We start from the raw sequence: 461,373 nt of genomic DNA, 5'->3' as shown, positions 1-461,373 counted from the left end.
GCGAAAGCGATCCTCCGCCGAGGCAAAGTTATAACCAACAACATGCTCCAGCAAAAGCGCATTGCACAATCCGTGCGGCAGATCGAGAAAACCGCCCAAGCTATGAGACATGGCATGCACGGCGCCAAGAATCGCGTTGGAAAACGCCAGGCCCGCCTGCATGGACGCCAGCATAATCTGTTCCCTGAGCACCGGATCCGCCGGACTGGCCACCAAAGGCTCGAGGTTGCGATTAATCAGCCGAATGGCTTCCAGGGCATGGGTATCGGTGAGCGGCCCGCTGCCTGTAGACACAAACGCTTCAATCGCGTGGACCAGGGCATCTACGCCGGTGCAGGCGGTGAGATACGCGCTCATCGTTTCCGTCACTTCCGGGTCGATCAGGGACACATCCGGAACCACAGCTTTGCTGATGATGGAAAACTTGAAACGACGATCCGGATCCGAAATGATGGCGAACTGAGAGACATCCGCCGACGTGCCGGCGGTGGTAGGAATCAGGATAAGCGGCGGCGGCGGATTGGTAATGGTGTCCACGCCTTCGAATTCCAGAATATTGCGCCCGTGAGTCGCGACAATGCCTATGCCTTTGGCACAATCCATTGGGCTACCGCCGCCGATGGCGACAATTACGTCGCATTGATTGGCCTGATAGAGCTCAGCCCCCGACATCACCTCATCCACTTTCGGATTGGGTGAAATGGCCGTGAAGGTTGTACTTTCAAGCCCGGCTTCTGCCAGCAACGCCTCTATCTCGCGCACCCAACCCGCAGCTTGCACACCCGGATCGGACACCAGAAAAACGTGTCTCGCGCCATAGTTGGCGGCGAAGTTCGCGACCGATCGCCGGGAACCGGCGCCAAATACAATTTCAGGGGAAACAAACTTGCGAAGGGACGAAATGTCATAACTCATGGCGGCCTTACCAACTCAGTTGTTGTTATAGGTATGGCTGACATACTACCCCATGTGGCTGAGAGCGACACAGGCCTTTTGGTGTAAGCAGGGTCAGCCTCGCGCCAAGCCCGTGTAGAACTGGCAAAGTCTGTCGAGTACCTCGGCCTGACTATCCAAGGCACGGAAACCATGCCCTTCCTCGTCAAACCATACGAGCTCCACTTGCTGCCCTGCGCCTTCCAGCGCCTTTACCATTGCAAGCGTTTGCTCGGGCACAACAACAGGGTCACGTCCGCCCTGAAAAAACACTGCAGGGCAAGCGATTTGGTTAGCTAGCCGGGCCGGTGTTCGGGCATTCCAGTACCGTCCTTCCGGCCCCGGCTCACCCAACAACCAATCCAGATAACCGGACTCGAAACGATGAGTGGCTGCCTTCAACGTGAACGGATCGGTCACGCCATACAAACTCGCCAGTCCTCTCAGATGCTCTTTCGGAACAACGGCCGCCATGAGCGCGGTATAACCTCCCGAGCTTCGGCCCTGAATAAACACCCTGTCAGGATCAACCCAGCCGGCCTCGACGATCGCATCTTTCATCCGAAACATATCTGCGACATCGGCTTTGCCCCACTGACCTGCCAGCGCCTGCCGAAATTCGCGGCCAAAGCCGGTACTGCCGGTGTAATTCACTTCTGCCACCGCAAAGCCCCGCTGACACCAGAATTGCACTTGGGGATTGAAGGCTGCGTAGGCCGCCGACGTTGGCCCGCCGTGGGCGATCAGAATAAGCGGAGGCTTTTTCTCAGAGCGCTCCGGCAAGTACACAAATCCTTGCAACGCATATCTATGCTCGCCCCCAAATGGGAGTACGATGCTCTCTGGCCATACACAGTTCCTGCCCGCTAATGGAGCAGGGGCACGGAACAATGGTTGAGCTCGCGGCCCGGCCCAGAGATTCAGTCGCAAAATTGTGTCGCTCAGGTCGGGTCTACGCGCAACACAGTAAAGATCACCCCCGCTGACGACGAGATCTCTAAAATCGGTGTACGCGCTGGCAACTTGCTTGATCTCGCCTGCCTGCTCCAGCCATAGTTCACCGATGCCTTGGCGATAGCGAACTCGAGCCCACCCGCCGCACGGCAAAGGGCAAGCGTGCCTTTCTCCCAGCTGCCATGGTGCATTTGCGTGATCCCTGTTGGGCGACAGTGCCGGCAACCAATGCAGGTCTCCGTCCTGTCGGACCACCCGATACGGCTGCCACCAACCGCCATGGTCCGAGACAACCCACAAGCTTTGCGCTACAAATTGCGCCTGCTGAACGCTGCCCCCTCCGGGCGGTTCGGCTTTGACAAGATTTACGGGCTGACCGACGCTGTCCAGTCCGGCGAGGCAAATCCAGGACTGGTCCCACGGCATATAGGGTGAAAACCAGCCTGTCCACGCAATCTGCTGTCCATTCTGACTGACAGCTGGCGCTCCATAAAAGTCGAAGTGGTCATTTAGAACCGACAAACAGCCCTGGTAATCAATGGCCATCAAGGCTTGCTTGCCTTGTTTTTCCCGCACGGCAATCCAACGCTGGCGGAGCGGATCCGGGGTCAGACCGCCCCATGTAGAATATGGGTCGCAGACCAACAGGTGGCGTTGGCCGCTATGCAGATTCATACTCCAAAGGCATTGATCCTCAGACACCCAACATACGAACTCCGGCGTGACCGCATAAGCGCCGCCTCCGTAGCCGTTCAGCCGGCTACGGATACTGGTCCCCGTATTCAGACGTTCTGGTCGTTGAGCGTCATACCGCCAAAGACTGACAGAGCCGTCCTCGGGCGCCGTCGCCAACCAGAAAAGCCCCCCGCCACTGACTCGTAACTCGGCATACTGTTGCGCCCCGGCACAGGCTTCACGCGCCGAGATCAGGTTACCTTCGGAAAAAGACACGGGAGTTCTTGGTATTGCGATAAACAAGATCGTCCAATCCGGCTGTGGCATGTTCTGCGGCGGTTCGCGCGGCCAGAATTCGGTCATGATGCGGAGATTTCCCACACACCGGGTCCGCGTTGTCGGCACTGCCCGTCAGCAAATAGGCCTGACAGCGACAACCGCCAAAATCCTTGCCCTTTTCATCGCAGGAGCGGCAAGGTTCCGGCATCCAGCTGTCGCCCCGGTAATGGTTGAAACCGGGGCTGTGGTACCAAATCTCGTCAAGTGACATGGACTGAACATTCGGAAAATCGATGGGAAGTAACCGGGCACTGTGGCACGGCAAGGCGGTGCCGTCAGGCGCAACGGTCAGGAACAGATTTCCCCAACCGTTCATGCACGCTTTGGGGCGCTCCTCGTAATAATCCGGCGTCACGAAAATCACTTTCATGGGATGGTCGCGTTCGCGCAGATCGTCCCGGAAGTGATTCACCGTTGCCTCGGCAGCCTCTAACTGACCTCGGGAGGGCATCAAGCCCTCACGATTGGCGAACGCCCAGCCATAGTATTGGCAGGTCGCCAACTCGACATAATCCGCCCCGAGACTTTCACACAGCGTGAGAACATCCTGCATCTGATGAATGTTATGGCGATGGATGACAAAATTAAGCACCATCGGATAGCCCGCTTCTTTCACCGCCCGGGCCATCGCCAGCTTTTGCTCGAAGGCTTTCTTTGAACCCGCAACGGCATTGTTGAGTTCCGGGTCTGAGGCCTGAAAACTGACCTGAATATGATCAAGTCCGGCCTCAGCAAAGGCCTGAACCTTGGCTGTTGTAAGCCCTAAACCCGAAGTAATCAAATTGGTGTAATAACCCAATTCACGCGCACCCGCGATCAATTCAGGCAGGTCTTGGCGCACCAACGGCTCGCCGCCCGAAAAACCCAATTGGGCGGCGCCCATGGCGCGCCCTTGCCGAAGCACATCCAGCCACTGATCAGTTGATAGTTCCTGTTCACGATCGGCATAATCCAGCGGGTTTGAACAGTATGGACACTGAAGCGGGCAACGATAGGTCAGTTCAGCCAGTAACCATAGGGGCGGTCCGGCAGTCGCATCAGAGCAGCTCATAACCATTCAATCCAGTGTTGGTTTGCGGCATCGGCCAGAAACTGTTCCACATCGCCTGACAGAGAACCGGCCTCTGGAAACTGGCTTTCAAGCGAAGTGATAATGTCCTGTTTAGACTGAACACCATCTACCTCTGCCAAAATAGCACCGGCACTGGCATTCAACTTAACCATGCCTTCGGGATACAACAGCACATAACTTTGTTGAGCCGGCTCCCACTGGAAGCGAAAACCTCTTCTCAAATTCGGGATATCTGCCACAACAACCTCCTTACAGACCACGATGCCAAACCTGTTTGTCAGTGACCGTGTGATAGGGCGGAGTGTCATGGACGTACGCCATGGACATGGCATCCAGCATGCTCCAGAGAATGTCGAGCTTGAACTGCAATACCTCCAGCGCCCGCCGTTGCTGTTCCACTGTTACGCAGTGCTCCAGAGTGATCTCTAAACCGTGTTCTACATCTCGACGAGCTTCAGACAAGCGCTTTCGGAAATAGCGATAGCCACTCTCTTCAATCCATGGATAGTGGGCCGGCCACCTGTCTAACCGAGACTGATGGATCTCCGGCGCAAACAATTCTGTTAACGATGAACAAGCCGCTTCTTGCCAGGTCGCTCGACGGGCAAAGTTGAGATAAGCATCCACAGCGAAGCGCACCCCCGGCAATACGTGCCGCTGGTCAATCACCTCCTCTCGCGTCAGCCCCACGGCTTCAGCCAGCTGCAACCAGGCTTCAATGCCGCCGGTCAAACCCTCTTCACCGTCATGATCCAAAATCCGCTGCAACCATGACCGGCGCACCACGGCATCCGGGCAGTTGGCCAAAATGGCCGCATCTTTCAGGGGAATGTTGATTTGATAGTAATAACGATTTGCCACCCAACCCCGAATTTGCTCCGGTGTGCAGGCGCCGCTGTACATGGCCCGATGGAAAGGGTGATGAATGTGGTAAAAGGCGCCTTTCGCCCGCAATGCTTTTTCGAAATCCTCACGGCGCAGGGCGGTGGTGACTTTAGCGTTCATGACAGGCCTCACAACTCAATCTGCATACCGTCCCACGACACCTCGATTCCGTGCGCAGCCAGCTCGGCACGCTCCGGTGAGTCTTCGTTCAGGATCGGGTTTGTATTGTTGATGTGGATAAGAATTTTCCGGCTGGCGGGCAGGCTATCGAGCAATTCAATCATGCCGCCTTCCCCCGCTTGCGCCAAATGCCCCATTTGCTGGCCGGTTCGCGTACCCACCTCCTGGCGAATCATTTCATCGTCGTGCCAGACGGTACCGTCTACCAGTAAAACGTCCGCTTGTTGCATCCAGGCTCGAATCCGTTCGTCCGGCTGACCAAGTCCAGGTGCGTAAAGCAAGGATTTACTCTCGCCGCGATCACGAATGAAAAGGCCTATATTATCGCCCGGGTGCGGATTATCACGGCGGGGCGAGTATGGCGGCGCATTACTAAGCAACGGTACGGCCGTCAACTCCAGTGAGGGTGCGCAAGGAATGACGAAAGAGTGTTGTTCCGACGCATGAATTTCACACCAGTTGAGCCCGCCGTTCCAGTGTTTGAGCATCTCGAACAACGGGAAACCGCTGCTCAGATCCTCCCGAACCTGCGACGTGCACCAAACATCAAGAGGAAGGCCCTCGCGCAGGGATAATAATCCCGTGGTGTGGTCGACCTGGCTGTCCATCAACACGATGGCCGAAATGCCCGTATCGCGAAGCGCTCGCGCCGGTTGCATGGCCGGAAATTCCGCCAGTTGCGCCCTGATATCAGGTGAGGCGTTGAACAGTATCCAGTGTTCTCCATCCTCGCTGATGGCAATGGATGACTGAGTGCGGGCACTGGCATTAAGGCTGCCGTCACGGAACCCGGAACAGTTCCGGCAATTACAGTTCCACTGCGGAAAACCGCCTCCCGCCCCAGAACCCAGAATACGGATGTGCATACGAAACCTCCTGAGCCGGAATCAAACAGCCAGCCCATGGCTGGCTATCTGTTACTCAGCGGTTTGCAAAGTACATCGTAACTTCGAAACCGATACGCAGGTCTTCATAAGCTGGTTTGGTCCACATGATGATCACCTCTTGTCATGATTATTAGTGCGTTGCATGTATCGGTACCCTTGGAAAACTAGAGGGTACGATTTCATGCTAATGACAGAGGCCTGCCACCTATATGGTACTTTGGAACTGTTTTAGGCCGCCTTAAAGTACCAACGCTTTGGCTCGCAGGTTCAATTGAGGCTGCGCGGCATGCTCCTAACATGTGACAGATACAACAATAATGTCAGGAGAAGTCGTATGGTCGGGCGCTTACTGCTCATTATCTTGATGACACTCCCCTTATCAGGGCACACCGCGGAAGCCCCCCAGGAAACTAAAGAGGTGATTCAGGCGCTGTTTCCGTCAGCAACCGTCATTGAAGACAAGCTGCCCGACTTTCCCGTTTACCCGGTGTACCAACTGCAGGAGCTGTTGGGCTACGCGTACCTCTCCACCGACTTCATCAATCTTCAGGGCTTTGCCGGAAAGCCGATCACTATGATGATCGGCCTGGACACCAAAGGCCGGTTCACCGGAGTAAAAGTTGTGCACCATCACGAGCCGGTTTTCCTCCATGGCTTAGGCGAAGCGCCCCTCACCGAATTCGTGAATCAATACGAAGGCAGGTCCCTGACAGAACAGATTATCGTGCAGGCTTCCAGCCATTCCGCCCGCAGTGCCGCGGGCGACCAGGTGTATTTCGACGGAGTCAGCAAGGCAACTGTTTCGGTGCTCATTATCAACGACACTATTCTTTCCTCCGCGCTTCAGGTGGCTCGACGTAAACTGGAAGGCTTTGCTCAGGTGGCTCCCATACGAGCTCGGCAAGACTTCTATGAGCCTCTGAGTTGGCAGCAACTGCTGGAACGGGGTTACATCAACAGCTTCGCCCTATCTTCAAGTGAGGTCGAAGCGAAGATTGAGCGCCCACTAGCCCATTACCCTAAGGTCATCGAGCCCGCGCCTGGCGAACCTTTCACTGAACTGTACTACGCCTATATGAACGCCCCCATAGTCGGCCGCAACCTTCTGGGCGATGATGCCTACGAAGTGTTCATGGGGCGTCTGGGCGACCAGGGTAAAGCAATGATGGTGATGTCTCGGGGCGTTTTCACCCATGTCGGGCCGGAATTTGTCCCTGGCAGTATCCCCAGCCGGATAACCCTGCATCAGGGGCCGTTGGCGATCGAGATGCGAGATCTCAACTGGCTGGCACCAGATCAAACTATTGCAGCGCCCGGGGCGCCTGCCTTCGAGGCGGTGAATCTATTCCGGCTTGGCGGAAACGCCGGCTTCAACCCTGGGGCCGAGACCAGTTTGCATCTGGATATTGCTCTACCACGCAATCATCTGATGACTGACAAGGCCCGTTTCACCGTGCCCGCTGCGTTTGCCGACGAGCTCTTTAAAGCCGTGGAGGTGCAAGCGGACCCCCACGAAAATCGCGATCCGATTTGGGTAGGTTTATGGAAAGAACGGGGATGGCAAATAGCTTTGTTGCTAACCTCCCTGTCCGTACTCACGGTCTTTTTTGCCCGCCAGAAAACCCTGACCCGCCACCCGAAACTGGTACACCGGTTCCGCTGGGCATTTTTGTTCTTCACGATTTTCTTTATCGGCTTTTACGCCCAAGGGCAGCTTTCGGTGGTCAATATTTATACGCTATTCCTCGCCCTTTGGGACGGTTTCTCCCTGAACGTATTCCTGCTGGACCCGGTTATTTTCATTCTCTGGATTTACACCTTCGCCACCCTGTTTATCTGGGGACGCGGCTTGTTTTGCGGCTGGCTGTGCCCGTTCGGGGCGTTACAGGAAATGGCCTCCTGGCTTGGACAAAAACTCGGTTTGCGTCAGATTAAAATACCCGAACGCCTGCACCGTCAGCTTATCCTGCTGAAATACCCGATCCTGCTGGCACTGGTCGGTACTGCATTTTATTCCTTGACTCTCGCGGAGCAGCTGGCCGAAATCGAGCCGTTCAAAACCAGCATCACCCTGCACTTTGTTCGGTATTGGCCTTTCGTGGTGTATGCCGTCGCCCTGCTGGCCATTGGCATGTTTGTCCACAAATTCTACTGTCGATATCTGTGTCCGCTGGGCGCCGGGCTTGCGGTATTGGGCCGCTTCCGCCTGTTCAGCTGGCTGGATCGGGTCAAACGATGCGGTCAGCCCTGTCAGCACTGCAAGAATGAGTGTGGCATCAACGCCATCCGGAAAGACGGTCGAGTGGATTACGATGAGTGCATTCAGTGCTTGGAATGCGTAGTGATATTGCGTGACCAGAATCAATGCGTGGATGCCATCGTGCGCAACAAACAGCAACAAAAACACGCCAGGATTCTGGCCACCGATGCGGCAACGCGCGACACGTCACTCGCGCGCTGATCCTGCGACCGCGGCTATCAGGCGACGGGAATCACCACTCGCCCTCGGATCGTTCCATCCATGAACTGGCTTGCAGCTTCGATGGCCTCGTCAAAAGGCACTTCTGTGATCATGCTGTCCAGCAGTTCCGGCGACAAGTCTTGTGCCAGCCGCTGCCAGGCGTATAGCCGGTCTTCTTTCGGCGCCATTACACTATCGACACCGCACAACGTAACACCTCGCAAAATGAAAGGCGCAACCGTCGCAGGAAAATCCATACCTGCAGCCAATCCGCAAGCCGCAACCACGCCCCGGTACTTCATACCGGCACACACGTTGGCCAGAACCTGCCCGCCTGCAACATCAATCGCACCAGCCCAGGTTTCCCGGGCCAGGGGCTTACCTGGCTCGCTCAGCTCTGCCCTATCCATAATCTGTGTGGCCCCCAGAGATCGCAGATAACTCTCTTCTTCCGGCTTACCGGTTACAGCCGTTACTGAATAGCCCAGTTTGGCCAAAATCGCGACGGCAACACTTCCAACACCGCCGGTGGCGCCGGTCACCAGAATGTCACCGGAATCCGGCATAACGCCGTGCTTCTCCAGAGCATTCACACACAGCATCGCAGTATAGCCCGCTGTACCGATAGCCATGGCCTGCCGAGACGTGAATGGAGCCTGGAGTGGTATCAGCCAATCACCTGACAAGCGCGCCTTTTCGGCAAGACCACCCCAATGTTTCTCGCCAACACCCCAGCCGTTGAGTACCACTTCATCGCCGACGTTGAACTCCGGATTGGATGACTCGGTGACCACACCGGCTAGATCGATACCAGGCACCATCGGGTAGGATTTCGCTATCGGAGCAGTGCCGGTAATCGCCAGTGCATCCTTGTAGTTCAGCGTGCTGTAGGCGACATCCACCGTCACATCACCGTCCGGCAACCAAGCTTCGTCAATGGATTTCAATGAGACCTGCTGATCGCCCCGGCTGCCTTCGATTAAAATACCTTTAAACATATTGCCTCCCACGATTCTGCTTTGTGATTTAAATCAGACTGCTTGAGTCAACCACCTCGCACCAACGCCATAAAACCATCGGCAAATTGCTCCAGCGGTTGCGGGGACTGATCGAGCTTGGCACGCAACACCGCGCCTTCCCAACCAATCCAGAAAAACTGTGCCATCTGTTCTGGCACCACATCTTCGGAGATATCGCCCGCCTGACGGGCTTCTTCCAGTACCCGGGCTATCCGGGCTTCCCAATCCCGAAAGACCTCACGAAGCAGGTTCCGGAAACTTTCAGGCAGCGCCGCCATTTCCTGCCCCATATTTCCGATCAGACAACCGCGCCTGAAATCAAACTTTTCCATACCGGCCTTCGCCCCTTCCACAAACGCGCGGATTCTTTCCAGCGGTGGCAACGTGTTGTCGGTTAACGAACGCTCCAGCTTGTTTGCGAAAAACCGGCCATATGCCTCGATGAGCGCTTTTCCAAAAGCTTCTTTGTTGTCGAAGTAATGATAGAAAGATCCTTTCGGCACCTTGGCCTGACGCAAAATCTCATCAAGCCCTGTGTAGGAATAGCCCTTTTCCGTTAACGCCGCCAGCCCAACTCCGATCAGGGCCTGCCGAGTGTCCTGATAACCGGTGTTCTGACTTTTAGGGGGCCGCCCCCTTTTGCGTTTTACTGGAACCGTATTCACATACCCTCCCACAATTTAGACCGACCGTCTAATTAATTAACAAAAGTATACGACCGATCGTCTATTAAATCAAAAAAAAGGCCCTGGGATGGGGCCAAAAACAGAGGCAATTCGATTCCCGTGCTCCGGAGAGCTACCCGGCAGGCGCCGGGCCTATCAAAAGCACTATCCATGTGCGGTCACACAAAAACAGGGCCTGCATGGACAGGCCCCCACTACCGCTTGCCGATCAGAAGAACCCGAGAGGGTTAATGTCATAGCTGGTCAACATGCACTTGGTTTGCTGGTAGTGTTCCAGTGCCATCTTATGGGTTTCACGACCAACGCCAGACTTTTTGTAGCCACCGAATGCCGCATGAGCCGGATAGGCGTGGTAACAGTTCATCCAGACCCGTCCCGCCTGAATGTTGCGCCCCATCCGGTAGGCCAGGTTGGTGTCACGAGTCCAGACGCCGGCACCCAGTCCAAACTCTGTATCGTTGGCAATGGCCAGTGCTTCTTCCTCGGTTTTGAAGGTGGTGACGCCCACCACGGGGCCGAAGATTTCCTCTTGGAACACCCGCATCTTGTTGTCGCCCTTGAACAGAGTCGGCTGAATGTAGAAGCCGTTGTCAAACTCGCCTTCCAGATGCTCACGGTCACCACCGGTAAGTACTTGCGCACCTTCCTGACGACCGATTTCCATGTACGACATAATCTTGTCGAACTGTTCCTTGGACGCCTGAGCCCCCACCTGCACCTCGGTATCCAGCGGGTTACCGCGCTTAATCAATTGAGTGCGTTCAACCACTTTCTGCATGAACTCGTCGAACATGTCCTCTTGAACCAAAGCTCGGGATGGGCAAGTACAAATCTCACCCTGGTTAAAGAACGCAAGCACCAGCCCTTCAACGCACTTGTCAATGAACTCAGGCTCGGCCTTCATCACGTCTGAGAAGTAGATGTTCGGCGATTTGCCCCCCAATTCCACGGTCGAAGGAATGATGTTTTCCGCCGCACACTTCAGGATATGGGATCCCACTGGCGTGGACCCGGTAAACGCGATTTTGGCGATGCGCTTGCTGGTCGCCAGAGCCTGACCGGCCTCAATGCCGTAGCCATTGACGATATTGATGACACCGGGCGGTAGCAGATCACCAATAATGTCCATCAGCACCAGAATGCTGGCCGGTGTTTGCTCAGCGGGTTTAAGTACGGTGCAGTTTCCCGCCGCAAGACAGGGCCCCAATTTCCAGGCGGCCATCAGCAGCGGAAAGTTCCACGGGATAATCTGCCCAACGACTCCAAGCGGCTCGTGAAAATGGTAGGCCACGGTGTTCTGGTCGATCTCCCCCATGTGCCCTTCCTGAGCCCGGAGACACCCGGCGAAGTAACGGAAATGATCTGCCGCCAGAGGGATGTCGGCATTCAGAGTTTCGCGAATGGCTTTGCCGTTATCCCAGGTTTCTGCAACGGCCAGCGCTTCCAGATTAGCTTCGATACGATCCGCGATCTTCAGCAAGATGTTCGAGCGTTCGGTAGGCGATGTCTTACCCCAAGCCGGGGCCGCCTTATGTGCCGCATCCAGTGCCAATTCAATATCTTCTGCGCCGGAACGCGCGACTTCGCAGAAAACATCGCCTGTAACAGGAGTGATGTTCTCGAAGTATTGGCCTTTCACCGGCGCCACCCATTCACCGCCAATGTAATTATCATAGCGGGACTTGAATGAAACAACGGAGCCTTCTTTACCGGGTTGTGCGTAGATCATGACGTTGACCTCTTTGTTGTGGTTGTTGCTTGGCAACGCGGCCTTTCGCGTTCTCGTTCCCAATGTAATCGTCAGGTTTCAGCCCGTGAATGGGTCAATGGAGGGGAACAACTGGTACCTTGGTAGTACACGCAAAGCGCCCCTTCATACCGCTACGCATCAGTTCCCAGAAACCGATTCCACGTAGGTTCTGATAGACCAGATCGCGGTTTGTCCCAGGTTGTCTTTGAAGGACGGCATACCCCGATCGGTTCCGTTCATGACGCGTCCGATAAAATAGCCGTCATCCCACTCGGTCAGTTCTCTGAGGTCTGGCGTCAAGCCGCCTGATTGCGCCTCGATACCGTGACAACCTGCGCAATTTCCCGCGTATGCACTCTCTCCCACCTCGATGGCTTTGCTTTTCAACTCGCCGAATTCATTCCCTTCGCGAAACGGGTTTTCGCTGAGCGCTTCGCGCCCCAGATCGGGCAGGTCGCCCGTATCAACGGGTTGCGGTGTGACGTTTCCGTGCCCGATTGCAGTGGCCGCACAGGCCATAAGTCCAGTAGCCATCATCACTTTCATCAAAGGACGTAGAGCATACATATCGGCTTACCTCTTGTTTTCATCTGGGTGGTTCGCTTGGGCCACCTGTTCTGCAGGCAGCGATGCAACCACTTTAAGACCATCAGGAAAGCCTTCTGAATTCCACTTTGGCGGTTCGGGTCTAGTTCCTTGGTAGTGGCTCTCTCGACCAGCAGCCAAAGCACTGCAGGTACCGGTAAGCTTCAACACTCCCCTATCTTTCAGATAGATATCAGCGCATCAGGACGAATTCCCGAATCGCTCCGTGAACTTCCCGAATCTCACGTGATTTTCTCCGTCGCTCAGGACCTTGATCGACGCTAATACTACGATCGTCAATTCGCAAAATTGAGCGATTGTCACAACAACAACCAAGGGGAACGTCATGAAAACAACATTTAACCAACGCCCTCTGTTGCGAAGTATCAGCCTTGCTCTTTCTCTTGGCTGCGCAACAGGCCTGGCAACACAGATCCATGCCAAAGAAGTTACCTGGGAAGACATCGCAAACGACGCACAGACCACTCAGGATGTGCTCGGCTACGGCATCGGACCCAAAGCCCAGCGCTACAGCCCGATGTCCACCATCAACAAAGACAATGTGGAACGTATGGTGCCTGCATGGTCTTTTTCTTTCGGGGACGAGAAACAGCGTGGTCAGGAATCCCAGGCTCTGGTTCATGACGGCATGATTTACATCACCGGATCGTATTCACGTCTCTTCGCACTGGATGCAAGAACCGGCAAAAAAGTCTGGGAATACAACCACCGACTGCCAGAGGGCATCCGTCCCTGCTGCGACGTGGTTAACAGGGGTGCTGCTATTTTTGGTGACAAGGTATTCTTCGGCACACTGGACGCTGGAATCGTGGCCCTGAACAAAGACACTGGCAAAGTGGTCTGGCGTGAGAAATTCGCCGATCACGAAGCCGGCTATACCATGACCGGTGCACCAACGCTGGTGAAAGACCAGAAAACCGGCAAAGTATTGCTTATTCACGGCTCTTCCGGTGACGAGTTCGGCGTGGTCGGCAAGTTGTTTGCGCGCGATCCAGACACCGGAGAAGAAGTGTGGATGCGGCCGTTTGTAGAAGGTCATTACGGACGGCTGAACGGCAAAAAGAGTACGCCAACCGGTGATCCGCGCGCGCCAAGCTGGCCGGACGACCCTAACTCTGAAACCGGAAAAGTCGAAGCCTGGAGCCACGGCGGTGGTGCCCCCTGGCAAAGCGCCAGCTTTGATGCCGAGACCAACACCATCATCATCGGTGCGGGTAACCCGGCTCCGTGGAACACCTGGGCGCGCACTTCTCCCGGCGGCAACCCTCAGGACTACGACAACCTCTATACCTCTGGCCAAGTGGGCGTTGATCCGACCACAGGTGAAGTGAAGTGGTTCTATCAGCATACCCCGAACGATGCCTGGGATTTCTCCGGCAACAACGAATTGGTGCTGTTTGAATACGATGAAAACGGCGAAACCGTGAAGGCTACGGCTCACGCCGACCGTAACGGCTTCTTCTACGTTGTGGACAGAGCCAACGGTGAATTCAAGAAAGCCTTCCCGTTTGTAGACAACATCACTTGGGCCAAACGAATCGGAGACGATGGCCGCCCTGTTGAAGCCGTTGGACAACGTCCACCACCTGTCGCAGAAGGTCAAACCCGAGGCGAAGCCATCGAAGTTTCTCCCCCCTTCCTTGGCGGCAAAAACTGGAATCCGATGGCCTACAGTCAGGATACCGGTTTGTTCTATATCCCGGCTAACCACTGGAAAGAGGACTACTGGACTGAAGAAGTCAGCTACAAGAAAGGCGCCGCCTATCTTGGCCAAGGCTTCCGCATCAAACGCATGTACGACGACCACGTAGGCATTTTACGGGCCATGAACCCGGTTACCGGCGAGATTGAATGGGAGCACAAGGAGCCCATGCCGTTGTGGGCCGGCGTGCTCACCACCAAAGGCGGCCTGGTCTTTACCGGTACCGGTGATGGCTACTTTAAAGCCTTCGATGCCGAGACGGGCGAGGAACTTTGGAAGTTCCAGACCGGCTCCGGAATCATCTCATCTCCAGTGACCTGGGAGATGGACGGTGAGCAATACGTTGGCGTTGCCTCGGGTTACGGTGGCGCGGTGCCACTCTGGGGCGGCGATATGGCCGAGCTAACTAAGCCTATCTCGCAAGGCGGGTCGTTCTGGGTGTTCAAGGTGCCCTCGTGGGCAACCGCGTCCAACTAAACCAATCGGCGGATGCATCACCGGCACTCAGGCCGGTGATGCTTGTGAGAGGATGTATCATGAGAACGATCACAACCCTGTGCCTGGCAGCTTTCATCGGGCCAGTCTTTGCGGGCGATTATCTGGCTGAGGTGAAAGTGCCGGAATTCAATGGCTGCAAACTGGAACCTAAAACGGTTTGTAAAGGCGCAAACCTTTCCGGAGCCGACCTTTCCAACCTTGATTTGAAACTGGCGGATTTCAGTGGCGCAGACCTGTCCGGGGCCAATCTCAGTCACACCAACCTGCGCGGTGCCAATCTTGGTGGAGCCAATCTTGAAAGCGTCCAAGCTTTTCGGGTTACCCTATACAGGGCGAACGTCCGAGGCGCGAACGTGCGTAACGCAAAACTACAGGGTGCACAGGGCCAGTACCTCTTCGCCCAGGGCGCGGACTTCTCCGGTACCAACATGACGGGCGCCAACTTCGATTTCGCCCGCTTTTCCGGCGCCAAACTCATCGATACCGACCTGGCCTACAGCAGTTTTGAAATTGCCTGGCTTCCCAAGGCAAATCTCCACAAAGCCAACCTGCTCGGGGCGAACCTGCAGGAGGCCAAACTCGGGCACGCCAACCTGTCAGAAGCCAACCTGAAACAGACAAGAATTCACTACGCCACTTTTGAAGGGACTTACATGGAAGGCTGCACAGGCTGCCCAACCGACTGGTAGCGCGCACTGTGCGTATCGAGCGCCGGCTTGCTTCCGGCGCGACCATAGCTGGCCAGTCCCGCCTCCACCGCAAAATGCAAAAGCTCGAACGGTGTGGAAATCTGCAATTTGTTCTTCAGCAGTGCAATATGATTGGCAACCGTTTTGGCGCTGATATTCAGGCGAGCACTGATGCCCTCATTGGACTGGCCCTTGGCGATCATCATCAGGATTTCCAGCTCCCGCGGGGTTATTTCTCTGATTCGATGACTCACTGCCTCAGACTGACCCAGTGCCAGTCGGGTGGCCAGCCGATGCTCCAGATACGTTTCGCCCTCAGAAATCTGGCGAAACGCTGCCAGCAGTTCCGATGGCCGGCACTGCTTACTGACATATCCCATGGCGCCGGATTCCAGTGCATGCCGCACCACGTCAACATCATCCAGGTCTGCGAGAAACAAGATGTTGGCCCGGCGCCAACGCTCACGAATTCGGCGACACAACTCCAGCCCCGAAAAATCCGGCAGCATCATTTCCGTGATAACAAGCTGAGGTTTGCGGTCCGTATACAGGCTGACAGCGTCCACGCCCGTTCCCACACCTTCCACGATGATACCCGGCATCAGGCTGCGAAGAAGGCATACTGTACCCTCGCGCACAAAACGCTGGCCGTCTGCAACGATGACTTTCATAGCACACCTCAACGTTAGATAGGGTTAGAGTATTAGAGTGGCGCTGCTCCAACATCCATCCTACGGGTCTGCCAGTCATGGAAAATCGTTCTTTGGTACTGGCTGTTTGCTACTTTTCTCATATGTTGATTGTCAATTCACTTGAGTAGGCTTCCAGTAGAATCACCAATCCGGAATGCCTATGCAGCTCGACGTGGAATCGCTCAGTCACCGATATGGCCCCACACAGGCGCTCACTCGCATACACCTACGAGTGAAACCCGGCCAGTTTCACGCATTGCTGGGTCGCAATGGCGCCGGCAAAACCACTCTGTTTGGGTTGCTGACCCGCCTGCTACACATTCAGAGCGGCGACATTCGTTTCGACGGCATTAGCCTGACGCACCATGCCGCTGAGGTTATGAAAAAGCTAGGCGTTGTCTTTCAGCAAAATGCGCTCGACCTCGATCTGAGTGTTGATCAGAACCTTCACTATCACGCGGCCTTGCATGGGCTCAGCCGGGGAGTTGCACGCGCGCGAATCGATTCGGAACTTGCACGCTTTGATCTTTCATCACACCAGCATCGGCTGGTTCGCACGTTAAACGCCGGCCACCGAAGAAGAATTGAACTCGCGCGGGCGTTGATTCACAAACCCTCATTTCTGCTTCTGGACGAGCCCACGGCGGGTCTGGATGCTGAAAGCCGGCATTTGTTGGTCAGGCATGTGCACGAGTTGTGCTCCGAGCAAGCAATCACCGTACTTTGGGCTACTCATTTGTTTGACGAAATACATCCGGACGACAACGTCTTCATTCTCGACAACGGTCAACTGTTGAAAGAAGGCCCGGCACGAACCCTGATCCCTGCCTACAAAGAACAAGTGCTGGGGCTCATCCCGAAGCATGGTGGGACCACGGTATGACGATCAATATTTATCGGCACTGTCTGATGGGCGTGCTGCGCCGGGAATTCTCCCGGTTCTGGCAGCAACGCAATCGATTTGCTACCGCAGTGATCCGGCCCGTGCTTTGGTTGTTTGTCTTTGCGACCGGATTCGGCGTGACCGCCGAAAACAACACTGCCGAAAGCCTCGACGCAGTGGCCAGCTACAAGGCGTATCTGGTGCCGGGTTTGTGCGGCATGGTCATTCTTTTCAACAGCATGCAGTGTGCGCTGTCGATGGCCTACGATCGCGAGCTGGGCAGTATGCGGGCATTGCTCGTCAGTCCTTTACCACGCCCGTTCCTGCTGTCGGCGAAGTTATTTGCTATCTGTACGGTTTCGATGATGCAGGTGTTCGTCTTTCTGGCCATCGCAACACTCGCCGGGACGGGGCCCTCATGGCTTGGTTACCTGGCCTCCATGCCCACCATGATCATGACGGGATTCATGCTGGGCGCCGCGGGTCTCCTCATCGCTACGTGGATAAAACAACTCGAAAACTTTGCCGGTGTCATGAACTTCGTGATCTTTCCCGTGTTCTTTCTTTCCTCGGCACTTTATCCGTTGGCCCCGATGCGCGATGCCAGTCCCTGGCTTTATTGGGCCTGCCAGATCAACCCCTTTACCCATGCCGTTGAAGCCATACGGCGATCGTTTTCTCTGCAATGGGACCCTCTGACTTTCGGCATCACGGCCGGTACGGCCGTCTTTCTGGCGGTATTAGCGACAACCAGTTTTCGCCCCCAGAGAACCCGAATCCTGCCGGGTCCAGGAACCTAAATTGCACGGAATGCTACTTTAGTACTGGTTTTTTGGTGCGATGGTCGCATTCAACCCCAAGCGCGGATGCCGTGTAATGAAACCATCACAATAATAAACAGAGAGTCGCATTCCATTTGTAGATTCTCTGCACCGGAGGTCGCCATGCTGAACAAGCTCGATGCCGCACTCTCTTCCGAAAACCGGTATCATCACTCGGAAGCCATCCCTCAGAATGAAAACAAACAGGTAGAACCGCCCATGGAGCCGGCCTACAAGATTCTGATTGCCGACGACCACCCTCTGTTCCGGGAAGCCATTAGCAGCGTAATCGCCTCCGGTTTCGAGGGCAGCGACATTCTCGAAACCGATGATCTGGATAGCGCCCTTGAACTCACCCGGAAGAACGACGACCTTGACTTGATTCTGCTGGACCTGAACATGCCGGGCATGCACGGTCTGAACGGTCTGATCACCCTGCGTAACGAAGCACCCACTATTCCGGTGGTAATCGTGTCTGCAGAAGAAGATAAACAAGTGGTGCTTCAGGCAATCACATACGGTGCGGTCGGCTTCATTACAAAATCCTCGCCTCGGCCTCAGATGACTGAAGCGATACAACAGATACTGAACGGTAACGTGTATCTGCCTTCAGACATTATCCGAACCGGCAAAGAAAACACTCAACGCCGCACCCGCAACGAAGAAAACCTGATTTCGCCGGAACTGCTGAGTTCTCTGACCCGACGCCAGCTACTTGTACTTGAGCGCATGGCTAAAGGGGAATCCAACAAGCAGATTGCCTACAACCTCAATATCGCCGAAACCACTGTGAAAGCCCATGTGTCAGCCATCCTGAGAAAGCTGGGCGTGCATAACCGGGTACAGGCCATCTTGTCTGCTGGCGATGTGGACTTCAGCCAGTACCTCAAGCGCTGAACAGAGCCGGCCAGTTACACTACGGCTCTTATTGACGCACCACGTGATGTAACACACTTCGAAGCTTCAACGGTTTGACCGGCTTGTTCATTAGCAAATAGCCCAGCTCTCGAATGTGTTGTTTCAACTCGTTGGTGTAGTTTGCAGTGATCATCAACACCGGCGCCGGCTCAGCTCGCTGGCCGTTAATCTCGGCAACAGCATCCACACCATTTGCCCCCTCATCCAGGTGATAATCCGCCAGCAGCAGATCAACGGACGTACTGGCTATATCGGCCTGAGCCGCCAGGTCCTCAACCGACACCGCGGTAATAACCTCGCAACCCCAGCCTTCGAGCAACGTTTGCATGCCCTCGCAAATAGCCCGATCGTTATCAATCACCCAAACTCGCACTCCGAACAGACTCCTATCCTGCGCCGGCGCCAGCGCCCGGGGCGAAGCCGGCTGTCTGTGCCCGGTTTCACCAATAGGCACCCTAACCGTAAACACCGAGCCTTTGCCCTCAACCGATGAGACCGAAATGTCGTGGCCCAGAATTCGGGCAATCTTTTCGACAATCGCCAGCCCAAGCCCTAAACCTTTGTCGACCTGTGCGCCCTTTGGCCGGATTCGTTTGAACTCCTGAAAGATCTCGGGAAGTTTATCGGCGGGAATGCCAGGCCCGGTATCCCACACCTGTAGCAGCACATGATCACGCTGGCGGCGGCATCCCAATAAAATCCGGCCCTGCCCGGTGTATCGGATCGCATTGGTCAGAAAGTTTCGAAGGATGCGGGCCAGCAACTGAGAGTCAGACCGGACCACCATGGAGCTGGGCACAAAATGCAGAGCCAGCCCCTCCACTGAAGCCATTTGCCTGAATTCCCGGGCGATATTATTGAGCAAATCCCGCAGGTCGAAAGCAGTGACATCCGGTGTAACAACACCTGCATCCAGTTTCGAGATGTCTACCAGGGTTCCCAGCAGATTTTCAACATCATCGAGTGACGAGCTAACAGAACGTACCAACCCTTCGGCTTTCGGCCCGAAACTATGCTCCAGCAAGGCGCTGGTAAACAACCGGGCAGCGTTCAATGGCTGCAAGAGGTCGTGGCTGACCGCAGCCAGAAACTTGGTTTTGGACAAGTTCGCCTGCTCTGCCTCTTGCTTGGCCTCTCTTAACCGGGCTTCTACCGCAGAACGCTCGGCGATCTCGTCTCGAAGTTTCTGGTTCAGCCCGGTCAATGCCGCGGTACGTTCACGAACCCGGTGTTCCAGATCATCGTATGCCTGTTCCAGTGCCATCGCGGTCTTGCGCCGATCGGTGATATCCCGAATCAGTACAAAAAAACCCGTAACCGCGCCGGTTTCATCGCGGTTGGGCACATAGGACCGCAACATATAGCGAGGTTCTCCCTGCTCCGTCTCCTCTTCGAATTCGAACGTTACATTGTGGCCATCCAGCACTTCCAAAATCTGAGGCAACAGGCGTTGATAGAGCTCGTCAGAATGCACGAGTTCTAGGCGCTTACCTAACGGTGAGCCCCCATTGCGGCCATACCAAGCCTCATAGACCTTGTTGCAAAACTGCACCCGAAGGTCTGCACCCACGTAGGCAATCAACGCAGGCACATGGTCGGTTACCACCCGTATCCAGCGCTCGCTTTCTTCCAGCGCTCTGATTCGACGGGCCATTTCACTGTTTTTTACGTCAGTGATGTCCGAGTACAACACCACCAGCCCACCCTCTCGGGTTAGTCGCTCAGTCATCTGTACCCAACGACCGTTCGACAACAGAAAGAGCACACCTTCAGCATCTTCATGGCGTTGCTCTTCCACGATTAACCCCGAGGTCACAGCCAGAGCCTTGATGGCATCAATGTGAGTGCCTACTTCCGGCACAGGCGCACCGGCATGCTCCCAATAACTCCGGAAACGACTGTTGGTCTGAATCAAGCAGTGGTCGCTGTCGAAAAGCACGAAGCCATCGGCGATATTTTCGATTGCGTCACTCAACCGTTGTCTGGAAGTTGCATCCTCTTCTCTGGCCTGGCTAAGAGCCTTATGACTAGCCTTCAATTCATCCATTGCGAGGTTAAGCGCTTCGGTACGCTCCCGCACCTGCTCTGCAAGAATGACCGAATGCTCGAACGCCGCATAAGGCGCTGGCTTGTGCGTCGAGCCGGATTCCACCCGGACAATCAAAGCGTCGCGAATGCGTCGAAGCCGTTCATTCTCCGCCTCCAGTTCTGCAATACGACGATCTTTAGCCGCCGCCTCTGAGCGACCACCCGCGCTAACCAGGGAATTCAGGCTGACCAATGACCACCCCCGTAAACGTCTGGTTTATGTGCATGCCGTTAAATTGCTCGCCGTAAGAGTTAAAGCCCACCACCTTGTGGTCACGCAAGAATGCCGAGACAGACTCCGCCTGCCCGGTCAGTTCGGCTTCCAACCGACGCAAGAAACAGTCGCACGCAAGTGTCACCAAGGGTTTTCCCACTACCCGTTCCGAGGCTGCAAGTTGTGCCCGGACACTCTCTAATAATGACCCCCGGCTCAGGGCCGTCATCACAATTCCGGTTTCCACCGCGCAATAAAATGTCAGGCTGCCATCTGGATTCACCCTCTGCACGGAGCGAACGAAGCAGTTCCCGCCAACCTTTACTCCCAAGGGCTGCAAAGCGAAGACCCTCCGGTCCAGCTGGTCTTCAGAGACCCCCACTGTGCGGGCGTATACCTCCGCTGCGGGCTCTGCGTTCAATTCGAAGACGGTACGGGTTTCCGGGCAGGCGCGGGTTACCACCAGTTTTTCAGTCAGTTCCTGCATGTGGTGTGTAGAAAACACGCGAAAATCCAGCGGTGTATTTACCAGCAGCACCGTTGCAGCACTACGGTGAAAGCGGCCGCCAAAATACACATGGGTGCCGGCCAATCGCTCATCATCGCCGGCGGAACCTCCGAACTGGGGAATAGAGCCCAAAGCCGCATTCAGGGTCGTCAGTACCAGTTCTTCACGGCTCGATAACCCATCAAGCATGGTGATTGCAAAGGTATTGCCGCTCACCGGTGCCAAGCGCGCTTCGCGACAGGTATTCAGCAAACCGTCTATCACGCTCTGGGCGTTTTGCAGGGTAAAACCATCAAACTCGTTAATCAGCGCACAATCGATGGCAAAGTAACGGGCATCAAAACCCAGCGCGCTGATACTTCCGCGGTCATAGCCCCGCTCGGTCAGTTCACCAGCAGACGTACAGCCATAGACGCGGATACTCGGAAATGCTGTCTGAATAGCGGGTCCCAAGCGTTCCAGGTCAAATTCAACCGAACAAAAGAACAGCACACAACCGAGATTTCCATGACGGAGCTGGCGGGAAAGTTCCGCCGCAGCCAGTTCAGGCTCACTCAAGCTAACGCTAGCGGTTCGGACCGCTGGTTCCTGAATATCTGGCTGCATTGACGCGCCTCTCGAGCGAAAAGGTAGATCGTTTTGATTCTACGCTGGTGCCATCACAGTAAAATTCGACTTCGGTGCTTTTTAATAAGGCACTTTAGTCGGAAAAGACAGATGCTGGCACCGCTATCAGCACCTGCCCTGCGGATCAAAACGTGACGATCGCCCCTGCTGCCAAAGTGCCAGTATCGGCCACGGCGGCACCCGATGTCTTAGTCGTCTGCTCGAACAGGTTGTACTCGGCCACCAATTTGAAATGGCTATTCACCTCATGGAACACGGCCAACGAAGTGTTTTCGGTGTCAAAATCGCCCTGATCCGACTCTGTTTCGCCATAAGACGCAACAAACCGGTTTGCCCCCAAAGTGTACGAACCTTGCAACAGGTACCCTTCCGCATCCTCTTCAGAGGCCAGACGCGTATCGCTGATCAACACCGGAACATCCCCTTTCGATTGAAAACCGGACGCTGTCACCGAAACCCCTGCCACCGACGCCGTCAAACCGTAACCGACACCCTGACTGTCAATCTCCGCCGCTGCACTCTCTGAACTCTGGTGCCGTCCGCTTATCCAACCGGCCATAGCCACCCCTCCAACATCAACGCTGTAGGTAACCTCAGCCTCAAATCGCGGCAGTTTTTGCTCAGAACCTGTACCGGTTGTGTTTGCGGGCTCAAAAATACCCGCAGCCACTTCCAACCCACCCATACTCGGAGACCGGTAGGTAATCTGGGCGGAGGGGTTTGGGTAGGGATAACCTGAACGGATGTTACCGAAGGAGACACCCGTCGCAGCGCCGGGAGAACCAAACCCCATCAGCAATTCGTCCCGGAAGATGTTTGAGCGCGCATACAAACCGAAATCCTTACCAAACAGCACCTGCCCAAAGGCGCCGTCTACCGTCGCGTATAGCTGGCGCACATCAATACTGGTGTCCGTCGGCGATTGCAGGCTGTCGTTGATGGTGCTCCAGAATGAAGAACGACCGCCAAGCGTCAGCTCTCCGATCTCTTTGCTAAAGTTGAAGCCAATCGTGTTGGGTAAGAAGCCCATCTTCACATCGGAATCGCGCACATCTCCGATATCATCATCACGATTCACATAAAACGCATTGAAATACCCATCCGCAGAAAACGCGGTTCCGTCCTGATTGTATATCTCAACGGCCGCCTGGGTACCTGCACTGAACGCCATTGATACGCCTGCCACCAGCACTAACCCTGAAGGTTTCATTTTAATGGTCATACATCCCCCGGTTGTTGTTTGAAATCTGGGATCAGAAGCCACCGCAGGGTGCGGCGACCACAAGCACCTGCAGGTGCCTGAAGCCCATAGTCAGGGAATGGCATCTTCGGGAATATTGTTCGTGAGAGTAGATTGCCTGCTCATTTGGGAGGCATCGGATATCAAACTTTCGGGTTACGACTCACCCGGGAATTGCTCTAATTCGGCCAAACAATCGTCCAGGAAGTCATCAGGACACGCTAACACCGCGTCATCGGCCACCACACCGAACTGCACCTGGCCGTCATAGCTGACAACGCTTACGCCCAAGCCGATATCGCCGGCTTGCGGCACCCAGAACATCTGTTCTTTAATCTCACAGCCGGCCAGATAACGCGTTTCCGCGGTGCCCCGCACATTGGAAACCACCGCTGAGGCTTTTCGGTAAAACAAATCAGCCAGAGGTTTTCTTCCCACTTCCGGTAACAATGGCGCGCACGCCGTCAGGCCCCAGGCCAGCCCCGGCTGGATGCTTTTCTTGAGTTTTCGGGTTTCGTGCTTGACCCGGAACAAGCGCTCCAGCGCGCTCTCCCCATCGACGGGCAGTGGCACGAAGACCGTGCCGAAGCAATTGCCAAGCTCGCCCGCCTCCGGCTTGATGCCTTTGGGCATTTGCACGCGGACATCAACCGGTACCGCCGCATGCATAACCGCGTTGTCCAGTTGTTCCGGAGCCAAACCAAGTTTCGGGCGCACAGCGGCCGCCACACAAGCCAGTAACACATCGTTGATGGTCGTATGAGTGCTTTTCGCGATCTTGCGGAAGCGTTCGAGCTCAACCGGTGCAGACCAGCTGCAGCGCCGGCGCCCAAGTAAGGGCCGCTTAAGGTCAGACGGTGTTTCTTCATCCTCGATCAGAAACTCGCTGATCTTGTGCACCAGGCGAGCCCCGCTTTGCACGGCCTTACCCACATGCTTTTGCGGCGAGCCCGAACCTGCGCCTGCACCGGGCACAGCAGTGGCTCCTACTTGGGCCAGCATGGATCCCAGCCACTGCTGGGCCACTTCAGTCCACTGACCCAGTTTGGCTTCTTCCGGGGCACCGTATAAGGCGGGGTATTGCCTTGGTGACGAGGGGCACAGTTGGTCAAAAACATCCAGCAGAGCTAAACCATCGGCGTAACAATGGTGAATTCTCAGCAGCAACGCCGCACCACCTTCTGCATTGGGTGCCAGCCAAAACTTCCAGAGCGGGCGATAAACGGGCAAGGGGTCGTTAAGACGCGTGGAAACCCAGTCCTTCAACTGAGCAGGGTCAAACCTGTCTTGCACAACGTCCAGATGGCGAGCACTGTTAAAGGTAGGGTCTGCCTGCCAATACCACGCCGGGGCACGCCACACAGGGCGATATAAAAAACGCTCCCAGGCCACCCAATATACGTTAAGGAATTCCCGGAAACGGGCCGCGGTAAGGCCTTCAACCCGAAGCATGACGGTAATGGTCATAGGGTTATCCGGCTGTTCCAAAGCCAGCCAGGCCGAATCCGAAGGCAACATGAGATGCGATTGCTCTTGGCTCAAACCTGAAGTTCCCCGATTGAATGTCTTATTATTGCGAGCTCTGCATTGTGCCAGAGTCAGGGTACCGTCTCCATATTCCAACCACCGCACATAATTACAAAAAGTTACGTTACTGTATGGTTTCGCTCTATACTGGAGATATCACTTAGTGCGATTGTTGTACAAACGACAAGCGAACACTCGCTTGGCCCAAATTCGTCATTTGTGTGGGCAGACGGGCAATTCCACACACAGAGCATTCGAGCTACAACTGGGACACAAGCTACGAATAATCCAACAACAAGTAGCCGTGCCGGGAGAAACAACTATGAAAGCCAGTCACATTCGCAAGCTGATTAAACCGATCGATATCGCATACTCCGAGATGTTCTCGGGCCATGTATATCGAGTCGGCAAAGGTGCGGTCTCTACACGCAACCACAGCAGCAGCGCAGAGCACACGGTTATCGGCGTGCACGGCTTTCTGGAAAACCATTGTTATTTCACGCAAACCTATGATGCGTCCACCACCGAGCTGATCCTGCTGACCTGCAGCAACTACCACATTCCGGTTAACGGCGTGACGCCTGAAAAAGCAGAATGGGAAGTTCCCATCAAGTATCTGGAAGGCACCATCGAATACGATGCCTGTATTCTCAATCAGGCTCTGCAGAATCTTCCCACAACCCGGAATATCCGCGTGCACGGGCATTCCCGGGGCGGCGCTGTGATTCTGGAGGCGATTCGTCAGTGGCCTGAACTGTACGAAGAGGTTGAAGTTGTTCTGGAAGCGCCCGTTCTGCCCCAAGGCAAGCTGCACGCGCTGGTAACCACATTGCTGGAGCCGGTCAGTCATGGCATGTGGCCCTGGATCATCCGGTTAATTAACAGTGCGCCGCAATCGGCCTACGGCCAGACTTTTTTTGGCAAGATGAACCCGCGTAAACGCCAGCTGCTGAGCAAGCTGTTCTGTGCCACCAAAGACCATCTCACCATTGTGCGGAACATCGAAGACATCATGGAATGGATGGATCGCACAGACTGCTCGGTATATCAACACATCCGTTACGGCACCTTCCTGATTCCGGCCACCGACCGCATCCTTGACCGCACCGCGATGCTGGCCAGCGCCAGAACCAGCCCGACCACCATGCGCATTGTCGAAACCTCGGCTCCCAGTCATTTTGTCACCCTCGACAGCGTTGAGTGGCTGCCAGACTTCGAGCCGCTTCCCAATACGGCCCAGGCCTGATCGCTGCTCGCACGCTGCAGATGCACCGGTGGCGTGGCTTCGCTAAACTGAGCGCTTTCAAGTTCAGCTTAGTGGAGCTCTGGCATGTATCGTGACCGCCTGATCACAACCGAAGTGCATACGGAAAATGCGCACAGGCTTAAACGCTTATTGCTCGAATACCACGATTTCCGCCAGCTCAAATCCAATCACCCGCTGCAAGAAGGCACCCTCAAGCTCGCGGACTGGCAAGCCGAACGCTTGAAATCCACCCACCAGGACCTCTACCAACACCCGGGCTACCACACCGGGCTGGAATTTTTGCTGTCTGACCTGTACGCACCGGCCGGCATGACCCGGCGCGACGACAACGTAGACCGAATTTTCCCTAAAATGGTGAAGTGGTTACCGGACAACCTGCTGGGCACCTTTTCCGGATTGGTGGAACTGAACCTGGTCACCCAAAGCCTCGATCTTGAGCTGGCCGAGTGGTTTCACGGGAATGACCGGAGCTTCGCGAACATTACCGCGGAAGATTGGTGTGAGGGCTACCGCGCCAGCGGCCAGCTGGAAATTCGCAAACGTCAGCTGGAACTGGTCTCGATCACCGGTCGGCAAATGGACCGCTACGTGCGCAACCGCAGTTTGGGGTGGTTGCTGTCGATGACTCGGGGGGCTGCGGAAAGAGCCGAGCTGGCCGATCTGCACGGTTTTATTCACCGTGGCTACACGGCGTTCCGGAAAATGGACAAGGTGGATGTGCTGATCGAACGGCTGATCAGCCGGGAACAACGAGTGATGGACAATATACTGGCCGGCCACCCGGAGCCTTTCTCGCTGTCGGGTGACCTGTAAGGCGGCTTACGCCTTGACGATCTGGTCCAGCTGGGTATGAATTTCCTGCTCGATGCGAGACTTAAACGGACGCAGCATCAACCCTAACTCCAAATGAATGTGCAGATCAGATTCCGCAATGTTGAGCTGGCCTTTCACGCCACTGCGCTTGAACTTCAGCTGATCGCCTTCCCACAGATAGTTCAAATCAAATTTCTGCGACAGGTCTTTGGCCAGAGTTTCGGCCGCATCGCGAGCGTGTTCTTTGTCCAGTTCATGGGCACGGTGGATATCGATAACAGACATGAATCAGTTTTCTCAGCTATTTGGAAACGGTTTTACAGTGTAAGCCGGTAATAAACTTGTAGCCAACACCTCAACAGTTAGAATACAGCATTCAGTTTCTGACAGGACCCTCTCCCATGAGCGAGCAGCAAACGCCAGGCACCCCCGGCGACAGCCAGGACGACGTGACCCATTTCGGTTTCCGGAACGTGCCGAAGAGCCAGAAAGCAAGCCAGGTGGCCGAAGTTTTCCACAGCGTCGCGGGCAAGTACGACCTCATGAACGACTTGATGTCGATGGGCATCCACCGTTTGTGGAAACGCTTCACCATTGAGCTGAGCGGCGTTCGCCCCGGCCATCAGGTGCTCGACATTGCCGGCGGCACTGGCGATCTGACCATGAAGTTCTCCGATCTGGTGGGGCCATCGGGCAAAGTGGTTCTGGCTGACATCAACGCCTCCATGTTGCAGGTGGGCCGCAGCCGCCTGACCGACCGTGGTTATGCCGGCAACATCGAGTATGTGCAGGCCGATGCCGAGCACCTGCCGTTCCCCGACAACAGCTTCAATGCGGTTTCCATCGCCTTCGGCCTGCGTAACGTCACCGATAAAGATCAGGCCCTGCGTGACATGACCCGCACCCTGAAGCCGGGCGGCAAATTGATGGTGCTGGAGTTCTCCAAGCCCACCAACCCGCTGCTAAGCAAGGCCTACGACACCTACTCATTCAGCGCTCTGCCACTGATGGGTCAACTCTTTGCCGGTGACAGCGAAAGCTACAAGTACCTGGCCGAGTCCATCCGTATGCACCCGGACCAGGACACCCTGAAGGGCATGATGGAAGACGCAGATCTGGTGAACTGCAAGTACTACAACATGACCGGCGGCATTGTCGCACTGCACGTGGGAATTAAACCCTGATGTTCCCCGGCCCTACGCTCTTGTCGGCGGCCAGCGCCATTGTCGAAGCCGCGTTGAACCGGGCGCTGGCGCTGGACCCGGCTGGCCGTGAAGCATTACTGCGCGCCCTTGCGGGCCCCGTGCAGTTCAACATCACGGCTCCGTTCGCCACCAGCTGGACGTTGGGCCGGGGCGGTCATCAGGTTCAGGTGCGAAGCCAGCCGGATGACGAAGCTGTGCTGAGCATTTCCGGCAAACCGGTCGCCTTTGCGGCTTTGGCTCTGGGCGACGACCGCGTTTTCGCCGACGAACGGCTACAGGTGACCGGCGACACGGCTCTGGCCCATCAGTTGCAGCGAGCAATGGATCAGCTTCAACCCGATTGGGAAGCGGCGATGGCCCGGCACATTGGCGACGTGCCCGCCCACCTACTGGGTAAAAGCATCCGCAATGCCGTGCAGTGGAGCCAAAACGCGTTCCACACCATGAACGCCAACGTTGAAGAATACCTCCACGAAGAAAGCCGGGCCCTGCCCGGGCGCCGCGAACTGGAAGCCACCTTTCAGGACATCGACGAACTCAATCTGCAGGTCGAGCGCCTTGAGGCGCGCCTGAACCACTTGGAATTGTCTGGTAGCGATACCGATACGGAGAACCTGTGACACGCCTGCAACGCCTGTTCCGAATTGCTTGGGTATTTTGCCGCTACCGGCTCGACACCTTCCTGCCCTTGGCGGAGCTGCCCGCGCCTCTGAAGATCTTCTTTTTGTTGGCCCCCTGGCACCTGTTCCCTCAGCCCAAACTGAGCCGAGGTGACCGTTTACGCCTGGCGCTGGAAGAATTAGGGCCGGTATTTGTCAAATTCGGCCAGATTTTGTCTACCCGGCGCGACCTGTTGCCGGATGACATGGCGGCATCATTGAAACAGCTGCAGGATCGAGTACCGCCCTTCCCCAGTGATCAGGCCCGGAGCATCATCGAAGGCTCGCTCGGCGCCCCGGTTTCGGAACTGTTTGCCGAGTTCGGCGCAGACCCCATGGCCTCCGCCTCGGTCGCGCAGGTTCACCCCGCGACACTGCGCAATGGCCAGAAAGTAGTGGTCAAAGTGCTCCGTCCGGGTATCGAGAAAGTCATTCGCCAGGATCTGGCGCTGATGTACCTGATGGCAGGGTTGCTGGAAAAATACTGGTCCGAAGGCAAGCGCCTGCACCCGGTGGAAGTGGTTGCTGATTACGACGCCACCATCCACGACGAACTGGACCTGCAGCGTGAGGCTGCCAACGCCAGCCAGTTACGCCGCAACTTCGAGAACTCGCCGTTGATTTATATCCCGTTTATCGACTGGGATTACACCAGCAAATCGGTGCTGGTGATGGAGCGCATCCACGGCATCCCCATCGCCGATGTCGAAGCGCTGAAGGCTGCCGGCGTGAACATGAAAGTGCTGGCCGAAAAGGGTGTGGAGATTTTCTTCACCCAGGTATTCCGCGACAGCTTCTTCCACGCGGACATGCACCCGGGCAACATTTTCGTGGATGTGTCCAATCCGGCGGATCCGCAATACATCGCCATCGACTTCGGCATTGTCGGCACTCTGGCGCCGGACGATCAAAGCTATCTGGCTCGCAACCTGCTCGCCTTTTTCCGCCGCGATTACCGGCAGGTTGCCCAGCTGCACATCCAGTCCGGCTGGGTCCCGCCGGAAACCCGCATCAACGAATTCGAAGCGGCGATCCGCACCGTGTGTGAACCTATTTTTGAGAAGCCACTCAAAGATATCTCGTTCGGGCATTTTCTGCTGCGCCTGTTCCAGACCGCTCGCCGGTTCGATATGGAAGTCCAGCCTCAGCTGGTATTGCTGCAAAAAACCCTGTTGAACGTTGAGGGGCTGGGCCGCCAGCTCTATCCGGATCTCGACTTGTGGAGCACGGCACAACCATTTTTGGAAAACTGGATGCGTAAGCGCATTGGCCCGTCAGGCCTTATTAAATCCTTACAGACGCACTTGCCTTCCTGGCTGGAGCAATCTCCGGAAATGCCGCAACTGGTTCACGATGCGTTACTGCAACTGCGAAGTGCCGGCCCGACCGAACAACAGAATCAGGACACGCTCGCCTTATTACGCGAACAGCAGCGTAAAACTGACCGCCGTTGGCGCCGAGGCATCATTGCATTGGCACTGGTTGGCGTAGCCATCGCCGGAACCCAACCGGGCACGACGGAATGGCTTCAGAACGTTCCACTGTGGTCGTGGGCGCTGTTTGCCGGCGCGGGCGCACTGGTGCTTCGGGGCAGTCGTTAACCATGCCCTATACCGTCAACCGCTGAGCCGACATGGAAACGCAAACCCATTATTCGCCCTGCGGACGCTACCGTTATGCCCTCAGCCGAACCTGGGAGGCAGATAAGCCAAGCGTCATGATTATCGGGCTGAATCCGTCTCTGACCGATGACAACCCCACCATCACCCGCTGCACCAATTTTGCCAAAAGCTGGGGTTTTGGCGGCGTACACGTGACCAACCTGTTCGCCTTTCGGGCTGCGACGCCCGATGAGTTGATCACGGCCCCGGACCCCGTTGGCGACGACAACGACAAGTGGTTGCTGCAATTGGCCAAGGCTTCAAAGCTAACGGTTGCGGCGTGGGGTAATCACGGTAGCCACAGGGGGCGCTCCGACGAAATTCATCGCCTGTTACCGGACCTTCACTGCATCCGAATGAACAAATCGGGCGAGCCGGCTCACCCGCTCTACTTGAAGGCCAGTCTCATGCCTGTAAAACTACCGGTGCAAGCTCAATGCGCGAGCTGAACCGCATGCCTTTCGCCCTTGCACTTACCCTGTTCAGGATTCATCGAAATGAAAGATTTAGCGAATAATCTAGGCGGCTCCAGCTGGTTAGACGACATCCTCTGGACCGAAGACGGCCTGGTACCCGCCATTGCCCAGGACGCCGAAACCGGCGATATCCTGATGATGGCCTGGATGAACCGGGAATCCCTTCAGCTCACAGTTGAAGAAGGTCAGGCCGTGTACTGGTCGCGCTCCCGCGGCAAGCTCTGGCGCAAGGGCGAAAGCTCCGGGCATCAGCAGGTTCTCAAAGACATCCGCCTGGACTGCGATGCCGACGTGATCCTGCTGAAAGTGGAGCAAAAGGGCGGCATTGCCTGTCATACTGGCCGCCGGAGCTGTTTTTACCGGACTCTGGAAGATGGCAAGTGGATCAGTGCCGAACCGGTACTGAAAGACCCTGATGCGATTTATGGCAGTAACTGAGGAGCGAAGCCCGTGAGTGATGTACTGGAACGCCTGGCCGAGGTTCTTGAGGCCCGCAAAGAAGCGGCCCCCGACACCTCCTACGTCGCCAGCCTGCACGCCAAAGGCCTGAACAAGATATTGGAAAAGGTCGGAGAAGAGTGCACTGAAACCTTGCTGGCGGCGAAAGACGCAGAACACTCCGGAGATACTCAGGATGTGATCTACGAAACCGCCGACCTGTGGTTTCACACCATGGTGATGCTGTCTCGCCTCGGCCTGAGCCCAAAAGACGTAACCGACGAGTTGGCCCGCCGGTTTGATCTGTCCGGTTTGGAAGAAAAAGCGTCACGACAATCCTGAAGGGACACCTCCAAGGAGAATTTCTCCCCAAGGTTGTCATTGGCGTACAATATGACAAACAGAACCATTAGAACGAGGATCCCTCATGGGTATCAGTATCTGGCAACTTCTCATCGTGCTCGGCATCGTTATTTTGCTGTTCGGAACCAAGAAGCTTCGTAATATTGGCACCGATCTCGGTGGCGCCATTCGTGGATTCAAGAAGTCCATGAATGAAGAAGACGAGAAAAAAGACGAATCAGACACCTTGGAAAGCCAAAAGGCCGAACAAGCTCAGGCTGACGCGAAAACTCAGGAAAAGCAAAAGAGCTGAGCGCCCCCCTGAATGTTTGATATTGGCTTTGTTGAGCTATTGATTTGCGGCATCATCGCACTGCTCGTCCTCGGCCCGGAGCGGCTGCCTTCTGCCGCCCGGACAGCTGGCCGGTGGGTAGGCGGCGCGCGCCGTATGGTCCGACAGTTCACCTCAGAGCTGGATCGCGAACTGAAAGCAGAAGAGCTTCGGGAGCAGCTCCGAAAGGCCGGTGACGTAGGCCTGGAAGATGTGGAAAAAACCGTAAAGGGCGCATTGGACGAAGCGAAAAAGTACGAGCACATGATTTTGCCGGAAAACAGTCCGGTAAAGACCCAACCCGCGCAACCTGAACGCTCCAGCCCGGATAACCAGCCAACCAGCAATACGGACCAAACCTCGGGGAATTCGTCGGAAAACCGTTCATGAGTTCATCACCAGAAAGTCAGCAAGCGCCAGAAATGCCGCTCATTGAGCATTTGCTCGAGCTCCGCAACCGTTTATTGAAAATGGTTTTGGCCGTCATCATCTGCTTTGCGGTGATCTACCCGTTCGCCAACGATCTTTACCTGCTGTTGTCACAGCCGTTGCGGGATCTGCTTCCGGAAGGCCAGATGATGATCGCCACCGACATCACCTCGCCCTTTTTCGCGCCGTTGAAACTGGCGTTGGTATTGGCCGTATTTGCCGCCATTCCCATCATTCTTTACCAGCTCTGGAGCTTTGTTGCGCCGGGCCTCTATGCCCATGAAAAACGCCTGGCCTTTCCGCTGCTCTTTACCTCCGTCATCCTGTTTTATGGCGGCGCCACCTTCGCCTATTTCGTGGTTTTTCCGCTGGTTTTCGGCTTTTTTACCGCCATCGGGCCGGAAGGCATCATCGAATTACCGGATATTGCCAGCTATCTGAACTTCATTCTGAAAATGTTCTTCGCTTTCGGCGTGGCCTTCGAGATACCTATTGCCACAGTGCTGCTGATCCTTACCGGCGCAACTACCCCCAAAGATCTTGCCGCCAAACGGCCCTATGTGGTGGTTGCCTGTTTCATCATCGGCATGCTGCTGACCCCGCCTGATATCATTTCCCAGACCCTGCTGGCGGTTCCCATGTGGATCTTGTTCGAGTTCGGCATTCTATTCGGCCGGCTGGCCTACAAAGAGCGGCAGGATGCTGACGAGGAAGAGCTGGGCAACAGCCAATGAACCTGGCACTGCTGTTTGACGAAGATTTCATCGATTCAGATCGCGTACGGTTGCGCGGTCGTCGCTTTGACCACCTGAAAACCGTACTCAAGGCCGGCGCAGGCCACACACTGCCTGTGGGCCGCGTGAACGGTGCCATGGGTTATGGAGAGGTCATTCATCTAACGGACTCCGAAGCTGAGCTGCAGGTCTTTCTGGAGCAGCCTGCACCCACGCCTTTACCCCTGACCCTGATCCTCGCCATGCCCCGCCCCAAGATGTTCAGGCGCACGCTGCAAACCTGCGCCTCACTGGGCGTGAAAGATATCTGGCTGATCAACAGCTACAAGGTCGAGAAAAGCTTTTGGCAAACGCCCTGGCTGTCCGAGGACAATCTGCGTGACAACCTGACTTTGGGGCTCGAGCAATCCAAAGACACGCTGATGCCGAACGTACACATTCGAAAACTGTTCAAGCCGTTTGTCGAAGACGAGCTACCGGCCCTTCTGGCCGGCAAACGGGCTTTGGTGGCCCATCCGGGCACCGCCATTCCGTGCCCAACACATCTGAATGAGCCCGCGGCAATATGCATCGGCCCCGAAGGTGGTTTTACCGATTACGAGGTCAGAAAACTGGAAGAAGCGGGTTGCCAAAGTGTGCACCTTGGCCCCCGCATTCTTCGGGTGGAAACCGCGGTTCCTGTGCTGATCAGCCGTTTATTCGACGCCTGTCTTTAAGCGGTTCGCTTTTGCCAAAGCTTGATGAACGGCGTCAGCACCGCCACCAGCACACCTCCGGCAATTAGCCCGAACAGGCCGTCACCCAATGTGGGGATCAACACAGCGCCGATACCACCTACCTCTGCCGCAAACCCTCGAATGGCCTCATAAACGGGCGCAATACCGTGCGTGAGGATACCGCCGCCCACCAGAAACATGGCAACGGTGCCAACAATGGTCAGGGTCCTCATCATGTAAGGCGCCAACCAAAGTATGCCGTCACCGATACGCTGAAGTGCCGCGGAGTCTCTCTGGCTCAGGTATAACCCTCCATCGTCTATTTTCACGATAGCGGCCACCAAACCGTAGACCACGACAGTCACCATCACCGCGACGACCGTAAGCACGGCAAACTGCATTCCAAGACTTTTCTCGGCCACAATGCCCAAAGTAATCGCGATAATCTCGGCGGACAGAATGAAATCGGTTCGAATAGCGCCTTTGATCTTTTCCCGTTCCACGTCTTTCAGATTCACGTCAGGATTTTTCAACGCTTCCCGGAGGTTTTCTTTGTGTGCCTGCTCCTCCTTGCCGTGCAAGAATTTGTGAGCCACTTTTTCGAAGCCTTCAAAGCACAAAAATGCGCCACCCAGCATCAGAAGCGGAATAACCAACCAAGGAAGGAAAAAACTGATTGCGACTGCCGCGGGTACAAGAATGCATTTGTTCAGCATCGAGCCTTTGGCAACCGCCCAAACTACAGGCAATTCACGAGCGGGTTTTACACCGGCGACCTGCTGCGCATTGAGCGCCAGATCGTCCCCCAGCACGCCTGCGGTTTTCTTGCCGGCGACCTTGGTCATCAAGGCCACATCGTCCAACATCGTCGCGATGTCATCGAGAAGGGTGAGAAGGCTGGCGCCTGCCATAAACAATTCCTTTGTCTGCCGGGGTCGGATTCGATCAGGAAAAGTTTACGGAATAGTCTGTTTCAGCGCTACCCGTCAATGCCCATGGCTTCGGCCGCAATGCGATTTTTCAGCGGTGCCAGCTTATCGAACCAGCGCATGCCGGCATTGCGCAGCCAGCGCACAGGCAGTTCGTCTCTGGCGAAGAGCTGCTTGAAGCCCTCCATTGCGGCCATCATCGTAAGATTCTCACCCTTACGGCGACGCTGGTAACGGGCCAGAACCAGATTATCGCCCGGGTTCAGGCCCAACTCCTTCGCACGGCCCAGCTCCTCCAGCAAAACCCGGACATCGCCGTAACCGAGGTTCGCGCCCTGCCCCGCCAACGGATGAATGGTATGAGCCGCATCGCCCACCAATGCCAATCCGTCGGTGACGTAATCCTTGGCATGGCGCTGGCGTAGAGGAAAGGAGAATCGCTTGGAAACCTCCAATACCTCGCCCAGCTCACGCTCAATCGCCACTTCCAGCTCTTGCCGGAAGCTGTCGGCATCTAACGCCATCAACCGGCGGGCTTCGTCCGTATCCTGCGACCAGACGAACGAACAAAAATGCTCATCGCCGGTTTCGTTATTAAGCGGTAAGAACGCCAGTGGCCCGGTGGGAGTAAAACTTTGCCAGGCGGTAAAGCGATGAGACTGGCTGGTACGCACTGTGCCCACAATAGCCTGCTGGTCGTAATCCCATTCCCGGGTGGCCAACCCGCTCCACTGGCGGAGTCGGGACATGGCACCGTCGGCCCCGACCACCAGATCGGCTGACAACAAACGACCGTCGTCCAGCTCCACACCCTCACCACGAACCCAACCTTTAACCCGCACGCCATCCATCAAAGTGACGTCGCTCTCGGCCAGAGATTCGAACAAAGCCCGAACAATATTCCGGTTTTCCACAATCGTGCCCAAGGAGCGGGCATGAAGCTCGGCCGCATCGAAATGAACACGACCTGTGCCGTCGCCGTCCCACACGATCATTTCCCGGTAACCGCAGTGCCGGCCAGCCTGCACACGAGGCCAGGCTTCCAAATTCTGCAGTAAGCGTTCACTCGCCAGTGAAATTGCACTCACTCTTGGCTCGAAGCTTTCGACGTTGGCGGCGGGCGCCGGTTTCGCAAGCAAACGATCAACCGGGGCACTCTCCACCAACCCGACCTGCCAACCTTGCCGGGACAGCCCCAACGCCAGCGCCGAACCGATCATACCGCCGCCGACTATCAGCACCTCGAAGCGCTGCACTCCAGACTCATGACTCATGACGAACCGCCTCTCCTTCGGCTCTCGCGGACGGAATGCCAGCCTTTCGCCCACCGGTGCCCATGGCTTTACGGGCGAACCAGCGTTTGGCACCGGGCACCAGATCCAGCCCCATCAACCCCGCGTCACGAGCGAGCGCCAAAGGCGGCAGAGATTGCCCGAATACCCGTATCAGCGAATCCGAGAATTGCACGGTTTGCTGCCAATCCTGGCAGTGGCGCTGCTGGTATTCGTTCAACACGGATAACGAACCGATCGATACACGGTTATCGGTGGCCAAGCGGAACTGTTCGACCAAAGCCATCAAACCCCGTAATGCCAGGTTAAAGCCTTGCCCGGCGACCGGATGCAATGCGTGGGCAGCGTTCCCGACGAGTACCACGCCCGGGCGCACCGCTTCGTCCACGGTGGTCAACTTCAAGGGGTAATGATTGCATTGTCCGATACGGGTGATGCGACCTAAACGCCAACCGAAGCGCTCCTGCAAGGCGCGGCATTTGTCTTCATCAGACTGTTCAAGCAAGGTTTGCAGCTCTTCGTCGGCCAGGGTCCAGACCAGCGCAGAATCGTGCCCGGCACGGTCCGTTGCGCCTTGAGGCAACATAGCCATAGGGCCTGATGCCGTAAAACGCTCAAAGGCCGTGAACTGATGAGATTCGCTGGTGGTCACGTTAGCAATCAAAGCATTCTGGCCGTAATCCACGGTACGCGGCTGAAATCCCAGTTTTTCCCGCAAGCCAGAGCGGCCGCCATCGGCCACCACCAAACACTGCCCGGTCAACATTTGCTCTTCGCCATCCTTGCGGATGCTGACACGCACCCCCTCGTGGAGTGGCGTCATTCCGGTTACCTCCGCCGGCGCTTCCCAGCGGACATTGGCCGCCAGCAGGGCGCGCATCAGGCACAGCCCCATCCAGCGATTGTCAGCGACATAACCCAAGGCTTCCTGCTGATGATCCTTGGCGTGCAGACGCGTCGCCCCGAAACGGCCACGATCCGAAACATGGATATGCCGGATTGGCGTGGCGTGTGCCGATAAAGCAGACCATAGCCCAAGCTCTTCGAAAATAACCCGGGAGCCCCAGGCTAGAGCGGTCGAACGGGCGTCATAACTGGGTTGATAATCTTCCGGCAGCGCGTCTGGCGACAACGGAAAACTCTCGACCACGGTCACCCGAAGTTCCGGCACCACGCGCGCCACGGCCAGCGCCAACGTTGCGCCCGCCAGGCCGCCGCCGGCGATGATCAGATCGGTATCCATCACAGGTTCAGTCCGCCATCAATGCTTCAATATCGGCTACGGTTTTCGGCACACCGTCGGTCAATACCCGGCAGCCGTCTTTGGTCACCACCACATCGTCTTCGATACGAATACCAATTCCACGCCATTTTTCATCAACGCTGGTGTTGTCCGGCGCAATGTACAGACCCGGCTCAACCGTGAGCGCCATACCGGGCTCCAGCTCGCGCCAGGCGTCGCCTACTTTGTAGTCACCCACATCGTGAACATCCAGCCCCAGCCAATGGCCGGTCCGGTGCATGAAAAACGGTTTGTAGGCTTCTTCAGCAATGGCGTCGTCCACGTTGCCCGATAACAGGCCCAGATCGATCAGTCCTTGCGTCAGGACTCGCAGTGCGGCTTCGTGGGAGTGGTTCCAGTGATTGCCGGGGCGAACCGCGTCGATGGCGGCGTACTGGGCCTCCAATACCACCTCATAAAGCGCTTTCTGCTCCGGACTGAACTTGCCGCTGACCGGAAAGGTTCGGGTAATGTCTGAGGCGTAGCAATCCAGTTCACAACCCGCGTCAATCAGCACCAGATCCCCCTCTTTCAGGGGTGCGCTGTTCTCGATGTAATGCAGAATACAGCCGTTTGCACCGGCACCGACGATGGAGGGATACGCCGTTGAACGGGCACCGTGGTCCATAAAGGTACGAATCAATTCGGCTTCAAGATTGTATTCGTAGCCACCCTTTCGAGCGCGCTTCATGGCACTGCAGTGCGCTTCGGCACTGATCTCGGCGGCCTTGGCCATCACCTTGATTTCACCGGCGCTCTTATACAGCCGCAGGTCGTGCAGCAAGTGTTCCAAAGCAACGAATTCTCCGGGGGGGTGCGCTCCTGCGCGCACTTTGCTGCGAATCACTTTAACCCAGTCCATCACCCGCGTATCGAACGCATCGTCTTTGCCCAGCGGGTAATACACACGGCTTCGACCTTCAATCATGCCCGGCAGGATGTCGTCAATGTCAGCAATCGGGAAGGCATCATCCAGGCCGTAATGCTCGATGGCCCCGTCAGGCCCGATCAGAAAACCGTCCCAGAGTTCTTTCTCGGGGTTACGTTCTTTACAGAACAGCACCGCTTCGCCGTGCTCGCGGCCCGGGATCAAGACCAACACCGCTTCCGGCTCGCCAAAGCCCGTCAGGTACTGGAAATCGCTGTCCTGGCGGAATGGGTGCAGCACGTCCCGATTTCGGACCCGCTCCGGCGCCGCCGGTAAGATCGCGATACTGTCCGGCGCCATCAACCCCATCAGTTTGCGACGGCGCTCAGCGAACTCTTTGGTCGAAATCGATACAGCCATGATGTCTCCTGATCAGTGCAAAGTCGGCGCGTTGCCTTCGGGTTTCTCTGGCTCGTTAAACTCGGTGAAAACGGTCAACGCACCCAGACGAACGTACTCGGTGATCTCCAGCAATTGTTGTTCGCTTTCTTCATCCGCTTCTTCTTCGTCTGACAGCTGGCTAATGGCCACCAGATCTTCGATCAGTTCACGGATTTCATCCGGTGCCTGACCCAGAGATGCTCCGGCCGCCAGCGCCATGCCTTCCAGAAAGCCCCGAACCCAAGACACCAGGGCTTCAAGACGCTGTTCAATGGCATAATCATCATCCGGCAACAACGGCTGAAAACTCATATCCGACGACTGCAGCTGCGCCAACGTTTTCGCGTAAGCACCGTTCATGAAGGGTGCCAGCTCTTCGGACTCTTCCAACGCCTGTTCTGCCAAGCCCATGTGATCACAGACCATTGCCAGCCATTCCTGCTCGGCGATACGCGAGCCTGCCGACAACTGACCACATAATACGCCGTGCAATTCGGACGGATGACTGAAGGCCTTATGGGCAGTGAACACATTGGCCCATTGTTCGAACTCTGCGGCTCGGGCGGCAGCGGTGGTATCGGTTTCAGACATGAAACAGCAGCTTCCTGTATCGGGGGAGCGCACCTGTCGGGGCAGGCAACTCCGGTAATATTTAGGGCTATATCCTAGCATTCCGAGGCACGTGTGGCACTGTCAGCGACCCTTGGCGACTTGCTTTTCTGCCCGCGCAAGATGAAGATGTTATAACATATCAACAGATCGCAAAGGGTATACGATGAAATTTAGCGCTCCCCTAGCCTTTGCCGGCATTTTCGCACTGGGCTTCCACTGCGTTCCGGCCCTCGCTCAACAAAACCTGCAGGCGCACCAACACGGTCGAGCCGAGCTACAACTCGCGATTGCCGGCGAACAAATCGACCTCTTGTTGCTAACGCCCGCGTACAACCTGGTTGGCTTCGAGCATCCCCCCCGCTCTACCGAGCAGCATCAAACGGTGGACTCCGCTACTGCCTGGCTAGAGCGTACAGCTCTGGTGAACACGGACAAGCAACAATGTGCCCCAATGCAATCGGATGTACAGACTAGCTGGAACGATGAACACACCGAACACCACGACCATGGCCATGACCACGCTGGCCACAGCGATATAGAAATCACCCAGCGCCTGCACTGCCCCGGGCTAACAGACGCAACAGAACTGGAAACCGGGTTGTTCGGGCGCTTTCCTGGCTTGGAACAGCTCAATACGCAATGGGTCGGCCCGAACGGCCAGAACGCTGCCCGCCTGACACCCGGCGAGCATCGTTTCAAGATCGCTCGCTAGGTTCACTCAGTGTAGGGTTCAACGGCGCGGGCGTTGATGGAATACGAAGACGCACCAATCGCGTTCTCGGTTTTTTCGATGGTCAGCTGACCTTCAATCCAGACCGGATCATACAGCGCCTGCAAGGTAAAACCCTCCGGGTATTTCACGTGAATAATCTGATTCGGTGGTGGCGGTGGCACATGAATGCACGCGCCGTAATAGGGCACCAGAAAGAATTCGAGAATGCGCATATCTTTCGTGGTTTTCAGCGGCACCACAAAACCGGGAATCCGGCCGTCTACGTTGGCCATCTCGGGCACCACCCGACCGGTCATGATCTCATCCGGAAGCAACGCGGGACCATCCCCCTCGTGCTCAACTTCAGGCAGACTTTCAAGCAGGGCAAGATCTTCCGCAGGCATTAATTCAAGCCAGTCGATTTCTCTGGGCTCTGCCTCAACCAATCCGGAAACCAAAACGAGGACCAACAGTCCAAGGCTCGCAATCGTTGCTCGGGCATTTAACGTCAACACCATGAAACACAGCTCCAGTTGGGGTATACCAGACAATTGCGGCCATCATACAACGGAAACCAGACAGCCGACATGAACATCGAGACAGCACCACATTCTTCGCGCTCACACGCCATTGAAACTCATCAACTCGGGTTTCGTTGGCCCAAGCAAACAATCCCACTGCAGTTTCCCGATATCCGGCTTAACCGCGGCGAGCACCTCTTCCTGCGCGGTCCCAGTGGCACCGGGAAAAGCACATTGCTTAGCCTGCTGGCCGGCATGATGTTGCCGGAATCGGGCTCGGTGAACCTGCTCGGCACCCAGCTTCGTCACTTAAAAGGCGGCGCCAGGGACCAGTTCCGGGCCGATCACATGGGCGTTATTTTTCAGCAATTCAATTTGGTGCCCTATCTAAGCGCACTGGCCAATGTCACCTTGCCCTGCCGCTTATCCACGAGGCGTCATCAACAAACCCAGAACACCCCGGATGCAGCCGCAACGGCGCTGCTGAGCAAACTCTCAATCCCCGAAGTCCTATGGCACAAACCAGTAACCGAAATGTCCATCGGCCAGCAACAGCGGGTAGCTGCAGCCCGGGCCCTGATCGGCTCACCAGAAATCATCCTGGCGGATGAACCCACCTCGGCTCTGGATGCCGAGAATCGGGACCGGTTTATCGAGCTCCTGCTGACGCTGGCCCATGAACACCATAGCTCCGTCGTATTCGTTAGCCACGACCGGAGTCTGGCACACCACTTCCACCACCAATTGTCACTGGGAGATGAATCGTGAACTCATTTCGTCTCACCCTGTCACTGGCAACCGCCAGCCTCTGGTATCGCCGCCGGGTACTGGCGCTGGTGTGTTTGACACTCACGCTCAGTGTTACTTTATTACTGGGTATCCAATACCTGCGCACCGAAGTCCGGCAATCGTTTACCAGCACCATCTCCGGCACCGACCTGATTGTCGGCGCGCGCAGCGGCCAGCTGAACCTGCTGCTGTATACGGTGTTTCACATTGGCGACGCGACCAACAACATCCGCTGGTCCAGTTTCAATGACATCAAAGACGACCCCCGCGTGGACTGGGCGGTGCCTATTTCGCTGGGGGACAGTTACCAGGGCTACCGGGTTGTGAGTACCAACGATCAGTTTCTGGAGCAGTTTCAGTATGGCGACGACCAAAAACTGGCGCTTGCCCGGGGCCAATGGTTCTCACAACTGTTTGACGTCACCCTTGGCGCTGACGTCGCACGACAGCTTCAGCATGAGCTGGGTGACCAGATCGTGCTGTCTCACGGGGGCGGTCGCACCAGCTTTTCCAACCACACTGACCTACCTTTCAGGGTTTCCGGCATTCTGGAAACCACCGGCACACCAGTCGATCAAGCGGTTTACATCAGTCTGGAGGCGATGGAAGCCATGCATGTGGGCTGGGAATCCGGCGTTGCAATTCCGGGCCGAACCTTGTCAGCACAGACGGCCGAAGCCCGCTCGTTTACACCGGACGCGATCACGGCCATGCTGCTCGGCCTGAAAAATCCAATCATGACCTTCCAGTTGCAACGCGAACTGAGCCAATACGCCGCCGAACCCCTGTCGGCCATCTTGCCCGGCGTTGCGCTGAGCGAATTATGGCGCATGATGGGCCAATTTGAGCAAGCACTGTTGGGAATCAGCGTATTTGTGGTGGCCACCAGCCTGATTGGTCTGGTGGCGGTCTTGTTAACCATTCAGGCCCAACGCCAACGGGAAGTCGCCATTTTGCGTGCGGTGGGTGCGTCTCCACGCCTTGTCGCCGGGCTCTACAGCCTGGAATGCGTGCTGCTGGCACTCGCATCCTGTGGGCTCAGCTTGCTCCTTGGAGCGAGTGCCATATCGGCCCTCAGCCCTTGGCTGCTGCAGCATTACGGCATTCACATCGGAGCGCGCAGCCTGAATGCTGATGAATGGCTGCTGCTCGGTTTGGTTCCTGTCGTCGCCTTCGCTATTTCATTGATTCCGGCCTGGCATCATTGGCGGAAAAGTCGAAAACAGTCATTTGGCAGCAGCGCACAAGACTGACCTGACACCAAAGGTGACACACTTCACGGAGCCCGCGCCATGACAATGCGGTAAATTGACCGTTGTGGTGCGGGCACTTATAGTTACTGCAACCAAAATTACTCACACTGAGCACGTCATGGAACAGTCCGAAGTACAGTTGTTAGCGGACAAGCTGGACAAGTTGATCGAGCGCTGCGCAAAGCTCGAAAGAGACAACGCTTTGCTGCGTGAATCGCAGGACGATTGGAATCGTGAGCGAGCCCAGCTTATGCAAAAAAACGATCTTGCCAAAAACAAGATTGAAGCCATGATTGGCCGCCTTCGGGCACTGGAGCAACACTGATGTCACAGCAGTCAACCACCGTCGAAGTCAGAATTCTCGACAAAGAATACCTGGTGGCCTGTCCTCAGGAAGAGCAAGAGGCGTTGCTGCGTGCCGCACGGCATCTGGACAACAAGATGCGGGAAATCCGCTCTACCGGCAAAGTGTTCGGCACCGAACGCATCGCGGTCATGGCCGCATTGAACATCACGCACTCTCTGCTCGAAAGAGACACCATGTCGGAGGCCACCAGCAGCCTGCTCAAGGCCATGGACAACCGTCTGGACGAAGCTTTAGGCGAACCCTCCGACCGGTAATTTACAAAGACTCGGCAATGGGGGTTGCAATCGGGGCCGGCCTTGGCCCTATAATGGACCAACTTCCTGGGCTGTTCGCTGGTCGGGTACGTCCTCGAGCCGATGCGCTTTACCCAGGTGACCACTTCAGGGCATTGTGAGCATGTCCCCTGCGGGGGAAAGCCTAATATGTCACAGCGGTCGCCGACCTTGAACTTTGGGTTCAAGGGCTACATCCGATAACGGCAGCCCGGGAAGCTTTATTTTGAACACCCTTTCCAGAAGCGATCTCCGCAAACAACTGCGCAGCCGGCGCAACAACCTTTCTTTTGAACAACAGCAACAAGCCTCAGAGCACCTCGCACTGAACCTGCTTCGTCACCCGGATTTGTATCGCGCGAAACACATTGGTATTTATCTGGCTAATGATGGCGAGATCGACCCGCATTTATTCATCGATCTGGGGCGGCGTAAGAACATCCACTTCTATTTGCCGGTGTTGCATCCGGTTTATCCCGGCAAGCTGGTGTTCAGCCCCTATCGGGATGGCACCGAACTAACACCAAATCGTTTCGGCATTCCCGAACCCCCATTTCCGGAAGCGAGGCGCAGGCCTGCGTGGTCATTGGATGCGGTGTTTTTTCCGCTGGTGGGTTTTGATGCACAGGGCGGCAGACTGGGTATGGGCGGCGGCTTTTATGACCGCACGTTTGCGTTCAGCAGAATTCGCCCGGCGATGGCCCCGAAGCTGATCGGGCTCGCCCATGAGTTTCAGAAGGTGGAGTCGTTACCCATCGAGCCGTGGGATGTGCCTCTGCACGGAGTTGTGACCGATAAGCGGTGTTATCAGTTCCGGCGGTAGTCGGCTGACTGTACGAAGCTGGTCGCGGGAACGTCTCGGGCCGAGCGCTTGTCTTCAGAGGCCTGAATGGTTGTGGTCACACCGGTAATCACCAGACCGACAGCAAAGATGAACACAATGGTGCGGATGATGTCTGGCTTGTTACCCATGGGGCGCATTCCCGTTATTCTTCGAACTAAATGGCTGGAAAATCAGGTGGCTATTCTTGATATCAAGAATTAGACGAAAGACTAACATCTAATTTCAGTTTTACAATTTTTGACGGATTACGATTACGTAAGGGTTTGATGACGTTTGCGTGACAAACCCAAAAGCTATGGTAACGGCGATTGGCCGGCCGAAGCAGTGGCTGAACCCCCTGTCGAAACACGCTCCTTCGGCCCATCCTTGGGGCGCTTGGGCTCCGCCATCCATGGCTCCGCACAGTTTCGACAGGGGGTTCAGCCACTACTTCTACTTAGGGCTCCTGCCTGCAAACTAGCGTTTTACTCGGACTTGCCGTTACCGGCTCCCAAGAACAGCTTGTAGGCTTCGTTGTCGGTCATGTTCTCGTAACGGAAACCGACCTTCTCCAGCATCTCTTCGAACGCCGAGGTTTCATCAGGGTTCACCTGCGCGCCAAGCAGAACGCGGCTGTAGGCTGCGCCGTGGTTGCGGTAGTGGAACAGGGAGATGTTCCAGCGGGTGCCGAGCGACATGAGGAACTTCAGCAGAGCGCCCGGGCGCTCTGGGAATTCAAACTGATACACCACTTCGTTGGTGATCGAGGGCGCGTGGCCGCCGACCAGGTGGCGAATGTGTTGTTTCGCTATGTCGCTGTCGGTGAGGTCGGTAACGGAATAGCCGTTTTCGCGCAGGTCTTGCAGCAGTTCTTCCCGGCCGAGTCCACCAGCTTGTATCTGGATACCCACGAAGATCACCGCCTGCTGGGCATCTGCGTAGCGGTAGTTGAACTCGGTGATGCTGCGCTTGTGCAACGCTTTGATGAAGGTTTTGAACGCGCCGGGCTGCTCCGGGATGGTCACCGCCAGCACGGCTTCGCGCTTTTCACCGATTTCGGTGCGTTCGGAGATATAACGCAAGCGGTCGAAGTTCATGTTGGCACCGCTGAGTACACCGGCCAGATTTTCGCCTTCGAGCTGCTCCCGCGCGATGTATTTTTTGATACCTGCCACAGACAACGCACCCGCGGGTTCTGCGATGGAACGGGTGTCTTCGAACACGTCTTTGATGGCCGCACAGATTTCATCGGTGCTGACGGTGATCACTTCATCGACGTTGTCTTTGCAGATGTTCCAAGGCTCTTCACCAATCTGCTTAACCGCAACGCCGTCGGCGAAGATGCCTACTTCGTCCAGCACCACCCGTTCACCGGCGGCCATGGCGGCCTGCAAACAATTGGAGTCTTCCGGCTCTACGCCGATGACTTTAATATCGGGGCGCAGGTATTTGATGTAGGCGGCCATGCCAGCGATCAAACCACCACCGCCAACCGGTATAAACACAGCATGCAACGGTTGGGAAAACTGCCACATCAGCTCCATGGCAACGGTGCCCTGCCCGGCAATTACGTCCGGGTCGTCGTATGGCGGGATGTAGGTATAGCCATGCTTGGCAATCAGCTCTTGAGCATGGGCAGCCGCCTCATCAAAGGCATCGCCTTTGAGCACCACTTTGGCACCCCGCTCGCGAACGGATTTCACTTTGATGTCCGGCGTGGTTTGCGGCATCACGATGGTCGCTTTGATACCCAACTTTTTCGCCGACATCGCTACGCCCTGAGCGTGATTGCCGGCAGACGCGCAAATCACACCTTTGGCTTTTTGCTCGTCTGAAAGCTGCGCAATCCGGTTGTACGCGCCACGAATCTTGAAGGAAAACACCGGCTGCAGGTCTTCACGCTTGAGCATAATATTGTTGCCAAAACGTGCAGACAAACTACGGGCTTCAGTGAGCGGTGTTTCGATGGCGATGTCGTAGACTCGCGCATCGAGGATCTTCTTGATGTAACGTTGCGGCATGATGGTTCCGGTTGCTAATGATCGGCTTGAAAAAACGTACAGTTTAGGAACTTTGCACGGCTGCCGTCTATAAGCAGAACGACTGCAGGCGTATAATGCGTCTAAATTCATCCGATCTCACCCGGAGCGCCACCATGACTCAGGACGAACTCAAAAAAGCTGTGGCAAAAGCCGCTATGGACCACATTGCCCCCCACCTGAACCGCAAGAGCGTTATCGGGGTCGGTACCGGCAGCACCGCCAACTTCTTTATCGATTTTCTGGCCGACTACAAAAACGAGTTTGACGGCGCCGTCGCCAGCTCCGAAGCTACCGCTGAGCGCCTGAAAGGGCACGGCATCCCGGTGTACGACCTGAACGCGATCGACGAACTGGAATACTACGTAGACGGTGCCGATGAAACCAACGAACGGTTAGAGCTCATCAAAGGCGGCGGCGCAGCCCTGACCCGTGAAAAAATCGTCGCAGCGGTGGCTAAAACCTTCATCTGCATTGCCGACGAATCGAAAAAAGTGGATATCCTGGGCGCATTTCCCCTGCCGGTTGAAGTTATCCCCATGGCCCGCAGTCACGTTGGCCGCGAGATCGTGAAACTCGGCGGTGACCCGGTATACCGTGATGGTGTCACCACCGACAACGGCAACATCATCATCGATATCCACAACATGGACATCTCGCGCCCGATTCAGGTGGAAGAGCGCATCAACAACATCGTCGGCGTGGTTACCAATGGCCTGTTCGCACGCCGCCCTGCCGATCTGTTATTGCTGGGCACCAGCGAAGGCGTAAAAAGCATTCCACGCCAAGACAGCTGACACCACTGAGCAATCCTCGCAAGCCGGCGTTTCTGCCGGCTTTTTTATGCCCCGACAACGCCAAAACCAAGCGCTTGCTTGGCAATCTTAATTGCGAGACACTCAGACCATCCAAGAACAAAAAGGAACGTCAACGTGTCTGATTATTTCAACGAAACCCACGAACAGGTGCGCCTGACCGCCCGCAAATTCATCGAAACTCACGTTCGCCCCTATATCGACGAATGGGAGGAAGCCGGTGAGTTTCCACGAGACATTTATCAAAAAGCCGGCGAGGCTGGCCTTCTCGGCATCGGGTTTCCGGAAGCACTCGGCGGCATTGGTGAAGGCGACATCTTTATGAAAGTGGCCACTTCCGAAGAGCTGATGCGCTCCACCTCCGGCGGCTTCGTAGCCAGCCTGGGCTCCCTCGATATCGGCCTGCCCCCTGTCGCCAAATGGGCCAGAAGAGAAATTCAGGAACAAATCGTCCCGCCGGTACTGCGCGGTGAAAAGATTTCCGCCCTTGCGATCACCGAACCCAGCGGTGGCTCCGATGTCGCCAACATCAAAACCCGCGCGGTTCGTGACGGCAACCACTACATCGTTAACGGCAGCAAAACCTTCATCACCAGCGGCACCCGCGCCGACCACTACACCGTTGCCGTACGCACCGGCGGCGAAGGCCACGGCGGCATCAGCCTGCTGCTGATCGACCGCGACATGCCCGGCTTCTCCAGCGGCAACAAGCTGCGCAAAATGGGCTGGTGGGCCAGCGACACCGCCGAACTCTTCTTCGAAGACTGCCGGGTTCCTGCGGACCGCCTGATTGGCGCAGAAAACGCCGGCTTCATTGCCATCATGAGCAACTTCCTGGCCGAACGCCTGAGCCTGTCCATCATGGCCTACATGACCGCCCAACTGGCTTACGAAGCCGCACTGGACTACACCCGGGAGCGCCAAGCCTTCGGCCGCAACGTGTCCGGCTTCCAGGTTACCCGCCACAAACTCGTGGACATGGCCACCCAGATCGACATCGCCCGGGAGTACACCTACCGCTGTGCAGCCCTCATGCAAGCGGGTAAAAACCCCATCAAACAAGTGGCCATGGCGAAAAACTTCTCGGTGGAGGTCTGCGAAAAAGTCACCCGCGAAGCCGTGCAACTGTTTGGTGGCATGGGCTACATGCGTGAATCCGTAGTCGATCGCCTGTACCGCGATGCCAAGATCCTCTCCATCGGCGGCGGCACCACCGAAATCATGAAAGAACTGATTGCTAAACAGATTCGACTGTAGATTTCGGAAATTACTGAATCAGGCTTCTCAGAAAGCTAAAAAGGGCCTCTGGTGGCCCTGTCCGACAACGTGGAGCGCCAAGGATGGCGCGACCGAGCCCTACAGGGACGTATTCACGGGCGTTTTTCGGACAGGGCTGCCAGAGGCCCGCTTGCACCCAAACCACCAACGTTTAGTTTCGAATGCCTGTAGAGTCCCGTATAATTGCGCCCACTTTTCGAACACCGTTAAACGAACCTAACGTATCAGGAAGGAACTCACATGCAATTCGACAACATCCCAGCGGGCAAAAACCCGCCAGAAGACATCTACGTCGCCATCGAAATCCCGGCCAACAGCTCCCCGGTCAAGTACGAACTCGACAAAGACATGGGCGCCCTGCTGGTAGACCGCTTCATGGCCACACCGATGTTCTACCCGGCCAACTACGGCTTCATCCCTCACACCCTGGCAGACGACGGCGACCCGCTGGACGTACTGGTTGTGACCCCTTACCCGATCCAGGCCGGCTCTGTTATTCGCTGCCGTCCGGTTGGCGTACTGAACATGGAAGACGAAGCCGGTGGTGACGCCAAGCTGGTTGCCGTGCCTCACGACAAGCTGACCACTATCTACCACGACGTAAAAGACATTGACGACCTGCCAGAGCTGCTGCGCGAGCAGATTCGTCACTTCTTCGAGAACTACAAAACTCTCGAGCCAGGCAAGTGGGTTAAAGTACAAGGCTGGGGCAACGCTGCCGAAGCCAAACAAGCCATCGTAGACTCGGTTAACGCCTACAAAGGCTAATCGCAGTTCGGGCATAAAAAAACCGGGTCGTTCTGAGAGCGACCCGGTTTTTTGTTTTCTAAACCTTCAATCGGGCATCAACCCCGCGACAGCAAATCCCGCATATCACTGATTGCTGCGTTCGCCCGCGACAAGTAAGCCGCCATCGTCAGCGAGTGATTGGCCAGAAAACCAAATCCGCTGCCATTCAGAATCACCGGGCTCCACATCGACGCCTGGGTACCCTCCAGCTCAATAATGATCTGCTGCACACTGGCCATCGCGTTCTTGTCTTGCAGCACCTTCCGGAAATCCACTTCCATCGCGCGGAAGATATGCAGCAACGCCCACGCGGTGCCGCGCGCCTCATAGAAAACATCATCGATCTTGGTCCAGTCGGTTTTCACATCCTCTCCTTCGCTCGATTCCGACAACGGATCACCGTCTTCCAGGTTCGACAGAGATTCGCTAACCGACGCTTTACCCACGCTTTCACTCAAGGTTCGGGACAAGCTGCCCAAACGGGTTTCCAGATCCGCCAGCCAGTTGTTCAGGTTATCTGCACGGGCAAAAAACTGGGCATTACTTTGTTCGGGGTCCGACAAGCGGTTCAGGTATCGTTTGAGTGCATTGATACCCCGGCGGTACTCATTTTCGGTAGACGGAATCGCCCAGCTTTCACTATCGAAGTGCAGCTGCGGTTCGGCAATGATCAGGTCCGGGTCTTCTGCAGACTGACTCTGGGATCGGCTGATGTCTTTGCGAAGGGAGCGGGACAAGTCTCGCAGCTGAACCAGCACGCCGTATTCCCAGTTTGGCATGTTGTCCATCCACAGCCCGGGAGGGAAGATATCATTGGAAATGTAGCCACCCGGCTTGTCCAGCAGCGTCTCCGCCAAACGAATCATGGTAGCAGTGGTGGCGAATCCGGCTACCGGCTCCCGATCCATAGAGCTGGCCAGCGTCCGGGTATGTTCCCGCACCGAGAAACTGTCCGGCTCGCTACTCCAGATGATACCCAACACAATGGTAATCAGCAGGTACACCACCAGCAGCGCCAGGATAAACTTTCCGATTACTCCGCTGCCCCCGGTGTAATCCTGAACATCTTCTTTTTTGTCCTTGAAGTACTGTCTGATTTTGCCTGGCATAAAACGTTTACTCTCCTGTTGATTCCTCATCGGCCTCGAAGGGGCGTCCAAGATAGTAGCCCATGGCACCATCGATACCCAATTTACAGAGTACCGAGTATTCCTCACTCCTTTCTACACCCGTAGCAAAAACTTTCACGCCCCTGCTTCGGGCAATACCGATCACAGACTCAAGCCAGAACCGGTTGTCCTCGTGGCTATCCAGATCGTGAACAAAACTGTTATCGATCCGCAAACCACTCAGAGGCAGGTTTCTCAGATAATTGAACGGCACCCCCCCGACTCCGAAGCGGTCCACCAGAACCGGCACTTTCAGCTTGACCAGCGCGCGAATCAGTTGGCTCGCCTTCGCCCGGTGGTGATGCAGCGTCATCTCCGAAATACCCACCCATAACCGGCGATCCAAAGTGCCGGCCGAACCCAGCATTGCCAGAAGATCTTCCCGAAACTTTTCATCGGCCACGGAGGCGGAACCTAATGAAATCGCCAGTTTCTCGTGCGGCTTACTCTCAAGGCGCTCAAGGACACTGGTGACCAGCACCCGATCAATATCGGCAATCAGGCCGAGGCGTTCCGCCATGGGGACAAACGCCCCCGCTTTCAGCACCCCCTCGGGCGCACATATTCGCGAGAATACCTGAAAGTACTGCAACTCCTGATTCGATCCTTGCACCATGGGTTGCAGCCAGAGTGACAAGTTCTCATTGCGGATTGCGTCGTTGATGATGTCTCGCCAGGTGTCCATCGTGTGGTAACTGTTGCCACTGGCATCCTTAATCCAGCAACAGTAGTCTTCCCGTTGCTGAGCGGTTCGCAAGGCTGTATCTGCGGCCGCCAACAAGTCTCGGATATTGACTTCCGGCGATGCAACGGCCATCCCTGCGTGCACACGGGTTTCCATCGGTGCCGCCAAGTCCGAATAGAGTCCGTCCAGCTTCTCGACCATTGTTTCGCACCACACTTTGACATCCACCGCCGATGCGCCGGGCAGATACACCGCAAACTCCGCTCCCGTCCTGCGGCCCGCAAAGGCGCCGCCGTGCTTCCTGACAAAGCCATCAATGACCTTGGCAACCTGCTTAAGCAACCGGTCCCCTTCTTCGCGACCGTGGTTTTGGTTGAACTCACCGAAACTGCTCAGCTGAACCAGCATCAGCACCCCCGGCGCCGATTTCTCCTCGGACTCCACCTCCACCTTCAGGCGCTGATCAAACGCACTACGGCTCGCCAGACCGGTTACCGGATCTTCATTGTTCACTTTGCGCAAATGCTGGATCAGTTTCCCCTGGCCCGCGAACAGCTGCCCAAGATCATCTGCCATCTGGTTCATGGCTTCCGTCACCTGATTCAGTTCCCGGGTGGAACGCACTTCCACGCGCTCTCTGAAGTCCCTCCGGCTCAATGCCCGCGCCTGTTTCTCCAGTTCGCTCAACGGTTTCAGCAAACGCCTCAACAGGAACCACAACCCCAGCATGCCGACACCGCCAATCAACACCACGGCCGCCAGCAATCCCAACGTAATTCGCCAAAGGTCGTCGTAGGCTCTGCCCAGGTTGCTCACCACCTCTACGGTTCCCAGTTGTGCCCAACCCCGCACAACCTGGGCTCGGCCTTCCGGCTTTGGCAAGTTCGCCGCACGAACAAACCAGTCGGGCGCCACCCTGGTTCGCAGCCGCATTTCCCTGCCCGTCAGCAGGATCCTGCCATGACCGAAGAATTTCACCGACAAGTAGCTGCCGCTATCGAACACCGCGTCGATCAACGACGACGCGGCAACGATATCGGACGCATCAACGGCTTTGGAAAGCACCACGCCTGTGGCGGTTGCGGCGTCTCGCGCATGCTCCAAATGCTGCGACGACACGTAATTGCGGAACGTATTGAAAGTCACCAAAAAAATGGTCAACAAAATCAGCGCCAAGAGACTGCCGGTGAAAACCAACAACAAGGCCCGAAGGCTCATCACGCCAGATTGCCGGCGGCTGTTCATAACCTGTCCCTCTGCCATTGCGCCCCTCACTCCGGAGCCGCCTCTAAAGGCACAACCAACTCTGTGATCCCCTTCAAGAGTTGACAAACATTTACAAAGTGCTGCCTACGTCAACAACATTAAACACTATAGACTCTACCCAAGGACTATGGAGCCTCGGCATTACCTGACCGAGAAAAAAGTTCGTCCGGCCGGACAGAACAACCGATAACAGAAAGGCCCGAACACAATGAGCGACGAAAGCCAGAAGGAAAAACTCAGACAACATTTCGCCCGGCGCGTCACCACTCAGGCGCGCGTTGTTCTGGATACCTGGCAAAAAATTCACGAAGACCCGACGCAAGCTCAGGTATACCGGAATGCCCTGGAAGCCGCCGCCGACAAGCTGGTGCGGTACGCCCGCCGTTTCGAGATGGAAAGCCACGCGCGCGCCGGAGAGGGCATTCTTGCAAAGCTTGCTCACTGGCAGCCGGACACACCATTGAGTACCGCGCATCAGCAAACGCTCGAAGAGTCCGTGGAAACGCTTCGTCACAGCACTCAACGCCGCAGTGACGAGAACAATAACGCGCCCCACCCTTTCCGCCGGACACCGGTCTACATCGCACTGGCGGACGACGAATCCGCAGCCCGAATGATCAAACAACTCGAATTTTTCGGCTTTCGCGCGTCCTCTTTTAAAACCCCGAACGACCTGATGTCGGCGTGTGCATTGAGCAAACCCGAAACTATCCTGATCGACATCAACTTCGGCGGCGGAGCATCTTCCGGAATAACCACCATCGAGCATCTGCAGGAGCAACACGACACTCCCATTCCCATCATCTTCATGAGCGATGAAGACGGGTCGATCGAAACCCGGTTACGAGCGTCCCGGTGCGGTGGCGAAGAATTCTTCTATCCCGCAGTTGATCCCGGCCAGTTGATCGAGAAAATTGAATCCTATACCCACGGCAACACGGTGGAGCCCTATCGGGTGCTGGTGCTGGACGACTCCCGGGCCCAGGCGAAATTCATGGAAACGGTGCTGAAAAAAGCCGGTATGAACGCCCACATCATCACCGACCCCATGCAAATCATTACCGCGCTGGATGAATTCTCCCCCGAAATCATCCTGCTCGACATGTACATGCCCGGCTGCACCGGCATGGAGATCGCCCGCGTGATTCGTCAACAAGACAAATTTCACAGCGTGCCGATCATCTACCTATCGGCCGAAGACGACGTTGGCAAGCAGCTGCACGCCATGAGCCTGGGTGGCGACGACTTCCTGACCAAACCAGTTGATCCCAAGCACCTGATCGCTACGCTGCACAATCGGGGCCGCCGCGCCCGGTCATTGCTGGCCCTGATGATTCGCGACAGCCTGACCGGGCTGTTTAATCACACCCACACCTTGTACCTGCTGGAACAGGAAATCGTGCGGGCGCGCCAGAAAGACCAGCCACTGTGCTTCGCCATGATCGACCTGGATTACTTCAAGAAAGTGAACGATACCTTTGGTCACCCCATTGGTGACCGCATTCTGCGGAGCCTGTCCATGTTCCTGAAGCAGCGGCTGCGCAAAACCGATCACATCGGGCGTTATGGTGGCGAAGAATTCGCTCTGATTCTGCCCAACACCCGGCCCGGCGATGCCCGCAATGTGGTGAATGAAATTCGGGAGCGGTTTTCCGATCTGGTGCAAGAAGCCGGGGACCGCCAGTTCAAGGTCACGTTCAGTTGCGGACTGGCGGCCTGGCAAGGCGAGAGCTCCCAATCTTTGTGCGAGCGGGCCGACCGGGCCCTGTACGTCTCGAAAGCCCACGGTCGAAACTGCGTCACACTGGCCGAAGAGTAATCCATCCCCGGACCGGGCTTTCTGCCCGGTCCATGAAACCAATGTCGAATACCCGCCCTGATCGCCATCGCCGACAATGCTAGCCATCAACGAAATGTCATCGCGCGTGAGGCAATTGCTGTGTAATCTTTTTCAGGATCAAAAGTCGTATCCGAAGATTGTCAAAAAGTGTTGATCTGAAGCGAATAAGTACGCACCATTCAACCAAACTGTCGTTATCTTCGGCGATCCTGTCAAAAACAAACAAGGCAAATTTCATCATGTCGACCATACTTGTGCTACATGGACCCAACCTTAATATGCTCGGTACACGCGAGCCGGAGGTTTATGGCCATGAGACGCTGGCAGACATTGACGACCGCTTGCGCCAACAAGCTTCGGAACAAGGCCATCATCTGCTGCATCTGCAATCCAATGCAGAGTACGAATTGATTGACCGCATTCACGAAGCCCGGGCTGAAGGGGTGGACTTCATCATCATCAACCCCGCCGCTTTCACCCACACCAGTGTCGCCTTGCGGGACGCTCTGTTGGCCTCGGGTATCCCGTTTATTGAAGTGCACCTGTCGAACGTGCACGCGCGGGAACCGTTCCGGCACCACTCGTATTTTTCAGATATCGCCCAAGGCGTTATCTGCGGCTTAGGCAGCCAGGGTTACGATCTTGCTTTACAGGCTGCCCTGAAAAAAATTCACTGATAGACCAGAGACAACGGGACTGGAATAGTTATGGATATTCGCAAAATCAAAAAACTGATCGAACTGCTCGAGGAATCTGACGTCGAGGAGCTGGAGATTCACGAGGGGGACGACTCGGTTCGCATCTCCCGCCGCCGTGAGCAAGCCGCCGCCGGTCAGGTTGTCAGCCATTACGCAGCCCCCGCACCGCAAGCAGCTCCGGCACCTGCCAGTGCGCCTGCGCCTGAAGAAGCGCCTGCCGCATCTGCTGCCATTAATGGCCATGCGCTGAAATCACCGATGGTGGGCACCTTCTACCGGTCACCGTCACCGTCTGCACCGGCCTTTGTTGAAGTGGGCCAATCGGTCAAGGCTGGCGATGTCATCTGCATTGTTGAAGCCATGAAGATGATGAACCAGATCGAAGCAGACAAGTCTGGCACCATCACCGAAATTCTGGTCGAAAATGGCCAGCCGGTGGAGTTTGACCAACCTTTGGTCGTCATTTCCTGAATCTGGTGATTGCTACCCATGGCTATGTTAGAAAAAGTTCTGATCGCAAACCGCGGTGAAATCGCCCTGCGCATACTCCGCGCCTGCAAAGAGCTGGGCATTAAAACGGTGGCGGTCCACTCACAGGTAGACCGCGACCTGATGCACGTTCGCCTGGCAAATGAAACCGTATGCATCGGCCCGAACAGCCCGACAGACAGCTATCTGAACATCCCGGCAATCATCAGTGCTGCGGAAGTGACAGACGCTGTTGGCATCCATCCCGGCTACGGCTTTCTGGCAGAGAACGCCGACTTTGCCGAACAAGTCGAGAAAAGCGGGTTTCGCTTCATCGGTCCCAGCGCTGAAACCATCCGCCTGATGGGCAACAAAGTATCAGCCATCGAAGCGATGAAGAAAGCGGGCGTGCCCACGGTACCCGGCTCAGACGGCCCGCTCACCGATGACGATGAGCGCACGCTGCAGGTTGCCCGGAAAATCGGCTACCCGGTCATGATCAAAGCGGCTTCTGGCGGCGGCGGTCGCGGCATGCAGGTGGTCCACTCAGAGGCTGCGCTCCTGAAAGCGGTTCAGATTACGCAGACGGAAGCGAAAAACGCCTTTGGCGATCCGACGGTGTATCTGGAAAAGTTTCTGGAAAAGCCTCGCCATGTGGAAGTTCAGATTCTGGCAGACATGCACGGCAACGTGATTCATCTGGGCGACCGGGACTGCTCGCTGCAGCGCCGCAACCAGAAAGTCATCGAGGAAGCGCCTGCCCCGAACCTGAACCCTGAATCCCGGGAACGCACACTCAAAGCCTGTGTCGATGCCTGCAAGGAAATTGGCTATGTCGGTGCCGGCACCTTTGAGTTCCTGTATCAGGACGGCGAGTTCTACTTCATCGAGATGAACACTCGAGTGCAGGTGGAACATCCGGTGTCCGAGATGGTGACGGGCGTCGATATTGTCCGGGAGCAACTGCGCATTGCCAGTGGTCTGCCACTGGAGTACAGCCAGGACCAGATCAAAATTTCCGGCCACGCGATGGAATGCCGGGTGAACGCCGAAGACCCCAAAACCTTTGCGCCCAGCCCCGGAAAAATCAAGCATTTCCATGCCCCCGGCGGCAATGGTGTGCGTGTCGATTCGCACCTGTACAGCGGTTACACCGTGCCGCCCTACTACGACTCTCTGGTGGCCAAACTGATCACCTGGGGTGCGGACAGGGACATCGCACGCAGGCGCATGAAGAACGCATTGGATGAAATGCTGGTCGAGGGCATCAAGACGAATCAGCCGCTGCACCGAAAACTGGTGCGCGATGGAGGTTTTAAACAGGTAGACTTCACGATTCACTACCTCGAAAAACTGATACAGGATTAACCATGCCCTGGTTACAACTCCAGATTCCAGCTGATCCCGACACTGCGGATCAGCTGGAAGACCTGCTAATGGAAATGGGTTCGGATGCCGTTTCCATGGAAGACGCCGCCGACCAACCCCTCTACGAACCCGACCCGGGCACAACCCCCTTGTGGAGCCAAACCACCGTCACCGGTTTGTTTCAATCGGATCGGGATATCGAGCAGCTGTGCTCTGACATCCGGGACGCCTGGCATCAACAAACCCAGCAAACGCTGGCCGAAATCGACGTCACGCTGGTCGAAGACAAGGATTGGGAGCGGGCCTGGATGGATGATTTCCATCCATTGCGCTTTGGTGAGCGTCTCTGGATTGTTCCCAGCTGGCACGACGCCCCTGACCCGGATGCCGCCAACCTGCTGCTGGACCCCGGCCTCGCGTTCGGTACCGGCACCCACCCGACAACCGCGCTTTGCCTTCAGTGGCTGGACGGCCAGGATGTCTATGGTAAGCAAGTGATCGACTACGGCTGTGGCTCTGGCATTCTGGGTCTTGCCGCTCTGCTTCTGGGCGCGAAACACGTCATTGGCGTAGACACCGATCCTCAGGCTTTAGAAGCCAGTCGGGAAAACGCCCGACGCAACAACGTTGAAGACGACCGGTTGGATCTCTACCTGCCCGGCAGCGATCCCGATACCCAAGCCGACGTCATGCTCGCCAACATTCTGGCCCAACCGTTAATCGGCCTGGCCCCTCGGCTGGCCGCGCTGACTCGCACCGGCGGCAGTCTCGTGCTCTCGGGTATTTTGTCAAACCAGGCCAGAGAGGTGATGGAGGCCTACGAACCCTGGTTTATCATGGACGAACCGGAGCAGAAAGAAGAGTGGATTCGCCTCACAGGACGGCGCAAGGGCGAGTGACGAATCAAACGTTTACGTCTAAACTGCGTGGTTCCTAGCAATCACGCAGTGACTAAGCGTTCAGGATAACAGCATGACCCAGAGCAGCCTGCAAACACAGTGCCCAGAGTGTGCAACCCGTTTTCGGGTAACTGATGAACAGCTCAGTGTGGCCGGAGGCAAAGTCCGTTGCGGCAACTGCATGGCCATCTTTAATGCAAAAGAGCACCGACTAGCCCCTTCCGGTGACAGCACGACCTCCAGCTCCCAGCGTGCTCCTGAATCCTCCTCATCTGACGCGCCCCCCCAGACCGAGACTCGCAGCAGCGTTATCGAAGATGATTTCGTTTTCGTCGATAATCCCGAAGAAGATGCCGAAGAAGGGCTTTACGCGGGCGACAAACTGACGTTTTCCGAAGACGAACTGAGCGACAGTTTTCTTTCGGTTGACGACCGAAACCATGACGGCTTCGCCGAAAACGACCCAACCCATAGCCATTCACAGGTTGACGAAAGCTGGGCTGAAGCCATGCTTTCCGGTGATCCCGCCGAAGCGCCCAAGCCTTCCACACAGAAGCCTGAGCCTGAGCCTGAGCCTGAGCCTGAGCCTGAGCCTGAGCCTGAGCCTGAGCCTGAGCCTAAAACAGCATCCTCCCGTCCGCACTCTGCGGTCGAGACCGACTCACCAACCGTTAGCGACGAACCCACAGGTGATAGCGCCGAGCAGGTGGGCGACCCGCTGATCAACCGGGCCCGCCCGGAGCAACAAACCGCGACCTTATACCAGGATTTACGCCGGGACCCCGTGTCGGTCGGTGGTCGCGGCAGTCGCCTTCGAACGGTACTGTGGAGCCTGGTGACCCTGGCGCTGTTCGGACTATTGGTAGCACAGGCCACCTGGTTCCAGTTCGACAGACTATCGGCCATCCCTCAGCTGCGCCCCTTTTACGAGAAAGGCTGTGAGCTGGCCGGTTGCGAACTGCAGCCACTGGTGGATATCGATGCCATACAAAGCCGAAAACTGGTGGTTCGCACCGCCCCGGACAACCGCAACCAGCTGATTGTCGATGCAGTCATCATCAATCGTGCCAACTTCGAACAACCTTTCCCGTCTATCGCCTTGACCTTCTCCAACCTGAATGGGGATGTGGTGGCGCAAAGTGTGTTCAGCCCTGACGAGTACATCGCCGGCGACGGAGAAGCTCTGGAGAACATGCCCACGGATACGCCAGTGAAGATCGCCATCCGGATTCGAGACCCCGGGCGGGACGCGGTCAACTACAACCTGCTTTTCCGTCCGTAGATACCGAGAGCCCTGACGACGGCCTTCAGCCGGTAGAGCAAAAGTCAACCAGACAGAGCGAAAAATAATCAGTTTTTTCGCTCATTTATCCCTTCAATCAAACTGCCCTCGGCGGTATCATTACCGCCCTTCGGGAAACAGTCGTTCAGTTTTTGAGCAACGACTAGAAACCGAACCTTGCTAAACCCGCTGTGACACGGACTCAGATCATGCTGCCAACGGCAAAAATCGGGCCGTACACCCTGCCCAACCCATTGATAGTTGCACCCATGGCCGGTGTAACCGATCGCCCGTTTCGGCTGTTGTGCCGAAGAATGGGCGCTGGATTGGCGGTATCGGAAATGGTCATAGCGGACAGCAAGCTCTGGCATACGCGCAAATCTCGCACCCGGATGAACCATCAGGGCGAACCCGAACCCCGGTCAGTGCAAATCGCCGGCGGCGACCCAGATATGCTGGCCGATGCCGCAAGGCAAAACGCCGAGTTTGGTGCCCAGATCATCGACATCAACATGGGGTGTCCAGCCAAAAAAGTCTGCAACAAGGCCGCCGGTTCGGCTTTGATGAAAGACGAAAAGCTGGTTCAGGAAATTCTGGAAGCGGTGGTCAGCGCCGTCGATATTCCGGTGACACTGAAAATGCGCACAGGTTGGGATCGCGACAACCGTAACGCCAAAACAATTGCAAAAATGGCAGAAGACGCAGGCATTCAGGCCCTCGCTGTACACGGCCGCACAAGAGCCGACAAATACCTGGGCGATGCCGAATACGACACCATTGCCGAAGTAAAAGCCAGTGTGGGTATTCCGGTGTTTGCCAACGGCGACATCACCACACCGGAAAAAGCCCGGCATGTATTGGCCTACACCGGCGCAGACGGGTTACTGATCGGCAGAGGCGCGCAAGGCCGGCCATGGATTTTTCGGGAAATCATGCATTTTCTCGAAACCGGCGAACACCTTGCAGCACCGCCCCTGACGGAAGTGGAGCAGATTCTCCAGGAGCATCTCGCCGAACTGCACAGCTTCTACGGGGAAAAGATGGGCGTGCGTATCGCCAGAAAACATGTGGGCTGGTATCTGCAGACCCACGATGAAAGCAAACAGTTCCGCAGTCGCTTCAATGGGATCGAAGACCCACTGGAGCAAAAAGACAGCATCGCACAGTACTTTGCACGCTTACGAAATGGAGAGGTATTCGCAGCATGACCGCTGAGACTTTGGCACACGATAATCTGAGCACCCCGGCCAACGATGAATCACATCAGTTGCACACGGTAAACGGCAGCGGCAATAGCGTCACCCTGCGCGACAGCGTAGAAGTTGCTTTGAAGAACTACTTCGCGCAACTGGACGGAGCGCCCGTCACCGACGTATACCAACTGGTGCTTTCTGAAGTTGAAGCGCCCCTGCTCGAGCAGGTAATGAAGTACACCCGCAACAACCAGACCAAAGCTTCCACGATGCTTGGCCTGAACCGCGGAACCCTGCGCAAGAAACTGAAGCAATACGGTCTGCTATAATCAGACACGACCCTCAAGGGCCTCCCGGATTCGTTCGCGAGGCCTTTGTTCTTTATATTCAGGCTAACCCCCGGCTTATCTGAACAGCGAAGAAACTGAACCATGGCAAACCAGGCTAACACCCCCGTCCGTCGCGCCCTGATCAGCGTGAGTGATAAAACCGGCATCGTCGATTTCGCACGTGCCCTGACCGAACGCGGCATTGAGCTGCTGTCTACTGGCGGCACCTTCCGGCTGCTGCAGGAAAACAAGGTACCGGTCACCGAAGTGTCTGATTACACCGGTTTCCCGGAAATGATGGACGGCCGGGTGAAAACCCTGCATCCGAAGATTCACGGTGGCGTTCTGGGCCGTCGCGGTACTGACGACGCGATCATGGCCGAGCACGGCATCAATCCGATCGACATGGTGGTGGTCAACCTCTACCCGTTCGAAGATACCGTGGCGAAACCGGATTGCGATCTGGCGACCGCCATCGAAAACATCGACATCGGTGGCCCGACCATGGTTCGCGCTGCGGCCAAAAACCACAACGACGTCGCCATTGTTGTTAACTCGACGGACTACAGCCGTGTGCTGAAAGAACTCGAAGAGAACGACGGCGACCTGACCTACAACACCCGTTTCGATCTGGCCGTCAAAGCGTTCGAACATACCGCGGGTTACGACGGTGCCATCGCCAACTATCTGGGCGGGCGCACTCCCGACAACGACAACGCTGACTTCCCGCGCACCTTCAACACCCAGTTTGTGAAGGTTCAGGACATGCGTTACGGCGAAAACCCGCACCAGCGCGCCGCTTTCTACGCCGAGACCAACCCCCGTGAAGCTTGTGTTGCCACTGCCAAACAGTTGCAAGGCAAAGAGCTGAGCTACAACAACGTTGCCGATACCGACGCTGCGCTGGAGTGCGTAAAGCCTTTCGCTGACCCAGCCTGCGTTATCGTTAAGCACGCCAACCCCTGCGGCGTTGCCATTGGTGCCGACATTCTTCAGGCCTACGACCTGGCCTTCGCCACCGACCCGACCTCAGCCTTCGGCGGCATCATCGCCTTCAACCGCGAACTGGATGCGAAAACCGCCAAGGCCATCGTTGATCGTCAGTTTGTGGAAGTCATCATTGCCCCTAGCATCGCGCCCGAAGCGGTAGAAATCGTATCGACCAAGAAGAACGTGCGCCTGCTGGCCTGTGGCGAATTCGACAGCCACCGCGCCAAGACCATGGACTACAAGCGCGTTACCGGCGGCCTGCTGGTTCAGGACCGCGACCTGGGCATGGTCGCGATGGAAGACGTCAAGGTAGTAACCGATCGCCAACCCACTGAACAGGAACTGAACGACCTGCTGTTCGCCTGGGAAGTGGCCAAGTACGTTAAGTCCAACGCCATCGTTTACGCCAAAGCCGGCCGCACCATCGGTGTCGGCGCCGGCCAGATGAGCCGGGTATACAGCGCCAAGATCGCCGGCATCAAAGCCGCCGACGAAGGTCTGGAAGTAAAAGGTTCGGTGATGTCCTCCGACGCCTTCTTCCCGTTCCGTGATGGCATCGATGCGGCCGCTGCTGCAGGAATCACCGCAGTAATTCAGCCCGGTGGTTCCATGCGCGACCAGGAAGTGATCGACGCTGCCAACGAACACGGCATCGCCATGGTCTTCACCGGCATGCGCCACTTCCGTCACTGATCACAGCATTCAGGAGCACAACATGAACATTCTGATTATCGGCAGTGGCGGACGCGAGCACGCACTGGCCTGGAAAGCCGCCCAATCACCATTGGCTGAGAAGGTTTTTGTCGCACCGGGTAACGCTGGCACCGCCCGCGAGCCCGGTCTGGAGAACGTCAATCTGGACGTTATGGATCTCGACGGTCTGGCCAACTTCGCCGAACAGAACAACGTTGGCCTGACCATCGTTGGCCCGGAAGCCCCGCTGGTGGCTGGCGTAGTCGATAAATTTGAAGAACGCGGTTTACGCATCTTCGGCCCGAGCGCCGGTGCGGCCCAGCTTGAGGGTTCCAAGGCCTTCACCAAGGACTTCCTGGCGCGCCAGAAGATCCCGACGGCTGATTACGCCAACTTCACCGACGTTGACGAAGCCCTCGCCTACGTTCGTGAAAAAGGCGCACCGATTGTCGTTAAAGCCGATGGCCTGGCTGCCGGCAAAGGCGTCATCGTTGCCACGACTTTGGAAGAAGCCGAAGACGCGATCCGCGATATGCTGGCAGGCAACGCCTTTGGTGAGGCCGGCAGCCGTGTGGTTGTCGAAGAATTCCTCGACGGCGAAGAAGCCTCCTTCATCGTTATGGTGGATGGCAAGAACGTTCTTGCCATGGCCACCTCCCAAGACCACAAACGCGTGGGCGACGGCGACACCGGCCCGAACACCGGTGGTATGGGTGCGTATTCCCCTGCTCCCGTGGTCACACCCGATGTGCACCAGCGCATCATGGACGAAGTGATCATGCCGACCGTTAACGGCATGGCGGCAGAAGGCCATCCTTATAAGGGCTTCCTCTACGCCGGCTTGATGATCGACACCCAGGGCGCGCCCAAGGTCATCGAGTTCAACTGTCGCTTTGGTGATCCGGAAACCCAACCGATCATGCTGCGAATGAAATCGGACATCGTCGAGCTGTCTCTGGCAGCGGTGGACGGCACTCTGGATCAGTGTGATTCCGTGTGGGATGAGCGCGCCTCGGTGGGCATTGTTCTGGCCGCCGGCGGTTATCCCGGCAGTTACAACAAAGGCGATGTAATCTCCGGCCTGCCCGAAACCGAAGTAGACGGCGAAAAAGTCTTCCACGCCGGCACCAGCCTGAAAGACGGTGAAGTGGTCACTAACGGCGGTCGCGTACTCTGCGCCACCGCCCTCGGCAACACCGTCACCGAAGCTCAGCAACGCGCCTACGAACTGGCCGAAAAAGTGGATTGGAACGGCGTATTCTGCCGTAAAGACATTGCATATCGGGCCATCGCCCGTGAACAAGGCTGATTTGTAACGCCGTTCACACGCATTGTCAGCCCGGTCATTGACCGGGCTTTTTTATGCCTTAATGTATACCCCCTTCCATGGAACGAACGGCCAGACACCCCGGGGGGCCAGACCTATGCTGAAATCATCACCGCTAACGCTAGCGCTGCTGTGTTTAACTGTGCTGCTAACCACTGCCTGCTCGCGGCAGGAGATCTACGACGCCGCGATTGACTGGGAACGCACAGGCGCCGGACTGGAAGCCAGCCGGATAACCGTGGGTGATCTGGAAATTGCCTATCTGAAAAATATTGAGTCCAACAACGGGGACACCATCGTTCTGGTACACGGCTTTGCCGCCAATAAAGACAACTGGACCCGCATGGCTGGCGAACTCACCGATGATTTCAACGTATACGCCATCGACCTACCGGGCCACGGCGACAGCAGCAAACCGCTGGATCTTGGCTACCGGCTGGAGCAGCAAGTCAGCCACCTTGCCCGCATACTTTCGGCGCTGAACATCGATAAAGCGCACATGATGGGCAACTCCATGGGCGGCGCAATTACCGCACTCTATGCCGCTACCTACCCCGAACAGATCAAAACCGCCGTTCTGTTCAACCCCGCCGGCATCCTGGAATACCCGAGCGAACTCACGGATCTGGTGCTCGACGGAGAAAACCCCCTCATCCCATCCAAACCGGGAGACTTCGAACGCTTGATCGACTTCGCCATGGAAGAGAAGCCCTTTATCCCCTGGCCAATCCTCGGTGTGATGGAAGAAAAAGCCATTGCCAATCAAGACATCAACAAGGTCATCTTCTCCGACATCCGAGAAGCGGGCCTGAATACCGATTTTCGTGATGCGATCAAGCGTATCGAAGATCCGGTGCTGATTGTCTGGGGCAAAGAAGATCGCGTTCTGGATTACCGTAACGGCGATCTGTTCAAGCGAGACATTCCCGGCGCTGAGCTCACTGTCCTTGAGGGCATTGGCCATGCACCGATGATCGAGATACCGAAAGAATCCGCTGAGTTGTTTCTCCAGTTCTCCAAACCTTACCGGTCAGAAAAAGACACAGATCAAATGGCAGCCCGTTAGCCGTTAATCGACTTCAACACGGGGAAAAAACAAGGTAGCCTTCTTGCTCTGTTCCCCGGTAAGGGCCTTTCATGCCTGAAGCGATCTGGATTTCATTTGCCTTTGGCCTCGGCCTGCTGATCAAAACGGTGCACCTGCCACCGCTGATCGGCTATCTCGCCGCGGGGTTTATCCTCAGCGCCATGGCCGCTAACCCGTCCATCCCGATCTCGCCAGAACCCACCGCCGTGCTGGATCACATCGCCCATCTGGGCGTTCTGCTCATGCTCTTTACCGTCGGGCTCAAACTGAAACTGAAATCGGTGTTCAGCCCGGAAGTCATCGGCGGCAGCCTGCTGCACTTTTCGATCACCGCTCTGGTGTTCGCCCCCGGCATTTATCTGATTCTCGAAGTGAGCTGGTACACCGCGCTGATGCTGGCGATCGCCCTATCGTTCTCCTCAACCGTGTTGGCCGCAAAAGTACTGGAAAACAAACGTGAACTGCGCGCTTTCCACGGGCGGGTGTCGATTGGCATCCTGATCATGCAGGACTTGATCGCGCTGGTGGTGATGAGTCTCGCCGCCGGGCAAACACCGTCGCAATGGGCACTGATCGTGTTTGGCCTGCCGTTACTTCGCCCTGTTCTTTACAAGCTGCTGGACGCAAGCGGCCACGAAGAACTTCTGGTGTTGCTGGGGCTTGTGCTGGCATTGGTGCTGGGGGGCCTGGGCTTTCAGGCGGTCGGGCTCAGCTCGGAACTGGGCGCTCTGGTGTTTGGAGCCATTCTCGCTAATCACCCGAGAAGTCAGGAACTGGCCAAGTCCCTGTGGAGCGTGAAAGAAATCTTCCTGGTGGGGTTCTTTCTGCAAATCGGCATTGACGGCCTGCCAGGCAAAGATGCCATCCTCTTCGCCGTTGTTGTGGCCTTGATCCTGCCCTTGAAGGGTATTTTATTCTTCTTCCTCATGCTGCTTTTCCGCCTGCGTGCGCGCAGCAGCTTCCTGACCTCATTGGCGCTGACCAACTACAGCGAATTTGGCCTGATTGTGGCCAGCGTTGCCCTGCCCGAATGGCTGGTCCCACTGGCCTTGTCGGTCGCCTTGTCCTTTCTGATATCCGCGCCGCTCAACCGGTTGGCGCACCCACTGTATGAGCGCTGGAGCCATCGCCTCGTGCCGTTCGAAAACGACCGACGGCACCCGGATGAACTGCCGATATCCTTGGGTGATACCCGGGTTGTTGTAATGGGCATGGGGCGAACCGGAACCGCCGCCTACGATACACTGCGCGACACCGAAGCCCGGCTTATGGCTTTGGATTCCGATTTAGCCAAAGTTGCGCGACACCAAAAACAGGGGCGTAACGTGGTCTACGCCGACGCGGAAGACAACACTTTCTGGGAAGCCCTGCACATGCCCTCGGTGGAAGCCGTCATTCTCGCAATGGGGGATATCGAAGCCAAACTGATCGCCGCGCGCATGCTGAGAAAGCTCGGTTTCACCGGCTACATTGTCGCCCACACCATGTTTGAGGACGAAGCCGAACGCATTCGCGAAGCCGGTGCCAACGAAGCCTACCTCACCATGAGCGAAACCGGCGTTGCCTTGGCCAGCCACCTGGAGCAAATAGCCCCGGAATTCTCCGAACCCGAGGTAACACTTTCTCAGTCCAATCAGCAATCAACCTAAAGCGCAGGTACGGAAACCCGTAAACACATCGTTCCTCTGAGGCAGATACGCCTGCCGATAGGTGCCACGAATCAGGCTTGAAGTCGTGGCACAACTCCCGCCACGAGTCACCTTGTGGTCACCGAACTGCAGCGTTGACATAAACGGGTACATATCCACCTTGAAGCCGTCGTACGGCAAAAACTGATCGCTGGTCCACTCCCACACCGACCCCAGCATCTGCCGACAGCCAAACGCACTGTCACCCGCCGGATAATCAAACACCCGATTCTGCGCCATCGAACGCCCATTCATATCCGCACGTGACGCATCCGGCGCCTCATTGCCCCAAGGGTAACGCCGGAACAGCTCACCCGGCCGGTTCGCCAAAGCGGCCACCTCCCACTCATACTCCGTTGGCAGACGCCGCCCAATCCAGCGACACCAAGCCTCGGCTTCCCAATAAGAAACATGCGTCACCGGTGCATCGGGATTCAACGGCAACCAGCGATTAAACAACCGAACCTGCCACTGTCCCTCATGACACCGCCAATATACCGGGTGGCCCGGAGACGACTCCAACCACTGCCGCCCACCAAACGACCACAACTCCGGCCGCTGATAACCGCCGTCCTTCACAAACGCCAAAAACTCACGATTCGTCACCAGCGTGCGACTGATCGCAAACCCCGGCAACTGCACCTCAAACCGCGGCTTTTCCGCATCAAAGGCAAAATCCGCCCCCGCGTACGCCTCCGAAGCACCCGGCATCCCAATCACCCAACGCCCCGCCGGCACCTCCACATCCCCGGCGACCGCCTCACCCGGCGCTGGCCGATCACCCACAAAATCCGGCGGTGCCGGATACTCCACCGTCTGGCGACACCAGATCAACGACTCAATGTGCATGTTCTGGTGAAAAATCGCATAGCGATACAGATACAACTCCTGATCCGTCAGCTCACACTGCCGAATGCGCTCCGCCACCCGGTCATAAACCGTACGAAAATACGCCAGCGTCTCCTCCCGCCCGGGAAACAAATCCCGCCGCCAGCGATCCCGATGCTGAACATGAAACGAATCCCACAGATCATCCATCGCCGGGTTATAACTCGCCAAACCGTCCAGCAGCTTGAAAACAAACACCTCATAGAAAAACGCCGAATGCCCCATCTCCCACAGCGGCGGATTCACACCGGGGTGATAGGGAACATCCAACTGGGTGTCGGATAACGAATTGATGAGTTGTTCTGTTCGAATTCGGGCGAGCATCAGTTCATCAAGCAACTGGGCTTTTGTCTCAGAAACAGACATCGAGTTTTGCTCCACTGAAAATATCTCCCTGCGTCGGGGAATCGGCAGAGGGGAGGCGCTTCCAAAAATGTGCGCAGCCATGGATGGCGGAGCAGAAGCGCCACATGGATGTGCCGAAGGAGCGGTTTTTGGAAGCGCCTTCCCTCTGCCGGTTCTTACTCCAAAAGCAGCATAACAACAAAAAACCGCCAAGGGCAGAAACCCAAGGCGGTTCAATGACATTCACGAAGAACTGACCGAAGTCAGCTCGAATCGTCAGGCCTTCTTACGCTGCTTGCGCCAATCCCCAAAGTCCTCAATCAACTTATAGAATAAAGGCACAAAAAACAGCGCCAAGGTACTGGCCGCCAGCATCCCGCCAACCACCACCGTACCAATCTCCTGACGACTCACCGCACCCGCGCCGGAACTGAACGCCAACGGCAAAGACCCCACAATAAAGGTCAACGCCGTCATCATAATCGCCCGGAAACGCTGTCGCGCTGCCGCACTGGCCGCCTCAAACGAACTCATACCCGATTTCCGGTTCTGAGCCGCAAACTCCACAATCAGAATCGCGTTCTTCGCCGCCAGCCCGATCAGTACCAACAGCCCCACCTGGAAATAAATATCGTTCGGGAAGCCACGCCACAAAGACGCCAAGGCCGCCCCAAACACCCCAAACGGAACCGCGGTTGCCACCGCCACCGGCAAACCCCAACGCTCATATTGAGCCGCCAGAATCAGGAACACCAGCAACAACCCCATGCCAAACGCCATGGCACCGGAGTCTGCGGAATCCTGCAACTGATAGGCTTCACCGGTCCAGCCAACCAAGGTGTCCCGATCAAACTGCTCAGCCGCAACCGCCTCCAACGCAGCCAGCGCCGCACCGGTGGTATAACCCGGGCCGGGGTCAGCCAGCAGCTTCGCCGCCGGGTACACGTTAAAGCGGTTCAGAATATCCGGCCCACTGGTACGCTCCAATTCAACCAACGAGCTGAGCGGAATCATCTCGCCATAGTTGGAGCGCACAAACACCTTCCGCAAATCGCCCGGATGGCTGCGGAACTCGCCTTCCGACTGAAGGTTCACCTGCCAGTTGCGGCCCTCCAGCGTAAAGTCGTTCACATACAAGCCACCAAAGGTGCTCTGCATGGTGGTAAAGATCTGGTCGATCGGTACACCGGCCGCCTGAGCCTTCTCACGGTCCACATTCGCCTTGTAACGGGGAATACCGGTGTCCAGCGTCACTCGCACGTTGGTCAGCTCCGGGCGCGCATTCGCCGCCTGAGTGAACTTGTCCGCCATCGCCTTGATCTCCGCCGGGGTACGGCCACCGCGAGCCTGAATGTAGCCTTCCACACCGCCGGTGGTCGATAACCCTTGGATCGGTGGCGGCGTAAAGGCAATCACGAAGGCTTCGGGCATACCAAAGCCAATGCCCATGATCTTCTTGGCTATATCGGCGGCACCCTGGCCCTCGCCTTCACGCTCCGCCCAATCTTCAAGCGTCACAAACGCGACACCACTGTTGGTGCGCAGTGCACTGGAGATGATGTCGAAACCGGCAAAGGCCACCACATCTTTCACTTCCGGCAGGCTTTTCATTTTCGCCGTCAATTCATCCCGGGCATCTTCCGTGCGGCTCATGGCCGACACCGGAGGCAATGCATAAGCCGCCAGCACAAAGCCCTGATCTTCCTGCGGCACCAGCCCTGAAGGCATCTTGTTCATCAGGAACACCACGCTGCCCAGCATGGCCGCAAACAACAGCACACCCACAACCGCGTGTTTCAGCAGCCAGTCCACCACGCCGGAGAAGCCTTCAGTCAACTTATTGAAGCCGGCATCAAACCAGCGGAACACGGTCAGCTGCTTGCTTTCTTTACCCAGCAGCATCGCACACATGGCTGGCGTAAGCGTCAGCGCCACAACGCCGGAAATAACCACCGACACCGCTATGGTGATCGCAAACTGCCGGTACAATTCGCCACTGAGCCCGCCCAGAAACGCCACCGGCGCAAACACCGCCACCAGTACCAGCGTTGACGAAACTACCGCACCGGAAACCTGGCCAATGGTGGTCACTGCGGCATCGTAGGCAGTCATACCTTTTTCTTTGATCAACCGCTCGGCGTTTTCCATGATGATGATGGCGTTATCCACCACCACCCCGATGGCCAATATCAACCCGAATAAGGTCAACAAGTTCACTGAGAAGCCCAGCGCCTGCATGCCGGCAAACGTACCAATCAGAGACACCGGGATAGCCATCAGCGGTATCAGGGTGGCACTGAGGTTTTGCAGGAACAGGAAGGTCACCAGAACCACCAACACCACCGCCATAATAAAGGTGCTGAACACCTCCTGAATGGAGATATCGATAAAGCGGGTAGTGTCATAGGGAACACTGTACTCCAGACCTTCCGGGAACCGGTCCGAAATTTCCGCCATGGCCTTGTTCACCGCTTCCGCAGCATCCAGCGCGTTGGCACCCGGCTGCAGATAGATACCCATGGGCACCGTCGCATCGCCGTTATAGATGGCGGCAAAGTCGTAGTTCAGAGCGCCCAGCTCAATGCGCGCAACATCTTTCAAACGCAGGGCAGCGCCCTGCTCGTCACTGCGCAAGATCACTTCGCCAAACTCGTCCGGGCTGGTCAGGCGGCCGGGGGCCGACACACTGAAGGTGAAGGCCTGCCCCTTCGGAGCCGGTTCCGCGCCGATTCGACCCGCGGCAAACTGGGCGTTTTGCGCACGCAATGCGTTCGCCACATCACCCGGCGTCAATTCAAACTGAGCCAGCTTGTCCGGCCGGAGCCAGATTCGCATCGAGTAATCCTGCGCACCAAACAACGAGGCATTACCAATGCCCGGCAACCGAACCAGCTCGTCGAGCACGTTCAACAAGGCGTAGTTGGAGATTTCCACCACGTCCATGGAATTATCCGGAGACGACAGCGCAATCACCTGCAGAATCGAGGTGGACCGGGCCTCTACTTTGAGGCCTTGGTTACGAACGGATTGCGGCAGTCGCGCCAGCGCTTGCTGAACCCGGTTGTTTACGTTGATGGTCGCCTGGTCCGGATCGGTACCGATCTCGAATGACACCGAGATCCGGAAACTGCCGGAGTCGGTTGCACTGGATTCCAGATAGATCATGTCGTCAACGCCGTTGATCTCCTGCTCCAGCGGTGCAACCACGGAATCGGAAATCACGTCGGCACTGGCACCCGGGAATCGCCCGTCCACCACAACTTGCGGCGGCACCACGTTCGGGTATTGCTCCACCGGCAATCCGAGCAGTGCCAGCGCACCGCCCAAGGTAATAATGATTGAAATGACCGTCGCGAAAATCGGCCGGTCGATGAATGTGCGCAACATCAGTTCGCCCCCTCCCCGGCTTTGCTATTGGTAATCTTGACCGGTGCACCCGGGCGAAGGTTGGTCAGGCCGGTCACAATGAACCGGTCGCCGGCTTCCAAGCCCTTCAGAATAATCTGACGGCCGTTGGTGACAGGACCCAACTCGACACCACGCGCCTGGGCTTTGCCTTCGTCGTCCACCACGTAAACCATCGGCCCTTTGGGCCCCTCGGCAATGGCTGCTTCGGGCACGGTGATCACGTTCTCGAAGTTCTGCAGCTCAACCCGCACCCGAACAAACTGCCCCGGCACAATCACATGCTCCGGGTTCGGGAAGACCGCCCTCGCCGATACCGACCCGGTGCGTGGGTCGAGCGTGGACGCAGTGAAATCGATCCGGCCTTCCAATGGGTATTCGTCACCATTCGCCAACACCAATCGGGCGGATACGGCCTGCGCCTCATCAGAACGGGCCATGCCTTCCGTTGCGGCACGGCGAATACTGGCGTCGTTTTCAGGCAACGCAAAGCGCACATGAACCGGGTCGAGCTGTACAATCGTCGTCAACAAGGTGCCTGCGTCCACCAAGCTGCCTTCCGGCAGATCCTCAAGACTGGTCACGCCACTGAGCGGCGCGGTCACTTGCGTGTAACCAAGGTTCAGTTCCGACTTGGTCATACCCGCTTCGGCAACGGCCAAATTGGCTCTGGCCAGCTCCAGAGCCGATTCCGCAGAATCACGATCCCGCTCGCTCACCGCTTTACGCTTGTACAAGGATGAGATCCGGGCCCATTCCCGCTCGGCCTGACGCAAATTGGCTTCCGCTACCTGACGCTGTGCTTTGGCCTGCTGGAACGCGGCTTCCGCCGGTTTAGGGTCGATACGGAACAGGGAGTCGCCCTCCCGCACCATTTGCCCTTCCGCATAAAGCCGCTCTTCGAGCACCCCGTTGACTCGTGCACGAACTTGCACCTCCCGAGCACCCCGTGCCCGTCCGGCATAGTCCTGGCGAACGGTGGCATCGCTCAGCTCAGCCGTTTCTACCGTTACCGCTGCCGGCGGGAAACCGCCACCCCCCTGCTGACCGGCACTGTCTTCACTGCTACAGCCAGCGAACATCAACAAGGTCGATAAGCTTGCAATAATCAGCCCGGCGCGGGCAGCTGGGCGATGAGATAATTCCATGGTCATGTGCGTTCTCCTGAACACGAGGCAAATCAATCCGGGTAAATAAGCAGGTTAGAACGGCCTGCAAAATTAGCACGCCAACATACATTCATTCGTGTATGTATGTAAACATTTATTCCGCTATACTGACGGTTTATACCGACACTATAGTTACGGGACCATGGCACGGAAAACGAAAGCAGAAGCAGCAGCCACTCGCGAATCCATTCTCGATGCCGCTGAGCAGGTATTTTTCGACAAGGGCGTTGCGCGCGCGTCGCTCGAACAAATTGCCCATACCGCCGGTGTAACCCGAGGCGCGATCTACTGGCATTTCCGCAATAAACAGGACGTTCTCGATGCAATGCTTGAACGAGTCCGCGCACCGTTGGGCGAATTGCTGGAGAGTGCCCGCGAGGGCGGCGGCAGCATTGAAAACCTCAAAGCGATGTGTGTTTTAGCACTGAGAAAGCTGGCCAATGACAAACACTACTTTCGGGTTCATTACATCCTGCTGCACCGCAACGAATCGGATCAGGCACTGATTCGCCACCGTGAATTATCGGCCAGTGCGATCGCACAATTGATTGAGGTGATGAGACTGCCGGAAAACCGTAAGCGCCTGCGGTCCCACCTCACGCCCGAGCAGGCCGCCTACTTGCTGCATACGCAAATGCTCGGTCTGTTTTTCCACTGGCTGACCGCTCCGGAACAATGGCCTCTGGCTGAAATAGCCCCCACACTTATCGAAACCGTGTTTTATGGTTTGCTCCTGGACAACTAGGACCACACCCAAAGGATCACCGGTACCGCAACACCGATAACGACCAGAGAAAGCGGCAGCCCCAACCGCCAGTAATCGCTGAAGCGGTATCCGCCCGGCTCCATCACCAAGGCATTGGACTGGTGCCCAATGGGAGTGAGGAAAGCACAGGAGGTTCCTACAGCAACGCCCATCAACGCGGCATCTGCCGGCAACCCCAATTGTGCTGACAGGCCCAGCGCAATGGGCGCCACCAGTACCGCGGCCGCTGCATTATTCACCACATTGGACAACAGCATCGATCCGGTCAGGATGATGGTGAGCGCCACCCAGTTTGGCTGCCCGTGGGCCACGCCCAGAATTTGCGCAGCAATAACATCTGCCCCGCCAGTTGCTTCCAACGCCTGGCCAACCGGAATCATGGCGGCAAGCAGGACAATCACAGACCAATCAATCGCCTGATAAGCCTCGTTGGCATCCAGTAGCTGGAACACCACCATCGCCACTGCACAGGCCACCAAGGCCACTGGCGGCGCCAACAGCCCCGCTAACACCACGCCGATGGCTCCAAGGAACAAACCGCCCGCTAACCAGAGGCTCTTCTGCCGCCCTAATGACAGCTCACGCTCCGCCAAAGGCAGGCAGCCGAGTGTTTGCAACGTCGCCATCAAATTATTTTCATAGGCCTGAACCAGCAGGATATCGCCGGAGCGAAACCGAATATCGGACACCCGTTGGGTCAAACGGTGCCCCTGACGAGCAATGGCCACCACGTTCAATCCATATCGCTCACGAAGGTTCAGACGGTTGGTTGTGCGCCCGATCAGCGCAGAGGACGGGGTTATCACCGCTTCCATAAGCCGGACATCGCCGGTCGCAATGTCCTCCTCCCGCTCCGCCCGGGCCTGCTTGATCCGCGCCGGCTCGCCCTCACCTGCGTTTTCATCGCGTTCGTCTTCAGAGTCCTCAACGGTATTCGCCAATGTAAGCCCGGTTTTCTCGACAAATTCCTGCAGACTTTCGGTATCCGCCTGTACCAACAAAACATCATCCTCCCGCAACACCTGATAGGGAGATGGCGCGGGTGAACTTTTCTCGCTTCGAATGAGGGCTAGCACCGCCACACTTTCCTCTTCTTCACCGGAGGTCAGCAAGTTATGCAAAGTGCTACCGGCATAACCGCTGCCATCCGGTACTCGAAGCTCAGTGACATAGTCCCCCACGTTGAACAGTGGCTCGTCATCGGCAGGATTGACCCGCTTGGGGGTGAAGCGCCAACCGACGAGTCCGATAAAGACAACCCCGGCAACCGTAATGGCCAGTCCCGCGGGCGCAAAATCAAACAGTCCGAAAGTGCCACCCTCGCGGTAGCTGGCGATAATGATATTCGGCGGAGTACCAATGAGTGTGATGGTGCCTCCCAGCAGCGAACCAAAGGCCAGAGGCATTAGAAGAAACGACGGTGAGCGGCCAGACTTTCGAGACATCCAGATGGCCACCGGCATCAGCAGCGCCAACGCCCCCACGTTATTGATAAACGCTGAACACAGAGCAACAACCCCCGTTAACGTCACCACCTGCAACACCGGGTTATGCCCTATTCTGGCCAGATACCGGGCAATTGCATCGACCACCCCACCATTGACCAAGCCTTGACTAATCACCAGTACGGCTGCCACGGTAATCACCGCGGGGTGACCAAAACCTGCAAAAAGGGCGCTGGCAGGCACCAGGCCAGCAACCGCGACCGCCAACAACGCCAGCATGGCCACCACATCGAAACGCAAGCGGTTCCATACAAACAGGATCAGCGTGACACCCAGCACTAAAAAAACCGTGCCTTGCTCAACGTTCAATAGCGCGCTCCTTTTGCCGACCTTCTTGCAGCATACAACAAAGCGCTCAAAACGAGAGATTCGCCTACAAGGTGTCAGGCATTTATATGGACGACCCTCTGCCAAAGTAGAGCTAAACTCCAACTTTCAGAACCTTAGCTTTTGAACACTTGTCAGCCTTCCTGACGCTATTCCAGACACAAAAAAAGCGGCCCCGTTTCCGGGGCCGCTTTTCAACACTGCTTAGATCGTCGAGATTAGATGTTCTCGAACTGACCCATAGTGTTGTCTTTACCGCCAGCCTTCAGCGCAGCTTCACCTGCGAAGAATTCTTTGTGGTCGTCACCGATGTTAGAACCAGCCATGTCCTGGTGCTTAACAGTGGCGATGCCCTGACGGATTTCCTGACGCTGAACACCAGCAACGTAGGCCAGCATGCCTTCGTCACCGAAGTAGCCTTTCGCCAGGTTGTCAGTAGACAGAGCGGCAGTGTGGTAAGTCGGCAGAGTGATCAAGTGGTGGAATACACCCGCTTCACGTGACGCGTCACGCTGGAAGTTACGAGTCCACTCGTCAGCCAGCTCAGCCAGCTCAGAGCCGTCGTAGTCAGCGCTCATCAGACGGTCGCGATCGTACGCAGATACGTCTTTACCTTCTTCCTTCCAGGCGTCGAATACCTGCTGACGGAAGTTCAGAGTCCAGTTGAAGGACGGGCTGTTGTTGTAAACCAGCTTGGCATCGGGAACAACTTCCTTGATGCGGTTTACCATGCCAGCGATCTGACCAACGTGAGGCTTCTCGGTTTCGATCCACAGCATGTCTGCGCCGTTCTGCAGGGAAGTGATGCAGTCCAGAACAACACGGTCTTCACCGGAACCTGGCTTGAACTGGAACAGGCCAGAAGCCAGACGCTTCGGCTTCAGCAGCTTGCCGTTAGACTTGATCACAACGTCGCCGTTCTCGATCTGAGAAGCGTCTTCGATGTATTCGCCGTCCAGGAAGCTGTTGTACTGGTCGCCCAGGTCACCCGGCTCGTTGGTTACAGCGATCTGCTTGGTCAGGCCAGCACCCAGAGAGTCGGTACGAGCAACGATAACACCGTCGTCTACACCCAGCTCAAGGAACGCCAGACGAACAGCGTTGATCTTGGACAGGAAGTCGGCGTGAGGAACGGTTACTTTACCGTCCTGGTGGCCACACTGCTTCTCGTCAGAAACCTGGTTTTCGATCTGGATGCAGCACGCACCCGCTTCGATCATCTGCTTGGCCAACAGGTAAGTCGCTTCAGCGTTACCAAAACCAGCGTCGATGTCAGCAATGATCGGTACAACGTGAGTTTCGTGGTTGTCGATCTGCTTGATCAGCTCTTCGGCTTTCGCAGTGTCGCCAGCTTTTTCAGCGGCTTCCAGGTCACGGAACAAGTGGTTCAGTTCCCAGGCATCAGCTTGACGCAGGAAGGTGTACAGCTCTTCGATCAGGCCAGATACAGAAGTCTTCTCGTGCATGGACTGGTCAGGCAGAGGACCGAACTCAGAACGCAGAGCGGCAACCATCCAGCCAGACAGGTACAGGTAACGACGCTTGGTGCTACCGAAGTGCTTCTTGATAGAGATCAGCTTCTGCTGACCAATGAAACCGTGCCAGCAACCCAGAGACTGAGTGTACTTGGAAGTGTCGGCATCGTAAGCGGCCATGTCTTCACGCATGATCTTCGCGGTGTACTTAGCGATGTCCAGACCAGTCTTGAATTTGTTCTGGGCGCGCATGCGGGCAGCGTGCTTAGGGTTGATGGCGTTCCAAGTCGGGTTTTGCTTGACGATGGAAGCGATCTGATCAACGTCTTGTGAGTAGGGCATGATCTCTATCCTTTCTACGTTTGTGTTCAAAAGGTATGGGCCAGTGCTGCCAGGCACCAACCGCTGCCAACCGGAGCCCCAAAACGGGTTAAGGTTGACGTTGGACGACACTTTACTGCGTTCAATCTTATAATTGAAATTTATATCGTGTATTTCCAGCATTTTCTTGGTGAATGGTGATCTGAACCACTTTTACCTCAAACACTTGCACTATTCACACACTCACGAATGAATTGACCCCCACTCAGGTTCGGCTCATCACCAGCAGCTGGTCACCTTTTCGAAGATCCAGGTATTGCTTTCGGGGCAGGTTCATTTGCAGATGCCGACCACGCTCATCGGCAGCTTCACGACGTACGCCCAGAGCGATTTCTCCTCGGGTCGCCAGCGTTTTCTCGAGAAACTGAAAATCCGCACTGGCAGGTAAGGGATAATCTTCAGGATCACGGAACTGAATTTCAGCACCACCTACGGTAAACAGCTCGTCGAGCACCACCCTCAGCTCCCTGCGCAACGCGACTTGCGCCAAAACGTGACTGAGAATCATCGGGCTGATCAGCATCTCGCTCCGATGGTTATGCATCAAATGCCGATTATCGGGATCACTCAGCTCCAGCAAAACCTGTGGCCTGCACCGAGCCTCCGCCAGTATGTCTTCCAGCTGCAAGTACCCCACCATTGCACGGGCGTCGGCTTCTTCGTCCGAGCCCAATCGGTCGCTGCTCAACAGCATCACCGTATCGTATGACGCCGGGTCGAGCTTTCGGAGCTCGTCTTCCACCATGTAATCGGCCTCCAGCAAACGCCCGTTCACGCTCTCTAGGTCAACACCATAGCCCGACATCTCGCGTTGCCGATTTTGCAGGGGGGTAGCCGACACCATGTCCAGCTCGAACTCCCGGTCAGGGTAGCTACCGAATTCTTCTACCAAACCCGGCACCCTTCGATTCCAGCCCAGCACCAATACTCGATGCTTGCCTCTAGCCACGGGGTTACTGGTTTGGGCCGGCATGCGTTCGACACGCGGCAAAGATTCCAGTTTCGGATCCGGGCCTGTATGCGCATAATCTCCTGCAAGCAGCACCACCCGGTCGTCACTTCGGATAACGGTATCAGAGGGCGCCAGCAGATTGACCGCCCAACCGCCAGACTGAGCCGGATGCAACAGCCCCAACACAATCGCATTTGGCCTTTGTGAGGCCAGTTCACCCAGCGTTAGCCCCTCGGCCGTTTCACCACCCCGGACGAAGATCTCACTGCCCTCACCAGCTGTCAGAAGCTCGTTATACACTTCTGACAGATTCGGATGCAGGACATTTTGCACCATCAAGCGGCTGATGGTGGAATCACCCGCGACCACTTCAACGGCCCCGGGGTAAGCCCGCTCAATCACCGACAACTTGCGCATGTCCTGAATTTCGGCAACCACATACGGCAGCGGCACACCAAAGTGACGGGCCTGGGCCGCAATCGACAACAGCGCTTTGACGGTTTCCACATCGGAGGTCACCGGGCTGTCGGCATCGTAACCCTGGCTAGGTACAATCACGGCGGCCGCATCCAAACAGGCCACCCGATGCAAAGCATCAGGCTGAATCGCTGAACCACTGCGCAGGATCACCTCACGGGCGCGGCGGCCCACCCCCGGCTCGTTCCGCAGTTCGTATACCTGTTCAACACTGGCCTGTTCCGCCAGCACCACCAGGCGCAAGCGTTGGGTATCGTGTTTCTCCAGAAAACGCCGCATACGGCCGGATGAACCAAACAACTCGGCGACTAAAGGAGGTGTTTGTGCAGTCCAACCGAGCACGACCACATGATTTCTCAGGGTAACGGGTGTCAGACCCAGTTCCAGATCCGTCATCTTGGCAATCAACCAGCGGGTCAGGATGGCCACCAGGGTGCCCATAAACACCACATAGCCAAGCAACGTCAGCAGGGTTGAGACAATTCGCTGCCAGGCACCTGCGTCGTCGCCCAGATACCCGGGGTCAGTGAGGCGCAGAAACGCCCACCAGATCGCGGCGCCCGGATCTTCAAACTCACCGCCTTGAGGCACCACCAACAGGCCACCAATCAGTGAAATCAGGCCGATAAAAAGCCCGACCACCAATAATTGAAAACCCGCGCCTTTAAGCAGTTGGCGTTCCAGAACAAATTTGATTCGATCGATAATTCGAAATGGCAGCATGATGACCCTCTTTTGAGGGCAGTTTAACGCAGATTCTGCAGAGAGCCAGAAGCGGCCGCTTCCAATGCTGCCGCCAACGTTGGATAGAACTGGCTGACACCCGGCTCCGGCTGCAGACCGGCACGGGCCAGAGTGCGCAGAGGCTGGAACTGAAGATCCGCAATAAAAATCTGAGTGTTGGCCTCGCGGCAACTCGCAATTAGTTTATTGAGTGCCGACAAGCCGCCTGCATCCAGTACGGTCACGCCATCCATGTACAGGATGATACCGTGCGTTTGCCGGGACAGGCCCGCCAAATCACCGAAGATCCGGTCCGCCGCTGCAAAGAACAGAGGACCATTAATCTTGAACACCTGCCAGTCTTCCGATAAACCGAACGGCTTGACCCGCTTACTGCCGGAAATGTCAGTAACCTTGGTCATCTGCGCCATTTCCCGCATGAACAACACCGCCGCCAGCAGCACCCCTGCGGTTATGGCAATCACCATGTCCAGCACAACGGTCAGGCTGAAACAGGTCAGAAAAACCAGGACATCCATGCGCGGCGCGGTTTTCAGAAGGTGCACGGCTTTCGGCGCTTCACTCATATTCCAGGCCACCATGATTAATAAAGCGGCCATCGCGGGCATTGGCAGGTAGGCCAGCACGCCGGCCAGAGACACCAACGCCAGCAAAACCACCAAAGCGTGGATCATCGCCGACACCGGGGACTCAGCACCGGCGCGATAGTTGGCAGCGGAACGGGCAATTGCGGCCGTTGCGGTAATGCCTCCGAAAAATGGCACCACAATGTTGCCAATGCCCTGCCCCATCAGCTCGCTGTTCGCGCTGTGACGCCTGCCAGTCATGCCATCCAGCACCACCGCACACAACAACGACTCAATGGCCCCTAACATGGCAATCGCAAACGCCGCCGGTAACAACGCCTGAAGCATCGCCCACGACAACCCCACCGGCTCGCCCTGTGCATTCAACTGCTGCCACGGCCAGGTAAATTCAGGCAAGAACGGGGGGATGCCGGCGCCTGTGCTGCCGTCTGGCAGCAAGTAGCTGAAGCGGGAACCAATGGTTTCGATCGCTGCCCCGTTCGCGTTGAGCCAAAGCGCCAACAGACTACCAATCACCACCGCCGGAAGATGTGGAGGCACCGGGGTTTTGAGCCGGGGCCAAAGCAGCATGACCGCCAAGGTTGCGGCCGCGACCAGGGTACTCATGCCGTCGAGCGCCGGCATCTGCTGGGCCAGCACCGCCAGCTTGTCCCAATAAGGCTCGGGTATGCTTTCAACCGACAAGCCAAAGAAATCTTTGACCTGCAAGGTCGCAATAACCACCGCGATGCCACCGGTAAAACCCAACGTGACCGATTCCGGGATGTACTCGATAAAACGCCCTAAACGCATCAGCGCCATCATCACCAGCAGCACACCCGACATCAGCGTGGCCAGCAGCAAGCCGCCCAATCCATAGTTCTGGGCAATGGGGTATAAAATGACAACAAAAGCGGCGGTGGGGCCAGAAATACTGAATCGGCTGCCACCCAACACCGCGATGATGAAGCCGGCAATAAAAGCGGTGTACAAACCGTACTGAGGGGCCACACCACTGGCGATCGCCAGCGCCATAGCAAGCGGTATGGCGATGATGCCGACGGTAACGCCGGCCATCAAGTCCTTCAGAAACCGGGAACTGGTGTACCGCTCATCAATACAGGCTTCGCGCAGTGCGTGGGCAAACCTCAAGGAAAAAAGATGAGCGCGATGCGGCATGAACGGACTCCCGGTTGCGAAGACAATCTTATAATTATATGCTCACCCAGATAACATTCAATGTTAATAAAATTAACATGAAAGGCATTTTGAGTCATGACAAAAGAAAACCGCACCGCGCGACTGACCCTGCTGATCGACCCGGATAAAAAAGCCGTATTCGAGGAACTCTGCAAACAGGATGATGTCACCCCCTCTCAGAAGGTCCGGCAATTCATCCGCGAATACGTGGAGCAAAAACTGGGGGAAGACTGGCGTGAACAACGTAACCAAAAGCGCGACTAAGCAAGACACCCTGCACCGATGATCAAGCTTTCAGTTGCTGCACTGATCACCCTCGCCCTGCTTATTTCATCAGGCTGCGCCTTGACGCAGACACAGGGCGAATCAAGCATCCCGGCACCGGCAACGCTATACGAAAGCGTAGTAATTGACTCAAACTCTCGCCAGCCGGTATCACTTGAATACGTCGCCGACGCACTGTCCAAAGCTGACGTCGTTATTGTTGGCGAGTATCACGGACACCCGGGCTCCCACCTGCTTCAGACCCGGTTGTTAAAACACCTGCACAACCAGAACCCGCACATCACCTTGACTCTGGAACAATTCAATCTGGACCATCAAAGCGATCTGGACGACTACCTCGCCGGCGAAACGGGTGAAGCGGAGATGATCGAAGATACCAATGCATGGGACAATTATCGCGGTTCATACCGGCCTATAGTGGAATACGCGCGCAACCACAATCTTCCGGTGATCGCGGCCAATGCCCCTGCGCAAACGGTTCGCTGTGTCGGTCGGATTGGGCCGGCTTATCTCAATGCGCTACCCGATAATCAACGGCAACAACTGCCCGCTCATCCCTTTCTGGACACGCCGGCGTATCGGGAAAAGTTTATTGAAGCCATTTCCGGTAGCCACGGTTCAAATGACCCGGCGATTTCAGAACGCATGGCAAGCGTCTACAAGGCGCAGCTGTTGCGCGACAACACCATGGCCAGCCGCATTTTGCAGGCTAGAAAAAAACACCCGGGGCATCAGGTACTACACCTGACTGGCACTTTTCACAGTGAAGAGAGTCTCGGCACCGTAGCTCTGCTGAAAAAACGTGCGCCAGAGCTGTCTGTTGTTGTACTGAGCCCCGTATTTTGGGTTGCAGAGGAAGCACCTCCTTCTCTGGAGTCACAATTGGGCAAGGGCAACTTCTTATACTTGATCCAACCGTTGCCCAAGGAATATCGTGATCCCGACCGACAGAACAAAGCCATGAAACAGCGTTTTAGTGGCCGATCAGACACCCACTGTACCACCGAATAGTGAGCAACTACCAAAAGGAAATGGATCCATGAAAGTACTCGTTGCAGTCATCCTTGGGCTGAGCGTCGTTATCTCGGCCTCACTATTAAAGGATGGTCTCACCGGGCTGAAAACCGGAGACCGCTATGTCACCGTCAAAGGTGTCGCGGAACGGGAAGTGAACGCCGACCTCGCGCTCTGGCCTATTCGCTTTGTCGCCAGCGGTAAAACCCTGGAACAGGCTCAAGCAAAAGCCCGAAGCAGTCGGGAAGCCATCATGGCATTCCTGAAGCTCCAAGCCATTGAGAGCAGCGCGGTGGAGCTGCAAAGGCTCGACGTCACCGATACCCGGGCTAATCCGTATCAAGGTGAAGGCGAGCAGAAATTCATCGTCAATCAAACCCTGATGGTGCGCAGTACGCAGATCGATCGCATCCGCCATGCCGCCCAGAATGTCAGCGAACTGGTGGACTCCGGCGTCCTCTTGTCTTCCGACTACGGTCCCGGCGGCCCAACCTATCTATTCAACGGCCTGAACACCATCAAGCCGGAAATGATCGCCGAAGCCACCGAATCAGCCCGCGAGGCGGCAAGCCAGTTTGCCCGGGATGCCAACGCCAGTCTCGGCGGTTTGCGTAGAGCCAATCAGGGGGTATTCCAAATCCTTGCCCGGGATCAGGCACCCGGAATTTCCGAACAGCAGCAACCGGTGAAAACCGTACGAGTGGTTTCTACCTTCAACTACTATCTGGAATAACCTGTTACTGGGTTTGCACCATCTCATCGGTCACCAGATAGTCGCCGGCGAGCCAGCGCATAATTTCGCTGGCCGCCGGATGATCGAACGCATCGTAGGTGTGTGCCAAGGCCTGCTTGCGCTCATCACTCAAGCGCCCCAATCCTGCATCCTGGAGACTCAACAGGTCCCGCTGAATCTGATTTGCCAAGGCTTCGCCCAGCAACTCCCGGGCGGCATGATGAAACGCTTGCCCGTACTGATAGTCCGGCCCTTGCCGATAGGATTCCAGCAATGTCAGCGCGGGTATTGCCGTTAACGTAGGTTGCAAAGCCGGATTAATGGCATGGCCGGCCAAGTGCGCCGCATTTGCTGCCGGCCGGCCGGTGAACGCCCTCAGGTGCAGGTGCCGTGACATTCGATCGCCATCGTTCACCGGATAGTTGTCCCACAACACCGGCTTTCGGCCCAGCCGGTCGCCCACCCGTTTCAGATGCCCCGAAGAGATTTCCCGGGAGCACACCTCTTCACCGGTCCAGAACACCCGCACATCCTTATCAAGCTCGGCACCCAAGGTTTCCAGATAATCCGCTGGTCGCTCACCAAACACCCGGTCAAGTACCGCATCGTCGGAGTAATAAGTCGGGCAAATACTGAATGTGGTGGCATCGCTGTGGGCTTTCACCCAGCGCATAATTTCCGCCTGAGTACTGGCCAGAGACGGCGTGTTCGAGTGCATGTCGTCAAACAGAATGGCCAGTTCCTGCACGCCAATTCGATCCAGTGCTTTCAGTTTTGCAGCCAGCGCGTGGCGCGCATTCTCGTCGAACTGGTTGAAAATCTCGAACGGGCTCAAGCCCACACCAAAGCGCACGCCTTCGCGATTGCACAACTCGACAAACGCGACCAAAGCGGCAAACTCGTCCGCCGGATGCGGTTCCTGCCAGCGTCTGCGCAAATAAGGATCGGCCTTGGGCGCGTACAAATAAAAACCATAACCATGCCCTGCCAGCGTTTTCAGCAACTTGCGTCGCTCGGTCCAGCTCCACATCGGGCCATAAAATCCCTCAATCACACCGAGTTCAACTGTCATACCATGCTTGCTCCCTGACACTGGCTTTTAGACATCATACACCCGCGCTGAAACTCTCTACGAACCTTCAACCATGAACAGATGGTCAGTTGCGGGCAACCGAACTGTATACTTGCCCGCCTTCAGGCCGGCTATCATGGACCTACATCGTCACCGGAATGTGCCAGCGCCATGCAGAACACTCAAAGTCGCCTGACCGCCTTGGATGCACTTCGCGGCATTGCCGCGCTCGGCGTTGTTCTGTTTCATTATCTGCCTTACTACAACGAACTGTACGGCCACAATTTTGACAGCCCTTCCTTTCTGGAGTTCGGGCGTTACGGTGTGCACCTGTTCTTCATGCTCAGCGGTTTCGTCATTTTCATGACACTGGAGCGCACTCAAACCGCCGGCTGGTTCGGCCTTGCCCGAGCATTCCGGCTCTTACCTGCATTGTGGGCGGGCATCGCGCTGACCTTTCTTTCCGTGCACTGGCTGGGGCCCGACGACCGTGCCGTCAAGCCGGTTTCGGCGCTCTTGAACATGACCCTTCTGCACGAATATCTGGAACACCCGCACGTTGATGGGGCGTATTGGAGTCTGGTGATTGAAGCCACCTTCTACGTCTGGATCGCCCTGCTCTTCTATGGCTTGAAAAGCTGGCAACGACTCAGGCCCGTGCTCTGGTGCTGGACCGCCGTCAGCTATATCGGCGTTTTCTGGTGGAAGGCCATCCCCGAACCAATGGACTTTCTGGTGAAGGACCTTCTGTTCGTGCGTTATGCCCCGCTGTTTATGAGTGGCATGCTGCTCTTTCGCTGGCACAAGTATGGCAAACCTCCTGCCACCGACGTTGCTTTGCTGGTGCTGACGATTGGCCATTGCCTGATCGCGTACAACGCGCCCTACAGCCTATTCTTACTGGCGTGCTATGGCGTATTCATTCTGGCCGCGAGTGGTCGTTTGAACATGCTGTCACGGCCGGGGTTACTCTGGCTAGGCAGCATTTCCTACACCCTCTATCTGGTCCATCAGAATATCGGGTACGGGCTGATTACGCTGTTTTATCAATGGGGCGTGCCCGGGCCTGCAGGTGTTGCTCTGGCGCTTGCTGCCGCAATCGCTTTGGCTGCAGCCCTGCATTATGGCGTAGAAAAACCGGCCTTAAGGGCCTTCCGCCTGTGGCGCAACTATCGCACCCGAACCCCGGCTGTCAGCTCCGGAGAAAGTGCCTGAACGCGCTTTGCTAACCCCGTTCCCGCACTAGACATATGTCGTAATTCGCACATTTTTTGATGCACTCTGCCCGCCAAGCATGCAAACCTGAACTAAACTGTTCAGCAGTACCCGCTGGTGCAATTGCTCAGCGCCCTGACACACAATTAAAACAATACAACAGGTTGGACAAACCATGAAAATCCGCACGCTTATATCAGCGACCGTGCTCGCTGTAGCCACCACGTTTTCAGCTTCGCAAGCTCTGGCCCAAGAAAAATTCACACTGAAACTGGCCGAAACCTGGGGCCCCAACTTCCCGATCTTTGGTGACACCACCAAGCGTTTTGCCGAAACCGTCGAGAAAATGTCCGACGGCCGCCTGCGCATCCGCATCGATTCGGCCAACAAGCACAAAGCTCCGCTGGGTGTGTTCGACATGGTGAAAGCCGGCCAGTACGACATGGGCCATTCTGCTTCTTACTACTGGAAGGGCAAAGTGCCCGAAACCCTGTTCTTCACCAGCATGCCCTTCGGCATGAACGCGATGGAACAGTATGCGTGGTTCTACCACGGCGGCGGTATGGAGCTGATGCAGGAAGTGTACGAGCCCCATAACATGCTGTCGTTTCCCGGCGGCAACACCGGCATTCAGATGGGCGGCTGGTTCCGTGAAGAGATCAAATCACTGGACGACCTGAAAGGCCTGAAAATGCGGATTCCGGGCTTTGCCGGAGAAGTCTTCGCCGAAGTGGGCGTTAATCCCACCAACATTGCCCCGGGTGAGCTGTACACAGCACTTGAACGCAACACCATTGATGCGGTCGAGTGGGTCGGGCCGGCGCTGGACTTGCGCCTTGGTTTCCAGCAAATCGCTGACTATTACTACACCGGCTGGCACGAGCCTGCGACCGAGCTGCAGTTCCTGATCAACAAGCGCGTTTGGGAAAAACTGCCAGCCGACCTGCAAGAAATCATGCGCGTGGCCATGCGCACCGCCTCCTACGACATGCTGGTACACTCACAGCACGCCAACGCGGAAGCCTGGGCAAACATCAAAAAAGAATACCCCAACGTACAGATCAAACGGTTCCCGGCTGACATCTTCCAGGCCATGTACGATGCCAACAAGAAGCTGCTGAAAAAAACCGCGGAAGAAAGCCCGATGGCGAAGAAAATCATCGACTCTCAGCTGAGTTACCAGAAGCAGAGTCGCGCCTATACCGAGATTTCTGAACGCGCCTACCTCAACACCATGGGAGAAGTTGAGTAAACTCTAGGTCATGCTGAATCAGAGCCGGGATCGCTCGTAAAAGTGGTTCCGGCTTTTTTCATGAAAAAACCATACAAAACATCCGCTCAGCGGAGGAAGAGGTTTAATGCGCTGGATTATCAAACTGGACGAGGGCCTGGCCTGGCTTTCGAAACTCTGCGGCTGGATCGCCTGCGTGGCCATGATCCTGATGGCCGCCAACGTGTTCTACGACGTGGTCGCACGTTACGTGTTCAGCGATGTGTCGATTGGCATGCAGGAAATGGAATGGCACCTGTACTCGGTGGTGTTTCTGCTGGGCATCCCCTACGCCCTGCGCACCGATGGCCACGTTCGCGTGGATGTGTTCTACACCAACTGGCAGCAAAACACCAAAGCCTGGATCAACCTGATCGGCGCGCTGATCTTTGTCATTCCCTTCGCGTATCTGATCGGCGTGTACGGCTACAGCTTCGCGGTTGACGCCTACGAGATGGGCGAAGGCAGCGGCGATCCGGGCGGCCTGCCCCATCGTTGGATCATCAAATCGGTCATTCCGGTCAGCGCGTTCTTTATAGGGACAGCTGGTTTGAACATGATCACTTTCGCCATCCGCGTACTGGCCGGTGAAAAATCCTATGACAATGAGCACAGTGCAGGAGGCCTCGCATGATCGGAATGATTATGTTCCTCGTGGCCCTGGTCATGCTGATGTTCGGGTTCCCCGTTGCCTTTACTTTCGGTGGCGTTGCGCTGTTTTTTGGCATCTTCGCCGAAGGCATGGATCTGTTTGCCTTCATGCCGTATCGCATCATGAGCGTCATGCAAAACACTGTACTGATGGCCGTGCCGCTCTTCATCTTTATGGGCGTGATTCTTCAACGCACGAAACTGGCCGAACAACTGCTGACCTCCATGGGCCGCTTGTTCGGCGGTTTGCCGGGTGGTTTGGCCATATCGACCATTCTGGTGGGCGCGCTACTGGCCGCCTCTACCGGCGTGGTCGGTGCCAGCGTGGTGGCCATGGGCTTGATCTCCTTGCCGGTAATGTTGGCCCACAACTACGACAAGCGTTTGGCAACAGGTACCATCTGCGCCTCCGGCACCCTGGGCCAAATCGTACCGCCTTCGATCATCCTGATCATTCTGGGTGACGTACTGGGCTTGCCGGTTGGTGATTTGTTCAAAGCCGCCGTTGGGCCGGGCATGGTGCTGATTGGCCTGTACATTGTTTACATATTGTTCCTGACTCGCTTGAAACCGCAGACTGCTCCGGCGATGCCGCCCGACGACAGCATCAGTCGCAGCAAGGAAATCCGCAATGCGCTGTTTGCCATCATCCCGCCATTGGCGTTGATTGTGGTGGTTCTGGGTTCTATTTTCACCGGCATTGCCACCCCCACCGAATCCTCGGCATTGGGTGGTGTCGGCGCGGTGATTCTGGCCATTATCTATCGCCAATTCAGTTTCAAAATGGTGTGGGATGCGTCTAAAGATACGGTAAAAGTTACCGCGATGGTGTTTGCTATTCTGATCGGCGCCACGGCCTTCTCCATGGTGTTCAGTTACACCGGCGGCGACTACCTGCTGGAAGAATGGCTGATGATGCTGCCGGGCGAGCAATGGGGCTTTATCATTCTGGCCATGGTGGTGATTTTGGTGCTGGGCTTCTTCATCGACTTCGTGGAGATTTCCTTCATCATCGTGCCGATATTGGCACCAGTCGCCGAAGCCATGGGCATCAACATGCTCTGGTTTGCCATTCTGATCGCCATGAATCTGCAAACCAGCTTCCTGACGCCGCCTTTCGGGTTTTCATTGTTCTACCTCAAGGGCGTTGCCCCTGCAGAGGTGAGAACGACCGACATCTACAAAGGCATTATTCCGTTCATTCTCATACAGATTCTGGTGTTGGCGCTGATCGTCATCTTCCCGGAATGGTTCGGGATGAGCTCCACCTACTAGTTCCCTTCATAATAGGCAGGCCGGACAGCTCCCGGCCTGCCCTCCCCCTGCTTCTCAGCTTGCCCAAATCTGATCATTTTATATACAATCTGAAGAGTGCGACTCTCAGTCTGGCCGTCGAGACCGCTTGGCATTGCACCCAACGGGAGCCTGAAACATGTCTAGCAGTAACGCGCGCAAAGCTACCCATCCCGGCAAGGACGCTCCGCACCTCTTGAGCATTCCTCATGAGGAACCTCTTCGTGATCGAGAACCTCACAGCTACGAGCGCTGGTTGCTCGACAAGTTCATTCGTCTGGCCGGCTCGCCCCCTATTCGATTCCAGCTGTGGAATGGCGACCGGATAAATCCGGAAAGCCAAACCGCTCGCTTCACATTGACCCTGAACGATTCCAAAGCACTCTATGCTCTGGTCACCGACCCGAACCTGGCCATGGGCGACCTCTATAGCTCAGGGCGACTCGACATAGAAGGTGACCTCACCGACTTTCTGGAAACCGTTTACCGCACGGTTCACGACGCCCGCAAGCAGTGGCCGAAATGGCTGGATAACCTTTGGAAGAACCCGAACCCGCGCTCGTCGGGGCTATCGCAAGCCAAAGAAAACATCCACCACCATTACGATCTGGGCAACGATTTCTACAAACTGTGGCTTGATCAGGCGGAAATGCAGTACACCTGTGCCTACTACGAACACCCGGACAACACTCTCGAACAGGCGCAACTGGCCAAGCTGGAACACGTATGCCGCAAACTGCGGCTGAAACCGGGCATGACCGTCGTCGAAGCCGGCTGTGGCTGGGGCGGTCTGGCCCGCTATATGGCGCGCCACTATGGCGTGACCGTTTGTTCCTACAACATTTCCCGGGAACAACTCGACTACGCCAAAGCGGAAGCTAAACGACAAGGTTTGGATGATCAAATCCGGTACATCGAAGACGACTACCGTAACATTCAAGGCGAGTACGATGCGTTTGTATCCGTGGGCATGCTGGAACACGTGGGCAAGGACCACTACCCGGCGCTGTCCGATTTGATCAAGCGCTGCCTCAAGCCCAACGGCATTGCCTTGCTTCACAGCATCGGCCGTAACCGGCCAATGCTGATGAACGCCTGGATCGAAAAACGCATTTTCCCTGGCGCTTACCCGCCGAGCATTGCCGAGTTCATGCAGATCTGCGAGCACAATGATTTCTCGGTACTGGATGTGGAAAACCTCCGTTTGCACTACGCCCAAACGTTAAGCCACTGGTTGGAGAATTTCACCCGGCACGAGGACACCGTGATCGAGATGTACGATGAAAGCTTCACCCGGGCCTGGCGATTCTATCTGGCAGGCTCGATCGCGGCATTTCGAGCTGGCTCATTACAACTGTTTCAGGTTGTTTTCAGCCATGGCGATAACAATCAGCTGCCGCGAACCCGTCAGGACTTGTATGCCACCCCGACCACACCGGAGCACTCATAATGGATACCTTCGATGTCATCGTCGTGGGCGCAGGCCCAGCCGGCTCCACCCTCACCCATGCTCTGGAAAATGCCGGCAAGAACGTTTTGCTCCTTGATAAGGCGTCGTTTCCCAGAGACAAAACCTGCGCTGGCTGGGTAACACCGGCGGTTCTTGAAAGCCTCGATATTGATATCAACGATTACCGCCAACACCGAACGCTGCAATCCATCAGCCGGTTCCGGATCGGCATGATGGGCCAGAGCCCGGTGGAAAACTGCCACGGCGGCGTGGTCAGCTATGGCATCCGGCGCTACGAATTTGATGCCTATCTGCTGGACCGGGTCCAATCCCGCAAACAACTGGGCACTCCGGTAAAATCCATCGTCCGCGAAAACAACCTTTGGCTGATAAACGGACAATGGCAAGCGCCGCTGCTGGTCGGGGCAGGAGGCCACTTTTGCCCGGTAGCCAAGCAGATCGGTTCGGGCCCGGGCAAACATGAAACCGTCGTAGCCGCCAAAGAAGTGGAATTCGAAATGACCCCGGCGCAAGCCAAAGCCTGCGAAGCTCGGGGCGACACACCGGAACTTTGGTTCTGCCGCGATCTCAAAGGTTATGCCTGGGTATTCAGAAAAGGCAACTTTCTGAACATCGGCCTGGGACGCGAAGACAACCACAAGCTCACCGATCATCTGGAGGAGTTTGTTCAGGAAATGAAACAAGCTGGCCGCATTCCCGGTGATTTGCCCGACCGTTTCAAAGGCCATGCTTATTTGTTGTATGACCACGCCGGACGGCCACTGGTCGATGACGGGGTATTATTGGTGGGCGATGCGGCGGGGTTGGCGTATACCCAAAGCGGGGAAGGTATTCGCCCCGCCATTGAATCCGCATTGATTGCGGCCCAAGTCATTCTTGATGCACCGGATTACTCCGCCTTATCTCTTCGCCACTATGGCGAGCAGATCGCCAAACGCTTTGGCCACCGCTCCAATGAACGGGAAACCGCCTTCGAAATGCCGGATTGGCTCAAACGATCCCTTGCCAGCACTTTGATGCGCTCACACTGGTTTACCCAGAAAGTAGTGACGGAAAATTGGTTCCTGCATCAGCAGATACCGCCGCTGCAGATCGCGGTGTAAAATACACAAAGGCCGGGCAATAGTGCCCGGCCTTTGTTTTTCCTCGCACCAACCGTTGGTGTGGCCACGGCTGGCGTTTTGGAAGTGTTGCTTAGAACTTCACACGCATACCGGCAAGGAAGCCCATGTCAGTATCGTCTTCATCGGTGTCAGCAATTTCAGCAAACACGCTGACGTTCTTGGCCGTCGGGAATTTGTAGGTCACGTTCGCGTACCAGGCCGTCACGTCGTCGCTCTTGTCTTCTTCCTGATTCTGCATGCCGAGTGCCACAGCAGTGGTGCTAGTAACGTCGACGGTCGCTGCAATGTTGTACAACGTCGTCTCAAGGTCCGTGTTGCTGTCATCGGTGACACTGTAGTCAGCGGCCAGACCAAACATACCGAAGTCGTAACCGGCACTCAGCCCCCATGTATCTTTGTCGTCCTGACCAATGGGCGTATTACGCTGGTAGGCAGCAGCCAGTTCCAGGCCGGCAATTTCCGTAGAGGCAAACAAATCAAAGAACTCGCCGGTGATGCCGCCTTTGTCCTCGGCCTCCAGTTCGTAGGAAGCAACCAGGTAAACGTTGTCCAGTTCTACATCAACGCGAAAGGTATCGTCACCATCCGTTTTTACGGCGTCAAACTGATCTTCGTCCAACGGCGATTCATAAGCTTCTTCGATGCCGAATTCGTCAGTCGCAAAGTTTTGCTTACCCATGGATAGCGAAGTTACGCCGTACTGGATACCAACGTAGGCTTCTTCAATCGGCTCATCGACGTCTTTGCCATTGGCGTGGTCCTTGAAATCAAAATCCAGGCGACCGAAGGCTTTCATATCGTTGCCCAAGTCGTAGCTCACGTAGTTCTTCAGTTCCAGGTCATCAAAATCTACGTACTCATTGGTGTCGTCACCAATTTTCTTGCGCAACTGAACTTGGAAATCACCGTTCAGCTTGTAAGTAAAACCATCTTTCTCATAAACAGTCGCCGCATTTACAGAACCTGCAGCAACAGTAGACACAGCAACAGCCAGTAGAAGCTTCTTCATTATTTACAACTCCACGTTCATTTTTGGTTTGGTGTTTGTCGGTTGCTGGAATCGACCCAGCTGCCCCACTCTTTTCGGGTTTGTTCGTCAGCTTTCAGATACCAGTAGCGCAGCATCCTGCTGACCATTTCCTGATCCGGATCGGCTTGCGGATCCAGCGATAACCCTTCTGGGTTCATTTGCAGCTCTGCACCGGTGGTCTGTGTTCTCACAGCCACCGCCGCAATTGCGCCAGACCGGTTATAAGCGGCCAGCTCTTGCGGGTAGTCCCGCACCAGCTGAAAGCCCTCTTTCTCAAGCACATCGGTCGTGATCGCCACTGCCCGGCCCTGACCATCAGTCAGCTGCCAACGTCCCTGTTGGTTGAAGTTCGCCATTTCATGTCGGGTATCGATCCCCGGAGCACTTAGCTTCAGCTCGGTGTCCTCAGCGCTGAAGCGCACAACAAAGGCATCGCTGGTTTCCCGGATCTCTTCCCGACCGATTTCGGTGGTGCACTCCACCACCAGCTGCTGTGTGCCGTCAGCCAGCGTAAGGGACTGACCGGAGGAGGCGGTTTGTTCGCTGCCCTGCACTGCCTGCACGTTCACACAAGGCCCAAGCGTCAGCTGCACCTCAGCCAGAGCCGGCAGAGGCAACAGGGCAATCGTCAAAAAGGTAATGCGGGTAAATCTCGTCACGCTCTGAATCCAATTAGTGGTCACCGGTATCGGTGTTGAATCAACTGGAATGACACTATGGAGGGGGGGTATGACAGCGCTATTACAACGCGATATGGGCAGGCCGTTTTTATTACCCGGCACCCTGAAAAAACAAAACCGCACGTTAAGGTGCGGTTTTATCAGACATTAAAATGATAAGTGCTCAGATAAAAAAGGGCGGCTCCAAGAGCCGCCCGTTCAGATATCGTTGTTTCGCCGGAATCAGTGGCCCAGGTAACTCCGGTACATCCAGACTGTTTTTTCCTGCTCTGAAATGTAATCGCTCATCAGCGCAGACGTACCTTCGTCGTCGGCTTCGCCGGCAAGGCTCAGAATCTCGCGCTGTTTGCTGATCAGCTTGCTGAAGCTATCCACAATATTGGTCACGGCTTCTTTGCCGTCAGAGACGTTCTTGCGCTCGACCACTTCCGACTGCTCGATGTAAGTGCTGTAGGCATGAGCCGGCACGTGGCCCAGAGTCAAAACCCGTTCCGCAATCTCATCAATTTTGAGCAGCAAATCGTCGTACAGTTCTTCGAATTTTGCGTGCAACTCGAAGAAGTTCTCGCCCTTGATGTTCCAGTGGTATCCGCGAACGTTCATGTAAAAAATCTGGTAGTTCGCTAAAAGCCCGTTCAGGGAATCCGCCAGCTTCTGCGTTTGTGCTGTATCAAGACCGATAAAATTCTTACCCATGATGAACCTCCTGGTTTTATTTTGGGCTTTCGATAACTAAGACAATAAGCCCATTTGTTGCGCTATTGAAGTTTAGTTCTCCAATCGCATCGATAGTGAATGGCCATAAACTCAGCCAAAAACCTATAGGCCTGCACTATCAAATTCACTTAAACATTCTATTTGAGAAACGCTCTCATTTATCTTGTAATGACGTTAACACATCATCCTCGCGGAGAAAGTCATGAGCGCGTTAAAACACTTTGTTCACAATCACGGATCACACGTTGACCAATCGCTGCTGAAAACCATCACGTTTGCGGTCACTCACTTCACCGTTGCGTTCTCCGTCGCTTACCTGTTAACCGGCGATCTTTTAATCGGTGGGTTGATCGCCATGGTGGAGCCGGCCATCAATACCGTTGCTTACTTCTTCCATGAAAAGATGTGGGCACGCCACAGCCAGAATTCAACCACTTCAGCTGAAAACCGTTTTCAGCCCACGCCACAATCCGGCTGGTCGCCAGTGTCAAACCCGGGCTAACTGCCCGGGCCACAGTCCATGCACTCATCGACCGCTTCCGGCCCTTCCTCCAAATGGTAAAGAAGGTTTTTCAGGGCGGTTCTTAACCCTTCTTCAATAACCGGGTGGTAAAACGGCATCGCCAGCATCTCGCTAACGGTCATCCGTTTTTGAACACACCAGGCCAACAAATGCGCGATGTGTTCAGCTGCCGGGCCAAACATCTCGGCACCCAGAAACAATCCGGTTCGGTGTTCGCCGTACAGCCGCAACAAGCCGCGATTCTTACCGATCACCTTACTGCGGCCCTGATCTTCAAAGCTGACCTCTCCAACGGCAAAACAGCCCTCGCATTTTTTATCGACGTCGTGAATGCTTAAGCCGACAGAAGCAATCTGGGGATCGGTAAATACCACTCCCATCGAGGCCTTTCGGATGACCGCGCGTACATCAGGCCAGCTGCCGGCGTTGTCTCCGGCAATGCGGCCTTCGTCCGCGGCTTCATGCAGTAGAGGGCGCTCGTTGTTGACGTCGCCGACCAGAAAAATATGGCTATCACCGCAGCGCATGGTGTTGGGGTCGACGTCCGGCATGCCACGGTCATCCAGATCGATACCGGCATTCTGAATATCAAGGTTGTCGATATTCGGCCGGCGCCCTGTCGCCGCCAACAAATACTCAAACGACTCCTTATGCTCTTGCCCGTTTTCTACCCACGTAATCTGCACACCCTGCTCGGTGCGCTCGATGCGTTTGGTCTCAGCTTGCGCGCTCAGTGGAAATTCATCACCGAAAGTTTTCAACGCATAGTCGCGAATCTTTTCATCGCGAATGCCGCCAATTCCACCACGAACACCAAACATTCGAATACGAACGCCCAGCCGGCTTAATGCCTGACCTAACTCCAACCCAATGATGCCGGGACCAAACACCGCAACCGATTCCGGCAAATCGTCCCAGCTGAAGATGTCGTCGTTCACCACCAAGCGATCTTTCGCATCGCTAAACATCTTGGGAACATTCGGCCGAGAGCCCGTCGCGATTACGATGCGATCTGCGATGACCTCAGTGTGCTCACCCACCACCAGCCGGTGCGGGCCCACGAATCGGGCGTGCCCGATCAAACGCTGCGCTTCCGGTTGATTCTCCATGGACCGGACCACCGACTGCACAAACCGGTCACGCTCTGTGCGCACCCGCTCCATCACTTGCCGACCGTCGATATGGATGTCACCCACCTGCACCCCGAACTGGCCAGCCCGCCCGACGTTGTGAGCACTTTCGGCAGCGGCAATCAGCAATTTGCTGGGCATGCAGCCTACCCGCGCGCAGGTGGTGCCGTATTGTTTACCTTCAATCAGCAACACCTTGTCAGTTTTCTTTCGTGCCCGTTGGTAAGCCACCATACCGGCGGTGCCGGCACCGATAATGGCCACATCGACTTCACGCTTTTCCATCAGGCCTCCTCAACCAACATTTCACTGATTTTTCTATAACTTACGCTTCGAGTATAGAAGCTTATTGACCCATGATAGGTGAAAACGATAAAAAATCTCCCTATGCTTTCGGCTTTCACTAAGATGGAGACAACAGGTGCAGGATTACTGGCTGGAATTTCTTACCGTGGCGTTGATTCACCTGTTGGCAGTTGCCAGCCCGGGGCCGGATTTTGCCGTGATGTTGCGTCAGGCGATCACTCAGACTCGCCGGAACGCACTGCTCAGTGCCGTGGGTATCGGCCTGGGGATTTTGCTACACGTTGGCTATTCGTTGCTGGGCATCGGGTTGATCATCCAGCAATCGGTGATGCTGTTTACCGTGCTGAAAGTCATTGGTGCGCTGTATTTGTTGTGGATTGCCTGGCATTGCCTGCGGGCCAAACCCGGCGGCATTCACGTAGAAGCGAAGAATGGAAAGGTACAATCGGGCTGGGGCGCGTTTCGCCTCGGTTTTCTGACCAATGTGCTTAACCCGAAAGCAACGCTGTTTTTCGTATCGTTGTTTTCCGTGGTTATCAACCCGGGCACGCCCGTACTGCTTCAGGCCGGCTACGGCCTTTATATGGCAGTGGCCACCGGCTTGTGGTTTACCTTGGTGGCGTTGTTCTTCACCCACCCCCGTGTCCGCCGGGGATTCAACCGGTTCGGACACTGGCTCGACAGGGTCATGGGCGGAGTATTGGTGCTGCTGGCCGGGCAGCTTCTGTTCTCTACAGTGAGCGGATCAGAGCCTCTGTCTGCTCCCAGCCCAGGCACGGGTCAGTAATCGAGCAGCCGTAAATCAGGTCTTCGCCGTCATCCTGGCGGCCGAAGGCCAGGAAGCTTTCCAGCATCAGGCCTTTGATGTGGGTGTTGCCGTTGCGCTTCTGAGCCATTACCTCACGGGCAATCTCGACTTGCCGCTCCGCCTGTTTGCAGGCGTTATCGTGACTGCAATCTACCATCACGGAAGCTGACACACCGGCGCTTTGCAATTCCTTCACCGCCCGGGCAATGCTTGTCTCATCGTAGTTAGTGACACCTCGGCCACCACGCAGCACCAGATGGGTATCCGGGTTTCCAGCCGTGGTGATCATCGCCGGCGCGCCCGAGTGGGAAATGCCCATATGATGATGGCTGTGCGCCGCCGATTTCATGGCGTTGATCGCCACAGACACGCCACCGTCGGTGCCGTTCTTGAAACCGGTCGGCATGGGCAAACCGCTGACAAGTTCTCGGTGAATCTGTGATTCTGTGGTGCGGGCACCAATAGCAGTCCAGCTCACCAGATCGCCGAGGTAATCCATCACGAACGGGCTCAAGGCTTCGGTGGCCAACGGCAACCCCAACTCAGACAGAGCCAGCAGCAATTTACGGGAACGCACCAGGCCCTGATTCAGATCACCCGCACCGGTACGGGCCGGGTCGTACAACAGTCCCTTCCAGCCCACTGTCGTGCGAGGCTTCTCAAGGTAGGCACGCATCACAATCAGGAACCGGTCACTGACTTCATCCGCCAGTGCTTTCAGCTTGGTGCCGTAGTCCAGCGCGGCCTGTTCGTCATGAATCGAGCAAGGCCCGATGACGATCAGAGTGCGCGGGTCTTGGCCATTCAGCACGTTGCGAATCTGCTCTCGGTAGCCGGCAATGGCCCGGGTCAATGGCTCACCGGCAGGAAACTGTTGGCGCAGTTCATTAGCGGTTGGCAGCTTCGCTTCCTGGCGAGGCTGGCAATTGGTCGACGATACTGTGTCCAACGTTTCAGTTTTCAGAGGCATGTTCATATCCGTGTTCCCGTTATCCCTATGTCAGAATCAAAAAAGCCCCGGCTGGGCTACCAGTCGGGGCTTTTTGAGTCCGGTGGCAGCCTGGGTTGTTTGCCGGGCTGCCTTCCTCGCTAAATTCGGTCGATGAAGATCTTATGGGCGGCCCGAGCTCTGGCTAAAATAAAAGCCATAACCAAACCACCAAAAAAACACAGCCGAACCGGAAGCCATCAGTTTTTCACCGAAAGCTTTCAGAACATTCAATTGACAGGCTGCGTGTAGTGTCTTCATGCTTTTTACTATATACCCACGGTTTTAGAGTTGGCAACCGGCAATTCTGATTATTTTATCGTCATCGCCCGGCAGAACCGGTACAGGAGGTCTTCATGGTTATCGAAAAACTGAGCCGACTCGCGCGCTTGTCAGCACTCGGCTCCGTTCTTCTGTTGGCCTTGTCAGTATTTGCCGCCAGCGTTCAGGCGGCCCCCGAAGCCCGCATTTATCAACTCAAAAACCGGACCGCAGAAGACATCTCCCAGCAGATTCGGGCACTTTACCAACAAGCCCCCGTCACCGTGACCGCCCGAGGCCTGCAGTTGGTGGTTCGCGGTGAGCCGGACCTGCTGGACGAAATTGGCACACTGGTGAACACCTTGGACGTGCCGCCGGTTCAAATGCGCATCAGCGTACGTTATCGGCAAGATATCGGGGGCAAACAATCAGGCGGGGGCGTCAGCATTCGCAATAACACCGCAAACGCCAGCGTGCAGAGCCGCACCTATAGCACCAATTCCAACACGGTACGCCAACTGGTTGTTCAGGACGGCCAATCTGCACACATCACCTCGGGCAATGTACGCAGCTTGCCATTCGCCGTGCAAGGCGGTCGAAATCCGGCAGCGATCCTTGAAAAGGTTGAGACCCGCAGCGGCTTCGTAGTGAGCCCACAAGCTATATCGGACCAAGCCATTGAACTGAACATTGTATCGTTCGAGGAAGACCCGGCCGCCCTGGAAGGTTATGAAACCGAAGCGCTCATGACCATCCGTCGCGTTCAACCCGGGCAATGGGTATCGCTCGGCGGCACCCGCACCCAGGAAACCCGTCAACAGAACGGTATTCTGTACCGGGTTAACAGCAAACGAGCCGATAACCAATCTGTTGAAGTAAAAGTGGACGTTCTGCCCTGATTCACACCCGGTGCTTGTCTAATAACAGGTCGCGGGCCTCATTCAATTTGGCCGCCAGGTAGTCGTTTCCGCCGCGATCCGGATGCAGTTTCTGCATCAGTTTGCGGTGAGCGGATACAACATCATCCCGGGAACATCCGGGCTGAACCCCCAATATGTCGCAGGCCTCTTGTTCTGACATTGTGCCTCCCGCCGTGGCGCTCTGCCCGCGCGACGAATCATTCCGGCCTGACGTTTCATCGTTTCGGGGCCCCGACGAATCCCCCATCATTTTGCGAAACAAAGGTGCATACCGGAGCAACGCCGGCAGTTTGCGCAGCAAAGGAACAAGCGCCGCCACCGCGGCTGTCAGAATGTGCACGCGACCGGTCAGCACCATAAACAACAGCAACGCACCGCCCGCCACCAATACGATCTTCCAGATGGCCGCTTTCTGCCCTTGGGGAGACAACGCCCCCCACTTTTTCAGCACAACGAACACGGCGATGGCCAAAGCCAGGCCAAGTACCAGCTGCATGATTTAATCTTCTCCTGCCCCTGCCTGGGGATCGTTTCACCATGGATTGATGCCAATGTACTGCGTTCAGCAAAGTCACGCACGAATCAATTTGGGCGCCTGCTGCAAAATGCTGTAATTACACCTACTATTGTTGAAACTTGCGTGAATTCGCTCAAAAAAATGGTCTTATAAAGCAACCAAGTTAATGACAAAACAGTACAACTTTTGTAGCATGCTACGCGCTACGCTTGCTGACTATTTGCGCCTGCTTTACATGCAAACGTCACCAGCTCTGAGCTCGCCATAACAAGCATCCGCTTTTCATAGTCTTGGCGACGGAATACGCATCAGGAACCCAGCCCCAGGAACTCATCTATGCGCACCGCATCCCGCTTTGTCATCGCCATCGTTTTTCTAGGTCTCGTCCTCGGCGGTATCTTCGGCTACAAATTTATGCAATTTGGCCAACTGAAAGAGATGCTGTCACAGCCACAACCACCAGCAATCATCTCCGTAACCCAATCGACCACCGAGAACTGGCAGCCCTCTATCAAGGCCGTCGGCAGCATTGAAGCTGTAAACGGCATTGCTGTTTCCAACGAAGTGCCCGGCGTCATCAAAACCATCAACTTCGAATCCGGCGACAACGTCAAGAAAGGCGACATCCTGATCGAACTGGATGCCGCCATTGATGAAGCCGCTTTGCGCACGCGCCGCGCCGAGGCGCAGCTGGCCGATCAGGACTTCAAACGCATCTCTGACCTGCTGCCCAAGCGTGCGGTGTCCCAGTCTCAATACGACACCGCAAAAGCCAACTACGACGCCGCCCGTGCCCGGGTTAACGAAGCGCAGGCGCAGCTCGACAAGAAAATCATTCGGGCGCCGTTTGATGGCCGGCTCGGCATTCGCATGGTCAACCAAGGTGAATATCTGCCGACCGGTAGCCCGATTGTCGAAGTGAACATGCTGGACCCCATCTACGTGGACTACACCCTGTCCGAGAAGCACCTCGCCAACGTCGAAAGCGGTTTTCCTGTATCTGTGACCGTTGCCGCCGTGCCGGAACAAACCTTTGAAGGCAAAGTCAGCGCCATCAACACCTCCGTGAGCCCGGAAACCCGTACCGTACGGATTCGTGCCACCCTGAACAACGAAGATCACCTGCTGCGCCCGGGTATGTTCGCAACTATCCAGACCGGCCAGCCCAGAGACAACAAAGTTGTCACGCTTCCGCGTACCGCGATCTCTTACAACACCTACGGCAATTTCGTGTTTGTTGTCACCGAGAACGACAAGGGCGAGCAGGTTGTGGAACGTCGCACGGTCACCACCGGCGAGGTTCGCAATGGCCGCACGGCCATCACATCCGGCCTCGAAGCGGGTGAAACGGTAGTCTCCAAAGGCCTGCTGAGACTGCGCGCCGGCCAGCGCGTCAAGATTCAGGACGAATCCGACAAGGAGGCGTCTGAATAATGCGTTTCACCGATATCTTCGTCCATCGGCCGGTTCTTGCCACGGTGGTCAGCTTGCTGATCCTGTTGGTGGGTGCCCGGGCCGCCATGGAAATGGAAATCCGCCAGTACCCGAAACTGGAAAGCACCACAGTCACCGTCACTACGGCGTACCCCGGTGCCAGTTCGGATCTGATCAAGGGCTTTATCACCACGCCCCTGCAGCAGGCGATTGCAGAAGCCAGCGGCATTGATTACCTGACCTCCACCAGCTCCCAAAGCGTGTCCACCATTCAGGCCAAAATGGAGCTGAACTACGACGCTAACGATGCGCTGGCCGAAATTCAGGCCAAGGTGGCCAGTCAGCGGAACGTTCTGCCGGCAGAGGCTCAGGACCCGGTCATTACCTCCACCACCGGCGACAGCACCGCGCTGATGTATATCGCGTTCTACAGCACCGAGCTGGATGTCCCGCAGATTACTGATTACCTGACCCGTGTCGTGCAGCCAAAATTGCAGGCCCTGCCTGGAGTGGGTAAAGCCCAGCTGCTTGGCCGCACCTTTGCGTTGCGGGTTTGGCTGGACCCTGAGCGCCTGGCCGCGGTGGATCTGACGCCCACCGAAGTTGCCGCCAAACTCAGAGCCAACAACTATCAGGCCGCTGTGGGCAAAACCCGCGGCCAATACACCGAAATCAGCCTGACCAGTGACACCGACATCGCCGACCCGGATGCGTTCCGCAATCTGGTGGTCAAGCAGTCCAATGGCTCTCTGATTCGCCTGCAGGACATCGCCCGTGTTGAGCTCGGCTCACAGACCTACGACAACATTGCGCTGTATAAAGGCCAGCCCGCCACTTACGTCGCTATCGAAATCGCTCCAGGCGCCAACCCGCTGACCGTGGCCGACCTGGTGAAATCCGAATTGCCGGATATCGAAAGCCAGCTGCCCAGCGGCATGGGTGTACGCCTGGCCTACGACGCCTCGGACTTCATTGAAGACTCCATCAACGAGGTAGTACGCACTCTGATCGAAGCCATGATCATCGTACTGGTAGTGGTATTCCTGTGCCTCGGCTCAATCCGGGCCTCGGTAGTGCCTTCCGTTGCCGTTCCGCTCTCACTAATCGGCGGTGCGTTCATCATGCTGATGTTCGGTTTCTCACTGAACCTGCTGACCCTGTTGTCGATGGTTCTGGCGATCGGTCTGGTGGTAGATGATGCCATCATCATGGTGGAGAACGTGCACCGACACATCGAGCAAGGGGAATCTCGCTTCGAAGCGGCCATTAACGGCGCCCGTGAAATGGCGACTCCGATTATTGCCATGACCACTACTCTGGTGGCGGTATACGTGCCGATCGGCTTTATGGGCGGGCTGGTTGGCTCCTTGTTCACCGAATTTGCGTTCACGCTGGCCGGCACCGTGGTAATTTCCGGCATCGTGGCCCTGACTCTCTCGCCGATGCTATCCGCCAAGGTGCTGAAGCCCCACGGCGAGCCCGGCAAGTTTGAGCAGATGGTCGAGAAGTTCTTCAACGGCATAGCCAACGGCTACAAAGCCGCGCTGTCGTCGCTGATGGAAACCAAATCTGTGGTCGTGTTCTTCGCGTTGGTGGTGCTGGGCTCTATCTATTTCATGCAGATGATGAGTCAGAGCGAACTGGCCCCGACCGAAGATCAGGGCATCCTGTTCCATCAGGGTTTGGGGCCCGAGACCTCAACGCTCGACTACCTGCTTGAACACGGTCAGGAAGTGCAAGAGCGGATGACAGAGCTACCGGGCTACAAAGAAGACTTTATGATCATCGGCATCACCAGCCCGAACGCCGTCTTTGGCGGCTTCAAAATGGCGCCCTGGAGTGAGCGTGAAGTCAGCCAGTTTGAGGTTCAGCCAAAGCTGGACGCCGAACTGAAAAAGGTCACTGGCCTGCAAACAGCCGTATTCCCGCTGCCGTCACTGCCGGGTTCCGGCGGCGGCCTGCCGTTCCAATTCGTGATCAGTACCGGTGGCACCTATGAGCAACTGGATCAGGTAGCCGATGAAATCCTCGGCAAGGCGATGCAGAGCGGCAACTTCATGTTCCTGAAGAAGTCCATCAACTTCGACAAGCCGGTGACTAAAATTCACATCGACCGTGACCGCGTTGCCGATCTGGGCCTGTCAATGCAGGAAGTCGGTCAGACACTGGCCAGCATGCTCAGCGGTGGTTACATCAACCGCTTCAACATGGAAGGCCGCTCTTACCAGGTGATTCCGCAGGTGGATGATCAGTTCCGCCCGAGCAAAGAAGCACTCGACGAATACTACATTCGCAGTGGCAGCGGAGACCTGGTTCCGCTCTCCAGCGTGGCCAGCTTCACCGAAGAAGTAGAGCCGTCGAACCGCACCCAGTTTAACCAACAAAACTCGTTGACGCTGGAAGGCGTGGTGATGCCGGGTGTTGCCGCCGGCAGCGCGATGGAGTTCATCGAGAAGACCGCAGAAGAAGTGTTCCCTCAAGGCTTCAGCTTTGATTACACCGGGGCCTCGCGCCAACTGGCGAATCAGGGCAGCGCTCTGGTGGTGACCTTCTTCCTGTCGCTGCTGGTGATCTATCTGGTACTGGCCGCTCAGTTTGAAAGCTGGCGCGATCCGATCATTATTCTGGTGTCTGTGCCCATGTCGGTGGCCGGAGCCATGGTGTTCATCGTGCTTGGCTTTGCCACCATGAACATCTACACCCAGGTGGGGCTGATTACCCTGATCGGGGTGGTCTCCAAGAACGGTATTCTGATCGTGGAGTTCGCTAACCAGTTGCAAAAAGAGCGGGGCCTGAACAAGGTCGATGCCGTGATCGAGGCCGCCGCCATCCGGCTGCGCCCGATCATCATGACCTCACTGGCCTTGATTTTTGCCATGGTGCCGCTGCTGATCGCCGTCGGCCCGGGTGCAGAAAGCCGCTTTGCCATCGGCCTGACCATCAGCGCTGGTCTGGGCATTGGCACCTTGTTCACCGTGTTCGTGCTGCCGGCATTCTACATCCTGCTGGCCCGTGATCACCACGGCGAAGCCGGTGACGAATACAAGGATGAAAAAGAGGTCGCCAAGAGCACCAGCTGACCGAATGCTTAGCCGCCACCTGAGCTGATCGTTCCGGGTGGCGGCTAAACGCCCTTCCTCGCAACAATTCCCCGAACCCGCGCAATAAGGTAGTCTGGCGCTTTACCGGTCTGCTTGACCGTGCACTCCAAACCACCAACAGGGCCACCAGCACATTGACTCTTGGCACTCTCTTCTGGCTTTTCACTGCGGGCTTTGCCGCATGGTATTGGTGGCAAGCCAAAGCCATCAAAGACTTCGTACTCGATGCCGCTCGCCGTTACTGTAAATCCATGGACGTGATGCTACTGGACGACGCCGTGTTTCTCCGGGGCCTATGGTTCAAGCGTGACGACACCGGCAGCGTTCGGGTCTGGCGTCGGTTTCTGTTTGACTTCACCACCACCGGTGAAGAACGCTACACCGGCCGGATCATCATGCTCGGTCGCAAGATCATCCATATGGAACTGGAACCCCATAAATTCTGATACCTGAAACACAACTGTCATATTTATGTAGCATCCTACCTCTATCGCAACTGCTCGGTATGGATGCTCTTAAATGGCTGTTTCTAATCGAATTCCTCTATTTCTTATTCTCGTCTGTTCAGTGCTGGCGTTCCCCGCACTGAGCTCGGCCCATGAACTGGAGATTCACGGCTCCAATACCGTGGGAGCCGCATTAGCGCCATCGCTGGTCAAAGGCTACCTGGAGCAATTAAGCAACGGCCCGGTCATGCGCCAATCCACAACCCGGGAAAACGAGCAGATACTGGTGGCCCACCAGCAAAGCAAAAAGCTGTCCGTATTGGTAGCCGCCCATGGCTCCAGTACCGGCTTTCGCACGCTCGCCGATGGCCGCGCCGATATTTGGGCCTCCTCCCGTCCGGCACGGGTAAGTGAGGTGGAGCAAGTCAGTGATCGAGCAGACCTTACTGGCCTTTCCAGCGAGCACGTGATTGCCATTGACGGACTTGCCATTCTGGTTCATCAGTCCAACCCGGTCAGCCGAATGAGCATCGACACGCTCCGGAAAGTGTTTAGCGGCGAAATCCGAAACTGGTCAGAACTGGGCGGCAGCAACAATCCTATTCGCCTGTACGCACGAGATGAACGGTCAGGCACCTGGGACACGTTCAAAACATTGGTACTCAACAAATCCGCGCCATTGCATGCCTCTGCACTGCGCTACGAATCCAACGACTTGCTATCCGATGACGTTTCCAGAGATCCCTACAGCATTGGCTTTACCGGACTGGCCTCGGTTCGTAACAGCAAACTGCTCGCCATCTCTGAAGGGAACGCCCCGGCTCTGAAGCCAAACCAACTTACCGTCGCCAGCGAAGACTACCCCTTGTCCCGCCGCCTGTTCATGTACACCCTGGGTGAGCAAACACCGGATCTGGCCAAAGGGCTGATTGAGTATGCGCTGAGCCCGGAAGGTCAGGCTCGGGTGGCCGGTTCCGGATTCGTATCCCAGAATCCGATCGCCGTTAAACCCGAGCTGGATGCCACTGTGCCCGAAAGCTTCAAACGCCTGACCCAGAGTTACCAACGCTTGACCGTCAACTTTCGATTCTCGGAAGGCCGCACCAAACTGGACAACAAGGCGCACCGTGATTTGCTGCGTGTTAAACACTTTCTCAAGCAACACAATCGCTCTGCCGACGACCTGCTGCTCATCGGTTTTGCCGATGCCCAGAGTGATGAGCTGCGCGCACAAATGATCTCCGAACTGAGAGCCGTGTCGGTGCGCCGCGCGTTGAATCACGTAGGCGTTCGGTACGTTCCCTACACCGGCTATGGCGACTACATGCCGGTTGGCGGCTCAGGCAGTCAGCGCAATGGGCGTGTGGAAGTGTGGATCAAGTCCCGGTAAGGCAGACCCATCGAGCAGCGTAGCGGGAAATCCTTACGCGCAGGCCGAACACAGGCCCGCACAGCGGGCCTATACTGCCATTGTCACCACCAACCAATAGACAGGGACAATGGACATCAAAAGCGACCACCGTTACGCGATAAACCTGAACGTTCGTGGCATTCAACCCTCCGCCACGCTTCGTATCAACGAGCAGAGCAACCAGCTACGCGCTGAAGGCAAAGACATCATCAAACTGGGCCTGGGGCAGTCGCCGTTTCCGGTGCCAGAGCGAGTGGTCGAGGCGCTGAAAGAACACGCCCACGAGAAAGACTACCTTCCGGTGAAGGGCCTGAAAGGTCTGCGTGAAGCCATCTCCGGCTACATCAATCGCAACGAACGTATGCGCTCCAGCTGGGAAGACGTACTGATCGGCCCGGGCTCCAAGGAGCTGCTGTTCATCCTGCAGCTGGCCTACTACGGTGACCTGCTGATCCCGCGCCCGAGCTGGGTTTCCTATGCGCCGCAAGCCCGCATCATCGGCCGCTCGGTTCATTGGCTGCCAACCCACGCCGAAAACAACTGGCAACTGACCGCCGAAGAACTGGACATTATCTGCCGGGACGACCCGTCACGGCCGCGTATCCTGATTCTGAACTACCCGTCCAACCCGACCGGTTGCACCTACACCGATGACCAGTTATTGGCCATCGCCAACGTGGCACGCAAGTACAATCTGATTCTGCTGTCGGATGAAATCTACGGCGAAGTACACTTTGAAGGCCGGCATAAATCCATTGCCCGCTACTACCCGGAAGGCACCATCATCAGTACGGGTATGAGTAAATGGCTGGGTGCCGGTGGCTGGCGTTTGGGTGCCTTTATCTTCCCATCCGAACTGCGCCCGCTGCAAGACGCCATGGCCATCATTGCCAGCGAAACTTTCACCTCAACGGCTGCGCCGATCCAGTATGCCGCCATCACCGCCTTCAACGGCGGTGACGACATCAACAGCTACCTGAACGACTCCCGACGGGTACTCAAAGTGGTCGGTGAATACGTTCACCGCCGCCTGACCGACATGGGTGCAATCGTACGCAAGCCGGAGGGCGCGTTTTACGTCTTCCCCGAGTTTTCGAACTTCAGCGAACGCCTGGCAAACCGCGACATCAAAACCTCGCAGGCATTCTGTTCCGCATTACTGGAACACACCGGCGTGGCCATCCTTCCGGCCAGTGACTTCGGTTTTGTGCCGGATCACATGGGGGCTCGTCTGGCGTTTGTCGATTTTGACGGCGCACAGGCGCTGACGCTCGCCGCTGGCGACTACGCTGATCAGGAACTGGCCGACGACTTTGTCCATCAGGCATGCCCACGCATCGTTCTGGCCATGGACCAGATGGAGCAGTGGCTGAACAGCTTGTAGTACCCCCGGCGTGTTAGACTGGCACCCTCACTTAATCATCACGGGGGTGCCATGTCTGATTCTCTGTCTCTGCGCGATATAACCGATTTCGCCGAAGCGCTGGCCAAAGAGGCCGGAGAGCTGATCCGCCGCGAGCGGGAAGAAAGCACCCTCCGTACCGATTACAAAGACCAGACCGAACTGGTCACCCACGCCGACGTTCTGGCCGACGAATTCATTACCAAAGCCATCCGGGAGCGCTTCCCGGAGCACCGTATCCTGTCTGAAGAAACCATGCCGGACCTGACTCAGGCCGAGCATCTGGACACTCCGCTATGGATCATTGATCCCATCGACGGCACCGTGAACTACGCTTACGGGCACCCGCAGGTGGCGGTTTCCATTGCCTACGCCGAACGCGGTCAGGTGCAAGTGGGCGTGGTGCATGCGCCCTTCCCCGGCGAAACCTTCCGGGCCACCAAAGGCGAAGGCGCCACATTAAACGGCGAGCCTATCCAGCACAGCGGAGCCACCGCACCAAGGCAGTCCCTGTTCGCCACCGGTTTCCCGTACACCAAAGACAATCTGGAACCTCTGATCAAACGGCTGGACGCCATGATTCACCAGTGTCGCGATCTGCGCCGCATCGGCTCTGCCGCACTGGATATTTGCTGGGTGGCCTGTGGCCGGCTGGATATTTACTACGAGAACGTCAGCCCGTGGGATTTCGCGGCGGCGCGCCTGATCGCCTGGGAAGCGGGCGCAACCGTGGGTCATTTCGGGGATGTGCCGGCGGACTATCCCGCCGACCTATGGGGCCGGGACATTCTCATCTCGGCACCCGAGGTGTGGCAGCCGGTGCGGTCGATTCTTCGCACCGCCTCCGGCTACGAATAAGCCGGAGCGGGATCAGCCCCAGACGGACTCGGCAACCAGTGCCCAGGCTTCATCAAAGTCTGCGCTGGGCAGCCGGGAGAACGACGAGCGCACAAAGCGCTGAACGCGCCCTTCCAGAAACACCATGACAAAGTCCGCCCCGCGGGCGGCACTGGTACGCGGGCGCAAGCCCTGGCGGATTTCGCCTTCCTTCAACGACTGGCGCAACTGGGTTTCCAACCGCTCAAAAAACTGGGACGCGCGCTTACGAAGGGATTCGTCTTCGCCCATCAACGCATCGCCGGTCAGCACACAACACAGGCCCGGATTCCGCTCAGAGAACACCAGCACCAGATGCACGATCTGCTGCAGGCGCACCCGCACATCTTCCTGCTCCTGCAGGACCAGCTGGCAGCGGGAAAACACCGCGTCTTCCGCGAACTCAATCAATGCTTCGAACATCTTCCGCTTGCTGGGAAAATGCCGATACAGGGCTGCTTCGGTCACACCCACAGACTTGGCGAGGCCAGCAGTAGTAATGCGGGCACCCGGATCTTTTTGCAGCAATTCAACAAGAGCCTGCAGGATGGTCTCCCGCCGGCTGGGTTTTGGTTTGGTCATATAGGGATTACAGCGCTCTGGAATTCTGGTTTTAATTTTATACGCCCTCTCCTCGAACGGGAGAGGGTCGGTAAAGACAAGGCTTAGAAGAAGGTACCGTCAATGGGCGAAGACGCACTGGCGTACAGCTTCTTCGGCATACGGCCAGCCAGATACGCCTCGCGGCCAGATTCGATAGCCAAGCGCATGGCGTTTGCCATTCTGATCGGGTCTTTGGCCTGGGCGATGGCGGTGTTCATCAACACACCGTCACAGCCCAGTTCCATCGCGATGGTAGCGTCCGAAGCCGTGCCGACACCGGCATCAACCAGGACCGGTACTTTGGCATTTTCCACGATCAAACGAATGTTGTAGCGGTTTTGAATGCCCAGGCCGGAACCAATCGGCGCACCCAGCGGCATAATGGCCACACAGCCCATTTCTTCCAGACGCATCGCCAACAGCGGGTCGTCCGAGCAATACACCATTACCTTGAAGCCGTCTTTGATCAGCTCTTCAGCGGCGGCCAGCGTTTCCGGCATGTTCGGATACAGGGTTTTGTGCTCACCCAGCACTTCCAATTTCACCAGATCGCGGCCGTCGAGCAATTCACGGGCCAGCTTGCAGGTGCGCACGGCATCTTTCGCGGTGTAACAGCCGGCGGTGTTCGGCAAAATGGTATAGCTGTCCGGCGAAATCACATCCAGCAGATTCGGCTCATCCGGATTCTGACCGAGGTTGGTACGGCGCACCGCCACCGTCACAATCTCCGCTCCACTGGTTTCAATGGCGTGGCCGGTTTCCATTAGATCGTTGTACTTTCCGGTGCCCACCAACAGACGGGACTGGTATACCTTGCCTGCAATTTCCAGAGGCTTATCTTCGGGAAGCTGGATTTCCGGTGTATCTGTCATAACCTACCTGAGTTGTATGAAAAAAGAGGGGTGTTCACGGTTTGTGAACCTGGCGGGGCTGACCACAAAGGTGGTGGAGTCAACCACCACCGATGGCATGCACAAGCTCTACCCGATCGTTTTCGCCGAGGGTAAATTCCGCATGCTTGCTACGGGGTACAATGTCCTCGTTCACCTCGACCGCGACCCGTTTTCCGGTCAGCGCAAGGTGCTCTATCAAAGCCGAAATGGTCACTCCGCTCGGGAGTTCCATCACTTCTCCGTTAACCTGAACCTGCATAGCTCTGCTTTTCTCCATCATCGCTTCAACGCTGCTGCAGCCAGCAGCGCCCAACCAATCATCAGGCAGACCCCACCCATCGGAGTAACCGGCCCAAGCCAATGAGCACCGGTCATCACCAACAGATACAGGCTGCCGCTAAACAGAAAAATACCTGCCAACCAGAAACCACAGGCAATGGTCAGCAAGCGGTGATTCAGGCGTAGTGCGGGCATCATACTCGCCACCACCAACGCCAAGGCGTGGTACATCTGATAACTGACAGCGGTCTGGAACACTTCCAACCCCCGTTCGCTGACAATATGACGCAGGCCATGAGCACCAAAGGCGCCGGCCATCACCGCCAACAAGCCAGCAAAGGCACCGGCTATCAAGGCCCAGCGCAACACAATGGTTTTGGGGCTAACTGCAATCACAGTGAACTTTCTCCCCGCTATTGAGGTTCATCAGCGTCAGGGCACCGCCCCACACACAGCCGGTATCCAGCCCAATAAACCGGTCGCTACCGGTGTCGCCTTCAATGGCGGCCCAGTGGCCAAAAACAACCCGCACGTCATCTTGGCGGGGGTAACTGAACCAGGGCGCGTACCCTTCGGGTGCGGTATCTGCCGATTCTTTTGCCGTTAGCTCAAGGCTACCGTCCGGCGCAATAAAACGCATACGGGTGAAGTAGTTAGTAATCACTCGCCAACGGTCCATACCAGAGAGAGTATCACACCAGCGCTCGGGCTTATTGCCATACATTTGGCTGAAGTATTCGTCGGCGTCGCTGCCCTGGATGACGGCTTCCACTTCACGGGCGTAGCCAACGGCCTGCCCTACTCCCCAGATGTGAGGCAACCCGGCGTGGGTCATAATCAGGTTGCGGTCGGTATCGTGGACACACAATTTCTGCTGGCGAAGCCACTGTAGTAAGCGGTCACAATCCGGTGCTTCAAGAATGTCGTGCAACGTGTCTTTCTTCTTCGGGCTATGGCCACCCAAGGCCACCGCCAACAGGTGCAGGTCGTGGTTGCCCAGCACCACCTTGGTGGCATCGCCCAAACCTTCGAGATAGCGCAAGGTAGCCAACGAGGAAGGCCCCCGATTGATCAAATCTCCAGCTACCCACAACCGGTCCCGCGAGGGCGAGAAATCGACCGTGGCCAACACATCCCGCAATCGCTCGTAACAACCCTGAATATCGCCAATGGCGTAGTCAGTCATTACTTACCTCGTCGGCACCACCGTTCGCAGATTTTGCATCTGCCAGCAGGTCGGCAATTCGCACATAGTCGGCCAGGCTCAGGTTCTCCGGGCGCAGGCCGTCGTTGATATCCAGCGACTGAAGCTGCTCTACCGTCACCATCGCTCCCAGCGCCTTGCGCAGGGTTTTACGGCGAGCATTGAATGCCGTGCGCACGACCGACTGCAGAATTTTCAGATCCTTGGCGGGGTGTGGCAATTCTTTGTGGGGCACCAACCGGACAATGGCGGAATCTACCTTCGGTGCCGGCCGGAACGCGCCCGGCCCAACCTCGAACAACGGCTGCACTTTGCAGAAATACTGAGCCATGATCCCCAGACGGCCGTAGTTGTTATCGCCCGGCACGGCGGCCAGGCGCTGCACCACTTCTTTTTGCAGCATGAAGTGCATGTCCTGCACCACACCGGCCTGAGCCAGCAAATGAAAGATCAGTGGTGTCGAGATGTTGTACGGCAGGTTGCCCACAATGCGCAGCGGGCGGTCGGTTGCCAGCTGGCTGAAATCAAAGCTGAGCGCATCGGCTTCGTGAATTTTGAAATCCGGGTAGTTGAAGAACTTGGTCCGCAGAACCGGAATCAAATCCCGGTCCAGCTCAACCACCTGCAAGCGCGGGTTGATCGCCAGGATTTCTTCGGTGATCGCTCCCAGCCCCGGGCCAATTTCTACAATCACATCGTCAGGCTTCGGGCTGATTGAGCGGACGATTTTTTCGATCACGCCCGGGTCGTGCAGAAAGTTCTGGCCGAAGCGTTTACGGGCCTTATGGCCGTGTTGGTTACTCATGCATGCTCTCCGGCTGTAGCTGCCTGACGGCAACGGGCCATGTGTTCACCCACGCGAATGGCGGTGTGCAGGCTGCCAGCATCGGCTGTGCCGGTGCCCGCCAGATCCAAGGCGGTGCCGTGGTCTACCGAGGTGCGCACAATCGGCAACCCCAGGGTAATGTTAACGGCACGGCCAAAGCCCTGATATTTCAGCACCGGCAGGCCCTGATCGTGGTACATGGCGAGTACCGCATCGGCGTCGTTCAGCCAATGCGGTGTGAATAACGTGTCTGCCGGCAGAGGGCCGGTCAGTTGAATGTTTTCTTCGCGAAGCTGAGCCAGCGTGGGCTCGATCACTTCAATTTCTTCCCGGCCCAAATGCCCACCTTCACCGGCATGGGGGTTCAGCCCCGTGACCAGAATGCGGGGCTGTTCAATGCCAAAGAAGGTTTTCAGATCCGCGTTCAGAATGCGCGTTACCTGCGTTAAACGTTCCGGGGTAATCGCCGCCGATACGTCTTTCAGGGGTAAGTGAGTGGTTACCAAAGCCACCCGAAGCTCTTCGCTGGCCAGCATCATTACTACCCGTTCAACGCCGCACAAATCCTGAAGGAATTCGGTATGGCCGCTAAAGGCAATGCCGGCTTCGTTGATCACGCCTTTGTGGACGGGCGCAGTGACCATGCCATCAAAATCGCCGTTCAGGCAGCCTTGGGCCGCCAGCGTTAGCGTATCCAGCACGTACTGGCTGTTGCCGGTATTCAACTCACCCGCTTCGGTAAAATCACAACCGTCTACGTGGCAAACCGACAGGTGCCCCGCGCGGGTTTCCGGCTGCATACCCGGCTGCCAGTCGTGCAGGTGCACCGCAAGGCCCAGTTGCCGGGCCCGCTGCTCCATCAGGTTTTTGCCGGCAACCACGACAATGCCGGCAGCCCGGTTTTCACCCGCCAGCTGCAAGCACAGCTCCGGCCCGATTCCGGCCGGCTCGCCGGCGGTCAGCGCCAGAATGACCGGTTTCGTCATGATGCGTTTTCTTCCTCGCTGCTTTCGTTCATATCGGCGTACTCGCCTTTGAATTCAATAAAGGCTTCGTCGCGAATTTCCCGCAACCAGTTCTGCAGTTCGGTTTCAAACTTGCGCATATAAATTGCCTGGCGTGCCTTGGAAGCCTTGCTCTCTGCAGTCACGTCCTGATTCCGGCGTTCTTCCACCAAAATCAGGTGCCAGCCAAACTGGGAACGAACCGGGCCGTACACTTCGCCAATCTCGGCGTCCATCATGCCCTTCTCGAACTCCGGTACCATCTGGCCGGGGCTGACCCAGCCCAGATTTCCGCCGTCGGAGCCGGATACCGGGTCATCGGATTCTTTGCGAGCCAGTTCCTGAAAATCCGCGCCGTTCTTCAGCTGCTGGTAAATATCACGAATCTTGCGCTCGGCTTCGGCTTCAGTCACCGCCTCGGAAGGACGGATCAGAATGTGGCGAGCTTTATGCTGCTCAATAAAGGTTTGCTGCTCACCACCGCGCTTGTCCATCACCATCACCAGATGGAAGCCGCTGTTATTTTCCAACACTTCAGAAGGCTCACCCTCTTCCAGATTCGGCACGACCGGTGCCACCAGCGAAGGCAGCTGGCTTTCGGCACGCCAGCCCATGTCACCACCGTCAAGGGCGTTGCTGGCGTCGGATTCTGCTACCGCCACTTCCCGGAAATCCCGGCCATTGAGGATTTGCTCACGCAAACGCTGAGCCGTATTTCGGGCCTCGCTCACAGACGCTTCGTTACCGGGATCGTCCACCTGAATAAAGATGTACGCCAAACGGTATTCTGCACCCTGACTGCCAGACGCTTTCTGAGCCTGCAGGTAGTTTTCCACTTCGCGATCGGTAATCCGAATGCGGTTGCCTACCCGGCTCTGCTGCACCCGGCTGGTCAGCATTTCATTGCGAATCTGTTCCCGGGCCTGGCGGTAGGTAACGCCTTCTTCCGCCAACTGCTCTTCAAACTGGGCCATCGTCAGGCCGTTGCTGGCGGCGATGTTGCGCAGGGTTTCGTTCAGCTCGTTATCGCTGATCCGCATACCCATCTTGTCGGCCATTTGTAGCTGAACCGACTCTACAATCAACTGTTCAAGCACTCGCTCTTCCAGCATCTTGCGAGGTGGCAAGCCTGTGCCTTGGGTGCTCAAACGGCCGATGATGGTGTTCAACCGTGCTTCCAGCTCGGTTTGCAGAATCACACTGTCATCGACAATGGCTACCACACGATCCAATACCTTGCGTTCCGCTTGAGCAGCTACCGCTACGACCATCATGGTCAGTGCCAACAGCAGTGTCAGTCCGTGGCGTACAGTCGCCTTCATAGTCACCTCTTGGTTTATAAATTCTCAGCCGCCCCGACGTGTGTCAGGGTTAACAGCCTTAGTTCGTTTTAACGGTACGTAGTTCCAAAACGGCGGCGTTCGCGCTCGTCATAACCGTAGATCGCATCACCGATGCTGTCAGATGCGCCGCCGCTGCCGCCAAGCCCTTTCAGCTCAATACGGAACAGCAAACGGGTATCCAGTTGTTGGTCATCGGTCAGGTAGTTCTGGTGCACCACCTGGAAACTCCAGCAGCAGTTGTTATATTCAAGACCCGCCAGCGACCCCACCGTGCGGTCGAGTTCCGAGTCCCACACCCAGCGGCCAATGGCGCTGAGTTTATTGGTTACCGGGAATACCGTGCCAATGTCGGTTTGTTCAATCTCATCCGGGCGGCTGTAGGTGTGCCCCAAAGTAGCCAGATAACGATAATCCTCGGAATGGAAGATCAGTTGGCTACGCCCTTCTTCGGTTTTCCGGGTGTCGTGGTCCCACAGGCCCGAGGTGCGAATTTCCAGATTGTCCAGCGGGTTCAGCACCAGCTCGCCCGCCAGCGGTGAATTGGCGCGGTCCGCCGCCCCTGCTCCGAACAAGCTTACTTCCCGATCATCGAAGTAACGGATCTGGCCAATGCTGATCCGGGCGCGCTCGGCACCGGTCACCAGATCGTTGAAACGGCTAGTCAGGGCCACTGTTAGTTGGTTCGCGTCGCCTACCCGGTCGCCGCCATTGAACCGATTGCGCTCGAACAACTGATCAAAGCGGAAGCTTTTCACATCGGTGTCGAAATCCGGGATGTCATTCTGATCCGCGTCAGCATCGGCCCAAGCGTAGTACAGGCGCGGCTCCAACGTTTGATTGTAAGGAATATCGAACAGGCTGGAGCGGCGATCAAAATACAACCCGTTATCCCACTCGAACACCGGCACCGTGCGGTCGATGCTACTGTCCGCCAAGGTGTAATCTTCCAGCTCGTAACGGGTGTAGTCCAGGCTCACCGAAGGCCGGCTAAAGCCCCACAGCGCTCGAATGGGCAGCGCCAGTTCGGGAATGGCCCGAAGCCGGTGGCCGTTGGCCTTATCCAACCCGGTCAGGTTGTCGTTATCCCGGTAGAACCAGGTGTACTGGCTCTCGATCCCGGTCTGGAACGCGCCCACATCGACCGCTCCTGCGTACAGCACCTCCGGTAACTGAGCGTAGGGTTTATTCACGTCGGCAATGCGTTCGGCAACGGTTTGGTAGTCGTTCAGATAAGCATCGAAATACTGGTACTGATCGGAGTAGCTGACCCCGCCACGGCGCTGCAGATGCGTGGTTTGGTCAATTTCCAGCGAGCGGTTCAAATCGCTCAGGTAATCGTCATCGGACACTACGGAGAAATCACCGTAGCCGCGCCAACCACCACCGAAACTGGCGCGGGTGGAGAAATCCAATGCCCAGCGTTCACCGTCGGCACCGGCCACTTCATCTTTATAAGCGGAATCGTCATTGATGTAGCCCAGCTGCAGCACAGACTCGCCATACCTGCTCAGATAGCGACCTTCTGCCTCGGTGAACAGACCACGGCCATGAATGTACTGGGGCGTAAGCGTAGCGTCGTAATGGGGCGCCAGATTCAGGTAATAAGGCAGCGCAAAAAACGCACCGCTGCCCGCGCTTGAAGATCCGAACTGCGGGTACAGAAAACCGGTCTTGCGGCGGTCATCAATGGGGAATGTAATGTAAGGCCAATAGAACACCGGTGCATCCAGCACTTCGAGCCGCACGTGCTTGGCACTACCAAAGCCCTCGGCCTGATCCAGCTCGATGTCGGAAGCCACAATGGCCCAGTCGTTTTCACCGGGGCCACAGGTTGTGAGCAGGCCATCGGTGATCACCACCTGATTCTCACCCACCCGCGATAACGAAGACGCCTGGCCACGCAACTCGGACTGGTGCAGCAAGAAAGTAGCGGTGTTGATATCCAGCTGGCCAGAATCGGCCGAATAACGGGCATTTTCACCGGTCAGCAAAAAGCCTTCGCCGCGACTGACCATCGGGCCTTGCAGACTCAACTGCCCGGATTGGGTGTTATAGCGGGCTTCAGAACCCGTGGCCTGAAAACTGCCTTGGCGCAGGCGTACATCGCCTTTCAGATACAGTTCGGCATCCACCTCGTAACGGGCATCCAGCGCGCTGGCTTCCAGAGGCTGGTCGGCTACCGCACCACCCGGCAACATCGGCACCTGGCTACTCGCAGACGTAGACGGCAAATAACCGCCGCCGCAGAACACCGGAACCTGAGCCTGAACTTCCGGGGGCAGCTCGCTTCTGGGCCGCCAATCCATCTCGGCCGCGCTCGGGGCGTGGCTAGCCTGCTCTTCTGCCACAGAGGCCACTGGCGCAACAACCATTGCCAGCAAAAGCCCGGTTAAACGGGGCTTAAACCACAACTGCTGACGGTAACGGCTGGGCACGACGGCAGGCTTCCTGTTTCAGATGAATGGTGGCTGTTTTCAAGAACAGCTGCCTAGTTTACACGCGCCCCCCGAGCTTGTTAACGGAAACACCGCTGCAAATCCGTTTTACGCTCTTTATACTCCTCTGCTAACGTTGCTACACAACAGAACAACTCAGGAATTACCATAAAATCATGGATACCCGTCTGCAGCAGCTGACCGATTGGGTCAGGCAATTTCCCGGTTTTGACAGCGCCAGCCCGGAACCCGTTTCCGGTGATGCCAGCTTCCGCCGTTACTTCCGGGTATGGCGGGAAACGTCCGGGCAAGCGCGCACGCCGTTCATCGTGATGGATGCACCGCCCGAGCATGAAAACTGCGAGCCGTTTGTGGCCATCGCGAAACACTGGCACCAGCATGGGATTCACGTACCCGACATCGCAGGCGAAGACCTGAACCAGGGCTTCCTGTTGCTGGAAGATTTCGGCGACAACCTGATGCTCGGCGCGGTCACCGAACAAAACGCAGACACCTGTTACCGGCAAGCACTGGATGAGTTGGTGCGCATCGCACAGCAAAGTGCACCCGCAGAGCACGCGCTGCCGCACTACGACGATGCCATGCTCGACCGTGAAATGGCCCTCTTCCCCGACTGGCTACTGGAGAAACATTTAGGGCTGACCTTGTGCAATCAGCAACGCGCTTTGCTGGACACCACTTTCAGCCTGCTGAAAGAAAGCGCCCTGACCGAGCCGGAAGTCACCGTGCACCGCGACTACCACTCCCGCAACCTGCTGATTCGCGATGGCCAAAATGCCCCCGGCGTGATCGATTTCCAGGACGCGGTTATCGGCCCAGTCACCTACGACGCGGTGTCCTTGCTCAAAGACTGCTACATACGCTGGCCGGAAGATAAAATTGTCGAGTGGCTGGAACACTACCGCCTAGCCAGCCTCAACGCCGGCTTGCACCGGGCCGACCCGGACACCTTCCGCCAGTGGTTCGAATTGATGGGTATGCAACGCCACCTGAAAGCCGCCGGTATCTTTGCAAGGCTGGCGATTCGCGATGGCAAAACCGGTTATCTGGGGGACATTCCTCGCACCGTCAGTTACCTTCGCGATGCCAGCGCCCGCCAACCGGCACTCCGGCATTTCCACGAGTGGTTGTGTGGCACCGTTATCCCCGCGATTGAAAGTAAGATCGGCCCGGTACCGGCTCCGGAGAAACGCACATCGTGAAAGCCATGATCCTCGCCGCAGGCAAGGGCGAACGCATGCGCCCACTCACGCTAACAACGCCGAAACCCCTGCTTCGCGCCGGCGGCAAGCCGCTGATCGTGTTTCACTTGGAGAATCTGAAGCAGGCCGGTTTTCAGCACGTGGTGATCAACCATGCCTGGTTGGGTGAGCAGATCGAGCAACAGCTGGGCAATGGCCAACAGTTCGGGCTAACCCTGAAATATTCGCCCGAAGGCGAACCGCTGGAAACCGCCGGCGGCATCGTGCGCGCCATGCCCCTGCTTACCGAGCACCCTGACGAGTGGTTTCTGGTAATCAACGGCGACATCTGGACCGACTTTCCACTCGGCCAATTGCAGCCGCCGGCCGACCCAAACTGCAATGCCTTGTTGGTGCTCACCAACAATCCCGAGCACCACCCGGATGGCGATTTCCGGCTGTTACCGGATGGCCGGCTATGCGCCGAAGGCGACCGCAAACTGACCTTCACCGGCATCAGCCTTCTACGCCGCCGCTTGTTTGATGGCCTTGATGACACCGCCGGCAAACTCGGCCCGGTCCTTCGCGATGCCATGGCACAACAACGAGTACGCGGTTTGAAACACTCCGGCCTGTGGGTGGATGTGGGCACGCCGGCCCGACTGGAACAACTGGACACTCTGCTGACGGAACACGCACCGCAACCATGACCAACGCCAAAGGGCCGTCTTTGCCGGCACGCATTGAATCGGTTTTCTCGGATCTGCTGCACGAGCTGTCCAGTTGCGGACATCAGGCCAATACCCTGATCGAACGCGCCCGTTTGCCGAGCCGTTGCCGCAAGCCGCTGTTTTTCTTTTTGGGCTACATCGCCAAAGCCGATGGCCGGGTGATGGAAAACGACATCCGCTACGCCGAGTTGCTGATGAAAGCGCTGCGGCTGTCCTCCCGGCAACGCAAAAAAGCCATCGAATATTATCAGCGTGGCAAAGACGCCAGCGGCGTGGCGTTCCACCGAGGGCTCTGGAACCGAATTGTCGCCAAGCTGTCTCCCGGTGCCGCCATCAAAATGGCCATGTGCCTGTGCCACGGCGCCCAGGTACTCGGCAAACCCAGTAAAGAACGGCGCTACCGCTGTGAAGACGCCATCGACAACCTCGGCCTTCCGATGGAAATCAGCGATGACATTTTTGCCAGCTACGCCAGCAAAGTGTGGATACGCTCCGCCAGCACCGCCGAAAAACCCAAAAACTACGAACAGGCCTGCGAGATCCTCGGCGTTACCCGCCGAGACAGTTTCGAGGCCATCAAGCGCATCTATCGCAAACGTCTGTCCACCTGCCACCCGGACAAAATCGCGCAACAAAACCTGTCGGATTACGAACTGGCCGCCGCCAAAGACCAGCTTCTGCGCTACCAACAGGCCTGGGAGTTGATCAAACGGCATAACCGTTAACAAAACCACCCGCCACGCGCTGCGAAAACCCTCAACAAGCTGATAGACTTACCAGCTAATACAGCTGCCGTAATTCACCTGACCGAGAGTGCGCCGATGAACCCATACCTGATTGCTCCGTCTATCCTCTCCGCCGATTTCGCCCGCCTGGGTGAGGAAGTCGATAACGTACTGGCTGCCGGTGCCGACGTAGTGCACTTCGACGTTATGGACAATCACTACGTACCCAACCTCACCATCGGCCCCATGGTATGCGAAGCCCTGCGCAAGCACGGCGTGACTGCCCCCATCGACGTGCACCTGATGGTGTCTCCGGTGGATGACCTGATCCGCATGTTCATCGACGCTGGCGCCAGCTACATCACCTTTCATCCGGAAGCGTCCAGCCACATCGACCGCTCGCTGCAACTGATTCGCGACGGCGGCTGCAAAGCGGGATTGGTATTTAATCCCGCCACGCCACTGAGCTACATGGATTACGTGATGGACAAGCTCGACATGGTGCTGATGATGTCGGTCAACCCGGGCTTCGGCGGCCAGAAGTTCATTCCCGGCACCCTCGACAAGCTGCGCGAAGCCCGCAAGCGCATCGACGACAGCAACTACAACATCCGTCTGGAAATCGACGGCGGCGTGAAAATCGACAACATTCGTGAAATTGCCGAAGCCGGTGCCGACACCTTCGTAGCCGGTTCTGCCATCTTCAACACGCCGGATTACAAGGCCACCATCGACGCCATGCGCGAAGAACTGGAACAGGCCCGCAAGGTGATTGGCGGATGAGCAGCCTGAAAGGCCTGTTCAACCCCCGCTGGCCAGCGGCCGCCCTGTTTGATCTGGACGGCACATTGGTGGACAGCGCGCCGGATTTAGCCGCGGCCGTTGACGACATGCTCACCAAACTGGGCCGAAGCCCCGCCGGGCTTGCCAACGTACGCAACTGGGTGGGCAACGGCGCCAGCGTTCTGGTGCGCCGCGCACTGGCTGGCAAAACCGACTGGGAGCCCGCGTCGCCGAAAGACGATGCCCTGCACCCGGATGCACTGGGTATTTTTTACCAGAGCTACGCCGAGCTGAACGGTCAAAACGCGGTGGTCTTTGACGGTGTGTTCGAATGCCTGGAGCACCTGAAGGCCAATGGCTGCCGCATGGCCGTGGTCACCAACAAACCCGATCAGTTTGTTGGTCCGTTGCTGGAACAAACCGGACTGGCGCCCTATTTCGACCTATTCGTGGGCGGTGATACCTTAGCGGTGAAAAAACCAGACCCGGCTCCGTTGCTGCACGCCATGGAAAAACTGGGCAGCACCATCGGCACGACCGTAATGGTGGGTGACTCCGCGGCAGACGTAAACGCGGCGTTGAAAGCAGGCATGCCCTGTGTAGCCGTGCGCTATGGTTACAACTTCGGCGCCTCCATCGACAGCCTTGGCGCCGATGCGGTGGTAGATTCGCTGACCGAGCTTTTATAAACACGCAGACCCGAATTCAGGAAACGACAAAATGACACCTGAGCACTTCTCCAGACTGGCCCAAGACGGCTACAACCGGATACCGGTGTATCGCGAAGTTCTGGCTGATCTGGACACACCTCTGAGCACCTACCTGAAACTGGCCAGTGGCCCGTATTCTTATCTGTTCGAATCCGTTCAGGGTGGTGAGAAGTGGGGCCGTTACTCCATCATCGGCCTGCCCTCGCGAGAAGTGCTGAAAGTCTACGATCACCGCATTGAAGTGAGCCAGAACGGCAAGGTAGTAGAGCAAGCCGAAGTGGAAGATCCGCTCACCTTTGTGGACGAATACCAGAAACGCTTCAACGCGCCAGACCTGCCGGAACTGCCTCGTTTTAACGGCGGGCTGGTGGGTTACTTCGGTTACGACACCGTGCGCTACATCGAAAAGCGCCTGCGCAAGAGCTGTCCGCCGGACAAAATCGGCACCCCGGACATCCTGCTGATGGTGTCGAACGAAATCGTGGTATTCGACAACCTGCGCGGTAAGCTGCACCTGATCGTACACGTAGACCCGGCGGTTGAAGGTGCCTACGAACAGGCCCAGGCCCGCATCGACGAACTGGAAAACCAGCTACACCGCACCACCGCCGATGCACCGCGCACGCCGGAACACCTGCGTGGCAAAGAAGTGGACGAAAGCGATTTTGTTTCCGGCTTCTCGCAGGACAAGTTCGAAGCGGCTGTGGATAAAATCAAAGGCTATGTGCTGGATGGCGACGTGATGCAAACCGTCATATCCCAGCGCATGTCCATTCAGTTTGAAGCGCCGCCGCTGAACCTGTACCGGTCATTGCGGGTACTGAACCCATCGCCGTACATGTACTTCCTCGATCTGGACGATTTCCACATTGTCGGTTCATCCCCGGAAATTCTGGCGCGGGTAGAAGACGAAGAAGTGACCGTGCGGCCCATCGCCGGCACCCGCAAACGCGGCGCCACCGATGCTGAAGACAACGCACTGGAAAAAGAGCTGCTGGCCGACCCGAAAGAAATCGCCGAGCACCTGATGCTGATCGACCTCGGCCGAAACGACGCTGGCCGGGTGTCCGAAACCGGCACCGTGCGCCTGACCGACAAGATGATTGTGGAGCGCTATTCCCACGTGATGCACATCGTCTCGAACGTCACCGGCCGTTTGGACAAAGACACCAGCTGCCTGGACGTACTGCGCGCCACGCTGCCCGCAGGCACCCTGAGCGGCGCTCCGAAGATCCGGGCAATGGAAATCATTGATGAACTGGAACCGGTAAAACGGGGCGTGTACGGCGGGGCTGTGGGCTACTTGTCATTCAACGGCAACATGGACACCGCCATCGCAATCCGCACCGCCGTGATCAAAGACAACACCCTGCACATTCAGGCGGGCGCCGGCGTTGTCGCCGATTCAGTACCTCGCCTGGAATGGAAAGAAACCATGAACAAGGGCCGGGCCATTTTCAAAGCGGTCGCCATGACCTACAACGATTACGACCACTAACACCCGGTACAGAACACCTGCCGATCAGTTCGCTGACGGCAGGTTGCCTCCCAACATATTCTCGACCACTGCGGCGTTGTAGAAGGTTTCCACGGTTTGGATCTTATCGTCCCGAACCCGGAACCAGACCGCCAACCGCACATCGCCGATCTGCTCGAAGTAGGTTTGGTAATCCAGAATCGCATACACATGCTCGCCATCGGCACTGAGCTGGCGCAGCACCAGATCCTTCTGAATAGCCACCATACCGAACTGGTACGACACCATGTCATCCCGGTTCAGAAAACGCATATTCGGGCCAACATACTCAAAGCCCTCTTCAGCCAGCAGCGTTTTTGCTTTCTCCAAGCGCTGAGCACTTACGTCAGCGATAAATTGCGCCACAATTTCTTTCGGCTGCATGACTCACACTCCAACAATGATTAGCGCGAAACCGGTGCGCTACAAACACTTCTGATTCGCTCGGCCGGCACCCACAACTGCTTAATCAGATACGCTTTGAACGACTCATCATACGGCTGATCCGCCACGGCCTTCTGCATGCACAGCATCCAGGCATCGCGATCTTCTTCACCCACAGGCAAATGCCGATGAACCATCGGAATGTTGATGCTACCGAAATGCTCCGCATAGAGCCTTGGCCCGCCTAACCAGCCCGACAAGAAGTAAGCCAATTTGGTGCGGGATTCGGTTAAATCCGGCCGGTGCATCGCCAGAATTTTCCGCGCCTCTGGCAGCGTTTCCATGTAATCGTAAAACGCGTTCACCAACCGGGTAATGCCTTCCAGCTCGCCGGCGGCGCGGTAAGATGTATCTCCGTCACCGTATTTAGGTACTGCTGTGCTCATTTTGCTTTAACTCTAGTGTAAGAAGCCTATGAAAGCACTCTACTACAGTTCCGGCAGGCTTATACACTCGCGCCATTAAACCGCTACTGAGTCGGCATCAAGGTGATTTCCCGAACATCGCACCTTGGGTCGGCCGACATGGCCTATAAAACAGCATCCGCCACATCGCTAGGGTCCAGCTTGTCGGGCTTGGCGACAAGTGATCAGAACGATTTTTTCATCTTTCATTGCTGTTACTCCTGATTGAGGCCAAGCTCTTTTGGAACTGCGGCATTTAACTCTACTCGCGTGAGACGATGACAACCAGCTACCTCGAACAAACCACCTTTGCGTTTCTCGATATTGAAACCACCGGCGGAAACTCATCCCACGACCGGATTACCGAGATCGGCATCCGCTTCTGGCGCGCCGGCGAGGTTGTGGACGAGTGGCAAACCTTGCTCAACCCCGGCATGCGCATCTCGCCGTTTATCGAGCAACTGACTGGCATTTCCAACGCCATGGTCGCCGATGCACCGCCGTTTGAAGCCATCGCGGATACGCTCGAAGAGAAACTCAGAGATACTGTATTTGTTGCCCACAACGCACGCTTCGATTACGGCTTCATCAAATCGGAATACCGCCGGCTCGGGCGACTGTTTTCGGCGCGGGTGCTTTGCACCGTAAAACTGTCCCGGCGTCTGTACCCCGAATTTCGCCGGCACAACATGGATTCGCTGATCGAACGCCATGGCCTGGCCCAGGTACAACGGCACCGGGCCATGGGCGATGTGGCCGCCATGCTCGAGTTTTTCACCCGCGCCCGAGCTGACAAAGGCGATGCGCAAATGGAAGCGGCCATTGCCACCCTGCTGCAAAAGCCAAGCATTCCCTCACACTTGCCGCCAGACATCCTGAGTGACCTGCCCCGGGGCCCGGGGGTCTATCGGTTCTATGGCGAAAACGATGCGCTTCTGTATGTGGGCAAAAGCACCAACATTGCCCAGCGCGTGGCGTCGCATTTCTCCGGCGACCACAACACCAGCAAAGGAGTGCGTATTTCTGAAAGCCTGCGCCGCATCGATTACACCGAAACCGCCGGCGAGCTCGGTGCCTTATTGTTGGAGCTTCGGCAAATCAAAACCCTTAGCCCGCTGTTCAACCGGCGGTCCCGCGCGGCGAAAAATCTGGTGAGCATCGAGCTGACACCGAACGCGTCCGGTTACCTGCAGGCGCGCCTGATTCGGGAAATAGAACCGCATCGCCTTGCCAGTTACTTCGGTCTGTTTCGCAGCAAGCGCGATGCCGAGCGCGCGTTGACCGGCATCGCCGCCAAAAACGAGCTGTGCAACCAGCTGCTAGGGCTGGAGCCCGAACGGGATGGCCCCTGTTTTCAACGCACATTGGGGCGATGCAAAGGCGCCTGTGAAGGGATTGAAGACGTAACCCGGTACAATCTGCGAGTGCAAATTGCCTTTCACCAGCTGCGCTTGAAAACCTGGCCATGGAAAGGCCCGGTCGCGATTGTGGAGCATCGAAGTGATGGGGCGCAGCCGGATATTCTGGTGATCTACAACTGGATTCACGTGACCACAGTGCACGACGAACAAGAGCTTGATGATCTGTCGCTGTCTGGCCAGTCAGTCACCTTTGACCTGGACTCTTACAAGTTACTGGTTAAAGCGCTGATGGGCAGCGGGCCAAAAAACCATTCCCTGATCGAACTGCCGGCCGTGGGTGCGCCCGATGTGCTTATGCCGTGATGGTTGCTCTCAGGCTTTCGGCTGAAACCCGAAGCCAGCGTCGAGCAAATCCAAGTGGAGCGATTCGGCTATGAGCATTTCGCTCTCCGGTTGTGCGCCGCTTCGCCAGACAACGTCTCGACAATGCGGCAATCCATGATCGCCCCGCCGTCACAACACGCGCTCAGTCTTTCCAGCTCCTGCTCCATAGCACGCAGATCTTTGAGCCGAGAGCGCACCTGCTCCAACTGTTGTTCCACTTTGGCATCTACGCCGGCACAGGAATCCTGTTGCCGATCAGCCAGCGACAGCAGTTCACGGATATCATCAAGACTAAACCCCAGCCCGCGGCTTCGCCGGATAAACAGCAGCCGCGAATAGTCGGCTTCGGAGTACAAACGATAGCCCGATTCCGACCGGCTGGCTTTCGGTAACAGCCCGATTTTTTCGTAGTAGCGAATGGTCACGGCCTTGATGCCCGTATCAGCGGCCAGCCGGCCGACTGTGTAACTTTTTTCGCTCATCATCATTGACCTTATAGTTACTATAACCCTTAGTGTACCGATGAAATGCTAATTTTAGGAGGCTCCGCCGTGGACAGCTGCTGTGAAAATAAAGCCGGTGAACTGGCACAACTGAGGGCCAATCAAAGCCGGGTGCTTTACATTGCCTTTGCCATCAATGCGGTGATGTTTGTGGTGGAATTCGCCGCTGGCTGGATCGCAAGCTCGACCGCGCTACTGGGTGATTCTCTCGACATGTTTGGCGACGCCTCGGTGTATGCGCTGACCTTGTTCGTATTAGACAGAAGCCGCCAGGCACGGGCCGGGGCAGCCTTGTTCAAGGGCGGCTTTATGCTGTTGTTCGGGCTGGTTGTAGTGGCCGATGCGATTCGCAAACTGGTGCTACAGGAAGTGCCCGCAGCCGAATGGATGGGTGCGATTGGTGTTCTGGCTCTGATTGCAAACGGCATATGTTTCGCGTTGCTTTACCGCCACCGTGCAGACGACCTCAACATGCGCTCCACTTGGCTATGCTCCCGCAACGACTTGGTCTCCAACACCAGCGTCATCATCGCCGCCGGCCTGGTTGCCCTCACCAATACCCTGTGGCCGGATATCATTGTGGGTCTCGCCATTGCCGCGCTCTTCCTGCACTCCGCCTGGCAGGTTATGCGTGAAGCTATCGAAGAATGGCGCGCCGGTCGCGCTGAAGCCGCGGAGCTTGAACATAGATAAGCCGGCGGGGGCTCTGACGATCTTGCATTAAGCAAGCCCATAGATCCGGGCAAACGGATCCCAACTCGCATCGCTATGCCATTCGTACTCTGTCCAAGTGGCGATATCCATCGCCAATTGGGAGCCAAGCATTTTCTGAATCAGAGCCAGGGTCATATCGATGCCAGCCGTCACGCCTGACGATGTCAAAAACCGACCATCTTCAACCCAGCGCGCTTCCTCTACCCAGTGAACCTGCTCGCCTTGTGAGCTGGCCCAATCAAACGCTTTCTTGTTGGTGGTGGCCCTCACGCCGTCCAGTATTCCGGCCTTTGCCAGCAAGGCACTGCCGGTACACACAGAAGTTAGGTATTCCGACGTTTCGGCGTGATCCCGAATCCACTGAAGCAATACCTCGTTCGACACTTCAGCCCGCGTTCCTATGCCACCTGGCACCAAAACAATGTCGAAGCTCTTAGCATCGCAAAATGCCAGATCAGCGACGGACCTTGGCCCTTGGGCGCTGGCAACCTCACCGCCGCGTTCTGAAACCAACTGAATCTCAAAATGGTCCGGAGCCTGGCCATACATCTCGAGTGGGCCAAACACATCGAGAAGTTCGAAGCCGGGGAAGAGAAGAACACCTACTGATCGTTTGTTTTTCATTGGGCCTATCCTTGTCACCAAGTGCTTTGTTCAGCGGAGGGACAAACGCCCCCCGCTGAATACTATGTCAGGCGGCGGCCTCCTTCGGATTCGCGCCGTACTGGTTTTGCCCCGGCTTGCTGTCCAAAACCATAAACACCAGCAGCACAAGTGCGCCGATAACCGGCACAAGCACAATCCAAAACCACCAGCCACTGCGCCCCGTATCATGAAGCCGACGAACGGTAACCGCTAATCCCGGGATTAGAACGGCGAGCGAGTAGATACCACCCAGCAACCCTAATCCGGCAGCTTCGTTATAGCTCCCCGTGAATCCGTCGATTACACCAAGCACAAGGCTGATGATGATATTGAACAAGATGAAGAACCAATATTCCTTTCGTCTCGCCCGGCCGCTGAATACTGCGTATTTCTTTAATACTTCCAGATACCAGTTCATTTAAAGTCCTTTTAAGCCCCGAATTTAATTGGGCCCGTCGGCAAAGGGGCGCGCTGCCAACGGGTCGTTACTGCACAGAAAGAGAGCTAAACCCCCCACCAATTCCAGATCTTGCCGATACCGCGCCAGATGCCCCCGAGAATTGACGGAAACAGTTTCGGGAGCAGCAGGGCCAACACGGCAAAAACGATAATACAGGTGACGAGGTAACGACTACTGAGAAAACCATCCCAATACACGGCCAGTTCCAGGTTTACCCAGAACCAAACGAATGCTGCCGTTGGGATAGAGAAGAACAACGATGCGAAGAGACTGATCAACCTTGATTCTATCGGCCCGCCTTGGTTGCGATTATTCGCCATGATTTTTGTACATTCCTTGTTTATTTCGTCTTAGATTTTCTGCGATAACAACCTACAACGATTTCATCGAACAACATGGATGCTTTGGCGACGAATTCAGGGAGTTCTGAACGCACAGTTCGATATGTGCCCCAACCCGGGCGAAATCAGCTTTGCCGATCAGGAGCTTTTGCTGTTAGCTCCGCTAATGAGCATCGCCTGCGGCATCAGCATTGAGCGGCTTGTTAGCAGATTCCGCTTGTAGGCGCTCAACCAGCCACACCTTGATGATTGATTGGCGAGTAACGCCGATGCGCGCGGCCTCACGATCCAACGACTCTACGACCCAAGCAGGAAAGTCCACGTTAATTCGCTTTTGTTCCAGGTTGGTACGACGGGCCGTGGATAGATCAAGGTCTTCGACAATATCTTCCTGACCTCCGTCGAATTTTTTATCGAAATCTTTAGCTTTCATAGAGCTCAACCTCCTTCTTGCGAGAACGCCTGACTGAAATCAGCCGAATACGAGCTTCCCTGTAAGTGACGACAGCCGACCAATGCTTTTCGCAAATTTTGCCTATCAGCACGAACCTTGGCTCACCTTCTGATTTTGTACGTATTTCCAGCAGATACGGGTCTTTCCATAGCTCTTGAGCAGCCACGAAATCCATACCGTGTTTATCAAGGTTGGCCTGACTTTTAGCTTCGTCGAACTCAAATTCATCCATGAGTATAAATTATTCCTTTTTTACTCAGCTCGCAAGATCTAGAGCGTGTGGTGCAATGAGGCTGTAGAAAAACCCAAAAATAAGCGAACAGGATGATCTTCAGAAGAATGGCTGGATCGTAGGTCGTGCGGCCGGTGTCGTCGTTGCGGTACTTGGGGTGAAACACCGACAAATCCAGCTTGTGCTCAATCAGATAATGAACGGCGTGTTCAAAGGTGCCCGGCTGGAGCTGCTCTTGGTAATTGATCACGACCATCGCATCCTGGTCGTAGTTGTAGTGCTTGAAGCGGGGCATTCCGACGACTCCTTGTCTGTTTGCTCAATGCTACCAAAACCAGCTCGATTTGGGGTTTCTCTACAGCCTCAACGCTTTGGCTTTGCGGCGTACCGGAGCGCTAGCGCAGGTGCGTCCGACAACAGCCACTGGTTAGTTGTACTATCGCATAAATTTTTTCACTATGACTTTTTCAGCTTCTCTATCTTTGTAAAGTGCAACCCTTATGCACATCAAGTACCTCGGATCTTTTACTGAATAGGTGTTCATTTTGTTATTCCTATTTAGTAATGGCAATTCTCCTTTAGCCAACTCCGAAAGAATTGCACCAATCCCCATGTTCGTTTCAGGTATTGTTCCCGGAAACTCTTTCTCTATCATTGCCCCAATATCGTTTGAGTCAAACTGATGACTTCTAATTTTGGCAATACAAAAAATAACCTGATTTTTTCTTGCAACAGCGGTTTCACGACTATTCAGGTTTGATTCTATGGCCTGATAGCTTTGTCGAAGACCCTGCTTCAGCCAAGCAACGTCCGCATCTTTTAACAATTTCTTATCATACTTCCAATCATTGTCTTCTATCTCATACGCGAGGCACTCACAGTACTCATGGACTCTTTGAGCAATTCCCAAAGTAACATGCCATACATGGTTAGAAAGATCGATCAAAGATTGTCCAGTAAGATTTATATGCAACTGATCAAAACCTTTTTTTATAATCTCTGAAACCTGACCAGAATCCAATCCTGACACTTTCTCTATTTCTTGTATTCTATTAGAAACCGATTCGGCGTTTTTGGTTTCGTTGAAGTACTGCAAAACTCCATTTGGAACACCAACTATCAAAATATTTATATTGCTTTCCGAATACCGTTCATCATCCAAAAGAATAACGATATCTGCGAGCTCATCCATCAACTTTTTATTTTGAAATATCGACTCAAGGTTATCTAAAACTACTATTTTCTTCCCTGACACCGATTCTGAAAATAATCTAAACGCGCGCAGTAGAGGCTCTTCTTGAGCTAGTGTATAGCTTCCATTATGCTTTAACCCACCTTTGGCAAAATATGCATTAACTTCAGCAGCTTTCTCTTCACTAAACCCTAGTTTTGTTACCGTACCGGGCTCAACAATACTATTACAAATTTCTTGAGTAATAGACTGTAATCTTGATGCATTAGCACAGTTAGCAACCACAAAAGGAATCTTATTATCTTTTAAAACTTTCTTGTATAGCCAAGACTTTCCGTTTCCGCTATCACCAAATATTAATGTATGAGAGTTCCTTTTTAATGACCTAGCTAACACCTTTTCGTGTTGAGGTCGGTCTACATACATCGAAGTATTTACGTCAGTCTGACGTGGTGTAAACACCTCTGTGATTTCCTTTCTATTTGGCATCAAACTTACCTTAAAAATTGAACATTTCAGGGAATGGACATCAACTAACGCTTGCAGCATGCGCGCCTACGGAATGGAGCCGAAGGCGCAATGTAGTAGGCGTCGCCGTGCCTGCACTTGTTATGGGGTGTCACTTGGGCAGCGGCTTCCATGGGTAAACCTCCTTGCCCTGTGGCCCAGCTTTCCATACCTTATACTGCGAAATCATGCACCGTCCGCAGGGCCTATAACCGGCCCCAATAGCATCTTGCTCATTCGCAAAAAAGACACGGTGTTGTGCGTAGCCTTTTGCAAGTGCCCCATTTGCTGCTGAGCAATCTAAGCGACCGTATATTCTGGCTTTGGAGTTACCACCCAGAGTTCCGGGCGTATTACTGATGACTGTAGTTCCATCTGCTGAAAGCAACTTATAAGTTTTCACGAATACTCCCATACCCATAACAGCTAGTTATACGAACGCGTTCGTATAACTCCGTCCTTTCTAATAAAAATCGGCGCCGCACACGGCTCCCCGCCAACCATACTCGGAGTTATACGCCCTATCCCGATGAACTAACCCGTCACGAGATCTGCGCAGAACCTCTTCAGCAACCATATCAAAAGCTTACTAACAGTCACGCTTTTTCCCAAAAAATTCCGAGAACCGCTTCCCAATCAACGCACAATGCACGACGGCACATCCGAGGCTTTGCCCCACCCCATGCATAACCCTACCCAATCCCGCTATACTCCAAAGCCATCACCTCTCCACCCCGAGCTAAATTCCGTAAGGCCTTCAATGACCCACAAAACCACACTGCGGATTGCCACCCTTTCTCCGGTTCGCTCGCCCATCAGTGCCAACAGCGAACACCGCGCGGCCAAGGCGTTGCAGGGTGGTTCGGGGGAAGCTCGCAGGCGTCTGCTGCCGGCTTCGGATGCGCTTCTCCCTTTCGATTGGCCCTGGGCCAACGGTTACGGCACGCTGGCCCACGACAGTTTGCCGGTGTTCTTCCAGCCGTTTGATTGCTACGAGATTGATCATGCGGCCGCTCGGGAGCGTTCGGAGAATCTGGCGCGCATTTGTGATGACTGGAACGGCGAGATCGAGTCGTGCCAGCTGTTTCTGTACGACGACACGGTGGCACTGCTGCGGTTGGATGTCATGATCCAGGTGGACGAGGCCACGCTGGCAACCCTGGTTGAAACCGGCCAGTTAGACCGCACCCTGTCGGATGCGGCAGGGGATGTTTACGGGGCGCTGATTTATCCGGCTTTTCAGACTTATTGCCGGGAGTTTTCGTCACGTTTTGGCAAGAGCAAAGCGGGCGATGAGCAACAACTGCGGGACCCGAACAAGCTGACGGTTTTTAAAGATGTAGAATTCCGCGAAGCCACCGCCCCTGCCAGCCATGTGCTCTGGACCGGGCGCAGCATTGTGGCCAGCCCGGATGAGCTGGATCAGCCTGTGGGTGAGCTGCTGCGCCAGTGGGCGTCTTACGCCGGCTCCCTCGACGATCTCAAACAGGCGCGCCACTATGTGGGTTCCGGCAACATTCTGGTGGTGAGTGACCAGCCACAGGACTGCCGTGATGACTGGTTCCGGGGTTTGTCCATCTGCCAGTTCTACAACGCCATTTTGTTTATTTACGGCGCCATTCTGAAATCCAGTTATTCACAGCTCACCGATTTGCTGGGCGCGAAGCGCGCCCGTAACGGGGAGCTGAACCGGTTAATGGCGAACATTACCGTGAGTCTGGACCACCTTGAGTTCAGCCGGTTGGAGTTTAAAGAAGCCCGTGCAGGGGTGCAGGCCAACCGGGCCCGCATCGTGGAAGACACCTGTGCAGCCTGGCAGCTGGATACTCTCATCAGCAGCGCGCTGGAGCGTACCGATTTGATTCGTTCGCGCATTGCCCGGCTGCTGGAAGCGCGTAAATCCCGTGTGGATAAAACCGTTGAGCTGATTCTGGCCGGCATCGGGGGTGTGGCACTGGTGGAGCTGTTTATCTCGTTGACCACGGCTTCGCGCAACCTGCCCAGAGACGATTTCCCCGGCATTCTGGATGTGTTCTTGTGGTTGCCGCCGAATGGGGCCATTGCGCTGTCGTCTGCCCTGCTGGTGACGATCTTCATCTATATTTATCTGGCCAAACGCTGATTCGCGAATAATAAGGTTTCAACCATGACAGACAATGCTCGTATCCGCTTTTTGGTGCTGTTCTCGATCAGCCCGGAGAAAATGGCCGAGGTCGGCGACTTTGTGGCGGGCCAGCTGTCGCGGCGATTTGGTGGGGCCACGGTGCTGCACTCTTCCGACAGCGCAACGCTAACCGGGTTCTGGGCCGAGGATGGCCAGGAATTCAAAACCGCCTATGAGGGAGTTATCCACAAAGAGCCGGTGATCAGCCTGATGCTGTCGGTACTGCCCGAAAATGAGGAAGAAGCCTACAGCCAAATCAAAGCCTCACTGGCCGAGGCAGCGAAACGTTTTGCGCTGGATTGCCGCCACGTGCATGTGGAAACCCTGCGCGCCTCGGCACGGCATTTTGACCTTCAGGCCGAGCTTTAATGCCGGCCTCCCCGCCGGCCCCATATTGTACCCAAGCCGGTGGGCTGCAATAATCCCCAGTCTGTTTGCGCCAAACCTCCGGCAATGTGCGCTGTGAATCGCGTTTATACACAGCACCGCCCGCATGGCGAACACATCCACTGCTAGAACATACGGTCCCGATCGCTATGCTGCTGATGATTGATAACTACGATTCCTTCACCTACAACATTGTCCAGTATCTGGCCGAGCTGGGTACCGAGGTTCAGGTGCACCGGAACGATGAGATCACCATTGAGGAAATCGAGGCGCTGAACCCGGAACGGCTGGTGATTTCTCCCGGCCCCTGCACCCCGAATGAAGCAGGCATTTCCATGGAAGCCATTCGCCATTTTGCCGGCAAGCTTCCGATTCTGGGTATTTGCCTGGGTCATCAGTCCATCGGGCAGGTGTTTGGCGGCGACACCATTCGCGCCGGGCGTGTGATGCACGGCAAGGTATCCCCCGTTTACCACAAAGACACAGGCGTGTTCCGGGGCTTGAACAACCCGCTGCAGGCCACCCGTTACCACAGTCTGGTGATTGATCAGAACACCCTGCCGGACTGCCTGGAAGTGACCGCCTGGACCCGCAACGAAGACGGCTCTATCGAAGAAATCATGGGCGTGCGCCACAAGACTTTGCCGATTGAAGGCGTGCAGTTCCACCCCGAGTCGATCATGACCGAGCAAGGCCACGAATTGCTGCGCAACTTCCTCAAATCATAAGAAAGGACACCCACGCATGGATATGAAACAAGCCCTAGACCGCATTGCTGCCAATCTGGATTTGTCCCGTGAGGAAATGAAGGATGTGATGCGCATCGTGATGAAAGGCGAAGCCACCGATGCACAGGTAGGCGCTTTTCTGATGGGGTTGCGCCTGAAGAGCGAAACCATCGACGAGATTACCGGCGCTACCGAAGTCATGCGGGAGCTGGTTACCAAGGTGGATATCAAGGCCGAACCACTTGTGGATATCGTGGGTACCGGTGGCGATGGCGCAAACCTGTTCAACGTATCGTCGGCGGCTTCGTTTGTGGTGGCTGCGGCCGGTGGAAACGTGGCCAAGCACGGTAACCGGGGTGTTTCATCCAAAAGCGGCAGTGCCGATTTGATCGAGAAAGCCGGTGTAAATCTGAACATGTCACCGGAAGAAGTTGCCCGCTGCGTGGAAGAAATCGGCGTGGGCTTTATGTTCGCTCCGTCTCACCACGGCGCCATGAAGCATGCCATTGGCCCCCGTAAAGAACTGGGTTGCCGGACCATCTTCAACATCCTCGGCCCGATGACCAACCCGGCGGGCGTCAAGCGCCAGCTGATCGGTGTGTTCACCAAAGCCCTGTGCCGCCCGATGGCGGAAGTCATGCAGCGTTTGGGCGCCGAGCACATCATGGTGGTGCACTCGAAAGACGGGCTGGATGAAATCAGCCTGGCCACCGAGACCTACGTGGCCGAACTGAAAGACGGCGCCATCACCGAATACAGCATCACCCCGGAAGATCTGGGCATCAAGAGCCAGACTCTGGTGGGCCTGACCGTGGATTCCTCTGAAGAATCCCTCAAACTGATCCGCGCCGCCTTCGGTCGTCAGCACGACGAAACCACCGAGAAAGCCCGCGATATGATTGCTCTGAACGCCGGTGCGGCGATTTATATTGCCGGGCTGGCCAACACGCCACAAATGGGCGTAGAGATGGCGCTGGATGCCATGGGCTCTGGCTTGGCTGCGGGCAAGATGTCTGAACTTGCCGATTTCTCCCAATGTTTCTGAGGCTGCAATGACCAATAGGCACAATGACCGTACCCCCACCATTCTGCGCAAGATTGTTGACCGCAAATGGCAGGAAGTGGACGAGCGCAAACCCAAAACCACCATTGCAGACCTCAAAGCCATGGCGGGTGATCAGCCGCCAGCGCGGGGCTTCGCGAATGCTCTGCGTGCGCGCATTGAACAGCAGCAAGCGGCGGTGATTGCCGAGATCAAGAAAGCCTCCCCCAGCAAGGGCATTCTGCGCGACCCGTTCGAGCCAGAAGCCATTGCTGAAAGCTACGAGAAAGGCGGCGCGGCCTGCTTGTCAGTGCTCACTGACCAAGACTTCTTTCAGGGCCACGAAGACTATCTGAAAGCGGCCCGAGCGGCTTGCAGCCTGCCGGTGATTCGCAAGGATTTCATGGTCGCGCCCTATCAGGTGTACGAAAGCCGCGCCATCGGGGCCGACTGCATTCTGCTGATTGCCGCCTGCCTGACCAAAGACCAGATGCAGGAACTGGAAGGCATCGCCCACGAGATCGGGCTGGATGTGCTGGTGGAAGTGCACAACGGCGAAGAGATGGACGATGCCCTGACCCTGAGCACACCTCTGGTGGGCATCAACAACCGCAACCTGCACACCTTTGAGGTGTCGCTGGACACCACCTTCGATCTGTATCAGCGCATTGGCTCTGACCGTTTGGCCATTACCGAAAGCGGCATCATGACCCGGGCAGACGTGCAGGCGATGACCGAGCGCGGCATTTACGGGTTCCTGATTGGCGAATCGTTCATGCGTGCGCCAGACCCCGGAGAAAAACTGCAAGAACTGTTCAGCTGATTCCTCCAGCCATGGAAGTGCAATGACCCGCCCCAGCGAAGAAGCCAACGACCCAATTCTGGCCGGCCCTTATTGGCCGGCCTTTTTCCGCTATGCCCTGCCCTCGGTGGCCGGGCTGCTGGCGCTGACCACGGCCAATATTGTGGATGGCATTTTCATCGGCAACTTTGCCGGTGCTGATGCACTGGCCGCACTGAACCTGCTGATTCCCTGGTTTACCCTGCTGTTCGGGCTGGCGCTGGCTTTGGCCATTGGCGGCACCGTGCGGGCCGGCCGTTATCTGGGCGAAGGCAATCAACCTGCAGCTTCCGCGATCTTCAGTAAATGCCTGACGGCCACGCTGGTGCTGGCGCTGACCGGCGCGCTGGCCGGGATGCTGTTTCACGAGTCCATCTACCGGGTACTCGGCGCCTCCCCCGACGTCTTCCCGCTGATGTCCGAGTACTACCTGGTGATCATCTGGGTGATGGTGCTGCAGCTGTTCACCATGGTGTTGTATTACTTCGTGCGGGTAGACGGTTTTCCCGGGCTGGCCACCACAGCGCTGGTGCTGGGCGCAGCCGCCAACATTGTGCTGGACGCTCTGCTGGTGGGCTATCTGGACTACGGTCTGCGCGGTGCCGCGATCGCCACCGGTATGGCGCAGGTGCTGCAATTTGCGGTGTTGGCGCGGTACTTTGCCAAACCGTCGCGCAAGCTGATGTTCCGGCTGCGGCAACAGAACTGGCGCGAAGTGGCTAAAGCCTTCGCCAACGGTGTGTCGGAGTGGATCAACGAGATGTCGGTGGGCTTGGTGATGCTGTTGATCAACTGGCTGCTGATGACCTCTCAGGGGCTGGCCGGTGTGGCCGCGTTTACGGTGGTGAATTACCTGATCTTCCTCAGCCTGATGGTGTTTTACGGCATTTCAGACGCCATGCACGTGTTGATCAGCCACAACCTCGGCGCCGGTAACGCCGAGCGCATTCGCCGGTTCATGGGCTGCGGGGCCACGGTGATTCTGACCTTGGCATTAACCCTTGTGGGTGTTGTGTGGTTATTCGGCAACGATGTGGTTCGGTTGTTCCTCGACACCTCGGCCGACCCGGCCACGGCACAGCTGGCCGATCAGTATCTGACCATTCTCTGGCCGCTGTTTTTGGTGAACGGCATCAACGTGTTGCTGTCGGTGTATCTGACCGCCACCCACCAACCTCTGCCCTCAGCGGTGGTGGCCTTCTCCCGCAGTTTGGTTCTGCCGGCGCTGTTGCTGGTAGGCATCGCCCGTTTTGCACCAGACTGGCCCCTGCTGTTGGCGCTGCCCATGGCCGAATGGCTGACGTTTGGGCTCGCGCTGGCGTTGTTTCTGCGCTTCCGGCCCCAGCGTTTGGTCATGTCCGGTACGGCCTGACGGCAAATGTAAAAGATGTAAATACATTTCAATTGCGGATAATTCTCATTTAGATTGACTCCAAATTCTGACTTTGGAGTGCCGACATGGGACCGTCCGCCCGCGCGATTGCCGAACAGGCCAGCCTTCAGGCTTTTCTTCATGGTTATCTGCAGGAGGTAGACCCCGGCCAGTGGCGGGAAAATCAAGCCTCTACCCGCCAAGCCAGCCAATGGACGTGCGAGCTTTCGCTTGAAAGCCAGCGCTCTCGCCTTGCCATCGACATCCTTTACCATTCCGACCTGGGCCGCCACCGCTACGGCAAGGTGTACCAGTGGCTGAACGGTCGCTATTGCTGGGCCGAGATTGAGCCGTTTCAGGCCATGTGCCTGCTGGTGCGGGAGCTTTACGCCCGTTCTGCCGGAATGGTGCCAGAGCTGCGCAAACTGCGGGAGCTGGAGTTGCTGCACCGGCTGACCGACAGCTACGGGGTGATGACCCGCTACATTGACAAACGCCGGCACGACCCGAGCCTTTACCTGAACCACTTTCTTGAAACCGAGCAATCCCTGTTGTTCGGCCACGCCAGCCACCCGACCCCGAAAAGCCGCCAAGGCATGTCGGAATGGCAGCAAGATGCCTACGCCCCGGAACTGGCAGGCCGGTTTCAGCTGCACTACTTCATGGCGCACACATCCTGTGTGGTGGAAGATTCCGCCACCCCGTTGCCCGCCAGCACGATGGCAGAGTTACTGATAAACGGCAGCCACGCCTCGCTGAACCTGCCCGAAAACTACCTGCTGCTGCCGGCCCACCCGCTGCAGGCCCAGTGGTTATTACTGCAACCGGCGGTACAAAATGCCATTCAGGACGGTGTGATTCTGCCCCTTGGGGCGCTGGGGCCAGAGTTCGCAGCCACCTCTTCGGTGCGGACGTTATACAGCGACCAGGCAGACTGGATGCTGAAGTTCTCCATTCCGGTCAAGGTGACCAATTCGTTGCGGGTGAACAAGGTGCCCGAGCTGCGCGCTGGCGTAGTGATGGCACGACTGTTGGCGCAAACCGGTTTTGCCGAAAGCGAGCCCAGGTTCCGTATCCTGCAGGACCCCGCCTACTTAACGGTGAACCTGCCCGGGCAGACTGAAAGCGGGTTTGAAGTGATTTTCCGGGAAAACCCGTTCATCGAGGGGCAGAACGAAGATGTCGTCAGCATTGCCGCCCTCACCCAAGACCCTCTGCCGGGGCGCAATTCCCGTTTACTGAGCTTGATTGAAGGTTTGGCCCTGAACGAAAACCGCAGTCTGGCCTCGGTCAGCCAGGACTGGTTCCAGCATTACCTCAGCTGCGCGATTGCGCCGGCACTTCGGCTCTATGACGAGCACGGCATTGCCCTGGAAGCCCACCAACAGAACAGCCTGCTGGATCTTCGTGGCGGTTACCCGGACATCTACTACTACCGGGATAACCAAGGCTACTACCTGTCGGAAAGCCGGCGCGCAGCGCTGACCGAACTTTGCCCGGACGTTATCCGAACCCCAGAGCTGTTCTATCGGGACGCGATGATCCGCGATCGTTTTTGCTATTACCTGATTGTGAATCAGCTGTTCTCGGTGATCGCGCGTTTTGGTGCCGACGGGCTGGTTTCAGAGGCGGTGCTGCTACGGCAATTGCGGGGTTTTCTGCAGGCGGAACTGGCGCGACTTGATGGTCCGGCACGCCCGTTGGTGGCCATGTTGTTGGAAGACAGCTGCCTGCCCTACAAAGGCAACCTGCTGACCCGCGTGCACGATGTTGATGAGCTGAACGCCGAACTGGAAATGGCGGTGTATACCAGCATTCCTAACCCGCTGTGCCGCCGGGTGCAAACCACCGCGCCCCGCGACCTTCGTAAACACACCGCGGAGGTACACCATGGCGCTGCGTAATCCGGTGGCCGAAACGATTCTGGCCCCGGCATTGTCGGAAACTCCGCGCCAAAGAGTGCTCCGGCAATTGCTGGAAGCCTTACTGTTTGAAGGCCTGGTGCCCTGTTACACAGCCGATTCCCGCAGCGGCGGCTGGCAGTGGCTGGAATTTCCGGTGGGCACGTTGCAGGCCCGCTGCCGGGGCCGGATAAGAGGGTTCAGTCGCGTTCGCCTGGACATCGAATCCCTGAGTTTTCGGCGCAACCAGCGCACGGTGACCGTGGATTTACCCGGCCTGATTCAGGAGCTGCCCGGCTCTCGTTCCCAGCACCAGCGGCTACTGGAAGAATTGCACGCGACCATCGCCAACGAGGAGCAGCTGCGAACCAGCCACCAAACCCGCACGCTGCATGACCGGCGCGCCCTGCACGGCGAGGCGCTGGACCGGGCTATTCACGAGGGGCATCCCTACCACCCGTGTTTCAAAAGCCGGCTGGGGTTCGAAGCCGACGATCTGATGCGCTACAGCCCGGAAACCAGCACCGGCTTTCGGCTGCACTGGGTAGCCGTACCCCGCCGGCATCTGGCCAGCCAATTGCCCGCGTCAGATCTGGATTTCTGGCAAGCGGAACTGGGCGAAGAAATGGCTTTTCTGCTGCGCGCGGCATTTCACCGGGTGGGCATAGACTGGCAAGACTACGGTGCGATGCCCGTTCACCCCTGGCAGTGGCGGCACCTCAGTTCCGGCGCACTGGCCGGGCAACTTGAAAATTTCGACATCCGCTACCTTGGGCCGCTGGGCGACCGTTATCAGCCGAGCCAGTCACTGCGTTCGCTGTTTAACCTGAACCGTCCCTGCAAGGCGTGCGTCAAACTGCCGCTGGGCATTCACAACACCTCATCCCGCCGTCATCTGGAACCGCATTCGGTGCCGTCTGCACCCGCCATCAGCCGGTGGTTGGAAGCGATTGTTGAGTCAGACCCAAGGCTGTCTGGGGATTACCCGCTGCGGCTGTTGCCAGAGTACGCCAGCCTGAGTTTCATTGCGCAGCCCGGCACTCTACCCGGGCAACACCCGCTTGAGGGTGAGCTGGCCGCCATCTGGCGCACCAGTCTGGGTGCCCGGCTGAACGACGGGGAACAGACGGTGCCGATGAATGCGCTGTTTCAGTGGCAACCCGACGGCCAGCCGTTCATTGATCCCTGGGTGCAGCGTTACGGCCTTGAGCCTTGGCTGAACGCCACGCTCTCGGCCCTGATTCTGCCGGTCTGGCATATGCTGGTCGCCCACGGTGTTGGCCTGGAAGCCCACGCCCAAAACAGCCTGCTGATTATGCGCGAGGGCTGGCCCAACGCGCTGTTGTTGCGGGATTTTCACGACAGTGTGGAATACGCCCTTAACTATCTCGCACCCACCACGCCAGAGCCAGATCTGGGCGAACGCCAGGCCAGCTATGACCGGGCACCGGATGATCTGTATTACCGTATGACCGGGCCCGAAGCCCTGCGCGAGCTGGCCGTGGACACTCTGTTTATCTACAACCTCAGCGAACTGGCGCTGCTGCTTGAAGACGCCTACGGATTTTCAGAGACCCGGTTCTGGGCCCAAGTGCGCAGGTTGCTGGACCAATACGCACAGCAACATCCGGAGCTTCAGCGCCGGTTATCGCAGCTCGGCTGGGCCCAGCCGAGGCTGAAAACCGAATCTCTACTGACCCGAAAACTGCAACCGGACACCGGCAATGTAAGCCACTGGGTACCCAATCCTTTGGCCGTTACCCCGCCCGGTTCCACCACTTCTTTCACCGATCACCAGCAAGCGAGGTTTTCGTGACCAGCCCTTTGTTTTACGTTGATAACACTCCCTACAGCCAGGACGATTGTGACCGCATTGTGGCGCCATTGGTCGGCTCCGGCCCGTTTCAAAGCCCGGCCAGTTGCCGCTTGGCGGTTTGCCTGCAAGACACCGCCCACTGGCTGGCCCTGTGCCTTTGGCTGAAACCGCTGGGAGCCAGTGTGTTGCCCATTCATCCCGGCACGCCCCGGCAAGCGGCACAAACGTTGGCAAAAGAGACCGGCTGCAGCCATTTGCTGTTCGGTGACAATCTGCGCGATGCCGCTCCCGAGCCTATCGAAAGTTCCGCAACTCCCGTCCAGAGCAAGGGCGGCGAGTTGATTCAGCTCAGCTCGGGCACCACCGGCAAGCCCAAAACCATTGCCCGCTCCTGGCGGGATATCGACCGGGAACTAAGCGCCTACGTTGACCACTTCACCGAAGCCCAGCCACTTACACCGGTGGTGGCCTGCCCGGTCACCCATTCCTACGGTTTGATCTGCGGGGTGTTGGCCGCGCTGGAACGCGGAGCCACTCCGCACGTGGTCACCAATCTGAACCCCCGGTTCATTTTGTCGCAGCTGCGCTCGGTGCCGGAGCATCTGCTTTATGCTTCCCCCACACTGGTCAGTCTGTTAATCCGGATACTGCCGCCAAGCGAAACACTGCATACCGTGATGCTGTCCGGCGCGCCTTTGCCCGCCCCGGTGTTAAACCAGCTGCGGGAGCGTTGCCAACGGTTGTGCCAGCAATACGGTTGCTCGGAAGCCGGCTGTGTTGCACTCACCCCAAACGTGACCACACCCGGATTGCTGGGCACACCCTTACCCCATGTGACGCTGGATGCGGGCACCTCTGAAGAACAGCCTGACGATGTTCTGATTACCATCAAAGGCAGTGGCCAGCTGATTAATACCCGGGATTTGGGTTATTTCGATGCCCACGGCCAGTTGCACTTTCTGGCGCGCACCGACGACACCATCAATGTGGCGGGCATCAACGTGTACCCCGGCGCAGTCGAGGATGTATACCTGAACTACCCGGGCATACGGGAAGCGGTGGCCTACAAGCAAGCCGACAGCTTTGCCGGCGAACGAGTGTGCCTGCGTTTTGTGGCGGATTCCGAATTGGATATCGATCAGCTTAAACAATGGAGCCGGGATCACCTGTCGCCCCATCAGGTACCCGCCTTCATCGAGCAGGTGGAAACCATTCCGCGTTTGCCCAACGGCAAGGTCAGCCGTCGCCTTCTGAGCGAAGCACCGGCCCACACCCTTGCGGCGGAGGTGCCCGCATGAGCACCAACCGCCACACCGCCATCCAGTCGGTTCTGCAGCAGCACCTGCCCAATGCGCGACTCTCCGCTTTCGCAGGTAGCGCCCGGCTGAATGCCGATCTGGCCATTGATTCCATCATGTTGCTGCAGTTGATTGTGCATCTGGAACTGGAACACGGCTTCAGCCTGCCGGAGGAAACCTTGCTGACGCAGGAACTCGAAACCGTGGATGATCTGGCCCGGCTGCTGGTCGCCAACGATCAGAAGGAGCCGTCGCTGTGATCAAGGTGCACTGTTTTGTCAGTTGCGTGTGCGAAATCATCAAACGCACGCCCGGGGTGGATCACCGGCCGTTTTACTTCGGGGTCTGGGATGCCGATTTTTCAGTAAACGATCAAATGGAGCTGTCGTACCACTCGCCCCACACCCGGCATAACGAGTTCCGCGATTGGTATAAGCTGCTGTATGGCATCAGCATCGAACCGTGGTACGACCACGACGCCGATAAGGAAACCAACATCCAAACCCTGGTGTCGCTGGTGGAAAACCGGCCTTCGGACCGGCAAGTGATGGTGATGCTGGATCTGTATCGGCTGCCAGAGCGGGAAAACAAGTTTCACCAGAATCCGTTCCCGCATTACGTGATGCTGGAAACCACCGACAACCCCGATGAATGGTTCATGTCTGACCCGGATTTTCGCTGGGAAGGCATCTTGCCGAAAGACCGGATTCTGGATTCGGTACGGTCTCCGGCCGCCGCCGGCGGCTTCTATTTTGATGGTTTGAACATACGCCATACGCCGGCGGAAACCGTGGCCGCCTACTTCGCGCAATGCATGAAGACCGACCACAACCCGTTCACCGATGCCCTGCGGCGCATCCTTCGCGCCCATACCGGCCCCGACGCCAGCCAGCCGCTGGCCCACCTGCCTCATGCCTTCCGGGAAATTCCGGTGATGGCGATTCGCAAGTACGCCTATGAACACGCCTTCGCCTGGCTGCTGGAAGATCAGGGCAAACAAGCGGAAGGCGCGCCCTGGTTTGAGGCGATTTGTGAAGACATTGAGCGGCTGGTGAAAACTTACACGCAGATTCAGTTTCGCGCTTTGAAGCTGGTGATGTCTGGCAATAACGCCTTACTGGCGAGCGTTGAACAGCTGTTGGATGAGCAGGACGAGCGGGAGTTCGCGATCAAAGCCAGCCTGCGGGCGTTGTTCGACGACTGGCAGCGTTATCGCAACATCGGCGTGCCGAACCCCGACCCCGAACAAGCTCCACTGGAGGTGCTGTGATGATTCGTTTTCACCTGTGTACCATTTCTTTCAGGCACCATTTGGTGTCGTTACCGGAGCTGGCCGACTGGGCCCGGAGAAACGGGTTCGACGGCATAGAACTCTGGGCCGTGCATGCCCGCCATCTGGACCGGCAACCGGCGCTGGATGGCCACTGGATTGAGCGGCAAGGGCTGCGTATACCTATGGTCAGCGATTACCTGCCCTTGGATGGCAGCGAAGCGGACGCCATTCGCCAGACCCGGGAGGCCTGCCGGCTTGCCAAGCGATGGCACGCCGGCAAGGTTCGCACGTTTGCCGGCCCGCTGGGCAGTGACGAGGTTTCGCCCGGCCAGCGCCAGGCTATGACCCGGCGGCTGAAAACCCTGACCCAATGTGTGGCCGATGAAGGTTTGTCGCTGATGCTGGAAACGCACCCCGGCACACTGGCTGACACGGTGGGTTCCACACTGGAACTGCTGAGCGACATTGATCACCCGGCGCTTGGCATCAACTTCGACGTTCTGCATGTTTGGGAATCCGGTGCCGACCCGCTGGCCGCGATGAAACAACTGGCCCCCTGGGTACACCATTGCCACTTCAAGAATATTCAACAACACAGTCAGCTTGGCGTGTTTGCGCCTGCAAACGTGTATTCACCAGCGGGCACGCGAGAGGGCATGGTGCCGGTTATGGAGGGTGCCTGTGATTACCGGCCGATACTGGCAGAACTGGGCGATTGGCAATCGCAAGGCATCGATATGGATGTGTCGTTGGAATGGTTTGGCGCAGACAGCTACCGGGTGCTGAACAGCGATCTCCGCCAGCTCCGTAAGATGCTGGCAGAGCGCGATACCCAAACTCAGGCGGTTGCGGGGTTCCACTGAACCTCGGCCACCTCATCGCCGGCAAAGCGGATGAGGTGGGACGCCACCACCTGCCCCAGCTCGTCCAATTCTTCTGCAGTCGGAGACTGGCAATCCAGCGCCAATGCGCCGTTTAGGGTGCTCAACCGGCATTCGCCGATGGAGAACGTAAGGAATCCGTTGGTTTCGCTCCACTCGGCTTCGATTTTATGGCTGAAATGCTTGCACAAGCGGTTAATCAAACGGCTTGGGTTGTCGGTGGATACGCGTGCGTTCATAGACGGCATAACATTCTCCTCGGTTTCAGCGAACACTGGCGGGCAATGGGCGATCCGCCAGCACAATGGGTTGGCCCTGAGAGCAGCGTTCAATACGGGCTTCAATGCCGTATGTGCGCGCCAGTAGGTCTGGCGTTAATACCTGTTCCGGGGTGCCAAGCTCGGCTTGGCCGCCGGGCGACAACACCAACACCTGGTCGCAATAACGCAGCGCCAGGTTGAGGTCGTGGCACGCCACCAACGCAACCGAGTGGTCGCGGGTGGTGGCATCGCGCACGGCGTTAAGCACGTTCAATTGCCAGTGCAAATCCAGCGCACTGGTGGGTTCGTCCAGCAACATCAACGGTGTCTGGCGTACCAGCACCTGTGCCAAGCCCACCATTTGCCGCTGACCACCAGACATTTCCGACAGTCGCCGCAAGGCCAACTGGCGAATACCCAAGGTGTCGAACACGTTTTCAATGGCTTGTTCGGTCTGCTCCCGAGTCCAGTCGCCCCGGGCCGACCGGCACGCACTGAACACGGTTTCGTAGGCCACCAACGGAATGGCCTGTGGCAACGGCTGGGGTAGATAACCAATGCGACGGGTGCGCTGATGGGCGCTCAGCGCCGCCAGATTTTCCCCGGCAAAGGTCATGTCTCCGGCAATCGGCAGCAAACCGGCGATGGATTTCAGCAACGTGGATTTACCCACCGCGTTCGGCCCGATCACCGCCACCAGGGCACCTGCCGGTATTTCCGGCAGAGACAGATCGTTGAATACGGTGCGGTTCCGGTAACCGGCGGTGACGGATTGCAGTTTCAGTGTCACAACGCGGCCCTCCGGCTTCGGCCAATAATCAGCAGGATAAACAAGGGAATGCCTACCAAGGCGGTAACGATACCCACAGGCAGGACCACCCCCGGCACCAACAGTTTGCTGGCGATGGACGATAACGACAGCAGCACCGCACCGGCCAGCGCACTGCCCGGCAGCAGAAAGCGGTGGTCTTCACCCAACATCAGGCGGGCAATGTGTGGCGCCACCAAGCCGATAAAACCGATCTCGCCGACAAAACACATAGCGGCGGCGGTCAGCAGGCTGACCCGCATCAACACCGTCAATCGCAGGCGTTCCACCCGGATGCCCAAGCTGCGAGCCTGCTCTTCGCCACTGCGCAGCAGTGTCATGGCCCAGGCATTGCGCAACGAGAAAGGCACGCAGACCGCCAGCACCGCGGCGACGATCATGACCTTATCCAGACTCGCCCGGGCCAGACTGCCCATGGTCCAGAACACAATTTGCTGAACCGATTCGGCGTCTGCGACAAACTGGATCAAACCCACGACGGCGTTAATGCCGAATAACAGCGCAATACCAAACAGCACGACGGCGTGTACCGACGCACCCAGCGTGCGCGACAGCACCAGAATCAGTAAAGACGCCACGGCGGCAAAGACAAACGCCGACAACGGTAGCAACACATGGGCCGCCAGCCCCAGAAAAGAGATGTTAAAAGCAATCACCAAAGACGCGCCCAGCGTAGCCGCCGCGCCCACGCCCAGGGTGAACGGGCTGGCCAGCGGGTTGTTCAACACCGTTTGCATCTCGGCACCGGCAAGGCCAAGGCAAGCGCCTACCACTACGGCCATCACGGCATAGGGCAAACGAATGTCTTCAATGATCACCCGGGTACCGGCATCGATACTCTGGGGGTTCAACAAGCCGTGAACCACATCGCCAAGGCCCAGCATCGACGGCCCGCTGGCGATATCTACCAGCAAAGCAATCACCGCAGTCACCGCCAATGCGGCCAGGCAAACAATCCTGCGCCAGACAAAGCGGCGGTATTGACTGGCCAGTGACCCACCGTTGGCAGAGTTATCCACAGCGGCAACAGACGACCGGACACTGCTCATTCGGCGGGCTCCTGCGCGTTAATCCAATACACACCCTGCAGATCGATGGGCTGGAAGCGTTGGTAGAACTCTGCCAGCGTGGCTTCCGGGCTCAGATCGGCGAAGGCATCCGGATGAAACCATCGGGCCAGTGCCTGCACGGCAACCACGTTCATCGGGGTGTTGTAGAAGTGGTGCCAGATGGCCATAGCCCGGCCTTCACGAATGGGTTCTACGGCTCGCAAACCGGGGCGGTCGGTGGCTTGTGCCAGCGACGCTCGGGCCAAGTCTGCGTCGATTCCGGCGCCGAGCATAACGTAGCTGTAGTTGGTTTCAGAACGGGCGTACTTGCGCGATCCGATGGCCGTGGCCACGTAATAATCCGGCGGGTTGCTGATCAGGTATTCCAGATTCAACACACCACTGACCCCGGGCACCTTGTCCTGGGCAATGTTGCGCGCACCCGCTGCCTGCAGGAAGATCCCCATCATGCCTTCGACCATGGTTTCACAGCAGCTGTCGTGCAGGCCCAACCGGCTGTGCAGGAACACGGTGGGTTTATCCGGTTGCGGAATCTGCTCCACCACGTCGGTCACTTTCATCAGCTGTTGGCGGTAGAACTGATTGAAGGTTTGCGCCCGCTCTTGGCGGCCAAGCACTTCACCCAGTAACGCCATGCTTTTCGGCGTGTTCACCAGCGGGTTCTGCCGGAAATCAATGAACACCACGGCAATGCCCGCCCGCTGCAGCTGGTCGATCAGCTGGCCGTTATGCGCGCCGGGGCCGTGGCCTTCCAGACTGAAAATCGCCAGATCTGCACCCATGGCCAGTACGCTTTCCAGACTGAAGCTGTCGGCGGAGGTGTGGCCAACTCGTGGGACATCCGCCAGTTCAGGGAAGGCTTTCAGATACTGGGCGTAACCGCCCGGGTCGGTCATTTCGAAATCGGGCAACATGCCTGCCAGACGCTCGGGCAAGGCATCACCCTCCAGAATGGCAAGGGCGGGAATGTAGCGGCTTTCGCCCAGCACAATGCGGTTGACCTCATCGGGAAGCTCAACCGAACGCCCGGCCAGATCGGTCACCGTGCGGGCCGCCAACGAGAGGTCGGCCCACAAACAGAGAAGGCCGCCCAAAAGGGCGGCGATAACTCGAGTGCGTAACATCAGGAGCCTCAGAAACGCATGGCCAGACCAAGGCGGATATCGCGGCCCGGGGCGGGCAAGCCAACGACCCCTTCGTAACCGGCAATATGCTCATAGTCGGCGTTGCTGGCATGATCCAGGTATTGATTGTCGCCCACGTTTTTAACCGCCAGGGTCAGACGCAGATCTTCGTTGCCGGTGGGCAACCAGTTTACGAACAGGTCATGCACGCCGTAGCCCGGCTTGTCGATCGTGCCCACTGAGGTTTCCAGATTGTCGATGCCCTGAACGAATTGCCCCTGCCAGCCAAACTCCAGATTGCGGTTCAAGCGGTACGCAAGGTCGGCCACCCAGGTGTCACCGATGGTGTTACCCAGCAGGTTATGCTCATACACGGTGAGGGGCTGGCCATCCACTTCGGCATCGTTGCTGTGGAAGCTCAAGCCTGCGCTCAGAGCATTCCACTGGTAGCCGGCGGAGATGCGGTAGCCGTCGGACTCCAGGTCACCGATGTTCTCGTAAATGGCCGGTCCGAATAGCGCATCCGCGATGGCATCTTTTACTTCAGAACGATACACCTCAGCCGACAGGCTGAAGTTCTGATACACGTAATCGAAGCCGACTTCGGTGTTTTTCGCCTTCTCACCTTTCAAGTCCGGGTCGTTCTGGCCCCGGTCAATCTTGAACGCATCGTGAGGCATGGGGCCGCGGAACGCTTCGGCATAGCCTGCTTTCAGGGTCAGACCATCCAGAACATGCCAAGCCAGACTGGCGTTCGGGCTTACAGCATCTTCGCTGAACTTCTGGTCATTGTTGTCACGCAGCTTGTAGTCGTCGTAGCGGGCACCGGTGCTGAGCAGCAATTGCTGGGTGAGCCACAGGTCGGCTTGCAGATAAACGCCAAGCACATCACCGGTTTCCTCTTCAGCGCGCTTATCGGTTTCACCGCCGGCATTGACCTTGTCTTCCCGATAATCGACACCGTAAGTCACGCTGTGGCTGCCTAGCTGGCTGGTGTTACGCAGGTCACCACCAATGCTGCGACTGAAGCCGTAATAGCGCCCCCAGCGATCTTCTACGTTCTGCTCGATTTCCGACTCGCTCTGATAAAGGGTAAACGCAGCATCCACCCAGGGGTTACCTTCCGGCGCAACGGCGTAATTCAGCGTGGTGGTATCCCGGCGACCGTCCAGATCGTAGAGTTTGTTGAAGCTGCTCACTACCCACTGCGGACGCTGTGGGCGCTCACCCTCATCGGTGCGCACTTCGTGGCTCAGTCGCAGGGTTTGGCCGTTGCCAAAATGCCCCACCAGTTTAGCCATACCCATTTGCTGGCGTGCATCGGTACCCGGGACTTCGTCGCCATTGCCGTCTTCATAGCGTTCGTGATCGCTCTGACTGACCGATACCAAGGTGCTCCACTGATCGTTCAGACGACCGAAAATCGTGGAGTTCACGCTGTAACCTTTGGTGTTCGAGAAGGAACCCAGCTTTACCAGAGCGCCTACGTCTTCACCCTCACGCAACAGGTCTTCGGGATCTTTGGTCACAAAGCGGATGGCACCGCCGAGCGCACCCGCGCCAGCCGTAGCTTTGCCGGCGCCGGTATCAACCTCAACACGTTTCAGCAAATCCGGGTCAACCGCAATGCGACCGGTGTGGTGGAACAACACCCCCGCCTGCGTAGCGCCGTCCACACTGACGTTCAGCAGCGGGTCTTCGAAACCGCGCACGTAGACTTTCTGGGCCACGCCTACAGAACCACCGACACTGACTTCGGGTTCGCCGGCGAATACGTCTTCAAGATCGTCGGCCTGAAAACGTTCAAGAGTTTGCTCACCTACCACTGTATCTGCTTCAGCCAAACGCTCGGCAGTTACCTCAATGGCATCCAGGGTGGTGGGTTCTGCGTGAGCCAGGGGCGCGGCTAAAAGCGCGAGCCAAAGCGCACTGCGGCGAAACTGTTTGGGTTGTCCAAGCGAGGATGAAACTGCCATGACGATCACACTCCGTTATGATAATGATTCGTATTTGGCATGCATTCTCGATAACTTGTGTCGCAAAGGGAACCGGTTTTACATTTGTTACATCTCGCCGTGAACCAATACCGTAAACCGGCCTACAAGAAGCAATAGCCTTTGCCATGCACCGTTTGCAGCCGATCGCCCGCCACGCCAGCGTCCATCAGCTTGCGGCGAATACGGCTCAGGTGCATATCCAGACTGCGGTCGTACCGGCTGAACTCTTTTTCCAGCACAACCTGGTAGAGGTAGGGTTTAGTCAGCGGTTCTCGCTGGTGCAGCACCAGAATCCAAAGCAAACGGAACTGAATGGGGGTCAGGCTCACCGGGCGTTCCTGGTAGCGCACCTGCATGGTGTGGCGGTCTAAACACAATTCTCCCACGGAGAGCGTTGCGGGTTCGGCTCGGTGATCCAGCGCGCCTCGGGTGCGCCGCAGCAAGGCTTCAATTTTCAGCAACAATTCCGTGAAGTTGAACGGCTTGGGCAGACAGTCATCCGCGCCCTGTTGATAACCCCGTATGCGCTCGTCTTCGGAACCATCGTTGGTCAGCATCATGACCGGTGTCTGACAGGTTTTGCGAAGCCTTTTCAGCACCTCGAAACCATTCATGGTGGGCAGTAGTACGTCCAGCAGGATGATGTCTAACCGCTGCCCCAGTGCAGCCACCAACGCGTGATCGCCCTGATGGCTTTGCAGCACTTGATACCCGCGGGAAGTCAGCTGGCTGGCCAGTTGCTCACTCAGGTGCGGGTCGTCTTCAGCAATCAGGATCTTGGGGGTGTTGTTGGCAGGCACGGCCATCTACTGACATCCACTATCAAATGATAATGAATATCATACGCAGCACCAACACCTGCCTCAAGTGTCGTAATTATTCGCTCGTTTCAGACAGCGCTTCCTGCAGTAGGGCCAGCAGATGGGGCGGCAGATTGCCCGCCAGCTGCAGCGCAGCCTCGTGGCCTCTCGGGGTCATTTTGGCCCAGGTGCGACGGACAATGGTGAGCCACTTGTCTTTGTCGTAGTCCGGGTTTTCTGCGTAAAACCGGGCGAAGTAGCGCTCAAGAAACACCATGCAAGCCACGTCTTCCAGCAACTGAGTGTCCGGATCGTTGCGCAACTCCCGCTTGGTAAGGATGGTTTCTACCCGCTCGCACTCTTCCTGTGGATAACCGCACTCGGCCATGATTTCCGCCGCACGCCGCCCGTGCATGCGGCCGCACGCCTGCCGCCACTGGTAATAGTTCTTCCTGCCTTCGCCGAAATCACTTCTCGGGATGGTCCAGCGTTCAATGTGCTGAGCACGGCAGGCAATCTGCATCCGCTCGGAAGGCTCTGCTTCCAGAGCAAACAACCAACGCGTCATGTGCAGGCTGTAGGCGTATTCCTTGGGTAGGCTTTCGCCTTCTACCTGCTCTACATTCGGATCGGCCCGGTTAGCCCGATCAATGGCTTCAAGGGCCTGCGTCAGTTTTGTGTTTTGCGTCATTTCAAATCCTTATAACAAGCGGATGCAGCCGCTTATGGCTTATGCCTGAGAGGACGGCCGTGCCTTGATGCGGTCGTACCAGGCTTGCAGGTTGGTTTGCTCCGGTGTGGGGCGAATATTGACCACTCGGGCGAAGGCCACGGTGGTGAAGGCATTAATGTCGGCGGCGGTAAATTTGTCGCAGCAAACGTATTCCTTGCCTTCAAGGTGCTTGTTCAGGAAGTGCAAAAACTTTTCCACACCCTGCCCGCACTCTTCACCCCATTCCTTGATCGGGTTCATGCGATCTTTGAAATACCCGGTGGTGTGCTGGAAACACATGCCGGTAGGCATAAAGAAGTAGAAGTCGATCCAGCGCAGCCATTGCTCGATCTGGGCTTTTTCCAAGGCGTTGTCACCCAGCAGCTTCGGTGCGTCGGGGTAGTTCTCTTCAAAGAAACGGCAAATTGCCATGGTTTCTGCGATGCATGTGCCGTCGTCCAGCTCCATCACTGGGACTTTTTTCATCGGGTTGCGGGCTTTGAATTCCGGGGTCAGGTTTTCACCCTTTTCGATGTCTACCTGCACAAACTCGGCTTCATCCAGCAAGCCTTTCTCGGCCATGAAGATGCGGACGCGGCGCGGATTCGGTGCACTTTTCGTTTCGAAGATTTTCATATTGTTGTTACCTTCGGTTTAGGGGTTTTCGATATCCGATTTGAAGGCCTTGATGGTGTCACCGGACTGCGTTTTCAGTAACAGTTCTCCGTGACGACCAATCTGGCCGGAAACCACTTCAGACATCAGGGTCAGGAACTTGCGCTCCTGGTTCATCAAAGAATCGTGGCACGCCATCATGGTGCTGCCCATCTGGTCGAACGTAAGGTTCTCACCGGTCAGAGAATAGCTGCCCATGTAGCGGTTACAAGAAGCGCGGCCACTGATTCGGTTTTCATCATGGAAACGGATGGTCATCATGGAACGGTCAATGATGCCGTCGCCGGCCAGATCGTCCACAACCCATTCGGCGCCTTGAAACAGCCGTTCACGATCACCCCCACACCCTTCGAAGGTATTGCCATCCACCGTCAGGCGTACCTGCGCCGGATACTGGGCGCCGGACATGGGGTTCTCACACAACTGGTGAGCGACCGACACTTCGATTTCGCGCTCTTCGACCTTGCCTTCGTAAACTCGACCGTGGCGGTTGGCAACGGTTTCACGCAGCCATACGCCTTCGAGAACTTCGCCATCGTAAGGCAGGGTCAAATCCATTCGGTTGTTTTCGATTTCAGCCGACCAGTTGGGCTCTGTGCCCATGGCCTTAAAGGTAGATTCGATCGCACCGGGCTCGAGGCATTCCGGCAGGGCATTGCCTTTCAGAGTCAGAGTCGCGCGCTCACCCTTGGCCCAGAATCGGGTCTGGGTGTCGCCCGGCGCAACATAGAGTGCGCCTTCGTCGGTCGGAGACGGCTTCAGCAGTACACGCCGGTTCAGGTATTCGATGCCAAGAAGCCCGCTTTCTTCAACTCCGGCAACCTTCAAATCCAGCTGACCACACTGGTATACCCCGTAGTCTGACAAGCTTTTTACTTCGGGTTTGGTGGCACAGGCTGATACCGCTAGACCTGCCGCGATGACAGCAGAAACAGAAAGGGCGCGACGTAACAACATAAAGACATCCTCTGGCATGACAGACTGTAGCAAGCTAGTTTAGTGATTCCCACGGGTTTTCACCATGACCATCCTGTCAGCTGTCTGGCCGATCTTCGATGTTGCCTTTCCTGCCATGGGAATTGGCGGAAAGTACGGGTAATCTTGGCCAAACATTTTACGGAAGACTTCTCATGGCCATTAAACTCTACCAGTTTTGCATTTCTCATTACGCCGAGAAGATACGCTGGGCTCTGGATTACAAAGGCATCAATTATCAAACCGTGAACTTGCTGCCCGGCCAGCACGTGAAAACCATCAAGCAGCTGACCAAAGCCGAATCGTCGGTGCCGGTGCTGGATCACGACGGCCACATTATTCAGGGTTCTTCCGCCATTCTGGACTATCTCGACGAGACTTTTCCGGAACGCCCGCTCACACCCGAATCCGGGGAAGCGCGGGACGAAGCATTGGCCTGGGAGAAAAAACTGGACGACCTGGCCGGCCCGGCCATTCGCACCTGGGTGTACCATTACTTCTTGCAGCGCCCGAAGGTGGTGATTCCATTGCTGGCTGCGGGCACCCCCTTTTACAACAAATTCATGCTGAGCCTCGCCTTCAGCCGGGTTGATGACATCATGCGTAAGTGGATGAAGATCAACCAGACCACCGCGGATGCCGCCCAGCAAACCCTCGAAGCGGTGCTCACCGAGCTGGCCGAGATTTATAGCGAGCAGCCGTATCTGGCCGGCGACCAGTTTTCCCGAGCGGACCTGACCGCGGGCGCCTTGCTGGCACCGCTGTTTCAGCCTGAACAATATCCGGTGCCTTGGCCCAAGCCCGCTAAAATTCCGAAACCGGTTCAAGCCGTATTAGGCGAGTGGCAAAACATCGTCGCACCGGTTGAAGCGATGTACCGTAAACATCGTTAACCCGCCGGGCTGTCGCAAAGCGACACTCACAATGGCGCTATAGGACATCGTATATAACCCAGTCCGTGCCATGATAAACCCAGAACAATAACCAGCATGGGTTTTATTATGGCTCTGATCGACATGATGCACTCGGTGTTTGAGAACAGCGGACTGCTCGCTCTTTGGGAGACGCTGGCCCCTTGGTTGGCACTGGATGAGCGGCAACTGATTTTCGTAGTCGCCACACCGGTTTTCATCGCGGTGGCGGTTTGGGAATACCTGAAAATCCGCCATGATCCGAAGTTGATGGATGTGCCCGAAGCCATCCGGAATTTCATGCTGGGCGCGGGTTATCAGACCACTGAGTTGCTGTTTGCCGGGATTATCGCCTTCCCGGTTTATGCGCTCTGTTACCACTACCGCCTGTTCGAGATTGAGCTGAACGGCTTCACGGCGGTGCTAACCTTCATTGGTGTGGATTTCTGCTATTACTGGATGCACCGTTCCAGCCATCGAATTCGCTGGTTCTGGGCCGCCCATGTGGTGCACCACTCCTCCGAGCGTCTGAACTTTTCCACCGCCATGCGTCAGAGCGCCACCAACATCTTCAACGGAAACTGGGCGTTCTACCTGCCCATGGCGTTGCTGGGCTTCAACCCGGTGTGGATTGGCGTGGCCTATGCGCTGTCGCTGGTGTATCAGTTCTTCATTCACACTACGTTGATCCATCGCCTGCCGGCAGCCGTCGAATTCGTGTTTAATACCCCCAGCCATCACCGTGCCCATCACGGTCGTAACCGGCAGTACATCGACCGCAACTATGGCGGGGTGCTGATCATCTGGGATCGGCTGTTTAACAGTTTTGTGCCCGAAAGTGACGATCTGCCGCCAACCTACGGCATTCCCCGCCAGGTGCATTCAAACAACCTGCTGGTATTGTGGACTCACGAATATGTGGATATGTTCCGCGACATGGGCAAACCCGGCAGTCTAAGCTCTCGTTTAAAACATTTGTGGAAACCGCCGGAGTGGCAACGCCCGGTTATACAGGAACCGGTTAAGAACTATGAACCAGCACACTCTGAACCTGACCGCCACTGACGGCCACCGGATTACCGGCACGCTGTTTCAGCCTGACGCGCCCCTTGCCTGCCTGGTGATCAGCCACGGTATGGCCGAGCACGGCGACCGTTACGCCGGGCTGGCGCAGTGGCTGAACGAACATCAGATTGCGGTGATCAGCTATCACCATCGGGGCCACGGCCCCGACTGCGCCCCAGCCAACCTCGGCTACTACGCCGATCGTGAAGGCTGGGCCAAGGTGGTCGATGATCTTAGGCTTGTTGTTGGCCACGCCAGAAGCACCTTTCCAGGCCGGCCCGTGAGCTTGCTGGGCCACAGTATGGGTTCGTTCATTGCCCAAAGTTATGCACAGCAACACGATGCTTCGATTGACACTTTGATACTGAGCGCATCCAACCGCATCAACAAAGCGGAATTGATTCCTTCGCGCTCACTCATCGGGCTGATCAAACTAGCGCGAGGCAAACGCCACCAGAGCAAACTGGTAGCCAACCTGACCTTTGGCAAATTCAATCGCATGTTCCGGCCCAACCGCACAGAGTGCGACTGGCTCAGCCGGGACGAACAGCAGGTTGACCAATATCTGGCCGATCCGTTGTGTGGATTCGAATGCTCCGTCGGGCTGTGGCATGATTTCCTCGGCGGCATGCTCACCATCAACCCGACGTTGTGGCGCAAGGATCTACCCGTGCATTTGTTTTCCGGCAGCGAAGATCCTGTGGGAGAAATGGGTAAAGGTATCCGCCAGCATTTCCAGAGCATTCGCGAAGCCGGCATTCAGAAAGTGACCTTCCGGCTTTTCGACGGCGGTCGCCACGAGATGCTGAACGAACTCAACGCCGAGGATGTATGGCAACACCTGCTGCAATGTATTCCCACCGCTCAAACCGAGTGCGCCGAGCCTTTATCGGCCTGATCACGGCCTGTTTGTTCGTGGGCTCTGGTTCGGCTCAGGCCGGGCAGGCCTCGGTCGCTGTCGCGGCAAATTTCACGGGCACCATGACGCGGCTGGTGGCGCTATTCGAGCAGGAAACCGGGCATCAGATCCAGGCCAGCTACGGTTCTACAGGTAAGCTGTACGCTCAGATCCGGCACGGTGCGCCCTACGATGCGTTCATGGCTGCCGATGCCGAGCGCCCTCGCCTGCTGGCCGACAACGGCTTGGCGGTAGCCGGTTCACAGATGCCTTATGCCGAAGGTCGGTTGGTACTCTGGAGCCGCAACCCGGACCTGTTCCGTGACGGCTTGCCGTATCTGCAAGGCGAACCCCAGCGCCTGGCGATCGGCAATCCGAAAACCGCGCCCTACGGCATCGCCGCCATCGAGGTTCTGGAGAACCTCGGGTTGGCTGATTCCTTGACACCCAAGCTGGTCAGCGGCGATTCCATAGCGCAGACCTTCCAGTTTATTGCCACCGGCAATGCTCACGCCGGCTTTGTGGCGCAAGCCCAGGTGCGAGCCTTTCAAGGCGCATCAGGCTCGGCATGGCTGGTGCCCCAAACACTGCATAGCCCTATCAGCCAGCATGCGATATTGCTCAACCGGGGCATAGCCAACAGCGCAGCTCGGGACTGGATGACCTTTCTGAATGGCACAAAAGCACAGGCGATCATCCGTGAAGACGGGTACGATATTCCGCAACAGTCCACTCACTGAACTGGCGGAGATTTCATGAGCCCGGAATGGCAAGCCGTTTGGCTGACCCTGAAGCTGGCTGGCATCACAACCCTACTGCTGCTGTTTATCGGCACCCCTATCGCCTGGTGGCTGGCCCGCACTCAACACTGGCTTCGCCAACCGATTGCCGCGATTGTGGCACTACCTCTGGTGCTGCCACCCACGGTTCTGGGATTTTATCTGCTGATCGTGATGGGGCCTGATGGCGCGATTGGCCAACTGACTGACAGTCTTGGTTTAGGGCTGTTGCCCTTCACCTTCGAAGGCTTGGTGGTCGCGTCTGTCATCTACTCGCTGCCGTTTACGGTTCAGCCCCTGCAAACTGCTTTTTTAAGCCTCAACGAGAACCTGCTGGAAGCCGCCGCGACGCTTCGCGCCTCTGCCTGGGATCGGTTCTTTTCCATCGCGATCCCGTTGGCTCGGCCCGGCTTTCTGACCGCCGCGGTGCTGAGTTTCGCCCATACCATTGGGGAATTCGGCGTGATTCTGATGATCGGAGGCAGCATTCCCGGTGAAACCCGGGTGTTGTCGGTCGCCATTTTCGATCACGTGGAAGCTCTGGAATACGCGCAGGCGCACTGGCTCTCTGCCGGTATGCTGGTGTTTTCCTTTGTCGTACTGGTCACCCTGTATACCCTGAATGGGCGCTTTCAGCCGGGAGTGGTGCGATGATTTCACCGGACACCCTACAAGCCCGGTTTCAGTGCCACTTCGATCAGTTCGCTCTCGATGTGGATCTGAACCTGCCCGGCTCCGGCATTACCGCCATCTTTGGTCACTCCGGGTGCGGCAAAACCACTCTGCTGCGGTGCATTGCCGGCTTACAGACTGCCCAAGGACAACTTTCGGTGCTGGGCGAAGCCTGGCAAACCCCTCAGGAAAGCTGGCCGGTACACAAGCGGCCGCTGGCGTATGTGTTTCAGGACACCAGCTTGTTTCCGCATTTGTCGGTTCGCAAAAATCTGCTATACGGCTACCGCCGGGTACCTGCCGGGCAACGCAAGATCACCCCGGAACAAGTCTATGACTGGCTCGGCCTGGAGCCGCTGCTGGAACGCATGCCGGCAGGTCTGTCCGGGGGTGAGCGCCAGCGCGTGGCCATTGGGCGAGCCTTGCTGACCAGCCCTCGCCTGTTGTTGATGGACGAGCCCCTGTCGGCACTCGACCACCAAAGTAAACAGGACATACTGCCGTACCTTGAACGCCTCCGGGATAGCCTGGCCATACCGGTACTCTATGTGTCCCACTCCACCTCAGAAGTTGCCCGACTGGCCGACCACATTGTGATGATGGATCGCGGACAGGTGATCGCCCAGGGACCGTTGCAGGAAACTCTGGCTCGGACGGATCAACCGTTTCGGCTGGAAGAGGATGCAGGGGTGGTGCTGGATGGGGAAATCGCTGAAGTGGATGCTCAGTGGCAACTGAGCAAAGTGGTGTTCAATGGCGGTGAACTGTGGCTGCGGCATCACGATCATCTGACTATGGGCATGTCGGTGCGGGTGCAGGTGCTGGCCCGGGACGTCAGTATTGCGTTACACGAGCACCGGGGCCAAAGCATTCAGAATCTGCTGCCGGCCACGGTGGATCACATTGCCCGGGAGGTCGTGCCCGGCATCACCCTGGTTCGCCTGCTGGCCGGAGACACCGCGTTTCTCGCCCGATTGACCTCGCGCTCGGCTCACCAGCTTCAACTGACGCCGGGGCTGCGGGTTTGGTTGCAGATCAAATCGGTGGCTTTGGCAGACTGACGCGCACAAAAAAGCCGCTGCGGTGCAGCGGCTTTCTGATGGTGCTTCTAACGGCCATCAGCGCGTACCGTAAACCACCATGGTTTTACCTTTCACCTGAACCAGACCTTGCTCTTCCAGGGTTTTCAGTACCCGGCCCACCATCTCGCGGGAGCAACCGACAATGCGGCCGATTTCCTGACGGGTGATTTTGATCTGCATGCCGTCCGGGTGGGTCATGGCATCGGGCTCTTTGCACAGATCCAGCAAGGTGCGCGCGACCCGACCGGTCACATCCAGGAAGGCCAGATCGCCCACTTTGCGGGTGGTTTGGCGCAAGCGCGAGGCCATTTGCTCGCCGATAAAATACAGAACCCGAGGATCTTGCTGAGCAATTTCACGGAATTTGGTATAGCTGATTTCGGCGACTTCACATTCTGTTTTGGCTTTGACCCAGGCACTGCGGGAATCCATGTTGTCGAACAGCCCCATCTCACCGAAAAAATCACCGGTGTTCAGGTACGCCATAATCATCTCGCGGCCATCGTCGTCTTCAATAATGACGGTTACCGATCCTTTGACGATGTAGAAGAGAGAGTCACTTTTGTCGCCCGCATAAATAATCGTGCTCTTGGCCGGGTAACGCCGGCGATGGCATTGGGAAAGAAAGTAATCCAGATGTTTAGTTTTCTGCTCAACCGGCTTGATGATAGTAGCCATAATGCGAGACGTGCCTCCTCAGCGAAATGCCGATCCTGATCTTTGTTATATCCCCGCTTTTCCCTGCAGGTTACGGGTTTTTCTATTCAGCCACGCAACTTATAGCAAGATGGGCCCCGTGGGGCAACTTGAATGCAAAGGCGTGGAATTGCGAAAGTCTGTGCTAGCATCCGTTCTCATCACTGATCGAACAACGGAGAAACCGTAATGAAAGCAACCGTAGACTGGACAGGCAATGTCAGTTTCAAAGCCACCAGCGGCACCGGCCACAGAGTACAGATGGACGGGCCACCTGATCTTGGCGGGCAGAACCTGGGGCCGCGCCCCATGGAAATGCTGCTTATGGGTGTCGGCGGTTGTTCTTCCTTTGATGTCATGACTATCCTGCAGAAAAGCCGACAAGACGTAACCGCCTGCCACGCCGAGCTGGAAGCCGAGCGGGCCGATGCTGTGCCGGCTATTTTCACCAAAATCCACCTGCATTTCGTGGTGACCGGTCACAACCTGAAAGAAAAGCAGGTGGAAAGGGCCGTTAGCCTGTCTGCTGAGAAGTACTGCTCGGCGTCTATCATGCTGGGCGCGGCCGGTGTGGAGATCACCCACAGCTTCGAAATTCGGGCGGCAGAGTAAGTTCGAAAAGCCCCGTGAGCCGTAGCTTTGCGGGGCACAATCGGGTGTTTAAAAAAAGTCCTGGCAAACACTATCCATCGCCATAAGCCGTATGCATAATACGCACCTTTCTCCGCCGGTCTGCGCAAAAGGTGAACAGTTTGTTTGCCCGGTCAGTAGTCGGTGGCGGCCTCGGTAGGGGGACTAACCTCACCCTGTCACCATTCATCTCCAATCCTAGGAGGGGCTGAGCATGGAATCAAAACTCCAGCTGCACGGTTTTAACAATCTGACCAAATCCCTGAGCTTCAACATCTACGACATCTGTTACGCGCAGACCAATGAGCAACGTGAAGCCTACATCGATTATATCGACGAGATGTACAACGCCGAACGTCTGACTCAGATACTGTCTGACGTGGTGAAAATCATTGGCGCAAACATTCTCAACATCGCCCGTCAGGATTACGAGCCTCACGGCGCGTCTGTCACCATGTTGATTGCCGAGCATGACGTGGAAGACTGCAAAGAGAATTACGACGAATCGCCGGGGCCACTGCCAGATACCATCGTGGCGCACCTGGACAAGAGTCACGTGACCGTTCACACCTATCCGGAAAGCCACCCGCATGACGGCGTGAGCACCTTCCGGGCAGACATTGACGTGTCCACCTGTGGTCTGATTTCACCGCTGAAGGTGTTGAACTACCTGATCCACAGTTTCGATTCGGATGTGGTGACGGTCGATTACCGGGTACGGGGCTTTACCCGCGATGTCGATGGCACCAAGCATTACATTGATCACGACATCAATTCGATTCAGAACTACCTCACGGAAGATACCCAGAACGCCTATCAGATGATCGACGTGAACGTGTATCAGGAAAACCTGTTCCACACGAAGATGATGTTGAAGGAATTCAACCTGGATAATTACGTGTTTGGCACCAACGCAGAAGAACTCGATCCTGCCGAAGCCAAATCCATCGAAGACCGGCTACGCCGGGAGATGCTGGAAATCTTCTATTCCCGCAACGTGGAATGATCGCTTCGAGAGGCAGCTATTCCAAGCTGCCTCTCAGGCAAACGCCTTACCTGACATCAGCCTCTGCACCATGGGGCGAACAATCAAATCCATCGCCAATGGCATTTTTGTACCGGGGATCACCAGCGTGTCGTGCCGGGACAAACGGCTTTGGGGAATCGCCTGCAGCAGCCAACTGAAGTCCACATCGGCAACTTCACGAAAGTGAATCACGATCATGCTTTCATCTTCGCTCGGCACTTCCCGGGCTATGAATGGGTTCGAGGTATCCACTAACGGCACACGCTGGAAGTTGATATGGGTGTGGGAGAACTGCGGTACGATGTCTTTAACGTAGTCATCCATACGATTGATGATGGTTTCAACAACCGCTTCCGGGCTGTAACCCCGTTTGTTGGTATCGCGGTTGATCTTCTGAATCCATTCCAGATTCACGATCGGCACAACACCGATCAACAGATCCACATACTGAACCAGGTTGAAGTTTTCACTCACCACACCGCCGTGCAGCCCCTCGTAGAACAGCAAATCCGTATCCGCCGGCAATGAACTCCAGGGCGTGAAGGTGCCCGGCTTATGGCCAGCGGCAATCAGGTGGTGATCTTCATCATGAACATACTGGCGGCACCGGCCATTGCCCGTGTGGCTGTAGTCGTACATCAACGCTTCAAGTCGGTCGATGTGGTTGGCAGCAAGGGCAAAATGGTTGCGTTCACCAAACTGGCCTTTCGCCGCCAAACGAGCCATCTGTTCCCGGGTATAGCGGTGAAAGCTGTCACCGCTGACCATCGCAGCATTGATGCCTTCACGGGCAAACAGACGGGCAAAAATCTGACCGGTGGTACTGGTGCCGGCGCCAGAGGAGCCGGTCACCGCAATAATCGGATGACGCTTGGACATAAAAAGCTAAATTCCTGAGGGTCAGATCAAACTGTTTAGTAATTTGGGCTTCTCGATCACAAAGCCCTGAGCATAGTCCACGCCCAATTGCGTCAGCTTATCCAGAACCTCACGGGTTTCAACCTGAGTGGCGACCACTTCCCGCCCCATAAAGTGCGCCATATCGACCATCGATTTGACCATGGCTTGATCGTTGGCGCTTGTCGCCAGCTGATGGGTTAACGCGCTGTCGATTTTGATCAGATCAATCGGCAACGAACGCATGAACTCGAAGGAATTCGGGCCGGTTCCGAAGTTGCCCAAACAGAACCTGCATCCGATCTCTTTCATCTCGCCGATAAAACGGGCGACGGCCTGCACGTCGTTAATGGCCGATGCTTCAGTGAGTTCAAACCACAAACGCTCGATGGGCGCATCTTTTTCGCTGAGCTTTTCATAAATAAACTCAAGCAGCGCCTGATCGTTCAATGAGTGGCCCGAGAGATTGATACAGATTCCGCCTACATCACGGGCATCGGGTTTCTTCTCTCGCAGCCAGTCCAGCATATGACCAACCACCCAACGGTCTACCGCCTGCATCCGGTCGTAGCGTTCGGCCATCCGAACAAGATCGCGACCGGTCACCAGCTCACCGTTGTCGTCATACATACTGATCAGGATCTCGTACTGGGCGGCCGACATTACGGCATCGACATTCAGCGGGATGATCTTCTGACACCGCAACAGCATTCGATCGTCGGAGGGGTCGCCCAGGTTGGCGACACGGGCCGCAATCTGCTCCTGCCGCGCCTGATCTTCGCTATCCTCACTGTAGACAGACACGTGCCCAGCCCCGCCACGGCGGGCGGCAGACAGTGTTTGTTCAGACGTTCTCAGCCAGCGTTCCGCAGACGTGACCGCCGGCACAGTCGGCACGATGCCAACATTGGCGGTCAGTTCATAAGCTCTGCCATCAAAGTTGAATTCTTCGGCTTCAATGGCATTGACCAGCGATTTGGCAACCGGGCCAGCCTGCTCGTCCGACACCAGCATCGCAAATTCTGTACCTTCGATACGCGACACGGGCATGCCTTCCTCCGCGTGCCGGCACAGTATCTCGGCCACCTGTTTCAGAGTCTGATCGGCGGCCTTGTGACCCGCCACATCACTGAGCAGACGGAAGCCTTTCAGATCCAGATGCAGAAGCGTGCGGGTGCTTTCACTGTGAGTCAGTTGCTGCTCCAACATGCGCTCGAATTCCCGCCGGTTCAGCAGACGTGTCAGGTCGTCGTGGGTTGAGACCCACGACAGCTGGTCATAAACATCCCGCACCATGCGATCAATACTTTCGTCCACCAGGGGCTTTTCGTACTGGCTGTCGAGTATAAGGGCGCCCTCTCGCATTTTGCGCGCCAGAGCCGTCTGCTCCAGTTCAACCACGCGCATGCCCTGATGATTCACGAACACATAGCGCGAGAAGTTGTCGGCAATCCAAACCAGCCGAACGTATTGCGGATCGTCAGATTTGCTTTGGTCTTTAAACCAGTCGCCAACCTGCAATTGCCGGGCGCGGTTGATCCAACGCTCGAGGCTCTTCATTTCCCGTTCATCGACAACCGGCTCAGCGGGTTTTTCAGGCTGGGACGGCGGCATATCAACCAGTTCCAGGGGCTCGCCGGGCTGACGCACCATCAGCTGTTTCAACTCATCCCGTATCTGGGACGACGGCGTGCGATTGCTGGATATCGATGCCAGGCCGTCCTGAATCAAACGAAGAAGCTCGGGCAAATTACTGCTGTTTCCCGGACTTTCCGCATAGGCCATCAACGAATCGATAACAGCCAGATAATCCTGCCACAGCTGCCCTTCTTCACCTTGCCGTATCCAGGTCAGAGACAAGAGATCACGCCAGCCGCCTTCCAGCAAACTGACCACAGCCTTGGGCACCTTGCGGCCACCCAGTTTTTCATCCAGCGCCGCGGCCACCGCGGCTTTGGATTCGGCAACCTTCTGGGAGCCCTGTGCCGCCGCCGTCACGCGTTCTACGTTGCGGCGATAGGCCAGGTTCTGGCGTTCAATCAGGGTGTCGAGCTCCTCGACGGCTTCGTCGAATATGCTGGTGTCCTGATCAAAGTCGGTTGCAATTCGCTGCACCACCTCATCGACTTTGCGCTGCACCATGGGGTTTGGGCGAGCCCCTTTAACACCGATCTGCGCCAGACGGTTAATCACGTTTCGCACCGGGCTGGATTGATCCTCAAAAAAACCGGGATCACGCATCACCACTTTCAGCACCGGCACCTGCAACTGATGCATCTTGGTCTGGGCGTAACGGCTGAGTTTGGGGTTCTCGGTAACACTCCGGAAGAACCGGTCTACCACGTCCAGCGCATCTTCGCTGTCTTCATTCAGACGAGCGTTTTCGGTGCTGTCTTTTACTTTGGCCACAACCCGTTCCTTGAGAGGAACATCAGGTTCATCAAGATCGGCGGCCTGTATCTGCAACTCTTGTAATTCCTGGTTCAGCTCACTACTGGTCAGCGGGCGGGCATCGGGCTCAAACGATTCTGACGCTGGCTCGCCCCTTGTGGAACGACTCAGTTTCAGCGACGACAACAGGTTTCGAACCGTTGCGAAGGCGTTCTGGGCATGTCTGGAATATCCCCTGAACTCTCCGGAGGCCCGAGAATTTGCCTTGTCCTCGGTTTCCGTGGGCGGAGCCTTCGGTGACTCGTCCTTGGCTTTGGGCTCTGGACGTTTCGGCGTAACCCGCTCTGCCGCTTGTTCGCTGAGGTACTTCGTCAGGTCAAGATCAGGCAGCACCCCGTGCCGGATCAGAATGTTGTTCAATTCACGATACAGCGGAGCCAACTGACGGATCACGGCTTGCTCAAAAACCTTCAGGCACACCTTTTCGACTTCGCGGCTTATCTTCAGCTGCACCAAGGCATGATGAAAACCTTCGCAAACCAGCGCAGGCCCCAAGGGGTTATGGTGTCCGGTTCGATTGGAGATGCCGAGATGGTCCAAGCGCAGTTTAAGCTCGAGCAAATCCCCCCTGTACAGGGTGTCTGCGCGCGTAACCATGACTTTAACCGCCAGCCAGTCCTCGAATTCGTCCTTATCGACGACCGACAGGAGCCCGCCCGGCGCTCCTTTTTGCTCCGGCTTTAACGGAGACTCCAGGCTCCGGGCCATGTGGTGCCACAAGATACGCTGGCGGCCTTCGACCTGACCGGCGGCATCCATATATTCATTAGCCAGCTGATCGTTTGGCGCTTTTTGAGCCGCGGCCTTCAACCCCTCCACCGTATTGACAAAACAGGCGTCCATTAACGGCTCAATGAACTGGGTAATTACCCGGGCGCATTGGTGCAAGACAAACTGCACCCTGTCGCTGGGCGCCTGCAACGATGAGCGGCCTTGGTTATTGCCACCGCCGCATAGCCGTATGAGCGCCTCGATCGCCTCCGGGTTTGACCGGACAAAGGATACGCCCATAGCGCGGTCGATTCGCCGGGCCGGACGAACATGCAATTCGTGGTGAACGCTGCTGTCCAGGCCGCGAAAGCGAACAATCACCTCTTTCGGTTCGGGCTGACCCAGTGCGAGCTCAAGCTTGTTGGAGGTTTGCCCGGAATAGCGGATGAACAAACCTTCAGCGCAGAAGTCTGCTATCTGGCAGGGTAATGATTCGCCGCTACCCACATTAATCTGGGCTGCGAGTTTAATTGGCTGTCGGGGGCTACTGCGACGTTCTCTCGGATCCATTAATTATTGACCAGTTATAAAGCCGGTTCCGTCACCGGGAGGTAGATACCCGGTACATCTCCCTGTTCAGGTGGAACGTACCACCCACAAAAAAATCGGTTACAGTGGTTGAAGAAATAACCGATTACTGCACTTGCACAATGACGAAATGTCGAATGCGCGATTCCACTTCACCATAGCATGATGATTCATGAAACAGCTTAGTCAGGTATATCTCATTTTGCTACTGTTGGCGGCACTTCAAGGCTGCTCATCGATAAGCTACTACACCCAGGCCATCTCCGGCCATGTGTCGTTAATGGTGCGGAGCAAGCCGGTTAATGAGGTATTGCAACGGCCCGACACCCCGCCCGAATTGTCACACCGGTTATCGGTGGCCCAGGCTGCCCGCATTTTTGCAGAGCAAACACTCAAGCTGCCGGTTGGCGGCGCATTTTCCAGTTTTGTTCCGCTCGAGCATTCGTGGGTGGTGGTCAATCTGGTAGCTGCTCCCGAGTTTTCCCTGAACCCGAAACAGTGGTGTTATCCGTTTGTCGGCTGCCAAGCCTACCGGGGCTATTTTGACCTCGCCAAGGCAAAACAGGCCCAAAGGCAATTCGACAACGATGGTTACGATACGTTTATTGGTGCGGTGACGGCTTACTCCACGCTTGGCTGGTTCGACGACCCACTGCACACCGGCTTCACCAGCCTTTCGGAAGACCGGATGGTGGCTTTGATGTTTCACGAGCTGGCGCACCGCGTCGTCTATCTCAATGGCGATACCGCATTCAATGAAAGCTTTGCCACGGCGGTAGAGCTGGAAGGTTTGCGCTTGTGGCTGGAGCGACAGGGTCAACCGGACGTATTCGAGAGGGCTCTGCTGCGGCTTGAACACCGCAATCGCACACTTGAGCTGGTGGGCGAGACCAGCAAGGTGTTGCGGCGTCTTTATCAACAACAGAGCGAGCTGGGGCCCGAACAACTCCGGGTTCGTAAACAGCTAGCGTTGGATGATCTGGCCGACCAATACGCAGCCCTGTCGTCGAACTACCCGGAACCCGGGCCGTTGGGGTCGGCGCCGGTGCAGCTAAACAACGCCAAGCTGGCGCTGTTTCAGCAATACAACCAACATGTTCCGGCCTTCCGGCAATTACTGAAGGAATCCGCTTTCAACTTCGAACAGTTTTACGAGGCGGTGGCCCGGCTGTCCGAATTACCGGGCACCGAGCGCAGGGCCACTCTGAACAGACTGTCAGAGCGGTTTCACGAACACTTTTGATTTGCGAAGCGGGTTGTAGGTCGCCAACTTGGGACCGGGCAGGTTTTCCACAGCGGTTGGCTCAAAGCCTCGCTCCCGGAACCAGTGTTCGGTTTGGGTGGTCAGTACGAACAGTTTTTCAATGCTCTGCCCTCGCGCCTGTTTTTCGATCATCATCAGGATGTCGTCGCCGCGCCCTGCGCGCCGGTAGGATGGATCCACCGCGAAACAGGATAACTCACCCGCCGCTTCCTCCGGGTAGTGATACAGCGCCGCACAACCCACCACGGTGCCGTCTCGCTCGGCGACCACGAAGCGATCTACCTCGGTTTCCAGCATTTCGCGAGAGCGCCGCACCAGTATGCCCTGCTCCTCCAGCGGCTGAATCAATTCCAGAATACCGCCAATGTCTTCTACCCGGGCGGGGCGAATCTGCTCGTAATGGTCGCCACTGACCAAGGTGCCGGAACCATCCCGTGTGAACAGCTCTTCCAGCAATGCACCGTCTTCGGCGTAGCTGATGATGTGAGCACGGCGCACACCTTTCACACAGGCATCGCAGGCCGCTTTCAGAAGAACCGCGTCGTGACCGGTCACGTTGTTGGCGTTCAGACGCTCCGTTGCCTGATGCGCGCCCAGCTCCCGGATCAGTGAACCGTCTTCATCCAACAAACCTTCGTCATCGATAAAGACAATTAGCTTCTCGGCCTTCAAAGCAGCCGCAACCTGACTGCCCACATCCTCGTAGGACAGATTAAAAGCATCGCCCGTGGGCGAGTAGCCCATAGGCGGCAGCAGCACAATGTGGCCCTGTTCGAGCAGCCGCTCGATACCCGGGGTGTCAATCCTGCGGACCCGACCGGTGTAACCGAAATCAATGCCGTCCAGCACGCCCACCGGCTTCGCGGTGACGTAGTTACCGCTGCTGACACGGATTCTGGCGTTGTGCATGGGCGAGTTCACCAGCCCCATCGACAACTGGCTTTCCAGGTAGGCACGCAAGCCACCGATCGCCTCCATCACCAGTGGCAAGTGATCGTCCGGCGTAACCCGCAGGCCCCGTTCGAAGGTGGTTTCCAGACCGGCATCTTCCAAACGGGACTGAATTTGCGGGCGGCCACCAAACGCCACGACAAGTCGCACACCCAAACTGCTGAGCAAGGCGATGTCGTGGATGATGTTGATGAAGTTCCGATGCTCAATGGCATCCCCGGGCATGGTCAACACCACGGTACGGCCCCGATGGGCGTTGATGTACGGAGATGAGTGGCGAAACCCATGCAGCCAGTCGTTTGATTTCAATCCGGTCTCCCTTATCGATCCTTTGTGGCCGATTAATCGGCCAACACTCATTACAAACAATACTGCTTTATCAGCCCGCGCAGAACATCGATGGTGGGCTGTAACTGCGACAGCTCCAGAAATTCATCGGGCTGATGCGCCTGATCAATCGAGCCCGGCCCCATGACCAAGGTTTCCAGCCCCAGCTTCTGCAACCAGGGAGCCTCGGTGGCGAAGGCAACCGCGTGTGCCTTGTGGCCCGTCAGAGTTTCACAGGCTTTCACCAATCCGGCATCGGCCGGGGTTTCAAACGGCGGGACGCCATCGAACAGTGGCTCAAACGTCAGGTTGAGCTGGCGGCGCTCGGCCAACGGCTGCACACGGCTGAGGATTGCCTGACGCAGAGTTTCCATGTTCATGCCCGGCAACGGGCGCAAGTCAAAATGCAGTTCGCACTGGGCACAGATTCGGTTGGGGTTATCGCCGCCATGAATACAGCCCAGATTCAGGGTGGGTACCTGCACCGCAAAATTCGGATTCTGGTATTGCTGTTGCCATTCGGCCCGCAAGGCCAGCAATTCGGTCATGGCTTCGTGCATGCCTTCCAGCGCATTGCGGCCAAGATCAGGATTAGACGAATGGCCCGATTGCCCCTCAAATTTCAGCCGCTCCATCATGATGCCTTTATGCATCCGAACCGGCCGGAGCCCGGTCGGCTCACCAATCACCGCATAGCGCGCTTTCGGTTTACCGGCTTCGGCCAACGCCCGGGCACCGTTCATCGAGCTTTCTTCGTCGGCGGTTGCCAGGATGATCAACGGTTGTTGCAAAGGCTGGTCAAGAAAGCTCTTGGCGGCTTCAATCGCCAGCGCGAAGAAGCCTTTCATATCGCAGGTGCCCAAACCGTACCAGCGGCCGTCTTTCTCGGTCAGGGTAAAGGGATCGGTCTGCCAGCGCTGATCATCAAACGGTACGGTGTCGGTATGGCCAGACAACACCAAACCACCCGGGCCACTGCCCAAGGTCGCGATCAGATTGTACTTGCCGGGCATCCCCGGCACTTCCAGAATCTCTATGGCGAAACCCAGCGTTTCCAGCCAATCGGCCAACGTGCGCACAACGGCTTCGTTGCTGTGATCCCAATCCGGCGATGCACTGCTGATGGAAGGCAAGGATATCAGCCGTGCCAACATATCGTGAACGCCCGGCACCCGGTTTTTCGTATCCGTACTTTGAACCATGCCTGCCTCCCGGCGTCAGATCAGTTTGCCCGGCCCCTCCGCCAGACTTCAAAGCGCGCAACGGCGCGAATCAACATAGGGTACGCCACTTCGCCACCCGCAATCATGCGAGCCACTTCCAGTTCTCGCTCACCCACACTCACCAATCGACCTTCAACCGTTTTACCGTTCGACAGCGTGACCCGCACGGTTTGCCCTTGCCACAAACCCGCATTTTCCACAGGCTCTGCAAACCACTGCGGCCGGAGTGATGTTTCCGGGTGAGTAACGGGCTCATAGGCCTCCGGAGCCACTTCCGGCACGGCCGGCTGAATTCTGCTGAGATAAACGTCCGGAACCTGAGAGCCGTTATAGGTAACCGGCCAGGCGGCGCCCGGGTTCTCGCCGTCGCGAACCGGAACGCCATAGGCCTCGCTGCCAATGTTAACCAGGAAACGCAGCTCGCCACCTTCGGTCAGCCACTGACGGTACAGGGCGATCAACTGTCCACTCGCCTGATACCCTCGCCCCTCCAGCGCGCGCGCCAAGGCTTTGGCTGCGGTTACGCTCCATTCGTTGACGGTCAGGCCGGTTTCCCGTGAGCAGTAGGCTGAAATGCGGCGCATCAACCCTCCGTCCCGCACGGTGATGTCCGCAGGCTGCTCGTGACCGGAAACATCGACGCCCTCACGGGATAGGTGCAAGCGCGCGCCGGGCCAATTCAGCTCCAGGCTGCCCATTTCCAGAGTGTGCAATTCGGCCTGCAGGCCGCCACGGTTTTGGGTCAGGCGAAAATCACCGCCGATCGAATCAATACCCATGCGTTTCAGGTCGCCACTGCCCAAATGCTGTCTGGGATCGGGCGCGCAGGCTAAGGCAACCAAGGGCGCTTTGGTTGAGGATTCCTCAACATCTTCGGTCACCCAGTTTCGGAACATGGTGGGTTCAAGAACCATGTGCGCCTGCTCAACGACCAAGGTCCAGTCACCTGCAATGCGCTGGGGATTGGCCAGCCCGGTCACCAGCGCAACCGGAGAATGAGCATCCAACTCGACCAGCCCCATGCTCAGCGGCTGGGTTAATCTGAAATCGAGCCAGCTGGCGTCTTTCAGCAGCAGGCGCCCGTCAAGTGCCGAACCGATCTGCCCTCGCTCGAGAACACCCGTGCTGGACAGCTGGGTACGCGCGTCCGCCAAACGCTGATCCGCCAGCCACCAGACGCCGGCCTTGTAGCCGGCAAAAGCGAGCAAACTGAATACAACCAGAAAAGACAGCAGGCGCTTCATCCAATGGCTCCGGGTCAGGCAGATCAGTTACGGGAAATCAAAGTACCGACGCCTTCGTCGGTGAAGATTTCCAGTAAGCAGGCGTTAGCGACTCGGCCATCAATGATGTGCGATGTGCGCACGCCATTTTCCACCGCGCTCAGGGCGCAACGGATTTTCGGCAGCATGCCGCCGTGGATGGTACCGTCTTCGATCAATTCGCTGACCTGCTGGGCGGTAAGGCCGGTGAGGACCTTGTCATCTTTGCTCTTCAAGCCTGCCACGTTAGTGAGCAACATCAGCTTTTCGGCCTTCATGGCTTCGGCCACTTTACCGGCCACCAGATCGGCGTTGATGTTGTACGAAGCGCCGTCCGGCCCCACACCAATGGGCGCAATTACCGGAATAACATCGCTGCGAGTGAGCATGTCGATCACGTTAACGTTCACGCTGGCAACTTCACCTACGTGCCCGATGTCGATGATCTCGGGGCGTTCAAGTTCCGGTGAACGGTCAACCACTTCCAGTTTGCGGGCGCGAATCAGATTGGCATCTTTACCGGTTAAACCGATGGCCGTGCCCCCCTGGGCATTGATCAGCGACACAATCTCTTTGTTGACCTGACCACCGAGCACCATCTCGACCACATCCATGGTTTCGGCATCGGTCACCCGCATTCCGTTGACAAAACGGGACTGGATGTTCAAACGCTCAAGTAGCCCGCCAATCTGCGGCCCGCCGCCATGCACCACGATCGGGTTGATGCCCACCAGCTTCATCAACACGACGTCGCGGGCGAAGCTGCTTTTCAGGTCTTCATTTTCCATGGCGTTGCCGCCGTACTTGATGACCACCGTTTTGCCGGTAAACCGTTGGATATAGGGCAGGCCACGGCTCAATACCGACGCGACCTGCATGGCTGTTTCACGATTCAGAGCCATGATGATGTGTTGATCCTTTCTGTCAGAGAATGGTTAAAGTCAGAAACTTGCGACCAGATCCGGAGCCGCCTTATGCAGCTGCTCGCGGAACACGGTCTTGATTCGTTCCAGAGCCTCTTCGGTTTCTGCCTCGAAACGCAGCACCAGAACAGGCGTGGTATTGGAGGCCCGGCACAGGCCCCAACCGTCGCGGTAATCCACGCGAATGCCGTCGATATCGCTGACGTTGCCATCACCGAAATCACCCAGCTCGCCAAAACGCTCAATGATCGCGAATTTATCGCTTTCCGTCACCTCGACATTCAGCTCCGGAGTACTGAGGTCTTCCGGGAAATCCTCGAATACTTCGTCGCTGTGGCGGTCTTCAATGCCCAGGATTTCCAGTAGCCGGGCCGCCGAATACAGGCCGTCGTCAAAGCCGTACCAGCGTTCGCCAAAGAACACGTGGCCGCTGAGTTCACCGGCCAGCAATGCGCCGGTCTCCTTCATTTTGGCCTTCATCAGGGAATGGCCGCTTTTCCACATCACGGGGCGGCCACCGGCTTCGGAAATCACCCCGGCCAGGCGGCGGCTGCATTTCACATCGTACAGCACGTCGGCCCCGGGGTTGCGGGACACTACATCCCGGGCAAACAGCATCATCAGCCGGTCTGGCCAGATAATCTTGCCTTTATTGGTGACCACACCGAGACGATCGCCGTCGCCATCGAAGGCAATGCCCACGTCGGCGCCAACTTCCTGCACTTTTGCAATCAGATGCTGAAGGTTATCAGGCTTGCCGGGGTCCGGGTGATGATTCGGGAAATCACCGTCAATGTCGCAGAACAGCGGCACCACTTCGCACCCCAACTCTTCAACCAGAATAGGCGCCAGCTCGCCCGCAATGCCGTTGCCGGCGTCCACCACGACTTTCAGCGGAGCGGCCACCGCAATATCGCCCACGATGCGATCAAGGTAAGCGCGACGAACATCGTCGCCGGTTTGTTCGCCCGGCCCGGACGTAAAGTCACCAGTCTGGATGCGCTGATAGAGCTTCTGGATCGCATCACCCGAAAGCGTTTCGCCCCCCAACATGATCTTCAGACCGTTATAGTTGGCCGGGTTATGGCTCCCGGTCACCATGACACCCGAACCGGTGTTCAAGTGATGGGTGGCAAAGTACAGCACCGGAGTGGGCACCGCGCCCACACGAATCACGTTGCAGCCAGCCGACATCACGCCTTTTGCCAAGGCGTCCGCCAATTCGGGGCTGGAATGGCGGCCATCGTAGCCAATGCACAGAGAGACGACACCCCGCTCAGTGGCCTCGGAGCCAATTGCCTGACCAATGAGTTCCACAACGCCCGGCGATAGGTTTTCGCCGACAATGCCCCGAATATCGTACGCGCGAAAGATCTCGGATTCGACCTGAACGTCCGGCACAGCGCTTTCAAGCACTTCTGGAATGTCTTCATCAAACAGAGGCGCATCAGCGCTGCCAAGCCCTAACACATCATCGTCGCCGTCGAGCATGTCCATGCCGAGCGAATTATCGTTTTCGAACAGCGGCTCGGATGTTTCACCTGGCTTCGCTGCAGGCGCCGAGGCCGCTTTCGGGGCAGCCGTGGCTTTTGCTTGCGACACGCGCTTCTCGACGACCTGTGACACCCGGGACAATACTTCCCCGGTAGACGCGACCATATCCCACTGCGTGCTGGGCAATTTCTGGCGTTCACCACTGAACACTTTATACGCCCATTGTGTCATGGCACTGACGTCTTCACGCACGCTCCGTTGAGCCTTGCCTAACAAGATCCAGACGACCACGGCTGCCAAAAGCACAGGAACGAGAACGAGCAGTGCCAACAGAACCGGGCTGACAGGAGGGGCCGGTATGGAGCCGGGCTGATACACCACATCCCAGTCCGGATTCATCAGATTACGTGATACTTCCGTTCCGCTACCGCTGCCGACGCTGATAACCGGTCGTTTACTACCTGCGGCCGTCTGCACCAGCGCAAGACGACCACCCAGCGTGTTGTTGCTCACTTGCAGCAGCGGTGCCAAGTGGTCGGATTTGAACACCACCAAGACCGTGCCGATCACCGCCTTGCTGACCGAGCTTCTGACCGGGGCAGCAAATTGCAGATACCACTGGTTATCCCGAGGAAACGCGTCCGGTAACATGGGCTGGCCATTTTCTGCGCGCTGCGCTAACTCCAGACCGGCAAAACCCAGCAGGTTCTCGCCGTTGCCGGTTCTGGGTATGCCCCGGCGCGGGAAAACAAACACCGCCTCAGCGCCATTCACCGCCGACACCAGCTGGCGCGACAAGGGCCTAAGATCCGATTCGTTCGCGACCTTGTCGATCACGAACGGCTGGCTCGCCAACGCCTGAACCTGCTCTTGCAGTGCGTTCAGATAATGGTTGAGCCGCTGTTGCGCGCTGCTTGCCTCAACGCTAACCGCCTGATGAAAATCTTCCTTCGCGACAGGCACCGAAACCAGAAAATGCAGCAACGCCGTTGAAATCACACCGGCAAGAACCACCACCAACGCCTGCGTAGCCGCCACCGAACTGAGCTTTTTCAGCCCGTTACCGGCCCGACTGCGTTTTGCCTTGGCTTCCGGTGCGGCTGTTACCTGCTGTTCTTCGGCGGCATTGTTGTTGGCCTTTTTTTTACCGAATTTCATAGCGCATCCCATCGTTATTTTCTTGTTCCGGACAAACACTTGCCTTCGCAGTATAGTCGTCAGACTTGCAGCGCGCCGCCATCATGCGGCCACCCGATCAGTGGCTTCCTGTCGAGCCAAAACCGCCTTCGCCGCGATCACTGGCGTCAAACTCGGACACCACTTCAAAATCTGCCTGCACCACCGGCACCAGCACCATTTGCGCGAGACGTTCGCCAATTTCAACGGTGAACTCCGTCTGGCCACGGTTCCAGCACGAGACCATCAGCTCGCCCTGGTAATCCGAGTCGATCAGTCCCACCAGATTCCCCAAGACAATGCCGTGTTTATGGCCCAGGCCACTGCGTGGCAGGATCATGGCTGCCAGAGACGGGTCGGCTATATGTACTGACAACCCTGTTGGAATGAGATGCGTATCGCCGGGGGCCACGGTAAGGGGCTCTTTCAGGCAGGCACGCAGATCCAGACCCGCTGACCCTTCGGTTGCATACTCAGGAAACGGAATGGCCGAACCAATACGATCGTCCAGAATTCTTACCTGCAATTTTTTTCGCGTCATTACTCGTCGGCCTTCTTGCTGCGTTCTTCAATGAGTGCCACCAAACGGTTGGCAATGGTTTGTTTACTGTCGGGGCCGATGGATTCCTGACCTTCTGGCCAAAATACAGTGACCGCGTTCTGATCGCTGTTGAACCCCAACCCGGGGGCTGATACGTCATTGGCCACAATCATCTGCAACTTTTTGCGCTGCATTTTATCCATCGCATAGCGTGCAACGTCGGTGGTTTCCGCCGCAAAGCCCACGGTAAAAGGTGCATCGGGTCGGGCGGCGATGGTGGCGAGAGTATCGGGGTTACGCACCAGAGAAAGACTCATTTCATCATTGGTTTTTTTGATCTTGTCTCCGGCGCAGGTTTCAGGGCGATAATCAGCCACGGCAGCCGTGGCGATAAAAACATCGCAGCCTTCGCTGACGGCCTGTTGCGAGGCCTGAAGCATGTCTTCCGCGGTGATCACCGAGCGCACATCTACCCCCTCGGGGGCGGACAACGTGACCGGGCCACTGATCAGGGTAACCTCCGCACCTGCGGCTACTGCAGCCCGGGCAATGGCGTAACCCATTTTCCCGGAGCTGTGATTGGAGATGTAGCGCACCGGATCGATAGGCTCCCGGGTGGGGCCGGCGGTAATCACAAACCGTTTGCCGGCAAATGGTCCGGCAGGCTGCGGTACCTGCTCGGTCAGGATCAGCGTGGCAAGCGCAGAAGGTTCCAGCATTCTGCCGGGGCCGTTATCGCCGCACGCCTGTTCGCCCTGATCCGGGCCCCAAATCGTCATTTGCGGATCTTCCGACAACAACCGGAGGTTGCGCTGGGTACGGTGATTTTTCCACATGGCCTGATTCATGGCCGGCGCTACCGCAATGGGCGCTTCGGTGGCGCAACATACGGTGGTAAGCAGATCGTCGGCCATGCCATGAGCCAGTCGAGCCAGAAAATCTGCCGAGGCTGGCGCGATCACCACCTGATCGGCCCATTTTGCCAGCTCAATATGGCCCATGCCGGCTTCGGCTTCCGGGTCCAATAATGACGTGCGTACCGGCTCGCCGCTCAACGCCTGAAACGTCAGCGGAGTGACAAAGGCTTCCGCCCCCTGAGTCATGATCACACGAACGTCCAGACCGGCTTTCTTCAGCTGCCGAACCAGTTCGGCGCTCTTGTAGGCGGCGATGCCACCGGTGATTCCCAGCAGTATTCGTCTGACGGCCATGAGGGCTCCGTATTCCCGTAAAATGAAAGACTTGTAAGATAGCACGCGAGCCCTGACAGCGCAGCCTGCGCGCACCTTTGTTCCGTTTACCAAATGTTACCTTTTCGAGTACCCTTTGTAACTTTGAGAACCGCGTGCAGGACGCACGGGTTAACGACATCCGCAAGGAAGCCCTATGAACGAATCCAACTGGCCCAGCGACGAGCGGCCACGCGAACGACTGCTCGCCCACGGCGCCGAATCTTTATCCGACGCTGAACTTCTGGCGATATTTTTGCGCACCGGTACCGCCGGCATGCCGGTCATGGCCATGGCTCGCCACCTGATCGATGAATTCTCGAGCCTGCGTGGCCTGATGACCGCCTCCCGCCGCCAGTTTTGTCAGGTAAAAGGCCTGGGCACCGCAAAGTACGCACAGGTACAGGCGGCGATGGAAATGGCCAGACGGGTGATGGATGAACCTCTGCGGCAAGGCGACCCCCTGCGGTCACCCGCCGATACCCGGCGATTTCTGACCAGCCGCCTGGCGACTTACCCGCACGAAGTGTTTGCCGGTTTGTTTCTCGATAACCGCCATCGTGTTATTCAATACCGGGAGTTATTCCGGGGCACCATCGACGGCGCCGCCGTGTACCCACGGGAGGTGGTTCGGCAGGCCCTGGAAGATAATGCAGCGGCGGTGATTTTCGCGCACAATCACCCCTCCGGAGTGGCCGAACCGAGTCAGGCAGACATTTCACTGACCCGTCGCCTGAAAGAGGCGCTGGGGTTGGTCGATATCAGGGTTCTTGACCATATGGTTATCGGTCACGGTGAGGTAATATCCCTCGCTGAAAGAGGGTTGATGTAACCGCCATGAGGTCGCCACCGAAAAACTGGCCAAAATCCCAACAATTTTTTGCGTTGGGGCCCCGGTTCTGGTATAAAAGCGTCCCTTTCTGGCGGTATCTGGCGTGTTGCGCCCAGTTTACAGGCGCGAACCGGTAGCAAAGTTAGCTCCGGAGCAACCAGAGACGCGTTAAATAACGAATTCGCATTGATAGACCAGTGCTCAGGTCGGAGGCATGTATGTCCAGAGTTTGTCAGGTTACCGGTAAGCGTCCGGTTACCGGTAACAACGTATCCCACGCGATGAATCACACTCGTCGTCGTTTTCTGCCGAATCTGCAGAACCACCGTTTCTGGGTTGAGTCCGAGAAGCGTTTTGTGAAGCTGCGCGTATCCACCAAGGGCATGCGCATCATCGATAAAAAAGGTATTGACGCTGTACTGGCCGATCTTCGTGCCCGCGGCGAGAAATTCTAAGGAGCTGCATCATGCGCGAAAAAATTAAGCTGGTATCGTCAGCAAACACCGGTCACTTCTACACGACCATGAAGAACAAGCGTAACACCCCGGAAAAGATCGAGATCAAAAAGTACGATCCGGTTGTCCGTAAGCACGTTGCGTACAAGGAAGCCAAGATCAAGTAATTGGTCCTGCCTCCACGAAAAACCCGGCTCTCGAGCCGGGTTTTTTATTGCCTTTACATCGAGCACCCATCTAAGACACTCGAGCCCCGCTTCCCTCTGTCGGCACCAAGGCTTTGGTCAGCTCGGTCATCGCAAGACGGCCGACCGGCCGGCCGTCACGCACAACCCGAAACACCTGCCGCACATCGCCACCCGATTTCGCCAGCACCGTCTCCAGGTTATCGGTTTCCAAGACATCACCGGCAAACGACTCGGAATCCTTAACCGGCTCCATGACCGAACGCACCCGCAGCACTCGGGCGCGATTGATGTCACTGATGAAGTCAACAATGTAGGGATCGTTCGGCTGCAACAATATGCTTTGAGGGTCCCCCTGCTGCACCACTTCACCATCTTTGAGAATCACCAGATGGTCTGCCAGCTTCAACGCTTCGTCCAGATCGTGAGTAATAAAGACAATGGTTTTGTGCAATTCAGCCTGCAACTCCAGCAACAGATCCTGCATGTCGGACCGGATCAGCGGGTCCAATGCCGAGAAGGCTTCGTCCATCAGCATCACCGGAGAATTGGACACCAGCGCACGGGCAATTCCGACCCGCTGCTGCATCCCACCGGACAATTGGTGGGGATACTGCTCCTCACTGCCTTCCAGTCCGACACGGGCCAACCACTTTCGGGCCTCTTCTTCATAGGCATCACGGCCCTGCCCGGAAATCTCCCAGGACATGCCGGCATTTTCCAGCACGGTCTTGTGGGGCAGCAACGCGAACTTCTGGAACACCATGGACATTTTCTGGCGCCGCAATGCGCGCAAGCCGTCTTCGCCCAACGCCAAAACGTCTTCACCATCGAACAGGATTTCACCCGTGGTGGGCTCGATCAGGCGATTGAGATGGCGAATCAAAGTCGATTTCCCGGAACCGGACAGCCCCATAATGACGGTCACTTCGCCTTCGTGCACATCGACATTGATGTCTTTCAGGCCGAGCACATGCCCGTGCTCGTCTTGTAGCCCGGCTTTCGTTGCCCCTTGCTTTACGTGCTCAAGCGCAGCTTCCGGCTCTGGCCCGAAAATCTTGTACAAATTGCGAATCGCGATTTTGACATTCTTTGCCACGATACTGCCTCACTGTTTCTGTGCGGAATTGACCCGGGCCAGCGAGGCCTTGGTGACGCGATCAAGAATGACGGCCAGCAACACAATGCCAAGGCCGGAAACCAGCCCCACACCCAACTCCAGGTTCCGAATGCCGCGCAACACCAATACGCCCAAACCCGGCGCAGACACCAGAGACGCAATCACCACCATTGCCAGGCTCATCATGATGGTCTGATTTACGCCCGCCATAATGTTCGGCAGCGCCAACGGGATCTGTACCTTGAACAGCTTTTGCCGGGGTGTCATGCCGAACGCATCGGCGGCTTCGATCACCTCCTTGTCCACCAACCGGATGCCAAGGTCGGTCAATCGAACCACCGGCACAATGGCATAGAGAATGATCGCAATGCCGTACAGTTTGGATTCGGTCACGCTGAACAGAAAGATCAGCGGAATCAGGTATACAAACGGAGGCAAGGTCTGCAGCATATCCAGAACCGGAATGGTGCCCCGCTGTAACCAGTCGTTCCGCGCCATGGCGATGCCAATGGGAACCCCCAACAGCACGCACAGGAAGGCACAGACAAAAATAATGGCGAGCGTTTGCATCGCGTATTCATAGTAATCAATGAAGGCTAACAGGCCGATGGAAAACACAACGAAGGCCACCAGTTTCCAGGACTTGCTCACCAAAAACACCACCGCCAACATCACCGGAATCACGATCCACCACGGCGTGTTGAGCATGACGTAGAGCGAGCCATCAAGAAACCAGCTTAGTGGCTGGGTAAGCGGATCCAAAACCAGGCTCAGGCTGTCTTTAACTTCCAGAAAGCCCCGTTCGAGCCCTTTGGTTAAATCCCGGGATTTAGGGAATGCCGCACACGATTCGTTCAGCGCATCCATCGAGGGAAACGGCAAGTCCCAGAGAGATTCGGACTCAGCCTCCTGCCCTTTGCTCTTGGCCAGTAAGTCGGCCATGGATAGGGGCCCCGAGTCTTTATTTTGGCCACACCACTCCTTCAGACCCAGGGTTGAGAATAACCAATCGTATGTTGCCATCGGCTATGCCTGTGTTAGAAAACCGTCGATAAGAAATAGAAGAATCGGTATATGCCCGACTCACCTGACGGCGGCAAGCCGGACAATGGATTAGCGTTTTAGTCTCCCAGCACGCGGCTCAGACGCTTTCGGGCATCGTCATTCAGCCACGACGACCACTCGTCGCCATAGTTGGTGAGATAGTACACGGCGGCTTCCTCAGCTGTCGCATTGTTGGCGTCCATCCATGCCAGCAGCGCACTCATGGTTTCGGTTTCAAAACTGAGCTGAGCCAGCATCTCTGCCACTTCTGGCTCACGTTCTTCGAAATCCGGTGTTACGGTGGTCAGCACCGTCGCGGCCGGAAACTCCGAAACCGTGGGATTATCAGCATCAGGCGACTGGTTTTTCGCGTGCACTTCTGGCTTGTATTCACCCAACTTGACCCGCGTCATGTCGAACTTTCCAAGAGGAACGGTTGGGCCCCAGTAATAGCCGAACCAAGGCTCCTGCTTCTGTACGGCGGATGCCATCGACGAGGCCAGGGTTTCACCCGAGCCGTGATTGAATACATCGATACCCGCTGATTCCAGATCCAGCGCCCGCACCAGATTGTCGTTCGCTACGCGACAGCCCCAGCCATCAGGACAATTGTTAAAACGGCCACCGACCAATTCAGGGTTAGCCATGATCCCCTCAATGGTGGTCAATTCGGGATGCTTTTCTGCCAGATAGGTCGGGATCCACCAACCCTCAACGCCACCCGGTTTCAGTACTTTAGTGAGTGGTTTGATTTTCCCAGCGGCTTCCAGTCGTTCGTATGCCTCACCAGCCGAGTTTTTCCAGAGCTCGGTCACGATATCCGGCTCGCCGTTCTCGGCAACCGAGGTTACGGCGGGCACGGTGTCGGAGGGCACCACGGTCACCTCGCAACCGTAACCCTGCTCCATGATGAACTTGGCGACGCTGGTCACCACCGTATTGGAGGCCCAGTTCATTTCCGTGATCGACACCTCACCACAATCGGCACTTGCCAGCGAAGGCATCGTTAGGGCACAAAGTATTGCTGAATAGGTAAGCTTTCTCATGACTCACTCCCGGTTTTTATAATGTATGCGGCCGCTTGGATTGAGGGCAGTAATAGCCATTACGAACAAGAAGATAACTTGGACTATCGAAGCAAGCCCAGATTGCGTGGTCACCTTGGTACAGGCCTCACGCCCACCCAGACCCATCACAATCCTTAGACTTCTAAGCATAAGACGTTCGCCCGAAGTTACAAGATTTTTACCAAAATCGGTCGCTTAACAGGACACAGCCGGGCAGCTAGAAGGTTTCGAGATAGCCCTTTGGCAAGGCAATATCGAGAGAGATTGGCAGGTGGTCAGAGACCGGATAGCTCACCACGCCGGACTGACGAATCTCCAGTGACGGGCTGACGAGAATGTGATCAAGCGCTTTTTCAGGACGCCAGCTCGGAAAACTGTGCGCCGTTGCCGGCAACGGTACCAAATCGGTTTCACGAAGGGGCGTTTGGGTCAGCAATTGTTCGGCATGAGCGTTCATATCGCCCATCAATACCACATGCTGATATTTGCTAATCAGGTCGCGAACAAAGCCGAGTTGGCGTTGTTGTGCGGATTTACTCAACGACAGATGCATCTGAACCAGCACCAACGGATCTTCTTCCAAACCGTAGCGCGCGACGATCGCGCCCCTGCCCGGAATCAGCCCGGGCAGCTTGTGCTCGGTCACATCCAGGGGCCGATAGCGGCTCAGGAGCCCGTTGCTGTGTTGGGCAAATTGGCCAAGATTCCGGTTCAGCTGCTGATACCAATAGGGTATCCCGGCAGCCTCGGCCAGATACTGAACCTGATTCACGTAGCCACTGCGCAAGCTGCCTCCGTCGCATTCCTGCAAAGCGACAACATCGTACTGTCGCAACAGCGTGGCAATGCGATCAAGGTTTTCGAATCGACGACGATTGGGCAGGAAATGCTGCCAACTGCGGGTTACGTAGTGGCGGTACGAAGAGGTGTTGATGCCCACCTGAATGTTAAACGTTAACAGCCGGATATGGCGATGGGGCTCGAAGTCAGGCACGTGCTCGCTGCCCGAACACGCACCTCGTGGGGCGGCTTCCTGTGATCTCAATATGCCGTTAATCTGGCTACGAATCCGTTTATACATAATTGCCCGTAAGCTGACCCGAAACCCTGAAAGCCCCACGCATCAGACAACTCCTTTATTCCGATGCTCCGTGCTCTTTGCCGACCAGGAAGTCAACAACCTTCAACACGTTTTCATGCCCCCGGGCCATGGTTGCATTGACCACGTACTTTCCGTTAACCAGCATAGTCGGAGTCCCGGTAACTTGCGCACCCATAATTTTGGTTTGTGCCTGGCGCACGCGCGAGCGGACGGCAAAGCTGTTGTAGGCATCCACGAAGGCTTCGGCATCCACGCCGTAACCGGCTACGAAATCCGCCAGTGATTCCGCCGAGTTAAGCGGACGACGCTCACTCGCCAACGCTTCAAACAAGGCGTCGTGCACGTTATCCAGCTCGCCCATAGACTCCAGCGCATAAAAAGCAAAGGCGTGGGGCGCCCAGCTTTCGCCAAGCACAGCCGGCAAACGAACATAATTCACGTAATCCGGCGCCTGCTTTTCCCAAGCTTCCGACAGCGGCTTGAAGTTGTAGCAGTGCGGGCAGCCATACCAGAACACTTCAGCCACCTCGACGCCACTGTCGGAGGCCGTACTGACCGGCGTGCTCAAGGTGCGGTAGTGCACACCGTTTTGCCAGGTGTCGGCACTGGCGAAGCCACTAAGAGCCAGCGATGCGGCCATGGTTACTATCAGGCTTAGGGTTCTGATCATGAAACTCTCCGAACTTTAACGTGGTTATTCGTTCTATTTAAGGCGTTTGATTATGACCCAGCCGCGCTCAAAAGTTCCACCGGGCGCAACGGGAAATAATTACGGAAGATTAAGCCTCTGGCCTATCCCAAAAAACAAAAACCCCGCCGAAGCGGGGTTTTCTGATCTGACCGAACTGACCGGAATCAGTGCAGGCCTGATACGTAATTGGCAACTGCTTCGATTTCAGCGTCAGTCAGCTTGGAAGCCACATCAACCATGATGCCGGCATTCGCCGTGCCGGCACGCGTGCCATCGCGGTAGGCCTGAAGCTGCTTGGCGATGTACTCGGCATTCTGGCCACCCAGAGCCGGATAACCTGCAGGCTCATTGCCCTTGCCGCTCGGGTTGTGACAGCCTGCGCAAGCCGGCACGCCAGACGCCATGTTACCGCCACGGAAAATGGCCTGGCCTTGTGCAATCAGCTCCGCGTCACCGTTGGCCTGATTCACCACCAGCTCTTGCTTGTTGAAGTAGGCCGCCAGATCTTTCAGGTCCTGATCCGTCATGTTGGTCAGAATACCGGTCATTTCCGGCACAGCACGATCTCCGGATTTAATGTCAGCCAACTGACGGTACAGGTACTTTTCACCCAAACCGGTCAGTTTCGGGTAACTCGCCATCATCGGCTTGCCGCCACCTTGGCCGTGACAGGCCGCACACACCGCAGCTTTCTGTTCACCCGCTGCCGGATCTCCTGCCCCGTGAGCCATCGTTGACAAGCTAACTCCGAGAACCACTCCTGCGATCAGTCTTTTCATGCCCGCTCCGCTTCTCTCATCTTAGAATCTTGAAGGTATTCTGGTTATTCGCCGGATGGCCCTGTTGAATCAGGCTCTTCACCGGGACTGACAGCGGAACGCGCAGCGTGCCGCCGGAATTTGGTGTAGCATTATACATTAATCGTCGATAACTGAAATCCAAAGGAACAGCACCCGTCGTGGACCCTGATCTCACTCAAAAAAGCGTCTCATTCAACAGCGCCCGATTTTTAATCAGCGCTTCCAAGCTGGACGAGTGCCCGCCCGATTACGGTGCCGAGGTTGCCTTTGCCGGCCGCTCTAACGCCGGTAAATCCAGCGCACTCAACGCCATCACCGTCAACGGCAAACTGGCACGGACCAGTAAAACACCCGGGCGCACACGACTGATTAACTTTTTCAGTCTGAACAAAGAGAACATGCATCTGGTGGATTTACCGGGCTACGGCTACGCCAAAGTTTCCCGGGACATGAAGGATGACTGGCAAAAACACCTGGGCCACTACCTGAACGAACGTCGCTGCCTACGCGGACTGGTTCTGGTTATGGACATCCGTCACCCGCTGACCGAATTCGACCAGATGATGGTTGAATGGTGTGAGCACAACCGGCTGCCGTTGATGATTCTGGCCACCAAAGCCGACAAACTGAAATTCGGCCAGGCCAAAACGGCGATGCTGGGCATCGGGAATAAACTGAAGAAATATAAGTGCGTGGAACATCTGGTAATGTTCTCGGCCACGTCGAAACTGGGCCTCGATGAGTGCCGGGCGGCATTGACGAACTGGTTGGAAGCCCCTGACGAAGCCGAAGACTGATTGCTTCGCAGAAAAAGCCGGCCTACCGTTGGTAGGCCGGTAAAACGTCAGGGTTTGCGACGTGCTTTGCCCCGCAAAAGGGGGCAACCTGAGAACTCACTCAGGAGCAGCAGAAAAGTCCGGTTTTCCGCTGTAATTCCTTCGACCGGGGCAAATCGCAGAAGTTCAATATTCATTCAACTCAAGCGACAACCGCCGCACACTGTTCTGGCAGAGCCGGGCGATACTTCTCTCTGAGCGCCATCACCTCATCACGGTACTCCGGCATCAAATAGGGCATCTCAAGGGTCAACACCTGATAGATACCTTGCTTGAGTGCCGTCAGGCTTAAGCCTTCATCACCAGTGCTGGCATGGGCCGTTTTCAAAAACGCCATCCAGTTGGTCACCACCAGCCAGATATTAAGCGCCATGACTTCACGCAACTCTTCCGGCTGCGTTTGCACGATGCCAGCTTCCGCCAGCTTCTGGAAAATTGTTTTCATCGCCGCCAGACACCGATTGGTAAAGTCACGGTAATCACTACGCAACCGGGGATCGCAATCCAGCAAGTATTCAAGATCCCGGTGGAAAAACCGGTAGCTCCACAAGCCATCAAACACCGACTCGAGATAGAAGGTCATGTCAGCAACCGTCAAAGGCCGGTCTTCGGGAATATCCAGGTAGTAATCAACCAGCTTTTCGTATTCCTGAAAGATCTCGTAAATGATGTCCGACTTGTTCCGGAAGTGGTAATACAGATTCCCCGGAGAGATCGCCAGATGGGCGGCAATATGATTAGTTGTTGTGTTCCGTTCCCCTCGCTCATTAAAAAGCTCAAGGCTCGCCAACAGAATTTTGTCTCTGGTCTTCATGCTCACGCCGCAGTTTGTTGTTATCAAATTAAGGATGGCCCATTAGGCCACCCCGCATTTCTTGACTGAGTAGAGTATATACTCTAATAATAGCCGTTAGCGCAAATTTCATACACCCAGCGCCAACAACAACAGCTTCCAGCACCTTGACTGGACAGCTCAAGGAGATAGCACCATGGTAGCCACTGTCGTTCAGATGACGGAAAGCAAAACGCAGATTCAGCACACCCACCGGGTTCACGAACTCCAGAAAAAAGCATTCCGGAAAAACCCGATGCCTTCTGCGTCTGAACGCAAAGAAAACCTCAAGCGACTGAAACGAGCGCTGCTCGCCAACCAGGATCGCTTGCTGGAAGCCATTGATCGCGACTTCAGCTGCCGTTCGAAAGACGAAACGCTGATTGCCGAGATGATGCCATCAATTCAGGGTATCAATTACACCCTGAAAAATCTCGACAGCTGGATGAAGCCCTCTAAGCGCCACGTCTCGGTGCTTTTCCAGCCCGCCAGCAACAAGGTTCACTACCAGCCAAAAGGCGTGGTTGGTGTCATCGTGCCCTGGAACTATCCTCTTTATCTTGCCGTAGGTCCGCTGGTTGCGTCATTGGCCGCAGGTAACCGGACCATGGTCAAAATGTCCGAGTTCACGCCTCACACCTCGTCTTTGTTTAAAGAGATCATCGAAAGCATGTTCCCGGAAGATCTGGTCGCGGTCGTGACAGGTGAAGCCGATGTGGCGGCCGATTTCTCCCAGCGACCGTTCGACCACCTGCTGTTCACCGGCTCGACGTCCGTGGGCAAATTGGTGATGCGGGCTGCGGCCGAAAACCTGACTCCGGTTACACTGGAACTCGGCGGTAAATCCCCCGCCGTGGTATCGCCCGATGTGCCGCTGTCCGATGCCGCCCAGCGCATTGCCTTCGGTAAAGCGATCAACGCCGGCCAAACCTGCGTGGCACCGGATTACGTGCTGTGTCCGGAAGACCGGGTGCAGGCTTTCGTGGATGAATTCCGCGCTCAGGCTTCCACCATGTACCCGAGCCTGCGCGACAACGACGATTTCACCGCCATCATCAACGCACGACAGTACGACCGCCTGCAAAGCTATCTTGAAGATGCCCGAGCCAAAGGCGCCGAGGTTATCGAAATCAATCCTGCCAACGAAAACATGAAAGATGGCACTCGCAAGATCCCATTGACCCTGGTTCTCAACACTACCGGGGACATGAAGGTCATGCAGGATGAAATCTTCGGACCGATTCTTCCCATCGTCACTTATTCCGATCTCGACGATGCGATCCATTACATCAACGATCGCCCTCGCCCACTGGCCTTGTACTTCTTCGGCTATGACAAAGACCAGCAAGAGCACATCATCGACCAGACTCACTCCGGCGGCATGTGCATCAACGATGCCCTGATGCACGTAGCCCAGGATGATCTGCCCTTCGGTGGCGTAGGGGATTCCGGTATGGGCCACTACCACGGCAAGGAAGGCTTCATGACCTTCTCTCACCACCGGTCGATCTTCAGCAAACAGAAATTCAACAGCGGCAAGTTCGTTTATGCACCGCACGGCACTGCCGCGCACCGGATGATCTACAAGCTGTTTATTCGTTAAACGGTCCTGACCGGCACAGGCACCGGGTAATCAATACCGCCCGGTCCTGTGCCAGCCTTCGGGGCCCGACCAACCTTCAAACACCACCAGCACAGGTGCCACATGCTCGATCAGCCAACCCACTCTGCTGAAAACACCCCTCAACTGAGCCGGAGAAGCTTTCTGAAAACCGGCGTGGGCGGCGCCTTGTTTCTGGGCACGGTCAGCATGACCGCAGGCCTGTCTGGTTGCGCTACCGCGCCGGCAGGCCGAATCAGTGCCGTTGACAGCCGAATGGACGCCGGCTACCAGTTCAAATTTCTGAGTAAGGACGACATCGCGCTGTTTGAAGCCTTGCTGCCCGCTATGTTCGTCGGTGCATTGCCGGAAGATCCCAGCGAACGCCAGTTCGAGATGGCAGCCACCATCGAACGGATTGACCAAGGCATCGTCCAGTTCGGCGCGCCGAATCAGAAAGAACTGCGCAAACTGTTTGACCTGCTGAACTTTGCGCCCACACGCATCCTTTTGGCGCGGGTATGGTCGGACTGGCCATCGGTCACCACCAAAGAAGCCGATGCTTTCCTGAACCGCTGGCGCGACAGCAGTATTGGCCTTCTGAATAATGGCTACATTGCGTTGACAAAGATTTCCAACGTCGCCTTTTATGGCCATGAAAACCAGTGGCATCTCTCGGGTTACCCGGGACCGCCTGTCTGGATGATGGATGCCTTGCCCCAATTCAAAAATGCCTGATGACCCCGGAAACCGGAGAGCACTATGTCCATGAATGATCCAATCGCCCGGGGCCTGGCTTCTGGCTGGAACGTGGTTGACGCCCGAAAACTGACCCAAAACCAAACCGTCGAAGCCGACGTGGTCGTCATCGGCACCGGTGCCGGCGGCGGCACCACCGCGGAAATCCTGTCCAAACAAGGCCTTTCAATAATCTTGGTCGAGGAAGGTGGCCTGTATTACCAGAAAGACTTCAAAATGGACGAGCAAACCGCCTACGCCACGCTCTACCAGGAAGGCATGAGCCGCACCACTGCTGATGGCGCCATATCTATTCTGCAGGGCCGCTGCGTAGGTGGCTCGACCACCGTTAACTGGACCAGCAGTTTCCGCACACCGGACCAAACCCTTAACTACTGGAGCCAAAAGTTCGGTCTGGAAGGCTTTGCTCCCGACGTCATGGCCCCCTGGTTCCAGGGCCGGGAAGAGCGCCACAACATGGCGCCATGGATGACCCCGCCAAATCTTAATAACGACATACTTCGACAAGGCTGCGATGCGCTCGGCTACTCCTGGAAAACCATCCCCCGCAACGTGAACGGGTGCTGGAACTCGGGCTACTGCGGCGTAGGCTGCCCCACCAATGCCAAGCTGGGCTCCCTGATGACCACCATCCCCGGTGCACTCGACAACCAGGCCCAAATGTTCCACGGCCTGCGCGCCGAGCGGCTGGTCATGAAACAAGACCGCATTGACCACCTGCAAGCCACCGCCATGGGCTCAGACGGCGTGACCCCATCCGGAGTCACCGTCACCCTGAAAGCGAACCACTTCGTGGTCGCCGCCAGCGCCATCGGCTCCCCGGGGCTGCTGCTGCGTTCCGACCTGCCGGACCCACACAACCGCGTAGGCAAGCGCTCATTCATCCACCCGGTCAGCGCCACCGTCGCCCGTATGCCGGCAAAAGTAGAGCCCTTCTACGGCGCACCGCAGTCCATTTACTCGGATGAATTCAACTTCAAAAACGGCCACGACGGCCCCATCGGCTACAAACTCGAAGTACCACCGTTACACCCCGGCATGGCCGCCGGCGTAGTACCGGGCCACGGCCAACAACAGCGCGACAACCTCGGCCAACTGCCTTGGCTGCAATCGGTCATTGCCCTGCTCCGGGACGGCTTCCACCCGGAAAGCCCCGGCGGCACCGTCAGCCTGCGCGACGACGGCAGCCCGGCACTCGACTACCCGATGACCGACTACCTGTGGAAAGGCATCCGCCAGTCCTATCTCGACATGGCCGAAATCCAATTCGCCGCCGGTGCCGAAGCCGTGCAAGCCATCCACATGGACGCGGCCTGGCACACCAGCTGGAAAGAAGCCAAAGCCGCGATCAACGAACTCCCGATGAAACCCCACCGGGCCCGTATCTTCACCGCACACCAAATGGGCGGCTGCGGCATGGGCAGCAACCCGGAGGAATCCGTGGTCAACGGCTTCGGTGAACACCACCACGTGGCCAACCTGAGCATCCACGATGCCTCCATCTTCCCCACCAGCATCGGCGCAAACCCGCAACTGTCGGTTTACGCACTGGCGGCAAGAAACAGCGTCAGACTGGCGCAGAAGCTGGCAGCGAAAAGCTGATATCAAAAAACATTGGATTGTGATCGGGGAGACGAGCACCCAAGCCGGGAGCGCCGGCCTGAAGAACCTTCCCGGGAATGTTGAGGGCCAAGGACGGCCCGAAACAAGCGCACATGGATGTGCTCGTAGCGTTTCCCGGGAAGGTTCTTCTGGTTGGCGCATGCTCCGCAGGCAGGTTCCCCCTCTCCTTCCGGTGCGGATCAAAAGCACAGGACTACAGCCCGAAAACCAATACTGATATGCTACCAAGCATAAAAACCAAGGAGCTGTGCATGCCAAAAGTAATCTACCCGGGCACCTTTGACCCCATCACCAACGGCCACACCGACCTCATAGAACGAGCCGGCCGCATGTTTGATGAAATCGTCGTCGCCGTCGCCTACAACCCCAAAAAACAGCCTCTGCTCAACCTGGACGAGCGCTGCGAACTGGTCAGAAAAGCCACAGCCCACGTACCCAACGTCACCGTCACCGGCTTCAGCAACCTGCTGGCCGAATTCGTGCGGGAACAACAGGCCACCGTTATCCTGCGCGGCCTGCGGGCAGTCTCAGATTTCGAATACGAATTTCAGCTTGCCGACATGAACCGCCGACTGGCACCGGAAGTTGAAAGCGTGTTCCTGACGCCATCCAACCACCTGTCCTACATCTCCTCCACCCTGATCCGGGAAATTGCCTCCCTGGGCGGCGATGTATCAGAATTCGTGGATCCTGCGGTTGCGGAAGCACTGAAGCAGAAATTCAGCCAGGCCTGATTCTGCAAAGAAAAGAAAGGAAAAGCACCACCGGCCAGCGGTGGTGCCAAAACCGACTTAAAGCAGCGGCGGCAGCGGAATCTGAACGCCGTTAATATCCAGCACCAAATCTTCCATCTGGCCCTTCATCACCAACTCATCACCGTCGCGAACCAACAACCCCTGCTTGATCAATGGCGACAACTGCATGCGCACCGCCGGGTATTGCTCAGCCAGCGCCAACGGCACTGTCACATCCACCGAACCGACCAGACGCTGCATCACCATCAGCATATTGGCCCGCTCATCTTCCGACAATTCAGGGTGTGAAACATCCAGAGAACCCTGAATCTCGCCCTCTGGCGTAGCCAGACTCAACTCCCGAACACCGACGGAAAAGCCGTTGGCCGCCAACCCTCTCACGGCTTCGTTAAACCGCTGCATTACTGCCATTTGCTGCTGATAACTCGAACGCGGATCGGCCCCCGCATTCATTGCCAGCAACTGCATATCCGTCATGGCCGAACTGAACTCGTTCCAGCTCGCAACATCCAAATGATCAACCGACACCGCCACCCGATGCGGGCCATATTCGGCATCCTCGATGCTGACCGAGTCCACCGCCAACACCGCCTCTGAATCAAGCGTCTGACCGCTGTTGCTGGCTTCACTACGGGTTTCAAAAGAAACATTGCTGACCGATACCGCGGGAAGTTCCGCGCTATCAACCACCAGAGCCCCCAGCGACATCGTGCCCCTACCGGTCCAGACATCACCGCTGAGCAGCGCCATGCTCTGTTCGACGTGCAGATCCTGAAGCTTTACTTCAGCCCGGGGGCCCAGCATGCTCAACTCCGGCCACACCACCAACACCTCAGCCTGCTCGCCCATACGGCCAACTTCGACCCGGGCAAAGCCGCCACTGGCACTGACCGATTCGGGCCTGTCAGGTTGTTCAAACGACACCGGCGGGGCCTGAAACTCGACAACGGCGGCCCCCCACAGCCGGGTTTCCAAAGTCAGGCTTGGTTCTTCATCTTCCAACCATCGGGCACCCTCATGCTGCCAGCCGCCCTTCGGACTGAAAGCCAACAAACTTCCGGTTACGCCATGGGAAATGGCTACCTTGAACCCGATCTGGTCCGTTTCGCCGGTTTTCGGATCCATCAACGCCAGTGTGCCGCTGGCCTCGGCACTGAACACGCCCCGCTCGTAGCGATCGGTTTCTAATCGAACAAACGGCTGCGACTGGTTCACCTCCTCGGTTGCCTCCAGCCATTGCTGCTCCGTCACGTAACCCACGGCCCAAGGTGCCACACCCGCAACCAGCAATACGGCTGAGCCAATCATCGTCCATTTATTCAATTTCAATGTGTCTTCCCTTTGTCGCACAAGGCGTTGTGAGTTGCTGTTCGTTGCCTGAACGCTATGAGCCGGGTTTGCCCGTCAGCCGCTCCAGCAACACCAGCTGCGCTGCCACTCGCGGTTCGCCTTCGGCAGGCTGGTTCTGGATGTAACTGCCATCGGGCTGCAACATCCATGACTGGCAATTGTCGGCAAGGTAAGCGTCCAGATCTTCCTGCAAGCGCGCGATCAACGCGGGCTCTTCAATCGGAAACGCCACTTCGATACGGCTCAGCATATTGCGCTCCATGCCATCGGCACTGGCACAATAGACATCCGGTTTGCCCTTGTTGTCGAAGTAGTAAATACGCGTGTGCTCCAGAAAACGCCCCACAATCGAGCGCACCCGTATGTTATCCGACAAACCCGGCACACCCGGGCGCAGGCAGCAGATACCCCGAACAATCAAATCGATTTGCACACCCGCTTGCGAGGCCCGATACAGCGCCTTGATCAGTTGGGCATCGGTCAGCGCGTTGAATTTGAAAATGATTCGGCCTTCCTCGCCGTAACCGGTTTCCCGCTCGATCAGACTGATCAAACGCTTGTGCATGGAAAAAGGCGCGTGGAACAGCTTTTTGATCTTCAGCGCCTTGCCCATACCGGTCAATTGCTGAAACAGCTTATTAACATCATCCCCGATAGATTCATCACAGGTCATGAAGCTGTAATCGGTATAGAGCCGCGCATTGCCGGCGTGGTAGTTACCCGTGCCAAGATGCACGTAGCGGTTCAACTTACCCTCTTCCCGACGGACAATCAGCAACATCTTGGCGTGGGTTTTATACCCGACAACGCCGTACACCACGATGACGCCGGCTTCCTGCAGCCGGCTGGCCAATTCCAGGTTTTCGGCCTCACTGAAACGCGCCCTCAGCTCGATCACCGCGGTCACTTCTTTGCCGCGGCGCGCAGCATCGGCCAGCGCCTCGACAATTTCCGAGCCTGTGCCGGCCCGGTATAGGGTCTGCCGGATGGCCAAAACCTGCGGATCTTTCGCCGCCTGTCGCAGCAAATCGACCACCGAACTGAAGTTCTCGAACGGGTGGGACAATAGAATCGGACGCTTGCGAATCGCCTCGAACATCGACTCCTTAGTGCGAATCTGGCGCGGAATGGCCGGCGAGAAACTGGAATAGGTCAGATCCGGCCGATCCACCAGGCCGCTCACCGCCAGCAGCCGGGTCAGGTTGACCGGCCCATTTACACGGTAGAGATCTCGCTCGCCGAGCCCGAACTCTCGCAACAGAAAGTGCACCAGCTCTTCCGGACAGTTATCGGCCACCTCCAAACGCACGCCGTCACCAAAGCGACGACTCAGCAATTCACCCCGAAGTGCAGAGGCCAGATCTTCCAGATCATCTTCCAGTTCCAGATCCGCGTTGCGGGTCAGGCGGAACTGGTAGCAGCCTTTCACTTCCATGCCCGGGAACAGCTCGTCGGCATGGGCGTGGATCATCGATGACAAGAACACCAGGTTCTCGCCACCATCACAAACCTCGTCTGGCAGGCGCACCAAACGAGGCAACGAGCGCGGAGCCGGCAGGATAGCCATGCCGGTCTCCCGGCCAAAAGCGTCTTTGCCGTCCAGCTCAACAATAAAGTTCAGGCTCTTGTTGACCAGGCGTGGAAACGGGTGCGAAGGGTCCAGCCCGATCGGGCTGACCACCGGCAGGATTTCTTCATCGAAGTAGTTTCTGACCCACTCCGCTTGCGCCGGCGTCCATTCCCGCCGGCGAATAAAGTGGATATTCTGTTTTTCCAGCTCGGGAAACAGCACATTGTTGAGAATGTCGTACTGCTCTTCGATGTACTCATGAGCGACACGACTGATCTCGGCCAGCGCCTGCTCGGGCTGAATTCCATCGGCACCGACGGTTTCCCGCCCATACTTTAATTGTTCACGCAGGCCGGCAACCCGGATTTCGAAAAACTCATCCAGATTGCTACTGAAAATACAGCAAAAAATCAGCCGGTTAATCAGCGGATGCGCCGGATCCATGGCCTGCTTCAGCACCCGGTAATTGAACTGGAGCTGACTCAGCTCCCGGTTGAACCAGTTTTCGCTTGCATCCAGATTAACGTGTTCACCAACGGGCGGAACCTCAACCGGGGCCGGCACACTGAGTTCGTCGCTGGTGACTGATTTTGCTTTTGTTGTTTCAGTAGTCATCGCTCTCTGTATCCATTGACGGCACGAACGGCCGATTCGTCCTTTAAGCCCGCTGGCGCTCTCTCATCAACCTGGCGGCACGCACGGCAAAATACGTGAGAATGCCGTCGGCACCGGCACGGCGCATCGCCATCAGGCTTTCTATCATCACCGCGTCACCGTCAAGCCAGCCGTTTTGCGCAGCCGCCATGTGCATGGCGTATTCGCCACTTACCTGATACACAAAGGTCGGTACCTGAAGTTCGGTTTTGACCCGGTGCACAATGTCCAGATACGGCATACCCGGCTTGATCATCACCATGTCGGCACCTTCCGCCAAATCCATGACAACTTCGTGAATGGCTTCGTCGCTGTTAGCCGGGTCCATCTGATAGGTCGATTTATTACTCTTGCCCAGATTACCCGCCGAACCGACCGCATCCCGGAACGGCCCGTAGTAACTGGACGCATATTTGGCAGAATAGGCCAGAATTCGCGTATTTACGTAACCGGCCGACTCCAATGCTTCACGAATCGCCGCGACCCGACCATCCATCATGTCTGACGGTGCCACCACATCGGCACCCGCATCGGCGTGAGACAGCGCCTGATTGACCAACGCCTCCACAGTTACGTCGTTCAGCACGTAGCCGTCGTTGTCGATGATGCCGTCCTGGCCGTGGGTGGTGAACGGGTCCAGCGCCACATCGGTAATCACACCCAACTCCGGGTGGGCCGCCTTGATAGCCCGCACCGCGCGCTGCGCCAACCCATCAGAGTCCCAAGCGCCGGAACCGGACAGGTTTTTAAACTCGGCTGGCACCACCGGGAACAGGGCGATTGCAGGAATACCCAGCTCCACCAGCTCTGCCGCCTGCTCTACCAGCAAATCAATGCTCAGACGCTCAACACCCGGCATGGACGGTACGGCTTCCCGCTGATTCTCGCCCTCCAACACAAAGACCGGATAGATAAGATTGTCCGGTGTCAGCTGTTTTTCGCGAACCATACGGCGGGAGAAATCACTGGCGCGATTACGTCGTAGACGGGTAAAGGGAAAGCTTCGACCGGAAAGCGGCTGGTGCGGCTTTGACACAGGTAACCTCCTGAACATGAACCGTGGGAAGAGTCCCCATCATACACCTCGGAGGTGGCCTGTTGCAGGCCTGCGGTCCTGCACACCATTGGCAGGAGGCAACAAATCACGATTTCGGGCGGTTTACCTGACACCGCCCGAGCAAAAACCCCTTAAAGCGTGCGGTTATTGAAACCGGCATCCACCTTGCGGGATGAGTTCGACTTCAATGTCGTATCAACCTCTTCGATTTTGCCTCCACATCGCAAAAAAGCTTCCATGTCGGCCTGCAATTGCGCTCTGACCCGAGCACGGCTGGCAACAGAATGATTGTCGTCGCCCTCTCCGGCCCAGCTTACTGACTGCTCCAAACTGCCTTCGTCGAATTCACTCATCGTTTCTCTCCATCAACGAAAACCCGCCGCCAGCGCCCTGAACGCGCGCCGGCCAGCACAACCTGCCTCGACGAACAGCCCACAACGGGTTCGTCTTGGCGTCTTTATAATCCTCTTTTTTTAACCGCGCTATTTGCCCACTTAATATTTTTTGTAACATTTTGTAATTTGTATTAACTTATTGATTTTGTAGCTCATAATTAGGCTCGATCAAGCCGTCTGAAATTGACACAAAGAATGAACAATGATTCACTACTTGGGAAGGCAGCATGGCCTATCGTGAAACGGACAAAATGCGTCAGCGTAAAGCCGAAGCGCGGCAAAATATCCTTAAATGCACGTCTCAGTGCGTGGCTGAAAACGGATTCCGCAGCGCTCGTATCACGACCATTGCCAATTTGGCGGGCGTAGCCACCGGCACCATCTACCGACATTTTGAGTCCCGCGAAGACCTGTTTGCCGAAATTTTCCGGCTGGCCACGCAGCGGGAAGTCGATAAGGTGGCCGAAGCGCTGGCTGTCGAAGGCGATGCCGTGCACCGATTGAACAATGCCCTATGCCAGTTCGCCAGACGCGCCCTGAAAGGCCCCACCCGGGCATGGGCAATGATTGCCGAACCGGTTGACCCGAAAGTTGAAGAAGAACGACTGTTATACAGAAAAGCCTACGCCAGCCTGTTCGAGCAAACCATTCAGGAAGGCATCGCAGAAGGCTCCATTCCCGACCAGGATGCCCGCATCACCAGCACCTGTTTGGTAGGCGCCATATCCGAATCATTAGTCGGACCGCTGTCACCAGCGCAGACAGCCTCACTGCCAACAACAAAAACCGATCAAGAAGCGCTGATCAACACCATCGTCCGCTACTGCGTGAGGGGGTTGACCGGCGCCAGGAGCTAACTATGAGCAAGCCGCTAGACACCCGCGTTCACAACACCGATGCGCCACAAACCGATCGCTACCTGGCCGCCACCCACGAGGTGATTAACCAGCCGAAAGCGCTGGCGGATTACAACCTGTTCGAACAAGACATTGCCCTGCGAGAAGCCGTATTACGCGAAGGTGCCGGCCACGCCAGTGAAAGCCTGAACAACTTTGGCGCCTGGGCCGGGAAAGCCGACACCATCGAACTAGGCCATCAGGCCAACCACAACAAACCCGGCTTCCGCACCCATGACCGCTACGGCCACCGAATCGACGAGGTCACCTTTCACCCGGCCTACCACGAACTGATGACCGCCGCGTTGGAGAACGGCTTACACAGCTCCCCCTGGGCCAACCCCGGCCAAGGCGCACACGTCGCGCGAGCCGCCAAGTACTACATGCACTCGCAAGTAGAAGCCGCCCACTGCTGCCCGATCACCATGACCTTCGCCGCTATCCCGTCGATCCGTAAACAACCGGAACTGGCGAAGCTCTGGGAACCCAAAATCCTGACCAACGCCTACGACGGCCGCAACCTGCCAGACAGCGAAAAAACCGCCGTCACCATCGGCATGGCAATGACCGAAAAACAAGGCGGCAGCGACGTACGCGCGAACACCACCCGCGCCTATCCCATCGGTGCCGAAGGCCCCGGCCAAGCCTACGAACTGGTGGGCCACAAATGGTTCGTGTCCGCCCCCATGTGCGACGCTTTTCTGGTACTGGCCCAAACCACCAGCGGTCTGTCCTGCTTCCTTATGCCGCGCTGGCGCCCCGACGGCAGCAAAAACCCGTGGCAAATCCAGCAACTGAAAAACAAAATGGGCAACGTCGCCAACGCCTCCAGCGAAGTTGAGCTGCGCGGCGCCATGGCCTGGATGGTCGGTGAAGAAGGCCGCGGCGTACCCACCATCATCGAAATGGTCGCCATGACCCGCTTCGACTGCATGATCGGCAGCTCCGCCGGAATGCGCCAGGCCGTCGCCCAAGCGACGCACCACTGCCACAACCGCAGCGCCTTCGGTGCCCGCCTGAGCGACCAGCCCTTGATGCAAAACGTACTGGCCGACCTAACCCTTGAAAACGAAGCCGCCCTCGCCTACACCATGCGAATTGCACGAGCACTGGACAACCAGAACAACGAACACGAACGCCTGCTAGCGCGACTGGCCACCCCCGTCGGCAAATACTGGATCTGCAAACGCACCCCCAACCACGCCTACGAAGCCATGGAATGCATCGGCGGCAGCGGCGTGATGGAAGACTGCATCATGCCCCGACTGTTCCGGGAATCCCCCGTTAACGCCATCTGGGAAGGCAGCGGCAACGTCCAATGCCTGGACACCCTCCGCGCCATCCAAAAAGAACCCGAAACCCTCGACGCCTTCTTCAAAGAAGCCGCCGAAGCCAAAGGCACCGACCGCCGTTTCGACCAGTTCCTGGCCCAACTGCAAACCGACTTCTCCGACATCAGCGACTTCCAGTACCGCGCCCGAAACCTCGTTGACCGCCTGGCCCTTGCCATGCAGGCCTCCCTGTTGCTGCGCTTCGGCAACCAAAACGTGGCCGACGCCTTCTGCGCCTCCCGACTGCAAAACAACGGCGGCATGAACTACGGCAACCTCCCGTCCGGCACCAACGCCGCGGCTATTATCAAACGGGCAACGCCTATAGTAGGCTAGGGAAAGAGTGCGGATCTCCTGACCATGCCCTGATTCAGGCAACAGGAATCCAGCTGAGAACTTGGCGAGCCGGTGAGGTGTTGCCTTCCAAAAATGTGCGCAGCCAAGGATGGCGGAGCAGAAGCGCCACATGGGTTCGGCCGAGCGCTTATGAAGCAAAGCTTCATGCGACAGCCGAACGACCGCAATCTGCGATTGCGGACCGGACCCCGTAGGGGTGCCGCAGGAGCGGTTTTTGGAAGGCAACACCTCATCGGCTCCTGCACAGAGGCCCAATGGAAAATGTCTGAATCTTTGAGAAAGCTGTTAAAAGAAGGCAAAACCCCAAAACAACAGCCACACACCATCACCCCCCACGTAGGCCTGCTAACCCTGCACTTCCAGCTGTACGGCTGCGAAGACCTGAAAGCCAAACGCAAAGCCTTCGCCCCCATGAAAGCCCTCTGGGGCAAAGAATCCGATCTGGCCGTCAACGAAACCGCCGACCACGACGCCATCGACTGCGCCACCTGGACCATCGCCGCCTTAGGCGACTCCGCGCAACAAATCACCCAGCGCCTCGACCAAGTCGAAAAAGACATCCAGGACCGCATCGACGCCGCCATACTCGACATCCACCGGGAAATTCTCTGACCTCACCGCCACCCTCAGAGAATCCCGAGCGCTGAAGGCATAGCGTCAACGCAGATCAAGCCTTATACTACGGCCCCGCAGGGACATATGACCTACTACCAGACAGGTCAGAAGTACATGTGTCAGGCCAAGCCTGGCCCCCATCCGCAGGGTTTCCGGAACCAACCCTCGGATAATCACTGAAAGTGTGTGGCTCTATGACCGGAAATAAAAAATCCGCCCAAGCCTCAGTCGAGGCCATGTATCGCGTATTTACGGTGCCAGAAGCGCCGGAATCCACGCTGAGCCGCATCGACCAAAACATCTCCCGAAACCTCGCCGGCTTCCTTCAGGAACACATCGTTGCCGTCGAACGGGACCTGTCTGACGTAGAAAAGAACTTCGCCGATTCGGCCATCCCGGAAAAACCCGTATTCGTTTCCGAGCAAGCCCAATTCCTGCTCGACAAACTGGTTGCCAACTCCGTACACACCGCATCCCCGGCCTTCATCGGACACATGACCTCAGCGCTGCCCTACTTCATGCTGCCGCTGTCCAAAATCATGATTGCCCTGAACCAGAACCTGGTCAAAACCGAAACCTCCAAAGCGTTCACGCCGATGGAGCGCCAGGTATTGGGGATGATCCACCGGCTGGTGTACGACCAGGACGGCTCCTTCTACCGGAAATGGATGCACAGCCCCCGCCACTCTCTGGGCGCCATGTGCTCTGGCGGCACCGTAGCCAACCTGACCGCCCTCTGGGTCGCCCGCAACCGGGCTTTCCCGGCCGAAGGCAGCTTCCGCGGCCTGCACGAAGAAGGGCTGTTCAGAGCACTGAAGTACTACGGCTACGAAGGCGCGGCTATCGTGGTTTCAAAGCGCGGGCACTATTCCCTGCGCAAAGCCGCCGATGTACTGGGCCTTGGCCGGGACGCACTGGTTGCGGTCGAAACCGACGATAACAACCGCATCCAGACCGACGCTCTGCGCGACAAGTGCCTAGAACTGCAGAGGCAGAAAATCAAAGTCATGGCAATCTGTGGCGTTGCCGGCACCACCGAAACCGGCAACGTTGACCCTCTCGATGCCATGTCGGATATCGCCCGGGAGTTCGGTGCACATTTCCACGTGGATGCCGCCTGGGGTGGACCAACCCTGTTCTCCCGCAGCTACCGAGGCCTGTTGCGCGGCATCGAAAAAGCCGACTCGGTTACTTTTGACGCCCACAAACAGCTGTACGTACCGATGGGCGTGGGTCTGGTGGTGTTCAAAGACCCCAGCCTCGCCAGTGCGGTTGAACATCACGCGCAATACATTATTCGGAAAGGTTCCCGTGATCTGGGCAGCACCACACTCGAAGGCTCACGCCCGGGCATGTCCATGCTGATCCACTCCGGTCTGAAAATTCTGGCCCGAGAAGGGTATGAAATCCTGATTGATCAGGGCATCGAAAAAGCCAAACTGTTCGCCGACATGATCACCAAGGAAGCGGACTTTGAACTGGTCACCGAGCCCGAACTGAACATCCTGACCTATCGTTACTGCCCGGATATCGTGCAGCAAGCCCTGGCGGTAGCTGATGAGCTGCAAGCCGAGAAAATGAACAGCTGCCTGAACCGGATCACCAAGTTTATTCAGAAAACCCAGCGTGAACACGGTAAAGCTTTCGTTTCCCGAACCCGGCTGGAACCGGCACACTACTACCGTTTTCCTTGCATTGTATTCCGGGTAGTTTTGGCCAACCCTCTGACCACACCGGAAATTCTGGAAGACATTCTCAAAGAACAAAAAGAACTGTCGAGTGCCGAAGGTATCGCCGACGAAATCAACATTCTGCACCAGATGGCGAATGCCGTGCTAAAGCCGGCTCAGGCTAAACTCAAAGGATAGGTATAAAACGAGAAGCTGTCAGGCTATACCTGACAGCCGGTTCCGGACTAACCGGGGAAGGAATCAGTACAGCGCGTCTTCGTCATCCAGCACTTCGTGCAGGATCTCCAGAAACATCTTATCCGCGTCACTCCACGCTTCCGGTATACGGATCGTTGTATTGGCGCTGATCTCCCGAGCGATCAACTCATCAGCATCGGCTTGCCCTTTATAGTTGCGAGCAATATCCACCGACTTAACCGCAATGGTCGGATCACTCAGAACTTTCTTGATGAAAACTCTCAGCTCACCAATCATTTTCGCCTGATGACTTTCAACAGATGAACTCATTCCTGACTCCCGAAAGTAAATAGCGGCGGAGCATACAAAGCCACTCCGCCAACGTTTCGCCTATAGTATGGCAAAGCGCGGGGCACTAACCAGCCCCTACCTGCCACATCAGACCATCATGCCCCTTAGCGCAAAGAACAGGAAGGCTGCCATCAAGGCAGATGCCGGCACAGTGATGATCCACGCCGCTGCGATACGGGTCAGATGCGACCGCTTCACCATTTCTTCTTTGTAGATCTTCTTCAGACGCTTACGCTCGGATTTGGACAACGGCACCTGCTGCTTCTTCTTTTTCGCGCGCTTTAGCAGGCTTTCCATCTCTTCCAGCGTGGCATTGCGGAAGTCATCCAGAAACGGCTTCAGGCGCTCCTGATCGGCCGGCTCGTGGGCTTCGATAATCTTGTGCAATTGAGACGCATAATTGGACTTCAGGTATTCCCGCAAGAAGCCCACCCCGAAGACACCACCGATAGCAATATGGGTCGAGCTGACTGGAAGCCCCAACTGGGAAGCCAAAATCACCGTCAGCGCAGCAGATAACGCAATACAGAAGGCACGGGTCTTGTCGAGTTCAGTAATCTCGCTACCCACGGTCTTGATCAGACGGGGGCCGAACAGCATCAAACCGACCGAAAGCCCGAGCGCACCCACCAGCATCACCCAAAGCGGAATGCTGGCCGACGTTACTACGCCACCACCGGCCTGAATGGCATCGTTAATGGCGGCCAGCGGACCAATCGCATTGGCCACATCGTTGGCCCCGTGGGCGAAGCTGAGCAAGGCAGCGGCACAAATCAGTGGCCAGGTGAACAGCGTATTCACACCATCAGTGCTGTTCTCCATGGTCGCCGCACGGCGGCTCACCAGATTACGCATGGCAAAGAAAACGGCGGCGGCCACCGCCAGGCCGATCAAAGACGCATCAATAATATCGACCTTTACAATTTTCTTGACGCCTTTGACCATCAGATACGTGGTGAAGGCCCACGCCATGATCGAAACCAGCCAGGGGACAAACGTGCGCGCTGACGACACCAGATTCTGGCGATACAGCACGGTTTTATTAATGAGGAACAAAAACAGCGCCGCTAAAAGCCCACCCAGCACCGGCGAAATCACCCAGCTGGCGGCTATTTTGCCCATCACCGCCCAATCCGCGATCTGCCAGCCACCGGCCGCGATACCCGCGCCCAGAACACCACCAACAATCGAGTGCGTGGTGGACACCGGAGCGCCCATCCAGGTGGCAAGATTCAACCAGAGCGCACCTGCCAATAACGCCGCGGTCATCAGCCAGACAAAAGAACGAGGATCGTCCAGCGTGGTCGGATCAATGATACCGCCCTTGATCGTGGACACCACATCACCACCGGCAATCAGAGCACCCGCCGCTTCAAAAATAGCGGCCAGAATAACCGCTGCCCCCAGTGATAACGCACCGGAGCCCACCGCAGGGCCCACATTATTGGCCACATCGTTGGCCCCAATGTTGATGGCCATATAACCACCGATTACGGCGGCCGCCATCAGCAACATGCCGTTCGGCAGATCATGACTGAACGACCCAACCAACAACCAGATACCGAGCAGGAAAAGCAAACTTAAGCCCACGCGGTACCTTTCGGTGGTTGGGCTGCTGAGAAGGTTATCCAGATAACCGCTGGAACTAGCCATAAGCGCTGTGCTCTCTTTATCGTTAACCATTATGAGTTTGACAGATCGTCGGGCGCGCACTATAAAATTTTTGCCCAAAAAATGAAACAAAAGTGCGATTCCGGTCACCCTTCACATTGTAGCCAAGTTCACCTCCAATCTTTGGCAATTTTGGCGCATACTGGCGAAAAATGTGTCAAAAAGAACAACACAAATGCCTGAAAATCTAACCCTTAGCCAAGCTCTATATACGGAGCACGAGGACCAACAGGTTTCTCGTCTGCTGACGGCTGTGTCGATTGTGGCTTTAGTGTGTTTGTTCAGCATTGGCACCAAGGCGTGGTATTCAGGTAACCAGACCCACGGCATTGTTCTCTGGCTATTTAACCTCCCCATTATCGCCAACATGATCTGGTTCGCACGCACCAAGAACCGAAATACTCAGAAAGCGGGGCTGATCATCCTCGTTGTACTGTTACTCTTTTACCTGATTGCCTCCGGGGGGGAGAGCAGTACCGGCCCGCTCTGGTTTTACGCATTGCCGCCGCTGCTGTTTTACCTGACCAGCCTGAAAACCGGCACCGCCATTCTGCTGTTCTGTTATTTGGCGGCGGTCATCGTTTTTCAGTTTCCGGATTTATCCTGGGTGTCTGCACAATACAGTGTAGACTTCAAAATCCGCTTCTTCGTGACACTGACACTGGAATCCATTTTCTGTTTTGTTCTAGAAACGACCCGACAATCTGCCCGCAATAAATTAGTCAGCTTCGCCCGGGCGCACGAGCATGCCGCCCGGACAGACGAATTGACCGGACTGGCCAACCGGCGAGAAATGCTGAATCGATTGAACGCCGAATTTTTACGCTACCAACGAGCCGGCCATCACTTTTCCATCGCCCTGATCGATCTGGATTTGTTCAAGCAGGTCAACGACACTTTCGGCCATGACGCCGGCGACCTGGTCTTGCAGCGCTTTGCCGAGATCACGCTTGGGGTCACACGCCAAACTGACCTTGCCGCCCGCTGGGGAGGCGAAGAGTTCATGTTGTTGTTACCGGACACCACCTTGCTTCAGGCCCTCGCTCTTGCAGAGCGGCTGAGATCCGAGATCGCAAACACCTCGTTCACCCATAATGGTGTCTCGATACCGGTAACACTCAGTGCCGGCGTTTGCTCAATCTCAAACGCATCCTCAGTCAATGAGCTGCTCAAACAAGCCGATGTCCAACTCTATACCGCCAAGGGCAGCGGCAGAAATCAGATATCACCTCGCGTTCGCAGCCAAAACACAACCCTGGCACCCTCAACTTGAGCGCAACCTTCACGGCCGCTATGATCTCGCCAGCAAATATGACCCACACTCTCAGGCAAAGGCAGAATCATGGCAGCAATCCGCATCCTAACCGGCAGCGTCTACGGCGGGGCGTTACAGACAGCCAAGACCATCAAGACCACACTGGAATCAGAGGGGTACAAAGTTTCCGTGCTGGAAAACCCCAGTCTTGAAGACATGACCGCCAATGACGATGCCCTTTTGGTTTGCACCTCGACCACCGGACAAGGCGAGCTGCCTCCCAACCTGCTGCCGTTCTATATCGAACTGAAAGACCAGCTACCGCAGCAACCCGGTCGGCCTTTTGGCGTTATCGTTCTCGGCGACAGTTCCTACGGTGACACCTTCTGTGGTGCCGGCGAATTGATGGAAGAAGCGCTGTACGAGACATGTGCGCGCAAGGTTGGTGACACGCTTAAAATCGATGCACTGGAAACAATTGAGCCGGAAACCGAAGCCCTGGAATGGGCCAGGCAATGGGTAACACAAATCTGATGGATTTTCGGACCGGCATCAAATCACTACACTTTCTGCCTTGAGCCACCCTGCGCTAGCGTTCATACTCGATGCACAACGAAAATAATGATAAGAGCAGCAACGCGTGAAATTACCGAACTCGGCAAAATGTTTGGCCATTCTGCTGTTAATGCTGGGAACCTGGTCTTCGGCATTCGCAGCCAAAGCGCCTTATATTCCGGAGATGGACTACGTACGACTGGCACCGGACGCCGAGGTTACCGCCGCAGACATTCTTGCAACAGGGCGCTGGCAGCGGTTGCCGGAAGAAACCGCCAACTTTGGCTACACGCAGGACCAGATTTGGCTTCGGTTTACAATTTCCAGGCCCGCCAGCGACCAACTGGTCGAAATCAGCTACCCCGCCCTCGACCACATAGATCTGTACGTTTTTGAAGACGGCGAGCTAATCCAGCAGGAAAGCACCGGTGACCAGCAATTGTTCTCCGAACGAGCGGTACAGCACCCGCTATTCCTGTTTCCACTTCATCTTCAAGCCGACGGCCATTACCACATTCTGGTCCGGGCGCAGACGCAAGGGGCCATGCAAATCCCTCTCAAACTGTGGGATCGCCAGCAATACTTCGAACACGCGTCCATTGAAACCCAGATGCACGCGGGCTATTACGGCATACTGCTAACCGTCATTTGCTTCAACTTGTTTGTTTTTCTCGCCCTGCGCGAACCAGTTTACTTGCTGTATGTGCTATCAACGTTAGGCTACCTGATCCTGATTGCCAGTCTGAACGGCAGCACCTACCAACTGCTGTGGCCCAACAGCCCGGACATACAGGGCGTTGCCATGGCGGTGGTTGTGCCGCTTGCCGTTGCCTTCTCCTCCATGTTCTCAGCTGTATTTCTGCGGCTTAAACAATCAAGCCCGTTCCTGAACCGAATTCTGATGCTGGTCATCAGCCTGAATCTCGGACTGGCTGTGTACAGTTTATTTGGCGATTACAGCACGGCCATTCGGCTGGATGTGGCCTTTGCAATCCCCAGCTGCCTGTTCCTGACCATTCTCGGGCCGATTCAGTGGTACAAAGGCAATCCGCAAGCCTCTTACTACACGCTGGCCTGGGGCGCCCTCACTCTGGGCAGCGCTATTACCGGCGCGAATAAAATGGGGTTCATCCCCAACAGCTTTCTCACCGCCTATGGCATGCAAATCGGCTCGGTTCTGGAAGCCATGCTGCTGAACCTTGCTTTGGCCTCTCGGCTCTACCATGAGCGGCAAGATAAGCTGACCGCCAGAGATGCGGAAATCAAGGCTCTGGAAGCCCGGCGCTCGGCGGAGCTGAAGCTGATGGATCAAGCCCTTCACTATCCGCTAACCGGGCTGCCAAACCGCAGCAGTTTCGAAATGCTGCTGAACGAGCTGATCCACAGCAACCCCAGCAAACGGTATGGGGTTGTGTTGCTGCACCTCAACAATCTGGACCCGGTCACCAAGACCTTGGGCCATCGAAATACCGATGCCATCCTGATGAGAGCATCGAAGCATTTCAATGCCGTGGCGCGCGAAGTGCCCGGTGCGCAAATACTTGAGACCAGCAGTAACACCAACTTTTACCTGGCACACTTCGATCCACAAACCTTCGCCTGCATCGTCGATGCCAACCAATCCGCAGCAACCCAGCGAAAGTTGATCCAGAGCCTGGACGAGATTCGATGGCCAGTTGAGTTTCACGGCATGGAAGTGCCACTCGAGCCTCGCATTGGCATCGCGGTGCACCCGGAAAACGGCAACGATGCCAATACGCTCATCCGCCGGGCAGCCATTGCCGAAGGCTCAGGCCGCGCCATCGAGCGCGGTTTGGCCTTCTATAAACCGTCCCGTGACTCCTACAGCGCCGACCGGCTGACACTTGTTTCAGAACTGCGCCATGCTATCGATAACGATGAGCTGGCGCTGTATTTACAGCCAAAACTTGCCTTGAAAACCCGTGAGATCGTCGGTTTTGAAGCGCTGCTGCGCTGGCGGGGACGGGAACAAAGCGTATTCGCCGATGAGATTATTGCCGTCGCAGAACAGAGCGGCCTGATCAAGCCGTTGACGCGTTGGGTGATATCCGAAGCGTTAAAGATACGGGGCAGACTTGTCGAACTTGGCAATCAGGTCAGCATCGCAGTGAACATTTCACCGAATAACCTGCGGGAGCCGGATTTTGCGTTGTTCGTACGGCAGCAGATGCAGAACAACCCGTCGCACCACGGCGCGATTATTTTCGAAGTCACCGAAACCTCAATGATGCAGGACCCGGCCAACTCTCTGAAAGCGCTGAATTCGCTCTATCAGGCCGGCATTCCGTTATCCATCGACGATTTCGGCTCAGGCTACTCGTCGCTGTCGTATATCAAACAGTTGCCAGCCAATGAAATTAAAATCGACCGCTCACTGATCACTGACTTATCGGAGCGCAACGAAGACCGGGTGATCGTACAAACCACCATCAGCATGTGCCATAACCTGGGCTACACCGTGGTGGCGGAAGGGGTCGAGGACGAAGCCACGCTGGACTTACTGGCCGAAATGGGCTGCGACCAGGTTCAGGGCTATTTCCTGACCCGGCCTTTGCCGTTTGACGAGATTGTTGAATGGTTAGCCGATCAGCCTTGCCGGTCGCGGATCAGCGCTTCCTGAGTGGTGGACGCCACAAGCACCCCGTCCCGGGTGTAGAAATTACCGCGATTGAAACCACGGCCACCCGAAGAGCTTGGGCTGTCTTTGTCGTATAGCAGCCACTCATTCATCCGAAATTCCCGGTGAAACCAGATCGAATGGTCAAGGCTCGCCACCTGCATGTTCCTGTTCATGAACGAACGTCCATGAGGGGCCATAGAGGTGCCCAGAAAACTGAAATCCGAGGCATAAGTGAGCAGACAGCGATGCAATACCGGATCGTCCGGCAGAGGGCCAGCGGCCCGGAACCAGTTTTGCCGGTATGGCGGCCGTTTCTGAGGGTTGAACGGATCATCCGGATTGACCGGGCGTATTTCAATGGGGCGATCACGAGTAAACATATCACGCAGTTTTTCCGGCAGCTGATCGGCAATCAATTTGCCAAGATCCTGTTCGGAACGCAGCGTCTCCGGCGCGGGTGCATCCGGCATTTCGAACTGGTGGCTCAATCCTTCTTCAGCGGTCTGAAACGACATGGAGCCGGTCAGAATCTCTTTTCCGTCCTGGCGGGCAATCACCCGACGCACAGCAAAAGAACCGCCATCCCGCACTCGCTGCACTTCGTAGTCGATGGGCATGCGGTGGTTGCCTGGGCGTAGGAAATACGCGTGCAAAGAGTGGCACAGCCGGTCTTCAACAGTGCGGCTGGCAGCCATCAACGCCTGCCCCAGCACCTGTCCGCCAAAAACATGGGGAAACCCCAAGTCTTCGCTGTCGCCTTGGAAATGGTCGTCTCCGATCGGAGATAAATCCAGCAATTCGACCAGTTTTTTGGTTACTTCCAGCATGCCCGCTCCTGTCACATCGTTCTAGAGCTTTTCGTAGCTCTTTAGCTTACGAATAGTTTTCTACCTCAGGCGCGGGCTTTACGCAATGGAAATCGGGAAAAGAAGTGCTCCGGCGCTGCCCCATTACCCGGGCAAGCGTTCATCTATTCCTGATGGATAGGCGGCACCTGTTTCGCCAACGCCTGCTTCTCAACAGCAAACCTGCCGGTCACCGCAAATCCAAGAATGTCGCCCGAGGGAGCTGTGAACACGGCTTTCACATCGGAACCATCTTGCTCGATCTGCCACTCACCTTCTGCGTCTTTTGGTGGCGGGCACACCGCCGTTGGGCAGCAGGGTGTTTTAATCATAATCGGCATGGTGCCGTAACGTACTTCTGTGCGCTGGCCCGTCAAGGTTTTCGCTAACGCCCGCGCGCTTGCCATCAACGGCAGCACGTACAGTAAAACCTGGCCATCTACTTCGGCACAGTCTCCCAGCGCAAACACGTTCTCTGCCGACGTTTCCAGCGCACGATTCACCACGATGCCGCGGCCAATATTCAGACCGGCCGTTTTCGCCAATTCAACACGCGGACGAAGGCCCACGGCCGAAACCACCAGATCCGCGTCCAACTGCTCTCCGTTGCCAAGCGTCAGGCGAACGCCCTGCCCTTGCCGGTCCACGCGCTCAACCACAGTTCCCAAGTGGAACCGTGCACCCAGTTCGGTCAGTTCATGCTGGACTGCTTCTGCCGCTGCCGCAGGCAGTAAACTGGGCATGACGTTCGCATCCGGTGCGATCACATCAACCTCGTAACCGCCATTGCGCAAGTCATTGGCAAACTCGCAACCAATCAACCCTGCCCCCATAATGGCGACGCGCTTGCCGCCATGAAGAGCTTTTCGAAACGCGCGGTAATCAACCAGGTCGTTAATGGAGTAGATATGCTCCTGGCCATCGCCCTCAATGCCCAGGCGAATCACATCCGCGCCCCAGGCCAACACCAATTTGCCATACGCCAACCGCTCATCGCCCAGAACCAGCTCCTGACGCGGGGTATCAATTCCTGTCACAGTCGTAAACGTACGCACGGTGACGTTCAGCTGCTCTGACATGGCCGCCGTTTCAGCCTGAGCCAGACCTTCGGCATCTTTGCCTTTGGTGAACCCCGTGGAGAGCATCGGTTTGGAATAACTCACGCCGTCATCCGCGGTGATCATAATGACTGGCGTTTCTTTATCGAGCTTGCGCAGCTCCTTCACCAACGAATAGCCGGCGAGTCCGGTTCCGACGACGACAATGGGCGCTTGGTGTGACATGGCTGTGCTCCGTTTATCAGCTGATTTCGATCATCTCGAAGTCTTCCTTACCCACGCCGCAGTCCGGGCACTCCCAATCTTCTGGCACGTCTTCCCAAAGCGTGCCGGGCTCGATACCGTCTTCCGGCCAGCCTTCCGCTTCATCGTAAATCAGCCCACAAACCACACACTGCCACTTTTTCATGATCGCTCCTCAATCAAACCACTTAAAATTTGTCCGACAATACAGCAATAGCTCAAAATTTCAAGAGAACGGGCTACCCGGCACTGTCTCGAACTAAAAACAGCCGTCATCATAACCGCCTCGCCCCCACCGACCAATGGCGGATGCTAAGGGCTCAGCCACTTTACCGGCCAATAGCTGAAATTACACATATCGATCATGGCATCCGCACTCCCTTCGGGCCTCTGGGTTCGGTATAATCTGCCGTTTTGAGACAGGACCGACCGTTATGACCGATACCGTCGCCGAAATGAACCAAGTCATGGCTGAAGCTGACTGCCTGGTAAATGACCAGCAAGTCAGTGCAGCGATCGACAAAATGGCGAATGAGATTACTGATCGCCTGAAAGACAACAACCCGCTGTTGTTTTGTGTCATGAATGGTGGCCTTATCCTGACAGGCCAATTGCTGCCCAGGCTTAAATTTCCCGTTCAAGCCGAGTATCTGCACGCCACGCGCTACCGGCAGGAAACCACCGGCGGCATTCTGGAATGGAAGCTTCAACCCGAAGCCGACATGAAAGACCGCACCGTGCTGATTGTTGATGACATTCTGGACGAAGGCACCACCCTGTGTGCGATCGCCGATTACTGCAAAGCGCACGGCGCTCGGGAAGTTCTGACCGCCGTATTGGTCGATAAAGATCACAACCGTAAGGCTAAGCCCGATCTGAAGGCCGATTTCACTGGCCTGTCTGTCGAAGACCGCTTTCTGTTCGGCTACGGCATGGATTACAAAGGGTACTGGCGAAACGCCCCCGGTATTTATGCTGTCAAAGGACTTTGATTCAGCACCCGGCCTAACCATCCCCCCTACCCATTGGTATCGATCACTGGCGGCTGCCGGACTCCATAACCCGGACGTTCATGGCCCGGCCCGCCATTGGCTACAGGTGGAAGGTTCGTTTACCAAAGCGCTGCAGAAAAAATGCCGCTCAAGCTTTCAGGTAGACGTCATCCGGGAAGGGTTTGCCGAGCCGTCTGACGAAGAAGCCCGGCGCCTATCCATTCCCCGCCGGCAAAAAGCCTGGATCCGGGAAGTCCAGCTGTGCGGTGATGGCCACCCCTGGGTGCTCGCCCGCACCATCATTCCCGTCAGCTGCCTTGAAGGCCGTGGCCGCCGACTGCTGAACCTTGGCAACAAACCCTTGGGCGCGTATCTGTTCAGCAGTCCGGATTGGGAGCGCGGCCCGCTGGAAACCGGGCTCTGCCAAACGGAACTCGAAAACCAGCCTCAACTCGCCCGCCGCTCGCTTTTCCACTGCGGCCAAACGGCACTCATGGTCTGCGAGTTTCTTTTACCTGCCCTGTATAACACCGATCCTTCGCTTTAACCCGCATCGTTGTGGTGGCTATAATCAGGCCTTCACCCCTACGCCCGACGAACGGATGATCACCACCATGTTGCAAAATGCTCTGCCTGAGCACGTTCAAGCGCGCTTGACCGATTACGCCAAGCTACTTCGTATCGATCGCCCTATCGGCACCTTATTGTTGTTGTGGCCAACCTATTGGGCCTTGTGGCTGGCTGGCGAGGGCAGCCCGTCAGTCGCCAACATTATTATATTTACCCTCGGTGTTTTCATGATGCGGGCTGCCGGTTGTGCAATTAACGACTTTGCCGACCGGGAATGGGACCGGCACGTGGAACGCACTCAGGACCGCCCCCTGACAACAGGTCGCATTCAAGCCTGGGAGGCCGTGGCGTTGTTCGGCGGCTTGTGCCTGGTTTCCTTCCTGATGGTGGTGCTGTTCACCAATTCGCTCACCTTGTACCTGTCATTTGGCGGCGCGATTCTGGCGTTCATCTATCCGTTCATGAAGCGTTATACCCACCTTCCCCAGCTCTTTCTTGGCGCGGCGTTCAGTTGGGCTATCCCGATGGCCTGGGCCGCCGAAGCCAACGAGCTCAGCCAGCTCACCTGGCTGTTGTTCACAGCCAACGTGCTCTGGACCGTCGCCTACGACACGTTTTACGCCATGGTGGATCGCGATGACGACCTGAAGGTGGGCATAAAATCGACCGCGGTTCTGTTCGGGGATGCCGACCGCGCCATTCTTGGCGTGCTTCAGACTCTGGTGGTTATGGTGTTGATTCTGGTTGGCCAACAGGCCGGCCTCGGCAGCTTCTATTATTTGGGTTTGGTGGCCATGGCCTGTTTGTTCGTTTATCAACAATATCTGGCGAAAGATCGCGCCCGGGACGGATGTTTCAAGGCGTTTCTGAATAACAACTGGGCCGGGCTGGCGGTTTTCGCCGGGTTGATTCTGGATCTCGCGTTGTAACCATCATCGCCTGTCATAAACTTGTAACCAAAGCACGCTGTAATGGGTCGGTAACAATTCCGGGAGCAACGAAAGGACTCCCCTGCTTGATACAGGTTGAAGCTCATGATTGGAAAAACTGTGCTGATTGTTGACGACGAAGCGTCAATCCGAGAAATGATTGCCGTCGCGCTGGAGATGGCCGACTACAATTGCCTGGAGGCTGCCGATGCCCTCGAAGCGCATACCCTGATCGTCGATAAGCAGCCCGACTTGGTTTTGTTGGACTGGATGCTGCCCGGCACCAGCGGCGTAGAACTTGCCCGACGCCTGAAAAAGGACGAGGCCACCGCTGACATTCCTATTATCATGCTCACGGCGAAAGTCGAGGAAGACAACAAAATCCAGGGGCTCGAAGTCGGTGCGGACGACTACATTACCAAGCCCTTCAGTCCCCGGGAGCTGGTGGCTCGCCTTAAGGCCGTGTTGCGCCGGGCTACCCCTGCGGGTGTGGACAGCCCGATTGATGTTGAGGGCCTGATACTGGATCCGGTCAGCCACCGGGTTTCGACACCGTCCGGCCCCCTCAACATCGGGCCAACCGAGTACCGCTTACTCCAGTTTTTCATGACCCATCAGGAGCGGGTTTATACCCGTACCCAACTGTTGGATCAGGTATGGGGTGGCAACGTCTACGTGGAGGAGCGCACAGTGGATGTCCACATCCGACGGTTACGTAAAGCTCTGGGCTCTGACTACGATCATCTGGTTCAAACCGTTCGCGGCGCGGGCTACCGTTTTTCAACCAAAGCGGCCTGACGCGTGCCACTTTTTCAATTCTCAGAAGCGCCACGGCCAGGCGGGTATTGATGCGGTATAACTGGTCCCGATATTTGCGACTGATTTTGGCCGGGCTCGCCGGAACCACCCTGGTTGGCTGGTACTTTGGCTTCCCGCTGTACGGCCTGCTTACCGGGCTGATACTTTATTTGTGGTGGACCTTGTTACAGGCCCGCCGCCTTTACCAGTGGCTGGGCAATCCCAGCGCGTCTGACGAGCCACCCCAAAGCATCGGCATGTGGGGGCATATTTTCGACAGCCTTCACAAGCTGCACCAGGGCCATTTGAGCAAGCAGGACACACTGCGTTCGCGCATTAATCGGGTGCAGGATTCCACCAACTCCATGCGGGAAGGCGTAATCATGACCAACGCCCGGGGTGAAATGGAATGGTGGAACGATGCGGCCGAATACCTGTTGGGCTTCCAGCGTAGCACCGACCGCGGGCAGTACATACAGAACCTGATTCGATCTCCGGCCTTCAAGACCTACTTCGAAGCCCGAAATTATGCGGAGCCTCTTGAGCTGAATTCACCCGCCAAGCCGCATATTCATCTGGAGTTCCAGATTAACCAATTTGGCGATGACGACCGCTTAATCGTGGCCAAAGATGTCACCCGCCTGTTCCAGCTTGAGCAAATGCGTCGTGACTTTATCGGAAATGTCTCGCACGAGATGCGCACGCCGCTAACGGTGATCAGCGGCTACCTGGAAACGCTCGCCGATCACCTGGAAGAACTGCCGCCGAAATGGCGCCGGGCGATCCATACCATGCAGTCACAGTCGTCACGGATGGAAGCGCTGATTACCGACCTGATCCTGCTATCGAAGATTGAAACCGGCGAACATACCGTTGATCAGGTGCCGACCGACGTTGACGTTATGCTCCACCAGATACGAAACGATGCCAAAGCGCTCAGCGGTGAAAAAGGTCACCAGATCGACATCCAGGTGACCGACCAACGCCTGCTCAAGGGCGACCGCAGTCAGCTTCGGAGCGCCTTTTCCAACCTGATCTTCAACGCGGTGAAATACACACCCCAGGGCGGTCACATTACGGTGACGTGGAACAGCGATCGGGACGGTGCTCACCTGACCGTTGAAGATACCGGCATAGGCATTGATCCGGTGCACATTCCTCGGCTAACGGAGCGTTTTTATCGTGCTGACCCGAGCCGGCATCAGGGCACCGGTGGCACTGGCCTCGGGCTGGCCATCGTCAAACACGTGCTCATCAACCACGATGGCCATCTGGAAATTCGCAGCAACCTCGGCGAGGGCAGTCGATTCATCTGCCATTTCCCCAAGGAGCGTTTGGTTGAGCGTCCGCCGGAGGACACACCGAGTTAAACGGCTCCTGAACGGAACCGGGCGACGAATCGGGACAAGTCCTCCAGCTTTTTCGGATCTTCATCCACGAATCGGATGATCACGCTGACGAAATCCGTGTCTTGCCGCTTATCGACCGCCTGCAACTGGTGCACATACCCGTTCAGACGCGCCATCGCGCCTTCACCGATATCGATATCCACAACCGCCTGATCCAGGATGCCCGGGAAGTCCTGATCCCGTTTGGCGACCACCCGCACTTCGGTCAGACTGATATCCTTTACCACTGATTTGAGCGTACTGTCTGAAAATCTCACCGCCGCTACATTCGCCGCTCGGGGCGGAGTCCGGTTCGGCGGCGCAGCTTTTTGCTCTGTATCAGGCACATCCCGCTTCTGCGTGAGCAGATCTGCAGATTCTGAAAACGCTCCAGCCGGACCATTGGGTGGCGAAGCCTTTTGCCCGCCTGCCAATTGCAGCCGAGGTCCCATCACCTTCAGAATCTTCCTGCTGAGCCCCTCCGGATTGAACGGCTTACCCAGATACTCAGACACGCCCTCTCTAACAGCTTCGATGACATGGCCTTTATCGCCCCGGCTGGTGATCATGATAAAGGGCACTTTTTCGTATTGCGGCTGCTGGCGCATCCACTGCAACAGCTCCAGGCCCGACATTTCGGGCATTTCCCAATCACATAACACCAGATCAAAAGTGGTTCGCGACATAAGCGACTGCGCCCGGCGACCATTTTGAGCATCGGTTGCTTCAATCATCGGAAAGCGCTGTCGCACGGTCCGCTTGATAAGGTCGCGCACAAAGCTGGCATCATCCACCACCAACGCCTTCAGACTCACCATAACCGCCATCGCTCCGAAGCTACCAAATGCCTTCAACTATAGTGCATTCACCGGGCCCTGTGGCGGAGGCCGTACAAAAACACAACAATCCAGAACCGATCACCTCCCCATTAAACAATTGTCACCTGTCCATCATGACGGCGCTGTTTCCTTGGCCGGAAAACACGCTACCATGGCCGTTCCGATATCTTTATTTCAGGCTTACGAGGTTCACTGTGGCTCAGCTTATGACACGGACGACATTACGAAGTGCAATTACCGTCTTAACCTTCTCTGCTCTGGCTATCACAACGCAAGCGGACACCGTGTCGGAAGCCGAACCCACAAAGTCCGAAAGCGCCTTCGCTGAGTGCAAAGCAAGCTTGCATGACAAGGCCGTTCAAGGAGGCGTAAGCGAAAAAACAGCCTCAGCTGTACTGGCAGACGTTGAATACCTGGAGCGAGTGATTGAACTGGATCGCCGCCAACCCGAGTTCACCACCACCTTTGCGGACTATTTCAACCGCAGGGTCAACGAAGCCCGCATTACCAAGGGCCGGGATTTGCTCCAGGAGCACCGCGACCTGCTTGCACGCGTCACCGATGAAACTGGCGTACCCGCCCCTTACCTTTTAGCATTCTGGGGTCTGGAAACCAATTTCGGCAGTTATTTCGGGAAAATGCAGGTACCCAGCGCTTTGGCCACTTTGGCCTGCGATCCCCGGCGCAGTGGCTTTTTCACCGAACAGTTTGTCGCCGCGTTACAAATCATCGACGAAGGCGCCATTCCGCTCGAGCAGATGGAGGGTTCCTGGGCAGGGGCCATGGGCCACGTGCAGTTTATGCCGACGGTATTTTTGCAGCACGCAGTTGATGCCGACGGTGATGGCCGACGAGATCTCTGGAACAGCCTGCCGGATGCCATGATGTCGGCCGGTCGGTTCCTGCAGTCGATGGGCTGGGACGGTGATTATCGATGGGGGCGCGAAGTGCTGATTCCTCGCAATTTCGATTTCAATCTGGCCGATGGCCGCCGCCTGCCACTGAGCCAGTGGAACAAACTCGGCATCACCGACGTATACGGTCACGCTCTTGACGACGAACCCATTAACGCAGCGCTGGTGGTTCCCGCTGGGCACCAGGGCCCGGCCTTTCTTGCGTACAACAACTTCCGTGTGATCATGGGCTGGAACCGCTCCGAATTTTACGCCATTTCCGTCGGCCACCTTGCCGATCGCATTGCCGGTGCCGGCGGACTGGAAAACCCACCGCCGGAGGATCAGCCAGCACTGTCAAGGAACCAGGTCATTCAGCTGCAGGAGACCCTGAGCGACAAAGGCTACCCCAGCGGAAAAGCCGACGGCATTCTGGGCTCGAACACCCGTAAAGCCATTCGTGCGTTCCAGAAATCGGAGGGCATGGTTGCGGACGGTTTTCCCTCGGCGCAGTTGCTTGAAAAACTCGGAATCCAGGCTGGCACCTGAGTTCGAGCGTCAGCATATTTAACACTCCGATAATCCAGTGCTGCCACAAAAAACGCTCACGCTCTAAAAATCATTAGCTTGCATATAACGGCATGAGTATTGCTCCCTCCGACTCGCAGTAAAAACAAACACCCCAATCATGTCTGCAGTAGATTGGAATGCCCCGAGCTTTTACAAACCCAAGCAAATGGGGCGTCACGGAGGAGACTTACCATGATATTTCGTTTAATTGGCAGCGCTCTGATGGCTGCCGCATTAACTTTTAGCGCCAACAGCTTTGCTGTACCCACTCTGGACTTTGATGTCGACGGCCCGAATTCCTCAGTGAATTCAGCAGGCCTTTCACTCTGCTCAGGATGCTCTGTCAACCTGACGCTCGACGGAAATCTGGACAACCAGATCTTCAGTTTGGCGGCTGGCGACAGCTACACCTTTGATTTCTTTGATGCAGTTCTTTATGGCCCCGCTTCCGGCTGGGGTGCCATTGGTGGTTTTGTTAATGCAACTTTAGCCTTTTCCTCACCCGCTGCAGTTGATGCAAATGGAACCGGTCTGGGAGGGGCTGCCTGGGGCTGGTTGATCGGATTTGGTGGAACAGGCGGCCTGACCTTTGGTCTTGGTGGACAACCTAGTGACATTACCTTGGCTGATGGCTCTGTGTTCGGGGTCGAATTTTCTACGGTTGGAGATTCATGTCGTGGCAAAGGCTGTACCTTAGCCCAAACCGTTAGAGCAAAAATTACAGCTAAGAATGTTGTCGCCTCTGTCCCTGAGCCCGGCACACTGGCGCTGTTGGGGTTAGGCTTGGCCGGACTCGGCCTGTCCCGGCGCAAGAAAGCCTGAATACGCAGTCTGACCCACTGGTGGCATTCGTTGTCGCCAGTGGGTCCTTCCCTCCCGCGTGAAGTCCTGATCAAATCCGCGCATAATATTAGCACCTACACCAACGATATTATCCGGACTCCATGGACTCGATCACCCAAATAGCGCTAGGTGCCTCAATTGCCGGTGCGGTTGCAGGCAAGACCCTTGGCCGAACGGCTCTTCTGACCGGCGCTGCTCTCGGCACCCTGCCTGATTTGGATATATTGATCGACTATGGCACCGCTGTTGCCAACTTCACCCAACATCGGGGTTTTAGCCATTCGCTATTGGTGTTGGCCCCGCTGTCTCTGCTGATTGCCTGGGGACTGTCCCGCTGGCAGCCTCAGTTGTCCTTCCGCCGATGGCTAACGCTGGTCGGGCTGGTGCTGCTCACTCACCCACTGCTCGACACCTTTACCACCTACGGTACCCAATTGTTCTGGCCATTCGGCGGGCCACTGGCGATCAATAGCATTTTCATCATTGACCCACTCTACACCCTGCCCTTGCTGCTCGGGTGCGCTTGCTTCCTGATTCGCCCACCCGCCGCTAAAGCGCTCGCGCTGGGTTTGTTGGCATCATCGCTGTATCTGGGGTGGACCGTTACCGCTCAGTACCTGATCACCGAGCGGGTCAAGCCGGCTCTCGCCGCTGCCGGCCTGAACGATGCCGCATTAATGGTGCAGCCGACGCCGCTCAATACGGTCCTGTGGCGGGCAACCGCGATCAACGATGACCTGCGGGTGGAAATCGTGACAGGCTTTTTCGACGGTGACAGCGAAATAACACTGGAGTCGTTTCCCCGCAATTCTGAGCTCGCGCAGTCGGTTTCGCACCTTCCGGAAGCCCAACGTCTGGAATGGTTTACCAAAGGATTCCTCCACTATGAGCTCAACGGGCAAAAGATAACGGCAACCGATGTCCGCCTCGGTATACCCGGTGCACATCCATTCACCTTCGTACTGGCCGAGGTAGACGGTGCCGATCTCACACCACTGCCCAGCGGACAGCTTCCCCGCCCGGCCATGAACCCCGCCGCCCTGCCTTTGCTCTGGTCTCGGCTCACGGGTCGAACACCGGCACTGTGCCTGCGTACACTCAGTGTGCCGCTGGACAAAGGCAACTGTTAATGCGACTGGATCAATACCTTTCCACCAGCACCGCGCTCTCACGCAAAGAAGCGAAAAAAGCCATCAGCCAAGGACGGGTAAGCGTGGAAGGTGTATCAGCCCGCTCTGCGAACTTGCAGGTGGCTACGGACGCGAACGTCGAACTGGATGGCTCCGCGCTGCGTTTGCCGGGTGAGGTCTATTTGATGATGAACAAACCCGATGGCGTCATCAGTGCAACCTCCGATAGCAGCCAACCTACGGCGGTTGATCTGCTTCCTTCCTCGTTGGCTTCGAAAGTTCATATCGCTGGCCGTCTGGACAAGGACACCACCGGATTGTTGCTTCTGACCAGTGATGGCCGGTGGTCACACCAGGTGACATCACCCCGGCGCGACTGCCCGAAAACCTATCAGGTTCAATTGGCCGAACCGCTTGGTAGCAAGGCCAAGGTCCAGCTTGAAACGGGCGTTGTGCTCAAAGACGAAGACAAACCTACCCTCCCGGCGTCGGTGGTGGAGTGTTCAGAAACCGTGATTGAGCTGACAATAAAAGAAGGGCGTTACCATCAGGTGAAGCGAATGCTGGCGGCCGTGGGCAATCACGTGACCGGGCTACACCGATTGCGAATCGGCACAATCACCTTGGACCCGGCATTGGCGCCGGGCCAATACCGGGAGCTGACCGAGAACGAAATTCGTTCTATTGCCGAACGTGCCTAACCGGCGTCATCCGTACGCTCGAACTTTTGAGCAGCCAGGTTTTTACGCACCGCACCGGCCTCAAAGATCTCTCCGTTCATCGCTATGTAGACGCCAGGCGGCAGCAGCTGCACCGCCGACCAGGCAAAGCCAATGTTAAAGATTGCATCGGTGCGGCGCATCCTCGCAGGCTGCATGGCCCCCGTCAGCACGATCGTTTTGCCGGCAGCTTGCTTCAGCACCTCTCCGGTTTCGGCCATGGTATCCGTACCATGGGTGATCAGAATCCGTTGACTGGAAGTTTTGTTGACCGCCTCAAGAATGAGCGTACGGTCGTCATCTGTCAGCTCCAGACTGTCCTTGCGCATCAGTTCGCGCAGAGCATAACCGCCATGAATGTTGGACTCTGTCAGCAGTTCCGGCAACAAGCTATCGCCAATTTCAAACTGGCTATTGGCATCAAAATACACTTTGTCGATGGTACCGCCAGTGGTCAGTATTTGAATCATAGGCTACTCGATTTCACTGTTCATCGGATCTGGCCGCTACTATATCAGCGCGACGCCTGCGACGCAGGCCCGGAATACGGTTATTCATAAGCCCCTTAAGCCATATCGAAAATCCTTGTTTGTCTTATTTTTCGTTCAACCGTAAGATGGCGCACCTTTTTGGTGCAATAGGACTGGTATGGGTATTCGTAACGAAAGGTTGCGCTGGAAGCTCGCATTCGGATTGCTTAAAGCGCTTCATCTGGAGAATCTGGCGCAACGATACAGCCGCAAGACGGTGCTTGCCGGTTTCAATCTGATTAACGGTGGCCTGAGCATTGCGTTGGTGGCCTTTGTCGCTCTGATTACCCAGGAAGCGTTTATATTTCCGTCGCTCGGTGCCACGGCGTTTATTCTCTTTTACATTCCGATGGCTCAACCCGCCTCGCCAAAAAACACCTTATGCGGCCATTTGATTGGCGCATTAATGGGTTTGCTCAGCCTCTATTTGTTCGGTTTACAAGAACAATCATCGGCGTTTCTGACAGGCGTGGACCTTCCTCGCGTTGGAGCCGCGGCCCTATCACTCGGGTTAACGGGATGCTTGATGGTGCTCTTTAATGTTGCGCACCCACCAGCGGGCGCAACAGCCCTGATCGTATCCCTGGGCTTGATGCCAGACCCGGCCCAGCTGCCCGTGTTGATGGCAGGCGTCGCTTTGCTGCTCGTTCATGCTTTTGCCATGAACCGGCTCGCTGGCATTCCTTATCCGCTCTGGTCGACTGAAACCACCACGGCCGGATCGGCAGCCTCCTCACCGGCTCAGTAAGCCATCAGCTACCGATAATAACGGTGCCGCTGCCGAGCGTTACCCCGCCACAGGATACAGCGCTGCCAGTGATTGCCGCGGGCTGCCCGTTGATCATCACGGTCGCTGAGCCTGCGGCAATGGCCCGGGGATGGGGTGGGTGTTTTGGTTTGGAGTGAGGCGCTAAAGGATCGCCTAACCTGGCAACGGGCTTGCCGTCAACCAGAACATCAGGAGAACCTGCAATAACAGGCGTGGGTGGAAAGCCAGCGTGATCCATGCCCAGATCACCCAAAAGCACAATGGGCTTACTCATCATCTGATTCCTTTCAAAATAGAGTTCGGGGCCGCCATCCTATAATGATTGCGACCCCAACCCAAGCCGGCACGTTCATCCTTAGACGTGCCGCACATTACCGGAGAACACTCAGCCGCTGATGAAGACCGGACCAACCCCCAGGTTCCACAGAATGACCGAGCCAACGCGTGTTGAGACCAGTATCACCAGCGCAACCGTTAACAAGGCACCGCCATACATGACCGCCCGCTCTTTCTCGATCCCCATAACAATGGGCAAGCCGTCGTACATCAGCCACGCACTGTAGGCAGCGGCCCCCAAGAACACAAAGGCGTTAAACCAGGGAACCGGATACAGCAGCGCGAAGCCTGCCAGGAACATGGGTGTACAGGAATAAGCCGCAAGCGCAATGCCGTTGGAAGGCACGTGTTCTTCCTTCGCGCCGTAGGTTTTAGCCATCCAGTTGATGGCATAGCCCAGAGCAAACACACCCACCAGCATCGCTATGTAGGTCAGAATGCTCAGCTGTAGGGCGCTGATTTCGGTTAACTTGATCAACCGCTCGTTACCGACTGTCCAGCCGAAATAGGCGGTGGAGATATAGGCGCAGATTGGCGCAATGGAAGCTAAAGCCAACACATAGGCGACGTAAAGCTTCATCGGACTTTCATGTTCTTTACGTATCGATGCCCATTCCTCATCGGGATGGGTAAAGAGACCGAACGCATGAGAAAGCAGCATAGACTACCCCGCATTTTACTGTTGTTAGTATCGGGACACACGGCACCTGAAACCAATCAGGCTTTCTGCCGTTTGTAATCTTAACTATAGTCAAGAACGAGGCGCGCAACAGAAACATTTGATTCTATTTCGTTCATAGCCCCGCGCGGTCAGATCATTTGGTTCTTGTGAGCGGCCAAATCAACGGTTTAGCTATCGCCAGAAACGCAAAAAGGCAGCCGAAGCTGCCTTTTCAATGCTGTGCCTGAATCTTACAGATTACAGAGCTACAACGTTCTCCGCCTGAGGACCTTTCTGGCCCTGAGTTACGGTGAACTCGACCTGCTGGCCTTCGGCCAGAGTCTTGAATCCTGAGCCTTGGATGGCGCTGTAGTGAACAAATACGTCCGGGCCGCCTTCACGAGTGATAAAGCCAAAACCTTTTGCTTCGTTGAAGAACTTAACAGTACCGGTAACAGTAGACATACGTAAACTTCCTGAAATCAATCATTTTATCTGCTGCCACGCACCCTTTTGGTGCTGGTCAGCGTGTATACGGAAAAACTGAACTCGCGGGATCAAAAACAGGACGGCACTACTAACTGCGGAGGTACGTCTTATTCATGAACTGCTTTGCAAATCTTTCCTTCAGGAAACACTCTACTCTGGAAAATCTGGCTTGCCAAGGGTCTTGGTAGAATTTTGTGTAGGTAAAGATACACAGGCCCGAATCGGCGTGTTTTCGAGCATTAGCCTCTAAACAATGCGAAGGTCCAGAAACCCAAAGCGGTCATCAATATCGAGCCGACAACGTGCAACACGATGCCGGTTAAGGCCGCAGCCCACTTACCGCCTTGAAGCGCGGCAAACATTTCCAGGGAAAAGGTCGAGAAGGTTGTCAGGGCACCACACAGCCCGGTTATCGCGAACAAACGCCATTCTGGAGCCAGCGAACTGTTATGTGTGAAAAAACCAATCAGTACGCCCACCAGCCAGCCACCGCTCAGGTTGGCTGCCAGGGTGCCCCAAAGTACAACGTGGTAGGACGAGTTCAACCACAGCCCCAACGCCCACCGAAGGTTGGCACCAATGACGGCACCAACACTTACGGCAAGGGCAGACAGCCACATCTCAGCTCAATTCCTCAAGCCGGGTTGTGGTCGATAAGCGTGTCCTTGTTGCGGGCAAACTCATCAAACGGGAAGTCGTCCACGGTCAGCATTTCCAGCACCAAGGCTTCATACTCACGCATAAAGTCGGCCTCTTCCTGAGTGAACACGTCCGCCTTCAGAGCCGCCTCGAAACGCTCTTCCGGGTGCAAGGCTGTCATCGGCAGATCACCTTTGGCGTAGGCTTTGGTGGCCTTCCGATACAACTGTTCCGCTTTGTCGTAGTCTTTCAGCAGGTGGTTGTACTGGGCTACTGGATTCGGCACATCGCTGTCACCGTCAGTGGTCCAGGTACCCGCCAGCAACTTGTTGCGCAGCGGTGTATCTTTGGAGATGGCCTGAGCCAAAGCCCGGGTCAGTTTGTCGTTTGGCTCTGCCCAGCAACGGCCGAGCGGCAGCGTAATAACCCGTAGCGCGATGGCCACCGGACGGTTCGGCAAATTCTTGAGGAACTCGTCGAGGGCAGTCTCGGTGCGGTTCAACAGCAAGGTCATGCTGTATTCCATCAGTTCCTTCTCGCCTTCAGCCGGCTGTCCTTCGTGCCAGTTCTTCAGCACCATGGAGCCCAAATACAGGTTCGCCAGCATATCGCCCAAACGCGCAGACAGCAGCTCACGCATCTTCAACTCGCCACCCAGGGTGGACATAGCCGCATCGGCACACAGGCCAAAGGCAGAACTGAAACGCGCCAACGCCTGAGCGTATTTGCTGGAAGCACTGTCGAGAGGCACATCCGCTTTACCGATACCCAAAGCTTGGGTGAAGGCACGCGCGGCGTTACCGAAGATCAGTCCGGCATGGCCAAAGAAGGCTTCGTCAAAGGCTTTGAGGTCGTCGTTGTCTTTGGCGGCCAGCTCTTTCAACACATATGGATGGCAACGAATAGCACCCTGCCCGAAGATCATCAGGCTGCGGGTCATGATATTGGCACCCTCCACCGTGATGGATACCGGCATGCCACTGTAACCTATTCCCAGATAGTTGCGTGGCCCCAAGGTGACCGCTTTACCGCCGTGAACGTCCATGGCGTCGGTCAGAATGTCACGCTGGAACTCGGTCAGGTGGTATTTCAGGATGGCAGACGGCACCGCCGGCTTCTCACCCTTATCAATCATGTTAGCCGTGTGATTAACCGCAGACTGAGCAATGTAGGTCTTACTGGCAATTCGCGCCAAAGGCGCCTGCACACCTTCCATTTCAGCCACCGGGGTATTGAACTGGCGGCGAACACGGGTAAAGCCACCCGCCGTACCTACCGAGTATGCCGCTGCGCCGGCAGCACCGGAGGGCAGTGTGATACAACGACCAACCGACAGACATTCAACCAGCATGCGCCAGCCCTGGCCGGCCATTTCCTGACCACCGATGATGTAATCCAGCGGAATAAACACATCCTTACCCTTGATCGGCCCGTTCATGAACGGAGAACCAATCGGGCAATGACGACGGCCAATTTCCATGCCCTCGGTATCACGAGGAATCAATGCACAGGTAATCCCATGATCTTCGGTTTCGCCCAGCAGGCCGTCAGGGTCAAACATCCGGAACGCCAGGCCAACCACCGTGGCCACCGGGGCCAAGGTAATCCAGCGCTTCTCGAAGTTAAGACGGATACCCAACACTTCTTTCCCGTCAACTTCCTGCTTGCACACGATACCGGTGTCAGGCAACGAGGTAGCGTCAGAACCGGCACGAGGCCCGGTCAAACCGAAGCAGGGAATCTCGCGGCCATCGGCCAGACGAGGCAGGTAATGTTTTTTCTGCTCTTCGGTACCGTATTTCAGCAACAACTCGCCAGGCCCAAGAGAGTTTGGTACGCCAACGGTGACCATCAACATTTCATTGGCGGCCAACTTTTGCAGCACCGCCGTCTGGGCTTTCGCCGAGAAGCCCAAACCGCCGTATTCTTTCGGGATGATCATGCCGAAGAATTTCTCTTTCTTCAGAAAATCCCATAACTCTTTGGGCAGATCGGCACGCTCAACCGCCAGATCCCAGGCATTACACATGCTGATAGCCTGGGTGCACTGGTTGTCCACGAAAGCTTGTTCTTCTTCATTCAGCCCGCTGTGACGGTTGATCAACAGGTTGTGCCAGTCCGGCCGACCGGTGAACAGTTCACCATCCCAACCCACGGTGCCGGCTTCCAACGCGACCTTCTCTGTTTCCGAAACCTTGGGCGCCACTTTCTTAAAGGTTGCGAACACCCGAGGAGTCAGCCAGTTGATGCGGAATTGAGGCAAACCCGCAGCCGCCGTAATCGCTGCACCGATGAACAGCACCAGGCTTAACCAGCCCGAGCCGACAAACAGGGATAACACACCCACCACCAACATCACACCAATGGCATGCTTGGCGCCTGACTCTCGACGCATCACAAACAGCAAGCCGGCTATTGCCGCCAGAAAAAGAATCAAAGTCATTTCAGGTTCTCTCTGTCTTCCATGGATTAAAGCCTTCGTCGTATTGACCGAAGGCTTCGGCTAATGATTCGTTTATCCAACTTACCTTAACAGGTGTTCTTGCGCCAGATAACCACAAAGCCGAATTCACACTTACCTCACGATGTTACGATCACCCGAATGCCTTCCAGTGCCAAACTGGCATGGCCCACGGCTTCTCGGGCTGCCGAGAGCTGCTCCCGCAGGAAGTCAATTTCCTCGTCACGAATCGCCGGGTTTACCTTCTTCAACGCTTCCAGGCGCCGTATTTCCGGCTCAAAACCCGCTTCAACCTGAGCCAGCGCCTGCTCTTTCAGCGGGCCAAGATGCGGATCAGACAGCCGCTCTGCGTGATCCACCATGGTTTCCACTTCAGCCCGGATCTTCGGCACAATCGCCTGCGCTGTGCGCCGTCGAATGTTCGAGCACAACTCGTTCAGACGGTCATGGGGCAGTGCCTTCGACAAATCACGGCCATTCACGTCAACCACCAGTCGCAGCGGCGATACCGGCAAGTAGCGAGTCAATTGCAGACTTTCGGGCGCCGGGCAATGCACGGCGAAAACGGCTTCCAGCAGCAGTGTGCCCGGCGGCAGGGCTTTAACGGAAAGATTGGCCAACGCGGCCTTACCCAAACCGGAACTGGTCACCGAGTCCATCACCCCCGTTACCATCGGGTGCTCCCAGCTCATGAACGCCATATCTTCACGCTGCAGCGCCTGTTCCCGCTCCCAGGTTACGGTCAGTCCGTCTTCCGGCAGCTCAGAAACATGGCCGGACTGGTACTGCTCGCCAGGCTTCAGCACATCGGCGTGTTCGCTGTGGTCTTCGATATCAACACCCAGAATATCGAACGCCTGCACCATGTAATCACGTACTTGGGCCGAGCCTTCTTCTTTTTCGATTTCCGCGATCAGAGCCTCTGCCTCGTCCCGGCGGCAGGAATTCAGCTCAATCAACGCATCCCGCCCGTTATGCAACAGGGTTTTAAGGCGCTTTGTTTCGTCTGCGCTGGCCGCCAGTAGCGGCTCCAGTGCCGCCTGATCCCCGTCGAGAGCCTTCTGCCAATCGTTACTGACGTGCTCATGCACGGCAACGCCCACGGCACAGCTTTCCGAAAAGGCATTTAAACCATCATGGAACCAACGGTACTGGACCTCCTGACTGGTGCCCTGCAGGTAAGGAATGTGAATCTTGATGGCTTCAGTCTGGCCAATGCGGTCCAAACGACCAATCCGCTGCTCGAGCAAATCGGCGTTCGACGGCAGATCAAACAACACAAGGTGATGAGCAAACTGGAAGTTACGGCCTTCACTGCCGATTTCCGAACAGATCAGCGCCTGCGCGCCCTGCTCGGTGTCTGCGAAATAGGCCGCGGCGCGATCCCGTTCGACCAGACTCAGGTGCTCATGGAAGGCTGCGCTGCGGATGCCTGCCCGTAACTGCAGATAACTTTCCAGCGCCATTGCGGTATCTGCACGGGCGCAGATAACCACCACTTTCGCCGGGCGTAAACTGGCCAACTTTTTCTCCAGCCAGGCCACGCGGGGGTCTTCCGCCAGCCACTGTTCTTCCGACGCGGTTTGTTCCGGTGCCAGACCCGTATCGCCGTAGCGTGCCTCGTCATAGAGCTCCGGACACGGCAGAGGCTCCGGCAGAGGCTGGCGCTCCGGGAATCCTTTAATCGCGGCGCGGGTATTTCGGAACAGGACTCGCCCGGTTCCGTGACGGTCCAGCAGGGCGTCGATAATGGCTAGGTGCGCATCGTCCTGTTTCAGTAACTCGGGCAACTCGTCGCCCAACCAGTTTTGCAGCGCGGCCTGATCCTCTTCCGCGATTTGACCTGGCGTTGCCTGCAGTCTGCGCACCACCGAGTTGATGGCTTCGTATTGCTGCTCTTCCGCGCGGAAGGTTTCCAAATCGTGGAAACGGGCCGGGTCCAGCAAGCGTAAACGGGCAAAATGACTGGCTATACCCACCTGTTCGGGAGTTGCAGTCAACAGCAACAGGCCTTTACTGGCGGCCGACAGCTCTTCAACCACCTGGTATTCCGGGCTGGCTTGTTCCGGTGCCCACGCCAGGTGATGAGCTTCGTCTACCACCATCAGGTCCCAACCCGCTGCCAACGCGTGCTTACGGGCTTTCTTGCTGCTGACCAGGAAATCCAGGCTGCACAGAACCAGCTGGTCCGATTCGAACGGATTTTCGCCATCGTCGTCATCACCGAAGATGTGGTTAACCAATGCATCCACATCGTCTTCCTGGGCCTTGATGTCATCGTAACGGCCTTGATCGACAATCGAGAACCTCAGGTTAAAGCGGCGCAGCATTTCCACCAGCCACTGATGCATGAGCGAATCCGGCACCACAATCAAGGCACGGCGCGCCCGACCGGTATGCAACTGATAGTGCAGAATGAGGCCCGCTTCGATGGTCTTGCCCAACCCCACTTCGTCTGCCAGCAACACGCGTGGGGCGTGACGGCGGGCCACTTCATGGGCGATGTACAGCTGGTGCGGCAAATGTTGGGTGCGGGCACCAATCAACCCTTGCGCGGCAGACGCCCGGAGCCGGTCCTGGTGTTCAAGCGTGGACACACGCAAACGGAAGGCGCCATTGCGGTCAAACTGGCCCGCAAACAACCGCTGATGAGGTGCCGAAAAGTTCACCGAACCCGCCAGCTTCACTTCCGAAACCTGTACGGTTTGTTCGCCGTCGTCGGCGTGGTACATCAGAATGCCGCCAATTTCTTCTACGGCACGCACGGTATATTTGCTGCCATCAAAGGTTTCAATCTCCTCACCCAACTGAAACACAATTCTGGATAAGGGTGCGTTATCGATGGCGTAGGTGCGTTCTTCATCAGCCGCAGGAAATCCCAGTGTGACCCGGCGACCGGAGATGTCGGTAACAATACCCAACCCCAAAGCCGTATCACTGTGACTGATCCAACGCTGGCCGATGGCAAATTCCGATGTTTCCAAGAAACCTCCGATAAAAATTACTGATGTTTAGAATCGTTTTCGCGAACCCAATACGCGGTTGCACCGCACACAGCAGCCGGCACCACAATCAGGTTCAGTATGGGCACCATGGCTGCCAGCGCGACCGGCAAACCAAACCCCAGAGCCGACAACCGGCTGGCTGCAAGGTCTTTACGCAGCTTGGGGAAGCTGACCCTGTGATTGTCGGCGGGGAAATCTACATACTGCAGAGCCATCATCCAGCTGTTAAACAGAAACCAGAGCACGGCCGCTGCCAGGTTGACGACAGGGATCAGGCCAATAATAAACAAGCCCAACGCCCGGGGCAGGTAATAGGCTATTTTCTGCACCTCGCGCCAGAGGGCCCGGGGAATATCTTTGATAATCGCGGCCCAGCTTCCGTCGGTGCTGACCTCTTGGCCAGTAAGGTGTTTTTCTGTTAATTCGGAAAGATAGCCGTAAAAGGGCGATCCAATCAGGTTGGCTATGATGACAAACCCATAGGCCAGCATCAGCAAAATCACCACGCCATACAAAAGCCAAAACAGCCAGTCCAAAGCCTGCAACCAGGCCCAGTCCGGCAGCCAGGCCATCGCGCCGGCAATCATGACCGCGAACAGCTCAGCCAGGAAGTAAAACAACAGTCCGAACAACAGAATGTTGATCACAAGTGGAATGATCACGAACAGCCGAAGGCCGGGTTGGCGAATCAGCCTGAACCCCTCTCCCAGGTAGCCCAGTCCTCGAAAAAAGTTTCCCTTGAGCATTGCTGGTGTTCCTCCGCTGCCATGACAATAACGGGGCGCAAAGCATATCATGTCAGGCACGATCCCACAGCCTGCAACTACTCTCGGATTTCCCTATGCGTCGTTTTCGACAACTCCTTGATTCACTCTTGCGCCAAACCCGGCTTTGGCAGACCGTATTCTTCCTCTCTCTCGCGGCTATCCTGTATCTGGCGACCACCAGCCAAAGCTACCCCATCCCGTCTTCGGCCAACGATAAGATCAATCACTTGATCGCCTTTGCCGAGCTGACCATCGTCACACGACTGGCCTGGCCACGCCTCGGTTTTTACTGGTATGTACCGGCATTACTGAGTTTCGGCTTCGCTCTTGAAGCAATCCAGGCAACCTTGCCGTATCGGGACTTCTCGTTAGCGGATGTGCTGGCCGACGCCTTGGGCATTGCCATCGGCATGCTGCCTTGGCCCGGCATTCGCCGCGTCGGGGCAACCACGTAAGACAAAAGCCCGAATGCTTGTGCGATATATCTCACAAGGCCGTAAGAACTTTCGGCTTCATGGCGTGCGCAGCTTATCTTCACGCACCGAAAAATACTCATAAGCCATTAATTTTACGTAATTTTTTGGCAATTCACCTAAAACAGATCCAACTTTTCGTGCCCGGGTCACAGGCTTGCAACAAAAGCCTTGGTATAGTGTTTCTCGTCAGGGATGACAGGGAAATGGACGACGCAAAGGACGCACCCCCACAAGGATTGAGGGGAGAAGCAAGGACACACGGACGCTTCGCTTAAGGGAAACCGAATTGGATTGCCGGCTCGGACGCCGGCACCAGGGAAAGGCAAAGGATCCAGCAACAAGGCTGTTGCTCACCGCGCAAGGACGCGCTATTTGTTCCGACTGTGAACTGCTCAGGATGGCGGTTCAGTACCTGTAAAGGGCGGCTTTCGAGTCGCCCTTTATTTTTTCGGATACCCCGCTTGCTAACCCCTACCCTCTGCCAGATAGATCCGAACCTTATTAAACTCCTCGAATTCATTCAGGTCTGGCCAGGTTCGTGCCTCAACCATGCCTTGGCGAACATAGTCGGCATTGCCCAGATCCTTCACCCGGGAATCTGCCAGCAGCACCTGTTTCGCCGCGGCCTGGAAAGCGGTTAAGAGCGGCCGGTTTTCAGGGTCGTAGAGCACATCGGCCGCGGTCACCAGATCCAGATGTTGCGGCCTATTTGCCCAATCGTCACACAGCTCCACATGCACACCGTTCAACCTTGCATTGGCGGCTGCCGCATCCAGCGCGGCCGGATCAATATCGCAAGCGATCGAGCGGTCGGCTCCCGCCCTGGCCGCGGCAACCGCCACCACCCCTGATCCGGACCCGAAATCCAGCACCGTTTTGCCACGCACCAGCTCTGGATGATCCAGAATCCACTGTGCCAGCACCTGACCGCTGGCCCAACAGAATGACCAATAAGCAGGCTCGGCAACCACCGCTTGCGCTTCATCGTGACTAAGCGGGCCTTCCAGCACTGTTGGATCAAACAGATACAGCGGCATACTCGGGCAACCCGCCGGTGCCGATTCCGCAACGCGCCCCCGGCTCAAGGTCTTACGAAGGTGTTGGTTGAGATGTTCTGGCGTCATCATAGATCCTGTTCAGGTACAAAAACGGACGACATTGTACCCTTAGCCATGATGTCGGGATAATGGCAGTCCGGTATACTGCCGGCTCACTCAAAACCACAGTGAACCGAGGACATGGCCAGCAGACCCGATACCGATGATTACCTGAACCTGTTCCTGAACGATGTGCCGCTCATGGATGTGCGGGCGCCGATTGAATTCGGCAAAGGCAGCTTTCCCGGTGCCGTCAACGCGCCCCTGATGAACGACGAAGAACGCCACCGAATCGGCATCTGCTACAAGGAAAAAGGACAGGACAAGGCCATCGAACTTGGTCACCAACTGGTGTCCGGCGACCTAAAGGCTCAAAGAATCGAAGCCTGGAAGCGTTTTACCACCCAACACCCGGACGGCTATCTGTTTTGCTTCCGTGGCGGCCTGCGTTCACGCCTGACCCAGCAGTGGATCAAGGATTCGGGTATTGATTACCCTCTGGTCAAAGGCGGTTACAAAGCCCTGCGTCGATTCCTGATCGACAGCCTCGATGCGCTCATCGAAAAGCAGGATTTTCAGGTGGTCAGCGGCCGCACCGGCACCGGTAAAACCCGGGTTCTGCTCGACCTCCCCAATCCCGTCGATCTTGAAGGGCTTGCCAATCACCGAGGCTCAAGCTTTGGCCGGCAAGTCAGCCCTCAGCCTTCCCAAATCGACTTCGAGAACCACTTGGCAGTGGCCATGCTGAAGGCCCACCACAAGATCGGCGGTCCGGTCTATCTGGAAGACGAAAGCCGCCTGATCGGGCGTTGCGCCATGCCTGAACGCTTGCGCGCCAGAATGAGCGAATCCGGCTTGCTGATTCTGGAACAGCCGATGGAAGAGCGCATCGCCATCATCCGGGCCGATTACGTGGAAAACATGCTGGCCGATTACGTCGCTCGCGACGGAGAAGAAGCCGGCTGGCTGAATTTCCGGGAATACCTGCTCAGTGCGCTGGACCGCATCCGTAAGCGCTTGGGCGGTGAACGGCATCAGCAATTACGCACTCAGATGGAACAGGCGCTGGAACAACAGGAAAAAGGGTGCGTTGCCGCACACGACCGCTGGATTGAAAATCTGCTCAACGACTATTACGACCCGATGTACGACTACCAGCTTAGCCAGAAACAAGGCCGGATACTGGTACGTGGCGGCCCTCGCGAGATCATCGAGTACGCCCAATCTCATCACAACCTTCTGCCAAACTGAGCCGGATTTGCATCACGCGGTTCGCTGACTCTAGGATACCTACCTATACTGGAGCAGGTTAAGTCTGTTAAGACAGCAAGTTACCCAGCTTTTTCAAGCACCCAAAGTTAAGGAGCGTTTCTATGGAAGAACTTTTCAGCGATAGCGGCAAAGCTTCCGAGTTACTGGAGCAAGGCATCGCGATGGTTATGGCCTATGCCCCGAAAGTACTCTTGGCCATTATCACGCTGATCATCGGCCTGTGGGTGATCAACCGTTTTGTGACCATTCTGGACAACAAACTCGGCAAGAAAGACCCCACCCTGAATAAATTCCTGTGTGCCCTGATCGGCGCAATCCTCAAAATCCTGCTGTTGATCTCCGTCGCCTCGATGGTCGGCATTGCCACCACCTCGTTTGTGGCGATTATTGGTGCCGCCGGTCTGGCCGTTGGTTTAGCACTGCAAGGCAGCCTCGCCAACTTTGCTGGCGGCGTATTGATCCTGATCTTCAAGCCTTTCAAAGTCGGCGATGTCATTGAGGCTCAGGGCTTTATGGGATCTGTGCGCGAAATCAGCATTCTTTACACCATTGTGGACACCTTCGATAACCGTCGCATCGTAATCCCCAACGGTGATCTGTCCAATTCCAGCCTGACCAACATGAGCGTTTACGAAACCAGACGCTGCGATATGACGTTCGGTATCGGTTACGACGACGACATCGACAAAGCGAAAGCCATTTGCAAGCGATTGATCGAAGAAGACGAGCGTGCTCTGAAAGATCCGGAACCACTCATCGTTGTCGGTGGGCTGGGTGACAGCTCTGTTGACCTGAAGGTTCGCGCCTGGACCAACTCTGCGGATCTGTGGCCGTTCTACTGGGACATGCAAGAACGTGTGAAGAAAGCGTTTGATGCGGAAGGCATCTCTATTCCGTTCCCGCAGCGCGATGTACACATGATCAAAGCCGATTAATCGGAACCCTGTCACACCGGGCGAACGATTATTCGCAAAGCAAAAATCCTGGGCTAAGCTGTCGGTAAGGCGGGCAAACAATGCTCTGCCTGCTACCGGAGCCGGCCCGGGATTTTTTTTCGGAAGGCTCTACAATCCTGTCCGTACTGTCAGGAGGTTGTATTTATGCCAGTACAACAGCTTAAAGATTTCCTGGACCAATCCGGCACCGAATACATGTGCCTCAATCACCCTCCCGCCTTCACCGCACAGGAACTTGCTCACCACGTACAGATTGCCGGCGACAAAGTGGCTAAAACCGTCATTCTCGAGCTCGATGGCAAAATGGCCATGCTGGTGATGCCAGCCACGTGGCGCATTAGGTGGGACAGTCTGTCCAGCATTCTCGATACGGACTTCGTGGATCTCGCCGACGAACAAACCTTTCAGGATCGTTTTCCTAACTGTGAAGTAGGAGCCATGCCGCCCTTCGGCAACCTTTTCGACATGACCGTCTACTGCGCTGAAGCACTGACCGAACAAGAAGACCTGGCGTTCGCCGCGGGCAGCCATACCGAAACCCTGCATATGAAGACCAGAGATTTTCTGAATCTAGTGCAGCCGCTGGTGCTGACTCGCGGTTTCAAAAAGCCGGGTGCACAAAAACCGGCCTGGATGCTCAAAGGGCGCCAGCAATCCACTGAACCGTCACGCCAACGGGTAACCGGTATAACCGGCTGACCGCTTTCATTAACCGACGGAGTCGATTGCGTTCCATCGCTTGTCTGTTCTTTGCCTTCGCGTAAACTGTGGGCATCAGACAGGAACCCGATATGACTCAAGCTTTTGATATTGTGATCGTCGGCGCCGGTATGGTCGGCGCCGCTCTTGCCACCGGCCTGGGGCGCGAGGGCTTCAATGTAGCCATGGTGGATCGCGCTCCGGCGCCGGCGTTCGACCCGGAGGCCGCTCCCGATATTCGCGTGTCTGCGCTCAGTGCCGGAAGCGAAGCCTATTTGCAAAGCCTCGGAGCCTGGGATCACATACTCGCGATGCGAGCCACGCCTTACCGCAGGCTCGCAGTCTGGGACGAAGCGCCCCACCCCTTGAGCAAACTGCTCCCCAGAACCGCCAATCACGTTGAGTTCACCGCCGACGGGTTGAGTGCCACACATCTGGGCCACATTGTGGAAAACTCCGTAACCCAGAATGGACTATGGCAAGCGGCAGAGGCAGAACCCAGCGTTTCTATACTGGCAGGCCACGGTGTTTCCGGTATTGGCCAAACCGAAAAACAGGCCACGGTGACGCTTGAGAACGGCCAAGAGCTGACGGCAGCGCTGGTGATTGGTGCCGATGGCGGCCAATCGAGAGTCCGGGACATGGCCGGCATCGGCATCACCAAAGATCAATACAGCCAACAGGCCATGATCATTTCCGTGCGCTACCAAGGCAACGTGCAGGACATCACCTGGCAGGGGTTCTATCCTTCCGGCCCCCGAGCGTTCTTACCCTTGTATAGCGCCGGAGCCCAGTATCCGGGTGAAAGTCGCGGGTCTTTGGTCTGGTACGACTCTCCCGCTGAGATTGCACGCCTGAAAAGCCTGAGCAATGAGGCGTTGATGGCCGAAATTCAAAAAGCGTTCCCCCAGGAACTGCCACCCTTAACCCATGTTGAAGAGCGCGGCAGCTTCCCCATCGCACGACAACACGCCAAGCACTATTATTCGGGCCGGGTGGTACTCACCGGCGATGCCGCCCACACCATCAACCCGTTGGCGGGCCAAGGGGTGAATCTGGGCTTTCAGGACGCTGAATGTTTGCAGGGGATGTTAAAAGAAGCGCGCCGCGGCGGAGATGATCTGGCCAGCGCACATTGGTTGGGGCTATATGAACAACAGCGCCGCCCGGCCAACCGGCGCATGATGCTGGCCATGGATCTGTTTTATCACCTGTTCAGCAACACCATTCCGCCGCTGCACCTGGCCCGCAACCTGGGCCTTGGTGCAGCCCGCGCCCTACCCTTCGCTCGCAACAAAGTGGCACGCTACGCGATGGGGCTGGACAGTCAGCCGCCGGCGATATTTCGGGAAATCAGCAACCGTTTACCTATGCCAAACTGGCTTTAAACCGACACCCAACGGACTCAAAGAACAACCAAGGAGCCATTATGTCTGAAACACTCTTTACCAAGATCATCAACCGGGAGATCCCGGCCGACATCGTTTACGAAGACGACCTGACCCTGGCGTTCAAGGACATCAACCCGCAAGCGCCGGTGCATTTGCTGATTATTCCGAAGAAACACATCGCGACGATCAACGACATCGAAGAAGGCGACCGGGAAGTGGTGGGCCATTTGTACTGGGTGGCCGCAAAGCTGGCCAAGGAAATGGGCTTTGCCGACGATGGCTACCGGGTAGTTATGAACTGCGGCGAGAACTCAGGGCAGACGGTGTTCCATATCCATCTGCACCTGTTGGCTGGCAAACCACTGGGCTGGCCGCCGTATACCGACAAGATGAAGCAGGCCTGATATTGGAGTAAGCAAGCGGGCCGGTGGTGCTGTTCGGGACACGCTCAAGGCATCCCTGCGCGCTTAGCTTTCGCCATCCCTGGCGAAAGATAGTCCCGAACAGCACCACCGGCCCACTTGCTTCAGGCTTCAGTTAAAGCCCGCCTCCCAGCTCGATGCCCCAGACTTCAGCGCCCAAGCACCCGCTCAGCTTCTTCCATGGATGCGTGCCGCACGTCTTCACCTTTGGCCATGAAAATCACGTGCTCGGCAATGTTACATGCGTGATCGCCAATGCGCTCCAAAGCGCGCAACACCCACATCACCATCATGCAACGCGTGATATTACGGGCATCTTCCATCATGAAGGTCAGCAAAGCCCGCGCGGCGGCCTGATACTCTTCATCGACTTGCTTGTCTTCTTTCATAACGCGTAATGCCTGATCGGTATCCAACCGGGCAAACGCGTCCAGCGCATCGTGCAGCATGCTTTGCACGTGCTTACCGATGTGGCGGATTTCCACGTAGCCACGCGGTGCCTGTCCTTCTTCGGACAGCTTGATCGCCATTTTGGCGATCTTTTTTGCTTCATCGCCCACCCGCTCTAGGTCAGCCACCATCTTGATCACCGAAATCACCAAACGCAGATCTCGCGCCGCGGGCTGGCGACGGGCGATGACCAAAATGGCCTCTTCGTCGAGGTCCATTTCCATGCGGTCAACGGTTTTGTCGTTCTGCCGGACATCTTCGGCCAGTTGGCTGTTGTTATCGGTGAGGGCCTCAATGGCTTGTTCAACCTGACTCTCCACCATACCGCCCATGTTCAGAAACTGGGTTTTCAGTTCGGTCAGTTCGTCATTGAATTTGGCGGAAATGTGGTCGCCGTATACGTCATCTTTTGAGTTGGACATGCTTTCTTTCTCCAGCTGTGCCAGACCGGTTTAACCGAAACGACCGGTAATGTAGGACTCGGTCAATTGGTGATCAGGGGCGGTAAACACCTTGTCGGTGTCGTTTACTTCGACCAGATGGCCAAGGTGGAAGTAAGCGGTACGATCTGAAACCCGGGCTGCCTGCTGCATCGAGTGGGTTACAATCACGATGGTGTAGCTCTCCGACATTTCGGCGATCAACTCTTCTACCTTCGCGGTCGCAATGGGGTCCAAAGCCGAGCAGGGTTCGTCCATCAGGATCACTTCCGGGCTCACCGCAATCGCACGGGCAATGCACAACCGCTGCTGCTGGCCGCCGGACATACCGGTTGCACTGGCATCCAGGCGGTCTTTTACCTCATCCCACAACCCGGCTTTGCGCAGGCTGTTTTCAACGATGTCGTCCAGGTCTGATTTGCGGTTCGCCAAGCCGTGAATCCGCGGGCCGTAAGCCACGTTGTCGTAGATGGATTTCGGGAACGGGTTCGGTTTCTGGAACACCATGCCAACCCGGGCACGCAATTCCACTACATCCCGTTTGGGGTCGTAGAGATCCTGATCGTCGAGCATCAGCGAACCTTTCACCTGGCAAATATCGATGCTGTCGTTCATCCGGTTCAGGCAACGCAAAAAGGTGGATTTACCGCAGCCTGACGGCCCGATAAACGCAATCACCTCATTCCGGCCGATATCCAGGCTGATGTTCTTGATCGCCGGACTCTCGCCATAGAACACTTCCACATTGCGCAGCTTGAACTTCGGATCGTCGGAAAAAGGCTGGCCTACGGTGGTGCCTTCGGTTATCACTGCATTTTCCGGTTGTTCATTAATCACGGGCTTAGCCACCTTTTCAGACATATTCTCGGTACGTATCGCTGTTGCATTCATACTGTTCATCGCTGTACTCCTTACCACCGGCGCTCTAGACGTTTACGCAACCAAATGGCCAAACCGTTCATGGAAATCATAAACGCCAGCAAAATCATGATGCCGGCGGAGGCCAGTTCGACGAACCCCTGCTCGGCACTGCTGGCCCACTGATAAATCTGCACCGGAAGCACAGTGGCAGAGCTGAAGAAGCCGTCCGGCACTTCGACGATAAACGCCACCATCCCGATCAGCAGCAAAGGTGCCGTCTCGCCTAACGCCTGCGCCATACCAATAATGGAGCCAGTCATCATGCCGGGCATCGCCAGCGGAATGACGTGATGCAGAACCACCTGCATTTTGGAGGCACCGATGCCTTCCGCCGCTTCACGAATAGACGGCGGAACACTCTTGATGGCCGCCCGGCTGGAAATGATGATGGTCGGCAGGGTCATCAACGCTAATACCAAACCACCCAACACCGGCACCGACCGGGGCATGCCGAACACACCGATAAACACCGCCAGGCCGAGCAAGCCGAAAATGATCGACGGCACGGCGGCCAGGTTGTTGATGTTCACCTCGATGAAATCGGTCAGTTTGTTTTGCGGAGCAAACTCTTCCAGATACACCGCCGCAGCCACCCCGGTCGGGAAGGCGATCACCAGCGTAACCACCATGGTCAGCAGCGACCCCACGATGGCCCCGAGAATGCCCGCGTTGGAAGGCTCCCGGGAATCTCCCCGACTGAAGAACACGTCGTTGAAGCTGGTTGAAACCACGCCTTGTTCCACCAGTTCATCCACCCAGCGCTGCTGCTGCTCGGACAGGCGAATGCTGTAGGCCGGGTTGTCGGCATGTTTGACGTACACCGACACGGTATCGTGCACAAGAAACTCCAGCGTCTGGGTGGAGCCCAGCAAGTCCGGCTGCGCTTGCAACAAATCACGGATCTGGTTGCTGGCGTAGTTTCCGGACAACCGGCTCAGCTCACGAACGTCCTTTCTGGACTGCGCCTCCGGGAAATAGCGCTGCAGGGCCGCGATGATCGGCGCCTGGAAGTCCGCCATGGCGATCTGGTCTTTATCCGTCGGATCGTCCAGATACATCTGCTCACCATCCAGCACCACCTCCAGCGTCATCGTTGTTTTGATGAAACCGGTGTAGCCCTTGCCGATGATATCGGTGAACAGCACCACCAAAGACAGCAGCGCAACGGCGATGGCGGTCATGCCATAAAGCCGGAACCTGCGCTCCTTGCGGTAGCGTCGCTTCAGCGACTGGCGGACAATTTCCGCCTGCGTGCGTTGATTAGTCATATTGTTCCCTATATTTGCGAACCACTTTCAGGGCAATCATGTTGAGGGCCAGGGTCATAATGAAGAGCATCATGCCCAGAGCGAAGGCTGCCAGGGTCTTGGCGCTGTCGAATTCCTGGTCGCCGGTCAGCAGCGTGACAATCTGAACCGTGACGGTGGTGACCGAATCCAGCGGATTGGCGGTCAAGTTGGCGGCAAGGCCCGCGGCCATGACCACAATCATGGTTTCACCAATCGCCCGTGATGCCGCCAGCAAAATCCCGCCCATGATGCCGGGCAAGGCCGCCGGGAAAATCACATTCTTCATGGTTTCAGACTGAGTTGCGCCAAGCGCAAGGGAACCATCGCGCAGAGTGCGGGGCACTGCGTTGATCACGTCGTCCGACAGCGACGACACAAACGGGATAATCATGATGCCCATCACCAGACCCGCTGCCAGAGCACTCTGGGAAGACGCCTCTAACCCGACGGCTTCAGCCAGGTCCCGGATAAAGGGCGCTACCGTTAACGCGGCAAAAAAACCGTAAACGACCGTCGGCACGCCCGCCAGCATTTCCAGAAGCGGCTTGATGACGGAGCGGGCCGATTTCGAGGCGTATTCAGACAAGTAGACCGCAGACAACAGGCCAGTTGGCACCGCCACCAGCAGAGCGATCGCGGAGATCAGCAAGGTGCCGGTAAACAAAGGAATAATGCCAAAGGCGCCGTCCGAGCCCACCTGATCGGCGCGAAGTGCCGTTTGCGGACTCCAGGAGGTACCAAACAGGAATTCAGTAATCGGCACCTTGCCGAAGAAGCGGACGGTTTCGAAAATCACGGAGAAGACAATGCCCACCGTGGTCAGTACCGCCACCGCCGCACAGGCGAAGAAGATCCACCGGAGTGTCCGCTCAACGTTTTCCCGGGCGTTAATCTGCGGCTGCACCCGGCTCCAGGCAAAAGCGGCACCAAGCACGGCAATCAACACCACCAGAACCGTTTTAAACTGGCTGCTCTGGGCTTTCAAAGCGCCCAGTTTATCGGCGGCACTGACCACGTCTGCCGGCACAAAATCCGGGTTCAGCTTACCCGCGGCGACGTTGTTGATCTGGGACATAATCAAACTGGCCTCGCCCGCCGATTGCGGCAGCAGCTCCGTCGGCAACGAGCCCACGACCAGATTCTGAATGACCTTGCCTTCAAACGCAGCCCAAACGCTCAGAACAATCAAGGCGGGAATGGCACACCACAATGCTGCCCGGGCAGCGTAATAAAAGGGCAATGCCTTGAGGTTACGGATACCACCCATCGGGCCAGCAACCGTTCGCGACCGCATGTACGCCAATCCATAGGCTATGACGGCAATCACCAGAATCAGGGGCAATAGATTGGCCGTTTGCATAGAATTCTCTGTGTTAGGTGAATAATTAGTTTCTGTCAGATACAACAAAAGAACGCGAACCTCTCGGTTCGCATTCTCTCATCTTCCTTGATGATTCTGAGCGATGCTCAGAGTTCGTTACCGGTCATCGGCGTCAGGTTGCGTACCTTTTTGGCCACTTCCATGCGCACGTTGCGCGGGTTCGGAATCAGGCCAACATCCACCAGATAGCCGTTGTCACCCCAAGCACTTTCACTGGTGAACGCTTCGGCGTATTCCTTGATACCCGGAATCACGCTCACGTGAGCACTTTTGATGTAGAAGAACAGCGACCGGGCGACCGGGTAGTCTTCATCAGCAATGCTATCCGGCGTCGGCTCAACACCGTTGATCGTAGCTGGCTGAATCTGGCTGGCATTTTCCATCAGGAAACTGTAGCCGAAGATGCCCAAAGTGTCTTTATCCTGGGCCAGGCGCTGGACGATCAGGTTGTCGTTCTCGCCGGCTTCAACAAACAGGCCGTCTTCACGCATGCTGTGGCACACGCTGCGCATCTCTTTCTTGCCCATCGCCTTGATGAAATCGAAGGTCTTACAGCCACCTTCCATGGCAATTTCAACGAACGCATCGCGGGTACCGGAGGTTGGAGGCGGGCCCATTACGCTGATTTCTTTGTTCGGCAGACTGGCGTCGATGTCGCTCCACTTCTGGTAAGGGTTGGCAACCAGCTTGTCGCCACCTTTCGGGTCCGGGACTTCCTTGGCCAGAGCCAGAAACACCTGGCGCAGGCTCAGATCCATCTGATCCGCATCTTTGGAGTTGGCAATCACAATGCCGTCAGCGCCGATTTTCACTTCGGTGATGTCTTTCACCCCGTTGTTCTGGCACATCTCGAATTCGCTCTTCTTCATGCGACGAGATGCGTTGGTAATATCCGGATGCTGGGTGCCAATACCGGCGCAGAACAATTTCAAGCCACCACCCGAACCGGTCGATTCAAGTTTCGGTGTCGGGAAATCGGTGTTGCGACCAAAACGCTCGGCCACCACGGTCGCAAACGGGTAGACCGTCGAGGAGCCGACAATGTTCACGGTATCGCGGGCCATGGCTGGCACCGACACGGCGGCAAGGCTTCCTGCCAAAGCAACAGACGTCAGAGCTGATTTCAGTTTCATCACGTATTTGTCTCCAATATGGGTGGACGCTGTGTACGCATTTCGTTCTTCGATGACTGCATCCTAAGGAGACTCTGTGACAACTTTGTTACAACGTTTGATTAATATTGCTTCGCACTATGACCACCATTGGTCGAATATGCTTGCAGACCGCTGCTACGGCGTTACCATGCTGTCAAAACAACTCATAACATAAGCAGTAACAGGCCAACTCATGACAGCGTTTGATGATGATAAACCGAACCCCCGCGGCGAACTGACCCTTCAGGTAGTGCCACTTCCTTCCGATACCAATGCGAATGGCGATGTATTTGCCGGCTGGCTGGTCAAGCAAATGGATATTGCCGCCGCTACCATGGCCGGGCGAATTTCCCGTGGCCGCAGCGCGACAGTCGCCATGGACCGGATGGAATTCCTGTCGCCACTGCGCGTGGGCTCCCAGGTAAGCTGCTATTGTGAATTGGTGGACATCGGGCGCAGCTCCATGAAGATCAATGTGGAAGTGTGGATGCTGGACCGCTTCGCCAAAACCCCGAGAAAGGTCACCGAAGGCTTATTTGTCTATGTGGCGATTGATGATCAGGGGCGCATTCGGGAAGTGCCAGACCAACCGTAATAAACGATCGACCGTCGAAGCCTTGCCCTGCCCCTGAGTCACGCGAGTGATTTGACAAAAAGGTATATCCGCAAGGCTATTCCCTCTGTGGGCGACCAACCTGACAAAAGCAGTTCATCCTGTAAGCACTGGTCCTTTTGGATAGTTGCCGCCCGCACCTGTATGTTCTACGCTCCCTAATCAATAACAACCATATTGTGCATCGCAAGAGATATTTAGGGAAAGCTACCGTGAAACGCTTGTCTACGGGGATCGATGGGCTTGACCAAATCTTCAATGGTAGCCTCGCCCCTGAATCAGTGTGTTTGCTGCGCAGCAATTCGAGACGACCGCACAGACTACTAATTCCTCAATTTCTGAATGTAGACACGATTCAAGGGTTTCAATACGTCAAATCGACCCCCGAAAATGATATCAAGTCATGGCTAGGTCGTTGGTGCGCAAGCCGGAATATCTCGAAAATAACAACGCTTTTGGTGGGCTAGATAGATCCGTGTACTCCCTCAGACAATCGAAAGAACTTGACGAACCGGGTTAAGAAATGACTGAAAATTCAGAATACTCGCCAAACACAAATCAGCCGGCAGAAAACCCGCCTGGACACCGTGAGCACATAGATCGTCAGCTTTTACATTCTGAGAAAATGGCGGCCATTGGCCAACTTGCGGCCGGTGTAGCCCACGAGATCAATAATCCTGTTGGCTACGTGTATTCAAATCTACAGAGCCTGGGCGAGTACCTGTCCGACCTTTTTCGCTTGACCGATGCCGTCGAGTCGGCAGCTTCAATCGAGGACCTTCATCAAATTCGAAAGAGCATAGATTACGACTTCCTGAGGGGCGATCTCGAAGACTTGTTGGCGGAATCCAAAGAAGGCATCGAGCGGGTAAAAACCATCATCGCAGCCATGAAAGATTTCTCCCATACCGAAGAAGAAGAATTTCGCTATGCGGATCTACACGCCGGAATAGACACAACGCTAAATTTGGTAAATAACGAACTCAAATACAAAGCAAACATCGTTAAAGCGTTCGGGGAGCTACCCAAAATAAAGTGCATTATTTCTCAACTGAACCAGGTGACCATGAACCTGTTGGTGAACGCTGCACAGGCCATTGAGGATTTTGGCACTATCACTATTAGCACTTGGCGGGATGGTGACTTTGTCATTCTTGAGGTAGAAGACACAGGGCCCGGGATCGACGCCACCACACTCAACCGAATATTCGAGCCCTTCTTTACGACAAAACCTGTGGGTAAGGGTACGGGCCTGGGATTGTCACTATCCTTCAACATTATTGAAAAACATCGTGGAGAGATCAGCGCCACGAGCACGCCCGGCCAAGGCACAACCTTCCGCGTGCGGCTGCCGGTCCACCAACCACAGGAACCTGCAGATGACTGACGTTTCCGGCGCTGCAGCACAAAATCTCGAGCTGCCAAGCAATCTACGTGTGCTGCTCGTTGACGACGAAGAGAACGTATTGCGCAGTCTTCAGCGGACCTTGCGTCAAGAACCATATGAAGTGGTGACTGCAAAATCCGGTGACGCAGCAATCGCTTTATTGGAGAAAGAGCGGGTAGACCTGATCATCTCTGATGCCCGCATGCCGGGCATGGACGGCCCAACATTGTTGAGCGCTGCCCGACGCCGGTGGCCATGGATCATCCGCATACTTCTCACTGGCTATGCCAATATCAGCTCTACCATCCAGGCCATAAACGATGGCAAGATTTTTCAATATATCAGCAAACCCTGGGACGATGACGAATTGCGCCTGGTGATACGGCAGGCACTTGCATTCCAGTTTTCAGAGCGCCGCCGACTGGCTTTGGTCAAGGTGACACGGCAACAGAACGAAGAGCTGAAAACGCTCAACCAATCACTAGAAGAGAAAGTGGCTGCCAGAACCGAGGAATTACGGCAGACCGCTGATATGCTGGATGCAACGCTGACAGAACTCCGTAAAAGTTATGTAACGACGACCGAAGTCTTCGCATCCCTGTTCAATCAAAGGCTGCCCCCGAACCTGCAAACCCATTCCGAAGTCAGTGCGTTGGTAAAGTCGTTTGCCAGCACCCTGAGCTTGAGTCCTGATGCCATGCGGGACCTGGAAATGGCTGCTGCCTTGCACAATCTTGGCAAAATGGCCTGGCCGGACGACATGCTGAGAACCCCTTCGGACAGCCTGTCCAAAGAGCAGGAAAAGCTTTTCAAACGCTACCCGGAAGCCGGCGAGCAGTTATTGATGGCTCTTGACCCCTTGCAAGAAGCAGCTACATTGATTCGCCATCACCGTGAGCGATGGGACGGTCGCGGCTATCCCGATGGTTTAAAAGGAGACGAAATACCGTTGGGTTCGCGCGTTATTCGTTTGGCCGTTGATTTTGTTGAGTTGCAGGCGGGCATGGTTGTCCGGCGCATACTGGCACGAGACGAAGCTATCAAAGTGATCCGACGACAAAAAAGTCTCCTCTACCCACCAGATCTGTGCGAAGCATTCGCCCGTTTTCTGGAGCATAGCGAGGCAGATCAGGAACCAAGTGATAGTTCGGTGGAGACAGTCTTTACCCATGCTCTCAAGCCGGGCATGGTACTCGCCCGAGACCTCCATGCCGCCTCGGGTATGCTCTTACTGAACAAAGGCAAAGTTTTGTCGGATCGGCTGATCGAAAAACTGATTTCCTTCGAGGCAGGCGAACCTGAAGGAACCCGGTACACGGTGTTCGTTTTCACAGATACTGACGAGAAAAACCCAGAGGCCGGTTAACCATGACTCGTATTCTGCTATTGGATGATGAAACCAATATTCTGACGGCTCTTAAGCGTTTGTTGCGAAAAGAAGACTGGCAATTAGACGCGTTCGCAGATGCCGAAGACGCAATAAGTGCGCTGCAAACCCACAGCTACAGCGTTATCGTTTCAGATTACAAAATGCCCGGGATGGACGGGGTCACGTTTTTGCAGTTTGCTCGCCAAATACAGCCCGATACGATCCGGATGATGTTGAGCGGGCATGGTGACCGCCAATCGATGATCACTGCCATCAATCGAGCTGAGATATATCGGTTTTTGTCTAAACCCTGGGAAGACTATGAAATTCAGGCGGCGATGCGCTCGGCGGTAGATCTATATCAGGTCACGATTGAAAATCGCCGCTTGCTGGACCAGATAAAACGTCAAAACAACCTGCTACGTCAGCGCGAAGAAGAATTGCTCCGCCTTGAGCAGGCCAACCCCGGAATCACGCGGGTGCGCCGGGACAAGGATGGATCCATTATCATCGATGATGAACTCTGAAGGTCGATATGGCGGAATATAATCCCGAGCAAAACAAGCTGAATCTCAAAGTCGTGTTTTACGGCCCGGCCCTGAGCGGTAAAACCACCAATCTGATGCAGCTGCACAATCAGCTTTCTCCCGAGCGCATGGGAGAACTGATGGTGCTGGAAACCAAAGACGACCGAACGCTTTTCTTTGACATGCTGCCCATCGGGCTTCGCTCAGATCACGGTCTAGATTTGCGATTGAAACTCTACACGGTACCCGGTCAGGTAAAGCATGACAGCACTCGAAAGGCGGTCTTGTCGCGGGCTGACGGGATTCTGTTCATCGCGGACTCTCAACCTAACCAGCAAGACAACAATGCCATTGCTTTCGGCAATCTGGAGGAGAATCTCGAGAAAGTAGGTTTGGACATCGAAACTCTGCCCATGGCTATTCAGTTTAACAAGCGTGATATGGCCGGAGTCGTGCAGGAGGAGGAATTGCAGATGCGATGGGGCCACACGCCATGGGCCCCTCTGCAAATGGCAAGCGCAATCAATGGCAAGGGCGTCGTCGATTCCTTTCGTGTTCTGCTTGAACGATTGTACCGCGTTGCTGACAAGGAGCACGGGCTATCACTGAACCACGGCATTGAACGAGCGGACTTCGTAAACCGACTGAGTGCAAGACGACATGATGCGGCAGTTTGAGGATGACCCGTCACTAAGTGAGCTGCTCGACGCCTCTCAGATAAAGAGACTTGAAACAAGTCTCGCTAAACTGGGGGCCCGTCACGCAAAGCTAACTGCGACGTTCAGTGAGGGTGCGGTTCCCGTTGAATTCAACCTGGAAACCGTTGGTTGGCTTAACGCTGATTGCCATCCTGATACTTTGGCCGCCATGGCAGAGCTCGTCGGCTTTATCTTGTTTTTTGTTGCTAAATATCGCTTGGCGGCCAATGTTCACCGCACCTCGACTGAAGCGGGCTACGCGGAACTACAGAAAAAACACAAGGCACTTCAGGAATCTGAATCACGCTACAAGGCATTATCTGACCAGCTTCAAGAACGTGTCACTGAGCAAGTGGCAACCATCCAGAAAGCGCAAAGGGAACTGTACGAAAGCGCCAAGACTCGTGCGATAGGCCAGCTTGCAGCCGGTGTGGCTCACGAGATCAATAACCCCATTGGCTTTATCAAGAGCAATCTGAAAGTCGCCAGTGACTATGTGAACGAGCTGGAAGCGAAGTTGCCTGATGATCAGGAAACCCTCGAGCTACTCGCCGATTTTCGCGACCTGCTCGACGAGTCGATCGACGGGTCGCGTCGTATCGCAACAATTGTTGCGGATCTGAAGACTTTCTCGAGCATTGATCATGCTGATTACACTCAGTGCAATATTAACGAGCTGCTCACAGCATCGTTGCACATGTTGCTTACAAGTCACAGCGACCGTGAACTCGTAATCGACAAACGTTTTGGTGACATTCCAGACATTCCCGGCAATCCGGCGCGTCTTTCCGAAGCCTTTTTCAATGTGTTGGATAACTCAGCCAAAGCAATCGGCGAGAGTGGCAAGATCATCATCAAGACCGCCACGGACAGCAACGGTAACGTCGCAGTGGTGATTCAGGACAATGGGTGCGGCATTCCTGCTACCGAGCAGGAACAAGTCTTTGACCCTTTCTTTACCAGTCGCCCTGTAGGGAGCGGCACAGGGTTAGGCCTGACAGTGGCGCAGGATACGTTGAGGGCTCATAAAGGCCTGCTACGGCTGGACAGCCGTGAGGGGCGCGGCACCCGCGTCACCATGCTTTTGCCTCGTAACTCATAACGCAATCAGGATCCCTATGGCAAAACGCTACGCCTCTCTTTTCACCAGCGATGCTCAGAGCATGGTTGACGAATGTGCAAGTACTGCCAAGCGACAACCCTATCGCCTATTGCTGGTGGATGACGAACCCAATGTTTTGTCCGCCCTGAAACGAGTCTTCAAGCGGGAGAACTACGAACTGTTCTTTGCCAACAGCGCTAGTGAAGCCCTGAACATACTCGAAGAAAATCCAATCGAACTCATCATGACGGACTTCATGATGCCGGGGATGAAGGGCAGTGAACTGTTGCGAGCTGTCCGCGAGCGCTGGCCGAACACCATCCGAATTATGCTCACAGGCCATGCCAACACGGATGCGGTGATGGGCTCTATCAAAGATGGCGCAGTTTACCGGTTCATTCTAAAACCCTGGAATGATGACGATTTGAGACTGACCATTGCGCTTGCGCTGGAGCAGTATGAGCTCATCCAGAAAACGAACAAGTTACAGCAGCAGAACAAGCAGCAAAGCAAAGACCTGGAAACGGTTGCCAAGCTGGGAGCCACGAACCGGAGTCAGCTTGCCATTATGCTGCACAAAAAGGGCTGGTTGAACGCTCAGCAAATTCAGCAACTGCATCGGGAAATGCAGAACCATAAGATTCCGGTCGTCAAGCAACTGCTTAAACACGATTGGCTGGACTTTAAAAAGGTTCACAAACTGCTTCGGGATGAGCTGTTGTTTGAGGAACTCGATTTAAGAGAATTCCAGGTCGATCCCAGTCTGCTTTCATTGGTTCCCCAATCGCTGTGTTTGCGTCAGTTGATTCTGCCGCTGAGGGTTCAGGGCAAGCGGCTCCGCCTGGCTATGGTTGATCCCATGGACATTACCTTGATTGACGAACTTGGGTTCATGAGCGGCTACACAATCCATCCGGTGCTCGCTGAAGCCGGGCAGATGCAGGCAAAGCTGGCCGAGATCTTTGGCGAGCCAAGCAACGACATTGAGGAACTGACCACTCAGATAAGTACCGACGACCCTTACGAGGGTATCGAGATCGTTCTGGATGATGACGACAACGAGAGCCTCGAGCAACTTCTGGGTAGCTCAGAAGAGCCACCGGCTATCCGGCTGGTCAATGGCATTATCCTGGAAGCATTGAGACTGGGCGCCAGCGACATTCATATCCACCCCCGGACCAAATCACTGGTTGTCAGATACCGTATTGACGGGGTGCTTCAGGACAAGATCCACATTCCGACCAGTTTGCTGATGTCGGTGGTGTCGCGCATAAAGGTGATGGCTGAACTGGATATTACCGAACGCCGGCGGCCGCAGGATGGTCGCATAACCGTGAAAACCCCCATGCGAATTGTTGACCTTCGCATATCCACATTGCCAACCATCAACGGCGAGAAAGTCGTCATGCGAGTGCTGGAGAGGCAGTCATCTGCCCAATCTCTGGCTCAGTTGGGGCTTTCGGATCACAACCGGAAGCGGCTGACCCAGGTGGTGGACAAACCCCAAGGCATCATCCTTGCCACGGGGCCGACCGGGAGTGGTAAGACAACCACGCTTTATGCGTTGTTGCAGCACAACGCCACACCTGAGCGTAACTACGTGACCATTGAAGATCCCGTCGAATTCCACGTGGACATGGCCGGGCAAGTACCGGTGAAAGATCGGATCGGGCTGGATTTCTCAACGGTGTTAAGAGCGATTCTACGCCAGGATCCCGACGTGATCCTGCTTGGGGAGATTCGGGATAGCGAGACCGCCGATGTGGCTTTTCACGCTGCCATGACCGGCCACCTTGTTTATTCCACGTTACATACCAGCTCTGCAGCAGCTACGGTCGCGCGGTTGCTGGACCTGAACCTCAAACCGTTTGTCCTCGCCTCTGCATTGGAGGCCATTATTGCCCAACGACTGGTTCGGCGCTTGTGTCCTCATTGCAAAGTACAGGTGGAACCGCCTCGTGAAATCCTGCGTCAATTAGGAGAGGCGTTTGAGAAAACGAATCTCATCCACTATCACGGACAGGGATGCGAGCGCTGCCACCAAGGCTACAAAGGACGTGTGGCGCTGCACGAGGTGCTCACCATGACCGGGAAAATGCGCATCGCCATCACCGAAGGGGCGAGTGCCATGCAAATTGAGACCATGGCTCGAGATCAGGGCATGAAAGTACTGCTTGACGACGCACTTGAAAAGCTGACCCAAGAACTGACGACGGCGGAAGAAATCTACCGTGTGCTCGGCCCTCAGGAACAATATGACTGACCTCCGTAATCGACAGGCGCTAGCGTGGTGTCTTCTTCTGGCGCTCGGATTGAGCCTGTTCGGACTCGGGGCTCTAGTCACTGCAAAGCTATTCGTACGCATTGCATCCAACGGTCTTCCCGGGCTAGTTGAGCTTGGTGGCCCAGTAACCATGGCCATGGGGGCTGAGGTTCTTACATTCGCTTTTGCAGCAAAGCGGTGGGTACAACTCTGCACCGTGTTCGTCATGATACTGTCCGGATTGCTTCTTCTGGTTACCATTATTCCCGAAGGTTGGGCCGGCCTTTCTTTACCTTCTGTGTCTACCCTCCCCGCCCTACCCGCGCTGGTTATTATCGGTTGTCTCGGAGCACTTCTGGGAATGAAAGATCATCCGCCTCGCCCCTTAATTGCAGTGTTGACCTTCGTTGTGGTGACTAGCGGTGCAATTCATTTGATCGTTCCGCGAGAGGTTATGCCGTTCTGGGCCGGGTTGACAATCACGCCCAATCTTGAGGCTGCCACGGCCATGCTCGTCGTGGTGTTTGGAGCCCTGGTGCCGTTTTTGCCGGCTATGTATCGAACTCGCCCTACTTCACTATTCCGGCCAGTGTTCTGGGTTGGCGCCATTGGAATTGGCATTACATTGGTTATTTGGGAAGTCTCCCTGAGTCGACAGCTTCAAGAACTAGACCGGCAAGCGAACCTGATTGCTGATGGCACAATTAAATCCATTGAGCATTTTTATGAAGATGAGTTAAGCAGTGTAATCCGAATGGCAGAGCGCCTCGAAAATCAAGGTGCCGGTATCCCAGCGGCTTTGTGGCGCCAAGAGACAGCGAGTTATTTTCGCGATCTCCCTTTCTTGGAGATGGTTGCCATACTGGACCACCGAATGGGGATACAGCGCCTGGAAACACGGGAATTCAACGTTCGCTTCTGGCTTGGTGATGTCTTTGATACTCCGGCATTTCGTGATTGGTATAACCACCCTCACAAGCACGGAAAGCCTGAGGTGCATTCCAGCGGGATTTTTCGGGGCCCGGATGATCAGGCGTGGGCCTTTTTCTCGGCGCCGATCAGGCTCAGCGATAAGCGGCACTGGTCCTTGCTGGTCCTGGCCGACCTAGAGCGAACACTGGAACGGCTTTCGAATCGCGAGACCGGTGATTTTAACCTGAGGCTGTCTAGCGGTGAGCGGACACTTTTTGATAGCGGCAACATTTCTTCTGAGCAGCAAAAGATTTTGTTACGGAAACACATCGACTTTCCTCACGATGCCTGGACTCTTACGGTCTCCCGCCCACGTCATGAGAGCTACCTGGCCCAATACCTGATTTCGACGCTTATTCTGTTTGGAGGGCTGGTGATGACCGCACTTTTGATGGTCAGCCACCTGTTCGGTGCTATCGCGACCAGTCGAAACAAGTTGCTTGCGCAAAGCAACCATGAACTCGAAAACCACCTTGAGCTTGAGAAAGAACTGCGGATAAGCAATCAGCGAATCATCGATTCCACCAGTGATCTGTTATGCAGTATCGATCGCGAAGGCAATTTTAGATTCGTCAGCCCTGCCAGCACCCGAATCCTGGGTATTCCCCCGGAGGAGATGGAAAACCGCCCTATCCAGACATTTATCCATGAAGCGGACTGGGACAAAACCTTGCGGTTTTTATCGAAGTTACAGAAGGGTGATTCCCGAGGTGTTTCCCAGCTGCGTAATCGCTACTGGCACCGGGGTGGCCAGCTTATCACCCTCGACTGGAAAGCACGGCTATCGTCGGACGATGGCGCGTTTTTTTGTGTAGGTCGTGACGTCACAGTCGAGTTGAAAGCTGAAGAGCTTGCCAAGCAGCGTGAGGCCTTCTTCTCACTGACGCCTGAGATGTTCTGTATTGTCTCACAGGACCGGTTTATCGAGGTTAACCGCGCCTTTCTGGCTGCGCTTGGCTACTCCCGCGAAGAACTCATCGGTCGGTCGTATTTTGACCTTATACACCCAGGCTACCGCCATGTGATCACCAACGCTATGGACGAACTGTGGCGCGGAAAACCGATTTACGAGTTGGAGATTCAGGTATTCCACAGACACGGCGATCTGTGTTGGCTGCGTCTCAATGCTGCCCTGGAAAACCATCGCATTCACTGCTCGGCTCGTGATATTACTCGTGAAAAGGCGATCCAGAAGGCACTGAGGGAAAAGGATCATCTACTCAGCATGGCCGAGAAACTGGGGCGGCTAGGAGGGTGGGTGCTCAATTTAGACTCCCGGCAGACGATCTGGACCAATGCCGTCTGCGACATTCATGATTTGCCCCGTGGAGAAGCGCCAGAGTTGGATAAGGCTCTTTCCTATTACACCAGCGAATACCGACCAAAAATCGAGGAGGCAATCCAGCGAGCCATCGAACTGGGATTGCCGTTTGACCTTGAGGCTCAGATTGTCACCGCCAAGGGGCGATTGCGCTGGGTCAGAGCAATGGGGCAAGCAGTCAGGAGCGCGGCTGATGAGATTGTCGCGCTCCAGGGAGCTTTTCAGGACATTACCGAAAGCAAAGAATCGACGGAACAGATCCGCAAACTAGCCGAACGCCAGGCAACCATTTTCGAGAGTATTACCGACGGTTTTTTCACTCTGGATAAAGATTGGCTAATCACGTTCGCTAACAAAAAGGCCGAGCAGTTGGTAGCGGTTCCACGGCATCGGGCTATCGGTAAAAGTGCATTGAAGGTCTACCCGCAGCTAGTCGACTCTGAGTTTCATCGGCAATTCCGTGCGGCGATGGAAACGGGTGAAACCGCTTCGTTCGAGGCTTACTTCGAGCCGAGGAATCTTTGGCTCGAAGTCAACGTTTATCCTTCAGAAGAGGGGTTGGCGATCTATTTCCGTAGTGTTAACGAGCGTAAACAGGCGGAAAAAGAGCGGGATGCCAGCATGGCAGAACTGAAACGAAGCAACCGGGAACTACAAGACTTTGCATTTGTCGCTTCCCACGACCTGCAAGAACCCCTGCGGAAGATACAGGCATTCGGTGACCGACTGCTGCGCAATTCCAAGAACTTTGACGAACGAGAACAGGATTATCTCCGGCGCATGGAAAGTGCAGCCAACCGAATGCAAACTCTGATCAAAGACCTGCTCTCTTTTTCTCGGATATCTACCCGCGGGCAACCTTTTCAACAATGTCACCTCAATCGCATACTTGACGAAGTCCTTGGCGATCTCGAAACTGCCATTGCAGAAAGTAACGCCCGTATTGACGTGTCGGACTTGCCGGAAATGATGGGGGACCCATCCCAGCTCAGGCAGGTTTTCCAAAATCTGCTAAGCAATGCGATCAAGTTCCGGCGCCCTGATGCGCAGCCGATTGTTCGAGTTTATGCGGAAATGGCGTCTGACCAAGCGTGGGTGCTGGTTGTCGAAGACAACGGCGCTGGTTTCGACCCCAAATACGCTGGCAGGGTGTTTCAGCCATTCCAGCGTTTACATAGCAGAAGCGATTACCCAGGCACCGGAATAGGGCTGGCAATTGTCCGTAAAATTATTGAACGCCACGGGGGATGTATTGAGGCTGAGGGTAAGCCCGGAAGCGGAGCGATCTTTCGTGTCCATTTTCCGAGGCAGCAAACACCAATTGCCACATCTGGCGGGAGAATGCCATCACAGTGAAGCATCCATCTGAAGTTCGAATCTTTATCGCTGACGACGACCCTGACGACCTCCTGCTGATACAGGATGCCTTCGAGGAGAGCGGTGACTCCTTGCTCCTCACGCTGTTTGATAAGGGCGATGCGCTGTTGGCTGCCTTGAAAGAGGCTGCCCACGCCCAGATGCTGCCGCAGCTGATCATACTCGATCTGAACATGCCAGGTACGAACGGGCGTGATGTGATTCGCGATCTCAAGGCCGACCCGGCGATTTGCCACATTCCGGTGATCATCCTGACCACCTCGTCCAGCGAACAAGACATTGTTAAGTGTTTCGAGCTAGGGGCCAGTTCCTACATCGTCAAACCGGCCAGATACAGCGAGTTGCTTCAAGTTGCCCGCTCATTGAAGGATTACTGGACTGAAACCACTGAATTGCCGGGGACGAAGAAATAATATGACCGACACTCCAAGCAGCCTACGCATTCTTCTGATCGAGGACGATGAAGACGACGTTCTGATCACGCGCGATTTATTAGAGGAAGGCAGCACTTTGCCCGTAGAGCTTGACTGGGTTGATAACGCACCAGAGGGGTTGGAGGCTCTGCGGGAGCATCGCCATGATATCGCCCTCGTCGATTATCGCCTTGGCCCCGAGTTGGGTGTCGAGTTGATTCGGCAGGCCCGAAATGAAGCGATCAATACACCGATGATTCTGCTCACCGGCCAAGGCGACTCGGACCTTGACGCCCGTGCGGTAGAAATCGGCGCTGCAGATTACCTGGTTAAGGGAATGGTCGATGCCGCTTCCATGATGAGAAGTATCCGCTATGCCATTTACCGATCTGTGGCGACCGCCAAGCTGGAACAGAGCGAGGCCCGCCACCGGGTGATGTTTGATCATAATCCGGCCGCCATGATGCTAGTTGAACCAGAATCGGGAGAGCTGGTATCCCTGAACGAAGCGGCACGAAATCTCTACGGTATCTCGGATGTAAAAGCGCCACCTCCCCGCTTAGATCAACTCATCGCGGATCAGGAAACATATGCCAGTTCGTTGACCCGCGTGGAGGGGCTTCTTACTTCGACATCTGGTTCGCTGGAGGTTCACCGCTGTCGAGAGGGTGCTGAGCTTTATGTGGAGGTGCAGCGCCAACCGGTTGTAGTGGGTAGTCGTGAACTTGAGCTGATCATGGTGGTGGACGTTACCGACCGGGTTGAAAAAAGCCGCGAGTTACGCTTGATGAAACAGGCCATCGAGTCCAGTTTTAATGGCATTTTGATCGCGGACGCTCGTCAGCCAGACATGCCACTCGTATTTGTAAATACGGCCTTTGAGCGTATTACGGGTTATCGGTCCGAGGAGAGTATCGGGCGCAACTGCCGGTTTCTCCAGCAGAGCAACAACGTGGGAAGTGATCAGGTTAATGCTGATGCGCTGATCAACATACGTGAGGCGTTGCGTGCAACACAACCCGTTTCTGAAGTTCTGCGAAATTATCGCAAAGACGGCACCCCTTTCTGGAATGACCTATACATAGCTCCCATTTGCGATAGCGACGGTACCCTGACACATTTTGTCGGTATCCAGAACGACATCTCACAGCAAAAAACAGCCGAAAGCAAACTTGCCTACAATGCCAGCCACGACGTGCTCACCGGCCTGCCCAATCGTACTTTGCTCCAGGACCGGTTGACTCAGGCCTGTCAGGTGGCGGCCCGATATGGCCGCAAGGTTGGTGTACTCTTTTTTGATCTGGATGGGTTTAAGCCAATCAACGACTCCCTTGGCCACCAGGTAGGTGACCAACTGTTGATGCAGGTCGCTACTCGAATAGAGGCTGGGGTTCGCAGTGGTGATACCGTCGCGCGCAGCAGCGGTGACGAGTTTATTGTCGTTTTGCCGGATCTGGCCCACGGTAATGATGTGATCGGTGTCGTTGAGGAGTTGCTCAGCGCTATTGCCGAACCCTACGAGATTGAGTCGCATCAACTTCATCTAACGGCCAGTGTTGGTATTGCACTGGATGATGGTGAGATTCATGACCCGATGTCGCTGGTGCAACAGGCAGACCTTGCAATGTATCGTGCAAAACAGGCAGGGCGAAATACCTATCACTGGTACGCATCTGATCTTAACGAAGAGGCAAATGAACGGGTTGAGCTCCGCAACGAATTGCAAAAGTCTCTTGATCACGCGGGTAATGGGCTGGAGCTGTTCTATCAGCCGATTATTGATGGGCGCACAGGGAATATCCGTGGATCAGAGGCACTGATACGCTGGCGCCATTCCGCAAGAGGTCTGATGCCGCCGATCCAATTTATGCCATTGGCGGAAGACACCGGACAAATAATCAGGCTGGGTGAGTGGGTTCTTCGGCAGGCGTGCAAAGATGCCGTGCGTCTTCAGGGTATGGGATACCGAGAGCACAAAATATCGGTTAACGTTTCTCCGCTCCAGCTGCGGCAGCCAGGATTTGTAGAGATGGTGAAACAGATCCTCCAGCAAACAGGCCTTTCGCCGATGTTGTTAGAGCTCGAGATTGTGGAGTCGGCTGTGCTTCGCGACACAGATCAGGTCGTTGAACGCCTTCATCAACTTCGCAAGATGGGTCTGGGTATCGCCATTGACGATTTTGGCACCGGGTTTTCGAGTCTGAGTTATCTGAAAGTTTTGCCCGCAACCAAAATCAAAATTGACCGGTCTTTTGTAAAAGAAGTGATCAGTAACCGAAACGATGCCGCTATCACGCAGGGTATATTGATAATGGCGCGCAGCCTGTCCCTTGAGGTGGTCGCCGAGGGCGTCGAGACGGAAGCCCACGCGGCCTTTTTGCGCAAACACAGTTGCGACCTGTTGCAAGGCTACCTGTTTGCACGGCCCATGCCGTTCGAAGAACTCTCCGCTTTCCTTGCACGCCAGAACAGAAGTTTTCAGGGCGAGAATGACGAATCTGATAAACCTACGCTACTCCTCTTGGATGACGAGGCCAACATTTTGAGGGCAATGACCCGGATACTCCGCAGGGACGGCTATCGAATTCTGTCTACCACCAGTGTTCAAGAAGCCTTCGAAATGCTTGCCGCCAACAACGTTCAGGTTATTGTCTCAGACCAGCGAATGCCAGAAATGTCCGGAACGGAGTTCCTGAGTCAAGTGAAAGACATCTACCCCAATACAGTGCGCATCGTGCTTTCCGGCTATACCGATTTAAGATCTGTCACAGACGCAATTAATGAAGGGGCGATCTACAAATTCTTGACGAAACCTTGGGACGATCAACAAATTAGGGATCATATAAAGAGAGCTTTTCTATATCACGGTGCGATTTTTAAATGAGTGTTCTCTTGGCGAGCTGAGACACAACGATGCTTGATTAGCTATCGTAGAAGGCCGTCATCCGCTCGATCACTCCTTCGTATTTTTGTTTTAGTAATTCTCCTCGAAAACCTTCGACGGACGGCACCCGTGCGGTTCCGTCTTGAAGTTTTCTTTCCTGCAATTCGATAAGATTTGCGGCTTCGATAGCTTCAGCCTCAATATCTTCTCCACAATCCATATAGACATAATGTCTGCCGAATAACTCCGGGTAAACTTGTCGGTCGGGCAGAATCGGGATGCACCCCTTGGCCACGGCCTCAAGAACCGCTAGGCCTTGAAACTCATGGATAGCCGTCGATAACACAATGTCGGCCCGCTGCAACCACTGATAGTACTCCTCTCTGGTATCAGCATAGCCGAACTTTTCGAGCCGATGATGAAACTCTTTGCGAATGGCCTCGAATTCCACAGGCGCGTTTCTGAACCTCTCTCCCAGAATACAAACTCTATAGTCGGTCTCGCGCCTTTCGAGCTCTCGCATTATAGCTAACAGCCGATCCGGAGCTTTGTCATACTCCCATCGTGCAGCCCACACGATCAGAATTGGACCACCTTCCCGACGATGGTTCCAAAGCAAATGCCGATCGACTCGATTTGTGGCGCGAGAACCGTCGGTAAACAAGCGGTCTTCGATCGGAACGGGGATCACGTCGGATTTGCACCGGATACGTTCGATAATCCCGTCTGGCACGGCATCCGGCAGTTTATTCAGCAAGGCTTGGGCACCCGCTAAAAAACTGTCCCGATTCCACGCACTGTTGAACACCACACGATCCGCCGCCACCGCGCTGTACAGATTCACCATCTGGGGTTCCACGCGATTCTGCTGTTGTTGGCTGAGCGGGAAAGCGAACTGGTTCTCGTGCATATAAAACAGGCACGGCGTACCTGCCAATCGCGGGTGAAGGCCCCGCAAGGTTGCAAGGTCTACCATGGACGTGGCAACCACCAAGTCCCAGTGCTCTTGCAAACAGGGCTCGTCGAGCCAGCTCAGGGCATTGCCGCGAATTCGCCACTGAAAAAAGCGCGGCGGCAAGGTCAGGCTTTGCCAGTGGTAATCCGGCAACAACTCAATCAACTGCTCCCGCCAGCGTTTGTGGCTGGCGGCATCGTAGGCGGACAGGAGCAAAATGCGGGGTTTGGAATCACGCACTTCCTTGCTCCACCGCCCGGTGAGCCGTTCGTTCGGGTAACCAAACCGACAGCAGGGCCGCAACGGCCACCAAAGCAGAAGATATCCACAAACAGGCTTCCAGCCCGTAAGCCTGATACACCCAGCCGGACAACACCGTGCCCAGCAATCGGCCAGCGGCGTTGGACATGTAATAAAACCCCACATCCAAAGAAACGCCGTCGCCCCGGGCATAACTCACAATCAGATAGCTGTGCAGGGATGAATTGATGGCAAACAACACGCCGAACAACAACAATCCCCCGATGACCACCAATTGCGCCGACCACCCGGCCATCAAAGCGCCGGCAATCAACGCCGGAATCACCGCCAGCAGGGCCGCCCACAGCACCGCGCCGGATTTACCATCGGTATGGCCGGTTATTCGGGGCGCAAGGGTCTGAACAAAGCCGTAACCAATGATCCAGCTGGCCATAAATCCGCCCACCTTCCAGTGATCCCAGCCGAATACGGTCGCCATATACACCGGCAGCGCCACCACAAACCAGACATCCCGAGCGCCAAACAAAAACATCCGCGCTGCCGAGAGCACGTTAATCGCTTTGCTTTTGGACAGGATTTCGCGGAATTTGGGTTTTGCTGTGCTCTTACCCAACTCCTGTTTGAGCAAAAACAGGCTGGCCAACCACACCAGCCCGAGTACCACAGCCATCAGCACCACGGCTCCGGTGAAGCCAGCTGACATCAGCAGCACACCACCCAGGAAGAAACCCACGCCTTTCAGAGTGTTCTTGGAGCCGGTGAGAATGGCCACCCACTTATACAGCTGGCCTTGCTGGTCGTCCGGCACCAACATTTTGATACCGCTCTTGGCCGACATTTTATTGAGATCTTTGGCAATACCGGACAGAGCCTGCGCCGCCATCACCCAAGGCACGGTCAACATGGCGGCTGGCACCGCCAGCATCACCAGAGCAACAATCTGTAGAAACAGCCCGATATTCATGGTGCGGTTCAGGCCAAGCCGGGCACCGAGATAGCCCCCCACCAGATTGGTTACCACCCCGAAAAACTCATAAAAAATGAACAACAGGGCAATGGCCAGCGGCGAATACCCCAACTGATGAAAATGCAGCACCACCAGCATGCGCAGCGCGCCATCGGTCAGGGTAAACGCCCAGTAATTACCGGTAATCACGAGGTACTGGCGGATGGAGGCAGTCATATCAGGCCAGACCCACCTTGCGCGCCAGTTCTACGGTGCGATTGGCATAGCCCCATTCGTTGTCGTACCAGGCGTAAATTTTCACATGGGTGCCGTTGACCACCAGAGTGGATAAGGCATCGACGATGGAGGAACGCGGATCGGTTTTGAAATCGATCGACACCAGAGGACGCTCTTCATAGCCCAAAATGTCTTTCAACTCGCCTTCGGCGGCCTCTTTCAGCAACCGGTTAACCGTGTCGCGATCAGTCGGCGCTTCCACTTCAAACACACAGTCAGTCAGCGAAGCATTGGTGAGCGGAACGCGCACCGCGTGGCCATCCAGCCGCCCTTTCAGTTCCGGGAAAATTTCGATAATGGCTGTGGCCGAGCCGGTGCTGGTGGGAATCAGCGAACTGCCACAGGCACGGGCCCGGCGCAGGTCTTTGTGGGGCGCATCAATAATCGTCTGAGTGTTGGTCAGACTGTGAATGGTGGTCAGCGAACCGTGCTTGATGCCCAGTTTCTCGTGAATCACCTTCACCACCGGCGCCAGGCAATTCGTGGTGCACGAAGCCGCGGTCACGATTCGATCAACGGCCGGATCGAAGATATCTTCGTTCACGCCCAGCACAATGTTTTTAGCACCCTTTTCTTTCACCGGTGCCGTGACCACCACTCGCTTCACGCCCCGATCCAGGTAGGCCTGCAAGACCGCAACGGTTTTGTTCACACCGCTGGCCTCAATCACCAGGTCACAGCCAGACCAGTCAGTATCGCCGATAGTCCGGTTGTGCGAAACGGCAATACGCTGCCCTTCAATCACCAGCTCGTTACCGCTCACTTCGGCTTCATGTCTCCAGCGCCCGTGAACACTGTCGAAATTCAATAGATGAGCCAACGTTTGCGCATCGGCACCGGGATCGTTGATGGCCACAAACTCCAGATCTGGCCACTCCCAAGCAGCCCGCAATGCCAACCGGCCAATGCGGCCGAACCCGTTAATACCTACCTTAATCTTGCTCATGGCAGTCTCCTTTTATGAATGGCCATTCGATCAATCTTCAGGTGCAGCTAGGCTCTGAACGCTCAGCCAATGCCCCAAGCTTTGCCAGCGGTGTGTGAATCAACGCCTCATTGTGCGCAGCTGTCTCATCGAGAACTCGCAGAGCCCACGTGGGCAAACCAGGGTTAATAGAATAATAGACCCACTGGCCCCGCCGCTCAGTTGCCACCAGCCCGGAATCTCGCAATATCGCCAAATGACGACTGACCTTCGGCTGGGACACTTCAAAGGCCTCCGTCAGCTCACAGACGCATAGCTCTTTCTCACGCCGAATCAGCAGCAGAGAGGTCAACCTCAGCTCATCGCTTAACGCTCGGAACAAGCTGACCGGACTAAGCTCGGCCGCTCGTTGATCAGCTTCAGGTAAAGGCGCCATGCTTTTTGTTTCCATCGGACAAACGTTCCACGCCATTGAATATTCGATTATCCATATATATGCTTTAGGTAATATTAGGAGTGACGTGTGGCAAAGTAAAGACACCGAGCCACGCTTTCGCTTATCGAACTTTCGGGATTTTCTAGCTGCCTTATGACGCCAACCAACCTGCCCAACATCGACCGAGATCTGTTCCAGGCACCCACCAAAGAACAGCTCTTCGCCAACGCACCTTGCGAGCACGCACCACGCATTCTTCTACTCTACGGCTCGCTGCGTGAACGCTCATTCAGCCGCTTGGTCGTAGAAGAGGCGGCTCGTCTATTGGAGGCAATGGGCGCTGAAACCCGCATATATAATCCTCACGGCCTGCCACTGGCGGATGCTGAAGATGCTTCACATCCAAAAGTGCAGGAATTGAGGGAGTTGGCCGAATGGTCGGAAGGCATGGTCTGGTGCTCACCGGAACGCCACGGCGCCATGACGGGCATCATGAAAACGCAAATCGACTGGATCCCGCTGTCCATGGGCGCAGTTCGCCCGACTCAAGGTAAAACGCTTGCCGTGATGCAGGTCTGTGGCGGCTCCCAATCCTTCAACGTGGTCAATCAGTTGCGGGTATTGGGCCGATGGATGCGCATGGTAACCATCCCGAATCAGTCCTCGGTGCCCAAGGCCTTTATGGAGTTCGATGACAACAACCGCATGAAGCCTTCACCCTACTACGACCGGGTGGTGGATGTGATGGAGGAGCTGGTGAAGTTCACGCTGCTGGTGCGCGACCGCAGCGATTACCTCACCGACCGCTACTCCGAACGCAAGGAAAGTGCCGCCGAGCTATCAAAACGTGTTAACCAACGCTCTATTTAAGGCCCCACCATGACCAACAACATCGAAGCCACGGCGAATGAAACGAGCTCGGAAGGAATGGATCTATTCGGCCGGTACCTGTCGGTCTGGGTCGCACTGGCCATCGTCGCCGGTGTAGCGTTGGGGCAACTTGCGCCGTCTGTACCGGAAGCCCTGTCCCGTTTCGAGTACGCTCAGGTTTCCATCCCCATCGCTATTCTGATTTGGGCGATGATCTTCCCGATGATGGCGCAGATTGATTTCAGCGCCGTGGTTGGTGTGCGCAAAGAACCCAAGGGCCTGGCGATCACCACCGTCGTGAACTGGCTGGTCAAGCCCTTCACCATGTTCGCCATTGCCTGGTTTTTCCTGATGGTAGTGTTCAAGCCCTTTATTGCACCGGACCTGGCCAGCGAATACCTGGCCGGTGCGATTTTGCTGGGTGCGGCTCCCTGCACCGCCATGGTATTTGTCTGGAGTTACCTGACCAAAGGGGACGCGGCCTACACGCTGGTTCAGGTTTCTCTGAACGACATCATCATGCTGTTCGCTTTCGCGCCCATTGTGGTGCTCCTGCTGGGGATTTCCGACATTCAGGTGCCCTGGGATACGGTGATCCTGTCGGTTGTACTGTACATCGTCATCCCCCTCACCGCCGGATACCTGACTCGCCGCGTTCTCATCGCCCGCCATGGTTCGCAGTGGTACGACGACGTATTCCTGAAACGCCTTGGCCCCGTCACGCCGGCGGCATTGATTATCACGCTGGTGCTGTTGTTTGCCTTTCAGGGCGAGGTCATCCTGGAAAACCCGCTGCACATTGCCCTGATTGCCGTGCCGCTGATCATCCAGACCGTGTTCATCTTTTTTCTCGCCTACGGCTGGGCCCGATTGTGGAAAGTGCGCCACTGTATTGCCGCACCGGGCGCAATGATTGGTGCCAGCAACTTCTTTGAACTGGCGGTAGCGGCGGCCATCGCTTTGTTCGGCCTACAGTCCGGTGCTGCGTTGGCAACAGTGGTGGGCGTGCTGGTGGAAGTCCCGCTCATGCTGGCACTGGTGAGAATCGCCAACACCACACGAGACCACTTCCCCAAGTAGCCCCGAACAGCCTCGGCTCCCGGCGATGTGCGAGCCGAGGCTACCTGTTATCCGCCCCCACACCCTGCTAATATCCCGCCCACCTTTCTATCACCATGAACAGCCAACGCTGACACGAACGGAACCGATACCATGGATTTTTTTCAGGCCCTTTTCCTTGGCCTTCTCCAGGGACTGACTGAATTTCTGCCCATTTCCAGCTCTGCCCATTTGATCCTGACCCCCGCGTTTTTCGACTGGGACGATCAGGGCGTAGGATTCGACCTGTCCGTTCACATCGGCACACTGTTGGCGGTGGTTTTATACTTCCGTCGCGATGTCTTTGGCATCGCCAGAGACGGCTTACTCTCCGTTGCCCAACGCAAAATTGTCGGCCAAGGCGCCCTCGCCTGGTATCTGGTCATTGGCACCATTCCTGCCGGTTTGGCCGGTTTGGCGTTGCTGGACATGATCGATAACGAACTGAGAGCGGTGGAAGTCATCTTCTTCACCACCCTGATCTTCGGCCTGCTGCTGGGGGTCGCGGACTGGCTGCCCAAACGTCAGCGCACACTGGATTCCCTGAACTGGAAAGACGCCGTTCTGGTGGGTATCGCCCAAGCCATGGCTTTGGTGCCAGGCACCTCCCGCTCGGGCGTAACCATCACCGCCGGCCTGTTCCTGGGCATGAGCCGCGAAACCGCCTCCCGCTTCTCGTTTCTGCTGGCTATTCCCATCATTGTGCTGGCATCTGCCGTGAAGTTACTCGAAGTAGCAACTTCTGATGTGATCGTCGATTGGGGTGGTTTTCTGATTGGCGGGGTCACATCGTTCCTGATGGCCATTACCGCGATCCACTTCTTCCTGAAATGGCTTAACAACGTGGGTATGTGGCCTTATGTAATCTACCGGATTGCCTTGGCTGGGGTTATTTACGCGGTTTTGATGTGATTGTTTTGGCTTGGGAGCTCTGATCTTCGGGGTTTCTAGGTTTGGGAGTGGCAGGTATTGGGGGTGTCCTTCCAAAAATGTGCGCAGCCATGGATGGCGGAGCAGAAGCGCCACATGGACGTGCCGAAGGAGCGGTTTTTGGAAGGACACCCCCAACCCCGCACATACCACCCAACTAACCCAAAGCTAACAGGCCTCCAACGGGGCATAAGCCAACACCAGCCACTTAGCACCTTCATCGAAGTTCACCTGAACCCGAGTGTGATGCCCAGTACCCTCAGAGTTCATCACAATACCCTCGCCAAACTTCGGATGCCGCACCCGCTGCCCCAAACTGAAGCCAGACTGGGCAGCAGAATCCTGAGCAAACATACTCTCATTAGGCCGCCCCACCATAGCCGGACGCGTCACCGTATTCCGTAACCGGACTTCCTGCAGGCAATCCGCCGGAATCTCACGCACAAACCGCGACAACGCATGAAACTTCTCCTGCCCATACAAACGGCGGGATTCCGCGTAAGTGAGTACCAGCTTCTTCATGGCCCGCGTAATCCCCACATAGGCCAACCGGCGCTCTTCTTCCATACGCCCCGGCTCTTCCAGCGACATGCTGTGAGGGAACAAACCTTCCTCAACACCGGCCAGAAACACCATCGGGAACTCAAGCCCCTTAGCCGAGTGAAGGGTCATCAGCTGCACACTGTCTTCGTGGTCCGCCGCTTGCGACTCACCAGCATCCAGCGCCGCCTGAGCCAGAAACTCTGCAAGCGGATCGACTCCGTCTTCCACTTCATAATCCGACAAGGCATTAACCAGCTCTTCCAGGTTTTCCACCCGGGCCTGACCCTTCTCGCCTTTTTCGCTGGCGTGGTAATCCTTCAAACCACTGACCTCAATCGCCTGCTTCATCAAACCCTGAAGCGAGGCATCGCCGGTCATTTCAGACAAGCCATTAATGATATCGAGGAACGACTGCAAACCGGTTCGGGCTCGGCCTTTCACCTGACCCGCCGCCAGCAGGCGCTCGGAGGCTTCCCACAACGAAATGCCCTGCTCCGTGGCGTAAGCGCGAATCTCGGCAAGACTCTTGGCGCCAATGCCGCGGGTCGGGATGTTCACCACCCGCTCAAACGCCGCGTCGTCCCGGTGGTACTGAACCAAGCGCAGGTACGCCAGTGCGTTGCGAATTTCCTGGCGGTCGTAAAAGCGCAAACCGCCGTACACCCGATACGGGATGCCCTGGCGCATCAACGATTCTTCCAGCACCCGGGACTGGGCATTCGAGCGATAAAGAATCGCGGCCTCGCTGCGCAAATTGCCCTGATTCACCCAGTCGGTGATGGAATCGGCAATGTAATTGGCTTCGTCTTGCTCGTTAAACGCCGCGTACAAGCTGATGGGATCGCCATCGGGGCCATCGGTCCACAGCTCTTTGCCCAACCGGCCCTGGTTGTTGGCAATCACCGAGTTGGCGGCCTTCAAGATCATCTGTGTCGAACGGTAATTCTGCTCCAGCCGCACCATGCGAGCGTTAGGAAAATCCCGCTGGTACTGCTGAATGTTCTCGATCTTGGCGCCACGCCAGCCATAAATTGACTGGTCATCATCACCCACCACGGTCAGTGGCACGCGGTTGCTGGCCAGCACCTGCAGCCAGGCGTATTGGATGGTGTTGGTGTCCTGAAACTCGTCCACCAGAATGTGCTGGAACCGGTCCTGGTAATGGGCCAGCAATTCCGGCCGGTGCAACCAGAGCTCGTGGGAGCGCAGCAGCAATTCACCAAAATCCACCAAACCGCCCTGCTGGCACAGTTTTTCGTACTGGCGGTAGATCTTCAGCATGGTGTTGGTGAAGTGGTCGCCCGGATTTTCCTGAATGTGATCCGCCCGCAACCCTTCGTCTTTCTGGCTGTTGATGAACCACTGGGCCTGTTTGGGGGGCCACTGGCTTTCATCGATCTGGAACTCCCGCATCACCCGCTTGATCAAACGCAGCTGGTCGTCGCTGTCCAGTACCTGAAAGTTTTCCGGCAGGCCGGCATCTTTCCAGTGGGAGCGCAACAAACGGTGAGCAATACCGTGGAAGGTGCCGAACCACAGGCCGCGAGCGGGGATGTTCATCATCTGCTCAATGCGGGAGCGCATTTCCTTGGCGGCTTTGTTGGTAAAGGTCACCGCCAGAATGCCCGTAGGCGGCACTCGGTCTACGGTCATCAACCACGCCATCCGGTGAACCAGCACCCGAGTTTTGCCACTGCCTGCACCGGCCAGCACCAACAGGTGGTCGTTCTGAGCTGTAACAGCCTCGCGTTGGGCATCGTTCAGGGGGTCAATGATGTGGGAAACGTCCATAGCACCTAGCTTTTCTACTGGTTAAATAAACAGGTTTGAAAGTATAACAGGAGATAACGGGGATTTCTGTGGAGCCTTAGGGTCCGGCTCAGACTCAGGTGCGGACGCCCACGGGCGGGTCAAGCTTTTCAGGACACGCTACGAGCCATCCATGGGGCTTATTTCGGGCCGTCCCTGGCCCTCAATAGTCCTAAAAAGCTTGACCCGCCCGTGCGCTGTTTAACGTTAGGATACGGCCGTCTTAAAAACCTCTGGGAACCGTCTGCGCTTCAACAAACTCAAACAAACCTTCCAAGCCGCCTTCACGACCAATGCCAGAAGCTTTCATACCCCCAAACGGCGCTTCCGGTGTCGGCCCGGTGCCGGTGTTCCAACCCACATGACCAAAACGGAGTCCCGCCGCCACACGTTGGGCCCGTTCGGCATCTGCTGTGAACACATAAGAAGCCAATCCAAATTCGGTGTCGTTGCCCGCTTCAACCACTTCCTCTTCCGTGCGGAACAACGCCATGGGCACCAATGGGCCGAAGGTTTCTTCCCGGTAGCAACACATGTCTCGGGTAACGCCCATCACCGCCGTTGGCGGGAAGAACAGGCCATCGCCCAGTTCCCCGGGCTGTTTACCTGCGACCAGAGTCGCACCTTTGTTCAAGGCATCTTCAAGATGACGCTTTACTTTGTCGAAGCCAGCCTGATTCACCAGCGGGCCAATGTCGACGCCGTCTTTCATGCCGTCACCGACGGTCATGCGGCCGATTCGCTCCGCCAGTTTTTCGCCAAAGGTTTCGGCCACGTCCTCGTGGATAAACACCCGGTTGGCGCACACACAGGTTTGGCCGCCGCCCCGGAACTTATTGGCGATCAGGTTATCCGCCGCAGCATCCAGATCGGCATCGTCGAAGATAATAAACGGCGCGTTACCGCCCAATTCCAGGGCCAGTTTTTTCACCTGCTCGGCCGTATCCAGAACCAGCTTCCGGCCAACCTCGGTGGAGCCAGTAAAGCTGATCATCGGCACGTCCTGGTGCTCACACAACACCTTGCCGATCACGCTAGCTTTACCCATGACCAAGTTAACCATGCCCTCGGGCAGGTCGAGCTTGTCCACCAGCGTAAACAGCGCCACCATCGTCAGCGGCGTTTCACTGGCGGGTTTGATCACCGAGGGACAGCCTGCAGCCAGCGCCGCCGACAGTTTTTTCGCGATCATGCCGATCGGAAAGTTCCAGGGCACAATCAGCCCCACCACACCCACCGGCCGGTAATGAACGGTCCAGGTGCAGTCTTTGGGCTTTTCCGGAATGGTATGCGGGTCCAGTGCTTCGATGTGCTTGGCACAGTAGTCGAAAAAGCCTGCGGCGTACTCCACTTCTCCCTGAGCTTCGGCCAAGGGTTTGCCGTGTTCCATGCACAGAATTCGGCCAATTTCGGCTTTATGTTCTTTCAATGCATCCCGAATGCCTTCCAACCACTTTCTGCGGGTTTCAATGGGCCATGGGTTCGATAATCTCAGCGCAGATTTCCCCGCCTCTACCGCGGCCAACACATCGCTTTCCGGCATCGAAGGCACCTTGGCAATACACTCTCGAGTCGCCGGATTAAACACTTCAAAGGTGTTGCCTCCGTCATTTTCTACCCAACGTCCGCCAATATAGCCCTTAACATTTTGCAGCAATGCTGACTCAATCATCTCGGCTCCTTTTCGATCACGCATTCCCCCCATAAGGGGCATAACGGCTTGTTCGTACCTGCCCTTCATAGTGGTAGCTGACTGCCACCCTGTAAAGTGCCCGCGTGTTTTTGACCCAACACAGTTCGTGCCTATACTCGAAGGAGTTAACCAAGGAGGCCGGATATGAAAGCATTCTTCCATCCCTCGCAGGATCTGCACATCCCTAAAACGTATTTCACACGGGGGCAAATGCGCCAGCCTCAGGAGGTGCCGGATCGAACCGTACAAATGCTGGAGGGTTTGAAAGAGCTGGGTGTCCCGGTGCTGCAACCGGCTGACCAAGGCACAGCGCCCATTTCCCGGGTGCATGATCTTGGTTATCTGAGATTCCTTGAATCCGCCCACCGCCGCTGGAAGGAAATGGATGACTGGGGCGACGAAGTCATCTCGAATATCTTCGTGCGCTCACCCAATGCCCTGCGCGGTGTTTTGGCGGAAGCCGCCCGCTATCTTGCGGATGGCAGCTGCCCGATTGGCGAAAACACCTGGAAAGCCGCCTACTGGTCGGCGCAAACCGCGCTCGGCGCTGCCGATGCAATCATGGGCGGCGAGCGGTCTGCTTATGCGGTGTGCCGGCCACCTGGACACCACGCCCGTAAAGATGCCGCCGGTGGCTTCTGTTACCTGAACAACGCCGCCATTGCCGCCGAACACCTGAAAAGCCGTTTTCCACGCACAGTGATACTGGATACCGATATGCATCACGGCCAGGGTATTCAGGAGATTTTCTACGACCGCAGCGACGTGCTGTACATATCCATCCACGGCGACCCCACCAACTTCTACCCGGTGGTAACGGGCTTTGAAGACGAGCGGGGCGAAGGGGATGGGCTGGGTTACAACATCAACCTACCCATGCCCCATGGCTCGAGCGAAGATGACTTCTTTGCCAAGCTACAGGACGCTCTGGCCGCTATCCGGCTGTACCAACCGGACGTGCTGATTCTGACGCTGGGTTTCGATATCTACAAAGACGATCCGCAGGCGAAAGTGTCGGTTACCAGCGAAGGGTTTTGCCGCCTCAGCACCCACATACGTCAGCTGGGGCTGCCGACACTGGTGATTCAGGAAGGAGGCTATGATCTGGACACGCTCCGCGAGAATGTCCAGCAGTTCATGAGGGGGCTGACCGGCTAGCGCGCCGGCGTGTAAACCTTCACATTGGCGTGCCCGTCGGCCTTCAGGTGGCCGGCGTGCATGCGGCTCATGGTGCCTCGGTCGCAGTACAGCAGGTACTGGCTATCGGCTGGCAGGTCTGCCAGCTTCTGGTTGATTTCGTAGAACGGAATCTTCAATACGTCGTTGCTGGTCAACGTCAGCGGAGCCCGTTCTTCCTCGGATGGATGGCGGATATCGATAATCACATCACCCACCGACGGTGTTTCCACCAGCTCGACTTCTTCCGGTGTTACCACGCTGTCGAGCAGCTCGTTGACCATCACATCGGTACGGTCCTCAATGGCCTTGGCCAGAACCTCCGGGTTCATTTTCTCTTCTTCTTCCTCAACCCGGTGCAGCTTGGCCCGGGTCACCGGCTTGCTGGAAATCACACCGCAATATTCCGGCATAGTACGGGCAAAGGGCTCGGTGCCAATGTCTTTGGCAATCTGAATGATGTCTTGCTTGTCCATGGCAATCAGCGGGCGCAGCACCACTTCATCACTGGCGCGATCCACCACATTCAGGTTGGTCAGGGTCTGGCTCGACACCTGGGCCACGGCATCCCCCATCACCAGGCCACCCACGTTGTAATACTGGCCAATCTCGGCCGCGGCTTTCAGCATCATCCGCTTAAGCACCACACCCCAGTGGCGATGGTTCACGCTGCGCATGATTTCGGCTACCACGCCTTCAAACGGTACCGAAATAAACTTCACGTTGTGTGAAGACGCGTACCGGTCCCACAGGTAATGACTGACCTGTCGAACGCCTACCTCGTGAGCCGCTCCTCCCAGATTGAAAAACAGGAAGTGGCTGCGCATGCCCCGACGCATCATCAGATACGCCGCAACCGAGGAGTCATAGCCACCGGAGATCAACGTCATGACGGTTTCCACGGCGCCGATTGGGTATCCGCCTGCGCCTTCATGGCGACGATGGGCAATGTGGAACTGGTCGTTTTTGACCTCGATGCGCACTTCCACCTGCGGATTCTTCAAATCAACACCGCGAGCGTTGGTAGTCTGCAGCAGCATACCGCCCACGGTGCGTTCCAGATCAATGGACCGGAATTCGTGGTTGCCGATTCGCCGGGCACGCACAACAAAGGTTTTACCATCAAGCCGGTCAGCAAACGCTGCAATGGCTTTGGTGCCCACATCCTCAATATCAACAAACGGAAACACGCCGATTTCCTGAATGGTGGAAATACCCGGGATGCGCACCAACTCGTCAATCACCGGCCCGGCCAGGCCCCGCTCCTCCGGCACATCCACATCAATGCGGTCCCAGCTGCCATCCACCCGAATGTCCGAATCCAACCGTGACAGGATTTTCCGGATGTTCTGCCGCAAATGCCGCATTTGCTGCTTACGAACGGGTTTACTCTTGATGGCGACTTCAGAGGCAGGGCGAATCAGCAATTTCATAAGATAAGGACTTCAAATAGATAGAGACGTTGGTTGGAGAAACGTCGGGTAGCGAATTAGCGGGAAAGGGCTTAGTGTAACCTTTAGACCGTTATGATCAAAATCCGTCATAGCCGAAACACTCAGGAGCTCTCCAAACGATGACAGAATCCACCATGAATGCACTGGTTTCACCCGAAGGCAGCCTCGAGATTCTATCCAGTCACGAGGTCAACAGGCTCAAGGATAAGAGCGAAGGAGGACTGTATCGATTATTCCGTCAATGCGCGCTGGCGGTTCTGAATACCGGCGTGGAAACGGACGACTGCAAAGAGTTAATGGAAACCCACGCGGATTTCGACGTGCATCTTGTACCCCAGCCCCGAGGCCTGAAGCTGGAACTGGTCAACGCACCGGCCCACGCCTTTGTAGACGGCGAAATGCTGCGCGCCAACCGGGAGCACCTGTTTTCCGTACTGCGAGACATTGTATACAGCCACTCTCTGCCCAACTTTGTGGAAGGCTTTCGCAAGGATAATCCGGAAGACCTCACCAATCTGGTGTTTCACATCCTGCGCAACGCCCGGGTACTGGAAGCGGGCCGTCAGCCCGACATTGTGGTTTGCTGGGGCGGGCACTCCATCAGCCACAACGAATACCAATACAGCAAAGAAGTCGGGCACCAGCTGGGTCTGCGCGGGCTGAGCATCTGCACCGGCTGCGGTCCGGGTGCCATGAAAGGCCCAATGAAGGGCGCCACCATCGGCCACGCCAAGCAGCGCATCAAACACGGCCGCTACATCGGCATCACCGAACCGGGCATTATCGGTGCCGAAGCCCCGAACCCGATCGTCAATGAACTGGTGATCATGCCGGATATCGAGAAACGTCTGGAAGCGTTTGTGCGCGCCGGTCATGGTGTGATCGTTTTCCCCGGTGGTGTCGGTACAGCAGAAGAAATTCTGTATTTGCTGGGCATACTGCTGCACCCGGATAATGCCGACCTGCCATTCCCGGTGGTGTTCACCGGCCTTAAGGAAAACGCCGAATATTTCGAGATGATCGATCGTTTTATCCGCGATGCACTGGGCGATGAAGCCGCCAGCAAATACGACATCATCATTGATGACCCTGTGCGGGTGGCGCAGACCATGAGCCAAGGCATGAGAGACGTAGAGACGTTCCGGCGCGCCATGCAGGATGCCTACTACTTTAACTGGATGCTGAAAATTGACCCGGTGTTCCAGCTGCCGTTCGAGCCTGATCACGACAACATGCGGGCGTTAGAGCTCCACCGTGATCAACCGCCGCACATGGTCGCCGCCAATTTGCGCAAAGCGTTCAGCGGAATCGTTGCGGGCAACGTGAAGGAAAGCGGTATTCGGAAAATTCAGGAGAAAGGGCCGTTCGAGATTTCAGGGGACCCGGCGCTGATCGAGCCGTTAGAAGAAATGCTGGCGCAGTTTATCGAGCAAAACCGAATGAAGCTGCCCAGTTCATCGGCCTACAAACCCTGCTACCGAATTGTCAGCGGCGCGGCCTGAGCCGCACCACCGACATTCACTTGCTGGCTTGGCGCTTACTTACCGCCGGCCGGCAGGCTGGCGAAGTAGGCGGCCAGGTTGGCAATGTCAGCATCGCTCAGGGCAGCGGCCTGACCTTGCATAACCGGGGCCTGACCACCTTGACGCTGACCGGCTTTGTAGGCCTTAAGGGCAGATACCAGATACTGTTCTTTCTGGCCAGCCAGATTCGGATAGATTGGAATCTGGGAGATGCCGTTCTGGCCGTGACACGCAGCACATACCGCAGCTTTCGCCTTGCCGGCCGCCGCATCTCCAGCCGCCATAGAGGCCGCTGGCGCAATGGCACCAAGCGCGAATAATCCAGCAACTGCCAAGGATTTCATTTTCATAGGGGTCACCCTCTCATCATTTTAGGTTTTATAGTCGGCCAATCACCGATCCAAATACAGGTTTTACTTATAACACAGCCATTGCCGCGGACAAATGTGATAGATCAAGGACATTGATACCCTCATAATGTTGCCTTACCCCAGACGGTACGAAGCAACTGACAAAATAAATCACAAAAATGCCCATTCGAAGAATCACCCGATCACCGGAGACATAGCTCATGCCAGTAGAGGTCCAGGAACTCGCTTGCCGTGAAGGCCGCATCGGCTTGCTAACCCTGAATTCGCCGAAAACGCTCAATGCCTTGACCGAAGAAATGGTCGTTCAGGCACAGGACGCACTTGATCGGTGGGCCGAAGACAGCCGCATTTGTTTGGTCGTCCTGCGAGGCAGTGGTGACCGCGCCTTCTGCGCCGGGGGCAACATCCGCGCCCTCTACGAAGACATTCAGTCCGAGGGCAGCAGCGAAGCCGCCGAACGGTTTTTTACCCGGGAATATCGCCTGAACTACAGTTTGCACCGCTTCCCGAAACCTGTGATCGGTTTGGTCCAAGGCATTGTAATGGGTGGAGGCATGGGGCTGATGTCCGGCTGCCGCTATCGCTTGGTCACACCCGATGCGACCCTGGCCATGCCCGAAATCAGCATTGGCCTGTTTCCGGATGTCGGCGCCAGTTGGTTCCTGAACCGTCTGCCCGGCCGGCTTGGTCTGTTCATGGGGCTGACCGGTGCCCGCCTGAACGCTGCCGATTCACTACGCGTGGGCCTCGCGGACATGATTATCGAATCGGATCACATCGAGCTATTGCTGCAAAAGCTGCAAGAGGAATATTGGCGAGGCGAGCCCGCAGCCGACGACAACCGTCTGTTCCGGCTGCTAAACCAAGTGGAAGCCGTGGATTATCGAGCACTACCACCGGGCCACCTGGAACAACACGAACAGCGCATTGCCAAACTCACCGCAGGCACAGAACTGCCAACCGTGGTTGAACAACTGCTTGGCAGCGAAAGTGACGACCCATGGTGGCACAACTGCATACAATCCCTGCGCGACGGCTCTCCGGTTACTGCTTGGCTAGTCTGGCATCAACTGCAGAGGGGGCAGCAAATGTCGCTTAAAGACGTGTTCCGGATGGAACTGGCCATGGCGCTGGAATGTGTCCGCAGGCCTGACCTGGCCGAAGGCATTCGTGCCCTGATGGTCGATAAGGATCAATCGCCAAAGTGGAGTTATGCGTCAGTCGCGGACGTGCCTTCGAATGTGGTGGAGCAACACTTCCACCCCGAGTGGGACGATCAAACCGACCCCATGGGGCTGGAGTAACGACATGAGCGGGTGTTACCGAGTGGCACCCGCATGCACCAACAGCATTTCCAGATCGCGGTTGTTGCGAGCGCGGGCAAGATCCAACGCCGTGCGGCCGTCATCGCTTCGATAATTGACATCGGCTCCCGCGGCCAACAGCATCTCGGCGGTGAGAAGATCCCCACTGCCAACCACTTTCATCAACAGTGACTCCCCGTTCTGGCTGACGTTCACATTCGCGCCCGCCGCCAGCAGCGCCCGTACCACCGATAAATGGCCACTCTCCGAAGCATGGATAACGGCGGTATAGCCGGCCGAATCCTCACCGTTCACATCTGCGCCGGCCGCCAGCAAAAGCCGGACAATGCGCCGGTTTCCGTTGGCCGAAGCCAGCATCAGCGCAGTCTCGCCCTCGGCTGTTTTCGGATCGGGATCAACGCCTTGGGTCAGCAGATCAAGCACCTCGCGGTCTTCGTTAGCTACCACCGCGTGCATCAAGGCATCAGAATGCTCGCTCGTTGCCGTTTCCGGCTCCATTTCCATCGAGCTGCAGCCAACCAGCAACACTAAGGCCAAACCCAAGAGGTACTTCAACTTGCCTGCGTCCATGACCATCGTTTTGAATCCCTGATAAACGTTCAGCTATTTTGGGCGGCAACCTATGGCAATTAAATCGAACCGATCACAACTCCGGGCCATTTTTCAGAAGTTCGCGCACCAGGTTGCGCAGTTGCATCTCACCGTCTTTCTGACCCGCACACATGCCGGAGAGCCGAATCTCGTCCCAGGTCCAACCCTGACTGACCGCCCGGCACCACACGATCAGCTCAGGCCGAACCGCCAGCCACGCTGTCACACCGGGGCAGCGCTCTACCTGCCGCAACACCGGCAAGGTTAAATCAAAACCCCTGAATCCTTCGGAAAAGTTCACCAGCTCGCGGCGATCTCCGGCATCCAGCCGAGCGCAGGCAGGCAGATCAGCACCTACTGCAGCTACCAGCTCTGGCGCCAATCCGGCCCAATGCCGGGGTATCAGCACCGGCCAGTGTTTTGCAAACCGTTCACGCAGGCCCTGAGCCAGCTGTTTTCCCGAATCCGATAACCCGCACAACATCTGCACCGGGAACTCCCCGGTACTGGTTTCCTGCCGCAATCCCAAACGCACCACACGCAAACCGCACGCCCGCCAGAACGCCAGCAAACCGGGCTCACCGCCAAAACTGGTGCCTAGTCCATCCAACCCTTGCTCCGCGCACGCCTGTGCAGCCGCAGTCACCAATTGTTTGCCGATGCCCAACTGACGGCACTCTTGCGACACCGCTACCCGAACCACCCGAAGCGTGCGCTGTATCGCCGCCTCGGGAAAACCTCCGTGAGTTGCCAGCGACTGCGCCAACATGTGGCCCCTCGGCCTGCGCACCCCCTGCGCCACCTGCTCCGCCAGTTCCGGCGCCAAACCACCCTCCACCGAGGCCCAAAGCACCCCCACTGTTGCACCGTTCACCACCGCGCGCCAACTTTGCACACCCGGATCATCCAGCCACTGGCGAAGATCCACCGGGGTCGTCCGGTAATGGGCGTCCACCAATAACCCGAAGGCTTCCGAGAGTTCCTGCTCGCCCGCCTTGGCCGGGTGCCAACGCTCAATCACCACATCGCCTGCCGCCGGGCTTGCCGGTTTCAGGCTTTCGGCCGACAGCAGGAACAACTCCGAAACCAATCGTTCCAATGGATCGCCCGCCGCCCACCGAACCGGCTGGTTCAGGCTGATTGACCGCCAATGTGGCGTTTCCCGATCCAGAACCTGGCGAAACCGAATAGCAAAACCCCGGCCCGTACCTTCGTAACCGTGCACCGTGCTGGCAAACGCTACCCGCGGCCACCCAAGAAGAACCTCCCGCAACCAATGCGCTGGCACGCCGGCGGCTTCGTCTACCATCACCACCTCGGCATCGGGTTTCTCTGCCAACAAATCCTGCACCGCCAGATACCGAATAGAAGACCCGCCTTCCATCACCAACGCATCATCACGACGCTCTGCCAGCCGCTCACCCAGCGTCTCGGCCGCATGCCGGAAAAAACTCGCCAGATTGTCCACCGAAGGCGAAGTCACCAACACCCGCTGCCGCCCTGCCAGCAACAACTCCGCCGCCGCCATACCCAGCGCCGCCGACTTCCCGCGCCCCCGATCCGCCGTCACCACCAATGGCCGACGCCGACGCCCCAAACCAAACCGCACCAGCTGCGAAACCAACTGCGCCTGCTCTGCCGTAGTCGCGGGCTCAAACACCAACGAACCAGACTCCACCACCGGCAAAATCAAAGAGTCCTCACGCCCCTGCCGAACCCGGATCACATCCGAATCCGCCGCCAACACACCAGCCATCCGCGCCGCAAAGGCATGGCGCTCTGCCTGATCGAGCCCCGTACGCACATAATCGGGATCGTTAAACGTGGCCCAACTCTGCAAGGGCGGCATCAACCAAAACAACACACCACCCGCCTGCAAGGTGCCTGATAACGCCGCCAACCCATCCGGCGGATTCCCCTGCCAACCGTCCCAAACCAAAACGGACGTTTCCCGCCCCAGCCAGCGCTTGAACTGCTTCGAAGCAATACCGGTCACACCCGCCAACTCCGCATCTTCGGCGCGACCGACCCATAGCGCCAGAGAAGCTTCCAGCGTTTCCAGACAACCAGACACCCATGAGCGACACCACTCCGGTTCACCTTCCACCAGCACCAAACGGCGTTCACCAGCAACACGCAGGCTGTCGGCAAGCGCTTGCCAGCCCCTTTTAGTAACAGATGTCATCGTCAAAAACAGACTCCAAGAGAATACGAAGCTCAAGGCCGGCCCCAAGTAGTAGCTTGTCGGGGAACGCCTTCCAAAACTGTGCGCAGCCATGGATGGCGGAGCCCAAGCGTCACAAGGACGTGCCGAAGGAGCGTGTTTTGGAAGGCGTTCCTCGACAAGGTACGGGCCCATAGCACGAGAAATGAACGTAAAGGCAACCATTATGGAGCCCAACTACCCCCACCGCCAGTTGCCAAGTACAATACCCACCATGCCAACCAATCCCCAAACACCCGACACCAGCTTCCTCCCGGACTACCTCACCGACGAACAGCGGGACATCATCACCGCCGGTTACGAACACTCGGTGATCACCGCCGTCGCTGGCAGCGGAAAAACCTCCACCCTCGCCTGGCGCATCCGCTATCTGCTGGCACAGGGCCACGACCCCAACCGCATGCTGGTACTCATGTTCAACCGCAGCGCCCGGGTCGATTTCGAACGCAAACTCCAACAAGTCTGCGACCAATCCGGCTTGGCCCCACCTGAAATCCGCACCTACCACGCCATGGGCTATCGGCTCTACAAACGCTTCGTGCGGGAAGGCTACCTGCCGAACTTTTCGGACAAAATCCTGACCGAACAAGAAATCGGCTACCAGGCCTGGATGCTCACCCGAAGACTGGCTCCGGAAGACCTGGCCGACGAAATCCGCCGCAACAAAAAAGACTATGTCGAAACCGCCACCGGCTTCATCGATCTGGTCAAAACCTGCTTGTCACCCGCCGAAATCGTCTTCGAAGAACTGGGGTACTCAGACAAGCACAAATACCTCATCGATCTTTTCCACAGCTTCGAACAATGGCGCAAAAGCCAGGGCCGAATCAGCTACGCCGACATGATCTACGAGCCGGTTATGGCCATCCACCAGAACCCGCCACTGCAACGACTGGTGGGCAACAAAATGGACCTGATTCTGGTAGACGAATACCAGGACACCAACGAAATCCAACACCTGTTGCTGCGCTACGTGGCAGGCGACCGGGCCAGAGTCACCGTGGTGGGGGACCCAGACCAGACCATCTACGAATTCCGCGGTGCCAAACCGGAATTCATTTTGCGCCGGTTCAGCGACGAATTCGAAAGCCCGCTCGAACAAACCCTGAGTTTCACATTCCGTTACGGCCATCAGGTTGCTCTGCTCGCCAACCACCTGATCTGCCACAACACCGGCCGAAAAGACGTGCTTTGCCATTCTCATCCCTCAACCCCGCCGACCCGTGCCGAATTGCATCGGGCCGAGAACGATGGCGATGAAGTTCTGAAAATTCTGCAGAGCCAAAGCCCGGAAGCAAACAACCAGACTGCCGTGCTGTTCCGGGTCTGGAGCCAGAGCGTGCCCATTGAACTGAAACTGCTTGCACGACACATTCCCTATCGAATTGATGCCGGCAAAGGCGCCCTGTTCAGCCGGGAAGTTCAAGCCATCACCTCACTGTTGATGGTGGTCAGCGGCCGCATCAAACACCTGCCCGATTCGGACCGACTGGACATCGCGCGGCAGCTGTTGCGTTTCCCCCACGTGGGCCTGAAAGAACCGGAACTCGAGAACCTTGCTCAATTTATCGCGGGTTTCGGGGAAAACTGGCACGAGCGCTTGCTAGCCATGGATTTCGATGCCCTGCAGCCGATGGCAGCCCGCAAATTAAGGAAGCTCGGCGAAGCTTTGGCTCAGCTAACCGACTACCAGGGCCCGGTTGCAGGCCTGATCCGAATTTACGCCGAGCACACCGACCTTTATGACGGCATCCGAAGCCTGGCACTGACCCACGACAGCGCCGAAGAACGTATCGACACTATCCAAGGCTTCCGGGCTTATCTGAAGAGCCTGGACACCGACGCCAGTGGCGCTCTGGATCACCTCAAGACCCTGAAACAACAAGCCGGTGAAAACACCGACCGCGGCGTACTGCTGTCCACCATTCACCGCACAAAAGGCTTAGAATGGCCGGTGGTGATTATTCCCGGATTACAAGAAAAGTACCTGCCCTACAGTCCACGCCCGCAAGACGACGCTCAAGCTCTGCTGGAGAGCGAACGGCGACTGTTGTACGTGGGCATGACCCGCGCCCGCAAAGCCTTGCACTTGATCACTCGCCCAGCCAGCCAACGGCCTCATCTGGACGGTGACCAAGGGCCCAGCCGCTTCGTGTCGGAACTCTGCTATGAGTTGTCACACGAGCTGGGGTCGCACCTTGATGAGCACCCGGTGGCAACCGCAGCCCCCTTGTCTCTGAGCCGCGCCACAACCGCCGTCAGCGTTCGCTATGCAGCCCGCGCAGGCCTGAAACTCGAAGGCACCAAGCCCGATAATGACTCCGATTTAATGGAACCGGTCTGGCATCACCGTCGTATTACCCATACGGTATTCGGCGCCGGCGAAGTGGTCAGTGAGGACGAAAGCTCGTTTGAAGTTCGCTTTGACAACTCAGACACCCTGAACTTCAGTAAGAAGAGCGCTCATTTGTACTTCACAGCGAGTAAGTAGCTGCACTATCCGTAGAACTCGCAAGCCGCTGGCCCCGTAATATCTTTGTGTTTTTAAAACGATTGACCTATTGTTTAGAGGACTAAAGATATTCATTCGGGTAGTTTTTATCCGAACGATAGTCGGACTCAAAAAAATCGAAACAGGAGGTTCCGCATGAAGCTCATGCGTCCGGTGGCCCTGGCTGCCCTTGCTACAACCCTTACAGCTCCCGCTCTGGCCGAAAGCCAGCAAACCATCTATTTGAACCCGTTCGCCGGTTACCAGTACTTCGGTGACAAGCGCGACCTGAGTGAAAGCGACACCTACGGTGTGGGTATTGAATACCGCTTTCGTCCGCACTGGGCGGTAGAAGCCGTTTATTCCCGTGCCGACGTAGACCGCAAGTACAACTCTGGCGAATCCGAATTCGAAGAACTCCGCCTGGATGGCCTTTATTACTTCGCTGGTCAAGACAATGCCTGGAACCCGTACCTTGCTGTAGGTGCCGGCCATGCTGACTTTGGTTCAGGCCCGGCAGGACTTCGCACTCCGGGTACAGATCACGACGAAACCCGGGTTAACGTGGGCGCCGGTGTTCGTTACAACATCAGCGACATGATTTCTCTGCGCGCTGATCTGCGTGAGTTCCACGGTATCGACGAAAGCACCTTCGACACCATGGCGTCTCTGGGTCTGAGTTTCGCGTTCCACCGCACCACGGCCAAGCCAGCGCCTGCCGATGCAGACAACGACGGTGTGCCTGATACCCGCGATCAGTGCCCGAACACGCCGGCCGGTATTCAGGTAGACAGCAACGGTTGTGAGCTGGACAGCGACAACGACGGCGTGGCCAACAGCAAAGACCAGTGCCCGAGCACTCCGGCTGGCGCTCAGGTGAACAGCCGCGGCTGTGAGCTCGACAGCGATAACGACGGCGTGGTTAACAGCAAAGACCAGTGCCCGAACACCGCTGCTGGCGCTGAAGTTGACGCAAAAGGGTGTGAAGGTGTTACCGACACCATCGAAACCATCAACCTGCGTGTTCAGTTCCCGCTCAACAGCTCAGTGATTGACGATGCCTACGACATCGAAATTCGCCAGGTTGCCGAGTTCATGGAAGAGCACCCGGGCACCACGGTTGAAATTGCCGGCCACACCGACAACACCGGTAAAGCCGAGTACAACCGATTCTTGTCTCAGCGTCGCGCTGAAGCCGTTGCCGAGCGTCTGGTAACTGCCCTGGGCGTTGATGAAGATCGTGTGAGAGCGGTTGGTTACGGTGAGGTTGAGCCGATTGCCACCAACGACACGCCGGCTGGCCGTGCCCAGAACCGTCGTGTAGAAGCCCGTATCCAGGTGCTCCGCTAAGGCACTTTGATTCGGTCATAGCAAAGAAGGCGCCCTCGGGCGCCTTCTTTGTTTGTGCTTTTCATCATTTGTTCACGTGCACCGCATCCAGCAGCAGGTTTCGGGGCGTCAAAGAACGCTCGCAGAACGTCCCCAGATTCACCTGATACCCCTGCTCTTCCAGATACACCGCATAATCAAATACCAACCACAGCTCTAGCGGCCGCCGAAACAGATGCCTAAGCAATTCGTGCCGGCGAGCCTGTCGGGACCGCTGCTGCCCAACCGCCAGCCAGTATGACCAGTCAACTTCTGCGGGCAAAACCACGCGTTTCTTTTCCGCCGCCCACCGGCAAAATTCTTCAAAACACCCGCTGTTCAACCGCGTTGGGTGCGACGGCACGGGCAAGTACCGCCCATGTTCAGACAAGCTTCTTTGCAAGGCATCGAAGCCCAGCCGCCAGGCCCGGATGCGTGCCGACTGGGCTCGCTCCCGAGCAGGGGCCGTCACTGTTTCCTGCACGGCCAACCGAAGCCCGGTTCGGTCCATGTCCAAAACACCGTGAGCATCGCGAGCCTGCTGCGACAGCAAACGGTAAGGGCCGCGCCCACCCAGGTGATAACAGCAAGGCGAAACACTCAGCCGGGCCAACCCAGCTTCGCTGCCGGCCATCAGCAGCTGCCGGTGCAAATCACCACAGGCATGCAAGGCAGCTCCATGATCAACAGCCGGCCAGCACAGCCCGTCTGCCATCACGTCCTGCTGTATGAGTTTCACCGGATCGCCATATCTGGTCGCAAGACGATTGCCGTCTTGAACCAATGCGCCGTCCCACTCGAAGCCAAAAACCGCCTCTGCGCCCTGCCCGACCAACGTGCGCGCCAAATGCCCTTTGCCACAACACCAGTCCAGAACGTGACTGCTCAATGGCGTAACGGATGCTGCAAAGGCGCCGGCCTGCAGCCGTTTTCGGCCAGGCATATCCACCGCCTGCACTTCTCGTAAAGCAGCCTGCGAGCCACGATTATGGCCAGGTAATTTCGGCACAGACACCAAAGTGTCGTATGCCGACAGGGCTGGCACTAATCGGGCAACCTCCTGCGCAAACGCGGACAAATGCTCGTCCCATTGGTCGCATTCCGACTCTGACAGCTGCTCAAGCCAGTCCGCCAAATCCGGATACTGCTGGGTCCAACCGGGCCTCGGCTCCATAAACGGCACCGGTCGCCACAAGGTTTCATGGCGAACCAGCCAGTCATTCAGCGCCCGCCATTGCCGAAAGTACGATGTGGAAATCTTACAGTCCTCCGGCGAAACGGCCCGGGCGAAACGCATCCAAAGACACCGCGGGCTCTTCACCGTCAATTACCTGGGCGATCACCGCCGCGCTGCCTGCGGACAAGGTCCAGCCAAAGGTGCCATGACCGGTGTTCAGGTACAGGTTGTCGCGGGGGCCCTTCCCGATAATAGCCGGGCCGTCTGGCGTCATCGGGCGAAAACCGGTCCAGGTTTCAGCGGCATCCAGATCGGCGCAGCCCGGAAAGCGGGACTGCACCGATTTTTTTATAGTGGCAATCCGGGCTTCCGGAATATCCCGATTAAAACCAGCCAGTTCAACGAACCCTGTGGCTCGTAACCGATCGCCGAGCCGGGTTGAAACGACTTTGTAGTTATCATCATGAACCGTTGCCGTAGGCGCTTTGTCCGAGTTGCTTAGGGGCACGGTAATACTGTATCCCTTGATCGGATAGATCGGCAGCGTTAGCCCCAACGGTTTGACCAGTTCTGGCGACCAGCAGCCCGCCGACACCACCACCGCATCCGCCTCCAGTCGTTCGGGCTTACCGTTTGCCGAACGAAACTGCACCGCGTTCACACGCTTATGGTCGGCCAACAGGGCTTCCACCTCCACCTCATAGCGGAAGGTCACGCCCAGGTCTTCACACACCTTGGCCAGCGCACGGGAAAACAAATGGCAATCGCCAGTACCATCGGTGTCATACCTCAAAGCACCGTAAAGCGGCCCGCCGCCCGTCATACCCGGCTCCACGTCCCGGACCTCCTGCGGCGAAAGCAGATGCGAGGGAATCCCCACCTCCTTCAAAAACTCGTGGGTCGTGCGCAATTCGTCCAAAGCGTCCGGCGTACTGGCCAAGTGCAAAAGCCCGGCATGCTGACCGTCAAATGCCAAATCGTGCTCTTGCTCCAGTGCCAAGAACCGCTCACGGCTAAAAGCCCCCAATTTCAGCATGGCCCGTTTATTGAGCCCGAACAATCCGGGCGACCACGCGTAGCGAAGCGTTGCCAACATAAAGCGGGTCGCCGCAAGCGAGGGTGGCATCCGCATCTTCAGGGGGCCATCGGTTTTCAGCAGCCAGGGCAGCGCCTTGAACACCATCGACGGATCGGCCCAGGGGTAAACCACGCCGTAAGAGCGCTGGGCAGCGTTGCCCTTACTGGTTTCATTACCCGCCAGCGCATGGCGCTCCAGAACCGTCACCTGATGACCGCGTCGCACCAATTCCCTGGCTGTCGTTACGCCAACCACACCGCCACCCACAACCACAATATGCATGGTGTTCATCCCCTAATCACCGCTTCTGAATTATCGCCCTACTCTCTTCGCTCGGTGCAAACTGGTAAACTCGACCATAGTCGCTCTCAGCATAGCACCCACTCAACTTCCGAGATGGAGTCAGGACACCGGACATGAGCAAAAAACGCCGCGAAATTCCCGTATTTGACCACCCTATTATCGAGACCCACTGCCATCTGGATTATCTGAAAGATCGTCCTCTGGAAGATACGCTCGAGCAAAGCCGGCAGGTGAACATCGAAAAGGTCATCACCATTGCCGTATCGCCGGATAACCTTGCCGCGGTCCGGGAACTCAGCCAGGCCAAAGACTGGGTGTACGGCACCCAAGGTATTCACCCTCATGAAGCCGAAACATACACCGATCAGGTAGAGGGAGAAATACGTACCCATGCCCAAGACGAGAAGATCGTCGCCGTAGGTGAAATCGGGCTGGACTACTTCTACGACAAGGCCGATCGGGCCACCCAGCGCGAGGTGTTTCGCCGCCAGCTGCAGATCGCTTGTGACAGTGACCGGCCAGTGGTTATCCACAGCCGGGAGGCGGATGAGGAAACCATCGACATTCTGAAAGAGTTCGAGCAATCACTCAAACGCCGGGGCGTGATCCACAGTTTCACATCCGGCCCGGGGCTGGCTCAGTACGCATTGGATCAAGGCTGGAACTTGGGCTTTAATGGTATTACCACGTTCAATAAAGCGGAGAACGTAAGGGATATCGTTCGCATGACGCCAATCAGCCAGATTCTATTGGAAACCGACGCCCCGTTCCTGACCCCGGTGCCCTACCGTGGTAAAGAGAATGCGCCGTTCTACCTGCCTTTTGTCGCGGAGAAAATTGCCGAGGTGAAGGATTTGCCTCTGGAAGAAGTGATTGTTCAAACCTATCACAACAGCCTACGGACGTTTTTCCCCGAGCGATGATCAAACGCATTCCTATCGCCGCGCTGAAGGTCGGGATGTACATCACCGACCTGAACAACGACTGGATACCCCATAACACCCAAAGAAAGCGCGGTGTGATTCGGAACGAAGAAACCATCGAAAAGATACGCGCGATGGGTGTGCAGTTTGTTTACATTGATGCCGAAAAAGGCCGGGATACCCAAGATTACGAAACCGCCTCGGAAGTCGATCAGCGCAACGAAGAAGCCCTGCAGAACGTAGGCGAGCATAAACCGGGGGTTGCTGCCAAAGTCCCGCTCGAGCAGGAAATGGAAACAGCAAGGGGTATACACACCCAGGCCCAAGGGCTGGTGGACAGCTTCATGGGTAACGTCAAAATCGGCAGCGCCGTTGATATCACCCCCATTCACCAACTGGCTGATGAGCTGCAAAGTTCTGTCATCAGAAACCCCAACGCGCTGGGATGTCTGGGCCGCATCCGCGACAAAGACAACTATTTGCTTGAACACTCCGTTAATCTGAGTGTGTTGATGACACTGTTCGGGCGATACCGAAAGTTATCTGCGGACGTTCTGCACCAAACCGTGGTGGGTGCCCTTCTACACGATTTGGGTAAAATCCTGACGCCAGACGATATACTGCACAAACCCGGCAGGCTGACGGCGGAGGAGTTCGAAGTAATGAAGCTCCATGCCCGCCAATCCCGAGACATTCTGCTTGCGACCGAGGGTATCGGAGAACTCACGGTGATTACTGCTGCGCAGCATCACGAACGCATCGACGGTACCGGCTACCCCGAAGGCCTAAAAGGCAATGAGATCTCTATCTACGGGCGCATGGCGGCCATTGCTGATGTCTACGATGCGATCACCGCTGATCGCGTTTACCACAAAGGAATGACCCCGACTCAAGGTCTGAAAAAATTGTTGGAGTGGAGTGGTTCACACCTCGATACCACTCTGGTTCAAGAGTTTATTCACTGTGTTGGGCTGTACCCGGTAGGCTCTCTGGTGTTGCTGGAAAGTGGCCGGCTAGGCATTGTTACCGAACCAAATGAGCACGACTTGCGCCTACCGGTTGTACGGGTGGTCTACCACACCAAATTCCGCTCGCCGATCCCGGTCACCAGCGTTGACCTCGCTAAACCGGGTAATCAGGACAGAATCAAACGAGCGGTGGATCCCAAACTATACAAAATTGATGTGGATAAGTTTCTGGTTTAGCCCAGTGACAGAAAGACCCCCATCAGCACGGGCGACAGGAAAGACAGCAAGAAGCCCGAGGCAATGGCCACCGGCACACACGCCAAGCCACCACTGCTGCGAATCACCGGCAGGGTAAAGTCCATAGACGTAGCCCCCCCATACCCGATTGCCATGGCCGGGCGGGCGCCAATCACCACCGGAATCAGTGCCAGAGCAATAATTTCACGCAGCACATCGTTGAGAAACGCAACTCCGCCCCACGCCGGCCCCATGGCGTCGCCGATCATAATTCCAGACAGGGAGTACCAGCCGAATCCCGACGCAATCGCCAGCGCCTGATTCCAGGACACCCCCAGCCAAGGCGTAAGCGCCAGTCCGGCGATCAGCGAACTCGCCCCCATTGTCAGCGCGATCCCAAGACCCTGACGGTTCATTAACAGCTTGCGCAACGACAAACCGGCATTGCGAAGCTGAAGGCCAATCAAAAACAACAGCAGCATCAGTGCCCAGGTGGCGACATCTTCAACCATGGGCAACCCGGAGAACCAGAAATAACCCAGAAATGCCCCCACAACCACTGCCAGCAATGGTTTCAGGCCCGCCATGAACAGCCGGCGGTAGCTCGGTTTTGCACTGTCTTCGGTAGGGCCGATGTCGAGCGGAAGAAAGTGATGGAACAGCCATAGCGCCGCCAGATTTGCCACCAGCATGGCGAGCACCAATCCGGACACTTGGTAGGCCATAGTGCCCAGATGCGTAAGCAAGCCTTCCATTTGCCCAAGGCCAAGCCCGAGCAAAACCAGAATGAAATACACCAGGCCTTCCACAAGGTAGTGAATCACCGTCATCAGGCGGCGATTGGAAAGGGCGAACGCAAAACCCAAAAACAACGGGGCCAGAATCAGCAAAGCGCCGGTCAGCATAACAGCCTCTGAAAAACAGACATCAAAAAGAGAGCAGGCAGACGAACGTCTGCCATCGGAGAAAAACTCAGTGAAGCTTATTCGCGGAGCGGTCCTGAACCAAAACCCAAGGTGCAACCACCACAGCCCATAACTCGCTGTTTTTTTCGTACCAGGCCCGGGCAAGATCCGGCGAAACATCACCGACCGAACCGGCGGCCAGCCACTGCTCGAACTGTGCTTTGTTGTCCGCGGTCAGCTCGGCCGCCACCTCAAGAAGATCCAGCTCTGGCTCAACGCGCACCACGTGGCCCCGGGCGTAATACGTCTGCAATTCATGCCAATGAATGCGAGAGGTTTCCAGATTAAGTTTGGCTTTCAATTCGTCCGGCGATGACATGCAATCCTCGATAAATCGTGCGCTTGTTTCAAAGCGGACAGCCTATATCAAAATGCGGCGCTTCGCACCTGAGACCATCGTCACCACGGGGCCGGAATCAGGCATGCGCCTGGTGTATCCGGCGAATCTCATCCGCCAGCGTCATCGGATCAAACGGCTTTGGAATCACGCCCAGCGCACCCAACGACAGGTATTCATCAATTTCTGTTCGCTGAATCCGGGCCGTCATGAAAATTACCGGCGTGTCTTGCGTCGCCTCGATCTTGCGCAATTCCTGCAAGGTCTGGGGGCCATCCATTTCCGGCATCATGACATCTAAAAGGATCAGATCCGGTTGAAAGTCCGGAGCGACTTCGATGGCCTCGGCACCAGAGCTGCACAGGGCGATGGAAAACCCTCCAACATCCTGCAAAGCCAGTTCCGCGATGGCCCGTATGTCGGCATCGTCTTCCACATACAACACTTTATTCAAATCGTTTTCCTTATAGGGCATCACTCGGTTCCTCCTTGACGAACTCGCTTCTATCCAAACCGAGCTGGCGCAACAAGCGCTGGCACTCTGGCTCCGCATGGCGATCCTCAGCAATCAAGGCGGCAGCGCGCATAATGATCGGACCGTCCCGGTGGTTGTCGTGTGATAAAAAATGCACCGCACCGATCAATTCCCGTAAACCCAGAGGGAATTTCCAGTGCACCTTCAAACGGTTGCCGTACTCCTCGGACCAACGGGCCAGGCACTGCTCGATCTCGGCGTCCTCCAGTGATCCGCCGGCGGTGTCGAACTGATTCAGTACTTTAAGCACCGCCATTTCACCCAAACGACTCAGCAACCCGGCACTTCGAAACATAGTGGATACACTGCCCAACCGCGTTGCGATCTGGTTTGCCTCCCGAGCGACCCGAAACGACATGTCCTGATAGCGGTCAGCGAATGCTTTGAGCTCTGGCCGGACCAGTTTGGCACTCACATCCAATGACAATGCCAACGCCTGACTCAAAGCCATGGAAACGCCGATGCTGGCGATTGCAGCCCTGAGCGACTCCACCGGTTTGCCTGTCCGCCGGAACGAGTTGCTGTTGGCTACATCCAGAATCCGGGCCGTTAATCCGATCTGCTCGCGCCAGCGTTCTGCCAGTTCCGAGGCCGACAGTGTATCGGCCCGGCCGATCAGTTCGATTATGTCGGCCGGATCCAGGTCGGTGGGCAACTGCACCACCGTATTCGAAGACCGGGCCATATACTCATGTACGGAAGCGTTTTCAACACGGTGAGCGGGAATAAGATCAGCCAAACGGCGATGCAGAAGCTCCACATCCAGCGGCTTGGTAACGTACCCACTGATGCCATAGTGGGCCGCTTTGATCACCGACTCCCGATCCGTGCGCCCCGACACGATGACAACGGGCACCACCGAATCGGTTTTTCGAATCAGCTTCAAAAACTCCAGGCCCGATCCGTCTGGCAACTCCCAATCCACCAGAAACAACCCATACGGACCTTCTGCAAGCCGTTGTTTGGCCTCGGTCAACGATCGGGCCAGGGTAACATTCAAGCCACTGAAACCGGCTACAATGGTTTCAACCAATTCGCCGACAAGCTCGTCGTCTTCCAGCACCAAGGCTTTCAAAGGCGTTCTCCTCAATCATCCTGATTTACGTCCTGGCGCTCATACAGCGTCACACCATTACGCCCCGCCTGCTTTCGTGCGTAAAGCGCCTGATCGGCAGCCTCGATAGCCTCACTGGCTAATGGAAAATCGTTGATCGCGGCAATGCCCGCGCTCATGGTCACCTGAAAACTGTCATCGCCCGAAGTAAACAGCAGTTCCGAGAACCGCTTCCCAATATCGTCAATCAACTCGGCGGCTTCCGTTGGGTCACAGTGGGGAAGCACCACCAAAAATTCCTCGCCGCCGTATCGCCCGATGGTATCGGACTCCCTTAGGCGATTGCGCAACAGGTGCGCCAGCGTTCGGATCACGACATCCCCCTGACCGTGGCCCCAGGTATCGTTTACCCGTTTAAAATGATCCAGATCCAACATGACGACACAGGACAAATGGCCGGTGCGACGGCACCGGGACAGCTCTCGCTCGACTTCTTGCTTGATCAGTGAATGCTTTAACAGGCCGGTTAAGCTGTCACGGTTCATCAAATCGGACAGCTGGCGTGCGCGATAACAGCGAATACGAACAGAGCGAACCAGATATTCGTCTGTGACCGGCTTTACCAGAAATTCATCCGCCCCTTTGGCCAGAGCATCCAGCTGGGTTTCGGGGTTGTCCTCTGAGGACAAATACACGATTGGCAATCCTAACCAACGGGGCTCGTAACGTATCATTCGGGCCAAGGTCACGCCGGAGTGGGCTCGCAGCTGCACATCCATCAGAACGATATCCGGCTCAAAGGCCGACAAGGCCGACATCATCTTTGTCGGGTCCGACACCAGTCTGGTCTTCATGCCGGCATTGTTTAGCACCAGACAATAACGCTCACCCAACTCTTTATCGTCATCAACAATCAAGACCCGGCCCTGAGGTCGGGCGCCACGCTCCAGTGCAAGCGACTCGATGCGTTCCGCTACCGCCGGTAGATCCAGAGGCTCGCTGAAATAAGCCGTCGCGCCTTGCTCTGCAACTCGATACAGACTCTCGAAGGTATTCTGGCGACCAATCCCGACCACCGGAAAACGGCGGTGTTCGTTCTTTTCTAGATGGGCGGTACGGAAACCTAATACATCGCTCAAGTCGAAGTCGCGGCATAGAAGAATGGTGGCACCCGAGCGCTGTTTCAGTTCGTCAATCGCCGCCTGCGGTTCGCTAAACGACACCACCTCAGTGGCAAAACCGTACCCTTGAAGATCCGCCATCAAGCCCGACAGGTAGCCCGTGTCATGCGCCAGCGCCATTACCTGAACCTGCATACCATGAGAGCCTTCATAGGTATCGTCCGGCTGCTGGGACTTCGCATCAACTGGCTTAGCCTTCGATTGAGAGACACCCTTTTGAACCAGTGCCGTCAATTCGTGAATCTGCATCGCCACATCGGCCGGCAGAGCCACGGAGCCCTCATGCCCACTTATTTTCCGAGCTTTCGCTTCAACCACGGGTTTAAGCTGATTCTCGATCGAACGGGCCGCTGAACCAAGTTCAGGTAACCCAAACGTACCCGCAGACCCTGCCATCCGATGCAGCAACTGATAGCATTCCACCAAATCGGTCCGGCTTAATTGCTGTTGCTCGATCTGGCGGGCAAAATGGCCCAAGGTTTCTACGTCTCCCTGTGCCCGCTCCACAAAACGGTCCTGCAACAGTTTCAGGCGTTTTTGAAGTTGATCATTGGCTGCGGTGGTCAAAGCATACCCTCACCAGTTCATTCAGCAGAAGAATTCCACTATCCTCACTTATGTAAGCATGTTTTCATCATTACGACCACAACGATAAGAGTCTTCCTTGAAAACACTAAACTTGGGTACCCGCGTTGTCCTGATTACCAGCCTGAGCATTATTTTCAGCGTCTGTCTGATTTTGTTTATTGCATACGGCCGACTACTGAAAGACTTTGAATACATTTTGACAGAGCGGCAAACACTTCAGGCCAGCTCGATCGCCAGTCGTGTCAATGAGGAACTATCTATACGACTGAATGGCCTGGGCGCCTTCGCCAGCACGCTCACCGACGGTGAAAACTTGCTGCCGATGGAACAACTCCGATTTGCGATTGGGCGACAACCGGGCCTGGAACAATTGTTTCAGGGCGATTTGCTCATTTTTAACAGTAACGGCGTAGCCATTTCTGAAAACCGGTACGTACCGAACCGACTGGGCACTTCCTATGCGGATCGGTCTCACTTCAAACGCGCCATGGCATCCGACATGCCGATTGTCAGCCGTCCGATTATTGGCAGACGAACCGGATTGCCCCTGCTCTCATTTCTGGCTCCCATACGGAGCGACGAAGGCGATCTGTTGGGTCTGGCCGGCGGCACCATCAATCTGAAACAACGGGGTATCCTTCCGAATGATCTCAACCCCGAACCCGGCACATTGCTGAAAGTGCTCGATACCGGTCACTTCATTCAGGTTGATGCATTGAAACCAGGTTTGCCTGCCCCAGACTTACCGCCGCCTGGTTCGGACATACTCGTTGATTCAGCCTTGTCCGGGGTCAATGCCGGGGTTGTGACCGACCGGGCCGGAGAACGTTGGGTGTACGCAACCCAACACCTCGACCGGCTCGGCTGGCTGATTCTCAGCGCGGCCCCCTACGCTCAGGCGACGCAACCCGCCGGTGCCTGGTTTAGCAACTTCCTTTGGGCCAGTGTTGCTGTGATGTTGCCCTTGCTGTTTTTTGTGTACCTCCTGACCCGAGCCGCAACCCGCAGTCTTATCAGCATGTCTGAAAAAATCCACGAAATGACCACAGGCAAGCTCCTCAATGCGCGGCTAAGCGTCTCTGGCACAACCGAAACCCAAAACCTGGCAAACGCCTTCAACGCATTAATGGACGAGAGAGAAGCGCTGGATACGCTCAAAAACCAGTTTGTTTCCAACGTTAGCCATGAACTTCGCACCCCGCTTACGTCTATCAACGGGTCTTTAAAGTTATTGAACTCCGGTGCAACCGGCCAGCTTCCCGATAAGGCCAACGCCTTAATTAAGGTGGCGCTGCGCAATGGCGAGCACTTACAGGGTTTGATCACAGATTTGCTCGACTTTGACAAAGCGGTATCGGGTAAACTGAGCATTCAGGCCACCAGGATTCAGATGGAAGAAGCCGTACAAAAAGCCTGCGAGGACAACCAGGCAATGGCGAACCATTACGGCGTTCAACTGGCACATCAACCCTCGGAAAATCTGACCGCTTTCGCGGATCCTGAGCGGCTGCGGCAAATCCTCAACAACTTCATCAGTAACGCTATCAAATATTCGCCCCAAGGCGGATTGATCAAGGTAGAAGCCCAGGCCAACCCGGCAGGCTATGTCCGCATTTCGGTTACCGATCAGGGCGACGGCGTACCCGAGCACTTCGTACCAAATTTGTTTCAACGATTTGCACAAGCAGAAGTCGGATCGTCCCGGGCCAAATCCGGAACCGGGTTGGGGCTGGCGATCTGCAAGGAGCTGGCAGAGCTCATGGATGGCCACGTGGGCTACTTTTACGATCACGGTGCCCACTTCTGGCTTGAACTGCCTGCAAACAACCCGTCCGCAAGGAAGCCGTCATGAAAGCGCCAGATTACCCGTCGAACGAAGCCAGCCGGCTTGCGGCACTGCAAGCGACCCTGCTGCTAGACACCCCACCGGAGGAGCGCTTTGATCGCGTTACCCGCCTTGCCGCACAGTTGTTCGACGTGCCGATTTGCCTGGTGTCACTGGTCGATTCCGACCGTCAGTGGTTCAAATCCTGTTACGGCCTTGATTCGTCGGAAACCGGCAGAGACATCTCATTTTGCGGGCATGCCATACTCGGGCCCAACGTTTTCGTGGTGGAAGACACCCTCTCGGATGAACGCTTTGCCGACAACCCTCTGGTTACTGACGCGCCCCACATACGCTTCTATGCGGGCGCCCCCCTGGCCGATCTTGAAGGCTACCGTCTAGGCACCTTGTGCCTGATTGACAGCGCACCACGGCCTTTCTCGGACAAGCAGCGACAAACCTTACGGGATTTCGCCGATATCGTGGAGCGGGAATTTCGCTATCAGGAACTCAATAGCTACTACACAGACCGTACGCGAGCGCTCAACATTCTCAACGACATCGCGCTGGATACGAGCGGCAACCTGGACAACCGGATTGAACGTGCACTGTCCATCGCCTGCCAGTACCTGGACATCGATACCGCGATCGTCAGCCAAATTGAAGGCGAAGCCTACACCATACTCTGGCATCACGAGCGGCAAACGCCTTCGCTGGAGAATGGTCTGACGCTACCTCTGGCCCAAACCTATTGCGCCATTCTCATGAATCAGCCCGACGTACTGGCGATTGATCATATGGCAGCCTCGCCCTACCGCGATTTGCCCTGTTACCAGATGTTCGGGTTAGAGAGCTATCTGGCGGCTCCCATCTGGGTGAGCGGCGAAGCCGTTGGCACGCTGAATTTTTCCTCAACCGAGCCCCGGTTGCCGGGATTTTCCGAAACCGAGAAGACCTTCGTCAGCCTGCTTGCCCGCTGGGTCGCCGACCTTATTCAGCAGCAAGACCAGGCAGCGACACTCGACAAGCTGGTCGCAAATGCTCCCGGCATGCTCTATCAATACCGCCTGTGGCCCGATGGCCATAGTAGCTTTCCGTATACCAGCGAGGGTATCCGAAGAATATTCGGCCTGACCGCCAACGACGTTGTTGAAGACGCCACCCCCGCATTTAAACGCATTCACCGCGACGATATGAAAAGGGTATTCGAGTCTATCCAAAATTCAGCCGAGACTCTCGAACCTTGGGAAACGCGATATCGCCTCATGACCCCAGCGGGGCACTGGCGCTGGATCGAGGGTAAAGCTAACCCTGAAAAGCTTCCTGACGGCAGTATCTTATGGCACGGTTATATTGTCGATATTGATGAACGGCAGAAGACCGAAGAAATGAAAAACCAGTTCGTATCAACGGTCAGTCACGAACTGCGGACGCCACTCACCTCGATTGAGGGTTCATTGGGGTTAATTCTGGGCGGCGTCACCGGCGACATCACTGAAAAAACCCGGCAAATGCTAAACATCACACGCCGTAACGCAGATCAACTCCGCGCGCTGATCGACGATCTTCTGGATATCGAGAAGCTCGCCAGCGGGAACATGCTGATCGTTATGGAGCCCCACCCCATCGTCGATATTGTCTCAACCGCCATCGAACACATACAGTCCTACGCGAACCAGAAACACGTTCAGCTGCACCTGAAGGAATTTTCCAAAGGCATTGAAGCGAACATAGACCCGCAACGCTTTCAGCAAGCAATCGCCAATTTGCTGTCCAATGCGGTGAAGTTTTCGCCCGCTCACGACGAGGTCGCCATCGAGATACGCCAGGTTGGCGATCAGGCGGTGGTTGAGGTTTCCGACAAAGGTTCAGGCGTGCCCGAAAGCTTTCGGGACCGTATTTTCGAGAAGTTTGCGCAGGCAGACGGCTCATCCGCCCGGGCAAAAGAAGGCACCGGTCTGGGTCTTGCGATTACTAAACAGCTTATGCTGGCGATGGGTGGCGATGTCGGCTACGAATCCGAGGAAGGCGCCGGTGCCACGTTCTGGCTATCAGTGCCGATACACGGCCCGGCCGAAGAAAAGTGACCGAAGCAGGCCATTGGCCTGCTTCGGTGCGGCGTTATGCCGATTTCAGCATTTCACGCACGACGTAGTGCAGAATACCGCCGTGCATGAAGTACACCGCCTCGTTGGCGGTATCAATCCGTGATTTCAAATCACAGGTCTTGGTGGAGCCATCCGCATAGGTCACCGTCATGGTGAGGGTTTGGCCCGGCTTGATGTCGCCAGACAAGCCTTCAATGCTGATGGTTTCTTCACCGGTCAGCTTCAACGATTGACGGTTTTCGCCTTCCGGGAACTGCAGGGGCATCACGCCCATACCAATCAGGTTGGAGCGGTGGATCCGCTCATAGGACTCCGCCACCACGGCCCGGACACCCAGCAGCCGCGTGCCCTTGGCGGCCCAGTCCCGGCTCGAACCGGTGCCGTATTCCTTACCGGCAATGACCACCAATGGCGTGCCTTTCTCCTGATACTTCATGGCGGCATCGTAGATCGGCATTTGCTCGCCAGTCGGTACGAATTTGGTGAAGCCGCCTTCAACACCGTCCAGCATCTCGTTGCGGATACGGACGTTAGCGAAGGTACCCCGCATCATCACCTCGTGGTTACCCCGGCGAGAACCGTAGGAGTTAAAGTTCTTCGGCTCGACACCGCGCTCCTGCAGGTATTTTCCGGCAGGGCTGTCCGGGCTGAATGAACCCGCGGGCGAGATGTGGTCCGTAGTGACCGAATCACCCAGCATCGCGAGGATATGAGCGTCCTTGATATCTTGCACCGGCTCAGGCTCTGGCCCCATGCCTTCAAAGAATGGCGGGTGCTGGATGTAAGTAGACTCCTCCGACCAGTTGTAGACTTTGGTTTTCGGCACATCGATCGACTGCCAGGTGGCATCGCCATCGAACACGGCCGCGTATTCGCTGCGGAACATGCCGGTTTTCACCTTCTCCACCGCTTGCGCCACTTCCTCCTGAGAGGGCCATAGATCCTTCAGATACACCGGATTGCCATCCTGATCTTTACCCAGCGGATCTTCGTGCAGGTTCACCCGCACGTTACCGGCCAGCGCATAAGCCACCACCAAGGGGGGCGAAGCCAGCCAGTTGGTTTTCACCAGCGGATGAATCCGGCCTTCGAAGTTCCGGTTGCCTGACAACACGGATGCCACGGTGATATCACCATCTTCGATGGCTTTCTCGACCGCATCCGGCAGCGGACCGGAGTTACCGATACAGGTTGTGCAGCCGTAGCCCACCAAATCGAAACCCAATTTGTTCAGGTCATCCTGAAATCCGCCTGCCTTCAGGTATTCGGTTACGACCTTAGAACCCGGAGCCAGCGAGGTTTTCACCCAAGGCTTGGTCTTCAGGCCCTTTTCTACCGCTTTTCGTGCCACCAAACCGGCCGCCATCATCACGCTGGGGTTGGAGGTGTTGGTACAGGAGGTGATGGCCGCAATCACCACGGCACCCGGATCCAACCGAGTGTCCTGCCCGTTCAATGTCAATGGTCGGCTGCAAGGGTGGTGATAGCTTTTATCCACGCCTACGGCGGTTTGCCCGCCTTCCGACTCTAGCTCATCATCACGTTTTTCAGGTGCGTCAGGACCGCCTTCGTTGGTTTCCATCAGCAACTCGAACGCCGCTTTCATGTTTTTCAGGGCAACCCGGTCCTGAGGCCGTTTCGGTCCCGCCATGCTGGCTTCAACATCGCCCATGTCGAGCTCTAACGTAGCGGTGTAGACCGGTTCGTGGCCCGGCTCCCGCCACAAGCCCTGCGCTTTGGCATAGGCTTCAACCAGTGCAATCTGTTCATCGTCCCGACCGGTCAGGCTCAAATACTTCAAAGTTTGCTCGTCTACCGGGAAGAAGCCACAGGTAGCGCCGTATTCCGGTGCCATGTTGGCAATCGTAGCGCGGTCTGCCACGGGCATGTCTTTCAGGCCATCGCCGTAGAATTCGACAAATTTACCGACAACGCCCTTCTCACGCAGCATTTCCACCACGGTTAATACCAGGTCAGTAGCGGTAATGCCTTCGCGCAACTTACCGGTCATTTTGAAACCAACCACTTCCGGAATCAGCATGGATACCGGCTGCCCCAGCATCGCGGCTTCCGCTTCAATACCGCCAACACCCCAGCCCAGAATACCGAGGCCGTTGATCATGGTGGTGTGGGAGTCGGTGCCGACCAGCGTATCGGGGTAGGCAATGGTTTTGTCACCGTCCTGCTTTTGCCAAACGGTTTTACCAAGATATTCCAGGTTTACCTGGTGACAGATACCGGTTCCGGGCGGAACCACACGGAAGTTATCAAAGGCCTGCTGACCCCAGCGCAAAAATTCGTAGCGCTCCTGGTTTCGCCGCATTTCGATCTCGACGTTTTTGTCGAACGACGAGGCAGAACCGAAGTCATCCACCATAACCGAATGGTCAATCACCAGATCGACCGGCGACAGCGGGTTGATCAGGGCTGGGTCGCCCCCTGCTTTCTTGACCGCTTCGCGCATGGCGGCCAGATCCACCACACCGGGCACACCGGTGAAGTCCTGCATCAGCACGCGAGCCGGGCGGAACTGAATTTCAGTGTCGGATTTGCGGTCTTTCAGCCACTGCACCATGGCGTTGATGTGGGAACGATCAACGGTAACACCGTCTTCGTTGCGCAGCAGGTTTTCCATCAACACTTTTAACGAGAAGGGCAAGCGCTGCAGATCGCCCAGAGATTCTTCGGCCTTTTTCAGACTGTAATAATGAAACGTCTTGCCACCGGCATCGAGGGTGGAGAGAGTACTCAGACTGTTGGAACTTGACGATTTATTCGACATGCGTTGCCTCCTCTAATTACGCTCTCGATTGTTTCCTTATACTTAACTATCGCACTGAAAACTCAGACTTCAACCGTGTAAGATCCGCCTATTGACAAAGAGTTCCAACTCTTCACCGAAATGCCCGAAATACACTAGGTAAAACCCGCGTTTGTCGCCAAACGTCGCCAAATTACAAATAACTTAATCTCGCCAAGCCACTCACGTTTTTTGCTTCGGAGCATGCGATGGTTCGGTACATCTGTCATTATTTGTTCTGACCTCTGACGGACCAGGACATTAGCCTTGAAACACGATTGTCATTACCACCCGGGTGACCCCGCAAAATGGCACTGCAGCGAATGCCAGATGCACTATTGCAGCCGCTGTATGCCCGATGCCGATACACGCCAGCGCCAGGGGCTGTGCCCGAAATGCAGTAAGGCCATGCGCTATCTGGGTGCCGCCACCGAAGTGGTGCCCTTCTGGCAAAGGATTGGCGCCTTCTTCCGCTACCCGTTCCATAGTGACCCACTGATCGTTATTGCCATCTGCACGCTGGTGCCGATTGTTGCGCCGGCAAATCTCATCGGATTGATCATTTGGGTGGTTTTGGCGCTGGCCCTGTTCAAATACACCTACGCGGTTATCAATCGAACGGCAGAAGGGCATTTGAAACCGCCGCCCGTGTCGGAAGCGTTTTCAGGCAGTGGTTTTAACATCGTGATTCTGCAGCTGCTGGTGTTTGTATTGATGGGCGCCTTGGTAGCCGCCGCTGCCATGGTCGGCGGCTCTATTTTGATGATGCTGGCCATCGCATTTGTGGTGCTGGGGTTACCCGCCAGCATTATGGTTCTGGCCATGGAACGCTCGGTTGGCGCGGCGGTGAACCCGCTCAATCTGGCGGTGCTTATCTCCCGTATCGGCACGCCTTATTTCTTGCTGTATGGGTATTTGATCCTGCTGACGCTGGCCTCGGGCGCCGCACAGGATTTTGCGGTTACTCACTTTCCCTTGTGGGTGGCGCAGCCTTTGGCAGGCTTTTTAAACAGTACCTTCACGCTGATTCTGTTCCACATGCTGGGCTACCTGCTATTTCAATATCAGGAAGAACTGGGCTTTGCGTCGGACCTGCAGGATGAAGACGAATCCGCCGGCCACCAGCACCGGGACCGTTCCACCCGGTTGGATGCGGATTTGGATATGAACATCAAAGATGGCAACTACGACCGCGCGCTGGCCATCCTCAAAGACGCACTCAAGAAAGACCGGACCGATCCGCGCCGTCTGGAGCAGCTGTACCTGCTGCTTACTGCTCGAAACGATGTATCAGAGCTGTACCGGTATCATCCGCGATTGATGGGCTGGTTGGCCGAACGCAACGATGGTGACGCGCTGAATCAGTTGATTCAATCGCTGCAGACACTCGAGCCCAACTTTCAGGTGGACGATGCCGAGCTTGCCCTGAAGTGCGCCACCACGCTTTACCACCGCCAGCACTTCAAACCAGCGCTTCGGCTGCTGCAGGATTTCCACAAGCGCTTTCCGGACAGTGAACAGCTGGCACCGGCCTACCTGCTGGCAGCCCAGGTACTGGCGAACGGTCTGCAACAATGGGAAAAAGCGAGCGCGTTTGTTACCTATGTTCAGAAGCGGTGTCACGGACACCCTGCCCACCAGCACATTGACGTCTGGTTAGAGCAAGTGAACAACCGGGAGCCTCTGAAAGGCCCGAAGGCGAGTTTCGAGATCGCCGAATAGCAACGCGTGCAGGGGGCCTGGCGCTCAGGTCAGGCTCTGCAGTAGCTGCCGATAGTGGCGGGCTTTTGGCGCCATCTGCAACTTATCAAACTCGCTCACTAACAGCTGGCAAGCTTCATAAACCATTTCCGGTTCGGCCCGCGTGCGCATCCGTTCAAACGCTTTCTCGGCGGCTTTCAGGTCGTTGTTCTTCAAACTGGCGAACAACACCCGATTGTGATCTTCTCCGGCTAACGGATGGTGGGCTTCGCCCTTGCTGAGGTATTCCTGCCAGATCGCCACCAGCTGTTCCGGCTGGCGGCGAGCCAAGGCATCGGACATCAACTCGGTGGTTCGATCCCGATAAGCCGGCAGATCAGGCCGAAGTTTAGCGATCTGATACAGATGTTCGAGCAGGATCGAACGCTCCGGGTAATGTTCTCTGAGCGCCTCAAACTGACGCCGGGCCTGCTCAAATTCCATGCGGCCGAGGCTGGACATCGCCTGGGCGTATCCGGCGGTAAAACGAGCATCTTGTTCGTCCGGTTCCGGCTCATAGAATTCTTCTTTTACCTGCAGCCAGCTTTTTCCTAGCAACCACACCAAGCCAGCGCCCGCCACCAAACCGCCCGCGTGAGCCATGTAGGCAACACCGGTGGCTCCGGCGAACCAGTAATCGTAGATTTCCTTGCCTAGCCACACCGGCAACATGGCAATGGCGGGGGCGCGGAAGTAATTAAAGTACACACCCAGAAAATAGAAAAAGCGGATTTTCTGCAGGCCGTAAATGGCCACGTACATACCCATCAGGCCTGAAATGGAACCCGATGCACCGACCAGCGGGATCTGACTGCCGGAAGAAAACGCGGTAAACACCAAGCCCGACAGCGCTCCACATACCAGATAGGCCACCAGAAACCGCCCCGGACCCAACGCCCGTTCTACCGTGAACCCCAGTAAAAACAGGAACACCAAGTTACCTATGATGTGACCCCAGCCACTGTGCAGGAACTGGTAGCTGATGAGGGTGTAGAGCGACAGTTCGGCCGGCACCAACCCCAGCTGAAACGCACTCATCTGGCTGATCCACTGGTCCTCTATGGCCGTGCGCTGCTGCAGCCATACCCGACGTTCGGCAGGAGCCCAGATGATGCCGGTATTGTCTTGCAGATATTGGTAATACTCCCGGTCCATCAATAAGGTAATCGCTTGCCAGAGCTCATTGTTTTGCTCCTGAAGCTGCTGAAAGTCTTGCAATTCCAGCACGCTCTGCTGATCACCCTCAAAGCGAATTTCCCGTTGCAGGTAGTCTTCGTAGGCCGGCGCTTCCAGTTCGAGCAATCCGCTCTCGAGGTATTGCTCCAGCGCATGATCCAGTTTCTGGTCGTCGCCCCCCTGATAAAAAAGAAACACCAGCAGGCAGGCCATGATCAGGCTTAACGTTACCCACGGTGGGCGCTTCCAGTTCACGGAGTTTTCGGCGGGGATAATCAACATAGGCGGTCACTATTCATCACAATCGGTCCTTGATAGGCTGCTTTTTTACCACAGCGGTGCCTTATTTTCGCGGTGTAATGTCATCAGGCGGTCATACAAGCGCTCTTCAATGGGTAGCCGTACCCGCGGATCTTGTATCGACTATTCGCCAATTGCTGTTATTGCTCTATAACTAAATAGTACCTGAGCAATAACAAAAAGAACCTGACTTTGATTGCAAGGATACTGCCGATGACGACTCTCGTTTTAGACAACCCTCAAATGCTGGCAGAAGCGGCGTTGCTTTCCGGATTTAACGCAGCCCAGCAGGGTCAAGAAGCAGGTCGCCCTCACCGCACTCGCTTTCATTACGGCTTTAACAAGCACACGCTGGATGAGGCCGATACCGAGATTCTCAAACAGCACGCGGCCTATCTGAAGCGGCACCCGGGCACGCGGATAAAAATCCACGGTCACTCCGACAACTTTGGCTCTGGCGACTACAACCAGTTTCTGGCCCGTCTGCGAGCCCACTCGGTGGCGAGATTGCTTACGAAGGAAGGGGTTTCCCCGTCGGCCATCATCATGGCGACCTGGGGTGCTGACCGGCCTCTGGCAAGGCCCGAGGACCGCGCGGCCAATCGCAGGGTTGAGCTGGAATACCTGTCGATGGACATCGCTCAGGCGCTTTAAGATCGCAGATACAAGAACGGGGCCTGACAAAGGCCCCGTTTCTCATCCTAGCCGGTATTAGCCGTAAACCGTGCCCACATTCCAGAGCAATAAAATCGCCGTTACCAGAATCGACAACCAGGTTAGTATCGTGCCCACCAAACGTCCCATGTGGGTTTTGCCCTTTCCCTTGATCATGCCAAAGGCGTGCAGAATTCGCCCCACCACCAACGCCATTCCAGACCAATAGATCCAGGTTGATGACACGCCATTCAATTCAGCGATGGCCAGCATAATCAAAGCAAACGGAGCGTATTCCACCAGATTGGCGTGAGCCCGAACCGTCGCCTGAAACACACGATTCTCATTCACCCCCATACCAACCTGATGCTTCAGACGACACCTGACCACCATTGCCGACAGAACCAACAGCAAAATGCCTAAGACAGCAGCAAAAACAGCCGTAACGGGTATGATCATGTCAGCCCTGCTTTATCTTGTTAACAACCGCGAGTAACAGCACCGCGCCAGCCGTCGCTGTCACCAGCTCTCCGACCATACTTTTCACCGCAAGCCCCAGCAGGCCGAAAACCACGCCGCCAATAATCGACCCGACAATACCGATACCAATGTTGGCCAGCACACCAAAGCCTTTGCCTTTCATGATCAGTCCCGCCAGCCAGCCGGCAAGGCCACCAATAATCAGAAACCAGATCAGACTCATCAATCGGTTCTCCTGTCGTTTAAACGTTTAACGGTATGGGTCAAAGACTGCCCTGTTTATTGAGGCTGTTCAAGCAGTTCCGGAGGCCGCCGATAACTCATCTACCGCTTCAGCCATTTGCTTGTGGCAGCGTTCCATCAGGTCCGTGACATCAGCGGTGGTTAAACCGGCGGTTTCAATCGGCGGAAGAATGCGTACGGGCACGGCACCTCGGCGCCCCAGCACACCCTCTGTGTTGCCATGGTAATTGGCCACGCACACCATGGTGATCGGCGCGCCCGCAGCAATGGCCATGTGAAACGCACCTTTTTTAAAACGCCCCAGCCCCTGCCCCCGGCTGCGGGTACCTTCAGCAAACACCCAGATGCTTTTGCGGTCTTTATTAATGGCGTCGCTGGTGGCCTTCATGATGGCCACGGCTTTATGGGACTGTTTGCGGTTGAGGATGATGTTGTCTCCTAACCAAAATACCTGACCAAAAAACGGGATCCACAGCAATGCGGATTTGCCCACGGCAACGGTCCGCGGAGGCAACAGATCACCCAGCACCATCAAATCGTCGTTTTCCTGATGGTTCGCCACAATGACGGTGGGCCGGTCTTGAGGCATGTTCTCGGCGCCATACAAAGGGCGCTCCATGCCCAGCACCCGCCGGCAAAAACGAGCAATGAACCCGGCTAACAAGCGATTGTTGTCCGGGTTAAAAGGACGTGCCAGATACAGCACCAATGAAAATAAACAGATAACGGCAACCGACAACCATGCCAGTAATTTTCGTACCACACCCATACTGTGTTTCCGGATCTCAAAATTTTGGCGTACAAGTGTACGCCAAATTATAAAATCGCAACAGCGTTGTTTGGCCCCTTCTGCTGCGTGGGCCGCGCCTTTACAACGTAGCGCAGGGGTCCTCTCGCATCCAGGCTGTCAAAGGGATAACAGGTAATTAAAAGTACCGAATCGTCCTCCAATTGCCGGGTATCTATCACCTCCTTGCGGCTATCGACAATACCGACATCAGTGACTTCATACTGTCGCCATTGCCGGTTCTGGTTTTGCACCCGCAGCCGGTAACCCGGCTGCACATCCTGTAAATGGCGAAAATGGGTATCGCGATGCCCTGCCAGAACCAGCGGGCCCCGCTCACCGCCAAACACCCGCCCCGGGCCGAAGGCCAAACTTTCGCCGTGGCCACCCTCCAGCACAATCATGGATACACCCAGCTCGGGCAATTCCAGCTTGGCCACCGGCCAGGTATCGGCCCACGGCCAGGGTCGTTGTGCTGTTTGTTGAGTCTGGCTGTCTGACCAGGCCTTTTCCAACAGCTCCTGAGCAACCAACGCCTTGAACGGTATCCATAATCCAAACACCAACAGAATCAGCGAGGCACTGGCCAGCAAAACCAGAAAACGCGTCATGCGGATGCCCTCCGGTTCCGCAGTGCCGCCGCCAGCGCAAACATTAAGCCAGCCAATCCCAGGGCACTGAGCAATGGCCAGATGGTGGCCGTTTGCGGATACCGCAGCATGTCGGCGTGGCTACCCGCTGGTAGCAAGGTAGGTAACTGCTCACTTTCCAGTTTCTCAGACGTTGGCCGCAACGGCTTCTCCTCCACCGCAACGAAGCTGGTGAACGGCGACATTACTTGGTGTGCCATCGATAATTTGATGATGCTGGATTCGTTCGGGGTTTCGCCCTTCAGGCTGGCCGCATCCATCAGTTGGTCAATTCGGCCTCTGGCCCAGTGCCGGTTCAAGCCGGTGGCCGGTGCCGCATGGCTCAAATGCAATCGTGTGCGCCATCGACGACCGCCCGGTAAAGTGCCTGAGACTTCCAGCTCACCGGCCGCCAGCACGCCCGAAATCGTCTGCACCAATGGCTGGCCACGAAACAGATCACCGGGTTTGGAGGGCACACTATTCGGTTCGGAGCCTTGAGACGGCCAACGCACATCAATGTCGGTGAGCACGGGGGCTTCCATGGCGGAGAACAGCTTCTTCAAAGCCTGATTCACCTCGCCGCTGTTGTGGATAGCGGTGTAGTCTCCGCGTCCCCAACGGGCAGCTTCCCGCAGAAAGTGCATGTTCGGGGCCGAACCGATGCCCACGGTGAACAGGCGGCGCTCATTCAAGCCCTGGCGAATTTTCTCGAACAACGCGGATTCGTTGCCCACGGCACCATCGGTGATGAACACCATTTGCTGCACCAGCGCCTCTACCGGGGCCTTTTCCATTGTCATCGCCAGCGACAGAGCGCCGGCCATTTCGGTGCCGCCGTCTGCCTGCAAGTTGTGCACATAGTGGCGGGCTCGGGCCAGGTAATGCCGCTCCGCTGGCACCGGCTGGGCAAACAGCGCGTGGGCCTGACTGTTGAACTGGATGACATTGAAGTAGTCACCCGGGCGCAGAGTATCGAGGCCGCGAAGCAAAGCGGTGCGCGCTTGAACCATCGATTCACCGGCCATGGAGCCCGAAGTATCAATGACAAACTGTAATTCTCGGCGCAAAACCGGGCCAGCGGCATCCGGAGGCAGCACCATCGCCATCAGATAATCCTGCCCCTGCCACTGCTGCTGAAACACGGCGGCAGCTGGCTCCCGGCCGGATTCCGGGCGCCAGCGCACGATCAAATCTTTGTCCATCAGCACCCGATCACCTTCAGGCCTTACGCTCACCCGGGTACCGTCGATGTGGGTGTACAGGCTATGGCTCGGGCTGGTGACTTCGGCCAGCGGAAACCCGCTTTCAATGTCCAGTGCAATGGTTGCTCTGTGGCTTTGCGGCGATACATCGTCTGCACGAACCGTAAATGGGCTGATCTGGTCGGAATCAGTCACCTGATCGGTCGGCATGGCCCAGCCAGACCGCCAGTTCTTCGGAGCCTCCGTGATCGTTTCGCCGGGCATATAGCGCGGTGTTAAGGTGGTGGGCAGTCGCAGTTCAAACTCACCATGGCGATAACCGACCGGCTGTTGATAACGAACCTCTACCTGAACCGTTTCCCCTGGCGGGATGTTGGCGATTCGGCTGGTAAACAGGTTCGGGCGCTGCTGCTCAAGCGTTACCGCCTGATGGCCTTTCACTTTGGCATTCTCATAGGTTTTACGAGCTTGCGCCTTAGGTTCGAGGCGCCCGACCACCCGCCGCTCGCCTACCTTCATCACCAAATCGTAGACCGTGGCTTTGTCCGGCAACGGGAACACAAACACACCTTCTTGCCATTGGTCGCTGGTGTTTTTGAAGGTTCTGGTCAGCCGTGTTTGAGCCAGCATGCCCGACACCTGCACGTTGAAGTCGCTGTCCAGAATCAACGCCGGTTGTTGCCAGGCACTTCGCCCATTCATCAGGTACAGTTGCCCTGCCCCCTGTTCACTGCCCTCGCTGGCTTCAGCATACAAGGGGTGCACAAACAGCATCATCAAAACCGCCAGCCAAAGGCTGACACCTTCGGCAATACGCAGCCTTTTTCGGGCATCGAATTTCGGGGTTAACCGGCGGGAGGTAGTGAAACCGGCTCTGGCGGCCGGATTGGCAAACAGCGTTAGCAACATCATCACGTCATCCTTTTTGTGGCAGTGAGTGATGCCATTGCAACAGTTCGACACGGCGCTACCGTGGCAAAAGCGGGCAAACCAACGGAAAACTATGATGAATTATGGCAATCCCGCCGCGCTTGCTTGAACCGGCCCTTGAGCATGCTTTAATGGGGCGACATATCGCTGAACAACGGGTTATGAAAAAACACATTGCGCTCATAGAAGACGAACCAGGCATCCGAGACAACTACCGGGCGGCGTTTGAACGTCGGGGGTATCGGGTATCGACCTACAGTGACCGGCCTTCGGCCTGGCAAGTGCTGCGCCAGAGCCTGCCTGACCTGGCTGTCATTGATGTGGGGTTGGGCGATGAGCCGGAAGGCGGTTTCGCCCTGTGTCAGGCGCTGCGTGACCAGTCCGCCACCCTGCCCATTATTTTTCTGACCGCCCGGGACAGCGACATCGACACGGTGCACGGCCTGCGCCTGGGCGCCGACGATTACGTCACCAAAGACATGAGTCTGGACCACTTGCTGGCTCGGATTACAGCGCTGCTTCGCAGGGCCGAGGCCTGGGCTGAAGCCCTGCAAAAACCCGATGAGGTGGTGCAGCGGGGGCGCATGGAAATGAACGTCGATCGCATGACGGTGAGCTGGGACCAGCAGCCGGTTGATCTGACCGTGACCGAATTCTGGATGCTGCACTCGCTGGTGCAACACCCCGGCCATGTTCGAAGCCGTGAACAACTGATGGAAGCAGCCAGCACGGTACTCGACGACAACACCGTGACCTCTCACATCAAACGCATCCGGCGCAAATTCATGCAACTGGATGCCAGCTTCGATGGCATTCAAACCGCCTACGGCATGGGGTATCGGTGGAACGCTCGTGAGGTTTAAACCGTGAGTCTCAAGCGCCAGTTATTTCTGGCCAGCGTACTGATGCTGCTGATCCCGTGGGCCGGCCTGAAATTTGTGTTGGAACTGGACAACGCTCTGCGCGCACAAGCCCTGCAACAACTGGAAGAAAAAGGCGCCCGGCTGGCCGAACTCGCTGGCGATTTCATGCTGGGAACGCCCGTGGTCACAGACCATAACGCACTTTATGCCGACAGCACCCGGCAATTTCCGAAAGTAGACGGGTTCACCACCACCTGGCCCGGCTTTCGCGATCACGAAGACCAACTTCCCTGGCAATCCCGCCCCGGTCAGGAAAATCTACGATGGCTGGTCACCAGCAACAACCGTTATCTCTATTTGCTGATACAAAAGCGTAATCGGGGCCTGCGCCCCTTCAATCCGAGCCAGCCCAACCAGCCTCACGACCGCGTTGAACTGGTTTTAGCCCCTCCTCCCGGCCAACTCCAAGACAGCCAGACGACGACATGGCTCATCCGGACAACGGCTCCGGGCACCAACGTACCCGCTCTGGTTGATGGCGACCCTGCCCGAACCGACCGTCGGCTTGAAGTGGCCTGGGAAGATCTGGGCTCTCGCTGGCAACTGGAGCTGAGAATGCCGAAGCCCGAGCCGGGCAGCCGGCTGGGCTTTCAGGCCGGGTTGTCCAACGACAGCCAAAACGCTGAAGGCACACCGCTCACGCCACCACCGCTTCTGGTTCAACGTAATACCGCCCTTGAGCGCGCGCTGGCTCGGCAACTCAGCGACGGCCAGCATGCAACCTTGCTGGAACCCGCCGGCTGGATCGTGGCGGACAGCCAATCAGACAATCCGGCGCCCACCACCGATTTCGATGATCTCTCGGCCAGCCAGATCCTGGAACAGATCACCCTCAATGCACTGAGCTGGCTGGTCAAGATGTATCAACCCAAACCGCAGCCGCTGGCGATAACGCACCATCAACTGCACACCGGTAGCCTGCCCGAACATCATTTGATTCAGCAAGACGGCACCACCTGGCTGGCGACGGAACACACGTTCTTTGGTGGCCGGACTCTGTTGCTCAAACAATCAATGGAACAACTGCTCAGCGTATCCGGCTCAGCGCTGGGGAGCGTACTGGCTCGTAGCCTGCTGATTATTCTGGCTCTGACTCTGGCCCTGCTCGGTTACGCCAGTTGGCTGTCCTGGCGCATCGCCCGCCTGCAACAACTGGTCAGCGCCAGCGTTGACGACGATGGCCGTATTCTCGAGCCCCTGCCACCCGCGCGATCCCGGGACGAACTGGGGCAACTGCAGCAACATTTCGGGCACATGGTGTCACGCCTGCAAAGCTACAACCATTATCTGGAAAGCTTCTCTCGCAAGCTTTCCCATGAACTGAAAACACCGGTGGCCGTGGTTCGGTCATCGCTGGAGAATCTGGCGCACAGTCACTCCGAAGATGAACGCCAGCAATATCTGGAGCGCGCATCCTCCGCCGCTGAACGGCTCAGGCGCATTCTGAACAGCATGAGCGAAGCAGCGCGGTTGGAGCAGAGCTTTGATCAGGCCGACAAGGAACCTTTCGATCTGGCAGACGTTATCCGTCAGGCCAGCGCGGCCTATCAACAACTGGACCCGCACCACCAGCACCATTGCCAGACCCCTGACACCGACTGCCCGCTGCATGGTTCACCGGAGATGCTGGTGCAAATGCTCGACAAACTGGTTGATAACGCAAGGGACTTCACCCCGGAGGGCGGCCAGATTCTGCTGCGCCTTGAGCAAGACGCCGAGCACTACCTTATCGAAGTGTTCAACGAAGGCTCTCGCCTGCCCGTCAACCCGGGCGTGGACATTTTCGGGGCGTTTGTGTCGAAACGCGAAGGTAAAGCCGAGGGGCATCTGGGCCAGGGCTTGCTCATTGTTCGCTTGATTGCTGAGTTCCATGGTGGCCGAATTGACGCCCAAAACCAGCACTTTAATGGCATTGACGGTGTCGCCTTCCGCGTTATTATCCCAAGACTTCCCAACGAACAAAGGACTGCCCCGTGACAGCCAAGCCCGTCGCTTTGGATTTTCACCCCCTGCGAGCCGACCTCTATCAGGAGCTGCATTCACGGCCGTTTCAGGTGCTGCCGCCACAGGCCAGAGTGACGCACATCGCGGTTGTGACCACGCCGGAGCAGCGCCAAAACCAGTTCAAACACCTGCAAAGCCTGCACCGAAAGCTGGGAGAGCCCTGGCCGGAAGAAGAAGTGACCTGCTACGAGCAGACCTTTGACCAACTGCGCATTCGCCGCGAAGTGCACATGGAGTTTACTGCGTACACGTTCACCAATCTGGCGCCTTCCGACGCAGAGCCATTCGAGGAAACCGGGATCAGCGCACTGCCCCATGGCTGGCTGAAACAACTTCAAGGCACGGTGGTTGCGGCCTTTCATATCGACGTGAGCCCCTCGTCGGCACATGCCCGCGACGAGCCGGCGTTCATGCGCCGGCATTTTGAGGGCATGCGACTGGTGGGCAGCAGTCCTCAGGAAGGGGCCGCACGCGTGCTGGGCACCTTCCAGCTGCACAGCGACAATTTCGGCCGATTCATGGTGATCAACGACAGCATGTCGGACAGCCAGCTGGGCCGATTGGTGCAGCGCCTGATGGAGATTGAAACCTATCGGTTGATGTCGTTGCTGGCGTTGCCGGTCGCGCGGAACATCACCCCGGCCCTGAACGACATGGACCAACAACTGGCCACCATCACCCAAGCGCTGGCGGATAACGAAAGCCTGGACGAGCAAACCATTCTGGCCAAGCTCACCAACATTGCTGCCAAAATCGAAGCCTTCCGGGCCCACTCGACCTTCCGGTTTTCCGCTACCAAAGCCTACCACCAGCTGGTACTGACCCGTTTGGAAGAACTGCGAGAAGACGAAGTGTCCGGCCACCTCACCATTACCGAATTCATGACCCGGCGGCTCACCCCTGCGGTTAAAACCTGTGAATCGGTGAGTGTTCGGCTGGAAGACCTGTCGCGCCGGGTAGACAGAGCCTCCGACATGATGCGCACCCGGGTGGAGCTGGCCATTCAGAGCCAGAACCAGGAACTGCTCAGTTCCATGGATCGGCGCTCGCGCATACAGCTGATGATGCAGCACACCGTTGAAGGCTTCTCGGTAGTTGCCATTTCTTACTACCTGATCGGCTTGCTCAGCCTGGGGCTGAACGCACTCGTCGGGGCCGGTTATTCGATTAACAAACCGGTAGCTCTGGGCATCGCCATTCCTGTGGTTCTAATGACAGTGTTTATTGCCATCCGGCTGATCCACCATCGGTTTATTCGTATGGCAGATCACCAGTGATACGCCTCAGATAAAACGGGGGTCGCCCGCAAACTGGCGGTAAAACTGCTGGGCCGAGCGGCCATTGCGCACGCCTTTTCGGGTGGCGAAGCGGACTGCCTCAAGATGCAGTTGTTCTCGATCGGCCACCGATGGGAACAGAGCGTCCACTGCCTGCAGGTATACGTCCTGAGAAAAGGGATAAAACGACAACTGCAGCCCGAAACGATCCGCCAGCGACACTTGCTCCTCAATGGCTTCCGCCGGGTGAAGCTCGCCGTCGCGCACCTCGCTTTTCAGGTTGTCGCTCATAAACTCGGGCATCAGATGGCGTCGGTTCGAGGTGGCGTACACCCGCACGTTTTCGGGAGGCAACTCTAACGAACCTTCCAGCACACTTTTCAGCGCCTTATAACCCGACTCTCCCACATCGAACGACAAGTCATCGCAGAAAATCACGAACCGGAACGGCAGATCGCAAATGTCATCAACAATTTCCGGCAGGTTCACCAGATCGTCTTTATCCACTTCGATCATCCGAAGGCCCTGGCTTTGATAGCGGTTCAACAACGCTTTGATCAAAGATGACTTTCCAGTACCACGGGAGCCCCAGAGCAACACATTGTTAGAGGGCTGCTTGTTCAGGAAGCGCTCGGTGTTGCGCTCCAAAGCGGCCTTTTGCGAATCAATACCCGTCAGGTCATTCCAGCTGATCGGGTCCAGCCGACGGATCGCTCTCAAGCCTGACCGGTGGCGGCGCCATAAAGCCGCGGGCGTATTTTGCCAGTCAAAAGAGGTCTCGCTCATAACCTTACTCCATTTGGTTCTTACGTTTGTTCGCCTACATCTGGCCTTTGCCAGACGCTCGGGGGTAGGATCTACAAATCTTACCAGACAGCAGGAGCAAAACATGGCACGTATCTACGACGACAACTCCCTTTCCATCGGCAATACCCCGCTGGTTAAACTGAACCGGGTAAACGATGGGGCCACCATTTGGGCAAAGATTGAAGGCCGCAACCCGGCGTATTCGGTCAAGTGCCGGATTGGATCGGCCATGATCTGGGATGCCGAGAAACGTGGCGTATTGAAGCCCGGTATGACCATTGTTGAGCCCACTAGCGGTAATACCGGCATCGCCCTCGCCTACGTAGCCGCCGCCCGCGGCTACAAGCTGGTGCTGACCATGCCGGCATCCATGAGTCTGGAGCGACGCAAGGTACTGAAAGCACTGGGTGCAAACCTGGTGCTGACCGAGCCAGCGAAAGGTATGGCCGGCGCCATTGCCAAGGCGAAAGAACTTGTGGAAGCCGATCCCGAAAACCACTTCCTGCCTCAGCAGTTCGAGAACCCGGCCAACCCCAAGATTCACGAAGACACCACCGGCCCGGAAATCTGGAATGACACCGACGGCGCGGTTGACGTGTTCGTTGCAGGCGTAGGCACCGGCGGCACCCTGACCGGCGTGTCCCGTTACATCAAAGGCACTCAGGGCAAAGCAATTACCACCGTCGCGGTGGAGCCGACCGACTCGCCGATTATTGGCCAAGTGAGAAGTGGACAGGAACCGAAGCCTGCGCCTCACAAAATCCAGGGTATTGGTGCCGGCTTTATACCAGGCAACCTGGACATGGACCTGGTGGATCAGGTGGAAGCCGTATCCAACGAAGATGCGATGGCCATGGCCCATCGCCTGATGCAGGAAGAAGGCATTCTATGCGGTATTTCCTGCGGAGCCGCAGTTGCTGCAGCCGTTCGAGTCAGCAAACAGCCGGAACACAAAGGTAAGAACATTGTGGTAATTCTGCCGGACTCGGCCGAGCGCTACTTGTCCAGCGCACTGTTCGCTGACACCTTTGGCGAACTGGAAAACCAGCAGTAATAAAAAAAGCGCAGCCGAAATTGGCTGCGCTTTTTGCTTTCTCCGTTAACGGATCAGAACTGGAACTTCAGACCAACCCGACCGGTATCGAAATCCGGACCGCTGTTGGTCACCTGACCGTTAAAATCGTCTTCATCGATATCAACGTTGTACCGGTTATATTCCGCAAAGGCGGTAAGTTGTTCCGTCACTCGGAAATCCACACCGGCACCCACAAACGGGCTCACGTCATCGTAGGTTTCGCTGTCATCGAACGCTTCTACATCAAACGCCGAAGCGAAAGCGCCCGCTTTCGCATACACACCAAAGCTTTGCGTTAAGGGTAAACGGCCTATGGCGCTCAGCCCTACTCCTTTAAGCTTACCGTCTACGTCGTCATCACCAAAGTTTCCGAAGTCAATGTACTCGGCCTCCAGCGCGAAGAACTCGTTAAACTGGTAACCCAACGCGGCACCCAGCATGTCGTTTTTATCGTCGAATTCACCGCCGTGGGACTTATAGCCACCGTAGCTACCACTGATGTACGGGCCGGAATGATCGCGAGTGGTATTATCTTGAGCCCAAACTGCCGGTGCGCTCAGGACAGCAGCACTTAGAACCGTGGCACACACTAAATGAGACTTATAACTCATAACGCGTTTTCCTCCGTGGTTTGGTTCAATAAATTCACCCTACCAAGGAAAATCGCGTGTTTGGGTTACCCCCTGACTAAGATTTGTTCATGCTCTCGTCATCTGTTCGAGAGGCAACGCCTGTGCTGGACGTAACACCCGCCAGCCCAACCGCCGCCCGCCCCGCCAGTGACACACTGTCATAACTCAGCGTAGAAATACCGTGGTGGAAAGCCCTGACTATGCGGCTTGCGGGGCGGGTCACCGGGATCGTATCCAGCACCTGAAAGGCCTCATCAGCAACCGATAAATGCACACGTTTGAGCTGTGCCGCACCATGCTGCACACCGTGACCGAGTACATCCGCTAAGCCCAGCCACCATTGCAGATTGTTGTTCGTATCGGTCATACCAGCCACTCCTGCAGTTGTTTACTCACTATTGGATGACGAGCAAGACGGACATGATCCACCCCCGGGAAATTAACTTTTCCCGTCAACTCCCACCCCTGCCGACGTACACCGTGAGCACTAGATCGATGCACCAGCGCATCACCGAACCAAACGTTCACGGGGTGGCGCTCACTTTTCACCAACAACCCGCTTACCGCAAAGTGGCGCGCGCCAGACAGCAAGGGTTGCTCCTCGGTTCCCGGTTCAAAAACCTCACCACGAGAAAGGTTTCGGATGCCTTCGCTGCGTAAATCGATCACCTCACCGACAACCTTCACATAATCCCTGGGCACTTTATTCAACTTGCCTGCAGCCTTATGGGCCCCGATGGCAAGCCAGGAACCGTCATGAGGCGAGCCGATGTAGACACAATCCAACGATTTACCCACCCAGCTGTGGCCCTTTGCGGAACCGTAATAACAGGCGCTACGAACCAGTAAGCCACCCATACTGTGACCCAGAAGAATCACGCGTTTCACAGGCACCGGCCAGTCCACCACCAACCGTTCCATCAGGTCGGCCAGGTCCTGGCCATTGCGGTAAATGGGCCGCCCGGAGTTGAAACGCAGTTTCAAAGCGGAGGTATCGCCTAGGGCTCGTGCCAGCTGAGAGCCGTAATGCTCTTTAGCCCGGCCCGGAAAATCCCAAACCGATTCCAACTCCATTAAGCCATGAAGGGAGAGGCACAGCGTACTGCCCGGCTCGGCCAATTCCGGATTGTCTGCATCCAGCACCTTGCCACCGGCAAACACAGTCATAGGCACCGCCAGCCCATTGCCACGCGCTTCCAACCAATCCCCTAAAAACCCACTGGCAATGGCTGAAATGTGTTGTCGAATTTTTCCTGCTGACACCGAAACCACCATGAACATCTCCTCGTTATAATGGCAGTGTACGCGCTACCCCGGCTTCCGATATGGCCCAGGTGCAATGGTGCTGCGCGCGCAAGGCAAACATTCCGACAATAATGTTTCAGCCACTTCAACTATTCTTAATAGCGTCGCAATCCTGACATCAGAACAGTGCTGTTAGGCTTACGGCAATTCACCCACCAATACAGCCTATTACCGTGCAAACTCAGGAGTTGATGAATGCGTTCTGCCTTAATGATCACCGCTCTGATGAGTGTTTTCTTTATCACAAACATCCACGCAGCTTCGCCATCAGATCCCTCAGCGAAGGAACCGGAGGTGTTGGGCTTCGTGGAATGGGTGGTGATGGACGACACGGAAGTCCGGCTTAAAGGGAGGCTGGACACGGGCGCCAAGACCTCATCCCTGCACGCCATTAACGTCGAACCGTTTGAAAAGAACGATGAAGAGTGGGTTAGGTTCAAACTGCCGCTGGGAGATCATGAAGACCAACCCAGTGAAGGCCAGTTGGACCACGAAGATGTCATCCTGGAGTTTGAGCGTCCGGTGCATCGCACCGTGCTGATCAAGCGAAAAGGCGCGCCTTCGCAACGACGGTACGTGGTGAACATGGAGTTCTGCATTTCAGGCAAGTTGCACGAGACGCAGTTTTCTTTGACTGACCGGGGGCGCTTCTCTTATCCGGTTCTGCTCGGCCGACGTTTTATGCGCGATGACAACATTCTGACCGATTCTGCCCAGAGTTTTATGGCAACCCAGGAGTGTGAATACCGGACACTCGAGGAACTGGCGGAACGACCAGAAGCACTCAAACGCTCAGATTAATCCGTTGTCGGAACCTTATCCGGCTCGTCATTCCGAACTCTCAGGAAGCTGGCAAAACGAGGCAAGCCCGTTGCGGTCAAGCCCCGATAGCGGAAGGTTACCGTTGCTCCGAGGGGCGGCGGGCTGTGCCGGGCTGCATCGCTGAATCCAGTACCGATGCGGAACCGGCGACCATTCTCAAGCGCCACTTCCAACGCCCCCATCATGCCCCGATACCTGCCTTTACCCGGCCAGTGGCCAACCACCACCGCTTCGGCATCCTGAACGGTTTTCACCTTGAGCAAATCGTCCGAACGGCCATTTTGGTAAAGGCCGGCTTTACGTTTGAGCATCAGGCCTTCACCGCCAGCCGCAACGATTGCGTCCAGCTTCTTCATAAGCGAGTCATGGTCTTTGATCGGGCTTTGCTCAACCAGCACCAGATAGCTGGAAGCGGACTCGTCGACCAGCCTTTTCAAGCGCTGATAACGAATGCTGAACGGTGTGTTTTTAATCGGCAGATCAAAAACATGAAAGCGCACTGCCTGCCACTCTTCCGCAACCGGCTGCTGCTTGCGAACCGTACCGGATAAGGCCGAGAACTGCCCTCGCCCGCTCCACAACTCGCCGTCCAACGGCTGATTCGGAAACCGTTTGGTGAACCAGGCCGGGGCTTGGTAAACGTGCCCACCACGAGACCAGAATTGCTGCCCATCCCAATAGGCACGCACACCATCCAGTTTTTCACTGACCCAATAGGCCTGAAGATCCACGCCTTGCTGATAAACATTCGCCAGCGGAATAGCCGGCGGCTGCGCCGGTGCCGGCGATGAGTGCATGAATGCGCTCAACAAAATGATTAAACCGGTGGCCAGAGTTCTGGCTCCGACGGACCGGGTGGGGAAAAGTGGCATCGTCCTTTGCCTTATAACGTTCTGTGAGGTGCCTGCCAGCACTGGGCTCGAAGGGTAACGCTAACGCACTCAGCCCCGTCATTTTCATGATCCGCCTAGCGCTTTTCAGTTCTACAGAGATATCTCACAAAGCCAACCGGAATGCTCCTACAAACAATATCCACAGGTAAGGTACTTTCAGCCGCCTCAAAACCCATCTGGAGTATCGAATGGATTCCCAAACACTCTCAAGGACCGAACAATGGCTGAGCCCTGTGCTGGCCAGTCTGAAAAAATACATACTCGCGATCGTCGGTGTCGCATTCGCGGTTTTTCTCGCCATGTCGTCGTTCTTTACGACGCAGCTCGGCTATACCTATGTGGTGCAGGACACCCTGTTTGGCAGCATCCGCGTGTTCACAGAGCCCGGGGTTCACTTCAAGGTTCCTTTGTTCTCCAACGTATACACCTACAATCAGGCGATGACCCTCAGCTTTGGTAATCAGGAGAGTGGTGAGAAAATCAAATCCACCCGCCAGCTGACCGAAGTTGAAGTTCAGTTTGCAGACACCTATACCGCCCGCATCCCTGCTACTTTTCGTTTCCGATTGTCGGCTGACCCGGAAAAAATCGTGGCCATGCACCGCGAATTCCGGAGCTACGACAATCTGATCGACTCCCTGCTCATCAAAAACGCTAAAAACGTAACCGTGGTTACCGCGACCCAGTACACCGGTGAGGAATTTTTCCAAGGTGGCCTGAACAAGTTCAAAGTGCAGCTGGAAGACCAACTGCAGAACGGCCTGTACGAAACGGAAAGACGACAAGTTGAAATCGAGCAAACCGACCTAGCGGCCGTCTCGTCCTCTAACGACGACGGCGACCGCCTTGAACGGAAAGTGCAGCTGGTGTGGAAGAACATCATTCTTCAAGACAAAGCCGGGCAAGCCAAGCGAATTGCCAACCCCCTAGACTCCTACGGCATTCAGGTGCGCCAAGTCACCATCGGCCGGCCACTTCCGGAAAAGCGTCTGGACGAACTGCTGATCAAGAAAAAGGATCTTGTAGCAAAGCGCATAACCGCCATTCAGGCACAGGAAACCGCCCGGGCGGAAGCCAAAACGGCGCAACTGGAAAAAGAGATCGAAAAAGCCCGGGCTATTCAGGATGCCCAGCGCAGCAAAGAGCTCGCTATCATTTCAAAGCAGAAAGAAGTGGAGATGGAGCGCCAGCAAGCTCAGCTGGAAACGGTTCGTAAAGAGAAGGAAAAGGCCGTGGCCGTTCTGGAAAAGCAGAAGCAGCTGGAGATTTCTGTCGCCGAGCGTGACATTCAAAAAGCCAATGCAGAAGCCGCCACCTACGCCGCCAAAGCCATTCGTGAGCAGGGTATGGCGGAGGCCGAAGTTGCCAAGGCTCATCTGTTGGCCAAGCAGGCCGCTCGGGACATCTACATGGCTGAGATCCAGCGGGATATTGCTCAGGTAATGTACCCGGCGCTGAAGGGTGTCACCATCGACATGCCCGATTATTACGTGGGCGGTGACGACTCAGGTAGCCCGGTGAGCAGTCTGGAAGTGTTCACCAGCTTGGGGGCCATGGAGCAGCTGCGCAGAGCCGGCGATCAAACCGCGGCCCGATAAGACAAAGCCCTTACAATCAAGAAATTCGATTGTAAGGGCTCACCAGCTGTCCGATTGTTGATAGCTTGGCGGTTAGACCGCCGTCATTACGCAGTAACGTACTTCAACAGCTCAACCACTTGCTCGGGGGTTTGCGCCCAAGCCATGGCCGCGGCATCCACTTCTTTCAGCGGATGAACGATGTCTTCATCGTGCAGGGTGACGTAAGGCGTACCCATGGCCGCGCAATAACCGGCATCAAACGCCGCGTTCCACTGCTTGTACTTGTCACCGAATCGAATCACCGCTATGTCACACTGTTCCAGCAGGGTCTTGGTACGGATCGCATTCACCTTGGAAGACTGGTGGTCGCGCCAGAAGTTGTTCTCCGGCTTGCCCAGAAAATCACCGGCGGCGTCGCTGGAATCGTGATCGGTATTGGCAGATACAAATTCTACCGGCAGGCCAGCGGCTTCCGCACCGGCTGCAATCTGCTCACGCCAGTCTGTGTGGATTTCACCGGATAGGTAAACAGTCCAGATCATTATGCTCTCCTGTAGGCATTGAAAGGCTTTGAACCGAGGATAATACGCCAATACCTGCGGATGTTCACTGCGGGTTATCCGGCACTGGCCGGTAACCCGCAGCCCGGCGCACAAGAACGTGCGTCAGGCCATCAACTTCAGCAAAGCTTCTGCAGCCGCGGCTGAAGACGCCGGGTTTTGGCCGGTGACCAACCAGCCATCGGTGACCACGTAGGACTGCCAGTCATCGCCCTTGCTGTAATGACCACCATTACTCTTCAGCATATCTTCAACTAAAAATGGCACCACGTCGGTCAGGCCAACCGCGTCTTCTTCGGTGTTGGTAAAGCCGGTGACGTTTTTGCCAGACACCAGAGGCTTTCCGTCTTGGCCTTTGACGTGGCGCAGCACGCCGGGCGCGTGACAAACTGCCCCTACCGGGGTGCCTGCCTTAATCGCGTTTTCAATCAACGCAATGGACGTGGGGTCTTCCGCCAGATCCCACAACGGACCATGGCCGCCGGGATAGAACACAGCATCAAAGTCCTCCAGCGAGACATCCGCCAACTTGGCGGTTGAAGCTAATGCGGCCATGGCTTCTGCATCGGCTTCGAAACGATCGGTGGCTTCGGTCAGCGCGTCTTTCTGACTGCTGTTAGGGTCGAGCGGTGGCTGGCCACCCTGAGGCGACGCCAGAACCACCTTGGCACCCGCGTCTTTGAACACGTAATAGGGTGCAGCGAGTTCTTCCAGCCAGAAACCGGTCTTTTCACCGGTGTTGCCGAGTTGATCGTGGGATGTCAGTACCATTAATACGTTCATAGTCTTTCCTCACCTGATCTGAATGGTTTTTGGGTCAAAGTCCCGAAGGTTAGGCTCCGAAATCCACCACCACTTTGCCGAAGTTCTTACCTTCCAGAAGGCCGATGAAGGCCTCCGGGGCGGAGTCAAAACCCTGCACCCGGTCTTCTTTGATACGAATCTGGCCGGCTTGTAGCCATTGGGTCATTTCTTTAGCGAACGGAGCGTACCCGGTTTCATAATGGTCCATGATGATGAAGCCCTGCATGCGGATGCGCTTGCGCAGAATCATACCGGCCAGCATGGGCACGCGATCCGGCCCCTGCGGTAGTTCCGTCGCGTTGTAATGAGCGATCACACCGCACACCGGGATACGGGCGAAATCGTTAAGCAGCGGCAATACCGCATCAAACACCGCACCACCTACGTTCTCGTAATACACATCAATGCCATCCGGGGCGGCCTTGGCCAGTTCTGCCTCGAAGTTCGGCGAATGCCTGTCCAGGCTTTCATCAAAGCCCAGTGTGTCTTTCACGTACTGCTGCTTTTCACCGCCACTGGTGATGCCAACCACCCGGCAGCCTTTCAGCTTAGCGATCTGCCCTACCACTGAGCCTACCGCTCCGCTGGCTGAGGCCACGACAACGGTTTCGCCCGGTTTTGGCTCACCGATGTTCAGCAAACCGTGATACGCGGTGAAACCGGGCATACCCATCAGGCTCAAGGCGTAAGAAGGCTCGGGCAAACCTTCGACCGACATCAGCCCCGTGCCGTCAGACACTTCGTATTCCTGCCAGCCGCTACCCGCCAGTACCCGATCGCCTTTGGCGAACTTCGGATTTCTGGATTCCACCACTTCCGAAACGGTGCCACCTACAATCACCTCGCCAATGTTCAGAGACGGTGCATAGGACGGCGCGTCGCTCATTCGGCCACGCATGTAAGGGTCTAAAGACAGGTAGCGTGTTTTGAGCAACACCTCACCTTCGTTCAGGCTCGGGATGTCGCTTTCCACCAGTTTGAAATCTTCCGGGGTTGGTGCGCCTTTCGGGCGCTGGTTCAATACCCACTGACGATTTTTCATCGGTACATTCTCCATGATCTTTTCTCCTCCGTTACAGGCTGGCTTCGAGGGCACGACGGCTGATGTCTGGTGTTACATCGCCATGTTCACCCAGTTTCGTCATGCCGTGGCGTTCAAGCTGGCTGATGATGTCGTCGATGGAGCTCTCATCGAGTCCGTAGTCCGGTAGACGAGTCGGGATAGAAAGACTTTCGAAAAACTGGCGCGTGGCCTGGATCGTTTTCTCAATACGCTCAGCTTCAGAGCCTTCCCGAATGTTCCAAACCCGCTCACCATACTGTAGCAACTTTTCGGCCTTTGACTCGCGGCGCACCTCCAGCATGCCGGGCAAGACAATGGCCAGGGTCCGGGCATGATCGATACCGTACAACGCCGTGAGTTCATGACCCACCATGTGCGTTGCCCAGTCCTGTGGTACGCCCGCACCGATCAAACCGTTCAATGCCAGCGTCGCGACCCACATCAGGTTGGCTCTCAGCTCATAGTTTTCCGGGTCTTCCAGTACTTTCGGGCCGATCTCGACGAGCGTTTGCAGCAGACCTTCTGCAAAACGGTCCTGCACCATGCCATTCGCCGGATACGTCAGGTACTGTTCAATGATGTGCGTAAACGCATCGGCCACGCCGTTGCTGACTTGCTTAGCCGGCAAGGTGAAGGTTTTCACCGGGTCCAGAATGGAGAACGCGGGATACACCAACGGGCTGGCAAACGGCAGTTTTGCCTGCAGAGCCTTGTTGGTCACGACCGCGCCGCTGTTCATCTCGGAACCGGTGGCGGGCAAGGTCAATACAGAGCCAAACGGAATCGCATGGCGAATATTCCGCCCGCGTTTCTCAAGAATGCTCCATGGGTCGCCGTCGAAATTTACGGCAGCGGCAACAAACTTGGTGCCGTCAATGACGGACCCGCCACCCACGGCCAGCAGGAAGTCGAACTGATCTTGCTCGATCAGCGCTACGGCTTTCATCAGGGTTTCGTAGGTCGGGTTTGGCTCAATGCCACCGAACTCAGCCACGTGCCGGTCGCCCAAGGCCTGCTTTACCTCATCAAGAGTGCCGGTCTTTCGGGCACTTTCACCGCCGAACAGTACCAGCACCCGCGCATCGGCCGGCACCAGATCATCAAGGCGAGCCACTGTACTTTCACCAAATACGATTCGGGTGGGATTGTAGAACTCGAAATTATTCATAACGCCTCACTCTTAGACCAGTCGTCTAGTGATTGGGTAAATAAAAAGCCGATCAGATCGGCTTAGTTTTTAACATCTGCTCTCAGTCTAAAACATGATTAGACCAGTCGTCTACACTCAAATGAAAATTCAAAGATCCTATCGGGATACCATGGGGCCTAAACCAACGACACCAATGCCAACAGCCCAAAGAACAAGCCGATAATCGCGGCCATGGGCAGGGCCTCTGCAGCCGATTGCGTCGGTTTCATCAAGCTACGCTTCAACGCTTTCAGAAAACGCTTGGGGGTGTAGATGTTTTTCCGGTAGTTAGCCTGGTAGTACGCCTGCATTTCTTGGGGCATGCTGTCCCGGTCGAAGCGGTACCAGAGTTTTAATACCCCCATTTGATCCTTCTGGCGGGCCCAATCTCCTATCACTCCCGGCAATAAACGGAAAAATACGGCAGATCCGAAATCGATGATTTTCGGTTCGCCCGAAGGCGAGCACAGCACGTTACCGGAATTACCCAGATCAAAATGCACCACACCGCTTCCATGCATCTGTTGCACCGAGGCGTATAGTTTCACAAAGAAGTCGTTCGGAACACCGCCGCGCCGGCCCAGCTCTTTAAGGGGCACACCCTCAACGTGCTGATATTGAAGAGCACCCCTGCAGTCAGCGCACCGATAAACGTGATTAGGGGTAAACGGAAGGCCTTCGACAGCCTTGAGCATTCGGTATTCATGCCTGGCCAGCATTCGAAAGTATTGAGTAAGCGGAAACATAAAAGAAGGATAGGTTTTCACCACCTGCTTTACCCCCGCCGGGTTCTCGGCAACAACGGTTACCGGCTTGTGCCAACGCTTGGCACGCTCACGGCTTCCACCGCACTTTGCACCCACATCAAAACAATCGACAAAACTGCCACTACAAGAACTCATTCCGCCTTCCTTTTGATGGATGTTACCGAGCAATGTCGGAGGAAGGCCTATTATTGGTGGGCAACGACTATAAAAATAATTCGTAAGTCGTATCTTTCATATCACTGGCAGTGATACGAGGCTTAGGAGTCAGGGCAGGTGTAAATAAACCGGAAGCAGACTATGGCCAGCGCAGAGCTATAGAGCGAGCATTTCTCTGGTTGCCACCAGTGCGCACTCCATGGGCTCCGGGTCCCGAGTGATTTTGCTGCGCAGGCTTGCGCCCAGCCACAACTGGTACAAAGTGGAAGCGGTGACTTTGGCGTTCAGAGTCGCTGGCAGGGAACCATCTTCTATGCCCTCTGCAACCGCCTGCTCCAACCGTGTAACAACCCGCGAGGTTTCCCGCGCTAAAACCGCTCGCATAGTTTCAGACAAATCACTGACCTCGGCGGCCAGCTTCACCGTGAGACATTTACCTTTCGGATCACAGGCCGATTGCGTTTCCAGCCAGGTTTGCCAATAGCTGATCAGGCGCTCGGCACCGTTCAGGCCCGGACGCGACAGCATAGTGTTCAGAGTTTCGTGGTAATCGGCAAAATAACTCTTGAGCAACTCTTCCCCAAACGCTTCTTTGGAGCCGAAGTAATGATAGAACGATCCTTTCGGCACACCGGCAGCCTGCAGGATCTGATTTAATCCCACAGCACTGAATCCCTTGCCACTGATGATGACCTGGGCGGTTTCGAGGATGTGGCTGCGCACATCTTGAGTTGCTACTTTTGCTTGCATGGCGAAATTCTAAGCGGGATTAGACCAATTGTCTAGAAAGCATACATAGGAGCTTGGTAAAGCTTCTTCGGGCTAAAAAACAGGCATCAACCAATCCCCAGCCCCACAATTTAACGTGAAGAGCATGGCGATGCGGTCATGATTTCATGCCAACGCTCCTGAAGGAGCCGCTCAAGGTGGCCCCGGATCCAGATAACCCCGGGGTCACGGTCGTGGCGGGCGTGCCAAATCAAGTAGAGGCTGGTCGGGTCTACTTTGAACGGGAGCTCGCCCATCCACAGTCCGTTGACGAAGCCGCAGTCCTGACTGATCAATTCAGGCACGGCCGCAATCAGATCGGTTTCTCTGAGAAGCTCGGGTGCAATCGAAAACTGGTTAACCGTTGCTGCAATTCTGCGGCTCTGGCCTTTCTGGTCAAGATAACTGTCCACGTACCCGTGAACATCTCCGGACATGGTCACCAGCAAGTGACGAGCTTCCAGAAATTCCTCCAGCGTGATTGGCCGCCCGGCAAGGGGGTGATCTTCGCGCATGGCCAACACGTAGCCGCTTTCAAACAGCCAGGTGCTGCGCAAACTGTGATCGTGGTGATGCAACATTCCCACCGCCAAATCGACGTTTGCTTCCCGCAAGCCGTCATGGGTGCCCTCGGGCGTATAGGGCACGGCATAGATATCGACTCCTGGTGCCTCCTGCTCCAGCAGCTTGATCAAAGGGCGCCAGACCATCTCTACGATGACGTCGGTCACCGCTAGCCGGAATTTCCGCTTCGAGGTTTGGGGATCAAACTGTGTGGCACTCACGGCGTTCGTCAGGGCATACATAGGCCCACCCACCTGATCCCACAAGCTCAACGCATAAGACGTGGGCTCGATGTTCCTGCCTTTGCGCACGAACACCGGATCGTTCCAGATCTGGCGCATTCTGGAGATGGCATTCGACACCGCCGGCTGGGTCATGGCGAGACGGTCAGCCGCACGCGTGACCGACCGCTCCGTCATGATGGCGTCGAAGATATAGAGCAACTGAAGCTCTTGGTTCTTCATCGACAGTTACTCCGAGTTATTCGGTTCAGACTTTTACAGATTGCCTTTTACAAACGTGCGCAACTCACTCAGGCTGCCTGCACCGGTTTGGCGAGCGATAGGGGCACCGTCTTTAAAGAGCGCCAGAGTCGGGATGGCCCGAATGCTCATTTTGGCAGCCACTTCCGGGCTATCATCAACGTTTACTTTAGCAACGGTCAACTGCCCGTCGAATTCCTCGGCCAGTTCTTCAAGCAGAGGCGCTATCGCTTTACAGGGACCGCACCACGGCGCCCAAAAATCAACCAGAACGGGCTTATCACTCTCCAGCACCGCTTTATCAAAATCGGCGTCAGTTACATGGATAATGTCAGTCATCGTTATTGCTCCTAAAGAATAAACTGCTGATCGCTACCTTGCGACTGAATGACCGGCAATACCAATTTTCCAATTGTATGATTCACATTCACCAATCTGATACCAGCCTCGTCTCTAACGGGTGGCTGGCTGAAGCTTTCTTGGCAAGCGCTCGAAAGGACAACTGCAGCAGGCTCCGTCACATAATTTTCAGTGATGTATCCCATACCGTTTCCAAATTATTCACAGCCATCCATGGGGCGCATACTGCATGCCATCTGATCCCGAGCCGCTTCCGGCTTGACGATCCATACTCATACCGAATAGGAGCAAGATGATGCGTAACTTTATCCTCGCCGCCTTAACTTCTCTCGTTGTTATTGCTGCCGTACCGGCACACGCAAGCCTTGCAGACCGCGAGTCAGACAACGCACGGGTAGAAACCACCGAACCGGCCCCGTACAGCGGCCAAACCGTCATTCGGGGTGAAATCGTCTCGGATTAATACGGTCAACTTTTCGTTTTTTCTTTTGCATCTTGGCACCAGGGACGGTGCGTTTTTTGATCTTCCTTTCCGAGCCGCGACCGCGGGACGGACTCTTAATGAATCAACCCGTGATTGGTGCGGTAGAATCCTATTTTGAGGTTGATAAGATCTACATCCTCGGAAAGCCGTTCTCATCAGGACGCTGTAGATTCAGGAAAAGGAATTCATGCCCAAACCACGAGCCCACACTTGCCCCTCATGCGCCAACCTAAGTCTGGCAACCACCAGCAACCCGTCGATTTTAAGCTGCCTACACTGCCACGGCATGTGGTTTGAAGACGGTGCGCTGAACCAAGCCATTGCCAATAGTCATGATCACATCGACCACTATGACCATGAGCAACACCTGGGCTCTGCTCTACGAACCAGCGACCGACAATGCCGGCGCTGCCGGGTTTCCATGGTTCATTACCAACTGCTGAAACACTACACGACAGAAATCGACTGCTGCCCGAGCTGTGACGGAGTCTGGCTGGATAAGCACGAAGTCGACCAAGTGATGCACTCCCCGGAACTGAAACGGGCGCTGAAAAACCTCAATGAAAAGGTGAGCTGGAAGTCTTGGCTATTTCAGTTTTTTACGGCCATGCCCGTGGAATACAACATTAAGCCCCACCGCACACCTTGGGTCACCCGAGCATTAATTGCACTTTGCAGCCTCGTATTTATCGCCGGCCTGCTCTCCCCCGAAATCAACGACTGGGTGTTCGCATACTGGGGGCTCAACTCTGAAAACCAGAGCCCTGCACATTTTGCCATCCAGCTCCTGACCTATCAGTTCGTCCATGGCGGTTTCATGCACTTGGCCGGCAACATGTATTTTCTGTGGATCATTGGGGACAACCTGGAAGACGCCCTCGGGCATGGCGCCTTTCTCGTAATGTACCTGTTTGCCGGCGTGATGGCGGCTTTGGCGGAACTGCTATTGTTCGACAGCAGCCAAGGCCCGCTGCTGTTGGTGGGGGCCAGCGGGTCTATCGCCGCGCTATTCGGCCTCTACTTAATGTGGTTCCGCCACGCCAGTCTTACCTTCATGATCATTGTTTACCAGAAGAAACTCGCACCCCATTGGTACTTCCTGATCTGGAGCCTGATTAATCTGTTCGGCATGCTATCCGGCCAAGGCGGTGTGGCTTGGGTGGCCCACTTGGGCGGCTTCGCGCTTGGCCTATTGCTGGGTTATCTGCTGCGGGATTATGTGTTCAGGAAGAATCCGCTGATTGCGATGCTGAATCGGTCGGAGGCTGAGTTGCGGCGTTAGGATTTACGCCCCTGTGCAGTAATCAGCCAAATATTTTGAGGCAGCGTTTGTACATCTCGTCTGTCTTCTGCTTGTACGTGGCACTGTCCATGTCCCGCCAGTAACGAGGATCCCGGCCTGTGCGCTTGTCATGCTCGGCGGTTACGGGGTCTTTGTCACGATGGGGTTCAAACAAGGGAATGTCCGGCAAAGGGGCCGTGCTGTCCATGTATTGAAGCCAGAAATTCCATAGGGCCTTGTGATCTTCATCGTTAGCAGAAGCTGCCTGAAAGGCAGTGAGGGTCAGGGCTTCCTCCCGATATCGGTGAACCATTGCACCGTAGTAGAGCGGTAACCCCTGGTGGGTGGGTCCGCTGTGGACATAGCCGTCAAACTCGGAAAACGGCGACTGCCAGGCAATCTGGCCGGCATCTCGTTTCTTTTTTGGGTTGCGGAAAACCGTGACTAGCCCCGTGCGGCGGTTAAACTCCCAAAGGGGGCCTTTTGGGTCTTTGTAGATCACACTGGGGAAGAGGCGTTCGATCAGGCTGATAACACCCCAAACAAGAGCACAACCACCCCCACCATAAAACACTACAGGAATATAAAATTCTTTAAGTAAAGACTGCCAATTATCTTCAACTGTAAAGAGCATTGTAATGTTTATAAGGGTAAAGACGAGGACACCTATAGTCGAAAGAAATTTCGCAAAAGCTTTCACTATTAACCATCGCCAAGATGAACTTGGCAGAGTAGCGTAGCGAACACTCTCTTGGTTGATCCAGGCAATCGGCACTTTCTTTGTCTCTTTACCGTGCTCTTTTTTAACGTACCAGTTCGTATCCTCATCCTGATTAGGCGGCCAAGTCTCCAGAAAGTCACCGGGCACTATATTAGGGAAGTAATCCTTAGACAGTTTTTGCCCCGCTGCCCACTGAAACCGAAAGCTCCGGGAGCGAATGTCCTGTTGTCTTTTACGACGAGGTTTACTATCCCGCCCAGGTTGCCAGGCAGTTGGGCTGTAGTAGCTACTCTCAGCCATTGGAAGCTGTCTCCATAGTATTTCGGTTCCGGTGAGCACGAATGTTCAAGGCTACCCGGTTTGTGGTCAGGTTCGCCCAGAAAGGAGTATCATCCCGGGTAAAATCCGGCTCATCGTGGTTGCCATGTTTACTCTCTTGATAAACCATGGGATCGCTGACAGGCGGAGCCGGAAACACATAGTCCTGAGCTGAACCCAGTTTGGCAACCAGCCTAGCCCTTACTGCCCACTCGTAATAGACCAACCCTTCTGGCTTGGGCGTATGAAACCAGTATTCAATTCCATTTGGTAAGTCTTTGCTGTGGGTCCACCAATGGTCAGAAGAGGGCTTCTGATATTCTCTTTTAATAACTGTGCTGCCCCCCGCAGGTGGGTTAGGCCGTCGTTGCTCTTTAAGACGACGAATGTGAACATTGAATGCACCGTTCCCCAATACACTCACCAAATTGCTTTTGACCACCAAGCGGAAATTGGTCTTTATCAGCTCATCGTGCAGCGCATCTATCTCCTCACGGGAAGGTTTTACCCCTTGGCGACCAAGCCGGGCTTGAGCCACCCGGCGTGCCTCAGCTGAGTTTACGTGATGTAGCGATTCCTCGATCCGCACACCGGCCAGGATATTGGCAAGCCGGTAGAAAGCCTCCCGCTCCGGCACCGGTTTCCGTGCTGGCATTTCGGGCGTGTCATCCGCCCAGGGCAGCCAGGACCAACTGCCCTCAGATGCCCCTGTATGAGCTTCTTCACTCAGCGCAATTGGGGCTGTTTCAGGAGCCTTTCCCCACAAGTGTTCGTATGATGCATTGCGATAGTCTCCGAATGGTCCATTCTTAAGCCAGGATTCCAGTTCGTCGTCTTCCAAAAGGCTTGCCGCCACCGATCCACCAATAATCAGAGTCAGACCAATTCCCATAACAATCCATCCCGCTGGATTGCTAAGTCCCAGCACCGCCGCCGTGCCGGATGCCGCTGCGGTTCCGGAGCTCATCAACGACACGCTGGCCCAGCCCGTCATTAACGCGCCAATACTCGAGCCTCCCATGACAATGGCTGAAGCCGTTTGGCCAGTTCTCAGGTAGTAAATGGAGTCCGCTGCTCTGATACTCGCATCTAGCAGGGCCAGTATAGACACTGATGCCATTCGCAAGGTTACCGTTCGTGGCAACTGACTCCCAAACGCTTGAGAGATTCGGCCTGCAGCAACTGCTTTCTCTACGTCAAATATCACCCGGTTCATTTGGCGAGCAATAATCGTGTTGTCCATCATTTTCTTGGACAATTGTTCTAAGACAGCAATTGAAGCGAAAGCCAGATCCGATATTGCTGATACATACTCTGCTCGAGCACGCCCCTTACCTCGCAACCTAGTCAATTCTTCGTAACTTGCAGCCACACCATTTAAATTCCAAAGTTCAAACCCCAACACCACATAAGGTAATCCAAGCCCATCCAGAGTCTTACCAAGACTACGCTGGCGACTTATCTGTTTACGCACCTCGCGGTAATTCTTGACCAGTTCGGAGTTTGCGGGCGCCATAAACGCGTAAAACCGACCGGACTCCCCCACACTCACTCCGGCGGGCACTCTATTCGGATTGGTGCTTCCAATGATGCGCCCTTCGCTGTCTTGGATTTCTCCCAGGAACCGGCCACTATGATTATTGCGATTAAAGTAATCACGCTCTGCCTCGGTCAGCCCATTACGCAAACCAATTTCGGGATCTTCCACACCCAGCATAATCATATTCATCCCCTGAGACCCTTGGGGCAGGAGATGAAGTTCGCCTAGCAAAGTGGGGTTCATAGCCTTAAGGGCCCGGACCATCGGGCCATGAATATCCAGATCGATGCGCATTACTTCGCCATAAACTCGTTGCAGAGCTTTATTGAACTGGTTCATTAGCTGGCCACTTATTCCATCAAGGGCCTTGGCTGTCATCCTCAAAAATCCAAGAGAGTTGAAAGCACCCTGCTCAGTAAGGGCCACCATTGATAAGGCCTCCAAAGTTTGCAGGTTTTCCCGGGCCGGCAACTGGTCATCCTGATCCAGCTTCGCAAAGGCAACTGGCCGGAATCGGCCGTCACCCGTGTTGATTTCTGGTTCTGGTGACTCATAGGGCCGGTTCAGCGGCACAGCTTCAACTTCCGGATACAGCATTGCATGCAACGGGTAATCTGAATCTTCTTTTGCAATGTTGATAACCAACCGTGAAGCTGTAAGGGCCGGATTATCATCCGCATCGGTCAGGCGACCGCTGCAACGGGTATCGCAATCTGGGTTACTGGCGGCCAGCCAGGGTTTATCAACAGCCTCGGCATCATGCTGCAAAGTGCTGAACAACTGCCCCACCAAAACGAAACCGCTCTGGTAGTCACCCCCTTCCAGAGAAAACAGGTCAGCCAGCCGGGTCTGGTTATGGCTGTCTTTTATTAAGTCCAGTAGTCGTCGTTGGGCAACTTTGATCGTGTTGATCCCATGCGCCCGATAAGCTGCGTGAAGAGCCTGCCCGAGCTTACCAGCCACTGAGATATCAAGATGTTCCGTATGCTTATTCAAAGGATTGGACTGCCCTCCCAGCGTTTCGGGCAGTATCGTCTGTTCGACCAGTTCAGCGCTTTGGTAATGGGGCTGCCGACTGGCCCACTTCCGCAAATTCTTTTGGTACATCACCCCAGCGTTGGCGCGGGCCAGAGCTTTGCGGATTTCATACAATTCATCGTAAACGACAATGCCCAGTACGCCTCTTTTACGGCAATCTTCAAAGATATCCCTGGATTCACCAATACTCTCCCACACTGCGCGAGTACTGGCATCCGCAGTTGCGGTGTTACCCCCTCCCCCAACAAGATCCTGTAACACCATGCTCCTGGTTGCTGCAGTGGGACCCAAGTCTGTATGTTGATACTGACTTTCACGCCATGCGCTTTCAGCATCGTCTCCCCCGGCAAAAAAGCCTTTCTGTTCTTCAACTGCCAGGTCATAACATTCCAGCCCATACCGGCCATCAAGATCGCTGAGAAATTCAAAGGTACAAGGTAGCTGTTCTTCTAGTAACGGTTGCCGGCCACGCTGAGGCCCCACTTCATCCAGTGAAACCAATTCTGCAAACTTCGAGTGCCAGCGGGCATCCGGGCGCTGCACAATCCTCTGGGTCCGTTCGTCCAGTGCGGTTTCATCACTTTCCAGAAAAGCTATGCGCGCAGCGGACCACTGAACTTCAGACCAGGCTACTCGGACATCACTTTTATATGTGAAACTTGAGGGGTGATAGCTCACCGGCACCCAAATCTCTCCCAAGGGCACGGTCACAGCTGGCCGCCTGTCTGCAATCAAATGTTGCTGCCCCTCTTCTCTATATCTGCTCAGCGGAATGTCTCGAAAAACGAGTTGCCCATCGTCACTCTGGGTTATATGGATTTCTCGCCATAATCGATTATTCCGGAACAAATAAAGATAACCCGATCGCGCCGAGACTATTTGTTGTGCCGGCACACCGACGATTGGTTCTTCACGTTCCACCAGCGTTAGTGGCACAAATGGCGCAAGAATCAACTTCTGGCGAATCAGCTCCCGTGGTGTTACCTCCGGAAGGCTATATAGCGGTATCAGCAAGGGGTCGCCCTTCTCCGCCATAATTTCTAATGCCACGTCAGCCTGTGGTGCATTTTCCCATGGCCATACGCGAAGCACGCTGGAGTCCAGGATTTCTTTATCAATTTGGTCATCAATAGGGGTGTAGCGAGTCGAACCTTCGTTACTTAGGATGCAGAGCTCCTGTCCTTGCGGGTGATCCGTTCCCAACACTTCCACAATGAGCGTGTCGCCCTCACAGGCAGGCCCGCAATTTCCTTGGTTTCGGGTTGCTTCTGACTCAGACATCCTTGTCACTCCTTTCTTCGTATGTCGGGTTCATGATCCGGCGTTTTCCGAGTTCAATGCGAGCCATTGCTTTTCTTCCAGTGACGGCACTGGCAGCATCGTGACTGGTTCAGGATATTTGCTCACAAGCCAACGCTGCTCATTTGGATTGCCGTGCCAATACCACACACACTCAATAGCACTATTTTCTTTCCTGGTTACTGGAGTTAGTCGGTGCCAGATTAGTGGATCATAGAGTCGTAGAAGCCCCATACGGCGCTCATCAAAGCGCACGGTGAGCCGTTCCCGCAGCCAAGCGGTCACTCCCCGCAGGCCATACCGTGATTCCAGTATCAACCCACTGAATCGACCACCTTCAAGCATCGCCATGGCCCAGCTATAGGCAGCACTATTTGCCAGCATCTCAATAACAAGGGGGCTTTCGCTCAGGTATGGCTGCCATTCTGTCTCTGCAAACAGATACTCCCAGACTGGAGATTCTGAATTTTCATAAAGTGCTTGTACCAGCGGCTTCCGTTCTCTACTTTCCAGCACCAAGTAACGAATACCTGACTCTTTTAGAGGGTGATTGTTCATAGTTCCAGCCCCTCAGACCGATTGTGCCTTGCCACAAGGGCAATGCGACAGGGGGCAAGTACCATCCGGCTGCTCTTGGCATTGCTCTACCACAGCGAAACGGTCCTGCTTTGCTTGTCGTAAACGATGCACCATGATGGCTTTGGGCTCAGCATCTTTCCTTAGCCCATCCTCCGCCAACGCCACCGACTCCACAACGCCACCGGCAGCATCCACCAACCCCGGCATCTCCGGCACCTGCACCTTCTGCCCGCTGCCCTTACCTGCAGCTCCACCCGCATTCATCTTGATGCTCGCGCCACCGATAGCCACACCGGCGGGATCGATCTTCACGAAGCTGCCGCCGGCCTTCAAGGTGATTTCGGCACCGGCTTCGATCACCGCTTTCTGGCCAGCCTTAATGTGCAGTTCGGTGCCGGAATCACTGAGCCAGGCGGTGCCGGCTTTCAGGTGTAAGGTGCCGCTTACGTTGAAGCTGTGGTCTTTACCTGTCAGCTCGCGCTTCTCGCCATCTACGGTGTGGTGGCTGTTGCCTTGGGTGTGGCTGAAGCGGTTGTTTTCCACCGTCAGATGGCTGTCGTTCTTGATGACTTCGGTACGGTTGTTTTCCGTCAGCAGGTCCAGGTCTTTCTGGGCGTGCACGTAGAGTTGTTCTTCGTCGGCTTCGTCTTCAAAGCGCAGTTCGTTGCTGCCCTCACCCTTGTGGGTTTTGGTCTTCAGGGTGGTCCGGGTTTTGTGTTCCGGCAGCGCGTACGGCGGTGTGTTGGTGGCGTGATAGGTTCTTCCGGTGATGATGGGCTGGTCCGGGTCGCCGTCGAGGAAAGACACGATCACTTCGTGGCCGATTCTGGGCAGGGCCATGAAGCCGTATTGGCCACCGGCCCAGCCCTGGGCCACGCGCAACCAGGCACTTGAGTGTTCGTCGTTCTTGGAATAGCGGTCCCACGGAAATCTTACTTTCACCCGGCCATACTGGTCGCAGTGGATTTCTTCACCCTCGGGGCCGGTGACGAGCGCCATCTGGGGGCCGTCCATCACGGGTTTGTGGTTGCACAGCGGGCGCCAGGTTTTGTCGGCCGGGATAGCGCTGAAGGTGTTGTGGTAGCTGGTGGGTTCGCTGCCACCCTCTTCTTCCAGGGCCTGGGGCTGTTTGCCGGTGTGGGTAATAGCGGTCAGCAGCCATTCCCGGTTCAGGGGCTGGCTGTCATGGTCCTGCAGTTCCACTTTGGCGCCGGGGGTGAAGTCCGGGCGGTTGCTTTTGCCGTTGGCCATGGACGCGTCGTTTCTGAGCGCATCCAGTCTGCTCTGGGTGAACGGCTGGCCGCTGGCGTCGGCTTTGTAGCGGCCGGGGTAGTCGTAGTGCTGGTAGTCTTCCCGGTGGTTAACACCGCCGGCACTTTGCTCATGCATCAGGGCGTAGGCGGGGTTCTTGAAGGTGTAGTCCTTCATGGCCACGGAGGCGGCTTTCACCCGTTCTTCGTAGGCAAACTGGAACACGCAGGCCTGCTTGGTGCTGCCACCGGCTTTGGTGTTGCAGGTAACCGGCTCCAGTTTCGGGGCGTCGCCGTGGTGGTCGGCAAGAATCAGTGCCGGTTGTTCTTCGCCATCCACGCTGCCGTGCTGGTAGCGGTAGTGCCAGCCTTCTTCGGCGACCAGGCGTTCCAGGAACTGCAGGTCGGTTTCCCGGTGCTGGACGCAGTATTCCCGTTCTTCGGGCGCGCGTTTCAGGTCGAACACCGTATCCACAATGCCCCGCTCTTCCAACAGCGTGCGCACAATGGCATCGGTGGTCTGGGCCTGGAAAATCCGGCTGTTGTGCATTAAGCCCAAACGCCACACCGGGGGGTGGATCACCACCTCATAATGGGTACGGCGATGGCCGGTGTTACCCCGTACAAATTCGTTCACCACGCCAGTAAAGCGGCGCAGAGGCTGGCCGTCTTGCCACACCACCAGATCAACGGGCTGTTCCAATACATCCGCTGCTTGCACGTCCGGGTCGGTGCTGGCCAGTTTCAAACGGCCCTGGGAGAGCGTGGATAGACCTTCGGTGAGCACAAAGCTGGCGACCACGAAATGGTCTGAGGGGAATTCGCCAATACGGGCGGTGAACTGCAATCCGCTTGCCTGGGGCATAACTTCAGTCCCTGAAGAATGAACATTTCCTTTTCAGCCAGCGCCATCCGGGTGCCGGCTCCCGCCAACCCGAGCGTTCATGCCCGGGCGACGGCACACAGTCTAATACAAGCTGCGGGGTATTCGGTACCCTGCAAGCATCTGCTGTGTGAACGGGTTGGTATTACTGGCTGCATGCAGGCGGTAACGCATCTCGCCATCGTCCACTTTGAACATCACATCCACCGCATTACTGCTGACTCCGGTGATTTCTGCTTTGTTCAACAGCCGGAAGAGCGCCCAGGGGCCACGTTCGGAAATGCTGCGCGGTGAGCGGTTCACCTGTATCGGCACCAGGGTAATGCGGCTTTCGACGCTGTCACGCAGCGTGTTCGGCCAGACCAGCGGGATGCTTTGCCGGGGTCCATGGGAGAACTCCACCAGTTGCCCATCGATATTCACCACGGCGCGGCGCTTGTTGTTGGTGAGGTTCAGTGGCTCTAGCGCGAATTCGACATCCAGCGTGCCACTGCGGGTGAAGAACGCCTGGCGAATCTGGCGGGCCCGTTCCAAGGCGGCTCGCACATCGCGGCGCACCAAGCTCGCGCGACGGGCATCGCCGACCTGTTCAGGGTGGTCTTCCAAAAACAGCTTCAGATTATTGTTGTAGAAAGACTCCAAAATACCGTCCGGGGCGAAGAAGCGCTCGAAATCCTGCAACGCTGCGTCCCGGTTCGCGTCTGCCGCAAACGGGTAATGTCGAGCGAGGGTTTGCTGGAACGGCTGATACACTTCCCGGTACCACTCCCGCTCAAGCTGGGCCACGGCACGATCAAGCACCACTCGCCAGCTTTCGGTAGCCAGTCGGCTTAACAAGCGATTCAGCGGCTCGGGCTGATGACTAGCCATACGCTGGAGCGTAAAGATGGGGTCGGAGCCCTGCAAAGCCATGCGAGCGCGGGCGGCGCTCAAAGCGGCTTTGCCGGAATCCGGTGATTCCTGAATGCTGCGCATGTACTCGTGCAACTCGGCTACCACCACCATGACTTCTTCCAGACCACTGGGCTGGTCGCTGTTTTTGCGAGTCAGCCGGTTCAGGTCGTCAAACTGGCGCTCGATGTCCTGCAGCATTCGGTAATGCGGCGACTCCTGCAGCAGTTTTCGAGCCACTTCGGCCTCACCTTCACCGGCAGGAATCAGCTTGGTATTGGCCTGCACCTGGCCAAGCATGCGTGCCAATGGCTGATGGCCGCTGGTCAAGCTTTCAAGGATACGCACGCCATGATTCAAGTCTTCAAAACGGTGCACATCGATTCGGCTGAGCGCGGTGCGCCACACGTTGGCGTAGTTTTCGGCATACAGAGTCTGCAAGCTCGACAGTAACTCGGCTTCATCAGCTTTACTGAAATCCACGTCGTTCCGGCGCCCTAACACCCAGGCATCGACCAAGGCCAGTTCCGTTACCGAGCTTGATTGACGCAGGAACCATTTTTCCAGGCCGTCCCGGGTCAACAGTGCCGGAATGGAGAGCGGGTCGTCCTCTGCCGGCAAGGCGTCGCCCTGCGGCTCGCCGTAGGCATCCACGCAAGTGAAGACGGTGGCAAAGGCCGGGCCAGAGCTACGCGCCAACTCCAGCGGCGACTGAAAATCCCGACCGGCTTCAACTTTCAGATCACGATACACCCTGTCCGGGGTGCTGATCCGACCCAATTCGTGCTGCGCCCACTGCACACTGCTCCGGAAAGGTGCCAGTGCCATGCTCGCCGCCTGATCACCTTCGGCGGCCATACCCGCAAGGTTGGTGTGCGCCATCGCGTACTGCAGATGGCTGTGCAGCCGGTTCTGTACTTCCCGCTGGCCGGGGAAACGCGCTTGCCAATATTCGCGCATGTATTCCGATACGATGTCGCCACGGCGGCCGCTTTCGTCATACATCATGCGCAGAACCCGCAAGTGCTCCAACCGCTCAGTGCTGTTATCCGGCGCTTGCCCCATCTCTTCCATCACACCGAACATCAGCGCCGGAAGGTATTGATAGGCCAGCATATCCAGATAGGCAGCATCCACTTCCGGCCCAACTTTATGGCCTTGATACAGGCCCATATCGGTGACCAGGGGCCACTCTTTACGGTAGTCGCCGAACGCCAGGGTGGCTTCTCGAAGCTCATCCAGTGGTTGTAGCAGGTTGCGGCCGGTTGTGTCCGGCTCGTAGCCAACCGGCTGCCAATCGTTCAGGAAGGCGTTAACCCGGTTTTCCACCTGCGCCGCAGCTTCGGCATTCTTGATGAAATAGTGCTGCCAGCCGGCCGTCATACCTGCGCCGGCACACAGAGCGACAATTGAAGCCATCGCGACTTTGCGGTGGCGCTTTTTGATCACTTTTCGGTTATCACCGGCCAGACCGGCCTCGCGATAGATCACACCCGGGAACAGGTTCTTGGTGAACAAACTGACTGACTGGGCATTCCGCTGCGCCGGTTGAATCGGACCGCTCATCTGGTAATTGCGGGCAGCGGCAGCCACGAAGGCATCTTCAGGCACCCCTTCCTGCAGAACGGAGGTGAAATAGGTGCCCCGCACCAAAGCCGGTGTCGAGAAAGCGTCAGCGGACAGCAAGTCGCTGAGGAACTGCTCTACCGCCGGCTTGAGGCCCGCCAGCTGGCGCGTGAAGGAATACGCTGCCGCCCGCTCTTCAGCGTCCCGAGTATCGGCAAGCACGTCTGGTAAGCGCTGGCTCAGCTCATCCACCAACTCGCTGTATTGTTCCGCGAACTGTTCAAGCCATTCGTCGTGATCTTGCTGGTTATCCAGCTGGAAGGTGAAGCCGAGCGCCTGATCTTTTTCAGCCTTCGACATGGCTCTAACGAACGGGGCAAAGCCGTACATCAAGTCCATTTTGGTGAAGGTGACGTACACCGGCAGGCGCGAGCCCAACTGCTCCATGAGCTCCCTTATCCGGGTGCGTAATAAAATGGCGTGGGTTTCCCGCTGTTGCTCATTGGCCGTGCTCAATCGCGCCAAATCGACGGCAAGGATCAGGCCGTTCAGCGGTCTTTGCGGGCGGCTGTTTTCCAGCCAGCCGATGAAGTGGTTCCACAACCGGTTCTGGATTTCACCCGAGGCCCCTTCTCCCTGATTCTGGCTTAGCAATTCGCCGTCTGGATCAATCAGAACGCCGTTATCACCAATCCACCAATCGAAACCGAAGGGGTTGCGATCGCCCCGGTTATTGCGGGTGACGTTGGTCAGGGTGTAGGTTTGCCCCGAGCGCTGAATCAGGCTTGTTTTACCGGCATCTTCAAGCCCCATCACCAAATACCACGGCAGGCGATACAAACCTTTTCGGCCCGGCAAGTTGCTCTTGAGTGCCTGTAACTGGCGATCCAGCAACCGTTGTTGCCGGCGCTCCATCGGTAGAATCGGGTCTTCTTGCTCTTGTTGCTCGGCCGCTTTGGCCTTATTGACCTTGCTTAACCGGCGAGCCAGCGCCATGCCCCAGAATATGACCACCAGCAGAACAACACCGAGAGTCACCAGCGCCCGCATCTGCCACGCCATCAACGGGTACTCGCCGTTGATCTCCAGCCGTGGCCCTAACCACCAAGTCGCAACCAGCAGGGCGATCACGCCCAAGGTCAGCGTGACCGGGGCGGCGTTACGAAGGTATGGCAGCAGCCATCGACCAATGAGTAATGATTTTCTCCACATGGTTTCCATTCCTGCGTTTAATGCGTGTGGCGGTTATGCCAGCCGTTCCATTTGTTTGATCAAAGCCGGTTCCCAGTCTTCCAGAACCAACCCGTGAACCTGCCCTTGCAGGTCCTGAATCTGTTGTGCAGCCATGGCTTTCAGGCCGCTTTCTTTCATCAGTTTTGCCGTCGCCAGGCGCCAGTAGAATTTCTCCCTAGGCTCGCGAGCGTCGGCCAACCCTTGCTCCAACAACTCCAGAGCGGATGACAGCTTGTTCTGCTGCACCAACTCAAGCGCCGTTTCCAGAGCTTGCTCCCAGGGGTTTGAACTGCCGCCACCGGCTTTGGCCGAAGCCGGGACGGTATGCATCCACTCTGCCGCTTGTTCACTGAGAAACGGTGTTTGGTCGTTGAAGGTCAACTCGGCAAGTTTCGGTAACTGTTCAACAAATGTTTTCAACGCTTCTCGTATCGCTTCCGCACAGCGGTTATGACCCAGAGCTTGGGCTGCAAGGGCGCTCAGCCAATGGCCATCGAGCCAAAACGGGCTCACCGATAAGCTTTGCTCAATGCGCTGCCACAAGTCGTTGTCGGGCGTTTTTTCCAGCGCTTCTTTGTAGTCCGCAACCCGGTCTGCACTGACGGCGGCCAAATCGGTACGAATGCCGTCCCGTGTCGGCGGCAGGCTGGTGATGTTTTGCCAAATGGCGTAACGGCGCAGCTGATAGCCCAAGGGGTTGTCCGGTTCGGTACTGGTCAACAACTCCGCCACTTTCAGCAAGCTTTGGCGGGTTGCTCGTTCGTTGCCAGGGTCCAGAGTGAGATTGCCCAAGGCCGCCGGAGCTGCGGTTGGCTGTGCCGGCGCTTGAGCAGGCTGCGTTTGCGCGGGACTTGCCGATGCAACCGTTGAAGCCAGTTGCTGGCTGCTGCTTTGATCCGGCTTTGGCAACTTATCCACAGCCCGTTTCAACTCGAACAGCGGGTCATCCGGTAAATCCCGGTTCCGCGCCTGCTCATCCAGCTTGGCAATCAGGTTCAGGCAAAACTGCCGCCCATCACCCACACTGGCATCAAAACCCAGACCGTCCACGCTTTTAACCGCACGCTGCACAATCTGGGTGAACAGCATTTTTCGGGCCCGCTGTCCCTTGGCTCCCGGGTAAGGCCACGCGTTTTCCCACCAGTCATCCAACACCCGGTGCAGCAGATACAAGGACAAGGCGAAGTGCTCGCCATCCTTGCCCTGCTGCAAGCTCAGCATGAAAAAGCCTAGTACTTTCAGGTCTTTGCTTCGGTCTGCCAGCAATTGCAGAGATTCGCTCTGCACTTTTTGCCAATTGATGTCGTTGTGAGCCAGCGAGCCCACCTTCATCACTTCGTCTTCCAGAAACTCCAGCACGGAATCGTCGGCAAGGTTGTCACCCACACCGGAATCTCCTGGGATGGCGCTGAGAACCTGATCAACGTATGGGTGCTGTTCAATCACTTGCATAGCACTCTCCTCACCAGCCACAGGCTTGTCGCAGAGGGCGAATGGCGTCGCGGTAACCGGTCAGGTCAAACAACAAGCCATCCAGTTCCGGCGCACCGGCCTGAATGCGGACATCAGGCTGGTGTACAATATCAAGCACTGAACGTATCGCCGGCAGGCCACGGCCAGCACTCACCACCAGCCCTTCATCCCGCACTCGCCACTGACTGGGTGCCGACGCCAACGCGACGTCCACCCGCTCCCGGTTGATCGGTTTCGGCAACATCACCGTCAATTCCGTGATGTTGTTGTGGCACTGGAGTGTCAGCACCGGCCGCGGAGGCTGAGCCCCCAAAGCGGCTACCGTTACCATGTGTCCGGCAGCCGAGCCGGTATTGCGGTAGATCGGACCACTGGCATCGCTTTGACCCGCTTGCGCAAAGGCCTGGCGCCAACGTTCGGGCTGGCGAATCACCGCGCCGTTGGTGCCGGTTTCGTATCGAGCCAAGGGGGTGTCAAACACCTCATCAAAGCACGCCAAGCGGACCAGCCGATTGGCTTCTTCGGTGCAGGTTTGGGCATCGCTCAGGCGGGTATCCGCTTGCCCGGCGCTGCTCATCAGCACTAGTGCGAGGCCGAGTAGTTGGGCTCGGGTTTGGTCTTTCAGGGTCATACGTCGGTTACCTGATACTTCAGACATTTATGGGCCAGTGTTCGCTTGGGTAAACCCAAACTCTCGGCGGCCTGGGCCCGGTTGCCGCGGTATTGTTGCAGGCGTTCGCGAATGATGGCGGCCTCGAATGCCTGTGCGGCGGCTTTCAGATCCCGAATTTCCTCGGCCACCGGAATGCCCGGAATCGCCGCTACGTCTGCGATCTCGGCGGCAGTTTGTCCGGCGTCCATCAGCAGGTCATCCAATCGCAGTGCCTCGGGCTGAATGTCGCCGTTGGCGGCCGTTTGCAGGCAAGCCAGTTCAATGATGTTGCGTAATTCCCGCACGTTGCCGGGGAAGTCATAGCCCGCCAGTCGCTTCAACGCGTGGCTGCTGATGCCCAGCGGCCCACTGCCTTCGCGTTCAACGTAGAGCCGGATGAAATGCCGGCTCAGCGCTTCGAGATCGTCGGTACGTTCGCGCAGCGGGATCACTCGCAGCGGGAACTGGCTGAGGCGATAGAACAGGTCCCGGCGGAACCGGCCTTCATCAATGCCTTGCTGCAGCGGTTGGTGGGTTGCGGCCACCAAGCGGAAGTCTGAAAACTGTTCTTCCCGAGCGCCCAAGGGGCGGAACTGCCGGCTTTCCAGAACCCGTAACAATTTGGATTGCAGGGCCATAGGCATGTCGCCGATTTCGTCCAGAAACAGGGTGCCGCCGTTGGCCTGCGCCAATAGCCCTTCTTTGGCTTGATCGGCACCGGAGAAGGCGCCTTTGGTGTGGCCGAACAGTTCGCTTTCCAGCAGGGTGTCGGGGATGGCGGCGCAGTTCACCACGACCATCGGGCCTTTCGCCCGTTCGGACAAATCGTGGACACCTCGGGCGACCACGTCTTTTCCACAACCGGTTTCACCTTGGATTAGCACTGAAAGCTGGCTGCTGGCCGCGCGCACGACTTGTGCCCGGAGGTTGGTCATGGCTTCGGAGTTGCCCACCAATGTGTGGGACAGTTGCTGGCAGCGCTGGCGTACGCTTTCGGCATCGTGGAGGTGATCCAGCGAGCGTTTAAGCATGCGCCGCTGCCAGACCTGGTCGCGAGTTTGCAGTTGGCTGATCCATTGATGCACCAGCAGTTGTTTCAGGCCGGTGTACAAGGGTTGGCCGAGAATGCTTTGCCAGTCGTCGTGGTCACCGCACAGGGCGAGTACGCCAAGGGTGCGGCCGTCTGCGCCGGTGAGTGGTTCGAGCCAGAGGCTTCTGGGGCAGTCGCTGTGTTCGAACAGGGTTTGGAAGCCGGTGTGGTCGAGCCGGTAGCTGGCTGCGCGGGTGAGTTCGCGCGGTTTTCCGGTTTGCAGTACGTGGGCGAAGGGGTGGCTGAAGTCGCCACAGTCGAATTCGCTGGCATCACCTAACTGGCCACAGTGGAGCGTTCGGCCACTGAGGTCGAGTTCGAGGGCCCAGCATTTGCTGAGGCCAAAGGCGTTTTCGAGTTGGCGGGTGGCTGTGTCGAGCAAGGCAGGGAGTGTGTCCTGCTTGATCAGTGCTACCGCCAGTTCTATACCGGTGTGCAGTTCCATCTGCATCCGTCCCATGCTTTCTACCCCAGAACAGTGACTTAGGAGATTGTCGCCCGCGCATCCTGCGGGGTGGCTTTCCAAAACACGCTGTGAATACATCCTTGTACGCTCCGCTCCGCCATCCATGGCTCCGCAGGGTTTTGGAAAGCCACCCCGCAGGCTACGCTCCATTTCTATTGGCCGTCAGGCAACGACCCCGGTGAACTTTCCGTCGTTCACGCCCAGCGTGACCTTGGTCACCGGTTCTCGTGCCGCCAGTTTTTCCAGCAGCGCCAGGGACACCGGTGGCAGCAATTCACCTTCGATGATCGATTCCAGCATCCGTGCACCGTTTTCGCTTCGGGTGGCGCGGCTGCGGATGGCTTCTACCAGGCCGTCTTCCAGCGCCACTTCGGTGTGGTAGCGGGCCGTGATTTGGTCAGCAAGGCGCTGGAGTTTATCGCCCACGATGCGGTTGAGGGTGTCTTCGCCCAACGGCAGGTAGGGCACCACTTCCATGCGCGCCAGCAAGGCCGGTTTGAAGAAGTTGGCCAGTTCCGGGTAAAGCGCCTCTTCGATCTTTTCCGGCTCTTCAGCGTGGTTAACGATGGTTTGGTAGCCAAGGTTGGAGGTCAGGAAGAAGACTACGTTTTTGCAATCGATCAACCGGCCTTCGCCGTCTGCCAGTTCGCCTTTGTCAAAAGCCTGATAGAAGAGGTTGAGGACTTCCGGGTGGGCTTTTTCGACCTCGTCCAGCAACACCACAGAGTAGGGTTTCTGACGGATGGCTTCGGTGAGGATGCCGCCTTCGCCAAAGCCAACGTACCCCGGGGGTGAGCCAATCAGGCGGGAAACGGTGTGTTTCTCTTGGTACTCAGACATGTTGATGGTGGTTAGGAACTGGCGGCCGCCGTAGAGCAGTTCGGCCAGTTGTACCACGGTTTCGGTTTTCCCCACGCCACTTGGGCCAACCAGCAGGAAGGCGCCCATGGGGCGGCCGGGCCGGCGCAGGTCGGCGCGGGCGGTGAGCAGGTGCTGGTGCAGGCAATCGATAGCGGTGTCCTGGCCTTTGATGTGGGCCTGCAGGTATGCCGGCAAGTGGGTGATTTTTTCCAGCTCGTCAGTGGTCATGCGGTTGACCGGTATGCCGGTCCAGTCGGCGATCACTTCAGCCACTTGACGGGCATCCACGCGGGCGTGAACCAGCGGTTCGTCGGCTTGAAGTTCCGCCAGTTCCTGCTCAATAGCCGCAGCTTCGCTTTTCAGGTCCGGGCGCTCTTCGTTGTCGGCGTCGGTCGTTGCTTCCAGAGCTTCCGACACTTCTCCGGTGAGCAGTTGTTCGCGAATTTCGACCAAACGAGCCACCAGCTCTCGCTGGTCGTTCCAGCTTTGCTCCAAGGCTTCGGATTCAGCGGTAAGCTCGGCAATGCGCTGCTCCAGCGCCTGCTCTCGTTCATTATCGACCGCTTGGCCAAGCGTGTGTTCCCGGCTCAGCAAGTCTTGTTCCATGGCCATTTGGTGCAATTCGCTGCGCACGTGGCTCAATCGACGAGGCGGGGTGCTCAGGTTCAGGCTGACCCGGGCGCAGGCGGTGTCCAGTACGTCGATGGCTTTGTCCGGCAGTTGGCGGCCGGCCAGATATCGGGCAGACATTTCAGCTGATGCTTTCAAGGCGCTGTCGGCCACTAGCACTTTGTGGGCTTTTTCGTAGACGGTGCGCAGGCCGCGTAGAATGTGGACAGCCTCACCCGGCGTGGGCTCGTCCAGCGCCACGGGCTGGAAACGGCGGCTCAGAGCCGGGTCTTTTTCGAAGTATTTTTTGTACTCGCGCCAGGTGGTGGCGGCAATGGTGCGCAGCTCGCCACGGGCCAGTGCGGGTTTCAGCAGGTTAGCGGCATCTGAACCACCTTCGCTGTTACCCGCGCCGATCAAGGTATGGGCTTCGTCGATGAACAGGATGATCGGGGTGGCCGAGCCTTTGACCGCTTCGATGACGCCTTTCAGACGCTTTTCGAACTCGCCTTTCACCGAGGCACCGGCTTGCAGCGCGCCCATGTCCAGGGTCCAGAGTTCAACGTTTTTCAGGCGGTCCGGCACATCGCCACTCACAATCCGCAGGGCCAGTCCTTCTACCACGGCACTTTTACCCACACCGGCATCGCCGACCACAATGGGGTTGTTCTTGCGGCGGCGGCAAAGGATATCGATCATTTGATCGATTTCGGCATCCCGGCACACCACGGGGTCGAGTTTTTCTTCCCGGGCCAGTTTGGTGAAGTCGGTGGCGTAGCGCGTGAGCGGGTCCATGTCGGCTTCGGTCGCTGGCTTGGCCGCACCGTTCTCTGCCAGCTGTGGGCGTTCCACAGAGCCTTCGGTTACCCGGTCGAACTGCTTACGCAGTTGTTCACGGTTAATGTCCACCAAGGCTTGGGCAACTCGTGGCATCAGGTAGCGGTCGGCGTTCATCAACAACGCCAAGAACAAGGCGCCAGAACGCAATTCGCTGTGGCCGAGTTCGGTTGAGGCCAGCAACCAGGCGTCCTGCATCAGTTCCACCAGCAAGGGTGAAAAGGACGGGTATGGCTCGGCGCTTTGTGGCTCGCCGTTCAGGCTGTCGCCCACCAGAGGCTGCAGTTGCTGATGGTTGATACCGGTTTGTTCGAGAATCTGACGCACATCGGAAAACGGCGTTTCCAGCAGTTTGAACAGCAGGTGTGCCGGCGTAATTTCCGCCCCTTGTCGGCTGATGCACAGCGCGGCAGACCCTTCCAGAGCCTGACGGGAAATCTCGTTAAGGCGCCCGATCAGCGCCGGTAGTTCTACCCGAATCACAGTGATGTCCTTATTTCGGTAGTTGTTCCAGTACGCTGAGCACATCCCTGATGCGTTCGTTCAGCGCTACGTTATACAAGTGATAAATCCCGACCATGGCCGCGGCAAACGCGCCGGTGATGAGCCAGATGGGCAAGCCCGTTCGCAAACGGTTGCGTGCCGGCACGACGTTTTCCGAGGCATCGGCCAGCGGCTTCGGGTCCCGATCTCCGCGCAGATCACGCAGCTGTTCATACAACCCGCGAACGATTTGCTCGTACTCATCACGGCCGCTTTCCATGACCTTGTAGCGGCCTTCAAAGCCCAGACACAGGCACAGATAGATGAAGCCGAGCATGTCGCGGTAGCGTTCCGGCTCTTTCTCCATGCGAGCCAGAATCGCGAACACTTTTTCGCCGCCCCAGGTTTCGTTGTGGAAACGCGAAAGCAACGAGTGCTGCGACCACACGCTGTGCGCCCCCCAGTCGGTGCCCAATACGGCTTCATCGATAAAAGCGCAAAGCACATAGCGGTACGCCACCACGATAGGCCGTTCATAGCCTTGTTCGATCAGTTCGCGGTCAATAGCCGCCACTTCATCGACAACCTGCTGGTACAGGCTTTCGACATCGTGAAAATCGGCCAACCGGCGAACCCGGATAACCAGCCCCAATAACGGTGTGGCGGCATCAATCAGGCGATTTTCTTCCAGTCCGCGCAGCTGAAAGTGGGTATCACCCAACTCGGTGCGGCGGCCAGTGTTATCGGTGTCCGCGAACAACAACTCACTGAATGCACTATCACCCGTGTCCGTGGTGGTATTTGGTCGATCCATTACCGGTGCATTGGTCATTATTTAGCTCCTGATTGCCCAGAACTGCATTTCCAGCCCCGGATAGCTTCCCGCTACGTGGAAAGCAAAGCCGCTGGCGTTGTCGAGCATTTGCCAGGCCTGGCTCTGGTCATCCAACCGGAAGTACACAAAGCCGGCGTGATACGGCAACTGGCGCGGTGCCACGGGTAACGCCGACAGCGGAATACCCGGCAGCTGCAAGCTGATGAGATCCCGTATTTTTTCCACCGACGCCACTTTGCACTGCTGGGTGAATTGCTTGCGCAGGTCGTCCAGCGGCATATCGGCTTTTACCGCCAGAATGAACTCGGCATCCTTGATCAACTGACCGTCCTGAACCGGTGCCACCGTCAGCCCGTATTGACGTTGCTGCAGAGCAATAGACAAGGCTCGCGGTTCCAGAACGGTACTCAGGGCTTGTCGCAGCACCTGCATCAGCGGGCTAAAACAGCCTTCTGGCAGATCGTGATCGTAGGGGGTGTATTCCCGCGGCATTCGGCTCTCGTCGGTAAACGTCACCAACTCGCCGCACAGTTCCAGCAAGGCTTCATACAAGCGCTCGGGGTGCAACTGGCGCAAGCGTGCCAAATGCATGAACTTAGGGTGCGCCCGGTTCAGCATTTGCAGCAGCATGAAGTCCGACACATCGGCCACACCGCCCTGCCCCGGCGCGCCTACTCGCTCGGCAATGTTGCGGGCACGCTCCTGCATCAAACCGGCCATTTCGCCGACAAATCGCTGCAAGCGAGGCGCTGCACGCACGCTGAGCATGGTGGGCAGGAAGTTAGGGTCCATCACCAAACTGCCGTCTGGCCGCTTCTCCAGAATTCGGCCAATGGCCAAGGCCGCGTAGGCGCTGCGATCCTCACGCTCCAGCATCAAGCGCGGTGCGACTCGCCCGACATCGATGCTGTGAGCATCGCCATCAATGGAGTGCAAATCGCGAATTTCCACAGACAACGCCCTGAAGCGCCCGGCAACCGGCGCATCCGGCCACTCCACTTCCGCCAAGGAATCACTCCCGAGAGGCAACGCCAGATACACCACCTGATTGGCCACCGAAGCATCGGTAATTTCCAAAGGCTCTGGCATCACATCGTCTTGTGGCAGATTGAAGCGCGTGCCGTCCGGGAACAATCCCGTCGCGCGGACCAAGCCCACCCGGCCAAAACTCAGATATTCGGCGTTTAGTTCCAGATCACTGAAGCCGTAGAGGTAGTCCGAAACCGCCAGCGCGCGCTCGTTGATCTGATGTTCCAGATACCGTTGTTGCTGCTGGAAGTGCTGTGGTTTGATGAACAGGCCATCACTCCAGACCACTCGATTGCTAACAGCCATCAGCTTTCATCCGAACGTGTCAGTTTTACTTCCCGCTCACGCAGGTTGACCAGCAAGTGGTAGGTGCCACCAATGGGGTCTACCTTCACCACCTTTTTCCACTGCGATAAGTTGGGGTACGCGTAGAAGGCGATAACACCGATAAAGCGGGTGTCTTCGCTGATCTCGAACGGCTCCACAAACTTGAACTGGCCCGGTACCAGGGTGTAGTCGCTGTGGTCCACGTAGTTGCGGCCCAGCGAGTCTTCCAGGTTATTCAGTAACTGGTCGAAATCACCCGCCATCAATAGCGAACTGTCGCGAAGTTCAATGATTTGAAATGCGATCGGCGTAGGGGCCAATGACTGGTTCGGGTTGACACTCGGTTCGGCCAGCATGGTCAGATCTACCCGGCTGGGCTGATCTTCCGGGTAGCCCACAGGAATATCGGGGTCCCACAACACTTTGGCGGTTTTGGTAACGGCGTTGTAGGGGGTGCTGCACCCCACCAGCAACATAACCATCGTCAGCAAGCTCCATTTGCAGTACTTCACTAGCCATTCTCCCTCTGTAATTGGCGCAAGTGTTGGTCGTAAGCCTGGTCGAACACCTCTTGGAAAAGACGTTCAAAACCCTGCTGACGACTGGATCTAAGTTCTTGGTAGTAATGTTGATACATGTCCCAGGCCCAACGGCCTTCGTCTTCGTTGTCCTTGAGCCCACGGCGGTAACCGTGAAATCTTCTCAGCAACGCCTCCGGCGAGAAGGCATGCAGAATCGCGTCCAAGGCTTCGCGAATGGCTTCCTGCGTGGCCCGCTGGTGGTGGTTCAAGCTGTCGAGGCTTTCTCTCACCGCAGCAGGCGCAGATAGGTGAACCGGGCTACGTTCGGCGGCAAACAGGGTTTGAATGGTGCCGTGGTAATCGTTTCCCAGTCGCAGCGGGTTGTCTTCAAGGGGCTGCAAGCGGGTACGCAGCGCCTGATGCCGGGTATCTTCGCTCTGGTGCAGCGTAAGCAAGCCATCCACCACGGCTTTCAGGGTTTGCCCGGCTTCTTCCAGAAACAGCTGCATGTCTTCGCTGTCGGTAAATTCAATATTCGCCTGCAGCCCTCGCAATAAGGGCGCCCCGCTGATGTGCTGACGACTGGCATCCCGGGTGGGTGCTCGGGTGTCTGACATTCCCTGTCGCTCCTTTTCCTGATCAATCTGAATACGGGCCGTGCGGTTCACCGGCAGCCCCATCGCCACATCCCGGTTTTCCCGATATTCCTCATCCACATCGGTAGAACCGGCAAACCAGCGTTCCTCACTGGCCAGCAGTTCTGGCGATGATTGCTCACCCGATGCCTCTGGCTTCTGCCAAGGGGCCAGTGGGTCGTTACTTTGAGGCGCGTCGGCCGAATTTTTCAGTCCCGCCAAAGGCTCGCGGCCTTCTGGCAATATTTGGCGCTGGTTTGAACGCAACAGCTCGCCTTCATCCTCATTCACCAACCGATGATCTTCGGCGTTGGGCTCGTTCAACTCGCTTTGCCCTGCAAAGCCGCCCTGCAACTCCGCCCGGATTTGATACCGGCCAATGCTGACGGTATCGCCATGGTTCAGGCGCGCTCGCCGTCCACGACCTACGGGCTGGGTGCTGCTGTTGATAAAGGTTCGGCCGCTGCGATCGATCAGGCAGAAACCGCCATCCAAAAAACGCACCTCGGCATGCCCCGCTACCGCACCGGTACGGTGAGGCGATAAACGCCAGGTATCGTTGGCCGCGGTGCCTATCGAACCCCCGGTTGCGCTGAAACGGTGTTCGATGTTGGCACCACCTCCCGCTTCCGTGGGGTTGGTGATCACCAAGGTTAATTCTGCTGTTTGCGTGGTCACTCTTGGCTCCTTGCCTTAACGTCTGATCTGGATTCGAACAGCGGGGCGTTTGCTCGCCCGCTCTGGCGTCACGAACGAATTCCACCCCAAACGCACCTCTTGCCCCATTTGCATGGGCCGTATGTCTTTCGGTCGCATTTCCAGCTCAAGGTCATAGGCCAGCTGCTCCCGTGTGGCAAACTCCACCAGCTTAACCAGCCGTTCATGCTCAGCACCGTTGGGCAGGAAATCGGCAAAGCGCTGTCGGCTCAGGTTACGTAGCCGAAGTATGAATTTGCCGCTGCGGTCCCGAATGCTCGACCCTATCAACGTGTCATGGCCGAGGCTGGCATTCGCTTGCCCCAGACGAGTTTGCTGGTCTTCTGCGATCGCCACTTTTCGTAGCACCCACTGTTCAATACTGACATCATCCAGATCAAAGCAATGAGCAACGATCCCGCTGACGACTTCCGGAGACCGACTACGCCCCGCCATCAAACCGGCATACGCCAGCATTTTCGACCAGTTCACCGGCGTGGCCTCCCGGAGGCGGCGATCACCCAGCCCCGTCAGGGAAAACACCAGTTCCGAAAACCCGTCACTGGCACCCGGCTGAAATCGAATGTAATAGCGGTACTTGCGCCAGGCCCGGTGAAACAGGGTCACCAAGCGGTGGTTAAAGAAGTCCAGAAAATGCCGGCGTACGCCCAGATTCTGGCCCGCTTCCCACGCCAGATCCTCCAGGTAATACCCCGGTAACGGCGACTGGGAACCGTGTAATCCGAGAAAGCTCACTTCCATCTGGTAGGGCGCATGCTCGTGCTCCGGCGATAACGCCGACACCACATCACTGCCCGGAAACCCCAGCCCGGCTGAGGCGGAAAACCGGATGCGCTCTTGCACTGAATCACCCGAGCCGGAGCGTTCCAGATCATCGCCATGGTGCCGGTGAATCAAATCCACCAGCTGGAAAAAACTGTAGCGCCGCGCGTTGCCCAGAACGGGTTCCAGCCCGGCTACATCAGCGGCTGCTGACCTTGCTGTAACGTCCATGTGTACCGTTCCTGATTCTCTGTATTCACCACTTCCAGCTGGTGAAAGGCGTTAATGCTGGCGTAGAGCGCAAAGAACTGGCTCAACACCGTGCCAAACAGGTACAAATCGCCTTCACTGGCGAAATTCTGTTGGTCGAGTTTTAGCACTGACCGGATACCCCGCACCGGCAAACCACGCACCATCCGGTCTACCGGTTGCGTGCTGATGTCGCTGATGCCCGCCAGCCGCTTCTGAGACACCCGCTCAGCCTGGCGATCTACCAGTGCCCGAAAGTCGTATACCCGCAGCACGGTGCGCAAGGCATCCACATCGAGCATCGACAGGTAGTTCAGAGACAAGTTGGAAATCAGCGTCCATAACAAACTGCCATCCAACGTGGGTCGCAGAGTGGCGGTGGGCCGGGTAATGTTGCTGAACGAAGCGAAGGCCGGTGTGGTTTCGGTGGCCATGCAGATCTCACCCACCGCCAGCTGTTGCGGCAGTTGCCGGTTGGTGCAGGTAAGCGTTAACGAAACCGCTTCCTGGCGATTCAGGCAATCGGATTCGTCGGCGCGCACGAAGGAGATATAGTGATCGAAGCCATCGCCCCGAACGCTTTCGCGGGTGCGCACGCGGTAATACAACGCGGTGCGGCCACGGTCCCGCTCCACTTCGTGCTGAAAACTCTCAAACGCCGTATATAGGCGGGGTTCGCCCCGGCCCGAGCGACCTTCCAGCCAGCCTTCAACCTGTTCAATGCTGAACACCTCATAGTGTTCGGGGCAGCGGCTGGATGGCGAAATCCGGTACTCGGTTTCACGACCGTTCAGATCCACCGGTTCGCCTTCGTGACTGAACAAATTAACCGCTGGTGTGCAATACAACTGCAGCGAATCCCGGGTAACACGGGTATCCGGCGGCAATATGCGGCTGAAGTGGAAGCGCAGGCTGATCTCGTCGGCCTGAACCCCGGGTAGGCGCTGCTTCAATCCGGTGACATCGATAAACCGGAAGGCTTCGGGAAAGCTCAGGTACTCCTGGATAATCCGGTAGCCGGAATAGGCATTTTTCGGGTACGGCAGTATGGCTTCATCGGCCGCAAATCCCACCGGCTTGAGTAACGAGGTGGGCAGGCTGTATACGTTGTCGCCCACCACCAACTCCATGCGGCTGAGATAGTGATTGAGCCACAGGTACAGCGTTTCCGCGGTGTGGTTGTCGCCGCCCAGGTAGAAACGCAGGCTTTCCATACCCAGTTGGCTCAGTGGCTGGTCGGTGTGCAACGCCAGATCGACCGTCACTGAAGACACTTCGCGGGAATGCTCGGCGTGGGCTTCTGCCACGCTAACGGGAAAGATATCCACAGCCCGGCAAGTACGGAACCGGCACTGGGTTTGGCGGGTGCTTTCACCCACTGGCCGGCTTTTGATTTCGGTATGGCGCTCCACCCGTTGGCGTTCACTGATCGCATGCAGCTGGGGATCAAAGCGCATGATGGTGCAACTGGGCACGGGGCGCAGGTAGTTGGGCCAGAGCATGTTGAGCAATGAGTGCGTCAGCTCCGGGAATTCGTCTTCCACTTTTTCACGCAGCTTGCCGGTCAGAAAGGCAAAGCCTTCCAGAAGGCGTTCAACGTCTGGGTCGGTGCTTTGTTCGGATAGAAATCGGGTGAGCTGCGGGTGTGCATCGGCAAATTCCCTGCCTTGCAACCGCAGAAAGCTCAACTCATCCCTGTAGAACCTATTTAACTTCATGTTACTGCACCTTGACTGCTCGGTCTGACTCCGAGCCAAGATGAGGATAGTCGTTCCAAAAGACACTTCTGGCCCATCCATGGGGCGCTTGGGCTCCGCCATCCATGGCTCCGCACACTTTTGGAATGGCTATCCTCATCCTGACTCTCATACCTACCTTCAAAAACTCGGCCGCATTCCACTCAGGTTTGCAGGAGGGGATGGGGATGCTTTTCTGGCGGGAAAAAAGATGTCTGAGCGAAGCGAGTTATTTTTTCCCGCCAGAAAAGCATCCCCATCTCCTCCAACCACCAAGCTTAAACAACCCGGTAGTACCGCTTTTCATCCAACACCAGATCGATCGTGGTTCTGTCATCACTTCCCGTGACGCTCAGATAAACCGTGACCTGAAACTTCAACTGCAACGGGTTCGGGCCCGGCGGCAGCGCCACCACGTCCACCCGTTTCACTCTGGGCTCAAACTTCTCGATACACTGACGGATCGCCCCACGAATCTGGATACTCAGGTCGTGAGTACCCAAAGTGGCGTCGTTGAAATCCAGCAAGCCCAGGTCCGGAACGCTTGCGCTGTTGCCCGGATGAGCATTTAGCAAACGCACCAAATGGCGCTTGATGGATTCCACCACATGGGTCACTTCTCCCATGCCTTGCCCTGTGGGGGCGGCAGCCTGCTCGAGCCGTTCAAACAGGCTGCCGGTGTTGCGAACACCTTCAGCAGCTGTGTCGCCGAACACGGTTTAATCCTTGTCCAATCGACCAACCAGCGAAAGCTCGAAGTTCGCACCCATGTACTTAAAGTGCGGGCGCACCGCCAACGAGATCTGGTACCAGCCCGGATCGCCCTCAACATCCGACACCACAACCTGCGCGGCGCGCAGTGGGCGACGGCTGCGAACTTCCGCTGGCGGATTTTCCTGATCGGCTACGTACTGGCGAATCCAGGTGTTCAGCTCACGTTCCAGATCCTGACGTTCTTTCCAGGAACCGATCTGTTCACGCTGCAGCACTTTGATGTAGTGAGCCAGTCGGTTCACGATCATCATGTAAGGCAGCTGGGTGCCCAACTTGTAGTTGGTTTCCGCTTCTTTGCCTTCTTTGGTGTTCGGGAACTGCTTGGGCTTTTGCACGGAGTTAGCTGAGAAGAATGCGGCATTGTCACTGCCCTTACGCATGGTCAGGGCGATGAAACCTTCTTCAGCCAGTTCGTATTCACGACGGTCGGTGATCAACACTTCAGTCGGAATCTTCGCTTCCAGCTGGCCGAAAGACTCGAAGGTATGCACCGGCAAGTCGTCCACCGCGCCGCCGCTTTGCGGGCCGATGATGTTCGGGCACCAGCGGTATTTGGCGAAGCTGTCGGTCAAACGGGTACCCAACAAGTAGGCTGTGTTGCCCCACAGGTAGTGTTCGTGATCGCCGGACACATTTTCTTTGTAGTTAAAGCTGCGCACGGGGTTTTCCGTGGGATCATAGGGCGTGCGCAGCAAGAAGCGCGGCGCGGTCAGACCCAGATAGCGAGCGTCTTCGGATTCACGCAGGGAGCGCCACTTGGCGTATTTCGGACCTTCGAAAACAGCACTCAGCTCTTTTATGGCTGGCAGTTCCTGGTAGCGGTCCACGCCAAAGAACGACGGTGCCACGGAAGACAGGAACGGTGCGTGGGCCATAGCACCTACGGACGACACATACTGCAGCAGTTTCATATCCGGCGTAGAAGGGCTGAAGGCATAGTTACCCACGATGGCACCGACAGGTTCACCACCAAACTGGCCGTATTCGGCCGAGTATACGTGCTGGTAAAAACCGGTCTGGGTCACATCCGGAGCAAACTCGAAGTCTTCAAGCAGTTCCTGTTTGGTGGCGTGCAGGATGTCTACTTTAATGTTTTCGCGGAATTCAGTGCGATCGACCATCAACTTAAGGCCACGCCACGATGATTCCAGTTCTTGCAGTTTGGGGGCGTGCAGAACTTCGTCCATCTGCGCGCTGATCTTGCGGTCCAGCTCTACCACCATCTGGTCTACCAGAGCCTTGTTGACCGGCTGGCCTTTTTCGTCGCTTTTCAGCAGGTTGGCAATAAACGTTGCAACGCCTTTGCGAGCAACATCGTAACCTTCATCAGCCGGCGCCATGCGGCTGTTGGCCATAACCTGGTCAAGCAGAGAGCCCTCTGCCACGGATTCGGAGGCAGCAGATTGCTGCACAGCAGTATCAGACATACCACATCCCTTCAGTACGTAATTGATAATTGGTGTTGGGTGTAACCGGTGTCGGAAACGCGCTTATTCGTCGTTTTCGGTTGCCAGTTCCAGTTCCGCCAGCAGCGATTCCCGCGCGCGTTCGTCGTCCAGCAGCTCTTGAAGCTTGGAGCGGAAAGACGGCACATTACCGAGCGGGCCTTTGAGGGCAACAAGCGCTTCGCGCAGTTCGATCAGCTTTTTCAGCTCAGGAACCTGGCGGGCGATGCTGTCAGGGGAAAAGTCTTCCAGACTTTCGATCTGCAGATTCACCGGTAGGTCATCCGCGCCGTCTTCGAGTTTGTTGGATACGGAGGTTGAGAGCGTAAGACCAGCTTCCTTCATCACAGAACGGAAGTTGTTCTTATCCACAGAAATGGCTTTACGGTCTTCAATGGGGGTTTCTTCAGCATGGCCCTTGAAATCGCCGACCACAAACATCTTCAGCGGCAGTTCGGTTTCAGCCTGCTGATCGCCGGTGGCGGGGACATACTTGATATTAATGCGCTCTTTAGGCGCGACAGAACCTTCTTTGCCAGACATGACGTGCTCCCTGTGCAATTCATTTGCAACGTATTTCATTCCCTTGTGTCTGCCATCCTGGCAAACAACAGGCGAGACTCTACACCGGTGTTCAGGTCAGCTCAATAAGCCTTTGGCCACAATTGGCTCAAAATGTGTACTCGGGCAAACTTTTGCCAGATTGCCGTAATGCCAAGTGGCACGCGGTTTTAGTCAATGACGGGCCTGAAGCTCAAAGCTATACTTCGGTAATCCTCATAGGAAACAACCATTCACACCAAGGACCACAACGATGAGTGACCTGAAAGCCAAGTTTGAAGAGTCAGTAAACTACATCCAGACTGCCGAAGGCGATTTTCAACCGTCCAACGAACTGAAGCTGGAATTCTACGCCCTGTACAAGCAAGCCACCGAAGGTGATGTTTCAGGCAAGCGCCCCGGCATGATGGATTTCGTTGGCCGCGCCAAGTACGACGCGTGGGATAAGCTGAAAGGCACCTCCAGCGAAGAAGCCATGCAGCAGTACATCGACAAGCTCGAATCGTTGAAGTAAGCCGCTACCGTCGTAGCCGCTGGTCAGTGCCAGCGGTTGCTCCCTCTCTTTAGCCCCCTCGATTTCGCCTCATCTTTGCGCCGTTCAAACGTTTGTCATATGATGCGCGCACCATAACAAAAACAAGTCATTCGGAAGATTTTATACATGGACATTACTGAAGCGCTGGAGCAGTCACGTTCCGGCTTGGTGAACCTTGTTCAAGCTGCTATTCACAAACGCGAACTCAACCAGCGGGCAGAGCAGACCTACCTGCACTGGATCAGCCGCTACGTACTGTTTCACGATTTAAAAGACCCGGGAACCCTGTCCGACGAGGATCAGGCACATTTTCTTTCGTATCTGAACGAACAACTACGAGTGTCACGGGCCCGGCTCAACCAAGCGAGACAAGCCCTCGAGTTTTTCTACGAAGACGTGCTGGGCCAGCCGGAGCAGCAAGACAGCGCAGCGGCCTAGGCCATAGGCCAACGGGGGGAGGTTATGGCCGCTCGGTCATGTTCACGTTAAGCGCGTCGTAGGCTCGGTTCTGGGGCGGGCGGATGACGTAGTTATTACTGTGGGTCTGCCCCGGCACGACTTTCGGGTTGGCAAAACGAATATCCACCGGAATTTCAGAGCGGCCCAGATCCGTGCGTTCGTCCCTGGGTTGCAGGGCCAGTGGATCAAGATAAAAGTCCGCGTCTTTGCCTGACTGCACCGGTACACCCGCTGCAGGAGCCGCCAGCCCCCCTTCAATAACGGTGTTTGCCAATACCTCTTCATCCATTGAGCGGAAAGGGATGGTATCGATGGTGGAGCGCTCTTCGTATTCAAACACCGGGGCATCGGCATCGTTGACAGGTGCCTGTCCGAACGTTGGCAAGGATAGCCCAAGCCCTAGCATCAATCCGATGCACGCTCCCCAAAAGCCGTGGCCTGGCGTTTTTCCGATGGTGTCGTTAGCGGCATTCATGGCAATCATCCTGATCCGATCGCGCACTCACTTGGAGTGACAATTTTTGATCAGTGTATCGCCTAAATTGACGAATCGCTCATCGATTAGACAATTATGTGACAGCTCTCACTTACCAGGCGTGTTGGCGTTATACCGAATGCCTGTAATGACAACGTTTTTCCAGCCATCAGGTGTTTTCACTGATACTTCGTCGTCCAGGTGTTTTCCAATCAACGCTCTCGCCAACGGTGCATTGATACTCAAATAGCCTTTGGTGAGATCAAACTCGTCCGCCCCTACCAAACGATAGCTCTGTTCCTCGCCGTCTTCGTCCTCGACTGTTACCCAGGCGCCAAAATACACGCGGGTTTGGTCTTCCGGCAGCCGGTCTACCACGGTCACTTCATCCAGCCGTTTACTGAGAAAACGCACCCGGCGGTCAATCTCTCGCAACTGTTTTTTACCGTAGATGTATTCCGCATTTTCAGAACGATCACCTTGTGCGGCCGCTTCGCGCACGGCCTGGGTGACCTCGGGTCGCTTGATTTTCCACAAATACTGAAGCTCTTCTCGCAGCGCCTGCTCGCCCTCTGGAGTAATGTAACGGGGCGGATGTCCGGAAGATGTGGTTTTTACCATGGTACGTTTGCGCTCAACCTGACTGAAGAATGTGGGGGCATAAAAAAACCCCGTGAATCACGGGGTATAAGGCTAGCGCTGTGCTGGAGGAAGAAGCAACCTCATTGGGACGGCTTCTTCGTCTACATTATCTATTATGCAGACTGACCATTACCTCCCAGTGGCCACCTCATTACCTTTTGGCAAGAGCCGAATGGCCACCGCTCAGAGGGAAATTAGGTTGCACACTCTAGACACTACGGCTAATTTCCCCCTCACTACCCCTTACTCACCATTTTGTGGAGACACACCATGAACACTCAAAAGATTCTGAATCTGGCGCTGGAAGGCGTTGATAGTCTGGGTTTTAAACTGGAAGAACTGGGCATCACCAATAAGGTAAATCGCCACAATATTGCTGCCTTGATGATGGCGGAGCAGAAGCATCTGGAAGGTGAGTGGGACAGCCTGCAGGTGAAAGTTGATCACCGTCGTGCCCAGCTCGAAGCATTGACCAAGCAAGTCGAAGCGCGTGCTGAGGCGGTTTTCAGCCCGTTACTGGCGCAGGTAAACCGTTTCCGCGCCAGCCACTGAGGCGTTACGCCTGACTGTCTGCGGATGAGCGAGCCTCATCCGCGCCGTCGGGTTTGTGCTCAACCTGAGCGGCTTTGATACGTTTTCTGACTCCTGTGAACGCCGGCATTTTCACTGCCACCGTCAGCCCAGGCATTTCCGCATCGGGGTGGCTATCACTCAGCAGGATTTCTCCCTGGTGAATCTCTGCCACGGCGCTGACCAGACTCAAGCCCAAGCCATTGCCCGGCAATGAACGACTTTTGCCCACCCGGTAAAAGCGTTGAAACACCTGCTCTTTCTCATCATCCGGAATACCAATACCGGAATCCTGAACTTCGAAAATCGCATTGGCTCCCTCTTTACGAACCACCACCACGATGCCGCCATGCTCCGGCGTGTACTTGATCGCGTTGTCGATCAGATTACTGACCATCTGGAACAGCAGATCCCGGTCACCTTCAATCATCACCTTGGGTTCCATCACCTGCTTGAACTGCTGATCTTTGTCTTCGGCCAGCGCTTCGTAGAGTTCACAGGCATCGCCGACCAACTCATCCAGAGAAATCACTTTCATGTCGGCGGTATTGCCTCGGGTTTCCAGCCGCGCAATCCTCAGCAACGCGTTGAAGGTGGCCAGCAACTGATCCGCCTCACCCACAGCGCGTCCAACTTGCTCCCGGGCTTCGTCGTTATCCACAGAAATCAGGGTTCTTTCCAGTTGGTTGCGCAGGCGTGTGAGCGGAGTTCTCAAATCGTGGGCAATGCTGTCGGAAACGTGCCGGATACCTTCCATCAGATACACGATGCGGTCGAGCATCTGGTTCAGGTTTTCTGCCAGTTGGTCGAAGTCGTCTTCGGTACCGCGGGTGGGTATTCGCAACGAAAGATGGCCGTTCATGATACGGCGAGAGGTGTTGTTGATCACTTCAATACGACGGGTTGTGCTTCGGCTCATTAAAAAGCCGCCCAACAGCGCCAGCGCCAGGGTAATGCCCATGCCCCAGTTGATTGCGCCTTCGATCACACGCTTGAGGCTGGTCAGTTCATCAACATCGCGCCCCACCAACAACCGAAGACCGCCCTGCACATCAAAAATACGGGCACGAGCTAGCCGTTCCGGGCCTTTCCAGCCGACGCTGGAGTCCAGGGTAAAGTTGATCCAGCCGCTGTCCGTCGAGCGGCTACCTTCTGGCCAGGCATCAATGTTGCCTGCCAGTTTCAGCAAATCGTCGGTAGAAAGAAGGTAAACCGTTTTAGCGTTGGGGTCTCTTGCGACACGTTCCCGGATGATGGTTATCAGCCCGTTAACGCCCCGCCCCCGATACTGCTCCGCGAGGCCAGTGATTTCTGCCTCGATGGTTTCATCAGTCTGAGCGGTCATGAATCCAGCTGTACGCCAGTATATAAATGCCAGAAGCAAAAATACCGAGGTGGCAAACACCACCATATACAGCAGTGCCAGCTGGAAAGACGACGTTCTGAGCTGACTAAGCAGTTTCACGCAACATGTATCCCGCACCCCGGACCGTTTGCAGCAAGGGGGTGTCGAATTCCTTGTCGATTTTCGCGCGCAAGCGGCTGATGTGCACGTCGATCACGTTCGTCTGGGGGTCAAAGTGATAGTCCCAAACCTTCTCCAGCAGCATGGTGCGGGTGACCACCTGGCCGGCATTGCGCATCAAATATTCCAGCAACCGGAACTCACGGGGCTGGACATCAATGTTCTGGCCGGAACGCTTGACGGTTCGCGCAAGCAGATCCATCTCCAGATCAGCCACTTTCAATACCGTTTCGGTTTCGGCCGCCTGACGATTACGGCGAACCAGCGATTCGATGCGTGCCAGCAATTCAGTGAACGAGAAGGGCTTGGTCAGGTAATCATCACCGCCGCCCCGCAGGCCTTCAACGCGGTCATCCACATCACCCAGCGCGCTCAAAATCAGGACCGGAACCTGATTACCGGTGGCTCGCACTGTCTTGATGATGGAAAGGCCGTCCATGCCGGGCAGCATACGATCCACAATCATGATGTCGTATTCTTCACTCGCAGCCATCATCATGCCGTCTTTACCGTCGGCCGCATGATCTACTACGAAATCGGATTCCTTCAGCCCCTTTACCAGGTAACTTGCTACATCCTGATCGTCTTCGATTACCAGTGCCTTCACCGGTGAGCCCTCCTGATAGCGGATAACATTAACTCTAAGGTTACGAAGAACCGGCAGCCCGGGCCAGTTACGATCTTGTAAGAGGGTGTCGCGTCTGGCGACGGTCAGACACCGCCGCCCATCCACCCCAGGGATTGCACGGTCGCCGCAGAAGGCCGGTACTCGGCACTGACCCACCCCTCGTACCCCATCCTATCCAACGCCTCGAAAACATTCGAAAAGTTAATCTCTCCGGTGCCTGGCTCGTGCCGCCCAGGATTATCGGCAAATTGCACATGAGCAATCCACGGCAGCAGACACTCCATAGACCGGACCAAATCCCCTTCCATAATCTGCATGTGGTAGATGTCGTATTGCAACCGCACGTTATCGGCATCTACTTCTTCAATCAGCGCCATCACCTTGCCGGTGGTATCCAGCATAAAACCGGGCATATCCACTCTCGAGTTGATCGCCTCCAAACACAGGGTCAACCCGGCTTCTGAAAAACGCTCCGCGGCATACTGAACATTGGCCACCAACGTGCGCCAGGCTTCGTCTTCGCTCAGTGCTTCCGGCTTCAGCCCGGCCAGGCAATTCAACTGCTTGCAGCCCAACACCTTCGCGTAAGCAATACCCTGCTCAACCCCGGCGCGAAACTCATCAACCCGGTCCGGCAAACAAGCAATCCCGCGCTCACCCGCGTCCCAATTGCCGGGCGGCAGATTGAACAACACCTGAGTCAGCTCATTAGTCTTCAGTTCCGCCGCAATGACCTCCGCCGGCCACTCATAGGGGAACAAAAACTCCACACCATCAAAACCGGCAGCACGGGCCTTGGCAAACCGCTCCAGAAACGGCACCTCCGTGAACAGCATCGACAAATTGGCGGCAAAACGGGGCATAGCAATCTCCTGAAACTGAATCTTATTCCTTGGGCCCACGGCCCAGAGAACCCATCAACGTACCGTTCACATGCTCCAACTCAAGCAAAAGCCCACTGTGGTCCACCTCGCTTTGACCGTTCGCCACCAGCGACAGATACTCATTATGCACCTGCTGCGACAGCGGCAACGTCAGCCCTTCGGCACGAGCCTCATCCAGAATCATCCGCAAGTCCTTCAACTGAATCCGCGCCGGCGCACCCGGCGCAAAATCCCGATCAATCATCCGTTGACCATGCAACTCCAGAATCCGGCTCCCGGCAAACCCACCCATCAACGCCTCACGCACCGCTGCCGGATCCGCACCACCCTTGGCCGCCAACAGCAAAGCCTCAGACACCGCACCAATGGTAATCCCGACAATCGCCTGATTCGCCAGCTTAGCCAATTGCCCGGCCCCCACCGGCCCAATGCGAGTGCACTTTCCCAGCACCTCAAACACCGGCAGAGCCCGAGCCACATCCGCCTCGGCACCGCCCGCCATAATGCTCAACCGAGCCTCAGCCGCTCCCACCGTGCCGCCCGACACCGGCGCATCCAAATACCCCGCACCCTGCTCCGCCGCCAGTGCCCCATGGGCACGCGCCACCGACGGCTGCACCGAACTCATATCAATCAACAGCGCACCCGGCTTCAACGCCGTAATCGCGCCTTGCGACACCAACACATCATCCACCACCTGCCCGTTCTCAAGCATGGTGATAACCACATCCGCATCGGCAACCGCTTCAGCGGGTGACTTGGCGATCGTAGCTTCGCCAGCAAACGGCTCGCACTTACTCTGTGTGCGGTTCCACAACGTCATTGGATAACCCGCGTTCAGCAGGTTTCGGGTCATAGGCGCGCCCATCAGACCAATGCCAAGAAAAGCGATACGCGGAAGTGTTGTAGTCATTTTATGGAATCCCACTCAAAGGTCCGAGGAAGGGGTTGGGGCCGCCTTTCCAAAAATGTGCGCAGCCATGGATGGCGGAGCAGAAGCGCCACATGGATGTGCCGCAGGAGCGGTTTTTGGAAAGGCGGCCCCAACCCCTTCACCCCGGAGGCGTGAATTAATATAGGTATCAGGATTATACAAACAAAAACGCCACCAACCGCGAAACGGTGGTGGCGCTTTCATCAAACACTCAAAGCAAAAGGGCGACTAAGCCACTTCCGTCATCTGAGCCTTAATCTTCTTCATGGCATTCTTTTCCAACTGGCGAATACGCTCAGCGGAGACACCATACTTATCCGCCAATTCGTGCAACGTCGACTTACTATCCGTCAACCAGCGCTCGCGCAGAATATCCTGGCTGCGCTCATCCAACGCACTCAAGGCATGCATCAGACGACCATTGGAGTCTTCCGACCAATTCGAATTCTCAAGCTGCACCGCCGGATCAGAACGACGATCTTCAAGATAATGCGCCGGTGCCTGATAAACCGCATCGTCATCATCGTCCATCGGACCATCAAACGACGCATCACGAGAAGCCAAACGGCCTTCCATCTCGCGAACCACTTTGGGCTCCACACCCAAATCTGCAGCCACCGCGTTCAGCTCATCGTGATTCAACCACGCCAGCTTCTTCTTCTGGCTGCGCAGATTAAAGAACAGCTTACGTTGTGCCTTGGTGGTCGCCACTTTCACAATGCGCCAGTTACGCAAAATGAACTCGTGAATCTCAGCCTTGATCCAGTGCACGGCAAACGACACCAAGCGCACACCGTATTCCGGATTAAAGCGCTTAACGGCTTTCATCAAGCCGACGTTGCCTTCCTGAATCAAATCCGCCTGAGCCAGACCGTAGCCCGAATAACTGCGAGCAATATGAACCACGAACCGAAGGTGCGAAAGCACCAATTGACGGGCCGCTTCTACATCACCCTCGTAATGCAGCCGTTCCGCCAAATCCCGCTCTTCCTCTACGGTAAGAACAGGTATGCGACTTGCCGCCTGAATATAGGATTCTAGATTCGCGCCCGGAACCAGTCTGTCAGCCAGCTGTAAACTCGTACCCATGCATTAACCTCCGAACCTGACGGACCTAAAATATAACAACAAACTGCAAGACCGCCAAGATCTCAATAAGTTCCCGAGAATCCCAGTAAAACGTTCATTATCAACAACCTGGAAAACTCACCTTGCCTGTCTGAAACGCTACCCTAATCACTCCAAACTACGCCAGATCAAGCTCTAAATTCAATACGGTATTCCCGTGATCCGCGTCACCCACCAGCAATCTCGCCCGGCTCTATGTCGTCGAGATGACGCTTCACGGCCACCCAGGCGCCCAACCAGCCTAACAGCATTGCGATGATAATCAATGCTGCCGCGCCCTCGAAGCCCAGCCCTTGCAAAGCGAACTCGCTGCGATATAACCCGGCCAAGCGTTCGACAGGTCCATTTAGCCACCACAGCGAAGCCTGAATCAATAGCCAGGCAACCAGACCGCCGCCTACGCCAAACCAGGCGCCCGTATACAGAAACGGCCTGCGCACGAATGCGTCGGTGCCGCCGACCAGTTTCGCCACCAAAATCTCATCGCGGCGATTCTCGATTGCCAAACGTACGGTGTTACCGATCACCAGGATCACTGCCGCACCCAACAATAGCGACAAAGCCCACACGGCTCGCGCCAGAATATCGGTCATCGCATTCAAACGCTGCAACCAACCCAGATCAACCTGCACCTGATCGACCCGTCCCATACCTTCAATAAAATCCACCAGTGCCTGAACACTCGCCGCTGTGCGCGCGCTTTCCTCGGGCGTAATCAGCAAAGTATGGGGCAACGGGTTATCACCGAGAAAATCCAGCGCATCACCCAAACCAGAGGCCGCCCGAAATTCGGCCAACGCCTGATCCCGCTCCACCAGCTCGACCGACCCTATCCGGCCGTCACTGTCGATGTCCCGAGCCAGCTCGCGCGCCTGCTCTACGGAGGTATCCAAACTCAAATACGCCGTGATCCGTGCACTGCTTTCCCAACCGGCACTCACACTCTGCAAACTGGTGAGCAACAACAGCAAGGCAACCGGCAAAGCCAGTGCCACTCCCATCACGGTCCATGTCATCAAACTGGCAACCGGCGTTTTCAGCAAACGCTGGGCCGATGCCCTCGCTACCTTGCGATGATGATCCAGATAACTTCTGGCCTGGTTATTAATCGGAGATTTCGAACGGGCGGCGGCACCACGGGGGTTGTCCGGTTTTTGCTGCGGATCAACGGCCATGCACACCTCCTCCAACCGGAGCGCTGCCGCCTGCGATCAGCTCACCGTGGTCCAGCGTCAGTCGGCGACGGCCCATTTGATTGATCAAGGCAATGTCGTGCGTGGCAATCAACACGGTGACACCCACCTGACTGAATTCGGTAAACAACTGCATGATGTCCGCCGACAATTGCGGGTCCAGGTTACCGGTAGGCTCATCCGCCAGCAGAACCGGTGGTTTGTTAACAACAGCCCGGGCAATACCGACTCGCTGCTGCTCACCACCAGAAAGCTGCATAGGATTCATCTTTTCTTTACTCAGCAGCCCCACCTTATCCAGGGCCGCCCTCACCCGACGACCGATATCTCTGGGCGCCACGCCCATGACCTCAAGAGGCATCGCCACGTTGTCGAACACGGTGCGGTCGAACAACAGCTGGTGATTCTGAAAAACCACACCGATGTGGCGGCGAATGTAAGGGATCTGTCGTTTCGGCAGGCTGTTCAGGCGCTGACCGCCTACCACCACCTCACCGGCGGTCGGCCGCTCCATCACCATAATCAGCTTCAGCAAGGTACTCTTACCCGCACCGGAATGGCCGGTAAGAAACGCCAGCTCACCCCGCCCCAGATGAAAGTTCACCTGGCGCAGAGCAGTGTGATCGGAGTCGTAGCGCTTGGTTACCTGACGAAACTCAATCATCTGGGCTTAGGCTCCCGGGCCTGGGTATCAGTCGTCAAACAGTGCGCCGACGAAGGTTTCTGCATCGAACGTGCGCAAATCTTCCGCCTGCTCACCCACACCGATGTAACGAATGGGCAGCTGCAGCTGACGTGCGATGGCAAATACGATACCGCCTTTCGCAGTGCCGTCCAGTTTCGTCAATGTAATGCCGGAGACACCAACCGCCTGCTGGAACACCTGGGCCTGGCTCAAGGCGTTCTGGCCAGTACCGGCATCGAGCACCAACATCACTTCGTGAGGCGCTGACTCATCCAGTTTTTTCATGACCCGAACAACCTTGCTCAGCTCGTTCATCAGGTTGTCTTTGTTCTGCAGGCGCCCCGCCGTATCGGCAATCAGAATGTCTGTACCGCGGGCTTTTGCCGATTCGATGGCATCGAAGATCACCGACGCGCTGTCGGCTCCGGTATGCTGGGCGATCACCGGCACGTCGTTACGCTCACCCCAAACTTGCAATTGCTCCACCGCAGCCGCCCGGAAGGTATCGCCGGCGGCCAACATGACAGACTTGCCTTCGCTCTGGAACTTGCGGGTCAGCTTGCCAATGGTGGTGGTTTTGCCCACACCATTAACACCCACCACCAGAATGACATAAGGCGTTTTACCGGAGTCAATTTCCAGTGGTTTGGTGACATCTTTCAGCAATCCGTGCAACTCTTCCCGAAGCGCTTTACGCAGAGCTTCGCCGTCTTTGAGCTGATTGCGCTCCAGTTTTTCCGTCAATGATTCGATGATTTCCGATGTGGCCGTGACACCCACATCCGCCATCAACAAGGACGTTTCGATTTCTTCCAGTAAGTCCTCGTCAATTTTCTTACCGACGGAGAACAGATCAGCAAGGCCGCCGGTCAGGCTGGCGCGCGTTTTCCCAAGACCTTTCTTGATGCGCTCAAAGACACTGATCTCTGGCTCTGGCTCTGGCTCTGGCTCTGGCTCTGGCTCTGGCTCTGGCTCTGGCTCTGGCTGAGATTTTACTTCCGGCGCCGGAGCGACATCAGGCTCCACAACCGCAGGCTCTTCTGCCGGCGCTTCCGGGGCAATGTCTGCGGCCGGTTCAGCTGGCTTTTCCTCTGCTTCGGATAGGGGTGCCGGACCTTTGGCGATCTCTGGCTTGCGCTGCGGGACCGGCTTCGGGCGCGGAATCCGCTTACGATTGCCGGCAACATCCAGCACGAAGAAAAGAACAAGAAGGGCCAACAGGCCAATTGAAATCCACTCTGCCGTCATAGTCTTACCATCTGTCTGAAAATGGGCGCGCGAAAGAAAGCGCACATTCTAGCAGACTGCCGGCGCTAAGTGATGGGGCGCAGCATTATCGCTTGGTTCCGGCTTTCCGGTACTATTACCGGCCAATTCACACGTCTTCCAGTTCGCGGAGCAGATCATGGCGAAACGCAAACCAGCCCCCCGAAAACCAGGTTCTGGCGCACCCAAAAGCGCTGACCAAGGCGGCAATGGCGAGCTGAGAATCATCGGCGGCGACTGGCGCAGCCGCAAGCTGCGTTTCCCGGGTGTGGGCGGCGTGCGCCCGAGCCCGGCCCGCATTCGGGAAACCCTGTTCAACTGGCTGAATTACCACGTGGCCGGAAGCGACTGCCTGGACCTGTTTGCCGGTTCCGGTGCGCTGGGCCTCGAAGCTCTGTCTCGCGGCGCCGAGCAAGCGACACTGGTGGACCATACCCCTGCACTGGCAAAATCTCTGCGGGACAACCTTCGACTTTTAAAATCGGACAAAGGCGCGGTGATCTGCCAGGACGTTGAGCAGTTTCTGCGACATCGCCAGCAACCCCCGTTCGACATCGTGTTTATGGACCCGCCGTTCCGCCAGGGCTGGCTCGACAAACTGTTCCCGCTGCTGGATTCGGAGCAATGGTTAAAGCCCGGAGGCTGGGTGTACGTAGAGCACGAAAGTGAGCTGCGCACCCCGCCAACCCCGAAAAGCTGGGAATTGCACCGCCAGAAAACTGCGGGACAGGTCACCTATAGCCTGTACCAGGTAACCACCGAGACGGTTCCGGAATAAAACTGGCTAACAACCCGTCGGTGTTCAACGAAAAAAGCCCGAATGACTAGGTCACTCGGGCTTTTTAAATGCAGCGGCTAATCAGCTCACCGGGCGCAGCGAATAGGCTCGCAGGTGCGCTGAAAATTCTTCCAGGTACCGAATGCCACTGGCTTCGGCATCCTTGCACCATTCCATCAAGGCCTGCAGCTTTTCCTGAGGCTTCAGGCCACGCTGACGCCAAAGCAGTTGCAGCTCCTGATGCTTTTCATAGATCTGACGCAGAATGTCATTGCGCTCCAGAACTGTCTCCAGGTGCGCCTTTTCACGCGGTTTGATGAGCGCTTCTTCCCGGTGCAACAAGCGTTTCAGTTTGCGGTACATCGGACGAATTTCCTCGTCCATCAATGACCGCTGCTGACGCAACACCGGCTTCATGACCCGCTTTCGGTACTGGCGCATGATGTCGAAACGGTTATTGGCAATGGCCTGTACAGTTTCTACATCCATGTCCAGCTTGCCGGGCACTCGGTGCGCAATCGGGCGATAACCTTTCGGCTTGGCCAGACCAAACAGCTGGAACAGACGAATGTAGCCCCAACCAATATCCACTTCGAACCAACGGCGAGACAGCTTCGCCGAATTCGGGTAGGTGTGGTGATTGTTATGCAGCTCTTCACCGCCGATCAAAATACCGATCGGTGAAAGGTTATGGGCATTATCGGCACATTCGTAGTTACGATAACCCAGATAATGACCCAGACCATTCACCACACCTGCGGCCCAAATCGGGATCCACATCATCTGCAACGCCCAGATCCAGATACCGTTGACACCAAACAGCGCCAGATTGATCACCGCCATCAGCGTGATGCCCAAAAATTTGTGCGGGGTATACACCTTGCGCTCAATCCAGTCTTCCGGCGTACGTTGGCCATACCGCTGCAGAATCTCGGGCGTTGCAGACGCCGCGTACAGCTCTGCGCCCTCAAACAGCACCTTACGAACACCGAGAACAACCGGACTATGGGGGTCTTCTTCGGTTTCACACTTGGCGTGGTGTTTGCGATGAATGGCCGTCCATTCTTTGGTGTTCTGAGCGGTGGTGAGCCACAACCAGAAGCGGAAAAAGTGTTTCAGAACCGGATGCAAATCCAGAGCGTTATGAGCCGAATGCCGATGCAGATACAGCGTTACACTGACGATTGTGATGTGAGTCATCACCAGAGCAGCCGCAATCAACTGCCAGACAGAAAGGTCTAAAAGACCATTAAACCACATAAAATTTCCTCAAAAATCAATCTACTTCGACCTACGGCACGAGAGCACTACTGCGGGCATTCGAAGGGAATTATTCGACCCACACTTTAGCGTACAGCTGTACGCCAGAACAACCATATTTGGTGGACTTTTTGTTACCGTTTACACTTATTCGTTTCGCGAACGGCAAACGGCGGAGGCTCAGTGCCCGAATTACCTGAAGTTGAAACCACACGGCAAGGCATTGCGCCCCACTGCGAAAGCCAAACCATAAACCAGGTTCTTGTTCATAACGGAAAACTCCGTTGGCCGGTTCCGGACAACCTGCCCGCCGTGCTGCAGAATCAAACCATCCGTGCAGTCGATCGACGCGCTAAATACCTGTTTCTTCACCTTGATGCAGGCTCGGTCATCATTCATCTGGGCATGTCGGGAAGCTTGCGGGTCATTACAGACAACAGTCCCGCGATGAAACACGATCACGTCGAGCTTTTTCTTGGCAACGGTCGGATTCTTCGTTTTAACGACCCCCGTCGATTTGGCTGCTGGCTTTGGAGTGAAGATTATCGCAGCCACCCTTTGATCCGGGATCTTGGTCCCGAACCCTTGTCGCAGGACTTCAATGGAGCCGCGCTGTTCAGGCTCTCACGTGGCAAACAAACACCGGTGAAGTCGTTTATCATGGACAACCATGTCGTGGTCGGCGTGGGCAACATCTATGCTAACGAAGCCCTCTATAAAGCGGGCATTCACCCTAAACGGAAAGCCGGCCGTATCAGTCTGGACCGCTATCACAAACTGGCGGAAGCCATAAAGGAAACGCTCAGTGCCGCCATACTGATGGGCGGCACCACGCTTCGGGATTTCGTCAACAGCGATGGCAAACCGGGGTACTTTGCCCAGTCTTTGCTGGTTTACGGCCGTGCGGGGGAAGCCTGCCCGGAATGCCAGGCCACCCTGAAAGAAATCCGCATGAACAACCGCTCAACCGTCTACTGCCCCCGGTGTCAGCGCTAACCGTGTGCGGCATGGGTAAATAAGCCCGCTTTTTGACCAGAAAGCGTTTGAAATTGCGGCAATATGATTCATAGTTAACAGAGATTTCATGACCGTGCGCTATACTTATCGCTTACATCACTGAAATGCGCACAACGTTTTCGGGCTAGAAGTTCCGGTTATGCCGGGCGATTCGTTCAGGAGAGATTAGCCATGATTCGCAAGTTTTCCCGCACACTGGTAGCCACTGTCGCCGCCTGCCTTCTCGCGTTTTCATCCATGGGCCACGCCCGTGCAATCGATGAAAGCCCTTCAGCCCTCGCGATGACGACCGACGCGGTGCTTTTGCGCCCGGCACTGCTGGCCACCACCATTGTCGGCACTGCGGTTTATCTGGTGTCTTTGCCGTTTTCGGCTCTGGGTGGCAACGCTGGTGAGGCCGGTGAGGTGCTGGTCGTGGGCCCTGCCAAGGCGACGTTTGTACGCTGTCTGGGCTGCACCCGCAGCGGCCGCAAGCAAGACGCAGTCTCGCAATCTGACGACTGAGCACGCCGTTCTCTCCGTATAATTCCGGCTTGCCAGTGGCCGGATTCTAAGGCAGCCTGAAGCAGAATTCTTCAGGCTGCTTTTTTATGGTTGATTGGTCATCACTCGACACCGTGTTTCTGGACATGGACGGAACACTGCTGGATCTGCATTTCGACTCCCACTTTTGGCTGGAACACCTGCCCAAACGCTATGCCGAGCAGTTCGATCTGCACCCACAGGAAACCAAAGACCAGCTGTTCCGCATGATCATGGCTGAGCGCGGCACACTGAACTGGTACTGCACCGACTATTGGAGCGAGCGGCTATCCGTAGACATTACCCGGCTGAAAGCGGAAGTTGGCGACCGGATCGGCTACCGCCCGCACGTTCAAGACTTTCTCGGTAGTCTTCGCAAGGCCGGACTGCATTCAGTGATCGTTACCAACTGCCACCCCGACCCTCTGGCCCTGAAACTCCAGCGAACCGGTCTGGACCGACACGTGGATATGATCATCTCCAGCCACGAACTGGGTAAGCCCAAAGAGGACCGGGAGTTCTGGAACGACCTGTCCGGGCGAGTGGGTTATCAACGTGAGCGCACATTGATGGTCGATGACAGCTTTCCTGTGCTGGAGAGTGCGCACGAAGCCGGTATTGGCCAGTGTCTGGCCATTCTGTCACCCGACAGTACCCAAGCTCCAAACCCTCATCACCCTGATATTCCGGGCATTTGTCATTTCGATGAAATTTTGCCGTCTCTGCAGGCTCGCGGGACACTGCCATCGGCCTGACGAGGCCGTTATAATTCGAGAGATGATTGCCCGGAGCGCTCATCAGGTAAAGAGATATGAAGGCGACAAATACTGAAGATCAAAAGGTACGACTCGACAAATGGTTGTGGGCCGCCCGATTCTATAAAACCCGCTCTCTGGCGAAAGAAGCCATAGAAGGTGGCAAAGTCCATTACAACAGTCAGCGAACCAAACCGGGCAAAATCGTCGAATCTGGCGCCAAGGTCACCCTTCGGCAGGGCTGGCAGGAAAAAATCGTCATCATAGATGGCATCAGCGACCGTCGCCGCGGAGCGCCGGAAGCGCAGAAGCTGTACCACGAGACCGAAGAAAGCGCCAAAAAACGGGAAGAAATGGCCTGGCAACGGAAAACCATGCAGGCAGCGCAATTACCGCCCGCGCGCCGGCCCAGCAAAAAAGATCGCCGGAAAATTCAACGATTTCGGGAAGAGAACGATCTGTAATCCACCACTGCAGACTCGAACGCGCGACATCAGCCTAGAGAATGCTCGGCCCCACGTGGGCGATGACAACCAATTGACCAATATTTTCAGGAGACACCATGGCATCCCGAGACCAGTTCCAGCGTTTTATCTTTGAGCACAGCCAGGTTCGGGGTGCCTGGGTGCAGCTGGGCGACAGCTACAACGAGATCACCGGGCAAGCCCCGTACCCGGACGCCATCCGCGACTTACTTGGCGAAACACTGGTGGCCAGTGTTTTGTTGAGCAGCACGCTCAAATTTGAAGGCACCGTTGCCTTGCAAGCCGCTGGTGAAGGAGCCCTGCGCACCCTGATGGCGGAGTGCAGCCACGACCGCAACATACGCGGTCTGGCCCGCTTCGACGAACAGGCCATGACCGGCGGCACCCTCAATGAAATGCTGGGCGGCGGTCGCATGGCGATCACCATCACGCCAGACAAGGGCCAGCGTTACCAGGGTGTGGTTCCGCGGGAAGCCGAAACTCTTTCGGGCTGCCTGGAAGAGTATTTCGAGCGCTCCGAGCAGCTGGCCACCAGCCTGTTTCTGTTTGCCAACGAAGGTACGGCGGCGGGGCTGCTGCTTCAGCGCCTGCCCGGGCATACCGAAGAAGACGACGAGCTGTGGAGCCGGGTAAACCATCTCGCCAGTACCGTTAAGGCGGAAGAGCTGCTCGAACTGGACAGCGAAACCCTGCTGCACCGTTTGTTCAACGAAGAAACCGTGCGCCTGTTCGACCCGGAACCGGTGGCGTTTCGCTGCAATTGCTCCCGGGAACGCACCCTCGGCGCTCTGGAATCGATAGGCAAAGAAGAGTGCTACAGCATCCTGGAAGAGCAAGGCAGCATCGAGATGGACTGTCAGTTCTGCCACGCGAACTATCGCTTCGATCGAAACGATATTGACCATCTTTTCACCGGTCATACATTACACTGACACCCGACCAAATTATCCGGAAGCCGCGCCAGACGCGGCCTCCGGAGCAGTCGTTTTTTACCGGCGTCTCTGGCATAATAGCGCGCCTGAATTGACCCGATTGTTCAGAATTCCGCCAACTTCCTGAGGCGGGCTGGACAGTCACTAAGACATCCCGAGGGCGAGGTCGAAGTGAGCAACACTTATACTGATCTGAATACAGCACGGCTGGTCGAGCTAGCACTGGCAAGGAACGAAGGCCAACTGGCAGCGAACGGTTCTCTAGTGGTCACCACCGGTGAACGCACCGGCCGGTCTCCGATGGACCGTTTCATTGTTCAGGAGCCCAGCACGGCTGACGATATTCACTGGGGCCCGATTAACCGCCCCTTTGATGCCGACAAGTTCGACGCCCTCTGGGATCGCGTTGAAGCCTACATTGCCGAAAAAGACCAATTCGTTTCAAACGTTCACGTAGGCTCAGACCCTGAGCATTACCTGGCCGTGAAAATGACCACCGAAACGGCCTGGCAGAACCTGTTCGGCCGCAACCTGTTCATTCGCCCGGAAGCCTACAACCCGGCCGACAAGCAGGAATGGCAAATCCTCAACGCCGCTAACTTCCAGTGCGTTCCCGAGCGGGACGGCACCAACTCCGATGGCTGCGTGATTATTAACTTTGCCAAGCGCAAGGTTCTGCTGGCAGGCATGCGCTACGCCGGCGAGATGAAAAAAGCCATGTTCTCTGTCCAGAACTTCCTGCTGCCAGAGAAAGACGTACTGCCAATGCACTGTTCTGCCAACGTCAGCGAAAACGGCGACACCTGCCTGTTCTTCGGCCTGTCTGGCACCGGTAAAACCACCCTATCTGCTGATCCGCACCGCTTCCTGATCGGTGACGACGAGCACGGTTGGGGCCCGGGTACTGTGTTCAACATCGAAGGCGGATGCTACGCCAAGTGCATCGATTTGAGCCAGAAAAACGAGCCGATCATCTGGGATGCCATCCGCTTCGGCGCGATCGTCGAGAACGTGATGATCGACCAGGATACTCGCGAGCCGGATTACACCGACGTTTCCCTGACCGAAAACTCTCGCTGTGCCTACCCGCTTGAGCACGTTGAGAAGCGCGTTCTGGAAAACCGTGCCGGTGAGCCGTCGCACATCATCTTCCTGACCTGCGATATGACCGGCGTTTTGCCTCCGGTGTCTATCCTGAGCCGTGAAGCAGCGGCCTACCACTTCCTGAGCGGCTACACCGCACTGGTTGGCTCCACCGAGATGGGTTCTTCGTCCAAACTGAAGTCCACCTTCTCGACCTGCTTCGGCGCACCGTTCTTCCCGCGTCCGGCGGGTGTTTACGCTGAACTGCTGATGAAGCGCATCGATGAGTTCGGTAGCAAGGTATTCCTGGTCAACACTGGCTGGACCGGCGGTCCGTTCGGCGAAGGTAAGCGCTTCAGTATCCCGACGACTCGCGCCATTATTGCTGCGATTCAGAACGGCGATCTGGACGACGTGGAAACCGAGCATCTGGACGCGCTGAACCTGGACGTGCCCAAGCACATCCCGGGCGTAGACAGCGAGCTGCTGAACCCGCGCAACACCTGGACCAGCCCGGAATATTACGACGGCAAGGCCCAGGAGCTGATTGGTCAGTTCGTTGAGAACTTCAAGAAGTTCGACGTGGCGGATGCCATTGTTGAGGCGGGCCCGAAACTCAACTGAGTTTCAACCCGTTAAAAAAAAGCGCCCTGCGAAAGCACGGCGCTTTTTTTGTGGCTCGTTGGCGTTTAACGGGCGTAGAATAGCAAGGGTACAAACGCCACCAGCACCAGCGAAATACCCATCGCAATCAATGGCATAATGATACGTTCATGACGCTGATAGAAGGTGCCCTCTTCCGCTTGGGCCGCCAGCACCTCGGCTTCCCCGACGACTTGCCGGGTCAGCAGATGGTTCAGCGCCACCGGCGGGCTCAGGTACCCCAATTCAAAGGCAACCAGCGTCACCATCCAGAAGTGCACCGGGTGAATACCGCTGGAGTAGGCAATGGTTGCGACCGTCGCCGTCACCAGGATCACCGCGCCAAAGGCGTCCATGATCATTCCCAGAATGACAAGGATGACCACCATCAACAGCATCGCTGACCAGGCACTGTCAAAGGCCTGGGGAAAGGCTTCCATAATGTGGGAGCGTTCGATCACGCCACCGATACTCACCGACAGCCCCAGCAACAACAGCAAGGCGCCGATTTCCGCCGTGGTGTCATTGGTGGCATTGCGAACGCTTGGCTCCAGCCCCTGATGGGCGTTTTCGCCGGACGCCATCGCCCTCTCGCGCTTTCGGCTCACGTGCTCGTACAGCAATATCGACAACATGATCACCGGCAGCAGCCGCGGCGCAGAAAACTCGTCCATTTTCACATCGAGCGCAAAACGGTACAGCAACACCACCGACACAATCACCAGCACATAGGGAAGCAATGGCCGAAGGGCCCGGATGCTGGCAGGCAAAGCTTCTGAACCGGGCGCGAGATTGAACTCGCTCTGGCGGTTAATGGTGGTCGCGACGACGCCAAACAACGTGGCAGTCAGCACGAACACCCAAATACCCCAACCGAACAGCTCATCAGTGGTGACCTCGCGGTTCAGATAAGCAATCACCACCACCAGCAAACACGGCCGTAGCACCACCCCCAGCGAACCTGACATGGCGGTAGCGGCCAACGCCAGATGACGTCGCGCACCCGCGGCACGCAATTCGCTGTAGATGACGGCACCAGCCGCGATCACGAAAATACCGGAAGCGCCGGTGTAAGCCGTCGGAATGGCGGCCACCAACACCGCAACCACCGCCAGCATCTCCGGTGGCATGCGCCATGGCCGGAACACATCAAACACCAATTTAGCCAGCCTGGTCTGTTTGAGCATCATGCCCACCCAAACGTACAGACCGACATTCAGGAACATGTCTGCCAACTCGACCATCTTGCCCAGATAGATACCAATGCCGGACGAATGGCCAATCAAGGCAAAATAGGTGCCCGAGATCAAACACATCACGGTATACAACGGCACGGCCATAAAGGCTTTGCTCGGGCTACCGCCGGGCTCGAGGCCATCAGGCACCCGAACAAGGCGATACAGACTGGCGAGGGTCAGGCAGGCAAAACCGGCGATCCAGAAGTTGTGAAGGAGCATTTCTTCACTGGAAAGTGCGGTGCTACTGGTAAGAGTAGATTGCCGAAAAATGACGCTGGAGCCGAGCAGCATCGCGTTGGCAATGGTTTGCAGGGTCATGGAAACCGTATAATCCAGTCGAGTTTCCATCGCGCGCATGGCGATGTGGTGACGGGTCAGCGTGGCAGTAACCGCACACAACATCACTAAAATAATCAGAACATAGCGCTGTGCTGCCAGCCCGAACGCTATCAGGTCCGCCACGAACAGCTCAACGGCCCGGTAAGCCTTCACATCCGGTGTGAGCTTGTCCTGCAACTCTGCGAAACTGGTGTGCGCCGCCTGGCAATCCGCGGCAGCACGCTCTATCGCCAGCCGGACTTCAGCGGGGTCTTTCTCAAAATCCCCGAGTAATGCAGCCATGGGGTCGTCAGCCGGCGGCGCTTCGGCCATCTCCTTGGCCACAGCCGCATCCACATCCTGCACCACCTCACATTGCGGTTTTACCGGATCCATCCGCAGCTTGTAATAGCCACTCCAAAGCTGCTCGCCACCGCGGAGCATCTGGTTGTGGATATCACTGCTGGTAGAGAAAAGAACAACAGCAAGCAACAGCAGACAAGCTGGCAGCGACGAAAACCACTCCAGCCCACTACGTTTCATTCGGCCCTGAATCATGACAATCCACTCTGGAAAAGGACGGATTTACAGCAGATCGTCGAGATCCATGGTTTCAACGGGCGCTCTCTGATCATCCCAGAACGAGCCGAATCGGCCGATCGGCGTCCGGTGCCCGGTGTTTTCCATCCACAACCTGTCAGAGATGGTCACCAGCATGTTTTTGGCCATAGCATCAATAAAACGCCAGTCTTCGCTAACTTCAACCGTATCCTCTGACTCGGCGAAATCACGAATGATAGCCTTCACAAGCCCAGTGTCGTTCTTGTTGGTGGCGGCGATGGCGTGGAACACATGGCCAAGGCGAACGCCGGCTTGCTTGCCCTGCTCCTGAGCTGCGGCCAAGCGCTCGAAAGCATCTTCACCCTGCGGCTGAGTGCCCGGAATCATGGCCCATACGGTGGCTCTCAGACCCATTGGCGCGCCCCACCATTTATTGTTGTCCAGACACTGGCTGGCACGCCCTACCACCGAGCCGGTGTTGAACGGCACGCCAATGGAGGAAGCCGCCTGAATCTGCGCACTCAGAGCCTGCATACCCGACAACAACCCAGCCATGTAGATAAACTCGTCGGCCTGGTCGTCAAAGCTCGGGCATTCGCCGCCGTCCGGATTACCGTAATGGGCGTTGTGATGCTTCCAACCCTGGAAATACCGCTTGGCTGCGACCGTGTAGGCGCGCTTTTTCTGAATAAAGGCATCTTCAGCCCCGAGGCCGTCATTGGCATACAGTCTGGCCATGCCTTCCAGCTCGTGGCCGGTCGCCCTTTCTTCAGCACAGCCTCCGGCGGACAGGTACAGCATCACGGCAATCTGATCCGGCTCACTGGTTACACGACCGAACGACATCAACAACGGTGCGGTGGCTTCACTCATGGCACACCCCATCGCCAGGTCGTCTGATTGCATCAGATACGGCACGGTGTGATTACGGGAAAATCCTTTCATCACATCACCGGTGGTTTTGTAAACCATGTGGTTGACCACCCCACAGCCGCTTAACGCGACACTGGCTGCAACCGCCGCCACGAAACCGCGCAACCGCGCACCTGAAGCCATCTTTTTCCGGAAAACTGTCATATCAACTACATCCTTTTATTCTTATGCGTATTCGCAGACCACTGACGCTCGGGTTTGCACATTTGTGCCAAACCCACTATAGATTGCATACGCTGCCCGCCTGCGCTTGGCAGCTCAAACAAAGACAAAAACCAAAACAAAAGACAGGAGTACCTAATGCGCAAACCTGAACTCTCCGCTGCCATCGCCGACCAGACCGGGCTAAGCCGGGAAAAAGCCAGCGAGGTGATCAACGCGGTGACCGATCAGATTACCGCGGCAGCCGCCCGGGGCGACGACATCAGTCTCATCGGTTTTGGAACCTTTTCGGTTCGAAAACGGGAAGCTCGCAATGGCAGAAACCCGCAAACCGGTGCAACCATCCAGATCGCCGCCAGCAAGACCGTCGGTTTCAAACCCGGCAAAGCCCTGAAAGACGCCGTCAATTGATTTGGTGATAGCCCGCCGATGCGGGCTGTCTCTTCCCTCTACCTCAGGACGCACACTCCGATCTGGCGCCATCTACCCGACAGCGTATCGCCTTCATCAGTTTGATCGCGCGCTCGTCGTAAACACCGTCCTCAAGCAGCGACATACGAACCTGACGCAGCATTTTGTCGTATTCGGCCGTGTCTTCGCGGGGCAGATTCACCCAAACGTTATCGGGAATGCTGGCTTCCGCCTCGGCAATAATCTGGTAAGCCTCGTCGATACGCTTGATGGACTCGTCACGCACCATCTGGCCCGCATCTTCCGGAAAGCGCTCGGTGTTGATAATCACCTGAAAGTTCATGTAACCCAGCGCGTATTTGAACACCCCGCCCTGATCGCCAATACCTTTGTAGAGTTCGAGAGGCTGGTATGCCACCGCAGGCGCATAAGCAAAATCGACACTGCCGTTGTTGAACTTACCGGCAAAATTGGCGGAGTTAGAGCCGACAACCGACGCGCCCACGTGTCGAACCATGCGCACCGACGCCTTGTCGTAGTCCAGGGTGGCCACCCGCTTACCCTGCAGCTTTTCAACCGTATCCAGAGTCCGGTCGCGGGCATGCAGATACACCGCACCACCGGGGAATACGCCGGCCACTTCGTAGGGGCCTTCAACCAGGAACGGGCGTGCCTTGGGCTGGCTCAGGGTGTTGAACAGCAAACGCATTTCCTGCTCGCCCGGAATCGCCCCCATGGCTTCAAGGGTCCCGGTAAACTTGTTGAATTCCCGCGCTCGGGTTCCGGTTAGCAAGACCGCATCACACTGGCCGGCCTTGAAATCTTCAGCCGCCACTTTTTCATCGGTGTAAGCACGCAAATCAAGCTTGATGCCTCGCTGCAGAGCCACCGGCTGAAATTCTTTGGTGATCGAAAAGAGCGGACCATTGGCACCGACTGGGTCAAAAACACAGAAAGAGCGTTCAATGATGTCCGTCTGGGCGTGCGCAGACAGTGGCGTGATGAAGCTGGCGCAGAGCGCGGCCGCCGCGGCAACACGGCGAGTGAATCGAATGGGTTTCACGGGATGACTCCTGATTATTATTGTCTAAAGCACGATCTGGTTTGGCACCAGTAACTCATTCGCTTTAACGGCGTATGTTAGTTCGAAGGGATCTAGGATACGTTGGCTGAGGTGACTGTTCGCAAGGCTTTTTGGGAATGCAGGCTGCAATTTGTGATGAATTCGACAGAGGGGGTGATGCCTCTGTCGAATCCTTCGTTGTGGCTAGTGGTTACCCACCCAAACCGGACGACCTGCCACCAGCGTCAACTCGACCGTTCCTGGCAGTGCCCGGTCAAGAAGCGGCGCATGCTTCCCTGTGGACACCAGGCTCTGCTCGCTGGGCTGCCAGCTCGCGGTGGGACGGAAGATGCACAGGTCCGCATTGGCACCCGGCACCAGTTCTGGCGACAAACCCACAATACGCCCCGGGCCATAGGTAAGCGCAGTCAGCAGGCGCTCCCGACTCAGCTCACCACTTTTGACCAGCTCCAAACCGAGCGAAAGTACACTCTCGATACTGGACAGCCCCGGCTCGGTCGCGGGCAACGGTGCTTGCTTGGCCGCGCTATCGTGAGGCTGATGCTGACTGACGATGGCATCAATCACGCCTGACTCAACCCCCGCCACCAAAGCTTGCCGGTCGGCTTCAGAACGAAGCGGCGGCCGAACGTGGAACCGGCTATCAAAACCCGCCAGCGCCTCTTCGGTGAAACACAACTGGTGCATGGCGACATCCGCCGTTACCTGCACACCCCGCCGCCGGGCGTCGGCCACCATTTCAACGCTGCGACCGCTGGATAGCTGGCTAAGATGCAACTTCACACCGGTTTCTTCGGCCAACAGCAGCATTTCCATGACAGCGGCTGTTTCCGCCACCTCCGGTATCCCCAGCAAACCGAGGCGTGTCGTTACCTGACCATCGTGGGCGTAGCCATCGGCTGCCAGAGACTGGTTCTCTGGGCTGAACATAACGGTCAAACCGAAGGTTTGCGCGTAGGCCATACACCGGCGCAGAATCCGGGCATTTTTAATACCACGCGAACCATTGCTCACCGCAACACAGCCTGCGTTTTTCAGGCCCGCCAGATCGCTGAGCAGCTCGCCGTCCAAACCACGGGTAATCGCACCTACAGGCAAGACTCGCACAGAGCCACGGGAAGACGCGCCGTCACGAATGAGATGGGTCACCGCGCTCGAGTCGTTTACCGGCGATGTCTCCGGAGAGGCACACACTGTTGTAAAACCGCCGTGAGCAGCCGCCTGCGTCTCGGATGCAATGTTGCCCTTCTGGCCATTTCCGGGTTCGCGGAGATTGCAGCATAGGTCGATGAACCCCGGTGTCACTACGCAACCGCTGGCATCGAACGTTGTATCCGCATTGGCACTGATCGCCTCGGCGCCCATGGCGACGATCTTGCCATTTTTTATCAACAACCCCGGATTGTCGCTCTCGACGCCCTCTGAACCGAACAGCGAACCGCCAGTAATTTTCAGGCTTTCGTACTGCGAACCTGCGTTCATGCGCGGCCCCCCTCTCGTTCCATCTGCTTTTGCTGCCGCTCCGCCATCTGCCCACCCATGGCCATCGACATCACCGCCATACGAATGGCAATGCCGTTGGTGACCTGGTTCAGAATCACCGATTGCGGGCCGTCGGCTACCGCCGATTCGATCTCGACACCGCGGTTGATGGGGCCTGGATGCATCACAATGCAATCGGGTTTAGCAAGCGCCAACTTATCCTGATTCAAACCGTACAAGCGGTAGAACTCCCGCTCACTTGGCAGCAACGCACCTTCCATCCGCTCTTTTTGCAGTCGCAACATGATGACCACATCAAGATCTTTCATGCCCCGCGCCATGTCGTATTCCACCGTGCACCCCAAATCTTCCACATCTCTGGGCAGCAAAGTTCCGGGCGCAATCACGCGCACCTCTTCCGCACCCAGCTCGTTCAGTGCACGAATCTGGGAGCGAGCCACCCGCGAATGCAGAATATCGCCCACGATGGCCACCTTCAGGCCCGCAAACGAGCCCTTATGCTGGCGAATGGTCAACATATCCAGCATGGCTTGCGTCGGGTGTGCGTGACGGCCATCGCCCGCGTTGATGATCGCCACTCCGGGGGTGACGTTCTCCGCGATGAAATGTGGAGCGCCACTCTGGCTATGCCGCACCACAAACATATCGCTGGCCATGGCTTCCAGGTTCAGCAAGGTGTCAGAAAGCGATTCGCCTTTGGAGGTAGCCGAAGTGGAGATATCAAGGTTCAGTACGTCGGCCGACAGCCGCTTGGCCGCCAACTCGAAGGTGCTTCGCGTGCGGGTACTGGATTCAAAGAACAGATTGACGACAGTTCGCCCTCGCAGCAGGGGCACTTTCTTGATGCTGCGCTCACCCACCTCGATGAATGAATCGGCGGTATCGAGAATGTCGGTGAGCAGTTCGCGGTTCAAGCCATCAAGGGTAAGAAAATGTCGCAACTGACCACCCCGGGTCAGTTGCAAATGGTTCGGGGAAGGGTCAATCGCGGTCATGGCTCGCCTGTTATCAATGGGTAGGTTTTACTGCCCGGTTTCCTGAAATTCAATGTGCAACGGCTCGGGGCCGCGCAGTTTTACTCTCTGATAGGTTTCCAGTTCAAGTACTTTACCAACCACATCCGGCTGGATCGGCAACTCCCTGGCACCCAGATCAATCAATGTGGCGAGTATGATACTGGCAGGACGACCATAATCGAAGATCTCGTTCATGGCAGCCCGGATGGTACGACCACTCATGATCACGTCGTCCACCAGAATGATGTCCCGGCCTTCGGTATCAAACGCCAAACTGGAGGGCGTCACCGTCGGGTTCAGACCAATACGGCTGAAATCGTCACGATAAAACGAAATATCCAGCTCACCGAAGTCCTGCTTCAGGCCCAGACGCTTATTCAGAATGTCAGCAATCCAAACGCCCCCGGTACGAATACCAATCAGCGCAGGATTGTCGATACCCCGGCGCTCCAGAACCTCACGCAAACCCGTTTCCAGCTCATCAAGCAACTGGTTGATATCAAGCAATGCGGTCATTAAAGCCTCGTTAATCCACTCGGCCGGTCTGTTCCCGGCACCAGGTTTCCAAAATCAATACCGCCGCCAGATCATCAACACCGTGACGGCCAAAATCCCGACTTCCACCCTCGGCCATTACCTGGCCCTTGGCTTCAAAACTGGTCAATCGCTCATCGACCATTTCTACCGGCACATGGAAGCGACCATGAATGCGCTTGCCGAACTTCCGCGCTCTGGCACACATGTCGTTTTCGGTATCGTCCATGTTCAGCGGCAACCCTACCAACACCAGGTTCGGCTGCCATTCCGCCAACAGTGCTTCGATCTGAGCCCAATCGGGAACACCGTCTCTCGCCGGAATCATGGCCAGCGGCTGGCCGGTTCCCAGCATCTCCTGGCCGGTCGCAACGCCAATGCGCCGGGTACCAAAATCAAACGCCAACACTCGTCTGTTACCGATCTCAGGCATGCCCCACCGAATCACTTAGCTGGCTTAAATCGACGCCGATTAATTTGAGAACGGCCTCGTACCGTTGCTCAATGGGCGTGCGGAACAACACGTCATCCGTTGCCGGGCAGGTCAACCAGGAGTTGCTTCCCAACTCTTCCTCTAATTGCCCTTCGCCCCAGCCTGAATAACCGAGCGCCACCAAAAATTCCTGAGGGCCATCATCCTGTCCAATGCTTTCCAGCACGTCCCGGGAGGTGGTTAAGGACACCTCGTCGGTCACCCGCGCGGTGTGTTGCCACTCCCGCCCCGGCGAATGCAGAACGAACCCCCGTTCGGGCTGAACCGGGCCACCGGTATATACCGGGATATCCAGTTCGCCGCCGTGCATATCCAGCTGTTCCAGTATTTCCCCCAGATGGATGCCCAGAGGCTGGTTGATCATCAAGCCCAGTGCACCGTCTTCGGAGTGTTCACAGATGTAAATCACACCGCCGTGAAACCGGGGGTCGGATAGCCACGGTGAGGCCACCAGAAAATGGTGCTTCAAGCTACCTGCAGCACTGGTATTTTCAATCATCCTGAACTGAGCCCCCGTTTCTGGAACGACCAGGTTCGTATAATTTCCAACTCATCCGCCTTCTCACGCATGCTTTCCGGGAAGGGTGCAAAAGGCGCGGCCATCCTAACAATGCGAATCGCCGCATCATCCAGCACCGAACTGCCCGACGATTGCAAAATCGCCACTTCCTTTATGGTGCCATCTTTCCGGATAGAAACCAGCATTCTCAAATCACCGTATATGCCCGCTCTGCGTGCCTCGGTCGGGTAATTGATGTTCCCTACCCGGGTCACTTTGCCGACCCAGTCCTGCACATACCACGCGTTACTGGATTTCAGGGTGGACGCCGCCGTCACGCGCATCACCCGAGGTTTACGGGCGTAGGCTTGCTGCTGGGCATCGAGCCTGGCTTCCAGACTGGCGATTTCCAGACTCCGCTCCATCAGGCTTTTGCGCTTGGCCCGGGGCAAGGGCTCCGGCGCGACCCGGTCATTCTGCGGCGACACCTTCCGGCGCGCGTTCTCGGTCTCGACCACTGCCCGGCTCTGGCTCGGCTGCGGTTCGGTTGTGGTTCGCGGCTCCGGCTGCACTTCGGCAACCTCTGGCTGAGGCACATCGGCCGGTTGCGGCGAGGTCATTTCCAGTGGCTTGTCTTCCGTGCCGCTGCCTTGCTGATTGGTCTGCGCCAGAAAATCGGCTTGCTCCGGGGCCTGCTCATCCTCAAATTGCGACAGTGTGATCTCCATGGTTTGCGCCACGGAACTGGGCAGCTCCGGCGCAAACGTAATACCCAGCACGATGATGGCGTGCAGCGCCACCGCCATAAAAAGGGTAAAAGAAAGTCGATCAAAATCGCTTACCTGAACTGCCATCACGTGTCCTGATTCTGCATCTCGGAGCCCACCGGGATTTCGTCAGCTTACGGGTTCAGCCGCCGCTCAACGGCATCCATCAACATTGCTGAAATATCGATTCCAAACTGCGCATCCAGCTCCCGAATGCAGGTTGGGCTGGTTACGTTAATTTCCGTGAGGTAATCACCAATCACATCCAGCCCCACAAACATCAGCCCTTTCTGCTTGATCACCGGCGCCACCCGGGCACAGATTTCACGGTCACGGTCAGTCAGTTCGCGCCCTTCTCCCCGACCACCGGCCGCCAGATTGCCGCGATTTTCACCCTGGGAAGGAATTCGGGCAAGCGCATAGGGGACCGGCTCGCCGTCGATCAGCAGAATACGCTTGTCGCCGTCCGAGATCTCGGGGATGAACTTCTGAGCCATTGCCTGATGCTCACCATAGTTGGTCAGGGTCTCGATAATCACACCCAGATTGGCGTCGTTCTCTTTGACCCTGAAAATCGACCGGCCGCCCATGCCGTCAACCGGCTTCATAATGATATCGCCGTGCTCAGCGTAGAACTCCCGAAACCGCTGCGAGCTGCGCGTCACAATCAGCGGCGGCGTCAAATCCTCAAACTGGGCGGCAAACAGTTTCTCGTTGCAGTCCCTAAGCGTTGAAGCCGGGTTGACCACCAGCGCACCCTGTTGCTCGGCAGCCTCGAGTATGTACGTAGCCATCAGAAACTCACGATCAACCGGGGGATCCTTGCGCATCAGGATGACATCCAGATCACCCAGGGCCCGGTCCTGACTGTCACCATAACTGAACCAGTCGGACGGGTCGTTTCGCACCGTCAGGCTGCGGGTATTGGCCCGTGCCTGACCACCCGCCAGATACATATCCTGGAGCTCCATGTACTCGAGTTCCCAACCTCGGTTCTGCGCTGCCAGCAACATGGCCAGCGAGCTGTCTTTCTTGAATTGGATGTCCTCGATCGGATCCATCACGATCCCGAGCCGAATTGCCATAGAGTCTCCTGGAATATCAAGTTGGAAATCTGCAAACAAACCATTGAAAACACGAACCAGGCAGCAGAGTGCACCGCTGATAAAGTGCTATGCTGTTGATGGTATTGTACCCCAGTCACAAATGCATCCGCAGAAATCCTGTGGCAATTACGTGACAAGGGAGGCAGAAGTACATTTGGTCACAAACAAATACTTTTTATCCAGCCATGGATACTCTATAAATGAGAGGGCTTTATAGAACAACCTTAAGGTTTGTGCTAAAACCCTCTCTAAAATAATGACACCCGCTCGAGCGCAAGGCAGTCGGACAATGGATGACAACTTCGAGAACTTGAAGATCATGGTGATCGACGATAGCAAGACCATTCGTCGCACCGCGGAAACCCTCCTGAAAAAGGTTGGCTGTGAAGTCATCACCGCTACGGACGGCTTTGACGCTCTGGCCAAAATCGCTGATTCCCAACCAGACATCATCTTCGTAGACATTATGATGCCTCGCTTGGACGGCTATCAGACCTGCGCCTTGATCAAGAACAACTCCACATTCAAGAACACGCCGGTCGTTATGCTTTCGAGCAAGGATGGCCTGTTTGATAAAGCAAAAGGGCGCATCGTTGGCTCGGACCAATATCTGACCAAACCGTTCAGCAAGGATGAACTGCTCAACACCATCCGCCAGTACACGCCTCAGGCGGAACAGTAATCCTGCTGCCACCCAGAACCATCGAGGAAACCATGGCTCGCATTTTGATTGTTGACGATTCGCCAACAGAAGTTAAAAAGATATCCACCATTCTGGAAAAGCACCAACACGAAGTGCTGACTGCGGACAACGGCGCTGATGGTGTTGCCAAAGCCCGTGCAGAAACTCCGGATCTGGTGCTCATGGACGTTGTAATGCCCGGCCTGAACGGCTTTCAGGCAACCCGTCAACTGACTCGCGCGCCGGAAACCGCATCCATTCCGGTTGTGATCGTCACCACCAAAGATCAGGAAACGGATCGAGTGTGGGGAACCCGTCAGGGTGCCAAGGGTTATCTGGTCAAGCCAGTTAACGAAGACGACCTGATCAAAACAATCAACAACCTGATTGCCTGATCCTTCGCCGTGGAGTTAAGCATGTCCGCCGAGGCCGCCCCTTTCGCCGTTCTGACGGATATCGCCCAGCGTAGCCGGGCCATGGCCTCGGGCCTTCCAGAACAGGAACAAGCTGTTGAGCTATGGAATGGCATCGGGTTCATTCTTTCCGGCCAACGCTATGTTGCTCCAATGGGCGACGTAACAGAAATCCTGCATGTACCCCGGTTTACTCACATCCCCGGAGTACGCCCGTTCATGATGGGTGCCGCCAACGTTCGTGGCCGACTTCTCCCCCTGATAGACCTCGCCAGCTTCTTCGACATCCCTCGTTCCTCACGCAGTCCGCGTGAGCGCCGGGTCCTGGTGATCGAACAAGGCGACATCTTCAGTGGGCTGGTCGTCGACAGCGTTATGGGCATGCAGTATTTCTCGAAAGACAGTTTCCGGAGCAGCCCGCAAGGGGTGCCCGACAACGTTCGGCCGTTTGTAGATGGCGGTTACGAGCGCAACGAAGAGATCTGGAACGTGTTCTCCGCCGCCGATCTGGTGGACGACGAGCGCTTTCTTGATGTCGCACAGTGGTAGGGTGATGGTACTGGCAGGAACGTCACCCTGACCGTCTGCAACCCGATACAACAACTTGCCATTTCCAGAAGAAAAAGGCCGGGAGCCAGAAGATGAAAAACAGAGCCGGAAAACTCAGTATGGGACAGGGAGGCAACAAGCTGATTGCCGGCCTGATCGCTGCACTGATTGCACTCACTATCCTGCTCGTTGTGGTGCTGTTCATCATCAACAAAGACAGCCAGAACGATCAGGAGTACATCGCCAATACCGCAGAAATGCGCGTGTTATCCCAGGAGATTGCGAAAAACGCGACCGAAGCGGCCGGCGGTACAGCCGAAGCGTTCGACCAGTTGCGGCGCTCCCGCGATGAATTCCAGCTCCTGTGGACCAGCGTCACCAAAGGTAATCCGGAAACCGGCCTTCCGCCCAGCGAGCTTGCACAGCAAAGCAACACCCAGAAGCTCTGGAACCGCGTGCGCGAAAACGCGGACAGCATCCTGTCCACTCAGGAAGCGGTACTTGGTCTGCACGAAGTGGCCCGTACCCTGAACGAAACCATTCCTCAGCTGCAGGTTGAGTACGACGACATCGTACAGATCCTGCTGGAAAACGAAGCACCGGCCGAGCAGATCGCCCTGGCACAGCGCCAATCCCTGCTGGCAGAACGGATCGTCCGCTCGGTCAACAACGTTCTGTCCGGTGACGAAGACGCCGTCATTGCCGCCGACCGTTTCGGTCGTGACGCCAGCTTGTTCGGGCGGGTACTCGACGGTCAGCTGAACGGCAATCCCGGCATGGGCATCTCGCAAGTAGCAGACGAAGACGCCATCTACGGCCTTGAAGCGGTTGACGAGCTGTTCGAATTCGTTTCCCAAAACGTTGACGCCATCCTTGAAGCTTCTCCCGACCTGTTCAAGGTACGTCTGGCGGCCAGCGACATTTTCCAGAACTCGGAAGTGCTGCTGACCGAACTGTCCTCTTTGGCAAATGACTTCAGCACCGAAGCGGAGTCACGTCTGGTTAACGCAACCCTGGCCTTCTTCATCCTGGCCGCCATGGTTGCAATCGTAGTGTTCATCGGTTTTGCCCTATACCGCGAAACCCAGTCCCGCCTGACCACCACTCAGGAACAGAACGAGCAGAACCAGAACGCGATCCTGCGACTGCTGGACGAACTGGCCGACCTGGCTGATGGTGACCTGACCACCGAGGCGACCGTAACCGAAGACTTCACCGGTGCCATCGCCGACTCCATCAACTTCGCGATCGACCAAATGCGCGGACTGGTACAGTCCATTCGTGGTACGGCGGTTCGAGTTGCTTCTGCAGCCCAGGAATCGCAGGCCACGGCCATGCATCTGGCTGACGCCTCCGAGCACCAGGCCCAGGAAATTGCCGGCGCCTCTGCAGCGGTCAACGAGATGGCTGTATCCATCGACCAGGTATCCTCCAACGCGGCGGAATCGTCTGCGGTTGCGGAACGTTCCGTTGCCATCGCCAAGAAAGGCGCGGAAGTGGTACAGAACACCATTCGCGGCATGGACAACATCCGTGAACAGATCCAGGAAACCTCAAAGCGGATCAAGCGTCTGGGTGAATCGTCCCAGGAAATCGGTGACATCGTATCTCTGATCAACGACATTGCCGACCAAACCAACATTCTGTCGCTGAACGCCGCGATTCAGGCCTCCATGGCCGGTGACGCGGGTCGAGGCTTTGCGGTTGTTGCAGACGAAGTTCAGCGCCTTGCGGAACGTTCCTCTGCGGCCACCAAACAAATTGAAGCACTGGTTAAGACGATCCAGTCCGACACCAACGAAGCCGTTATTTCCATGGAGCACACCACTGCCGAGGTAGTACGGGGTGCTCGTCTGGCTCAGGACGCGGGTATCGCTCTCGAGGAAATCGAGAACGTATCCATGAGTCTTGCGGAACTGATCCAGAACATCTCAAACGCGGCACGCCAGCAGTCCTCTTCTGCGTCGCACATTTCCAACACGATGAACGTCATCCAGGAAATCACCTCGCAGACGTCTTCCGGTACCAACGCCACCGCGAAGTCGATCGGAAATCTGGCAGAAATGGCCTCCGAGCTTCGCTCTTCTGTTGCCGGCTTTACCTTGCCGGATGAAGACGCACTCAGCGAAGAAAACGAAAGTTACGACGAATCGGTGGTCAGCTGATCACCGGCCCGGGGCAGCTGAAGGTTTATGGTTCAGACACATAACCAAACGGCACCCGCAGACGGAATCTGGTCGCTGCGCAAACTTCCGGAAATGGACGATGCGCAGTTCGGTCAATGGCAAACCCTGCTGGAACACCGGACAGGTATGACTCTGACCCCCGACCGGCGATCGTTTCTGGAAACCAACCTGGGTATCCGGATGCGGGAAATAGGCTGCAACAGCTATCAGGCCTATTACGAGCAGATCGTATCGGGCCCCGACGCCATTCAGGAGTGGGCGACGCTGGTAGATCGCCTGACGGTTCAGGAGACCCGCTTTTTCCGCGACCCTGAAGCCTGCAAGCTGGTGTCAGATTATGTGATGACCCGCCCCCGGGATGGGCTGAAAAGCCGGGCACTGGAGGCCTGGAGTGTTGGCTGCTCGACCGGCGAAGAGCCTTACACCCTGGCCATGGTGCTGAACGAGTGCATGGAACAGCTTGGCTTGCAGCCGCTTTACGGAGTGACCGGCTCGGACATCAGCCAGCCCGCACTGGTGAAAGCCAAATCCGGTTTGTTCAGTGCCCGCAAATTGCTGGGTATGGATGAGGCATTGAAATCCCGGTACTTCCGGCCTGCCGAGCGGAATACCGTAGAAATTGTGAACAGCATCCGTGAGCGGGTGTGCTTTGCCAGGCTCAATGTACTGGACCTGAACAAAGCCCCCATGCACGGCATGAACATCATCTTCTGCCAGAACCTGCTGATTTACTTCCGCCGCTGGCGCCGGCGCGAGATTGTCAGACGTCTTTCAGAACGTCTGGCACCGGGGGGGTTACTGGTGTTAGGCCAAGGCGAGCTGACCGATTGGCAGCCACCGGGCCTGCAGAGGGTTCCCTCGGAACATGTACTGGCGTGGATCAAACGCCAGTCCGACGAAGAATAACCGGAGTGGTTATGGGCAATCACCATGACAGTATCGCCCTCGACTGGGTTCGGGGCGAAATACAGGACACGCTGACCCAGGGCCAGCATGCACTCGAAGCGTACGTTGATAATCGTGACGATACCGCACGCCTTCGCTTCTGCCTGAACTACCTTCATCAGGTGCACGGCACCTTACAAATGGTGGAGCTCTACGGTGCGGCATTGCTCACCGAAGAGATGGAGAAACTTACCCAGGCCATTCTGAACGAAACCGTCGTTAACGTTGATGACGCCATCGAAGTTCTGATGCAGGCCATTCTCCAGTTGCCCCAGTATCTGGAGCATCTGGGCAGCAGCAACGACGACTTCCCTATGGTGTTGTTGCCTTTGCTCAACGATCTGCGCGCGGCACGGGGCGAGTCGTTGCTGTCGGATACCTCGTTGTTCAAACCGAACCTGAACGCCGCCCGCTTCAACGTAACCGGCAAAGTTTCGGAACGCCTGCAGGGCCCGAAAGTGCTTGGCCACCTTCGCAAACTGCGCCAGATGTACCAGTTCGCTCTGGCCGGAGTGGTTCGCGAAGAGGATCTGGATGCCCATTTCGGCTACATGCAGAAAGTCATCGACCGGCTCTCGCGCTTATGCCAAAACACCGCCCGGGGCGAACTCTGGAAAGCCGCCGGCGCGTTTGTTGAAACCCTCGAAGCCCGGGTAAACCCGGTCAACACTGCCGTTAAGTCACTGTTGCGCGAACTGGACGGCGAGATCCGCAAGCTCACCGACGAACACGCCGACATTCTTCTGCAGCCTGTTCCCGAAGCCTTACTCAAGAATCTGCTGTACTACGTTGCCCTGGCAAGGCATCTGGACCGGCCACAGGTCAATTACCTGCGCAGCGCGTACCAGCTCACCGACGCCCTGCCCTCCGACGATGATGTCAGTGAGGCCCGGACTCGGGTTTCCGGCCCCGGTCGCGATGCCATTCAGTCTGTGGTCAGCGCCCTCAATGAAGAGCTTGGCCGGCTGAAAGACCAACTCGATCTGTTCGTCCGTGCCGAGCATCGCCAGAACAACGAGCTGGACGAACTGCTCCCGGGTCTGCGGCAGGTGGGCAATACCCTGGCGGTGCTTGGCCTTGGCATCCCTCGCAAAGTGGTGACCGAACAGATTGAGCTGATTGGCAAACTGTGTGGCCAACTCGAAACCATCGACGACGGCACGTTGATGGACATCGCAGGCGCCCTGCTCTATGTCGAAGCCAGCCTGGCCGGCCTCGACGTAGATCGCCATACCGAAGTGTCCGACAACGCCGACAGTGGCGAACCGACAAACATCGGCTCTCGTGAACTGTCAGAGGCCAACGAAGCACTGATTCGGGAATCCCGGAATACGCTGGAGCAAGCCAAATCCGCCATCGTTAACTTCATCGCCTCGCAATGGGATACCAAGGAAATCGAGCACGTGCCGGCACTGCTTCACAGCATTCGTGGCGGCCTCGGACTGGTACCTCTGGAACACGTACCGGACATGCTCGATTCGGCCGAGCGCTATATTTCGGACGTTCTGCTGTCGAGCCAGCAGGTTCCTGACTGGCGCCAGCTCGACACTTTGGCCGATGCCATCACCAGCATCGAGTACTACCTCGAACGGGTTTCCGAGGGCATTACCGATAACAGCACCATTCTTCGCATTGCCAATGAAAGTCTTGCAAGTCTGGGCTTCCCCGTTGGTGAAGAGCCCACCTGGAACGAAACAGGTCAAGACGAGGCCGCTGAAACCGAGGATGTCCCCGTTCTGGGGCAGCCAGCACAGGAAGAACCGGGCTCATCTCAGAAGAGCTCCGACAGCGAACTGCTGGATGATGAAATTCTCAGCATCTTCGTCGAGGAAGCGGAAGAAGTTCTGGCGACCATTCAGGAATACTACCCCCGTCTGCGCAGGGATCACGGCGACCGAGACGCCCTGACTGAAGTGCGTCGCGCGTACCATACGCTGAAAGGCAGTGGCCGTCTGGTCGGTGCGGAAAGCCTTGCCGAGATGGCCTGGTCAGTTGAAAACCTGCTGAATCGGGTTATTGACCAAACGCTGAAAGCCACAGACGATATGTTTGTGCTGCTTGACGATGTGAATGCGCGTATTCCGGAGCTTATCCAGGACTTCCGACAAGGCGAAACCGCCGGTGATGTCGATGCTCTGATTTCCCGGGCTGAAGCACTGGCCACCACCCGCCGCACCGATACGCCCACTCTGGAAACCCCCAGCCCGGCTGACGCGACTGAACGCCCTGTCGAGACTCCAGACGTTACACCGGTTGCCGCCACTCCCGCAGAGCCTGCCGTCACCGAGGTCAACGCGTCGCCCGAGCCGGCCGCAGACGACGCGGAAGACCTCATCGATGATGAGATTCTGGAAATCTTCATCGAAGAGGCAGGTGAAGTACTCGAAACCATTAACGAATACCTGCCAATGCTGCTGCGGCAGTACGATGACCGCAGTGCGCTGGCGGAAGTAAGACGCGCCTTCCACACCCTCAAGGGCAGTGGCCGCATGGTCGGAGCCGAAGTGATCGGCGAATTGTCCTGGTCCGTCGAGAACGTGCTGAACCGGATTATCGAAGGCAGCATCTTCATGAACGACGATCTGGCCCAGCTGCTTCAGGACGTGACCGATGTCATTCCGACGTTGGTCAGAGATTTCGAGAAACGCATCGAGGCAAGCGTTGACACAGCCCCCCTCGAAGCCCGGGCCCAGGCACTGGCCAGCGGTGAGTTCCCGGATACCTCAGCGATGCCAGCAGCGGAAGCGCCGGAATCCACGCCCGAGCCGAGCCCCGAGACGTCAGCTAGCGACGACTCTGATCAGCAAAGTCCTGACGACGCCGATCAAGTGCTGCTCGACATATTCGAGCAAGAAGCGCAGACCCACCTGGAAACCCTGCAGAATTACTTGCTGACCGCCCATCAGCATCCAGCGGCAGTCTATACCGACGACCTGTCCCGTGCCCTGCACACCCTGCGCGGCAGCGCCAATACGGCAGGGATTGCGCCTATTGCCGCCATCATTACGCCGTTGGAACGCTTTATCAAAGAAGCCCGGGCGCAGAACAAGCGGGCCGATCACGAGGTACTCGAATTAATATCCCGAGCCAGTGATTTCCTGACCCAAGGTTTGGCACAAATTCACGATGATCCGCAAGCCGAACTTGACGGTACCGTGGATTACCTGGACAAACTCGAGAAAGTCAGCACCTCGACGTTCCAGGGACAAGCTTTTGATGCCGATGTTGCTCCGGCAAATCAGGTATCTTCACAACTGATCCAGCTGTTTCTGGGTGAAGGCCTCGACATCGTTCTGGATGCCGAGACCATTCTGGAGGAATGGGCGAGCGATCCACAACAGACCGGTGCTTTGTCCACCCTGCGCAGCGAGCTCGAATCCCTCACCGACAGCGCAGCGGATGCCGGCCTCGCCGACGTGGCCAATCTTGCCGACGCCCTGACGCGCCTCTACGGTGCAGTGACCGTATATGGCCTGCCGGCCAGTGCTTCATTCTTTGAGACCGCGCGAAAGGCTCAGGAACAACTCATCAATCAGATGGATCAGGTCGCGGCCGGGCTGGCGACAGACCCTTGTGACGAGATCATTCTCGAACTTCATGCGTTGACCGACGCGGTTAACCGCAACGACGAACCCGACGAATTCGAGCAACAGTTCACCGAAGATCTGGAAGAGATCGACCTCAGCCTCGAAGACAATGAGTTAACGGCTCCGGATACCGCTGACGAGCAACATACCGCGTTGCCAGAAGCCTCCGATGACGCTGATATGGACGCCGAACTGGCGGCCATCTTTCTGGAAGAAGCCAGGGACCTCATCGACAGCACCGCTGAAGCGCTTCAGAACTGGAGTGAAGACACCGGCAATATCGATCTTCTGCGTCTGCTGCAAAGAGATTTGCACACCCTCAAAGGCGGCGCGCGTCTGGCCGATATTGAAGCCGTAGGCGATCTTGCTCACGAACTGGAAAACCTGTTCGAAGGCCTGACCGAAAAGCAGCTTTCCATCAACAGTACGCTGTCCGACCTGCTGTTCCGGTGCCATGACCGTCTGGCAGGTATGGTCGATGCCTTGGAGGCACAGAATCAGCCAAAACCGGCGCCCGATCTGGTGCATGAAATCCAACAGTACATGGGCGAAGCCCAGGGTGTTCGATCGGTCACCGATGTTGTGCCGGAGACCGGCCCGCAAACCGAAACTGGTCACGACCATACCGAAACACCAGAATCCGCAGATGTTGTAGCCAACGACGACACAGCCAGTGGCGTGGCTGATCTGTCTCATCTGGACCCCGAATTGCTCGGCATCTTCCTGGAAGAGGCCTACGACCTGATCAACTCCACCGGCAGCGCGCTCCATAACTGGAGCGAGAACCCGTCCGACCGGAGCATTGCCGCGGAACTGCAGCGCGATGTGCACACCCTGAAGGGTGGTGCCCGCATGGCGGGCGTGGACGCCATCGGCGACTTGACCCACGTGCTTGAAGACCTGTTTGAAAAGGTTGCCGAAGGTCACCTGGACGCCAGTGGAAGCATGATCGACCGGCTGTTTGCCTGTCATGACCGGCTGGCACAAATGGTCGAACAAGTGGCTACTCAACAGCCATGCCCACCCGCGCAGGAGCTGGAAGCGCAAGTACGAGCCATCCTCCGGGGTGACGAGGCCTCTGACGTTGACGCTGCCTCCGACAGAGAGGCGTTACCGGAACAAGCGGCAAGTGACCGCGAACACGAGGAACTTGTGTCTGCCTTCGATGCCGAATCGGCAGACGAGTCACAAGCTGAAGACATTCTGGGTATCTTCCTGGATGAAGGTCTCGAAATTCACGATGCCATCGCTGAAAACCTGGAGCTCTGGCGCGAACAACCGAATGAACTGACGGCACTGATGTCAATGCGGCAGGAGCTCCACACCCTCAAGGGGGGCGCGCGCCTGTCAGACCTCGATGCCATCGCGGATCTGGCCGATGCCTGGTCGGAATTGCTTGACGATGCGCTTGCCGGTAACAAGCCGGCAGAGGCCGCACTGGCGCTGAGCGATCGAGCGCAAGCCAACCTCCGCACCATGCTAAACGCGATGGAAGCCGGCAAGCAGCCAGAGCTCGATTTCAGCCTCATCGATGCCCTCGGCCAATCGGGCACCGAGATGCCCGCGCCGGAGGCAGAAGTCGAACAACAGGAAGCCCCGGATCCGGAAGTTCTGGAGATATTCCTCGAAGAAGCCAATGAAATCATGGACCAGCTGGAGCAACTGCTGGCCGATTGGCACAAAGAACCGAACAACCACCACTTCAATCAAGAAGCCCAGCGTGCCATGCACACCCTGAAAGGGGGCGCGCGCTTGTCTCAGCTCTCGGGACTGGGAGACAAAGCCCATACCTTTGAAACCTTGTTGATTGATCTTGGCGGCAATGCTCCCTCCGAAGCCCAATGGCAGGAAATTGGCCGTCAGCATGACGACATCATCGCAGCCGTCGCCGAAATACGGGCCCGTTTCGAACAGGGCGAAGCACTGCCACAGGTAGAGGCAGAAGCAGCGCCGGCCGAGCCGGAACAGTCCTCATCCGCCGCGATACCGGCGCCGCTGGCGGCCGAGGTTACACCCGAACCGCCCGAAGCCAAGCCGGTTGTCCGCAAGCCGTCGAAGCACCGCAGCCAGAAAGCCGCTGAAGCCCAGCGCGCTGCCCAGGAAACCATTCGGGTATCGGCGCCACTGCTGGACGATCTGGTTAACCTCGCCGGCGAAACCAGTATCACCCGGGGCCGGCTGGAGCAGCAATCCAGCGACTTCAGCCACACCCTCGACGAAATGGCCGCCACCATCGAGCGTCTGCGCGAGCAGCTGCGCCGGATGGAGATAGAAACCGAAACCCAAATCCTGTTCCGTGCCGAACAGGAACACGGTGCCGACTACGGTGAAGATTTCGATCCCCTCGAAATGGACCGATATTCGTCCATCCAGCAGTTATCCCGAGCACTGACAGAATCCACGTCTGACCTTGCCGACCTGCGTGAAACCCTGGCGGACCGGGTGCGTGATACGGAAACGTTGCTGGTTCAGCAATCGCGCATCAATACCGAGCTCCAGGAAGGTCTGATGAAGACCCGAATGGTTCCGTTTGCCTCTACCGTGCCAAGGCTGCGCCGGATCGTTCGTCAGATCAGTGGCGAGCTGGGCAAGAAAGTCGATTTCGACGTTCGCAATGCCGAAGGCGAAATGGACAGAAGCATTCTGGAACGCATGATCGCGCCGCTGGAACACATGCTCCGCAACGCTCTGGATCATGGTATTGAAACTCCGCAGGAACGCCGCCAGGCCGGTAAACCGGAAACCGGCGAAGTGGTGCTGTCACTAACCCGCGAGGGCGGCGACGTAGTGCTTCGCATGATCGATGACGGCAAAGGCATTCCTGCCGACGTAATTCGCGACAAAGCCATTCGTCAGGGCTTGATGCACGAAAACGAAGCACTCTCTGAACGGGAGATCCTGCAATTTATCTTGCAGCCTGGCTTCTCCACCGCCGAGCAGGTCACCCAGATTTCAGGCCGTGGCGTTGGTATGGACGTGGTCGCGAGCGAGATCAAGCAGCTCGGTGGCAGCCTCGATATTGACTCGTCATTGGGTCGCGGCACCACCTTCACCGTGCGCTTGCCGTTCACGGTATCGGTGAACCGCGCTCTGATGGTGGCAACGGGCGAAGATTTCTACGCCATCCCGCTGAACACCATCGAGGGTATCGTTCGGGTCAGCACCTACGAACTCGAAGAGTATTACAAACCCGATGCGCCTCTGTACGAGTACGCCGGTCAACAATACCGTTTGCAGTACCTCGGCAACTTGTTGAACAGCGACCACCATCCGAAGCTGCAAGGCCAGGCGCTGCCGCTGCCGGTCATTCTCGTGCGCGGGGCCGAGCAGCCACTGGCGTTGCAGGTGGATCACCTGATGGGCAGCCGTGAAATCGTTGTTAAGTCCCTCGGTCCGCAGTTCAGTACGGTGCGTGGGGTATCCGGCGCTACTATTCTGGGTGACGGTAACGTAGTGGTGATTCTCGACTTGCCGGCCATGATCCGTTCAGACGTACTGTCTGACCGCCAGCGCATCGCCAACCTGGCCAAAGAGCGCACATCCGGGCGCTTCGAAGAACAAGTAACCACGGTCATGGTGGTGGATGACTCGGTCACCGTAAGGAAAGTCACATCGCGCTTGCTGGAACGAAACGGCATGGAAGTGATCACCGCAAAAGACGGCTTGGATGCCGTAGCGCAGCTGCAAGACCACCGACCGGATGTCATCCTGCTGGATATTGAGATGCCTCGTATGGATGGTTTCGAAGTAGCCAGCTTTGTGCGCCATGATGACACTCTCAAAGAGACGCCAATTTGCATGATCACCTCCCGAACCGGTGAAAAACACCGCGAACGGGCTCTGGCCATCGGCGTTAACGAGTACCTTGGTAAGCCGTTCCAGGAAACCGTGCTGCTTGAAACCATTAAACGGTTGACCGAGAGCGAGTGATGGCCGGCCAGACCGGCCGACCAGCGGTCGGGATCGTTTCTGATGACGCGTTACAGCGCCGGCGGCTTCAGGAAGCCGCCGGCAAGTTTGGCTTGGACAGCTGCTTTGCGGGTGACCCCGATCGGTTGATCGATTACCCGGAGTTTCCGGAAGCGGCATTGTGGCTGGTCACCTTACAAGACGAAGCGGATCACCCGACCTTTTTCGATCATTTGCTCGATCATACCGATGCGCCGGTATTGTTTGGGGTTGATCTCGCCCCGAAGCCGAACAGCAAAGAGTTCATTCGATGGGAGCGCCGCCTTCAGAATAAACTGGAAAAACAGCTAGGGCCTCTGGAAGCACTTGATAGCGCCCGCGATCTGGAACAACTGGTTGATTGCGAGCCTGCGCCACAAGGCCCGCCAAGCCTACCCAGCTCGGTCACTCCCGCATCGCCCGGCTCACTGGCCAACGAAATCTGGATATTGGGCGCGTCTCTTGGTGGCCCGGCCGCGGTGAAAGCCTTCCTGGACCAGTTGCCACCGGGTTTGCCGGTAGGCTTTATTTACGCACAGCACATTGATGGCAATTTCACCGATGTCCTGACTCGCGTCTTGGGCCGTCACGCTCATTACCAACTTAAAAAAGCCGAGCACGGCTACCGGATACAGAACGGTGATGTGGTGCTGATGCCAGTGGATCACGAATGGTCTTTTGACCCGGAAGGCCGCCTCGTGCAACTGGACACACCCTGGCCCGGCCCTTACGGCCCGTCTATTGACCAAGTGCTGCTCAATGTGGCCGACCATTTCGGCAAGCGCTGCCACGCCATTCTCTTTTCAGGCATGGGCAACGACGGCGCCCTTGCGGCCCCTATGCTGAAAGCTTACGGTAGCCGGATCTGGGCACAGGAAAGCCAAAGCTGCGGCAACAGTTCCATGCCGGACTCCGTTGCAGCGACCGGCTGCACCGGTTTTCGGGGCACACCGGAACAATTGGCCGAAGAGCTGATTACAACCATCAAGAACAACAGCCTGCTCAAGAGCCGGCATAAACGGGATTCCGCCTGAGGACACACGCTATGAATGAAAACAGCCAATCCCTATCCTGCGTTATGGTGCCGGTCAGCGACCGGCAATTGCTGCTACCGAACGTTTCCATCGCAGAGGTTGTTGATTTAAACAACACGAAAACGGACCGGGGCACCCCCGATTGGCTGATTGGTTTCATCGACTGGCGCGGCCTGAATCTGCCCGTGATTTCCTATGACGCGGCCAACGGCAACGAACTGGTGGTGCCCGGTGGCAACCGGGGTCGTATCATTGTGGTCAACACCATTGGCCCCAACCACGGCCAATTGCCGTTCATGGCCCTTGTCACGCAAGGTATTCCCAGCCAAACCCGTCTGACCGAATCCGAGATCAAGAAAGTGGACGCGCAACCCGGCCCAGCTGATCTTATGCAGGTTGAGGTGGAAGGCGAAGCCGCCTGGATTCCGAACCTGGAGTATCTGGAATCTCTGGCAGTAACCGCCACCCCCTGACGTTACGGGGTGCCCCCATAGCGGGACAGGCTGCAAATGTTATAATGTTGCAAACTTTGCAGGAGCCTCCCCATGCCAGAGCGCGCGCTTCCGTACCGCCCTCACAATCATCAAGCCTGCGTCAGCCAAGCTCTGACGGACGCACAAGCGATTTGCCGTGAGCAAAATGCCCGCCTGACCCCCATTCGGGAACGGGTACTCGAGCTGATCTGGCAGTCACACAAGCCCTTGGGTGCTTACGACATACTGGCCCAGCTTGGGGCCGAAGGGCACAACGCCGCACCGCCCACCGTGTATCGGGCATTGGATTTTCTCCTGCAATACGGCCTGGTGCATCGCATTTCCTCGCTGAATGCCTTCGTCGGTTGCGCCCATGCCGGCGAGCATCACCGCAGCACTTTTCTGATTTGTCGCGAATGCGGCATTGTTCTGGAGTTGGCCGAAAACTCCGTTACCCAAGCGATCGAGTCTGCAGCGCTGGCGGAAGCGTTTCAGGTTGAAGACATTACACTGGAAATTTCCGGTTTGTGCCCCACCTGTCAGGGAAGCACCACCCATGCCTAATCACCTGGTACAGCTGAATCAGCTCACGGTGCGCTTTGATGAACGGATCGTGGTTGACCACGTCAATCTTGCGGTTGGCCGTGGCGATATCATCACCATCATCGGTCCCAACGGTGCCGGAAAGACCACCCTGATCAAAACCATACTGGGCATTCAGAAAGCATCCAGTGGTCAGGTATCCTTGGCACCGGATCTGGTGATCGGATACGTGCCCCAGCATCTCTCTCTCGAAGCGACGCTGCCGTTAAGCGTAAAACGCTTCATGCTGCTGAGCGGGCGGCCACTGACGGCCTGTGAAGCGGCCTTAAAACGTACCGGCGTGGGCCACCTTCTGAACGCCTCGGTACATCACCTGTCCGGCGGCGAGAAACAGCGTTTGTTATTGGCGCGCGCTCTCGCCCGACAGCCGGACCTACTGGTGCTCGACGAACCCGCGCAAGGGGTGGATATCAATGGCCAGGCCGCTTTGTATGAATTGATCCGGGAACTCAGAGACGAACTGCACTGTGGCGTGATCATGATCTCGCACGATCTGCATCTGGTGATGGCCGCCACGGATCAGGTTATCTGTCTGAACCAGCACATTTGCTGCAGCGGACATCCGGCAGACATTTCCCACGACCCGGCCTTCATCGAAACCTTCGGTCATCAGGTTGCGGAATCACTGGCGGTTTACCACCACCGGCACAATCACAGCCACGACCTGCACGGCGATGTCGTCACCGGAAGCGAACCTCACGGAGCCTGCGCCCATGAACATCATTGATCTGATCCTGGGTGATTTTTTCTGGCGCGCCTTGCTCGGTGGGCTCGGGGTTGCTCTGGTAGCCGGTCCGCTCGGCTGCTTTGTGGTCTGGCGGCGTTTGGCCTACTTCGGAGATACCCTGGCCCACTCAGCCCTGCTCGGCATTGCCTTGAGTTTTCTGATCAGCATTCCGCTCAACCTCGGCGTGATTATCACCTGCTTGCTCATTGCGCTCGCGTTGGTGCTGTTATCCCGTACCCGGGCTCTGGCTACGGATACCTTGCTGGGTATTCTGGCTCATAGCGCACTGGCCATCGGTCTGGTGACACTCAGTTTTATGCCGGATATCCGGGTTGATCTCACCGGCTTGCTGTTCGGTGACTTACTGGCGATGAGCCGCCAGGATCTGTTCTGGATATACGGCGGCGCCGCTGTGGTACTGACCCTGTTGGCGTTGCTGTGGCGCCAGTTATTGATGAGTACCATCCACGAAGAACTCGCACGGGTGGAAGGCGTTCCGGTAGAGCGGCTGCGTCTGGCGCTGATGCTGATGTTCGCCCTGGTGATTGCCGTGGCGATGAAGATCGTTGGTGTACTCCTGATTACCGCGTTGCTGATCATTCCCGCCGCCACCGCCCGCCGGCTGGCTAAAACACCGGAACACATGCTGGGTCTGGCCATTGTGTTTGGGTTTATCGCCGTTTCCGGTGGCCTGACCTTGTCCTGGCACTTAGACACCCCGGCCGGACCATCGGTTGTCGTCACTGCCTTTTTAGCGTTTTTGCTGGTCTACGGAGGCGCGCGCAAGACCCGTTATTGAATTCCTCTGGCTTTCCGGATGGCGCAGACTGGTCTATGGTGGATTGGCTGACCAACGGAAAGCCTGAGGGAGGGTCCTGGCATGGGCAGCAGCCCGGACAGCACGACACTAGGTTCAAAAATCCGCAGGGCTCTATGGCCAGGCTTATGGGTTCCTGTGGTTATCCTGCTGGTGGGAAGCACACTCAGCATATCGGTCGCCCAACGGGTTGGGGCCCAGGCCGAAGCCCTTGCCTACCAACACTATCAGCAGCAACACCGGGCATTGGTTCTCATGGTGCTTGATCAGCTATATCGGCACGGTAACGACGTTTCCCTGCTGAAAGTCCCACTGGCCAAAGCCATGCCTCAGCACCTGCGCCTGCGCATTGATACCTTGGACCGACACACCAAAAAACCGTTACTGGAACTGGGTTCTGTTCACTCGCCGATGAAACGCCACGCTCTGCGCAGCGAACTGAATGTCGATGGCAATCGCTCCATGGTGACCACACTGCCCGATGCCCAGTTACTCTCGGTTCCCGCCCAACAATCCCGCTGGCTGATTCTTGTCGGTGGGGTGGCTCTTTCTTTGCTGGCTTTTGTGCTGTCGCTTTACCTGTGCTGGCGCAATCAAAAACAACGCAAGCAAACCTGGCGGCAGCAAAAAGAACTGAAAATCCAAAAACAGAAAATCGCCAACCTGAACGTTGAAAAACTCGTTCTAAGACAAGCCCTCAACGACAGCGAGAGTCGATCACGGGATCTGATCAATCTGTCGGGCAACCTGATTGCCGAGTTGGACGATCAAGGGCAAATTGCCTACGTCTCGGCCTTGGCCGCCGATATTTTCAGGCAAGCACCGTCGGATTTGGACCAACTGCCCTTTCAGGAACTTATCGCACAGTCCGATCAGCAGCGTTTTGCTGAAACCCTTGAAGCGGCCCGCGTTGAGCAAGAGATCATACAGACCGACCTCGCGCTGGCAGGCCCGCATTCCGGGCACTCTGTGCCGGTCACCCTTCGTTTGAAAGCGGTCACCGATCCGGTAAGAGGCATCGCAGGATTCCGGCTCAGCGCACAGATAAAAGTTCAGGAGCCGGATTAGGCATTACAGAGGCTGAACCCGCTCCAGAAGCCGTCCGGTCGCAAGCAACTCCAAAAACTCATCCCCCAGCCGGTCGCTCTCGGCAATTGCCCTGCGCCAGGATTTTTCCCGCCCGGCATCGTCCCCGAGGTACTTCTCGAAATCCTTACGATCCGGTAGTTTGCGATCCGGCAAGGCGTCCAGATAGTCTCGGGACGGCGACACCAACAGGACATCCTGCAGGCGAGTCGCATCGCCTTTGCGCCAGGGCAGCGTCTTGTCAAACCAACCCGGCACAACCCGGTCGGTAAAGTGGGGGTACAGCACAATGCCGGGCTGCTCGTAGGGCAGATCAAGATGATAATCCAGCAGCCCTCCGTCCCGGTACACCCCGGCTGGCGCGCCCGGAATGTTATGCACAGCAGACATCACCATCGGGATCGACGCCGAAGCCAATAAGGCTGACAGCAAATTGTCCGGGCTGAGTGCAACTTCGTGGCGCGGGAACTCGGCGTGGGTGGAGATCGGCGTCTTTTGCCGGGCATCGTGCACGAAGCCACGTTCCATAAAGCGGCCAAGATGGCGACGGCTGAGCATATTGGCGCTGATGGCGCTCATCAGCCCCATACTCAAGCGCCCTTTCGAATCGTGCTGAAGCAACCCCAGGCTCCGGACCACCACAACACTCAGGCGATAGACCGGATGGGCCAGCAGATAATCTTCCCGGCCCCCCAGCAGCTCCCGCAAAAACGCGACACTTTTACGGCTGACTTCCTCTGCACTGACACCTTTGCTGAAACGTTGCTGAGTGTAGAGCTCTGCCAACTTGCTCAATTGCGCGCGAGGGTTATCCGAGGACGCCACAGCGGCGAAACGCCAGCTCCCGATTGATGAGCCAATCAGCGCAATTTCCTGTTCGGCATCCGCCAGCCATTCTCCAAATATGGCCTTGTCCAGACCACTGATGCCCAGCGCCTTCGGGCCTCCGGCGGCACCCGGAATGACATGCACATCGGAAGCTTCCAATGATTTCTGTCGCAGCCGCTCCAAAGCTCGGCGGCCAGCGCGGATCGTGAGTGCCGGGGCACGGGTATGAACTGCAGTCATTCAATATCCTCTCAATAGCTGGCTGGAGTTTAACGAAGGCTCAGGGGGCCAGCCAACTGAACAAAATTCATGGCACCCATTGGTATTGTGCATGAACCGGCGATATTCACACGGGACCGGTCAAATTTCGACTTTTTCGGAAAAAATGCCATGCTAGACTCTAACCAACGATGGCACAGGGTGCGTGCCGTGAATTGTCAGCCGGAGCCGAGCTGTGAATCTTCTGACCTCGCCAGATACGATGCAATCTAACCCTAATCTTGCGGTTTTGGGTTTCCGGCGGCAATTGGTTTACCACCTGCATTTCTGGGCGTTAATCGCCGTGGCTCCGCTGATTTTGATTCAGTGGCAGCATGGCAATCACTTGCTCGCCGCTTTTCTGGCGCTTTTCTGCGCCAATGCGGTGCTCGTCATCGGCTGCCTGAGACTGACCGGACGGTATTTTCTGAAAGGCTGGTTGTTTCCCATTCTGGCCGTGGTCTCGGCCGCTTACTCCACCGCCATCAATGGGCACTCCGGCCTCTACTGGGCCTATCCAGCCGCCATCGCGCTGTTTTTCCTGCTCCCGATCAAAGAAGCCAGCGCTTTCAACATCCTGTTTGTCGCCGTCATGGCGGTAACGTCGTTTCTGAAATTTTCAGAAGCTGACTTCTGGCGCATCACCTTTTCACTGGGCTTGAGCTGCATCTTTGCCATGGTATTCGCCTGGCTGGTAGGGCGCATGCAACAGGAACTGACCAAACTGGCCACCACTGACCCGCTAACCGGCTGCCTGAACCGCTCTCAACTCGCGGATATTCTGAATAGCCAGATCCAGATGCGCGAGCGCTACGAACGGGTTTCAAGCCTGGTACTGGTGGATCTCGACTACTTCAAGGTGATTAACGACCAATGGGGCCATCTGGCGGGCGACAAGGTACTGAAAGAACTCGCTCTGCGCATTCGGAAGCGGCTCAGAGAGAACGATCAACTGTTTCGCATTGGCGGTGAAGAATTCATGATCGTGCTGCCAGAAACCCGCCAGAAAGATGCAGACAGCCTGGCCCATCAGTTATTAAGCAGCATCAGCGCCACCCCCTTTCTGGAGGACATCCGGGTGACCGCCAGCGCCGGCGTAGCGGAGGTCAGCCAGGGTGAAACCTGGTCAATCTGGCTCAACCGGGCCGATCAGGCTTTGTATACCGCCAAGCACCAAGGTCGAAATCAGATTGTAAACGCACCGAAGCCCCACGCAGTGGTACCAGCAAGGGTCGATGAAGAGCCCTCGCCGCCAATCAGCAAAGGCGGCGAAGTGGCGTGATCCGCCGGTTCCGATATTAAACGGTTTTTCTGAACTCCCGGTAGGCCGTAAACACATCCCACGGCTTCTCGAAATGCGGGTAATGGCCCACACGCCTCAGGCTGACCACATCCGCAGACGGCACCAGCTCGCGGTAACGTCTGACCATAGCTGCCCCGGAAACCGGATCCGCCATCCCCGAAATGAGTCGCATGGGTTGCTTTGCCTGCTGCAATGCACCCACCCACCGGTTGCGGTGGCATCGGCGTTCTTCCATAAACTGGATCAGCCCGTGCAGAATCCCGCGCCCGTTGTTGTAGTTCAGCAGGTGCCAGAAATCCGACAAATCGTCAGCATCCGGCTGACCATCTGGGCTGAACAACCGCCGGAAACTCCGTTCAAAGGTCGCTTTTGTTAGCCCCCGGCTGATCAACCCACCCAGCGGACTCTTCAGGATTTTCTGAATGAATAAGGGGGAGTGCACTTCGGGAAACAGGCCACCATTCAACAAACATACGCTGCTGATCCGAAATCCCAGCGTACCTTCCTGATCTCTGGCCAGCAGTTCCTGGACCACCGAGGTGCCATAGTCGTGCGCCATCAGGTGCACCTCCGGCAACCCCAGCCCCTCCAGCCAGCCCTGAACCAGATCTGCCTGGTCTTCGATGCTGTAACGATAGTTCTGCGGCTTATCGGAAAAGCCAAAGCCCAACATGTCCAGCGCCAGCACTTTATAGTGACGGGAAAGCATCGGCCAAAGACGACTCCAGTCCCAGCTGGCAGAGGGGAATCCGTGCAGCAGAACCAAAGGCTCACCCTGCCCTGCCATTCGGCTGAACACCGCGTGGCCACCATAGCTGAACCATTTTCCTGCTTGTTGCCAAGCCTCCAGCGTGGCAGCCACCTCATACGTTCCTGCCATCGCCCCAGACATAATCTGTCCCATGATTTGCCTCGACACACCCTGTGAACAGACAACTTTAGTGCAAACCACAACTACTGGCCACCTTCACCGGGCGCCCCCTTCGGATAAAGGCCGCCAAACAGCCTAAATCATGGAGGTGAAGCGCGATTTGCCTTAAGCTTCACACTTTGACAGGCACACTATCGGGAACCACTATGTCTCAACCTCTTGATGATCTCACCGGCCATTACCACGCAATTCTGGAAGGCCTGGGTGAAAACCCCAGCCGCGAAGGCCTGATCGACACCCCAGCCCGTGCTGCTAAAGCCATGCAATTTTTAACGCGCGGCTATCAACAGGACCTGCAGAGCCTTGTTAATAACGCAGTGTTCGAGTCGGCCATGGATGAAATGGTGGTGGTCCAGGACATCGAGCTCTATAGCATGTGTGAGCACCACATGCTTCCGTTCATCGGCAAATGCCACATCGCTTACTTGCCGCAGGGCAAAGTACTGGGGCTGTCCAAGTTTGCGCGCATCGTGGACATGTACGCCCGCCGCCTTCAGATTCAGGAAAACCTGACCCGACAAATTGCCGAAGCCGTTGAAAGCGTAACCGGCGCGAAAGGGGTCGGTGTCGTGATCGAAGCACAGCACATGTGCATGATGATGCGCGGTGTCGAAAAGCAAAACAGCCGCATGAAAACCTCCATGATGCTGGGTCAATTCCGCAAATCACAAGCGACCCGTAGCGAGTTCCTCACCTTGATTTCGAACAACCGCGGATAAATTTGGCACATTCACCTACTGATGTTGGCGTTTTTAGCTGCTGAAAAACAGCCACGGCTACGACACGATAGACCGGTATCCGCGAATAACAGCTCACCCCCGATAGCCGCTCACAAATTTGTCCGCCTATCCGGAGGTGCGCTGCGTACTAGCGAGCATTCACCGTTCCGGAGTCGTCATGCGTTCACTAAAAGATAAAACCATCATCATCACCGGCGCTAGCCGTGGCATTGGTCGTGAAGTTGCGCGAGTTTGTGCAACGGAAGGCGCCAACGTCGTCATCGCGGCGAAATCAGATCAGCCCCACCCAACACTTGAAGGCACCATTCACTCCGTAGCCAAAGAAGTTCAGGAAGCGGGCGGCCAAAGCCTGGCCGTTAAAGTGGACGTGCGCAGCGAGGAAGACGTCGACAATTTGATTGCTCAAACCGCTGAGACATTTGGTGGTATTGACGCCATCATCAACAATGCAGGTGCCATCGCGTTGTCCGGTGTTGAATCAACGCCACTAAAAAAGCTCGACTTAATGATGCAGATTAACTTCCGTGCGGTATTTCTACTCAGCCAAAAGGCTTTACCGCATCTAAAAAAATCTGAAAACGGTCACATCCTGAGCTTTTCACCTCCTTTGGACCTAGACCGTCGCTGGATGCGGAACCACGCTCCCTACACCCTGACAAAATACGGTATGTCGATGCTGACATTGGGCATGTCAGACGAGTTCAAACGCTACGGCATTGCGGTCAACGCCCTTTGGCCTCGCACCGTCATTCACACCGCCGCCACGGCTTTCGGCGGCAAGCAATCGTTCGACCGGTCTCGCACTCCCAAGATCATGGCCGATGCCGCTTTCGCTTTGCTGAAAACCGAGAACCGTGAAATCACCGGCCAACTGCTGATTGACGAAGACTTCCTGCGCACCCAAGGCGTAGAAGACTTCGAACAATACCGTGCCAACCCGGCGAGTAATAAACCGGACTTGATGCCAGATTTATTTGTCCAAGCTCCAGACGCTTACGCCCATAACGCAGTTCCCCCACTGGCGGGCTTCTCCGGAGAAGAATAGCAACCATCGGAAATCGACGGTCACAGAGCCGCGTTGCCCCTCTGTGGCTGCCGTAGAGAGTTATGGTATATCGGAGTTTCTAGCTATGCCCTTACTGAGCCTACGCAACGATGGCAAAGTTGCGATTATTTCTATGGACAATGGCAAAAATGCCAATAACCTCGCCTTTTCCCAGCAATTGCTGGCTCTGCTCAACCATGTTTCTAACGACAAGTCTTATAAAGCGCTGATTCTGGCGTCAAGTGATGAAAAAAACTGGAGTCAGGGCATTGATGTCAGTTGGCTAATGAGCAGCATTCAAAATGGCAACCAAGAAGACGTCAAAACCTTCCTATCCACCATGGATGAAACTTACCACACCATGCTGCAGTACCCGATTCCCATTATCGCAGCCATCAACGGCCACACCTTTGGCAACGGGATCGTCATTGCAGCTGCCTGCGATTTCCGTTACATGCGCAGCGACCGTGGCTACGTGTGCTTTCCGGAGGTTGATATGAACATCCCGTTCCTGCCCGGCCTGATCGATGTGATCCTGAAAGCGATGCCTCGGCACACTTTTAACGAAATGATGCTGACCGGTCGGCGCGTGACGGCGGATACTCTGGCCGACGCCAGGTTTATAGACAGAACGTTCGATTCGGTTGAAGCCTTGAACGATGGCGCGTTAGAGTTTGCGCAAACCTTCAAAAAGGGCCGTGCCATTTTTGCCGAGCACAAAAGGCGTTTGCACAAACCCGTGCTCGACGCCCTGGCGGCCAAGAACCCGCCACTCATTGAGGCGCTGGACATTCTTTTGTAACCACGCCATCGCGATTTCAAGGAGAACCCTTTTGCCCGTTGAAAACGATCAAGACCTTCGCGACATTCTAACCAGTGTCCACACCATCGCTTTGGTAGGTGCCAGCGAGAAAACCAGCCGGCCAGCCCACGAAGTCATGGAGTATCTGCAGAACCAGGGCTACCGGATTATCCCGGTCAACCCGCGGCTTGAAGGTAAGCAAGTACTCGGAGAAACGGTTTACGCTGACCTTGCATCGATTCCCGAGCCGGTCGATATGGCAGAACTTTTTCTGGCGCCCGAACGTACCGATGCGATCATCGACCAGACTATTGCACAGAAGATTCCCGTACTTTGGCTGCAAATCGGCGTCATCAACGAAGCTGGTGCCGCAAGGGCCGAACGGGCTGGCTTAACAGTGGTTATGGACCGCTGCCCGAAACGGGAAATTCCCAGACTCAACATTGCCAGATAAACGGACCTGCCCTATTCTGAAAAGACTTTAGGATAAATGAGCTGGTCTATGTCGTTCAAAGATCATCCAGGGAACGGGCAAGCGCCCCCGAACAAGCCAGAACATGCCGGTGCCCGTGCAGAGACGTTTTTGCACAGGGCGCGCATTCCTGTCGACTTACTCAAGCTCGGTATGCGAGTCGTACAACTCGATCGGCCGTGGAACGATGTACCCGTTCTGTTTCAGGGGTTCACCCTATCCACGCCCGACGAAGCGAAAGTACTGCGCCAATATTGCTCGTGGGTTGTTGTAGAAGATGAAGAAACCAAGCTGGCCCCGGTACTAAGCAAAATTCCCCAGCTGCGCCAGAAAACCACCGAACCGATGAAGGAAACCCGTACCCTGGAACAGGAGTTTCCGCGGGCGAAAGAAACCTGGCGCCAGACTCAGGCCTTTGTCGACAAGATCACCGTCGATATTATTCAGAACGACACCCTGGAACTCGGCGAAGCGCGTACTCTGATCCGGTCGTGCGTTGACAGCGTCAAGGCCAACGCCAGCGCCATGCTCTGGATGGGGCGGATCAAAAACCGGGATGCCTACACCGCCGAGCATTGTCTGCGGGTGGCCGTTTACGCCATCGCGTTCGCCCGTTTTCTGGGCATGCCGGATGAAGATATCGAAACCGCCGGCATGTGCGGTCTGCTGCACGATCTGGGCAAGCTCAAGGTGCCCGGCGCCATCCTGAACAAACCCGGCCCGCTGACGCCGGACGAATACGTCATCATGCAGTCCCACACCACTCACGGCTTCGAGTTGCTCAAGCAGGATGAAAGCCTGGAGCCCATTATCCGCGACGTGACGCTGCACCATCACGAACGGGTGGACGGCAAAGGCTACCCGACACACCTGCCAGAATCCCAGATCAGCCGCTTTGCCCGATTGATTTCCATCGTCGATACTTACGATGCGATTACCAGCGACCGCTGCTATCGGAACGGGCGATCACCGGCCGAGGCGCTTAAAATTCTCTATCAGAATCGCGGCCAGCAATTTGATGCCGACTTGGTCGAATCGTTCATACGGATGATCGGTATCTATCCGCCGGGCACCCTTGTCGAGCTCAACACCGGTGAAGTCGCCTGGGTGGTCAGCACCCACCCGGGGCGCAAGCTCAAACCCAAAGTTGAAATTGTGCTGGATAAAAACAAACACAGAATGACACCCTATGTTCTTGACCTGAGCGTACAGACAACAGAAGATGGGGAAGTTCGTGAGATTCGTAATCCACTGGCCGACGGTGCATTCGGAATAACAATAAACGAGCGAATTCACAACTAGCGATTCACGATAGAAAGGACTCTGCCGTTACCCCTAGTAATACGTCAAGGTAAACTCGGAGCAGAGCGTGACCCCAGCACAACGCACCATGCCGTTTGTAACCCGCGTCCTTAAGAGTCCGTTTTTCGCGGCCGTTGTCTTTTTGGTTTTTTTCGCGTTAGCTTGGGCGCTTCGGTCTGGCCTGATTCAAAAGGACACCGAACAGATTCGGGCAAATCTGACTGACGAAGCCCACGCTCTGGCCAACAATCTGGAACGGGAATTTGCCATTCAGGCGGGTGCCTTGGGCCGGATGGCCGAGCGCATGAAAAACGGCGCTTACGCCAACAAACAGATTTGGCAATCCGATGCCAACACCTACCTCAACGACTTCGGCATCTATCAGGCCATTGAGTGGATTGATAAAGAGTTTGTCATTCGCTGGCTGGAACCCGCCGGCGAAAACCAAGCAGTTCTCGGTTACAACGTAGCCTTCAATGAACAACGCCGCCAAGCTTTGGAACACTCAGCCGCCACCGGACAACCGGATATCTCCGGCATTATTGATCTGCGCCAAGGGCCAAAAGGTATTGTCACCTACCATCCTGTCGGTCAAGGTGCGGAAAATAATGGGTTTATTGCCGGTGTCTTCAAAATGCAGGTGTTGGCCGAACAACTGTTGACCCGGCGAATAATCGACCAGTTCCAGGTTGAAATACTGAACGGCAATAACCTCAGCTACGCCCTGAACACATCAGGCAATATCAACACCGCCTTTCGCGCAACCATGCCCGTCGATATCCCTTTACTGGATTGGCGTCTTGCCCTTAGCCCCACCCACGACTGGGTCGAGAGTCAGCGCAGCCAGTGGCCACGCATCACCTTTATTAGCCTGATTTTAATGGGCATTCTGGCCAGCCTCACCATACTGCTGGGGCAGGTCACATCCAAACGCACGCACTCCCTGCTTCGAACACGGCTTGAACTGGAGCGGCAAGTCGACGAACGTGTCGCGGTGCAGGTCGATCTGGAGCGGTTGGAATCCACCGATACCTTGACCGGTCTGGCCAACCGGCGTTTTTTCATGGAAGACCTGTCTCACACCCTGAACATTGCCGAACGCCAGTTACGCCAAGTGGCATTGGTGATGATTGACCTTGACCGCTTTCAAGTACTTAACGATACCCTTGGCCACCAGTTCGGTGATGAGCTGTTAATCAAGGTTGCCGAAAGACTGAACGGCCTCAGCAGCGAAACCGTTCTGGTGGCCTACTCAGGTGGCGACGAGTTTATGATTTGCCAACAACAGATGGGCGACATAGACGATGTCATCCATCTGATTGGCGAGATTAAACAGTGCTTTGCCGAGCCTTTCGAGGCCTTGGGGCAGGTGCAGCAGATCACCGCCACCATGGGCGTTGCGGTGTATCCCCAGAGTGGCCACGATGCCGACACTCTGCTTCGCAATGCGGATATTGCCCTGTACCGGGCCAAGGATCAGGGCCGTAATACCTATCAGTTCTATACCGAAGGTATGCAAGAGAAAGAGATGATGCGCCTGGAGCTGGACAAGGATCTCAGCGAGGCCTTGGCGAACGATGAATTCGTGCTGCATTTCCAGCCCCAGCTGAATCTCGACACGGGTGAAATCAATAACGTGGAAGCCCTCATTCGCTGGCAGCACCCAACGCGCGGCCTGCTGTCGCCCGTTGAATTTATTCCGTTGGCGGAAGAAAGCGGGCGCATTACCGAGATCGGCCGATGGGTGGTGCTGGCGGCCTGCCGGCAGCTTGCACGCTGGAAAGGCACCGCCTGCGAACACCTTCGCATTGCGGTGAATTTATCCGGCCGGGAGTTGGAGGATGCCACTCTGGTTGACCACGTGCGGGATACGCTGGCGGCTGAAAATATTGCCCCGCACATGCTTGAGCTGGAATTAACGGAAGAAATTTTCATTCAGAACATCGCCCAGAATCGCAGTCAGCTCACGCAGCTGCACCAGCTTGGCACACGTTTGGCTATCGATGACTTCGGCGTCGGTTATTCGTCGTTGGGCTACTTGCGGGATTTCCCGGTGGATTTGCTGAAGATTGACCGCTCGTTTATTACCAATGTGACGGAGCGCCATGACGATGCGGTGATTACCCGGGCGGTGATCAATCTGGCCCATAATCTGGGTATTCAGGTAGTGGCTGAGGGTGTAGAGACGGAAGATCAGCTGCATTTCCTGCAGGCCCACCGGTGCAATCTGGCGCAAGGGTATTTGATCAGTCGTCCGGTTCCCGGATCTGAGCTGGAGAAGGCGATTCGGGAAGATTCTTTGTTTACCGGTCAGCAGATCGCTTCTGCATTGTAATTAATGCTGATGCGCTGCAAACTTTGCGGCCTGTCTTTCTTTGGGTGTGATGTGTATGTCTGCCAGGTATTTATCGTCGGAGCAGGATGCCAAGCTGCGCCGCTGGGAGCGCTGGAACCGCAACTATTTCGTTTTTGCGTTTTTTGCGTTAATTCTGGTGCTGGTGTTCAGCAGTCAGTTGGGGATTTCGTCGGGTGAGGACTGGGGCGGCCTTGGGGTGCTTCTGGTGGTGCTGGTGATTCCGATCATTGTGTTGCAGTTGCGGCTGTCTTGTCCGGCGTGTGGGACGAAAATTGGCTGGCAGGCCAAGTTAATGGCGCCGGATCAGTGTAAGTCTTGCGGTGTTTTTCTGCGTTCTAAAAACTCTTCTTCCTGAAACCTTTGACCTGTGAGTTGGTCATAGGTTCTAGTCTATCCTCCAAGTAGCGTGTTTTCCGTGCTGGCACGGGGTAAGTGCTTCCGAAAACCGCTGCAAGTACGTCCGTGTACGCTTGTCTCCGCCATCCATGGCTCCGAACATTTTCGGAAGCACTTACCCCGCACCAGCACTCCGCTGACTTGATTCGTGGATTCTGATGAATCCGGCTGGTCATTATTCATTGGGTGCCGCCTATGAAAGTCAAAGAACTCGCCACCGCGGCCGATGTCACCCCGGATACGGTTCGGTTTTATACCCGGGAAGGTTTGCTGCGGCCCAGTCGTAATCCGGACAACAATTATCAGTACTACGATGCCGAGGATCTGCGGCGGTTGCGATTTGCCCGGAAGGCTCGGCAGTTGGGTTTTTCGTTGCCGGAGATTCGGCAGATTTTAGGGCAGGCAGACGAACATCATTCCCCATGCCCGATGGTTCGGGATGTGTTTGAGCAGCGGTTGGCGGAAGTGGAGCGGGAGATTGCCGAGTTGCAGCAGTTGCGCACCCGGATGGTGTCGGCGTTGTCGGCGTGGCAGGAGATGCCGGATGGTACGCCGGACGGGCATACGATTTGTCGGTTGATTGAGCATTGGGACGATCCTGCGACTTGTCCAGGTAAGGAGCATTGAGTTATGAGCGAAGCATCTGGTTTGAGTACCGCTCTGAGTATTTCCGGAGCCTCCTGTCAGGGTTGCGTGAAGAAAATTCGTAACGCCCTGGAGCCGTTGACCGGAGATACCGATCTGGTTGAGGTCGATCTGGAGGCGCAAACGGTTGCGCTGCCCGAGAGTGTCGATAAAGCCGAGGCTGCGAAGATTGTGTCGGATACCGGGTATCCGGCGGAGCCAATCGCAGCTGAGGAACCCTCGTCGGGCTGTTGTGCGTCGAAGAAGAGTGACGCCTCTGAAGAGTCGTCAGTTCAGTCAGAGCAAACCGAGCCCAAAGGTGATGCTCAAGCCGCATCAGCCGAGGCTTCCAGCGGCGAACGGGTGCTTCTGGCGGTGACGGGGGCTACTTGTGCGTCCTGCGTGAGCACCATTGAGAAGGCGCTGTTGTCGGTGCCCGGGGTTTCTCATGCCCACATGAATCTCGCCGACAATACCGCAACCGCCACTGGTGCTGCGGATTCCGCCCGTTTGATTCAGGCCATTGAGAGTGCGGGTTACGGGGCCAGTGAGATCGAGGATGAAGACGCCGCCGACGATCGCAAGCAAGCGGAAGACAAAAAGCAGTATCAAACCTTGCTGGTCAAGATGGCCATCAGTTTGGGGCTGGGTATTGCCCTGATGGTTTGGGGCATGGGCTTTGGCTCGATGACGGTGTCCGACGACAACCAGATCACCTGGCTCAATCTCGGCATCCTGACGTTGGGCGTGATGATTGCGACCGGCGGGCATTTTTATACCGGAGCCTGGAAGGCGTTCAAGCATCACAACGCCAATATGGATACGCTCATCGCGCTGGGTACCGGTACAGCGTGGCTGTATTCCATGGTGGTGGTGAGCATTCCCGAGGCGCTGCCGGAGATGGCGCGGCATGTGTATTTTGAAGCGTCGGCGATGATTATTGGTTTGATCAATCTGGGGCAGGCTTTGGAACTGCGTGCCAAAGGTAAAACCTCGGAAGCGGTGCGGCGGTTGCTGGATCTGCGGGCGAAAACCGCTCGGGTGATTCGTGACGGCAACGAGCAGGACATTCCGGTAGAAGACGTTCAGCAAGGTGACCGCATTCGGGTTCGGCCCGGTGAGAAGTTGCCGGTGGACGGCGTGATTGTTGAAGGTTCTACCCGCATTGACGAAAGCATGCTCACCGGTGAACCCATGCCCGCCAGCAAAGTCGAAGGCGATGAGGTGTCCGCCGGCACGTTAAACACCCACGGATCCATTATTTATGAAGCCACGCGGGTGGGCAGTGAAACCGCGCTGGCGCAAATCATTAAGCTGGTGAAGAAGGCTCAGGGCTCTAAACCGGCGATTGGCCGGCTGGCAGACAGGATTTCAGCGGTGTTCGTGCCCTCGGTCATGTTGATCGCGGTGGCAGCAGCGCTGGTTTGGTACAACGTCGGGCCGGAGCCCGCGGTGGTGCACATGATGGTAGCGGCCACTACGGTGCTGATCATCGCCTGCCCCTGTGCACTCGGTTTGGCAACACCGATGTCGGTGATGGTGGGCGTCGGTAAAGCCGCGGAATACGGCATTCTGATTCGCCAGGGCGATGCCCTGCAAACCGCCGGCAAGATTGATCTGGTGATTCTGGATAAAACCGGCACCATCACCGAAGGCCATCCGGCGGTGACCCGAATCCACGCGCTCGACAGCGATGAAGACAAACTGCTGGCACTGGCCGCAGGGCTGGAACAGCACTCGGAACACCCTTTGGCGGATGCCATTGTGGCCAAAGCCAAAGACCAAGGCATTACCCCTGAAACGGTATCCGGCTTTGAGTCCTTGAATGGCAAAGGGGTGCTCGGGCAAGCCAATGGCCAAACCCTGCGCTTGGGCAACCGGCGCTGGCTGGAAGCCGAAGGCTTATCTGTGGATAGCCTGGCTGAGGCTGCGAAAGACATCACCGACAACGCCGGCACGCCGCTGTATCTGGCGCTTGGCAATGACGTGCTCGGCGTGATCGGAGTTGCCGATGCCATCAAACCCGATTCCAAAGCAGCCATTGAACGCCTGCACGACTCCGGCATCAAAGTGATGATGGTGACCGGCGATATCGAGGCCACCGCCCGCGCTATCTCTGACGCCGCCGGCATCGACGATTTCCGCGCCGAGGTGCTGCCGGAAGACAAAGCCGACGTGGTGAACGAGATGCGCAAACAGGGTTATACCGTGGCCATGGTCGGTGACGGTATCAACGACGCACCGGCTCTGGCCGCTTCCGATGTCGGCTTTGCCATCGGCACCGGCACCGACGTGGCCATCGAAAGCGCGTCCATCACCCTGATGCGCGGTTCCTTGCACGGCGTACCCGATGCCATCGAGATTTCTCAGGCCACGGTCGCCAACATTCGGCAGAACCTGTTTGGCGCCTTTGTCTACAACACGCTGGGTATTCCCGTGGCGGCAGGCTTGCTGTATCCGATCTGGGGCATTCTGATGAGCCCGATTCTGGCAGGCGCAGCCATGTCGTTGTCGTCCGTGACCGTCGTGTCCAACGCCAACCGCTTGCGTTTGTTCAAAACCAGCCAACAACCCGCTCAGCACAAGGAGGCGAACGAATGACGACTTTATTGGTCAATATCGGCGGTTTCGCGCTGATGGCCGCCATTGTGTGGTGGTTCTGGCTGCCCGGTTCAGACAAAAACTCCACAGATAACCAACATCATCACTGAGGTAACCACCATGAAAAAACACACTCTGGCCTTCGGCCTGATGGCCGCTCTCGGATTTTCAACTACCGCCCTAGCCGGCGGCGGGGCCCCAAGCGTTCACGTGTACAAATCACCGACCTGCGGCTGCTGCGGTGATTGGATAGACCATCTCGAAGAAAACGGTTTTGACGTGACCGCCACCAACAGCAACGACATGGGCAGAATCAAAGCCGAAGCCGGTTTGATTCCCGGACTGGGCAGCTGCCACACCGCCATCGTTAACGACTACGTGATCGAAGGCCACGTGCCGGCCGACGACATCAAGCGTTTGCTCAGTGAAGCTCCCAAGGCCACCGGGTTGAGCGTTCCGGGCATGCCGGTGGGTTCACCCGGAATGGAAATGGGTGATCGAAAGGACCACTACAAGGTGATTCTGTTCAACGAACAAGGTCAAACCCGGGTATTCGCTGAACACAATTAATTGAACCGATGCTGCGCCGACAAATCTGACTCACACAAACAGAACCGTTATACTTCGCAGCATCATTCATTTTAAGCCCAGGTTACTTCTTCATGCTCAATGCCGACGCTCTCAATCAGTTGCGCCAGCTGAAAACCGATATCAAAGAAAACAAGGTGGTCTTCCCCGGAACGGTCAAGTCCACCAACGGGCGTTTCGGGTTCGTTGCCCTCGATGAAGGCCGGGATGTGTTCCTGCCCCCCGAGGAGATGCAGAAAGTCCTACCGGGCGATCGGGTCAACGTTGTTGAGCAAGAAGCCGACAAAGGCAAAACCCAGGGTGTTATCGACGAGCTTCTCGCATCCAACCTGAACACCTTTGTGGGCCGGTATCTGGTCAAAGGCAAAGGCCACTTCGTAGCCCCCGAAACCCCGGGCATCAATCGCTGGATTTTTATTCCGCCGAAAGAGCGCATGGGCGCCGAACCCGACGACTTTGTGTATTGCCAGATCCACCGCCACCCGATCAAAGACGGCAAAGGTCAGGCCAAGGTTTTGCGCATTATCGGTAAAGCGGGCGAGCCGGGTATAGAACGTGCCTTCACCTTGGCCAACTTCGATCTTGCCGACTCCTGGCCCGACAACGTCCAGCAACAGGCTGACAAGCTGTCAGAAGACAGCATCACCGCCGCTGCCAATACCCGGGAAGACCGTACCGACGAGCCTTATGTCACCATCGACAGCCCGGGCACCCAGGACATGGACGATGCGCTCAAGGCAACGCCGAACGCCACTGGCTGGACTCTCTCGATCGCCATTGCCGACCCCTCGGCCTTGATCGAGCCCAACAGCCCGGCCGAGCAGGAAGCCTTCCATCGCGCCACCGCGATCTATTTTCCCGGTGAGCCCTTGCCCATGCTGCCAGACAGCATCAGCACACGCTTGTGCTCGCTGATGCCGGATGTTCCTCGCCTGGCTCTGGTGTGTGATCTGCAGGTAAACAACGACGGCAGCCTTGGTGAATACAGTTTTCATCAAGCGGTGATTCGCTCCAAAGGCAAACTCAGCTATGAACTGGTTGCCCACCTGATCGAAGGCCGTGAGGACGAAGAAATCAACGCCTTGCCAGACGACGTCAGCAACAGTCTGGATCAACTGCATCAGGTTGCCACTGCCCTGCGCAAATGGCGCTCGGAACACGCACTGCTGAGCAGTGATCGACCGGAATTCCGCCTGCGACTGGATGAAAATCGCCGTATCCGCCTGATTGAACCATCGGTGCAGAACGAAGCCCACCGCTTGGTGGAAGAGTGCATGGTGGCCGCCAATCGTTGTGCCGCTGACTTCCTGAGCCACCAGGGCAAGGGATTGTTCATCCAGCATCCGGGCCTAAGGGACGACCGGGCCGACAACATCCGCAAACTGCTGGAGGGCTATGCACCGCATCTGGCCGACATCGACGCCAGTAGCGCCGACGGTTTCAAAACCTTGATGAAAGAATGCGAGCAGCTGGACGCGGAAGTACCGGTGAAATCCATTTTGTCGCGCCAGCTGGCCCGCGCCGAACTCAGCGAAGCGCCTGCACCGCACCAAGGTATGGGTCTGGCGGCTTACACCACCTTCACCTCGCCGCTGCGCAAGTTTTCGGATTACTACGTGCACCGGCTGATCAAAGCGGCTTTGTGGGATGCGCCCATCACCGCGCTGAACAAAGATCAGCTCGAAACGCTGCAGGCCACCCAGTTCAAGGCACGCCAAGCGGCTAACTCACTGGAAACCTGGCTGAAAGCCGACTTTGCCAAGACGCTCACGGATGAACCCATGGAAGGCACCATCAGCCGCACCGTGCCGGCTGGTTTCTTCGTGCGCCTGGATTGCAACGGCCTGGAAGGTTTTGTCAGCTGCCGGGATCTGGACGGCAAGTTCAGCTTTGATCCGATCACATTGCGCCTGGTGCACAACAAAAACGGACGCATCTTTCAGATCGAGCAGCGTGTCACCGTCAGCTTTGTCGGTGTGGACGACGAGCGCAGGCAGATCAACTTCAAACTGGTCAAGGCCGAGGAAATCACCACCGGCCAAAACAACGAGGGCGGTTAATACCGCCCCGTTTTACTTCTCCAGCATTTGGGTCAGGCGGGCGTCTTTCGCCTTCCAGATCTCACCCAACCAATTTTTCATGTTCTGGCGATGCTCGGCATCGTTGGTGTAGTCCCGCCCGTTCAGGTGCTCCGGAATATTCTGGGTTCGAATATCCATTCGGATCTCAGGCACCTTGCCGCACAGGAAATCCCAAAAGCTGGGTGCGCCTTTCGGGTAAGCAATGGTGACGTCTACCAACGTTTCGATGGAATCCCCCATCGCATCCAGCACAAACGCCGCACCGCCCGCTTTGGGCACCAGTAAGTGCTGATAGGGAGAATTCTGTTTGTCGTGCTTGGCCTTGGTGAAGCGGGTACCTTCCACAAAATTCATTACGCTGACCGGCGTGTAGCGGAATTTCTCGCAAGCCTTGCGAGTGGCCTTCAAATCCTCACCGCGTTTTTCCGGATGCTTGATCAAATATTCTCGTGTGTACCGCTTCATAAACGGGAAGTCGAGCCCCCACCAGGCCAAACCTATCACTGGCACCCAGATCAACTGCTGTTTCAGGAAAAACTTCAGAAACGGTGCCCGACGATTGAATACCCGCTGCATGGCGAAAATGTCCACCCAGCTCTGGTGGTTACTCAGCACCAGATACCAGCTTTCCCGTTTCAGATTATCCGCGCCGTTCACCTGCCAACGGGTGCTTTGAGTCAGTTTCATCCAGCCGGTGTTACACGCCACCCAGGATTCGGAAATCCAGATAATCAGCTTGGTACACAGCACCCGGAAACCTTGGTGAGGAACGACCAGTTTGAGCAGTGCCGGGATATACAGCAGCACACACCAGAAAACCGTATTGATGGCTAGCAGAACGGAGTTGATCACACCGATAACGGGAGCAGGCAGAAAACTGAGCATGGTGGTCCTGTTTTGATTGTTGTCGCCAAAAGATGCGCCATCATAGCAATCCGCGGCGGCCTTGGGCAGTGGCGGAACGTGACCCTTTCGCCGACTCTCAATGACAGTTTCGCCATGGACTGAATACGGATTCAGCCATACGCTGGCTGCATTCTGACTCTAGCGCTCTACGGAAACACCTATGTTTAAGCCACTGAAGCGAGCCGTCCACACGGCATCTGACCTATCCCAAAAAAGCCGGCACTATGCCGGCAACGCCTTCGATCGCGTATTTAAAGCCGCCAGTCTGGTGCAGGCCGGGCAGACACCGTTCGAAACACTGCACACCAATGGGCTCGTCAGCCTGCGCTATTACCCGCCTCTGGAAGACGAGCTGATTGAGATTGACGGCATGTCCATCCCCGTCGAGCGTACCGCGCACAAGACACCCATCGTGATCATTCCCCCGCTGGCGGTGAACATGCTGATCTACGACCTGTTCCCGGCCCGCAGTCTGGTGCGTTTCCTTCGCGCCAAGGGCTTTGAGGTGTATTTAATCGACTGGGGTATTCCTCAGCGCGAGCACACCCACTACAACATGCACACCTACGTTGCCGAACTGCTGCCTGAATACCTGAACCGTGTGCGGGATCACAGTGGCGAACAAGAACTATCGCTGCACGGCTGGAGCATGGGCGGTATGTTCACCATGTTTTATTCAGCACTCAGCCAGGACCAGCACATTCGCAACGCCATCGTGGTTGGCCTGCCGATCGACAGCCACGCCTCTGGCGTTCTCGGTTTGATGTACCAGCGCCTCGCCGATATATCCGGAGCGGTGTACCGGCGCACAGGCTTTCATATCCACAAGGTCAAACCCCACTGGTTCCACACTCCCGGCTGGGCCAACACCATTGGCTTCAAACTCTCTAATCCGATTGGCAGCGCTATGGGTTATTGGGAATTATTGGTGCGTTTGGGCGACCGCGAATTTGTTACTAACCACGCCACCACTTCGGCGTTTCTGGACAAAATGGTGGCCTACCCGGGCGGTGTTATTCAGGACACCCTGGTTCGGGTCTGGATTGATAACCAACTGGCAAAAGGGCAAATACAGATTGGCGACGACTTTGCGCGTTTAGAGAACGTAAACGCCAACCTGTTAGCCATCGCAGGCGAAAGCGATACGCTGGCAACCCCGGGCGCAGCCAAACGCATCATGGATCACGTCAGTTCTGTGGATAAAACCTTCAAGGTCACACCTGGCGGGCACATGGGCATCCTGGCCGGTAGCAAAGCACCAAAAGCCAGTTGGCTTGAATTGGCCGACTGGCTGGCCGCACGTTCGGATTGAGTCATTCGCGGAGTTTGGCTTAAGGGTGCACCGTGACAATCCGGGCACCCTGCCCTAAACTCCAATCGATGAAATCCGTTGATATATTAAATCTCGATCTTCGATCGCTGGCCACCTTCATTGCCGTGCTGGACGAAAGCAGCGTCTCGAAAGCAGCCGTTCGCTTAGGCGTCAGCCAATCTGCCGTCAGCCACACCCTGGACCGCCTGCGCCTGGCGTTCGGCGACCCGCTGTTCGTGAAATCCGGGCGAGGCATTGTCCCCACCGAATACGCGCTGCGTACCGGTCCCCATATCCGCCACTTGCTGGACGACCTTCGCACTCTGCCCTCGGGCCCACCTTTTGACCCGGCCACCGCCGAGTTCACCTTCACCATTGCCGCCAACGACTACCAGCGGGACCTGCTGCTACCGGGATTGGTGAAGATCCTGCGCGAACAGGCACCGGGCATTCATTTGCAGGTGATTCCTTCGGGCATTCCCAATCCCGACATGCTCAGAAAAGAAGCCTGTGATCTGGTCATCAGCCCCCACGCCCCCGAGGCCACCGACATCATGCAACGGGGCTTGATGGCCGATCGCATTGTGGTGTTCTACGACCAGAACATGCGCGAAGCCCCTGTTGGCATGGACGATTACATGAAAGCTGATCACATCACCGTGCTGTTCTCCGCCGGTGAAAAGCCCGGCCTGGACAGCACGCTGGATACCCGCGGCGTTCAGCGCCGGAGCATGGTAACCGTGTCTAATTTCTCCGGCCTGCCCGAGCTATTGCGAGGCACCAACATGCTGGCCTCCGCCCCCGAACGCATGAGTTCCCAGTTGATGCGAGACTTCGCTTACGTGCCACTGCCGTTCGAATACAATCCCTTCACCCTGCTGATGCTCTGGCACCGCCGCCACCAAACCGACCCCGCCCACCGCTGGCTTCGCAACCAGGTAAACTCGGTCGCGGCCACCATGAATGGTTTGAACGACTAATCAATCGATTTCATTCATATATTAAATGAAAATCTGAGCGTTATTTTTTCTGTCTTCGCCCCCTAGACTTCATCACCTCAGCAGACGGCGAGTGTGGGGGTGTCCTTCCAAAAACCGCTCCTTCGGCCCCCCTGCGGGGTCCGGCCCGCAATCACAGATTGCGGTCGTTCAGCTTTCGCATGAAGCTTTGCTTCATATGCGCTCGGCTGAACCCCTGTGGCGCTTCTGCTCCGCCATCCATGGCTGCGCACATTTTTGGAAGGACACCCCCACACTCGCCTCGCAACCATCAACGTGGCGTCAAAATCGTAATGCTCGCACTGACAAGTATCTGGACAACTGTATTACTGGCCGCTGCCGTCGCCCTCGCGCCTATGGCCATCGACATGTATTTGCCTGCATTTCCGCAAATCGGCAGCGACTTTGGTGCGAACACCGCGCAAGTTCAGTTAACACTGAGCATTTACATCGGCGGCTTTGCCTTAGCACAATTAATCTGCGGGCCATTGGCCGACCGGTTCGGGCGCAAACCTATCATGATAGGCGGCATGCTTTTGTTCGCTCTGGCGAGTATTGGCTGTGCGCTGGCCACAAACATCGAAACGTTGCAGCTATTCCGCTTTCTGCAAGCCTTGGGCGGCTCCGCAGGGCCGGTTCTTGCCCGTGCCATTGTCAGAGACGTGTATACCCCCCGAGACGCCACAAAAATCCTCGCCATGCTGGCCGGCATGATGGCGCTAGCGCCCGCCATAGCACCCACCTTGGGTGGTTTCATCGTCGCGATCTTTGACTGGCACTGGATCTTCATCGTCATGGCCGCCTATGCCCTGATCATGGTGGCCGTCATCGCCTTTGGCATCCCAGAGCCACTACGGCCGGAAAACCGCCAGCCGTTCCGGATGTGCAGCCTCTTGCGCAATTACCGCTTTGTCAGCACCGACCCCACGTTCATCGGCTACGCCCTCACCAGCGCAGCCGTCTATGGCGGCCTGTTCGCTTACCTGTCGGGCTCTGCCTTCGTGCTGATTGATGTACTTGGCGTAGCCCCCGAACACTTCGGCCTATACAACGCCGTAACGGCCGCTGGCTACCTGATCGGCAACATCGCCTCGATTCGCTTGGCAAGCCGGTACACGCCCGATCAAATCCTGCGCTATGGCTTATTGGGCGGCCTTGCCTCCGGAGCCATCATGACAGCACTGGCCTATAGCCAGTTCTATAGCCCATGGGCCGTGGTACTGCCGCAAGCCGCCGTTATGGCCTCACTAGGCATGATCCTGCCCCAGAGCATGGCTGGAGCGCTGGCCAATTTCCCGAAAATGGCCGGCTCCGCCTCAGCCTTACTAGGCTTCACCCAAATGGCCGCAGCCGCCGCCGCTGGGGCCCTGGTCGGCCACCTCCACGACGGCACACCCTTGGTCATGGCCACCATCATCACCGCCTGCGCGGCACTGGCCCTGTTCGCCTACCTGTTTCTTGTACAGCGTTACCCGGCGCAAGACTTTGAAGCGCAGAGTGCCAATTCATAACCCCTTCTAAGGTTTAGTTCTCAAATGCCCGGCACCAAGGCCTAATGCATGGTTGGGTGAGGCTTTCCAAAAATGTGCGCAGCCATGGATGGCGGAGCAGAAGCGTCACATGGACGTGCCGAAGGAGCGGTTTTTGGAAAGCCTCACCCAACCATGCTACCCCCAAAACGGATGCATCAAAGCTGACAAAGATGAAAACTCATCCGATTTAAGCTAAACAGGGTAAGTACACGAACTCAAAACCAAAAAGGGAGCAACACATGCCAACCAACGTAACTCTGGACGGAAACCCGATCGAACTTAGCGGCACCTTCCCCAAAGAGGGCGACAACGCCGCCCCATTTACCCTGACTACCAGCGGTCTGGAAGAAGTCAAACTCGACAACTGGGCTGGCAAACGCAAAATCCTGAACATCATCCCCAGCATCGACACCGGCGTATGCGCCGCCAGCACCCGTAAATTCAACGAAAAAGCCAGCAACCTCGACAACACCGTCGTACTGGTCGTCTCCGCCGACCTACCCTTCGCAGCCTCACGCTTCTGCGGCGCAGAAGGCCTGAACAACGTTGAAACCCTCTCAACCTTCCGCAACTACAGCTTCCAGCAAGACTACGGCGTAGGCATCCAAAATGGCCCGCTGGCCGGTTTGTGCGCCCGTGCGGTTGTGGTTCTGGACGAAAACGACAAAGTTATCCACAGCGAACTGGTCAGTGAAATCAAAAACGAGCCAGATTACGAAGCGGCTCTAAAAGTTCTTTAATCGCTTGAGAACACCTGCAATCTAGCTCGTGCACCGGGGCAACCTACTCCGGTGCCGAAGCAGCCGTGCGGGGAGGGCCTTCCAAAAATGTGCGCAGCCAGGGATGGCGGAGCAGAAGCGCCCCAAGGATGGGCCGAAGGAGCGTTTTTTGGAAGGCCCTCCCCGCATGGCTGCATACTCCATTAGCTAAAGCGACCTAGCCTAATGGCATGCACCAACCTCATGACCTGTTAGAATCTGCGCCAAACACCCAACCGAAGGCCCCAAAACCAACGTGCAACAAGCCCTGCAAAACGCCTCCCTAGGCCGCCAGCTCTACCACATGACCTGGCCCATGCTGTTCGGCGTCCTCTCACTGATGACATTCCAACTCACCGACAGCGCCTTCGTCGGCCAACTCGGCCGCGACCCACTCGCGGCACTCGGCTTCACCGTACCCATGCAACAACTCGTCAGCGGCATGTACGTCGGCCTGGGCATCGCCACCACCGCCATCATCTCCCGTACACTCGGCCAAGGCGACAACCAACGCGCACAACGCCTGGGCGGGCTCGTAATCGCCGTCGGCGCCGGCCTCGCACTAACACTTTGCATCTCCGTGTGGCTACTGCAAAACGTCATACTCGATTTGCTCGGTGCCGAGCAGGCACTGCGCCCGGTCATCCGCGAATACTGGGCACCCTGGCTCACCTCCGCCTGGGTCGGCGCCATGGTCTACTTCAGCTACTCCATCAGCCGCGCCAACGGCGACACCAAACTGCCCGGCTACATGATGATTGTCAGTAGCCTGCTCAACATCGCACTGGATGCCCTCTACATCTTCGTCTTCGGCTGGGGCCTGCCCGGAGCCGCCTGGGCCACCATCACCGCCTTCACCATTGGCGGTCTGGTCATGTACCCCATGCTGCTCAAGCGCCAGTGGCTTCGCTTCGATCTGCTGCAACTGCAATTAGCCAAAGCCGCAAAACAACTGGGCGGCATCATGGCTCCAGCCATGGTCAGCCAACTCATGCCGCCACTGGCCGCCATACTGGCCACCGCACTGGTCGCCGGCTTCGGTTCCGCCGCCGTAGCCGCCTGGGGGCTGGGCACCCGGCTGGAGTTTTTCTCCATCGTAGTCGTGCTCGCCCTCACCATGTCCATGCCACCCATGGTCGGACGCTTGCTGGGCGCAGGAGAAATTGAACAGATCCGTAAACTGGTACGTATTGCCGTGAGGTTTATCATCGGCTGGCAACTATTCATCGGGCTGGTGTGGCTAGGCGCCTCCGGCGTGGTATCCACCCTGTTCAGCTCCGACGCCAACGTACAAGACGTATTGGTCAGCTACTTGTTGCGCGTGCCGCTCAGCTACAGCGGCCTGGGGGTGTGCATCCTGATGGTTTCCATCAACAACGCCCTCGGCATGTCCATGCGCGCGCTTCTGATCTCGGTGCTACGCCTGTTTGGCTGCTACCTGCCCATGCTCTGGATAGGTTCCCAAATCGGGGGGCTGACCGGCCTGATGACCGGCGCGCTGATCGGCAACCTGCTCGCCGGCATCATGGCTTACAGCCTGTATCGTCAGGGCCAGAAAACTCTGGATCAACGCGCCCGCGACTGAGCTCCCGAAAGATTTTAGCGGCGGCCACAACCCTTGTAGCCGCCAGGTTACCGACAGCTCACAAAGTCGTAACAGTGAAAAATAATTCTTATTTTTCATATAGATAAAAGAATACGCCCCCGCCGATGTAGCGCCACGCTCCGTTCACCGGTTGTCAACAAAACACGCCTGTGCCAGCCTGATTACCGAGCTGTAGAGCTCAGTAACGAAGCAGCAAAGTTTTACCTCGAGGTAAAGGTTGATGGAACACCTACCCCTTTAGCTCTGAATTCATGCAATTATTTTCAAGATGAGGATAAGGTTATGAATAACGACATTCTGGAAGGCAACTGGAAACAGCTAAAAGGTAAAGTGCGCGAACAATGGGGCAAGCTGACCGACGACGATGTTGACCAGATCGGCGGCAAGAAAGACAACTTCATCGGCAAGCTTCAGGAAAAATACGGCCTGAAGAAAGACGAAGCCGAAAAAGAGTGGAACAAACTCTCCAGCTAATCATTTGTTCACATGGCTGACCCCATACCGATGGTGCACCCTGCACCATCGGTTGTTTTATGATCTAACCCTTTACTCAAACCGCGCGCGAAAGCTCTCCGGCACCGGCGTAACTTCACGGGTGTTGTAGTTAAAAAACACAAAACCATATTTCGCCAACGCAACCGGCTGTCCGCTTTCCGCTTTTGTGACCCGAAATACAAAGTCGCCACCGTATTTATTGAAATCCATCAGCCCCACTTCAAACCGCAGCATGTCCGGATAGAACGATTCGCCCTGATACATGGTGGCGAGGTCGGTAACAATAATGCCATTACCGCTCGGGTCGGCTTCTTTGATGCCATTTGCCACGAGGAACTGCGCTCGAGCTTCTGACAGCATGGAAATCAGTGCATCGTTGCCCAAATGGTTAGCACCGTTAATATCGCTGATTCTAACGGGCAGTAGAGTTTCGAAGCTGAAGGCGTCGTCCGGGAATTCCAGTTTGATTCTTGCCACGGTGGTGTCCTGTTTTACGATCGTTTTAATGTCGGAGCATCATACCCCTGCGCTTGTGACTTCTCATCCTACGTTGGTATCGGGTATCTTGGTTTCTGTTTCTGCGTTCTGACTCAGAAGCAGGGATGGCTTGGGGGAAGGCTTTCCAAAAATGTGCGTAGCCATGGATGGCGGAGCAGAAGCGTCACATGGACGTGCCGAAGGAGCGGTTTTTGGAAAGCCTTCCCCCAAGCCATACCGGTAACTTATGCACGTGCCGAAAATAACGAAAAGAGTGATCTATGAGCATTCGTCCTGCGGCCACTTTGGCTCTGACTCGTGATAGCGAGAACGGTATTGAAGTCCTCCTGCTGCAACGCACCTGGGAGGCGATCTTTCTGCCCGGTTATTTCGTCTTTCCCGGCGGGGCTGTAAATGTAGAGGAACCCGAATGCCGGGATCATGCGATCGGCGTGGAAGACTCCGCCATCAGCCAGACCATGAGCTTGGTGGAAGGTGGCGGAGTGGATTATATGCTGGCTGCGGTTCGGGAATGCTTTGAAGAGTCCGGCGTTCTGCTGGCCTTGGACAAAACCGGAAAACTGATCGGCCCGGACCACCCGGTTCACGCAGAGCGCGACGCGCTGTTCCAGGAAACCGTGTGTCTGGCCGAGCTTTGCAAAAAGTACGAATTAACCATACCGCTCGACCATTTAGCGTACCTGAGCCATTGGGTCACACCACCGGGACCACCGCGCCGGTTTGATACCCGCTTCTTTGTTGCCGCCGCGCCCGAAGGGCAAGTCGCCAGCCACGACGGCTCGGAAACCATTGATCACGTATGGATATCACCGGCGCAGGCACTGGCCGAACACAAGGCCGGACAACGCCTGCTAGGTCTTCCCACTATTCGCACGTTGCGGGTGCTGTGCGACTTCGAGACCACCGCCGAACTGATGCGCTACGCCCACGCCAATCCGCCAGAACCCTTCCCGACGGACCCATGGCCGGCGATCCGAAAAGGCAAACCGATTCTTCTGGAGCCGAACGCACCCGCCTACGACGAAGCCGTAAAACTGGACCCGGAAGCAGCCGGTTCGGTGCAGGCGCAGATTACACCGGGTGAGCCGGTGGAAGTCGCCGCCGGAGTGGTTCGGCTGACCGCACCGAACCCCGGCATGATGACAGGCCCCGGCACCAACACTTACATACTGGGATTCGACCGTTTTACCGTGATTGATCCCGGGCCGGCCGATGAAGGCCATATCGAACGCATATTGGAGATAACCGACGGTGCGGTGGATCAGGTGGTGGTTACCCATACCCATCTTGACCACTCACCCGGCACCCGATTACTGAAAGAACGTACCAACTGCCGGGTGTTCGGCTGGCCAGCGCCGGAAGGTGCCAGCCAGGACCGTGCCTTCGCACCGGATGACATTCCCGAACACGGGGAACTGATTGCCACAGAAGCCGGTGTGCTGAAAGTGTTACACACTCCTGGCCACGCCTCGAATCATCTGTGTTTGCTGCTGACCGACCAGGATCTTTTGTTTTCCGGTGATCACATTATGCAGGGCTCAACGGTGGTGATTAATCCGCCAGACGGCGACATGAAGGCGTATGTGGAATCGCTGTACGAATTGCTGGAAGAGAAGATTCAGTTCATCGCCCCCGCGCACGGGTTTCTGATGGGGCAGCCAGAGGCGGTGGTGGATTATCTGATTACCCACCGGCTGTCACGGGAACACAAGGTGTTCCGGGCGCTGGAAGCGCTGGCTCCGGTTACCCTGAAGGATCTGACGGCAAAAGCCTACGACGATGTGCCAGCGGCCATCCATGGGCTCGCCGCCCGCTCCGCACTGGCTCACCTTCTGAAACTGGAAGCCGAGCACCGTGCCTACCAGAAAGACGATCTCTGGCATATCACAGGCCCGGCTTAACCGCCGGGCTATTTCTTGGCGATCACCCAAACCGCATGAACAATGCCCGGAATGTAACCGAGAATGGTCAACAGAATGTTGATCCAGAAGTGTTTTCCAAGGCCCACCTGCAAAAACACGCCCAAGGGCGGTAACAGAATCGCAATCAAAATACGCAAAAGGTCCATACAGTTCTCTCCTTCGTCTCGGTATAACGGTCTTATGATTGAAAGATAGTTTAGTTATACACAACCAGCGGTTTGAATTCGGCCCGGAATCATGAAACTGGCATTACAGCTTCTTCACAGCCGTATTCATTGTTCGCTGCGAGCCCTATCCTAGGGCCGTTTGGTCAAAGTACTCGAGGATTTATGCTGTTTCAACGTCATCACAACCGCACCACCCCCACATGGCTCGCCTGTTTGGTTCTGTCCATGACATCGGCGGGTGCAGCGGCCGATAGCCAAAATGCAGAGGCGGATTCGGAACCGCCGGTTAATCTGGTCGCTCAGTTGGCGGAGGATGAAAGTGTTGAAGATGTGGTTCAGTCTGAACCCCTGCACAACACCAAGAAAACATCGCCAAAGGCCAAAGCGCCCGCAGAGCCTGAAACAACCAAAAGCGTTGAAGCAGAACCCGCGCCAACCAAACCACAGCAGCCGCGGAAAATCGCGCCCAATGTGGATCTGAAAGAAGTCGCGCCCATGCCGGAGCCGGAGCCAGAACCCGCTCCTGACACGGAGCCGGCGGATGCTGCGGCCACAGATTCTGCCGCGCCTGACGAATCAACGGCAACCGAGGAAAGCCAGCCGGAAGTTACCGAATCCGAGCCCATTCCATCGGAAACCTTCACCATCTTGGGCAAAGAAGTGCTGCCCGGCACCTCGACCCGTCTGGCCTGGTCGCCCAACATCCAGATCGCCGGATTGTCCCAGATTACACCGGTTCTGGTGGTGAACGGCGCCCACGCCGGGCCGACCCTGTGCCTGACCGGCGCAATCCATGGTGACGAATTGAACGGCATCGAAATTGTACGGCGCGCCATGTACGACCTGGACCCGGCCAAATTGAGCGGCCAGGTGGTTGGTGTACCCATTGTGAATCTGACCGGTTTCCAGCAAGGCAGCCGCTACCTGCCCGATCGTCGCGACCTGAACCGTTACTTCCCGGGCCGCCCCGACGGTACGCTGGCCGACCGCATCGCCCATTCGCTGTTCAACAGTGTCATTCGCCATTGCGACATGTTGGTGGATATCCACACCGGATCGCTGAAACGCACCAACTTGCCGCAACTGCGCGCCGACATGAACAACCCGGAGGTGGCAGAATTCACCAAGGGCTTTGACCGCATGGCGGTGGTACACAGCTCGGGCTCGGAAGGCATGTTGCGAACCGCCGCGGTCAACGCGGGCATCCGCGCGGTCACACTGGAAGCCGGCGAGTCGCTGCGCATTCAGGAGCACCAGATCAAAGCCGGCGTCAACAGCCTGAACAGTCTGATGGAAAAGCACGGCATGATCTCTCGCATGTTTGTTTGGGGCGACCCACAACCGGTGTACTACGACTCGTTGTGGATTCGTGCCCAGCACGGCGGCATTCTGTTCAGCGAAGTGGCCTTGGGCGATCGCGTGTCCGAAGGGGAAATCCTTGGTTACGTGTCAGACCCCATCACCAACGAGCAATACCCGATTCGCTCGAATGCCAATGGCCGCGTGATCGGTATGGCGGTGGATCAAGTGGTGATGGCAGGTTTTGCGGCCTACCACATTGGTACAGAGGCAGAAGTTCCGGGAGAGTAGTATGCTAGGCGTTTAATGCACTGAGCCTGAAGGATGACTACGTGGCTGCAGAGAACGCCGGCATCGCGCCCCGCACACCGGGGCTGGCCTATATCGGTTTGGTACTCACGCCCCTGTTTTGGGCCGGGAATGCGGTCATCGCGCGGGGAACGGTAGACAGCATTCCGCCGCTGTCCATGTCATTCTGGCGCTGGGTGATCGCCCTGTGCATCCTGCTGCCTTTCGGCCTGCCTGGCGTTTGGCGACATCGGCACGTGATTCGCCAGCACCTTGGTTCCATGCTGGCGTTGGCCACCTTCAGTGTGGCGGCATTTAATTCCTTGCTTTACTACGCAGCGCTGACCACCACCGCCACCAACATTGCACTGATCAACTCCACCATTCCCATTTTCGTGGCACTGCTGGCCTGGATCTTATTGGGCGACAAAACCCGCCCCCTGCAGGCACTGGGTATTGGTTTGGCCATTTTGGGGATCGTTACGGTGGTGGCGCAGGGCGATCTGTCGATTTTGCTGAATCTGCAGGCGCAACCGGGCGACCTGATTATGGTCGCGGCAGTAGCCAGTTGGGGATTGTTTTCGGTGCTGCTCCGGAGGCAGGCCGTACCACTGCCTCCGTTGACCTTTCTTACCACCCAGATTCTGCTGGGCAGTGGCGTTCTGTTCCCATTCTATCTCGCCGATGTTGTGTTCTTTTCCGGCGGTTTCAGCTGGTCTGGAGACACCGCGCTGCCGCTGCTGTACTTCGCCATCTTCCCCGGCATTCTGGCCTACGGTTTCTGGAACTATGGCGTGCAGCAGATTGGCCCCGCCAAAGCTGCCATTTTCATGTATCTGGTGCCGGTGTTTGCTTCTATTCTGGCCAGCGTGTTTCTGGATGAAGCGCTGGGTGCGCCTCATCTGATTGGCGGCGCGCTGATTCTATCCGGGTTGCTGCTGGCAACCCGAGTGGGGCGGCGCCTGCCGGTTTAATTCGCCTTAACGCTGCGCCAGGGCCGACTCCACCCGAGCCAATACCTGTTCCAGTACCGCCCGCGGGCAACCTATGTTGAGCCTCATAAAACCGCTACCCGGCTCACCAAAGGTAATGCCCGGGTTCATGCCCACCCCCGCATTTTGCACAAAGAACCGTTTCAGCCCGGTATCGTCCAGCCCCAACTCCCGGCAGTCCAGCCACATCAGGTAAGTGCCTTCAGGCGCTGATACCCGGATATCCGGCCAGCGTTTGGCAACCTGCTCGATCACATAATCCCGGTTGGTCTGCAGATACCGCATAAGCTGATCCAGCCATTCACCACCGTGCCGGTAACCCGCTTCAAAGCCCGCTACGCTGAACGGATTACACTGAGGCAAATGCAAAGAGTCGAACACCGCCTTCATGGCCTTTCGGCGTTCAGCGTCTGGAATCACCAGTGCAGACAATCCCAAGCCGGGCATGTTGAAACTCTTGCTTGGGGCAATGGCCGTTACCAGAGCATCCCCGTCATCCGCCAACCGGGCCAGCATGGTATGAGCGGGTTTGTCCGGATACACCAGATCACAGTGGATCTCGTCGGTCAGCACCGTCAGCTGATGCCGGCGGGCGATCTCAAGAACCGCCTTTAATTCGTCTTCCGTCCACACCCGGCCGACCGGATTATGAGGCGAGCAAAACATCAGAACGCGGGCATCCGGCCGGGCTGCACATAGCTCCAGATGCGCCAGATCCATGCGGTATTGGCCGGTTTCCGCGTCCTGCACCAAGGGATTCTCAATCACCACGCGGCCACTCTGTTTGACAGAGCTGAAAAACGGCGGGTACACCGGCGGCTGGATGATCACCCCTTCACCGGCGGCGGCATAGGCCATGCAGGCCGCATGCAGCGAAGGCACCACGCCCGGCGCCATGAGAATCCAGTCTTTCTCGATCCGCCAGTTGTGACGCCGGGCAAACCAATCCATGATCGACTGATAAAGGCTGTCCGGAAAAATCGTGTAACCGTACACCGGATGCTCAGCCCGGGCTTTCAAAGCGGTGGTGACCGCCTCCGGCGCGGGAAAATCCATATCCGCGACCCACACCGGAATCACGTCGTCGCGGCCAAACACTGCCTTACGTACGTCAAACTTCACCGAGGCGGTGTTTTCTCGTTGTATCGGCTGGTCAAAATCCATAGCTACTGTCATTCCCCATCAGCGTTACTAACCGCTACTTGTCGAAACCGTTCAGAATTGCGAACCTGCTTGGTTTTATCGCAGCCCGCACCGGAAAATTTATGATCGCGCAAATACTGGCCACCATGCTACCCGTATTCCTGATTGCAGGCTGCGGAGCTTTGTACGGGCGTTACCGCACGCCAGATATTCAGGGCCTTAATGTGCTCAACATGGAGCTGTTTGTGCCCATGCTGGTGTTTGCGGTACTGGCCGACCAGCAAGCGCCCCTGCAGGATTACGGCTGGCTGGCGCTGGCCGCAACCGTAGTGGTGCTGGGCTCGGGCTTGATTCTCTACCCGTTAGCCCGGGTACTGGATCTGAACCTGAAAACCTTTCTGCCACCCATGATGTTCAACAACTCGGGCAACATGGGCATTCCGCTACTGGTGCTGGCCTTTGGCGAAGCGGCACTGCCTGCGGCCATCGTGTTGTTCATTGTGGAAATGCTGCTGCACTTCTCCGTCGGTCTGTACATGCTGGACCCGCACACCTCCGTACTGAAACGCCTGCGCCAACCTATCGTGTTTGCCAGCATCGCCGGCCTAGTGGTGAATTTCAGCGGCGTGGCGCTGCCCAGCTGGCTGTTGGAAGCGCTGAACATGCTCGGCGGCGTGTGTATTCCGCTGATGTTGTTCGCCCTCGGCGTACGCATGCTGGATGTCGATTTCAGCGACTGGAAACTCGGGATGATCGGCGCCATTGCCTGCCCTCTCAGCGGGCTGGTACTGGCGTGGCCACTCATTGCCCTGCTCGACCTTCCGGGCCTGCAGGTCGCCGCGCTTTGGGTTTTTGCGGCCCTGCCACCGGCGGTTCTGAACTATATGGTGGCCGAACAGTATCGCCAGGAGCCTCACAAAGTCGCGTCGCTGGTGCTCATCAGCAATCTGGGCAGCCTGGTGGTAATGCCGGTCGTACTGGGCCTGGTGTTCGCTGCAGGTTACGTCTAGGCAACTTGCAACAACGCTTTTTATGGCCGATGGTTAGAGCTCAGCTTGCTGATTTCAAAACCGATACGGAGGTCTTCCCTTGAGCGTTCTGCTTCTTGTTCTCAGTGCTTTGGTGCTGATTTATTTCAGCATTGGCGGGAAAACCGCTGCGATTGTTTTGTCGGCTGCCACCTTGGTGGGGGTAGCGCAAGACGACTGGCACATTCTCAGCTTTTTGATCGGTGGTTTGTTACTGGCGCTCGCTTTGTTGGTGGTTCTGCCCAGTGACCTGCGCCGGGAAAAACTCAGCCGTCCGTTGCTGGGTTGGGTCCGTGGCCGTTTGCCCAAGCTGTCCTCTACAGAAGAAGAAGCCCTGAAATCCGGCTCGGTAGATTGGGACGGCGAGTTGTTTTCCGGTAAACCGGAATGGAACAAACTGTTGGATGCTGCACCGGCACACCTCACCAGCGAAGAACAAGCCTTCCTCGACGGCCCGGTGGAAGAACTCTGCAAAATGCTGGATGACTGGCAGATCACCCACGAAAATTACGATCTGCCCGAGGACGTCTGGGCGTTCATACGCAAGAACGGTTTTTTCGGCTTGGTGATCCCGAAAGAAGACGGCGGCAAGGGCTTCTCTAACACCGCCCATTCCGAAATCGTCATGAAAATCTCCACCCGCAGTGTGTCAGCTGCCGTCACCGTGATGGTGCCTAACTCTCTGGGCCCGGGCGAGTTGCTGATGCACTACGGCACCGAAGACCAGAAGCAACATTACCTGCCCCGCCTCGCCGGCGGCGACGAAATTCCCTGCTTTGCCCTGACCTCGCCCATCGCCGGCTCCGACGCCGGTGCCATCCCAGATAAAGGCATCGTCTGCAAAGGGCAGTGGAACGGCGAAGAAGTGATGGGGCTGAAGGTCACCTGGAACAAGCGCTACATCACGCTGGCACCGGTCGCCACTCTGATTGGCCTCGCCATCAAGGTTTACGATCCGGAACACCTGCTCGGCGAACAAGACGAAATCGGCGTGACCTGTGTGCTGGTGCCCCGGGATACCGAGGGCGTGAATGCCGGTACACGTCACTTGCCCATGAACACCGTGTTTATGAACGGGCCTACCTGGGGCACCGAAGTGTTCATTCCGATGGAACAGGTCATTGGCGGCCAGGACATGCTCGGCAAAGGCTGGACCATGCTACTGGAATGCTTGTCCATCGGCCGCTCGATCTCACTTCCGGCCTTGGGTACCGGTGCCGGCAAGCTTGCCAGTTTGGCCACCGGCTCTTACGCCTTCACCCGGGAGCAGTTTGGCCGCACCATCAGCCAGTTTGAAGGGGTTCAGGAAGCTCTCGAACCCATCGCAGGCTACACTTACATGATGGATGCCGCGCGCCTGCTCACCGTCGGTATGCTTGACCGTGGCGTGCGCCCGGCCGTGCCTTCGGCGGTCTTGAAGTATCGCAACACCGATCTGATGCGCGAAGTCATTAACCACGCCATGGATATTGTGGCAGGCCGCGGCGTGATCACCGGCCCCCGCAACTTCCTCGCTCGCGCCTATCAAGCGGTGCCGATCGGCATCACGGTAGAGGGTGCGAACATTCTGACCCGCAGCCTGATGATCTTTGGCCAGGGCTCCATTCGCTGCCACCCGTTCATCGTGGACGAAATCGAAGCCGCCGGCATGGAAGATCAAGAGGCCGCCACCCGGAAGTTTGACGGTATTTTCTACAATCACCTGGCCCACACCACCCGAAACTCGTTGCGGGCCTTCGTACTGGGCCTCACCAAAGGGCTGCTGGAAACCACCCCGAGACAGGGTGATATCCAGGGTTACTATCGCCAGCTTGGCCGGTTCTCGGCCGCCTTCGCCATGATGACCGATGTCACGCTGCTGACAGTAGGCGGTGGCCTGAAAGCCCGGCAACGGCTCTCTGGCCGCATGGCCGACTGTCTGGTGCAGCTGTACTACGCCACGGCGGTGATCAAGCAATGGCACGAAGAAGGTTACCCGGAAAATCAGCGGGATCTTGTGGAATGGAGCCTGCAAACCTGCCTGCATGATCTGCAAAATTCCATGCGCGAAGCCATCATCAACTTCCCGGTGCCGGCACTGCGCTGGCCGCTGCGCATTCTGGTGTTCCCGCTGGGCGCTACGGGCCTGAATGGCCCGGACGACAAGCTGGGCGCGAAAGTGGCCGCCAGCATCGTGGATGACACTCCGGCGCGTCAGCGGGTGAGCCGTGGCACCTTCACCACTCAAGACCCGAACGATCCGTTAGGGCGCGTGCTGAATGCCTACAATCTGGCTAACGAAACCCATGAAATGCGCCAGCGCCTGCACGAAGCCATTCGCAACCGCAATGAGGATGAGCTGGATGGCATTGCGCTGCTGATGGGTCACCAACGCAAAGAACTGGTGGACTGGGCTTGCGCCCAAGGCATCGTGACCGCCGACGAATGCCCGAAACTGGAAGAGGCGCTGACCGCGCTGTATGACGTGATTCGGGTCGATGCGTTTGAACCGGATGGCCTGAAATCTCTGGCGAAAACCGCCAAGGGCAAGCGCAAAGTAGTCGAACGACCCAAGAAAAAGCACTAAGTCCTGATCGAGGGGCGTTCACTCGCCCCTCAATCCTCCCCGGATGGCTTCATCCACCAGCCAACGCCGTAGCGTTTGAATCCCCCGCTCCCGGCGGCGACTGGTCTTCCAGGCAAAATAGAACTTATCGCCGGTCACGACCGCATGGGCCGGTAGCCGCACGAAGTCTTCCGAGTCTTGGCGGGTGCTGAGCATGTAATCGTTAGTCAGCGCGATACCCTGATTAAACCGTGCCGCTTCCAGAGCCAGCAACATGTGGCTGAAGTGCTGAACCCGGGTGCCGCCGGGCAGAGATTGATCCACCGCGCGAAACCACGCGGCCCAATCACCGGCCGGCCTGTTGAAAATACTGTGAGTCGATAACAAAGGAAATTGCGCAATCTGCTCCGGAGAAATAACCAACTCACTGCGGGCGTCGGGTTCTGCGTCCCAGCCCATTTCCCGTTGTATCCGCTGCCAGTAATCCTGACTGCACACCGGGAACAGTCGCTCGGTGTAGAGATGTTCGTAGCTGTAGGCCGGTGCCGAGGTGTAAATGGTGATAAAGCAATCCGCGACTCGGTCCGACAACACGGGATTCTGGCTGCTCATCTCCAGCGCCAGATCAATCTGCGGGTGCAAACGCTGCAAATCCGGCAACCGGGGCACCAGCCAACGCACCGCAAAAGAACTGAATACCGACAACCGCAGCCGCGACTCTTCATGCCCCAACAACTGCTCACTGGCCCGTTCGATCTGCAGCAACGCCGAGCCAATGGCATCGAAATACTGGCGCCCTTCGTCCGTCAGCGTTACCACCCGTCCGGAACGCCAGAACAAAGGCTCACCAAGATAGGTTTCCAGCTGTTTGATCTGGTGGCTCACGGCACTTTGGGTGATCGACAGTTCCTCGGCCGCCGCGGAAAAACTGGTCAGCCGGGCAACCGCTTCGAACACCGGTAGCGCTTTCAGAGGCGGGAGTCTCATCTATCTAAATTTCTAATAGTGGTAGAATATTCATCATTTTATCGGATAGTAAATCACAGATAGACTTGAGTTCACAGTTCATCGAGGCATCCGCCTCTGCGTCACCAATCAACGAGAAAAAAGGGGGGGATTAAATGTCAGGCAAAACCGTCAATAGCGCTATCTTATTACTGGTCATTGGCAATGCGATGGCCATCCTCTCTGACATCTTTATTAAAACGCTGGAGCCCGGGACATCTATCTTTCAGTTCGCGTTTCTGCGCCTTGTCCTAACGCTGGTATTCTTGCTGCCGCTGATCGGTAAACTGAACCGTGAGCACCTGTTCAGCGGTTTTGGCATACACGCGCTCCGGGCGCACGTGCACCTGGCCGGTATCCTGGTGATGGTCATCGCATTGACCAACTTACCCTTGGCCACCGCGAACGCGTTGTTTTATGCCGCGCCGATCATGGTGATGGCGTTGTCTGCGATCTTGTTCAGTGAAAAGCTCACGCGGTTGAGCATGGCTGCGGTGATCAGCGGTTTTGCCGGCATCATCGTCATCCTGCGACCGGTGGAATTCAACTGGGCCGCTATCGCCGCACTGGTATCAGCGCTGACCCTGGCGATCAACGCCGTGCTGGTGCGCAAGCTGCCTCAAGAGCAGAGCACGGTGCACAAGCTGTTTCTGAACTACCTGTTGATCATTCCGGCGGCCGGGGCTCTGGCACTGTGGGAAGGCGCCGAATGGCACCCGGAAATGTTGATCAGCGCCGCTGGTTCGGCGTTTTTCATTCTGGGCTACAACATCGCCGTACTGCTGGCCTACCATCAGGTGGATGCCAACCAGGTCACCAGTGCCGAATACACCGGACTGATCTGGGCGGTTGCGATTGGCTGGATATGGTTTGGCGAAGTGCCCGACGCGTGGTTCATTGTCGGCAGCCTGATGATCATCGTACCGTTGGTGCTGATCGGCCTGCGCAACCGTAAGCGTTCACCGGCTCGGGGCTTTAACCCCGCGCCGCGAGATCGTGAGCGTTCGGTTAGCCACCAGGCACCTCAGCGTTCTGAGGAAAGCTGCTCTTTCAAGCAGGACTCAATCGCAAAGGTATGATCGCACTGATCACCCAGCTCGCGGAGTGATTCGGCCAGCCGAAGCAAGTAATCGGTGTTGGGGCCACTGGGCCCCAATGCTTGCGCAATCTGCCGGGCAATATCCGCGGGCGGGGCGTCGCCCAGAAACGCTTCATTATCTTCCGTAGCGATGTACACCAAACCTTCCGCTTGCCCACCGTCGTCGAAGGTCATGGTGGTACTGAACCGCAGATAGCCGTTCTTTTCCCGCACATCCAGATGCTCAAACACGCTCGGCGCTACCCGAAACGCCATGCCTTTGCAGACTGCTCCGGGCTGCTCGATCAAGGTAACCACCCGGCCCGGGGCTTCCGGCGTACCTCGATGATCGTGAGAACCTTGCCAGAACCGGCGCGCCCAACCTCGAATGGTGGCCGGCTTTTGCTCCAGAAAGGGAAAATCCACCTTGTAGATCAAAGACCCATAACCAAACAACCACACCGAATCAATGCCCTCGAAATTGTGGCGGGTACGATTGTGGTCAATGGTATTGGCGGCCATGCTTATCCTCGTGTCTTAACATCCAACGCAGTGTTTCAGGCGGTTTGGGTGCTGGCAATAAAGCCGGCGATACCGGTCAGCACTATTTCAGCGGCCATTGCAGACAAGATCAAGCCGCTGATTTTCGACATGATGTTCAGGCCGGTTTTACCCAGCGCCTTCTCCAGATAGCTCGATAGCCTCAGCAACACGCCCAGAAAAAACAAACTGGTCACTAGTCCCAGCAGGCCACCGACCACTTCCGGCACCTCTTTCAGTTCGGCACCGTAAACCAGAATCGCACCGATGGTCGCCGGGCCAATCATCACCGGAATTGCCAGCGGGACCACCGCAACGTCTTCACGATCTTCGTCTGGCAGGCTGGTCGCGTGATTCCGCGTACCGCTGGTCACCAAACTGATGGCGGTCAGGAACAGCAAAGCACCCGCGCCAATGCGGAACGAGTTCAGAGTAATGCCAATGGCGTTAAACAGCAGCGGCCCGGCAAAGAACAGAATAAGGCCCAGAATCAGTGCTGAAATACAGGCGCGACGAATGATCGACGCTTTCTCCGACGCGGGTAAACCCCGGGTCAGCGCCAGAAACATAGTCACCACGAAGAAGGGTGCAATCAGGAACCAAAAGCGGATAGTACTGCTGAGGTAGGTGGAGAAAAGCGTTTCGAGCATCCAAGGAAATCCGGCAGAGAATTGTTCCGGTAAGGATAGCGCTTAGCGCCGAATTCTGCCGTAAGGAACTGAACCTATTTCCCGCCCATCAAGCACTTAACGCTTGATCGACGGCTTACGCGGTTTCTTCGGTTTTGCAGGCCGCCCCTTTGGTCCGGCTGGGTTACGTCCGCCCGCTTTCGGCCCATTAGCCGGCTTGCCACCGGGCTTGCTGGGCCGTCCTGGCCCCTTACCTCGGCCCTTGCCGGGTGCACCACCCGCGCCCTTCCCGCCACGGCCAGCGGCCGGTCGTCCTCCGGGCTTGGCACCCGGCCGCGGTGGTTTTCCGCCGGCCCCGGAACGGGCCGGTTTCTTCTTAGGTTTGCTCTGCGCAGGTTCTGTCGCCTCGGACGAAGAATTCCGCACCGCATCCAGCAACGTGGATAACTCTTTTTCGGTCAAATCACGCCAGGCCCCCACCGGCAAACCGCTAAGGTTGACGTTCATGATCCGCACTCGCTCCAAGCGAGTAACTTCATAACCGAAATGCTCCGCCATGCGACGGATCTGGCGGTTTAACCCTTGCACCAGCGTGATGCGGAAAACAAAGCGGGAGATTCTCTCCACCGGGCAAGGCTTGGTGACGGTGCCGAGAATCGGCACACCACTGCTCATGCCTTTGATAAATTCTTTCGTCACCGGTTTATCCACCGTGACGATGTATTCCTTGGAATGGTTATTACCCGCGCGCAGAATCTTGTTGACCAAATCGCCGTTGCTGGTCAGAAAAATCAGACCTTGGGAATCCTTGTCGAGCCGGCCAATCGGGAAGATCCGCTCGCTGTGGCCCACAAAGCGGACAATGTTGTCGCGTTCTGCGCTGTCGGTCGTGCTCACCACACCCACGGGTTTGTTCAGCGCGATAAAAATCAGATCGTCTTCGTCCCGCGGCTCCACCACCCGGCCATTCACCTTCACGGTATCGCCCGGCATCACCTGATCACCCACTTGTGCACGGCGCCCGTTGATGTGGACGTTGCCTTGCTCAATGTAGCGATCCGCATCCCGCCGGGAGCACATCCCGCTTTCGCTGATGTATTTGTTCAAACGGGTGGATGTTTTGGTGGCCATGGTGTCCTGACGGTGATGGTGGTTGAGTAACGGAAACGCAGTCTGCACAAAGGGGCATCATCCCACCGAGATGCGGGCACGGCAACCGCCCAAGGGCGTTCGTCCACAGGCAGCGGCGAACAGATATAGAATGCTTACTATAATTAGACCAAATGATTACGCAATTTCACTAATATTTTTCACAAAACTTTCATAATTCGCTGGTAAAATAGAGCGCTTTTTTTGTAGCTCGCTAATTGTCAGCGTACTTTATCTGCTCGCCCCTACCGAGCCGTTTTCCTAAACGTGAGGTCGATCATGTCCACCGAATCCCGAATTCGTTGCCCGAAACTCCGTCAACGCATCATGAGCGCCCGGGACGCGGCCGCCCTGATTCCCTCCGGCGTGAACGTCGGTATGAGCGGCTTTACCGGCGCAGGCTACCCGAAAGCGGTACCCGGAGCACTGGCGGAACACATTCGGGCGGCACAAGCGCGGGATGAGAACTTCCGCATCAGCGTGTGGACCGGCGCCTCCACTGCACCGGAGCTGGACGGTGCACTGGCCGAGGTCAATGGCATTCAAATGCGCCTGCCCTACCAAAGCGATCCACTGTGCCGCCAGAAAATCAATGACGGCCACATGGAGTACATGGACATTCACCTGTCTCATGTCGCCCAGCACGCCTGGTCCGGTTTTTACGGAAAGCTGGATATCGCCGTCATTGAGGTGGTTGGCGTGACGGAAGATGGCCGGCTGATTCCCTCTTCCTCAGTGGGTAACAACAAAACCTGGATTGACCAGGCGGATAAGGTGATTCTGGAAGTGAACCACGGCCAGAGTGCCGGGCTCGAAGGCATGCACGACATCTACTACGGAACCGCCCTTCCCCCACGCCGCAAGCCGATTCCGCTGACCCGCCCCGAAGAGCGTTTTGGCGAAAAGTACCTGATATGCCCGCCGGAAAAGATCATCGCGGTGGTGGAAACCAACGCACCCGACCGTAATTCCCGGTTCAGCCCGCCTGATGAAAACTCCAAGCGCATTGCTAACCACCTGCTGGACTTCTTCAGCCGCGAAGTGGAAGCCAAACGCCTGCCGCCGGAATTGCTGCCGTTGCAATCCGGTGTTGGAAACATCGCCAATGCGGTGATGGCCGGCTTGAACGAAGGCCCGTTCAATAACATGACCGCATTCACCGAAGTGCTGCAGGACGGCATGCTGGCCATGCTGAAATCCGGCAAGCTGGCGAAAGCCTCGGCTACCGCCTTTTCTCTGAGCCCGGAAGCCAACGAAGAACTGGCCAACAACATCGATTTTTACCGCGAACGCATCGTGCTGCGGTCACAGGAAATCAGCAACCACCCGGAAGTGATTCGGCGCTTGGGCGTGATCGCACTGAACGGCATGATCGAAGCCGACATCTACGGCAACGTGAACTCCACTCATGTGATGGCATCCCGCATCATGAACGGCATTGGCGGCTCCGGTGACTTCGCCCGCAACGGCTACCTGTCGGTGTTCATGACCCCGTCTACCGCCAAAGACGGCACCATTTCCACCATTGTGCCCATGGTGTCGCACGTGGATCACACCGAACACGACGTCCAGATTGTGGTTACCGAACAAGGATTGGCAGACCTGCGCGGCCTGCCACCCCGCCAGCGGGCACTGAACATCATCGAAAACTGCGCCCATCCGGATTTCCGTCCCCAGCTGCGTGACTACTTCGAGCGCGCCTGCAACAGCAAACGCGGCATGCACACCCCGCACCTGCTGGACGAAGCTTTAAGCTGGCACCACCGGTACGAAGCCTGTGGACAAATGTAACTGACCGGATAACCGGGCGTAAAAAAGCCGCGGGCCCGAAGGCGCGCGGCTAAAACAGATCGCAGAATCGAAGGGGCGATCAGTAAAGCTTGGCCAGTGACTTCTTGGCGAAAGCATCCACTTCGTCCAGGCGGCCTTCTTTCACTTTCACCAGCCACTCCGGATCTTGCAGCAGGGCACGGCCTACCGCGATCAATTCGAATTCGTGGTTGGTCATGCGCTCAACCAGCTCATCGATACCCGATTGCTCAACGGCTTCTTTCTTGCTGGCGAAGGTGCCGCTGATGAAGTCTTCTGTCAGGCCAACACTGCCCACTGACATAGTCGGGATGCCAGTCAGCTTTTGGGTCCAGCCGGCCAGGTTCAGGTCAGAACCTTCAAACTCCGGCTCCCAGAAGCGGCGTGTGGAGGCGTGGAAGATATCCACACCGGCGTCCACGAGCGGCTTCAGGAACTGCTCAAGCTCTTCCGGGCTGTTTACCAACCGAGCTTCGTAATCCTGCTGCTTCCACTGGGAAAAACGCAGCATGATCGGATATTCCGGACCCACGCGGTGGCGCACTTCTTCAACGATTTCGACCACAAAGCGCAGACGATTTTCCATGCTGCCGCCGTACTCGTCGTCACGCTGGTTGGTGCCTTCCCACAAGAACTGATCAAGCAGGTAACCGTGAGCACCGTGGATTTCCACGCCGTCAAAACCAAGCGCCTTGGCATCCTGAGCAGCATCACCGAACGCTTTGATCACGTCCTGAATGTCCTCTTTGCTCATCGCCTTGCCGTTGGGCTTACCCGGCGCAAACAAACCGGACGGACTGTAGCCTGGCTCAGACGGATCCGGCTCGGTACCTTCTTTACGCACCGCACCTACGTGCCACAACTGCGGGAAAATGGCTCCGCCCGCTTCGTGCACGGCATCCACCACCTTTTTCCAGCCGGCCAAAGCTTCTTCGCCGTGGAACGCCGGTACGTTCGGGTAGCCGTTGGCACCGGAATGGTTCACGGTGGTGCCTTCCGTGATCACCAAGCCAACCCCGGCTTCCGCGCGGCGGCGGTAATAATCCACCACGTTTTCACCCGGTACACCCTTGGGTGAGAAGTTCCGGGTCATCGGCGCCATCGCTACGCGGTTGCGCAGCTTGAGGTTGTGGAGTTCAAACGGTTCAAACATCGGGCCTAGATTCATGCTCATAATTCGGTGCAACCTCATTAATTTGGTTTCTTAACGCAACCCTATTCAAATTGGTTTCATAATGCAACCCTATTCGGTACACTCACCTACATGGCCAGAAAACGTTTTGATGACTCTAATTGCTCCGTTGCCCGCGCACTCAATGAAGTAGGCGACTGGTGGTCCCTGCTGATCGTGCTACACGCAATGTACGGCACGCGCCGGTTCGTGGATTTCCAGCAACAGCTGGGTATTGCGAAAAACATTTTGTGCGACCGGCTGAGCAAACTGGTGGACAACGAAGTGCTGCGCAAGGTGGAAGCCGGCGAGCACGGCTCCCGCTTTGAATACCGCCTCACCGAAAAAGGCCGGGACTTGTTTCCGGTGGTGGTTGCCCTGCGCCAGTGGGGTGACAAGTGGAATCCCGCGCCCGATGGCGAGCAGCTGGACCTGCGCGACCGTGCAACCGGCCAGCCCATTCAGCCCGTTAGCGTGCGCAACAGCGACGGCGAGCCCTTAACCATTCGCGATGTATTAGTGGCCGACGACCTGAAAGCAGCAAAAAACACGGGTTGAACAGTGTGGAAAGCCACATGCCGTGTGGCTTTTTGAGCTATATCAATCTCTCGCCTCTCTCCTTTCCCTCACCTGGCGTTTTTTGCGCTAAATCAAGAACACACTGACCGTCACAGGTACATTGACGCCATCAATTAATGGCGCAATTCTGGAGATGGATATGTCTCGTAGTTTCAAACTCAGTGTTCTGGCAGCAGCCGTACTGGCCGCAGCACCGGCCGCTCAGGCCTTTGAAGCGGGTGATTTTATTGTTCGTGCAGGTGCTATCCATGTTGCACCGGATGATTCCAGCGATCAGGTTTTGCTGTCCGGCGGCGCGGCTACCGGCTCTGAAGTTGCCGTAGACACCAATACACAGCTGGGTATCCGCGGCACGTACATGTTCACTCAGAACGTGGGCCTTGGTGTACTGGCCGCCACCCCGTTCAAGCACAACATTTCGGGCAAAGGTGGTGCACTTGATGGTGCCGATATTGGCGAAACCAAACACCTGCCTCCCACCATTACGCTTCAGTACTACCCGATGAACAGCACCGGGAGCGTGCAACCGTATGTGGGCATTGGCGTTAACTACACCACTTTCTTCGAAGAGAAGTCTGCTCTGGGCGACCTGGAATTGGATGACAGTGTAGGTGTGGCAGCAGAAGTGGGCGTGGACTACATGCTAAACGAACAGTTCGGGCTGAACGCGGCTATCTGGTGGGCAGATATTGATACTGAAGCGGAAATCAAAGGTGTGACCGAAAAGCTCGATGTAGAAATCGACCCCATGGTCTACATGGTCGGCTTCACCTACAAGTTCTGATTGCTGCTACGTTTTCAGAGCAAACAAAAAAGCGGGACTTTTCAGCCCCGCTTTTTTAATGCCCGGAAAACCGGTTTGGCTTACGCGCTCTGGCGCTGAGCCGGGCGACCACTGCGGCCTTGCCCTTGGCCCTGGCCTTGACGACCGCGACCACCGCTGCGACCTCCGGGCTTAGGCCCGAAGCTCTTGCCATTGCCACCCTGCGGGCGACGGCTGCGCGCCTTACTCGGGTCCGCCTTGGCTTTCGGCTTCAACGGCAGGTTGTTCTTAGGCTCGAAACCTTCGATTTCCTTACGCGGCAACTGCTTTTTGATCAGCCGCTCGATACCCGCTAGCAATTTGCCTTCGTCGGCACTGACCAGTGACAAGGCATGGCCTTTTTCACCGGCACGACCGGTACGGCCAATACGGTGCACGTAGTCTTCCGGTACGTTAGGCAGCTCAAAGTTCACCACTTGTGGAAGCTGTTTGATGTCCAGGCCACGGGCGGCGATGTCAGTTGCCACCAATACACGCACTTCGCCGGCTTTGAAATCCGCCAGCGCACGGGTACGAGCTCCTTGTGACTTGTTGCCGTGAATGGCTGCAGCGGTGATGCCGTCGCGTTCCAGCTTCTGAGTCAGACGGTTGGCACCGTGCTTGGTACGGGTGAACACCAGAACCTGATCCCAGCTGTTATCACGCACCAGCTTGCTCAACAGGGCCGTTTTCTGGCTCTGGTCCACCGGATACACAGACTGCTTGATGGTTTCTGCCGAAGTGTTACGCGCTGCCACTTCAACCTGTACCGGATTATCCAGCAGACCTTGGGCCAGGCTTCGGATTTCGTTCGAGAAAGTTGCAGAGAACAACAGGTTCTGACGCTTGGCCGGCAAGAGTGCAAGAATCTTGCGAATGTCGCGGATGAAGCCCATGTCCAGCATGCGGTCGGCTTCATCCAGCACCAGAATTTCCACTTCGTTGAAGCGCACCGCGTTCTGCTGATACAGGTCCATCAAACGGCCCGGTGTTGCCACCAGAACGTCCAGACCTTTGCGCAGTTTCATCATCTGTGGATTGATTTTCACACCACCAAACACCACGGCGGCTTTGGTTGGCACGTATCGGCTGTATAGGTTCACGCTGTCATGAACCTGCGCGGCCAGCTCTCGGGTAGGCGTCAGAATCAGCGCGCGCGGGCCTTTACCGGTGCGCGGCTTTTCCGATAAACGCTGCAACAGGGGCAAAGTAAAACCGGCCGTTTTACCGGTACCGGTCTGGGCCGCCGCCATGACGTCTTTACCCGACAGAACGGCAGGAATCGCCTGCTGCTGAATGGGAGACGGGGTATCGTAACCCTGATCGGAAGTGGCACGGACCAGCTGCTCGGACAAACCGAGGGAAGAAAAACTCATAAACGATGTACTCTTGATTAATTCTGCCTCCACGAACACCGTCGTCGGCGAATGCGGGCAGATGCCATGAAAGCTCATGGAATAAAAGACGACTACGGTCACGCGCCGATAATGGGGTGACGTCCTCTGACAGGTCGTATGGAGTGTTCGCAAAGCGGCTTAAAGCCGAAAACTGCGGAATCCCTAGAGGCAGGATGCGTGCACGGTAACAGAGCCCCTTTGAAATAGCCATAAGTGTTTATTGTTAGCTACCACACGATTTACCTCGCGCAATGGAACTCGGGCCCGGTCTTGAGGTCAGTACCCGCTTGTAAGCAATTATTTAATCAATGGAAACAGGAGACGTCATGATCAGCATTGGTATCGGCCCTCTGAGCCTGTCAATCGGGCACCTGCTACTGGTGCTGGCTTTTGTGGTCGCGCTGATTGTTGGCGCTCTTATTGGGCGCAAACGGCAAACGCCGGTATCGGGCACCTTGGCCGATATTTTTCTGGTGGCCATGGTCACGGCCCGCATTGGCTTTGTGGTGCGCTACTTCGAGCATTACCAGAGTGATTTATGGGGCATCATCGATATCCGCGATGGCGGTTTCGATATGGTCACCGGCCTGATGGCTGCGCTCATTTTCACGGCCTACCTGATGTGGAAACACACCGCTATCCGGCGTGCGCTGGGTTCTGCGGTAGCCGCGGGCCTGATCACCTGGGGGTTTACCAGCGGTGTGATCGCACTAATCCATCAGCAAACCCAAGGGTTCCCGGAAGTGGCGCTGACCAATCTGAACGAGCAACCGGTCAACTTGGAAACCATCGCTCAGAACCGCCCAACCGTGGTGAACCTTTGGGCCACCTGGTGCCCACCCTGCATCCGTGAAATGCCGGTGTTGGAGCAAGCCCAACAGCGCTACTCCGGCATCAATTTTGTGTTTGCCAATCAGGGCGAGCACCCGGAAACGATTCGAAAATTCCTGATGGAACAGAACCTGAACCTCAGCCATGTACTGAGCGACCGGTCGGGCAGTTTTGGCCGTGTTGTCGGTAGCCAGGGCCTGCCCACCACCCTGTTTTATAACGCACAGGGAACGCTGGTGGATACGCACATGGGCGAACTCTCCCACGCCAGCCTGGCCCGAAGCCTGGAGCGCTTCGACTAAACAGATGCTCGCCCTGAAAGCCATTAATTACTGGAACGCGAGATAACCATCGTCAATCGCATCTGAACACAACACTTTGGAATCTCGCTGATAGTCCTGCACCGTTCGCCATGGGCCACGGGTGCCTTGGCGGGGCAACTCATCTGCGGCGCGCTTTACGTAACCCGCGCCCAGTGAGTCCATCATGGTGCCCTCGCTGCGACAGCCTTCAGCGCCCTCCGGTGTTGCTACCTTGTATTGCTGGTTATCCATGTAATTGATCAACCGACACAGGTATTTGCACGCTATATCAACTTTCAGCGTCCACGAAGCGTTGGTGTAACCAATAATCACACCGGCATTTGGCACCCCTTCCACCATCACACTCTTGTAGAGCACCTTTTCCTTGATCACAACGTCCTGGCCATCCAGGGTCGGTTTTATACCGCCTAGAATTTGCAGATTCAAACCGGTGGCCGGGATGATGATATCGGCGGCCAGTTCCTCTCCCGATCTCAGGCGGATGCCGGTTTCGGTGAAGCGATCAATGTGGTCGGTTTTGATAGACGCCCTGCCGGCTTTAAGGGCTTTGAACAAATCACCGTCCTTCACCACACACAAACGCTGATCCCAGGGGTTGTAGTTCGGCGTAAAGTGGCGCATGTCCACTTTGCCTTTTAATTCGCGCTTCACTATCCACAACAGCAGCCGCCGCATAGCTCGCGGGCTTTTGCGGGAGCGTTTATACAGCTGCCGCGAGATAAAGAGGTTGCGTGATCGGGTCAGCTTGTACGACAGCTTTGCAGGCAGCACTTTTTGCAGGGCAAGGGTGATTTCATCGGTCGATGGAAGCGGCATCAGGTAAGACGGCGAACGCTGCAGCATGGTCACATGTCCGGCGTCTTCCGCCATGGTTGGTACCAGTGTAATGGCGGTTGCACCACTGCCAATCACCACCACCTTCTTGCCGGTGTAATCCAGATGCTCCGGCCAGTGCTGAGGGTGCACAATCTGGCCCTTGAAATCGGCCTCGCCCGGGAAATCCGGCATATAACCCTGATCGTAGTCATAGTAACCGGTACAACCCACCAGGAAGTTGGTGGTCCAGGTTTCGAGCTCACCGGTTTCGGCATTCTCGGCGATCAGTTTCCAGCATTTGTCCTCGCTGGACCAGTTGGCCTCCTTCACCGCCAAACCATAATGGATGTGCTTATCAACGCCTTTCTCTCGGGCGGTCTTCGCGAGGTACTGCTTGATCGAGGCGCCATCTGCCAGCACCTTACCGCCTGACCAGGGCCGAAACTTGTAGCCGAAGGTAAACATATCGGAATCGGAACGGATGCCGGGATAGCGGAACAAATCCCAGGTGCCACCGAGCGATTGTCGCCGCTCCAGAATGGCAAAGCGCTTGTGCGGGCACGATTTTTTGAGATGGCAGGCCATGCCGATACCGGAAACGCCCGCGCCGATGATCAGGACATCATAATGTTGCTCATCCATGGGTGCTCGCCCTCTATTGTTGTTTGTTCTTTGACGACCTCCAACACTACGTACTTTGTCGCAGACTTCGATTGGCCGCAAACCCACCGCCTCTCCAAAATCCGGTCAAATCGTCCAACAAAAATAGTATTTCCCATAGCTAGCTAACTGCGAGATGATGACGCAATCGACACGCACAATCAGGATAATAATGATGGAAAACTACCTGAAGCCGACGCCATTTTTCGATTACCAATCACCAACCGTTCAAGCCTGGATGCAGCAACAGCTTGAAGGCGTGTCAGACGATCCGGTCGAACAAATCAAAGCGCTCTATTTGGCTGTGCGCGATGGCATCAGCTACAACCCTTATGTGTTCAGCCCCGACCCAGAGACGTTCAGCGCCAGTTACGCTCTGACGGTGGGCGAAAGCTACTGCATTCCCAAAGCGGTATTGCTGGGCGCCGCAGCTCGTGCGATCGGGATCCCCAGCCGGCTGGGCCTTGCCGATGTTCGCAACCATCTGTCGAGCCCCAAACTGATTGAATGGCTGCAATCCGATGTCTTCCGCATGCACGGCTTTATCGAACTCTACCTGAACGGCCGCTGGGTCAAAGCAACGCCCGCCTTCAACAAAAAACTCTGTACCTTGATGAACGTGGACCCTCTGGAATTTGACGGCGTGAACGACTCCATCTTTCAGGAATACACTGAATCCGGCGCGGCTCACATGGAATACATCAACAACCACGGCGTGTTCGACGATGTTCCTCACCGCTTTATTCTGGACGGCATTATGGCGGCCTACGGCCATCTGTTTGAAGAAGAAGCCGGCCCGAACAATTACAGCCTTGAGAAAGACATTTCCGGGCGCTCATAAAAAAAACCGGTAGCCGCATCCTGCGGGTACCGGTTTCAGGGGGTCAGCCTGAATTTGTCAGGCTTGGCTCACACTTACTGAGCTTCGTTACGGATCAGGAAGTCAAAGGCACTCAACGACGCCTTGGAACCCTCGCCCATTGAAATCACAATCTGCTTGTAAGGCACCGTGGTGGCGTCACCGGCCGCAAATACACCCGGAATCGAGGTTTCATTGCGCTCGTTGATGACAACCTCGCCGTGCTGGCTTAACTCGATGTCGCCTTTCAGCCACTCGGTGTTCGGCACCAGACCAATCTGAACAAACACACCTTCCAATTCTACGTGGTGCTCATCACCGGTCGTGCGGTCTTTGTAGTTCAGGCCGCTGACCTTGCCGTTTTCACCCACGATTTCAGTGGTCTGTCCGGAAGTAATGATGTCCACGTTGCCCAGGCTGCGCAGTTTCTTCTGCAGCACTTCGTCGGCGCGCATCTGCTCGCCAAACTCGATCAAAGTGACGTGGCCGACAATACCCGCCAAATCAATGGCTGCTTCTACGCCGGAGTTACCGCCACCGATCACCGCCACGCGCTTACCTTTGAACAAGGGGCCGTCACAGTGCGGGCAGTAAGCCACGCCTTTGTTCCGGTACTCTTCCTCACCCGGTACGCCCATCTGGCGCCAGCGGGCACCGGTAGACAGAATCACCGTCCGGGATTTCAAAGAGGCGCCGTTCGCCAGACGCACTTCGTGCAAACCGCCTTTGCTCTGAGCCGGAATCAACTTCTCGGCACGCTGCAGGTTCATCACGTCTACGTCGTATTCGTTCACGTGCTGCTCCATGGCAGACACAAGCTTCGGCCCTTCGGTGTAAGGCACAGAGATCAGGTTTTCAATCGACATAGTGTCGCCCACCTGACCGCCAAAGCGCTCAGCCGCCAGGCCCGTAGAAATGCCTTTACGAGCAGCGTAAATCGCTGCGGCGGAGCCTGCCGGGCCACCTCCGATGACTAATACGTCAAAGGCGTCTTTCTGGTTCAGCTTTTCCGCTTCCTTCGCACCGGCGTTGGTGTCCAGCTTGGCAACAATTTCTTCCAGCGTCATCCGGCCCTGGCCCCACGGCTGACCGTTCAGGTACACACTGGGCACTGCCATCACTTCGCGCTGCTCGACTTCGTCCTGGAACAGGGCGCCGTCAATGGAGGTGTGCTTGATGCTCGGGTTCAGCACACTGATCAGGTTCAGAGCCTGCACGACGTCTGGGCAGTTCTGGCAAGACAAGGAGAAGTAGGTTTCGAACTCGAACTCACCGTCCAGTTCCTGAATCTGTTCAATCAGATCCTGAGACGCTTTGGACGGGTGACCACCCACCTGCAGCAGCGCCAGCACCAACGAGGTGAACTCGTGTCCCATCGGGATACCGGCAAAACTAACACCGACATCCGTACCCACTCGATTGATCGAGAACGATGGGCGGCGCACATCTGCAGACTCTTCATCCCGAAGGCTGATTTTGTCTGACATGCCGGCCAATTCTTCCAGCAGCTCTTTCAGCTCTTTGGACTTGTCGCTGTCGTCATACGCTGCGACCAGCTCGATCGGCTGTTGCAGCTTGTCCATGTAGGCGTTCAACTGTTGTTTGATATTGGCGTCTAACATAGTGGCTCATCCCCTCAACTCAGGTGAAATCAGATGTCTGCGTAATTAAAGATCGCAAACTGAATATGTCTCTAAGATAAAGACTCGCTATCAAAAGCTCAAATTAATTAGCCGAAACCATTTGATAGCAAATACCTATTCATGGATTTGCCGGCCTCCTTGGCAAAACTCCAAAAAAAAGGCCCGCATGGCGGGCCTTTTCGTTAGCTTTACCTTGCAGGCAAAACTTAGATCTTGCCAACCAGGTCCAAAGACGGAGCCAGAGTAGCTTCACCTTCTTTCCACTTAGCCGGGCAAACTTCGCCAGGATGGTTGCGAACGTACTGAGCGGCTTTCACTTTGCGCATCAGGTCGTCTGCGTCACGGCCGATACCTTCAGCAGTGATTTCCATCGCCTGGATAACACCATCCGGATCGATCAGGAAGGTAGCGCGGTCTGCAAGACCCTGGCCTTCACGCATCACACCGAAGTTGTTGGTGATGGTGCCGTTCTGGTCGCCAACCATGTAGTAGTTGATCTTACCGATGGTTTCAGAGCTGTCGTGCCATGCTTTGTGGGTGAAGTGGGTGTCGGTAGACACAGAGAACACTTCTACGCCCAGCTTCTGCAGCTCTTCGTACTTGTCTGCAACGTCGCCCAGCTCAGTCGGGCAAACGAACGTGAAGTCGGCCGGGTAGAAGAAGAAAATCGACCACTTGCCTTTAACGTCGGCTTCAGAGATTTCTACAAACTCGCCCTGCTTGAATGCAGTTGCGTTAAACGGTTTGATTTCGCTGTTAATAATTCCCATCTCAGAATTTCTCCTGTTGGTACACGTGCGTGTTGATGAATCTACGGAGCCTAGATTAGGCAACGAGACGCTTTTAGTAAAATTGATTATTCAAAAGATCAAGATAGGTTAGCCCTATCTCCAAGCTCAACGTCAGCGTGAAGAGCTATGGTAGGAGTTTCGCAAATATTAGCAATAGGGACAGTAACCACTAGACTTGCCAATCCCCCGGTTACCGGCTTCAGGAGGAGGCTACGGGCCGGCTTCGGGCCTGCCGGCGGTCCGCCAGCCAGCGATCGTAATCCGCCAAGGCCATAGGTTTTCCATACAGATAGCCCTGTACCAAATCACAGCCATTCGCCTGCAGGAATTGCTCGTCGCCGGCCGTCTCCACGCCTTCTGCCACTACGGTCATGCCAAGGTCGTGGGCCATGTTGATGGTTGAGCGCACAATGACCTGGTTGTTGGCCGAACTCTGAATGTGTGACACAAACGATTTATCGATCTTGAGCACCGAAGCTCGCAAGCTCTGCAGGTAGGCCAACGATGAATACCCGGTGCCGTAGTCGTCTATGGCAATGCTGGCGCCGCTGTCAATCAACTCACTGACCATGTCCCGCGCCAAGCCTTCGTTGTCCAGTAGTGCGGTTTCTGTTATTTCACACTCAATGTCGAAATAACCCCTGCTCGAACGCAGCAGATCTTTCAGGCCATCGAAGAACACGCGGTCCAGGAATAAGCGTGGGGAAAGGTTGAGGGCCAAATGTCTCGGGCGAGCGGCCTTCTCCCACTCCGCTTCTTGCTCCAGCAGCGTTTCGACCACCCAGCGGGTTAACGGCACGATTTGCCTCGAGTTCTCAGCGACTTCAATTAACTGAGCCACGGAAATAGACTCGCCGTCAGAAGCCGGCCACCTCAACAGCGCCTCACAGCCGATGGGGCTCAGCGTGTTCAATTCCAGCTTCGGTTGAAACACAAGATCAAACGCGTTGTTCTGAATGTGGGTGCGTATCGCGGGAACCAGCTCCAATCGGTGCAACGCCGCCTGCTGGTCGTTCTCGTTATAACAACGAACCGCAAGCCCTTCCTGTTTTCCCAAACGCATCGCATCGGCGGCCTGGCGCAACATGATTTCGGCCGGCGTGGCCGAACTCTCGTTTGCTGCTTTACCGGCTCTACTATTTTTACCTTGAAAGTCGGCAGCCCCCACCGTTGCAGACACTTCTACCGCAGGGCCATCCACACCCGCCAGCACCAGTGGCCTCTCAAGGTGCTCCAGAAGGCTTTCACAGAATTCGCTTCCACCCGCTGAAAAACGCAGTCCCGGCAGCCACAAGGCAAAACCGTCTCCACCGATTCGTGCACAATATCCCAGGTTGCCAACGAACCGGGTAATGCGGCCCGCAATTGCCGCCAATAACGTATCCCCCGCAGCATGCCCGTAGGTATCGTTGACGTCCCGAAAATAATCAATGTCCAGGCAAACCAAACAGCCTGCCGAATGATTCTGGAGTGTTTCATTGACCCTATCGAAGAATGCAGACCGGTTTAACAGGCCGGTCAACGCGTCATAGCTGGCTCGGTATTCCAGCTCACGCTCACGCTCGACCCGCTCTCTGAGATCCCTCAGAACCACTGTAAATATCGCATCCCCGGAGGTTGCCACCCGGCTCACCGTCGCCTGAGCAGGAATGTGGTGCCCACCCTGCGTCACCAGATAGCTATCGAACGGTTCCTCCGGCAACTCCATCACGCCATGCCGGGCATCCGGCATGATTTCCTCAAGGCTCGCACCTTCCATCTCACTCTCGGAGAGCTCACAGAGGGTCTGGACCGATTGATTTGCTTTGGTTATCCGGCCGCTGCGATCCACGCACAAAATGTAATCATTGGTAGTCGCGACAATACGATTCAGCAGCGCTTCGTTATCGCTCAGGCTGATCTGCAACCACAGCCGTTCGAGGGTAACCGCATCGAGCCGCGCAAGATTCACCGCCACGTACACCAAAGCACTCAACAGGATGGGTTTGAACACATCGAGCAAAAGCTGCGCCTCGAGATAGGCCCAAACGAAGATGCCAGACCAAACACCGATGGCCACAGCCAACATCAACAGGCCTTGTCGCCAATGACAACGAGAAAAAACAACGGCCGCCACGAACAGCGCCAAAGCAAGGATGGCATAGCCGATTAACGGTGGAGGGGAATGCAAACCACCATTGCGAAGGGTTTGCGCGCCCAATGCCTGAATCACTACGCCGGGGAGCACCTGATGAATCGGCGTTGCCAGGGTGTCCCCCAACTCGATGGCGGTTGCCCCTATCAACACATCCCGGCCGCGTAGCACCTCATCTGGCACACGGTCTTGGAGCAAATCGATAAACCGAACATACCGGAAAGACCGGGGAGAAATGGTGTAATCCACCCAGGTTCCGCTGTCTGACTGCTCTGCCAGCGCGCTCCAGGCCCCGCGGAAAAATTCATCCGGCCAACGAAATCCGACGGAAAGATAACGTACCAGACCGTCGCCGGCAGGGTGCATATTCACAGAGACCAATTCCACACTGTCTGCCAACGCCGCTATCGGGCGGCGGATCATCAATGCGGATTCGGCCTGGCTGCGCCGTTGCACAAAGACAGGCAAATAGGTGGGGATGTCTTTCGCAATCGACCGGATTGCCTGCTCCAATTCCCGATCGCCACCAATACTGGAGGGAGAACTGAAATCCACATCGATCATCAGCGAGCGAACACCCGCGCTTTCCAGTTTATGAATGGCACGCGCGTGAACGCCCCGAGGCCACGGCCACTGCCCTATGGCCTCGATGCTGGCGGAATCGATTTCGAGAATCAGCAGATTGCTCGACTGCTCTTTGACCAGATGGCTGATGATGCGGTCCCGCAGCCCGGCTTCCGGGCGCTCCAAAATGCCCTGCCAAAGCAGCATTACGAACACCACCCCAGCTAAAAAGGCGGCCAGCATGACCTTCAGGGCCGAGCGGGATCGACCGAACACGCCGCTCGATTTCGCATTCATAGAATCGGGTTCAGCGGCTCTATCAGGCCATCAATCAATGCACCCTGGTTCTGATCATCGTCGTCATCGTCAAAATCGTCGTCATCAAAATCATCCTCATCGAACTCCGGGTCGTCGAAATCATCCTGATCAAAATCACGGCCATCATCGACCCCGAAGTCTCGATCGTCATCGAGTTCCAGGCCCGCATCGAGATCCAGAACATCATCTACGCCCAAGTCCAGCCCCAGCCCACCGTCTACATCGGCATCAAGCCCCAAATCGAGCCGATCATCCAATCCGATTTCTGCGCCAAGGCCTAGACCTTCATCCCCTGCCGGTTCGACTCCCTGCCCAATCAAATCACCAGTTTCGGACGCCACCTCATCGCCTGTATCACCCGATTCCACTGTTGAACCAGCCCCGAGATCAACCATTTCCTGCAACTGAACATCGAAGCTGGCAGGCTTCTCTGCGCCACTTTCTGTCACCGCAACCGCCCCGGCTGCCGGCTCGGCGCTCGCTGACGAGACGGACTGCTCTGACTGTTGGAACGTTTGGATGCCGGCCTGCATGTCGCCAACCCCTACAACATCACCGGGCGACATCATCTGGGTTTGTTCACTGGCAAGATCGAGCACTTCCAGCGAGCCCTCCGTCAGGGTAACCAGCGAAGACGTATCGGTCGTGACAATCACAAACCGCGTCCCCTTGACCGTAGACACCAAAAAGGGCGTTTCCACACTAAACTCATCCGGCTGACGTTCAATTCGATAAAACACCGTGCCAAACCATTGCTTTATCCGGTTTACCAGCCCATCCGATTCAGCGGTATTGGCTTGTAAAACAACGTGAGACCCGCTTTTCAGCTCGAATTCCGAACCGGCCTGACTGATCAGGCCCGATGCATCGGCCAGGGCCCGGAATTCAACCGGGGCTTCGACAGCCAATCCCGCCTGTACGGGCTTCCACGCCTCGTGTTCATGGGCCCGGTACTGCACCTGGCCGTTAAAAGATTCGACGCGGATAGGCTCTGCGGCCATCGCGAACAGGGTCAGCATCATCAGGGACAAGCCCAGAATGCAGCGATACATCTTGCTTTTGGCTGGGCCAACTAGAATGTCCATTTCTTCTCCCGTTATCTCAGTTCGATACTGCAACGGCTCATAATGTTCTATGCTAGGACTGTTTGTATTAGCGGGGGCTACACAAACCTATTAAAGACCCTGGTCCGCTGGCTGTAAAATTAATGGACACACATAAATTGCGATACATGGCTGTTCACGCGCTTCTGCTTTTCGCCGTACTCTTTATGCCCTCGGCCTATGCTTCTGCTGGAAAACCCGTTCTGGGTGCAGTGGTTTTTGAGGGTGTATCCGCCTTCAGCGCGCCTCAGCTTATCCCCCTGTACGAAAATAACGTGGGCGAATCCATTACCCCACAGCTGAAAACAGGCCTGCACACACGCATTAGCGGATACTACCTTAAGCAAGGCTTTCTTTCCCCAGCTGTAACGATCCGCACACACCCGGACAACGTGCACATTCTGATTGCCGAGATCACCGAGCCCCGTATCGTTGAGGTCCAGATTACTGGTGGGACGGAAGATCTACGAAATGCCGTTCGCGACCGCCTTACCCCCCTGAGGCAACGCGTACCCATTTCCCGCCTTGATATAGAACGCTTCAATCGAACGCTGGAAAAGGCGGTCGGAGTGGGATTAGCCACTACAATTGACGAAACCTCTCCGGGACAACATCGAATTACCTACACCCTGAAACCGGAGATTCATGGCGAACTGACCTACAGCGCCGAAGGCAGCCAGACCCTGGGCAAGCATATGGTCGCCGGCAAACTCCGTGTTACAGGACTGGGCGCAGGGATTCGCGAGATCTACCTCTTTGGGCTTCATACCCTCGAGTCCAGTGGTTACCGCAATCTAGGAGCTGGCTTGTCTTATCATGCGACCGACACAGATACCGTTTATGCCGATGTCAGCAGCTCGCGAGCGGTACCGCGAGATCAACGCACACGTCCCGAACGGGAGTATGAGCGTATCTGGTCCCAGGTACGGTGGCGCCACCGTCTGCTGGATTCCACGTCCTTCACACTCAGCCTGAACAGCAGCCTGATTCTGCGGGATTACACGCGCGAACGGGGCAACGACATCGAGGTGGATGAGAACCTGCGTATGGCCAGTGTGGGCGCGCTCGCCTACGCAAAAAGTACAGGCAATCTGTCAAGATTCGGCGTTTCGGGCCGAGTGGGTGTGGATAACTTTGGCGCAAAGCGCAGCGGTTCTCGCACCAACGATTCTCTGGAACTGGATTTCCAGATTCTCCACGCCTTCTACACCCTTTGGCAGGAATTGCCTGCGGATTTCTCTTTGAAGCTTGACGTGTCTGGCCAATATTCTGGCGACAACCTACCCTACTCTCAACGTTTCTCTATCGGTGGCAGGCACATAGCCCTGGCCTACGAGCCAGGCGAGTTCAGTGGAGATTCCGGGCTGGGCACAAAGCTTGAACTTCGCCGCGGCTTCAGCAGTGAACAATGGATGCCAGGCTCTCGATGGGTGCCCTATGTCTACTTCGGCGTTGCCCGTGCCTTCCAAAACCAGAGTGGTGATCGCGAATCAGGTGCCGCCGCAGGTGCAGGGCTGCGCTTCCTGAATCGTAAGGTATCCGCCTACATCGAAATGGGTAAACCGTTGACCACAGCTTCCGCCTATAAAGACTCAGACCTTCGGTTGACTGGGCGACTTACCACCTACTTCTAATGCATAGCGCAGAAAATCCGCCATTTAATATCCCGGCGCTCAGTTTCTATCGAATTAATGCTGAACCGACGAAGAAAACACATTCATCACCACAATCCCGCTCACGATCAGCGCCATACCCACGATGGCAGGCAGGTCCAGCTTTTGGCCGAACATGGCTACACCCACCACCGAAATCAACACCACTCCGGCGCCGGCCCAAATGGCATAGGCGACACCCACCGGAATGTCGTGCAGCACTAACGACAAAAAGTAAAACGCCATGCCATAACCCAGCACCACGATGATGCTGGGGACCAAATTGGTGAAGCCTTCAGATGACTTCAGGGCAGCCGTGCCGGCCACTTCGGCAATGATGGCCAGGGCGAGGTAAACGTAACTCATAGAAAAACCTTTCAAACAGGGCTCAGGTGTCAGTTGGCGCCATCATGCGGGCTCTATGCGCCTTTTGCCAGTGCCCGAGTGAGATCCGCCGCGGGAATTTCCTTGCAACCGCTGACATTCTGGCCCGCCCACAACGGCGAGAACTCACCACAATTAGCCTGCTCCGCCGCCGCACGTAGAGGCGCCAAAGCCGCCGACGCCAGCGGGAATGCTGGCGCTGCCGGGCTGATTGGCCCGAGTTCGCTCATAATGCGATTCACAATGCCCCGAGCCGGGCGCCCGGAAAACACGTTCGTTAAAGCCGTCACGGCTGCGGCATTGCTTTTGATGGCCGCACGGTGAAGCGCACTGGTGTTGGCTTCCGGGCACAACAGATAAGCGGTCCCCACCTGCACACCCGCGGCCCCTAGTGTCATAGCAGCCGCTACCCCGTTTGCATCTGCTATCCCACCGGCGGCAATCACTGGCACGTTCACGGCCTGAACAATCTGCGGTACAAGCGCAAACGTTCCAAGCTGGCTATTGAGATCTTCTGACAGAAAAATTCCGCGATGACCACCTGCCTCTAAACCCTGCGCAATAATGGCATCGACACCCTGAGCTTCCAGCCAACGGGCCTCTTCGACTGTGGTTGCCGTAGACAGAATTTTTGCGCCCCATGTGCGCACGCGGTCCAGTAAATCTTGCTCTGGCAGGCCGTAATGAAAGCTGACAACGGCCGGTTCAAACTCCGCCAACACATCGGCGGCTTCTACGCCGAAGGGCAATCGCCCCGCTCCTGAGGCCACCTTGCTTTCGTCGATACCAAACTCCCGATAATAAGGCGACAGAGAAGCTTTCCACTTTGCGTCCTGTTCCGCATCGGGTTCGGGTTGGGTATGGCAGAAGAAATTCACGTTGAAGGGCCGGTTCGTCCGAGCCTTGATCGCCGCCAACTCCTTACGCATGGCGTCTACACCGAGCATTCCACACGGAAGCGATCCCAAGCCTCCGGCCTCGGATACCGCAATCGCAAGCTCACTGCCCTGCACCCCCGCCATCGGTGCCTGGATAACGGGCAGTTCGATACCCAACAGTTCCTGAATGCTCATAGACCGCCTCTTTCAATTTGGGATGGAAAAATCACAACGTCGTCACCTTCCTGCCACGGCTGGTATTTGACCATCACCTGCTGAAACACCGGATGCTCCAGCCAAGTGGTCAGCCATTTCTGTAGCTTGGGGTAAGGCAGGCTGTAGAACACATCGCGATCGACGTGGGCAAACTGGCGCACGAACGGCATTACGGCAATATCCGCCATGCTGATGCGTTCTCCCATCAGGAACGTGTTCTGGCCCAGCAAATCCTCCAAAGCCTGCAAAAACGCCTCACCCTCTTGGCGGTATTCCAGCTGGCTTCGCTCAGGATGCCGATCAGCGTATTTATAACGATCCAACCAGTGCTTGAACTCGTTATCGTTGCGTTCGATCAGGGCACTCGCGCTGGCCAGATCGGTGTTGAGCAAGCCGTGTGGGTCGTTTTGCTGCAGCGCCCATTCAAGAATGTCCCGGCTTTCCTCGATCACCCGGCGCTGGCTGCCATTTTCCTCAACCAGTTCCAGCACGGGCACCGTGCCTTTTGGGCTGATGGCCAGCATTTGCGCGGGTTTGTTTTTCAGAACGATTTCCCGCAGCTCAACCTGCAGCCCGGCAAACACCAGACCAAGGCGGGCGCGCATGGCGTAGGGACAGCGGCGGAAAGAGTACAGACGGTGTAGTGAAGTGGTAATAATGTGCTGCCTGAGGAATTGAGTGTGAAAAAAGGGCAGAGGCTCTCGCCTCTGCCCGGTTCATTAGGCGGCCTTGTCACCGTCGCTTTCGACTGCGTGTTCTCGGTGCTCAAGGACGTTGCCTGCGCCTTTGATTTCAATGGTCTTAGGCTTCATGGCCTCTGGGATTTCTTTCACCAGGCTAATAGTCAGCAGACCATTACTCAAATCGGCACCGGTCACTTCCACATGATCCGCAAGATTAAACTTGCGCTCGAAGGCCCGGCTGGCGATGCCCTGATACAGGAACTTGCGGTCGCTTTGATCGTCCTGTTTTTTTCCGCGGACGGTCAGAACACCTCTTTCGACCTCGATGCTAAGCTCGCTGCGATCAAAACCGGCCACCGCTAAGGCAATGGAGTACTGGTTATCGTCCAGCACTTCAATGTCGTAAGGCGGATAACCTGCCGAGCCTTGTTCGCTGCGCAAAGCCGAATCAAGCAGCGACGCCATGCGGTCAAAGCCGACGCTGTTGCGATAAAGTGGGGTGAAATCAATTGTATTCATCACACATCCTCCGTTAGAAGCAATACGAAATAAAAACAATCAATTTGGAGTCATGCTCTCATCGAGACGCCTTTCCCCTACTCCCGAAATAGGGTCGCGCGAGCAATTTTTCAAGCCTCTGTGTTGGCTGCCACTAATGAGGATTCTGCTAAGCTTGATAAAGACCCTTCGGTATCGACCCATGAAACGAGGAATGCGCTATGGAACTCTCAGGTGGATGTCATTGCGGCACCGGATTGTTCTATTCCAATGCCCAGACGCTGCCCGGCCTGATCGATGTTCAAAGCGGTACTTACGATACACCGGAAGCGATTCCAGCGCGGATTCATATTCAGGTTGCAGAGCGAATTAGCTGGATGGAGCGCGCCCACGAACTACCGGCCTTCGAACGCTTTCCGCCCACTGACTAAATGCAATTCGGTCTGGTAGCGGAAAGAATACAAACGCTCAATCGGATGGAGAAACGACTGCTCGCGAGACAAAGTAGTGCCTACCCAAGATGACCATTAAGATACCTCCCAGCACTAAAGCCGAGGATTCAGCCAGGCGAAGGGTAATCGGCTCTTGGGTAACGATGACTCCTCCCACCGCAGCGATGATTGGAACAAACAACTGAACTACCGCCGCCTGAGTCACAGACAACCCTCGTAGCGCAATATACCAGACCGCATACCCCGCACCAGAGGCGATGGCCCCGGACACGGCCGCTAACAGAACACCCTGCCGGGTTAGATCAGCGTGCTGCAACGTGAATATAAGCAGAGCCAGCACAAGCGGCGCGGTTCGCAGGAAATTATAAGCTGTATCTGCAAGCGGCTGCGTTGAAGACCGTCCAACAAGCGTGTACCCGCCCCACGCAATACCCGACACCGTCATAAGAAGAAAACCCGCCAGCGATGGCGTGGTGACGCTCGGAATAATCAAATACACGAAACCTGAGAACGCAACGAATAGCCCCAGCCACTCGGCAACATGGAGCCGGTTCCCCGAGACAATGCCAACGGCAATCATGGTGATCTGGACCGCCGCAAACAGAATTAACGCACCGGTGCCGGTGTCTAGAGAAAGATATCCGTAAGAGAAAGCCAACGCATAGACAAACAATAGACATGCGGCCAACCAACTCCCCCTGGATTGGCTTTTCTTTGGCCTCTTCGTGATCGCAATGACGACCATCAGAACGGCGATTCCTGACAGCAACCTTATGATCGTGAAACTGGCTGCATCAATGGCGTTTCCGCCCAAGGCTAAGCGGCAAAGTACGGAATTTCCCGCAAATGCGAGAAGTGCGAACACGGTGCAAGCACTGATTTTTATCGTATTTTTATCGATCAACACATGCTGCACCGTATGTTCACGTGGGCGCCGTTTGGCGTTCAGAAATTGCTATAACGACTCCATCAAGGCAAACATTCGATCGATCATTGGCTGGGCCAAATGATCTACGCCCGGACGATTAAAGTAGCTGCGCAAACCTGTAAATTGAACTTGAAAAAAACGCGCATACTCCAGCCCCGACACACGGCTGTTCAGCTCTCCACGACTGATTGCTTGTTCAAACAATGTCGTTAAATAGACCTCGAACTCAGCCGATAAATCAGACCCCAAGCTGGAAACCCTGCGTGAAACGACGCTCGCCACAGCTGCGTAGCGGTCAGGTGGAGTGTATCGTTCTGCACCCTGTCATGAGATAAGGGATAGGATCCTAGATAATAAAGGCCTATGCAACCTTGTCTTTAAGCTGATCAAAAGAGCCAACGTTAAACGGATGGCTAGGGGTCCTGTCTTCAGACTGGTCAATGGGTGAGATGAAAAGGCGATAAATTCCAGAACCGAAAATCAGAAGGACGATAGCAATCAGGTAAATGTCCACCGCAATGATGATTTTCGGAATAACGGTATCGTGAATATCACCTGAGCCGAAGAGCGACCCACTCAGCCACCGAATACAGAAAAACTCAACCACACATACGCGACATAACAAACTAATAGCACTCCCCCTTCGGCTCGACTCAATCGCCGTCCTGTATAGAGGAACAAAAGCAGAAATGCCGAAGTTACAAGCATGACCCATTGGTCAAACTGGAGCATTCTTGGAGAGATCGGGAGAGGTTGAAGAAGCGCCGATACGCCGAGAATGCCGAGCAAATTGAAGATATTGCTACCAAGAATATTACCGACAGCCACATCAGCGTGACGCCGAATCGCTGAAATCACCGATATAGATAGCTCAGGTAGAGAAGTACCAACCGCCACTAGCGTTAAGCCAATGACCGCCTCAGGCACCCCGAAGTGCTGTGCTATGCCCGTTGAACCGAGCAAAAAAACTTGTGAACCACCGATTAATAACAACAACCCGAGCAGCGAGGAAACGGCTGCCGACCTAGCCGACTTTGGAATGGCCGTAAGTTCTTCAGATTCCGCCTTGTGCAACTCTCCCGAGGGTGCAGAGCGGAAACGTTCACTCCAATAAGCCCAACCCAGATACGCTATCAAGGCTCCGATTAGCAGAGCTCCGTCCAAGCGCCCCAGTGCACTTCCGCCTGCTAGAACCAGGAACAACACGCTTGCCCCAACAACCGTGACGGCATCTCTTTGCAACGCCAAAGGACTGACGGTTAAAGGCGTAATTAATGCGCATAGCCCGAGTATGAGCAAGATATTGCCAATATTACTCCCTAGCACATTGCCAACTGCGATATCCGGCTGGCCATCAACCGCAGCATTCACGGAAACCACCAATTCAGGTGCTGAGGTTCCAAACCCCACGATCACCAGTCCGCTCAACAACGGTGAAACGCCGAGACGCTGCGCGGAAGCAAGCGCGCCCCGAATCAAGGCTTCACCACCAGCAATGAGCAGCACCAAGCCAATGCAGAAATAACTAATGTTCAATGTCATTGAAGTGCTCGTCAGTGTTTCATATTCTTCCACGCGAATACCGACGCCAAAACAACGATACCGATGGCAGAACCAAGGTATAGCGTTTCGATCGTAGCGCCAATCTCGACAGCCTGCTCAAGGAACAGAATCACCAGGATCAAAACAGCCACTTGGCTTATCGTGATTTTCAAATCTTGTGGCCGGTTTTGCCGGGGACGCCCTCGATCTGCACCGGGCACTCGGGTTCCTGGCTCAGCCAAGGCGACCAGCTCCGCTAATGTGCGCCGCCTGCGGCGTCACGATTGAGCGGCTACGAAATCAATACCGTGCTTATCCAGATTGACCTGACTTTTGGCTCTGAGACGTGCCGGTAAGCGCAGCGTAGGCGCGTCCGACAACAGCCATTGGTTAAGCTGCCTCGAAGTCCAGAGGATGGATTCCATCCAGGTTGACCGTGTTGCGGGCCACCCATAGATCGTACATATCTTGCATCGCCAACCAACTCTCAGGAGAACGCCCAAGAACCTTGGATAGCCGAAGCGACATTTCCGGGCTAATACCACTATCCCCTTTGAGCAGCCTAGACAAAGTGGAAGGTGATACGCCCAGACTGGAAGCCAGCTGACGGGAACTGATACCGAAAGGCTCCAGGTACACCTCCCGAATGAACTCACCTGGATGCGGCGGATTATGCATAGTCATCAGGGATAATCCTCATAATCAAGAATGTAGGCGTTGCCGTCCTGAAATTCGAACGTCATACGCCAATTTCCGTTAACCCGAATCGACCACCGACCCTTGTCTTTCCCCTTCAATGGGTGAAGCCGAAAGCCTGGGATGTCCATGTCGTCCACCTAAGTAGCAGTATCCAAAGCAGTCAACTGCATACGTAGTTTCTTGGCGTGATCCGGCTGGATGCCAGATATGTTGCCAGTCGAGTAGAACCGTTTCAGTCCTTTGTGACGGAATGATTTAATCATGAGGGAATAATAACGCGCTGCGCATCACGCAACAACCAAGCTTAACGCCAGCCAGCATGCGCGCCCACGAAATGGAGCCGAAGGCGCAATGTAGTGGGCGTCGCCGTGCCTGCTTTTGTTAAATTGGCGACAGGCTTTATTTGACACCGTCGAGAAGCCAATTCCCAATAAATCGCACACCGAGCGCACCTAATACGACCAGTCCGAATAGCGTGGGCAAAAACTGTGCAGGATTCATGTCCATATTCCACATCACTGACGCATTTCCGAGCGCGATTATCAGCAGAATGCAACCGACTCCAAACCATGTACCTGTTGTGTTTGAGAAAAACTTGGTCATTACCAACAATGCTACTGCGAAAAGATCAATAAAAAGAGCCCAATCAAGTATTAACTGGCGAACAATTTCCAAGGTTTGCTCCATAGTGGTTGTAAATTTAACGCCGCCAAGCATGCGCGGCTGCGGAATGGAGGCGAAGCCGCAATGAAGTAGACATCGCCGTGACTTGCATTGTTAGGCCGGAATGATGGAGTAAGACCGATGATCTTGAGCCATCTGAATAACTTCAAGATCATTACGGTAGAAAAGCTCCTTCTCTTCGGCGGATAGTTCGCAGCGAATTCCAGCATAGACTCGAGTTGGAAAAACAATCTTCTCGAGTTTGACAAAATGAAGCCCAGATTCGCGAATAACCTCTTCAGCTTCTAAGTCCACCAGAATTCGATATTCTTGCTCGTAAGACCATCCATCGTATTTTCGGAGAGTGGCTTTCACCAGATTATCTCGCCAGTCTTCATCTCTCTGTGCAAGGTTTATCGGTTCCTCTCCATACTCAATTCTGTTTAAGAGATGCGCTGGAATATCAAACTCCCAACAGATACCTCTGTGGTTATCTGCATAGTGCGCCCATTGAACAGGATCATTTAGGTTTTTTGAGAAACACAGAAATCCAGACTTTAAAGTAAAGTGTTCTTTGAATTTTTCAATGTCGTCTCTGGAAGCCCCGTCGAAATTCAGGAAGAGTTCATATGGGTCATTCATGCTATCCAAGGTAGCAACTTTAAGTCGGGACCTCTCAAGGTTGCTTATTGCATATTGCTTTTGCATGAAATGAAAAACTCTCACTTAACCTCCCTCATTGAATGCCTAACGCCCGCCATAAACGGCGCGAGGAACGAGCGTCCGGCGACCGTAGGGAGCGAATTTAATGGCCTTGTTAGAAGGGCTGACTATCGCCTTCACCGCCTACTTCCCTCGAGATTCTCGTGTGTTTCCAGTGTACGGATATCCTCAAGAGAGACCTCAAGACCGTCTTTTTGGCATTCCTGGAAAATCTTTTTCGACCCCAGCGCCCGAACCTCTTCAACCAATTCTTTCTCGGTACGTCCCTCCCGCGCAGGTACAGAAACAGCATAGCTCCAATCGGATAATTGCTGGCTTCCACCGAGCGCGCGAAATTTTTCTTTTCCTTGACTAGTGAATCGTACCGACCACTCTTGCGCTGACGTAATGTGTTCGCTGTTCTCTGACATACTGAGACCTCCTTCTAACGCTCGCCAGCATGCGCGGCTACGGAATGGAGGCGAAGCCGCAATGTAGTAGACGTCGCCGTGCCTGGCCTTGTTATGCGGTTGCCCTCAGTCAAGCACCGCGACCGTGGCTAATCTGCAGTGACTATCGCATCTGCAATTTTGTTCTATCAGTTCGTTGATGCTCTGATTTACCGATAGCTTCTTTCCATCCATTGACTTGCACCACGAACAATCTCGCTGATCCCGGCAGGCAACCACTTCATACTTTTTGAGCCCCATGCTTTTATAGTTCTGAATATTTTCGTCGTGGGACCGGGCAAAATTGGCCTTCATCGCAATAGATGACAAAACACTCTTGGGGTCATTTTGAGATCGACCCTTTTCATTTAAAACAGCAAGTAACTCATGGGTGATTTGTAAGCGAGGGTTTATTCCCAGCTCCTTTTTTTCATCTGCTGAGAGTTTGTTTCCCGTCTTGTTCAGATTGATCTCATTGCTGAGATGCTGGAGTACGACCTCTATCTGATCTTTGCGAATCAGATCGGTTTTCTCAACTTCTCGCAATAGATACTGGTCCGGGCCTTTCTGCTGACCCGAAATTTCCTTTGCGGGAGCTTTGCCGAAATATTTCCGGATGAAAGTTAGCATCTTTGCTCCTCTATTCTCGCATAACGAGGCTGTAGAAAAACCCAAAAATGAGCGAGCATTCCACCGCCTACGATCTCGTTTGTTTTAGCCGGCCAGTTCGCCCAGCAATTTCCAGTTTCCGGATTGATTGCCCGCTATAGACCTCAATCCCGCTATTTCAGTGTTCAGGCGCTCTTAGCCTTGTGCGCAAGGGCATTTCTGGGCGCATTGCCTCCCCCCGTTCACGCAGCCATCCGCCCATAATTCACCAGTTTCTCAATATTGTGCACCAGGCAATACAGTTGCCATTGCCCCTGCACTTTTCGCTTTCCACGCAGGCTAAAACGGTTCAGGCGTTTGGTTGTGCCAATGTTGCCGAACACCGGTTCCACCACCGACGTGCGGTGGCTGTAGATTTCTTTGCCTTGCGGGCTATCTACCCGATGCTTCATCCAATCCGTGTAGTTCGGGAGCCGTTTATTTTCGATGGTAAAAGAGACTTGTCGGCCAGACCCTTTGCGGTGGTTGGCTGACGCCGGATTCTGCATGCATCGGTGTTTCTTTGGGCAGTGCCGGCACTGGAGCAGACGACCTTCGAATTGAACCCGGGTTTTTCCGTTCTCGGTTTCCCGTGCGCCTTGGTAACTGATGGCGTTGCCAGCCGGACAGATGCAAGTGAGGCTCACCGGATCGAACTGAAATTCGCTAGCCGGAATGATGTTTTTCCAACCGGTTTTGGGCAAATTCTGGTGCCGTTTTCCGTATTTGTCTTTCTGGTTCTGGAACTTAGGATCCCTGCTGCGGAAGCGATTGTCCGGGATGTAACCGTTGATCTGTCGTTCGTGCAGGTATTTCATGTTGGCTTCGTTGGCGAAGCCGGTGTCCGCCGTAACGACAGTACCTTGCTGGTAGATATTGTCGGCAATACCCAACTTCTTGAAGCGAGCTTCGACCGTTTCCAGTACGGGTTGCAGCGTGTGGTGTTCCTGCCCTTCCCCGAAGGCTTGGGCATCAACGATGACCTGGTGTTTCTTGTCCACCGTGGCCACCCCGTTATAGCCCTGGATCGTGCCTTTGCTGGTGGTCATCTTGGCACTTTCGTTATCGGTGAGGTTGCTCTTCACTTCCTTGCGCCGTTTCCCTTGGCCCATCCTTGGGCTGCTCGTCTTTAGGAATCGGTCTACTTTGGTCATCGCTTCGTCTAGCGATAGGATGGTTTTCGCACGGCGAATATCCCTATCCAGTTCGGCTTCGGTTTCCGCCTCATCCCGTTGGTGGTGTTCACGCAGATGATGGCGAATCAGCCGCTTCAGCTTGTCTCGTTTTTCACCCAACTCTTTAAAGGTGCCCGACCATTCTTTGGCGGCGTTCGACGACATTTTGCAGCCGTCGATGGCAAACAGTTCGTTGCCCAGCAAGCCTTGTTCGTGACACACCAGCAACACCTGTTCGAACAACTCTTCGATTTCCTCAGCGTGGCTGCTAACGAACTTGGCCAAGGTAGTGAAGTGCGGAACGGTGTCGCAGGACAGTGCTTTAAATATAATGTTGGTTTCGCAGCACCACTGGATTTCACGGCTGGAAGTGATGCCTTTGGAATAAGCGAACAGGATGATCTTCAGAAGAATGGCCGGATCGTAGGCCATGCGGCCGGTGTCGTCGTTGCGGTATTTGGGATGAAACACCGACAGATCCAACTTGTGCTCAATCAGATAATGAACGGCGTGTTCAAAGGTGCCCGGCTGGAGCTGCTCCTGGTAATTGATCACGACCATCGCATCCTGGTCGTAGTTGTAGTGCTTGAAACGAGGCATCCCGACGACTCCTTGTCTGTTTGCTCAATGCTACCAAAACCAGTCCGGTTTAGGGTTTTTCTACAGCCTCAACGCTTGCAGCATGCGCGCCCATGGAATGGAGCCGAAGGCGCAATGTAATGGGCGTCGCCGTGCCTGCACTGGTTAGCACTACATATCACGCCTAATGCTCTCAAGTGACGTGACCCTTGACAAGAGAACCTTAACCTCAGATGAAGGGAAATCATCAAGCTCGGCCTGAATAAAATTAATTATATCTGGTATATCTGAGTCCTTTTTAACAAAAATATACTTTACATCATTTGGAGAAAATTTAAGCATACAATTTTGCTTTGTTTTATTATTGTTTTCTTCAAGCTTATCTTCACTCTCGAAACTTGATCGAGACAGGTGATCCAATACGTCTTTATGGTTAGCAATGTATCGCCATTCAGATTCCTGGTGGAACTCTTTTTCTAAGAGCTCTGATGCAACAACCATGTTGCCCTCAACCGGCTTGGTATGGGCCAACAGATGTCGAATTAGTTCGCGGCCCTTTTCGCTGCTGTCTTCCTCTCCCAGCCCAACAATACGAGTAAGCTCTTTATATACAGACGGAATTCTGTTGTTCTGTGAAACATAATGCACAGGATTCAGGCCATTACTCAACGCCCACTCGTTAGTTAGCCCCAACCCAAACTCACCATAAAATTTCACATGTTCATCTACGCGAGAAAGCGGTATATCGCAAAAGCAAACCATTGGATAAGCAATAAAGTCATATTTCTTTAACCCCAGCCAACTTACATCCTCTAAACAATATCTCGGCCAGAATCCATTTTTTAAAACTAGCTTCAGCGTTTCGCTACTTTTTGTGAAGTGAAAAAGAGTGTGTGATTTAGGGTTCAATCTTGTCTCCAATTTCAGCTTATGCGTGCTAACGCTTGCAGCATGCGCGCCCACGGAATGGAGCCGAAGGCGCAATGTAGTGGGCGTCGCCGTGCCTGCACTGGTTAGGCATCAGATTACCCCTTGTTCGATAGCCCACATCCACGCTTGAGACAAGATCCCTGCTATACCCACAAAGACGATTGCCCAGGTTAATCGATTACCTACCTTGGCCGTTTTTATCTGATCTTGGTGGCGCTGAACGTTCAGTTCGAATTCCGAGAGGGTAACCAGAGCTTTACCGGTCACGACATAGTTCGTACCTTTCTTAGTCAACTCTCCGGAATCCACAAATGAATCAAGGACAAGTTCAAGGTGGGCTTTGTGCTTATCCTTATCTGGATGATAAAGCCACTTACGCGAATATTTCTGCACTGCCAGCATAAGCGGATATATCTCATCTCGTGGGTTATCGATTTTACGTTCTACGAGATGACGAAGAAGTTCCATTCTTTCTTCGCGAACCAGGCGCTTTTTGTTGTATAAGGACTGGCTTACCCGGTCTCGTAACTTAACAATTTTGTGCCAACGGGCAAGATCCATCAGTAGAAATTTACCGGGGTCGGTATAGTCGAACTGGTACCCTTGGTAATAGTGCTCTATTCTCAGATCAAATTTTGCTGGGTCAATATCGTCTTCTGAAAGGGTTTTCTCCCTCCCGGACTGCTCACCTTTCCAAACCAACGCCTCGTATCCGGCCTTTTTACGTTTCCGGATCAATATGCGTGTGTTTGACTCAGTATCCTCCAGTTTGACCGAGTAGAAGTCGTTATCCATTGCCCCCGGCGAGCTGAGCGTTATCCGCTCAGGGGCCGGCTTCTCCAAGGCCTTGTTCAGAGCACGAAAGAACAAATTACTCTCCTTGCCTAACGCCCGCAGCATGCGCGGCTTTGGAATGAAGGCGAAGCCGCAATGGAAAAGCCGTCGCCGTGCCTGCGATGGTTAGGCATCACAGTCTTCCCCAAGTTCTCGTCGTAGCTTCACGAGGTTCAGTCTTGCAATTTCATCTTGCACAGGCTGGACTTCGGTGTGCCATTTCTTAAATCCATACCAGACCATGAAGCTTCCGGCAGCGATGATCACCGAAAGACATATCATGAAGGTTTTCTTATTAAGCCCTGCAATTTCGAGCTTCCTTTCCAGTACCGTAAATCGAGCCTCATCTGCCACGGAGCGCATCGG

423 protein-coding genes, 1 other RNA gene and 4 pseudogenes (2 of these 428 running past the window's edge) are annotated in these 461,373 nt (G+C 56.2%); 206 read left to right on the top strand and 222 right to left on the bottom strand.

Annotated features, from left to right (window positions below; all coding sequences use genetic code 11):
• The 7 genes from ercA to pqqA form a co-directional block, all read right to left on the bottom strand.
• Positions 1-915 carry the 5' portion of an alcohol dehydrogenase-like regulatory protein ErcA gene (gene ercA / locus JAO79_RS04710; RefSeq protein WP_199005967.1) on the bottom strand. Its footprint begins 249 nt before the window's first position, so only the first 915 of its 1,164 coding nucleotides appear in the window; its start codon is at positions 913-915; its stop codon lies beyond the left edge, outside the window.
• Between the two features lie 93 nt (positions 916-1,008).
• Complete coding sequence (locus tag JAO79_RS04705; protein WP_320158938.1) at positions 1,009-2,838, bottom strand: alpha/beta hydrolase family protein; 1,830 nt, start codon at positions 2,836-2,838, stop codon at positions 1,009-1,011.
• Entirely contained in the window at positions 2,819-3,952 is a 1,134-nt protein-coding gene (gene pqqE, locus JAO79_RS04700) for a pyrroloquinoline quinone biosynthesis protein PqqE (RefSeq protein ID WP_199005966.1), read from the bottom strand. The genes JAO79_RS04705 and pqqE overlap by 20 nt, the downstream gene beginning before the upstream one ends.
• The gene (gene pqqD / locus JAO79_RS04695) at positions 3,949-4,281 is read right to left on the bottom strand and encodes a pyrroloquinoline quinone biosynthesis peptide chaperone PqqD (RefSeq protein WP_199005965.1); all 333 of its coding nucleotides are present in this window, start codon (positions 4,279-4,281) and stop codon (positions 3,949-3,951) included. The genes pqqE and pqqD overlap by 4 nt, the downstream gene beginning before the upstream one ends.
• Entirely contained in the window at positions 4,223-4,978 is a 756-nt protein-coding gene (gene pqqC, locus JAO79_RS04690) for a pyrroloquinoline-quinone synthase PqqC (RefSeq protein ID WP_199005964.1), read from the bottom strand. Before pqqC ends, pqqD begins: the two co-directional genes overlap by 59 nt.
• 8 nt (positions 4,979-4,986) lie before the next feature.
• Positions 4,987-5,904, bottom strand: coding sequence for a pyrroloquinoline quinone biosynthesis protein PqqB (gene pqqB, locus JAO79_RS04685; protein WP_199005963.1), 918 nt, complete (start codon positions 5,902-5,904; stop codon positions 4,987-4,989).
• 55 nt (positions 5,905-5,959) lie between these two features.
• On the bottom strand, positions 5,960-6,031 hold the full coding sequence (gene pqqA, locus JAO79_RS04680; protein WP_007153157.1) for a pyrroloquinoline quinone precursor peptide PqqA: 72 nt from the start codon (positions 6,029-6,031) through the stop codon (positions 5,960-5,962).
• A gap of 228 nt (positions 6,032-6,259) precedes the next feature.
• On the opposite strand from pqqA, the gene JAO79_RS04675 reads away from it, so the two are divergent.
• Entirely contained in the window at positions 6,260-8,386 is a 2,127-nt protein-coding gene (locus tag JAO79_RS04675) for a NosR/NirI family protein (RefSeq protein WP_199005962.1), read from the top strand.
• Between the two features lie 17 nt (positions 8,387-8,403).
• Here the strand turns inward: JAO79_RS04675 and JAO79_RS04670 are convergent, their stop codons facing one another.
• The 4 genes from JAO79_RS04670 to pedF all read right to left on the bottom strand — a co-directional run bounded on the left by JAO79_RS04670 (position 8,404) and on the right by pedF (position 12,387).
• Positions 8,404-9,384, bottom strand: coding sequence for an MDR family oxidoreductase (locus JAO79_RS04670; RefSeq protein ID WP_199005961.1), 981 nt, complete (start codon positions 9,382-9,384; stop codon positions 8,404-8,406).
• Between the two features lie 47 nt (positions 9,385-9,431).
• A complete protein-coding gene (locus tag JAO79_RS04665; protein WP_199005960.1) occupies positions 9,432-10,070 on the bottom strand; it encodes a TetR/AcrR family transcriptional regulator in 639 nt (212 codons plus the stop codon).
• A 229-nt stretch (positions 10,071-10,299) separates the two neighbouring features.
• The gene (locus JAO79_RS04660) at positions 10,300-11,820 is read right to left on the bottom strand and encodes an aldehyde dehydrogenase family protein (protein WP_199005959.1); all 1,521 of its coding nucleotides are present in this window, start codon (positions 11,818-11,820) and stop codon (positions 10,300-10,302) included.
• A 159-nt stretch (positions 11,821-11,979) separates the two neighbouring features.
• Positions 11,980-12,387 (bottom strand): cytochrome c-550 PedF, encoded by a 408-nt coding sequence (gene pedF / locus JAO79_RS04655; protein WP_199006636.1) that lies wholly within the window; start codon positions 12,385-12,387, stop codon positions 11,980-11,982.
• Between the two features lie 385 nt (positions 12,388-12,772).
• On the opposite strand from pedF, the gene JAO79_RS04650 reads away from it, so the two are divergent.
• Both JAO79_RS04650 and JAO79_RS04645 read left to right on the top strand, forming a co-directional pair.
• Entirely contained in the window at positions 12,773-14,626 is a 1,854-nt protein-coding gene (locus tag JAO79_RS04650) for a methanol/ethanol family PQQ-dependent dehydrogenase (RefSeq protein WP_199005958.1), read from the top strand.
• A 59-nt stretch (positions 14,627-14,685) separates the two neighbouring features.
• The gene (locus JAO79_RS04645) at positions 14,686-15,336 is read left to right on the top strand and encodes a pentapeptide repeat-containing protein (protein WP_199005957.1); all 651 of its coding nucleotides are present in this window, start codon (positions 14,686-14,688) and stop codon (positions 15,334-15,336) included.
• Here the strand turns inward: JAO79_RS04645 and JAO79_RS04640 are convergent.
• Positions 15,297-16,007 carry a response regulator transcription factor gene (locus JAO79_RS04640; protein ID WP_199005956.1) on the bottom strand — a complete coding sequence of 237 codons (711 nt, stop codon included), beginning with the start codon at positions 16,005-16,007 and terminating at the stop codon, positions 15,297-15,299. The genes JAO79_RS04645 and JAO79_RS04640 overlap by 40 nt on opposite strands.
• A 181-nt stretch (positions 16,008-16,188) precedes the next feature.
• On the opposite strand from JAO79_RS04640, the gene JAO79_RS04635 reads away from it, so the two are divergent.
• The 3 genes from JAO79_RS04635 to JAO79_RS04625 all read left to right on the top strand — a co-directional run bounded on the left by JAO79_RS04635 (position 16,189) and on the right by JAO79_RS04625 (position 18,629).
• The gene (locus tag JAO79_RS04635; protein WP_199005955.1) at positions 16,189-16,911 is read left to right on the top strand and encodes an ATP-binding cassette domain-containing protein; all 723 of its coding nucleotides are present in this window, start codon (positions 16,189-16,191) and stop codon (positions 16,909-16,911) included.
• Positions 16,908-17,711, top strand: a complete 804-nt coding sequence (locus JAO79_RS04630) for an ABC transporter permease (RefSeq protein WP_199005954.1) — start codon at positions 16,908-16,910, stop codon at positions 17,709-17,711. The genes JAO79_RS04635 and JAO79_RS04630 overlap by 4 nt, the downstream gene beginning before the upstream one ends.
• Before the next feature lie 240 nt (positions 17,712-17,951).
• On the top strand, positions 17,952-18,629 hold the full coding sequence (locus JAO79_RS04625) for a response regulator (RefSeq protein WP_227664426.1): 678 nt from the start codon (positions 17,952-17,954) through the stop codon (positions 18,627-18,629).
• 28 nt (positions 18,630-18,657) lie between these two features.
• On the opposite strand, the gene JAO79_RS04620 is transcribed toward JAO79_RS04625, so the two are convergent.
• The 4 genes from JAO79_RS04620 to JAO79_RS04605 all read right to left on the bottom strand — a co-directional run bounded on the left by JAO79_RS04620 (position 18,658) and on the right by JAO79_RS04605 (position 24,845).
• Positions 18,658-20,931 (bottom strand): NahK/ErcS family hybrid sensor histidine kinase/response regulator, encoded by a 2,274-nt coding sequence (locus JAO79_RS04620; protein ID WP_413785047.1) that lies wholly within the window; start codon positions 20,929-20,931, stop codon positions 18,658-18,660.
• The gene (gene nosP / locus JAO79_RS04615) at positions 20,906-22,066 is read right to left on the bottom strand and encodes a nitric oxide-sensing protein NosP (protein ID WP_199005952.1); all 1,161 of its coding nucleotides are present in this window, start codon (positions 22,064-22,066) and stop codon (positions 20,906-20,908) included. Before nosP ends, JAO79_RS04620 begins: the two co-directional genes overlap by 26 nt.
• Before the next feature lie 145 nt (positions 22,067-22,211).
• Entirely contained in the window at positions 22,212-23,309 is a 1,098-nt protein-coding gene (locus JAO79_RS04610) for a porin (RefSeq protein WP_199005951.1), read from the bottom strand.
• A 174-nt stretch (positions 23,310-23,483) separates the two neighbouring features.
• Positions 23,484-24,845, bottom strand: a complete 1,362-nt coding sequence (locus JAO79_RS04605; protein WP_199005950.1) for a WS/DGAT domain-containing protein — start codon at positions 24,843-24,845, stop codon at positions 23,484-23,486.
• 331 nt (positions 24,846-25,176) lie between these two features.
• Between JAO79_RS04605 and JAO79_RS04600 the strand changes: the two genes are divergently transcribed.
• Complete coding sequence (locus JAO79_RS04600) at positions 25,177-26,100, top strand: alpha/beta hydrolase (protein ID WP_199005949.1); 924 nt, start codon at positions 25,177-25,179, stop codon at positions 26,098-26,100.
• A gap of 84 nt (positions 26,101-26,184) precedes the next feature.
• Positions 26,185-26,934, top strand: a complete 750-nt coding sequence (locus JAO79_RS04595; RefSeq protein WP_199005948.1) for an FFLEELY motif protein — start codon at positions 26,185-26,187, stop codon at positions 26,932-26,934.
• Positions 26,935-26,940: 6 nt separating this feature from the next.
• Here the strand turns inward: JAO79_RS04595 and JAO79_RS04590 are convergent, their stop codons facing one another.
• Positions 26,941-27,219, bottom strand: a complete 279-nt coding sequence (locus tag JAO79_RS04590; protein ID WP_199005947.1) for a polyhydroxyalkanoic acid system family protein — start codon at positions 27,217-27,219, stop codon at positions 26,941-26,943.
• Positions 27,220-27,335: 116 nt separating this feature from the next.
• Between JAO79_RS04590 and ubiE the strand changes: the two genes are divergently transcribed.
• The 10 genes from ubiE (at position 27,336) to JAO79_RS04540 (ending at position 33,925) form a co-directional block, all read left to right on the top strand.
• On the top strand, positions 27,336-28,118 hold the full coding sequence (gene ubiE, locus JAO79_RS04585) for a bifunctional demethylmenaquinone methyltransferase/2-methoxy-6-polyprenyl-1,4-benzoquinol methylase UbiE (protein WP_199005946.1): 783 nt from the start codon (positions 27,336-27,338) through the stop codon (positions 28,116-28,118).
• Positions 28,118-28,759 carry an SCP2 domain-containing protein gene (locus JAO79_RS04580; RefSeq protein WP_199005945.1) on the top strand — a complete coding sequence of 214 codons (642 nt, stop codon included), beginning with the start codon at positions 28,118-28,120 and terminating at the stop codon, positions 28,757-28,759. The genes ubiE and JAO79_RS04580 overlap by 1 nt, the downstream gene beginning before the upstream one ends.
• On the top strand, positions 28,756-30,399 hold the full coding sequence (gene ubiB, locus JAO79_RS04575; RefSeq protein WP_199005944.1) for a ubiquinone biosynthesis regulatory protein kinase UbiB: 1,644 nt from the start codon (positions 28,756-28,758) through the stop codon (positions 30,397-30,399). The genes JAO79_RS04580 and ubiB overlap by 4 nt, the downstream gene beginning before the upstream one ends.
• A gap of 32 nt (positions 30,400-30,431) precedes the next feature.
• Positions 30,432-30,908 (top strand): DUF1643 domain-containing protein, encoded by a 477-nt coding sequence (locus tag JAO79_RS04570; protein ID WP_199005943.1) that lies wholly within the window; start codon positions 30,432-30,434, stop codon positions 30,906-30,908.
• Positions 30,909-30,956: 48 nt separating this feature from the next.
• Positions 30,957-31,373, top strand: coding sequence for a phosphoribosyl-AMP cyclohydrolase (gene hisI / locus JAO79_RS04565; RefSeq protein WP_199005942.1), 417 nt, complete (start codon positions 30,957-30,959; stop codon positions 31,371-31,373).
• Between the two features lie 12 nt (positions 31,374-31,385).
• On the top strand, positions 31,386-31,715 hold the full coding sequence (locus JAO79_RS04560; protein ID WP_199005941.1) for a phosphoribosyl-ATP diphosphatase: 330 nt from the start codon (positions 31,386-31,388) through the stop codon (positions 31,713-31,715).
• Between the two features lie 85 nt (positions 31,716-31,800).
• Positions 31,801-32,028 carry a Sec-independent protein translocase subunit TatA gene (gene tatA / locus JAO79_RS04555; RefSeq protein ID WP_199005940.1) on the top strand — a complete coding sequence of 76 codons (228 nt, stop codon included), beginning with the start codon at positions 31,801-31,803 and terminating at the stop codon, positions 32,026-32,028.
• 12 nt (positions 32,029-32,040) lie between these two features.
• A complete protein-coding gene (gene tatB, locus JAO79_RS04550) occupies positions 32,041-32,436 on the top strand; it encodes a Sec-independent protein translocase protein TatB (RefSeq protein ID WP_199005939.1) in 396 nt (131 codons plus the stop codon).
• Positions 32,433-33,209, top strand: a complete 777-nt coding sequence (tatC, locus tag JAO79_RS04545) for a twin-arginine translocase subunit TatC (protein ID WP_199005938.1) — start codon at positions 32,433-32,435, stop codon at positions 33,207-33,209. The genes tatB and tatC overlap by 4 nt, the downstream gene beginning before the upstream one ends.
• Positions 33,206-33,925, top strand: coding sequence for a 16S rRNA (uracil(1498)-N(3))-methyltransferase (locus tag JAO79_RS04540; protein ID WP_199005937.1), 720 nt, complete (start codon positions 33,206-33,208; stop codon positions 33,923-33,925). Before tatC ends, JAO79_RS04540 begins: the two co-directional genes overlap by 4 nt.
• On the opposite strand, the gene JAO79_RS04535 is transcribed toward JAO79_RS04540, so the two are convergent.
• From JAO79_RS04535 to JAO79_RS04515, 5 genes are all read right to left on the bottom strand, one after another.
• The gene (locus JAO79_RS04535) at positions 33,922-34,836 is read right to left on the bottom strand and encodes a DUF808 domain-containing protein (RefSeq protein ID WP_199005936.1); all 915 of its coding nucleotides are present in this window, start codon (positions 34,834-34,836) and stop codon (positions 33,922-33,924) included. The genes JAO79_RS04540 and JAO79_RS04535 overlap by 4 nt on opposite strands.
• Positions 34,837-34,904: 68 nt before the next feature.
• Positions 34,905-36,128: an FAD-dependent monooxygenase gene (locus JAO79_RS04530; RefSeq protein ID WP_199005935.1), complete on the bottom strand. Its 1,224-nt coding sequence runs from the start codon at positions 36,126-36,128 to the stop codon at positions 34,905-34,907.
• Complete coding sequence (ubiH, locus tag JAO79_RS04525) at positions 36,118-37,389, bottom strand: 2-octaprenyl-6-methoxyphenyl hydroxylase (protein WP_199006634.1); 1,272 nt, start codon at positions 37,387-37,389, stop codon at positions 36,118-36,120. The genes JAO79_RS04530 and ubiH overlap by 11 nt, the downstream gene beginning before the upstream one ends.
• Before the next feature lie 7 nt (positions 37,390-37,396).
• Positions 37,397-38,716, bottom strand: a complete 1,320-nt coding sequence (pepP, locus tag JAO79_RS04520) for a Xaa-Pro aminopeptidase (protein ID WP_199005934.1) — start codon at positions 38,714-38,716, stop codon at positions 37,397-37,399.
• A gap of 12 nt (positions 38,717-38,728) precedes the next feature.
• Positions 38,729-39,328, bottom strand: coding sequence for a UPF0149 family protein (locus JAO79_RS04515; RefSeq protein WP_199005933.1), 600 nt, complete (start codon positions 39,326-39,328; stop codon positions 38,729-38,731).
• 184 nt (positions 39,329-39,512) lie between these two features.
• On the opposite strand from JAO79_RS04515, the gene JAO79_RS04510 reads away from it, so the two are divergent.
• Positions 39,513-40,061, top strand: coding sequence for a ZrgA family zinc uptake protein (locus JAO79_RS04510; RefSeq protein WP_199005932.1), 549 nt, complete (start codon positions 39,513-39,515; stop codon positions 40,059-40,061).
• A gap of 2 nt (positions 40,062-40,063) precedes the next feature.
• Here the strand turns inward: JAO79_RS04510 and JAO79_RS04505 are convergent, their stop codons facing one another.
• Entirely contained in the window at positions 40,064-40,579 is a 516-nt protein-coding gene (locus JAO79_RS04505) for a DUF3299 domain-containing protein (RefSeq protein ID WP_199005931.1), read from the bottom strand.
• A 69-nt stretch (positions 40,580-40,648) separates the two neighbouring features.
• On the opposite strand from JAO79_RS04505, the gene JAO79_RS04500 reads away from it, so the two are divergent.
• The 6 genes from JAO79_RS04500 to JAO79_RS04475 all read left to right on the top strand — a co-directional run bounded on the left by JAO79_RS04500 (position 40,649) and on the right by JAO79_RS04475 (position 44,086).
• Complete coding sequence (locus JAO79_RS04500; protein ID WP_199005930.1) at positions 40,649-41,350, top strand: ABC transporter ATP-binding protein; 702 nt, start codon at positions 40,649-40,651, stop codon at positions 41,348-41,350.
• On the top strand, positions 41,347-42,624 hold the full coding sequence (locus tag JAO79_RS04495) for an ABC transporter permease (RefSeq protein ID WP_199005929.1): 1,278 nt from the start codon (positions 41,347-41,349) through the stop codon (positions 42,622-42,624). The genes JAO79_RS04500 and JAO79_RS04495 overlap by 4 nt, the downstream gene beginning before the upstream one ends.
• Before the next feature lie 118 nt (positions 42,625-42,742).
• A complete protein-coding gene (locus tag JAO79_RS04490) occupies positions 42,743-42,949 on the top strand; it encodes a TIGR02449 family protein (protein WP_199005928.1) in 207 nt (68 codons plus the stop codon).
• On the top strand, positions 42,949-43,245 hold the full coding sequence (locus JAO79_RS04485) for a cell division protein ZapA (protein ID WP_133007341.1): 297 nt from the start codon (positions 42,949-42,951) through the stop codon (positions 43,243-43,245). Before JAO79_RS04490 ends, JAO79_RS04485 begins: the two co-directional genes overlap by 1 nt.
• 60 nt (positions 43,246-43,305) lie before the next feature.
• Positions 43,306-43,485, top strand: a non-coding RNA gene (ssrS, locus tag JAO79_RS04480) — 6S RNA.
• A 4-nt stretch (positions 43,486-43,489) separates the two neighbouring features.
• Positions 43,490-44,086: a 5-formyltetrahydrofolate cyclo-ligase gene (locus tag JAO79_RS04475; protein WP_227664321.1), complete on the top strand. Its 597-nt coding sequence runs from the start codon at positions 43,490-43,492 to the stop codon at positions 44,084-44,086.
• Here the strand turns inward: JAO79_RS04475 and JAO79_RS04470 are convergent.
• The gene (locus JAO79_RS04470; RefSeq protein ID WP_199005927.1) at positions 44,071-44,235 is read right to left on the bottom strand and encodes a hypothetical protein; all 165 of its coding nucleotides are present in this window, start codon (positions 44,233-44,235) and stop codon (positions 44,071-44,073) included. The genes JAO79_RS04475 and JAO79_RS04470 overlap by 16 nt on opposite strands.
• Positions 44,236-44,571: 336 nt before the next feature.
• Positions 44,572-46,107: a threonine ammonia-lyase, biosynthetic gene (gene ilvA / locus JAO79_RS04465; protein ID WP_199005926.1), complete on the bottom strand. Its 1,536-nt coding sequence runs from the start codon at positions 46,105-46,107 to the stop codon at positions 44,572-44,574.
• A 134-nt stretch (positions 46,108-46,241) separates the two neighbouring features.
• Between ilvA and rpiA the strand changes: the two genes are divergently transcribed.
• The 3 genes from rpiA to ppa all read left to right on the top strand — a co-directional run bounded on the left by rpiA (position 46,242) and on the right by ppa (position 48,986).
• Positions 46,242-46,922, top strand: a complete 681-nt coding sequence (rpiA, locus tag JAO79_RS04460) for a ribose-5-phosphate isomerase RpiA (RefSeq protein WP_199005925.1) — start codon at positions 46,242-46,244, stop codon at positions 46,920-46,922.
• Between the two features lie 135 nt (positions 46,923-47,057).
• Entirely contained in the window at positions 47,058-48,197 is a 1,140-nt protein-coding gene (locus JAO79_RS04455) for an acyl-CoA dehydrogenase family protein (RefSeq protein ID WP_199005924.1), read from the top strand.
• Between the two features lie 261 nt (positions 48,198-48,458).
• Positions 48,459-48,986, top strand: coding sequence for an inorganic diphosphatase (gene ppa / locus JAO79_RS04450; RefSeq protein WP_199005923.1), 528 nt, complete (start codon positions 48,459-48,461; stop codon positions 48,984-48,986).
• A 77-nt stretch (positions 48,987-49,063) separates the two neighbouring features.
• On the opposite strand, the gene JAO79_RS04445 is transcribed toward ppa, so the two are convergent.
• Together JAO79_RS04445 and JAO79_RS04440 are read right to left on the bottom strand one after the other, a co-directional pair.
• Positions 49,064-50,116: a DUF2333 family protein gene (locus JAO79_RS04445; RefSeq protein WP_199005922.1), complete on the bottom strand. Its 1,053-nt coding sequence runs from the start codon at positions 50,114-50,116 to the stop codon at positions 49,064-49,066.
• Positions 50,117-50,123: 7 nt separating this feature from the next.
• The gene (locus JAO79_RS04440; RefSeq protein WP_199005921.1) at positions 50,124-52,124 is read right to left on the bottom strand and encodes an EAL domain-containing protein; all 2,001 of its coding nucleotides are present in this window, start codon (positions 52,122-52,124) and stop codon (positions 50,124-50,126) included.
• A 211-nt stretch (positions 52,125-52,335) separates the two neighbouring features.
• On the opposite strand from JAO79_RS04440, the gene JAO79_RS04435 reads away from it, so the two are divergent.
• The 12 genes from JAO79_RS04435 (at position 52,336) to JAO79_RS04380 (ending at position 65,950) form a co-directional block, all read left to right on the top strand.
• Complete coding sequence (locus JAO79_RS04435; protein ID WP_199005920.1) at positions 52,336-53,946, top strand: diguanylate cyclase; 1,611 nt, start codon at positions 52,336-52,338, stop codon at positions 53,944-53,946.
• Between the two features lie 260 nt (positions 53,947-54,206).
• Positions 54,207-54,644 carry a type II 3-dehydroquinate dehydratase gene (aroQ, locus tag JAO79_RS04430; RefSeq protein WP_199005919.1) on the top strand — a complete coding sequence of 146 codons (438 nt, stop codon included), beginning with the start codon at positions 54,207-54,209 and terminating at the stop codon, positions 54,642-54,644.
• 30 nt (positions 54,645-54,674) lie between these two features.
• Complete coding sequence (gene accB, locus JAO79_RS04425) at positions 54,675-55,136, top strand: acetyl-CoA carboxylase biotin carboxyl carrier protein (RefSeq protein ID WP_199005918.1); 462 nt, start codon at positions 54,675-54,677, stop codon at positions 55,134-55,136.
• 18 nt (positions 55,137-55,154) lie between these two features.
• Entirely contained in the window at positions 55,155-56,501 is a 1,347-nt protein-coding gene (gene accC / locus JAO79_RS04420) for an acetyl-CoA carboxylase biotin carboxylase subunit (protein ID WP_247060490.1), read from the top strand.
• 2 nt (positions 56,502-56,503) lie between these two features.
• Entirely contained in the window at positions 56,504-57,400 is an 897-nt protein-coding gene (gene prmA, locus JAO79_RS04415; protein ID WP_199005917.1) for a 50S ribosomal protein L11 methyltransferase, read from the top strand.
• Between the two features lie 73 nt (positions 57,401-57,473).
• Complete coding sequence (locus tag JAO79_RS04410; protein ID WP_199005916.1) at positions 57,474-58,682, top strand: DUF3426 domain-containing protein; 1,209 nt, start codon at positions 57,474-57,476, stop codon at positions 58,680-58,682.
• Positions 58,683-58,891: 209 nt separating this feature from the next.
• Positions 58,892-59,890: a tRNA dihydrouridine synthase DusB gene (dusB, locus tag JAO79_RS04405; protein WP_199005915.1), complete on the top strand. Its 999-nt coding sequence runs from the start codon at positions 58,892-58,894 to the stop codon at positions 59,888-59,890.
• A complete protein-coding gene (fis, locus tag JAO79_RS04400) occupies positions 59,887-60,204 on the top strand; it encodes a DNA-binding transcriptional regulator Fis (RefSeq protein WP_199005914.1) in 318 nt (105 codons plus the stop codon). The genes dusB and fis overlap by 4 nt, the downstream gene beginning before the upstream one ends.
• A gap of 102 nt (positions 60,205-60,306) precedes the next feature.
• On the top strand, positions 60,307-61,887 hold the full coding sequence (gene purH / locus JAO79_RS04395; protein WP_199005913.1) for a bifunctional phosphoribosylaminoimidazolecarboxamide formyltransferase/IMP cyclohydrolase: 1,581 nt from the start codon (positions 60,307-60,309) through the stop codon (positions 61,885-61,887).
• Positions 61,888-61,909: 22 nt separating this feature from the next.
• Positions 61,910-63,196 carry a phosphoribosylamine--glycine ligase gene (gene purD, locus JAO79_RS04390; protein ID WP_199005912.1) on the top strand — a complete coding sequence of 429 codons (1,287 nt, stop codon included), beginning with the start codon at positions 61,910-61,912 and terminating at the stop codon, positions 63,194-63,196.
• A 115-nt stretch (positions 63,197-63,311) separates the two neighbouring features.
• Positions 63,312-64,280 carry an alpha/beta fold hydrolase gene (locus JAO79_RS04385; RefSeq protein WP_199005911.1) on the top strand — a complete coding sequence of 323 codons (969 nt, stop codon included), beginning with the start codon at positions 63,312-63,314 and terminating at the stop codon, positions 64,278-64,280.
• Between the two features lie 71 nt (positions 64,281-64,351).
• On the top strand, positions 64,352-65,950 hold the full coding sequence (locus tag JAO79_RS04380; protein ID WP_199005910.1) for a cation:proton antiporter family protein: 1,599 nt from the start codon (positions 64,352-64,354) through the stop codon (positions 65,948-65,950).
• On the opposite strand, the gene senA is transcribed toward JAO79_RS04380, so the two are convergent.
• The 3 genes from senA to JAO79_RS04365 form a co-directional block, all read right to left on the bottom strand.
• Positions 65,942-67,243, bottom strand: coding sequence for a selenoneine synthase SenA (gene senA / locus JAO79_RS04375; RefSeq protein ID WP_199005909.1), 1,302 nt, complete (start codon positions 67,241-67,243; stop codon positions 65,942-65,944). The genes JAO79_RS04380 and senA overlap by 9 nt on opposite strands.
• A 255-nt stretch (positions 67,244-67,498) precedes the next feature.
• On the bottom strand, positions 67,499-70,609 hold the full coding sequence (locus JAO79_RS04370; protein ID WP_199005908.1) for an efflux RND transporter permease subunit: 3,111 nt from the start codon (positions 70,607-70,609) through the stop codon (positions 67,499-67,501).
• Positions 70,609-71,781 carry an efflux RND transporter periplasmic adaptor subunit gene (locus JAO79_RS04365; protein ID WP_199005907.1) on the bottom strand — a complete coding sequence of 391 codons (1,173 nt, stop codon included), beginning with the start codon at positions 71,779-71,781 and terminating at the stop codon, positions 70,609-70,611. The genes JAO79_RS04370 and JAO79_RS04365 overlap by 1 nt, the downstream gene beginning before the upstream one ends.
• Positions 71,782-71,938: 157 nt before the next feature.
• Between JAO79_RS04365 and JAO79_RS16200 the strand changes: the two genes are divergently transcribed.
• On the top strand, positions 71,939-72,541 hold the full coding sequence (locus tag JAO79_RS16200; protein ID WP_199005906.1) for a TetR family transcriptional regulator: 603 nt from the start codon (positions 71,939-71,941) through the stop codon (positions 72,539-72,541).
• On the opposite strand, the gene JAO79_RS04355 is transcribed toward JAO79_RS16200, so the two are convergent.
• The 4 genes from JAO79_RS04355 to dauA all read right to left on the bottom strand — a co-directional run bounded on the left by JAO79_RS04355 (position 72,538) and on the right by dauA (position 80,168).
• Entirely contained in the window at positions 72,538-74,376 is a 1,839-nt protein-coding gene (locus JAO79_RS04355; protein WP_199005905.1) for an SLC13 family permease, read from the bottom strand. The genes JAO79_RS16200 and JAO79_RS04355 overlap by 4 nt on opposite strands.
• 236 nt (positions 74,377-74,612) lie before the next feature.
• The gene (locus JAO79_RS04350; RefSeq protein WP_199005904.1) at positions 74,613-76,211 is read right to left on the bottom strand and encodes an isocitrate lyase; all 1,599 of its coding nucleotides are present in this window, start codon (positions 76,209-76,211) and stop codon (positions 74,613-74,615) included.
• 244 nt (positions 76,212-76,455) lie between these two features.
• Positions 76,456-78,402, bottom strand: a complete 1,947-nt coding sequence (locus tag JAO79_RS04345) for a CASTOR/POLLUX-related putative ion channel (RefSeq protein ID WP_199005903.1) — start codon at positions 78,400-78,402, stop codon at positions 76,456-76,458.
• A gap of 23 nt (positions 78,403-78,425) precedes the next feature.
• Entirely contained in the window at positions 78,426-80,168 is a 1,743-nt protein-coding gene (gene dauA / locus JAO79_RS04340; RefSeq protein WP_199005902.1) for a C4-dicarboxylic acid transporter DauA, read from the bottom strand.
• A gap of 96 nt (positions 80,169-80,264) precedes the next feature.
• On the opposite strand from dauA, the gene JAO79_RS04335 reads away from it, so the two are divergent.
• The 3 genes from JAO79_RS04335 to JAO79_RS04325 are packed head-to-tail and all read left to right on the top strand — an operon-like array spanning position 80,265 to position 82,221.
• On the top strand, positions 80,265-80,453 hold the full coding sequence (locus JAO79_RS04335; protein ID WP_199005901.1) for a CopG family transcriptional regulator: 189 nt from the start codon (positions 80,265-80,267) through the stop codon (positions 80,451-80,453).
• Positions 80,454-80,471: 18 nt separating this feature from the next.
• On the top strand, positions 80,472-81,485 hold the full coding sequence (locus JAO79_RS04330; protein ID WP_199005900.1) for a ChaN family lipoprotein: 1,014 nt from the start codon (positions 80,472-80,474) through the stop codon (positions 81,483-81,485).
• A gap of 28 nt (positions 81,486-81,513) precedes the next feature.
• Positions 81,514-82,221 carry an SIMPL domain-containing protein gene (locus JAO79_RS04325; RefSeq protein WP_199005899.1) on the top strand — a complete coding sequence of 236 codons (708 nt, stop codon included), beginning with the start codon at positions 81,514-81,516 and terminating at the stop codon, positions 82,219-82,221.
• 4 nt (positions 82,222-82,225) lie between these two features.
• Here the strand turns inward: JAO79_RS04325 and JAO79_RS04320 are convergent, their stop codons facing one another.
• A complete protein-coding gene (locus JAO79_RS04320; protein WP_199005898.1) occupies positions 82,226-83,293 on the bottom strand; it encodes a beta-N-acetylglucosaminidase domain-containing protein in 1,068 nt (355 codons plus the stop codon).
• A gap of 171 nt (positions 83,294-83,464) precedes the next feature.
• Between JAO79_RS04320 and JAO79_RS04315 the strand changes: the two genes are divergently transcribed.
• From JAO79_RS04315 to JAO79_RS04290, 6 genes are all read left to right on the top strand, one after another.
• Positions 83,465-84,508 (top strand): acyltransferase family protein, encoded by a 1,044-nt coding sequence (locus JAO79_RS04315; RefSeq protein WP_199005897.1) that lies wholly within the window; start codon positions 83,465-83,467, stop codon positions 84,506-84,508.
• 175 nt (positions 84,509-84,683) lie between these two features.
• Positions 84,684-85,760, top strand: a complete 1,077-nt coding sequence (locus JAO79_RS04310; protein ID WP_199005896.1) for a TRAP transporter substrate-binding protein — start codon at positions 84,684-84,686, stop codon at positions 85,758-85,760.
• A gap of 106 nt (positions 85,761-85,866) precedes the next feature.
• A complete protein-coding gene (locus JAO79_RS04305) occupies positions 85,867-86,412 on the top strand; it encodes a TRAP transporter small permease subunit (protein ID WP_199005895.1) in 546 nt (181 codons plus the stop codon).
• Positions 86,409-87,704, top strand: coding sequence for a TRAP transporter large permease (locus JAO79_RS04300; protein ID WP_199005894.1), 1,296 nt, complete (start codon positions 86,409-86,411; stop codon positions 87,702-87,704). Before JAO79_RS04305 ends, JAO79_RS04300 begins: the two co-directional genes overlap by 4 nt.
• A 157-nt stretch (positions 87,705-87,861) precedes the next feature.
• Positions 87,862-89,172 (top strand): SAM-dependent methyltransferase, encoded by a 1,311-nt coding sequence (locus JAO79_RS04295; RefSeq protein ID WP_199005893.1) that lies wholly within the window; start codon positions 87,862-87,864, stop codon positions 89,170-89,172.
• The gene (locus JAO79_RS04290; protein ID WP_199005892.1) at positions 89,172-90,296 is read left to right on the top strand and encodes an NAD(P)/FAD-dependent oxidoreductase; all 1,125 of its coding nucleotides are present in this window, start codon (positions 89,172-89,174) and stop codon (positions 90,294-90,296) included. Before JAO79_RS04295 ends, JAO79_RS04290 begins: the two co-directional genes overlap by 1 nt.
• Before the next feature lie 91 nt (positions 90,297-90,387).
• On the opposite strand, the gene JAO79_RS04285 is transcribed toward JAO79_RS04290, so the two are convergent.
• The 3 genes from JAO79_RS04285 to JAO79_RS04275 form a co-directional block, all read right to left on the bottom strand.
• On the bottom strand, positions 90,388-91,326 hold the full coding sequence (locus JAO79_RS04285) for a porin (RefSeq protein WP_199005891.1): 939 nt from the start codon (positions 91,324-91,326) through the stop codon (positions 90,388-90,390).
• A gap of 17 nt (positions 91,327-91,343) precedes the next feature.
• Complete coding sequence (locus JAO79_RS04280; RefSeq protein WP_320158937.1) at positions 91,344-92,006, bottom strand: DUF2057 domain-containing protein; 663 nt, start codon at positions 92,004-92,006, stop codon at positions 91,344-91,346.
• A gap of 243 nt (positions 92,007-92,249) precedes the next feature.
• Positions 92,250-92,723, bottom strand: a complete 474-nt coding sequence (locus JAO79_RS04275) for a Dps family protein (RefSeq protein ID WP_199005890.1) — start codon at positions 92,721-92,723, stop codon at positions 92,250-92,252.
• 223 nt (positions 92,724-92,946) lie between these two features.
• Here JAO79_RS04275 and JAO79_RS04270 point away from each other — a divergent pair, with 223 nt between their 5' ends.
• Positions 92,947-93,246 (top strand): DUF2061 domain-containing protein, encoded by a 300-nt coding sequence (locus tag JAO79_RS04270; RefSeq protein ID WP_199005889.1) that lies wholly within the window; start codon positions 92,947-92,949, stop codon positions 93,244-93,246.
• On the opposite strand, the gene JAO79_RS04265 is transcribed toward JAO79_RS04270, so the two are convergent.
• Positions 93,243-94,682 carry a dihydrolipoyl dehydrogenase gene (locus JAO79_RS04265; protein ID WP_199005888.1) on the bottom strand — a complete coding sequence of 480 codons (1,440 nt, stop codon included), beginning with the start codon at positions 94,680-94,682 and terminating at the stop codon, positions 93,243-93,245. The genes JAO79_RS04270 and JAO79_RS04265 overlap by 4 nt on opposite strands.
• Positions 94,683-94,818: 136 nt before the next feature.
• Here JAO79_RS04265 and JAO79_RS04260 point away from each other — a divergent pair, with 136 nt between their 5' ends.
• Positions 94,819-95,490 carry a LysE family translocator gene (locus tag JAO79_RS04260; RefSeq protein ID WP_199005887.1) on the top strand — a complete coding sequence of 224 codons (672 nt, stop codon included), beginning with the start codon at positions 94,819-94,821 and terminating at the stop codon, positions 95,488-95,490.
• Here JAO79_RS04260 and JAO79_RS04255 read toward each other — a convergent pair.
• Positions 95,435-96,487, bottom strand: a complete 1,053-nt coding sequence (locus tag JAO79_RS04255; protein ID WP_199005886.1) for a 3-deoxy-7-phosphoheptulonate synthase — start codon at positions 96,485-96,487, stop codon at positions 95,435-95,437. The two genes, JAO79_RS04260 and JAO79_RS04255, sit on opposite strands and share 56 nt — an antisense overlap.
• Positions 96,488-96,855: 368 nt before the next feature.
• Here JAO79_RS04255 and JAO79_RS04250 point away from each other — a divergent pair, with 368 nt between their 5' ends.
• Entirely contained in the window at positions 96,856-97,659 is an 804-nt protein-coding gene (locus JAO79_RS04250) for a secretin N-terminal domain-containing protein (protein ID WP_199005885.1), read from the top strand.
• A 1-nt stretch (position 97,660) separates the two neighbouring features.
• Here the strand turns inward: JAO79_RS04250 and JAO79_RS04245 are convergent, their stop codons facing one another.
• Positions 97,661-98,176, bottom strand: coding sequence for a DnaJ domain-containing protein (locus JAO79_RS04245; RefSeq protein WP_199005884.1), 516 nt, complete (start codon positions 98,174-98,176; stop codon positions 97,661-97,663).
• 357 nt (positions 98,177-98,533) lie between these two features.
• Between JAO79_RS04245 and JAO79_RS04240 the strand changes: the two genes are divergently transcribed.
• The 6 genes from JAO79_RS04240 (at position 98,534) to JAO79_RS04215 (ending at position 106,849) form a co-directional block, all read left to right on the top strand.
• Positions 98,534-99,631, top strand: a complete 1,098-nt coding sequence (locus JAO79_RS04240; RefSeq protein ID WP_199005883.1) for an efflux RND transporter periplasmic adaptor subunit — start codon at positions 98,534-98,536, stop codon at positions 99,629-99,631.
• On the top strand, positions 99,631-102,711 hold the full coding sequence (locus tag JAO79_RS04235) for an efflux RND transporter permease subunit (protein WP_199005882.1): 3,081 nt from the start codon (positions 99,631-99,633) through the stop codon (positions 102,709-102,711). The genes JAO79_RS04240 and JAO79_RS04235 overlap by 1 nt, the downstream gene beginning before the upstream one ends.
• 155 nt (positions 102,712-102,866) lie before the next feature.
• On the top strand, positions 102,867-103,178 hold the full coding sequence (locus JAO79_RS04230; RefSeq protein WP_199005881.1) for a DUF3301 domain-containing protein: 312 nt from the start codon (positions 102,867-102,869) through the stop codon (positions 103,176-103,178).
• A gap of 73 nt (positions 103,179-103,251) precedes the next feature.
• A complete protein-coding gene (locus JAO79_RS04225; protein ID WP_227664318.1) occupies positions 103,252-104,568 on the top strand; it encodes a substrate-binding domain-containing protein in 1,317 nt (438 codons plus the stop codon).
• Positions 104,569-104,677: 109 nt separating this feature from the next.
• Positions 104,678-105,973, top strand: coding sequence for a pyridoxal phosphate-dependent aminotransferase (locus tag JAO79_RS04220; RefSeq protein ID WP_199005880.1), 1,296 nt, complete (start codon positions 104,678-104,680; stop codon positions 105,971-105,973).
• Between the two features lie 51 nt (positions 105,974-106,024).
• A complete protein-coding gene (locus tag JAO79_RS04215) occupies positions 106,025-106,849 on the top strand; it encodes an inositol monophosphatase family protein (protein ID WP_199005879.1) in 825 nt (274 codons plus the stop codon).
• A 12-nt stretch (positions 106,850-106,861) separates the two neighbouring features.
• Here the strand turns inward: JAO79_RS04215 and slmA are convergent, their stop codons facing one another.
• The 9 genes from slmA to JAO79_RS04170 form a co-directional block, all read right to left on the bottom strand.
• The gene (gene slmA / locus JAO79_RS04210) at positions 106,862-107,449 is read right to left on the bottom strand and encodes a nucleoid occlusion factor SlmA (RefSeq protein ID WP_199005878.1); all 588 of its coding nucleotides are present in this window, start codon (positions 107,447-107,449) and stop codon (positions 106,862-106,864) included.
• An 83-nt stretch (positions 107,450-107,532) separates the two neighbouring features.
• A complete protein-coding gene (locus tag JAO79_RS04205; RefSeq protein WP_199005877.1) occupies positions 107,533-108,342 on the bottom strand; it encodes a thiazole synthase in 810 nt (269 codons plus the stop codon).
• Between the two features lie 79 nt (positions 108,343-108,421).
• Positions 108,422-108,622 (bottom strand): sulfur carrier protein ThiS, encoded by a 201-nt coding sequence (gene thiS / locus JAO79_RS04200; RefSeq protein ID WP_199005876.1) that lies wholly within the window; start codon positions 108,620-108,622, stop codon positions 108,422-108,424.
• Positions 108,623-108,639: 17 nt separating this feature from the next.
• Complete coding sequence (locus tag JAO79_RS04195; RefSeq protein ID WP_199006629.1) at positions 108,640-108,960, bottom strand: DUF423 domain-containing protein; 321 nt, start codon at positions 108,958-108,960, stop codon at positions 108,640-108,642.
• A gap of 64 nt (positions 108,961-109,024) precedes the next feature.
• Positions 109,025-109,828 carry a symmetrical bis(5'-nucleosyl)-tetraphosphatase gene (locus JAO79_RS04190; protein WP_199005875.1) on the bottom strand — a complete coding sequence of 268 codons (804 nt, stop codon included), beginning with the start codon at positions 109,826-109,828 and terminating at the stop codon, positions 109,025-109,027.
• The gene (gene rsmA, locus JAO79_RS04185; protein ID WP_199005874.1) at positions 109,821-110,651 is read right to left on the bottom strand and encodes a 16S rRNA (adenine(1518)-N(6)/adenine(1519)-N(6))-dimethyltransferase RsmA; all 831 of its coding nucleotides are present in this window, start codon (positions 110,649-110,651) and stop codon (positions 109,821-109,823) included. The genes JAO79_RS04190 and rsmA overlap by 8 nt, the downstream gene beginning before the upstream one ends.
• Positions 110,648-111,658 (bottom strand): 4-hydroxythreonine-4-phosphate dehydrogenase PdxA, encoded by a 1,011-nt coding sequence (gene pdxA / locus JAO79_RS04180; RefSeq protein ID WP_199005873.1) that lies wholly within the window; start codon positions 111,656-111,658, stop codon positions 110,648-110,650. The genes rsmA and pdxA overlap by 4 nt, the downstream gene beginning before the upstream one ends.
• On the bottom strand, positions 111,655-112,998 hold the full coding sequence (locus JAO79_RS04175) for a peptidylprolyl isomerase (RefSeq protein WP_199005872.1): 1,344 nt from the start codon (positions 112,996-112,998) through the stop codon (positions 111,655-111,657). The genes pdxA and JAO79_RS04175 overlap by 4 nt, the downstream gene beginning before the upstream one ends.
• A 68-nt stretch (positions 112,999-113,066) precedes the next feature.
• Entirely contained in the window at positions 113,067-115,391 is a 2,325-nt protein-coding gene (locus JAO79_RS04170) for an LPS-assembly protein LptD (RefSeq protein ID WP_199006628.1), read from the bottom strand.
• Between the two features lie 239 nt (positions 115,392-115,630).
• Between JAO79_RS04170 and JAO79_RS04165 the strand changes: the two genes are divergently transcribed.
• The 6 genes from JAO79_RS04165 (at position 115,631) to trpE (ending at position 121,103) form a co-directional block, all read left to right on the top strand.
• Positions 115,631-116,677 carry an aminoglycoside phosphotransferase family protein gene (locus JAO79_RS04165; RefSeq protein ID WP_199005871.1) on the top strand — a complete coding sequence of 349 codons (1,047 nt, stop codon included), beginning with the start codon at positions 115,631-115,633 and terminating at the stop codon, positions 116,675-116,677.
• On the top strand, positions 116,674-117,366 hold the full coding sequence (gene murU / locus JAO79_RS04160) for an N-acetylmuramate alpha-1-phosphate uridylyltransferase MurU (RefSeq protein ID WP_199005870.1): 693 nt from the start codon (positions 116,674-116,676) through the stop codon (positions 117,364-117,366). Before JAO79_RS04165 ends, murU begins: the two co-directional genes overlap by 4 nt.
• Positions 117,363-118,112: a molecular chaperone DjlA gene (locus JAO79_RS04155; protein WP_199005869.1), complete on the top strand. Its 750-nt coding sequence runs from the start codon at positions 117,363-117,365 to the stop codon at positions 118,110-118,112. The genes murU and JAO79_RS04155 overlap by 4 nt, the downstream gene beginning before the upstream one ends.
• Positions 118,113-118,208: 96 nt before the next feature.
• Positions 118,209-118,895, top strand: coding sequence for a ribulose-phosphate 3-epimerase (gene rpe, locus JAO79_RS04150; RefSeq protein WP_199005868.1), 687 nt, complete (start codon positions 118,209-118,211; stop codon positions 118,893-118,895).
• Positions 118,892-119,584, top strand: a complete 693-nt coding sequence (locus JAO79_RS04145) for a phosphoglycolate phosphatase (RefSeq protein WP_199005867.1) — start codon at positions 118,892-118,894, stop codon at positions 119,582-119,584. Before rpe ends, JAO79_RS04145 begins: the two co-directional genes overlap by 4 nt.
• A gap of 31 nt (positions 119,585-119,615) precedes the next feature.
• Complete coding sequence (gene trpE / locus JAO79_RS04140) at positions 119,616-121,103, top strand: anthranilate synthase component I (protein ID WP_199005866.1); 1,488 nt, start codon at positions 119,616-119,618, stop codon at positions 121,101-121,103.
• A gap of 24 nt (positions 121,104-121,127) precedes the next feature.
• Here the strand turns inward: trpE and JAO79_RS04135 are convergent, their stop codons facing one another.
• Together JAO79_RS04135 and JAO79_RS04130 are read right to left on the bottom strand one after the other, a co-directional pair.
• Entirely contained in the window at positions 121,128-121,505 is a 378-nt protein-coding gene (locus tag JAO79_RS04135; protein WP_199005865.1) for a nuclear transport factor 2 family protein, read from the bottom strand.
• Positions 121,506-121,525: 20 nt separating this feature from the next.
• Positions 121,526-121,951 carry a group II truncated hemoglobin gene (locus tag JAO79_RS04130; protein ID WP_199005864.1) on the bottom strand — a complete coding sequence of 142 codons (426 nt, stop codon included), beginning with the start codon at positions 121,949-121,951 and terminating at the stop codon, positions 121,526-121,528.
• 296 nt (positions 121,952-122,247) lie between these two features.
• Between JAO79_RS04130 and JAO79_RS04125 the strand changes: the two genes are divergently transcribed.
• Positions 122,248-123,693, top strand: a complete 1,446-nt coding sequence (locus tag JAO79_RS04125) for an exonuclease domain-containing protein (RefSeq protein WP_199005863.1) — start codon at positions 122,248-122,250, stop codon at positions 123,691-123,693.
• Between the two features lie 68 nt (positions 123,694-123,761).
• Here JAO79_RS04125 and JAO79_RS04120 read toward each other — a convergent pair whose 3' ends face one another.
• The gene (locus JAO79_RS04120; RefSeq protein WP_227664317.1) at positions 123,762-124,196 is read right to left on the bottom strand and encodes a MerR family transcriptional regulator; all 435 of its coding nucleotides are present in this window, start codon (positions 124,194-124,196) and stop codon (positions 123,762-123,764) included.
• Positions 124,197-124,265: 69 nt separating this feature from the next.
• On the opposite strand from JAO79_RS04120, the gene JAO79_RS04115 reads away from it, so the two are divergent.
• Complete coding sequence (locus tag JAO79_RS04115; protein ID WP_199005861.1) at positions 124,266-124,910, top strand: cation diffusion facilitator family transporter; 645 nt, start codon at positions 124,266-124,268, stop codon at positions 124,908-124,910.
• Positions 124,911-124,937: 27 nt separating this feature from the next.
• Here JAO79_RS04115 and JAO79_RS04110 read toward each other — a convergent pair whose 3' ends face one another.
• The 3 genes from JAO79_RS04110 to JAO79_RS04100 form a co-directional block, all read right to left on the bottom strand.
• Positions 124,938-125,555, bottom strand: a complete 618-nt coding sequence (locus JAO79_RS04110; protein WP_199005860.1) for a DJ-1/PfpI family protein — start codon at positions 125,553-125,555, stop codon at positions 124,938-124,940.
• 67 nt (positions 125,556-125,622) lie between these two features.
• Complete coding sequence (locus JAO79_RS04105; protein ID WP_199005859.1) at positions 125,623-125,994, bottom strand: DUF805 domain-containing protein; 372 nt, start codon at positions 125,992-125,994, stop codon at positions 125,623-125,625.
• Positions 125,995-126,080: 86 nt separating this feature from the next.
• The gene (locus JAO79_RS04100) at positions 126,081-126,356 is read right to left on the bottom strand and encodes a hypothetical protein (RefSeq protein ID WP_199005858.1); all 276 of its coding nucleotides are present in this window, start codon (positions 126,354-126,356) and stop codon (positions 126,081-126,083) included.
• 5 nt (positions 126,357-126,361) lie between these two features.
• On the opposite strand from JAO79_RS04100, the gene JAO79_RS16545 reads away from it, so the two are divergent.
• Positions 126,362-126,466 carry a type II toxin-antitoxin system CcdA family antitoxin gene (locus tag JAO79_RS16545; protein WP_199005857.1) on the top strand — a complete coding sequence of 35 codons (105 nt, stop codon included), beginning with the start codon at positions 126,362-126,364 and terminating at the stop codon, positions 126,464-126,466.
• A 74-nt stretch (positions 126,467-126,540) separates the two neighbouring features.
• Here JAO79_RS16545 and brnA read toward each other — a convergent pair whose 3' ends face one another.
• The 5 genes and pseudogenes from brnA to JAO79_RS04070 form a co-directional block, all read right to left on the bottom strand.
• A complete protein-coding gene (brnA, locus tag JAO79_RS04090; RefSeq protein ID WP_199005856.1) occupies positions 126,541-126,810 on the bottom strand; it encodes a type II toxin-antitoxin system BrnA family antitoxin in 270 nt (89 codons plus the stop codon).
• On the bottom strand, positions 126,800-127,063 hold the full coding sequence (locus tag JAO79_RS04085; RefSeq protein WP_199005855.1) for a BrnT family toxin: 264 nt from the start codon (positions 127,061-127,063) through the stop codon (positions 126,800-126,802). Before JAO79_RS04085 ends, brnA begins: the two co-directional genes overlap by 11 nt.
• A gap of 79 nt (positions 127,064-127,142) precedes the next feature.
• Positions 127,143-127,358, bottom strand: a pseudogene (locus tag JAO79_RS04080) (IS1182 family transposase); the annotation flags it as partial.
• A gap of 141 nt (positions 127,359-127,499) precedes the next feature.
• Complete coding sequence (locus JAO79_RS04075; protein WP_199005854.1) at positions 127,500-128,744, bottom strand: AAA family ATPase; 1,245 nt, start codon at positions 128,742-128,744, stop codon at positions 127,500-127,502.
• 130 nt (positions 128,745-128,874) lie between these two features.
• Positions 128,875-129,177, bottom strand: coding sequence for an Ada metal-binding domain-containing protein (locus JAO79_RS04070; protein WP_199005853.1), 303 nt, complete (start codon positions 129,175-129,177; stop codon positions 128,875-128,877).
• 345 nt (positions 129,178-129,522) lie between these two features.
• On the opposite strand from JAO79_RS04070, the gene JAO79_RS04065 reads away from it, so the two are divergent.
• The 12 genes from JAO79_RS04065 to JAO79_RS04010 all read left to right on the top strand — a co-directional run bounded on the left by JAO79_RS04065 (position 129,523) and on the right by JAO79_RS04010 (position 142,447).
• The gene (locus JAO79_RS04065; RefSeq protein WP_199005852.1) at positions 129,523-130,884 is read left to right on the top strand and encodes a hypothetical protein; all 1,362 of its coding nucleotides are present in this window, start codon (positions 129,523-129,525) and stop codon (positions 130,882-130,884) included.
• A 24-nt stretch (positions 130,885-130,908) separates the two neighbouring features.
• On the top strand, positions 130,909-131,295 hold the full coding sequence (locus JAO79_RS04060) for a hypothetical protein (protein WP_199005851.1): 387 nt from the start codon (positions 130,909-130,911) through the stop codon (positions 131,293-131,295).
• A gap of 167 nt (positions 131,296-131,462) precedes the next feature.
• The gene (locus tag JAO79_RS04055) at positions 131,463-132,041 is read left to right on the top strand and encodes an aminodeoxychorismate/anthranilate synthase component II (protein ID WP_114335463.1); all 579 of its coding nucleotides are present in this window, start codon (positions 131,463-131,465) and stop codon (positions 132,039-132,041) included.
• A 16-nt stretch (positions 132,042-132,057) separates the two neighbouring features.
• Positions 132,058-133,086 carry an anthranilate phosphoribosyltransferase gene (trpD, locus tag JAO79_RS04050; RefSeq protein WP_199005850.1) on the top strand — a complete coding sequence of 343 codons (1,029 nt, stop codon included), beginning with the start codon at positions 132,058-132,060 and terminating at the stop codon, positions 133,084-133,086.
• Between the two features lie 7 nt (positions 133,087-133,093).
• Positions 133,094-133,906 (top strand): indole-3-glycerol phosphate synthase TrpC, encoded by an 813-nt coding sequence (gene trpC / locus JAO79_RS04045; protein WP_199005849.1) that lies wholly within the window; start codon positions 133,094-133,096, stop codon positions 133,904-133,906.
• Between the two features lie 22 nt (positions 133,907-133,928).
• Positions 133,929-135,296, top strand: a complete 1,368-nt coding sequence (locus JAO79_RS04040; protein ID WP_199005848.1) for an MATE family efflux transporter — start codon at positions 133,929-133,931, stop codon at positions 135,294-135,296.
• 86 nt (positions 135,297-135,382) lie between these two features.
• The gene (locus JAO79_RS04035; protein ID WP_199005847.1) at positions 135,383-137,200 is read left to right on the top strand and encodes an IucA/IucC family protein; all 1,818 of its coding nucleotides are present in this window, start codon (positions 135,383-135,385) and stop codon (positions 137,198-137,200) included.
• A complete protein-coding gene (locus tag JAO79_RS04030; RefSeq protein ID WP_199005846.1) occupies positions 137,187-139,013 on the top strand; it encodes an IucA/IucC family protein in 1,827 nt (608 codons plus the stop codon). The genes JAO79_RS04035 and JAO79_RS04030 overlap by 14 nt, the downstream gene beginning before the upstream one ends.
• A complete protein-coding gene (locus JAO79_RS04025; RefSeq protein WP_199005845.1) occupies positions 139,010-140,311 on the top strand; it encodes an AMP-binding protein in 1,302 nt (433 codons plus the stop codon). Before JAO79_RS04030 ends, JAO79_RS04025 begins: the two co-directional genes overlap by 4 nt.
• Complete coding sequence (locus tag JAO79_RS04020) at positions 140,308-140,571, top strand: phosphopantetheine-binding protein (protein WP_199005844.1); 264 nt, start codon at positions 140,308-140,310, stop codon at positions 140,569-140,571. Before JAO79_RS04025 ends, JAO79_RS04020 begins: the two co-directional genes overlap by 4 nt.
• Positions 140,568-141,581, top strand: coding sequence for a DUF6005 family protein (locus JAO79_RS04015; RefSeq protein WP_199005843.1), 1,014 nt, complete (start codon positions 140,568-140,570; stop codon positions 141,579-141,581). Before JAO79_RS04020 ends, JAO79_RS04015 begins: the two co-directional genes overlap by 4 nt.
• A complete protein-coding gene (locus tag JAO79_RS04010) occupies positions 141,581-142,447 on the top strand; it encodes a sugar phosphate isomerase/epimerase family protein (RefSeq protein WP_199005842.1) in 867 nt (288 codons plus the stop codon). The genes JAO79_RS04015 and JAO79_RS04010 overlap by 1 nt, the downstream gene beginning before the upstream one ends.
• Here the strand turns inward: JAO79_RS04010 and JAO79_RS04005 are convergent.
• From JAO79_RS04005 to JAO79_RS03965, 9 genes are all read right to left on the bottom strand, one after another.
• The gene (locus tag JAO79_RS04005) at positions 142,423-142,713 is read right to left on the bottom strand and encodes a DUF2218 domain-containing protein (protein ID WP_199005841.1); all 291 of its coding nucleotides are present in this window, start codon (positions 142,711-142,713) and stop codon (positions 142,423-142,425) included. The two genes, JAO79_RS04010 and JAO79_RS04005, sit on opposite strands and share 25 nt — an antisense overlap.
• Before the next feature lie 16 nt (positions 142,714-142,729).
• A complete protein-coding gene (locus tag JAO79_RS04000; protein ID WP_199005840.1) occupies positions 142,730-143,515 on the bottom strand; it encodes an ABC transporter ATP-binding protein in 786 nt (261 codons plus the stop codon).
• Positions 143,512-144,603, bottom strand: a complete 1,092-nt coding sequence (locus JAO79_RS03995) for a FecCD family ABC transporter permease (RefSeq protein WP_199005839.1) — start codon at positions 144,601-144,603, stop codon at positions 143,512-143,514. Before JAO79_RS03995 ends, JAO79_RS04000 begins: the two co-directional genes overlap by 4 nt.
• Positions 144,600-145,748, bottom strand: coding sequence for an ABC transporter substrate-binding protein (locus JAO79_RS03990; protein WP_199005838.1), 1,149 nt, complete (start codon positions 145,746-145,748; stop codon positions 144,600-144,602). The genes JAO79_RS03995 and JAO79_RS03990 overlap by 4 nt, the downstream gene beginning before the upstream one ends.
• Positions 145,749-145,756: 8 nt before the next feature.
• On the bottom strand, positions 145,757-147,724 hold the full coding sequence (locus tag JAO79_RS03985) for a TonB-dependent receptor domain-containing protein (protein ID WP_199005837.1): 1,968 nt from the start codon (positions 147,722-147,724) through the stop codon (positions 145,757-145,759).
• A gap of 122 nt (positions 147,725-147,846) precedes the next feature.
• Complete coding sequence (locus JAO79_RS03980) at positions 147,847-148,551, bottom strand: response regulator transcription factor (protein ID WP_199005836.1); 705 nt, start codon at positions 148,549-148,551, stop codon at positions 147,847-147,849.
• A gap of 70 nt (positions 148,552-148,621) precedes the next feature.
• Positions 148,622-149,236 carry a DUF4202 domain-containing protein gene (locus tag JAO79_RS03975; RefSeq protein ID WP_199005835.1) on the bottom strand — a complete coding sequence of 205 codons (615 nt, stop codon included), beginning with the start codon at positions 149,234-149,236 and terminating at the stop codon, positions 148,622-148,624.
• Between the two features lie 39 nt (positions 149,237-149,275).
• Complete coding sequence (locus tag JAO79_RS03970; RefSeq protein WP_199005834.1) at positions 149,276-149,893, bottom strand: glutathione S-transferase family protein; 618 nt, start codon at positions 149,891-149,893, stop codon at positions 149,276-149,278.
• A gap of 18 nt (positions 149,894-149,911) precedes the next feature.
• A complete protein-coding gene (locus JAO79_RS03965; protein WP_199005833.1) occupies positions 149,912-150,889 on the bottom strand; it encodes an META domain-containing protein in 978 nt (325 codons plus the stop codon).
• Between the two features lie 173 nt (positions 150,890-151,062).
• On the opposite strand from JAO79_RS03965, the gene JAO79_RS03960 reads away from it, so the two are divergent.
• The 6 genes from JAO79_RS03960 to modC all read left to right on the top strand — a co-directional run bounded on the left by JAO79_RS03960 (position 151,063) and on the right by modC (position 156,293).
• Positions 151,063-151,800, top strand: coding sequence for a glutathione S-transferase family protein (locus JAO79_RS03960; protein ID WP_199005832.1), 738 nt, complete (start codon positions 151,063-151,065; stop codon positions 151,798-151,800).
• Between the two features lie 96 nt (positions 151,801-151,896).
• Positions 151,897-152,883 carry a sterol desaturase family protein gene (locus JAO79_RS03955; RefSeq protein ID WP_227664315.1) on the top strand — a complete coding sequence of 329 codons (987 nt, stop codon included), beginning with the start codon at positions 151,897-151,899 and terminating at the stop codon, positions 152,881-152,883.
• Complete coding sequence (locus tag JAO79_RS03950; protein ID WP_199005831.1) at positions 152,849-153,781, top strand: alpha/beta hydrolase; 933 nt, start codon at positions 152,849-152,851, stop codon at positions 153,779-153,781. Before JAO79_RS03955 ends, JAO79_RS03950 begins: the two co-directional genes overlap by 35 nt.
• Complete coding sequence (gene modA, locus JAO79_RS03945; protein WP_227664314.1) at positions 153,715-154,521, top strand: molybdate ABC transporter substrate-binding protein; 807 nt, start codon at positions 153,715-153,717, stop codon at positions 154,519-154,521. The genes JAO79_RS03950 and modA overlap by 67 nt, the downstream gene beginning before the upstream one ends.
• A 15-nt stretch (positions 154,522-154,536) precedes the next feature.
• Positions 154,537-155,214, top strand: a complete 678-nt coding sequence (gene modB / locus JAO79_RS03940) for a molybdate ABC transporter permease subunit (RefSeq protein ID WP_199005830.1) — start codon at positions 154,537-154,539, stop codon at positions 155,212-155,214.
• Positions 155,211-156,293, top strand: coding sequence for a molybdenum ABC transporter ATP-binding protein (gene modC / locus JAO79_RS03935; protein WP_199005829.1), 1,083 nt, complete (start codon positions 155,211-155,213; stop codon positions 156,291-156,293). Before modB ends, modC begins: the two co-directional genes overlap by 4 nt.
• Positions 156,294-156,350: 57 nt before the next feature.
• On the opposite strand, the gene crp is transcribed toward modC, so the two are convergent.
• Complete coding sequence (crp, locus tag JAO79_RS03930; RefSeq protein WP_114335439.1) at positions 156,351-156,992, bottom strand: cAMP-activated global transcriptional regulator CRP; 642 nt, start codon at positions 156,990-156,992, stop codon at positions 156,351-156,353.
• A 207-nt stretch (positions 156,993-157,199) separates the two neighbouring features.
• On the opposite strand from crp, the gene JAO79_RS03925 reads away from it, so the two are divergent.
• Both JAO79_RS03925 and speD read left to right on the top strand, forming a co-directional pair.
• Complete coding sequence (locus JAO79_RS03925; protein ID WP_199005828.1) at positions 157,200-157,622, top strand: OsmC family protein; 423 nt, start codon at positions 157,200-157,202, stop codon at positions 157,620-157,622.
• A 232-nt stretch (positions 157,623-157,854) separates the two neighbouring features.
• Positions 157,855-158,646, top strand: a complete 792-nt coding sequence (gene speD, locus JAO79_RS03920) for an adenosylmethionine decarboxylase (RefSeq protein WP_199005827.1) — start codon at positions 157,855-157,857, stop codon at positions 158,644-158,646.
• 33 nt (positions 158,647-158,679) lie between these two features.
• Here the strand turns inward: speD and JAO79_RS03915 are convergent, their stop codons facing one another.
• Together JAO79_RS03915 and JAO79_RS03910 are read right to left on the bottom strand one after the other, a co-directional pair.
• A complete protein-coding gene (locus JAO79_RS03915) occupies positions 158,680-159,546 on the bottom strand; it encodes a phosphoribulokinase (RefSeq protein ID WP_199005826.1) in 867 nt (288 codons plus the stop codon).
• 21 nt (positions 159,547-159,567) lie between these two features.
• Positions 159,568-163,296, bottom strand: coding sequence for a DUF1631 family protein (locus JAO79_RS03910; protein WP_199005825.1), 3,729 nt, complete (start codon positions 163,294-163,296; stop codon positions 159,568-159,570).
• Between the two features lie 190 nt (positions 163,297-163,486).
• On the opposite strand from JAO79_RS03910, the gene JAO79_RS03905 reads away from it, so the two are divergent.
• Positions 163,487-164,557 carry an aminopeptidase gene (locus tag JAO79_RS03905; protein ID WP_199005824.1) on the top strand — a complete coding sequence of 357 codons (1,071 nt, stop codon included), beginning with the start codon at positions 163,487-163,489 and terminating at the stop codon, positions 164,555-164,557.
• Here JAO79_RS03905 and argA read toward each other — a convergent pair.
• The 7 genes from argA to coaBC form a co-directional block, all read right to left on the bottom strand.
• Positions 164,531-165,838, bottom strand: a complete 1,308-nt coding sequence (gene argA, locus JAO79_RS03900; RefSeq protein WP_199005823.1) for an amino-acid N-acetyltransferase — start codon at positions 165,836-165,838, stop codon at positions 164,531-164,533. The genes JAO79_RS03905 and argA overlap by 27 nt on opposite strands.
• Before the next feature lie 50 nt (positions 165,839-165,888).
• Positions 165,889-167,058: an acetylornithine deacetylase gene (gene argE / locus JAO79_RS03895; RefSeq protein WP_199005822.1), complete on the bottom strand. Its 1,170-nt coding sequence runs from the start codon at positions 167,056-167,058 to the stop codon at positions 165,889-165,891.
• Positions 167,059-167,078: 20 nt separating this feature from the next.
• The gene (locus JAO79_RS03890) at positions 167,079-168,323 is read right to left on the bottom strand and encodes an acetylornithine deacetylase (RefSeq protein WP_199005821.1); all 1,245 of its coding nucleotides are present in this window, start codon (positions 168,321-168,323) and stop codon (positions 167,079-167,081) included.
• 23 nt (positions 168,324-168,346) lie between these two features.
• Complete coding sequence (gene argB / locus JAO79_RS03885; protein WP_199005820.1) at positions 168,347-169,243, bottom strand: acetylglutamate kinase; 897 nt, start codon at positions 169,241-169,243, stop codon at positions 168,347-168,349.
• A gap of 39 nt (positions 169,244-169,282) precedes the next feature.
• Complete coding sequence (locus JAO79_RS16485) at positions 169,283-171,916, bottom strand: phosphomannomutase/phosphoglucomutase (protein ID WP_199005819.1); 2,634 nt, start codon at positions 171,914-171,916, stop codon at positions 169,283-169,285.
• A gap of 97 nt (positions 171,917-172,013) precedes the next feature.
• Positions 172,014-172,475, bottom strand: a complete 462-nt coding sequence (dut, locus tag JAO79_RS03875) for a dUTP diphosphatase (RefSeq protein ID WP_199005818.1) — start codon at positions 172,473-172,475, stop codon at positions 172,014-172,016.
• A complete protein-coding gene (gene coaBC / locus JAO79_RS03870) occupies positions 172,475-173,686 on the bottom strand; it encodes a bifunctional phosphopantothenoylcysteine decarboxylase/phosphopantothenate--cysteine ligase CoaBC (RefSeq protein WP_199005817.1) in 1,212 nt (403 codons plus the stop codon). The genes dut and coaBC overlap by 1 nt, the downstream gene beginning before the upstream one ends.
• A 175-nt stretch (positions 173,687-173,861) precedes the next feature.
• Between coaBC and radC the strand changes: the two genes are divergently transcribed.
• The 3 genes from radC to rpmG all read left to right on the top strand — a co-directional run bounded on the left by radC (position 173,862) and on the right by rpmG (position 175,158).
• Positions 173,862-174,536 (top strand): RadC family protein, encoded by a 675-nt coding sequence (radC, locus tag JAO79_RS03865; protein ID WP_199005816.1) that lies wholly within the window; start codon positions 173,862-173,864, stop codon positions 174,534-174,536.
• A 218-nt stretch (positions 174,537-174,754) separates the two neighbouring features.
• Positions 174,755-174,991: a 50S ribosomal protein L28 gene (rpmB, locus tag JAO79_RS03860; RefSeq protein WP_114335425.1), complete on the top strand. Its 237-nt coding sequence runs from the start codon at positions 174,755-174,757 to the stop codon at positions 174,989-174,991.
• 11 nt (positions 174,992-175,002) lie between these two features.
• Positions 175,003-175,158 carry a 50S ribosomal protein L33 gene (rpmG, locus tag JAO79_RS03855; protein ID WP_114335424.1) on the top strand — a complete coding sequence of 52 codons (156 nt, stop codon included), beginning with the start codon at positions 175,003-175,005 and terminating at the stop codon, positions 175,156-175,158.
• Positions 175,159-175,228: 70 nt separating this feature from the next.
• Here the strand turns inward: rpmG and JAO79_RS03850 are convergent, their stop codons facing one another.
• The 6 genes from JAO79_RS03850 to JAO79_RS03825 form a co-directional block, all read right to left on the bottom strand.
• On the bottom strand, positions 175,229-176,275 hold the full coding sequence (locus JAO79_RS03850; RefSeq protein ID WP_199005815.1) for a quaternary amine ABC transporter ATP-binding protein: 1,047 nt from the start codon (positions 176,273-176,275) through the stop codon (positions 175,229-175,231).
• A 9-nt stretch (positions 176,276-176,284) separates the two neighbouring features.
• Complete coding sequence (locus JAO79_RS03845) at positions 176,285-177,319, bottom strand: ABC transporter permease (protein ID WP_199005814.1); 1,035 nt, start codon at positions 177,317-177,319, stop codon at positions 176,285-176,287.
• A gap of 98 nt (positions 177,320-177,417) precedes the next feature.
• The gene (locus tag JAO79_RS03840) at positions 177,418-178,386 is read right to left on the bottom strand and encodes an ABC transporter substrate-binding protein (protein WP_199005813.1); all 969 of its coding nucleotides are present in this window, start codon (positions 178,384-178,386) and stop codon (positions 177,418-177,420) included.
• A 238-nt stretch (positions 178,387-178,624) separates the two neighbouring features.
• The gene (locus JAO79_RS03835) at positions 178,625-179,488 is read right to left on the bottom strand and encodes an endonuclease/exonuclease/phosphatase family protein (protein WP_199005812.1); all 864 of its coding nucleotides are present in this window, start codon (positions 179,486-179,488) and stop codon (positions 178,625-178,627) included.
• A 55-nt stretch (positions 179,489-179,543) separates the two neighbouring features.
• The gene (locus JAO79_RS03830; protein WP_199005811.1) at positions 179,544-180,179 is read right to left on the bottom strand and encodes a thiol:disulfide interchange protein DsbA/DsbL; all 636 of its coding nucleotides are present in this window, start codon (positions 180,177-180,179) and stop codon (positions 179,544-179,546) included.
• A 185-nt stretch (positions 180,180-180,364) separates the two neighbouring features.
• Positions 180,365-180,979 (bottom strand): c-type cytochrome, encoded by a 615-nt coding sequence (locus JAO79_RS03825; protein WP_199005810.1) that lies wholly within the window; start codon positions 180,977-180,979, stop codon positions 180,365-180,367.
• Positions 180,980-181,158: 179 nt separating this feature from the next.
• Between JAO79_RS03825 and yihA the strand changes: the two genes are divergently transcribed.
• Entirely contained in the window at positions 181,159-181,797 is a 639-nt protein-coding gene (yihA, locus tag JAO79_RS03820) for a ribosome biogenesis GTP-binding protein YihA/YsxC (RefSeq protein WP_199005809.1), read from the top strand.
• Between the two features lie 181 nt (positions 181,798-181,978).
• Here yihA and JAO79_RS03815 read toward each other — a convergent pair whose 3' ends face one another.
• A complete protein-coding gene (locus tag JAO79_RS03815; RefSeq protein ID WP_199005808.1) occupies positions 181,979-182,650 on the bottom strand; it encodes a TetR/AcrR family transcriptional regulator in 672 nt (223 codons plus the stop codon).
• Positions 182,651-182,825: 175 nt separating this feature from the next.
• On the opposite strand from JAO79_RS03815, the gene JAO79_RS03810 reads away from it, so the two are divergent.
• The 4 genes from JAO79_RS03810 to coaD all read left to right on the top strand — a co-directional run bounded on the left by JAO79_RS03810 (position 182,826) and on the right by coaD (position 187,384).
• Positions 182,826-184,271 (top strand): coniferyl aldehyde dehydrogenase, encoded by a 1,446-nt coding sequence (locus tag JAO79_RS03810; protein ID WP_199005807.1) that lies wholly within the window; start codon positions 182,826-182,828, stop codon positions 184,269-184,271.
• A gap of 102 nt (positions 184,272-184,373) precedes the next feature.
• Positions 184,374-185,006, top strand: coding sequence for a hypothetical protein (locus tag JAO79_RS03805; protein WP_199005806.1), 633 nt, complete (start codon positions 184,374-184,376; stop codon positions 185,004-185,006).
• Positions 185,007-185,030: 24 nt separating this feature from the next.
• Entirely contained in the window at positions 185,031-186,629 is a 1,599-nt protein-coding gene (locus tag JAO79_RS03800; RefSeq protein WP_199005805.1) for a GMC family oxidoreductase, read from the top strand.
• 272 nt (positions 186,630-186,901) lie between these two features.
• Entirely contained in the window at positions 186,902-187,384 is a 483-nt protein-coding gene (gene coaD, locus JAO79_RS03795) for a pantetheine-phosphate adenylyltransferase (protein ID WP_199005804.1), read from the top strand.
• Between the two features lie 57 nt (positions 187,385-187,441).
• On the opposite strand, the gene JAO79_RS03790 is transcribed toward coaD, so the two are convergent.
• The 4 genes from JAO79_RS03790 to JAO79_RS03775 all read right to left on the bottom strand — a co-directional run bounded on the left by JAO79_RS03790 (position 187,442) and on the right by JAO79_RS03775 (position 192,389).
• A complete protein-coding gene (locus JAO79_RS03790; RefSeq protein WP_199005803.1) occupies positions 187,442-188,734 on the bottom strand; it encodes a DUF945 family protein in 1,293 nt (430 codons plus the stop codon).
• A gap of 55 nt (positions 188,735-188,789) precedes the next feature.
• A complete protein-coding gene (gene ppk1 / locus JAO79_RS03785; RefSeq protein ID WP_199005802.1) occupies positions 188,790-190,940 on the bottom strand; it encodes a polyphosphate kinase 1 in 2,151 nt (716 codons plus the stop codon).
• Positions 190,941-190,983: 43 nt separating this feature from the next.
• Entirely contained in the window at positions 190,984-192,015 is a 1,032-nt protein-coding gene (gene hemB, locus JAO79_RS03780) for a porphobilinogen synthase (RefSeq protein WP_413785046.1), read from the bottom strand.
• A 152-nt stretch (positions 192,016-192,167) separates the two neighbouring features.
• A complete protein-coding gene (locus JAO79_RS03775) occupies positions 192,168-192,389 on the bottom strand; it encodes a hypothetical protein (RefSeq protein ID WP_199005800.1) in 222 nt (73 codons plus the stop codon).
• 269 nt (positions 192,390-192,658) lie between these two features.
• Here JAO79_RS03775 and JAO79_RS03770 point away from each other — a divergent pair, with 269 nt between their 5' ends.
• From JAO79_RS03770 to panP, 4 genes are all read left to right on the top strand, one after another.
• Positions 192,659-193,288, top strand: a complete 630-nt coding sequence (locus tag JAO79_RS03770) for a TetR/AcrR family transcriptional regulator (RefSeq protein WP_199005799.1) — start codon at positions 192,659-192,661, stop codon at positions 193,286-193,288.
• Between the two features lie 2 nt (positions 193,289-193,290).
• Positions 193,291-194,994 (top strand): isovaleryl-CoA dehydrogenase, encoded by a 1,704-nt coding sequence (locus JAO79_RS03765; RefSeq protein WP_199005798.1) that lies wholly within the window; start codon positions 193,291-193,293, stop codon positions 194,992-194,994.
• A 282-nt stretch (positions 194,995-195,276) separates the two neighbouring features.
• Positions 195,277-195,627: a DUF503 domain-containing protein gene (locus JAO79_RS03760; protein WP_199005797.1), complete on the top strand. Its 351-nt coding sequence runs from the start codon at positions 195,277-195,279 to the stop codon at positions 195,625-195,627.
• Between the two features lie 197 nt (positions 195,628-195,824).
• Positions 195,825-197,498 carry a pyridoxal-dependent aspartate 1-decarboxylase PanP gene (panP, locus tag JAO79_RS03755; protein WP_199005796.1) on the top strand — a complete coding sequence of 558 codons (1,674 nt, stop codon included), beginning with the start codon at positions 195,825-195,827 and terminating at the stop codon, positions 197,496-197,498.
• A gap of 63 nt (positions 197,499-197,561) precedes the next feature.
• Here panP and JAO79_RS03750 read toward each other — a convergent pair whose 3' ends face one another.
• The gene (locus JAO79_RS03750; protein WP_199005795.1) at positions 197,562-197,828 is read right to left on the bottom strand and encodes a hypothetical protein; all 267 of its coding nucleotides are present in this window, start codon (positions 197,826-197,828) and stop codon (positions 197,562-197,564) included.
• A gap of 108 nt (positions 197,829-197,936) precedes the next feature.
• Positions 197,937-199,502 (bottom strand): inorganic phosphate transporter, encoded by a 1,566-nt coding sequence (locus tag JAO79_RS03745; protein ID WP_199005794.1) that lies wholly within the window; start codon positions 199,500-199,502, stop codon positions 197,937-197,939.
• Positions 199,503-199,695: 193 nt separating this feature from the next.
• Between JAO79_RS03745 and JAO79_RS03740 the strand changes: the two genes are divergently transcribed.
• The 3 genes from JAO79_RS03740 (at position 199,696) to JAO79_RS03730 (ending at position 203,971) form a co-directional block, all read left to right on the top strand.
• The gene (locus JAO79_RS03740; RefSeq protein WP_199005793.1) at positions 199,696-200,793 is read left to right on the top strand and encodes a GGDEF domain-containing protein; all 1,098 of its coding nucleotides are present in this window, start codon (positions 199,696-199,698) and stop codon (positions 200,791-200,793) included.
• 69 nt (positions 200,794-200,862) lie between these two features.
• On the top strand, positions 200,863-201,309 hold the full coding sequence (locus JAO79_RS03735) for a flavodoxin (RefSeq protein ID WP_199005792.1): 447 nt from the start codon (positions 200,863-200,865) through the stop codon (positions 201,307-201,309).
• Positions 201,310-201,415: 106 nt separating this feature from the next.
• On the top strand, positions 201,416-203,971 hold the full coding sequence (locus JAO79_RS03730) for an EAL domain-containing protein (protein ID WP_320158936.1): 2,556 nt from the start codon (positions 201,416-201,418) through the stop codon (positions 203,969-203,971).
• On the opposite strand, the gene tesB is transcribed toward JAO79_RS03730, so the two are convergent.
• From tesB to JAO79_RS03715, 3 genes are all read right to left on the bottom strand, one after another.
• Positions 203,938-204,798 (bottom strand): acyl-CoA thioesterase II, encoded by an 861-nt coding sequence (gene tesB, locus JAO79_RS03725; RefSeq protein ID WP_199005791.1) that lies wholly within the window; start codon positions 204,796-204,798, stop codon positions 203,938-203,940. The two genes, JAO79_RS03730 and tesB, sit on opposite strands and share 34 nt — an antisense overlap.
• A gap of 143 nt (positions 204,799-204,941) precedes the next feature.
• Positions 204,942-206,099: an FAD-dependent oxidoreductase gene (locus tag JAO79_RS03720; protein WP_199005790.1), complete on the bottom strand. Its 1,158-nt coding sequence runs from the start codon at positions 206,097-206,099 to the stop codon at positions 204,942-204,944.
• Positions 206,100-206,115: 16 nt separating this feature from the next.
• On the bottom strand, positions 206,116-206,283 hold the full coding sequence (locus JAO79_RS03715) for a rubredoxin (RefSeq protein WP_133007201.1): 168 nt from the start codon (positions 206,281-206,283) through the stop codon (positions 206,116-206,118).
• 268 nt (positions 206,284-206,551) lie between these two features.
• On the opposite strand from JAO79_RS03715, the gene JAO79_RS03710 reads away from it, so the two are divergent.
• The 5 genes from JAO79_RS03710 (at position 206,552) to phoR (ending at position 210,776) form a co-directional block, all read left to right on the top strand.
• Positions 206,552-207,109, top strand: coding sequence for a hypoxanthine-guanine phosphoribosyltransferase (locus JAO79_RS03710; RefSeq protein WP_199005789.1), 558 nt, complete (start codon positions 206,552-206,554; stop codon positions 207,107-207,109).
• Positions 207,090-207,656, top strand: coding sequence for a chorismate--pyruvate lyase family protein (locus JAO79_RS03705; protein ID WP_199005788.1), 567 nt, complete (start codon positions 207,090-207,092; stop codon positions 207,654-207,656). The genes JAO79_RS03710 and JAO79_RS03705 overlap by 20 nt, the downstream gene beginning before the upstream one ends.
• A 67-nt stretch (positions 207,657-207,723) precedes the next feature.
• Positions 207,724-208,608 (top strand): 4-hydroxybenzoate octaprenyltransferase, encoded by an 885-nt coding sequence (ubiA, locus tag JAO79_RS03700; RefSeq protein ID WP_413785045.1) that lies wholly within the window; start codon positions 207,724-207,726, stop codon positions 208,606-208,608.
• Positions 208,609-208,713: 105 nt separating this feature from the next.
• Positions 208,714-209,406: a phosphate regulon transcriptional regulator PhoB gene (gene phoB, locus JAO79_RS03695; RefSeq protein ID WP_199005786.1), complete on the top strand. Its 693-nt coding sequence runs from the start codon at positions 208,714-208,716 to the stop codon at positions 209,404-209,406.
• A 50-nt stretch (positions 209,407-209,456) separates the two neighbouring features.
• Positions 209,457-210,776 carry a phosphate regulon sensor histidine kinase PhoR gene (phoR, locus tag JAO79_RS03690; RefSeq protein ID WP_199005785.1) on the top strand — a complete coding sequence of 440 codons (1,320 nt, stop codon included), beginning with the start codon at positions 209,457-209,459 and terminating at the stop codon, positions 210,774-210,776.
• On the opposite strand, the gene JAO79_RS03685 is transcribed toward phoR, so the two are convergent.
• Complete coding sequence (locus JAO79_RS03685) at positions 210,773-211,612, bottom strand: response regulator (RefSeq protein WP_199005784.1); 840 nt, start codon at positions 211,610-211,612, stop codon at positions 210,773-210,775. The two genes, phoR and JAO79_RS03685, sit on opposite strands and share 4 nt — an antisense overlap.
• 227 nt (positions 211,613-211,839) lie before the next feature.
• Between JAO79_RS03685 and JAO79_RS03680 the strand changes: the two genes are divergently transcribed.
• The 4 genes and pseudogenes from JAO79_RS03680 to JAO79_RS03665 all read left to right on the top strand — a co-directional run bounded on the left by JAO79_RS03680 (position 211,840) and on the right by JAO79_RS03665 (position 215,770).
• Complete coding sequence (locus JAO79_RS03680) at positions 211,840-213,075, top strand: lytic murein transglycosylase (protein ID WP_199005783.1); 1,236 nt, start codon at positions 211,840-211,842, stop codon at positions 213,073-213,075.
• 738 nt (positions 213,076-213,813) lie between these two features.
• Positions 213,814-213,918 (top strand): annotated as a pseudogene (locus JAO79_RS16540) (PEP-CTERM sorting domain-containing protein); the annotation flags it as partial.
• A 122-nt stretch (positions 213,919-214,040) separates the two neighbouring features.
• The gene (locus JAO79_RS03670; RefSeq protein WP_199005782.1) at positions 214,041-215,069 is read left to right on the top strand and encodes a metal-dependent hydrolase; all 1,029 of its coding nucleotides are present in this window, start codon (positions 214,041-214,043) and stop codon (positions 215,067-215,069) included.
• Complete coding sequence (locus JAO79_RS03665; protein WP_199005781.1) at positions 215,069-215,770, top strand: pseudouridine synthase; 702 nt, start codon at positions 215,069-215,071, stop codon at positions 215,768-215,770. The genes JAO79_RS03670 and JAO79_RS03665 overlap by 1 nt, the downstream gene beginning before the upstream one ends.
• Here the strand turns inward: JAO79_RS03665 and JAO79_RS03660 are convergent.
• Positions 215,767-216,258 (bottom strand): asparaginase domain-containing protein, encoded by a 492-nt coding sequence (locus tag JAO79_RS03660; protein WP_199005780.1) that lies wholly within the window; start codon positions 216,256-216,258, stop codon positions 215,767-215,769. The two genes, JAO79_RS03665 and JAO79_RS03660, sit on opposite strands and share 4 nt — an antisense overlap.
• Before the next feature lie 178 nt (positions 216,259-216,436).
• Here JAO79_RS03660 and JAO79_RS03655 point away from each other — a divergent pair, with 178 nt between their 5' ends.
• Positions 216,437-217,066: an HPP family protein gene (locus tag JAO79_RS03655; RefSeq protein ID WP_199005779.1), complete on the top strand. Its 630-nt coding sequence runs from the start codon at positions 216,437-216,439 to the stop codon at positions 217,064-217,066.
• 4 nt (positions 217,067-217,070) lie between these two features.
• Here JAO79_RS03655 and JAO79_RS03650 read toward each other — a convergent pair whose 3' ends face one another.
• The 7 genes from JAO79_RS03650 to cysZ form a co-directional block, all read right to left on the bottom strand.
• Positions 217,071-217,361 (bottom strand): type VI secretion system PAAR protein, encoded by a 291-nt coding sequence (locus tag JAO79_RS03650; RefSeq protein ID WP_199005778.1) that lies wholly within the window; start codon positions 217,359-217,361, stop codon positions 217,071-217,073.
• A gap of 111 nt (positions 217,362-217,472) precedes the next feature.
• Positions 217,473-218,084, bottom strand: coding sequence for a Yip1 family protein (locus JAO79_RS03645; protein WP_199005777.1), 612 nt, complete (start codon positions 218,082-218,084; stop codon positions 217,473-217,475).
• A gap of 258 nt (positions 218,085-218,342) precedes the next feature.
• Positions 218,343-218,549: a cold-shock protein gene (locus tag JAO79_RS03640; RefSeq protein WP_008939715.1), complete on the bottom strand. Its 207-nt coding sequence runs from the start codon at positions 218,547-218,549 to the stop codon at positions 218,343-218,345.
• A 263-nt stretch (positions 218,550-218,812) separates the two neighbouring features.
• Positions 218,813-219,193: a fluoride efflux transporter CrcB gene (crcB, locus tag JAO79_RS03635; RefSeq protein WP_199005776.1), complete on the bottom strand. Its 381-nt coding sequence runs from the start codon at positions 219,191-219,193 to the stop codon at positions 218,813-218,815.
• Between the two features lie 14 nt (positions 219,194-219,207).
• Complete coding sequence (locus JAO79_RS03630; protein WP_199005775.1) at positions 219,208-221,655, bottom strand: acyl-CoA dehydrogenase; 2,448 nt, start codon at positions 221,653-221,655, stop codon at positions 219,208-219,210.
• Between the two features lie 137 nt (positions 221,656-221,792).
• The gene (gene rapA, locus JAO79_RS03625; RefSeq protein WP_199005774.1) at positions 221,793-224,657 is read right to left on the bottom strand and encodes an RNA polymerase-associated protein RapA; all 2,865 of its coding nucleotides are present in this window, start codon (positions 224,655-224,657) and stop codon (positions 221,793-221,795) included.
• 17 nt (positions 224,658-224,674) lie between these two features.
• Positions 224,675-225,424 carry a sulfate transporter CysZ gene (gene cysZ / locus JAO79_RS03620; RefSeq protein WP_199005773.1) on the bottom strand — a complete coding sequence of 250 codons (750 nt, stop codon included), beginning with the start codon at positions 225,422-225,424 and terminating at the stop codon, positions 224,675-224,677.
• A 95-nt stretch (positions 225,425-225,519) separates the two neighbouring features.
• Between cysZ and JAO79_RS03615 the strand changes: the two genes are divergently transcribed.
• Positions 225,520-225,900 (top strand): VanZ family protein, encoded by a 381-nt coding sequence (locus JAO79_RS03615; RefSeq protein WP_199005772.1) that lies wholly within the window; start codon positions 225,520-225,522, stop codon positions 225,898-225,900.
• Between the two features lie 485 nt (positions 225,901-226,385).
• Here JAO79_RS03615 and JAO79_RS03610 read toward each other — a convergent pair whose 3' ends face one another.
• Positions 226,386-227,045 (bottom strand): 50S ribosomal protein L11 methyltransferase, encoded by a 660-nt coding sequence (locus JAO79_RS03610; RefSeq protein ID WP_199005771.1) that lies wholly within the window; start codon positions 227,043-227,045, stop codon positions 226,386-226,388.
• Between the two features lie 114 nt (positions 227,046-227,159).
• Here JAO79_RS03610 and mnmH point away from each other — a divergent pair, with 114 nt between their 5' ends.
• The 5 genes from mnmH (at position 227,160) to JAO79_RS03585 (ending at position 231,740) form a co-directional block, all read left to right on the top strand.
• Positions 227,160-228,269, top strand: a complete 1,110-nt coding sequence (gene mnmH / locus JAO79_RS03605) for a tRNA 2-selenouridine(34) synthase MnmH (protein ID WP_199005770.1) — start codon at positions 227,160-227,162, stop codon at positions 228,267-228,269.
• 122 nt (positions 228,270-228,391) lie between these two features.
• Positions 228,392-229,225 carry a mechanosensitive ion channel family protein gene (locus JAO79_RS03600; RefSeq protein ID WP_199005769.1) on the top strand — a complete coding sequence of 278 codons (834 nt, stop codon included), beginning with the start codon at positions 228,392-228,394 and terminating at the stop codon, positions 229,223-229,225.
• Between the two features lie 165 nt (positions 229,226-229,390).
• On the top strand, positions 229,391-229,945 hold the full coding sequence (locus tag JAO79_RS03595) for an aminoacyl-tRNA deacylase (protein WP_199005768.1): 555 nt from the start codon (positions 229,391-229,393) through the stop codon (positions 229,943-229,945).
• Positions 229,946-230,037: 92 nt separating this feature from the next.
• Positions 230,038-231,333 (top strand): FAD-dependent monooxygenase, encoded by a 1,296-nt coding sequence (locus JAO79_RS03590; protein ID WP_199005767.1) that lies wholly within the window; start codon positions 230,038-230,040, stop codon positions 231,331-231,333.
• Between the two features lie 41 nt (positions 231,334-231,374).
• Positions 231,375-231,740 (top strand): histidine triad nucleotide-binding protein, encoded by a 366-nt coding sequence (locus tag JAO79_RS03585; protein WP_199005766.1) that lies wholly within the window; start codon positions 231,375-231,377, stop codon positions 231,738-231,740.
• Positions 231,741-231,907: 167 nt separating this feature from the next.
• Here the strand turns inward: JAO79_RS03585 and phoU are convergent, their stop codons facing one another.
• The 5 genes from phoU to JAO79_RS03560 all read right to left on the bottom strand — a co-directional run bounded on the left by phoU (position 231,908) and on the right by JAO79_RS03560 (position 237,375).
• Positions 231,908-232,630 (bottom strand): phosphate signaling complex protein PhoU, encoded by a 723-nt coding sequence (phoU, locus tag JAO79_RS03580; protein WP_199005765.1) that lies wholly within the window; start codon positions 232,628-232,630, stop codon positions 231,908-231,910.
• A gap of 30 nt (positions 232,631-232,660) precedes the next feature.
• Positions 232,661-233,548, bottom strand: a complete 888-nt coding sequence (pstB, locus tag JAO79_RS03575) for a phosphate ABC transporter ATP-binding protein PstB (RefSeq protein ID WP_413785044.1) — start codon at positions 233,546-233,548, stop codon at positions 232,661-232,663.
• An 11-nt stretch (positions 233,549-233,559) separates the two neighbouring features.
• Positions 233,560-234,837, bottom strand: a complete 1,278-nt coding sequence (gene pstA, locus JAO79_RS03570; RefSeq protein ID WP_199005764.1) for a phosphate ABC transporter permease PstA — start codon at positions 234,835-234,837, stop codon at positions 233,560-233,562.
• Entirely contained in the window at positions 234,830-236,218 is a 1,389-nt protein-coding gene (gene pstC / locus JAO79_RS03565; RefSeq protein WP_199005763.1) for a phosphate ABC transporter permease subunit PstC, read from the bottom strand. Before pstC ends, pstA begins: the two co-directional genes overlap by 8 nt.
• A gap of 107 nt (positions 236,219-236,325) precedes the next feature.
• The gene (locus tag JAO79_RS03560) at positions 236,326-237,375 is read right to left on the bottom strand and encodes a substrate-binding domain-containing protein (RefSeq protein WP_199005762.1); all 1,050 of its coding nucleotides are present in this window, start codon (positions 237,373-237,375) and stop codon (positions 236,326-236,328) included.
• Between the two features lie 211 nt (positions 237,376-237,586).
• Here JAO79_RS03560 and JAO79_RS03555 point away from each other — a divergent pair, with 211 nt between their 5' ends.
• From JAO79_RS03555 to JAO79_RS03510, 10 genes are all read left to right on the top strand, one after another.
• Positions 237,587-237,988 (top strand): acyl-CoA thioesterase, encoded by a 402-nt coding sequence (locus tag JAO79_RS03555; protein ID WP_199005761.1) that lies wholly within the window; start codon positions 237,587-237,589, stop codon positions 237,986-237,988.
• Between the two features lie 541 nt (positions 237,989-238,529).
• Complete coding sequence (locus JAO79_RS03550) at positions 238,530-239,393, top strand: sensor histidine kinase (protein WP_199005760.1); 864 nt, start codon at positions 238,530-238,532, stop codon at positions 239,391-239,393.
• A complete protein-coding gene (locus tag JAO79_RS03545; protein ID WP_199005759.1) occupies positions 239,386-240,759 on the top strand; it encodes an HD domain-containing phosphohydrolase in 1,374 nt (457 codons plus the stop codon). Before JAO79_RS03550 ends, JAO79_RS03545 begins: the two co-directional genes overlap by 8 nt.
• Positions 240,760-240,761: 2 nt before the next feature.
• Positions 240,762-241,289, top strand: a complete 528-nt coding sequence (locus JAO79_RS03540) for a response regulator (protein WP_199005758.1) — start codon at positions 240,762-240,764, stop codon at positions 241,287-241,289.
• Between the two features lie 8 nt (positions 241,290-241,297).
• The gene (locus JAO79_RS03535; RefSeq protein WP_199005757.1) at positions 241,298-241,966 is read left to right on the top strand and encodes a GTP-binding protein; all 669 of its coding nucleotides are present in this window, start codon (positions 241,298-241,300) and stop codon (positions 241,964-241,966) included.
• On the top strand, positions 241,950-243,089 hold the full coding sequence (locus JAO79_RS03530; RefSeq protein WP_199005756.1) for a sensor histidine kinase: 1,140 nt from the start codon (positions 241,950-241,952) through the stop codon (positions 243,087-243,089). The genes JAO79_RS03535 and JAO79_RS03530 overlap by 17 nt, the downstream gene beginning before the upstream one ends.
• Before the next feature lie 16 nt (positions 243,090-243,105).
• Positions 243,106-245,352, top strand: coding sequence for an ATPase, T2SS/T4P/T4SS family (locus tag JAO79_RS03525; protein ID WP_199005755.1), 2,247 nt, complete (start codon positions 243,106-243,108; stop codon positions 245,350-245,352).
• Positions 245,345-249,001: a PAS domain S-box protein gene (locus tag JAO79_RS03520; protein ID WP_199005754.1), complete on the top strand. Its 3,657-nt coding sequence runs from the start codon at positions 245,345-245,347 to the stop codon at positions 248,999-249,001. Before JAO79_RS03525 ends, JAO79_RS03520 begins: the two co-directional genes overlap by 8 nt.
• A complete protein-coding gene (locus JAO79_RS03515; RefSeq protein ID WP_199005753.1) occupies positions 248,998-249,435 on the top strand; it encodes a response regulator in 438 nt (145 codons plus the stop codon). The genes JAO79_RS03520 and JAO79_RS03515 overlap by 4 nt, the downstream gene beginning before the upstream one ends.
• Position 249,436: 1 nt before the next feature.
• The gene (locus tag JAO79_RS03510; protein ID WP_199005752.1) at positions 249,437-252,319 is read left to right on the top strand and encodes an EAL domain-containing protein; all 2,883 of its coding nucleotides are present in this window, start codon (positions 249,437-249,439) and stop codon (positions 252,317-252,319) included.
• A 37-nt stretch (positions 252,320-252,356) separates the two neighbouring features.
• On the opposite strand, the gene JAO79_RS03505 is transcribed toward JAO79_RS03510, so the two are convergent.
• Genes JAO79_RS03505 through JAO79_RS03490 form a run of 4 tightly spaced genes read right to left on the bottom strand, consistent with a single transcriptional unit; the run spans position 252,357 to position 256,139 of the window.
• Positions 252,357-253,514, bottom strand: coding sequence for a DUF3524 domain-containing protein (locus JAO79_RS03505; protein WP_199005751.1), 1,158 nt, complete (start codon positions 253,512-253,514; stop codon positions 252,357-252,359).
• The gene (gene arsJ / locus JAO79_RS03500) at positions 253,507-254,718 is read right to left on the bottom strand and encodes an organoarsenical effux MFS transporter ArsJ (RefSeq protein ID WP_199005750.1); all 1,212 of its coding nucleotides are present in this window, start codon (positions 254,716-254,718) and stop codon (positions 253,507-253,509) included. Before arsJ ends, JAO79_RS03505 begins: the two co-directional genes overlap by 8 nt.
• A 1-nt stretch (position 254,719) precedes the next feature.
• Positions 254,720-255,724, bottom strand: coding sequence for an ArsJ-associated glyceraldehyde-3-phosphate dehydrogenase (locus tag JAO79_RS03495; protein ID WP_199005749.1), 1,005 nt, complete (start codon positions 255,722-255,724; stop codon positions 254,720-254,722).
• A gap of 37 nt (positions 255,725-255,761) precedes the next feature.
• Entirely contained in the window at positions 255,762-256,139 is a 378-nt protein-coding gene (locus JAO79_RS03490) for a metalloregulator ArsR/SmtB family transcription factor (RefSeq protein WP_199005748.1), read from the bottom strand.
• Between the two features lie 153 nt (positions 256,140-256,292).
• Here JAO79_RS03490 and arsH point away from each other — a divergent pair, with 153 nt between their 5' ends.
• From arsH to JAO79_RS03475, 3 genes are all read left to right on the top strand, one after another.
• Entirely contained in the window at positions 256,293-257,009 is a 717-nt protein-coding gene (gene arsH / locus JAO79_RS03485) for an arsenical resistance protein ArsH (protein ID WP_199005747.1), read from the top strand.
• Between the two features lie 9 nt (positions 257,010-257,018).
• Positions 257,019-258,089 carry an ACR3 family arsenite efflux transporter gene (gene arsB, locus JAO79_RS03480; protein WP_199005746.1) on the top strand — a complete coding sequence of 357 codons (1,071 nt, stop codon included), beginning with the start codon at positions 257,019-257,021 and terminating at the stop codon, positions 258,087-258,089.
• Between the two features lie 132 nt (positions 258,090-258,221).
• On the top strand, positions 258,222-259,019 hold the full coding sequence (locus JAO79_RS03475; RefSeq protein ID WP_199005745.1) for an undecaprenyl-diphosphate phosphatase: 798 nt from the start codon (positions 258,222-258,224) through the stop codon (positions 259,017-259,019).
• A 186-nt stretch (positions 259,020-259,205) separates the two neighbouring features.
• On the opposite strand, the gene uvrD is transcribed toward JAO79_RS03475, so the two are convergent.
• Entirely contained in the window at positions 259,206-261,371 is a 2,166-nt protein-coding gene (uvrD, locus tag JAO79_RS03470; RefSeq protein ID WP_199005744.1) for a DNA helicase II, read from the bottom strand.
• 241 nt (positions 261,372-261,612) lie between these two features.
• On the bottom strand, positions 261,613-263,061 hold the full coding sequence (locus JAO79_RS03465) for an NAD-dependent succinate-semialdehyde dehydrogenase (RefSeq protein WP_199005743.1): 1,449 nt from the start codon (positions 263,059-263,061) through the stop codon (positions 261,613-261,615).
• A 165-nt stretch (positions 263,062-263,226) separates the two neighbouring features.
• On the opposite strand from JAO79_RS03465, the gene JAO79_RS03460 reads away from it, so the two are divergent.
• The gene (locus JAO79_RS03460; RefSeq protein ID WP_199005742.1) at positions 263,227-264,240 is read left to right on the top strand and encodes a histone deacetylase family protein; all 1,014 of its coding nucleotides are present in this window, start codon (positions 263,227-263,229) and stop codon (positions 264,238-264,240) included.
• Here JAO79_RS03460 and thiI read toward each other — a convergent pair.
• Positions 264,237-265,691, bottom strand: a complete 1,455-nt coding sequence (thiI, locus tag JAO79_RS03455; RefSeq protein ID WP_199005741.1) for a tRNA uracil 4-sulfurtransferase ThiI — start codon at positions 265,689-265,691, stop codon at positions 264,237-264,239. The genes JAO79_RS03460 and thiI overlap by 4 nt on opposite strands.
• 140 nt (positions 265,692-265,831) lie before the next feature.
• Between thiI and ppnN the strand changes: the two genes are divergently transcribed.
• Positions 265,832-267,214, top strand: coding sequence for a nucleotide 5'-monophosphate nucleosidase PpnN (gene ppnN / locus JAO79_RS03450; RefSeq protein WP_320158935.1), 1,383 nt, complete (start codon positions 265,832-265,834; stop codon positions 267,212-267,214).
• Between the two features lie 35 nt (positions 267,215-267,249).
• Here the strand turns inward: ppnN and JAO79_RS03445 are convergent, their stop codons facing one another.
• On the bottom strand, positions 267,250-267,585 hold the full coding sequence (locus tag JAO79_RS03445; RefSeq protein WP_199005740.1) for a c-type cytochrome: 336 nt from the start codon (positions 267,583-267,585) through the stop codon (positions 267,250-267,252).
• A 221-nt stretch (positions 267,586-267,806) separates the two neighbouring features.
• Here JAO79_RS03445 and JAO79_RS03440 point away from each other — a divergent pair, with 221 nt between their 5' ends.
• Complete coding sequence (locus JAO79_RS03440; protein WP_199005739.1) at positions 267,807-268,910, top strand: enoyl-CoA hydratase/isomerase family protein; 1,104 nt, start codon at positions 267,807-267,809, stop codon at positions 268,908-268,910.
• 15 nt (positions 268,911-268,925) lie between these two features.
• On the opposite strand, the gene JAO79_RS03435 is transcribed toward JAO79_RS03440, so the two are convergent.
• Both JAO79_RS03435 and JAO79_RS03430 read right to left on the bottom strand, forming a co-directional pair.
• Entirely contained in the window at positions 268,926-269,507 is a 582-nt protein-coding gene (locus tag JAO79_RS03435) for an ankyrin repeat domain-containing protein (RefSeq protein ID WP_199005738.1), read from the bottom strand.
• Between the two features lie 67 nt (positions 269,508-269,574).
• On the bottom strand, positions 269,575-271,707 hold the full coding sequence (locus tag JAO79_RS03430; RefSeq protein ID WP_199006622.1) for a tRNA(Met) cytidine acetyltransferase TmcA: 2,133 nt from the start codon (positions 271,705-271,707) through the stop codon (positions 269,575-269,577).
• Between the two features lie 253 nt (positions 271,708-271,960).
• Here JAO79_RS03430 and JAO79_RS03425 point away from each other — a divergent pair, with 253 nt between their 5' ends.
• Both JAO79_RS03425 and JAO79_RS03420 read left to right on the top strand, forming a co-directional pair.
• Positions 271,961-274,237 (top strand): ATP-dependent helicase, encoded by a 2,277-nt coding sequence (locus tag JAO79_RS03425; protein WP_265091628.1) that lies wholly within the window; start codon positions 271,961-271,963, stop codon positions 274,235-274,237.
• Positions 274,238-274,393: 156 nt separating this feature from the next.
• Positions 274,394-275,587, top strand: a complete 1,194-nt coding sequence (locus JAO79_RS03420; protein WP_199005737.1) for an OmpA family protein — start codon at positions 274,394-274,396, stop codon at positions 275,585-275,587.
• Between the two features lie 64 nt (positions 275,588-275,651).
• Here JAO79_RS03420 and JAO79_RS03415 read toward each other — a convergent pair whose 3' ends face one another.
• Positions 275,652-276,902, bottom strand: a complete 1,251-nt coding sequence (locus tag JAO79_RS03415; RefSeq protein WP_199005736.1) for a methyltransferase — start codon at positions 276,900-276,902, stop codon at positions 275,652-275,654.
• Positions 276,865-278,142 carry a D-amino acid dehydrogenase gene (locus tag JAO79_RS03410; protein ID WP_199006620.1) on the bottom strand — a complete coding sequence of 426 codons (1,278 nt, stop codon included), beginning with the start codon at positions 278,140-278,142 and terminating at the stop codon, positions 276,865-276,867. The genes JAO79_RS03415 and JAO79_RS03410 overlap by 38 nt, the downstream gene beginning before the upstream one ends.
• Positions 278,143-278,276: 134 nt before the next feature.
• Here JAO79_RS03410 and JAO79_RS03405 point away from each other — a divergent pair, with 134 nt between their 5' ends.
• Both JAO79_RS03405 and JAO79_RS03400 read left to right on the top strand, forming a co-directional pair.
• Positions 278,277-279,086 carry a TatD family hydrolase gene (locus JAO79_RS03405; RefSeq protein ID WP_199005735.1) on the top strand — a complete coding sequence of 270 codons (810 nt, stop codon included), beginning with the start codon at positions 278,277-278,279 and terminating at the stop codon, positions 279,084-279,086.
• On the top strand, positions 279,083-280,291 hold the full coding sequence (locus JAO79_RS03400; protein ID WP_199005734.1) for an HD-GYP domain-containing protein: 1,209 nt from the start codon (positions 279,083-279,085) through the stop codon (positions 280,289-280,291). The genes JAO79_RS03405 and JAO79_RS03400 overlap by 4 nt, the downstream gene beginning before the upstream one ends.
• Here JAO79_RS03400 and JAO79_RS03395 read toward each other — a convergent pair.
• The 5 genes from JAO79_RS03395 to JAO79_RS03375 all read right to left on the bottom strand — a co-directional run bounded on the left by JAO79_RS03395 (position 280,288) and on the right by JAO79_RS03375 (position 284,930).
• The gene (locus JAO79_RS03395; protein WP_199005733.1) at positions 280,288-281,196 is read right to left on the bottom strand and encodes a lysine exporter LysO family protein; all 909 of its coding nucleotides are present in this window, start codon (positions 281,194-281,196) and stop codon (positions 280,288-280,290) included. The two genes, JAO79_RS03400 and JAO79_RS03395, sit on opposite strands and share 4 nt — an antisense overlap.
• Before the next feature lie 67 nt (positions 281,197-281,263).
• The gene (locus tag JAO79_RS03390; RefSeq protein WP_199005732.1) at positions 281,264-281,575 is read right to left on the bottom strand and encodes a DUF2288 domain-containing protein; all 312 of its coding nucleotides are present in this window, start codon (positions 281,573-281,575) and stop codon (positions 281,264-281,266) included.
• A gap of 97 nt (positions 281,576-281,672) precedes the next feature.
• Positions 281,673-282,068: a response regulator gene (locus JAO79_RS03385; RefSeq protein ID WP_199005731.1), complete on the bottom strand. Its 396-nt coding sequence runs from the start codon at positions 282,066-282,068 to the stop codon at positions 281,673-281,675.
• A complete protein-coding gene (locus tag JAO79_RS03380; protein WP_227664309.1) occupies positions 282,058-283,203 on the bottom strand; it encodes a response regulator in 1,146 nt (381 codons plus the stop codon). Before JAO79_RS03380 ends, JAO79_RS03385 begins: the two co-directional genes overlap by 11 nt.
• An 11-nt stretch (positions 283,204-283,214) precedes the next feature.
• Complete coding sequence (locus tag JAO79_RS03375; RefSeq protein ID WP_199005730.1) at positions 283,215-284,930, bottom strand: diguanylate cyclase domain-containing protein; 1,716 nt, start codon at positions 284,928-284,930, stop codon at positions 283,215-283,217.
• Positions 284,931-285,027: 97 nt separating this feature from the next.
• On the opposite strand from JAO79_RS03375, the gene JAO79_RS03370 reads away from it, so the two are divergent.
• Both JAO79_RS03370 and JAO79_RS03365 read left to right on the top strand, forming a co-directional pair.
• Complete coding sequence (locus tag JAO79_RS03370; RefSeq protein ID WP_199005729.1) at positions 285,028-286,803, top strand: ATP-binding protein; 1,776 nt, start codon at positions 285,028-285,030, stop codon at positions 286,801-286,803.
• Entirely contained in the window at positions 286,800-288,863 is a 2,064-nt protein-coding gene (locus JAO79_RS03365; RefSeq protein WP_199005728.1) for a GAF domain-containing protein, read from the top strand. Before JAO79_RS03370 ends, JAO79_RS03365 begins: the two co-directional genes overlap by 4 nt.
• Before the next feature lie 34 nt (positions 288,864-288,897).
• On the opposite strand, the gene acnA is transcribed toward JAO79_RS03365, so the two are convergent.
• A complete protein-coding gene (acnA, locus tag JAO79_RS03360; RefSeq protein WP_199005727.1) occupies positions 288,898-291,666 on the bottom strand; it encodes an aconitate hydratase AcnA in 2,769 nt (922 codons plus the stop codon).
• Positions 291,667-291,951: 285 nt separating this feature from the next.
• Between acnA and JAO79_RS03355 the strand changes: the two genes are divergently transcribed.
• Positions 291,952-293,406 carry a hypothetical protein gene (locus JAO79_RS03355; RefSeq protein ID WP_199005726.1) on the top strand — a complete coding sequence of 485 codons (1,455 nt, stop codon included), beginning with the start codon at positions 291,952-291,954 and terminating at the stop codon, positions 293,404-293,406.
• A 24-nt stretch (positions 293,407-293,430) separates the two neighbouring features.
• Here the strand turns inward: JAO79_RS03355 and JAO79_RS03350 are convergent, their stop codons facing one another.
• Complete coding sequence (locus tag JAO79_RS03350; RefSeq protein WP_199005725.1) at positions 293,431-294,882, bottom strand: rhomboid family intramembrane serine protease; 1,452 nt, start codon at positions 294,880-294,882, stop codon at positions 293,431-293,433.
• A 231-nt stretch (positions 294,883-295,113) separates the two neighbouring features.
• On the opposite strand from JAO79_RS03350, the gene JAO79_RS03345 reads away from it, so the two are divergent.
• Positions 295,114-295,554 carry an OmpA family protein gene (locus JAO79_RS03345; protein ID WP_199005724.1) on the top strand — a complete coding sequence of 147 codons (441 nt, stop codon included), beginning with the start codon at positions 295,114-295,116 and terminating at the stop codon, positions 295,552-295,554.
• Between the two features lie 57 nt (positions 295,555-295,611).
• On the opposite strand, the gene JAO79_RS03340 is transcribed toward JAO79_RS03345, so the two are convergent.
• From JAO79_RS03340 to JAO79_RS03320, 5 genes are all read right to left on the bottom strand, one after another.
• On the bottom strand, positions 295,612-296,013 hold the full coding sequence (locus JAO79_RS03340) for an MAPEG family protein (RefSeq protein WP_199005723.1): 402 nt from the start codon (positions 296,011-296,013) through the stop codon (positions 295,612-295,614).
• A gap of 1 nt (position 296,014) precedes the next feature.
• Positions 296,015-296,257: a GlsB/YeaQ/YmgE family stress response membrane protein gene (locus tag JAO79_RS03335; RefSeq protein WP_199005722.1), complete on the bottom strand. Its 243-nt coding sequence runs from the start codon at positions 296,255-296,257 to the stop codon at positions 296,015-296,017.
• Between the two features lie 69 nt (positions 296,258-296,326).
• Positions 296,327-297,046 (bottom strand): lysophospholipid acyltransferase family protein, encoded by a 720-nt coding sequence (locus JAO79_RS03330; RefSeq protein WP_199005721.1) that lies wholly within the window; start codon positions 297,044-297,046, stop codon positions 296,327-296,329.
• Positions 297,047-297,093: 47 nt separating this feature from the next.
• Positions 297,094-297,675, bottom strand: coding sequence for a class GN sortase (locus JAO79_RS03325; protein ID WP_199005720.1), 582 nt, complete (start codon positions 297,673-297,675; stop codon positions 297,094-297,096).
• Positions 297,672-299,810 carry a marine proteobacterial sortase target protein gene (locus JAO79_RS03320; RefSeq protein WP_199005719.1) on the bottom strand — a complete coding sequence of 713 codons (2,139 nt, stop codon included), beginning with the start codon at positions 299,808-299,810 and terminating at the stop codon, positions 297,672-297,674. The genes JAO79_RS03325 and JAO79_RS03320 overlap by 4 nt, the downstream gene beginning before the upstream one ends.
• Positions 299,811-299,989: 179 nt before the next feature.
• Here JAO79_RS03320 and pdsR point away from each other — a divergent pair, with 179 nt between their 5' ends.
• From pdsR to JAO79_RS03305, 3 genes are read left to right on the top strand one after another with little or no spacing between them, the layout of a single operon-like run.
• The gene (gene pdsR / locus JAO79_RS03315) at positions 299,990-300,691 is read left to right on the top strand and encodes a proteobacterial dedicated sortase system response regulator (protein WP_199006618.1); all 702 of its coding nucleotides are present in this window, start codon (positions 299,990-299,992) and stop codon (positions 300,689-300,691) included.
• 3 nt (positions 300,692-300,694) lie between these two features.
• Complete coding sequence (locus JAO79_RS16375; protein WP_199005718.1) at positions 300,695-302,728, top strand: ATP-binding protein; 2,034 nt, start codon at positions 300,695-300,697, stop codon at positions 302,726-302,728.
• Positions 302,725-304,032, top strand: a complete 1,308-nt coding sequence (locus JAO79_RS03305) for a DUF3422 family protein (protein WP_199005717.1) — start codon at positions 302,725-302,727, stop codon at positions 304,030-304,032. The genes JAO79_RS16375 and JAO79_RS03305 overlap by 4 nt, the downstream gene beginning before the upstream one ends.
• A 6-nt stretch (positions 304,033-304,038) precedes the next feature.
• Here JAO79_RS03305 and JAO79_RS03300 read toward each other — a convergent pair whose 3' ends face one another.
• Entirely contained in the window at positions 304,039-304,818 is a 780-nt protein-coding gene (locus JAO79_RS03300; RefSeq protein WP_199005716.1) for an ATP-binding protein, read from the bottom strand.
• Positions 304,819-304,921: 103 nt separating this feature from the next.
• Between JAO79_RS03300 and cysK the strand changes: the two genes are divergently transcribed.
• Complete coding sequence (gene cysK / locus JAO79_RS03295) at positions 304,922-305,893, top strand: cysteine synthase A (RefSeq protein WP_199005715.1); 972 nt, start codon at positions 304,922-304,924, stop codon at positions 305,891-305,893.
• Positions 305,894-305,946: 53 nt separating this feature from the next.
• Here the strand turns inward: cysK and JAO79_RS03290 are convergent, their stop codons facing one another.
• From JAO79_RS03290 to JAO79_RS03280, 3 genes are all read right to left on the bottom strand, one after another.
• A complete protein-coding gene (locus tag JAO79_RS03290; protein WP_199005714.1) occupies positions 305,947-306,525 on the bottom strand; it encodes a porin family protein in 579 nt (192 codons plus the stop codon).
• Positions 306,526-306,601: 76 nt separating this feature from the next.
• Positions 306,602-306,913: a hypothetical protein gene (locus JAO79_RS03285; RefSeq protein WP_199005713.1), complete on the bottom strand. Its 312-nt coding sequence runs from the start codon at positions 306,911-306,913 to the stop codon at positions 306,602-306,604.
• Positions 306,910-307,821: an esterase/lipase family protein gene (locus tag JAO79_RS03280; RefSeq protein ID WP_199005712.1), complete on the bottom strand. Its 912-nt coding sequence runs from the start codon at positions 307,819-307,821 to the stop codon at positions 306,910-306,912. The genes JAO79_RS03285 and JAO79_RS03280 overlap by 4 nt, the downstream gene beginning before the upstream one ends.
• Before the next feature lie 225 nt (positions 307,822-308,046).
• On the opposite strand from JAO79_RS03280, the gene JAO79_RS03275 reads away from it, so the two are divergent.
• Positions 308,047-308,652: an ATP-dependent zinc protease gene (locus JAO79_RS03275; protein ID WP_199005711.1), complete on the top strand. Its 606-nt coding sequence runs from the start codon at positions 308,047-308,049 to the stop codon at positions 308,650-308,652.
• Here the strand turns inward: JAO79_RS03275 and JAO79_RS03270 are convergent.
• Positions 308,649-309,545, bottom strand: coding sequence for a DNA ligase (locus JAO79_RS03270; RefSeq protein ID WP_199005710.1), 897 nt, complete (start codon positions 309,543-309,545; stop codon positions 308,649-308,651). The genes JAO79_RS03275 and JAO79_RS03270 overlap by 4 nt on opposite strands.
• Positions 309,546-309,754: 209 nt before the next feature.
• On the opposite strand from JAO79_RS03270, the gene JAO79_RS03265 reads away from it, so the two are divergent.
• The gene (locus JAO79_RS03265) at positions 309,755-311,164 is read left to right on the top strand and encodes an SPFH domain-containing protein (protein WP_199005709.1); all 1,410 of its coding nucleotides are present in this window, start codon (positions 309,755-309,757) and stop codon (positions 311,162-311,164) included.
• Between the two features lie 86 nt (positions 311,165-311,250).
• Here the strand turns inward: JAO79_RS03265 and JAO79_RS03260 are convergent, their stop codons facing one another.
• The 8 genes from JAO79_RS03260 to trxA form a co-directional block, all read right to left on the bottom strand.
• Complete coding sequence (locus tag JAO79_RS03260; RefSeq protein WP_199005708.1) at positions 311,251-311,688, bottom strand: YtoQ family protein; 438 nt, start codon at positions 311,686-311,688, stop codon at positions 311,251-311,253.
• A 123-nt stretch (positions 311,689-311,811) separates the two neighbouring features.
• Positions 311,812-312,489, bottom strand: coding sequence for a type 1 glutamine amidotransferase domain-containing protein (locus tag JAO79_RS03255; protein ID WP_199005707.1), 678 nt, complete (start codon positions 312,487-312,489; stop codon positions 311,812-311,814).
• A gap of 49 nt (positions 312,490-312,538) precedes the next feature.
• A complete protein-coding gene (locus JAO79_RS03250; RefSeq protein ID WP_199005706.1) occupies positions 312,539-313,567 on the bottom strand; it encodes an NADP-dependent oxidoreductase in 1,029 nt (342 codons plus the stop codon).
• Between the two features lie 16 nt (positions 313,568-313,583).
• The gene (locus JAO79_RS03245) at positions 313,584-314,741 is read right to left on the bottom strand and encodes an iron-containing alcohol dehydrogenase (RefSeq protein ID WP_199005705.1); all 1,158 of its coding nucleotides are present in this window, start codon (positions 314,739-314,741) and stop codon (positions 313,584-313,586) included.
• 158 nt (positions 314,742-314,899) lie between these two features.
• On the bottom strand, positions 314,900-315,664 hold the full coding sequence (locus JAO79_RS03240) for a hypothetical protein (protein ID WP_199005704.1): 765 nt from the start codon (positions 315,662-315,664) through the stop codon (positions 314,900-314,902).
• Between the two features lie 177 nt (positions 315,665-315,841).
• Complete coding sequence (locus JAO79_RS03235; RefSeq protein WP_199005703.1) at positions 315,842-316,435, bottom strand: TetR/AcrR family transcriptional regulator; 594 nt, start codon at positions 316,433-316,435, stop codon at positions 315,842-315,844.
• 110 nt (positions 316,436-316,545) lie between these two features.
• On the bottom strand, positions 316,546-317,481 hold the full coding sequence (locus JAO79_RS03230; protein WP_199005702.1) for a LysR family transcriptional regulator: 936 nt from the start codon (positions 317,479-317,481) through the stop codon (positions 316,546-316,548).
• Positions 317,482-317,514: 33 nt separating this feature from the next.
• Positions 317,515-317,838 (bottom strand): thioredoxin, encoded by a 324-nt coding sequence (gene trxA / locus JAO79_RS03225; protein WP_199005701.1) that lies wholly within the window; start codon positions 317,836-317,838, stop codon positions 317,515-317,517.
• A gap of 316 nt (positions 317,839-318,154) precedes the next feature.
• Here trxA and JAO79_RS03220 point away from each other — a divergent pair, with 316 nt between their 5' ends.
• Complete coding sequence (locus tag JAO79_RS03220; protein ID WP_199005700.1) at positions 318,155-318,322, top strand: hypothetical protein; 168 nt, start codon at positions 318,155-318,157, stop codon at positions 318,320-318,322.
• A gap of 208 nt (positions 318,323-318,530) precedes the next feature.
• Positions 318,531-319,625: a rhomboid family intramembrane serine protease gene (locus JAO79_RS03215; protein ID WP_199005699.1), complete on the top strand. Its 1,095-nt coding sequence runs from the start codon at positions 318,531-318,533 to the stop codon at positions 319,623-319,625.
• Between the two features lie 22 nt (positions 319,626-319,647).
• Here JAO79_RS03215 and JAO79_RS03210 read toward each other — a convergent pair whose 3' ends face one another.
• From JAO79_RS03210 to tssB, 18 genes are all read right to left on the bottom strand, one after another.
• Complete coding sequence (locus JAO79_RS03210) at positions 319,648-320,646, bottom strand: hypothetical protein (protein ID WP_199005698.1); 999 nt, start codon at positions 320,644-320,646, stop codon at positions 319,648-319,650.
• Positions 320,639-324,523, bottom strand: coding sequence for a hypothetical protein (locus tag JAO79_RS03205; protein ID WP_199005697.1), 3,885 nt, complete (start codon positions 324,521-324,523; stop codon positions 320,639-320,641). Before JAO79_RS03205 ends, JAO79_RS03210 begins: the two co-directional genes overlap by 8 nt.
• Positions 324,524-324,553: 30 nt before the next feature.
• Entirely contained in the window at positions 324,554-325,099 is a 546-nt protein-coding gene (locus JAO79_RS03200) for a DUF4123 domain-containing protein (RefSeq protein ID WP_199005696.1), read from the bottom strand.
• 12 nt (positions 325,100-325,111) lie between these two features.
• Positions 325,112-327,235, bottom strand: a complete 2,124-nt coding sequence (locus tag JAO79_RS03195) for a type VI secretion system Vgr family protein (RefSeq protein ID WP_199005695.1) — start codon at positions 327,233-327,235, stop codon at positions 325,112-325,114.
• Between the two features lie 102 nt (positions 327,236-327,337).
• Positions 327,338-330,931, bottom strand: coding sequence for a type VI secretion system membrane subunit TssM (tssM, locus tag JAO79_RS03190; protein WP_199005694.1), 3,594 nt, complete (start codon positions 330,929-330,931; stop codon positions 327,338-327,340).
• Positions 330,932-330,955: 24 nt separating this feature from the next.
• A complete protein-coding gene (gene tssA / locus JAO79_RS03185; protein WP_199005693.1) occupies positions 330,956-332,395 on the bottom strand; it encodes a type VI secretion system protein TssA in 1,440 nt (479 codons plus the stop codon).
• Positions 332,396-332,405: 10 nt separating this feature from the next.
• On the bottom strand, positions 332,406-333,047 hold the full coding sequence (vasI, locus tag JAO79_RS03180) for a type VI secretion system-associated protein VasI (RefSeq protein ID WP_199005692.1): 642 nt from the start codon (positions 333,045-333,047) through the stop codon (positions 332,406-332,408).
• The gene (locus tag JAO79_RS03175) at positions 333,044-334,609 is read right to left on the bottom strand and encodes a sigma-54 interaction domain-containing protein (protein ID WP_199006617.1); all 1,566 of its coding nucleotides are present in this window, start codon (positions 334,607-334,609) and stop codon (positions 333,044-333,046) included. Before JAO79_RS03175 ends, vasI begins: the two co-directional genes overlap by 4 nt.
• A 177-nt stretch (positions 334,610-334,786) precedes the next feature.
• Positions 334,787-337,459, bottom strand: a complete 2,673-nt coding sequence (gene tssH, locus JAO79_RS03170; RefSeq protein ID WP_199005691.1) for a type VI secretion system ATPase TssH — start codon at positions 337,457-337,459, stop codon at positions 334,787-334,789.
• The gene (gene icmH, locus JAO79_RS03165; RefSeq protein ID WP_199005690.1) at positions 337,425-338,246 is read right to left on the bottom strand and encodes a type IVB secretion system protein IcmH/DotU; all 822 of its coding nucleotides are present in this window, start codon (positions 338,244-338,246) and stop codon (positions 337,425-337,427) included. The genes tssH and icmH overlap by 35 nt, the downstream gene beginning before the upstream one ends.
• Before the next feature lie 3 nt (positions 338,247-338,249).
• Positions 338,250-339,584 (bottom strand): type VI secretion system baseplate subunit TssK, encoded by a 1,335-nt coding sequence (gene tssK, locus JAO79_RS03160; RefSeq protein WP_114335287.1) that lies wholly within the window; start codon positions 339,582-339,584, stop codon positions 338,250-338,252.
• Entirely contained in the window at positions 339,584-340,117 is a 534-nt protein-coding gene (tssJ, locus tag JAO79_RS03155; RefSeq protein ID WP_114335286.1) for a type VI secretion system lipoprotein TssJ, read from the bottom strand. Before tssJ ends, tssK begins: the two co-directional genes overlap by 1 nt.
• Entirely contained in the window at positions 340,117-341,439 is a 1,323-nt protein-coding gene (gene tagH / locus JAO79_RS03150) for a type VI secretion system-associated FHA domain protein TagH (protein WP_199005689.1), read from the bottom strand. The genes tssJ and tagH overlap by 1 nt, the downstream gene beginning before the upstream one ends.
• Positions 341,440-341,454: 15 nt before the next feature.
• Positions 341,455-342,471, bottom strand: coding sequence for a type VI secretion system baseplate subunit TssG (gene tssG, locus JAO79_RS03145; protein ID WP_199005688.1), 1,017 nt, complete (start codon positions 342,469-342,471; stop codon positions 341,455-341,457).
• Complete coding sequence (tssF, locus tag JAO79_RS03140) at positions 342,435-344,207, bottom strand: type VI secretion system baseplate subunit TssF (protein ID WP_199005687.1); 1,773 nt, start codon at positions 344,205-344,207, stop codon at positions 342,435-342,437. The genes tssG and tssF overlap by 37 nt, the downstream gene beginning before the upstream one ends.
• Before the next feature lie 296 nt (positions 344,208-344,503).
• Positions 344,504-344,941 carry a type VI secretion system baseplate subunit TssE gene (gene tssE / locus JAO79_RS03135; protein WP_199005686.1) on the bottom strand — a complete coding sequence of 146 codons (438 nt, stop codon included), beginning with the start codon at positions 344,939-344,941 and terminating at the stop codon, positions 344,504-344,506.
• A 3-nt stretch (positions 344,942-344,944) separates the two neighbouring features.
• Positions 344,945-346,426 carry a type VI secretion system contractile sheath large subunit gene (gene tssC, locus JAO79_RS03130; protein WP_199005685.1) on the bottom strand — a complete coding sequence of 494 codons (1,482 nt, stop codon included), beginning with the start codon at positions 346,424-346,426 and terminating at the stop codon, positions 344,945-344,947.
• 63 nt (positions 346,427-346,489) lie between these two features.
• Complete coding sequence (gene tssB / locus JAO79_RS03125; RefSeq protein WP_199005684.1) at positions 346,490-346,987, bottom strand: type VI secretion system contractile sheath small subunit; 498 nt, start codon at positions 346,985-346,987, stop codon at positions 346,490-346,492.
• A gap of 271 nt (positions 346,988-347,258) precedes the next feature.
• On the opposite strand from tssB, the gene JAO79_RS03120 reads away from it, so the two are divergent.
• Together JAO79_RS03120 and JAO79_RS03115 are read left to right on the top strand one after the other, a co-directional pair.
• A complete protein-coding gene (locus JAO79_RS03120) occupies positions 347,259-347,519 on the top strand; it encodes an acyl-CoA-binding protein (protein WP_199005683.1) in 261 nt (86 codons plus the stop codon).
• A 147-nt stretch (positions 347,520-347,666) separates the two neighbouring features.
• Positions 347,667-347,978, top strand: coding sequence for a site-specific integrase (locus JAO79_RS03115; protein WP_199005682.1), 312 nt, complete (start codon positions 347,667-347,669; stop codon positions 347,976-347,978).
• Between the two features lie 22 nt (positions 347,979-348,000).
• Here the strand turns inward: JAO79_RS03115 and JAO79_RS03110 are convergent, their stop codons facing one another.
• Both JAO79_RS03110 and greB read right to left on the bottom strand, forming a co-directional pair.
• Complete coding sequence (locus JAO79_RS03110) at positions 348,001-348,474, bottom strand: hypothetical protein (protein WP_227664305.1); 474 nt, start codon at positions 348,472-348,474, stop codon at positions 348,001-348,003.
• Between the two features lie 108 nt (positions 348,475-348,582).
• Positions 348,583-349,095 carry a transcription elongation factor GreB gene (greB, locus tag JAO79_RS03105; RefSeq protein WP_199005681.1) on the bottom strand — a complete coding sequence of 171 codons (513 nt, stop codon included), beginning with the start codon at positions 349,093-349,095 and terminating at the stop codon, positions 348,583-348,585.
• Between the two features lie 291 nt (positions 349,096-349,386).
• Between greB and JAO79_RS03100 the strand changes: the two genes are divergently transcribed.
• Positions 349,387-349,668 (top strand): hypothetical protein, encoded by a 282-nt coding sequence (locus tag JAO79_RS03100; RefSeq protein ID WP_199005680.1) that lies wholly within the window; start codon positions 349,387-349,389, stop codon positions 349,666-349,668.
• A gap of 4 nt (positions 349,669-349,672) precedes the next feature.
• Here the strand turns inward: JAO79_RS03100 and JAO79_RS03095 are convergent, their stop codons facing one another.
• From JAO79_RS03095 to ftsY, 8 genes are all read right to left on the bottom strand, one after another.
• Entirely contained in the window at positions 349,673-351,151 is a 1,479-nt protein-coding gene (locus JAO79_RS03095; protein WP_199005679.1) for an ATP-binding protein, read from the bottom strand.
• On the bottom strand, positions 351,138-351,818 hold the full coding sequence (locus JAO79_RS03090) for a response regulator transcription factor (RefSeq protein ID WP_133007660.1): 681 nt from the start codon (positions 351,816-351,818) through the stop codon (positions 351,138-351,140). The genes JAO79_RS03095 and JAO79_RS03090 overlap by 14 nt, the downstream gene beginning before the upstream one ends.
• Positions 351,819-351,922: 104 nt before the next feature.
• Positions 351,923-352,702 (bottom strand): hydroxypyruvate isomerase, encoded by a 780-nt coding sequence (gene hyi / locus JAO79_RS03085; protein WP_199005678.1) that lies wholly within the window; start codon positions 352,700-352,702, stop codon positions 351,923-351,925.
• 22 nt (positions 352,703-352,724) lie between these two features.
• Entirely contained in the window at positions 352,725-353,636 is a 912-nt protein-coding gene (locus JAO79_RS03080) for an NAD(P)-dependent oxidoreductase (protein ID WP_199005677.1), read from the bottom strand.
• A 249-nt stretch (positions 353,637-353,885) separates the two neighbouring features.
• Positions 353,886-354,746: an RNA polymerase sigma factor RpoH gene (rpoH, locus tag JAO79_RS03075; protein WP_199005676.1), complete on the bottom strand. Its 861-nt coding sequence runs from the start codon at positions 354,744-354,746 to the stop codon at positions 353,886-353,888.
• 206 nt (positions 354,747-354,952) lie between these two features.
• Positions 354,953-355,960, bottom strand: a complete 1,008-nt coding sequence (ftsX, locus tag JAO79_RS03070) for a permease-like cell division protein FtsX (RefSeq protein WP_199005675.1) — start codon at positions 355,958-355,960, stop codon at positions 354,953-354,955.
• Positions 355,950-356,642: a cell division ATP-binding protein FtsE gene (ftsE, locus tag JAO79_RS03065; RefSeq protein ID WP_199005674.1), complete on the bottom strand. Its 693-nt coding sequence runs from the start codon at positions 356,640-356,642 to the stop codon at positions 355,950-355,952. Before ftsE ends, ftsX begins: the two co-directional genes overlap by 11 nt.
• Before the next feature lie 27 nt (positions 356,643-356,669).
• A complete protein-coding gene (gene ftsY / locus JAO79_RS03060) occupies positions 356,670-357,911 on the bottom strand; it encodes a signal recognition particle-docking protein FtsY (protein ID WP_199005673.1) in 1,242 nt (413 codons plus the stop codon).
• Positions 357,912-358,068: 157 nt separating this feature from the next.
• Between ftsY and rsmD the strand changes: the two genes are divergently transcribed.
• Complete coding sequence (rsmD, locus tag JAO79_RS03055; RefSeq protein WP_199005672.1) at positions 358,069-358,707, top strand: 16S rRNA (guanine(966)-N(2))-methyltransferase RsmD; 639 nt, start codon at positions 358,069-358,071, stop codon at positions 358,705-358,707.
• Between the two features lie 81 nt (positions 358,708-358,788).
• Here rsmD and JAO79_RS03050 read toward each other — a convergent pair whose 3' ends face one another.
• Complete coding sequence (locus JAO79_RS03050) at positions 358,789-359,967, bottom strand: fatty acid desaturase (protein WP_199005671.1); 1,179 nt, start codon at positions 359,965-359,967, stop codon at positions 358,789-358,791.
• A 183-nt stretch (positions 359,968-360,150) separates the two neighbouring features.
• On the opposite strand from JAO79_RS03050, the gene mutM reads away from it, so the two are divergent.
• The 6 genes from mutM to JAO79_RS03020 all read left to right on the top strand — a co-directional run bounded on the left by mutM (position 360,151) and on the right by JAO79_RS03020 (position 365,385).
• Entirely contained in the window at positions 360,151-360,963 is an 813-nt protein-coding gene (gene mutM, locus JAO79_RS03045; protein ID WP_199005670.1) for a bifunctional DNA-formamidopyrimidine glycosylase/DNA-(apurinic or apyrimidinic site) lyase, read from the top strand.
• A 192-nt stretch (positions 360,964-361,155) separates the two neighbouring features.
• Positions 361,156-361,488 (top strand): hypothetical protein, encoded by a 333-nt coding sequence (locus tag JAO79_RS03040; RefSeq protein WP_199005669.1) that lies wholly within the window; start codon positions 361,156-361,158, stop codon positions 361,486-361,488.
• Between the two features lie 86 nt (positions 361,489-361,574).
• Complete coding sequence (gene yrfG / locus JAO79_RS03035) at positions 361,575-362,261, top strand: GMP/IMP nucleotidase (RefSeq protein ID WP_199005668.1); 687 nt, start codon at positions 361,575-361,577, stop codon at positions 362,259-362,261.
• Between the two features lie 56 nt (positions 362,262-362,317).
• The gene (gene hslR, locus JAO79_RS03030) at positions 362,318-362,725 is read left to right on the top strand and encodes a ribosome-associated heat shock protein Hsp15 (protein WP_199005667.1); all 408 of its coding nucleotides are present in this window, start codon (positions 362,318-362,320) and stop codon (positions 362,723-362,725) included.
• Between the two features lie 98 nt (positions 362,726-362,823).
• A complete protein-coding gene (gene hslO / locus JAO79_RS03025) occupies positions 362,824-363,678 on the top strand; it encodes an Hsp33 family molecular chaperone HslO (protein ID WP_199005666.1) in 855 nt (284 codons plus the stop codon).
• Between the two features lie 171 nt (positions 363,679-363,849).
• A complete protein-coding gene (locus JAO79_RS03020; protein ID WP_199005665.1) occupies positions 363,850-365,385 on the top strand; it encodes a phosphoenolpyruvate carboxykinase in 1,536 nt (511 codons plus the stop codon).
• Between the two features lie 65 nt (positions 365,386-365,450).
• Here the strand turns inward: JAO79_RS03020 and JAO79_RS03015 are convergent, their stop codons facing one another.
• Together JAO79_RS03015 and JAO79_RS03010 are read right to left on the bottom strand one after the other, a co-directional pair.
• Complete coding sequence (locus JAO79_RS03015) at positions 365,451-367,517, bottom strand: TRAP transporter large permease subunit (protein WP_199005664.1); 2,067 nt, start codon at positions 367,515-367,517, stop codon at positions 365,451-365,453.
• A gap of 27 nt (positions 367,518-367,544) precedes the next feature.
• Positions 367,545-368,597 (bottom strand): hypothetical protein, encoded by a 1,053-nt coding sequence (locus JAO79_RS03010; RefSeq protein ID WP_199005663.1) that lies wholly within the window; start codon positions 368,595-368,597, stop codon positions 367,545-367,547.
• Between the two features lie 156 nt (positions 368,598-368,753).
• On the opposite strand from JAO79_RS03010, the gene JAO79_RS03005 reads away from it, so the two are divergent.
• The gene (locus JAO79_RS03005) at positions 368,754-369,026 is read left to right on the top strand and encodes an HU family DNA-binding protein (protein ID WP_199005662.1); all 273 of its coding nucleotides are present in this window, start codon (positions 368,754-368,756) and stop codon (positions 369,024-369,026) included.
• A gap of 43 nt (positions 369,027-369,069) precedes the next feature.
• On the opposite strand, the gene JAO79_RS03000 is transcribed toward JAO79_RS03005, so the two are convergent.
• From JAO79_RS03000 to gshB, 8 genes are all read right to left on the bottom strand, one after another.
• Positions 369,070-370,089 (bottom strand): putative solute-binding protein, encoded by a 1,020-nt coding sequence (locus tag JAO79_RS03000; protein WP_199005661.1) that lies wholly within the window; start codon positions 370,087-370,089, stop codon positions 369,070-369,072.
• A gap of 204 nt (positions 370,090-370,293) precedes the next feature.
• Positions 370,294-371,592, bottom strand: coding sequence for a dihydroorotase (locus JAO79_RS02995; RefSeq protein WP_199005660.1), 1,299 nt, complete (start codon positions 371,590-371,592; stop codon positions 370,294-370,296).
• On the bottom strand, positions 371,589-372,608 hold the full coding sequence (locus JAO79_RS02990; RefSeq protein WP_199005659.1) for an aspartate carbamoyltransferase catalytic subunit: 1,020 nt from the start codon (positions 372,606-372,608) through the stop codon (positions 371,589-371,591). Before JAO79_RS02990 ends, JAO79_RS02995 begins: the two co-directional genes overlap by 4 nt.
• A 27-nt stretch (positions 372,609-372,635) precedes the next feature.
• On the bottom strand, positions 372,636-373,145 hold the full coding sequence (gene pyrR, locus JAO79_RS02985; protein WP_199005658.1) for a bifunctional pyr operon transcriptional regulator/uracil phosphoribosyltransferase PyrR: 510 nt from the start codon (positions 373,143-373,145) through the stop codon (positions 372,636-372,638).
• 10 nt (positions 373,146-373,155) lie between these two features.
• Entirely contained in the window at positions 373,156-373,596 is a 441-nt protein-coding gene (gene ruvX, locus JAO79_RS02980; RefSeq protein WP_199005657.1) for a Holliday junction resolvase RuvX, read from the bottom strand.
• Entirely contained in the window at positions 373,589-374,155 is a 567-nt protein-coding gene (locus JAO79_RS02975) for a YqgE/AlgH family protein (RefSeq protein ID WP_199005656.1), read from the bottom strand. The genes ruvX and JAO79_RS02975 overlap by 8 nt, the downstream gene beginning before the upstream one ends.
• Entirely contained in the window at positions 374,152-375,009 is an 858-nt protein-coding gene (locus JAO79_RS02970) for an energy transducer TonB (RefSeq protein ID WP_199005655.1), read from the bottom strand. Before JAO79_RS02970 ends, JAO79_RS02975 begins: the two co-directional genes overlap by 4 nt.
• 47 nt (positions 375,010-375,056) lie before the next feature.
• Positions 375,057-376,007, bottom strand: a complete 951-nt coding sequence (gshB, locus tag JAO79_RS02965) for a glutathione synthase (RefSeq protein WP_199005654.1) — start codon at positions 376,005-376,007, stop codon at positions 375,057-375,059.
• A gap of 310 nt (positions 376,008-376,317) precedes the next feature.
• On the opposite strand from gshB, the gene pilG reads away from it, so the two are divergent.
• The 12 genes from pilG to JAO79_RS02905 all read left to right on the top strand — a co-directional run bounded on the left by pilG (position 376,318) and on the right by JAO79_RS02905 (position 393,060).
• A complete protein-coding gene (gene pilG / locus JAO79_RS02960; RefSeq protein ID WP_114335249.1) occupies positions 376,318-376,710 on the top strand; it encodes a twitching motility response regulator PilG in 393 nt (130 codons plus the stop codon).
• 32 nt (positions 376,711-376,742) lie between these two features.
• Entirely contained in the window at positions 376,743-377,105 is a 363-nt protein-coding gene (pilH, locus tag JAO79_RS02955) for a twitching motility response regulator PilH (RefSeq protein WP_114335248.1), read from the top strand.
• Positions 377,106-377,126: 21 nt separating this feature from the next.
• The gene (locus tag JAO79_RS02950; RefSeq protein WP_199005653.1) at positions 377,127-377,672 is read left to right on the top strand and encodes a chemotaxis protein CheW; all 546 of its coding nucleotides are present in this window, start codon (positions 377,127-377,129) and stop codon (positions 377,670-377,672) included.
• Positions 377,673-377,764: 92 nt separating this feature from the next.
• Complete coding sequence (locus JAO79_RS02945) at positions 377,765-379,837, top strand: methyl-accepting chemotaxis protein (RefSeq protein ID WP_199005652.1); 2,073 nt, start codon at positions 377,765-377,767, stop codon at positions 379,835-379,837.
• A 27-nt stretch (positions 379,838-379,864) separates the two neighbouring features.
• Entirely contained in the window at positions 379,865-380,764 is a 900-nt protein-coding gene (locus tag JAO79_RS02940) for a CheR family methyltransferase (protein ID WP_199005651.1), read from the top strand.
• An 11-nt stretch (positions 380,765-380,775) separates the two neighbouring features.
• The gene (locus tag JAO79_RS02935; protein ID WP_199005650.1) at positions 380,776-388,320 is read left to right on the top strand and encodes an Hpt domain-containing protein; all 7,545 of its coding nucleotides are present in this window, start codon (positions 380,776-380,778) and stop codon (positions 388,318-388,320) included.
• Complete coding sequence (locus tag JAO79_RS02930) at positions 388,320-389,372, top strand: chemotaxis protein CheB (protein ID WP_199005649.1); 1,053 nt, start codon at positions 388,320-388,322, stop codon at positions 389,370-389,372. Before JAO79_RS02935 ends, JAO79_RS02930 begins: the two co-directional genes overlap by 1 nt.
• An 11-nt stretch (positions 389,373-389,383) precedes the next feature.
• On the top strand, positions 389,384-389,845 hold the full coding sequence (locus JAO79_RS02925) for a chemotaxis protein CheW (RefSeq protein ID WP_199005648.1): 462 nt from the start codon (positions 389,384-389,386) through the stop codon (positions 389,843-389,845).
• Positions 389,846-389,917: 72 nt separating this feature from the next.
• Positions 389,918-390,409 (top strand): Fur family transcriptional regulator, encoded by a 492-nt coding sequence (locus tag JAO79_RS02920; RefSeq protein WP_199005647.1) that lies wholly within the window; start codon positions 389,918-389,920, stop codon positions 390,407-390,409.
• On the top strand, positions 390,402-391,175 hold the full coding sequence (gene znuC, locus JAO79_RS02915) for a zinc ABC transporter ATP-binding protein ZnuC (protein WP_199005646.1): 774 nt from the start codon (positions 390,402-390,404) through the stop codon (positions 391,173-391,175). The genes JAO79_RS02920 and znuC overlap by 8 nt, the downstream gene beginning before the upstream one ends.
• Positions 391,162-391,974 (top strand): zinc ABC transporter permease subunit ZnuB, encoded by an 813-nt coding sequence (znuB, locus tag JAO79_RS02910; RefSeq protein WP_199005645.1) that lies wholly within the window; start codon positions 391,162-391,164, stop codon positions 391,972-391,974. The genes znuC and znuB overlap by 14 nt, the downstream gene beginning before the upstream one ends.
• A gap of 81 nt (positions 391,975-392,055) precedes the next feature.
• Positions 392,056-393,060, top strand: a complete 1,005-nt coding sequence (locus JAO79_RS02905) for a PAS domain-containing protein (protein WP_199005644.1) — start codon at positions 392,056-392,058, stop codon at positions 393,058-393,060.
• Between the two features lie 3 nt (positions 393,061-393,063).
• On the opposite strand, the gene JAO79_RS02900 is transcribed toward JAO79_RS02905, so the two are convergent.
• A complete protein-coding gene (locus tag JAO79_RS02900) occupies positions 393,064-394,146 on the bottom strand; it encodes a patatin-like phospholipase family protein (RefSeq protein ID WP_199005643.1) in 1,083 nt (360 codons plus the stop codon).
• A 214-nt stretch (positions 394,147-394,360) separates the two neighbouring features.
• Between JAO79_RS02900 and JAO79_RS02895 the strand changes: the two genes are divergently transcribed.
• Positions 394,361-395,446, top strand: coding sequence for a diguanylate cyclase (locus JAO79_RS02895; protein WP_320158933.1), 1,086 nt, complete (start codon positions 394,361-394,363; stop codon positions 395,444-395,446).
• 16 nt (positions 395,447-395,462) lie between these two features.
• On the opposite strand, the gene JAO79_RS02890 is transcribed toward JAO79_RS02895, so the two are convergent.
• Positions 395,463-396,371 (bottom strand): alpha/beta fold hydrolase, encoded by a 909-nt coding sequence (locus tag JAO79_RS02890; RefSeq protein WP_227664304.1) that lies wholly within the window; start codon positions 396,369-396,371, stop codon positions 395,463-395,465.
• Positions 396,372-396,544: 173 nt separating this feature from the next.
• On the opposite strand from JAO79_RS02890, the gene folE reads away from it, so the two are divergent.
• The 11 genes and pseudogenes from folE to JAO79_RS02835 all read left to right on the top strand — a co-directional run bounded on the left by folE (position 396,545) and on the right by JAO79_RS02835 (position 409,384).
• Positions 396,545-397,117: a GTP cyclohydrolase I FolE gene (gene folE, locus JAO79_RS02885; RefSeq protein ID WP_199005642.1), complete on the top strand. Its 573-nt coding sequence runs from the start codon at positions 396,545-396,547 to the stop codon at positions 397,115-397,117.
• A gap of 178 nt (positions 397,118-397,295) precedes the next feature.
• Positions 397,296-398,117: pseudogene (locus tag JAO79_RS02880) on the top strand (SDR family oxidoreductase); the annotation flags it as partial.
• Positions 398,118-398,268: 151 nt separating this feature from the next.
• Positions 398,269-398,985, top strand: a complete 717-nt coding sequence (locus JAO79_RS02875; RefSeq protein WP_199005640.1) for an enoyl-CoA hydratase/isomerase family protein — start codon at positions 398,269-398,271, stop codon at positions 398,983-398,985.
• A 31-nt stretch (positions 398,986-399,016) separates the two neighbouring features.
• Positions 399,017-399,439: a CoA-binding protein gene (locus JAO79_RS02870; protein ID WP_199005639.1), complete on the top strand. Its 423-nt coding sequence runs from the start codon at positions 399,017-399,019 to the stop codon at positions 399,437-399,439.
• Between the two features lie 48 nt (positions 399,440-399,487).
• Positions 399,488-400,759 carry an HD-GYP domain-containing protein gene (locus tag JAO79_RS02865; protein ID WP_199005638.1) on the top strand — a complete coding sequence of 424 codons (1,272 nt, stop codon included), beginning with the start codon at positions 399,488-399,490 and terminating at the stop codon, positions 400,757-400,759.
• Positions 400,760-400,826: 67 nt separating this feature from the next.
• The gene (locus tag JAO79_RS02860) at positions 400,827-403,094 is read left to right on the top strand and encodes an EAL domain-containing protein (protein ID WP_320158932.1); all 2,268 of its coding nucleotides are present in this window, start codon (positions 400,827-400,829) and stop codon (positions 403,092-403,094) included.
• A gap of 55 nt (positions 403,095-403,149) precedes the next feature.
• Positions 403,150-403,470, top strand: a complete 321-nt coding sequence (locus JAO79_RS02855) for a hypothetical protein (protein ID WP_199005637.1) — start codon at positions 403,150-403,152, stop codon at positions 403,468-403,470.
• A 236-nt stretch (positions 403,471-403,706) separates the two neighbouring features.
• Positions 403,707-404,138 (top strand): MerR family transcriptional regulator, encoded by a 432-nt coding sequence (locus tag JAO79_RS02850; protein ID WP_199005636.1) that lies wholly within the window; start codon positions 403,707-403,709, stop codon positions 404,136-404,138.
• Between the two features lie 3 nt (positions 404,139-404,141).
• On the top strand, positions 404,142-406,736 hold the full coding sequence (locus JAO79_RS02845; protein ID WP_199005635.1) for a heavy metal translocating P-type ATPase: 2,595 nt from the start codon (positions 404,142-404,144) through the stop codon (positions 406,734-406,736).
• Between the two features lie 120 nt (positions 406,737-406,856).
• The gene (locus JAO79_RS02840; protein ID WP_199005634.1) at positions 406,857-407,306 is read left to right on the top strand and encodes a DUF411 domain-containing protein; all 450 of its coding nucleotides are present in this window, start codon (positions 406,857-406,859) and stop codon (positions 407,304-407,306) included.
• 92 nt (positions 407,307-407,398) lie between these two features.
• A complete protein-coding gene (locus JAO79_RS02835) occupies positions 407,399-409,384 on the top strand; it encodes a ribonuclease R family protein (RefSeq protein WP_199005633.1) in 1,986 nt (661 codons plus the stop codon).
• A 12-nt stretch (positions 409,385-409,396) separates the two neighbouring features.
• Here JAO79_RS02835 and JAO79_RS02830 read toward each other — a convergent pair whose 3' ends face one another.
• Positions 409,397-410,290 (bottom strand): acyltransferase, encoded by an 894-nt coding sequence (locus tag JAO79_RS02830; RefSeq protein WP_199005632.1) that lies wholly within the window; start codon positions 410,288-410,290, stop codon positions 409,397-409,399.
• Positions 410,291-410,471: 181 nt separating this feature from the next.
• On the opposite strand from JAO79_RS02830, the gene JAO79_RS02825 reads away from it, so the two are divergent.
• From JAO79_RS02825 to JAO79_RS02800, 6 genes are all read left to right on the top strand, one after another.
• Complete coding sequence (locus JAO79_RS02825) at positions 410,472-411,623, top strand: alpha/beta fold hydrolase (protein WP_199005631.1); 1,152 nt, start codon at positions 410,472-410,474, stop codon at positions 411,621-411,623.
• A gap of 68 nt (positions 411,624-411,691) precedes the next feature.
• The gene (locus tag JAO79_RS02820) at positions 411,692-412,603 is read left to right on the top strand and encodes a LysR family transcriptional regulator (protein ID WP_199005630.1); all 912 of its coding nucleotides are present in this window, start codon (positions 411,692-411,694) and stop codon (positions 412,601-412,603) included.
• Positions 412,604-412,914: 311 nt separating this feature from the next.
• Positions 412,915-414,132: a Bcr/CflA family multidrug efflux MFS transporter gene (locus tag JAO79_RS02815; RefSeq protein ID WP_199005629.1), complete on the top strand. Its 1,218-nt coding sequence runs from the start codon at positions 412,915-412,917 to the stop codon at positions 414,130-414,132.
• Positions 414,133-414,392: 260 nt separating this feature from the next.
• Entirely contained in the window at positions 414,393-414,893 is a 501-nt protein-coding gene (gene tpx, locus JAO79_RS02810) for a thiol peroxidase (protein ID WP_199005628.1), read from the top strand.
• 322 nt (positions 414,894-415,215) lie between these two features.
• Entirely contained in the window at positions 415,216-416,496 is a 1,281-nt protein-coding gene (locus tag JAO79_RS02805) for an MATE family efflux transporter (protein ID WP_199006612.1), read from the top strand.
• 303 nt (positions 416,497-416,799) lie between these two features.
• The gene (locus JAO79_RS02800) at positions 416,800-416,991 is read left to right on the top strand and encodes a CsbD family protein (protein ID WP_199005627.1); all 192 of its coding nucleotides are present in this window, start codon (positions 416,800-416,802) and stop codon (positions 416,989-416,991) included.
• Between the two features lie 72 nt (positions 416,992-417,063).
• On the opposite strand, the gene JAO79_RS02795 is transcribed toward JAO79_RS02800, so the two are convergent.
• On the bottom strand, positions 417,064-417,489 hold the full coding sequence (locus JAO79_RS02795; RefSeq protein WP_199005626.1) for a thioesterase family protein: 426 nt from the start codon (positions 417,487-417,489) through the stop codon (positions 417,064-417,066).
• 281 nt (positions 417,490-417,770) lie between these two features.
• Here JAO79_RS02795 and JAO79_RS02790 point away from each other — a divergent pair, with 281 nt between their 5' ends.
• Complete coding sequence (locus JAO79_RS02790) at positions 417,771-419,411, top strand: MBL fold metallo-hydrolase (protein ID WP_199005625.1); 1,641 nt, start codon at positions 417,771-417,773, stop codon at positions 419,409-419,411.
• Positions 419,412-419,419: 8 nt separating this feature from the next.
• On the opposite strand, the gene JAO79_RS02785 is transcribed toward JAO79_RS02790, so the two are convergent.
• Entirely contained in the window at positions 419,420-419,578 is a 159-nt protein-coding gene (locus JAO79_RS02785) for a YqaE/Pmp3 family membrane protein (protein ID WP_199005624.1), read from the bottom strand.
• 183 nt (positions 419,579-419,761) lie between these two features.
• Between JAO79_RS02785 and JAO79_RS02780 the strand changes: the two genes are divergently transcribed.
• Positions 419,762-421,189 carry a succinylglutamate desuccinylase/aspartoacylase family protein gene (locus JAO79_RS02780; RefSeq protein ID WP_227664303.1) on the top strand — a complete coding sequence of 476 codons (1,428 nt, stop codon included), beginning with the start codon at positions 419,762-419,764 and terminating at the stop codon, positions 421,187-421,189.
• A gap of 41 nt (positions 421,190-421,230) precedes the next feature.
• The gene (locus tag JAO79_RS02775; RefSeq protein ID WP_199005623.1) at positions 421,231-422,160 is read left to right on the top strand and encodes a DMT family transporter; all 930 of its coding nucleotides are present in this window, start codon (positions 421,231-421,233) and stop codon (positions 422,158-422,160) included.
• A 6-nt stretch (positions 422,161-422,166) separates the two neighbouring features.
• On the opposite strand, the gene JAO79_RS02770 is transcribed toward JAO79_RS02775, so the two are convergent.
• Complete coding sequence (locus JAO79_RS02770; protein WP_227664302.1) at positions 422,167-423,354, bottom strand: MalY/PatB family protein; 1,188 nt, start codon at positions 423,352-423,354, stop codon at positions 422,167-422,169.
• Positions 423,355-423,443: 89 nt separating this feature from the next.
• On the opposite strand from JAO79_RS02770, the gene JAO79_RS02765 reads away from it, so the two are divergent.
• Together JAO79_RS02765 and JAO79_RS02760 are read left to right on the top strand one after the other, a co-directional pair.
• Complete coding sequence (locus JAO79_RS02765) at positions 423,444-424,331, top strand: AEC family transporter (protein ID WP_199005622.1); 888 nt, start codon at positions 423,444-423,446, stop codon at positions 424,329-424,331.
• A 79-nt stretch (positions 424,332-424,410) separates the two neighbouring features.
• Positions 424,411-426,915 carry an acyl-CoA dehydrogenase gene (locus JAO79_RS02760; protein WP_199005621.1) on the top strand — a complete coding sequence of 835 codons (2,505 nt, stop codon included), beginning with the start codon at positions 424,411-424,413 and terminating at the stop codon, positions 426,913-426,915.
• 18 nt (positions 426,916-426,933) lie between these two features.
• On the opposite strand, the gene JAO79_RS02755 is transcribed toward JAO79_RS02760, so the two are convergent.
• Positions 426,934-427,881, bottom strand: a complete 948-nt coding sequence (locus JAO79_RS02755; protein ID WP_199005620.1) for a LysR substrate-binding domain-containing protein — start codon at positions 427,879-427,881, stop codon at positions 426,934-426,936.
• Positions 427,882-428,015: 134 nt separating this feature from the next.
• On the opposite strand from JAO79_RS02755, the gene JAO79_RS02750 reads away from it, so the two are divergent.
• Positions 428,016-428,978: a DMT family transporter gene (locus JAO79_RS02750; protein ID WP_199005619.1), complete on the top strand. Its 963-nt coding sequence runs from the start codon at positions 428,016-428,018 to the stop codon at positions 428,976-428,978.
• On the opposite strand, the gene JAO79_RS02745 is transcribed toward JAO79_RS02750, so the two are convergent.
• The 3 genes from JAO79_RS02745 to rluF all read right to left on the bottom strand — a co-directional run bounded on the left by JAO79_RS02745 (position 428,924) and on the right by rluF (position 431,325).
• On the bottom strand, positions 428,924-429,499 hold the full coding sequence (locus JAO79_RS02745) for a gamma-glutamylcyclotransferase (protein WP_199005618.1): 576 nt from the start codon (positions 429,497-429,499) through the stop codon (positions 428,924-428,926). The genes JAO79_RS02750 and JAO79_RS02745 overlap by 55 nt on opposite strands.
• Positions 429,500-429,534: 35 nt before the next feature.
• Positions 429,535-430,167, bottom strand: coding sequence for a MarC family protein (locus tag JAO79_RS02740; RefSeq protein WP_199005617.1), 633 nt, complete (start codon positions 430,165-430,167; stop codon positions 429,535-429,537).
• 96 nt (positions 430,168-430,263) lie between these two features.
• Entirely contained in the window at positions 430,264-431,325 is a 1,062-nt protein-coding gene (gene rluF, locus JAO79_RS02735) for a 23S rRNA pseudouridine(2604) synthase RluF (RefSeq protein ID WP_320158931.1), read from the bottom strand.
• 249 nt (positions 431,326-431,574) lie between these two features.
• Here rluF and JAO79_RS02730 point away from each other — a divergent pair, with 249 nt between their 5' ends.
• Positions 431,575-433,086: an acetyl-CoA hydrolase/transferase family protein gene (locus JAO79_RS02730; protein WP_199005616.1), complete on the top strand. Its 1,512-nt coding sequence runs from the start codon at positions 431,575-431,577 to the stop codon at positions 433,084-433,086.
• A 79-nt stretch (positions 433,087-433,165) separates the two neighbouring features.
• Here JAO79_RS02730 and JAO79_RS02725 read toward each other — a convergent pair whose 3' ends face one another.
• Positions 433,166-434,278, bottom strand: coding sequence for an NADH:flavin oxidoreductase (locus tag JAO79_RS02725; protein ID WP_199005615.1), 1,113 nt, complete (start codon positions 434,276-434,278; stop codon positions 433,166-433,168).
• Positions 434,279-434,368: 90 nt separating this feature from the next.
• On the opposite strand from JAO79_RS02725, the gene JAO79_RS02720 reads away from it, so the two are divergent.
• Both JAO79_RS02720 and JAO79_RS02715 read left to right on the top strand, forming a co-directional pair.
• Positions 434,369-434,833: a winged helix-turn-helix transcriptional regulator gene (locus JAO79_RS02720; RefSeq protein ID WP_199005614.1), complete on the top strand. Its 465-nt coding sequence runs from the start codon at positions 434,369-434,371 to the stop codon at positions 434,831-434,833.
• Positions 434,834-434,993: 160 nt separating this feature from the next.
• The gene (locus JAO79_RS02715) at positions 434,994-435,638 is read left to right on the top strand and encodes an OmpW/AlkL family protein (protein WP_199005613.1); all 645 of its coding nucleotides are present in this window, start codon (positions 434,994-434,996) and stop codon (positions 435,636-435,638) included.
• Positions 435,639-435,718: 80 nt separating this feature from the next.
• Here the strand turns inward: JAO79_RS02715 and JAO79_RS02710 are convergent, their stop codons facing one another.
• Positions 435,719-437,032, bottom strand: coding sequence for a DEAD/DEAH box helicase (locus JAO79_RS02710; RefSeq protein WP_199005612.1), 1,314 nt, complete (start codon positions 437,030-437,032; stop codon positions 435,719-435,721).
• A gap of 347 nt (positions 437,033-437,379) precedes the next feature.
• On the opposite strand from JAO79_RS02710, the gene JAO79_RS02705 reads away from it, so the two are divergent.
• Positions 437,380-438,186, top strand: a complete 807-nt coding sequence (locus tag JAO79_RS02705; RefSeq protein WP_199005611.1) for a TlpA disulfide reductase family protein — start codon at positions 437,380-437,382, stop codon at positions 438,184-438,186.
• A gap of 27 nt (positions 438,187-438,213) precedes the next feature.
• On the opposite strand, the gene JAO79_RS02700 is transcribed toward JAO79_RS02705, so the two are convergent.
• Positions 438,214-439,665, bottom strand: coding sequence for a flavin-containing monooxygenase (locus JAO79_RS02700; RefSeq protein ID WP_199005610.1), 1,452 nt, complete (start codon positions 439,663-439,665; stop codon positions 438,214-438,216).
• Between the two features lie 193 nt (positions 439,666-439,858).
• Between JAO79_RS02700 and JAO79_RS02695 the strand changes: the two genes are divergently transcribed.
• The gene (locus JAO79_RS02695) at positions 439,859-440,524 is read left to right on the top strand and encodes a transglutaminase-like domain-containing protein (RefSeq protein ID WP_199005609.1); all 666 of its coding nucleotides are present in this window, start codon (positions 439,859-439,861) and stop codon (positions 440,522-440,524) included.
• Between the two features lie 74 nt (positions 440,525-440,598).
• Here the strand turns inward: JAO79_RS02695 and ahpF are convergent, their stop codons facing one another.
• The 4 genes from ahpF to JAO79_RS02675 all read right to left on the bottom strand — a co-directional run bounded on the left by ahpF (position 440,599) and on the right by JAO79_RS02675 (position 447,077).
• Positions 440,599-442,164 (bottom strand): alkyl hydroperoxide reductase subunit F, encoded by a 1,566-nt coding sequence (ahpF, locus tag JAO79_RS02690; RefSeq protein ID WP_199005608.1) that lies wholly within the window; start codon positions 442,162-442,164, stop codon positions 440,599-440,601.
• 227 nt (positions 442,165-442,391) lie between these two features.
• Positions 442,392-442,955 carry an alkyl hydroperoxide reductase subunit C gene (gene ahpC, locus JAO79_RS02685; RefSeq protein ID WP_199005607.1) on the bottom strand — a complete coding sequence of 188 codons (564 nt, stop codon included), beginning with the start codon at positions 442,953-442,955 and terminating at the stop codon, positions 442,392-442,394.
• Positions 442,956-443,175: 220 nt separating this feature from the next.
• Positions 443,176-445,971 carry an EAL domain-containing protein gene (locus tag JAO79_RS02680; protein WP_199005606.1) on the bottom strand — a complete coding sequence of 932 codons (2,796 nt, stop codon included), beginning with the start codon at positions 445,969-445,971 and terminating at the stop codon, positions 443,176-443,178.
• Complete coding sequence (locus JAO79_RS02675) at positions 445,968-447,077, bottom strand: FecR domain-containing protein (protein ID WP_199005605.1); 1,110 nt, start codon at positions 447,075-447,077, stop codon at positions 445,968-445,970. The genes JAO79_RS02680 and JAO79_RS02675 overlap by 4 nt, the downstream gene beginning before the upstream one ends.
• 122 nt (positions 447,078-447,199) lie before the next feature.
• Between JAO79_RS02675 and JAO79_RS02670 the strand changes: the two genes are divergently transcribed.
• Complete coding sequence (locus JAO79_RS02670) at positions 447,200-448,729, top strand: ShlB/FhaC/HecB family hemolysin secretion/activation protein (RefSeq protein WP_199005604.1); 1,530 nt, start codon at positions 447,200-447,202, stop codon at positions 448,727-448,729.
• Positions 448,730-448,783: 54 nt separating this feature from the next.
• Here the strand turns inward: JAO79_RS02670 and JAO79_RS02665 are convergent, their stop codons facing one another.
• From JAO79_RS02665 to JAO79_RS02650, 4 genes are all read right to left on the bottom strand, one after another.
• Positions 448,784-449,113: a DMT family transporter gene (locus JAO79_RS02665; RefSeq protein WP_199005603.1), complete on the bottom strand. Its 330-nt coding sequence runs from the start codon at positions 449,111-449,113 to the stop codon at positions 448,784-448,786.
• Between the two features lie 53 nt (positions 449,114-449,166).
• The gene (locus tag JAO79_RS02660; RefSeq protein WP_199005602.1) at positions 449,167-450,204 is read right to left on the bottom strand and encodes an NAD(P)H-dependent flavin oxidoreductase; all 1,038 of its coding nucleotides are present in this window, start codon (positions 450,202-450,204) and stop codon (positions 449,167-449,169) included.
• Positions 450,201-450,860: a glutathione S-transferase gene (locus JAO79_RS02655; RefSeq protein ID WP_227664394.1), complete on the bottom strand. Its 660-nt coding sequence runs from the start codon at positions 450,858-450,860 to the stop codon at positions 450,201-450,203. Before JAO79_RS02655 ends, JAO79_RS02660 begins: the two co-directional genes overlap by 4 nt.
• An 84-nt stretch (positions 450,861-450,944) precedes the next feature.
• Positions 450,945-451,427: an Hsp20 family protein gene (locus tag JAO79_RS02650; protein WP_114335171.1), complete on the bottom strand. Its 483-nt coding sequence runs from the start codon at positions 451,425-451,427 to the stop codon at positions 450,945-450,947.
• Between the two features lie 200 nt (positions 451,428-451,627).
• Here JAO79_RS02650 and JAO79_RS02645 point away from each other — a divergent pair, with 200 nt between their 5' ends.
• Entirely contained in the window at positions 451,628-451,837 is a 210-nt protein-coding gene (locus tag JAO79_RS02645; RefSeq protein WP_199005600.1) for a hypothetical protein, read from the top strand.
• A gap of 37 nt (positions 451,838-451,874) precedes the next feature.
• Here JAO79_RS02645 and JAO79_RS02640 read toward each other — a convergent pair whose 3' ends face one another.
• The 14 genes and pseudogenes from JAO79_RS02640 to JAO79_RS02575 all read right to left on the bottom strand — a co-directional run.
• Positions 451,875-452,765 carry a DMT family transporter gene (locus tag JAO79_RS02640; RefSeq protein ID WP_320158930.1) on the bottom strand — a complete coding sequence of 297 codons (891 nt, stop codon included), beginning with the start codon at positions 452,763-452,765 and terminating at the stop codon, positions 451,875-451,877.
• A 382-nt stretch (positions 452,766-453,147) separates the two neighbouring features.
• Positions 453,148-453,393 carry a YqhA family protein gene (locus JAO79_RS02635; protein WP_320158929.1) on the bottom strand — a complete coding sequence of 82 codons (246 nt, stop codon included), beginning with the start codon at positions 453,391-453,393 and terminating at the stop codon, positions 453,148-453,150.
• Positions 453,363-454,361 (bottom strand): calcium/sodium antiporter, encoded by a 999-nt coding sequence (locus JAO79_RS02630; RefSeq protein ID WP_320158928.1) that lies wholly within the window; start codon positions 454,359-454,361, stop codon positions 453,363-453,365. The genes JAO79_RS02635 and JAO79_RS02630 overlap by 31 nt, the downstream gene beginning before the upstream one ends.
• On the bottom strand, positions 454,340-454,480 hold the full coding sequence (locus tag JAO79_RS02625; protein ID WP_199006658.1) for a hypothetical protein: 141 nt from the start codon (positions 454,478-454,480) through the stop codon (positions 454,340-454,342). Before JAO79_RS02625 ends, JAO79_RS02630 begins: the two co-directional genes overlap by 22 nt.
• 238 nt (positions 454,481-454,718) lie before the next feature.
• Positions 454,719-455,012 (bottom strand): HigA family addiction module antitoxin, encoded by a 294-nt coding sequence (locus tag JAO79_RS02620; protein ID WP_199005599.1) that lies wholly within the window; start codon positions 455,010-455,012, stop codon positions 454,719-454,721.
• Positions 455,012-455,290, bottom strand: a pseudogene (locus JAO79_RS02615) (type II toxin-antitoxin system RelE/ParE family toxin). Before JAO79_RS02615 ends, JAO79_RS02620 begins: the two are co-directional and overlap by 1 nt.
• Positions 455,291-455,426: 136 nt before the next feature.
• Positions 455,427-455,744 carry a hypothetical protein gene (locus JAO79_RS02610; RefSeq protein ID WP_199005598.1) on the bottom strand — a complete coding sequence of 106 codons (318 nt, stop codon included), beginning with the start codon at positions 455,742-455,744 and terminating at the stop codon, positions 455,427-455,429.
• A 60-nt stretch (positions 455,745-455,804) separates the two neighbouring features.
• On the bottom strand, positions 455,805-456,398 hold the full coding sequence (locus JAO79_RS02605) for a DUF2971 domain-containing protein (protein ID WP_199005597.1): 594 nt from the start codon (positions 456,396-456,398) through the stop codon (positions 455,805-455,807).
• Between the two features lie 131 nt (positions 456,399-456,529).
• Positions 456,530-456,823, bottom strand: coding sequence for a hypothetical protein (locus tag JAO79_RS02600; RefSeq protein ID WP_199005596.1), 294 nt, complete (start codon positions 456,821-456,823; stop codon positions 456,530-456,532).
• A gap of 105 nt (positions 456,824-456,928) precedes the next feature.
• Entirely contained in the window at positions 456,929-457,471 is a 543-nt protein-coding gene (locus JAO79_RS02595; protein WP_199005595.1) for a hypothetical protein, read from the bottom strand.
• Positions 457,472-457,692: 221 nt separating this feature from the next.
• Positions 457,693-459,264 (bottom strand): IS1182 family transposase, encoded by a 1,572-nt coding sequence (locus JAO79_RS02590; RefSeq protein WP_199005594.1) that lies wholly within the window; start codon positions 459,262-459,264, stop codon positions 457,693-457,695.
• Positions 459,265-459,414: 150 nt separating this feature from the next.
• Positions 459,415-460,152: an abortive infection system antitoxin AbiGi family protein gene (locus JAO79_RS02585; RefSeq protein WP_199005593.1), complete on the bottom strand. Its 738-nt coding sequence runs from the start codon at positions 460,150-460,152 to the stop codon at positions 459,415-459,417.
• A 111-nt stretch (positions 460,153-460,263) separates the two neighbouring features.
• On the bottom strand, positions 460,264-461,043 hold the full coding sequence (locus JAO79_RS02580) for a hypothetical protein (protein WP_199005592.1): 780 nt from the start codon (positions 461,041-461,043) through the stop codon (positions 460,264-460,266).
• A 90-nt stretch (positions 461,044-461,133) separates the two neighbouring features.
• On the bottom strand, positions 461,134-461,373 hold the 3' portion of the coding sequence (locus JAO79_RS02575) for a hypothetical protein (RefSeq protein WP_199005591.1). 165 nt of this gene lie beyond the right edge of the window; only the last 240 of its 405 coding nucleotides appear in the window; its start codon lies off the right edge, out of view; the stop codon is at positions 461,134-461,136.

Origin of the sequence: Marinobacter litoralis, from assembly GCF_016427555.1 — a bacterium.
In the GTDB taxonomy this organism is placed as follows: Bacteria; Pseudomonadota; Gammaproteobacteria; order Pseudomonadales; family Oleiphilaceae; genus Marinobacter; species Marinobacter litoralis_A.
The sequence above is the reverse complement of the archived record's forward strand: the minus strand, read 5'-3'. Positions and strand labels throughout refer to the sequence as shown.

Bases quoted from the DNA above. Each gene is read 5' to 3' on its own strand.
- pqqE (WP_199005966.1), bottom strand. From the start codon at position 3,952: ATGAGCTGCTCTGATGCGACTGCCGGACCGCCCCTATGGTTACTGGCT.
- pqqD (WP_199005965.1), bottom strand. From the start codon at position 4,281: ATGACACTCCGCCCTATCACACGGTCACTGACAAACAGGTTTGGCATC.
- pqqC (WP_199005964.1), bottom strand. From the start codon at position 4,978: ATGAACGCTAAAGTCACCACCGCCCTGCGCCGTGAGGATTTCGAAAAA.
- pqqB (WP_199005963.1), bottom strand. From the start codon at position 5,904: ATGCACATCCGTATTCTGGGTTCTGGGGCGGGAGGCGGTTTTCCGCAG.
- JAO79_RS04675 (WP_199005962.1), top strand. From the start codon at position 6,260: ATGGTCGGGCGCTTACTGCTCATTATCTTGATGACACTCCCCTTATCA.
- JAO79_RS04670 (WP_199005961.1), bottom strand. From the start codon at position 9,384: ATGTTTAAAGGTATTTTAATCGAAGGCAGCCGGGGCGATCAGCAGGTC.
- JAO79_RS04660 (WP_199005959.1), bottom strand. From the start codon at position 11,820: ATGATCTACGCACAACCCGGTAAAGAAGGCTCCGTTGTTTCATTCAAG.
- pedF (WP_199006636.1), bottom strand. From the start codon at position 12,387: ATGAAAGTGATGATGGCTACTGGACTTATGGCCTGTGCGGCCACTGCA.
- JAO79_RS04650 (WP_199005958.1), top strand. From the start codon at position 12,773: ATGAAAACAACATTTAACCAACGCCCTCTGTTGCGAAGTATCAGCCTT.
- JAO79_RS04645 (WP_199005957.1), top strand. From the start codon at position 14,686: ATGAGAACGATCACAACCCTGTGCCTGGCAGCTTTCATCGGGCCAGTC.
- JAO79_RS04640 (WP_199005956.1), bottom strand. From the start codon at position 16,007: ATGAAAGTCATCGTTGCAGACGGCCAGCGTTTTGTGCGCGAGGGTACA.
- JAO79_RS04635 (WP_199005955.1), top strand. From the start codon at position 16,189: ATGCAGCTCGACGTGGAATCGCTCAGTCACCGATATGGCCCCACACAG.
- JAO79_RS04630 (WP_199005954.1), top strand. From the start codon at position 16,908: ATGACGATCAATATTTATCGGCACTGTCTGATGGGCGTGCTGCGCCGG.
- JAO79_RS04625 (WP_227664426.1), top strand. From the start codon at position 17,952: ATGGAGCCGGCCTACAAGATTCTGATTGCCGACGACCACCCTCTGTTC.
- nosP (WP_199005952.1), bottom strand. From the start codon at position 22,066: ATGCAGCCAGATATTCAGGAACCAGCGGTCCGAACCGCTAGCGTTAGC.
- JAO79_RS04610 (WP_199005951.1), bottom strand. From the start codon at position 23,309: ATGACCATTAAAATGAAACCTTCAGGGTTAGTGCTGGTGGCAGGCGTA.
- JAO79_RS04605 (WP_199005950.1), bottom strand. From the start codon at position 24,845: ATGTTGCCTTCGGATTCGGCCTGGCTGGCTTTGGAACAGCCGGATAAC.
- JAO79_RS04600 (WP_199005949.1), top strand. From the start codon at position 25,177: ATGAAAGCCAGTCACATTCGCAAGCTGATTAAACCGATCGATATCGCA.
- JAO79_RS04595 (WP_199005948.1), top strand. From the start codon at position 26,185: ATGTATCGTGACCGCCTGATCACAACCGAAGTGCATACGGAAAATGCG.
- JAO79_RS04590 (WP_199005947.1), bottom strand. From the start codon at position 27,219: ATGTCTGTTATCGATATCCACCGTGCCCATGAACTGGACAAAGAACAC.
- ubiE (WP_199005946.1), top strand. From the start codon at position 27,336: ATGAGCGAGCAGCAAACGCCAGGCACCCCCGGCGACAGCCAGGACGAC.
- JAO79_RS04580 (WP_199005945.1), top strand. From the start codon at position 28,118: ATGTTCCCCGGCCCTACGCTCTTGTCGGCGGCCAGCGCCATTGTCGAA.
- JAO79_RS04570 (WP_199005943.1), top strand. From the start codon at position 30,432: ATGGAAACGCAAACCCATTATTCGCCCTGCGGACGCTACCGTTATGCC.
- hisI (WP_199005942.1), top strand. From the start codon at position 30,957: ATGAAAGATTTAGCGAATAATCTAGGCGGCTCCAGCTGGTTAGACGAC.
- tatA (WP_199005940.1), top strand. From the start codon at position 31,801: ATGGGTATCAGTATCTGGCAACTTCTCATCGTGCTCGGCATCGTTATT.
- tatB (WP_199005939.1), top strand. From the start codon at position 32,041: ATGTTTGATATTGGCTTTGTTGAGCTATTGATTTGCGGCATCATCGCA.
- tatC (WP_199005938.1), top strand. From the start codon at position 32,433: ATGAGTTCATCACCAGAAAGTCAGCAAGCGCCAGAAATGCCGCTCATT.
- JAO79_RS04540 (WP_199005937.1), top strand. From the start codon at position 33,206: ATGAACCTGGCACTGCTGTTTGACGAAGATTTCATCGATTCAGATCGC.
- JAO79_RS04535 (WP_199005936.1), bottom strand. From the start codon at position 34,836: ATGGCAGGCGCCAGCCTTCTCACCCTTCTCGATGACATCGCGACGATG.
- JAO79_RS04530 (WP_199005935.1), bottom strand. From the start codon at position 36,128: ATGAGTCATGAGTCTGGAGTGCAGCGCTTCGAGGTGCTGATAGTCGGC.
- ubiH (WP_199006634.1), bottom strand. From the start codon at position 37,389: ATGGATACCGATCTGATCATCGCCGGCGGCGGCCTGGCGGGCGCAACG.
- pepP (WP_199005934.1), bottom strand. From the start codon at position 38,716: ATGGCTGTATCGATTTCGACCAAAGAGTTCGCTGAGCGCCGTCGCAAA.
- JAO79_RS04515 (WP_199005933.1), bottom strand. From the start codon at position 39,328: ATGTCTGAAACCGATACCACCGCTGCCGCCCGAGCCGCAGAGTTCGAA.
- JAO79_RS04510 (WP_199005932.1), top strand. From the start codon at position 39,513: ATGAAATTTAGCGCTCCCCTAGCCTTTGCCGGCATTTTCGCACTGGGC.
- JAO79_RS04505 (WP_199005931.1), bottom strand. From the start codon at position 40,579: ATGGTGTTGACGTTAAATGCCCGAGCAACGATTGCGAGCCTTGGACTG.
- JAO79_RS04500 (WP_199005930.1), top strand. From the start codon at position 40,649: ATGAACATCGAGACAGCACCACATTCTTCGCGCTCACACGCCATTGAA.
- JAO79_RS04490 (WP_199005928.1), top strand. From the start codon at position 42,743: ATGGAACAGTCCGAAGTACAGTTGTTAGCGGACAAGCTGGACAAGTTG.
- JAO79_RS04485 (WP_133007341.1), top strand. From the start codon at position 42,949: ATGTCACAGCAGTCAACCACCGTCGAAGTCAGAATTCTCGACAAAGAA.
- JAO79_RS04470 (WP_199005927.1), bottom strand. From the start codon at position 44,235: ATGGGTAACAAGCCAGACATCATCCGCACCATTGTGTTCATCTTTGCT.
- ilvA (WP_199005926.1), bottom strand. From the start codon at position 46,107: ATGCCGCAACGTTACATCAAGAAGATCCTCGATGCGCGAGTCTACGAC.
- rpiA (WP_199005925.1), top strand. From the start codon at position 46,242: ATGACTCAGGACGAACTCAAAAAAGCTGTGGCAAAAGCCGCTATGGAC.
- ppa (WP_199005923.1), top strand. From the start codon at position 48,459: ATGCAATTCGACAACATCCCAGCGGGCAAAAACCCGCCAGAAGACATC.
- JAO79_RS04445 (WP_199005922.1), bottom strand. From the start codon at position 50,116: ATGCCAGGCAAAATCAGACAGTACTTCAAGGACAAAAAAGAAGATGTT.
- JAO79_RS04440 (WP_199005921.1), bottom strand. From the start codon at position 52,124: ATGGCAGAGGGACAGGTTATGAACAGCCGCCGGCAATCTGGCGTGATG.
- JAO79_RS04435 (WP_199005920.1), top strand. From the start codon at position 52,336: ATGAGCGACGAAAGCCAGAAGGAAAAACTCAGACAACATTTCGCCCGG.
- aroQ (WP_199005919.1), top strand. From the start codon at position 54,207: ATGTCGACCATACTTGTGCTACATGGACCCAACCTTAATATGCTCGGT.
- accB (WP_199005918.1), top strand. From the start codon at position 54,675: ATGGATATTCGCAAAATCAAAAAACTGATCGAACTGCTCGAGGAATCT.
- accC (WP_247060490.1), top strand. From the start codon at position 55,155: ATGGCTATGTTAGAAAAAGTTCTGATCGCAAACCGCGGTGAAATCGCC.
- prmA (WP_199005917.1), top strand. From the start codon at position 56,504: ATGCCCTGGTTACAACTCCAGATTCCAGCTGATCCCGACACTGCGGAT.
- JAO79_RS04410 (WP_199005916.1), top strand. From the start codon at position 57,474: ATGACCCAGAGCAGCCTGCAAACACAGTGCCCAGAGTGTGCAACCCGT.
- dusB (WP_199005915.1), top strand. From the start codon at position 58,892: ATGCTGCCAACGGCAAAAATCGGGCCGTACACCCTGCCCAACCCATTG.
- fis (WP_199005914.1), top strand. From the start codon at position 59,887: ATGACCGCTGAGACTTTGGCACACGATAATCTGAGCACCCCGGCCAAC.
- purH (WP_199005913.1), top strand. From the start codon at position 60,307: ATGGCAAACCAGGCTAACACCCCCGTCCGTCGCGCCCTGATCAGCGTG.
- purD (WP_199005912.1), top strand. From the start codon at position 61,910: ATGAACATTCTGATTATCGGCAGTGGCGGACGCGAGCACGCACTGGCC.
- JAO79_RS04385 (WP_199005911.1), top strand. From the start codon at position 63,312: ATGCTGAAATCATCACCGCTAACGCTAGCGCTGCTGTGTTTAACTGTG.
- JAO79_RS04380 (WP_199005910.1), top strand. From the start codon at position 64,352: ATGCCTGAAGCGATCTGGATTTCATTTGCCTTTGGCCTCGGCCTGCTG.
- senA (WP_199005909.1), bottom strand. From the start codon at position 67,243: ATGTCTGTTTCTGAGACAAAAGCCCAGTTGCTTGATGAACTGATGCTC.
- JAO79_RS04370 (WP_199005908.1), bottom strand. From the start codon at position 70,609: ATGTTGCGCACATTCATCGACCGGCCGATTTTCGCGACGGTCATTTCA.
- JAO79_RS04365 (WP_199005907.1), bottom strand. From the start codon at position 71,781: ATGACCATGGAATTATCTCATCGCCCAGCTGCCCGCGCCGGGCTGATT.
- JAO79_RS16200 (WP_199005906.1), top strand. From the start codon at position 71,939: ATGGCACGGAAAACGAAAGCAGAAGCAGCAGCCACTCGCGAATCCATT.
- JAO79_RS04350 (WP_199005904.1), bottom strand. From the start codon at position 76,211: ATGCCCTACTCACAAGACGTTGATCAGATCGCTTCCATCGTCAAGCAA.
- JAO79_RS04345 (WP_199005903.1), bottom strand. From the start codon at position 78,402: ATGCTGCCATTTCGAATTATCGATCGAATCAAATTTGTTCTGGAACGC.
- dauA (WP_199005902.1), bottom strand. From the start codon at position 80,168: ATGCCGCATCGCGCTCATCTTTTTTCCTTGAGGTTTGCCCACGCACTG.
- JAO79_RS04335 (WP_199005901.1), top strand. From the start codon at position 80,265: ATGACAAAAGAAAACCGCACCGCGCGACTGACCCTGCTGATCGACCCG.
- JAO79_RS04330 (WP_199005900.1), top strand. From the start codon at position 80,472: ATGATCAAGCTTTCAGTTGCTGCACTGATCACCCTCGCCCTGCTTATT.
- JAO79_RS04325 (WP_199005899.1), top strand. From the start codon at position 81,514: ATGAAAGTACTCGTTGCAGTCATCCTTGGGCTGAGCGTCGTTATCTCG.
- JAO79_RS04320 (WP_199005898.1), bottom strand. From the start codon at position 83,293: ATGACAGTTGAACTCGGTGTGATTGAGGGATTTTATGGCCCGATGTGG.
- JAO79_RS04315 (WP_199005897.1), top strand. From the start codon at position 83,465: ATGCAGAACACTCAAAGTCGCCTGACCGCCTTGGATGCACTTCGCGGC.
- JAO79_RS04310 (WP_199005896.1), top strand. From the start codon at position 84,684: ATGAAAATCCGCACGCTTATATCAGCGACCGTGCTCGCTGTAGCCACC.
- JAO79_RS04305 (WP_199005895.1), top strand. From the start codon at position 85,867: ATGCGCTGGATTATCAAACTGGACGAGGGCCTGGCCTGGCTTTCGAAA.
- JAO79_RS04300 (WP_199005894.1), top strand. From the start codon at position 86,409: ATGATCGGAATGATTATGTTCCTCGTGGCCCTGGTCATGCTGATGTTC.
- JAO79_RS04295 (WP_199005893.1), top strand. From the start codon at position 87,862: ATGTCTAGCAGTAACGCGCGCAAAGCTACCCATCCCGGCAAGGACGCT.
- JAO79_RS04290 (WP_199005892.1), top strand. From the start codon at position 89,172: ATGGATACCTTCGATGTCATCGTCGTGGGCGCAGGCCCAGCCGGCTCC.
- JAO79_RS04285 (WP_199005891.1), bottom strand. From the start codon at position 91,326: ATGAAGAAGCTTCTACTGGCTGTTGCTGTGTCTACTGTTGCTGCAGGT.
- JAO79_RS04275 (WP_199005890.1), bottom strand. From the start codon at position 92,723: ATGGGTAAGAATTTTATCGGTCTTGATACAGCACAAACGCAGAAGCTG.
- JAO79_RS04270 (WP_199005889.1), top strand. From the start codon at position 92,947: ATGAGCGCGTTAAAACACTTTGTTCACAATCACGGATCACACGTTGAC.
- JAO79_RS04265 (WP_199005888.1), bottom strand. From the start codon at position 94,682: ATGGAAAAGCGTGAAGTCGATGTGGCCATTATCGGTGCCGGCACCGCC.
- JAO79_RS04255 (WP_199005886.1), bottom strand. From the start codon at position 96,487: ATGAACATGCCTCTGAAAACTGAAACGTTGGACACAGTATCGTCGACC.
- JAO79_RS04250 (WP_199005885.1), top strand. From the start codon at position 96,856: ATGGTTATCGAAAAACTGAGCCGACTCGCGCGCTTGTCAGCACTCGGC.
- JAO79_RS04245 (WP_199005884.1), bottom strand. From the start codon at position 98,176: ATGCAGCTGGTACTTGGCCTGGCTTTGGCCATCGCCGTGTTCGTTGTG.
- JAO79_RS04240 (WP_199005883.1), top strand. From the start codon at position 98,534: ATGCGCACCGCATCCCGCTTTGTCATCGCCATCGTTTTTCTAGGTCTC.
- JAO79_RS04235 (WP_199005882.1), top strand. From the start codon at position 99,631: ATGCGTTTCACCGATATCTTCGTCCATCGGCCGGTTCTTGCCACGGTG.
- JAO79_RS04225 (WP_227664318.1), top strand. From the start codon at position 103,252: ATGGCTGTTTCTAATCGAATTCCTCTATTTCTTATTCTCGTCTGTTCA.
- JAO79_RS04220 (WP_199005880.1), top strand. From the start codon at position 104,678: ATGGACATCAAAAGCGACCACCGTTACGCGATAAACCTGAACGTTCGT.
- JAO79_RS04215 (WP_199005879.1), top strand. From the start codon at position 106,025: ATGTCTGATTCTCTGTCTCTGCGCGATATAACCGATTTCGCCGAAGCG.
- slmA (WP_199005878.1), bottom strand. From the start codon at position 107,449: ATGACCAAACCAAAACCCAGCCGGCGGGAGACCATCCTGCAGGCTCTT.
- JAO79_RS04205 (WP_199005877.1), bottom strand. From the start codon at position 108,342: ATGACAGATACACCGGAAATCCAGCTTCCCGAAGATAAGCCTCTGGAA.
- thiS (WP_199005876.1), bottom strand. From the start codon at position 108,622: ATGCAGGTTCAGGTTAACGGAGAAGTGATGGAACTCCCGAGCGGAGTG.
- JAO79_RS04195 (WP_199006629.1), bottom strand. From the start codon at position 108,960: ATGGCCGGCGCCTTTGGTGCTCATGGCCTGCGTCATATTGTCAGCGAA.
- JAO79_RS04190 (WP_199005875.1), bottom strand. From the start codon at position 109,828: ATGACTGACTACGCCATTGGCGATATTCAGGGTTGTTACGAGCGATTG.
- rsmA (WP_199005874.1), bottom strand. From the start codon at position 110,651: ATGAGTAACCAACACGGCCATAAGGCCCGTAAACGCTTCGGCCAGAAC.
- pdxA (WP_199005873.1), bottom strand. From the start codon at position 111,658: ATGACGAAACCGGTCATTCTGGCGCTGACCGCCGGCGAGCCGGCCGGA.
- JAO79_RS04175 (WP_199005872.1), bottom strand. From the start codon at position 112,998: ATGAAGGCGACTGTACGCCACGGACTGACACTGCTGTTGGCACTGACC.
- JAO79_RS04170 (WP_199006628.1), bottom strand. From the start codon at position 115,391: ATGGTTGTTGCGCCAGTGGCCTCTGTGGCAGAAGAGCAGGCTAGCCAC.
- JAO79_RS04165 (WP_199005871.1), top strand. From the start codon at position 115,631: ATGGATACCCGTCTGCAGCAGCTGACCGATTGGGTCAGGCAATTTCCC.
- JAO79_RS04155 (WP_199005869.1), top strand. From the start codon at position 117,363: ATGACCAACGCCAAAGGGCCGTCTTTGCCGGCACGCATTGAATCGGTT.
- rpe (WP_199005868.1), top strand. From the start codon at position 118,209: ATGAACCCATACCTGATTGCTCCGTCTATCCTCTCCGCCGATTTCGCC.
- JAO79_RS04145 (WP_199005867.1), top strand. From the start codon at position 118,892: ATGAGCAGCCTGAAAGGCCTGTTCAACCCCCGCTGGCCAGCGGCCGCC.
- trpE (WP_199005866.1), top strand. From the start codon at position 119,616: ATGACACCTGAGCACTTCTCCAGACTGGCCCAAGACGGCTACAACCGG.
- JAO79_RS04135 (WP_199005865.1), bottom strand. From the start codon at position 121,505: ATGCAGCCGAAAGAAATTGTGGCGCAATTTATCGCTGACGTAAGTGCT.
- JAO79_RS04130 (WP_199005864.1), bottom strand. From the start codon at position 121,951: ATGAGCACAGCAGTACCTAAATACGGTGACGGAGATACATCTTACCGC.
- JAO79_RS04125 (WP_199005863.1), top strand. From the start codon at position 122,248: ATGACAACCAGCTACCTCGAACAAACCACCTTTGCGTTTCTCGATATT.
- JAO79_RS04120 (WP_227664317.1), bottom strand. From the start codon at position 124,196: ATGAGCGAAAAAAGTTACACAGTCGGCCGGCTGGCCGCTGATACGGGC.
- JAO79_RS04110 (WP_199005860.1), bottom strand. From the start codon at position 125,555: ATGAAAAACAAACGATCAGTAGGTGTTCTTCTCTTCCCCGGCTTCGAA.
- JAO79_RS04105 (WP_199005859.1), bottom strand. From the start codon at position 125,994: ATGAACTGGTATCTGGAAGTATTAAAGAAATACGCAGTATTCAGCGGC.
- JAO79_RS04100 (WP_199005858.1), bottom strand. From the start codon at position 126,356: ATGGCGAATAATCGCAACCAAGGCGGGCCGATAGAATCAAGGTTGATC.
- brnA (WP_199005856.1), bottom strand. From the start codon at position 126,810: ATGAAAGCTAAAGATTTCGATAAAAAATTCGACGGAGGTCAGGAAGAT.
- JAO79_RS04085 (WP_199005855.1), bottom strand. From the start codon at position 127,063: ATGGATGAATTTGAGTTCGACGAAGCTAAAAGTCAGGCCAACCTTGAT.
- JAO79_RS04075 (WP_199005854.1), bottom strand. From the start codon at position 128,744: ATGCCAAATAGAAAGGAAATCACAGAGGTGTTTACACCACGTCAGACT.
- JAO79_RS04070 (WP_199005853.1), bottom strand. From the start codon at position 129,177: ATGGGAGTATTCGTGAAAACTTATAAGTTGCTTTCAGCAGATGGAACT.
- JAO79_RS04065 (WP_199005852.1), top strand. From the start codon at position 129,523: ATGACCCACAAAACCACACTGCGGATTGCCACCCTTTCTCCGGTTCGC.
- JAO79_RS04060 (WP_199005851.1), top strand. From the start codon at position 130,909: ATGACAGACAATGCTCGTATCCGCTTTTTGGTGCTGTTCTCGATCAGC.
- JAO79_RS04055 (WP_114335463.1), top strand. From the start codon at position 131,463: ATGCTGCTGATGATTGATAACTACGATTCCTTCACCTACAACATTGTC.
- trpD (WP_199005850.1), top strand. From the start codon at position 132,058: ATGGATATGAAACAAGCCCTAGACCGCATTGCTGCCAATCTGGATTTG.
- trpC (WP_199005849.1), top strand. From the start codon at position 133,094: ATGACCAATAGGCACAATGACCGTACCCCCACCATTCTGCGCAAGATT.
- JAO79_RS04040 (WP_199005848.1), top strand. From the start codon at position 133,929: ATGACCCGCCCCAGCGAAGAAGCCAACGACCCAATTCTGGCCGGCCCT.
- JAO79_RS04035 (WP_199005847.1), top strand. From the start codon at position 135,383: ATGGGACCGTCCGCCCGCGCGATTGCCGAACAGGCCAGCCTTCAGGCT.
- JAO79_RS04030 (WP_199005846.1), top strand. From the start codon at position 137,187: ATGGCGCTGCGTAATCCGGTGGCCGAAACGATTCTGGCCCCGGCATTG.
- JAO79_RS04020 (WP_199005844.1), top strand. From the start codon at position 140,308: ATGAGCACCAACCGCCACACCGCCATCCAGTCGGTTCTGCAGCAGCAC.
- JAO79_RS04010 (WP_199005842.1), top strand. From the start codon at position 141,581: ATGATTCGTTTTCACCTGTGTACCATTTCTTTCAGGCACCATTTGGTG.
- JAO79_RS04005 (WP_199005841.1), bottom strand. From the start codon at position 142,713: ATGCCGTCTATGAACGCACGCGTATCCACCGACAACCCAAGCCGTTTG.
- JAO79_RS03995 (WP_199005839.1), bottom strand. From the start codon at position 144,603: ATGAGCAGTGTCCGGTCGTCTGTTGCCGCTGTGGATAACTCTGCCAAC.
- JAO79_RS03990 (WP_199005838.1), bottom strand. From the start codon at position 145,748: ATGTTACGCACTCGAGTTATCGCCGCCCTTTTGGGCGGCCTTCTCTGT.
- JAO79_RS03985 (WP_199005837.1), bottom strand. From the start codon at position 147,724: ATGGCAGTTTCATCCTCGCTTGGACAACCCAAACAGTTTCGCCGCAGT.
- JAO79_RS03980 (WP_199005836.1), bottom strand. From the start codon at position 148,551: ATGGCCGTGCCTGCCAACAACACCCCCAAGATCCTGATTGCTGAAGAC.
- JAO79_RS03975 (WP_199005835.1), bottom strand. From the start codon at position 149,236: ATGACGCAAAACACAAAACTGACGCAGGCCCTTGAAGCCATTGATCGG.
- JAO79_RS03970 (WP_199005834.1), bottom strand. From the start codon at position 149,893: ATGAAAATCTTCGAAACGAAAAGTGCACCGAATCCGCGCCGCGTCCGC.
- JAO79_RS03965 (WP_199005833.1), bottom strand. From the start codon at position 150,889: ATGTTGTTACGTCGCGCCCTTTCTGTTTCTGCTGTCATCGCGGCAGGT.
- JAO79_RS03960 (WP_199005832.1), top strand. From the start codon at position 151,063: ATGGCCATTAAACTCTACCAGTTTTGCATTTCTCATTACGCCGAGAAG.
- JAO79_RS03955 (WP_227664315.1), top strand. From the start codon at position 151,897: ATGGGTTTTATTATGGCTCTGATCGACATGATGCACTCGGTGTTTGAG.
- JAO79_RS03950 (WP_199005831.1), top strand. From the start codon at position 152,849: ATGAACCAGCACACTCTGAACCTGACCGCCACTGACGGCCACCGGATT.
- modA (WP_227664314.1), top strand. From the start codon at position 153,715: ATGGCAACACCTGCTGCAATGTATTCCCACCGCTCAAACCGAGTGCGC.
- modB (WP_199005830.1), top strand. From the start codon at position 154,537: ATGAGCCCGGAATGGCAAGCCGTTTGGCTGACCCTGAAGCTGGCTGGC.
- modC (WP_199005829.1), top strand. From the start codon at position 155,211: ATGATTTCACCGGACACCCTACAAGCCCGGTTTCAGTGCCACTTCGAT.
- crp (WP_114335439.1), bottom strand. From the start codon at position 156,992: ATGGCTACTATCATCAAGCCGGTTGAGCAGAAAACTAAACATCTGGAT.
- JAO79_RS03925 (WP_199005828.1), top strand. From the start codon at position 157,200: ATGAAAGCAACCGTAGACTGGACAGGCAATGTCAGTTTCAAAGCCACC.
- speD (WP_199005827.1), top strand. From the start codon at position 157,855: ATGGAATCAAAACTCCAGCTGCACGGTTTTAACAATCTGACCAAATCC.
- JAO79_RS03915 (WP_199005826.1), bottom strand. From the start codon at position 159,546: ATGTCCAAGCGTCATCCGATTATTGCGGTGACCGGCTCCTCTGGCGCC.
- JAO79_RS03910 (WP_199005825.1), bottom strand. From the start codon at position 163,296: ATGGATCCGAGAGAACGTCGCAGTAGCCCCCGACAGCCAATTAAACTC.
- JAO79_RS03905 (WP_199005824.1), top strand. From the start codon at position 163,487: ATGAAACAGCTTAGTCAGGTATATCTCATTTTGCTACTGTTGGCGGCA.
- argE (WP_199005822.1), bottom strand. From the start codon at position 167,058: ATGGTTCAAAGTACGGATACGAAAAACCGGGTGCCGGGCGTTCACGAT.
- JAO79_RS03890 (WP_199005821.1), bottom strand. From the start codon at position 168,323: ATGAAGCGCCTGCTGTCTTTTCTGGTTGTATTCAGTTTGCTCGCTTTT.
- argB (WP_199005820.1), bottom strand. From the start codon at position 169,243: ATGGCTCTGAATCGTGAAACAGCCATGCAGGTCGCGTCGGTATTGAGC.
- JAO79_RS16485 (WP_199005819.1), bottom strand. From the start codon at position 171,916: ATGAAATTCGGTAAAAAAAAGGCCAACAACAATGCCGCCGAAGAACAG.
- dut (WP_199005818.1), bottom strand. From the start codon at position 172,475: ATGACGCGAAAAAAATTGCAGGTAAGAATTCTGGACGATCGTATTGGT.
- coaBC (WP_199005817.1), bottom strand. From the start codon at position 173,686: ATGGCCGTCAGACGAATACTGCTGGGAATCACCGGTGGCATCGCCGCC.
- radC (WP_199005816.1), top strand. From the start codon at position 173,862: ATGAACGAATCCAACTGGCCCAGCGACGAGCGGCCACGCGAACGACTG.
- rpmB (WP_114335425.1), top strand. From the start codon at position 174,755: ATGTCCAGAGTTTGTCAGGTTACCGGTAAGCGTCCGGTTACCGGTAAC.
- rpmG (WP_114335424.1), top strand. From the start codon at position 175,003: ATGCGCGAAAAAATTAAGCTGGTATCGTCAGCAAACACCGGTCACTTC.
- JAO79_RS03845 (WP_199005814.1), bottom strand. From the start codon at position 177,319: ATGGCAACATACGATTGGTTATTCTCAACCCTGGGTCTGAAGGAGTGG.
- JAO79_RS03840 (WP_199005813.1), bottom strand. From the start codon at position 178,386: ATGAGAAAGCTTACCTATTCAGCAATACTTTGTGCCCTAACGATGCCT.
- JAO79_RS03835 (WP_199005812.1), bottom strand. From the start codon at position 179,488: ATGTATAAACGGATTCGTAGCCAGATTAACGGCATATTGAGATCACAG.
- JAO79_RS03830 (WP_199005811.1), bottom strand. From the start codon at position 180,179: ATGATCAGAACCCTAAGCCTGATAGTAACCATGGCCGCATCGCTGGCT.
- JAO79_RS03825 (WP_199005810.1), bottom strand. From the start codon at position 180,979: ATGAAAAGACTGATCGCAGGAGTGGTTCTCGGAGTTAGCTTGTCAACG.
- JAO79_RS03815 (WP_199005808.1), bottom strand. From the start codon at position 182,650: ATGAAGACCAGAGACAAAATTCTGTTGGCGAGCCTTGAGCTTTTTAAT.
- JAO79_RS03810 (WP_199005807.1), top strand. From the start codon at position 182,826: ATGGTAGCCACTGTCGTTCAGATGACGGAAAGCAAAACGCAGATTCAG.
- JAO79_RS03805 (WP_199005806.1), top strand. From the start codon at position 184,374: ATGCTCGATCAGCCAACCCACTCTGCTGAAAACACCCCTCAACTGAGC.
- JAO79_RS03800 (WP_199005805.1), top strand. From the start codon at position 185,031: ATGTCCATGAATGATCCAATCGCCCGGGGCCTGGCTTCTGGCTGGAAC.
- coaD (WP_199005804.1), top strand. From the start codon at position 186,902: ATGCCAAAAGTAATCTACCCGGGCACCTTTGACCCCATCACCAACGGC.
- ppk1 (WP_199005802.1), bottom strand. From the start codon at position 190,940: ATGACTACTGAAACAACAAAAGCAAAATCAGTCACCAGCGACGAACTC.
- JAO79_RS03775 (WP_199005800.1), bottom strand. From the start codon at position 192,389: ATGAGTGAATTCGACGAAGGCAGTTTGGAGCAGTCAGTAAGCTGGGCC.
- JAO79_RS03770 (WP_199005799.1), top strand. From the start codon at position 192,659: ATGGCCTATCGTGAAACGGACAAAATGCGTCAGCGTAAAGCCGAAGCG.
- JAO79_RS03765 (WP_199005798.1), top strand. From the start codon at position 193,291: ATGAGCAAGCCGCTAGACACCCGCGTTCACAACACCGATGCGCCACAA.
- JAO79_RS03760 (WP_199005797.1), top strand. From the start codon at position 195,277: ATGTCTGAATCTTTGAGAAAGCTGTTAAAAGAAGGCAAAACCCCAAAA.
- panP (WP_199005796.1), top strand. From the start codon at position 195,825: ATGACCGGAAATAAAAAATCCGCCCAAGCCTCAGTCGAGGCCATGTAT.
- JAO79_RS03750 (WP_199005795.1), bottom strand. From the start codon at position 197,828: ATGAGTTCATCTGTTGAAAGTCATCAGGCGAAAATGATTGGTGAGCTG.
- JAO79_RS03745 (WP_199005794.1), bottom strand. From the start codon at position 199,502: ATGGCTAGTTCCAGCGGTTATCTGGATAACCTTCTCAGCAGCCCAACC.
- JAO79_RS03740 (WP_199005793.1), top strand. From the start codon at position 199,696: ATGCCTGAAAATCTAACCCTTAGCCAAGCTCTATATACGGAGCACGAG.
- JAO79_RS03735 (WP_199005792.1), top strand. From the start codon at position 200,863: ATGGCAGCAATCCGCATCCTAACCGGCAGCGTCTACGGCGGGGCGTTA.
- tesB (WP_199005791.1), bottom strand. From the start codon at position 204,798: ATGCTGGAAGTAACCAAAAAACTGGTCGAATTGCTGGATTTATCTCCG.
- JAO79_RS03720 (WP_199005790.1), bottom strand. From the start codon at position 206,099: ATGTCACACCAAGCGCCCATTGTCGTCGTCGGAACCGGACTCGCCGGC.
- JAO79_RS03715 (WP_133007201.1), bottom strand. From the start codon at position 206,283: ATGAAAAAGTGGCAGTGTGTGGTTTGTGGGCTGATTTACGATGAAGCG.
- JAO79_RS03710 (WP_199005789.1), top strand. From the start codon at position 206,552: ATGACCGATACCGTCGCCGAAATGAACCAAGTCATGGCTGAAGCTGAC.
- JAO79_RS03705 (WP_199005788.1), top strand. From the start codon at position 207,090: ATGCTGTCAAAGGACTTTGATTCAGCACCCGGCCTAACCATCCCCCCT.
- ubiA (WP_413785045.1), top strand. From the start codon at position 207,724: ATGTTGCAAAATGCTCTGCCTGAGCACGTTCAAGCGCGCTTGACCGAT.
- phoB (WP_199005786.1), top strand. From the start codon at position 208,714: ATGATTGGAAAAACTGTGCTGATTGTTGACGACGAAGCGTCAATCCGA.
- phoR (WP_199005785.1), top strand. From the start codon at position 209,457: ATGCGGTATAACTGGTCCCGATATTTGCGACTGATTTTGGCCGGGCTC.
- JAO79_RS03685 (WP_199005784.1), bottom strand. From the start codon at position 211,612: ATGGTGAGTCTGAAGGCGTTGGTGGTGGATGATGCCAGCTTTGTGCGC.
- JAO79_RS03680 (WP_199005783.1), top strand. From the start codon at position 211,840: ATGACACGGACGACATTACGAAGTGCAATTACCGTCTTAACCTTCTCT.
- JAO79_RS03670 (WP_199005782.1), top strand. From the start codon at position 214,041: ATGGACTCGATCACCCAAATAGCGCTAGGTGCCTCAATTGCCGGTGCG.
- JAO79_RS03665 (WP_199005781.1), top strand. From the start codon at position 215,069: ATGCGACTGGATCAATACCTTTCCACCAGCACCGCGCTCTCACGCAAA.
- JAO79_RS03660 (WP_199005780.1), bottom strand. From the start codon at position 216,258: ATGATTCAAATACTGACCACTGGCGGTACCATCGACAAAGTGTATTTT.
- JAO79_RS03655 (WP_199005779.1), top strand. From the start codon at position 216,437: ATGGGTATTCGTAACGAAAGGTTGCGCTGGAAGCTCGCATTCGGATTG.
- JAO79_RS03650 (WP_199005778.1), bottom strand. From the start codon at position 217,361: ATGAGTAAGCCCATTGTGCTTTTGGGTGATCTGGGCATGGATCACGCT.
- JAO79_RS03645 (WP_199005777.1), bottom strand. From the start codon at position 218,084: ATGCTGCTTTCTCATGCGTTCGGTCTCTTTACCCATCCCGATGAGGAA.
- JAO79_RS03640 (WP_008939715.1), bottom strand. From the start codon at position 218,549: ATGTCTACTGTTACCGGTACTGTTAAGTTCTTCAACGAAGCAAAAGGT.
- crcB (WP_199005776.1), bottom strand. From the start codon at position 219,193: ATGTGGCTGTCTGCCCTTGCCGTAAGTGTTGGTGCCGTCATTGGTGCC.
- JAO79_RS03630 (WP_199005775.1), bottom strand. From the start codon at position 221,655: ATGACTTTGATTCTTTTTCTGGCGGCAATAGCCGGCTTGCTGTTTGTG.
- cysZ (WP_199005773.1), bottom strand. From the start codon at position 225,424: ATGCTCAAGGGAAACTTTTTTCGAGGACTGGGCTACCTGGGAGAGGGG.
- JAO79_RS03615 (WP_199005772.1), top strand. From the start codon at position 225,520: ATGCGTCGTTTTCGACAACTCCTTGATTCACTCTTGCGCCAAACCCGG.
- JAO79_RS03610 (WP_199005771.1), bottom strand. From the start codon at position 227,045: ATGACGCCAGAACATCTCAACCAACACCTTCGTAAGACCTTGAGCCGG.
- mnmH (WP_199005770.1), top strand. From the start codon at position 227,160: ATGGCCAGCAGACCCGATACCGATGATTACCTGAACCTGTTCCTGAAC.
- JAO79_RS03600 (WP_199005769.1), top strand. From the start codon at position 228,392: ATGGAAGAACTTTTCAGCGATAGCGGCAAAGCTTCCGAGTTACTGGAG.
- JAO79_RS03595 (WP_199005768.1), top strand. From the start codon at position 229,391: ATGCCAGTACAACAGCTTAAAGATTTCCTGGACCAATCCGGCACCGAA.
- JAO79_RS03590 (WP_199005767.1), top strand. From the start codon at position 230,038: ATGACTCAAGCTTTTGATATTGTGATCGTCGGCGCCGGTATGGTCGGC.
- JAO79_RS03585 (WP_199005766.1), top strand. From the start codon at position 231,375: ATGTCTGAAACACTCTTTACCAAGATCATCAACCGGGAGATCCCGGCC.
- phoU (WP_199005765.1), bottom strand. From the start codon at position 232,630: ATGTCCAACTCAAAAGATGACGTATACGGCGACCACATTTCCGCCAAA.
- pstB (WP_413785044.1), bottom strand. From the start codon at position 233,548: ATGAACAGTATGAATGCAACAGCGATACGTACCGAGAATATGTCTGAA.
- pstA (WP_199005764.1), bottom strand. From the start codon at position 234,837: ATGACTAATCAACGCACGCAGGCGGAAATTGTCCGCCAGTCGCTGAAG.
- pstC (WP_199005763.1), bottom strand. From the start codon at position 236,218: ATGCAAACGGCCAATCTATTGCCCCTGATTCTGGTGATTGCCGTCATA.
- JAO79_RS03555 (WP_199005761.1), top strand. From the start codon at position 237,587: ATGACAGCGTTTGATGATGATAAACCGAACCCCCGCGGCGAACTGACC.
- JAO79_RS03550 (WP_199005760.1), top strand. From the start codon at position 238,530: ATGACTGAAAATTCAGAATACTCGCCAAACACAAATCAGCCGGCAGAA.
- JAO79_RS03545 (WP_199005759.1), top strand. From the start codon at position 239,386: ATGACTGACGTTTCCGGCGCTGCAGCACAAAATCTCGAGCTGCCAAGC.
- JAO79_RS03540 (WP_199005758.1), top strand. From the start codon at position 240,762: ATGACTCGTATTCTGCTATTGGATGATGAAACCAATATTCTGACGGCT.
- JAO79_RS03535 (WP_199005757.1), top strand. From the start codon at position 241,298: ATGGCGGAATATAATCCCGAGCAAAACAAGCTGAATCTCAAAGTCGTG.
- JAO79_RS03530 (WP_199005756.1), top strand. From the start codon at position 241,950: ATGATGCGGCAGTTTGAGGATGACCCGTCACTAAGTGAGCTGCTCGAC.
- JAO79_RS03525 (WP_199005755.1), top strand. From the start codon at position 243,106: ATGGCAAAACGCTACGCCTCTCTTTTCACCAGCGATGCTCAGAGCATG.
- JAO79_RS03520 (WP_199005754.1), top strand. From the start codon at position 245,345: ATGACTGACCTCCGTAATCGACAGGCGCTAGCGTGGTGTCTTCTTCTG.
- JAO79_RS03510 (WP_199005752.1), top strand. From the start codon at position 249,437: ATGACCGACACTCCAAGCAGCCTACGCATTCTTCTGATCGAGGACGAT.
- arsJ (WP_199005750.1), bottom strand. From the start codon at position 254,718: ATGACTGCCTCCATCCGCCAGTACCTCGTGATTACCGGTAATTACTGG.
- JAO79_RS03495 (WP_199005749.1), bottom strand. From the start codon at position 255,724: ATGAGCAAGATTAAGGTAGGTATTAACGGGTTCGGCCGCATTGGCCGG.
- JAO79_RS03490 (WP_199005748.1), bottom strand. From the start codon at position 256,139: ATGGCGCCTTTACCTGAAGCTGATCAACGAGCGGCCGAGCTTAGTCCG.
- arsH (WP_199005747.1), top strand. From the start codon at position 256,293: ATGACGCCAACCAACCTGCCCAACATCGACCGAGATCTGTTCCAGGCA.
- arsB (WP_199005746.1), top strand. From the start codon at position 257,019: ATGACCAACAACATCGAAGCCACGGCGAATGAAACGAGCTCGGAAGGA.
- JAO79_RS03475 (WP_199005745.1), top strand. From the start codon at position 258,222: ATGGATTTTTTTCAGGCCCTTTTCCTTGGCCTTCTCCAGGGACTGACT.
- uvrD (WP_199005744.1), bottom strand. From the start codon at position 261,371: ATGGACGTTTCCCACATCATTGACCCCCTGAACGATGCCCAACGCGAG.
- JAO79_RS03465 (WP_199005743.1), bottom strand. From the start codon at position 263,061: ATGATTGAGTCAGCATTGCTGCAAAATGTTAAGGGCTATATTGGCGGA.
- JAO79_RS03460 (WP_199005742.1), top strand. From the start codon at position 263,227: ATGAAAGCATTCTTCCATCCCTCGCAGGATCTGCACATCCCTAAAACG.
- thiI (WP_199005741.1), bottom strand. From the start codon at position 265,691: ATGAAATTGCTGATTCGCCCTGCCTCTGAAGTCGCCATCAAGAGTAAA.
- ppnN (WP_320158935.1), top strand. From the start codon at position 265,832: ATGACAGAATCCACCATGAATGCACTGGTTTCACCCGAAGGCAGCCTC.
- JAO79_RS03445 (WP_199005740.1), bottom strand. From the start codon at position 267,585: ATGAAAATGAAATCCTTGGCAGTTGCTGGATTATTCGCGCTTGGTGCC.
- JAO79_RS03440 (WP_199005739.1), top strand. From the start codon at position 267,807: ATGCCAGTAGAGGTCCAGGAACTCGCTTGCCGTGAAGGCCGCATCGGC.
- JAO79_RS03435 (WP_199005738.1), bottom strand. From the start codon at position 269,507: ATGGTCATGGACGCAGGCAAGTTGAAGTACCTCTTGGGTTTGGCCTTA.
- JAO79_RS03430 (WP_199006622.1), bottom strand. From the start codon at position 271,707: ATGACATCTGTTACTAAAAGGGGCTGGCAAGCGCTTGCCGACAGCCTG.
- JAO79_RS03425 (WP_265091628.1), top strand. From the start codon at position 271,961: ATGCCAACCAATCCCCAAACACCCGACACCAGCTTCCTCCCGGACTAC.
- JAO79_RS03420 (WP_199005737.1), top strand. From the start codon at position 274,394: ATGAAGCTCATGCGTCCGGTGGCCCTGGCTGCCCTTGCTACAACCCTT.
- JAO79_RS03415 (WP_199005736.1), bottom strand. From the start codon at position 276,902: ATGCGTTTCGCCCGGGCCGTTTCGCCGGAGGACTGTAAGATTTCCACA.
- JAO79_RS03410 (WP_199006620.1), bottom strand. From the start codon at position 278,142: ATGCATATTGTGGTTGTGGGTGGCGGTGTGGTTGGCGTAACGACAGCC.
- JAO79_RS03405 (WP_199005735.1), top strand. From the start codon at position 278,277: ATGAGCAAAAAACGCCGCGAAATTCCCGTATTTGACCACCCTATTATC.
- JAO79_RS03400 (WP_199005734.1), top strand. From the start codon at position 279,083: ATGATCAAACGCATTCCTATCGCCGCGCTGAAGGTCGGGATGTACATC.
- JAO79_RS03395 (WP_199005733.1), bottom strand. From the start codon at position 281,196: ATGCTGACCGGCGCTTTGCTGATTCTGGCCCCGTTGTTTTTGGGTTTT.
- JAO79_RS03390 (WP_199005732.1), bottom strand. From the start codon at position 281,575: ATGTCATCGCCGGACGAATTGAAAGCCAAACTTAATCTGGAAACCTCT.
- JAO79_RS03385 (WP_199005731.1), bottom strand. From the start codon at position 282,068: ATGCCCTATAAGGAAAACGATTTGAATAAAGTGTTGTATGTGGAAGAC.
- JAO79_RS03365 (WP_199005728.1), top strand. From the start codon at position 286,800: ATGAAAGCGCCAGATTACCCGTCGAACGAAGCCAGCCGGCTTGCGGCA.
- acnA (WP_199005727.1), bottom strand. From the start codon at position 291,666: ATGTCGAATAAATCGTCAAGTTCCAACAGTCTGAGTACTCTCTCCACC.
- JAO79_RS03350 (WP_199005725.1), bottom strand. From the start codon at position 294,882: ATGTTGATTATCCCCGCCGAAAACTCCGTGAACTGGAAGCGCCCACCG.
- JAO79_RS03345 (WP_199005724.1), top strand. From the start codon at position 295,114: ATGACGACTCTCGTTTTAGACAACCCTCAAATGCTGGCAGAAGCGGCG.
- JAO79_RS03340 (WP_199005723.1), bottom strand. From the start codon at position 296,013: ATGATCATACCCGTTACGGCTGTTTTTGCTGCTGTCTTAGGCATTTTG.
- JAO79_RS03335 (WP_199005722.1), bottom strand. From the start codon at position 296,257: ATGAGTCTGATCTGGTTTCTGATTATTGGTGGCCTTGCCGGCTGGCTG.
- JAO79_RS03330 (WP_199005721.1), bottom strand. From the start codon at position 297,046: ATGGGTGTGGTACGAAAATTACTGGCATGGTTGTCGGTTGCCGTTATC.
- JAO79_RS03325 (WP_199005720.1), bottom strand. From the start codon at position 297,675: ATGACGCGTTTTCTGGTTTTGCTGGCCAGTGCCTCGCTGATTCTGTTG.
- JAO79_RS03320 (WP_199005719.1), bottom strand. From the start codon at position 299,810: ATGATGTTGCTAACGCTGTTTGCCAATCCGGCCGCCAGAGCCGGTTTC.
- pdsR (WP_199006618.1), top strand. From the start codon at position 299,990: ATGAAAAAACACATTGCGCTCATAGAAGACGAACCAGGCATCCGAGAC.
- JAO79_RS03300 (WP_199005716.1), bottom strand. From the start codon at position 304,818: ATGAGCGAGACCTCTTTTGACTGGCAAAATACGCCCGCGGCTTTATGG.
- cysK (WP_199005715.1), top strand. From the start codon at position 304,922: ATGGCACGTATCTACGACGACAACTCCCTTTCCATCGGCAATACCCCG.
- JAO79_RS03290 (WP_199005714.1), bottom strand. From the start codon at position 306,525: ATGAGTTATAAGTCTCATTTAGTGTGTGCCACGGTTCTAAGTGCTGCT.
- JAO79_RS03285 (WP_199005713.1), bottom strand. From the start codon at position 306,913: ATGACCGATACGAACAACAATCTGCAATGGTGGCTGGGCTTAGCGGAT.
- JAO79_RS03280 (WP_199005712.1), bottom strand. From the start codon at position 307,821: ATGGTGGTTTCGGTGTCAGCAGGAAAAATTCGACAACACATTTCAGCC.
- JAO79_RS03275 (WP_199005711.1), top strand. From the start codon at position 308,047: ATGCGTTCTGCCTTAATGATCACCGCTCTGATGAGTGTTTTCTTTATC.
- JAO79_RS03270 (WP_199005710.1), bottom strand. From the start codon at position 309,545: ATGCCACTTTTCCCCACCCGGTCCGTCGGAGCCAGAACTCTGGCCACC.
- JAO79_RS03265 (WP_199005709.1), top strand. From the start codon at position 309,755: ATGGATTCCCAAACACTCTCAAGGACCGAACAATGGCTGAGCCCTGTG.
- JAO79_RS03260 (WP_199005708.1), bottom strand. From the start codon at position 311,688: ATGATCTGGACTGTTTACCTATCCGGTGAAATCCACACAGACTGGCGT.
- JAO79_RS03255 (WP_199005707.1), bottom strand. From the start codon at position 312,489: ATGAACGTATTAATGGTACTGACATCCCACGATCAACTCGGCAACACC.
- JAO79_RS03250 (WP_199005706.1), bottom strand. From the start codon at position 313,567: ATGGAGAATGTACCGATGAAAAATCGTCAGTGGGTATTGAACCAGCGC.
- JAO79_RS03245 (WP_199005705.1), bottom strand. From the start codon at position 314,741: ATGAATAATTTCGAGTTCTACAATCCCACCCGAATCGTATTTGGTGAA.
- JAO79_RS03240 (WP_199005704.1), bottom strand. From the start codon at position 315,664: ATGAGTTCTTGTAGTGGCAGTTTTGTCGATTGTTTTGATGTGGGTGCA.
- JAO79_RS03235 (WP_199005703.1), bottom strand. From the start codon at position 316,435: ATGCAAGCAAAAGTAGCAACTCAAGATGTGCGCAGCCACATCCTCGAA.
- JAO79_RS03230 (WP_199005702.1), bottom strand. From the start codon at position 317,481: ATGAAGAACCAAGAGCTTCAGTTGCTCTATATCTTCGACGCCATCATG.
- trxA (WP_199005701.1), bottom strand. From the start codon at position 317,838: ATGACTGACATTATCCATGTAACTGACGCCGATTTTGATAAAGCGGTG.
- JAO79_RS03220 (WP_199005700.1), top strand. From the start codon at position 318,155: ATGCGTAACTTTATCCTCGCCGCCTTAACTTCTCTCGTTGTTATTGCT.
- JAO79_RS03215 (WP_199005699.1), top strand. From the start codon at position 318,531: ATGCCCAAACCACGAGCCCACACTTGCCCCTCATGCGCCAACCTAAGT.
- JAO79_RS03210 (WP_199005698.1), bottom strand. From the start codon at position 320,646: ATGGCTGAGAGTAGCTACTACAGCCCAACTGCCTGGCAACCTGGGCGG.
- JAO79_RS03205 (WP_199005697.1), bottom strand. From the start codon at position 324,523: ATGTCTGAGTCAGAAGCAACCCGAAACCAAGGAAATTGCGGGCCTGCC.
- JAO79_RS03200 (WP_199005696.1), bottom strand. From the start codon at position 325,099: ATGAACAATCACCCTCTAAAAGAGTCAGGTATTCGTTACTTGGTGCTG.
- JAO79_RS03195 (WP_199005695.1), bottom strand. From the start codon at position 327,235: ATGCCCCAGGCAAGCGGATTGCAGTTCACCGCCCGTATTGGCGAATTC.
- tssM (WP_199005694.1), bottom strand. From the start codon at position 330,931: ATGGAAACCATGTGGAGAAAATCATTACTCATTGGTCGATGGCTGCTG.
- tssA (WP_199005693.1), bottom strand. From the start codon at position 332,395: ATGCAAGTGATTGAACAGCACCCATACGTTGATCAGGTTCTCAGCGCC.
- vasI (WP_199005692.1), bottom strand. From the start codon at position 333,047: ATGACCCTGAAAGACCAAACCCGAGCCCAACTACTCGGCCTCGCACTA.
- JAO79_RS03175 (WP_199006617.1), bottom strand. From the start codon at position 334,609: ATGCAGATGGAACTGCACACCGGTATAGAACTGGCGGTAGCACTGATC.
- tssH (WP_199005691.1), bottom strand. From the start codon at position 337,459: ATGTGCTCAGCGTACTGGAACAACTACCGAAATAAGGACATCACTGTG.
- icmH (WP_199005690.1), bottom strand. From the start codon at position 338,246: ATGACCAATGCACCGGTAATGGATCGACCAAATACCACCACGGACACG.
- tssK (WP_114335287.1), bottom strand. From the start codon at position 339,584: ATGGCTGTTAGCAATCGAGTGGTCTGGAGTGATGGCCTGTTCATCAAA.
- tssG (WP_199005688.1), bottom strand. From the start codon at position 342,471: ATGGACGTTACAGCAAGGTCAGCAGCCGCTGATGTAGCCGGGCTGGAA.
- tssF (WP_199005687.1), bottom strand. From the start codon at position 344,207: ATGAAGTTAAATAGGTTCTACAGGGATGAGTTGAGCTTTCTGCGGTTG.
- tssC (WP_199005685.1), bottom strand. From the start codon at position 346,426: ATGTCTGATACTGCTGTGCAGCAATCTGCTGCCTCCGAATCCGTGGCA.
- tssB (WP_199005684.1), bottom strand. From the start codon at position 346,987: ATGTCTGGCAAAGAAGGTTCTGTCGCGCCTAAAGAGCGCATTAATATC.
- JAO79_RS03120 (WP_199005683.1), top strand. From the start codon at position 347,259: ATGAGTGACCTGAAAGCCAAGTTTGAAGAGTCAGTAAACTACATCCAG.
- JAO79_RS03115 (WP_199005682.1), top strand. From the start codon at position 347,667: ATGGACATTACTGAAGCGCTGGAGCAGTCACGTTCCGGCTTGGTGAAC.
- JAO79_RS03110 (WP_227664305.1), bottom strand. From the start codon at position 348,474: ATGAATGCCGCTAACGACACCATCGGAAAAACGCCAGGCCACGGCTTT.
- greB (WP_199005681.1), bottom strand. From the start codon at position 349,095: ATGGTAAAAACCACATCTTCCGGACATCCGCCCCGTTACATTACTCCA.
- JAO79_RS03100 (WP_199005680.1), top strand. From the start codon at position 349,387: ATGAACACTCAAAAGATTCTGAATCTGGCGCTGGAAGGCGTTGATAGT.
- hyi (WP_199005678.1), bottom strand. From the start codon at position 352,702: ATGCCCCGTTTTGCCGCCAATTTGTCGATGCTGTTCACGGAGGTGCCG.
- JAO79_RS03080 (WP_199005677.1), bottom strand. From the start codon at position 353,636: ATGACTACAACACTTCCGCGTATCGCTTTTCTTGGCATTGGTCTGATG.
- rpoH (WP_199005676.1), bottom strand. From the start codon at position 354,746: ATGGGTACGAGTTTACAGCTGGCTGACAGACTGGTTCCGGGCGCGAAT.
- ftsX (WP_199005675.1), bottom strand. From the start codon at position 355,960: ATGGCCGTTGATCCGCAGCAAAAACCGGACAACCCCCGTGGTGCCGCC.
- ftsE (WP_199005674.1), bottom strand. From the start codon at position 356,642: ATGATTGAGTTTCGTCAGGTAACCAAGCGCTACGACTCCGATCACACT.
- ftsY (WP_199005673.1), bottom strand. From the start codon at position 357,911: ATGACGGCAGAGTGGATTTCAATTGGCCTGTTGGCCCTTCTTGTTCTT.
- rsmD (WP_199005672.1), top strand. From the start codon at position 358,069: ATGGCGAAACGCAAACCAGCCCCCCGAAAACCAGGTTCTGGCGCACCC.
- JAO79_RS03050 (WP_199005671.1), bottom strand. From the start codon at position 359,967: ATGTGGTTTAATGGTCTTTTAGACCTTTCTGTCTGGCAGTTGATTGCG.
- JAO79_RS03040 (WP_199005669.1), top strand. From the start codon at position 361,156: ATGATTCGCAAGTTTTCCCGCACACTGGTAGCCACTGTCGCCGCCTGC.
- yrfG (WP_199005668.1), top strand. From the start codon at position 361,575: ATGGTTGATTGGTCATCACTCGACACCGTGTTTCTGGACATGGACGGA.
- hslR (WP_199005667.1), top strand. From the start codon at position 362,318: ATGAAGGCGACAAATACTGAAGATCAAAAGGTACGACTCGACAAATGG.
- hslO (WP_199005666.1), top strand. From the start codon at position 362,824: ATGGCATCCCGAGACCAGTTCCAGCGTTTTATCTTTGAGCACAGCCAG.
- JAO79_RS03015 (WP_199005664.1), bottom strand. From the start codon at position 367,517: ATGATTCAGGGCCGAATGAAACGTAGTGGGCTGGAGTGGTTTTCGTCG.
- JAO79_RS03010 (WP_199005663.1), bottom strand. From the start codon at position 368,597: ATGACAGTTTTCCGGAAAAAGATGGCTTCAGGTGCGCGGTTGCGCGGT.
- JAO79_RS03005 (WP_199005662.1), top strand. From the start codon at position 368,754: ATGCGCAAACCTGAACTCTCCGCTGCCATCGCCGACCAGACCGGGCTA.
- JAO79_RS02995 (WP_199005660.1), bottom strand. From the start codon at position 371,592: ATGAACGCAGGTTCGCAGTACGAAAGCCTGAAAATTACTGGCGGTTCG.
- JAO79_RS02990 (WP_199005659.1), bottom strand. From the start codon at position 372,608: ATGACCGCGATTGACCCTTCCCCGAACCATTTGCAACTGACCCGGGGT.
- pyrR (WP_199005658.1), bottom strand. From the start codon at position 373,145: ATGACCGCATTGCTTGATATCAACCAGTTGCTTGATGAGCTGGAAACG.
- ruvX (WP_199005657.1), bottom strand. From the start codon at position 373,596: ATGCCTGAGATCGGTAACAGACGAGTGTTGGCGTTTGATTTTGGTACC.
- JAO79_RS02975 (WP_199005656.1), bottom strand. From the start codon at position 374,155: ATGATTGAAAATACCAGTGCTGCAGGTAGCTTGAAGCACCATTTTCTG.
- JAO79_RS02970 (WP_199005655.1), bottom strand. From the start codon at position 375,009: ATGGCAGTTCAGGTAAGCGATTTTGATCGACTTTCTTTTACCCTTTTT.
- gshB (WP_199005654.1), bottom strand. From the start codon at position 376,007: ATGGCAATTCGGCTCGGGATCGTGATGGATCCGATCGAGGACATCCAA.
- pilG (WP_114335249.1), top strand. From the start codon at position 376,318: ATGGATGACAACTTCGAGAACTTGAAGATCATGGTGATCGACGATAGC.
- pilH (WP_114335248.1), top strand. From the start codon at position 376,743: ATGGCTCGCATTTTGATTGTTGACGATTCGCCAACAGAAGTTAAAAAG.
- JAO79_RS02950 (WP_199005653.1), top strand. From the start codon at position 377,127: ATGTCCGCCGAGGCCGCCCCTTTCGCCGTTCTGACGGATATCGCCCAG.
- JAO79_RS02945 (WP_199005652.1), top strand. From the start codon at position 377,765: ATGAAAAACAGAGCCGGAAAACTCAGTATGGGACAGGGAGGCAACAAG.
- JAO79_RS02940 (WP_199005651.1), top strand. From the start codon at position 379,865: ATGGTTCAGACACATAACCAAACGGCACCCGCAGACGGAATCTGGTCG.
- JAO79_RS02935 (WP_199005650.1), top strand. From the start codon at position 380,776: ATGGGCAATCACCATGACAGTATCGCCCTCGACTGGGTTCGGGGCGAA.
- JAO79_RS02930 (WP_199005649.1), top strand. From the start codon at position 388,320: ATGGCCGGCCAGACCGGCCGACCAGCGGTCGGGATCGTTTCTGATGAC.
- JAO79_RS02925 (WP_199005648.1), top strand. From the start codon at position 389,384: ATGAATGAAAACAGCCAATCCCTATCCTGCGTTATGGTGCCGGTCAGC.
- JAO79_RS02920 (WP_199005647.1), top strand. From the start codon at position 389,918: ATGCCAGAGCGCGCGCTTCCGTACCGCCCTCACAATCATCAAGCCTGC.
- znuC (WP_199005646.1), top strand. From the start codon at position 390,402: ATGCCTAATCACCTGGTACAGCTGAATCAGCTCACGGTGCGCTTTGAT.
- znuB (WP_199005645.1), top strand. From the start codon at position 391,162: ATGAACATCATTGATCTGATCCTGGGTGATTTTTTCTGGCGCGCCTTG.
- JAO79_RS02905 (WP_199005644.1), top strand. From the start codon at position 392,056: ATGGGCAGCAGCCCGGACAGCACGACACTAGGTTCAAAAATCCGCAGG.
- JAO79_RS02900 (WP_199005643.1), bottom strand. From the start codon at position 394,146: ATGACTGCAGTTCATACCCGTGCCCCGGCACTCACGATCCGCGCTGGC.
- JAO79_RS02890 (WP_227664304.1), bottom strand. From the start codon at position 396,371: ATGGGACAGATTATGTCTGGGGCGATGGCAGGAACGTATGAGGTGGCT.
- folE (WP_199005642.1), top strand. From the start codon at position 396,545: ATGTCTCAACCTCTTGATGATCTCACCGGCCATTACCACGCAATTCTG.
- JAO79_RS02875 (WP_199005640.1), top strand. From the start codon at position 398,269: ATGCCCTTACTGAGCCTACGCAACGATGGCAAAGTTGCGATTATTTCT.
- JAO79_RS02865 (WP_199005638.1), top strand. From the start codon at position 399,488: ATGTCGTTCAAAGATCATCCAGGGAACGGGCAAGCGCCCCCGAACAAG.
- JAO79_RS02855 (WP_199005637.1), top strand. From the start codon at position 403,150: ATGTCTGCCAGGTATTTATCGTCGGAGCAGGATGCCAAGCTGCGCCGC.
- JAO79_RS02850 (WP_199005636.1), top strand. From the start codon at position 403,707: ATGAAAGTCAAAGAACTCGCCACCGCGGCCGATGTCACCCCGGATACG.
- JAO79_RS02845 (WP_199005635.1), top strand. From the start codon at position 404,142: ATGAGCGAAGCATCTGGTTTGAGTACCGCTCTGAGTATTTCCGGAGCC.
- JAO79_RS02840 (WP_199005634.1), top strand. From the start codon at position 406,857: ATGAAAAAACACACTCTGGCCTTCGGCCTGATGGCCGCTCTCGGATTT.
- JAO79_RS02835 (WP_199005633.1), top strand. From the start codon at position 407,399: ATGCTCAATGCCGACGCTCTCAATCAGTTGCGCCAGCTGAAAACCGAT.
- JAO79_RS02830 (WP_199005632.1), bottom strand. From the start codon at position 410,290: ATGCTCAGTTTTCTGCCTGCTCCCGTTATCGGTGTGATCAACTCCGTT.
- JAO79_RS02825 (WP_199005631.1), top strand. From the start codon at position 410,472: ATGTTTAAGCCACTGAAGCGAGCCGTCCACACGGCATCTGACCTATCC.
- JAO79_RS02820 (WP_199005630.1), top strand. From the start codon at position 411,692: ATGAAATCCGTTGATATATTAAATCTCGATCTTCGATCGCTGGCCACC.
- JAO79_RS02815 (WP_199005629.1), top strand. From the start codon at position 412,915: ATGCTCGCACTGACAAGTATCTGGACAACTGTATTACTGGCCGCTGCC.
- tpx (WP_199005628.1), top strand. From the start codon at position 414,393: ATGCCAACCAACGTAACTCTGGACGGAAACCCGATCGAACTTAGCGGC.
- JAO79_RS02805 (WP_199006612.1), top strand. From the start codon at position 415,216: ATGACCTGGCCCATGCTGTTCGGCGTCCTCTCACTGATGACATTCCAA.
- JAO79_RS02800 (WP_199005627.1), top strand. From the start codon at position 416,800: ATGAATAACGACATTCTGGAAGGCAACTGGAAACAGCTAAAAGGTAAA.
- JAO79_RS02790 (WP_199005625.1), top strand. From the start codon at position 417,771: ATGAGCATTCGTCCTGCGGCCACTTTGGCTCTGACTCGTGATAGCGAG.
- JAO79_RS02785 (WP_199005624.1), bottom strand. From the start codon at position 419,578: ATGGACCTTTTGCGTATTTTGATTGCGATTCTGTTACCGCCCTTGGGC.
- JAO79_RS02780 (WP_227664303.1), top strand. From the start codon at position 419,762: ATGCTGTTTCAACGTCATCACAACCGCACCACCCCCACATGGCTCGCC.
- JAO79_RS02770 (WP_227664302.1), bottom strand. From the start codon at position 423,354: ATGACAGTAGCTATGGATTTTGACCAGCCGATACAACGAGAAAACACC.
- JAO79_RS02765 (WP_199005622.1), top strand. From the start codon at position 423,444: ATGATCGCGCAAATACTGGCCACCATGCTACCCGTATTCCTGATTGCA.
- JAO79_RS02755 (WP_199005620.1), bottom strand. From the start codon at position 427,881: ATGAGACTCCCGCCTCTGAAAGCGCTACCGGTGTTCGAAGCGGTTGCC.
- JAO79_RS02750 (WP_199005619.1), top strand. From the start codon at position 428,016: ATGTCAGGCAAAACCGTCAATAGCGCTATCTTATTACTGGTCATTGGC.
- JAO79_RS02745 (WP_199005618.1), bottom strand. From the start codon at position 429,499: ATGGCCGCCAATACCATTGACCACAATCGTACCCGCCACAATTTCGAG.
- JAO79_RS02740 (WP_199005617.1), bottom strand. From the start codon at position 430,167: ATGCTCGAAACGCTTTTCTCCACCTACCTCAGCAGTACTATCCGCTTT.
- JAO79_RS02730 (WP_199005616.1), top strand. From the start codon at position 431,575: ATGTCCACCGAATCCCGAATTCGTTGCCCGAAACTCCGTCAACGCATC.
- JAO79_RS02725 (WP_199005615.1), bottom strand. From the start codon at position 434,278: ATGAGCATGAATCTAGGCCCGATGTTTGAACCGTTTGAACTCCACAAC.
- JAO79_RS02720 (WP_199005614.1), top strand. From the start codon at position 434,369: ATGGCCAGAAAACGTTTTGATGACTCTAATTGCTCCGTTGCCCGCGCA.
- JAO79_RS02715 (WP_199005613.1), top strand. From the start codon at position 434,994: ATGTCTCGTAGTTTCAAACTCAGTGTTCTGGCAGCAGCCGTACTGGCC.
- JAO79_RS02710 (WP_199005612.1), bottom strand. From the start codon at position 437,032: ATGAGTTTTTCTTCCCTCGGTTTGTCCGAGCAGCTGGTCCGTGCCACT.
- JAO79_RS02705 (WP_199005611.1), top strand. From the start codon at position 437,380: ATGATCAGCATTGGTATCGGCCCTCTGAGCCTGTCAATCGGGCACCTG.
- JAO79_RS02700 (WP_199005610.1), bottom strand. From the start codon at position 439,665: ATGGATGAGCAACATTATGATGTCCTGATCATCGGCGCGGGCGTTTCC.
- JAO79_RS02695 (WP_199005609.1), top strand. From the start codon at position 439,859: ATGGAAAACTACCTGAAGCCGACGCCATTTTTCGATTACCAATCACCA.
- ahpF (WP_199005608.1), bottom strand. From the start codon at position 442,164: ATGTTAGACGCCAATATCAAACAACAGTTGAACGCCTACATGGACAAG.
- ahpC (WP_199005607.1), bottom strand. From the start codon at position 442,955: ATGGGAATTATTAACAGCGAAATCAAACCGTTTAACGCAACTGCATTC.
- JAO79_RS02680 (WP_199005606.1), bottom strand. From the start codon at position 445,971: ATGAATGCGAAATCGAGCGGCGTGTTCGGTCGATCCCGCTCGGCCCTG.
- JAO79_RS02675 (WP_199005605.1), bottom strand. From the start codon at position 447,077: ATGGACATTCTAGTTGGCCCAGCCAAAAGCAAGATGTATCGCTGCATT.
- JAO79_RS02670 (WP_199005604.1), top strand. From the start codon at position 447,200: ATGGACACACATAAATTGCGATACATGGCTGTTCACGCGCTTCTGCTT.
- JAO79_RS02665 (WP_199005603.1), bottom strand. From the start codon at position 449,113: ATGAGTTACGTTTACCTCGCCCTGGCCATCATTGCCGAAGTGGCCGGC.
- JAO79_RS02660 (WP_199005602.1), bottom strand. From the start codon at position 450,204: ATGAGCATTCAGGAACTGTTGGGTATCGAACTGCCCGTTATCCAGGCA.
- JAO79_RS02650 (WP_114335171.1), bottom strand. From the start codon at position 451,427: ATGAATACAATTGATTTCACCCCACTTTATCGCAACAGCGTCGGCTTT.
- JAO79_RS02645 (WP_199005600.1), top strand. From the start codon at position 451,628: ATGGAACTCTCAGGTGGATGTCATTGCGGCACCGGATTGTTCTATTCC.
- JAO79_RS02620 (WP_199005599.1), bottom strand. From the start codon at position 455,012: ATGACTATGCATAATCCGCCGCATCCAGGTGAGTTCATTCGGGAGGTG.
- JAO79_RS02610 (WP_199005598.1), bottom strand. From the start codon at position 455,744: ATGCTTGGCGGCGTTAAATTTACAACCACTATGGAGCAAACCTTGGAA.
- JAO79_RS02605 (WP_199005597.1), bottom strand. From the start codon at position 456,398: ATGCAAAAGCAATATGCAATAAGCAACCTTGAGAGGTCCCGACTTAAA.
- JAO79_RS02600 (WP_199005596.1), bottom strand. From the start codon at position 456,823: ATGTCAGAGAACAGCGAACACATTACGTCAGCGCAAGAGTGGTCGGTA.
- JAO79_RS02595 (WP_199005595.1), bottom strand. From the start codon at position 457,471: ATGCTAACTTTCATCCGGAAATATTTCGGCAAAGCTCCCGCAAAGGAA.
- JAO79_RS02590 (WP_199005594.1), bottom strand. From the start codon at position 459,264: ATGCCTCGTTTCAAGCACTACAACTACGACCAGGATGCGATGGTCGTG.